Origin of the sequence: Microbacterium panaciterrae, assembly GCF_039541635.1 — a bacterium.
Classification (GTDB): domain Bacteria; phylum Actinomycetota; class Actinomycetes; order Actinomycetales; family Microbacteriaceae; genus Microbacterium; species Microbacterium panaciterrae.
Genome location: NZ_BAABGP010000018.1, coordinates 1 through 355,226, shown reverse-complemented (window position 1 = coordinate 355,226; position 355,226 = coordinate 1). Strand labels below are relative to the sequence as shown.

General features: G+C 69.7%; 319 protein-coding genes, 4 pseudogenes and 1 riboswitch. Of the genes and pseudogenes, 192 read left to right on the top strand and 131 right to left on the bottom strand.

From position 1 onward, the window contains the following. Positions 1-17: 17 nt before the first annotated feature. The 10 genes from ABD882_RS14305 to ABD882_RS14260 form a co-directional block, all read right to left on the bottom strand. A complete protein-coding gene (locus tag ABD882_RS14305) occupies positions 18-854 on the bottom strand; it encodes a tyrosine-type recombinase/integrase (RefSeq protein ID WP_345188004.1) in 837 nt (278 codons plus the stop codon). Further along, on the bottom strand, positions 851-1,900 hold the full coding sequence (locus ABD882_RS14300) for a tyrosine-type recombinase/integrase (RefSeq protein WP_345188003.1): 1,050 nt from the start codon (positions 1,898-1,900) through the stop codon (positions 851-853). Before ABD882_RS14300 ends, ABD882_RS14305 begins: the two co-directional genes overlap by 4 nt. A 589-nt stretch (positions 1,901-2,489) precedes the next feature. Then, positions 2,490-3,176 carry a TetR/AcrR family transcriptional regulator gene (locus tag ABD882_RS14295; protein WP_345188002.1) on the bottom strand — a complete coding sequence of 229 codons (687 nt, stop codon included), beginning with the start codon at positions 3,174-3,176 and terminating at the stop codon, positions 2,490-2,492. Positions 3,177-3,180: 4 nt separating this feature from the next. Continuing rightward, positions 3,181-4,365, bottom strand: a complete 1,185-nt coding sequence (locus ABD882_RS14290) for an FAD-binding domain (RefSeq protein WP_345188001.1) — start codon at positions 4,363-4,365, stop codon at positions 3,181-3,183. Between the two features lie 98 nt (positions 4,366-4,463). Next, positions 4,464-5,396 (bottom strand): prolipoprotein diacylglyceryl transferase, encoded by a 933-nt coding sequence (gene lgt, locus ABD882_RS14285; RefSeq protein WP_345188000.1) that lies wholly within the window; start codon positions 5,394-5,396, stop codon positions 4,464-4,466. Between the two features lie 172 nt (positions 5,397-5,568). Then, complete coding sequence (locus tag ABD882_RS14280) at positions 5,569-6,510, bottom strand: SDR family oxidoreductase (RefSeq protein WP_345187999.1); 942 nt, start codon at positions 6,508-6,510, stop codon at positions 5,569-5,571. Between the two features lie 17 nt (positions 6,511-6,527). After that, positions 6,528-7,739: a redoxin domain-containing protein gene (locus ABD882_RS14275; RefSeq protein WP_345187998.1), complete on the bottom strand. Its 1,212-nt coding sequence runs from the start codon at positions 7,737-7,739 to the stop codon at positions 6,528-6,530. Continuing rightward, complete coding sequence (locus ABD882_RS14270) at positions 7,723-8,604, bottom strand: cytochrome c biogenesis CcdA family protein (RefSeq protein WP_345187996.1); 882 nt, start codon at positions 8,602-8,604, stop codon at positions 7,723-7,725. The genes ABD882_RS14275 and ABD882_RS14270 overlap by 17 nt, the downstream gene beginning before the upstream one ends. Further along, positions 8,601-9,638, bottom strand: coding sequence for a cytochrome c oxidase assembly protein (locus ABD882_RS14265; RefSeq protein WP_345187995.1), 1,038 nt, complete (start codon positions 9,636-9,638; stop codon positions 8,601-8,603). Before ABD882_RS14265 ends, ABD882_RS14270 begins: the two co-directional genes overlap by 4 nt. After that, entirely contained in the window at positions 9,638-10,123 is a 486-nt protein-coding gene (locus ABD882_RS14260; protein WP_345187994.1) for a MarR family winged helix-turn-helix transcriptional regulator, read from the bottom strand. The genes ABD882_RS14265 and ABD882_RS14260 overlap by 1 nt, the downstream gene beginning before the upstream one ends. 47 nt (positions 10,124-10,170) lie before the next feature. Here ABD882_RS14260 and ABD882_RS14255 point away from each other — a divergent pair, with 47 nt between their 5' ends. The 4 genes from ABD882_RS14255 to ABD882_RS14240 all read left to right on the top strand — a co-directional run bounded on the left by ABD882_RS14255 (position 10,171) and on the right by ABD882_RS14240 (position 14,576). After that, entirely contained in the window at positions 10,171-11,568 is a 1,398-nt protein-coding gene (locus ABD882_RS14255; RefSeq protein WP_345187993.1) for a chloride channel protein, read from the top strand. A 114-nt stretch (positions 11,569-11,682) separates the two neighbouring features. Further along, the gene (gene nhaA / locus ABD882_RS14250) at positions 11,683-12,951 is read left to right on the top strand and encodes a Na+/H+ antiporter NhaA (RefSeq protein ID WP_345187991.1); all 1,269 of its coding nucleotides are present in this window, start codon (positions 11,683-11,685) and stop codon (positions 12,949-12,951) included. Positions 12,952-13,590: 639 nt separating this feature from the next. Then, the gene (locus ABD882_RS14245; RefSeq protein WP_345187990.1) at positions 13,591-14,031 is read left to right on the top strand and encodes a hypothetical protein; all 441 of its coding nucleotides are present in this window, start codon (positions 13,591-13,593) and stop codon (positions 14,029-14,031) included. A gap of 38 nt (positions 14,032-14,069) precedes the next feature. Then, the gene (locus tag ABD882_RS14240; RefSeq protein ID WP_345187989.1) at positions 14,070-14,576 is read left to right on the top strand and encodes a hypothetical protein; all 507 of its coding nucleotides are present in this window, start codon (positions 14,070-14,072) and stop codon (positions 14,574-14,576) included. Positions 14,577-14,820: 244 nt separating this feature from the next. Here the strand turns inward: ABD882_RS14240 and ABD882_RS14235 are convergent, their stop codons facing one another. Next, positions 14,821-15,120 (bottom strand): hypothetical protein, encoded by a 300-nt coding sequence (locus ABD882_RS14235; protein ID WP_345187988.1) that lies wholly within the window; start codon positions 15,118-15,120, stop codon positions 14,821-14,823. Between the two features lie 108 nt (positions 15,121-15,228). Between ABD882_RS14235 and ABD882_RS14230 the strand changes: the two genes are divergently transcribed. The 3 genes from ABD882_RS14230 (at position 15,229) to ABD882_RS14220 (ending at position 17,365) form a co-directional block, all read left to right on the top strand. After that, entirely contained in the window at positions 15,229-16,047 is an 819-nt protein-coding gene (locus ABD882_RS14230; protein ID WP_345187987.1) for a serine hydrolase domain-containing protein, read from the top strand. Between the two features lie 63 nt (positions 16,048-16,110). Continuing rightward, positions 16,111-16,773 carry a hypothetical protein gene (locus tag ABD882_RS14225; protein WP_345187986.1) on the top strand — a complete coding sequence of 221 codons (663 nt, stop codon included), beginning with the start codon at positions 16,111-16,113 and terminating at the stop codon, positions 16,771-16,773. A 118-nt stretch (positions 16,774-16,891) separates the two neighbouring features. Then, positions 16,892-17,365 (top strand): S-ribosylhomocysteine lyase, encoded by a 474-nt coding sequence (locus ABD882_RS14220; RefSeq protein WP_345187985.1) that lies wholly within the window; start codon positions 16,892-16,894, stop codon positions 17,363-17,365. A 95-nt stretch (positions 17,366-17,460) separates the two neighbouring features. Here the strand turns inward: ABD882_RS14220 and ABD882_RS14215 are convergent, their stop codons facing one another. Continuing rightward, positions 17,461-20,541, bottom strand: a complete 3,081-nt coding sequence (locus ABD882_RS14215) for an alpha-mannosidase (RefSeq protein WP_345187983.1) — start codon at positions 20,539-20,541, stop codon at positions 17,461-17,463. Positions 20,542-20,633: 92 nt separating this feature from the next. On the opposite strand from ABD882_RS14215, the gene ABD882_RS14210 reads away from it, so the two are divergent. Further along, positions 20,634-21,656: a LacI family DNA-binding transcriptional regulator gene (locus tag ABD882_RS14210; RefSeq protein ID WP_345187982.1), complete on the top strand. Its 1,023-nt coding sequence runs from the start codon at positions 20,634-20,636 to the stop codon at positions 21,654-21,656. 65 nt (positions 21,657-21,721) lie between these two features. After that, on the top strand, positions 21,722-22,201 hold the full coding sequence (locus ABD882_RS14205) for an adenylyltransferase/cytidyltransferase family protein (protein WP_345187981.1): 480 nt from the start codon (positions 21,722-21,724) through the stop codon (positions 22,199-22,201). Between the two features lie 219 nt (positions 22,202-22,420). Here the strand turns inward: ABD882_RS14205 and ABD882_RS14200 are convergent, their stop codons facing one another. Next, positions 22,421-23,746 (bottom strand): glycoside hydrolase 5 family protein, encoded by a 1,326-nt coding sequence (locus ABD882_RS14200; RefSeq protein ID WP_345187980.1) that lies wholly within the window; start codon positions 23,744-23,746, stop codon positions 22,421-22,423. Then, positions 23,743-25,167: a sulfatase family protein gene (locus ABD882_RS14195; protein ID WP_345187979.1), complete on the bottom strand. Its 1,425-nt coding sequence runs from the start codon at positions 25,165-25,167 to the stop codon at positions 23,743-23,745. Before ABD882_RS14195 ends, ABD882_RS14200 begins: the two co-directional genes overlap by 4 nt. Positions 25,168-25,333: 166 nt before the next feature. On the opposite strand from ABD882_RS14195, the gene ABD882_RS14190 reads away from it, so the two are divergent. The 5 genes from ABD882_RS14190 to ABD882_RS14170 are packed head-to-tail and all read left to right on the top strand — an operon-like array spanning position 25,334 to position 31,282. After that, positions 25,334-26,623: a sugar ABC transporter substrate-binding protein gene (locus ABD882_RS14190; RefSeq protein ID WP_345187978.1), complete on the top strand. Its 1,290-nt coding sequence runs from the start codon at positions 25,334-25,336 to the stop codon at positions 26,621-26,623. 33 nt (positions 26,624-26,656) lie between these two features. After that, positions 26,657-27,640, top strand: coding sequence for a carbohydrate ABC transporter permease (locus ABD882_RS14185; RefSeq protein ID WP_345187977.1), 984 nt, complete (start codon positions 26,657-26,659; stop codon positions 27,638-27,640). Further along, positions 27,637-28,542: a carbohydrate ABC transporter permease gene (locus tag ABD882_RS14180; RefSeq protein ID WP_345187976.1), complete on the top strand. Its 906-nt coding sequence runs from the start codon at positions 27,637-27,639 to the stop codon at positions 28,540-28,542. The genes ABD882_RS14185 and ABD882_RS14180 overlap by 4 nt, the downstream gene beginning before the upstream one ends. Continuing rightward, a complete protein-coding gene (locus ABD882_RS14175) occupies positions 28,539-30,026 on the top strand; it encodes a family 20 glycosylhydrolase (protein WP_345187975.1) in 1,488 nt (495 codons plus the stop codon). The genes ABD882_RS14180 and ABD882_RS14175 overlap by 4 nt, the downstream gene beginning before the upstream one ends. Further along, on the top strand, positions 30,023-31,282 hold the full coding sequence (locus ABD882_RS14170; RefSeq protein WP_345187974.1) for an EndoS/ChiA family endoglycosidase: 1,260 nt from the start codon (positions 30,023-30,025) through the stop codon (positions 31,280-31,282). The genes ABD882_RS14175 and ABD882_RS14170 overlap by 4 nt, the downstream gene beginning before the upstream one ends. 54 nt (positions 31,283-31,336) lie before the next feature. Here ABD882_RS14170 and ABD882_RS14165 read toward each other — a convergent pair whose 3' ends face one another. After that, on the bottom strand, positions 31,337-31,918 hold the full coding sequence (locus ABD882_RS14165) for an HhH-GPD-type base excision DNA repair protein (RefSeq protein WP_345187972.1): 582 nt from the start codon (positions 31,916-31,918) through the stop codon (positions 31,337-31,339). Positions 31,919-32,000: 82 nt separating this feature from the next. Here ABD882_RS14165 and ABD882_RS14160 point away from each other — a divergent pair, with 82 nt between their 5' ends. The 6 genes from ABD882_RS14160 (at position 32,001) to ABD882_RS14135 (ending at position 35,040) form a co-directional block, all read left to right on the top strand. After that, positions 32,001-32,444, top strand: a complete 444-nt coding sequence (locus tag ABD882_RS14160) for a helix-turn-helix domain-containing protein (RefSeq protein ID WP_345187971.1) — start codon at positions 32,001-32,003, stop codon at positions 32,442-32,444. A gap of 53 nt (positions 32,445-32,497) precedes the next feature. Next, a complete protein-coding gene (locus tag ABD882_RS14155; RefSeq protein ID WP_345187970.1) occupies positions 32,498-32,791 on the top strand; it encodes a HepT-like ribonuclease domain-containing protein in 294 nt (97 codons plus the stop codon). Positions 32,792-32,896: 105 nt separating this feature from the next. Continuing rightward, positions 32,897-33,121 (top strand): FitA-like ribbon-helix-helix domain-containing protein, encoded by a 225-nt coding sequence (locus ABD882_RS14150; protein WP_345187969.1) that lies wholly within the window; start codon positions 32,897-32,899, stop codon positions 33,119-33,121. After that, positions 33,118-33,501, top strand: a complete 384-nt coding sequence (locus ABD882_RS14145) for a type II toxin-antitoxin system VapC family toxin (protein WP_345187968.1) — start codon at positions 33,118-33,120, stop codon at positions 33,499-33,501. The genes ABD882_RS14150 and ABD882_RS14145 overlap by 4 nt, the downstream gene beginning before the upstream one ends. Before the next feature lie 253 nt (positions 33,502-33,754). Next, positions 33,755-34,222, top strand: coding sequence for an SRPBCC family protein (locus ABD882_RS14140; protein WP_345187967.1), 468 nt, complete (start codon positions 33,755-33,757; stop codon positions 34,220-34,222). Next, positions 34,219-35,040, top strand: a complete 822-nt coding sequence (locus tag ABD882_RS14135; RefSeq protein WP_345187966.1) for an SRPBCC domain-containing protein — start codon at positions 34,219-34,221, stop codon at positions 35,038-35,040. Before ABD882_RS14140 ends, ABD882_RS14135 begins: the two co-directional genes overlap by 4 nt. On the opposite strand, the gene ABD882_RS14130 is transcribed toward ABD882_RS14135, so the two are convergent. Beyond that, positions 35,033-35,227 carry an NAD(+)--rifampin ADP-ribosyltransferase gene (locus ABD882_RS14130; protein WP_345188018.1) on the bottom strand — a complete coding sequence of 65 codons (195 nt, stop codon included), beginning with the start codon at positions 35,225-35,227 and terminating at the stop codon, positions 35,033-35,035. The two genes, ABD882_RS14135 and ABD882_RS14130, sit on opposite strands and share 8 nt — an antisense overlap. Beyond that, complete coding sequence (locus ABD882_RS14125; RefSeq protein ID WP_345187965.1) at positions 35,227-36,543, bottom strand: glutamyl-tRNA reductase; 1,317 nt, start codon at positions 36,541-36,543, stop codon at positions 35,227-35,229. Before ABD882_RS14125 ends, ABD882_RS14130 begins: the two co-directional genes overlap by 1 nt. A 151-nt stretch (positions 36,544-36,694) precedes the next feature. Here ABD882_RS14125 and hemE point away from each other — a divergent pair, with 151 nt between their 5' ends. From hemE to ABD882_RS14070, 11 genes are all read left to right on the top strand, one after another. Further along, on the top strand, positions 36,695-37,795 hold the full coding sequence (gene hemE / locus ABD882_RS14120) for a uroporphyrinogen decarboxylase (protein ID WP_345187964.1): 1,101 nt from the start codon (positions 36,695-36,697) through the stop codon (positions 37,793-37,795). Beyond that, entirely contained in the window at positions 37,792-39,270 is a 1,479-nt protein-coding gene (locus tag ABD882_RS14115; RefSeq protein ID WP_345187963.1) for a protoporphyrinogen/coproporphyrinogen oxidase, read from the top strand. Before hemE ends, ABD882_RS14115 begins: the two co-directional genes overlap by 4 nt. 152 nt (positions 39,271-39,422) lie before the next feature. After that, positions 39,423-39,839 (top strand): hypothetical protein, encoded by a 417-nt coding sequence (locus ABD882_RS14110; RefSeq protein WP_345187962.1) that lies wholly within the window; start codon positions 39,423-39,425, stop codon positions 39,837-39,839. A 1-nt stretch (position 39,840) separates the two neighbouring features. Then, positions 39,841-40,245: a phage holin family protein gene (locus ABD882_RS14105; protein WP_345187961.1), complete on the top strand. Its 405-nt coding sequence runs from the start codon at positions 39,841-39,843 to the stop codon at positions 40,243-40,245. After that, positions 40,235-40,495: a hypothetical protein gene (locus tag ABD882_RS14100; RefSeq protein ID WP_345187960.1), complete on the top strand. Its 261-nt coding sequence runs from the start codon at positions 40,235-40,237 to the stop codon at positions 40,493-40,495. The genes ABD882_RS14105 and ABD882_RS14100 overlap by 11 nt, the downstream gene beginning before the upstream one ends. Positions 40,496-40,589: 94 nt before the next feature. Then, positions 40,590-41,294 (top strand): hydrogen peroxide-dependent heme synthase, encoded by a 705-nt coding sequence (hemQ, locus tag ABD882_RS14095; RefSeq protein WP_345187958.1) that lies wholly within the window; start codon positions 40,590-40,592, stop codon positions 41,292-41,294. Then, positions 41,291-42,361: a hydroxymethylbilane synthase gene (gene hemC / locus ABD882_RS14090; RefSeq protein ID WP_345187957.1), complete on the top strand. Its 1,071-nt coding sequence runs from the start codon at positions 41,291-41,293 to the stop codon at positions 42,359-42,361. Before hemQ ends, hemC begins: the two co-directional genes overlap by 4 nt. Next, positions 42,348-43,148 (top strand): uroporphyrinogen-III synthase, encoded by an 801-nt coding sequence (locus ABD882_RS14085; protein ID WP_345187956.1) that lies wholly within the window; start codon positions 42,348-42,350, stop codon positions 43,146-43,148. Before hemC ends, ABD882_RS14085 begins: the two co-directional genes overlap by 14 nt. Then, entirely contained in the window at positions 43,145-44,152 is a 1,008-nt protein-coding gene (gene hemB / locus ABD882_RS14080) for a porphobilinogen synthase (RefSeq protein WP_345187953.1), read from the top strand. The genes ABD882_RS14085 and hemB overlap by 4 nt, the downstream gene beginning before the upstream one ends. A 67-nt stretch (positions 44,153-44,219) precedes the next feature. Further along, a complete protein-coding gene (locus ABD882_RS14075; protein WP_345187952.1) occupies positions 44,220-45,542 on the top strand; it encodes a glutamate-1-semialdehyde 2,1-aminomutase in 1,323 nt (440 codons plus the stop codon). Between the two features lie 256 nt (positions 45,543-45,798). After that, on the top strand, positions 45,799-46,257 hold the full coding sequence (locus ABD882_RS14070; protein ID WP_345187950.1) for a hypothetical protein: 459 nt from the start codon (positions 45,799-45,801) through the stop codon (positions 46,255-46,257). Positions 46,258-46,326: 69 nt separating this feature from the next. On the opposite strand, the gene ABD882_RS14065 is transcribed toward ABD882_RS14070, so the two are convergent. Continuing rightward, complete coding sequence (locus tag ABD882_RS14065) at positions 46,327-48,831, bottom strand: ABC transporter ATP-binding protein (protein ID WP_345187949.1); 2,505 nt, start codon at positions 48,829-48,831, stop codon at positions 46,327-46,329. A 153-nt stretch (positions 48,832-48,984) separates the two neighbouring features. On the opposite strand from ABD882_RS14065, the gene ABD882_RS14060 reads away from it, so the two are divergent. From ABD882_RS14060 to ABD882_RS14045, 4 genes are all read left to right on the top strand, one after another. Further along, complete coding sequence (locus ABD882_RS14060) at positions 48,985-50,130, top strand: enoyl-CoA hydratase/isomerase family protein (protein WP_345187948.1); 1,146 nt, start codon at positions 48,985-48,987, stop codon at positions 50,128-50,130. Between the two features lie 316 nt (positions 50,131-50,446). Beyond that, positions 50,447-50,722, top strand: coding sequence for a hypothetical protein (locus ABD882_RS14055; protein ID WP_345187946.1), 276 nt, complete (start codon positions 50,447-50,449; stop codon positions 50,720-50,722). A gap of 199 nt (positions 50,723-50,921) precedes the next feature. Further along, entirely contained in the window at positions 50,922-52,649 is a 1,728-nt protein-coding gene (locus ABD882_RS14050; RefSeq protein WP_345187945.1) for an ABC transporter ATP-binding protein, read from the top strand. Positions 52,650-52,687: 38 nt separating this feature from the next. Further along, positions 52,688-54,910, top strand: coding sequence for an ABC transporter ATP-binding protein (locus tag ABD882_RS14045; RefSeq protein ID WP_345188017.1), 2,223 nt, complete (start codon positions 52,688-52,690; stop codon positions 54,908-54,910). 186 nt (positions 54,911-55,096) lie between these two features. Here ABD882_RS14045 and ABD882_RS14040 read toward each other — a convergent pair whose 3' ends face one another. Beyond that, positions 55,097-56,683, bottom strand: coding sequence for a D-alanyl-D-alanine carboxypeptidase family protein (locus ABD882_RS14040; RefSeq protein ID WP_345187943.1), 1,587 nt, complete (start codon positions 56,681-56,683; stop codon positions 55,097-55,099). Positions 56,684-56,757: 74 nt separating this feature from the next. Further along, a riboswitch (TPP riboswitch) is annotated at positions 56,758-56,868 on the top strand. On the opposite strand from ABD882_RS14040, the gene ABD882_RS14035 reads away from it, so the two are divergent. The 3 genes from ABD882_RS14035 (at position 56,865) to ABD882_RS14025 (ending at position 59,832) form a co-directional block, all read left to right on the top strand. After that, positions 56,865-57,506, top strand: a complete 642-nt coding sequence (locus tag ABD882_RS14035; protein ID WP_425563374.1) for an ECF transporter S component — start codon at positions 56,865-56,867, stop codon at positions 57,504-57,506. (Overlaps the previous riboswitch by 4 nt.) Then, entirely contained in the window at positions 57,503-59,032 is a 1,530-nt protein-coding gene (locus tag ABD882_RS14030; RefSeq protein ID WP_345187939.1) for an ABC transporter ATP-binding protein, read from the top strand. The genes ABD882_RS14035 and ABD882_RS14030 overlap by 4 nt, the downstream gene beginning before the upstream one ends. Beyond that, on the top strand, positions 59,029-59,832 hold the full coding sequence (locus tag ABD882_RS14025) for an energy-coupling factor transporter transmembrane component T family protein (RefSeq protein WP_345187937.1): 804 nt from the start codon (positions 59,029-59,031) through the stop codon (positions 59,830-59,832). The genes ABD882_RS14030 and ABD882_RS14025 overlap by 4 nt, the downstream gene beginning before the upstream one ends. Positions 59,833-59,839: 7 nt before the next feature. Here the strand turns inward: ABD882_RS14025 and ABD882_RS14020 are convergent, their stop codons facing one another. Next, positions 59,840-60,460: a TetR/AcrR family transcriptional regulator gene (locus ABD882_RS14020; protein ID WP_345187936.1), complete on the bottom strand. Its 621-nt coding sequence runs from the start codon at positions 60,458-60,460 to the stop codon at positions 59,840-59,842. A 163-nt stretch (positions 60,461-60,623) separates the two neighbouring features. Here ABD882_RS14020 and ABD882_RS14015 point away from each other — a divergent pair, with 163 nt between their 5' ends. The 4 genes and pseudogenes from ABD882_RS14015 to ABD882_RS19115 all read left to right on the top strand — a co-directional run bounded on the left by ABD882_RS14015 (position 60,624) and on the right by ABD882_RS19115 (position 65,941). Beyond that, positions 60,624-61,934: an MFS transporter gene (locus ABD882_RS14015; RefSeq protein ID WP_345187933.1), complete on the top strand. Its 1,311-nt coding sequence runs from the start codon at positions 60,624-60,626 to the stop codon at positions 61,932-61,934. A 13-nt stretch (positions 61,935-61,947) separates the two neighbouring features. Next, positions 61,948-63,723 carry a glycoside hydrolase family 3 protein gene (locus tag ABD882_RS14010; RefSeq protein ID WP_345187931.1) on the top strand — a complete coding sequence of 592 codons (1,776 nt, stop codon included), beginning with the start codon at positions 61,948-61,950 and terminating at the stop codon, positions 63,721-63,723. Next, positions 63,638-64,894: pseudogene (locus ABD882_RS19120) on the top strand (MMPL family transporter); the annotation flags it as partial. The gene ABD882_RS14010 and the pseudogene ABD882_RS19120, both read left to right, overlap by 86 nt. Positions 64,895-64,942: 48 nt before the next feature. Beyond that, positions 64,943-65,941 (top strand): MMPL family transporter, encoded by a 999-nt coding sequence (locus ABD882_RS19115; RefSeq protein WP_425563373.1) that lies wholly within the window; start codon positions 64,943-64,945, stop codon positions 65,939-65,941. 19 nt (positions 65,942-65,960) lie between these two features. On the opposite strand, the gene ABD882_RS14000 is transcribed toward ABD882_RS19115, so the two are convergent. Then, the gene (locus ABD882_RS14000; protein WP_345187929.1) at positions 65,961-66,743 is read right to left on the bottom strand and encodes a helix-turn-helix transcriptional regulator; all 783 of its coding nucleotides are present in this window, start codon (positions 66,741-66,743) and stop codon (positions 65,961-65,963) included. Between the two features lie 137 nt (positions 66,744-66,880). Here ABD882_RS14000 and ABD882_RS13995 point away from each other — a divergent pair, with 137 nt between their 5' ends. Continuing rightward, positions 66,881-67,675 carry a class I SAM-dependent methyltransferase gene (locus ABD882_RS13995; protein WP_345187927.1) on the top strand — a complete coding sequence of 265 codons (795 nt, stop codon included), beginning with the start codon at positions 66,881-66,883 and terminating at the stop codon, positions 67,673-67,675. A gap of 49 nt (positions 67,676-67,724) precedes the next feature. Here ABD882_RS13995 and ABD882_RS13990 read toward each other — a convergent pair whose 3' ends face one another. Further along, on the bottom strand, positions 67,725-67,943 hold the full coding sequence (locus ABD882_RS13990) for a hypothetical protein (protein WP_345187926.1): 219 nt from the start codon (positions 67,941-67,943) through the stop codon (positions 67,725-67,727). 76 nt (positions 67,944-68,019) lie between these two features. Beyond that, positions 68,020-68,307 carry a protein kinase family protein gene (locus tag ABD882_RS13985; RefSeq protein ID WP_345187925.1) on the bottom strand — a complete coding sequence of 96 codons (288 nt, stop codon included), beginning with the start codon at positions 68,305-68,307 and terminating at the stop codon, positions 68,020-68,022. Between the two features lie 134 nt (positions 68,308-68,441). On the opposite strand from ABD882_RS13985, the gene ABD882_RS13980 reads away from it, so the two are divergent. From ABD882_RS13980 to rlmN, 4 genes are all read left to right on the top strand, one after another. Beyond that, positions 68,442-69,203 (top strand): SDR family NAD(P)-dependent oxidoreductase, encoded by a 762-nt coding sequence (locus ABD882_RS13980; RefSeq protein WP_345187924.1) that lies wholly within the window; start codon positions 68,442-68,444, stop codon positions 69,201-69,203. Between the two features lie 42 nt (positions 69,204-69,245). After that, positions 69,246-70,088 (top strand): SDR family oxidoreductase, encoded by an 843-nt coding sequence (locus ABD882_RS13975; RefSeq protein WP_345187923.1) that lies wholly within the window; start codon positions 69,246-69,248, stop codon positions 70,086-70,088. Between the two features lie 27 nt (positions 70,089-70,115). Then, on the top strand, positions 70,116-71,486 hold the full coding sequence (locus ABD882_RS13970; RefSeq protein ID WP_345187920.1) for an NAD(P)/FAD-dependent oxidoreductase: 1,371 nt from the start codon (positions 70,116-70,118) through the stop codon (positions 71,484-71,486). A 105-nt stretch (positions 71,487-71,591) separates the two neighbouring features. Further along, a complete protein-coding gene (gene rlmN, locus ABD882_RS13965; RefSeq protein ID WP_345187919.1) occupies positions 71,592-72,863 on the top strand; it encodes a dual-specificity RNA methyltransferase RlmN in 1,272 nt (423 codons plus the stop codon). Positions 72,864-72,952: 89 nt separating this feature from the next. Here rlmN and ABD882_RS13960 read toward each other — a convergent pair whose 3' ends face one another. Further along, positions 72,953-73,549: a TetR/AcrR family transcriptional regulator gene (locus ABD882_RS13960; RefSeq protein WP_345187918.1), complete on the bottom strand. Its 597-nt coding sequence runs from the start codon at positions 73,547-73,549 to the stop codon at positions 72,953-72,955. A gap of 76 nt (positions 73,550-73,625) precedes the next feature. Here ABD882_RS13960 and ABD882_RS13955 point away from each other — a divergent pair, with 76 nt between their 5' ends. Then, on the top strand, positions 73,626-74,063 hold the full coding sequence (locus ABD882_RS13955) for an SRPBCC family protein (RefSeq protein ID WP_345187917.1): 438 nt from the start codon (positions 73,626-73,628) through the stop codon (positions 74,061-74,063). Here the strand turns inward: ABD882_RS13955 and ABD882_RS13950 are convergent. Continuing rightward, positions 74,023-74,541: a SixA phosphatase family protein gene (locus tag ABD882_RS13950; RefSeq protein WP_345187916.1), complete on the bottom strand. Its 519-nt coding sequence runs from the start codon at positions 74,539-74,541 to the stop codon at positions 74,023-74,025. The two genes, ABD882_RS13955 and ABD882_RS13950, sit on opposite strands and share 41 nt — an antisense overlap. Before the next feature lie 170 nt (positions 74,542-74,711). Between ABD882_RS13950 and ABD882_RS13945 the strand changes: the two genes are divergently transcribed. Further along, complete coding sequence (locus tag ABD882_RS13945; RefSeq protein ID WP_345187915.1) at positions 74,712-76,562, top strand: DUF4407 domain-containing protein; 1,851 nt, start codon at positions 74,712-74,714, stop codon at positions 76,560-76,562. A 58-nt stretch (positions 76,563-76,620) separates the two neighbouring features. Beyond that, entirely contained in the window at positions 76,621-77,634 is a 1,014-nt protein-coding gene (locus tag ABD882_RS13940; protein WP_345187913.1) for an aldo/keto reductase family protein, read from the top strand. 116 nt (positions 77,635-77,750) lie between these two features. Here ABD882_RS13940 and ABD882_RS13935 read toward each other — a convergent pair whose 3' ends face one another. The 4 genes from ABD882_RS13935 to ABD882_RS13920 all read right to left on the bottom strand — a co-directional run bounded on the left by ABD882_RS13935 (position 77,751) and on the right by ABD882_RS13920 (position 81,133). After that, positions 77,751-78,263: a glycine cleavage system transcriptional repressor gene (locus tag ABD882_RS13935; protein WP_345187912.1), complete on the bottom strand. Its 513-nt coding sequence runs from the start codon at positions 78,261-78,263 to the stop codon at positions 77,751-77,753. Positions 78,264-78,289: 26 nt separating this feature from the next. Further along, positions 78,290-79,378 carry an L-cysteine desulfhydrase Cds1 gene (gene cds1 / locus ABD882_RS13930; RefSeq protein WP_345187911.1) on the bottom strand — a complete coding sequence of 363 codons (1,089 nt, stop codon included), beginning with the start codon at positions 79,376-79,378 and terminating at the stop codon, positions 78,290-78,292. Between the two features lie 32 nt (positions 79,379-79,410). Then, the gene (locus ABD882_RS13925) at positions 79,411-80,163 is read right to left on the bottom strand and encodes a superantigen-like protein SSL4 (RefSeq protein WP_345187909.1); all 753 of its coding nucleotides are present in this window, start codon (positions 80,161-80,163) and stop codon (positions 79,411-79,413) included. An 82-nt stretch (positions 80,164-80,245) separates the two neighbouring features. Then, positions 80,246-81,133, bottom strand: a complete 888-nt coding sequence (locus tag ABD882_RS13920; RefSeq protein ID WP_345187908.1) for an amidohydrolase family protein — start codon at positions 81,131-81,133, stop codon at positions 80,246-80,248. A 69-nt stretch (positions 81,134-81,202) separates the two neighbouring features. Here ABD882_RS13920 and ABD882_RS13915 point away from each other — a divergent pair, with 69 nt between their 5' ends. Next, positions 81,203-81,880, top strand: coding sequence for a FadR/GntR family transcriptional regulator (locus ABD882_RS13915; protein ID WP_345187906.1), 678 nt, complete (start codon positions 81,203-81,205; stop codon positions 81,878-81,880). 61 nt (positions 81,881-81,941) lie between these two features. Here the strand turns inward: ABD882_RS13915 and ABD882_RS13910 are convergent, their stop codons facing one another. After that, entirely contained in the window at positions 81,942-82,709 is a 768-nt protein-coding gene (locus tag ABD882_RS13910) for an SDR family NAD(P)-dependent oxidoreductase (RefSeq protein WP_345187905.1), read from the bottom strand. Next, a complete protein-coding gene (locus tag ABD882_RS13905) occupies positions 82,691-83,551 on the bottom strand; it encodes a fumarylacetoacetate hydrolase family protein (RefSeq protein ID WP_345187903.1) in 861 nt (286 codons plus the stop codon). The genes ABD882_RS13910 and ABD882_RS13905 overlap by 19 nt, the downstream gene beginning before the upstream one ends. A 157-nt stretch (positions 83,552-83,708) precedes the next feature. On the opposite strand from ABD882_RS13905, the gene ABD882_RS13900 reads away from it, so the two are divergent. Next, complete coding sequence (locus ABD882_RS13900; RefSeq protein WP_345187901.1) at positions 83,709-85,016, top strand: L-fuconate dehydratase; 1,308 nt, start codon at positions 83,709-83,711, stop codon at positions 85,014-85,016. Beyond that, a complete protein-coding gene (locus ABD882_RS13895) occupies positions 85,009-85,989 on the top strand; it encodes an aldo/keto reductase (protein WP_345187900.1) in 981 nt (326 codons plus the stop codon). The genes ABD882_RS13900 and ABD882_RS13895 overlap by 8 nt, the downstream gene beginning before the upstream one ends. Before the next feature lie 50 nt (positions 85,990-86,039). Here the strand turns inward: ABD882_RS13895 and ABD882_RS13890 are convergent, their stop codons facing one another. After that, positions 86,040-86,576, bottom strand: a complete 537-nt coding sequence (locus ABD882_RS13890) for a CGNR zinc finger domain-containing protein (protein WP_345187898.1) — start codon at positions 86,574-86,576, stop codon at positions 86,040-86,042. Positions 86,577-86,615: 39 nt separating this feature from the next. Between ABD882_RS13890 and ABD882_RS13885 the strand changes: the two genes are divergently transcribed. Beyond that, positions 86,616-87,590: an EamA family transporter gene (locus ABD882_RS13885; protein ID WP_345187897.1), complete on the top strand. Its 975-nt coding sequence runs from the start codon at positions 86,616-86,618 to the stop codon at positions 87,588-87,590. Positions 87,591-87,649: 59 nt separating this feature from the next. Here ABD882_RS13885 and ABD882_RS13880 read toward each other — a convergent pair whose 3' ends face one another. Further along, positions 87,650-88,489, bottom strand: a complete 840-nt coding sequence (locus ABD882_RS13880; protein WP_345187896.1) for an SDR family NAD(P)-dependent oxidoreductase — start codon at positions 88,487-88,489, stop codon at positions 87,650-87,652. A gap of 87 nt (positions 88,490-88,576) precedes the next feature. Here ABD882_RS13880 and ABD882_RS13875 point away from each other — a divergent pair, with 87 nt between their 5' ends. Continuing rightward, positions 88,577-89,176 (top strand): TetR/AcrR family transcriptional regulator, encoded by a 600-nt coding sequence (locus ABD882_RS13875; protein ID WP_345187894.1) that lies wholly within the window; start codon positions 88,577-88,579, stop codon positions 89,174-89,176. Positions 89,177-89,216: 40 nt separating this feature from the next. Here ABD882_RS13875 and ABD882_RS13870 read toward each other — a convergent pair whose 3' ends face one another. From ABD882_RS13870 to ABD882_RS13860, 3 genes are read right to left on the bottom strand one after another with little or no spacing between them, the layout of a single operon-like run. Further along, positions 89,217-90,632, bottom strand: a complete 1,416-nt coding sequence (locus ABD882_RS13870) for a sulfatase-like hydrolase/transferase (RefSeq protein WP_345187893.1) — start codon at positions 90,630-90,632, stop codon at positions 89,217-89,219. Continuing rightward, a complete protein-coding gene (locus ABD882_RS13865; protein ID WP_345187891.1) occupies positions 90,629-91,618 on the bottom strand; it encodes a Gfo/Idh/MocA family protein in 990 nt (329 codons plus the stop codon). The genes ABD882_RS13870 and ABD882_RS13865 overlap by 4 nt, the downstream gene beginning before the upstream one ends. Before the next feature lie 47 nt (positions 91,619-91,665). Next, a complete protein-coding gene (locus ABD882_RS13860) occupies positions 91,666-92,787 on the bottom strand; it encodes a LacI family DNA-binding transcriptional regulator (protein WP_345187890.1) in 1,122 nt (373 codons plus the stop codon). Positions 92,788-93,013: 226 nt separating this feature from the next. On the opposite strand from ABD882_RS13860, the gene ABD882_RS13855 reads away from it, so the two are divergent. The 7 genes from ABD882_RS13855 to ABD882_RS13825 all read left to right on the top strand — a co-directional run bounded on the left by ABD882_RS13855 (position 93,014) and on the right by ABD882_RS13825 (position 100,762). Next, a complete protein-coding gene (locus ABD882_RS13855) occupies positions 93,014-94,315 on the top strand; it encodes an ABC transporter substrate-binding protein (protein WP_345187887.1) in 1,302 nt (433 codons plus the stop codon). After that, positions 94,312-95,274 carry a carbohydrate ABC transporter permease gene (locus tag ABD882_RS13850; RefSeq protein ID WP_345187886.1) on the top strand — a complete coding sequence of 321 codons (963 nt, stop codon included), beginning with the start codon at positions 94,312-94,314 and terminating at the stop codon, positions 95,272-95,274. The genes ABD882_RS13855 and ABD882_RS13850 overlap by 4 nt, the downstream gene beginning before the upstream one ends. A 9-nt stretch (positions 95,275-95,283) precedes the next feature. Beyond that, positions 95,284-96,213 (top strand): carbohydrate ABC transporter permease, encoded by a 930-nt coding sequence (locus ABD882_RS13845; RefSeq protein WP_345187885.1) that lies wholly within the window; start codon positions 95,284-95,286, stop codon positions 96,211-96,213. Between the two features lie 162 nt (positions 96,214-96,375). Then, the gene (locus tag ABD882_RS13840; protein ID WP_345188016.1) at positions 96,376-97,083 is read left to right on the top strand and encodes a GntR family transcriptional regulator; all 708 of its coding nucleotides are present in this window, start codon (positions 96,376-96,378) and stop codon (positions 97,081-97,083) included. Continuing rightward, positions 97,080-98,606: an MmgE/PrpD family protein gene (locus ABD882_RS13835; protein WP_345187883.1), complete on the top strand. Its 1,527-nt coding sequence runs from the start codon at positions 97,080-97,082 to the stop codon at positions 98,604-98,606. The genes ABD882_RS13840 and ABD882_RS13835 overlap by 4 nt, the downstream gene beginning before the upstream one ends. Next, complete coding sequence (prpB, locus tag ABD882_RS13830) at positions 98,606-99,514, top strand: methylisocitrate lyase (protein ID WP_345187881.1); 909 nt, start codon at positions 98,606-98,608, stop codon at positions 99,512-99,514. The genes ABD882_RS13835 and prpB overlap by 1 nt, the downstream gene beginning before the upstream one ends. 114 nt (positions 99,515-99,628) lie before the next feature. Further along, positions 99,629-100,762, top strand: a complete 1,134-nt coding sequence (locus ABD882_RS13825; RefSeq protein ID WP_345187879.1) for a bifunctional 2-methylcitrate synthase/citrate synthase — start codon at positions 99,629-99,631, stop codon at positions 100,760-100,762. 88 nt (positions 100,763-100,850) lie between these two features. Here ABD882_RS13825 and xylB read toward each other — a convergent pair whose 3' ends face one another. From xylB to ABD882_RS13810, 3 genes are all read right to left on the bottom strand, one after another. Next, complete coding sequence (gene xylB, locus ABD882_RS13820) at positions 100,851-102,170, bottom strand: xylulokinase (protein WP_345187878.1); 1,320 nt, start codon at positions 102,168-102,170, stop codon at positions 100,851-100,853. Between the two features lies 1 nt (position 102,171). Next, on the bottom strand, positions 102,172-103,362 hold the full coding sequence (gene xylA / locus ABD882_RS13815; RefSeq protein WP_345187876.1) for a xylose isomerase: 1,191 nt from the start codon (positions 103,360-103,362) through the stop codon (positions 102,172-102,174). Positions 103,363-103,453: 91 nt separating this feature from the next. Next, positions 103,454-104,452, bottom strand: coding sequence for a LacI family DNA-binding transcriptional regulator (locus tag ABD882_RS13810; protein WP_345187874.1), 999 nt, complete (start codon positions 104,450-104,452; stop codon positions 103,454-103,456). Positions 104,453-104,600: 148 nt separating this feature from the next. On the opposite strand from ABD882_RS13810, the gene ABD882_RS13805 reads away from it, so the two are divergent. From ABD882_RS13805 to ABD882_RS13780, 6 genes are all read left to right on the top strand, one after another. Next, positions 104,601-105,893, top strand: coding sequence for an extracellular solute-binding protein (locus ABD882_RS13805; RefSeq protein WP_345187872.1), 1,293 nt, complete (start codon positions 104,601-104,603; stop codon positions 105,891-105,893). A gap of 27 nt (positions 105,894-105,920) precedes the next feature. Then, complete coding sequence (locus ABD882_RS13800) at positions 105,921-106,910, top strand: carbohydrate ABC transporter permease (protein WP_345188015.1); 990 nt, start codon at positions 105,921-105,923, stop codon at positions 106,908-106,910. Further along, on the top strand, positions 106,907-107,797 hold the full coding sequence (locus ABD882_RS13795) for a carbohydrate ABC transporter permease (protein ID WP_345187870.1): 891 nt from the start codon (positions 106,907-106,909) through the stop codon (positions 107,795-107,797). The genes ABD882_RS13800 and ABD882_RS13795 overlap by 4 nt, the downstream gene beginning before the upstream one ends. 2 nt (positions 107,798-107,799) lie before the next feature. Then, complete coding sequence (locus ABD882_RS13790) at positions 107,800-110,244, top strand: beta-xylosidase/alpha-l-arabinosidase (protein WP_425563371.1); 2,445 nt, start codon at positions 107,800-107,802, stop codon at positions 110,242-110,244. A gap of 37 nt (positions 110,245-110,281) precedes the next feature. Further along, positions 110,282-111,442, top strand: coding sequence for an ROK family transcriptional regulator (locus ABD882_RS13785; RefSeq protein ID WP_345187869.1), 1,161 nt, complete (start codon positions 110,282-110,284; stop codon positions 111,440-111,442). Between the two features lie 92 nt (positions 111,443-111,534). After that, a complete protein-coding gene (locus ABD882_RS13780) occupies positions 111,535-112,542 on the top strand; it encodes a LacI family DNA-binding transcriptional regulator (protein WP_345187867.1) in 1,008 nt (335 codons plus the stop codon). A 27-nt stretch (positions 112,543-112,569) separates the two neighbouring features. Here the strand turns inward: ABD882_RS13780 and arfA (ABD882_RS13775) are convergent, their stop codons facing one another. The 6 genes from arfA (ABD882_RS13775) to ABD882_RS13750 all read right to left on the bottom strand — a co-directional run bounded on the left by arfA (ABD882_RS13775) (position 112,570) and on the right by ABD882_RS13750 (position 119,896). Continuing rightward, positions 112,570-114,081, bottom strand: coding sequence for an arabinosylfuranosidase ArfA (gene arfA / locus ABD882_RS13775; protein ID WP_345187865.1), 1,512 nt, complete (start codon positions 114,079-114,081; stop codon positions 112,570-112,572). A 31-nt stretch (positions 114,082-114,112) separates the two neighbouring features. Then, positions 114,113-115,378 carry a family 1 glycosylhydrolase gene (locus ABD882_RS13770; RefSeq protein WP_345187863.1) on the bottom strand — a complete coding sequence of 422 codons (1,266 nt, stop codon included), beginning with the start codon at positions 115,376-115,378 and terminating at the stop codon, positions 114,113-114,115. Beyond that, complete coding sequence (locus ABD882_RS13765; RefSeq protein WP_345187861.1) at positions 115,375-116,271, bottom strand: carbohydrate ABC transporter permease; 897 nt, start codon at positions 116,269-116,271, stop codon at positions 115,375-115,377. The genes ABD882_RS13770 and ABD882_RS13765 overlap by 4 nt, the downstream gene beginning before the upstream one ends. After that, a complete protein-coding gene (locus ABD882_RS13760) occupies positions 116,271-117,218 on the bottom strand; it encodes a carbohydrate ABC transporter permease (protein WP_345187860.1) in 948 nt (315 codons plus the stop codon). The genes ABD882_RS13765 and ABD882_RS13760 overlap by 1 nt, the downstream gene beginning before the upstream one ends. A 53-nt stretch (positions 117,219-117,271) precedes the next feature. Next, positions 117,272-118,531 carry an ABC transporter substrate-binding protein gene (locus ABD882_RS13755; RefSeq protein ID WP_345187858.1) on the bottom strand — a complete coding sequence of 420 codons (1,260 nt, stop codon included), beginning with the start codon at positions 118,529-118,531 and terminating at the stop codon, positions 117,272-117,274. Positions 118,532-118,930: 399 nt separating this feature from the next. Continuing rightward, positions 118,931-119,896, bottom strand: coding sequence for an acetylxylan esterase (locus ABD882_RS13750; protein WP_345187855.1), 966 nt, complete (start codon positions 119,894-119,896; stop codon positions 118,931-118,933). A gap of 196 nt (positions 119,897-120,092) precedes the next feature. Between ABD882_RS13750 and ABD882_RS13745 the strand changes: the two genes are divergently transcribed. From ABD882_RS13745 to ABD882_RS13730, 4 genes are read left to right on the top strand one after another with little or no spacing between them, the layout of a single operon-like run. Next, positions 120,093-121,634, top strand: a complete 1,542-nt coding sequence (locus tag ABD882_RS13745) for a glycoside hydrolase family 43 protein (protein ID WP_345187854.1) — start codon at positions 120,093-120,095, stop codon at positions 121,632-121,634. Between the two features lie 54 nt (positions 121,635-121,688). After that, complete coding sequence (locus ABD882_RS13740; protein ID WP_345187853.1) at positions 121,689-122,678, top strand: ABC transporter permease; 990 nt, start codon at positions 121,689-121,691, stop codon at positions 122,676-122,678. A 13-nt stretch (positions 122,679-122,691) separates the two neighbouring features. Beyond that, entirely contained in the window at positions 122,692-123,612 is a 921-nt protein-coding gene (locus ABD882_RS13735) for a carbohydrate ABC transporter permease (protein WP_345187851.1), read from the top strand. A 41-nt stretch (positions 123,613-123,653) separates the two neighbouring features. After that, positions 123,654-125,405 (top strand): type 2 periplasmic-binding domain-containing protein, encoded by a 1,752-nt coding sequence (locus tag ABD882_RS13730; protein ID WP_345187849.1) that lies wholly within the window; start codon positions 123,654-123,656, stop codon positions 125,403-125,405. A gap of 68 nt (positions 125,406-125,473) precedes the next feature. Here ABD882_RS13730 and ABD882_RS13725 read toward each other — a convergent pair whose 3' ends face one another. From ABD882_RS13725 to ABD882_RS13715, 3 genes are read right to left on the bottom strand one after another with little or no spacing between them, the layout of a single operon-like run. Next, the gene (locus ABD882_RS13725) at positions 125,474-126,079 is read right to left on the bottom strand and encodes a DUF624 domain-containing protein (protein ID WP_345188013.1); all 606 of its coding nucleotides are present in this window, start codon (positions 126,077-126,079) and stop codon (positions 125,474-125,476) included. Beyond that, on the bottom strand, positions 126,079-127,095 hold the full coding sequence (locus ABD882_RS13720; RefSeq protein ID WP_345187848.1) for a LacI family DNA-binding transcriptional regulator: 1,017 nt from the start codon (positions 127,093-127,095) through the stop codon (positions 126,079-126,081). Before ABD882_RS13720 ends, ABD882_RS13725 begins: the two co-directional genes overlap by 1 nt. Beyond that, positions 127,089-129,518 carry a glycosyl hydrolase family 95 catalytic domain-containing protein gene (locus ABD882_RS13715; RefSeq protein ID WP_345187847.1) on the bottom strand — a complete coding sequence of 810 codons (2,430 nt, stop codon included), beginning with the start codon at positions 129,516-129,518 and terminating at the stop codon, positions 127,089-127,091. The genes ABD882_RS13720 and ABD882_RS13715 overlap by 7 nt, the downstream gene beginning before the upstream one ends. 66 nt (positions 129,519-129,584) lie before the next feature. On the opposite strand from ABD882_RS13715, the gene ABD882_RS13710 reads away from it, so the two are divergent. The 4 genes from ABD882_RS13710 to ABD882_RS13695 are packed head-to-tail and all read left to right on the top strand — an operon-like array spanning position 129,585 to position 138,227. Continuing rightward, positions 129,585-131,642 (top strand): beta-galactosidase, encoded by a 2,058-nt coding sequence (locus tag ABD882_RS13710; protein ID WP_345187844.1) that lies wholly within the window; start codon positions 129,585-129,587, stop codon positions 131,640-131,642. Beyond that, a complete protein-coding gene (gene yicI / locus ABD882_RS13705; RefSeq protein ID WP_345187842.1) occupies positions 131,639-133,918 on the top strand; it encodes an alpha-xylosidase in 2,280 nt (759 codons plus the stop codon). Before ABD882_RS13710 ends, yicI begins: the two co-directional genes overlap by 4 nt. Then, positions 133,915-136,470 (top strand): glycoside hydrolase family 3 N-terminal domain-containing protein, encoded by a 2,556-nt coding sequence (locus tag ABD882_RS13700; RefSeq protein WP_345187841.1) that lies wholly within the window; start codon positions 133,915-133,917, stop codon positions 136,468-136,470. Before yicI ends, ABD882_RS13700 begins: the two co-directional genes overlap by 4 nt. 56 nt (positions 136,471-136,526) lie before the next feature. After that, positions 136,527-138,227 carry a cellulase family glycosylhydrolase gene (locus ABD882_RS13695; RefSeq protein WP_345187840.1) on the top strand — a complete coding sequence of 567 codons (1,701 nt, stop codon included), beginning with the start codon at positions 136,527-136,529 and terminating at the stop codon, positions 138,225-138,227. On the opposite strand, the gene ABD882_RS13690 is transcribed toward ABD882_RS13695, so the two are convergent. Further along, complete coding sequence (locus ABD882_RS13690; RefSeq protein ID WP_345187838.1) at positions 138,224-139,009, bottom strand: SDR family NAD(P)-dependent oxidoreductase; 786 nt, start codon at positions 139,007-139,009, stop codon at positions 138,224-138,226. The genes ABD882_RS13695 and ABD882_RS13690 overlap by 4 nt on opposite strands. A gap of 106 nt (positions 139,010-139,115) precedes the next feature. Between ABD882_RS13690 and ABD882_RS13685 the strand changes: the two genes are divergently transcribed. Further along, on the top strand, positions 139,116-139,637 hold the full coding sequence (locus tag ABD882_RS13685; protein ID WP_345187836.1) for a MarR family winged helix-turn-helix transcriptional regulator: 522 nt from the start codon (positions 139,116-139,118) through the stop codon (positions 139,635-139,637). 9 nt (positions 139,638-139,646) lie between these two features. On the opposite strand, the gene arfA (ABD882_RS13680) is transcribed toward ABD882_RS13685, so the two are convergent. From arfA (ABD882_RS13680) to ABD882_RS13660, 5 genes are all read right to left on the bottom strand, one after another. Continuing rightward, positions 139,647-141,182 (bottom strand): arabinosylfuranosidase ArfA, encoded by a 1,536-nt coding sequence (gene arfA, locus ABD882_RS13680; RefSeq protein WP_345187835.1) that lies wholly within the window; start codon positions 141,180-141,182, stop codon positions 139,647-139,649. A 20-nt stretch (positions 141,183-141,202) separates the two neighbouring features. Continuing rightward, on the bottom strand, positions 141,203-142,099 hold the full coding sequence (locus ABD882_RS13675; protein WP_345187833.1) for a carbohydrate ABC transporter permease: 897 nt from the start codon (positions 142,097-142,099) through the stop codon (positions 141,203-141,205). Beyond that, a complete protein-coding gene (locus ABD882_RS13670; RefSeq protein WP_345187831.1) occupies positions 142,096-143,049 on the bottom strand; it encodes a carbohydrate ABC transporter permease in 954 nt (317 codons plus the stop codon). The genes ABD882_RS13675 and ABD882_RS13670 overlap by 4 nt, the downstream gene beginning before the upstream one ends. Next, on the bottom strand, positions 143,046-144,383 hold the full coding sequence (locus tag ABD882_RS13665) for an extracellular solute-binding protein (RefSeq protein ID WP_345187830.1): 1,338 nt from the start codon (positions 144,381-144,383) through the stop codon (positions 143,046-143,048). Before ABD882_RS13665 ends, ABD882_RS13670 begins: the two co-directional genes overlap by 4 nt. A 108-nt stretch (positions 144,384-144,491) precedes the next feature. Continuing rightward, positions 144,492-145,538 carry a LacI family DNA-binding transcriptional regulator gene (locus tag ABD882_RS13660; RefSeq protein WP_345187829.1) on the bottom strand — a complete coding sequence of 349 codons (1,047 nt, stop codon included), beginning with the start codon at positions 145,536-145,538 and terminating at the stop codon, positions 144,492-144,494. A gap of 80 nt (positions 145,539-145,618) precedes the next feature. On the opposite strand from ABD882_RS13660, the gene ABD882_RS13655 reads away from it, so the two are divergent. Then, entirely contained in the window at positions 145,619-146,866 is a 1,248-nt protein-coding gene (locus ABD882_RS13655; protein ID WP_345187826.1) for an FAD-binding protein, read from the top strand. A 109-nt stretch (positions 146,867-146,975) separates the two neighbouring features. On the opposite strand, the gene ABD882_RS13650 is transcribed toward ABD882_RS13655, so the two are convergent. After that, positions 146,976-148,439: a ricin-type beta-trefoil lectin domain protein gene (locus ABD882_RS13650; RefSeq protein WP_345187824.1), complete on the bottom strand. Its 1,464-nt coding sequence runs from the start codon at positions 148,437-148,439 to the stop codon at positions 146,976-146,978. Positions 148,440-148,741: 302 nt separating this feature from the next. Between ABD882_RS13650 and ABD882_RS13645 the strand changes: the two genes are divergently transcribed. The 20 genes from ABD882_RS13645 (at position 148,742) to ABD882_RS13550 (ending at position 173,570) form a co-directional block, all read left to right on the top strand. After that, positions 148,742-149,683: an ABC transporter permease gene (locus tag ABD882_RS13645; RefSeq protein WP_345187822.1), complete on the top strand. Its 942-nt coding sequence runs from the start codon at positions 148,742-148,744 to the stop codon at positions 149,681-149,683. Then, positions 149,670-150,647 carry a carbohydrate ABC transporter permease gene (locus ABD882_RS13640; RefSeq protein ID WP_345187820.1) on the top strand — a complete coding sequence of 326 codons (978 nt, stop codon included), beginning with the start codon at positions 149,670-149,672 and terminating at the stop codon, positions 150,645-150,647. Before ABD882_RS13645 ends, ABD882_RS13640 begins: the two co-directional genes overlap by 14 nt. A 73-nt stretch (positions 150,648-150,720) precedes the next feature. Further along, positions 150,721-152,280 (top strand): ABC transporter substrate-binding protein, encoded by a 1,560-nt coding sequence (locus ABD882_RS13635; protein ID WP_345187818.1) that lies wholly within the window; start codon positions 150,721-150,723, stop codon positions 152,278-152,280. 78 nt (positions 152,281-152,358) lie between these two features. Then, positions 152,359-153,057 carry a YesL family protein gene (locus ABD882_RS13630; protein ID WP_345187816.1) on the top strand — a complete coding sequence of 233 codons (699 nt, stop codon included), beginning with the start codon at positions 152,359-152,361 and terminating at the stop codon, positions 153,055-153,057. A gap of 5 nt (positions 153,058-153,062) precedes the next feature. Beyond that, on the top strand, positions 153,063-155,510 hold the full coding sequence (locus tag ABD882_RS13625; protein WP_345187814.1) for a glycoside hydrolase family 2 TIM barrel-domain containing protein: 2,448 nt from the start codon (positions 153,063-153,065) through the stop codon (positions 155,508-155,510). Continuing rightward, complete coding sequence (locus tag ABD882_RS13620; RefSeq protein WP_345187812.1) at positions 155,507-156,748, top strand: ROK family transcriptional regulator; 1,242 nt, start codon at positions 155,507-155,509, stop codon at positions 156,746-156,748. Before ABD882_RS13625 ends, ABD882_RS13620 begins: the two co-directional genes overlap by 4 nt. Positions 156,749-156,871: 123 nt before the next feature. After that, positions 156,872-158,317 (top strand): alpha-N-arabinofuranosidase, encoded by a 1,446-nt coding sequence (locus tag ABD882_RS13615; protein ID WP_345187809.1) that lies wholly within the window; start codon positions 156,872-156,874, stop codon positions 158,315-158,317. 10 nt (positions 158,318-158,327) lie between these two features. Further along, the gene (locus tag ABD882_RS13610) at positions 158,328-159,338 is read left to right on the top strand and encodes a LacI family DNA-binding transcriptional regulator (RefSeq protein ID WP_345187807.1); all 1,011 of its coding nucleotides are present in this window, start codon (positions 158,328-158,330) and stop codon (positions 159,336-159,338) included. Between the two features lie 103 nt (positions 159,339-159,441). Next, a complete protein-coding gene (locus ABD882_RS13605) occupies positions 159,442-160,743 on the top strand; it encodes a glycoside hydrolase family 27 protein (protein WP_345188012.1) in 1,302 nt (433 codons plus the stop codon). A gap of 56 nt (positions 160,744-160,799) precedes the next feature. After that, positions 160,800-161,834: a LacI family DNA-binding transcriptional regulator gene (locus ABD882_RS13600; RefSeq protein WP_345187805.1), complete on the top strand. Its 1,035-nt coding sequence runs from the start codon at positions 160,800-160,802 to the stop codon at positions 161,832-161,834. Positions 161,835-161,979: 145 nt separating this feature from the next. Further along, positions 161,980-162,687, top strand: a complete 708-nt coding sequence (locus tag ABD882_RS13595; RefSeq protein ID WP_345187804.1) for an L-ribulose-5-phosphate 4-epimerase — start codon at positions 161,980-161,982, stop codon at positions 162,685-162,687. Beyond that, positions 162,684-164,282, top strand: a complete 1,599-nt coding sequence (locus ABD882_RS13590) for a xylulokinase (protein ID WP_345187801.1) — start codon at positions 162,684-162,686, stop codon at positions 164,280-164,282. The genes ABD882_RS13595 and ABD882_RS13590 overlap by 4 nt, the downstream gene beginning before the upstream one ends. A 9-nt stretch (positions 164,283-164,291) precedes the next feature. Then, positions 164,292-165,809 (top strand): L-arabinose isomerase, encoded by a 1,518-nt coding sequence (araA, locus tag ABD882_RS13585; protein WP_345187800.1) that lies wholly within the window; start codon positions 164,292-164,294, stop codon positions 165,807-165,809. 86 nt (positions 165,810-165,895) lie between these two features. Then, positions 165,896-166,816: an aldose 1-epimerase family protein gene (locus tag ABD882_RS13580; RefSeq protein WP_345188011.1), complete on the top strand. Its 921-nt coding sequence runs from the start codon at positions 165,896-165,898 to the stop codon at positions 166,814-166,816. Positions 166,817-166,878: 62 nt separating this feature from the next. Continuing rightward, positions 166,879-168,144: a hypothetical protein gene (locus tag ABD882_RS13575; RefSeq protein ID WP_345187798.1), complete on the top strand. Its 1,266-nt coding sequence runs from the start codon at positions 166,879-166,881 to the stop codon at positions 168,142-168,144. 366 nt (positions 168,145-168,510) lie between these two features. Next, on the top strand, positions 168,511-170,025 hold the full coding sequence (locus tag ABD882_RS13570) for a CoA-acylating methylmalonate-semialdehyde dehydrogenase (protein WP_345187796.1): 1,515 nt from the start codon (positions 168,511-168,513) through the stop codon (positions 170,023-170,025). Between the two features lie 11 nt (positions 170,026-170,036). Beyond that, positions 170,037-171,251 carry an acyl-CoA dehydrogenase family protein gene (locus tag ABD882_RS13565; protein ID WP_345187794.1) on the top strand — a complete coding sequence of 405 codons (1,215 nt, stop codon included), beginning with the start codon at positions 170,037-170,039 and terminating at the stop codon, positions 171,249-171,251. Then, the gene (mmsB, locus tag ABD882_RS13560) at positions 171,248-172,132 is read left to right on the top strand and encodes a 3-hydroxyisobutyrate dehydrogenase (protein ID WP_345187793.1); all 885 of its coding nucleotides are present in this window, start codon (positions 171,248-171,250) and stop codon (positions 172,130-172,132) included. The genes ABD882_RS13565 and mmsB overlap by 4 nt, the downstream gene beginning before the upstream one ends. Before the next feature lie 113 nt (positions 172,133-172,245). Beyond that, positions 172,246-173,022 (top strand): enoyl-CoA hydratase-related protein, encoded by a 777-nt coding sequence (locus ABD882_RS13555; protein ID WP_345187790.1) that lies wholly within the window; start codon positions 172,246-172,248, stop codon positions 173,020-173,022. Between the two features lie 5 nt (positions 173,023-173,027). Then, complete coding sequence (locus tag ABD882_RS13550) at positions 173,028-173,570, top strand: putative immunity protein (RefSeq protein ID WP_345187788.1); 543 nt, start codon at positions 173,028-173,030, stop codon at positions 173,568-173,570. A 27-nt stretch (positions 173,571-173,597) separates the two neighbouring features. Here ABD882_RS13550 and ABD882_RS13545 read toward each other — a convergent pair whose 3' ends face one another. From ABD882_RS13545 to ABD882_RS13535, 3 genes are read right to left on the bottom strand one after another with little or no spacing between them, the layout of a single operon-like run. Continuing rightward, positions 173,598-174,038, bottom strand: coding sequence for a YdeI/OmpD-associated family protein (locus ABD882_RS13545; protein WP_345187787.1), 441 nt, complete (start codon positions 174,036-174,038; stop codon positions 173,598-173,600). A gap of 10 nt (positions 174,039-174,048) precedes the next feature. Next, a complete protein-coding gene (locus tag ABD882_RS13540) occupies positions 174,049-174,501 on the bottom strand; it encodes an SRPBCC family protein (protein ID WP_345187785.1) in 453 nt (150 codons plus the stop codon). Further along, a complete protein-coding gene (locus ABD882_RS13535) occupies positions 174,501-175,037 on the bottom strand; it encodes a MarR family winged helix-turn-helix transcriptional regulator (RefSeq protein WP_345187784.1) in 537 nt (178 codons plus the stop codon). The genes ABD882_RS13540 and ABD882_RS13535 overlap by 1 nt, the downstream gene beginning before the upstream one ends. A gap of 215 nt (positions 175,038-175,252) precedes the next feature. Between ABD882_RS13535 and ABD882_RS13530 the strand changes: the two genes are divergently transcribed. From ABD882_RS13530 to ABD882_RS13510, 5 genes are all read left to right on the top strand, one after another. Next, entirely contained in the window at positions 175,253-176,029 is a 777-nt protein-coding gene (locus tag ABD882_RS13530) for an electron transfer flavoprotein subunit beta/FixA family protein (protein WP_345187783.1), read from the top strand. 1 nt (position 176,030) lies between these two features. Next, positions 176,031-177,011 carry an electron transfer flavoprotein subunit alpha/FixB family protein gene (locus ABD882_RS13525; RefSeq protein ID WP_345187781.1) on the top strand — a complete coding sequence of 327 codons (981 nt, stop codon included), beginning with the start codon at positions 176,031-176,033 and terminating at the stop codon, positions 177,009-177,011. A 2-nt stretch (positions 177,012-177,013) separates the two neighbouring features. Continuing rightward, on the top strand, positions 177,014-178,609 hold the full coding sequence (locus tag ABD882_RS13520; protein WP_345187778.1) for a cytochrome b/b6 domain-containing protein: 1,596 nt from the start codon (positions 177,014-177,016) through the stop codon (positions 178,607-178,609). Positions 178,610-178,687: 78 nt separating this feature from the next. Then, positions 178,688-179,437 (top strand): hypothetical protein, encoded by a 750-nt coding sequence (locus ABD882_RS13515; protein WP_345187776.1) that lies wholly within the window; start codon positions 178,688-178,690, stop codon positions 179,435-179,437. Then, the gene (locus tag ABD882_RS13510) at positions 179,422-179,892 is read left to right on the top strand and encodes a nuclear transport factor 2 family protein (protein WP_345187775.1); all 471 of its coding nucleotides are present in this window, start codon (positions 179,422-179,424) and stop codon (positions 179,890-179,892) included. The genes ABD882_RS13515 and ABD882_RS13510 overlap by 16 nt, the downstream gene beginning before the upstream one ends. Here the strand turns inward: ABD882_RS13510 and ABD882_RS13505 are convergent. From ABD882_RS13505 to ABD882_RS13475, 7 genes are all read right to left on the bottom strand, one after another. Continuing rightward, positions 179,873-181,033, bottom strand: coding sequence for an NADH:flavin oxidoreductase/NADH oxidase (locus ABD882_RS13505; protein ID WP_345187772.1), 1,161 nt, complete (start codon positions 181,031-181,033; stop codon positions 179,873-179,875). The two genes, ABD882_RS13510 and ABD882_RS13505, sit on opposite strands and share 20 nt — an antisense overlap. Continuing rightward, on the bottom strand, positions 181,030-182,427 hold the full coding sequence (locus ABD882_RS13500) for an MFS transporter (protein ID WP_345187770.1): 1,398 nt from the start codon (positions 182,425-182,427) through the stop codon (positions 181,030-181,032). The genes ABD882_RS13505 and ABD882_RS13500 overlap by 4 nt, the downstream gene beginning before the upstream one ends. A gap of 15 nt (positions 182,428-182,442) precedes the next feature. Continuing rightward, positions 182,443-182,862, bottom strand: coding sequence for a nuclear transport factor 2 family protein (locus tag ABD882_RS13495; protein ID WP_345187769.1), 420 nt, complete (start codon positions 182,860-182,862; stop codon positions 182,443-182,445). Continuing rightward, positions 182,859-183,602, bottom strand: a complete 744-nt coding sequence (locus ABD882_RS13490) for an SDR family NAD(P)-dependent oxidoreductase (RefSeq protein WP_345187766.1) — start codon at positions 183,600-183,602, stop codon at positions 182,859-182,861. Before ABD882_RS13490 ends, ABD882_RS13495 begins: the two co-directional genes overlap by 4 nt. A 70-nt stretch (positions 183,603-183,672) precedes the next feature. Continuing rightward, positions 183,673-185,274, bottom strand: coding sequence for a flavin-containing monooxygenase (locus ABD882_RS13485; RefSeq protein ID WP_345187765.1), 1,602 nt, complete (start codon positions 185,272-185,274; stop codon positions 183,673-183,675). Between the two features lie 15 nt (positions 185,275-185,289). After that, complete coding sequence (locus ABD882_RS13480) at positions 185,290-186,195, bottom strand: alpha/beta hydrolase (RefSeq protein WP_345187763.1); 906 nt, start codon at positions 186,193-186,195, stop codon at positions 185,290-185,292. A gap of 26 nt (positions 186,196-186,221) precedes the next feature. Next, positions 186,222-187,001, bottom strand: a complete 780-nt coding sequence (locus ABD882_RS13475) for an SDR family NAD(P)-dependent oxidoreductase (RefSeq protein WP_345187761.1) — start codon at positions 186,999-187,001, stop codon at positions 186,222-186,224. A 130-nt stretch (positions 187,002-187,131) separates the two neighbouring features. On the opposite strand from ABD882_RS13475, the gene ABD882_RS13470 reads away from it, so the two are divergent. The 4 genes from ABD882_RS13470 to ABD882_RS13455 all read left to right on the top strand — a co-directional run bounded on the left by ABD882_RS13470 (position 187,132) and on the right by ABD882_RS13455 (position 191,842). Next, entirely contained in the window at positions 187,132-188,355 is a 1,224-nt protein-coding gene (locus ABD882_RS13470) for an ABC transporter substrate-binding protein (protein WP_345187759.1), read from the top strand. Between the two features lie 97 nt (positions 188,356-188,452). Beyond that, entirely contained in the window at positions 188,453-189,310 is an 858-nt protein-coding gene (locus tag ABD882_RS13465) for a branched-chain amino acid ABC transporter permease (RefSeq protein ID WP_345187757.1), read from the top strand. A gap of 2 nt (positions 189,311-189,312) precedes the next feature. Further along, positions 189,313-191,130 carry a branched-chain amino acid ABC transporter ATP-binding protein/permease gene (locus ABD882_RS13460; protein ID WP_345187755.1) on the top strand — a complete coding sequence of 606 codons (1,818 nt, stop codon included), beginning with the start codon at positions 189,313-189,315 and terminating at the stop codon, positions 191,128-191,130. After that, positions 191,123-191,842: an ABC transporter ATP-binding protein gene (locus ABD882_RS13455; protein WP_345187753.1), complete on the top strand. Its 720-nt coding sequence runs from the start codon at positions 191,123-191,125 to the stop codon at positions 191,840-191,842. The genes ABD882_RS13460 and ABD882_RS13455 overlap by 8 nt, the downstream gene beginning before the upstream one ends. A gap of 53 nt (positions 191,843-191,895) precedes the next feature. Here the strand turns inward: ABD882_RS13455 and ABD882_RS13450 are convergent, their stop codons facing one another. Genes ABD882_RS13450 through ABD882_RS13440 form a run of 3 tightly spaced genes read right to left on the bottom strand, consistent with a single transcriptional unit; the run spans position 191,896 to position 193,783 of the window. Next, a complete protein-coding gene (locus tag ABD882_RS13450) occupies positions 191,896-192,375 on the bottom strand; it encodes a nuclear transport factor 2 family protein (protein ID WP_345187751.1) in 480 nt (159 codons plus the stop codon). Further along, on the bottom strand, positions 192,372-192,953 hold the full coding sequence (locus ABD882_RS13445) for a nuclear transport factor 2 family protein (protein ID WP_345187749.1): 582 nt from the start codon (positions 192,951-192,953) through the stop codon (positions 192,372-192,374). Before ABD882_RS13445 ends, ABD882_RS13450 begins: the two co-directional genes overlap by 4 nt. After that, positions 192,950-193,783, bottom strand: a complete 834-nt coding sequence (locus ABD882_RS13440; protein ID WP_345187747.1) for an SDR family NAD(P)-dependent oxidoreductase — start codon at positions 193,781-193,783, stop codon at positions 192,950-192,952. Before ABD882_RS13440 ends, ABD882_RS13445 begins: the two co-directional genes overlap by 4 nt. Positions 193,784-193,854: 71 nt before the next feature. Between ABD882_RS13440 and ABD882_RS13435 the strand changes: the two genes are divergently transcribed. Next, complete coding sequence (locus tag ABD882_RS13435; protein WP_345187745.1) at positions 193,855-194,673, top strand: SDR family oxidoreductase; 819 nt, start codon at positions 193,855-193,857, stop codon at positions 194,671-194,673. Continuing rightward, on the top strand, positions 194,670-195,890 hold the full coding sequence (locus tag ABD882_RS13430) for an acetyl-CoA C-acetyltransferase (RefSeq protein WP_345187743.1): 1,221 nt from the start codon (positions 194,670-194,672) through the stop codon (positions 195,888-195,890). Before ABD882_RS13435 ends, ABD882_RS13430 begins: the two co-directional genes overlap by 4 nt. A gap of 60 nt (positions 195,891-195,950) precedes the next feature. On the opposite strand, the gene ABD882_RS13425 is transcribed toward ABD882_RS13430, so the two are convergent. The 3 genes from ABD882_RS13425 to ABD882_RS13415 are packed head-to-tail and all read right to left on the bottom strand — an operon-like array spanning position 195,951 to position 199,241. Continuing rightward, a complete protein-coding gene (locus ABD882_RS13425; protein WP_345187741.1) occupies positions 195,951-197,576 on the bottom strand; it encodes an AMP-binding protein in 1,626 nt (541 codons plus the stop codon). A 46-nt stretch (positions 197,577-197,622) separates the two neighbouring features. Then, positions 197,623-198,375, bottom strand: coding sequence for a CoA-transferase subunit beta (locus tag ABD882_RS13420; protein WP_345187740.1), 753 nt, complete (start codon positions 198,373-198,375; stop codon positions 197,623-197,625). Beyond that, positions 198,372-199,241, bottom strand: coding sequence for a CoA transferase subunit A (locus tag ABD882_RS13415; RefSeq protein ID WP_345187738.1), 870 nt, complete (start codon positions 199,239-199,241; stop codon positions 198,372-198,374). The genes ABD882_RS13420 and ABD882_RS13415 overlap by 4 nt, the downstream gene beginning before the upstream one ends. An 88-nt stretch (positions 199,242-199,329) precedes the next feature. Here ABD882_RS13415 and ABD882_RS13410 point away from each other — a divergent pair, with 88 nt between their 5' ends. Beyond that, positions 199,330-200,052: an SDR family NAD(P)-dependent oxidoreductase gene (locus ABD882_RS13410; protein WP_345187737.1), complete on the top strand. Its 723-nt coding sequence runs from the start codon at positions 199,330-199,332 to the stop codon at positions 200,050-200,052. Next, positions 200,049-200,915: an aldo/keto reductase gene (locus ABD882_RS13405; RefSeq protein WP_345187734.1), complete on the top strand. Its 867-nt coding sequence runs from the start codon at positions 200,049-200,051 to the stop codon at positions 200,913-200,915. The genes ABD882_RS13410 and ABD882_RS13405 overlap by 4 nt, the downstream gene beginning before the upstream one ends. On the opposite strand, the gene ABD882_RS13400 is transcribed toward ABD882_RS13405, so the two are convergent. Further along, positions 200,909-201,346, bottom strand: coding sequence for a VOC family protein (locus tag ABD882_RS13400; protein WP_345187732.1), 438 nt, complete (start codon positions 201,344-201,346; stop codon positions 200,909-200,911). The two genes, ABD882_RS13405 and ABD882_RS13400, sit on opposite strands and share 7 nt — an antisense overlap. Positions 201,347-201,394: 48 nt before the next feature. Here ABD882_RS13400 and ABD882_RS13395 point away from each other — a divergent pair, with 48 nt between their 5' ends. Genes ABD882_RS13395 through ABD882_RS13385 form a run of 3 tightly spaced genes read left to right on the top strand, consistent with a single transcriptional unit; the run spans position 201,395 to position 203,195 of the window. Next, positions 201,395-202,135, top strand: coding sequence for an SDR family NAD(P)-dependent oxidoreductase (locus ABD882_RS13395; RefSeq protein ID WP_345187730.1), 741 nt, complete (start codon positions 201,395-201,397; stop codon positions 202,133-202,135). Then, positions 202,135-202,761 (top strand): gamma carbonic anhydrase family protein, encoded by a 627-nt coding sequence (locus ABD882_RS13390; RefSeq protein ID WP_345187729.1) that lies wholly within the window; start codon positions 202,135-202,137, stop codon positions 202,759-202,761. The genes ABD882_RS13395 and ABD882_RS13390 overlap by 1 nt, the downstream gene beginning before the upstream one ends. Then, complete coding sequence (locus tag ABD882_RS13385) at positions 202,758-203,195, top strand: nuclear transport factor 2 family protein (protein ID WP_345187727.1); 438 nt, start codon at positions 202,758-202,760, stop codon at positions 203,193-203,195. Before ABD882_RS13390 ends, ABD882_RS13385 begins: the two co-directional genes overlap by 4 nt. Positions 203,196-203,217: 22 nt before the next feature. Here the strand turns inward: ABD882_RS13385 and ABD882_RS13380 are convergent, their stop codons facing one another. From ABD882_RS13380 to ABD882_RS13365, 4 genes are read right to left on the bottom strand one after another with little or no spacing between them, the layout of a single operon-like run. Next, positions 203,218-204,327, bottom strand: a complete 1,110-nt coding sequence (locus ABD882_RS13380; protein ID WP_345187724.1) for an acyl-CoA dehydrogenase family protein — start codon at positions 204,325-204,327, stop codon at positions 203,218-203,220. Beyond that, positions 204,327-205,292: an acyl-CoA dehydrogenase family protein gene (locus ABD882_RS13375; protein ID WP_345187722.1), complete on the bottom strand. Its 966-nt coding sequence runs from the start codon at positions 205,290-205,292 to the stop codon at positions 204,327-204,329. The genes ABD882_RS13380 and ABD882_RS13375 overlap by 1 nt, the downstream gene beginning before the upstream one ends. Continuing rightward, the gene (locus ABD882_RS13370) at positions 205,292-206,461 is read right to left on the bottom strand and encodes an acyl-CoA dehydrogenase family protein (protein WP_345187721.1); all 1,170 of its coding nucleotides are present in this window, start codon (positions 206,459-206,461) and stop codon (positions 205,292-205,294) included. Before ABD882_RS13370 ends, ABD882_RS13375 begins: the two co-directional genes overlap by 1 nt. Then, positions 206,458-207,324, bottom strand: coding sequence for an enoyl-CoA hydratase (locus ABD882_RS13365; protein ID WP_345187719.1), 867 nt, complete (start codon positions 207,322-207,324; stop codon positions 206,458-206,460). Before ABD882_RS13365 ends, ABD882_RS13370 begins: the two co-directional genes overlap by 4 nt. A 104-nt stretch (positions 207,325-207,428) precedes the next feature. Here ABD882_RS13365 and ABD882_RS13360 point away from each other — a divergent pair, with 104 nt between their 5' ends. The 3 genes from ABD882_RS13360 to ABD882_RS13350 are packed head-to-tail and all read left to right on the top strand — an operon-like array spanning position 207,429 to position 210,552. Then, the gene (locus tag ABD882_RS13360; RefSeq protein ID WP_345187717.1) at positions 207,429-208,595 is read left to right on the top strand and encodes an acyl-CoA dehydrogenase family protein; all 1,167 of its coding nucleotides are present in this window, start codon (positions 207,429-207,431) and stop codon (positions 208,593-208,595) included. Further along, on the top strand, positions 208,592-209,380 hold the full coding sequence (locus tag ABD882_RS13355; protein ID WP_345187715.1) for an SDR family oxidoreductase: 789 nt from the start codon (positions 208,592-208,594) through the stop codon (positions 209,378-209,380). Before ABD882_RS13360 ends, ABD882_RS13355 begins: the two co-directional genes overlap by 4 nt. Positions 209,381-209,400: 20 nt before the next feature. Continuing rightward, complete coding sequence (locus ABD882_RS13350) at positions 209,401-210,552, top strand: acetyl-CoA C-acetyltransferase (RefSeq protein ID WP_345187714.1); 1,152 nt, start codon at positions 209,401-209,403, stop codon at positions 210,550-210,552. Positions 210,553-210,662: 110 nt separating this feature from the next. On the opposite strand, the gene ABD882_RS13345 is transcribed toward ABD882_RS13350, so the two are convergent. Next, positions 210,663-211,736 carry an NAD(P)H-dependent flavin oxidoreductase gene (locus ABD882_RS13345; RefSeq protein ID WP_345187712.1) on the bottom strand — a complete coding sequence of 358 codons (1,074 nt, stop codon included), beginning with the start codon at positions 211,734-211,736 and terminating at the stop codon, positions 210,663-210,665. Positions 211,737-211,875: 139 nt separating this feature from the next. Between ABD882_RS13345 and ABD882_RS13340 the strand changes: the two genes are divergently transcribed. The 13 genes from ABD882_RS13340 to ABD882_RS13280 all read left to right on the top strand — a co-directional run bounded on the left by ABD882_RS13340 (position 211,876) and on the right by ABD882_RS13280 (position 224,061). Then, positions 211,876-212,778 carry an SDR family oxidoreductase gene (locus ABD882_RS13340; protein WP_345187710.1) on the top strand — a complete coding sequence of 301 codons (903 nt, stop codon included), beginning with the start codon at positions 211,876-211,878 and terminating at the stop codon, positions 212,776-212,778. Then, positions 212,775-213,557 carry a MaoC/PaaZ C-terminal domain-containing protein gene (locus tag ABD882_RS13335; protein WP_345187708.1) on the top strand — a complete coding sequence of 261 codons (783 nt, stop codon included), beginning with the start codon at positions 212,775-212,777 and terminating at the stop codon, positions 213,555-213,557. Before ABD882_RS13340 ends, ABD882_RS13335 begins: the two co-directional genes overlap by 4 nt. After that, positions 213,554-214,471: an NAD-dependent epimerase/dehydratase family protein gene (locus tag ABD882_RS13330; RefSeq protein ID WP_345187706.1), complete on the top strand. Its 918-nt coding sequence runs from the start codon at positions 213,554-213,556 to the stop codon at positions 214,469-214,471. The genes ABD882_RS13335 and ABD882_RS13330 overlap by 4 nt, the downstream gene beginning before the upstream one ends. Beyond that, positions 214,468-215,310: a sugar phosphate isomerase/epimerase family protein gene (locus ABD882_RS13325; RefSeq protein WP_345187703.1), complete on the top strand. Its 843-nt coding sequence runs from the start codon at positions 214,468-214,470 to the stop codon at positions 215,308-215,310. Before ABD882_RS13330 ends, ABD882_RS13325 begins: the two co-directional genes overlap by 4 nt. 10 nt (positions 215,311-215,320) lie before the next feature. After that, positions 215,321-216,079 (top strand): enoyl-CoA hydratase family protein, encoded by a 759-nt coding sequence (locus ABD882_RS13320; protein ID WP_345187701.1) that lies wholly within the window; start codon positions 215,321-215,323, stop codon positions 216,077-216,079. Next, a complete protein-coding gene (locus ABD882_RS13315; protein WP_345188010.1) occupies positions 216,079-216,897 on the top strand; it encodes a CoA transferase subunit A in 819 nt (272 codons plus the stop codon). Before ABD882_RS13320 ends, ABD882_RS13315 begins: the two co-directional genes overlap by 1 nt. Next, complete coding sequence (locus tag ABD882_RS13310; RefSeq protein WP_345187700.1) at positions 216,894-217,637, top strand: CoA-transferase; 744 nt, start codon at positions 216,894-216,896, stop codon at positions 217,635-217,637. The genes ABD882_RS13315 and ABD882_RS13310 overlap by 4 nt, the downstream gene beginning before the upstream one ends. A 142-nt stretch (positions 217,638-217,779) precedes the next feature. Beyond that, complete coding sequence (locus ABD882_RS13305; RefSeq protein WP_345187698.1) at positions 217,780-218,997, top strand: ABC transporter substrate-binding protein; 1,218 nt, start codon at positions 217,780-217,782, stop codon at positions 218,995-218,997. 1 nt (position 218,998) lies between these two features. Then, positions 218,999-219,874: a branched-chain amino acid ABC transporter permease gene (locus ABD882_RS13300; RefSeq protein WP_345187696.1), complete on the top strand. Its 876-nt coding sequence runs from the start codon at positions 218,999-219,001 to the stop codon at positions 219,872-219,874. Next, positions 219,871-220,896 (top strand): branched-chain amino acid ABC transporter permease, encoded by a 1,026-nt coding sequence (locus ABD882_RS13295; protein WP_345187695.1) that lies wholly within the window; start codon positions 219,871-219,873, stop codon positions 220,894-220,896. Before ABD882_RS13300 ends, ABD882_RS13295 begins: the two co-directional genes overlap by 4 nt. Beyond that, positions 220,893-221,687: an ABC transporter ATP-binding protein gene (locus tag ABD882_RS13290; protein ID WP_345187692.1), complete on the top strand. Its 795-nt coding sequence runs from the start codon at positions 220,893-220,895 to the stop codon at positions 221,685-221,687. Before ABD882_RS13295 ends, ABD882_RS13290 begins: the two co-directional genes overlap by 4 nt. Further along, entirely contained in the window at positions 221,684-222,403 is a 720-nt protein-coding gene (locus tag ABD882_RS13285) for an ATP-binding cassette domain-containing protein (protein WP_345187690.1), read from the top strand. The genes ABD882_RS13290 and ABD882_RS13285 overlap by 4 nt, the downstream gene beginning before the upstream one ends. Continuing rightward, positions 222,400-224,061, top strand: coding sequence for a class I adenylate-forming enzyme family protein (locus tag ABD882_RS13280; protein WP_345187687.1), 1,662 nt, complete (start codon positions 222,400-222,402; stop codon positions 224,059-224,061). Before ABD882_RS13285 ends, ABD882_RS13280 begins: the two co-directional genes overlap by 4 nt. Positions 224,062-224,127: 66 nt before the next feature. Here the strand turns inward: ABD882_RS13280 and ABD882_RS13275 are convergent, their stop codons facing one another. Beyond that, complete coding sequence (locus ABD882_RS13275; protein ID WP_345187686.1) at positions 224,128-224,733, bottom strand: TetR/AcrR family transcriptional regulator; 606 nt, start codon at positions 224,731-224,733, stop codon at positions 224,128-224,130. 5 nt (positions 224,734-224,738) lie between these two features. Continuing rightward, on the bottom strand, positions 224,739-225,662 hold the full coding sequence (locus ABD882_RS13270) for an SDR family NAD(P)-dependent oxidoreductase (RefSeq protein ID WP_345187684.1): 924 nt from the start codon (positions 225,660-225,662) through the stop codon (positions 224,739-224,741). 70 nt (positions 225,663-225,732) lie between these two features. Here ABD882_RS13270 and ABD882_RS13265 point away from each other — a divergent pair, with 70 nt between their 5' ends. Beyond that, a complete protein-coding gene (locus ABD882_RS13265) occupies positions 225,733-226,140 on the top strand; it encodes an acyl-CoA thioesterase (protein ID WP_345187683.1) in 408 nt (135 codons plus the stop codon). Continuing rightward, entirely contained in the window at positions 226,137-227,171 is a 1,035-nt protein-coding gene (locus tag ABD882_RS13260; protein WP_345187680.1) for an MBL fold metallo-hydrolase, read from the top strand. The genes ABD882_RS13265 and ABD882_RS13260 overlap by 4 nt, the downstream gene beginning before the upstream one ends. Before the next feature lie 13 nt (positions 227,172-227,184). On the opposite strand, the gene ABD882_RS13255 is transcribed toward ABD882_RS13260, so the two are convergent. After that, positions 227,185-228,228, bottom strand: a complete 1,044-nt coding sequence (locus ABD882_RS13255) for a phosphotransferase family protein (protein ID WP_345187678.1) — start codon at positions 228,226-228,228, stop codon at positions 227,185-227,187. Next, a complete protein-coding gene (locus ABD882_RS13250) occupies positions 228,225-228,827 on the bottom strand; it encodes a TetR/AcrR family transcriptional regulator (RefSeq protein WP_345187676.1) in 603 nt (200 codons plus the stop codon). Before ABD882_RS13250 ends, ABD882_RS13255 begins: the two co-directional genes overlap by 4 nt. A gap of 126 nt (positions 228,828-228,953) precedes the next feature. Here ABD882_RS13250 and ABD882_RS13245 point away from each other — a divergent pair, with 126 nt between their 5' ends. From ABD882_RS13245 to ABD882_RS13205, 9 genes are read left to right on the top strand one after another with little or no spacing between them, the layout of a single operon-like run. Further along, on the top strand, positions 228,954-229,778 hold the full coding sequence (locus tag ABD882_RS13245; RefSeq protein WP_345187675.1) for a CoA transferase subunit A: 825 nt from the start codon (positions 228,954-228,956) through the stop codon (positions 229,776-229,778). Further along, the gene (locus tag ABD882_RS13240; protein WP_345187673.1) at positions 229,775-230,533 is read left to right on the top strand and encodes a CoA-transferase subunit beta; all 759 of its coding nucleotides are present in this window, start codon (positions 229,775-229,777) and stop codon (positions 230,531-230,533) included. Before ABD882_RS13245 ends, ABD882_RS13240 begins: the two co-directional genes overlap by 4 nt. After that, positions 230,530-231,630 carry an NAD(P)H-dependent flavin oxidoreductase gene (locus ABD882_RS13235; protein ID WP_345187671.1) on the top strand — a complete coding sequence of 367 codons (1,101 nt, stop codon included), beginning with the start codon at positions 230,530-230,532 and terminating at the stop codon, positions 231,628-231,630. The genes ABD882_RS13240 and ABD882_RS13235 overlap by 4 nt, the downstream gene beginning before the upstream one ends. A 40-nt stretch (positions 231,631-231,670) precedes the next feature. After that, positions 231,671-232,549: an SDR family oxidoreductase gene (locus ABD882_RS13230; RefSeq protein ID WP_345187668.1), complete on the top strand. Its 879-nt coding sequence runs from the start codon at positions 231,671-231,673 to the stop codon at positions 232,547-232,549. Further along, on the top strand, positions 232,542-233,327 hold the full coding sequence (locus tag ABD882_RS13225; RefSeq protein WP_345187667.1) for an SDR family oxidoreductase: 786 nt from the start codon (positions 232,542-232,544) through the stop codon (positions 233,325-233,327). The genes ABD882_RS13230 and ABD882_RS13225 overlap by 8 nt, the downstream gene beginning before the upstream one ends. Positions 233,328-233,341: 14 nt before the next feature. After that, on the top strand, positions 233,342-233,794 hold the full coding sequence (locus ABD882_RS13220; protein WP_345187665.1) for an FAS1-like dehydratase domain-containing protein: 453 nt from the start codon (positions 233,342-233,344) through the stop codon (positions 233,792-233,794). Next, a complete protein-coding gene (locus tag ABD882_RS13215; RefSeq protein WP_345187663.1) occupies positions 233,791-234,198 on the top strand; it encodes a MaoC/PaaZ C-terminal domain-containing protein in 408 nt (135 codons plus the stop codon). Before ABD882_RS13220 ends, ABD882_RS13215 begins: the two co-directional genes overlap by 4 nt. A gap of 1 nt (position 234,199) precedes the next feature. After that, a complete protein-coding gene (locus tag ABD882_RS13210) occupies positions 234,200-235,210 on the top strand; it encodes an NADPH:quinone oxidoreductase family protein (protein WP_345187661.1) in 1,011 nt (336 codons plus the stop codon). Further along, positions 235,210-236,409, top strand: a complete 1,200-nt coding sequence (locus ABD882_RS13205) for an acyl-CoA dehydrogenase family protein (protein ID WP_345187658.1) — start codon at positions 235,210-235,212, stop codon at positions 236,407-236,409. Before ABD882_RS13210 ends, ABD882_RS13205 begins: the two co-directional genes overlap by 1 nt. A gap of 34 nt (positions 236,410-236,443) precedes the next feature. Here the strand turns inward: ABD882_RS13205 and coaE are convergent, their stop codons facing one another. Beyond that, positions 236,444-237,052 carry a dephospho-CoA kinase gene (gene coaE, locus ABD882_RS13200; protein ID WP_345187656.1) on the bottom strand — a complete coding sequence of 203 codons (609 nt, stop codon included), beginning with the start codon at positions 237,050-237,052 and terminating at the stop codon, positions 236,444-236,446. A gap of 1 nt (position 237,053) precedes the next feature. After that, the gene (locus ABD882_RS13195) at positions 237,054-237,560 is read right to left on the bottom strand and encodes a GNAT family N-acetyltransferase (RefSeq protein WP_345187654.1); all 507 of its coding nucleotides are present in this window, start codon (positions 237,558-237,560) and stop codon (positions 237,054-237,056) included. A gap of 142 nt (positions 237,561-237,702) precedes the next feature. On the opposite strand from ABD882_RS13195, the gene ABD882_RS13190 reads away from it, so the two are divergent. From ABD882_RS13190 to rocD, 5 genes are all read left to right on the top strand, one after another. Then, positions 237,703-238,266 (top strand): acyl-CoA thioesterase, encoded by a 564-nt coding sequence (locus ABD882_RS13190; protein WP_345187653.1) that lies wholly within the window; start codon positions 237,703-237,705, stop codon positions 238,264-238,266. A gap of 127 nt (positions 238,267-238,393) precedes the next feature. Next, the gene (locus ABD882_RS13185) at positions 238,394-242,161 is read left to right on the top strand and encodes a proline dehydrogenase family protein (protein WP_425563370.1); all 3,768 of its coding nucleotides are present in this window, start codon (positions 238,394-238,396) and stop codon (positions 242,159-242,161) included. A gap of 108 nt (positions 242,162-242,269) precedes the next feature. Then, positions 242,270-243,088 (top strand): SGNH/GDSL hydrolase family protein, encoded by an 819-nt coding sequence (locus ABD882_RS13180; RefSeq protein ID WP_345187652.1) that lies wholly within the window; start codon positions 242,270-242,272, stop codon positions 243,086-243,088. 251 nt (positions 243,089-243,339) lie between these two features. Next, positions 243,340-244,227, top strand: coding sequence for a dimethylargininase (ddaH, locus tag ABD882_RS13175; protein ID WP_345187650.1), 888 nt, complete (start codon positions 243,340-243,342; stop codon positions 244,225-244,227). Continuing rightward, the gene (rocD, locus tag ABD882_RS13170; RefSeq protein ID WP_345187648.1) at positions 244,227-245,468 is read left to right on the top strand and encodes an ornithine--oxo-acid transaminase; all 1,242 of its coding nucleotides are present in this window, start codon (positions 244,227-244,229) and stop codon (positions 245,466-245,468) included. The genes ddaH and rocD overlap by 1 nt, the downstream gene beginning before the upstream one ends. A 119-nt stretch (positions 245,469-245,587) precedes the next feature. Here the strand turns inward: rocD and ABD882_RS13165 are convergent, their stop codons facing one another. The 7 genes from ABD882_RS13165 to ABD882_RS13135 form a co-directional block, all read right to left on the bottom strand. Continuing rightward, a complete protein-coding gene (locus ABD882_RS13165; protein ID WP_345187645.1) occupies positions 245,588-246,085 on the bottom strand; it encodes a GbsR/MarR family transcriptional regulator in 498 nt (165 codons plus the stop codon). A gap of 65 nt (positions 246,086-246,150) precedes the next feature. Beyond that, positions 246,151-247,824 carry an ABC transporter permease gene (locus tag ABD882_RS13160; RefSeq protein ID WP_345187643.1) on the bottom strand — a complete coding sequence of 558 codons (1,674 nt, stop codon included), beginning with the start codon at positions 247,822-247,824 and terminating at the stop codon, positions 246,151-246,153. Then, on the bottom strand, positions 247,821-248,819 hold the full coding sequence (locus tag ABD882_RS13155) for an ABC transporter ATP-binding protein (protein ID WP_345187641.1): 999 nt from the start codon (positions 248,817-248,819) through the stop codon (positions 247,821-247,823). Before ABD882_RS13155 ends, ABD882_RS13160 begins: the two co-directional genes overlap by 4 nt. 302 nt (positions 248,820-249,121) lie before the next feature. Further along, a complete protein-coding gene (locus tag ABD882_RS13150) occupies positions 249,122-250,681 on the bottom strand; it encodes a molybdopterin-dependent oxidoreductase (RefSeq protein WP_345187640.1) in 1,560 nt (519 codons plus the stop codon). Positions 250,682-250,757: 76 nt separating this feature from the next. Further along, on the bottom strand, positions 250,758-251,978 hold the full coding sequence (locus tag ABD882_RS13145; protein ID WP_345187638.1) for a multidrug effflux MFS transporter: 1,221 nt from the start codon (positions 251,976-251,978) through the stop codon (positions 250,758-250,760). After that, positions 251,975-253,339 (bottom strand): MFS transporter, encoded by a 1,365-nt coding sequence (locus ABD882_RS13140; RefSeq protein ID WP_345188008.1) that lies wholly within the window; start codon positions 253,337-253,339, stop codon positions 251,975-251,977. Before ABD882_RS13140 ends, ABD882_RS13145 begins: the two co-directional genes overlap by 4 nt. Before the next feature lie 5 nt (positions 253,340-253,344). Further along, positions 253,345-253,791: a MarR family winged helix-turn-helix transcriptional regulator gene (locus ABD882_RS13135; protein ID WP_345187636.1), complete on the bottom strand. Its 447-nt coding sequence runs from the start codon at positions 253,789-253,791 to the stop codon at positions 253,345-253,347. Positions 253,792-253,879: 88 nt separating this feature from the next. On the opposite strand from ABD882_RS13135, the gene ABD882_RS13130 reads away from it, so the two are divergent. The 4 genes from ABD882_RS13130 (at position 253,880) to ABD882_RS13115 (ending at position 257,772) form a co-directional block, all read left to right on the top strand. After that, positions 253,880-254,623: a copper homeostasis protein CutC gene (locus ABD882_RS13130; protein WP_345187635.1), complete on the top strand. Its 744-nt coding sequence runs from the start codon at positions 253,880-253,882 to the stop codon at positions 254,621-254,623. A gap of 79 nt (positions 254,624-254,702) precedes the next feature. Further along, the gene (locus tag ABD882_RS13125) at positions 254,703-255,566 is read left to right on the top strand and encodes an alpha/beta fold hydrolase (protein ID WP_345187632.1); all 864 of its coding nucleotides are present in this window, start codon (positions 254,703-254,705) and stop codon (positions 255,564-255,566) included. Positions 255,567-255,660: 94 nt separating this feature from the next. Beyond that, entirely contained in the window at positions 255,661-256,710 is a 1,050-nt protein-coding gene (gene lplAB, locus ABD882_RS13120) for a lipoate-protein ligase LplAB (RefSeq protein WP_345187630.1), read from the top strand. Positions 256,711-256,737: 27 nt separating this feature from the next. After that, a complete protein-coding gene (locus ABD882_RS13115; protein ID WP_425563369.1) occupies positions 256,738-257,772 on the top strand; it encodes a DNA-methyltransferase in 1,035 nt (344 codons plus the stop codon). A gap of 46 nt (positions 257,773-257,818) precedes the next feature. Here the strand turns inward: ABD882_RS13115 and ABD882_RS13110 are convergent, their stop codons facing one another. Further along, the gene (locus ABD882_RS13110) at positions 257,819-258,721 is read right to left on the bottom strand and encodes a LysR family transcriptional regulator (RefSeq protein ID WP_345187628.1); all 903 of its coding nucleotides are present in this window, start codon (positions 258,719-258,721) and stop codon (positions 257,819-257,821) included. Between the two features lie 308 nt (positions 258,722-259,029). Here ABD882_RS13110 and ABD882_RS13105 point away from each other — a divergent pair, with 308 nt between their 5' ends. Continuing rightward, entirely contained in the window at positions 259,030-262,554 is a 3,525-nt protein-coding gene (locus ABD882_RS13105) for a bifunctional proline dehydrogenase/L-glutamate gamma-semialdehyde dehydrogenase (RefSeq protein ID WP_345187626.1), read from the top strand. A 146-nt stretch (positions 262,555-262,700) separates the two neighbouring features. Here ABD882_RS13105 and ABD882_RS13100 read toward each other — a convergent pair whose 3' ends face one another. After that, positions 262,701-264,185, bottom strand: coding sequence for a carboxylesterase/lipase family protein (locus ABD882_RS13100; protein WP_345187624.1), 1,485 nt, complete (start codon positions 264,183-264,185; stop codon positions 262,701-262,703). Between the two features lie 112 nt (positions 264,186-264,297). Next, complete coding sequence (locus ABD882_RS13095) at positions 264,298-264,876, bottom strand: TetR/AcrR family transcriptional regulator (protein ID WP_345187622.1); 579 nt, start codon at positions 264,874-264,876, stop codon at positions 264,298-264,300. Positions 264,877-265,041: 165 nt separating this feature from the next. Here ABD882_RS13095 and ABD882_RS13090 point away from each other — a divergent pair, with 165 nt between their 5' ends. Continuing rightward, a complete protein-coding gene (locus ABD882_RS13090) occupies positions 265,042-266,349 on the top strand; it encodes an MFS transporter (protein ID WP_345187620.1) in 1,308 nt (435 codons plus the stop codon). 26 nt (positions 266,350-266,375) lie between these two features. Continuing rightward, positions 266,376-267,908: a carboxylesterase/lipase family protein gene (locus ABD882_RS13085; protein ID WP_345187618.1), complete on the top strand. Its 1,533-nt coding sequence runs from the start codon at positions 266,376-266,378 to the stop codon at positions 267,906-267,908. 21 nt (positions 267,909-267,929) lie between these two features. Here ABD882_RS13085 and ABD882_RS13080 read toward each other — a convergent pair whose 3' ends face one another. After that, positions 267,930-268,547, bottom strand: coding sequence for a TetR/AcrR family transcriptional regulator (locus ABD882_RS13080; RefSeq protein WP_345187616.1), 618 nt, complete (start codon positions 268,545-268,547; stop codon positions 267,930-267,932). Between the two features lie 117 nt (positions 268,548-268,664). Here ABD882_RS13080 and ABD882_RS13075 point away from each other — a divergent pair, with 117 nt between their 5' ends. Then, the gene (locus tag ABD882_RS13075) at positions 268,665-270,935 is read left to right on the top strand and encodes a glycoside hydrolase family 3 C-terminal domain-containing protein (protein ID WP_345187614.1); all 2,271 of its coding nucleotides are present in this window, start codon (positions 268,665-268,667) and stop codon (positions 270,933-270,935) included. Between the two features lie 243 nt (positions 270,936-271,178). Here ABD882_RS13075 and galE read toward each other — a convergent pair whose 3' ends face one another. The 3 genes from galE to galT all read right to left on the bottom strand — a co-directional run bounded on the left by galE (position 271,179) and on the right by galT (position 274,675). Beyond that, on the bottom strand, positions 271,179-272,156 hold the full coding sequence (galE, locus tag ABD882_RS13070) for a UDP-glucose 4-epimerase GalE (protein ID WP_345187612.1): 978 nt from the start codon (positions 272,154-272,156) through the stop codon (positions 271,179-271,181). Positions 272,157-272,246: 90 nt separating this feature from the next. After that, positions 272,247-273,425 (bottom strand): galactokinase, encoded by a 1,179-nt coding sequence (gene galK, locus ABD882_RS13065; protein ID WP_345187610.1) that lies wholly within the window; start codon positions 273,423-273,425, stop codon positions 272,247-272,249. After that, on the bottom strand, positions 273,422-274,675 hold the full coding sequence (gene galT / locus ABD882_RS13060; protein ID WP_345187608.1) for a galactose-1-phosphate uridylyltransferase: 1,254 nt from the start codon (positions 274,673-274,675) through the stop codon (positions 273,422-273,424). Before galT ends, galK begins: the two co-directional genes overlap by 4 nt. Before the next feature lie 275 nt (positions 274,676-274,950). Here galT and ABD882_RS13055 point away from each other — a divergent pair, with 275 nt between their 5' ends. Then, positions 274,951-275,913 (top strand): LacI family DNA-binding transcriptional regulator, encoded by a 963-nt coding sequence (locus ABD882_RS13055; protein ID WP_345188005.1) that lies wholly within the window; start codon positions 274,951-274,953, stop codon positions 275,911-275,913. 87 nt (positions 275,914-276,000) lie between these two features. On the opposite strand, the gene ABD882_RS13050 is transcribed toward ABD882_RS13055, so the two are convergent. From ABD882_RS13050 to ABD882_RS13035, 4 genes are all read right to left on the bottom strand, one after another. Continuing rightward, the gene (locus ABD882_RS13050) at positions 276,001-277,398 is read right to left on the bottom strand and encodes a rhamnulokinase (RefSeq protein ID WP_345187605.1); all 1,398 of its coding nucleotides are present in this window, start codon (positions 277,396-277,398) and stop codon (positions 276,001-276,003) included. 4 nt (positions 277,399-277,402) lie between these two features. Then, entirely contained in the window at positions 277,403-279,457 is a 2,055-nt protein-coding gene (locus ABD882_RS13045; RefSeq protein ID WP_345187604.1) for a bifunctional aldolase/short-chain dehydrogenase, read from the bottom strand. Between the two features lie 110 nt (positions 279,458-279,567). Then, the gene (gene rhaI, locus ABD882_RS13040) at positions 279,568-280,734 is read right to left on the bottom strand and encodes an L-rhamnose isomerase (protein ID WP_345187602.1); all 1,167 of its coding nucleotides are present in this window, start codon (positions 280,732-280,734) and stop codon (positions 279,568-279,570) included. Further along, positions 280,731-281,174 carry an L-rhamnose mutarotase gene (locus ABD882_RS13035; RefSeq protein WP_345187600.1) on the bottom strand — a complete coding sequence of 148 codons (444 nt, stop codon included), beginning with the start codon at positions 281,172-281,174 and terminating at the stop codon, positions 280,731-280,733. The genes rhaI and ABD882_RS13035 overlap by 4 nt, the downstream gene beginning before the upstream one ends. A gap of 134 nt (positions 281,175-281,308) precedes the next feature. Here ABD882_RS13035 and ABD882_RS13030 point away from each other — a divergent pair, with 134 nt between their 5' ends. Next, the gene (locus ABD882_RS13030; RefSeq protein WP_345187597.1) at positions 281,309-282,337 is read left to right on the top strand and encodes a LacI family DNA-binding transcriptional regulator; all 1,029 of its coding nucleotides are present in this window, start codon (positions 281,309-281,311) and stop codon (positions 282,335-282,337) included. Positions 282,338-282,574: 237 nt separating this feature from the next. Here ABD882_RS13030 and ABD882_RS13025 read toward each other — a convergent pair. Both ABD882_RS13025 and ABD882_RS13020 read right to left on the bottom strand, forming a co-directional pair. Further along, a pseudogene (locus ABD882_RS13025) lies at positions 282,575-282,751 on the bottom strand (aldehyde dehydrogenase (NADP(+))); the annotation flags it as partial. Next, positions 282,751-284,511, bottom strand: a complete 1,761-nt coding sequence (locus ABD882_RS13020; protein ID WP_345187595.1) for a glycoside hydrolase family 35 protein — start codon at positions 284,509-284,511, stop codon at positions 282,751-282,753. The gene ABD882_RS13020 and the pseudogene ABD882_RS13025, both read right to left, overlap by 1 nt. Before the next feature lie 214 nt (positions 284,512-284,725). On the opposite strand from ABD882_RS13020, the gene ABD882_RS13015 reads away from it, so the two are divergent. From ABD882_RS13015 to ABD882_RS12985, 7 genes are all read left to right on the top strand, one after another. Continuing rightward, entirely contained in the window at positions 284,726-285,403 is a 678-nt protein-coding gene (locus ABD882_RS13015) for a YesL family protein (protein WP_345187593.1), read from the top strand. After that, positions 285,400-286,962 carry an extracellular solute-binding protein gene (locus ABD882_RS13010; protein ID WP_345187591.1) on the top strand — a complete coding sequence of 521 codons (1,563 nt, stop codon included), beginning with the start codon at positions 285,400-285,402 and terminating at the stop codon, positions 286,960-286,962. The genes ABD882_RS13015 and ABD882_RS13010 overlap by 4 nt, the downstream gene beginning before the upstream one ends. A gap of 60 nt (positions 286,963-287,022) precedes the next feature. Beyond that, positions 287,023-287,994 carry an ABC transporter permease gene (locus ABD882_RS13005; protein WP_345187590.1) on the top strand — a complete coding sequence of 324 codons (972 nt, stop codon included), beginning with the start codon at positions 287,023-287,025 and terminating at the stop codon, positions 287,992-287,994. Then, positions 287,994-288,875 carry a carbohydrate ABC transporter permease gene (locus ABD882_RS13000; protein ID WP_345187588.1) on the top strand — a complete coding sequence of 294 codons (882 nt, stop codon included), beginning with the start codon at positions 287,994-287,996 and terminating at the stop codon, positions 288,873-288,875. The genes ABD882_RS13005 and ABD882_RS13000 overlap by 1 nt, the downstream gene beginning before the upstream one ends. Further along, positions 288,872-289,525, top strand: a complete 654-nt coding sequence (locus tag ABD882_RS12995) for a DUF1961 family protein (RefSeq protein ID WP_345187586.1) — start codon at positions 288,872-288,874, stop codon at positions 289,523-289,525. The genes ABD882_RS13000 and ABD882_RS12995 overlap by 4 nt, the downstream gene beginning before the upstream one ends. After that, on the top strand, positions 289,522-292,236 hold the full coding sequence (locus ABD882_RS12990; protein WP_345187584.1) for an exo-rhamnogalacturonan lyase family protein: 2,715 nt from the start codon (positions 289,522-289,524) through the stop codon (positions 292,234-292,236). Before ABD882_RS12995 ends, ABD882_RS12990 begins: the two co-directional genes overlap by 4 nt. A 79-nt stretch (positions 292,237-292,315) precedes the next feature. Further along, entirely contained in the window at positions 292,316-293,893 is a 1,578-nt protein-coding gene (locus ABD882_RS12985; protein WP_345187583.1) for a right-handed parallel beta-helix repeat-containing protein, read from the top strand. Positions 293,894-294,028: 135 nt separating this feature from the next. On the opposite strand, the gene ABD882_RS12980 is transcribed toward ABD882_RS12985, so the two are convergent. Next, on the bottom strand, positions 294,029-295,357 hold the full coding sequence (locus ABD882_RS12980; protein WP_345187581.1) for a Gfo/Idh/MocA family protein: 1,329 nt from the start codon (positions 295,355-295,357) through the stop codon (positions 294,029-294,031). Positions 295,358-295,379: 22 nt separating this feature from the next. After that, entirely contained in the window at positions 295,380-296,054 is a 675-nt protein-coding gene (locus tag ABD882_RS12975; protein WP_345187579.1) for a rhamnogalacturonan acetylesterase, read from the bottom strand. Between the two features lie 73 nt (positions 296,055-296,127). Between ABD882_RS12975 and ABD882_RS12970 the strand changes: the two genes are divergently transcribed. Beyond that, positions 296,128-296,889, top strand: coding sequence for a DUF6807 family protein (locus tag ABD882_RS12970; RefSeq protein WP_345187577.1), 762 nt, complete (start codon positions 296,128-296,130; stop codon positions 296,887-296,889). A 59-nt stretch (positions 296,890-296,948) separates the two neighbouring features. Here ABD882_RS12970 and ABD882_RS12965 read toward each other — a convergent pair. The 4 genes and pseudogenes from ABD882_RS12965 to ABD882_RS12950 all read right to left on the bottom strand — a co-directional run. Next, positions 296,949-297,227: pseudogene (locus ABD882_RS12965) on the bottom strand (mandelate racemase/muconate lactonizing enzyme family protein); the annotation flags it as partial. A gap of 74 nt (positions 297,228-297,301) precedes the next feature. Continuing rightward, positions 297,302-298,200, bottom strand: a pseudogene (locus ABD882_RS12960) (5-dehydro-4-deoxyglucarate dehydratase). 10 nt (positions 298,201-298,210) lie between these two features. Next, positions 298,211-299,116 carry an NAD-dependent epimerase/dehydratase family protein gene (locus ABD882_RS12955; protein WP_345187575.1) on the bottom strand — a complete coding sequence of 302 codons (906 nt, stop codon included), beginning with the start codon at positions 299,114-299,116 and terminating at the stop codon, positions 298,211-298,213. Continuing rightward, a complete protein-coding gene (locus tag ABD882_RS12950; RefSeq protein WP_345187573.1) occupies positions 299,113-300,447 on the bottom strand; it encodes a Gfo/Idh/MocA family protein in 1,335 nt (444 codons plus the stop codon). The genes ABD882_RS12955 and ABD882_RS12950 overlap by 4 nt, the downstream gene beginning before the upstream one ends. An 86-nt stretch (positions 300,448-300,533) precedes the next feature. Here ABD882_RS12950 and ABD882_RS12945 point away from each other — a divergent pair, with 86 nt between their 5' ends. Beyond that, positions 300,534-301,730: a LacI family DNA-binding transcriptional regulator gene (locus ABD882_RS12945; RefSeq protein WP_345187571.1), complete on the top strand. Its 1,197-nt coding sequence runs from the start codon at positions 300,534-300,536 to the stop codon at positions 301,728-301,730. Positions 301,731-301,733: 3 nt separating this feature from the next. Here the strand turns inward: ABD882_RS12945 and ABD882_RS12940 are convergent, their stop codons facing one another. From ABD882_RS12940 to ABD882_RS12930, 3 genes are all read right to left on the bottom strand, one after another. After that, positions 301,734-303,488: a glycoside hydrolase family 35 protein gene (locus ABD882_RS12940; protein ID WP_345187568.1), complete on the bottom strand. Its 1,755-nt coding sequence runs from the start codon at positions 303,486-303,488 to the stop codon at positions 301,734-301,736. Positions 303,489-303,559: 71 nt separating this feature from the next. Next, positions 303,560-303,778: a hypothetical protein gene (locus ABD882_RS12935; RefSeq protein WP_345187566.1), complete on the bottom strand. Its 219-nt coding sequence runs from the start codon at positions 303,776-303,778 to the stop codon at positions 303,560-303,562. A 521-nt stretch (positions 303,779-304,299) separates the two neighbouring features. Continuing rightward, complete coding sequence (locus ABD882_RS12930) at positions 304,300-305,307, bottom strand: LacI family DNA-binding transcriptional regulator (protein WP_345187564.1); 1,008 nt, start codon at positions 305,305-305,307, stop codon at positions 304,300-304,302. Between the two features lie 155 nt (positions 305,308-305,462). On the opposite strand from ABD882_RS12930, the gene ABD882_RS12925 reads away from it, so the two are divergent. From ABD882_RS12925 to ABD882_RS12865, 13 genes are all read left to right on the top strand, one after another. Next, positions 305,463-306,380 (top strand): carbohydrate ABC transporter permease, encoded by a 918-nt coding sequence (locus ABD882_RS12925; protein ID WP_345187562.1) that lies wholly within the window; start codon positions 305,463-305,465, stop codon positions 306,378-306,380. A 124-nt stretch (positions 306,381-306,504) separates the two neighbouring features. Then, a complete protein-coding gene (locus ABD882_RS12920; RefSeq protein WP_425563372.1) occupies positions 306,505-307,275 on the top strand; it encodes a carbohydrate ABC transporter permease in 771 nt (256 codons plus the stop codon). A gap of 67 nt (positions 307,276-307,342) precedes the next feature. Further along, positions 307,343-308,659: an ABC transporter substrate-binding protein gene (locus tag ABD882_RS12915; protein ID WP_345187559.1), complete on the top strand. Its 1,317-nt coding sequence runs from the start codon at positions 307,343-307,345 to the stop codon at positions 308,657-308,659. A 74-nt stretch (positions 308,660-308,733) separates the two neighbouring features. Beyond that, positions 308,734-309,843, top strand: coding sequence for a Gfo/Idh/MocA family protein (locus tag ABD882_RS12910; protein ID WP_345187557.1), 1,110 nt, complete (start codon positions 308,734-308,736; stop codon positions 309,841-309,843). Further along, positions 309,840-310,757 carry a DUF6807 domain-containing protein gene (locus tag ABD882_RS12905; protein ID WP_345187554.1) on the top strand — a complete coding sequence of 306 codons (918 nt, stop codon included), beginning with the start codon at positions 309,840-309,842 and terminating at the stop codon, positions 310,755-310,757. Before ABD882_RS12910 ends, ABD882_RS12905 begins: the two co-directional genes overlap by 4 nt. After that, on the top strand, positions 310,754-311,470 hold the full coding sequence (locus ABD882_RS12900) for a cupin (RefSeq protein ID WP_345187552.1): 717 nt from the start codon (positions 310,754-310,756) through the stop codon (positions 311,468-311,470). The genes ABD882_RS12905 and ABD882_RS12900 overlap by 4 nt, the downstream gene beginning before the upstream one ends. Positions 311,471-311,537: 67 nt before the next feature. Further along, a complete protein-coding gene (locus ABD882_RS12895; RefSeq protein WP_345187551.1) occupies positions 311,538-315,578 on the top strand; it encodes a carboxypeptidase regulatory-like domain-containing protein in 4,041 nt (1,346 codons plus the stop codon). A 130-nt stretch (positions 315,579-315,708) separates the two neighbouring features. Then, positions 315,709-316,893, top strand: a complete 1,185-nt coding sequence (locus ABD882_RS12890) for a Gfo/Idh/MocA family protein (protein ID WP_345187549.1) — start codon at positions 315,709-315,711, stop codon at positions 316,891-316,893. 10 nt (positions 316,894-316,903) lie between these two features. Further along, positions 316,904-318,193 (top strand): dihydrodipicolinate synthase family protein, encoded by a 1,290-nt coding sequence (locus ABD882_RS12885; protein WP_345187547.1) that lies wholly within the window; start codon positions 316,904-316,906, stop codon positions 318,191-318,193. Next, a complete protein-coding gene (locus tag ABD882_RS12880) occupies positions 318,190-319,071 on the top strand; it encodes a sugar phosphate isomerase/epimerase family protein (RefSeq protein ID WP_345187545.1) in 882 nt (293 codons plus the stop codon). The genes ABD882_RS12885 and ABD882_RS12880 overlap by 4 nt, the downstream gene beginning before the upstream one ends. 42 nt (positions 319,072-319,113) lie before the next feature. Further along, positions 319,114-319,911: a sugar phosphate isomerase/epimerase family protein gene (locus ABD882_RS12875; protein ID WP_345187544.1), complete on the top strand. Its 798-nt coding sequence runs from the start codon at positions 319,114-319,116 to the stop codon at positions 319,909-319,911. Positions 319,912-319,957: 46 nt separating this feature from the next. Continuing rightward, on the top strand, positions 319,958-321,121 hold the full coding sequence (locus ABD882_RS12870) for a LacI family DNA-binding transcriptional regulator (RefSeq protein WP_345187542.1): 1,164 nt from the start codon (positions 319,958-319,960) through the stop codon (positions 321,119-321,121). Further along, positions 321,118-322,227: a glycerate kinase gene (locus ABD882_RS12865; RefSeq protein WP_345187540.1), complete on the top strand. Its 1,110-nt coding sequence runs from the start codon at positions 321,118-321,120 to the stop codon at positions 322,225-322,227. The genes ABD882_RS12870 and ABD882_RS12865 overlap by 4 nt, the downstream gene beginning before the upstream one ends. A gap of 195 nt (positions 322,228-322,422) precedes the next feature. On the opposite strand, the gene pgm is transcribed toward ABD882_RS12865, so the two are convergent. Then, positions 322,423-324,066, bottom strand: a complete 1,644-nt coding sequence (gene pgm, locus ABD882_RS12860) for a phosphoglucomutase (alpha-D-glucose-1,6-bisphosphate-dependent) (protein ID WP_345187537.1) — start codon at positions 324,064-324,066, stop codon at positions 322,423-322,425. Between the two features lie 146 nt (positions 324,067-324,212). On the opposite strand from pgm, the gene pheA reads away from it, so the two are divergent. After that, positions 324,213-325,163, top strand: a complete 951-nt coding sequence (gene pheA / locus ABD882_RS12855) for a prephenate dehydratase (protein WP_345187536.1) — start codon at positions 324,213-324,215, stop codon at positions 325,161-325,163. Between the two features lie 108 nt (positions 325,164-325,271). Here pheA and ABD882_RS12850 read toward each other — a convergent pair whose 3' ends face one another. The 5 genes from ABD882_RS12850 to ABD882_RS12830 form a co-directional block, all read right to left on the bottom strand. Next, positions 325,272-326,207 carry a carbohydrate kinase family protein gene (locus tag ABD882_RS12850; RefSeq protein WP_345187534.1) on the bottom strand — a complete coding sequence of 312 codons (936 nt, stop codon included), beginning with the start codon at positions 326,205-326,207 and terminating at the stop codon, positions 325,272-325,274. Continuing rightward, positions 326,204-326,503 carry a putative quinol monooxygenase gene (locus tag ABD882_RS12845; RefSeq protein WP_345187532.1) on the bottom strand — a complete coding sequence of 100 codons (300 nt, stop codon included), beginning with the start codon at positions 326,501-326,503 and terminating at the stop codon, positions 326,204-326,206. The genes ABD882_RS12850 and ABD882_RS12845 overlap by 4 nt, the downstream gene beginning before the upstream one ends. Continuing rightward, the gene (locus ABD882_RS12840) at positions 326,500-327,279 is read right to left on the bottom strand and encodes an ATP-binding cassette domain-containing protein (protein ID WP_345187531.1); all 780 of its coding nucleotides are present in this window, start codon (positions 327,277-327,279) and stop codon (positions 326,500-326,502) included. Before ABD882_RS12840 ends, ABD882_RS12845 begins: the two co-directional genes overlap by 4 nt. Then, the gene (locus ABD882_RS12835) at positions 327,276-328,328 is read right to left on the bottom strand and encodes an ABC transporter permease (protein WP_345187529.1); all 1,053 of its coding nucleotides are present in this window, start codon (positions 328,326-328,328) and stop codon (positions 327,276-327,278) included. Before ABD882_RS12835 ends, ABD882_RS12840 begins: the two co-directional genes overlap by 4 nt. 64 nt (positions 328,329-328,392) lie before the next feature. Continuing rightward, positions 328,393-329,487: a substrate-binding domain-containing protein gene (locus ABD882_RS12830; protein ID WP_345187526.1), complete on the bottom strand. Its 1,095-nt coding sequence runs from the start codon at positions 329,485-329,487 to the stop codon at positions 328,393-328,395. Between the two features lie 172 nt (positions 329,488-329,659). Between ABD882_RS12830 and ABD882_RS12825 the strand changes: the two genes are divergently transcribed. Both ABD882_RS12825 and ABD882_RS12820 read left to right on the top strand, forming a co-directional pair. Next, positions 329,660-330,664 (top strand): LacI family DNA-binding transcriptional regulator, encoded by a 1,005-nt coding sequence (locus ABD882_RS12825; protein ID WP_345187524.1) that lies wholly within the window; start codon positions 329,660-329,662, stop codon positions 330,662-330,664. A gap of 439 nt (positions 330,665-331,103) precedes the next feature. After that, positions 331,104-334,547, top strand: coding sequence for a GH32 C-terminal domain-containing protein (locus ABD882_RS12820; protein WP_425563368.1), 3,444 nt, complete (start codon positions 331,104-331,106; stop codon positions 334,545-334,547). Positions 334,548-334,597: 50 nt separating this feature from the next. On the opposite strand, the gene ABD882_RS12815 is transcribed toward ABD882_RS12820, so the two are convergent. Continuing rightward, a complete protein-coding gene (locus ABD882_RS12815) occupies positions 334,598-335,473 on the bottom strand; it encodes a shikimate dehydrogenase family protein (RefSeq protein ID WP_345187521.1) in 876 nt (291 codons plus the stop codon). 92 nt (positions 335,474-335,565) lie between these two features. Continuing rightward, the gene (locus ABD882_RS12810; protein ID WP_345187520.1) at positions 335,566-337,068 is read right to left on the bottom strand and encodes a GMC oxidoreductase; all 1,503 of its coding nucleotides are present in this window, start codon (positions 337,066-337,068) and stop codon (positions 335,566-335,568) included. A gap of 117 nt (positions 337,069-337,185) precedes the next feature. Between ABD882_RS12810 and ABD882_RS12805 the strand changes: the two genes are divergently transcribed. Continuing rightward, positions 337,186-338,334: a LacI family DNA-binding transcriptional regulator gene (locus ABD882_RS12805; protein WP_345187518.1), complete on the top strand. Its 1,149-nt coding sequence runs from the start codon at positions 337,186-337,188 to the stop codon at positions 338,332-338,334. 85 nt (positions 338,335-338,419) lie between these two features. Here ABD882_RS12805 and ABD882_RS12800 read toward each other — a convergent pair whose 3' ends face one another. Continuing rightward, positions 338,420-339,052 carry a nucleoside/nucleotide kinase family protein gene (locus ABD882_RS12800; RefSeq protein WP_345187516.1) on the bottom strand — a complete coding sequence of 211 codons (633 nt, stop codon included), beginning with the start codon at positions 339,050-339,052 and terminating at the stop codon, positions 338,420-338,422. 227 nt (positions 339,053-339,279) lie between these two features. Beyond that, entirely contained in the window at positions 339,280-340,323 is a 1,044-nt protein-coding gene (locus ABD882_RS12795) for an LLM class flavin-dependent oxidoreductase (RefSeq protein WP_345187514.1), read from the bottom strand. Positions 340,324-340,419: 96 nt separating this feature from the next. On the opposite strand from ABD882_RS12795, the gene ABD882_RS12790 reads away from it, so the two are divergent. From ABD882_RS12790 to ABD882_RS12775, 4 genes are all read left to right on the top strand, one after another. Continuing rightward, positions 340,420-341,067, top strand: a complete 648-nt coding sequence (locus ABD882_RS12790) for a phosphoribosyltransferase (RefSeq protein WP_345187512.1) — start codon at positions 340,420-340,422, stop codon at positions 341,065-341,067. 69 nt (positions 341,068-341,136) lie between these two features. Then, a complete protein-coding gene (locus tag ABD882_RS12785; protein ID WP_345187510.1) occupies positions 341,137-342,876 on the top strand; it encodes a cation:proton antiporter in 1,740 nt (579 codons plus the stop codon). Between the two features lie 284 nt (positions 342,877-343,160). After that, positions 343,161-343,394 carry a ribbon-helix-helix domain-containing protein gene (locus ABD882_RS12780; RefSeq protein ID WP_345187507.1) on the top strand — a complete coding sequence of 78 codons (234 nt, stop codon included), beginning with the start codon at positions 343,161-343,163 and terminating at the stop codon, positions 343,392-343,394. After that, on the top strand, positions 343,394-343,711 hold the full coding sequence (locus ABD882_RS12775) for a type II toxin-antitoxin system PemK/MazF family toxin (RefSeq protein ID WP_345187505.1): 318 nt from the start codon (positions 343,394-343,396) through the stop codon (positions 343,709-343,711). Before ABD882_RS12780 ends, ABD882_RS12775 begins: the two co-directional genes overlap by 1 nt. A gap of 134 nt (positions 343,712-343,845) precedes the next feature. Here ABD882_RS12775 and ABD882_RS12770 read toward each other — a convergent pair whose 3' ends face one another. The 7 genes from ABD882_RS12770 to ABD882_RS12740 all read right to left on the bottom strand — a co-directional run bounded on the left by ABD882_RS12770 (position 343,846) and on the right by ABD882_RS12740 (position 348,984). After that, positions 343,846-345,363, bottom strand: coding sequence for a dicarboxylate/amino acid:cation symporter (locus ABD882_RS12770; RefSeq protein WP_345187504.1), 1,518 nt, complete (start codon positions 345,361-345,363; stop codon positions 343,846-343,848). Positions 345,364-345,585: 222 nt separating this feature from the next. Beyond that, positions 345,586-346,020 (bottom strand): TA system VapC family ribonuclease toxin, encoded by a 435-nt coding sequence (locus ABD882_RS12765; RefSeq protein ID WP_345187502.1) that lies wholly within the window; start codon positions 346,018-346,020, stop codon positions 345,586-345,588. Beyond that, a complete protein-coding gene (locus ABD882_RS12760; RefSeq protein WP_345187499.1) occupies positions 346,017-346,253 on the bottom strand; it encodes a CopG family transcriptional regulator in 237 nt (78 codons plus the stop codon). The genes ABD882_RS12765 and ABD882_RS12760 overlap by 4 nt, the downstream gene beginning before the upstream one ends. 195 nt (positions 346,254-346,448) lie before the next feature. Then, entirely contained in the window at positions 346,449-346,871 is a 423-nt protein-coding gene (locus tag ABD882_RS12755) for a type II toxin-antitoxin system VapC family toxin (RefSeq protein WP_345187498.1), read from the bottom strand. Continuing rightward, positions 346,872-347,144, bottom strand: a complete 273-nt coding sequence (locus ABD882_RS12750) for a type II toxin-antitoxin system Phd/YefM family antitoxin (protein ID WP_345187496.1) — start codon at positions 347,142-347,144, stop codon at positions 346,872-346,874. Between the two features lie 150 nt (positions 347,145-347,294). Continuing rightward, on the bottom strand, positions 347,295-348,224 hold the full coding sequence (locus ABD882_RS12745; protein ID WP_345187493.1) for an MIP/aquaporin family protein: 930 nt from the start codon (positions 348,222-348,224) through the stop codon (positions 347,295-347,297). Between the two features lie 181 nt (positions 348,225-348,405). Beyond that, the gene (locus ABD882_RS12740; RefSeq protein WP_345187491.1) at positions 348,406-348,984 is read right to left on the bottom strand and encodes a sigma-70 family RNA polymerase sigma factor; all 579 of its coding nucleotides are present in this window, start codon (positions 348,982-348,984) and stop codon (positions 348,406-348,408) included. An 84-nt stretch (positions 348,985-349,068) separates the two neighbouring features. Between ABD882_RS12740 and ABD882_RS12735 the strand changes: the two genes are divergently transcribed. Then, on the top strand, positions 349,069-349,422 hold the full coding sequence (locus tag ABD882_RS12735) for a hypothetical protein (protein ID WP_345187489.1): 354 nt from the start codon (positions 349,069-349,071) through the stop codon (positions 349,420-349,422). Continuing rightward, positions 349,419-349,991, top strand: coding sequence for a dual specificity protein phosphatase family protein (locus ABD882_RS12730; RefSeq protein ID WP_345187487.1), 573 nt, complete (start codon positions 349,419-349,421; stop codon positions 349,989-349,991). Before ABD882_RS12735 ends, ABD882_RS12730 begins: the two co-directional genes overlap by 4 nt. 95 nt (positions 349,992-350,086) lie before the next feature. Here the strand turns inward: ABD882_RS12730 and ABD882_RS12725 are convergent, their stop codons facing one another. Both ABD882_RS12725 and ABD882_RS12720 read right to left on the bottom strand, forming a co-directional pair. Beyond that, on the bottom strand, positions 350,087-350,428 hold the full coding sequence (locus ABD882_RS12725) for a hypothetical protein (protein ID WP_345187485.1): 342 nt from the start codon (positions 350,426-350,428) through the stop codon (positions 350,087-350,089). 142 nt (positions 350,429-350,570) lie between these two features. Further along, positions 350,571-350,846 carry a helix-turn-helix domain-containing protein gene (locus ABD882_RS12720; protein ID WP_345187483.1) on the bottom strand — a complete coding sequence of 92 codons (276 nt, stop codon included), beginning with the start codon at positions 350,844-350,846 and terminating at the stop codon, positions 350,571-350,573. A gap of 131 nt (positions 350,847-350,977) precedes the next feature. Here ABD882_RS12720 and ABD882_RS12715 point away from each other — a divergent pair, with 131 nt between their 5' ends. The 4 genes from ABD882_RS12715 to ABD882_RS12700 all read left to right on the top strand — a co-directional run. Further along, on the top strand, positions 350,978-352,546 hold the full coding sequence (locus tag ABD882_RS12715) for a type I restriction-modification system subunit M (RefSeq protein WP_345187481.1): 1,569 nt from the start codon (positions 350,978-350,980) through the stop codon (positions 352,544-352,546). Positions 352,547-352,575: 29 nt separating this feature from the next. Next, entirely contained in the window at positions 352,576-353,466 is an 891-nt protein-coding gene (locus ABD882_RS12710) for a restriction endonuclease (protein WP_345187480.1), read from the top strand. Next, positions 353,463-353,870 (top strand): restriction endonuclease subunit S domain-containing protein, encoded by a 408-nt coding sequence (locus ABD882_RS12705; protein ID WP_345187478.1) that lies wholly within the window; start codon positions 353,463-353,465, stop codon positions 353,868-353,870. Before ABD882_RS12710 ends, ABD882_RS12705 begins: the two co-directional genes overlap by 4 nt. Before the next feature lie 88 nt (positions 353,871-353,958). Further along, positions 353,959-355,226: ISL3 family transposase (locus tag ABD882_RS12700; protein ID WP_345187475.1), on the top strand; the 1,268-nt coding region annotated here is incomplete at its 3' end.

Sequence of the window (355,226 nt, the reverse complement as noted above, 5' to 3'; positions counted from 1 at the left end):
TCAAAGCGGGCATGAATCTACTCCTCGGTTAGATCATGCCCTCCGACGATCCCAGGCCGATTCAGATCGCGGCCTTGCTCAATCCATTTGGTCAGGGTTCGCGTGGCGTAGTTGTGCCTCAGCGTGTACGGCGATGAGCCTGGAGCGATTCCGCCGGCGAGGACGCGGCAGCGCTGGTAAGACGCCCAGACCCAACGGCCCGGATAAGGCTTGCCCGGCCGCTGTTCGAAGAAGTATTCGCGTCCGGGAGCGCGGAGCTCGGCGAGTTGATCGAACCGCTCCAGCAGACCGGTCAAGTCGTCGCCCACGGGAACACGACGGTCCTTGTTGCGCTTAGACCGTTCGATAGTCAGGATCGCCGAGTCTAGGCTGACCTCCTCGCGACGAAGCAGGCGAGCTTCCTGTGGTCGCAGCCCGCATCCGAGGATGAGGCGAAACAGAACGGGCAGCGTGTATTCGCGGAACGGGCTGAGCGCCGAGTGAGGAACACAATCAGTCGCGGCGAAGAACGCCGTGAGCTCGTCATCGGTAAATAGGTGCGGCAATTTCGGGGAGCGAGGGCTGATCCACTCGGCGGGAAGCACGAATGCGTCCGCGCCGGCAAGGCGCAAATACGTGCCGAACGCGCGGATCGCGTGCGCCTTGTAGGCGGGGTAGTCGACGCGCGTGCCTTCCCGACACCATTCTGTCGCCAGATCGCGGGTCAGTATGGCCTCGCCTGGATGGCGGGCGGTGCAGAACCGGTCGAAACTGAGGAGCGGATAGATCCAGGTTGTCCGGGAGTAGCCGAGGGACTCGCGCCAGTTGAGCATCGCCTCGATTTGCGGTGCGAATGCGCTCGTGAATGAGATCACCGCAGTCCCTCCCTGGTGCAGGCCCAGCTGTCCAGAGGCAGACAGCATTCTCGAAGTGAGGCGTCGGCCAACGCGATGTAGCGCCGAGAGGAGTCGATGCGGCTGTGTCCGAGGATCTGTGCGGTCAGCTCGAGCTGGGCGCCGGACTCGACGAGGCGAGTACCGGTCGTGCGCCGCAGCGCATGGAACGTCTTGCCGTCCCCGGCGCGATGAATGACGCCGGCTTTGTCGAGCCATCTCGCCATCAGCAAGGCACCGGTCGGTCCGGTGAGCCGCACGAACGGAGCCTTCAGCCGCACGAAGACCTCTGGCGCGGTGGATTCCGGTCGACCGTTGAGTAGCCAGTCGGCGATGGCGTTGCCCGCAGGAGCTGATAGTGGCAGCGTCAGCGCTTCGGATGTCTTCCGTTGAACGAGGCGAATCTCGTCACGGTGCCAGTCGATCGCATCCCGGCGCAGCTCGACGATGTCGACCCCCCGAAGCCCGGTCGACAGCGCCAGGGCGACCATCGCATAGTCACGTTTCCCGTGTGGGGCGCTGGTGTCGATCGCGGCGAGGATGCGGGTTGTCTCATCCATCGTGAAGCAGGGCAGCACCCGCACCCGCCGTGGCCCGACTTTCCCGAGCAGCCCCTCAGCGTCGACACCAGTTAGTCCCTGGCTGTTCGTGAACCGGAGGAACCGCCTGATCGCCCAGACGGGGTTACCCATGCCGGAAGTATGTCGAGGACGCACGTCGATGAGATATCCACGAACATCATCAACCGCCAAGTCGCCCAACGGCTTACCTGACCTGTCGAGGAAGCGCAGGAACTGGCGGGCTTCACCGACCGCGAGCCGCGTCGATCCCACTGACAAGTCCTGTCGTGACGAAGCGGCAAAGTCTTCGAGCACCGTCTCGTAGAACGGCGTGACACCCGAACGGGCCGGTCGCCGCCGCCAGCGAACCTCCCCGCTCAGCTGAAACTCCAGCATCGCCCGCACCGATTTCTCCAGCGACGAGCGCATCACGGGCCCGATCTCACCTCCGCTGAGGCGCACGTCCATCGCCCGTAGGAAACGCTCAACGAGGTCTGCGTCCAAGTGCTCTCTTCCCTGCGCCCGGCAGAACCGGACCACTGCTCGACAGCACTCTCGGTAATACAACAAGGAGTTCGGCGCGAGTCCGACTTGCGCGGCCCCCGTCAACACTCCTTCGACCAGAACAGACAATTCATCATCCACAACAAGACCTCTCATCGGATGAGTGCGGCTGCCGTTAGCCGTACTACCAATCACGATGCGCTGTCGGTCAGGTTGATGCCACCACGATCATCAACACAGATCAGCGACAGCGAAGAGAAGATCGTATGGGCACGGCGGGCATCCGCCCTCGGAGCGCACCATCCCGCAGCACCCGTCGAGGACCAAGACCGGATCGCGACCGCTACCGCGAGGCCGAGGCGGCGCTATCAGCCGCGATCTCCGCCGACGACTGCGAACACCGCACCGCCCCTTCGCACAGTGCCGTGCCGCGGGCGGCAGGCTGGGCTGCTGCGAAGACCGCGTCCACCCACGTCAGCGCGCGCATGCGGAATCTTGGAGCCTGCTCCCGGTCCACCATGGCCACACGCGGATGATCCGCTATCTCCCGGCACTATCTGCGGTCTGGTTCAGTGGTTCTGGATGAGGCCGGGAATGGCTGGCTGGCGATGCTGGATGGGTCATGGGGAGCCACAGCGCCCCTGATCATGCTCATCAGCGCCGCGATCAGGCCAGGAAGCGCGGCATCATCGTCTGGCTGGGACATGAGCCAGATGTCCATCGCCTCGCCCATACCCATGGCGACCGCGATCAGCAATGCGGGCGGGACATCGTCGCGCACGGCACCCACACGTTGCCCCGTGGCGAGCACTTCTGCGATCCAGGGGAGGGAGGACTGCTCGAGATCCTCCTGAGCCTTCTGCGCCGAGGGGCCTTTCGCCGCGTTGGCCCAGCCGCGCAGCATGGCCGCCAACTGCGGGGACGCGACCAGCGCTCTCATCAGCCGGAGGTAGTAGTCGCTCAGGATGGCCCAGAAGGCGTCTGCATCTCCCACATCGAGATCGGGCAGCGGGCCGACCTTCTCGAAGAGTCCGGCCAGGCCGAGCTGTGCGACGTATCCGTACAGATCCTCTTTGCCGTCGAAGTAGTAGTACATCGACCCCTTGGAGATTCCGGCGGCATCGATCACCCGGTTGAGCGAGGCGTCGTGAAAACCGCGCGTCGCGAACTCGTCGAGGGCCGCCTGCACGATCGACTGCTGCTGGGTGGCAGATAATTTCGCGAAGCGGGGTCGGACCATGCTCTCAGTGTGCCGGAGCCTGGTCGGGAAACGGCGGGAGCTCGACGCGATCGTGGAAGCTCCGGCCCATTGCGATGCTGGCGACCTTGGGGAGCCCCATCGTCTTCAGCACCGTGTTCCTGACCAAGAGCTGGAACGCGTTCTTCGGGGCGAACGCCAATCCCAATCCCTGGGCGGCATCCTGTTTGGAACGCACCAGTGGGGCCAGCCGAGCCTCGTAGCGGGCGAACGCCTCGCGGTGGTCGCGGGTGCGTGCGAGTTCGGATGCCAGCGTGTACGCCTCCACCACGGCCAGCGCCGATCCCTGCCCCGCCAGGAAGGACGGACCCGCAGCGGCATCACCGACCAAGGCGATACGACCGGTCGACCACGCGGGCATGCGGATCTGGCTGGCCGAGTCGAAGTAGAAGTTCTTCGCGTGGGGCATGACCGCCAGCATCTCGGGAACCTCCCAGCCCATGCCGCTCGCCTTCTCGCGCAGCAGGCGCTCCTGCGCAGCGCGCTCGATCGGCACGTCCCCGTCATGACGAAGAGTGAACAGGAGCAGGGTGGCGTCATCGCGAAACGAGAGGCGGATCGCCTGTCCCCCGATCTCGGCGTACATCAGGGCGATGAGCTCGTCACGTCGGGGATACCGCTCCGCGTCGAACGCGGCAACCACCAGGCCGAGATACTTCTCGAACTGCTCATCGGGGCCGAACGCGATCCTGCGCACCTGCGAATGCAGGCCGTCAGCACCGACGACGAGATCGAAGTCGCGGGTGCTCCCGCTCCCGAAGGCGACCCGAACGCGCTCGCCATCGTCGGCGAGCTCCTGCACCGTGTCGCCGAGCACCAGCTCCACCTCGTTGCCGAGCGCGTCGTAGATGACCGAGGCGAGGTCGGCACGCGGGATGCTCAGATACCGTTTGTTCGACTCGATCACGGCCTCAGGGTTGAACGACGCGATCTTGCGACCGTTCCGGTCGATCGCCCGCGCCTCGGTGAAGACGTAGCCGCGCGTGCGGAGTTCGGGGACGATGCCCATCTGCTCCGCCACGTCGAAGCCGGCGCCCCAGAAGTCGATCAGGTAGCCGCCGGTGCGCAACTCTGCGGCATGTTCCACGATGGTGACCTCGTGACCCGACCTGTTTAGCCAGAACGCCAGCGTCGGGCCGGCGATCCCCGCGCCCACGATCAAGATCCTCATGATGCATCCTCTCTTCGGACGCTTTAGACCATCAGTCTAAACCGATGGTCTAACACAATCAACGGTGCTGCTGAGCGGCTCGGCGCGCTCCCGCGGGTTCACCGCGGCGTACTGGTCTTGAGGCGTTCCTCGTCGATGTCCGAAATCGAGGCCGCCTCCTCTGTCGCCTGACTCGGTCGCAGCGCCACGCGGGACGGACCGGTGAACGCTGACGGCTCGGCGCCGGGGTGCCGTCGGGCCTGGATGGCGAACAGCATGATGCCGAGCGCGACGGCGGCGAACGATGCCCACACGTTGGCGGGGACACCCAGGAAGCTGATGCTGGAGGGGTCGATGCGGATCGATTCGAGGTAGCTGCGGCCCGCTCCGTACCAGATCAGGTAGGCGGCCAGCACTTTGCCCCATTGCAGGGTGAAGCGGCGCTCGAGGTACAGGATCAGGGCGAACCCGAGCAGGTTCCAGATGATCTCGTAGAGGAACAGCGGCTGGAACAGGGTCCCGGCGGGCATCCCGGGAGGGAACTTCGGGTTGGTGGACTCGATCTGCAGTCCCCACGGGAGCGTTGTCGGGAGGCCGAACAGTTCGTGGTTGAAGTAGTTGCCGAGCCGACCGAGCGACTGTGCGACGAGCAGGGCGGGAGCGAGGGCATCGGTCAGGCTCCAGAATCGCACCTTGGCCCGCCGGCAGGCGATCCAGATCCCGACCGTCCCGCCGATCAGTGATCCGTAGAGGGCGTTGCCGCCATCCCAGATCGCGAACACGTTCCAAAGGTTGTCGCCGGGCGCGAAGTAGTCCCCCACGTGCGTGAACACATGGTAGAAACGCGCGCAGACAATGCCGAGGGGCACGGACCACAGGGCGATGTCCACCGCGAACCCTGGTTCGATGCCGCGCCGCTTCAGGCGCCGGCTCAGGATGAGCGTCGCCACGATGATCCCCGCGATGATGCACAGCGCGTACGCGTGAACGGTCAGCGGGCCGATCGGGAACTGCGCCCACGATGGCGGCGGACTGGGGATGCTTGTTCTCACGGGTTGTCCTTCGATGGGCTCACGCGAACCTGAACCGGCTCAGAGTACGTGGTGTGTGCATCGGTGTGGCTGAGAATCCAAAACTCCGGTGACAAGGACTCTCGCGATGGCCAGCGATTTCAGGCCGCCCCATGTTCGCCGCCGAGAGCTCGGCAAGTTCAGGGCAGGCACCTCAGCCAACCGGGTCGGCTCCGCTCGCGCGGGGTGCCGACGGTGGACCGTGATGATCTGATGCGCTGTCTGCCGATGCGGGCGCTGCCTGTTCGCGGAAGTAGTCGGCGATGCGGTGGGTCCCGGTGGGGAGGCCCACCGCGTCGGTGACGAGCCCTTCGCTGAAGAAGCGGGTGAGGTTACCGACGCGTGGACTCATGCGGTCTGCGATCCATTCGGCGGAGCGCAGCACAGGGGCGGGAACGCCGACGCTGTGGGGCTTCTTGCCGACCGCGGCGAATGCCAGCTCTTCGACCTGCCGGAAGGTGAGGATGTCGGGGCCGCCAACATCCCATTGGCCGGGGGCGTCAGGGACACGGTCGACGATGAAGTGTGCAAGGTCGGCGCCGTGGATGGGGTTCAGGCGGGTCTCGCCGGTGCCGAGATGCAGGGACATCCCCGCCCGGGCCATGGTGAGCAGATCGGTGAGGTCGGAGAAGTAGCCACTGGGTTTGAAGATCTGCGTGGGGATCCTGCTGCGCGATGCGGTCTCTGCGAAGGCGGTCTTGGCTCTCATGGTGAGCGAGGTGCCGGTCTCGGAGTGCAGCACACTGACGTAGCCGAAGGATCGGACGGCGGACCGTTCCGCGTCGCGGAGCACGGCCAGGTTCGCCGTGAAGTCGATGTCCCAGGGATCGGACTTCTGCCTGGTCACGCCGAGCGAGGAGACGACGCGGTCCACGTCGTCGCAGATGCCGTCGGTGATGGCGGGGTTCGTCACGTCGCCGATGACCCACTCGTCGACCAGTCCGGCAAGAGCCGGGGACCCGAAGGGCCCCGGCCCGAGCGCTCGTTCCCTGTTTCGCGCGAGTGCCGTGATGCGATACCCGCGGGCATGCAGCTCGGAGACGAGGTGGCGCCCGAGGTAGCCGGTGGCGCCGATCACGAGGATGGTCTCAGTCATGTGCGGTTCCTTTCGGTTCACCCGGCATCGAGGAGTGCCGGGTTCAGGCTGTGGAGGGTGTAGTCGAGCTCTTCTGCGGTGAACAGGCCCGGGTGGCGGACCAGGACCTTGCCGGTCGGGGAGAGGATGATCGTGTACGGCAGTTCGCTGACTCTGAATCGTGCCGATTGCGTTCCGCGAGGATCGCGCAGGATGGGGAACCTGATGCGGTTCGTGGTCACGGCCGCTTGTCCGGTGGCCGGATCATCGGCGACGTCGATGCCCAGGAACGCGACCGCCCCGCCGAGCTTGTCGGCTTCGGTCTGGTCGTCCGGGAGCTGGATGTTGCAGGCCGTGCAGGTCGATGACCAAAAGTCGAGGACGGTGAAGAGCCCTCTCGTCGTTGCGCTGGTGGTGAGCGTGCCTGTCACGGCGGGGCCCGTCACCGGATCCGGGGTGTCTCCGATCTCGGTGCCTCCCGGGATCGCCACCTTCAGGTCGACTCCGGCGACATGTCCCTGCTGTGAAGCCGGCAGCGCGTCGTTCGCGAGGACCGCGAGGCCATGACCGAAGGGGTCGGTGTCGGCGGACTCGACGCCGAATGCGGCGTGCTGAACGATGTGCCCGGTGGGGTCGATGATGAAGATCTGGCTGCCGTGCGCGACCGAGCGGGTGGCCGGGTCGAGCTGGATCGGGACGTCGTACGCTTTCGCGGCATCGGCCAGCCGGGCCGGGGTTCCGGTGAGGAAGTACCAGTTCGGCAGGCTGCCCAGCCCGTGCTGATCGGACCAGTTCTTCACGTCCGACGGCTTCGGGTAGTAGGGGTTGGCGTTGATCGACACGAATGCGATGTCGGATCGTTCGGACGGGGGCAGATCCCGGTCGGCGGCGATGATGTCCGTGGCGAGCATCGCGCACTGATCGGCACACCGATCGTCGTTGAAGGTCAGCACCACAGCTCTGCCCCGAAGGCCTCGTTCGTCGAAGGCGCGGCCGTTCTGGTCGGTGAGCCGATAGCGCGGCGCCGTTGCAGGGTCGGTCGGACCCGGGGTCACTCCGAGCAGGTCCGCGGTCTGCTGGTTGAGTCCCTTCGGCAGCGATTGTGCCGGTGTGGCCGGGGTGGGCTGGGACCAGCCTGTTGAGGCCGCGACCAGCAGCACGACGGTCACGATGAGAAGGCCGGACAGGATCCAGAGCACCACCCAGCCCCGCACCCCCGGGGTGCGTTCGTGCTCATTCGGCGATGCCATGTGTTTCCCTCTCTTCGCTGTTCTCCGCGGGCGCTGCCGCGGGGCTGCGCGCGTGCTCTCGGATCGCTGCGCTCACGAGGACTGTCAGGACCACGGCGACGAGTGCTGCGCCGAGGGGCAGCCACGCCTGCTCGAGCGTCTGTGAAGCCGCGCTTTGGAAGCCGTCGAGCACGCGGGTGATCGGTGCGGCGAGGTCGGGGGCACCGAGCCGGCCCGCCCAGAACGCGAGCAGGTAGAGACCGATCGCGACGCACACGCCGCCGGCCGCTCGGGGGATGTAGGCCGCGGCGGGGCGCAGCGCGCGCAGCGCGGCGGCATCGGCACAGGACACGATGAGCGCGGCGACGATCGCGAACAGGCCCATCCCCAGCCCGTAGGCGGTCACCGTCGCAACGATCGCCGGCGTTGTCCCTGTCGTCAGCGCCCCGCCGACCGCGGCGATGAAGACGGGCAGCGAGCAGCTGAGCGATCCGATCGCGTAGGCGATCCCGAACCCGACCATCGCGAAGAACGCGGTGCCGGCACGAAAGCGGGGCACGGACAGGACCGAGATCATCTTTCCGCACAGGCCCAGGACGCCGAGCACGATGATCGCTGTGCTGACCACGAGCATGACCCACGGGGCGCTGGCGTCGATCAGCCCGTGGATGGAGGCGATGGCGGCCGCCGCCACGCCGAAGACGGCGAGGAAGCCGATCGTCAGCGCGGCCCCGGCGCGCATGGCCGCAAGGGATCGGCGGGTCCAGCCGTCCTGCGTCGTGTCGATGAAGGCGGTCAGGTACACGGGGAGCAAGGGGAATCCGCAGGGGTTCAGCAGACCGATCATCCCCAGCACGAAGGCGTACGCGACAGCTCCTCCGGTCACGACCGTCGCCTCGCGTCGAGCGCGGCCAGGTGTTCAAGATGTGCGTTGTAGGCGGCGAGATCGGCGTCGCCGTCGCGTTCAGCCTTGCGCTCCGCTGCCGCGGTGTGCCGTGCATCGCTGCGCTGCCACTGCAGGAAGAGGACGGACAGCACCAGGAGCGTGGGCAGTTCGGTGAACCCCCAGGCGATCCCCCCGGCAGTCTGCTGGTCTCCGAGGGCGGTGACGCCGAGCGAGCGCGTCGGTGCGGCGTAGTAGGTCACCACGACGGTGCTCGCCATCATCAGCACGACTCCGAAGAAGGCGTGGAATGGCACCGGGATCGCCATCTCCGCGATGCGGCCGACGGTCCCGGCGGCCTGCCCCATCGGCCCTCCGCCCCGTCTCGGCGAGGGGTCGATCCCGAGAACGCCCCAGAAGTAGAGCATCCCGATCAGCAGGAAATGGATGAGCATCAGGTTGTGCCCCCACATCGTGCTCATCAGCGCAGTGAACACGGGCGTGAAGTAGAGCCCGTACAGACTGAACAGGAACAGGAGGCCCGTCACGATCGGGTTCGCGAGGACCGCCGCGGGCCGGGAATGCAGGATCCGCAAGAGCGCGGACCGGACCCTTCGACGCGATCGGCCTCCCCCGCTGAGGGTTCGGAGCAGCAGGGTCACCGGCGCGCCGAGGGCGAGGAAGATCGGTGTGACCATGCTGAGGGTCATGTGCTGCACCATGTGCACGCTGAACAGCTCCATGCCGTAACCGTCGAACCCGGTGGCGGTCATCAACTCGAGCGTGAACACGCCGACGATCCAGCACACTGTGCGTGTCATGGGCCAGGCGTCACCACGACGCCGGAGTGCCACCACGCCCGCGCCATAGACCAGCAGCAGGCCGATTCCGAGCAGCGGCAGCACAGGGATCGGCTGCGGATGGACCGCGAACAGTCGCGAAACGGTCAGCGGCATGGTCGGCATCCACATCGACCCCGTCATGCCCGCCGCTCCACCGGTCGGCGGCACGAGCTCCATGAAGACCTGGGGCGGCATCAGAGACCGAGGACGAGCAGGTCGGCTGCGGCGGGCTCCCCGGCCGCGTTCGTGAACGCCCGCAGGGCGACGCCGAGATGTTCCCGGTCTGCAGGGGCCATGCGCTCGAGGACGTCCTCGATCAGCAGGCGACGATGCTCCGTGACCGTGTTCACCAGCCCCCGGCCCGCGTCCGTGAGTGCGAGCAGCACCTCACGCCGATTGGCGGGGTTCGACTCGCGGCGCGCCCAGCCGCCCGTGACGAGGCGGTCCGCGGTGCGCGTGAACGTGGAGATCGTCACGCCGAGCTTCTCCGCGAGCACGCCCATGCGCAGCGGCCCTGACGAGGAGAGCACGACGAGGACGCGGAACTGGGGAAGCGAAACACTCTCCAGTGCCGGGACCATCGATCGGGCGATGATCCCCAGCAGGGCTCGCGATGCCGTCACCGTCGCATCGGTCTCCGGAAGGTCCCCGTCCGCCGCCTCAGCTGGCCTGCTCTGCATGTCGTCATACTCCCCGGTCGCGATACTTGCATGCATACAATGCTTGTGTGACAGCAAGTGTAGCGCGTGTGGCGACCTGGTTCCGGAAGAACCGGTACGGCCTGCTCACCCTGGCCCTCATCATCGGAGTGGGCGCGGGGCTCGGCGCCTTGGCCTTCCGCGCGCTCGTGCTCGGAATCACGTGGGCAACGACCGGGAGCGCGGAGTTCGGTCAGGACGGCCGTGTGCCCAGTGCACACCTGCCGTGGTTGGGTCTCGGCTTCTACGTGCTCATTCCGGTGATCGGCGGGCTGATCTACGGGCCGCTCGTCTACCGGTGGGCGCGGGAGGCGCGTGGCCATGGCGTGCCCGAGGTGATGATCGCGGTCGCCGAGGGCGGTGGTCGTATTCGTCCGCGTGTGGCCGTCGTGAAGGCGCTGGCCTCCGCGTTGACGATCGGCACCGGCGGGTCCGTCGGCCGGGAGGGCCCGATCGTGCAGATCGGGGCGGCGCTGGCCTCCGCTCTCGGGCAGGGCACCCGCCAACCGGTCGGGCGGCTGCGGATCCTGGTCGCCTGCGGGGCGGCCGGTGGCATCTCCGCGACCTTCAACGCGCCGATCACCGGAGTGTTCTTCGGGGCGGAGATCATCCTCCGAGAGATTTCCGCAGGGTCGCTGTTCGCGATCATGCTGTCCGCCATGGTCGCGGACGCCGTCGTCCGGCCGATCCTCGGTGCGGACGCCTTCCTCAGCGGCTTTCCGCATGACGCGGCGTTGGGGCATTCCGTCGATTATCTGCTCGTCGCCGTCCTCGCCGTGATCGCTGCTCTGGTGGGGCAGCTCTTCCGATACGTCCTGTACGCCGTCGAGGATCTGTGCGACAAACTCTGGGGCAACCGTCCGGAATGGGCACGTCCCGCCGTGGGCGGACTGCTGCTCGGCCTGCTGCTGCTCGCCGTGCCGCAGATGTTCGGCGTCGGCTACCCCGTGATGTTCCAAGCGCTCCACGGCGACTACGGCCTCTGGATGCTGCTGTTCTTCGCGTTCGCGAAGATCCTCGCCACTTCCCTCAGCCTCGGCATCGGCGGATCCGGCGGGGTGTTCGCCCCATCCCTGTTCATCGGGCTCATGCTCGGCACCGCCTACGGCGTCCTCGCGCACCAGCTGTTCGGCGAGGCGGCCGGAGACCCGGCCGTGTACGCGGCGATCGGCATGGGCGGGGTGTTCGCCTCCGGCACCCGAGCGCCGCTGACCGCGTTCGCCTCCGTCGTCGAGATGACCGGAGACGTCTCGCTGGTGCTTCCCGTGATGCTGACGAGCGCGATCGCGACCGTCGTGTCCCGCTCGGTGTCGTACGGGACGATCTACACCACCAAGCTGCTCCGTCGCGGACAGGACATCGAGAAGCAGCAGGACCGCGAGTATCGACGCATGCTCGGCGGCGGAAACGACCCCTCCGCAGCCTGACCCGAAGCCGGGTCCCGAACGCCACACGCTCGCGTAGGCTGGACGAGGCGCGTCGGGAAGTCTGGTCGACACCGACGCCGGCGCACCCGCCGGCGTCACGACCAGAGGAGACCCGTGACCCACTTCGCGCACGCTCGCAACGCCCGCCGCCGTCTGCGCAGCTGGGCGACGAAAGAGACCACCGGCGGGATCCTGCTCCTCGGCGCCGCGGCTTTCGCCCTACTGTGGGCGAACTCCCCGTGGCACGGCGCCTACACGGCCCTGTCTGAGGTCACGATCGGTCCGGCATCGCTGCACCTGAGCCTGCCGCTGTCCGCATGGGCGGCTGACGCTCTCTTGGCGGTGTTCTTCTTCGTGGTCGGCGTCGAACTCAAGCACGAGCTCGTCGCAGGAAGCCTGCGGCGCCCGAGGGAGGCCGCCGTCCCGGTCCTCGCCGCGGTCGGCGGGATGGCAGTGCCCGCACTGCTCTTTGCCGGGGTGATCCTCCTCAGCGGTGATCGGGACGCGCTGCACGGATGGGCCATCCCGACCGCCACCGACATCGCCTTCGCGCTGGCCGTGCTGGCCATCTTCGGCCGGGGCCTGCCGAAAGCACTGAGGACGTTCCTTCTCACGCTCGCCGTCGTCGACGACCTCCTCGCGATCGTGGTCATCGCGATCTTCTACACGTCCGGCATCAACCTGATCGCGCTGGCCTGCGCGATCGTCGCCGTCGCCCTCTTCGGACTCATCGTCCGCTCCCGCCGCCCCCGCTGGTGGCTCCTCCTACCCCTCGCAGCCGTCGCGTGGGGCTTCATGCACGCCTCCGGCATCCACGCGACGATCGCCGGTGTCCTCCTCGGACTCGCCGTTCCCGCGCGGCCCGTGCATGGCGAGTCCCAGCCGCGCACCCACCGGTTCGACGACGCGGTACGCCCGTTCTCCTCCGGCATCGCACTGCCCGTCTTCGCGTTCTTCTCCGCCGGCGTCTCCCTGATCAGCGACGACAGGCCCCTCGCTGTGCTCGCACAACCGGTCGTCCTCGCGATCGTCATCGGACTCGTGATCGGAAAACTCGTCGGGGTACTCGGCATGACCGCGCTCCTCACACGCCTCACCCCGCTGCGCCTGCCCGACGCGATCGGCATCCGCGACCTCCTCCCCATCGGCCTGCTCACCGGGATCGGCTTCACCGTGTCCCTGCTGATCGCAGAGCTCTCGTTCCCGGACGGCACCCACACCGGCGGAGCCAAGATCGCCGTCCTCGCAGGTACACTCGTCGCCGCCACCGCGGCATCCGTGCTGCTGAGATGGGATGCCCGCAAGGCCCGTGCGGCGGACATGAACGACGACGGCCGCGCCGACCAGGACACCGGCGTCATCGGGATCGAAGACGACGCCTGACTACTTAACTCGAACGCGACGAACCTCGGAGGTGCACCCGCCACCCCACTGAAGCAAGCAAGCACTTCAGAACTGTCATGCGCATCGCGGTGGTCGCGTTCGAGCCCGATTCCGGGTTAGCCGAAAGGAGAGCAAGGAGATCGCTCTGGTTGCCTCGGAGCATCCCGCCACCTTCGCGCTGTTCGAAGTCCGCGGGACGCGATGGCGGTCGATGTGGTTGGTTTGTCGGTGAATTTCGACAGCGGATATCGGTGAACTTTGACAACACCCGCCGGTCACGCGGATTGGATGTCGATCAATTTCGAAAGCACCGCGGTGCTGGATCGAGAGACCGCGTTCAACAGGTCCCTGAGCTGCTGAGCCTGAACCCGTGGCGAGGGTGCCGAGATTCTTGCCAACGTCATCAATGAGGGTGTAGACCGGCGAATAGCAAAGGCGCAACGGCTGCGACACCCGACCTCGGCTACAGCAAGGGAACCCAAAGAGATGCTCCTTCGCAAGAGGGCGTTGCTGGTCGCAGCAGCCGCCCTGTCCGCAGTCATTCTCACCTTCGGCCTAGCAGGTCCGGCGAGTGCCGCGACGACCACCGGATCCGATGCGCCTCCGACGTCGCCGCCAACGGTCACCGTATCGGCCCCAATGACGATCGACTGCTCCACGCTCAAGCCTGCTGGTCTCAAGTATGCGATCGAGCACAACGTGAATATCTGCGGCGTCCTTGACCATGGATCGAAGGCGGGGAATGGTTCGGTCACACCAAACGCGAACCCGGTCGTCGGCGACTGCGGAACTGCCAGCATCAGCGGGTGGACCCTGGGCAGCGGCAGGGCCTATTTCCAGTTTCGTTTGGTCTCATCGACAGGGGCGATCTGGTACTACTCGACATCCATCGTGTATAGCGGCTCGGCAGGCGGAGGTTCGCTTACCTTCAGTGGCTGGTGGCCAGGAATCGAGGCTACGGGCGGCGGCCCAGCGAACACCGGTAGTGGATGGGCGGACGCATACGTGGCCGGATCCGTCACGACCGATTGGGCCGAATGCACGATCGGGTATCCGTCAATGAGCCTGTTCGTCGGGTAATCCCAGAGAAGCCTCAAGCGCCGACGAAAGGTGACGCCATGACCAGCAATGAAGAGCCGATGATGGGTGTTCCCGTGTCGGCGGAAGAGGCCGCGCGGCGAAAGGCGATGCTCGCTGAGTTCCTCGCGAGCGGGGCCCTTCCGCCGCTGTATCGGCTATCAACGATGGCCCCGGACGTCGACTGGGGAACGACGACATACGGCAGCCCAACACCCATCTCTCAGACGAAATACGTCTGGGAAAAGGGAGCAGCGACGACGCCTCGCTTCGAGGTTCATACGCTCGAGTTCGGCGCCGCGGACGAGATGACGATCGTGCCCTGGGGATTGAACTTCGGGGGTCCTCCGCCCGACGTTCTCACAGCACCGGAGACCATCCCGGTATCGATCGACGAAACACCCCAAACGGGCCAGGTCCTCGCTTCGTCCTCGAACGGCTGGATGGTTGTCACCGAAGCGCCGAACGGCACCTTCTTGGCCCTTGGTCCCGGAGCGCTTCCGAGTTCCCTGACGCTCGTGAGCGTCGTTGTCGCTGCGCCTGTGTGACGAGGTCCGAGGATTAAACGCCGCCAACGAGACCGTTCGTCCTAATGAGTGCTGCCGATACTCACCAACATCTCGGGCCTGGCGACGTCGCGACCGCTGTCGAAACTCACCGATGTCCGCTGTCGAATCTCATCGACAAAACCAATGTGGTGCATACCGGCCAGGCTGGCATGCACGTTGCTGCACAACCGCGTCCCTGGTCCGAAGCACATTATTCCGCGTGTTGCCGGCCACCTCGGCCATGTCACGCTGGAGGACACGCGCGAATCGGCATATTCAATGAGTAGGAATAATCGAGGCAGAAGCTGCAGCCGACGGTCGCTGCCGCCGACATCGTGGCAAGAGTCGACAGGCTCTTGTCGAGCTCGTGCCACTTCTCGGTCTTGCGGCCGAAGTTCATCATGTCGGTGAACACAGGGCGGTGGTGCCAGAGCACCCCGATCGAGTCAGGCACCCGGCCGAACATCTTCTTCGTGGCGAACTTCACCACGGCGCCGTAGAGTCCGGTCACCTCGGTCGCCGGGATGCGGGTCTGGGTCGTCATGATCTGCTCCTTCTGCGGCGCGCTTCTCGCGCCTTCGCACATGAAGACACCGGCCGGGGCGGATGTGTGACATCTTGATCCGATGACGGCTCGTGGGACGATGGCTCCGTGGAGACCACGACCTTCGCCGCGACCGACGGCTTCCCGCACACCGCCCTCGTCGGGGTCACCGGCCCCGAGGAGACCCTCGCGGTGCAGGGCGATCCGCGGGCCGTGCTGCCGCTGGCCTCCGTGACCAAGCCGCTGACCGCGTGGGGCGTGCTGGTCGCGATCGACCATGCACTCATCGACCTGGACGACCCGGCCGGCCCCGCCGGTGCGACCGTGCTCGACCTGCTCGATCACACGAGCGGGCTGCCGATGGAGGGATCCGAGCCGCAGAAGGCCCCGGGCGAGCGGCGCATCTACTCCAACGTCGGGTTCGACGTGCTCGCTGCGCACGTGGCGGACGCCGTAGGGATGGACTTCGCGGATTGGATGCGGCGCGAGGTCACCCTTCCGCTCGGCATGGCTCAGACGGACGTCACCGGTCGGCCGTCGGCAGGTGCGCGCTCCTCGATCGAGGATCTGCTGACCTTCGGCCGCGAGGTGCTGCGGCCCACGCTGATCCCCGCCGCGCTGCGCGATCTCGCGCTCGCCGTCTCCCACCCGGGGCTGCACGGCATCGTGCCCGGCTACGGCGCGTATGCGGACAACCAGTGGGGCCTCGGCTTCGAGCTCAAGGGCGCCAAGACCCCGCACTGGCTGAGCGACACGCTCTCGCCCGAGACCGCGGGCCACTTCGGGGCCCTGGGCAGCCTCCTGTTCATCGACCGGTCGCACGACATCGCCGCCGCGTTCCTGTCCGGCGTCCCGTTCGGCGAGGAGCACAAGCGGATCTGGCCCCCGCTCACCGAGGAGATCGTCGCCCGCTACGGGCGAGGCTGATCAAGACGGAGCATGCCGATTCGCCCGACCCTCTCGCGGCGTGGTTGCGGCTAGGGTCGGGGCATGGTCACAGTCGACGTCGGATCGGCCGCACGAGAACGCCAGCGCACGTGGGTGCTTGGCGGCGCGCTTCTGGTCGCCTCTCCGGTCGCGGCACTGGCCAGCACGGGCGCGCTTCTCGCGCTGGTCAGGGCAGTCGATCCGCTCTTCGCGCTCGGCGTGCTCGTCTTGGTTGTCGGGATTGGGCGAGCCGGTAGTGTGACGGCGCGTCGACCGCTCGGCACAGGGGCGGCGATCGGACTCGTCGTCGTGATGCTGACCCAGCCGCTCGTCGCCGCCGTGGTCGACCCACCTCAATATCAGATGCCGCTGAGCAACTCCGTCCCACCACTTCAGCTCGTCGTCCCGGTGACATTGTCGGTGAAGCTCATGCTCGCTCTCATCGCGGCCATTCAGATCGGCCGTGTCGGTGTCGTCCCGCGACCGTGGAACTGGACGCCTCTCTGGGTGCTGTGCGCTGTCGCGATCATGACTGCCGTACCTATGTCGCCGTTCTGGACACCATTGATGGGATCGGGAGCCAATATCGCGCCGCTCATGGTTGTGTTCGATGCATTCGGCCTGGCGCGTCAGGCCGCGGTCGCATTCCTCGGGATCGTCGCGATCGTGCTCGGAAGCCGATCAGGGACAGGATCCGTCCCGGTCTACTCGTCTGCCGCGCCCTGAGGATCCGGATCCGTCATCGTGTTGCGGAGGCGGGGACGTCGCCGCGGCCGGCGGAGTAGCCTCGATCGCGGGCCGGATCCGGTCCGTCCCGAGAACCCGCCACCGAAGGAGATCCGCCATGGCCGAGGTCGAGAGCTTCACCCTGGACCACACCGCCGTCAAGGCGCCGTACGTGCGGCTGATCGGCGTCGAGCAGGGGCCGCGCGGGGACGAGATCTCGAACTTCGACGTGCGGTTCGTGCAGCCGAACGAGGGCGAGATCCCCACCGCAGGGCTGCACACGATCGAGCACCTACTCGCCTCGCTGCTGCGGGACCGTGTGGACGGCGTCATCGACATCTCGCCGTTCGGCTGCCGCACCGGGTTCCACCTGATCATGTGGGGCCGCCCGGAAGTGCCCGCGCTCGTCACGGCGATCACCGACAGCCTGCGCTTCATCGCCGAGAAGGCCGAGTGGAGCGACGTGCCCGGGGTCAGCGCCGTGGAGTGCGGCAACTACCGCGACCACAGCCTGCACAGCGCCCGCGAATGGTCCGCGCGGATCCTCGAGCAGGGCATCAGCCGCGACGCCTTCGCCCGCGTTCTGGGGTGAGTCGCCGGGTCGTTGAGCGAGGACCGTTCTCCGCGGGATCACCGCGTTTCGTCTCGCTGCTCCTTCGTCGCTGCTCGTTCAACGGCCCCGGGATGTCACACCCGGGGGATGCGGAGGGTGCGCACCTCGAAGGGGCGCAGCGACAGCGCGCCGCCGGTGCGCGGATCCGCCAGCTCGTCCTCGATGAGCGAGACCTCGCGGATCCCGCCGTGCTCGAACCCGACCGACAGCGTGCCCGTCGCGCGGCGTCCGAGCGCCTCATACACGCGCACGATGACGTCTCCGGAGCGGTCGTCGGCGAGCTTGACCGACGAGACGACGATGCCGTCGCCCTCGATCGAGACGAGCGGATCCGTGCCGTGCGCGCCGCGGACGATGGTCTCCGGCGCATTCAGGCGCTGCCCCTCGGCGGTGGCGAGTGCGGCGTCCGCGCCCACCACGAAACCGACCGTGATCTCGTGCACGCCGTGGTCGGTGTCCGGATCCGGGAACCGCGGAGCGCGCAGCAGGGAGAGCCGGATCGTCGTGGTGGCGTCGTCGCCGGACGCCTCGCGGCTGGTGTCATAGCCGTAGACCGAGTCGTTCACGAGCGCGACGCCGAAGCCGTCGTCCTCCGTCGCGAGCACGAACCGGTGCATCGAGGTCTCGAACTTCGCCGCCTCCCAGCTCGTGTTCACGTGCGTCACCCGGCGCTGGAAGCCGAACTGCGTCTCGGCGAGGGTCTCCCGGGCGAACACGTCGAGCGGGAAGGCGAGCTTGAGCAGCTTCTCGGCCTCGTTCCAGTCGATCCGGTTGCGCAGCAGCACCGTGCGCGATCCTGGGGCGAGCGAGATCGTCTGGCGGATCTGCGACTGGGAGAAGGATCGCTCCACGACGACCTGCGCGACCCCGTCCACCACGGACGCCGAGATCGAAGAGATGTCCACGAGGTCGTCCACGCGGTTGCGGTAGTACTTGTCGATGTCCCACGCGTCCCACATGTTCGGGAAGTCCTGGTGCAGCTGGAACAGGTTCGCGGGGGATCCGGCGGGGATCGCGTCGCGGCCGGTGACGAGGTCGATCGCCGAGACGATCAGTCCGTCGCGGGAGATCAGGATCGTGACCGCGTCGTTCGTGAGGCGGAAGCCGCCGTCCTCCTCGGAGAGGCGCGTTTCGTCTCGGTCGGCTGCGCCGTCCTCGCTCAACGACCCCGGGGTGAGGTCGGCTGCGCCGTCCTCGCTCGACGACCCCGGGGTGGGGGTGGCTGCGCCGAGGGCGCCCGCGCCGCCGACCGGAGTGTGCACCGGACGGAACACGATCTCGAGATCCCCGGATCCGGCCAGCGCCTGGCGTGCCGTGGCGGCCAGGGCGTTCGCGGCCTCGGCGACCTGCGTCAGCACGGCCACGGCCTCGCGATGCACCCAGGCGATCGAGGTCCCGGGGAGGATGTCGTGGAACTCGTGCAGCAGCACCTGCTGCCACAGCGCGTCGAGCTCGTCGTGCGGATACGCGGTGCCGAGCCGTACCGCGGCGGTCGTGGCCCACAGCTCGGCTTCGAGCAGCGCCTGCTCGGCGCGGCGGTGCGTGGCCTTCGTGGCGTGCTGGCTGGTGAGCGTGCCGCGGTGCAGCTCGAGGTAGAGCTCGCCGACCCAGACGGCGGGGTTCGGCAATTCGGCGCGCGCCGCGTCGAAGAACTCGTCGGGGTGGATCCACTCGACCTGGGCCGATCCCTCCAGCGAAGCGAGCCGGGTGGCCTTTCCGGTCATCTCGCGGGTGGTGCCGCCGCCGCCGTCTCCCCAGCCGACCGGGGCGATCGATCGCGTCGCGACGCGGTTCTCCTTGAACTGGCGGGAGGCCTTGGCGACCTCCATGCCCGAGAGCTGCGAGTTGTAGGTGTCCATCGGCGGGAAGTGCGTGAAGATGCGCGATCCGTCGATGCCCTCCCAGTCGAAGGAGTGGTGCGGGAAGACGTTGCGCTGGTTCCAGGAGATCTTCTGCGTGAAGAACCACTCGAACCCGGCCCGGCGCATGAGCTGCGGCAGGGCGGGGGAGTAGCCGAAGCTGTCCGGCAGCCAGACGCCCTTCGAGCGGATCCCGAACTCGCGCTCGAAGAAGCGCTGACCGTGCGAGAACTGCCGCACCAGGGACTCGCCGGTCGGCATCACGGTGTCGGACTCGACCCACATTCCGCCCAGCGGCAGGAACCGTCCCTCGGCGACGGCGGCCTTGATCCGCTCCCAGACCTCGGGGCGGTGCTCCTTCATCCATGCGTACTGCTGCGCGCTGGACATGCCGTAGCGGAACTGCGGCTGCTCCTCGAGCAGGGTCGTCATCGACGAGGTCGTGCGGGCGACCTTGCGGATCGTCTCGCGCAGCGGCCACAGCCAGGCCGAGTCGATGTGGGCGTGCCCGACCGCGGCGATGCGGTGCGCGCTCGCGTCGGCGGGCGCGGCGAGCACGTCGACGAGCTGGGCGCGGGCGTCGCCGGCGGTCTCGACGATCCGCTGCAGGTCGAGCACGTCGAGCGCGTCATCGAGCGCCTGCAGGATCCGCATGCGCCGCGGGCTGGTCTCGGGAAGCTCCGCCTGCAGCTCCAACAGCACCTCGAGGTCGAGGGACAGCTCGAACACCTCGGGCTCGAACACCGCGAGATCCATGTGCCGCACGCGGTAAAGCAGATCCGGCGAAGAGGTGAGGATGTCGCCCTCGTGCGTCGGCAGGAACGGATGGTAGTCCAGCAGCACCGGGTTGGAGGCGCCCTCCAGGTACAGCTCGACCGCCTCCTCGCTCTCGGCGCGCTCCGTGATCGGCACCCACTGGTTGCGCGGGTTGATGCTCTTCACCGGGACCGGCTCGCCGTCGGCGCCGGCCCGGTAGGCGAGGGCCTCGCATTGGAAGCCGGTCATGTTGACGTCGAAGCCGAGATCGATCAGCGCCTCGACGCGGCGCCCCTCCCAGGCGGCCGGGATCGCACCGCGGATCCGGAACCAGGTCGTGCCCCATGCCCGACCCCATTGCCGGCCGGCCTCGAACGGCGCATAGTCCAGCGCGATCCCCTCGGAGGCCGGGATCGGCTCGCCGGGGAGGACGTGAGCGGTGATCTCCAGAGGGATCCGGGCGGAGTGGATCGCGGGCCGCACGCGCTCGGTGAGCACGCGCGCGACGCGTCCGGTGGTGAGCGAGGTCTCTTCGTGCACGGGGGCGCTCCTTCGCGGTGCGAAAATCAGAGTACTCGTCCGCGGAAATCCCCGCGGACGAGTCAACTAAAACGATCTAGTACGGTGAGTCTATGTCACAGGCGAAGCGCACCACCATCGCGGACATCGCCCGGCTCGCGGGCGTCTCGCCCGGAGCGGTGTCTTTCGCCCTGAACGGGCGCCCCGGCGTCAGCGAGCTGACCCGCCGGCGTATCCTCGAGATCGCCGAGGAGCACCAGTGGCAGCCGAGCTCGGCAGCTCGCGCGCTGGTCGGGTCCCGCGCCGGCGTGGTCGGATTCGCCGTGAACCGTCCCGCCCGCACGCTCGGCACCGAGGCCTTCTTCACCGACCTGATCGCGGGAGTGCAGTCCGCGCTCGCCGCGCACGGGATGGCGCTGCAGCTCGTGGTCGTCTCCTCGATCGAGGAGGAGATGGCCACCTATCGGCGCTGGCGCAGTTCCAACCAGGTCGACGGCGTGATCGTGATCGATCCACGCGACGACGACCCCCGGTTGTCGCTGCTGGGTTCGTTGCCGCTGCCCGCCGTCGTGATCGGCAGCCGCGCGTCGGTCGGGGATCCGCCCTCCATCTGGCTTGACGACGAGGCCGCCGCGCACGCCCTGTTCGACTACCTCGCGGCGCTCGGGCATCGCGAGATCGCCTACGTGTCGGGACCTGCCGAGTTCCAGCACACCCGGATCCGCACCGACGTGCTCGCCTCCCTGGCGCGCCGGGACGTGACCGGAGAGACGCTCGTCACGGACTTCTCGCCCGCCGCGGCGACGTCCGCGACCCGCACCCTGCTCAGCCGCGCCGCCCGGCCGACCGCGATCGTCTACGACAACGACGTGATGGCGATCGCCGGGCTGAGGGTCGCGCAGGAAATGGGCGTGTCCGTGCCCGCCGCACTGTCGGTGGCGTCGTTCGATGACTCGGTGGTGACCGGGCTCGTGCATCCCTCGATCACCTGCCTCACCCGCGACACCTTCTCCCTCGGCGAGCAGGCGGCGGTGTTCCTGCTGGAGATGATCGACGCCGCAGATCCCCTGCCGGCGCGCCGTGGTCCCGCCCCCACGCTGACGATCCGCGAGAGCACCTCCTCACCCCGGCGCTGACAGGGGCCTCAGAGTCCGGCAGGGCGGATCCGATAGAGTTCGAGCGCTGAAGTGAGGAGACGCACATGGCGCCGGACGAGACCGTGAAGAAGCACCAGGACTACAACCCGGGACCGCGGGTGGGGATCACGTTCTCGACCTTCGACCTGCTGCACGCCGGGCACATCATGATGCTCGCCGAGGCGAAGCGGCAGTGCGACTACCTGATCTGCGGGCTGCAGATGGATCCCACCCTCGACCGTCCGGAGAAGAACGCTCCCACCCAGACGGTGGTCGAGCGCTACATCCAGCTGCGCGGCTGCTCGTACGTCGACGAGATCGTGCCCTACTCGACCGAGCAGGATCTCGAGGACATCCTGCGCTCCTTCAAGCTCGACGTGCGCATCGTCGGCGACGAGTACGAGGATCGCGACTTCACCGGCCGCACGTACTGCGAGGAGGCGGGCATCGAGCTGTACTTCAACAGCCGCGATCACCGCTTCTCCAGCTCCGGCCTGCGCAAGATCGTCGCCGCCAAGGAGGCCGAGCGGGTCAGCCGCGCCTGAGCGACACGTCGGCCCGGCCAATGTGCAGGGAGGGCGGGCTGTTCCGCAGGGCCTGAGCCCGGCCAGGCCGGAGTGGTGCCCATGATTCCGCGGCTGCCGTCGGGCAACGTGCTCGCCGGCCCTGCATAACGGCGGGGCCTCCCTGCAGATTGGCCCGCCCGACGGCGAGACCCGCGGTCGCGGCCAGGCCGCCGGAGTGCCGGGCTCGAAGCTGCCGTCTCAGAAATCGGCGGTATGGTCGACGACCGTGTTGTTGGAGGAGTAGGTCCCGGCGCCGGACGCGAGGTCGGGCCGGATCAGGTCGGTGATCCCGCGGGCGGCGAGGGCGGACGGATTCGCGGCCGTGCGCGAGGTGACGAAGGCAGGATCGGCTCCCGCTGCGCACGCATCCACCCAGGCCTCGAAGATCGCCCCGCCGGGGCTCATCGCCGCACGGCTGACCGGGACCTCGTGCTCGTCGACCTCGATCACGATCGCGGTCGGACGCGCGGGCACCGGCCGGCGCGCGCGCAGCTCGGGGATGATCTCCGCGAAGCGCCGCCCGATCGGCTTCGCGTCGCCCGCCTGGTCGATCAGGCCCAGCGAATACTCCAGCTCGGGGTAGTCGGCGAGCTCGCGGCCCACGTCGTGCGAGCACCACCAGGTCACGCCCCAGAGGTTCTCCGTGCGCACCGCGGCGCGCACGGTCGCCTCGAGGAAGTCGGGGGTCTGCTCCGGGGTCAGGCAGTTCGAGGGGGCGCCGACCTCCTGCAGCCAGATCGGCCGGTCCGGATCCGTCGCGAACGCTCGAGACAGCTCGATCATGTACTCGGCGTGCCGGTCGCTCGCCGCCGAGCGGCCCCCGTAGCGCTGCGCGGTGCCGTTGAAGATCCACGAGTGCACGGTCGTCATGGCGCCGATCCGGGTGGCGTGGGTCGGCACGAAGCCGTGCCCGTCCATGTACCAGGCGGCGTCGTACTCGCTGTGCACGTGCGGCAGGCCGGGGGCGGAGCGATCCGCCGCGTCCAGCAGAGTCGTCAGCCACGTAGCCGCTTCGTCGGGCGAGACCGGCCACGGGTGCGGATGAACCGCGGCGGAGAACTGGTTCACCTCGTTGCCGAGCGTGAAGCCGAGGAAGTTCGGCGCGTCGTGCAGGGCGTCGCCGAGCCGCTCGACGAGGGCGACCTGGCCGCTCAGCGCGATGGGATGCGTGAACATGTTCTTGTCGTGCCAGGTGAACAGCCACGACGGGATGAAGTCGAAGCTCGACAGGTGCCCCTGGATCACGTCGACGCTCACGTCGAGCCCGAACTCGGCGGCCACGTCGATCACGGCCCGCACGTCGGCGACCGCCTTCTCGCGGATGAGTGTGCGGTTCGGCTGCAGGATCGGCCAGAGCGGGAAGATCCGCACGTGGTCCAGGCCCAGCGCGGCGAGCCCGGCGAAGTCGCGGCGCACATCGTCGAGGTCGAGGTCGAGCCAGGCATGCATCCACTCCTTCGCCGGGGTGTAGTTCGCGCCGAACCGCAAGGGGGTGTCGCGGGTGGCGGCAGCACTGAGGGTCATCGGGTACGTCCTTCCGGAACGGGCTGGCGCGGGTGGGGTGAGTCGCCGAGCTCCTGCTGGAGATCCCACAGCTGCAGGGTCAGCTCACGCCGGATGCCGGCGTATGCGGGATCGAGATGCACGCTGGTGAGCTCGTACGGATCCGTCTCCAGATCGAACAGCTCCCACTCCGGAGGATAGGACGTGTCGCCCGTGTTGGGCAGTCCCATTCCGTCGGCGTAGTAGTAGATCAGCTTGTATCGGTCGGTGCGCACGCCGTAGTGCGCCCACACGTGGTGCATGTGGTCGTCGTGCTCGTAGAACCGGTAGTAGTGCGCGTCGCGGACCGGGATCGGATCCGGCTCGGTCACGAGACCGACGAGGCTGTGCCCCTGCATGCCCTCGGGGGCGTCGACGCCGGCGAAGTCGAGCAGCGTCTGCGCGATGTCGACGTTCGAGACCAGGGCGTCCGTGCTGCCGGCGGCGACCCGTGCCGGGTAGCTGAGCACGAGCGGCATCCGCAGCGACTCCTCGTACATGAAGCGCTTGTCGAACCAGCCGTGCTCGCCGAGGTAGAAGCCCTGGTCCGAGGCGTAGATCGTGACGGTGTCATCGAACTGGCTGCGCTCGCGGAGGAAGCCGGTGAGCGCCTGCACGCCCTCGTCCACCGCGGCCACGCAGCGCAGATAGTCCTGCATGTAGCGCTGGTACTTCCACACCGCGCGGTCGGCGTAGCCGAGCTCGGCCGGCGGATCCTGCTTCAGGTCGATGTCCGTGAGGTAGTCGGCGATCCGCATGGTGGCGTGGTGGGCGGGGGTGCCGCGGCCGTCGTAGTCGTCATCGAAGGTCGGCGGCAGCGGGATCGGATCCGTGAACAGGTCCGCGTGCCGGGGGTGCGGCAGCCACGGCCGGTGGGGCGCCTTGTGCCAGACCAGCACGCAGTACGGCTCGTCGCCCTGCGCGGCCATCCAGGCCAGCGCGCGGTCGGTGATGATGTCCGTGACGTAGCCCTCGTGGCGCACCGGGCCGAGTGGCGTGTAGAACTCCGGGTCGAAGTACTCGCCCTGATCCGGCAGCACCTCCCAGTGGTCGAAGCCGGCCGGGTCGTGCGCGGGCCCGTGGCCGAGGTGCCATTTGCCGAACATGGCCGTGCGATAGCCGGCCGCCCGGAGTGCGGTGATGAACGTCTCGTGGTCGTTCGTGAGATGCGTGGCGAGCGTGGTCACGCCGCTCGTGTGGCTGTACGTGCCGGTGAGGAACGCGGCCCGGCTCGGCGTGCACAGCGCGTTTTCGACGAGCGCGCGGTCGAAGCGGACACCCGTCGCGGCGAGGGCATCGATGCCCGGAGTCGCGTTGACGGCAGAGCCGTAGCAGCCGATCGCGTTCGCGGCATGGTCGTCGGTGAGCACGAACACGATGTTCGGGCGGCGGGTGGGGTTCATCTGTCTCCAGGAGTGCTGAAAGGCTTCGGTTTCCCGGATCCCTGTCGTTCAGGCCTGTTGGACGACGTCCCGTCCGTATGGCATGCTAGGCACACTATAGCGTTTTAGTGATGGGATACCAGCGCCGCCGGCGGTGGACCCAGGACCACTTCGAAGGAGAACGTCCATGAAGATCCGATCCACTCTCGCCCTGGGCATCGCCGTCACGGCGGCGCTCGCTCTGACCGGCTGCACCGGTGGTGCACAGGCTCCGGACTCGGGATCGTCCAGCGGGGAGATCAAGGGACAGATCACGTTCCAGACCTGGTCGCTGAAGAACGACAAGTTCACCCCGTACTTCGAGAACGTCGTGAAGGCGTTCGAGAAGGCGCACCCCGGCACCACGGTCAAGTGGATGGACCAGCCCGCGGACGGCTACGAGGACAAGGTGCTGCAGCAGGCCGAGTCGGGCGAGCTGCCCGATGTCCTGAACCTGCCGCCCGAGTACGCCGCCCAGCTCGCCCAGGCGGGGCAGCTGGCCGACCTGAAGAAGGCGTCCTCGATCCTCGGCGACTACGTCGCGGGCGGCGTCGGCGCGTACACGTACGACGGTCTGGACGGATCCTTCGGGTTCCCCTGGTACCTCGGCACCGAGCTGAACTACTGGAACAAGGACCTGCTGGCCAAGGGCGGCGTGACCACTCCGCCGAAGACGATCGACGAGACCCTGGACGCCGCGGCCAAGCTCGCGAAGGTCGGCGTGCAGTCGCTGTCCGATGTGCCCAGCCCGAAGTCGCTGCAGATCATGGTCTCGGACCAGGGCGGCACGCTCGACGTCTACAAGGGCGGCAAGTTCGTCTTCAACACCCCCGAGGCGCAGGCCATCATCCAGCGCTACGCCGACCTGTACAAGGCGGGGGCGATCACGCCCGAGGCGCTGCAGAACGCCGGCACGGCCAACGCGAACGTCAACAACTTCAACAAGGGCACGGTGGCGTGGACCACGGCCGGACCGAACTACATCGACAAGGACGTGGCCGTCAACGCGCCGAGCCTGCTGCCCGCCGTGGTCGCCACGGCCGACTTCGGCACCCCGCCGCTGTTCGTGCAGGGCATCAGCGTCTCCGCGAAGTCGAAGAACTCGGCGACCGCGCTGGCGTTCGCCGAGTACGTGACGAACGCCGAGAACCAGGTCGCGTTCGTCAAGCTCGCCTCGGGCTTCTTCCCCGGTGTGAAGAAGGCCAACGACGACCCGTCCGCGTTCGCCGAGACCGCGCAGAACCCGCAGCAGGCCGTGGCGACCACGCTCGCCGCCGCCCAGATGGGCAAGGCGAAGCAGACCGGTTCGCCGAAGTACACCGAGGCGATGGAGAACTACGCCAAGCAGCAGATCGCGCTCGCGGTGAAGGGCGACATCTCGCCCAAGGAGGCGCTGCAGAAGGCCGTCACCTTCTGCGAGCAGAACGTCGTCAAGTGATCCGATGAGCTCGCGACGGAGGGGGATGAAGTCATGAGAAGACAGCGCTGGTACACACCGTACCTGCTCGTGCTGCCCGGAGTGGCCTGGGTGTTCGTGTTCGCACTCTGGCCGTTCCTGAACACCATCGTGCTCGCGTTCACCGACGCGCGCCCCCTCCGTCCGGTCTCGTTCGTGGGGCTGGAGAACTTCGGCCGGCTCTTCCAGGACGAGCGGTTCTGGTACGCGCTGACGACCTCGCTGGTCTACGTCATCGTGTGCGTGCCGCTGCTGACGTTCCTGCCGCTGCTGCTCGCGATGCTCGTGCACCGCAAGATCCCCGGGATCGGGTTCTTCCGCACCACGTTCTACTTCCCGGTGATCGCCTCGGCCGTGGTCGTCGCGATCGTGTGGGAGTTCCTGTTCTCGGGCAGCGGCACCATCAACACGGCGCTGAAGTTCTTCGGTTTCGTCGATCGGCCGATCGAGTTCCTCTCGGATCGGTGGCTGCTGATCGGCTGCGCGATCGGCCTGACCGTGTGGAAGGGCCTGGGCTACTACATGGTGGTCTACCTCGCGGCCCTCGGGAACGTCGGCCGCGAGCTGCATGAAGCGGCGGCCATGGACGGCGCAGGCGCCTGGCGCCGGTTCTGGGCGGTGACCGTGCCGGGAGTGCGCGGGCCGATGATGCTCGTCTCCGTGCTGATCTGCGTCGGCGCGATGCGCGTGTTCACCGAGCTGTTCATCCTCTCCAACGGCACCGGCGGCCCCGGTGGCCAGGCGATGAGCCTCGTGATGCTGATCCAGTCGATGGGCAAGGGGCTGAACGGGCAGATCGGCTACACGTCGGCGATCTCGCTGGTCCTGTTCCTGCTCACGCTCATCCCGCTCGCGGTCGTCGGCATCGCGAACAACGGCGACATGATCCGCGAGGCGCTGAACAACCGGCGGGCCCGCCAGGAGATCCGTGCCCGCCAGCGCGCCGAGCGCGCCGAATCGCGCACCGAGTCGCGCACCCGCACGGAGGTGACCGCATGACCGTCCTGGCCCCGCGTCGCACGACGAAACCGCCCCGCGAGCGCGCCTATCGCACCCGTGGATCCGCCGACATCATGAAGCCGTCCCTCGGCGGCCTCATCGGCAAGTACGTGCTGCTCGTGGCCGTGCTCGGGATCATGGTGTTCCCGTTCATCTGGCAGCTGTCGACCTCGTTCAAGGGCTCTTCGGAGGACATCTACGGCTTCCCGCCGAACCTGATCCCGAGCGCTCCGACGCTGGATCACTACGCCGAGGTGTTCCGCACCATCCCCGTGCTCGACTATGCCTGGCACTCGCTGCTCGTGGGCGTCGGCACCGTGCTCACGAACGTCGTGTTCGCGACGCTCGGCGGGTACGCCCTGGGCTGCCTGAAGTTCCGCGGTAAGGGGATCGTGATGGCGATCTTCTTCTCCACCCTGCTGCTGCCCGGCGAGGTCACGCTGACCAGCCAGTACCTGACGGTGAAGTCGCTGGGACTGGCGAACACCCTGTGGGGCGTGTTCCTGCCGGGTGCGATCGCCGCGATCAACGTGCTGCTGATGGCGGCGGCGTGCCGGATGATCGCGCCGGACACCCTGGACGCCGCCACGATCGACGGCGCCAACACGATGCAGCGTCTGCGCCACATCGTCTGGCCGAACATCCGCGGGATGGTCTCAGTCGTCGCCCTGTTCGCCTTCATCGGCGCCTGGGACGACTTCCTCTGGCCGCTCGTGGTGCTGTCGGATCCGGCGAACTACACGCTCACGGTCGGCATGAACTATCTGAACTCGAACTTCGGATCCAACCCCCGCGTGATCGCGGCGGGCACGATGATCGCGCTGGTGCCGATCATCATCCTCTTCGCCGTCCTGCAGAAGCAGTTCTTCAAGGGCGTCGAAGAGGGGAGCGTCAAGGGATGACGGCGGCGGTGACGTGGGCGGCGATCCCGCAGCCCACGTCCTTCCGCGCGGCCGGGGGCCTCTGGGCGCCGGTGCGGGTGCGGGTCGTCGCCAGCGATTCCGTGCTGTCCCGCGAGGCCGCGCGCGTCGAGGGGGAGCTGGCCGGGCTCGGGATCCGCGGCGCGGCCGCGGCCGGCGATCCGGTGCTGCGGCTGCGGCTGAGCCCGCTCGCGGAGCGCCGGGACGTGAGCGACGAGTCGTTCACGATCGACGTCGCCGACGACATCGTGGTCACCGTGGCATCGGCGGCCGGGGCGTTCCGCGCGACCCGGCAGCTGCTGCACAACCTGCGAGCCCAGGGGGGCGTCCCGCGGGGGAGCGTGCGGTCCGCGCCGGCCGTGGCCGAGCGCGGACTGCACCTCGATGCCGGGCGCAAGCACTATCCGGCGGACTGGATCACGGCGCAGCTGCACGCGGCCGCCGATGTGGGCATCAACGTCTTCCAATGGCACTTCTCGGAGAACGAGGGCTTCCGGCTGGAATCGGCGGCGTTCGCGGAGATCGTCTCGGACGAGCGGATCAGCCGTGCCGAGGCGGCCCAGATCGTCGCCACCGCCCGCGATCTGCACATCGACCTGATCCCGTCGCTCGACATGCCGGGGCACCTGCGGCACGCGCTGCGCGCGCATCCCGGGCTGCGCCTGCCGGAGACGGAAGGACTCGAGACCGACCACGCCCTCGACATCACGCGCGAGGATCCGATCCTCTTCGCCCTCGCGCTCATCGACGACATGATCCCGGCCTTCGCGCACAGCACCCGCTGGAACCTCGGCGGCGACGAGTTCGTCGACTTCGACCGCATGGCCGAATACCCGGCCCTGGCGGAGGCGGCCAGGCAGCGCTACGGGTCCGAGGGGACCGGGTTCGATCTGCTCACCGCCTTCGTGAACCGGATCGCGGCGCACCTGCGCGAGCGCGGCTTGGAGGCGCGCGCGTGGAACGACGGCCTGCTCCGCAGTGAGCGCGAACGCCTGGATCCGGATGTCGTGCTGACCTGGTGGACGAACTGGAACGCGGCCATGCGGCCGGTCGCGGACGCGGTGGCGGCGGGGCATCGTCTGGTCAACGTCAACGACGCGCTGTTCTACTACGTGCTCGGCGAGAACGCCGGCTACGGCTACCCGACCGCCGAGCGGATCTGGGCGGCCGAGTGGCATCCGGGCCTGTTCCCTTCGCTGTGGGGCGCGGACGGGCAGGGCACGGTGCGGCAGGAGCTGCCGCTGCCGTATCCGGAGCTGCTGCTGGGCGTCTCGTTCGCGGTGTGGTCGGACCGGCCGGACGCGCAGACGCCGGAGCAGGTCGCGGAGGGGATCAGGGGACCGCTGCGCGCGATGGCGGAGCGCGCGTGGAACGCCGGCAGCGCACTGGGGATCACGGAGTTCGCGGCGCTCGACGCCGCGATCGGGGGAGCTACCCCACTCGAAGAAGAGAGAAGGCAGCAATGAAACGGACGACAGCAGCATTCGGCCTCAGCGCGATCCTTGCGGGTCTCGCCGTGTTCGGGGCGACGCCGGCCACGGCGGCGGATGCACCGGCGCAGGTCGGGAACACTTCGCAGTGCTCTGCCACGCCCCTCACGATGGCGTACTACCGCACCTGGCGCGATGTCACGGTGCCGCAGAGCGCCAACTCGAACCTGCCCGACCCGAACGTGACGCGGATGACCGACCTCCCGCCCGAGGTCGACGTGGCGATGGTGTTCGACGCGGGAGCCACGGCAGGCACCGACTACTGGCGCGCGCTCCGGGACGAGTACGTGCCGGCACTGCACGCGCGCGGGACCCGCGCCGTGTACACGCTCTGGATCGACAAGCTCGCCAAGGCGAACATCCCGCTCACCGAGCAGGCCTACCGGGACTACGCGCAGCAGCTCGTCGACACGTACGTCACGCCCTACGGGCTCGACGGCATCGACATCGACGTGGAGTCGTACCCCACCGGTGACAACCTGACGCGGGCGATCGGGGTCTTCCGCGCGCTCGGCGCGCTCCTCGGGCCGACCTCGGGCACGGACAAGATCCTCATCTTCGACACCAACCAGAACGGCGACACCCCGCTGTTCGAGGCCGTGTCGGACAAGGTGTCCTTCGTGCTGCTGCAGGCGTACGGCCGGGGCGCCGCACGGCTTCCCGCGACGTGGAACACCTTCGCCGACGACATCGCGCCGTGCCAGTTCCTGCCCGGCTTCTCGTTCCCGGAGGAGCAGGATCGCACGCACTGGGGCGATGCCGAGGGGATCTACGACCCGGCCACGGCGCCGTCGTCGACCGCGTACGGCTACGCCACCTGGCAGCCGGCGGAGGGTGCGAAGGGTGGATTCTTCGCCTACGCCGTCGACCGTGACGGCAAGGTGTGGGGCGACAACACCATCACGCCGACCTCGTTCACGTGGATGAAGAACCTGTCCGCGGTTCAGGACGACGCCGCGGGTGTCGCGCCGAAGGCGCCGACGGCGGCGCTCGCTGCGGATCGGGTGACCATCAGCGGTGTGGGGGCACCGGGTGCCACTGTCGAGGTCGCGGTCACCGGCCCGGGGCGCTTGCCCTCTCCGGCTTCCGCGACGGCCGCCGTGGACGGGCGGTGGTCGATCACGCTCGACCGCAAGCTCACCGTGCCGCAGACGGCGTCGATCACGCAGCGTCTCGCTCACACGGCCTCCTCGGAGCCGGTGACCGTGCGGTTCCAGCCGGAAGAGGGCTGACAGCAGGAGGGGAGGACGACCGCGGTCGTCCTCCCCTCCCGTGGTGCGGGCGGGTCAGCCCTTCGCGGCGGCCTTCATCGCGCGCTTGTGCTCGCGGACCCGGGTGAGCGACTCCGGCGAGACGATGTCGGCGACGGAGCGGAACGATCCGTCTTCCCCGTAGGGTGCGGACGCCTTGCGCCAGCCCGCCCCGGTGAATCCGTACTGCTTGCCGAGGAGGGCGAGGAAGATCTTCGCCTTCTGCTCGCCGAAGCCGGGGAGTCCCTTCAGCCGGCGCAGCACCTCGACGCCGTCCGGATCCTGCCCGGCCGTATCGGGCGCCGTCCACAGGTTCGCGGCGTCGCCGCCCCAGTCGTCGACGAGCGTCCGGCACAGCGCCTGCACGCGCGCAGCCATGGATCCGGGGAAGCGGTGCACCGACGGCGTCTGCGTGAACGCGGCGAGGAACGCATCGGGATCGTACGCGGCGATCGCGGCAGCGTCGACGGCTCCGGTGCGCTGCTCGATCTTGAGCGGACCGGCGAACGCGGTCTCCATGGCGACCTGCTGATCGAGCAGCATCCCGACCAGCAGCGCCAGCGGTTTGTTCGTGAGCAGTTCGTCGGCGGCGGTGTCTCCGGTGATGTGAAGGGCCATGCATCCAGTCTGCCAGGGGTGATCGCCCTCCAGCGCGAGAACTTCCTTGTGATCGGCAAGTGCCGCGCAATATCATCATGATATGAGCGAAACGCTGCGTGAGTTGCGCGAGAGAGCTGGGCTCAGCCAATCGCAGCTCGCGCTGCGCAGCGGTGTCGCCCAGCCGAACATCGCCGCGTACGAGTCTGGGCGGCGGAATCCGTCGGCGGCGATGGTCGGCAGGTTGCGGTCGGCCATGCGCCCTTCGCCTCACGAGGCGCTCGAACAGCATCGTGACGAACTCAAGGCGCTCGCTGCGGACTACGGGCTGAGCAACGTGCGCGTGTTCGGCTCAGCCGGCCGGGGCACGGACACCACGCAGAGCGACCTCGATATCCTCGTCACCCGCTCGCCGCACGTCGGACTGCTGACGATCGCCGAGTTCGCCTTCGCCGCCGAAGAGCTGCTCGGTGTTCCTGTCGACGTGGTCACAGACGGAGGGCTCCCCGCTGATCATCCGATCCTCCGGGCTGCGGTGGCCGCGTGAGCGATAGGGACGAACGGTCGCTTCGTGAGGTCTTGCGGCTGTGCGACGACGGCATGCGGCTCGCCGATCGAGGCCACGAGTGGTACGTCTCTGACGATCTCAACACACCGGGGCTCGCGGCCGAATCGATCATCATCAAGATCGGGGAGAACGTCGCGCGGTTGAGTGATGAAACGATCGTCGCGAACCCGCACGTGCCCTGGTCGAGCATCAAGCGCATGCGTGATCGGCTCGCGCATCGCTATGAGGCGACCGATTACGACGCGGTGTGGGCCACCATCAACGTCGACCTTCCTCGAGTGCGCGCAGCCATCGCCCCGCTTCTCACCGACGAGACCGGCGCTTGATCGCAGATCGGCGTCGCCTGTGCGGAAACATCCGAGTCCGGCTTCGGTGGCAGGCCGTACGGTGCACCACGTGCATGCAGTCCGCATGTGGCGTATGCTCTTTGCATGACAACAATCCAGGTTCGCAACGTCTCCGACGAGACGAGCCGTGCGCTCAAGGCGAAGGCCGCGCTTGAGGGCCGTTCACTGAGTGACTATCTGCTGCGCGAACTCGACCGCCTGGCGACGCGTCCGAGCCGGGCTGAATTGCTGGAACGGATCGCGAGCCGCGGCGTCGCCACACTCGAGCCCGCAGTACAGGTGCTCGCCGAGCAGCGCCCCGGTCGATGACGCTCGTCGTCGACGCATCTGCGGTCGCCGAGATCCTGTTCGGAACCGCAGCAGGGTACAAGGCGGCCGCGCTGATCGACGGGCACGAACTGTTGGCGCCGCAGCACCTCACGGCGGAAGTCGCCTCCGTCATACGAGGATGGTCGCTCAGCAGGCAGATCACCGATGAGCAGGCGTTGCGCGCGTTCGGTGAGTTCGACGCGCTCGGTATCGAGCAGGTGCCGATGATGTCTATGCTGCCCGCCGTGCATGCCCTGCGGCACAACGTCAGCGCCTACGACGCCATGTACGTCGTGCTCGCCCGTGCGGCCCAGTGCTCGCTGCTGACCCTCGACGCTCGTCTCGCCGCAGCCGTTCCGGATTGCGCGCTGCTGCCGTAAATCTTCGCGTGGTCAGATGCCTGCGGAGGGGGATGGAAAACGCTGCGCGCACGCGCGTGGGGGTGGCGAGATCCATCTCCGCGGTGCGCGGAGTAGCGGGCGGGGATGGAAAACACTGCGCGCACGCGCGTGAGGCCGGCATGATCCATCCCTCGGATCCGCCCTCGCGACTCTCGGATCCGCCCTCGCGACTTTCGGATCCGTCCCCAAAAACTCCTTGACATATTCGTCTAGACGAATGCATCATGTCGTCATGACTGAAATCATCGAACGTCACGTCTCCGCCTCGCCGGAGCGGATCTGGGAGCTCTGGACCACTCCGGAGGGGATCTCGCGATGGTGGGCGCCCGAGGGATTCCGCACCGACGTGACCGCTCTCGACCTGCGACCGGGCGGGGTGCTCGAGTACACGATGACCGCCGTGGCGCCGGAGCAGGTGGCGTTCATGGAGCAGAACGGGATGCCGCTCGCCACGGAATCCCGCAAGCGCTTCACCGAGATCGAGGCACTGACCCGGCTCGGCTACGCGTCGATCATCGACTTCGTTCCGGGCCACGACCCCTATGAGCAGCTCACCCAGATCGAGTTGCACCCGGCCGAAGGCGGCACCCGGGTCGTCATGCACGTCGAGCCGCTGCACGACGAGGTCTGGACGCAGCGTCTGCTCGCGGGGCGGGCGAACGAGCTCGACAACCTCGCCGCGCTCGTCGCCGCCGAATGAGACCCTCGGCGAGCGGTCGCGCGAGCGGCGAGATCGACCTGCAGCGGGCGTTCGCGGCGCTCGGCGAGCCCACCCGGTTCCGGGTCGTCGAGGTGCTCGCCGAGAGCGCGCGCACCGTGGGCGGCGTCGCCGACGCGATCGGCGCCCTGCAGCCGCAGACCACGAAGCACCTGCAGGCGCTCGAGGTGGCCGGGCTGATCGTCGTCCATAAGCTGGGTCGCCGCCGCGTCGCGCGGCTGGACCGGGCCGCGTTCGCGCTGCTCTCCGCCTGGCTCGGCGCATGGGCTCAGGAGGATCCCGACGATGTGGTCCTCGGTTCCTACGAACACGCGATCGCGGAGGCCGAGGCGGATCCTGCACGACCGCGGGCGCTCTCGCTGAGTGTGCGCATCGACGCGCCGATCGACGCGGTGTGGCGCGCGTGGACGGACCCGCAGCTCGCCGCCCGCTGGTGGGTTCCGCGGCACTTCGAGGTGCGCGGACTCGAGATCGGGCCGAACCCGGGCGCTCCCGTCCGGGTCGCGCTCGCCGAGCCGGGCGGCGCGATCTACCGCTCCGAAGGGCGTGTGCTCGACGTCGATCCGGGGCGGCGTCTGGCCTTCGCGCTCGCACCGCTGGACGAGGCCGGGGAAGCCCTGTTCGACGCCGTGCACACCGTCGAGCTGCGCGAAGAGGGCGCCGCGACCGTGGTCGAGCTTCGGATCGAGGCGGAGGGCGCGCGTCCGGGGGTCGCCGAGGCGCTCGCCGGGCTCGAGCCCGGATGGTCGCAGCTTCTCGACAATCTCGCCGCGCTGCTCGGAGGCGACGCGCCTAGTTGAGGATCTCGCCGCGCTCGTCTTCGAGGAGGGTGGCCAGCCGGTCGCGCCATCCCTGCAGGGCCTCGGGCGTGAGGCGGGTCCAGTCGTCGACGGCCGCGACCACGCGCAGCGGATCCCGGCTGCGGTACGAGCGGGTGGGATTGCCCGGATACCAGGGTACCGACGGGGTCGCGCCGGGTGCCGGGATCAGGCCGATTCGGCGTCGGCGCGCGGGGTCGCGGGGGCTTCGGCGGTCAGCCCGTACAGCGCCTCGACCGCGTCGATGAATTCGGACCCGCGGCCCTGCGCTGCGAGCTCGTGCGCACGGCTGGTCGGCGTGTGCAGCAGCACCCCGGCGAGGTGCCGCATCGCCTGCTCCACCTGTCCGCCGTCATCGCCGCGGCGACGGGCGCGCTCGATCTCGGACTCCAGGAGCTCGAAGATGTGCGCCCGCAGTGCCACGACGGCGGGGGTCACGCTCTCGCGGGCGCCGACCTCGTGGAACGTGGCCGCCGCTTCGCGCACGATCGACCGGGCGGCGTCGGTGGCCTGCAGCTCCTCGAGCGGCGCGTGCAGGCGGATCGTCTCGAGGTCGAGCAGCGTGACGCCCTCGAGCTCCGCGACGTCGGCGGACACGTTGCGCGGCATCCCGAGATCGATGATGAGCTGCGAGCCGGCGGATCCGGATCCGACGTGGGGCACCGGGCAGGCAGGCGTCGCGTCGACGGGGGCGAGCGCGGGGCCGCGGCCGGCGCGCAGGATCGCGGCGTCCAGGACCTCTTCGGCGCTCGTGCAGGTGATCACGATCGACGCGTGCGCCGCGGCCGTGGCGTACTCGGAGGCGGGCACGGCGCCGATCCCGTGTTTGGCGGCGAAGGCGGCTCCGCGGCCGGAGGGGGAGTGCACGCTGATGTCCTGCGCGCCGCGCTCGCGGAGCGTGGCGAGAGTGACCGCCGCATAGGATCCGGTGCCGACGAGCAGCACGCGGGCCGCGCTCCAGTCGGCGATCCGGCTGTCGGCGAGTTCGAGCGCGAGGCGCACCAGGGAACGGCCGGCCCGCCCCAGAGCCGTGTCCTTCTTGACCCGGCGCTGGGCCTCGCTCGCGCGCTGGAAGAGCCGCTCCAGCTCGGGGGAGGTCGAGCCGTGCTTGCGCGCCGAGGTGAGCGCGCGCCGCACCTGACCGGCGATCTCGCCCTCGCCGGAGACGACGGACTCCAGCCCCGAGGCGACCGCGAACAGGTGCTCCACGACCCGGGCGCCGGAGTGCACGGCGGACGAGGCGGAGAGCGTCTCGGCGGTGACGCCGCTGCGCTCCGAGACCGCGGTCAGGACCTGGGCGATCGCGAGGTCGTCGGCGGGACCGTCCACATCGACATACGCCTCGAAGCGATTGCACGTCGCAAGGACGACGGCGCCGCGGGAGGCCTCAGACAGCGATCCTGCGAGGTCCTCCGGCGTGCGGCTGAGTCGCTCGAGGAGATCGAAGGGGGCGGTCTTGTGGTTCGCCGTGACGCAGAGCAGCACGCTGTGAGTTTACGCTCACGGCGCTTTGCGGATCCTGGACGTCGTCGCACGCGGACACGGATCCTGGCTGGGGCGGCCCGCCCTGTCCCGGCCGCCCGGATCCTGTCGCGTCCAGGGCGACGGCACAAGCACCGTCGGGGAGAATGGAGCCATGCCCCTCACTGACACGCCCCTGCTGCGCGCCCTCGCCGGAGAACGCCCCGACCGCACCCCGGTCTGGTTCATGCGGCAGGCCGGGCGCTCGCTGCCCGAATACCGCGACCTGCGGGTCGGCACGCGCATGCTGGACGCCTGCCTGACGCCGGATCTCGCGGCCGAGATCACGCTGCAGCCGGTGCGCCGGCACGGTGTCGACGCGGGCATCTTCTTCAGCGACATCGTGGTGCCGCTGCGCCTGGCCGGCGTCGACGTGCACATCGAACCCGGCCGCGGCCCGGTCTTCGCCGATCCGGTGCGCACCGCCGCCGACGTCGATCGGATCACGGCCATCGATCCGGCCGGCCTGGACACCTCCGCGATCGTCGAGGCCGTGCGGCTCGTCGTCGCCGAACTCGGCGAGGCGACGCCGCTGATCGGCTTCGCCGGCGCGCCGTTCACGCTCGCCGCGTATCTCGTCGAGGGCGGCCCGTCGAAGGAGCATCTGCGGGCACGGGCCTTGATGCACACGGATCCGGGATCCTGGAACCGCCTCGCAGGTTGGCTCGCGCAGGTCTCGCGGACCTTCCTCGACGCCCAGCACACCGCCGGGGCGAGCGCGGTGCAGCTCTTCGACTCCTGGGCGGGATCGCTGAGCCCCGCGGACTACCGCGCGTTCGTCGCCCCGCACTCCGCGGCCGCCGTCGACGGCATCGGCGCGCCGGTGATCCACTTCGGCGTCGGCACCGGACCGTTCCTCGCCGACATGCGCCTGGATGGTCGCGCGGATGCGGTCGGCGTCGACTGGCGGCAGCCGCTCGACGAGGCCGCCGCGGTGCTCGGCGGCGACGTCACCGTGCAGGGCAATATCGACCCCGCTCTGCTGAGCGCGCCGTGGCCGGTGCTCGAGGCGCACGTGCGCGATGTGCTGCGCCGCGGACGCGCAGCCCGCGCGCACATCCTCAACCTCGGTCATGGCGTCCCGCCGGAGACCGATCCCGCCGTGCTCACCCGCATCGTCGAGCTCGTGCACGGGGTCGTTGCAGAGCCGGTCGACGCCGCCGCGCCGCAGGACGGCCCGCTGCAGGACGGCCCGCTGCAGGACGCCGCGCGATGACAGAGGCGCACCCCGCCCCCGAGCTCGCCGAGAAGGCGGCGCGGCTGCGCATCGCGGTGATCGGCGGCGGCGTCGCCGGGCTTGTCGCGGCCGAGTCGGTCGCCGCGATCGGCGCGCACGTGACCGTGTTCGAGGCCGCCGACGCTGCGGGCGGCGCGGTGCGGCGTGGCGAGGCCGACGGGCTGACCTTCGACGCGGGGGCGGAGAGCTTCGCGGTGCGCGGCGGCCACGTGCGTGCGCTGATCGAGGAGCTCGGGCTCGGCGGGCTCGTGGTCTCCCCGGAGCCCGGTGGGGCCTGGGTCGCCGGCATTCCCGGGGGCGCCGCGCCGCTGCCCAAGGGCGGGCTGCTCGGGATCCCGGCGAACCCGTTCGCGGAGGACGTGCGCCGCGTGATCGGATGGAGCGGCACCTGGCGCGCCTGGCTCGATCGGCTGCGCCCGCCGCTCACGATCGGCCACGACCACAGCCTGGGCCGGCTCGTGCGCAAGCGCATGGGCGACCGCGTGCTCGACCGTCTCGTCGCCCCGGTCAGCACGGGCGTGTACTCGGCGCACCCGGACGACATCGACGTCGACGCCGCGGCCCCGACGCTGAACGCCGCGCTGACCCGCACCGGATCCCTCTCCGGCGCCGTCACGGAGGTCACCGGCGGAGCGGGCCGCGCGCCCGGCGCCGCCGTGCAGGGCCTTTCCGGCGGAATGTCCGCGCTCGTCGACGGCCTGATCGCGCGGCTCGAGCTGCTCGGATCCGAGGTGCGCACGGCCTCGCCGGTCGAGCGCCTGGAGCGCGACGCCGACGGCTGGATCGTGCGGGTCGGCTCGGTCCCTGAGCCCGGCGCCTCCCCGGTCCCTGAGCCTGTCGAAGGGACATCCCGCTTCGATGCGGTCATCCTCGCGACCGACGAGGCGACCGCCCGCCGCCTTCTCGCCCCGCATGTGCCCGATCTCGAGGCGGTGACGGCCGGATCCTCGCCGCGGATCGAGATCGTGACCCTCGTGCTGGACGCGCCGGAGCTCGACTCCGCACCGCGCGGATCCGGTGTGCTCACGGTCCCGGGATCGCACACGGCGAAGGCCCTCACGCACAGCACCGCGAAGTGGGCGTGGCTGCGCACGGCCGCCGGATCCCGGCACGTCGTGCGGGTGTCGTTCGGATCCCAGGGCGAGGATCCCGCCACCGCCGCGCTCGATGACGAGGCCGCGGCAGCCCTCGCGCTCACGGAGGCCTCGGCGCTGCTCGGCGTGGCCCTGCGCCCGGCGCAGCTGCGCGGCAGTCAGCGTGCCCGGTTCGTGCAGGCGCAGCCGTCCGCCGTGCTCGGCGCGGCAGAGCGGAGGGTGGCCGCGTCCGCCGCGATCGCCGCGATCCCGGGCGTCGCCGCCACCGGCGCCTGGCTGAGCGGCACGGGTCTCGCCCAGGTGGTCCCGCACGCCAAGGCCGAGGCGGAGCGTCTCCGCCACGACCTGCTCTGGGGGTGATCCCCGCCGGGACCGCGTCATTCCGCAGCACCTCCCGGGCGCGACGCCGCACGGTCCTGCGGACCTCGGGCCCGCACCCCGATAGATGCCGAAAACGGAATACAGGGTTACGCTGGGAGTCCGCAAGGTCGACCACAACGTGAGGAGACCCCATGAAGGGGAAGATCGGACTCGTCGTCGGACTCGGCGCCGGATACGTCCTGGGCACGCGCGCCGGCCGCGAACGCTACGAGCAGATCAAGAAGCAGTGGCTCAAGGTCTGGCACCTCGATCCGGTGCAGGCGCAGGTGTCGAAGGTGCAGGATTTCGCGAAGGCGCAGGCCGCGGCCGTGCCGCAGGCGCTGTGGAACGCGGGAGTCAAGGTCGTCAAGGCGGCCACCTCGAACGGCACACCCGGCCAGCGCGTCGACTCGACGATCGCGACGGGCAAGGCCGCGGCCGAAGACGTCAAGACCGTCGTGGCGGAGACCGTCGAGGCCGCCGAGAAGAAGACCGCCGCGAAGACCGCCGCGCCCAAGAGCACGGGGAAGTCCGCCGGTGCCCAGGGTGCCGCGCGCGACGGCGACTGACATGGCCAAGAACTACCGGGATCGCGCCGACGACAGTCTGCTGACGCTGCTCGGCGACCTCCCGGATCTCGTCAGCCGTCTGGTCAAGGCCGAGATCGACGCCGCGAAGACATGGATCGCGCGCACGGCGAAGGATGCCGGGATCGGCAGCGTCTGGTTCCTCGTCGCGCTGTTCTTCCTGTTCTGGACGGTGCCGATCATTCTCGTGTTCGCCGTCGCCGGCCTGTCGTCCTGGTTCCCGGTGTGGCTGGCAGCGATCATCACGTTCGGGATCCTGCTGCTGGCCGTCGCCGTGTTCGCACTGCTCGGGATCCTGAAGTTCCGCAAGGTCCTGCGCCGGGAGAACCCCGCCCAGGCCGTCGCCACAGACGTCCGCATCGTGAAGGAGGCCGGCAATGGCCGTTGACGCCGAACTGCCCCGCACGGCGGTGGCGAACGGGATCGTGGATCCTGTCGCCTCGGCCCGCGCCGAGCTGAAGGCCGCGCTGCTCGCGATCGAGGAGAAGGGCAACGTGCCCCGCCAGCTGCAGAAGGCCGGCGGCCGGGCTCGCGCGTACGCCCGTCGAAACCCGGTCGGCGCGGTCGGCTTGGCCGTCGGCGTGGCCGCGGTCGTCGGCGGGATCGTCTGGGCCCTGGCCCGCAGCATCTCCCGCTGACCCGCCCCTCCGGTTTGGGGCTTGCGGATCCTCGTGCGGGGCGTCGTCCGTCATCGCGGCAGCCACGCATAGCTGGAAGGGGCAGACTGGAGGCATGGCCGAATCCGCTGAATCGCCCGTGCCCGCCGTCGACTCCGCCGCCTCCCCGCAGGGCTTCACCCTGTGGGCCGTGTGGCGCCGTGATCCGTCCGCTCCGGTGACCGAGACCGACGCGACCGAGCTCGAGGACATCGTCGCCCTGATCGAGAGCGGCGGGATCTCCGTGCGCGGCTTCTACGACGTCTCCGGTCTCAAGGCCGAGGCTGACCTCATGGTGTGGCTGCACGGTCCGAACCCGGAGGAGCTGCAGCAGGCACTGCGGCGCCTGCGCCGCACCGAGCTGCTGCGCAGCCTGCTGCCGGTGTGGAACGTGATGGGCGTGCACCGCGACGCCGAGTTCAACCGCGCGCACGTGCCCGGCTTCCTCCGCGGCGTCGAGCCCAAGGGCTGGCTGTGCCTGTACCCGTTCGTGCGCACTCCCGAGTGGTACCTCATCGAGGAGGAGGAGCGCCGCCGCATGCTGGCCGACCACGGACGCAAGGGCGCCGCCTTCCGGGGCGTCCTCGCGAACACCGTCGCGGCCTTCGCGCTCGGCGACTACGAGTGGCTGCTGCCGCTCGAGGCGGACGATCTCACCGAGCTCGTCGACCTCATGCGCGACCTGCGCTACACCGACGCCCGCCGCTATGTGAAGGAGGAGGTGCCGTTCTACACGGGGCGCCGCCTGCGCCTCGACGAGATCGCCGAGGTCTTGCAGTGACCGGAGCCGTTGCGTCGAGCAGTGCCCTCACCGGCACGATCCGTCTCGGCACCCGCCGGAGCGCGCTCGCACAGGCCCAGTCCGGGCAGGTCGCGAAGGCGCTGGAGCACGCGTCCGGCCGCCGGGTCGAGCTGGTGCCGATCACCAGCGAGGGCGACACCAACCGTGCCTCGCTCTCCGAGATCGGCGGGCAGGGCGTGTTCGCCACGGCGCTGCGCGAGGCGCTGCTGCGCGGCGAATGCGATCTGCTGGTGCACTCCCTGAAGGATCTGCCCACCCACGTGCCTGCGGAGCTCACGATCGCCGCGATCCCCGCCCGCGCCGACGCCCGCGACGTCGCGATCACCCGTGACGGCATCGCGCTGCACGAGCTGAAGGGCGGATCCGCGATCGGCACCGGATCCCCGCGTCGCATCGCGCAGGTGCACGTGCGCAACCCGCGGCTGCGCACCGTCGACCTGCGCGGCAACGTCGACTCCCGCCTGAAGCGGGTCGCGGACGGCGAGCTGGACGCCGTGATCCTCGCCGCCGCGGGCCTCGGCCGCCTGGGCGCGGGCGGGCCGGACGGCGGACCGCTCGGCGACCTGCAGGGCGAGCTGCTCGGACTCGCGGAGTGGCCGACGGCCCCGGGCCAGGGCGCGCTCGCCGTCGAGACCGCCGCCGACGCCCCGGCCGATCTGCTCCAGGCGCTGGCCGCGCTGGACGACGAGGCCACCCGCATCGCGGTGACCGCCGAACGCGCGGTGCTCGAGGGGCTCGACGCCGGATGCCAGGCGCCGATGGCCGCCCACGCGGTGGTCGAAGGCGACGTGCTGCGCATCCGCGCCGTGGTGTACGCACCGCACGACGGGTGGCGTATCGGGCTCGACATCGCAGAGGCCTTGGACACGCGGACTCTGCACGAGGGGTATATTCATCCCAACGGCAGTGGCAACGGCGCGGACTCTGCCGATGGTGCAGACCCGATCAGCGCAGCGCGCAGGATCGGGTTGTCTGTTGCCCATCGGCTGCTCGAACGTGGGGCGGCTGATCTCCTCCCGCTCCCTTCACCCGATGGTCATGACTGAATCGAAGCAAGAAGCCAAGCCGCTCACCGGCTGGCGCGTGCTCGTGCCGCGCGGCGGCCCCTGGGGCGACGGCGTCGCCGCGAGTCTGCGCGCGCAGGGAGCCGTGCCCGTGGTCGCCCCGCTGATCAACTTCGCCCCCACCACAGACCAGGCCTCCCTCGACGACGCTCTCGCGCAGCTCGCCGCCGGTGCCTACGACTGGCTCACGATCACGAGCGCGACCACGGTCGACGTGCTGTTCGCGCACCGTGCCGTGATCCCTCCGTCGACCAAGATCGCGGCCGTCGGCGAGACCACATCTGCGGCGCTCGCCGCCGTCGGCTACCACGTCGACCTCGTCCCGGAGGACGACAACTCCGCCGAGGGCATGGCGCGGCAGATCATCGGCCTCGAACCCGCCCCGAAGCGGATCCTCACCCTGCGCAGCGAGATCGCGAAACCCGTGCTGACGAAGTCGCTGATCAAGGCCGGCCATGACGTGTCGAGCGTCGTGGCCTACCGCACGGTCGGGGTCCCCGTCACCGATCGGATCATGCGCGACGTGCAGAATGGGCGGATCAACGCGATCCTGGTGACCAGCGGATCCGTCGCCGAGCAGGTGCGCGAGCAGTTCCCGGACATCCCCGACACCACGCTGCTCGCGGCGATCGGGCCGCGCACCGCGAAGGACGCCAAGCGGGCGGGCCTGCCGATCACGGTGGTCGCCGACAAGCAGACGGTCGACGCCCTCATCGACGCGGTGTCGCATTTCACCCTCCCGCACGCGGCCGACGAGTTCGCGCCGTGAGCGGCGGCCTCGGGGCCTCCGCCGGCTTCCCCGACGTGCGTCCGCGGCGGTTGAGGCAGTCCGCGGCCGTGCGCGCCCTGGCGCGTGAGACGGATCTGCTGCCGCGACACCTCGTGCTGCCGCTGTTCGTGCGCGAAGGACTGACGGATCCGGCTCCCATCGGATCCATGCCCGGTGTCGTGCAGCACTCGCTCGACTCCCTGCGCCGCGCCGCTGTCGAGGCGGCGGAGGCAGGCGTGAGCGGTGTGATGCTCTTCGGCGTCCCCGCCGTGCGCGATGCGGTGGGATCCGGGGCGGACGATCCGGACGGGATCCTGAACGTCGCGACCGCCGCGCTCGCGGCGGAGGTCGGCGACGCGCTCGTCGTGCAGACCGATCTGTGCTTGGACGAGTTCACCGACCACGGCCACTGCGGGGTGCTCGCCCCAGACGGCTCCGTCGACAACGACGCCACCGTGGAGCGGTACGTGTCGATGGCGCTCGCCCAGGCGCGCGCCGGATCGCAGCTGCTCGGGCTGAGCGGCATGATGGACGGCCAGACCGCCGCGGTGCGCCACGCGCTGGACGGAGCCGGCTTCACGGACGTGCTGCTGCTCGGCTATGCCGCGAAGTACGCGAGCGCTTTCTACGGACCGTTCCGCGAGGCGGTGGACTCGCAGCTGCAGGGCGATCGTCGCACGTACCAGCTCGACCCCGGGAACCGGCGCGAGGGCGTGCGCGAGGCGCTGCTGGACGAGGCCGAGGGCGCCGACATCGTCATGGTCAAGCCCGCGATGGCGTTCCTCGACGTGCTGCGCGAGGTGCGCGACGTCGTGCACGTGCCCGTGTGGGCCTACCAGGTGTCGGGCGAGTACGCGATGATCGAGGCCGCCGCGCAGAACGGCTGGCTCGACCGCGAGCGCACGATCCTGGAGTCGCTGCTGTCGATCCGCCGTGCCGGCGCTGACGCCGTGCTGACCTATTGGGCGACCGAGGCCGCCCGCTGGCTCACGGCGGGTCACTGATCCCGGCCCAGCCCCACGCGGCGCTCGCGTCGCAGAAGGGCACAGGATCCTCCGGGAGAATGGATCCATGACCGATCGCAATGACGACCTGTTCGACGCGGCCCGCGCGGTGATCCCGGGCGGGGTGAACTCGCCCGTGCGCGCCTACGGATCGGTGGGAGGGACTCCGCGCTTCCTCGCGAGCGCCCGGGGCGCCACGGTCACCGACGTCGCCGGCACGCGCTACCTCGACCTCGTCGCCTCCTGGGGGCCCGCGCTGCTCGGTCACGCGCACCCCGAGGTCGTCGCGGCCGTGCAGGAGGCCGCGACCCGGGGGCTGTCGTTCGGCGCGCCCACGGAGGGCGAGGTCGAGCTCGCCTCCGTCATCGCCGACCGCGTCCGACACGGCGAGGTGCGCCCCGTCGAGCGGGTACGCCTGGTCTCTACCGGCACCGAGGCAACCATGACGGCGATCCGTCTCGCGCGCGGCGCGACCGGACGCGACCTGCTCGTCAAGTTCGCGGGGCACTACCACGGGCACTCCGACGGGCTGCTGGCGGCGGCGGGATCCGGCGTCGCCACGCTCGCGCTGCCGGGATCCGCCGGAGTTCCCGCCCCGATCGCGGCCCAGACCCTGGTCATCGACTACAACTCTCCCGAGGAGCTGGCCGCGGTGTTCGCCGAGCACGGCGACCGGATCGCGGCGGTCATCGTCGAGGCGGCCGCGGCGAACATGGGCGTGGTCGCACCGCTGCCCGGGTTCAACCGGCTGATCGCCGACACCGCGCACGCGCACGGGGCGCTGATGATCCTCGACGAGGTGCTCACCGGTTTCCGGGTGCATCCGGCGGGATACTGGGGCCTGCAGCAGGAGGCAGGCGAGCAGTACCTCCCGGACATCTTCACGTTCGGCAAGGTCGTCGGCGGGGGGATGCCGCTCGCCGCCCTCGGCGGCTCGGCGGCGGTGATGGATCTGCTCGCGCCGGTCGGCCCGGTGTACCAGGCCGGGACGCTCAGCGGGAACCCGCTCTCGGTGGCGGCGGGCCTGGCCACCCTGCGCCTCGCGACCCCGGACGTGTACGCGAGGATCGACGCGGCCTCCGCGCGTCTGTCCGGAGCATTGGATCGCGCGCTGTCCGTCGCCGGAGTCGAGCACGCCGTGCCGCGCGCCGGCAACCTGTTCGGCCTGGCCTTCGCGGCCCAGGTCCCGCACGACTACGCCCAGGCGCAGGCGCAGCAGGGGTTCCGGTACGCGCCGTTCTTCCATGCGATGCGCGAGCAGGGCGTGGCGCTGCCGCCGAGCGTGTACGAGGCGTGGTTCCTCACCGCCGCGCACGGCGACGCCGAACTCACCGCGATCGAGGCCGCGCTCCCTGGGGCGGCCGAGGCCGCGGCCCGCGCGACCGCCTGACCCCGCGGAGCGGATCCGGGCCGACCCCGCGGAGCGGATCCGTGCCGATCCGCGCCTCGGATCCGTGCCGATCCGCGCCTCGGATCCGTGCTTCGTGGGGATGAAAATCGCTGCTTCCCGGCCGTCGGGGGTGGCGTTTTCCATCTTCGCGGGGTGGGTGCCCGAACGGGAGTTGTCGGATCCTGCCAGAGCGATCGTTGCCGTCCTGTGAGGTGCTTCCGGGCGGATCCCGGGCCGACGCTGGCAGACTGTAAAGATGGTGACGCTGCTGCTGGATCAGACCCGCCTCGAGGTGGAGCTCTCTCCGCTCGAGCGCGCCGTCTCGTTCCGCCGCGACAACCTGCACATCGCGCGCGACGCGATCGTGAAGGTGCAGCTCACGGACGACGCCTGGACCTGGCTCCGCGGCGTGGGCAGCCCCGGCACGCACGTTCCGCTGGTGCTCGCCGCGGGCACCTGGAAGTCGGCCAACGGCGATGACTTCGTGCTCATCCGCCGGCACAAGCCGAGCGTCGTGATCGACCTCGAGGGCGCGGAGTTCCAGCGCCTCGTCCTGACCACGCGGCATGGGCTCGCCCTGGCTCAGGCGCTCCGTCTCGACGTCAGCTCCGAGCTCGCCGAGGTGACCGATATCGCCGCGACCGCGTCGATCCCGGTGCAGGATCCCGCGCCGAAGCCGGCACGCAAACGCAAGCCGGCGGTCCGCCCGGCCTGATCGGGCTCGAAACGCCGAAGCGGCGACCGTCCTCAGACGATCGCCGCTCCCGCTCGGGGTGTGCCCGGGTCAGTGCTCGTGCTGCTCCCCGTGAGGGTTGTCGTGATGGTCGTCGCCGTCGTGGTGCGTGTCCTGCTGGTGCGCATCCTGCTCGCGATCGCTGGGCTCGCCGGGCTGATCCCCGTCGTGCTGCTCGCCGGTCTGCTCCTCCTGCGTCGTCGGAGCGGGAGTGTAGGACGGCGCATCGTCGCTGTAGAAGGCCCGCGCTGCGGCGGCGAGCGATGCGCTGACAGCGGCGGCGCGCGGATCCTCATCCTGAGCGATCTCGCCCGCCGTCACCTCCTCGCCGGCGAGGTCCTCATCGTCGTGCGAGTCATCGAGGATGACCTGGATCTCCTGCGTGCGCCCCTCAGCGAGGGCGGCGAAGATCTCGATGCCGGCGATCTCGGTCGTCTCGGTGCTCGGCTCCGGGGCGGCGAACTCGTGGTTCTCGCCGTCGGCGGAGGTCTCCGGCGTCGTGCCGATCACGGTCGTCGCCGCGGTCGCCGCGTCATCGTGTGCGGCCTCGTGCTCGTCACCGGACGGCTGCTCGTCGGGCGCGGACTCGGCCTGTGCGTCATCCCCGCTCTGCTCGCCCGCGGACGGAACGCCCGTGATGAGCTCGTCGAACGACACCGTGCGCGCGGCATCGGGGATGGTGAGGGCCGCGGTCGCGAACGACCCGAGCGCAGCGTTCTGCTCGCCGCCCTCGGGAGCGTGCGTGATCGCCTGCTCGTCAGCGCCCTGCCCGTCCTCGTGTGATGCGGTCTCGCCCGGGGAGTACTCCGGGGCATCGATGGGAGCGGTCAGCGCGACGCCCGCGGCGATCGCCGAGCTCTCGGCGGCCGGCTGCTCGGGGTCGTCCTTGGACTGCTCTGCGCCGTCGTCGGCGTGCTGGTCGGCGTGCTGCTCCGCGTCCGCCTCCGGCGCGCCCTCCGTCTCGGATCCGCTCTGGTCGTGCTCGTCGTCGTGTCCGTTCTCGGCATGCTCGTCGCTGGCGTTGTCCGTGTCCTCCGCGTTCGGCTCCGGCTCGCCCTCGGACCCCTCGCCACCTTCGGCGCCCTCGGACCCCTCGCCACCTTCGGCGCCCTCGGACCCCTCGCCGCCTTCGGGCTCCTGCGTCTCGGCGGTCCCATCGGTCGGCTGCCCCTCGGCTGCCGCATCCTGGGCCTCGCCGTCGTCGGTCTCGGACTCCTGGTCGCCTTCGGAACTGGACTCAGCGCCTTCGGAACTGGACTCAGCGCCTTCGGAACTCGACTCCGCGCCTTCGGATCCGTCGGCGTCCGTGACGGGAGCGGTCTCGGTCGCATCGGCAGCATCGTCAGCATCGGCGGCGGCGCCGTCGGAGGACTGCGCGGCGGCGAACTCGGCGGCTTCGCGGCGCGTGGTCGGGACGGCCGCTGCCGCACCGGCGGACGTCGCCTCCGCCGCAGTGCCGAACAGTCCGGCGGCACCGGCCACCGCAGCGGCTCCTGCCGCGGCGACGCCGGCGCCCGCAGCGGCCGCGCCCTCGGCGCCCTCGGTCTCCGCAACGGCGGGTGCGGCCTCGTCGGCCGCCGAGGCCTCGTCAGCCGGAGCCTCACCCGCGGCCGGAGCCCCACCCGCACCGGCGACGATCGGGATCGCACCGGTCATCGCGTCGCGGCGTCCGTGCACGAGGTCGAGGAAGACCTCCTCGAGGCTCGGCCCGCGCTGCTGCAGCGTGCTCAGGGCGATGCCGGCGGTCACGGCGAGAGCGCCCACGGCGGCGGCGTCGGTGTTGTGCACCGTCAGGCCGGAGCGCAGCACGTCGAAGCTCAGCCCGGCGTTCTTCAGCGCCGTGGTGAGCCCCTCGCGGTCGTCGGCGTCGACGACGACGGATCCGGTCGTGGGATCCGAGAGCTTGTCGATGCTGTCGGCGTACACGACGCGGCCCTTGGCGAGCACCAGCACGTTGTCGGCGACCTGCTCGATCTCGCTCAGCACATGCGAGGAGACCAGGATCGTCCTGCCCTCGTCGGCGAGGCGGCGCATGAGCAGACGCATCCACCGGATGCCCTCGGGGTCGAGCCCGTTCGCGGGCTCGTCGAGCACCAGCGCACCCGGATCGCCGAGCAGCGCCCCGGCGATGCTGAGGCGCTGGCGCATGCCGAGCGAGTAGGCGCCGATGCGGGTCTCGGTCTCGTTCTGCAGGCCGACCAGCGCGAGCACCTCGTCGACGCGCGAGAGCGGGATGCCGTTCGCCTTGGCGGCGATGGTGAGCTGGCGCGGAGCTGTGCGACGCGGGCGGTACACCGCCTCTTCGAGCACGGATCCGATGGTGCGCAGCGGGTGGCGCAGTTCTGCGTGCGGGATGCCGCCGATGGTCGCGGTGCCGGAGGTGGGCCTGATCTGCCCGAGCAGCATGCGCAGCGACGTGGTCTTTCCTGCGCCGTTCGGACCGAGGAACGCGGTCACCGCGCCCGGCTCGATCCGCGCGGACAACTCGTCGACCGCGGTCAACGCACCGAAGCGTTTCGTCACGTGCGAGAACTCGAGAACTTGTCCGTCGGTCATCCGAGGCCTCTCATAGATGAAGCAGTACACCTCTATCTTGTCGGATGCCGCGAGGAAACGCGCGAGGACCCGGTGTATTCCGCCAGATGCCCGCGCGCGCGGAGGCACGTCGGGGGCGGGCCCGAGGCGAGGCGGAGCGGTAACGTGGCACTCGTGAGCACCGCCGAAGACGCCCAGGGAACCACTGCCGCCACGACGCCCGAGCCCGAGGTGCTCGTGCGCACCGAGGGCGCCCTCGGGTGGATCACGCTGAACCGTCCCCGAGCGTTGAACGCGCTGAGCGTCGACATGATCCGGGCGGTGCACGCCGCGCTGGACGCCTGGCGTGACGACTACGACATCGAGATCGTCTACATCGACGGCGCGGGGGAGCGCGGTCTGTGCGCCGGGGGCGACGTGCGCGAGCTGCACGCGCAGATCACGGCGGGCCGCAGCGCCGAGACCGTCGAGTTCTTCCGCGAGGAGTACGCGATGAACGCCGCCATCGCGGAGTATCCGAAGCCGATCGTCGCGATCGCCGACGGCATCACGATGGGCGGCGGCATCGGCGTCGCCGGACACGCTGCGATCCGCGTGGTCACCGAGCGCTCCCAGCTCGCGATGCCCGAGGTCAGGATCGGGTTCACCCCCGACGTCGGCGGCACCTGGCTGCTCGCCCGAGCTCCGGGCCGCCTGGGCGAGTTCCTCGGACTCACGGGCGGGACCATGGACGGATCCGACGCCCTGCATGCCGGGTTCGCCGACTTCTTCGTGCCCTCCGAACGGCTCGAGGCCCTCCGCGACGCCCTCGCGCACCGGGCGGATCCGACCGGGCCGAGCGAGATCGTGATGCTCTTCGACGAGACCCCGGATCCCTCCCCGCTGTCCGCACAGCAGGCCTGGATCGACGACGCGTTCTCCGCCGACACCGTGCCGGAGATCGTGTCCCGGCTGCGCGAGCTCGCACCCCCCTTCCCGGAGTCGGGACGCGCGCAACGCGACCGCGACGAAACGTCGGCGCCCACCCCCGCCGCCGCCGCCGACCTGCTCGAATCCCTCGCCCCGACCGCGCTCGCGGTCACCCTGGAAGCCGTCCGCGAGGCGCGCGCCATGGACTCCCTCCGCGACGCGCTCGCGGGCGAGTACCGCCGCGTGCTCTGGTTCGTGCACCACCACCCCGACCTCGTGGAGGGGATCCGGGCCCAGCTCATCGACAAGGACCGCAACCCGCACTGGGATCCGCAGACCCTCGCCGAACTCGCCCCCGACGCGGCCGCCGCGGCCAGGGAGTACGTGCCGCCGGTCCCGCTCTGGGGCTGACTCGGTCAATAGCAGCTCGTGCTTTGCCCCTGGATGCTGATCTCGCTGATCTGCTCGTCCGCATAGCCCTTGTGCGCGTTGCTTGATTCCCGCGTCGCTCCATCGAGGGATGTCGATTGCTCGAAGGATCTCTGTTGCGTCCGCACGAATGCGAGGGTCCTGCGAACTCCGCGTGCCGTAGCGGCGGATGGATCCGCACAGTCTCGTTTCGCGGGCAGCTCTGCACCGATCCCGCGGGAGCCGCTTCACGGACCTCCGTGCGCGCATAGCGTTGCTGGCGAAGGGGAACGACGAGGCGCAGAATAGAGGCGTGTACATGTCCGTAGAACTCCTCGGGGTCGTGATCGCGGCTTTCGCCGTGCTGGTCACGCTCGGGATCGGCATGTTCGCGGGTTTCGCCTGGATCGTGCGCCGGATCGACCGCGTCGACGACAAGCTGTCCGCCCGGATCGACGGGGTGGAGGACGAGCTGTCCGCCCGGATCCACGGGGTGGAGGTGGGGCTGTCGGAGGTGAAGTCGGAGCTGACGGAGGTCAAGATCGCCATCGCCCGGTTCGAAGGCCCGCGTCCGCACCTCGTCGTCGCGCGCTGAACGCCCCAGCCTGGTTTCCTCACCGGATCCGGAAACTCGGCGGCGAGCAGGGATTCGTTTCGCCCTCAGCGAAGATCGGAGCCGATCATCCTCCAGGGGGATGTGAATGTCGGTGGTGCGTGGCAGGGTGTTTCGTGGCCGCTTTTCGGCCGATCCTTCTTCCCCCGGGGAAGTCCGCTCCCACAAGGAAAGTCCGCCCGTGCTCGGAAAGATCCTCTTCCGCTATCTGAAGCGTTACAAGTGGCTGCTGCTCGGTGTGCTGGTGTTCCAGTTCGGCAGCGCGTTCGCCGCGCTGTACCTGCCTCGTCTCAACGCCGACATCATCGACAAGGGCGTCGCCAACGCCGACACCTCCTACATCTGGTCGCACGGCGGGATCATGCTCGCCGTGTCGTTCGGCCAGATCATCGCCTCCGTCATCGCGACCTTCTTCGCAGCTCGCGCGGCGATGAGCCTGGGCCGCGACATCCGCGCCGACGTATTCGCGCGTGTGAGCGGGTTCTCCGAGCACGAGGTGTCGCTGTTCGGCGCCGGATCCCTCATCACCCGCAACACCAACGACGTGCAGCAGGTGCAGATGCTGGCGATGATGGGCTCGACGATGTTCATCACCGCCCCGCTGCTCGCCATCGGCGGAGTCATCATGGCGATGCAGACCAACCTCAGCCTGAGCTGGCTGATCGCGGTCTCCGTGCCCGTGCTGCTGATCGTCGCCGGCCTGATCATCGGCCGCATGGTGCCGCTGTTCCGCAGCTACCAGGGCAAGCTCGACAACGTCAACCGCATCATGCGCGAGCAGCTCACGGGGGTGCGCGTCGTGCGCGCCTTCGTGCGCGAGCGCATCGAAGAGGACCGCTTCCGCGGCGCGAACACCGACATCATGGTCATCGGCCGCAAGGTCGGATCGCTGTTCGTGCTGCTGTTCCCGCTGTTCATGCTGATCCTGAACGTCACCATCGTGGGCGTGATCTGGTTCGGCGGCGTCGAGGTGAACAACGGCACGGTCGAGGTCGGCACCCTGTTCGCCTTCATGCAGTACATCGGCCAGATCATGATGGGCATCATCATGTCGAGCTTCATGGCGATGATGATCCCGCGCGCCGCGGTCTCCGCCGAGCGTGTCGGCGAGGTGCTCGACGCTGAGCAGGGCATGACCCGCCCGGAGAACGGCGTGACGGCCTTCCCCGTTCCGGGATCCGTCGCCTTCGACGACGTGTCGTTCACCTATCCGGGTGCCGAGTCTCCGGTGCTGCACGGCATCAGCTTCGCCGCGCAGCCGGGTGAGACGGTCGCGATCGTGGGATCCACCGGCGCCGGCAAGACCACGCTGATCTCGCTGATCCCCCGCCTGTTCGATGTGACCGGCGGCGTCGCCTCGGTCGGCGGCGTCGATGTGCGCCAGGCCGACGTCGACGCGCTGTGGAAGGGCATCGGCCTCGTGCCGCAGCGGCCGTTCCTGTTCAGCGGCACGATCGCGTCCAACCTGCGCTACGGCAGGGAAGACGCGACCGACGACGACCTGTGGGCCGCGCTCGAGATCGCCCAGGCGAAGGACTTCGTCTCGGAGATGCCCGACGGCCTGGAGTCATCGATCGCCCAGGGCGGCACGAACGTGTCCGGCGGTCAGCGCCAGCGGCTCGCGATCGCCCGCGCCATCATCCACCAGCCCGAGGTGCTCGTCTTCGACGACTCGTTCTCGGCGCTCGACCTCACCACCGACGCGCGGCTGCGGCAGGCGCTGTGGCGCGAGCTGCCGCACGTCACCAAGATCGTCGTCGCGCAGCGCGTCTCATCCATCACGGATGCCGACCGCATCGTCGTCCTGGAGGGCGGCACCATGGTCGGGGTCGGCACGCACGAGCAGCTGCTCGAGACCAGCGACACCTATAGAGAGATCGTCGAGTCGCAGCTGGGGGTGGACGCATGAGCGAGAACATCGACAAGAAGGCGTCGCGGCGCGAGCGCATGGTCGCTGCGCGCGGCGGAAGCGGATCCGCACCGCAGGTCGAGATGACGGCGGCCGAGAAGGAGGAGGCCGAGCAGGCCGAGAAGGCGCGCCAGCAGGGCGGCGGCATGTTCGACGGCCCCGCCCCGGGCAAGGCCAACCAGTTCGGCCCCAGCTTCAAGCGGATGATCGGGCTGCTCAAGCCCAGCGCCGTGTGGTTCGTGCTGGTCTCGATCTTCGGGGCCCTCGGCGTCGTGCTCGCCGTGGCTGCGCCCAAGGTGCTCGGCAACGCGACGAACATCATCTACGAGGGCTTCACGTCGCTGCAGCTGGCCAAGCCGCAGAACGGTTTCCCCGGGTTCGCGAACGGCACGGATCAGGCGCAGGTCGTCGAACAGCTGCGCGCTGCGAAGCAGAACCAGTACGCCGACATGGTCGCCGCGTTCAGCCCGTTCAAGGTCGGCGACGGGATCGACTTCGAGCAGCTACGCTGGGTGATCACCGCGGTGCTCGCGATCTACGTCGGATCCGCCCTGCTGAGCTGGATCCAGGGCTACGTCATCAACGTGATCATGGTGCGCACGATGTGGCGCCTGCGCGAAGACGTCGAGGCGAAGATCAACCGCCTGCCGCTGTCGTACTTCGACAAGGTGCAGCGCGGTGAGCTGATCTCGCGCGTCACGAACGACATCGACAACATCACGCAGACGATGCAGCAGTCGCTCTCCGGAGCGCTCACGTCCGTGCTCACCGTGATCGGCGTGCTGATCATGATGTTCTCGATCTCGTGGCAGCTCGCGCTGGTGGCTCTGGTCGCGCTGCCGCTCATGGGCGTGATCTTCGGCGTCATCGGTCCGCGCTCGCAGAAGGCGTTCGGGATCCAGTGGAAGAAGGTCGGCCGCCTGAACGCGCGCGTCGAGGAGGCGTTCTCCGGCCACGCGCTGGTGAAGGTGTTCGGCCGCGAGAAGGACGCGCTGGACAAGTTCCAGGTGGAGAACGAGGAGCTCTATCAGGCCGCGTTCAAGGCCCAGTTCCTGTCCGGCATCATCATGCCCGCGATGACCTTCATCGGGAGCCTGACCTACGTCGGCCTCGCCGTGCTCGGCGGCCTCATGGTCGCCAGCGGTCAGCTGCGGCTCGGCGACGTGCAGGCGTTCATCCAGTACTCGCAGCAGTTCACGCAGCCGCTCAGCGAGCTGGGCGGCATGGCCGCGGTCGTGCAGTCGGGCACCGCCTCGGCCGAGCGCGTGTTCGAGCTGCTGGACGCCGAGGAGCAGGATCCCGACGCCGAGGACGCCCCCACGGTCACCGACGGCAAGGGCGTCATCGAGTTCGAGCACGTCGCGTTCTCCTACACCGAGGACCGTCCGCTCATCACGGATCTGTCGTTCCGGGTGGAGCCGGGGCAGACGGTCGCGATCGTCGGCCCCACCGGCGCGGGCAAGACCACCCTGGTGAACCTCATCATGCGGTTCTACGAGCTCAGCGGCGGACGGATCCTGCTCGACGGGCAGGACATCGCCGGGATGACCCGTGAGGATCTGCGCTCCCGCACCGGCATGGTGCTGCAGGATCCGTGGTTGTTCGCGGGCACGATCCGGGAGAACATCCGGTACGGGCGTTCGACGGCGACGGATGACGAGGTCACGGACGCCGCCAAGGCGACCTACGTGGACCGCTTCGTGCACTCCCTTCCGGAGGGCTACGAGACGAAGCTCGACGAGGACGCCTCGAACGTGTCGGCCGGTGAGCGCCAGCTGATCACGATCGCGCGCGCCTTCGTGGCGCAGCCGTCGATCCTGATCCTGGACGAGGCCACCAGTGCCGTCGACACCCGCACGGAGCTGCTGCTGCAGCACGCGATGGCGGCGCTGCGACACGGACGCACCTCCTTCGTGATCGCGCACCGTCTGTCCACGATCCGCGACGCCGACCTCATCCTGGTGATGGAGCACGGCGACATCGTGGAGAAGGGCACGCACGAGGAGCTCATCACCGCGCAGGGCGCGTACTGGCGGCTGTACCAGTCCCAGTTCGAGCAGGCGGCCAGCGATGTCGACGCCGACGAGGCGCTCGTCACGGGAACGGTCACCGTCCCGCTGGCGGACGGGTCGATCGCCTCCGAGATCGAGGCCGGCGCGGCCACGGTCCCCGGCTCGACCTCGGCCCCGGTGGCTGTCGCCGAGCGCATGACGGAGTCCGCCGAGTCCCCGTCGATCGACTTCGGAGACCACAGGTCCTGATCCGCTTCCCCGAAGAACGCAACCGCCGCCCTCCTTTCGGAGGGCGGCGGTTCTGCGTGTGCCCCCCGCGTCAGCCCCCTGACCGCGAGACTGCAACTGGGCGGCGAGACTGCACCACATTGCTGCAGTCTCGGCGCGCAGTTGCAGTCTCGCGGAATGAAAGGAGAGGCGGGGCGCCCCGGGCGCCTACTTCGTCAGGCCGAACAGCACGAGCGGGTGGGTGAGACGCCACCACAGGCTCGGACCTTCGAGCTTCGTGCGCAGGGCGAGGGGCACCGTGGTCGAGTCGAGCGGTCCCTTGAGCGTGAGCGTGCCCGCCGCGTCGCCGGCCTTCCACTCGTCGCCCAGCGCGAACTTCGTCGTCGCGGAGGCCGAGGCGCCGTTCCACAGCACGACCCGTGCGCCCTCGGCAGCCACGACCTGCGTGGTCTCGCCCCAGGCGGTGTCGACGGTTCCGAGCGTGGTCCCCTTGACCACCGTCTCCGGCTGGCTCTTCAGCGCGGCCTCGACGTCGGCGTACAGCTGCCGCGAGGCATCGACCCGGGCCGCGTCGTTCGGTTCGCCGAGCACGTCGGCGTAGATCCGCACCGTGGTGGATCCGTCGGTCACGTCCTTGCCGGAGAGCAGGTTGTACTTGGTGGCGTCGCCGTCGCCGATCGTGCCTGTCTTGATGCCGATGATGCCGGCGTCATCGATCAGCCCGTTCGTGTTCTGCACCGTGCCGGCGCCCGGCAGATCGACGCTCTTCTTCTTCACGATCTCGGCGATCACCGGGTTCTGCACGGCGAGCGTCCCGAGCTGGATCAGCGCGCGGGGGGTGGCGACGTTGCCGAAGTCGAAGCCCGAGGGCGTGGTGACAGTGATCTCGGAGAGGTCGTGCTGGCGCAGCCACTGGTTGGCGGCGGCCGCATACTCGCCGTCGGAGCCCCACACATCACGCGCGAGACGGTCGGCGTAGTTGTTCGCCGATCCGAGCAGGATCCCCTCCAGCAGCTGGTACTGGGTGAGCGATCCGCCCGCCGGCACGTCCAGCGCCGACTCGTCGTTGCGCAGATAGCTCGAGTAGTCGTCGCTGTCCGCCTGGGTGAAATCGAAGGTCGCGCCCTGCTCGCCGGGCTTCATCGGCAGCTTGTCGAAGGAGGCCAGCACGGTCACGAGCTTCGTGATGCTCGCCATCGGGGCCTGCTGCTCGGTCGAGGCGATCGTGCCGATGCCGGCGACGCCGACCGCGGCGCTGCCCGATGCCGGCCAGGCCACTGCGGCCGTGGGTGCGGCGGCGGGCCGGAACGTGGTGGCCGACGCGGCGGGTTTGACCGCGTTCAGCGGCCACACCGCCGTGGTCGTCCCGTACGCGGCGGCGACGAGCACGAGCCCGATGATCGGCAGCAGCACACCAGGACGCGCGAGCGTGCGTCGGGGTGCGTCGGCGAGGAGCGGGCCGGAGGTGGGTTCGTCGGACGAGGCGTGCGTCGCGGCGGTGCCGACCCGGTCGACATCGACCCAGGCGAGAGCGGCCGTGGGGGTGGGATCCTTCCGTGCCACGGGGCGTGCGGACCTGCGGGATCGGCGGGCCGTGGCGGGCGCCTCGGCGACGGCCGCGGCCTCAGGCTCAGTTCCGGCGGTCTCCGCGGGGGAGGCCTCCACCGGCGAGAACAGCGTCCGCGGGAACAACGGCTGCTCTGCGGCGGGCGGCTCGGCCGGGGGGAACAGCCCCATCGGCGCGGATTCCTCCGACTCGGCCGTCTCGGGCCCAGGACGGTCGTCGGTGTTCACGCTCCTACCGTATCGTTCGCGGCCGTCATGTCCCGTCTCGTGCGTGCGGTGCCCGCGCGGTGGGGTTAGGATGGCCGGATCACCACGGGAGTCCGGCGAGGCCGGGCTGAGAGGAAGCGACCCGCGCTTCGACCGTCGAACCTGATCCGGATCATGCCGGCGCAGGGAGGAGTTTCTGATGATGCATGCATCTGTCCGCGCGTCCGAGACGAACGCAGACACCGCCGCCCTCCGGGGCCCCCGACTCTGGCGCTGGCGCGTCGTCGACATCATCGTCGCCAGCGTGATCGCGGTGGCGTGCGCGGGCGTGTTCCTGCTCTGGGACATCGTCTCGACGGGGCCGAGCGCCCTGCTCACGCCCGTGCTGCCCGGACTTCAGGAGCTGCTGGCCGGACCCTGGCTGCTCGCCGGCGTCCTCGGCGGGCTCATCATCCGCAAGCCCGGCGCCGCCCTGTACACCGAGCTCGTCGCGGCCGTGATCGAATCGCTCGTCGGCAACCAGTGGGGCCCGCTCACGATCGTCTCGGGCCTCGTGCAGGGCATCGGCGCGGAGCTGGTCTTCCTGGTGTTCCTCTACGCCGCGTGGCGCCTGCCTGTGGCGTTGCTCGCTGGTGCAGCCTCAGGATTCGCCTGCGGACTGAACGACCTCATCCTGTGGTATCCCGGATCCGGAGCGCTGTTCGTGACCATCGCCCTCATCTCGGCGACGGTGTCGGGAGCCGTCATCGCGGGCCTCGGAGGCTGGGCGATCATGCAGGGTCTTGCCGCGACCGGGGCGCTCAACCGCTTCGCCGCCGGCCGCACCGCGGCCGCCCGGGTGTGACCCCACCGACGACGGGGGTCGGCGCGGCGCAGCTCGAAGCGCACGGCTGGGGCTGGCGGTACGCCACGCGCCGCCGCTGGGCGATCCGCGGCACCTCGCTGCGGATCGAGCCGGGGGAGCGCGTGCTGCTGCTCGGCGCCTCCGGATCCGGCAAATCCACCCTGCTGCAGGGCCTCGGCGGTGTGCTCGGCGGCGCTGACGAGGGCGACGCCGAAGGTGCTCTGCTCGTCGACGGCATCCCGGCCGACCACGCCCGCGGACGGGTCGGCATGGTGCTGCAGGATCCGGACACCCAGACCATCCTCGCGCGCGTCGGCGACGACGTGGCGTTCGGCTGCGAGAACCTCGGCGTGCCGCGCGAGGAGATCTGGACCCGCGTCGACGCTGCGCTCGCCGCGGTCGGGCTCGACGTCCCGCCTGAACGACCCACGGCCGCCCTGTCCGGCGGGCAGAAGCAGCGGCTCGCGCTCGCCGGGGTGCTCGCGATGCGCCCCGGGGCGATCCTGCTGGATGAGCCGACCGCGAACCTGGACCCTGCCGGGGTCGCCGAGGTGCGCGCGGCCGTGGGTGCGGTGCTCGAGGCCACCGGTGCGACGCTGGTCGTCATCGAGCATCGGATCGAGGCGTGGCTGGGCCTGATCGATCGCGTCATCGTGCTCGGCGCCTCGGAAGAAGGCACCGAGGTGATCGCGGACGGCGCCCCGCACGCCGTGCTCACCGAACGGGCCGAGGAGCTGTCGGCCATGGGCGTGTGGGTGCCGGGCATCGATGTGGCCGCCCGAGCCCAGGGGCTGGTCCGTGCCCGCGAGCGGCCAGTGGCCGACGAGGATGCAGGAGATCCGCCCCGCACGAGCCTCCCCGGCGCAGAGCTGCTCGTCGCGGAGGGGCTCGTCGTCGGGCGCGCCAAAGGCGTTGCCGTCGCGGGTCCCGTTGCGCTGACATTGCACGCGGGGGAGGTGCTCGGGATCACCGGGCCGAACGGGGCCGGCAAGTCCACGCTCGGCCTCACCCTCGCCGGTCTCCTGCCCGCCATCGCCGGCCGGGTGCGCGCCTCCGACGCCCTGCGTGCCGGCGCCGCAGGAGCGGATCCGCTCGCCTGGTCGTCCCGCGAGCTGCTCACCCGCATCGGCACGGTGCTGCAGAGCCCCGAGCATCAGCTGCTCACGAGCACCGTGCGCGACGAGCTCTCGGTGGGGCCGCGTGCGCTGCGGCTGCCGGAGGACGAGGTCGAGGCGCGCGTGACGGGCCTGCTGCACCGGCTGCGGCTGGACGGTCTCGCCGCGGCCAATCCGTACACGCTGTCCGGGGGTGAAAAGCGCCGGCTCACCGTCGCCGCGGCGCTCGCCACGCGCCCGCGGGTTCTGGTGCTCGATGAGCCGACGTTCGGGCAGGACGCGCGCACCTGGGCCGAGCTGGTCGCGATCATCGCCGAGGTACGCGACGAGGGCACTGCGGTGATCGCCATCTCGCATGACGAGGATGTGCTGCGCGCCCTGGATGCGCGGCGATGCGAGGTCGGCTCGTGACACTCGCGCTCCCCGACGTCCGCACGGGGCGCTTCGGACCGATCGTGCCGCGCAGCGCCCTGGCCAAGCTCACCGCAGCGCTCATCGTCAGCATGCCGCTGATCCTGTCCGTCGACGTCGTGTCCGCAGCGACGGCGCTGGTGCTCGCCGTGCCGGTGCTGCTCTGCTGCGGGCTCACCCCGCGCGAATTCTGGACGCGCACGGCGGTGCTGTGGATCGCTGCGCCGCTCAGCGCCGTGACGATCGCGCTGTACGGGCAGGCGAGCGGCCCTGTGCTGTTCTCGTGGTTCGTGATGCACGTGACGGAGGGGTCGCTCGGCCTCGCGGTCGCGACCGGACTGCGGGTGCTCGCGATCGGCCTGCCCGCGGTGGCGCTGTTCGCGACGGTCGATCCCACCGATCTCGCTGATGCGCTCGCTCAGCGCCTCCGACTGCCGGCACGGTTCGTCATCGGCGCGCTCGCAGGCATGCGCATGCTCGGGCTGCTCGCCGAGGACTGGCGCGCGCTGGCACTGGCCCGACGGGCGCGGGGGGTGGCGGATCAGGGCCGGATCAGGCGAGGGGCGGGCATGGCGTTCGCCTTGTTCGTGCTCGCCGTGCGCCGTGGTTCGTCGCTCGCGACCGCCATGGAGGCGCGGGGCTTCGGTGCCCGCGGGCTGCCGCCGCGGACCTGGGCGCGGCCGGCGCCGTGGGCGGCGGCCGACACAGTGCTGGTGCTGCTCAGCGCCGTCATCCCCGCGGCCGCGATCGCCGTCGCGGTCGCGGCCGGATCCTGGCACCTCATCCTCGGCCCCGCCTGATCTTCGCTCATGCCGGGGCACCGTCGTCGAGCGGCACGACGAGCAGCTCGTCGATCCGCCGGCGCAGCGCCTCGGCCATGTCGACCGAAGCGGGGTCGAGCAGCCACTGCAACTGCAGGCCGTCCATGAGGGCGGTCAGCTCGGATGCGGCCAGATCCTCGTCGACGTGCGCGGCGAGGTAGCCCGCCTCGCGGGCGTTGCGCAGGGCGCGCGCGGTGCCGGAGCGGATCCGGCGATAGCGCTGCACGAAGTAGTCATGCGCGGGGTGTGCGGGATCTGCCGCCTCGGCCGACAGCACCGCATACAGCGCGATGATGCCACCGACCTCGGTATTGTGCCGGGCGAGATCGACCATGCCGCGGAGGATCCCGATGCCGTCCTGGCCGCGTGAGCCGTTGCGGCGGAAGCGCTCGCGGTCCTCCAGATCCCGGGTCTCCAGGACCGCCTCCATAAGCGATTCCTTCGTCGGGAAGTGGTGCGCGAGCCCGGCCCGGGAGATCTCGCACAGCTGCGCGATCTCGAGCATGGTGGCGCTGTTGAAACCGACGCGGCCGAAGAGCGCTGTCGCCGCGGCGATGATGCGCTCTCGTCGGGCTCTGCCCGTCGTGTATCCGCGTGCTGTCGTCATCCCGGTCCCATCGTACGAGGCGGATCCGCGGCCGCGGATGTCGTCGAATCAAAAACCTACACTTGTGTCGGTTTTCATGCTAGCGTGCGTCTCACCCACATGAAAGCGCCTGCCGGCATCGGCACACCCGCTCCTGAAACCGCCCCCGAACCAAGGACTGACAATGCCGTCGACCTCCTCTGACGCACCCGAAGAGCTGCGTCCGCCGATCACCGAGACCACGTTCGTCGCCACCGCTTCCGGCGAGGACGACCCGCCCGCGCCGATCAAGGGCGTCCGGCGCCTGCTCGGCTGGATCATCCCCGCCAACTTCGCGATCTTCGTCATCTGGGGCGCGGTTCCCGGGATCCTGCTGCAGGCCCAGCTGATCGCGATGTTCCCGGACGAGAAGGTCCAGGTCGCCAACATCGCCATCGTGATGACGATCGGCGCGCTCGGCGCCATGATCGCGCAGCCCGCGGCCGGGCAGCTCTCCGACCGCACCCGCTCGAAGTTCGGGCGGCGTGCGCCGTGGATCCTCGGCGGAGCGATCGCGGGAGGCATCGCACTCATCGCACTCGGCTTCATGAACAACCTCGCCGGCATCATCGTCGCGTGGACGCTCATCCAGATCACCTACAACTTCGCGCAGGGCCCCCTCTCGGCGGTGCTGCCGGATCGCGTGCCGGTCGCCCGTCGCGGAACCTTCGCCGCACTCTCCGGCATCGGGCTCATGCTCGGTGCGCTGGGCGGCCAGATCATCGGCTCGCAGCTCGCGCACACCATCACCGTGGGATACATCGTCTTCGCGGTGTTCGCCGTGGTCGTGCTGCTTGGTTTCGTGCTGGCCAACCCGGATCACCCGAGCCTCAATTTCCGCAACGAGCCCTTCAGCTTCGGCGAGTTCCTGCGCACCTTCTGGGTCAACCCGATCAAGCACCCCGACTTCTTCTGGGCGTTCACGGGCCGGCTGCTGCTGTACACCGGCTACTTCGCCGTCACCGGCTTCCAGCTGCTGATCCTCAAGAACTACCTGGGCGTCAAGGATCCGTTCGCCGTCATCCCGATCCTCGGACTGCTCAGCCTCGTCGGGATCCTGATCGCCACGGTGGTCTCCGGCCCGCTCTCCGACAGGATCGGGCGCCGCAAGCCCTTCGTGTTCGCATCCTCGCTGCTCATGGCCATCGCCCTCGTGGTGCCGTGGATCTCTCCGTCGTACACGTCGTGGATGATCATGACCGTGATCAGCGGGTTCGGGTTCGGCATGTTCCAGGCCGTCGACACCGCTCTGATGAGCCAGGTGCTGCCCTCCGCCAAGAACTTCGCGAAGGATCTCGGCGTCGTCAACATCGCCGCCACGCTGCCGCAGACGTTCGCTCCCGGGTTCGCCGGCGCGATCGTGCTGGCATTCGGCTACAACGCGCTGTTCCCGATCGCGGTCGTGCTGAGCGTGCTCGGCGCGGTCAGCGTCTGGTTCATCAAGTCCGTGAAATAAGGAGACCATCGACATGACAGACACCGAGGTGCGCTTCCCGTACCAGGACGCGTCGCTCGACATCGAGCAGCGCGTGGACGACCTGCTCGGCCGGATGGAGATCGCCGACAAGGTGGGGATGCTGTTCCACACCATGGCGGCGTACGCGGATCCGGAGGAGGGCAACCCGACGTTCGGGATCCCCTCGATCGCCTCCATGATGCGCAAGCGCCGGATGAACCACTTCAACCTGCTCGGCGCCGCCCCGAACGGACGCGAGTTCGCGGCCTGGCACAACGCCCTGCAGCGGATGGCTCAGGACACGCCGCTCGGCATCCCGGTCACCCTCTCCACCGACCCGCGGCACTCGTTCAGCGACAACCCGCTCACCTCGCTCATGGCGGGTCCGTTCTCGCAGTGGCCGGAGACCCTCGGCTTCGCGGCGATCGGATCCCCGGAGCGGCTCGAGCGCTTCGCCGACATCGCCCGCCAGGAGTACCTCGCGGTCGGCCTGCGGGTGGCGCTGCACCCGCAGATCGACCTGGCCACCGAGCCGCGCTGGTCGCGGATCTCGGGCACGTTCGGCGAGGACGCGGATCTCACCTCGCGTCTCGTCGTCGGCTACATCCGCGGATTCCAGGGGGCGGAGCTCGGCGCCGAGTCGGTCGCCACGATGGTCAAGCACTTCCCGGGCGGCGGTCCGCAGCTCGACGGCGAGGATCCGCACTTCGCCTGGGGCAAGGAGCAGGTCTACCCGGGCGATGCGCGGGACTACCACCTGCGTCCGTTCATCGCGGCGATCGGCGCCGGGGCGACCCAGATGATGCCGTACTACGGCCAGCCCGTCGGCACCGACTGGGAGGAGGTCGGCTTCGGCTTCAACAAGGATGTGCTCACCGACCTGCTGCGCGATGAGCTCGGATTCGAAGGCATCGTCTGCACCGACTGGGGTCTGCTCACCGACGTCGTGGTGTTCGGCGCCGACATGCCCGCCCGGGCGTGGGGCGTGGAGCAGCTCACCCGGCCGCAGCGCATGGTCAAGGCGCTCGACGCCGGCATCGACCAGTTCGGCGGAGAGCTGTGCACCGACGAGCTGCTCGGACTCGTGGCACGCGGAGAAGTCGCGGAGGCCCGCCTCGACGTCTCGGTGCGCCGGCTGCTGCGCGAGAAGTTCCGGCTCGGCCTGTTCGAGAACCCGTTCGTCGACGAGGAGGCCGCCGAGGCGATCGTCGGACGCGCCGACTTCGTCACCGAGGGCCTCGACACGCAGAGCGACTCGCTCACCCTGCTGACGAACACGGCGGTCGACGGCGGATCCGCGATCCTGCCGCTCACGCGCGGCGTGAAGGTCTACGCCGAGGGCGTGGCCGGCGACGCGCTCGCCGCCTACGCCACGGTCGTCGGGACGCCGGAGGAGGCGGATGTCGCGATCCTGCGCATCAAGGCGCCCTTCGAGGATCGCGACCGCGGAGGGTTCAGCGACCTGTTCCACTCCGGCTCGCTCGAGTTCCCCGCCGAGGAGCACGCGCGGCTGACCGCGATCGCCGCCGCGGTGCCGACCGTGATCGACATCTATCTGGACCGGCCGGCTGTGCTCGGCGGGCTCGAGGAGACCGCGCGCGCCGTGCTCGCCGACTACGGCGCCTCGGACGAAGCCGTGCTGCGGGTGCTGTTCGGCGATCGCGGGCCGCAGGGCTTGCTGCCGTTCGACCTGCCCCGCTCGGATGCGGCGGTGGCTGCGAGCCGCACCGACGTCGCGTTCGACACCGAGAACCCGACATTCCGGTTCGGACACGGCCTGCGCTACTGACCCCGCGGGCCCTCTCGTCCCTTCGATTGATCTTTCGTTCCACCTTGTGCACGATGTCCGGCGGCGCCGTTCCCGGTGGACTGGAGGCATGTCAGATCCTGCTGCGCGCCCGCGCCTCTCCGATGCTCTGACCTCGCGCCGCGGCGCGTGGATCTCGCTCGGACTCGTCCTGCTCATCATGGTGCTGCTGTTCGGCGCCTTCGGTTCGGCCAAAGCGCCCGGCGGCAACGCCCAGGCTCCGGTCGGCTCGGAGTCGACGCACACCGCCGAACTGCTCAAGAAGTTCCCGAACGCGGATCGCCAGTCGGTGCTCGTGGTCGCCGCGCGCAACGACGGCGCGACGCTGTCCGGCGCGGATGTCGAGCATCTGAAGGGCCTGCTTCCCGTGCTCGGCACCCACGCGGCAGCGGATCCCACCGGCCCGATCGTGAGCGACGACAAGAAGGCCGCCGTGCTCATGACGCCGATCACGGTCGGCGATTCGAACGCCGAGAACGCGGCCGTCATCAAGACGCTGCGTGCGGACGTCGCCGCCCACGCCCCCGACGGACTGACCTTTCAGGTCACCGGCGGGCCGGCCTTCGGCGCCGATGTGGCGTCGTCGTTCGAGGGTGCCGACTTCACCCTGCTGATCGTGACGATCCTGATCGTGGCGATCCTGCTGATCGTCACCTATCGCTCACCGGTGCTATGGCTCATCCCGCTGGTCGTGGTCGCCCTCGCCGACGGTCTCGCCGGCCGGATGACCGCCGCAGCCGGATCGCTCTGGGGCCTGCAGTTCGACTCCGGCATCATCAGCGTGCTCGTGTTCGGCGCCGGCACGAACTACGCCCTGCTGCTGATCTCGCGCTACCGCGAGGAGCTGCAGCTCACCGACGACCACCGTCGGGCGCTGAGCACGGCCTGGCGCAAGACCGTCCCCGCGATCGTGGCCTCGAACGTGACCGTGGTGCTCGCGCTGCTGACGCTCGTGCTCGCGGTGATCCCCGGCACCCACGGCCTCGGGATCTCCTCCGCGATCGGGCTGCTGATCGCCCTCGCCTCCGTGCTGTTCCTGCTGCCCCCGGTGCTCGCGGTCTGCGGGCGGACCGTGTTCTGGCCGTTCGTGCCGCGTCCCGGCGACGCGCGCCGGCAGGGCAGGGCGTGGCGTTCCATCGCCGCCGGAGTCGTCCAGCGCCCGGTCGTCAGCCTGCTCGCGGGCGCGGCGCTGCTGGCCGTGATGGCGGCGGGCCTCTTCGGCACGTCCATCGGACTCGACCAGATCGAGAAGTTCCGGGTGCCGTCCGAGTCGGCGGCCGGCCTCGAGGTGCTGTCTGCGCACTTCCCCCCGGGCGAGGCGCAGCCGATCCTCATCGTGACCGACAGCGGGCAGGCGGATGACGTGGTCACCGCCGTCAAGGGCGTCGAGGGGATCGTGCGGGTTCAGTCGGTCGGCACCACCGATAACGGCGACCTGACCAAGATCATGGTGACCAGCGACTACGCGCCGAGCACCGAGAAGAGCCTGGCCCAGATCACCGAGCTGCGCACCGCCGTGCACGCTGTACCGAAGGCGGATGCCGTGGTCGGTGGAGCGGTCGCGACCGATGTCGACGCCCGTGCGGGCAACGTGCAGGATCTGCTGCTGATCGCCCCGCTCGTGCTTGCCGTGAGCTTCCTCGTGCTGCTGATCCTGCTGCGCTCGCTCGTCGCTCCGGTGCTGCTGCTCCTGGTGAACCTGGCCAGCGCGGTCGCCGCGATCGGTGCGGGATCCTGGCTCAGCCGGGTGCTGTTCGGGCAGCACGCGCTCGACCTGCAGGTGCCGTTGCTCGCCTTCCTGTTCCTCGTCGCCCTGGGCATCGACTACACGATCTTCCTCGTGCACCGTGCCCGCTCGGAGGCGGCGGAACGCGGAACCCGGCAGGGCATGGTCGAGGCGATCGCACACACCGGCGGCGTGATCACGAGTGCGGGCATCGTGCTTGCCGCGGTGTTCGCGGCGCTCGGCGTGCTGCCGCTGGTCACCCTCGGTCAGCTCGGGCTGATCGTCGGCGTTGGCGTGATCGTCGACACGCTCGTGGTGCGCACCGTCATCGTGCCGGCGATCTTCGCCCTCGTCGGCGACCGGATCTGGTGGCCGGGGCGTCCGCGTCGCACCTCGCAGGCGCCGGCGCCGGCGGATCCGGACGTCTCGGATCCGGGCGTCTCGGATCCGGAGCCGGTCGCGGTCTCGTCCTAGCAGGCGGGTCCGGAGGGCGTCATGCGGCGGGCAGCCACAGCGTCATCCGGACCCCGTCCTCGGGCAGGTGCAGCACCTCGTAGCGGCGCGCGGTCACGGTGCCGTCGGCGGAGCGCACATGCGTGATGTCCCCGCGTCGGCGCTGCACGAGATGGCCGTTCCACCAGGTCTCGAACAGCGCGCTCTCGCCGCTCAGCTCCTCGACGAGGGCCACGAGTTCCGGATCCTGCAGGCGGTCCACGTTCGCGGCGCGCAGGTGCGCGACGGCGCCGCGGGCGAGCTCCTCCCACTCCACGAAGGTCTCGCGGGCGCGCGGGTCGAGCAGCAGCGAACGGCAGGTGTTGCGCTGCGCGGGCGGAAGGTCGGCGAGCCCCTCATGCAGGGCGAGCCCCTCGGGGTTCGCGGCGACGACCGTGCTGAGCCGGTCCAGCACGTACGCGGGGTTGGGGCGCACGGCGTCGACGAGCATCGACATCCGGGCGATCAGGGCGTCGTCGTCGGTCGCTGCGGCCGGCACGGGATGGGTCGTTCCGGGGTGGGCGTCGCGTAGCCGGTGCAGGTGGTCGGCGGCGTCCCCGTCCAGCCGCAGCGCCCGGGCGAGCGCGTCGAGCACGGCGTCGCTGGGGTGGGTCTCGCGGCCCTGTTCGAGGCGGGTGTAGTAGTCGGCGCTGATGCCGGCGGACGTGGCGACCTCTTCGCGGCGCAGTCCGCTGGTGCGGCGACGGGTGGCCTTCGCGAGCCCCTCCTGCAGGCGGGGGTCGGTGCGCCGCGCGCGGAGGAAATCGCCGAGGGCGTTCGACATCTGCGACCTCCGGGCAGTTCGGCGGGACAGGATCCGCGTCGCGGAAGAAGGGTGCGGCGCTCCTAGGAAGATTACGGTCTTCCGCGTCGCGCGCCGAACCGGAACGCTGGGGACGACGCTCGAACAGAGGAGAAACGATGGCCGCCTACACGCACGGACACCACGATTCGGTGCTGCGATCGCACCGCTGGCGCACGGCGGAGAACTCCGCCGCGCACCTGCTGCCGCACCTGCGCCCGACCGACCGGCTCCTCGACGTCGGCGCGGGGCCCGGGACGATCACCGCGGATCTCGCGGGGCTGGTCGCCGAGGTCGTCGCGACCGAGATCGGCGAGGACGAGCTGCAGCTGAGCCGCACCACCGCGGCGGAACGCGGCGTGACGAACATCGACTTCCGCGTCGCCGACGTGCACGCCCTCGATTTCCCCGACGACAGCTTCGATGTGACGCACGCGCACCAGGTGCTGCAGCACGTTGCCGATCCCGTGCAGGCGCTGCGTGAGCTCGCCCGGGTGACGAAGCCGGGCGGGATCGTCGCGGTGCGGGACAGCGACTACGGCGGGTTCCAGTGGTGGCCGGCGGTGCCCGCGCTGGACACGTGGCTGTCCCTGTACCGGTCGGCGGCCCGGGCCAACGGCGGTGAGCCGGACGCGGGGCGGCGGCTGCTGTCCTGGGCGCACGCGGCGGGGCTCACCGATGTCGTGGCCACCTCGAGCACCTGGTGCTACACCAGCGCGGAGGATCGCGCTTGGTGGGGCGGCATGTGGGCGGATCGGATCCTGGATTCCGCGATCGCGCCCCAGCTTCTGGACTCCGGCGCCGCGACGCCCGCCGACCTGCAGCGGATCAGCGACGGCTGGCGGGAGTGGGCGGCCGACGACGACGGCTGGCTCTCGATCCTGCACGGCGAGATCCTCTGCCGCGTCGGCTGACGCTCGCCGCCCAGGACGCGAGCAGGCGGAGCCGCTCGGCGAGGGGCCGTTAGTCCACCGCCTCCTGCTGGGTGCGGATGAACGTGCGGTCGCCATCGCTGAGTTGCGCGAACGGATCCACGCTCGCGCCGACGATCCGCTCGATCTCTTCGCGGACATCCTCCGGCACCACCCCGTCGTCCCGCTCCTCCAGCTTCTGCTTGGCGCGGGCCGACAAATGCGGCCACCATTGATGGACCTCGGGCAGCAGGTGAATCTCGGGCATCATGACGTTCTCCTCTCTGAGAAGGACAGATCGGCGGATCCGGCGGAGCGAACGCGTCGAAGCTCTGTCACTGCCCGGCTTAGACCGAAGCGGGCCCGATATCAAGCCCCTTCCCGTGGGCGCAGGCGAGGATCCTGCCCGACCGCACCTGCGGGACCCGTGCCGACGTCGCGGCCCAGCGGATCCGCTCCGCCTCATCGCGCATGGTCGTCTCGAGGTGTCGCGGACCCCACTTGATGAAGCGGCCGTCGTCGGTGCCGAAGGTGAGACCGCCGACCCCGTTCTCCCAGACCGGGCTCAGCGCCGCGGATTCGGCGAGCTCCCGCACGCGGGCAGGGATCGCGACATCGCCGGCGGGAATGCTCATGGCACCATCCTGCCCGGGATGGCCCGCCGGCGGGCGCGGCAGTATCCTCGAACTCGTGCCGTGGCGTCCGCGTCGTCATGAGACGCAGACTCACGTAGACTGAGACTCAGTTGCAGGTTCGAAGGAGAACACCCATGCAGATCCCAGGATCCGGAGCTCTTGTCACGGGAGGCGCCAGCGGGCTCGGCTTCGCCACCGCGCGCCGCCTCGCCGCGGCCGGCGCGACCGTCACGATCATCGATCTTCCCTCGTCGCAGGGCGCCGAGATCGCTGCCGAACTGGGTGGTGTCTTCGCTCCCGCCGACGTCACCAGCGCCGAGGAGGTCGCGGCCGCCGTCGCTGCGGCGCAGGCCGCGGCACCGCTGCGGATCGTCGTGAACTGCGCCGGCATCGCGCCGCCCGCCAAGGTGCTCGACCGCGACGGCAATCCGGCCGATCTTGCGGCGTTCGAGCGGATCATCCGGATCAACCTCGTCGGCACGTTCAACGTGATCTCGCAGGCGTCCGCCGTGATCTCGACGAACCCCCTGACCGCCGACGGGGACCGCGGCGTGATCGTGAACACGGCGAGCGTCGCGGCGTTCGACGGTCAGATCGGTCAGCCCGCCTACTCGGCATCGAAGGGCGGCGTGCACGCGATGACGCTGCCGATCGCGCGCGAGCTCGCCCGCTACGGGATCCGGGTGTGCACGATCGCGCCCGGCATCATGGAGACCCCGATGCTGGCCGGCCTCCCGCAGGCCGCCCAGGACTCGCTCGGCGAGCAGGTCCCGTACCCGGCCCGGCTCGGCCGCCCCGACGAATACGCGTCGCTCGTGCAGCAGATCGTCGAGAACGACTACCTGAACGGCGAGACGATCCGCCTCGACGGGGCGATCCGGATGGCCCCGAAGTAGACCGGCCCACTCTCTGCGCCGACCCCACGAACCGAGGAAGACATGACCGAGAACAAGCCTCTTGCCGGCAAGACCATCCTGATGTCGGGCGGGAGCCGCGGCATCGGCCTCGCGATCGCGCTGCGCGCCGCGGCCGATGGGGCGAACGTCGCCCTGCTCGCGAAGACGGACACGCCGCACCCGAAGCTCGAGGGCACCATCCACACGGCCGCGGAGCAGATCCGCGCCGCGGGAGGGCAGGCGCTGCCGATCCTGGGCGACGTGCGCGATGACGAGAGCGTGACCGAGGCCGTGCTGAAGACGCAGGGCGAGTTCGGCGGGATCGACATCGTCGTCAACAACGCGAGCGTGATCGACCTGTCCGGATCCCTCGACCTCGCCGCCAAGAAGTACGACCTGATGCAGGACGTGAACGTGCGCGGCACCTTCATGCTGTCGCGCGCCGCCGTGCCGGTGTTGAAGGGCGCCGCGAATCCGCACATCCTGTCGCTGTCGCCGCCGCTGAACATCACGCCGCGCTGGCTCGGCGCGCACACCGGCTACACGCTCGCCAAATACGGCATGACGATGGCCACGCTCGGCATGGCGGCGGAGTTCGGCACCGACGGGATCGCCGCGAACACGCTGTGGCCGCGCACCACGATCGCGACCGCGGCCGTGCAGAACGTGATCGGCGGCGACCGGCTGATGGCCGTGAGCCGCACGGCCGAGATCTACGCCGACGCCGCCTACGCGGTGCTGATCAAGCCCGCGCGCGAGTTCACCGGCCAGAGCCTCGTCGTCGAGGACGTGCTCGAGGCCGCGGGCGTGACCGATTTCGCGAAGTACGCCGCCGTGCCGGGCACGCCGGACAGCGCGCTGTATCCGGATATCTTCCTGGACTGAGGATCCGGGATCCGGAGGGTCCCGTTCATGATCAACGGCAACGTCTCGCACTGGTGGCAGCAGATCGGCGCCCCGGCGCCGCGCCCCGAACTGCCCGGTGATCTGGTCGTCGACGTCGCGATCGTCGGCGCCGGCTACACCGGGCTGTGGACCGCGTACTACCTGAAGCGGGCCAGGCCCGAGCTGCGGATCGCGGTGATCGAGCAGCGGCATGCGGGCTACGGCGCGTCCGGGCGCAACGGCGGGTGGCTCACGAACTCGGTCACGGGCGGGCGCGAGCAGTACGTGCGCACACACGGGCGCGACGCGGCCGAGCGGTTCCAGCGTGCGATGAACGAGACCGTCGACGAGGTGATCCGGGTCGCCGCGGCGGAGGGGATCGACGCCGACATCACAAAGGGCGGCGAGTTCAACGTCGCCTACACGCCGGCGCAGGAGGCCAGGATCCGCGCGTTCGCAGCGGCCGAGCAGGCCTGGCGGCACACCGACCTCGAGCTCCTCGAGGCCGGCGCTGCGACGGCGAAGATCGCCGTCGCGGGGACGCGCGCCGCGGTCTGGCACCCGCATGCGGCCCGGATCCAGCCGGCGAAGCTGGTGCGCGGGATCGCGGACGCCGTCGAACGCCTGGGGGTCGAGATCTACGAACGCACCGGTGTCGTCGAGATCGCGCCGCACCGGCTGCGCACGACCCACGGCACCGTCTCGGCCGAGCACATCGTGCGCGCGACCGAGGGCTTCACCGCGAACCTGAAGGGCCTGCACCGGCTCTGGCTGCCGATGAACTCCTCGCTGATCGCGACCGAGCCGCTGCCCGCCGCGGTCTGGGACGAGCTGCGCTGGAGCCGGGGCGAGGTGCTCGGAGACTTCGCGCACGTGTACATGTACGCGCAGCGCACCGCCGACGACCGGATCGCGATCGGCGGCCGCGGAGTGCCGTACAGATACGGATCGAAGACCGACACCGACGGCCAGACGCCGCTTGCGACCGTCGAGACGCTGCGTGGGATCCTGCACCGCCTCTTCCCGGCGACCGCGGACGTCGCGATCGATCACGCGTGGTCAGGAGTGCTCGGCGTCCCGCGGGACTGGGCGGCGACCGTGGGCCTCGACCGTGCCACCGGGATCGCCTGGGGCGGCGGATACGTCGGCACGGGCGTGACCGCGACGAATCTCGCCGGCCGCACGATCACCGACCTCATCCTTGAAAACGACTCCGAGATCGCGGGGCTGCCCTGGGTGAACCACCGGGCGCGCCGCTGGGAGCCCGAACCGCTGCGCTGGATCGCCACGAAAGGCCTCTATGCCGCGTACGGCATGGCCGACCGGTCGGAGCTGGCCGGCCGGGTGACCACCTCGCCGATCGCGCACGTCGCGGACGTGATCACCGGACGGCACTGACCCCGCTCGGATCCGCCTCGGTCAGCGCCGAGATTCCGGATGGGCGGCCGGATCCTCGCGCGTCCGCCCAGGACCTTCGCACCCGCCAGGCCGTACCCTGGGAACATGACCGACACGCCTGCGTCCGCGCGCTCGACCGCGCCCGCATCTTCCGGATCGCGCGGGACAGGATCCGCCCAGGTGCGCCCCGCCACCGAGGGATGGACGCAGAAGAAGGATGCCGAAGGGCGCCCGCTGCTGCAGTTCGCGAGCCCCAAGCGCGGCAAGCCGCCGGTGCACCTCGCCGACCTGACGCCGGCCGAGCGCATCGAGAAGGTCACCGAGCTGGGCCTGCCGGGATTCCGCGCCAAGCAGCTCGCGACGCACTACTTCACGCACTACACGTCGGATCCCGCGCACATGACGGATCTGCCCGCCGCGCAGCGCGACGAGCTTGTCGCGGGCCTGCTGCCGCCGCTGCTCACCGAGGTGCGGCGCCTCGAGACCGACCGCGGCGACACGATCAAGTTCCTCTGGCGGCTGCATGACGGCGCGCTCGTCGAGTCGGTGCTCATGCGCTACCCGGGCAGGATCACGCTGTGCGTGTCGAGCCAGGCCGGCTGCGGCATGAACTGCCCGTTCTGTGCCACCGGACAGGCGGGTCTGACCCGCAACATGTCCACGGCCGAGATCGTCGAGCAGATCGTGCGCGCCAACCGGCTCATCGCCGAGGGCGGTCTGGGCGGCAAGAAGGCCGACGACCACTCCATGGAGCGGGTCTCCAACATCGTGTTCATGGGGATGGGCGAGCCGCTCGCGAACTACAAGCGCGTGATGGACGCGGTGCGCTCCATGGTTGCGCCGCAGCCCGAGGGCCTCGGCATGAGCGCGCGTGGTATCACCGTGTCGACGGTCGGGCTGGTGCCCGCGATCAACAAGCTCGCGGACGAGGACATCCCCGTCACCTTCGCGCTCTCGCTGCACGCCCCGGACGACAAGCTGCGCGACGAGCTGATCCCGGTCAACTCGCGCTGGAAGGTCGACGAGGCGCTCGACGCCGCCCGCCGCTACTTCGAGAAGACCGGTCGTCGCGTCTCGATCGAGTACGCGCTCATCAAGGACATGAACGACCACGCCTGGCGCGCCGACCTGCTCGCGGAGAAGCTGAACGCGCGCGGCCGCGGCTGGGTGCACGTGAACCCGATTCCGCTGAACCCGACGCCGGGATCGATCTGGACCGCCTCGGAGAAGAACGTGCAGGACGAGTTCGTCCGCCGCCTGAACGACGCCGGCATCCCGACCACCCTGCGCGACACCCGCGGCAAGGAGATCGACGGCGCGTGCGGACAGCTCGTCGCGACGACCGAGGACGAGGCCGCGGCCGCCGCGATGGCCTGAGCCCGCTCGCCGGGAGCCCCTCACCCTCGAGTCGTCCCCCTCAGCGCACCCCATGGCGTGCGCTGAGGGGGACGACTCGGAGGAATCGGTCAGCCGTCGATGAGCAGCCAGGACAGGGCGGCCGTGATCCATTCGGCCCACTCGTCGTCCGACCACATCCGGCGCGTCGTCAGCTCGATGTAGTTCTCAAGCGAGTTGAGCACGCGCACGGCGTCGATCGTGCGCTCCCGAGCCATCGTGCGGTTGCCCTCGGCGAGATCTGCCGTGCGATCGACGAGGAACGCGAAGAACTCGTCGCGTCCGTGGAAGTTCTGTGGTGACGGCGGGCTGGCGCGTCCCACGGCCACGGTCCAGGTGGCGAGTCGTTTCTTGATCTGACCGTCGACGAGGACGAACCGTGCGATGAGGGCCCGCGGATCCGTCTCGGCCAGCAGCTCGCCCGCCCACGGAGCGTCGCGCCACGTGGTGAGGGGGGTGCCTCCGAGGACCCAGCGCGATTCCGTCTCGCGCAGCAGCTGCTCCTTGCTGCCGAACAGGTAGTAGATCGTCTGTTCGGCGACGCCCGCCGCGGCGGCGACTTCGCGCAGGGTCGTTCCGTCATAGCCCTGCTCGAGGAACAGTCGGTAGGCGGCGTCGAGCGCGCGCTCGCGACCGTCCCCCCGCCGCACCCGTTGGCGATCCGTCACGGTTTTCTCCTCTCGCGGTGTCGGTCAGATCGTACTATAGTTCCCACTAGAGTCAATTATAGTAAAGAGGTGCGAGATGACTGTGATCACCGACACCGTTGACCTCGCGGTCGCACAGGAGCGGGCGTTCGCCCTGCTCTCGGACCGGGCCAACGAGCTGAAGTGGAACGACGACTGCCTGAGCTTCACCCCGGTCGACGGCGGCGCGCTGCGGGTCGGCTGGAGGTGCCGGCAGAAATGGCGCGGTGGGCCCACGCTGACCCTGGAGTGCATCGCCCTGGACGGACCGAATGCGGTGACCTACCGCAACGGCGGGCCGCTGTCGATCACCTCCACGGCCCGCTTCGCCACCACCGGCGACGGAACAGAACTCACCTATGAGTTCGAGATCGAGCCGAGGGGCATCGGCCACCTCTTCGGCAGGGCCTTCATCAGCAAGATGGAGTCCCAGATCCCCAGGAACATGAAGATCATCAAGGCGTGGGTCGAGTCGGAGAGCCCCGACGGTCCGTGACGCCTGCACGCGGGGTGCGCAGACGCCGCAGCGTCCCGGATCCCTCGATGAGCTCGCTCCACGAGCCGACCTCGACCACGCATTCGGCGACCGCGCAGGTGGGGAACTCCACGAACGAGCCGGTGAGCTCGGCCACCGCGTCCGCCATCCCGGGGTTGTGGCCCACCAGCATCGCGACCTCGAGGTCGTCGGGCAGGCCGGACGCGACCGCGAGGATCGTGCGGGCGGAGGCCGCGTAGAGGGCGGGCTCGTCGAACACGGCCAGCCCGAACGCCGCCGCGTACCGCGCGGCCGTGCTGTGCGCGCGGGTCGCGGTGCTCGACACGATTCGCTGCAGGCCGACGCCCGCGTCGCTCAGTCGTCGCGCCATCAGCGGGGCGTCACGGCGACCCCGGGCGTTCAACGGCCGGTCATGATCCCTCAGGCCCGCCATGTCCCAATCCGACTTCGCATGACGTGCCAGCAGCAGGGTCTTCATGGTCACCAGCGTGCCACTGAGGAGCCGGTGGCGCACGCCCCACGACCCACCTGTAGCGACTGACGCCGCGGGCGGCGACGACTCGCCCATAGCCGGCACCTCGGATCCGCCGGGGTGCTGTCCAGGGTTCGTCCACCGCTCTTCCAGGCGGGTTTTCGTACGGTAGACGGATGTCCTATTCCGCTCATCGCCCCGGCCGCATGGATTCCCAGGGCCGGATCGCCTTCGACGTCGATGGGCAGACCGACCCCGCGGACGAGACCGCGGACCCCCTCTACTTCGTTCGCGACTACGCTCCCGAAGGCGGATCCGACGCCGCCGCGACGCCGACCGCTCCGGCCGAGCCGGTCGAGGACCCCTTCATCGGCGAGGCCGCGACGACGCCGATCAGCACTCCCCGTCCGCCCGCGCCGGTAGCGCCCGAGTCCGTGATCGCACCGGCGTCCGCCGTGGCAGCGGATCCGGATCCGGTCGCCGTGTCACGGCCGCCGCGCGCAGCGAAGCCGGCGCGCACCCCGAAGCCGCCGCGCGTGCCCCGTCCTGACGGATGGTTCCTGCGGAAGCTGGCGATCCTCGGCGGCGCCGATGGTCCGATCCTGGATCGCGTGCCCAGCGAGCAGCCGCGCTTCGTGCAGATGTTCTTCGTGCTCGCGGGCACCGCTCTCGTCTCGGCGCTGTCGATGCTGTTCGCGCTCACCACCGGCGTGCAGGTGCTCGTCTGGATCGCCGTGCCGCTCTCGATCGTGTGGGCGCTGCTGATCTTCAACCTGGACCGCTTCCTCACCTCGACCATGCGCTCCACCCACAACGCGTGGCGGCTCATCGGGCTCGCCATCCCGCGTGTGCTGATGGCGGCGATCATCGGGTTCGTCGTCGCCGAGCCGATCGTGCTGCAGGCGTTCCACAACGACATCTCGCGCGAGGTCACCGCGACCAACCTGGTGCAGGCGCAGAGCGACCAGAAGGCCGTGGCCACCGGTCCCGAGAAGAAGGCGCTGGACGCGGCCTCCGCCCGCCTCGCCGACCTGCAGAACCAGGCGTCCACCGGCATCGTGAAGGGCACGTCGAGCGACTCCGCCTCGCAGAAGGCCGCGCAGGACACCGTCACCAAGATCACCGCACAGATGTCCGATCAGCAGAAGGTCATCGACCAGGCCCGCGCGCTCTACCAGTGCGAGCTCACCGGACAGGGCGCGGGAACCGTGCCCGGCTGCACCGGCGTGCAGGGCGACGGCGCGAGCTCGGCCGCGGCGAAGTCCCAGCTCGACCAGGCGCAGCAGACCTACGACGCGCTCGCTGCACAGCTGCGCCAGGCCAACACCGACCTGCAGTCCGCGGACAGCTCGTCGAAGACGGCGACCTCGGCGACCGAGACGCAGAACCGTCAGCAGGCGAAGGATCAGATCCCGACCGCCGAGCAGGCCTACAAGACGGCACTCGACGCCTATAACGCCCGGGCCGCCTCGGTGGCCGGCACGAACGCGAACGCGGTGGGCCTGCTCAGCCAGATCTCGGCGCTGGACCGGCTGTCCGCGAAGGAGCCTGTGCTCGGCTTCGCGCACTGGCTGATCGCGGCGCTGTTCTTCATGATCGAGCTGCTGCCGGTGATCGTGAAGGTGCTCACCAGCTGGGGCGACCCGTCGCTTTACGAGAAGGCCGAGACCATCGCGAAGCAGGTCGAGCTCGACCGGGTCACCTCGCGGGGCTACCGCGACCGTGCCGCGATCATCGCCGAGGAGGCGAAGGAACGCGCGTTCGCCGACGCGCACGAGGCCGAGGTCGCGGGTGCAGCGGCGGGTGCGCCGTCCGCGCCGGTCGCGGATCCTGTCGCGGTGACGGATCCTGACGCGGTCGCGGATCCTGACGTGCCGGCAGCGCACGTCGCACCGACTCCGCCGATGTCGTCCGGCGCACCGTCCTGGCCCGTGCCGGCGCATCCGGGAGTCGGATCCGCCCACCCCGGCGTCGGGTCGGCTCATCCCGGCGCCGGATCGGCGCATCCCGAAGTCGCCCGCGTCTAATCCGCGAGCCGGCGGGGATCCGACCCGGCCTGTGACCGGACACGCTTAGGCTGGATCCATGGTCAACTATCGTCACCTGGGCAACAGCGGTCTCAAGGTCTCCGAGATCACGTACGGCAACTGGGTCACCCACGCCTCGCAGGTCGAGGACGACGCCGCGGTCAAGACGGTGCACGCCGCGCTCGACGCCGGCATCACCACCTTCGACACCGCAGACACCTACGCCAACACGGCCGCGGAGGTCGTGCTCGGCAAGGCGCTCGCCGGCCAGCGCCGGGAGAGCCTGGAGATCTTCACGAAGGTCTATTTCCCGACCGGTCCGAAGGGGCCGAACGACACCGGGCTCAGCCGCAAGCACATCCTGGAATCGATCAACGGATCTCTGAAACGGCTGGGCACCGACTACGTCGACCTGTACCAGGCGCACCGCTTCGACTACGAGACGCCGCTGGAGGAGACGTTCCAGGCGTTCGCCGACATCGTGCGCCAGGGCAAGGCGCTCTACATCGGCGTGTCCGAGTGGACGGCCGAGCAGCTCCGCGCGGGGCACGCGCTCGCGACCCAGCTGGGCGTCCAGCTCATCTCGAACCAGCCGCAGTACTCGATGCTGCACCGCGTGATCGAGGGCAAGGTCGTCCCGGCCTCGGAAGAGCTCGGCATCTCGCAGATCGTGTGGTCGCCGATGGCGCAGGGCGTTCTCAGCGGCAAGTACCTGCCCGGTCAGCCCGTGCCGGACGGATCCCGTGCGATGGATCCGCATTCCGGTGCGCACTTCATCCAGCACTTCCTGCAGGACGACATCCTCACGGCCGTGCAGCGGCTGAAGCCGATCGCGGCCGAGGCGGGCCTGACGATGCCGCAGCTCGCGATCGCGTGGGTGCTGCAGAACAAGAACGTGGCCGCCGCGCTCGTCGGCGCCTCGCGTCCGGAGCAGCTCGCCGACACGGTGAAGGCGTCTGGGGTCGTGCTCGACGCCGACACCCTCGCCGCGATCGATGAAGCGCTCACGGGCGTGGTGCACGCCGATCCGGCCGACACCTACGAGGTCTCCCCGAAGCAGCGCCTGGTCTGAGACACCCCTTCAACACCCGTCCTGCCTGACCGCGAGACTGCAACTGCGCGGTGAGACTGCAGCAATATGGTGCAGTCTCGCAGCCCAGTTGCAGTCTCGCGGGTAGAAGGGGCGACTCAGTCGACCGTGATGTCGACCTGCAGGTCGTTTGCGATGCGCTCCAGATCCGCGCGCAGGGAATCGAGGGCGGCGGATCCCGGCACGGTCGCGACGACCGACGCCTCGAAAAGGCGTCCGCCCGCCATGGCCGCGTCCCGGGTCGCGGTGGTCATGCTCTCGATGCTCAGCGCGTGCGCGCTCAGCACGGCCGAGATGTCTCGCACGATGCCGGGCCGGTCATTGCCGAGCACCTGGATCGACAGCTCGCGACGCTCCTCCGCCGCGGGCGGGGTGGCGGATCCCGGATGCACCGCGATCGTGAGCAGCCCGTCCAGGCCGTGCAGCGAGGCGCGGAGCTCCTCGACCCGCTCGACGGGGACCGCGACCTGGATCACGCCCGCGAACGTGCCGTCGAGCTCGGCCAGGCGGCTGTTCTCCCAGTTCCCGCCGTGCTCGTCGACGATATGCGCGACGGTGGCGACGAGGCCGGGACGATCTGATCCGACGACGGTGAGGATGAGCGTGGTCATGCCGCCAGCGTAGGCGAGTGCAGCCGTCACGACCAGACTCGCCGCAGGAGCGAGGCCTCGTCCCACTCTCCGGTGGTGAGGAAGTGATCCATCCGGGCGCGGTGCGGGGCCAGGTCCCAGCCCTGCGCGGCGACCCACCCATCCGAGTAGTACGTGTCGAGGTAGCGCGTGCCGCTGTCGCAGATCAGCGTCACAACGCTGCCGCGCTCACCGCGCGCGAGCATCCGCGCGATCAGCTGGAACGCCCCGACCAGGTTGGTGCCGGTGGATCCGCCCGCCCAGTGCAGGGTGCGCTGCTTGAGCAGCCGGATCGCGGCGATCGAGGCCGCATCGGCGACGGGGATCATCTCGTCGATGACGCCCGGCACGAACGACGGCTCGACGCGCGGTCGCCCGATGCCCTCGATCCGGCTCGGCGTGCCGGTCGTGAAACGGAGATCGCCGGACCGCCACCCCTCGTAGAACGCCGAGCCCTCCGGATCCACCACGGCGATCCGGGTGTCGTGCAGGCGGTAGCGCACGTACCGGCCGAACGTCGCGCTCGTGCCGCCCGTACCTGCGCCCACGACGATCCAGCTGGGGATCGGGTGCCGCTCGCGGGAGAGCTGGCTGAACACGCTCTCGGCGATGTTGTTGTTGCCGCGCCAGTCGGTCGCGCGCTCGGCGTACGTGAACTGGTCCAGGAAATGGCCGCCGCACTCGGCCGCGAGCCGCTCCGCCTCGGCGTACATCTCGGCTCCCGCGTCGACGAAGTGGCAGCGGCCGCCGTAGAACTCGATGAGGTCGATCTTCCCCTGGCTCGTCGAGCGCGGCACCACGGTCACGAACGACAGGCCCAGCATACGGGCGAAGTACGCCTCGGAGACGGCGGTGGACCCGCTCGACGCCTCCACGAGCGTCGTGCCCTCATGGATGCGGCCGTTCACGAGCCCGTACAGGATCAGCGACCGCGCGAGCCGGTGCTTGAGGGATCCGGTCGGGTGCACCGACTCGTCCTTGAGGTACAGGTCGATGCCCCACTCGGGCGGCAGCGGGAACACGTGCAGGTGCGTGTCGGCGCTGCGGTTCGCATCCGCCTCGAGCATGGCGATGGCGGATCCGGTCCAGTCGGTCATGCCATCGAGCGTAGCCGGGCGGGGCTGCCGCGTCAGGACCAGCCGCCGGCGCCGGTGTCACCGTCGTAGGTGAACGTCCCGTTCTTCCCGGTGATCTTCACGCTCGTGCCGAGCGGCTGCTGCGCGAGGAGCTTCCCCTCCAGCGTCTCCGCATCCGTCTTGAACTTCTGCGCGGTCGCGTCGTCGACGCCCCAGAGGAATGCCGAATGCATGTCGGTGAGGAGGTAGAGGAACGCCTGCACGGCCACGCGGTTGTGCTCGTCGTCCGGGATCCGCTGCCAGAGGGATCCGTCCTGCGACGAGCTCTTGTACCTCGCGAGCATGTCGGCGAGCATCGCCTCGACCTCGGCCGAAGCCGGGGATGATCCGGATCCGATCGACGGTGCAGCGGACGGACGCGTGCCGGGTGCCGTGCTCGGCGCCGTGCCCGGCTGCGCCGAGGGGGCCGTGGTGCTCGAGGGCGCCGCCGTCGTGCCGCTTCCTCGAGTGATGAGAAGGATCGCCCCGACCGAGACCGCGATCAGCAGCAGGAGCACCACGGCTCCCGAGAGCGCGAGCGCGATCGTGAATCGCCCGCGCCCGCCCGGAGCGGGAGGTGTCGGAGCCGCACTGGCGGGGTGCGACACCGGCGCGGAGGGCATCCAGGACGGATCCTGCGCCGCGGACGCAGCGTACGGCGGGGCCGTCGGTCCGAGTGGCGGCGCGAGCTCCGGCACCGGCGGGAACGCCAAGTCCGGCACCGACTCCGGCACCGGTTCGCCGGGCGGCGTCGTCGGATCGGTCATGTCATCCCCCCGCGCGTGCACCGCCCTGATCTCGCGGTGTCACGGATCCAGCCTAAGCGCGCAGGTCGGCGGGCTCGGCGGATCAGCCCACCCGGTAGATGCGCGCGGCGTTGCCCCAGAGGATGGCGTCGACGTCGTGTCCGCGCGCGACGGCCCAGTCGGCGACCGTCTGCAGCCAGCGGTCGCGGTCGGCTGGGCGGTATCCGTCCGCGCCGATCGCCGAGACCGGCCAGTCGCTGCCCCAGAGCAGGTGGTACGGCCCGACCGCCTCCGCGGCGACATCGAGGAACGGGATCAGCTGGGCGGCGGTCCAGGATCCTCCGGCCTCGCCCGGGAGCCCGGAGAGCTTGATCGACACCTGTCCATGCGCCGCCACCGCGCGGATGCCACGGATCCAGTCCGCGCTCGGGGCGAGGGGAGCCGCGGCAGTGCCGACCGCGGGCTTGCCGAGATGATCCAGCACGATCCGGAGCGTCGGCACGGAGGTGGCGAGGACGTCGACGTCGGGCAGCTGCTGCTCGCGGATGCAGGCGTCGAACGTCCATCCCCGTGCCGCCAAGGTTTCGGCTCCCGTCAGGAACGTCTCGGATGTGGCGGTGCCGTCGGGCTCGCCCTGCAGCAGATGGCGCACGCCGACGACCAGAGGCAGCTCGGCGAGGGACGCCAAGTAGTCTGCGGTCTCGGCGCCCCGATCCAGCCGGGCGCCGGCGACGATGCCGATCACGCCGGTCTGCTCGGCGTTCTCGGCGACCCAGCGCACCTCGTCCAGGAACTGTTCCTCGGCGCAGTCGGCCTGCACGAACACGGCGGCGGCGTGGCCGGAATCGCCGGCGGTGATGTCGCCGTCGGTGCGGGCGTGGGCCGCCGCGAGCTCCGCAGCCCCGAACCGCGTGGCGAGCGGACCCCGGAGCCACGCGTAGTCGAGCCGGGACGGATCCCAGAGGTGCAGATGGGAATCGAGAACGCGCACGCTGACATCCTCCCGCACTCCGCGGCCCGTCGCGAGCAGACATCCGATGAATCTGCGAGGATGTGCGCTATGGCAGTCACCGACGAGGCGATCGAGAAGATCAAGACGATGATCGTGTCGGGTGAGCTGGGGCCGGGGGATCGGCTGCCGCCCGAGAAGGAGCTCGCCGAACGGCTGGGGCTCAGCCGCAACTCCATGCGCGAGGCGGTCAAGGCGCTCGAGGTGATCCGGGTGCTCGACGTGCGCCGGGGCGACGGCACCTACGTGACGAGCCTCGAGCCGCACCTGCTGCTGGAGGCGATCAGCTTCGTGATCGACCTGCACGACGACGACTCGCTGCTCGAGCTGTTCGCGGTGCGTCGCATGCTGGAGTCGCAGGCGACGGGGCTCGCGGCGACGCACGGCGACGTCGAGGCGATCGCTGCACTGCAGGAGGAGATCGAGGGGGTGGATGCCGGCGTCTCGATCGACGACCTCGTCGCGCACGACATCCGTTTCCACCAGGACATCGTGCGAATGACCGGCAACGGCTACCTGGCCAGCCTCATCGAGAGCCTGTCGAGCCAGACCATCCGGGCCAGAGTATGGCGCGGCCTCACCGAGCAGGGTGCCGTGGAGCGCACGCTCTCGGAGCACCGCGCCATCGCCGATGCGATCGCGCAGCGCGATCCGGTCCTGGCGACCTCGCTCGCAACCGCGCACATCGCCGGCATCGAGCGCTGGCTGCGCCAGGCCGCCCAGGCCTGAGACGGGCCTGTCCTTCTCAGCCTTGACCCGAACGGCAGGCCGTGACCCACCCCGCCCGCGGCTACTCCGCGCGCAGCCGCAGCCGCGCCATGCCGCCGTCGACCTCGATGAAGGTGCCGGTGGTGGATCCCGATGCCGGGCTCACGAGGTACAGCACGGCGCCGGCGACCTCGTCCGGCGAGACCAGGCGGCCGTGCGGCTGGCGGGCCTGCAGCGCGGCGCGCTCGGCCTCGGGGTCGGCGGCCGAGCCGAGCAGCCGGCCCACCCACGGGGTGTCGGCGGTGCCGGGGTTGACCGCGTTCACGCGGATCCCCTCACGCAGGTGATCCGCGGCCATCGCACGGGTGAGCGCGGAGACCGCGCCCTTCGAGGCCGTGTACAGCGCCCGCTGCGGCAGCCCGGTGGTCGACGCGATCGACGCGGTGTTGCAGATCGCCGCAGCGGGGGAGCGTCGCAGCCAGGGCAGAGCCGCGCTCGTCACGCGGGCGATCCCGGTGACGTTGACCGAGAGGACGCGAGCCCACTCGTCGTCGTCGTTCGCGGTGATGTCACCCTGGGCGCCGATCCCGGCGTTGTTCACCACGATGTCGATCCGGCCGAAGCGCTCGCCGATCGCGGCGACGGCGGCATCGACGCTCGCCCGATCCGACACATCCGCGGTGAAGGCGGCGAAGCGCGGATCCGCGGTCGTCACGTCGCGGTCGAGCACGGCGACCTGTGCGCCCTGCGCGTGCAGCTGCGCAGCGATCGCGGCGCCGATCCCGGCAGCGCCTCCGGTGACGATCGCGACGAGTCCTTCTACCTGTCCGCTCACTGCTGTGCCTTCCATGCGATGAATTCCTGGCGCTGGGATCCCAGGCCCTCGATGTCGATCTCGACCACGTCGCCGGCGCGCAGATACGGGAACTTCCCGCCGAACGCGACGCCCTGCGGGGTGCCGGTGAGGATCAGATCCCCCGGCTCCAGGGTCAGGTACTGCGAGATGTGGTGCACGATCTCCGCGACGGAGAAGATCATGTCGCCGGTGTTCGAATCCTGCCGCGGCTCACCGTTCACGAAGCTGCGCAGCCGCAGGTTCTGCACGTCGACCTCGTCGGGCGTGACCAACCACGGACCTGTCGGGTTGAAGCCGAACGCGGCCTTGCCCTTCGACCACTGCCCGCCGGACACTTCCATCTGGAACGTGCGCTCCGAGACGTCGTTGCAGACGACGAAACCCGCGATGTGCGCGGCCGATTCGGCGGGGGAGTCGAGGTAGGCGGTGCGGGCGCCGATCACGACGCCGAGCTCGACCTCCCAGTCGGTCTTCTCGCTCCCGCGCGGGATGGTCACCGCGTCGTCGGGACCCACCACCGTGTTCGGGGTCTTCAGGAACAGGATCGGCACCGCGGGCGGCTCCGCCCCGGACTCGCGGGCGTGCGCGGCGTAGTTCTGCCCGACGCAGATCACCGCGCTGGGGCGGGCGATCGGGGATCCGATCCGCAGCGCGTCCGCCCCCGTCAGCTCCGGCAGGGTGCCGGCGTCGAGCGCCGCACGGGTGCGACCGACGGGGTCCGCGGCGAGAAACTCGCCGTTCACATCGGAGGTCACGGACCTCAGGTCGTAGTGGCGGCCCTCGTCGATGATGACCGGGATCTCGGATCCGGGCTCTCCCAGACGCGCGAACTTCATGGCTCTCCTGCCTTCTCACGGGTGCGGGACGGATCCGCCGTCGCAGCGATGACGGCGATGGGTCCCTGCGTTGACAGTATAGACATCCGATGTTTACACTCCAAGTGTCGCCCGGTTCTTTCTGAGCCGTGCGGCATCGGCCCAGAACAGGAGACCCGTGAGCCGCATCGTCGCGCTGGAGACCAGCGACATCCGCTTCCCCACCTCGCTCAGCCTCGACGGCTCTGACGCGATGAACCCCGACCCCGACTACTCCGCCGCGTACGTGATCGTGCGCACCGATGCGGAGGACGGGATCGCCGGGCACGCGTTCGTGTTCACGATCGGCCGCGGCAACGACGTGCAGGTGGCCGGCATCGACGCGCTCGCCGGGCATCTCGTCGGCCGCGAGCTGGAGCCGCTGCTCGACGACATGGGCGGCACATTCCGCGAGATCATCGGCGACTCGCAGCTGCGCTGGCTCGGCCCGGAGAAGGGCGTCATGCACATGGCGATCGGCGCGGTGATCAACGCGCTGTGGGACATCAAGGCCAAGCGCGCCGGGCTCCCGCTCTGGCAGCTCCTCGCCCGGATGACGCCCGAGGAGATCGTCGATCTCGTCGACTTCCGCTACCTGACCAACGCCCTCACCCGCGAGGACGCGCGGGAGATCCTGCAGGCCGGCGTCGCCGGGCGCTCCGAGCGCGAAGCCGAGCTGCTCGCCACCGGCTACCCCGGCTACACCACCAGCCCCGGCTGGCTCGGCTACTCGGACGAGAAGCTCGAGCGCCTGGCCCGCGAGGCCATGGCCAACGGCTTCACCCAGATCAAGCTCAAGGTCGGCGCCGACCTCGACGACGACATCCGCCGGTTCCGCAAGGCCCGCGAGGTGTGCGGACCGGACTTCCCGATCGCGATCGACGCGAACCAGCGCTGGGAGGTCTCCGAGGCCATCGCCTGGGTGAACGCGCTCGCCGAGTTCAGTCCGGCCTGGATCGAGGAGCCGACCAGTCCCGACGACGTGCTCGGCCACGCCGAGATCGCCCGCGGGGTCGCCCCGATCCGGGTGGCGACCGGCGAGCACGCCCAGAACCGGGTGATCTTCAAGCAGCTGCTGCAGGCCGAGGCGATCCAGGTCATGCAGATCGACGCCGTGCGCGTCGCCGGCGTGAACGAGAACATCGCGAACCTGCTGCTGGCCGCGAAGTTCGGCGTTCCGGTCTGCCCGCACGCGGGAGGCGTGGGGCTCTGCGAGGCCGTGCAGCACCTGTCCATGTTCGACTTCGTGGCCGTCTCAGGCAGCCGCGAGGGGCGCATGATCGAGTACGTCGACCACCTGCATGAGCACTTCGTGGTGCCCACGGAGATCCGCGGCGGCTCGTACCTGGCCCCCACCGCTCCCGGCAACGGCATGGAGATGAAGGCCGCGAGCCGCGACGACTACGCGTGGTCGGCCGAGCGGAAGGGCGCGGACGCGCATGTCTGAGCAGGGCGTGACGGAGCAGAAGCCGGCGATCCCGTCCCTCGGGTACGGCGCCGCCAACGTCGGCAACCTGTTCCGCGCCCTCGATGACGAGCAGGCCTGGGCAGTGCTCGACGCCGCATGGGAGAGCGGGATCCGCTTCTACGACACCGCGCCGCACTACGGCGTCGGACTCTCCGAGCGCCGCCTCGGCGCGTTCCTGCAGACGAAGCCGCGCGACGAATACGTGCTCTCCACCAAGGTCGGGCGGCTGCTGCGCCCGAACCCGGACCACATCGCGGGCGGGCTCGACACCGACAACGACTTCTACGCCCCGGACGACCTGCGCCGGGTGTGGGACTTCTCGGCCGACGGGATCCGCGCCAGCCTCGACGAATCGCGCGAGCGCCTCGGCATCGAGCGCATCGACATCCTCTACCTGCACGACCCGGAGCGGCACGATCTCGACCTCGCGCTCGCGGAGGCGTTCCCGGCGCTCGAGGCGCTGCGTGCCGAGGGACAGGTCGGACGGATCGGGATCGGATCCATGACGTCCGACGCCCTCGCCGTGGCCGTCCGCGGCGCCGCGCTCGACACGATCATGGTCGCCGGCCGCTACACGCTGCTCGAGCAGTCGGCGTCCGTCGAGGTCATCCCGGCGTGCGCCGAGCGCGGCACGGGCATCGTCGCCGCGTCGGTCTTCAACTCCGGTCTGCTGGCGCAGAGCGAACCGCGCCGCGACGGGCGGTACGAGTACGGCGCCCTGCCCGACGCGCTGTGGGATCGCCTGGCGCGGATCGCCGACGTCTGCCGCGCGCACGATGTGCCGCTGCCGGCCGCCGCGATCCAGTTCCCGCTGCAGTCTCCGGTCGTCGAATCGGTCGTCCTGGGCGGCAGCCGCCCGGAGCAGGTGCGGCAGAACGCCGAGCTGGCCGCGGTGGAGATCCCCGCCGAGCTGTGGCAGGAGCTCGCCGCAGAGGGGCTGATTCCGGGCTGAGGGCACCGGCGGCCGGTGTGCGGCTGGCCGGTCGGGCCTCGATCCGTCGGTCAGCCTCCCGCGCGGCGGGCGCGATACGCCGCCACCGCGTTGCGGTTCGCGCACACGGTCGAGCAGTAGCGCTTGGAGCGGTTGCGGGACAGGTCCAGCGCGACGGACTGACAGGTCTCGTCGGCGCAGACGGAGATGCGGGATCCCTCGTCGGCGCGCACCACGTCGATGAGCGCCATCGCCGTCTCGACGAGCACGCGTTCGGCGAGCGGGCGGTCATCCGCGACCGCGTGCAGGTGCCAGTCCGCTCCGTCATGGCGGACGAGGTGCGGCGTGAGCCGGATCTCGGAGAGGGCGTCGGTGACGGCGGCGGCCATGTCGTCGCGCGGGGCGAGGAGCATCGCGCGCAGCCGGGGTCGGAGGGCACGCAGAGCCGTGCGCTCGGCCTCGTCGCGATCGATGCGGCCGGTGTAGTGGAAAGCGGTGAGGAACCCGGCCTCGTCGTCGATCGTGCGCAGGGCATCCGGATCCTCGGCGGAGTTCGCGAGCCAGACCGCGGCGCGCAGAGCCTCCTCGGTGTCATCGGCAAAGATCATGTTGACAGCTTACATCCGCCCGGGGTAGCGTCACTTGTCATGGGTGGTGTTGCCGATGACGTTCGCACGCGGGGCATGCGGCTGGGCCTTCCCCTGGCGATCGGCGCCGCCTTCTCGTTCGGGATGTCGGGCGGCTGGGCGCGCGGGCTGATGGACGCCGGCTGGAGCCCCGGCGCCGCGGTGACGGCGCGGGTCTGGGTCGCCGCCCTGGTGCTGCTCGTGCCGACGATCCTCGCGCTCCGCGGCCGCTGGCATCTCGTCTGGAAGAACGCCGGGATGATCGCCGTCTACGGGCTGCTCGCGGTCGCCGCGACGCAGTTCTGCTACTTCCAGGCCGTCGCCGTGATGGACGTCGGGATGGCGCTGCTGATCGAGTACACCGCACCCATCGCCGTGGTGCTGTGGCTGTGGCTGCGCCGGGGTGAGCGTCCGAGTCGGCGCAGCGTGCTCGGCGCCGCGGTGGCGTTCGCCGGGCTCGTGCTCATGCTCGACGTGCTCGGCGGCACCCGGGTGAGCCTCGCCGGCATCGGCTGGGCGCTCGCGGCCATGATCGGCGCGGCGACGTACTTCGTGCTCTCCGCGCGGGCGGACACGGGGCTCCCGCCGATCGCCCTCGCGGGCGGAGGGCTGCTCGTCGGCGCGCTCGGCCTCACCGTCGCGGGCCTGGCCGGCGTGCTGCCGATCACGTGGAACACGCACGACGTTGCTTACCGGTTCGGCAGCGTGCCGTGGTTCGTCCCGGTGCTCGCGATCGGCGTGCTGGCCACTGCGCTCGCGTACGTGCTCGGCATCACGTCCACCCGCATGCTGGGATCGCGGCTCGCCTCGTTCGTCGCGCTCGCCGAGGTGGTGGCTGCGCTGCTGTTCGGCTGGATCCTGCTCGGCCAGCTGCCGGATCTGATGCAGGCGTTCGGCGGCGTGCTGGTGCTCGGCGGCGTCGTGCTGGTCAAGCTCGGCGAGCCGGCGGCCGACTCGTCGCCAGAGAGCGTCCCGGATCCGGTCGCCTCGGTCTGACGAGGTTTCCCCGGGGAGGTGGCCGCCCGGGCATGGCCGCCGAACCCGAGCGCGCGGCGTTACGCCGCGGATCCTGCCGGGTGCGAGGCCGCCTGCCCTGCGCGCACACGCGCCCGGCCCATGACCCGATCCGAGACGGCGATCGCCGTGCGCCGCGGAACCAGACGCACCAGGCGTGCGAGCACCCGGTTGCGGCGGCCGGCGACCATGCTGGGCGCCGTGGTCCGCTCGAGCGAGCGCATGGCTTCGGCGACCATCTCGGCGGACGTCTGCCGCGCGCCGAATTCGGCGGAGCTCGCGGTCGTGCCGGAGACGGCGCCGAACTCGCTGGCGGTGCTGCCGGGGCAGACGGCGAGCACGCGCATGCCCGTTCCCTCGACCTCCTGCCAGAGCGCCTCGGTGAAGCTCAGCACGAAGGCCTTGGTCGCGCCGTAGACGGCCATCCCCGGCGTGGGCTGGAAGGCGGCGGTCGAGCCGAGGTTCACGACGATCCCGCGCGCCTCGATCAGCTGCGGCATGAGGGCCGAGGTGAGCTCGACAAGTGTGCCGACGTTGAGCTGGATCTCCTGCGCGGTGCGCGCCAGCGGGATCGTCCCGAACGGGCCGTAGGTGCCGAAGCCGGCGTTGTTGACGAGGGTGTGGATCCGCAGGCCGCGCGTGGCGAGTTCTTCCACCAGCCGCGCTCCGGCGCCCGGCTCGCCGAGATCGGCGGCGATCACGGTCGCGCTGACGCCGTGGGCGGCGGAGAGCTCGTCGGCCACGGCCTCGAGCCGGTCCTCGCGGCGGGCGACGAGGACGAGGTCGGATCCCCGGGCCGCGAGGGCGCGGGCGAACTCGACGCCGATGCCGGAGCTGGCGCCGGTGACGAGTGCGGTGGTGCCGTGGAGTTCGAGGGTCATGAGGATTCCGTTCTGGAGGAGGGGCATGACCAATGTAGACACTGACACCATATGTTGTCAACGTCTACTTCACGATAGGGTCGAGAGGTGACCACCACCGCGCCCTATCACCACGGAAACCTCCGTGCCGAACTGCTCGCCGCCGCCGAGCGCGCGCTCCGGGATCGGGGCGCAGATGCGCTCTCGCTCCGCGCCCTCGCCCGTGAGCTGGCCGTGAGCCACGCGGCTCCGGCCAAGCACTTCGCGGACCGCCAGGCGCTGCTGGATGCGCTCGCGATCGAGGGTTTCGCCCGCCTGACCCACGCGTTCCAAGTGATCGTCGAGCGCGCGGACGAGCCGGTGCGCGAGCGGATCCGTGCCCTCGTCGCCGGATATCTCGCCTTCGCGCAGGAGAACCCCGCGCTGCTCGCGCTGATGTTCGCGCACAAGGGGGAGCCGGACGCCTCGGTCGAGGTCATCGCGGCCGGGCGGCAGGCGATGGCGATGACCGTCGGCCTTGTGGCGGAGGGCCAGGCCGCGGGCGAGATCGCGGCGGGCGATCCGCATCGCATCGCCACGGTGGCGTTCGCGACGGTGCACGGGATCGCTACCCTCGGCGCGGGCGGACTCCTCGAAGGCGAGCCGACCGCGGTGATCGCTGAGCATGCGCTCGTGCTGCTCTGGGACGGGATCGCGGTCGGGCGCTGACCGACCGGAGGTGGTTTGTATACGGGTCCGCGCCCGCCGCTCAGGCGCCGTCCCAGTTCGGCGCGTCGAAGGCGCCCAGCGGGTCGCGGTCGAGTGGGCGGAGCTGTCCGGAGCCCATCACCGGGAGCGCAGCGCCGTCGGCCTCGCGGCTGCTGTGCACGGCGAACCACTCCCACAGCAGGCGGCGCAGCTCGGCCACCTCGTCGGCGTGCGCCGGATCCTCGGCCAGGTTCACGCGCTCCTGCGGATCCCGCACGAGGTCGTAGAGCTCGTGCGGGCCATGCGGGACCCGGTGCACGTACTTGCGCTCGCGGGTGCGGATCATCCGCGCCGGACCGTATTCGCTGTGCACGACCACCGGACGCTCTGGCTCGGTCGCCGCGCCCTCGCGCAGCAGGCCCGCGAAGCTGCGCCCCGGACCGGTCTCGAACACGGCCGGATCCTCGCCGACCAGATCGAGCAGGGTCGCAGGCAGGTCATAGGCGCTGAGCAGCTGATCGTGCACGACCCCGGCCGGCAGCCGTCCGGGTGCCGAGAGGATGAACGGCACCATGACCGACTCGTCGTACATGTTCATCGGGAAGGTGCCGTTCCCCTTGCCCCAGAAGCCGTGCTGGCCGCAGCTGAACCCGTTGTCGCTGAGGAACACCACGATGGTGTCGTCCTCGATGCCGTGGATGCGCAGCCGCTCGAGGACGCGCCCGATGGCGGCGTCCATCGCGGTGACCGAGGCGAAGTAGCCGATCAGCGCCTCGCGGGTGTCGGCCTCGCCTCCGACCGGGGCGCCGTCCTTCGTCTGCAGCCAGGCGTGCGGCTCCTCCTGCGGGCAGGTGTCGAAGGCGCAGTCGAGATACAGCGCGGTGAACTCCTCCGGATGCTGGCCGGCGAAGGGGCGGTGGGGGGCGGTGAAGTTGATCGCGAGGAAGAACGGCGCGTCCTGATCCTGTTCGGCGTCGATGAACGCGGCCGCGTCGTCGGCGATGACGTCGGTGAGGTAGTCGGTGACGTGCTCGGCCACGCCGTCTCGGTACATCACGGCATCGTGATACGGGCTGCCGCCGCCCTCCAGCGCGTACCAGTGCACGAAGCCGCGACGCGGCACGTCGTTCGCCCCGAGGTGCCACTTGCCGGAGAGGCCGAGACGGTACCCGGCATCGGCGAGGGCGTCGGTCAGCGTCGGCAGATCCCGCAGGTAGTCGCGGCTGTCCGGCCCGACCGGGGGTCCGCTGAGGTAGTCGTGCACACCGTGCGTGGAAGGGACATGCCCGGTGAGCAGACTCGCACGCGCAGGGGAGCACACCGGCGATGCGCAGAAGAAGCGGTCCAGGCGCACGCCCCGGAGCGCGAGGTCGTCGAGCACGGGCGTGCGGATCTCGTGATTCCCCGCCGCTCCGAGCGCCCAGGGACCCTGGTCGTCGCTGACGATCACGATGACGTTGGGGCGGGATCCGGTCATGCGAGGGCCTCCGTGGCGAACGAGACCGCGGCGCCGGTCGCGGCGGAGCGGTAGGCGGCGAGCACCAGCTCGACGACGTGACGGGCGTGAGCGAGCGGGACGGCGGGGGTGGCGCCGCCGACGACCGCGGCGAAGTCGGCCAGCTGCGCTGTGAAGGCGTGCTGGATGTCGTCGTCGCCGCTCTCGTACACCGTGCGGGAGCGCCCGTCGACGTGCACGATCGTGCCGCGGCGCGGATCGACCTCGATCACGCCGCGCTCGCAGACAAGGGTCATGGCGTCCGCGAGCGTCGCCGGGTCGCTGACCACCGAGATCGTGACGCCGACGCCGTTGTCGAGGCGCAGCTGCATCCCGCCGTCGGTCTCCACGGCGGATCCGAAGCGGTTCGCCGTGTTCGCGAGCAGGGTGGCGGCTCGGCCGCCGCCGAGCCAGAGCGAGCGGTCCAGGCAGTGCCCGCCGATGTTCATGAGCGCGCCTCCGCCCGCGATGCCGGGGGAGAAGAACCACGGGGAGCGCGAGCCGGGCCGGTAATCGGTGCTGCGGTTGTCGCGGATCAGCAGCACTCGGCCGAGTTCGCCCGATTCGACGATGCGCTGCGCGGCGACCTTCTCCGGCAGGAAGTGCTGGATGTGCCCGATCGTGAGGGCCACGCCCGCCCGATCGGCGGCCGCGATCAGGCGGTCGCAATCGGCGACGGTGGTGGCCATCGGCTTCTCCACGAGCATGTGCGCGCCGGCCGCCGCCGCGTCGTCGGCGATCGGCAGGTGCAGCGCATGCGGTGTGTTCACGATGACCGCGTCGACGACGCCGGCCTCCAGCATCCGGCGATGATCGGTGAACGGGGCGGCTCCCGTGCCGGCGACCGCACGCCGGGCCGCCTGCTCGTCGATGTCGCAGACCGCGGTCAGCTCGATCCCGTCCAGGACGGATGCGGCCGCGACGTGGAACGGGGCGACCGCTCCCGCTCCGATCAATCCGATGCGCATGCTTCTCCCAGCTCCTCGGTCGGTGATGTCAGGTGGCGGGGCGCTCGTCATCGGACCGCGCGGGCGCCGCACGAGTGACGCACGACGATCCGCGGACGCAGGCGGATCTGATGCAGAGGGCAGTCGTCGCCTTCCACGAGGCGGCGAAGCAGAACGTCAGCGGCCATGCGGCCCATGCGGTATTTCGGTGGGGCGACGGCGGTGAGCGGAACGGGAGCGAGGTCGGCGACCTCATCGTCGTAGGAGACCAGGGCGATATCGCGCGGCACATCCCGCCCGTCGCGCTGGATGGCCCCTTCCAGCAGGGTCGCCTCGCGGTCGCCGAACACCAGCGCGGCCGTCGCCTCGAACTCCAGCAAGCGCCGGAAGGCCGAATCCGCGGTATCGGGATCCCACGCCGCGGCGGGGGGCGCGAACTGCAGGGACTCGGCCAGGCCGAGGTCGGCCACCGCCTGCCGGTAGCCGGTCTCCACGCTCGACTCGGCCGGGTGCTGACGCCGAGTGACGAGTGCGATGCGCCGGTGCCCGAGGTCGGCGAGATGGCGCACCGCATCGTAGGCGCCGCCGCGGTGGTCCGAGCAGACATGCTCTGTCGTGTCCGCGGAGCCGAGGTCGAGAGGGCTGCGCTCGAGGAGCACGACAGGGACCGGCAGCGCCGCGAGCTCCTGAACACGTGCGGTCGAGTCTGCGATCCATGCGGGCGTCGGTGCGATCAGGAGCCCATCGACGCCGGCGTCGAGAAGCGATGCCAGGGATTCGTCTCCGCGCTCGGGCTGGGTGCGATAGGTCGCCAGTTGCAGGGTGGCGCCGTCCGCCGCCAGAGACTCGTCGATGCCCTGCAGCACTCGCGGGTAGTACAGCTGGGTGTCCGGCAGCAGGACGCCGATGCGTCGACGCGCGCGCCCTTCGCGCGGCCGGGCGGAGGCGACGAAGCTGCCGGCGCCCTGACGTCGCACCACGATGCGCTCGGCGACGAGTTCGTCGAATGCCCTTCGCACCGTCGTCAGCGACAGGCCGGTCTCCTTGGCGAGTTCGTGTTCGGTCGGGAGCTTCTGGCCCGTGATCCAGGTGCCGGCCAGGATCCCGCGGCGCAGCTGATCGGCGAGGATCTCGAACTTCAACCCTCGCGATTCCGCGTCGCGCACCGTTGCCGCCTGCTTTCCCGCCATCACGATCCCTCCACCATGCTTTCTCTGATTCTCTGCCCCGGAGAGAGAGGAATAAAGACGTATTCAGTGATTCCTCTCTCCACGGAGGAGAGAATCGGGGCGCTCCTCCGCAGTCATGAGATGCATCGGAGGAATGAATTTGCGATTACTCCTTGAATGCTCCTTTCCTTCGGCGCGAGAGTCGACCAACGCAGGCGACGAAGCCTCTCAGACGGAAGGAATCCCGATGCCGAAGATCCGAAAGCTCTCAGCCCTCGTCCTGGTCAGCGCGCTCGCGCTCTCGGCCGCCGGATGCGCATCCGGTACGGGCGGTGGGTCGAGTACGGGGGGCACGCTCACCTACTGGTCGATGTGGAAGGAGGGCGAGGCACAGCAGAAGGTGCTCGCCTCCGCGATCTCCGACTTCACCATGCAGACCGGCATCAAGGTCACCGTGCAGTGGCAGGGCCGTGACAGCGTGAAGAAGGTCGTCCCGACGCTCAACACCAAGAACGTCCCCGACCTCATCGACAGCGCGTTCGCCAAGCTCGCCCCCGTCCTCGCGACGACCGGCCAGGCCAAGGAGCTGACCGCGGCGTACGGCAGCGACGTCGACGGCAAGAAGGTCTCCGACTTGATCCCCGAGGCCTACCTGGCCGACGCCGACATCACCCGCAAGGGTGACAAGGCGCCATGGATGCTTCCGTACACGCTCACCAGCGACGCCTTCTGGTTCAACGCCGCGGCGCACCCCGAGCTCGTCTCGGCGCCGCCGAAGGACTGGAAGGACTTCATCGCCGAGCTCGACACGCTCAAGGCCGCGAACGAGGCCCCGCTGGCGATCGACGGGGATGTGTCCGGCTACAACGCCTACTGGTACACGTCCGCGCTTGTGCACATCGCGGGTCCGGGTGCGATGAAGAAGATCGCCGAGGACAAGACCGGCAAGGCGTGGGAGGGATCCGACGCCGTCGAGGCTGCGAAGATGGTGCAGCAGCTCGTGGAGGGCGGCTACTTCATCTCCGGCTACAACGCGAGCAAGTGGCCGGCGCAGCAGCAGTCCTGGGCCGACAACAAGGCCGCACTGCTGTACAACGGCACCTGGATCCCCACCGAGACGGCCTCGTACGCGGCGAGCGGCTTCCAGTACTCGTCGTTCCCGTTCCCGACGGTCAACGGCGGCAAGCAGGTCGCGCGCGCCGACTTCATCGGATTCGCCGTGCCGGCGAAGGCGAAGAACGCCGAGAACGCGCAGAAATTCGCCTCGTTCTTCCTGAAGAAGAAGTACCAGGATGCGCTCGGCACGGATGCGAAGATCCTCCCCATCCGCGCGGACGCGACGATCAGCCCCGAGGTCGCGTCGGTCAAGAAGGCGCTGGACTCGGCCGACGGCTTCTACGTGCAGAACGACGGGATCACCTTCCCCGGGTACGCCGAGAAGCTGCTCTACCCGACCATCGATCAGCTCGTGCAGGGCAAGCTGTCCGCGGCCGACTTCATCGCCGCGATGAAGTCGGGGCAGGCCGACTACTGGAAGCAGAACTCGTGACCCAGACGGCAGTCATGCCCGGCGTCTCCGCCGGCCGGGGTGCACGTCGTGCATCCCGCGCCGGCGGCAACGCCATCGACAACGCGCGCAAGAGGCTCTTCGTCCCCTTCGTGGGTCCGGCCCTGCTGTTCTACTCGGTGCTGTTCGTCGGTCCCTCGGTCTACGCGATCTGGATCAGCTTTCACAAATGGGCGGGCGCCGGCGCGATGGAGTTCGTCGGCTTCGGCAACTACGTGAAGCTGTTCGGAGACAAGCTGTTCCTGCAGTCCTTCGGCAACACGCTGGTGCTGCTGTTCGTCGTCGGCATCGCCGTGTTCGCGGTCTCGTTCGGCCTCACCCTGGTGCTGCGCGACATGGTCGGCCGCAAGATCGCCCGCTCCGTGATCTTCTTCCCGCATCTCGTGAACGCCATGATCTTCGGCGTGCTCGCGGGCTTCGTGCTGAACCCGGGCGGGCTCGTGAACACGCTGCTGGGGTGGGCCGGCGTGACCGACCCGCCGGCCTGGCTCGCCACGGAGAACCTGTTCCCGTTGATCATGGTGATGCTCACCTGGATCACCACCGGCTACTACACGACCATCCTGATGGCCGGCGTCGACCGGATCCCGCCCTACTACTACGAGGACTGCGCCCTCGCCGGTGCGAACGCGTTCCAGCGACTGCGCTACGTCATTCTGCCGCTGACCTGGGACGTGTTCGGCACCTGCGCGGTGCTGTGGACGATCTCCTCGGTGAAGATCTTCGAGATCATCTGGATCTTCGGCGGCTCCACCGGCCAGGGGATCCCGCCCACGCGCACCTGGAGCACGGCCGTCTACACGTATGTGACCGCCTTCTCCGGGGAGTCCATCCCGGCGTACGGCATGGCCAGCGCCAGTGCGATCCTGTCGCTCGCCCTGGTGTCCGTGCTCGTCGTCCTGCTGCGCCGCGTGATGAAGCGCGACACGATCGAGATCTAGGAGTCTCTGATGACCACTGCTCCGCTGCTCCGGGAGGAGACCAGCACGCGCGCCGTCGTGACCGGCCGATACGACGGGCCGCGCCGCCGCCGGCGCGCCGCGATCGGCCGCGAGCGCAGCGTGCTGCGCGGGATCGGGCTGTTGCTGCTGTGGGCCTTCGTCGCCCTGAACATCGCCTGGATGGTCTGGATGGTGATCCAGGCGTTCCGTGACACCCGTTCGATCCTGAGCGACCCGTGGGGCCTGCCCACGTCACTCGACCCCGTGAACTTCGTCACGGCCTGGACGGCGGGCGACTTCGCCACCGCGACGCTCAACAGCGTCAGCACCACGCTGATCTCGTCCTTCGTGACGGTGGCGATCGCGGCGCCGGCCGCCTACTACCTCGGCCGGGTGGAGAACCGTTTCACGAACGCGCTCACGATGTACTTCGTGCTCGGGTTGGGGATCCCGGTGCAGGTGATCCTGATCCCGCTGTTCGTGATGCTCAACGAGGTGTACCTCACAGACAGCCTGATCGGTCTCAACATCGTCTACGTCGGCGTCTCGATGCCGTTCACCGTGTTCCTGCTCATCGCCTTCTTCCGCTCCCTCCCTCAGGAGCTCGAGGAGGCCGCCGCGCTGGACGGAACTTCCGCCTTCGGGACGTTCTGGCGGATCACGCTGCCGCTCGCGAAGGGCGGCATCCTGACCGCGTTCGTGCTGCAGGTCATCTCGCATTGGAACGAGACGCTGCTGGCGCTCACGCTGTTGCAGTCGACCGACAAGTACACCCTGCCGGTCGCGCTCATCTCCTTCATCCAGCAGCAGACCTACTCCGGCGCCGACTGGGGCGGGCTGTTCGCCGGCTTGTGCATCGTGGTGCTTCCCATGCTCGTGATCTACCTGTGGCTGGGCCGACGCCTCACGGAGGGTCTCACGCTCGGCATGGGCAAGTGACGGGGCGTCCCGCGGTCCTGCGCCGGACGCAGCCGGAGCGCTGACGAGGAGTGCCGCATCCTCCGACCTTCAATGTATACGAAATAGGAGAACATTCCGAGACTTTCGCCGATCGATCGGGTTTGTGTATACACTGATTGCATGACCATCGTCTCGGAGGGCATGCGCGCGGGGGAGTTCGCGTATCGCGCGCTGCTCGAGGAGATCCAGTCCGGATCCCTCGCCGCGGGCACCGTGCTGGCCGAAGTCGAGCAGGCGGAGCGGCTCGGAGTGAGCCGCACGCCGCTGCGCGAGGCGCTGCGCCGGCTCGCCGCCGACGGCCTCGTCGAACAGGCCTCGCCACGGGTCACCGTCGTGGCCGGGATCGACGCCGGCGACATCCGCGATCTGTTCGCACTGCGCCGGGCGCTCGAGGAGACGACGGCGCGCGCCGCGGCGACGTCCGCCGACCGCACCGGGTTCGCGGCCTTCGCTGAGCGTTTCGCCGAGGCCGCCGAGGCCCTGGACGACGACGAGGGGCGCTCGCGCTACTACGCGCTCATCGCCCGCTTCGACGAGGCGCTGGACGCCGCTGTCGGCAACGACTACCTCACCGCGGCGCTGCGCACGGTGCGCACCCACCTCGTGCGGGTGCGACGGATGGCGCGCGACAAGCCCGCGCGCCTGGTCGCGAGCGCCGGGGAGCACCGACTCATCGCCGAGGCCATCGGATCCGGCGACGGCGACCTGGCCGCGCACGCCACCCACGTCCACCTGCACAACGCGCTCGCGAGCATCCTGGACTCGCTCGCGGCAGCGGATCCGGAAGCCCCGGACGACACCCGCACGACCCCTGGTATGCCCCCGTTCGGAAAGAAGGCCCGCGCATGACCGTCACCCATCACCTCCGCGTGCACCGCAGCGACGAGCAGCTCCCGCGCGAGGGGCAGCTCGCCTGGCGGATCGCCGAGATCGCCGCGGATGAGGTCGAGGTCGACGCCGACGTCGTCGACATGATCATCAACCGCATGATCGACAACGCCGCGGTCGCCGCCGCCTCGCTCACCCGCGCTCCCGTCAGCGCCGCTCGTCAGCAGGCGCTCGACCACCCCGTCTCGGTGAACGGATCCGGATCCACCGTGTTCGGCTGCGCGCTCGAGCGCCGCACCAGCCCCGAGTGGGCGGCGTGGGCGAACGGCGTGGCCGTGCGCGAGCTGGACTACCACGACACGTTCCTCGCCGCGGAGTACTCGCACCCGGGCGACAACATCCCGCCGATCCTGGCCGTGGCGCAGCACGTCGGCGCCGACGGCCACGCGCTCGTGCGCGGCATCGCGACGGGCTACGAGATCCAGGTCGACCTGGTGAAGGCGATCAGCCTGCACGCGCACAAGATCGACCACGTCGCCCATCTCGGCCCGTCTGCGGCGGCCGGCATCGGCACGCTGCTCGGTCTCGACGTCCCCACGATCTACCAGGCCGTCGGGCAGGCCCTGCACACCACCACCGCGACGCGGCAGAGCCGCAAGGGCGAGATCTCCACGTGGAAGGCGCACGCGCCGGCGTTCGCCGGGAAGATGGCGGTCGAGGCCGTCGACCGGGCGATGCGCCGGGAGACCTCGCCGAGCCCGATCTACGAGGGCGAGGACGGGGTCATCGCCTGGATGCTGGACGGCCCCGACGCCTCCTACGAGGTGCCGCTGCCCGTGACCGGCGAATCGAAGCGCGCGATCCTCGACACGTACACGAAGGAGCACTCGGCGGAGTACCAGGCGCAGGCCTGGATCGATCTCGCCCGCAAGCTGCACAACGAGCGGCCGGAGCTCACGGATCCCGCGAATGTGGAGTCGATCGTGATCCACACCAGCCACCACACCCATTACGTGATCGGTTCCGGCGCGAACGACCCGCAGAAGTACGATCCGCACGCGTCCCGCGAGACGCTGGACCACTCGATCCCGTACATCTTCGCGGTCGCGCTGCAGGACGGCGCCTGGCACCATGTCGACTCCTACGCGCCCGAACGCGCGCAGCGCGAGGACACCGTGGCGCTCTGGCACAAGATCACGACGGCCGAGGATCCGGAGTGGACGCGTCGCTACCACTCCATCGACCCGGCCGAGAAGGCGTTCGGCGGGCGCGTCGAGATCCGCCTCACGAACGGCGAGACCGTGACCGACGAGATCGCCGTGGCTGATGCGCACCCGCTCGGCGCCCGGCCGTTCGCGCGTGCCGACTACATCCGCAAGTTCCGGATCCTCGCGGAGCCCGTGCTCGAGGCCGCGGAGATCGAGCGCTTCCTCGCCCTCGTGCAGCGCCTCCCCGAGCTCACGGCCGACGAGGTCGCCGAGCTGTCGATCGTGGCCGGTCCCGGTGTGCTCGCCACCGCCCCCGCCCCGAGGGGGCTGTTCTGATGCTGTACGCCACCACGCCGGCCACCGAGAAGCGGCGGATCCTGCGCGAGCGGCTCGCGGCGGGGGAGCTGCTGCGCTTCCCCGGGGCGTTCAATCCGCTCTCCGCCCGGCTCATCGAGCGGAAGGGCTTCGACGGGGTCTACATCTCGGGCGCCGTGCTCTCGGCCGACCTGGGCCTGCCCGACATCGGCCTGACCACGCTCACCGAGGTGGCGGGGCGCGGGCAGCAGATCGCCCGGATGACCGAGTTGCCCGCGATCATCGACGCCGACACCGGCTTCGGCGAGCCGATGAACGTGGCCCGCACGATCCAGACGCTCGAGGACGCGGGGCTCGCCGGCACCCACATCGAGGACCAGATCAACCCCAAGCGCTGCGGGCACCTCGACGGCAAGGCCGTGGTCGACGCGTCCACCGCGACCCAGCGGATCCGCGCGGCGGTCGACGCCCGCCGGGATCCGAACTTCCTGATCATGGCGCGCACCGACATCCGCGCCGTGGAGGGCATGGACGCCGCCGTCGACCGGGCCAAGGCGCTCGTCGACGCCGGCGCGGACGCGGTCTTCCCCGAAGCGATGCGCACGCTCGCCGAGTTCGAGCGGATGGCCGCAGAGCTCGACGTGCCGATCCTGGCGAACATGACCGAGTTCGGCAAGAGCGAGCTGTTCACGACTTCGCAGCTGAAGGACGCCGGGGTGAGCATCGTGATCTGGCCGGTCTCGATGCTGCGGATCGCGATGGGCGCGACCGGGCGTGCGCTCGATACGCTGAACGCCGAGGGGAGTCTCACCTCGAAGCTCGGCGAGATGCAGCACCGGGCCGACCTGTACGACCTCATCGACTACGAGGGCTACAACCACTTCGACACGAACGTCTTCAACTTCACCATCGACACCACCGGTCGTTGAGCAAGCGGAGCGAGACGAAACGCGATGATCTCGCAGGGCGACCCCGTTTCGTCTCGGTCTCGCTTCGCTCGTCCTCGCTCAACGACCCCAAATGAATTGCGAAGGAGCACCACGATGAGCGACCCCGACATCAGGAAGGGCCTCGCGGGCGTCGTCGTCGACACGACGGCGATCTCGAAGGTCAACCCCGACACGAACAGCCTGCTCTACCGCGGCTACCCCGTCCAGGAGCTCGCGGCGACCCAGCCGTTCGAGGCCGTCGCGTATCTGCTCTGGAACGGCGAGCTGCCCACCGCGGACCAGCTCGCGGCGCTGCGTGCGACCGAGCGGCAGCACCGCGCACTCGCCGCGAACGTGAAGACGGCGATCGATCTGGTGCCGCTCGACGCGCACCCGATGGACGAGATCCGCACCGCGGCGAGCCTGCTCGGCGCCTCGGACGCGACCGGATCCGGATCCGTGCTCGACGCGAGCGGGACACCGGAGCAGAACCTGGAGCGCAGCATCCGGCTGTTCGCCGCGCTGCCGGCGATCGTGGCCTACGGGCAGCGCCGCCGCCGCGGGGAGGACATCGTCGCCCCGCGCGACGACCTGGACTACTCCGCGAACTTCCTCTGGATGACCTTCGGCACCGAGCCGGATCCGGTCGTCGTCGACGCGTTCAACCGCTCGATGATCCTGTACGCGGAGCACTCCTTCAACGCCTCCACCTTCACGGCGCGAGTGATCACGTCGACGCTCAGCGACCTCTACTCCGCCGTCGTCGGTGCGATCGGCGCGCTGAAGGGGCCGCTGCACGGCGGCGCGAACGAGGCCGTGCTGCACATCTTCGACGAGATCGGCGAGGCGGCCAACGTGAACGCGTGGCTCGACACCGCCCTCGCCGAAAAGCGCAAGATCATGGGGTTCGGGCACCGCGTGTACAAGCACGGCGACTCGCGCGTGCCGACGATGAAGGCCGCTCTGGACTCGCTCGTCGAGCACTACGACCGGCCCGAGGTGCTGGCGCTGTACACCCGGCTCTCCGACGAGTTCGTGGCGCGTAAGGGCATCTACCCGAACCTCGACTACCCCTCCGGCCCGGCCTACAACCTGATCGGATTCGACACGCTCACCTTCACGCCGCTGTTCGTGGCGTCGCGGGTCACGGGCTGGACCGCGCACATCATGGAGCAGGCCGCCTCGAACGCCCTGATCCGCCCGCTCTCCGCCTACGACGGCGTCCCTGAGCGGCACATCGCCGTCTGACCGATCCCGGGTGCCGGCCAGGATCCGGATCCTGGTGCCAGATCCTCTCCCGCGGACCGCTCACCTGAACAGAGGATGCGGGCCCGCCTCAGTCCCGGGGCGCTCGCCATTCCGGGAGAGACCGCGTCAGCGCCCAGGCGGCCTGGCGGGCGGCGCCGCGGGCGACGTATTCGTCCGGTGCCGGCACGTCGACCGGGAGGCCGAGGATCTCCGGGGCGATCCGGCGCACCGCCTCCGACTGCGCGCCGCCGCCGATGAGCAGGGCGCGATCCAGGGGGATCCCGAGCGCCCGCAGCGCGTCGAGTCCGGCGCCCAGGCCGCGCAGCATGCCCTCGACCGCCGCGCGAGCGAGGTGCGGGCGCGTCGTGGAGGCGAGAGTCATGCCCGTCAGCGATGCGGTCGCATCGGGCAGGTTCGGGGTGCGCTCTCCCTCGAAGTAGGGCAGCAGGGTGAGCCCGTCCGCCCCGGAAGGAGCATGCAGGGCGAGGTCGCTCAACTCGTCGTGCGTGACCCCGAGCAGGGCGGCCGTGACATCGAGTACGCGCGCGGCGTTCAACGTCGCCACCAGCGGCAGGTACTGCCCGGTCGCATCGGCGAAGCCCGCCACCGTGCCCGTCTCATCGAAGACGGCCGAGCGGCTGATCGCGCACACCGTGCCCGAGGTCCCGATCGACACCACGACCTCGCCCGGGGTGGCGCCGAGGCCCAGGGCCGCAGCGGCATTGTCTCCGGCACCCGGCGCGACACGACGCCCGGCCGGATCCGCGACCGCCTCGGTCGGGCCGAGCACCCGCGGCAGGATCGCGTCGTGGCCGAGGGCGGCGAGGAGCAGCTCGCGGTCGTACTTTCCCGTCGCCGGATTCCAGTAGCCGGTCCCGGAGGCGTCCGAGCGGTCGGTCACGAGCTCCTCGAGCGCCGGATCCTCCGGGCCGAAGCCGCGCAGCCGCCATGTCAGCCAGTCGTGCGGGAGCGCGACGGCGGCGACCCGGGCCGCGTTCTCCGGCTCCGCATCGCGCAGCCAGCGCAGCTTGGTGATCGTGAACGAGGCCACGGGCACGAGCCCGGTGCGTGCCGCCAGCGCGGAGGCGCCGAACTCGCCGATCAGGTCGGTCGCGGCGGCGGCCGAGCGGGTGTCGTTCCACAGCAGGGCGTCGCGGATCACGGATCCGGATCCGTCCAGCGCCACCATGCCGTGCTGCTGCCCGCCGATCGACCACGCCGCGACGTCGTCCATCCCTCCGGCCGCGGCGATCGCCGCGTTCAGCGCGCGCCACCAGGCCTCGGGATCGACCGCGGTGCCCTCCGGATGCGCCGCGCGCCCGCTGCGCACGACGGATCCGGATTCCGCATCGACGATGAGGACCTTGCACGACTGCGTGGACGAGTCCACGCCCATCACCAGGGTCATCTCAGCGGGCGCCCAGGAGGTGCTCGGTGGCGAGCTGCTGCAGGCGCACGAAGCCGAAGCCCTTGCCGCCGAAGTACGGGGAGGGATCGAAGTCCTCGTACGCCGAGCGATCGGCGAGGAGGTCGTCGTAGCTCTCGCCCGGGTTCAGCGTGGGGGCGGACAGCTCGTCCACGCGGGCGGCGGCCAGGGCCTCCTGCACCTCGGGGTCGGCGCGGAACGCGGCGGCGCGCTCCTTCAGCAGCAGGTAGGTGCGCATGTTCGCGGCCGCGGAGTCCCACACGCCGGTCTCGTCCTCGGTGCGGCTGGGCTTGTAGTCGAAGTGGCGCGGACCGTCGTAGGCCGGAACGCCTCCCGGGCCGCCGTTCTCGAGCAGGTCGACGAGGGCGAACGCGTTGTGCAGGTCGCCGTGTCCGAAGACGAGGTCCTGGTCGTACTTGATGCCGCGCTGCCCGTTCAGGTCGATGTGGAACAGCTTGCCGTGGAACAGCGCCTGGGCGATGCCGGCGGCGAAGTTCAGGCCCGCCATCTGCTCGTGCCCGACCTCGGGGTTCACGCCGACGAGCTCGGGGCGCTCGAGCGAGTCGATGAAGGCGATCGCGTGGCCGAGGGTGGGCAGCAGGATGTCGCCGCGCGGCTCGTTGGGCTTCGGCTCGATCGCGAAGCGGATGTCGTAGCCCTTGTCGGTCACATAGTCGCCGAGCAGGTTCACGGCCTCCCTGTAGCGCTCGAGGGCGGAGCGGATGTCCTTCGCGGAGTCGTATTCGGCGCCTTCGCGCCCGCCCCACATCACGAACGTCTTCGCGCCGAGCTCGGCGCCGAGGTCGAGCTGGCGGAGCACCTTGCGCAGGGCGAAGCGGCGCACATCGCGGTCGTTCGAGGTGAAGCCGCCGTCCTTGAAGATCGGCGCGCTGAACAGGTTGGTGGTGACCATCGGCACGATCAGCCCGGTGTCGGCCAGGGCGCCCTTGAGGCGGTCGATCTGGGTCTGGCGCTCGGCGTCGGTGGATCCGAACGCGAACAGGTCGTCGTCGTGGAAGGTGAGCCCGTAGGCGCCGAGCTCGGCGAGCTTCTCGACCGCATGCACGACATCGAGCGGCGGACGGGTCGGGCCGCCGAACGGGTCGGCGCCGTTGTAGCCGACGGTCCACAGGCCGAACGAGAACTTGTCCTCGCGGGTGGGGGTGAGTGACATGGGAACCGCCTTCAGCGACCTCGGTGAAATGTTGTAGCGGCAAACATATCAGCGAGATCGAGTCGCCGCAACGTCCCGGCGCGATGCGATGTCAGCGTCGAGGGGGAGTCGTGGAGGCGCGCACGATGAGCTCGGCGGGCATGCGCACGTGCTCCAGCGGTCCGCCCTCGAGCATCGCCAGCAGCAGGCGCACGGCTTCGGCGCCCATCGCGGCGAGCGGCTGGCGCACCGTCGTGAGCTGGGGCACGTGCGCGGCGGCCTCGGGAACGTCGTCGAAGCCCACGACGGACAGGTCCTCGGGGATCCGCAGGCCCCGCTCGGTCGCGACGCGGATCATCTCGATGCCGGAGAGGTCGTTCGCGGCGAACACCGCCGTCGGCGGCACGGCCAGGTCGAGCAGTGCGTGCGCGCCAGCGGTCGAGGTGGCCGCCCGATAGCCGCCGTCGACGACGAGTGCGGGGTCGAATGCGATGCCGGCGGCCTCGAGGGCGCGGCGGTACCCCTCCTCGCGCTGATGCGCGGACTCGAGGTCGGTCCGTCCGCGCAGGTGCGCGATCCGGCGGTGCCCCAATGCGATCAGGTGCGTGGTCACGGCGAGGGCACCCTCCGCGTTGCGGACGCTGACGGACGCCGGACCGTCCGGGCCTGCGTGAGGGTCGATCGCGACGAGCGGCACGGTGGCCTCCGCGGGTGTCGTCGTCGGCGTGACCAGGATCGCGCCGTCGATGAGCGTGCCGCCCAGGCGGGACAGCGAGCGACGCTCCCAGCCGAGATGCTCGCCGGCGGACACGCTCCCGGCATAGGCCAGCACGTCGAAGCGGGTGCCCTGGAGTGCTGCGGACACGCCCTGCAGCAGCTGCACGGCGAACGGCTCGAACTCGGCCACGAGCACGCCGATGACGTCCGTCCTGCGCCGCCGCATGGACGTCGCGACCAGAGAGCTCTCGTATCCGAGCTGCGCGACCACCTCCTGCACGTGCTCGAGCGTCGAGGGGGAGACTCCGTCGCGGCCATTGATCGCCTTCGAGACGGTGGCGACCGAGACGCCGGCGGCCCGAGCGACATCGTGGATCGTGAGGCGACGGTTCATTGCTCCAATCTAGCGAGCGAAAACGTTATCGATATCGGTTGACATGCGCACTTCCGAGATGTCAGGGTGGGCCGACAGCAGATTCGCTGTAGTCGGCAACAAATCGACCGGCTCGGTGCTGACACTCGACGATGAGGAGAAACACAGCATGAAGATCCGCAAGGTGCTGACCGCCGCCGTGACGTTCGCAGCCGTGGGAGCAGTCGCCCTCACCGGTTGCTCCGCAGGCTCCGGTGGTGGCGACAGCGGCGGCAAGCAGACGCTGACCGTATGGCAGAACTCGACCACGGGCGACGGCAAGAAGTTCTGGACCGACGCGGCCGAAGCGTTCCACAAGGCCAACCCCGACGTGACGATCAAGGTCACCTCGATCCAGAACGAGGACATGGACGGCAAGCTGCAGACCGCCGTCAACTCGGGTGACATGCCCGACATCTTCATGGCCCGCGGCGGCAGCAAGCTCGCCGACGTCGTGGCCGCCGGCAAGGTCAAGGACCTGATGGACAAGATCGACCCCGACGTCAAGAAGGCGATCGGCGACGCGGCCTTCAGCGCCTTCACGGTCGACGGCAAGATCTACGGCGTCCCCACCGCGGTGCTGCCGGGCGGCATCTTCTACAGCAAGGACCTGTTCGCCAAGGCCGGCATCACCGAGACCCCGAAGACCCTGGACGACCTCGAGGCCGACATCACCAAGCTCAAGGCGGCCGGCATCGCCCCGATCGCCCTGGGGGCGAAGGACGCCTGGCCGGCCGCGCACTGGTACTACTTCTTCGCGGTGCGCGCCTGCGGCAAGGACCTCATCACCAACCTCGCCACGAAGAAGGACTTCAAGGACGGCTGCTGGCTGACCGCGGCGAACAACCTGCAGAAGTTCGCGCAGGTCGAGCCCTTCAACGAGGGCTTCCTCACCACGTCGGCGCAGCAGGGCGCCAACTCGTCGGCCGGCCTGGTCGCCAACCACAAGGCGGCGATGGAACTCATGGGCGCCTGGGATCCGGGCGTGATCGCCAGCCTGACCCCGGACCAGAAGCCGCTGGCGGATCTGGACTGGTTCCCGTTCCCCGAGGTCTCCGGTGGCAAGGGCGAGCCGGGCGCGATGATGGGCGGCGTCGACGGCTACTCCTGCTCCGAGAAGTCTCCCTCCTCCTGCGAGAAGTTCCTCAACTTCGTCTCGTCCAAGGAATGGCAGGAGAAGTACGCCGTGGCCTTCCAGACCATCCCGGCCAGCCAGGACGCCAAGGGCGCGGTCGACAACGCGTCGCTGAAGCCCCTCATGGAGTCGTATGGCACGGCGCCCTACGTGGCGCTCTGGCTCGACACCGCGCTGGGACAGAACGTCGGCAACGCGCTGAACACCGGAGTGGTCGAGATGCTCGCGGGGCAGGGCGATCCGAAGACCCTCCTCCAGAAGATCACCGATGCCGCGGCACGGGGCTGAGCAAGAGCGATGACTGGCACCCCGGTGATGGCCGAGGCCGTGCCTGAGAGCGACCGTCGCACCGGGACCGGGATCTCCCCGGCTCCGGTGCGGCGGGCCCGCGCCGACTGGCGCAAGCGCGGCGAGATCGCGCTGCTCTCCGGACCCGCCCTGTTGATGTTCGTCGGATTCGTCATCCTCCCCGTGGCGATGGCATCCGTCTACGGCTTCTTCAAGTGGAACGGGTTCGGCTGGCCGTCGCAGTTCGTCGGCCTCGACAACTACGTCCACATGTGGCAGGACCACACGTTCCGCGACGCGGTCGTGCACAACTTCGCGATCGTCGTGCTCTCGCTCGTGCTGCAGGGCCCGATCGCGATCCTGTTCGCCCTGCTGCTGAACCAGAAGTTCCGCGGGCGGTCGCTGATCCGCGTGCTGATCTTCGTGCCGTACGTCATCTCCGAGGTCATCGTGGGCACGGGGTGGAACCTGATGATGCAGGACGCCGGCGCCGTGAACTCGCTGCTCGGAAAGCTGGGACTCGGGTTCCTGCAGCACTCCTGGCTCGCGGATCCGAAGCTCGCTCTGTGGACGCTGATGCTCATCATCACCTGGAAGTACATCGGCTTCGCGGTCATCCTCATGCTCGCCGGGATGCAGTCCATCCCGGAGGAGCTCTTCGAGGCCGCGGCGATCGACGGCGCCGGGTTCTGGAAGATCCAGTGGAACATCACCGTGCCGCTGCTCGGGCCGACGATCCGGATCTGGGCGTTCCTGTCCATCATCGGCGCGCTGCAGCTCTTCGACCTGGTCAACATCATCTGGGGGCAGTACATCTCCGCGACCGCGGGCACCTCGACGATGGCGACCTACATGTACCAGAACGGGCATCTCGCCGGCAGCTACGGCTTCGGAAACGCGGTCGCCGTGATGCTCTTCCTGATCACCCTCGTCGTCGCCCTGATCTACCAGCGGTTCGTGCTGCGGCGCGACACCGACGGCGCGCTGACGGGCGACAGCGGAAAGGGACGCAGATGACCACCGACACCCTCCGCACCACCGCGGTGGTCCAGCCGCGCTCTCGCAGGGGTGCACGTCGCTCGCCGAAGGCCCCGTGGGGAAGCCCTGGACTGTACCTGATCGCGATCGTGCTCGTGACGATCTGCATCACTCCGGTGCTCTACATCATCATCGGGGGCTTCCGCACGAACTCGCAGATCACGAATGATCCGTCCGGCTTCCCGGATCCCTGGCGCTTCACGAACTACTCCGAGGTGCTCGCCGGATCGGAGTTCTGGACCGCGCTCGTGAACTCGACGATCGTCGCGATCGGAACGACGGTCGGCGCCGTGCTGCTCGGCGTGATGGCCGCGTACGTGCTCGCCCGATACGAGTTCACCGCCAAGCCGGTCATGTACGCGTTGTTCGCGGCGGGACTCATGTTCCCGGTCACCGTCGCGATCACCCCGCTGTACCTCCTGATCCGCAACCTGGGCCTCGTGAACAGCCTGGCCGGCATCATCGTGCCGCAGATCGCGTTCGCCCTGCCCGGCACCATCGTCATCCTCGTGCCGTTCCTGAAGGCGATCCCCAAGGAGCTCGAGGAGGCGGCGGCGATCGACGGCGCCTCCCGCCTCGGCTTCTTCTGGCGGATGGTGATCCCGCTCAGCCTCCCGGGCGTCATCACGGTGGGGATCCTCGCGTTCGTCGGATCGTGGAACGGCTACATGCTGCCGCTGTTCATCCTCAACGACCCGAATCTGTTCACGCTGCCGCTCGGCGTGCAGAACTTCTCCTCGCAGTACTCGGTCGACACCGCGCGCGTGCTCGCCTACACCTCGCTGTCGATGCTGCCCGCGCTCATCTTCTTCAGCCTCTTCGAACGCCGCATCGTCGGCGGCCTGACCGGCGCGGTGAAGGGCTGAGCATGACTTCGGACACGACCATGGAGACCGTCGCCGCGCCCGAGGATATCCCGGCGTTCCCGATCGCCTCCGAGCGCGTCGGTGCGCTGCTGGCGCAGATGACCCTCGAGGAGAAGGCCGCGCAGCTCGTCGGGTACTGGCTCGATCAAGGCGGCGAGGTCGTCGCGCCCCTGCAGAACGAGATGGCGGACGCCGGTCGCCATGACACGCTGGCCGGGATCACTCGCCACGGCATCGGCCATTACACCCGCGTGTACGGCACCCGGCCGGTCGAGCCCGTCGAGCGCGCGGCCTGGCTGTGGGCGGAGCAGCGGCGGCTCACGCGCGAGACGCGTCTGGGCATCCCCGCTCTCGTGCACGAGGAGTGCCTGACCGGGCTGGCCGCGTGGAAGGCCGCGACGTTCCCGACCCCGTTGGCCTGGGGCGCCTCGTTCGACCCGGAGCTCGTGGCGGAGATGGGTGCGCTCATCGGGGAGTCGATGCGGCTGCTCGGCATCCACCAGGGTCTCGCCCCCGTGCTCGACGTGGTGCGCGATCCTCGCTGGGGACGCGTCGACGAATGCATCGGCGAGGATCCGTACCTGGTCGGCACCGTGGGCACCGCCTACGTCCGAGGGCTGCAGTCCGCCGGGGTGCACGCCACCCTGAAGCACTTCCTCGGCTACTCCGGATCGCGCGCCGGCCGCAACCACGCGCCCGTCTCCGCGGGACCGCGCGAGGTCGCCGACGTGTTCCTGCCGCCGTTCGAGATGGCGATCCGGGACGGCGGCGTGCGCAGCGTCATGAACAGCTACGCCGAGATCGACGGCGTGCCCGTCGCCTCGGATCCGGAGCTGCTGACCGGCGTGCTCCGGGAGCGGCTCGGCTTCGACGGCGTCGTGGTGGCCGACTACTTCGCGATCGCCTTCCTCGAGGTGATGCACGCCGTCGCCGCCGATCGGGGCGAAGCCGCCGAGCTCGCGCTGCGGGCGGGCATCGACGTGGAGCTGCCCTCGGGCGACGCCTACCTGGAGCCGCTGATCGAACGGGTGCGCAGCGGCGCGCTCGAGGAGGCGTACCTGGATCGCGCGGTGATCCGGGTGCTCACCCAGAAGGAGCAGCTCGGTCTGCTCGATCCGGGCGCCTTCGAGGACGGGCCGCCGGCCACCGTCGATTTGGACACGCCCCGGCACCGCGACGTCGCGCGGCGGCTGGCCGCGGAATCCCTCGTGCTGCTGTCGAACGACGGCGTGCTGCCGGTGGCGCCGACCGCGCGGCACATCGCGCTCATCGGTCCCAACGCCGATCGCTCGGACGCGCTGCAGGGCTGTTACTCCTTCGCGAACCACGTGCTCGCCCACCACCCCGACCACGAGCTCGGCATCGAGATCCCCACGGTGCGGGAGGCCCTGACCGCCGCCGTCCCCGGGGCCGAGATCGTGTACGTGCGCGGATCCGAGGTCTCCGGCGGCGACCGTTCCGACTTTGCCGAGGCCGAGCGCGCCGCCACGGACGCCGAGATCGCCATCGTCGTGGTCGGCGACCAGGCGGGTCTCTTCGGGCGGGGCACGGTCGGCGAAGGCAACGACGTGGAGTCGCTGGACCTTCCCGGCGTCCAGCGCGAACTCGTCGAACGCGTCGTCGCGACCGGCACTCCCGTGGTCATGGTCGTGCTCTCGGGCCGGCCCTACGCGATCGAGTGGGCGCTCGACGGCAGCGCGCCGTGCCCGGCCGCGGTGCTGCAGGCCTTCTTCCCGGGTGAGGAGGGCGGCGCGGCGATCGCGGATGTGCTCACGGGCGCGGCGTCGCCCTCGGGACGACTGCCGCTCAGTCTCCCGCGGTCCTCGGGTGCGCAGCCGTACAGCTACCTGCACCCGATCCTCGGCGGTCCGTCGGAGGTGACCACAGCGGATCCGACCCCGCTGCGGCCGTTCGGATTCGGGCTGTCGTACACGTCGTTCGCATACGAGGAGTTCTCCGTCTCCGCCGAGGCGCGGACGAACGGATCCTTCACGGCGACCGTGACGGTCGCCAACACCGGCGCACGACGCGGAGCCGAGATCGTGCAGCTGTACGGCCGCGACGTCGCCGCGAGCGTCACCCGTCCGGTGGCGCAGCTGCTGGGCTACGCGCGTGTCGAGCTCGATCCGGGTGAGCGCCGAACGGTGCGCTTCGACGTGCCCGCCGCGCGATTCGCGTTCAGCGATCGTCGCCTGCGGCGCGTCGTCGAACCCGGGGAGGTACGCGTGTGGGTGGGCGCCCACGCCGAGGCGGCCGCTCCGGTGCCCGAACTCGCGGAGGTCACCGGAGGTGCGATCTCGAATGAGCGCGCCCGCGCCCCGCGGATGCTGCCCGGCGCGGCCACGACGGCGCTCCCGGTGCAGCTCACGGGTGAGGTGCACCAGGTCGGTGCGGCCGATGCCCGCCAGGTGACGGTGTCGGCGCAGGCGGACCACGGCGATCGGTAGCCTGGAGTCCCACCGCGTGCAGGAAGCGAGACGCCGCATGAACGAACGCGCCACGACCGTCGAGGGGGTGCGGCGCACCAACCTCGCCGAGGTGCTGCGCCTCGTGCACCACTCGGGTCCGCGCTCCCGGGCCGTCATCACGGGGGAGACCGGGCTGAACCGCTCGACCGTCTCGGACCTGGTCGGACGGCTGGTGCAGGCCGGACTGGTCGAGGAGCACGAGCCCGATCCCACGCGCCGCGTGGGACGCCCGTCGCCGGTGGTCGCGCCGAGTCCCGGCGTGGTCGCCATCGGCGTCAATCCGGAGATCGACGCGGTCGAGATCGGGGCGGTCGCGCTGGGCGGATCCGTACGCGAACGAGTGCGGGTCCCCGTCGAACAGCCCGATGTCGCGACCGTCGTCGAGATCGTCGCCGGAGTCGTTGCGGGCTGGCGCGGCGGCGCGCTGGCGGGGTGCCGAATCGAGGGCATCGGAGTCGCGGTGCCCGGCCTGGTGCGCGCGTCGGACGGCGTGGTGCGATTCGCCCCGCATCTCCAGTGGCGGGACGCCGACATCGCGGGGCCGCTCGTCACGGCGCTGGGCATCGACGTGGTGGTGGGCAACGATGCCTCGCTCGGCGCTCGCGCAGAGCGGCTGTTCGGCGCTGCCCGGGAGCATGAGGACGTCGTGTACCTGAACGGCGGCGCCAGCGGCATCGGCGGCGGGCTGATCCTGCACGGCCAGCTCATCGGCGGCGTCGGCGGCTACGCGGGGGAGTGGGGGCAGACCGCCGCGAGCGTGGCGGATGCCGCAGACCGGCGGGCGGACGGGGGCGTGCTCGAAGACGAGGTGAACCGCGCGCGGCTCGTGCAGGCGGCCGGCCTGGTCGCACCGGACGATACCGAACTGCGCGCCGCTGTCGCGGAGTCCCCGTCGGAAGCGCTGACCGCCGAAACTGCACGGCAGCGCCGCATCCTGACCGCGACCCTCGGCAACGCCGTGAACGTGCTGAATCCGGCGATGATCGTGCTGGGCGGGTTCCTCGCGATCCTGCGGGACCTCGATCCGCAGGCCTTCGACGGCGAGGTGCGCCGACGCGCGCTCGCCGCGTCGGCCGAAGGGCTGGAGATCTCCGCGGCCGCGCTCGGCGCGGACCGCCTGCTGATCGGCGCGGCCGACGCCGCCTTCGAGCGTCTGCTGGCTGATCCGCTGAGCTGAGCCCGCGCATCGCGGATGCCATCCGGTGGGGTGCTCAGACGAGGGTCCGATGCTCTGCAACGTTGTAGAGTCGTTCGGAAAGGGAGGTGCACATGGCAGCGACGCTGCACGACGTGGCGCGGGTCGCCGGTGTCTCCATCAAGACGGTGTCGAACGTCATCAACGGCTATCCGCATATCCGTCCTGCGACCAAACAGCGCGTGGAGGACGCGATCGCGGAGCTGGGCTATACGCCGAATCTCACCGCCCGTAACCTCCGTTCCGGACGCACCGGGGCGATCGCGCTGGCCCTGCCAGATCTGAGCCTCGCGTACTTTGCCGAACTCGCCGCATCCGTGATCGCTGCGGCCGAGGCATCGGGCGTCTCTGTGCTCGTGGAGCAGACCGGCGCGGATCCGGATCGTGAACGCGAGCTCCTGCGCAGTCCTCGACTCAAGCTGACCGACGGACTCATCTTCAGCCCCCTCGGCCTGGGACAGGAGGATGCGGCAGTACTCAAGGTCCCTTTTCCGATGGTGCTTCTCGGAGAGCGCATCTTCGACGGGCCCACCGACCACGTCACCATGCGCAACGTGGAGGCTGCCCGTGCGGCGACCGCGTATCTGCTCGCCTCCGGCAGGCGCAGGATCGCCGTTGTCGGCGCGCATGAGGGGGAGATCATCGGGTCGGCGGCCCTGCGGCTCCAGGGCTATCGAGATGCGTTGAAGGAGGCAGGGATCCCCTTCGACGAGGACCTGATCGGTTACACGACCTTCTGGCACCGAGCCAATGGTGCGCTCTCGATGCGGGAGCTCCTCGCACGCGACGTGGAGTTCGACGCGGTGTTCGGACTCAACGACACGCTCGCGCTCGGGGCGATGCGCGTCCTGCAGGAAGCGGGTCGGCATGTGCCCGAGGATGTGGCGGTGATCGGATTCGATGGGTTGGACGAGGCGGAGTACTCGATCCCATCCTTGACCACCGTCGATCCCGGACGCGAGTGGATCGCGAAGACCGCGGTGCATGCCCTGCTCGAGCGCATCTCAGGTGATGTCGACGCGGGTCCGCGGCTTCTGCTGGCGGATTTCCGGATTCTCGAGAGAGAGTCCGCCCCGGCCTGAGTCGTCAGCGCGCTGTCGCAGCCCAGATCAGCCGATCAGGACCTCGGCCCAAGACACGGCCGGGAGCGTGATCCGCAGGACTGAGCCCTCACGCCTGGACGGCAGCTCGGTGAGCGAGACGCGTTCCGGGTCGTCGAGCGTGTTCGCCGCATTCGGATCGGTGTCGCTGAGCACGCGAGTGCTCACCACGAGATCGGCCGTGTCGCCGAGTTCGGCCAGATCGATCGTGAGCTCCGTGGGAGCATCGACGGCGCGATTCACGGCATAGACCGCATACCGACCCGCGTCAGCGTCAAACGTGGCCACTGCGTCGACGAGCGCGACCTCGCCGAACTTCTCGGTGACATACGTGCCGCTCGTCACGTCGACGTCGAGTGCGACACCGCGGCCATGCGCCGAGGTCGCCGCGAAGGGGAAGAAGGTCGTCTGGCGCCAGGCGGGGCCACCGGGTTCGGTCATGATCGGTGCGATCACGTTCACGAGCTGTGCGAGTGAGGCGCTCGTGACGCGGTCGGCGTGCTTGAGCAGGGTGATGAGCAGACTACCGAACACGACTGCATCAGCGACGGTGTACACATCCTCGAGCAGGCGCGGGGCGATCGGCCAGTTGTCCACGCCGGCGATACGGTCGACCTGCTCGAACCGGGTGTTGTACCAGATGTTCCATTCATCGAACGAGATGTTGATGCTCTTGTCGCTGCCGCGCACGGCCTTCACGTGATCGGCGGTGGCGACGACGCTGCGGATGAAGTGATCCATGTCCACGCCCGCAGCGAGGAAGCTTCCCAGGTCGCCGGTGTTCTCGTAGTACGCGTGGCACGAGATATAGTCCACGTCGTCGTAGGCATGAGTGAGCGTGACCCGCTCCCACTCGCCGAACGTGGGCATCGCCGAACTGGACGATCCGCAGACCACCAGTTCGAGATCGGGATCCACCATCTTCATGGCCTGGGCGGTCTTCGCGGCGAGCGCCCCATAGGCGTCGGCAGTGCTGTGGCCGACCTGCCAAGGGCCATCCATCTCGTTGCCGAGACACCACATCCGCACCCCGAACGGCTCCGCGCGGCCATTGGCGATGCGCTGCTCGGCCAGAGCCGTGCCGCTGCGGTGATTGGCGTATTCGAGGAGTTCGAGGGCTTCAGTAGTACCACGCGTGCCCAGATTGACCGCGAGCATCAGCTCGCTGCCCACCTTGTCGAGCCAGTCCTGGAACTCGTGCAAGCCGATCTCGTTCGTCTCGGTGGAGTGCCAGGCCAGATCGAGGCGGTGCGGGCGCTCGGCACGCGGGCCGACCGAGTCCTCCCACTTGAAACCGGAGACGAAGTTGCCACCGGGGTAGCGGATGGCGGAGACGCCGAGCTCCTTGACCAGCTCGATCACATCCGTGCGGAATCCGTCGGCGTCGGCGCTCGGGTGACCGGGCTCATAGATGCCGTCATAGACGGCACGGCCCAGGTGCTCCAGGAAGGATCCGTAGAGGCGGCGGTCGATGGTGCCGACCACGGCAGAGGGGCGGAGGGAGAGGCTTGCCTTGTTCATTCGTGCTTCCGTTTGCGGGGTGAGAGGGGTGTCAGAGCGAGGCCGCGTCGGCGGCGAGCCGTCGAAATCTGTCTGCGACCGGATTAGGCACCCGCAGGAGCCCGTCGGGCGACTCGACCAGGTCGTGCAGGCCCATGGTCAGCAGGTGGTCTGCGCGGGGTGCGTCGGTGTGGCGCCAGGTCCACTCGTACATGTCGAAGAGAGGCCACCAGACGTAGCCGACGATGTCGGATCCCTCGGCCCGCATGCGCGCGACGAGGGTGAGGGAGTCATCGAGCCAGGCGATGCGCTCCGCGACGGATCCGGTCACGCAGGTCTCGGTGACCATCACCGGGACCCGGTAACGGCGTGCGAAGGTCTCCAGCGCCTCGCGGAGCCCGTCGACGCCACGGTCGACACTGGGGCGGGGATCCGCGAAGCCGCCGCCGTGATGCACCCCCGCCTCGAACTGTTCCGTCGAGTGGCGCGGGTAGTAGTTGACGCCCATGACATCGGGCTGCACCGCGTGTGCGCGGAACCAATCCAGCTCGTCATCCGTCACGGCCGGGAACAGCCGATCCCGGAGGGGATGATCGCGATCCACGCGTCCGGTCACCAGATCCTCTACGAGGTGCACCTGCTGGCGCAGGCGCTCCGCTTCGGCGCGGTGCTCAGGGGCGGCGTCGTCACCGACGAAGCTCATCGCGGCGTCGACGTGCACGAACGTCGCCCGATCACCGACGACCTCGGCGATCGCCCGCTGGCTGCGCACGAAGCCGCGCGCGAGGTTCGCGGCGATCAGGGCGAAACCCTCCGCACCGCGCAGATACGGCGGCCAATAGGCGTACTCGCCGCAGAACAGGGCGTGGATCACCGGCTCGTTGACCGGCGTGTAGTCGAGGACACGGTCGCCGTAGCGTTCGGCGAACCGCCGCGCGTACTCCTCGACGTGGCGCGGGTACTCGGGATTCGCGAACTGGCCGTCGAGCCAGAGCGGTGTCCCGTAGTGCAAGAGGTCGACGATCGGGCGCAGCCCCTGGGCGAGCAGCGCGTCGATCGCGCGATCCGTCCACTCCCAGTCCCAGACGCCCTCGGCCGGTGTCACCCGGTACCAGGGCACGCCCCAGCGCAGCACGGTCGCGCCGACGCTTGCCGCGAGAGCGAAATCCTCGGCGAAGCGGTCGTAGTGCTCGGTGAGCTCGTACTCGTCGATCGCGCGCTCGCCGGAGCGGCTCTGCGGGACGAACGTGTCCTCGATGCCGAGGCCCAGGTGCAGGCGTCCGTCCTCGAACCAGCGTCGTGGGCGCGTCATCTTCATTTGAGTCCTGTCGTCGCGACGCTCTCGATGAAGCGTCTCTGCATGATGAGGAACATCACGGCCAAGGGGAGGACCGCGATCAACGCGCCGGCCATCATGGTGCCGTAGGGGATGATCCCGCTCGGGCCGGTCAGCAGCGTGAGCCCTGAGGTGATCGTTCCCATCTCGGGCGAGGTCGTGAACACGAGCGGCCAGAGCAGGTCGTTCCAGTTGTTCACGAACGTGAAGATCGCAAGCGTCAGCATCGCAGGCACCGCGTTGGGGAGCACGATGCTGCGGAAGATCCGGAACTCCCCGCCGCCGTCGATCCGTGCCGCGTTGTCGAGGTCGCGGGGCAGGGAGATGAAGAACTGGCGCAGGAAGAAGATCCCGAACGCGTCGGCAGCGCGCGGGATGATGAGCCCGGCGAAGGTGTTCACCCAGCCCAACTGGGCGACCAGCTGGTAGACGGGGATGAGTGTCGCCTGGAACGGAATCATCAGGCTCGCCACGATCACGATGAGCAGTACCCGGTTGCCGCGGAAGTCGAGCCGGGCCAAGGCATACGCGGCGAGAGAGTCGAAGACGAGCGCGAACAGCGTCACCCCGCCTGCGAACAGCATGCTGTTCAGGAACAGGCGGCCGAACGGCAGATCGTGGAAGATGCGAGTGAAGTTGTCGAGCGTCCATGTGCCCGGGAGCAGCGTCGGGGGGTAGGCGTTGATCTCAGCAGCCGGCTTGAACGCCGTGAACAGGATGATCAGCACAGGCAGCAGCACGAGCGCCGCCAGTACCAGCACTGCCGTGAACAGCAGCCAGCGCTCCGCGGAGCGGCCGACGCGGCGCCGGCGAGCGGCCGTACCCTGTCGCGATCCGGGCGCGGCGTGGGAAGAGGATGCGGTGAGCGCGGTCATCAGAGGGTGTCCTTCTCTCGCCGTCCGAAGAAGCGGAACTGCACGAGGCTGAGGATCAGGGTGGCAGCCAGCAGCACGTACGAGAGCGCGGTCGCCCCGCCGAGGTCCAGCTTCTTGAAGCCCTCCTGATAGATCTCCATGACGACCGTCTGCGTCGAACGGTAGGGGCCCCCGCCAGTCATCACGTAGATCTGGTCGAAGGCCTGAAGCGCCGCGATCATCGCGAATGTGACGACGAATGCGAGCGTGTTGCTGAGCTGGGGGAGGGTGACATTCGTGAAGCGGCGCCAGGCGCCCGCGCCGTCGATCTTGGCCGCCTCATACAGCGACTCCGGGATCTCCTGCAGACCGGCGATGAAGATCACCATGTAGAAGCCGAAGCTCTTCCAGATCGCGACGAGCACGACGGTCGGCATCGCGAGAGCGGGGTCCTGCAAGACATTGCCGAGTTGAATGCCCATGGAGCGCAACCAGTAGTTGAGCAGGCCGACCTGCGGGTCCAAGAGGTATGTCCACGCGAATGCCGCGACGGCGAGGGAGACGATGAACGGCAGGAAGAAGGCGGTGCGGAAGAAGCCGCGGCCGAGAAGTCGTCTATTGCCCAGCAGCAATGCGAGCAGGAGTGCCGCGAGCAGCGCCGCCGGCGTGAACAGCACGGTGTACACGGCGGTGTTGCCGAGCGTCGCCAGGATGCGCGGATCTGTGAAGATCCGCACATAGTTCTCGAGGCCGACCCACTCCTCGATGCCGAAGCCGCTCGCGTTCGTGAAGGACAGCCGCAGGGCCGACAGCATCGGCCAGCCGACGAACGCGATGAGCACGACCAGCGCGGGCAGCAGAAACAGGAGCGCGATCGGGCTGCGCCGGGTCGCGCGCGGGCGGCCGCCGAGCGGCGCCGGGGGACGATACGGGCGCTTGCGCGCGAGAGAGGGGGTGGAAGAGGTCATGATCGCCTTCGTGGGCCGGGCGGCCGCCGCTGAGGGCGGCCGCCCGGGATGGGTCATTTGCCGAGAGACTGCGCCACCTGCGCGGAGGCGGTCTTGAGCAGAGCAGCGGGGTCACCGCCGGTCAACGACTTCTGGGTCGCTTCGTCGACGGCCGCGAGCACATCGGTGCTGTTGGCGACCCCGGGCAGGAGCGGGCGAGCGGTACCGGCGAGCTCGGTGAGCGACGCGACGACCGGGTTCGAGGAGACCGCCGACGCCGGGATGTCGGTGCGCAGCGGAGGCCATCCGGATCCGAGCGACCATTTCGTCGCGACTTCGTTGGTGAAGAAGTAGGAGAAGAACTTCTCCGCGGCCGCCTTCTTCGCCGCGTCCGCCTGCGCCGTCACTGCAGCGGAGATGCCGATCGCCGACACGGCGTTCGCCTTGGGGCCCGCGGGGACCCCGGCGATGCCGTAGTCGATCTTGTTCTCGGTGGCGACGGACGCCATCCAGGGGCCGCCGATCTCCATCGCGGCCTTGCCGGAGGAGAACAGTTTGTCGGCAGCGACGCCGTCGAGGCCGGTCGGCGAGATCTTGCCGTCCTTCACCGCCGTCGCCCAATAGGAGAGCGTCTGCGCATTCGCACTCGAGTCGAGCACGGACTTGCCGCTGTCGATGATCCCGCCGCCGTTGCCATAGAAGAGCGTCGGCCACACGCCGTTGCCGACCGTGGCGTGGTCGGGGAGAGCGAGACCATACTGCTCGGGGGTGCCATCACCGTCGGCATCGATCGTGAGTTTCTTCGCGTCGGCGACCCACTCGTCCCACGTCTTCGGGAACGAGGTGATGCCGGCCTTCTCGAACAGCGCCTTGTTGTAGATCACCGAGAGCGGCACGAAGCCCGTGGGGACTCCGTAGTACGAGCCGTCGACCTTCTCCATCTCGACGGCGCTCTTGTTGAGCGAAGCGCTCTTGATGGCATCGCTCGCGTAGAAATCGTCGAGTTTCGCGAAGGCGCCCTTTCCAGCGTAGACGGGGAGATTCTCGGCGGGCATGGCGACGATGTCCGGCCCGGTCTTGGCTGACAGAGCCGGGAGCAGGGTATCGCCGATGACGGCCCAGGTCTTGGTCTCGGTCTTGATCGTGATGCCCTTCTGGGACTTGTTGAAGTCCTGGACGATCTGATCGAGTACCTTGCCGTCGGCCTCGGTGTAACCGTGCCAGAACGTCAGCGTCACCGGCGCTGAGGAATCGGATCCGGCCGAGCCTGAGCAACCGGTCAGCGCCGCGGTGACGCCGGCGGCGACCACGGCCGCCGCAAGCAGTTTCTTCATTGAATGCCTCTCGTGAGTCCGATCGGCTGTGATCGGGTCGGGTTTACAACGTTGTACTTCAACGTTGTAAACCGAGTTTAAGCACTACCCGGGAGGCTCGTCAACGTACTCCGATCACAACTTCGACACACTGCTCCTGGCGGGGCGCGGTCGGGCGTGGCGCAGAGAAGGCGGCCACCCCATCGGGGGCGCCCGCCTTCTCCCTCCTGTCGGGCTCAGGCCACGCGGAGCCGCTGCAGTCCCACGACCTCCAGCTCCAACGCCGACCATGACAAGGCGGGCAGCGTGAGCCACAGGGCCCCCTGCTCCGGGGCGACGCCGTCGAGCGGGCGCATGCCGATCGCGCCGGGCGTCTCCTGCAGATTCGCCGTGAGCCGTAGGGGTGACGGATCCGGTCGGTCACAACCGTTCGGCGAGCCACCCTGCCTGACGCACCCACTGCGCGATCTGGCCGCCCTCGTGGCCGTTGAACGGGTAGACCTCGATCTCGGCGTCGCCCGCTGCGAGGTGGTTGTACGCGGCGAAGATGCTGGAGGGCAGCACCACCTCGTCCATCAGGCCGACCGAGAGCAGGGCGGGCGCCGTGATCCTGCGGGCGAAGTTGACGCCGTCGAAGTACGACAGGGTGTCGAACACGGCCTCGACGCGGTCGCGATGCACGGCGAGGTACCGCTCGATCTCGCGGAACGGGTGCGTCGGGGTGCGCTCCACCGACCGACGGAAGTGGCACAGGTAGGGCACGTCGGGCATCACCGCGCGCACGGCGGGGTGGAGCGCGGCCGCGGCGAGGCTGATGCCGCCGCCCTGGCTGGCCCCGGTCACCGCGATGCGCTCGGCGTCGACGAAATCGAACCGCTGCACGGCGTCGATCAGCAGGGCCGCATCGGTGAACACCCGGCGGTAGTAGTACGTCTCGGGGCTGCCGATGCCGCGGGTCATGTAGCCGGGCGTCGCTCCGTCGGAGCCATGCGGATCGGGCGTGGCTCCGCCGGATCCCCAGCTCGCGCCCTGCCCGCGGGTGTCCATCAGGACGTGCACGTAGCCGGCCGCGGCCCAGCCGAGGTGCTCGCCGGGGATGCCGCGCCCTCCGCCGTAGCCGATGTACTCGACCACGACGGGCAGCCGCCCCTCCCGGCGCGGCCGGGTCACCCAGCCGCGGATCGGGTCGCCGCCGAATCCCGAGAACGTCAGATCCTCGACGATGACCTCGGAGATCGGAGTGTCGACCTCCCCGAGCGCAGGAGGCGCCGCGAGTGCGCGGGACTCGCTGAGGGTGCGGGCCCAGAACTCGTCGAAATCATCGGGGCAGGCGACGTCGGGGCGGAACGAGCGGAGTTCTTCGAGGGGGAGATCAGTCAGAGGCACGCGGGACATGCTAGTGCCCTGGAGGGCCTCAGGGCAGGACTCGCCGACCCGATGCGGAAGCGCTTCGACATCCGGCCTTGCGCGGAACGCGACGCGGGCCTACTCTTAGTCGAAGCGTTTCGATGACATCTCCCGACGGGTCGACACGAACCGCTCGAACCGAGAATCCGACCCGATGACGAGCGGAGAACACCCGATGACGGACCCTGTGCCCCCGACTGGCACCGCGGGACTCCGCGATGACGTCGTATCCGCGCGGAGCGTCTCCGGCGCCGAGCATCCGATCGTTCCCGGATTTCATCCGGATCCGACGATCTGCCGCGTCGGCGAGGAGTACTACCTCGCGCACTCGTCGTTCGAGTACACGCCGGGAGTGCCGCTCCGGCGCAGCACCGACCTCGTCACCTGGACTCTGGCCGGGCACGCCCTCGAGGGGGATCCGCATCTGCGCGGCGGCGACGCGAACGCCGGCGGCGGCGTGTACGCCCCGACGCTGCGCCACCACGACGGCCGCTTCTGGATGATCACCACGAACGTGTCGGGTGCTCCCGGTCAGCTGGTCACCTCGGCCCCGGCGATCGAAGGGCCGTGGGCGCCGAGCACCCTGATCGCGGGCGTCGACGGGATCGATCCCGACCTCTGCTGGGACGACGACGGCGTGTGCCGGCTCACCTTCAGCTCGAACATGGCCTCCGCCCCCGGCATCGCTCAGGCGCGGGTGGATCTGGAGGCGGGTCGGCTGCTCGATGAACCGCGCACCGTGTCGCGGGGCAGCGGCCTGGCCTATCCCGAGGGACCGCACGTCTTCCGCCGCGGCGCGCACTGGTACCTGCTGTACGCCGAGGGCGGCACCGAGCGCGGTCACGCGATCAGCGTCGCCCGCGCGTCCTCACCGGACGGCCCGTTCGAGCCTCACCCGCAGAACCCGATCTTCTCCCGCCGCAGCACCGTGTTCCCGGTGCAGAACACCGGCCACGCCGACATCGTCGAGCTCGCGGACGGATCCTGGGCGATGGTCTACCTGGGCGTGCGCCCCCGCGGCGCGACCCCGATGTTCCACGTGAACGGTCGTGAGACGTTCCTCGCTGGCGTCGACTGGGAGGACGACTGGCCGGCCGTCGTGCCGGATCGGTTCCGCTTCCCGGTGCCGCGCACGGGCTTCGCCGACGAGTTCGACGGACCGCTCGATGCGCGCTGGATCTCGCCCGGCCTGGCTCCGGCGGAGTTCGCGCGACCGACCGGCGCAGGCGTGCGGATCCTCCCCGCCGAGGCCCCGAACGGGGCGCCGTCGCTGCTCGCCGCCCGCACGACCGACGCGCACTGGCGGTTCGCCGCTCACACGACGGCTTCGGATGCGGCCGCCGTGCGGGTGCGCATGGACGAGCGGCACTGGGCCGAGGTCGCCCTGGTCGACGGGCGTGCCGAGGCGCGGATCCGGATCGGCGAGCTGAGCCACGCGGTCGCCGATGCGCGGCCGCTGGCCGGCGGATCCCGTGGGCTGATCGTCGAGTCGCGCCGGGCGACGACCGGCGGTCCGGACGATCTCGTCCTCGCGATCGCCGACGAGGACGGCGAGCGGGAGCTCGCGCGCTGGGACGGTCGCTACCTCTCCACCGAGGTCGCGGGCGGATTCGTCGGACGCACGGTCGGGATCCGCGCGACGACGACCGAGGTGCTGTTCACGCGTGCGGAGTACGCGCCCGTCGAGGCGCAGTCGCGCTCGCAGAAGGAGGACTGAGATGGACCGATCGCAGACGGCGGAAGCCGGCGCGCCGCGGAGAGGCGGCGTGCGATGACCGCCGACGTGACGACGAGGGCCCTGACCACGGCCGGGGCGGCCGAGGGTCCGCGGAAGAAGCGGCGCGCGACCCGCACCCGGGAGGGCGGCAAGCGCTCCTTCACGATGTTCCTGTGCATCGTGCCGTTCCTGGTGCTGGTGTTCCTGTTCTCGTACTTCCCGCTCTACGGGTGGATCTACTCGCTCTTCGACTACCGCCCGGCGCTCGGCCTGCAGGGCAGCGAGTTCGTCGGACTGCAGTGGTTCCAGCTGCTGGTCAGCTCCCCGACCCAGATGCAGCAGATCGGCCAGGTGCTGCTCAACACGCTGGCGATCAGCTTCCTCGGGATCGCGACCTCGGTGCTGCCGCTCGGGTTCGCGATCCTGCTGAACGAGATCCGCGTGCCCTGGTTCCGCAACGCGGTGCAGACGCTGACGACGCTGCCCAACTTCATCTCGTGGGTGCTCGTCTACATGATCGCGTTCTCGCTGTTCTCCAGCTCGGGGCTGGTCAACAACGTGCTGAACGATGCGGGGCTGATCACCGAGCCGATCAAGTTCCTCGACTCGGACCAGAACGTCTGGATCACCATGACGCTGTGGAGCGTCTGGAAGGGCCTCGGCTGGGGCGCCATCATCTACCTCGCCGCGATCGCGGGCATCGACCAGTCGCTGTACGAGTCGGCGCGGATCGACGGCGCCGGCAGATTCCAGCTGATGCGGTACATCACCGTGCCGCAGCTGATGCCGACGTATCTGGTGCTGCTGCTGCTCTCGGTGGCGAACCTGCTGAACAACGGCATGGAGCAGTACTACGTGTTCCAGAACGCGTTCAACAAGGAGCACATCCAGGTCCTGGACCTGTACGTCTACAACATCGGCATCACCGGCAACAGCCTGTCGATGGCGACCGCGATCGGCATGCTCAAGAGCGTCATCTCGGTCGTGCTCCTGCTCACCGTCAACGGGATCGCCAAGCGCGTCCGCGGCCAGTCGATCGTCTGAGAAGGAGACCCCGATGAGCAGCATGTCCACGGGCGTGAGCCGGCGCGGCGCCGGCGACCTCCTCTTCACGGTGATCAACTACACCGTCTTCCTCCTGCTGGTGTTCCTGTGCGCCTACCCGTTCTACTTCCTGATCATCAACTCGATCAGCGCGAACGACGCCTCGGCGCTGGGAGACGTGCGATGGTTCCCGTTCGGGATCCACTTCTCCAACTACGCGGAGGTGTTCCAGCTGAACGGGCTGCCGATGGCGGCCGTCGTCAGCGTGGGGCGCACGGTGATCGGCACCGTCGCGACCGTGCTCGCCTCGGCCTTCCTCGGCTTCATGTTCTCGCAGAACAAGATGTGGGGCCGCCGGTTCTGGTACCGCTCCGTCATCATCACGATGTACTTCAGCGCCGGCCTGATCCCGGTGTTCATCGTGATGAAGACCCTCGGTCTGACGAACAACTTCTGGGTCTACGTGCTGCCGTTCATCGTGCAGCCCTTCTTCATCATCCTGGTGAAGACCTACGTCGAGGCCATGCCGGAGTCGCTGCAGGAGGCGGCCGAGATGGACGGCGCGAACATCGTGCAGATCTTCTTCCGGATCTACCTGCCGAACATGACCCCGATCCTCGCCACCGTGGCGATCTTCTCCGCCGTCGCGCAGTGGAACTCCTTCCAGGACACGCTCATCTACGTCACAGACCAGAGCCTGTACACCCTGCAGTACCTGCTCTACATGTTCATCAACCAGGCGAACAGCCTCGCCCAGGCGGCGCAGAACTCCGGCGGCAACCTCACCAGCATCATCTCGGCGGCGACCAGCCAGACGCCGACGTCGATCCGGATCACCGTCTCGGTGATCGTCGTGCTGCCGATCATCTTCATCTACCCCCTGTTCCAGCGCTTCTTCGTGAAGGGCATCATGCTGGGCGCCGTCAAGGGCTGACGGCCGCAGCACATCCGCAAGGCATCCAAGAAAGGAAAGCAATGAAGCTGAGAAAGAAGATCGCGCTCGCCGCAGTCGCTCTCGTCACCGCGGGGCTGCTCTCGTCCTGCTCACCGGGCGGCAGCGCACAGCAGGCCTCGTCGGTCAGCTCGTTCCCGAAGAAGTGGGACAAGGAGATCACGATCGACGTGTTCGACGGTCTCGCCAACTACATGGGAATGCAGGACGGCTGGTTCGGCGACATGGTCAAGAAGAAGTTCAACCTGAAGCTGAACATCATCGCGCCCAACGTCGCCGGAGGTGGTGACACGCTCTACAACACCCGCGTCTCGGCAGGGAACCTCGGTGATCTGATCATCACCGACAAGGGGCAGAAGCTCGACGAGCTGGTCAAGGGCGGTCTCGTCCTGGACAGCACCCCGTACTCCCAGGCGATGTCCCACGTCAACGCCTTCAAGACGGCGCTGACCGAGCTGAACCAGGGCAAGAAGGGCATCTACGCCTTCCCGACCTCGGTCTCCTCGCTCAAGCCGACCCAGCCCAGCGAGGGCATCGATCCGACCTTCGGTCCGTTCGTCCGGTGGGATCTGTACGCCAAGCTCGGCTACCCGAAGCTGAACACCCTCGAAGACCTCCTCCCGGTGCTGAAGAAGATGCAGGAGGCGGAGCCGACGGCCCCGAACGGCAAGAAGACCTACGCGATCTCGCTGTTCAAGGACTGGGACGGCAACATGATGGTCACGGCGAAGCAGCCGACCACGTTCTACGGCTACGACGAGATGGGCTTCACCCTCGCCAAGGCCGACGGCTCCGACTACCAGAGTCTGCTCGACGACAAGGGCCAGTACTTCCGTGCGCTGAAGTTCTACCAGGAGGCCAACGCGATGGGTCTCGTCGACCCCGAGTCGACGACGCAGAACTTCGACACCATGCAGGCGAAGGTGAAGAACGGCCAGGTGCTGTTCTCCTGGTGGCCGTGGCTGGGGCAGGCCGCCTACAACACCGACGCCAACACGCAGGCCGGCAAGGGCTTCGAGCTCGCCCCGGTGAAGGACCTGAAGGTGTTCTCCTACGGCGCGCCCGCGTACGGCGGCACGCAGGTGCTCGCGATCGGATCGAAGGCGAAGGATCCGGAGCGGATCGCGGCGTTCATCGACTGGCTGTACTCGGCCGAAGGCGCCTACAGCAACAACAGCCAGACCATGGGGGCCGCCGGCCCGCAGGGGCTCACCTGGGACAAGAACTCGTCCGGCAAGCCGGAGCTCACCGACTTCGGCAAGAAGGCCTTCCTGAGCGGCGACGCCGATGTGCCTGCCGAGTGGGGAGGCGGCACGTACGTCAAGGGGGCGTCCGCGCTCAACGTCACCACGGTGCTCCCGGTCGACATCGACCCGGCCACGGGCTACTCGTACAGCTACAAGGGGTGGCCGTCGTACCAGGACCTGACCAAGACACCGCTCAGCGAGGACTGGTCGGCGCACATGGGCGGCGCGGTGACGACGATGGACTACCTCACGTCGAACAAGAAGCTGATGGTCGCGCCCGGCGCGAGCTTCACCACGCCGACCGACGCGTCCGAGATCCAGACCCTGCGCAATCAGCTCAAGGCGATCATCATCCAGTACTCCTGGCAGATGTCGTTCGCCAAGGACGACGCCGAGTTCGCGTCGCTGAAGAAGGAGCTGCAGGACAAGGCGAACGGGCTCGGCTACGACAAGGTCCTGAAGGTCGACCTCGCGAACGCCAAGGAGCAGAACGCGCAGCGGGTGAAGGTCGCCAAAGAGCTCGGCTGATCGACGACCCGCAGGACCAGGATCGCCCCGGGGCTTCGGCTCCGGGGCGATCCTGCTGCGCGGGATCCTCAGGCGTGGTGGCGGGAGTGCACGCTGCGGAACAGATGCGCCGCGACATAGGCGCCGACAGAGAAGCCGATCGTGCCGACGATCACCAGGAACGGCGGGAACAGGATCGACACGCAGATCAGCGTGACCGGGATCAGCAGGAGCCCCATCGTGCGCAGCGGCTCGGCCGCGGTGATCAGCACCGCATTGCGCACCGTGCGGCGCACGCCGTCCTGGAAGACGGCGACGAGGGCCATGGCGTGCAGGAACGCCGCGAACAGGAACACCGCCGCAGCGACCGCTGCGACGCCGGCGACGCCGCCCGCGAGCGTCGGCGTCGCGAACCAGAACAGCGCGCTGAAGCCGAGCAGCGCGGCTGGCAGCAGCAAGGTCAGGGCGGCCAGACTGCCGCGGCGGAAGTTGCGCAGGAAGGCCGGAAGGTAGTCGGCGACGGGCCGCCCGCTCTCATCGTCGGAGTAGCGGATCGTCACCTCGAAGAGCGCGCTGGTGGCCGCGCCGATCGTGACGATCGGCAGGCAGGACAGCAGGAACATCAGGTTCAGCGCGATGAACGCGAGGAACGTGGAGAGCCCCTGCACGGTCCTGCTGCCGGGATCGATCTGCATCACGCGGACTCCGCAGCGGCTTCGTCCGGGGAGGCCGCGTCGGCGACGAGGTCGCGCCGCGACACCAGGACGGGGGGCAGCAGCCGCACGCGCGGCGTCGGCTCGCCGGCGAGGAGCGCGAAGAGTGCTTCGGTCGCGGCCTCGCCGATCCCCTCCGCGGGGATCTCGATGCTGTCGGCGAGACCGGGCACCGTGCGGGAGACGTCGGCCGGAGACAGTGCGAGCACCTCCAGGCCGCCGATCTCGGCGGCGCGGGCCGCGACGTGCGCGAGCGCGCTCTCGTTGTGGATCAGGAGCCCGGTGATGCCGGGATCGGCGGCGAGCACCTCGTCCAGCACCTCTGCCGCCTCGACGCTGTTCGGGCACGGGTGCACGGATCCGATCACGCCGTGCGCCGTGCACGCGCCCAGGAAGCCGCGGATGAGCCGATCCGCGTAGGAGGTGTGCCGGTCCAGCACCTCGCGAGGGGCGCCGAGCAGGGCGACCCGGGTGTGCCCCCGTTCGACCAGTCGCTCGGCCGCCAGCGCGCCGGCGCCCTCGAAGTCGAAGTCGACGCAGGTGAGGGCCTCGCCGCCCTGGGGGAGGCCGATCAGCACGCTCGGCGTGGACAGCTCGCGGAGGGCGCCGATGCGGGGGTCGTCCGATTCCACGTCCATGACCAGCAGGGCGTCCACCATCGACGCGCCGGCCGCGCGGTTCAGACCCTCTGCGTCGTCGCTGGTGAGCAGCAGGATGTCGTACTGGTGGGCCCTGGCCTCGCGCACCACGCCCGCCACGATCTCCATCACGACGTGCACGTCGACGCCGGAGCGCAGCGGCGCCTGCAGCCCGATCACGTTCGTGGAGCGCGAGGCGAGCGAGCGCGCGCTGGCGTGCGGCCGGTATTCGAGCGCGTCGATCGCGGCCTCGACGCGATCCTTGGTGTCCTGGGAGATCGCGCGCTTGCCGCTCATCACGTAGGACACCGTCGAGATCGAGACGCCCGCCTTCTGGGCGACGTCGGCGATGGTCACCATCGGGACTCCTTCGGTTCGATGAGCTCGGATTCGAGGAGCACGGCCGCGTTCGCGGTGAGATCCACGCTGCGGACGCCGACCCCGGGTCCGGAGACCTCCATTGTGGTGGCACGGGCGGCCTGCAGCCGCACGCGCACGACCCGGCCGCCTGCCCAGTCGATGTCGACGCGCACCCCGCCCCGCGCGCGCAGCCCGCGCACCCGTCCATTGGGCCACTGCGGCGGAAGAGCGGGCAGCAGCCGGATCCGGCCGTCGTGCGACTGCAGCAGCCCCTCCGCGATCCCCGCGGTCAGTCCGATGTTGCCGTCGATCTGGAACGGCGGATGCGCGCTGAAGCCGTTCGAGTACAGCCCGCCGCGATGTTCGCGGCGCAGGGCCGGGTCGGCGGGTTCCGCGGGGCGCAGCGCCATCGTGAGCTGCTCGTGCAGGCGCGCGCCGTCGCCCAGGCGCGCCCACAGCGCCATCCGCCAGGCGAGCGCCCACCCGGTGGACTCGAGACCGCGGGCGCGGATGGAGGCGGCGGCGGCCCTGGCCAGCTCCGGGGTGCGTTCGCGATCGATGAGGGCGAACGGGAACACGCCGACCAGGTGCGAGAGGTGCCGGTGCGCGGGCTCGGCGTCGGTGCGCGGGCGGTCCCACTCGCGCAGCGTGCCGTCGGCGTCGATCGCCGGATCGGGCAGTGCGGCGACCGCCGCCGCGAGGTCGTCGACCCAGGCGTCGGTGCGGCCGAGCGCGTCGGCAGCACCCCGGCAGGCCGCAGCCAGCGCCCGCAGCAGTGCGACATCGGCGGTGCTGGACTCGCCGACCCCGACCGGCTCGCCCTCGGGGCCCAGATAGTGGTTCTCCGGGGAGGTGGACGGACTGGTGCGCGCGCGGCCCTGATCGTCCACGAGGATCCAGGACAGCGCGAACCGCGCCGCGGACTCCAGCACCGGCCAGGTGCGTTCGCGCAGCTCGTCGACATCGCCGCCGAACGCGTAGTGCTCCCAGAGGTGGGTGCTCAGCCAGGCGCCACCCAGCGGCCAGAACGCCCAGGCCGGGTCGCCGTGACCTGCTCCTACCGGCGCGGCGTGGCCCCAGGCGTCGGAATTGTGATGCACCGTCCAGCCCTCCGCCCCGTGCAGCTCGCGCGCGACCTGCGCACCGGGGCCGGCGGCGAGGCGGGCGATGAAGCGCAGCAGCGGCTCGTGGCACTCGGCGAGTCCGGTCGTCTCGGCGGCCCAGTACGCCATCGGCAGATTGATGTTCGTGGTGTACGCGCTCGACCACGGGCCGGGCAGCTCGGCGTTCCACAGCCCCTGCAGGGTGAGCGGGAGCCCCGTGTGCCGCGACGAGGACAGCAGGAGGTAGCGGCCGTAGTGGAATGCGAGCGCGGCGAGGTCCGGATCGTCGGCGTGCTCGGCCGCGATGATGCGGTCCGCGGTGTCGGCCGTGCGCGCGGCCGCGTCGCCGTCCGGGCGCCCGGTCTCGACGGCACCCAGGTCGAGTGCGCATCGCGTGTACAGCTCCTGATGCGCGGCGACGTGTTGCGCGTGCCGACGGTCGGCGGCGGCGGCGAGATCGATGCCGTCCTCCGCCGGGCCGAGCACCCGGATCGCCCGGGTGGGCGCATCGGCCGCCGGATCCGGATCCGCCTCTCCCGGCAGCGAGGGGGCGGAGGCCGTGCCGATCACGAAGACGTGCACCCGCGCCGCGGCGGTGCGCAGCACGCCGCTCTCGATCCGGGCCGGGCCGAGCGCGCGGACCGCGGTCGCGGCCGTGCGTCCCGCGCCGTACCGGATCGGCTCATCCGGGCTCTCGTGGCCCGGCGCCACGTCCACCGGGAGCAGCCACGGCACGACCAGCGTGTCCTCCGCCGCGCTGGGCGGCGCGGTGTCCTCCGCGGCGCGCCGGAGCGGTCCGTCGATGCGCACGCTCACCGACACGGGTTCGTCGGCGTCGATGCGGTGCACGATCGCACCGCCCTCGGCATCGGCCCAGGTGCGGTGCCGCACGGTGCCGCCGATCGCCCGGTATTCCAGCGTCTCGGTCGCCGTGCGCAGGTCCAGGGTGCGCCGGCTGCCCGCGTCCGCGGCGAGCGGAGCGTGCACCGACACGTCGACCCATCCCAGCGGGAGGAACGCCTGCACCCACGGCGTCTGCTGGCGCTGCAGCACGTGCTCCGCCTCGGCGGGATCGTCGGCGGCGAGGGCGGCGCGCGCCTGCGCAAGAGCCCAGGGAACCGGTTCGGCCACTCCCGCGAGGGGATCCGCGCCGGCGCCGGACCAGGCCGTGATGTCGTTCAGCCACAGCCGGATGCCGCCCGCGCGGCCCTGGCACATCGCGCCGCGCACGCCGTTGCCGATCGGGAAGGAGTCGATCCAGCGGTCGGCCGGGCGCGACGATCCGAGCACGTGAAGCGCTTCGCGAAGCATCGTGGACATCGGCACCTGGCTAGTATATGTTCCAACTGTTGAAGCGCTTCGACAATTCGAAAAAGAGTGAGAGACATGTCAAGGACGACCACGACCGCGGCACCCTTCGCCGCGCTCACCGCGGAGCGCGGAATCTGCTTCGGGGGCGATTACAACCCGGAGCAGTGGGATCCCTCGGTCTGGCGCGAGGATGTCGCCCTGATGCGCGAGGCCGGCGTGAACCTGGTCAACGTCGGAGTCTTCAGCTGGGCCAGGATCGAGAGGACGCCGGGGGAGCGCGACTTCGCCTGGCTGGACGAGGTGCTGGAGCTGCTGGACGCAGCGGGCATCGCCGTCGACCTGGCCACGCCCACGGCCTCGCCCCCGCCGTGGCTCGGCATCCGATACCCGGAGACGCTGCCGGTCGACCGCGACGGGGTGCGGCTCGTGCCGGGCTCGCGCAACCAGTTCTCGCCCGCCTCCCGGCTGTACCGCGACCACGCCCTCGCGATCACGCGTGACCTCGCCGCCCGCTATGCGAGCCATCCCGCGGTGCGTATGTGGCACGTCGGCAACGAGTACGGCCAGGTCGACCACGGCGACGAGGCCGCGCGCGAGTTCCGTCGCTGGCTGCGCGCGCGGTACGGCACGATCGAGGCGCTGAACGCGGCCTGGGGCACGACGTTCTGGTCGCAGAACTACGCCGACTTCGAGGAGATCCTGCCGCCGCGCCGTGCGCCCTACCTGATCAACCCGACCCAGTCCCTCGACTTCCGCCGGTACACGTCAGACCAGCTGCGCGACTGCTTCACCGAGCTGCGTGACGCGATCCGCGAGTCCGGCGCCACGCAGCCGATCACCACGAACTTCATGGGCTTCTTCCCGCTCGCCGACTACTGGTCCTGGGCGGACGAGGTCGACGTGATCGCCGACGACCAGTACCCGGATCCCGCGCACCCCGGGTCGGTCGAGGAGATCGCGCTCACGCAGGATCTGATGCGCTCGCTCGGCCATGGCGCGCCGTGGATGCTCATGGAGCAGGCGACCAGTGCCGTGCAGTGGCGCGCGCACAATGCGCCGAAGAGCCCGGAGAAGGCCCGGCTGGACACCCTGCAGGCGGTGGCCCGCGGCGCGGACGGCGTCGGGTACTTCCAGTGGCGGGCCTCCCGTGCGGGTGCCGAGCGCTTCCACGCCGCGATGCTGCCGCACGCGGGCGCCGACACCGACATCTTCCGCGGCGTCTGTCGGCAGGGCGCCGATCTGCAACGCCTGCGCCCCGTGGTCGGCGGCCGGATCGAGGCGGATGCCGCGATCCTGTTCGACTGGTCCGCCTGGTGGGCGGCCGAGGAACCGGCGCGGCCGACCGAGCGGCTCGACACGCTCGAGCAGCTGAACCGCTGGTACCGGCAGCTGTGGCGCCGCGGCATCGCCGTCGACGTGCTGCCGCCCACGGCCGATCTGTCGGCCTATCGGCTGGTGCTGGTGCCGCAGCTCTACATCCTCGAGCCGGCCGCGGCTGCCGCGCTCGAGACCGCCGTGCAGCGCGGGGCGCACCTCGTGGTGGGGCCGTTCAGCGGCGTCGCCGATCGCAACGCGCACATCGTCACCGGCCGGGCACCGGTGCTGCTCGGCGAGACCCTCGGCATCAGCGGTGAGGAATGGTGCGCGATCCCCGAAGAGTGCGTCGCGCTGGGTGGAGCGGGCTGGGCCGTCGCGGCGGGCGAGAGCCAGGACGGCGAGGCGAGCGCGTCGATCCTCGGCGAGCGGATCCGCTCCGACGGCGCCGAGGTGCTGCTGCGCCACCTCGAGGGCGGACTCGCAGGGATCCCCGCGGTCACTCGCAACCCGCGCGGTGAGGGCACCGCCTGGTATCTGAGCGCCGTCGTCTCGGACGGCGTGCTGTCCCGGGTGATCGGCGAGGCCGTCGCGGACTCCCGCACGCGCGGCGCGCTTGCCGGGTACACGCTGCTTCCGGAGCGACTGGAGGCGGTGCGGCGCGGCGAGGTGCTGTTCCTGCTCAACCACTCCGATGAGGATCAGGACGTCGCAGTGCCCGCGGGCCTGGTCGACCTGCTCACCGGAGCTGAGACCGAAGACGTCGTGACGGTGCAGGCCGGCGACGCACGAGCACTGATCGAGAAGGAGAACCGGTGAAGTTCACCGACGGATTCTGGCTGTCCCGTCCGGGGCTGACCCCGCGTTACGCCGTGGAGGTCGACGACATCCGCGTCGACGAGCGGGCGGGGACGATGACCGTGTACGCGTCGACCACGCGGATCGAGCATCGCGGCGACACCCTGAACCGGGCGCTGCTGACGGTGACGTACTCCGCCCCGGCGGAGGGCGTCATCCGCGTACGGGTGCAGCACCATTCCGGCGCCGTGCCCGTCGTCCCCGCCTTCGCGCTCGCGGCCGACCCGGGATTCGGGCCCGGGATCCACGTCGACGACGAGCAGGGCATCCTGGATGCCGGCGGCCTGAGCGTGCGGGTGCACCGCACCGGCGGGTGGCAGGTCGACTTCGAGCGCGACGGCGCACCGGTCACGCACTCCCTCGCCCGCTCGGTCGCGCACATCAGCGGAGGCGAGGGCACCTGGATGCACGAGCAGCTCGCGCTCGGCCCGGGTGAGCGCATCTACGGGCTCGGGGAGCGCTTCGGCGCGCTCATCAAGAACGGTCAGACGGTCGACTCGTGGAACGCGGACGGCGGCACGTCGAGCGAGCAGTCGTATAAGTCGATCCCGTTCTACCTCTCCAGCCGCGGCTACGGCGTGCTCGTGGACAGCCCGGATCACGTCTCGTTCGAAGTCGGCAGCGAGGTGAACACCCGCGTGCAGTTCTCGGTGCCGGGAGAGACCCTGGACTACCACGTGATCGCCGGCCCGACCCCGAAGGACGTGCTGCGCCGCTACACCGGCCTCACCGGGCGCCCTGCCCGCGTGCCGGCCTGGTCGTTCGGGCTCTGGCTCACGACGTCGTTCACCGCGAGCTACGACGAGGGCAGCGTCACCGAGTTCATCGACGGGATGGCCGCACGCGACCTCCCGCTCAGCGTCTTCCACTTCGACTGCTTCTGGATGCGCGAATACCAGTGGACCGACTTCGAGTGGGATCCGCGCACGTTCCCGGATCCCGAGGGGCAGCTCGCCCGCCTGCACGATCGCGGACTCCGGGTCTCGGCGTGGATCAACCCGTACATCGCGCAGCGTTCGCGGCTGTTCGACGAGGCCAGGGAACGCGGATACCTGCTGCGTCGCACCGACGGCGGCGTCTGGCAGTGGGACCTGTGGCAGGCCGGCATGGGGATCGTCGACTTCACCAACCCTGAGGCGGCCGAGTGGTACGTCGCGCACCTGGAGCGGCTGATGGCGCAGGGTGTCGACACGTTCAAGACGGACTTCGGCGAGCGGATCCCGCACGAGGGCGTCGTCTGGCACGACGGATCCGACCCCGCGCGGATGCACAACTACTACCCTTTCCTCTACAACGAGGCCGTGTTCCGGGCGCTGGAGCGGAGATACGGGGTGGGGGAGGCGGTCGTGTTCGCCCGCTCGGCCACCGTCGGCTCGCAGCAGTTCCCGGTGCACTGGGGCGGGGACAGCGACTCCACCTACCTGTCGATGGCGGAGTCGCTGCGCGGCGGGCTGTCCCTCGCGCTCAGCGGGTTCGGCTACTGGAGCCATGACATCGGCGGGTTCGAAGGCACGCCCGATGCGGGGCTGTTCAAGCGCTGGCTCGCGTTCGGGCTGCTCTCCTCGCACTCCCGTCTGCACGGCTCGTCCTCCCTGCGGGTGCCGTGGGCCTTCGACGAGGAGGCCGTCGACATCACACGCCAGTTCACCCGTCTGAAGATGCGGCTCATGCCGTATCTGCTGGGGGCTGCGGAGCAGGCGCACGCCGAGGGCATCCCGATGATGCGTCCGATGGTGCTGGAGTTCCCCGACGACCGCAGCGGCTTCGACGCCGACGCGCAGTACATGCTCGGCGACGCGCTGCTGGTCGCCCCCGTGCTCTCGGCGGACGGCGCGGTGGAGTACTACCTGCCGGAGGGGGAGTGGACTTCGCTTCTGGACGGATCCGTGCAGGAGGGCCGACGCTGGGTCGTGGAGAGCCACGACTACGATTCGATCCCGGCGCGGGTGCGGCCGGGCACGGTGCTGCCCTGGGGCGCGGTCGACGACCGTCCCGAGTACGACTGGGCCGACGGCGTCACGCTGCGCTGCTTCCAGCTGCCCGACGGCTACGACGCCGAGACGACCGTGCCGGGCGCGGACGGCACCGCCACCGCGTTCCGTGTGCGGCGTGAGGGCGCGCGGATCATCGCGAGCTCGTCCGACGCCCGCGCGGCCTGGTCGCTGCAGGCGGGATCCGCCACGGCGACCGCCGACGGCGCCGGCACCCTGACGATCACGATCGAGGACAACCGATGAGCACGCCCGAGACGAACCCCGCCGGGATCCCGTTCCGCGATCCCTCCCTGCCGGTGACGGTCCGGGCGCAGGATCTGCTCTCCCGGCTCACCGAGGACGAGCGGATCGCGATGCTGCACCAGGCCGCGCCGGAGATCCCGCGCCTCGGGATCCCCGAGTACCGCACCGGGTGCGAGGCGCTGCACGGAGCGGCCTGGCTCGGCACCGCCACGGTGTTCCCGCAGCCGGTCGGGCTCGCGGCCACCTGGGATCCGGCGTTCGTGGAACGGGTCGGGGAGGTCGCGGGAGCGGAGGTGCGCGCGAAACACGCCGCGAACCGGCTGGTCAGCCTGAACGTGTGGGCGCCGGTCGTGAACACGCTGCGCCACCCGGCGTGGGGGCGCAACGAGGAGGGCTACTCCGAGGATCCGCACCTGACCGGCCAGCTCGGAGCGGCGTACGCCCAGGGGCTGCGCGGCCGCGACCCGCGGGTCTGGCGCACGGTTCCGGCGCTCAAGCACTTCCTCGCCTACAGCAACGAGACCGACCGCTCGGCCACATCGTCCGAGATGTCGCTGCGCACTCTGCACGAGGAAGAGCTGCCGGCTTTCCGGGCCGCGCTCGAGGAGGGCGCCGCGGGGAGCATCATGCTCGCCTACAACCGGGTGAACGGCACGCCCGCGCACACCCAGCCGGAGCTCGTCGCCGAGGCGCGCTCCTGGGCGCCGGGTTCCCTCGCGATCGTCTCCGACGCCGGGGCGCCGACGTTCGTGGTCACGGTGCAGAGCGCGCAGCCCGATCATGAGCACGCGGCCGCCGCGCTGATCCGCAGCGGCATGGACTCGTTCACCGACCACGACGCCGACCCCGGGCCCACCATCGCGCACGTGCGCGGCGCGCTCGCCGCGGGCCTGCTGGAGATGGCCGACGTCGACCGCGCGGTGACGCGACTGCTGGAGATGCGGATCCGCACCGGCGAGTTCGACGGCGACGCCGATCCGTACGGGGCGATCACCGCGGACGATCTGGACGCGCCCGCCTCGCGAGAGCTCGCCAGGGAGGCCGTGGCGCGCTCGGTCGTCGTGCTGCGGGACGACACCGCGCTGCTTCCCTTCGATGTGCCGGCGTCGATCGCCGTGGTCGGGCCGCTCGCGGACCTCGTGCTCACAGACTGGTACGCGGGGACGCCGCCGTACTCCGTGGGGATCGCCGCAGGCCTCGCCGAGCGCTATCCGAGTGCCTCGGTGCGGGTCGAGACGGGCGCCGACACCATCGCTCTGCGCGATCCGGCGAGCGGGCGCTATCTCGCCGCGAGCGCGGACGGGGCGACCGTGGACGCCTCCGCGACGGCGGCCGAGGGCGCGGCGCTGTTCGACGTCACCGACTGGGGCGACGGGATCCTCACCCTGCGCTCGCAGGCCAGCGGGGGACTGCTGACCGGCGGCACCTGGCCGATGCGCGCGGACGCCGAGCGCGTCGGCGGATGGGTGGTGCAGGAGACGTTCCGGCGCACCGTGCATCCGGACGGGACCTGGTCGCTGCTGCATCTGGGGTCGGGGCGGTGGGTGCGCGTCCTCCGCGATGTCGGGCTGCTCGCGGCCGAGGGCGTGACCCTCGCGCAGGCGACCCGGTTCTCCGCGCGGCTCGTGCGCTCGGGGCAGGCGGCGGTGGCCGAGGCGGCCGCGGCGTCGGACCTCGTGGTGGTCGCGGTCGGCAACGACCCGCATCTCGCCGGCCGGGAGACCGAGGACCGCCCGCATCTGTTCCTGCCCGAGTCCGCGGCGGCAGTGTGGCGCGCGGCCAGGGAGGCGAACGATCGCGCCGTGCTCGCCATCGTGTCGAGCTACCCCTATGTGCTGGGCGAGGGCGTCTCCGACGCCGGCACCGTGGTGTGGACCAGTCACGGCGGGCAGGAGCTCGGCCGTGGACTCGCGGATGTGCTGAGCGGAGACGTCGCGCCGCAGGGCCGGCTCGCCCAGTCGTGGCCCGCGGATCCCGCGCAGGCCGGTGACCTGTTCGACTACGACACCCTGCGCCAGCAGGCGACCTACCGGCATCAGCCCGCGCCCTACGCGTTCGCCTTCGGGCACGGTCTGACTCTCAGCGAGGTGTCGTACGAGGCCGTGGCACTGTCGACGTCGTCGGTCCCCGCGCCCGCGCCGACGCATCGGCATCCGGCGCTCGGTGCCATGGCGGACGCAGGATCCGAGCAGATCCGGGCGACGGTGCAGGTCACGAACCGCGGGAGTCGCGTGGCGGAGGAGCTGGTGCAGCTGTACTCCGTGGCGCCGCGGGATCTGCCGATCCTGGCGCCTCGCCGCCTGCTCGTCGGCTACCGCCGCGTGCGCCTGGAACCGGGCGAGACGCGCGCGGTGGAGCTCGCGTTCGATCCCGCACGGCTCGCGGTGTGGGATGACGCGATCCACCTGGACGGCGCCGTCGAGGACTGGCTGCACGCCGGCGCGCTGCGCGTGCAGCCCGGCGCCTATCGCATCGCGGCCGGGCCGTCGGCAGACGAGCTGCCGGTGAACCAGGAGCTGCGCGTTTCAGGGGGAGAGGAGAACGAGCGCTGAGCACGACGCCGGTTGTCCAGGCGTAACCGGTCACACCTGATAGAAGGAGCTTGTCCATGAAGCATCGTCTACCGAGGCTGCTCGTCGCGGCTTCTCTCGCTCTGGGTCTGCTGACCGTGCCGACGGTGTCGTCGGCGGCGGAAGGTTCCGACTCTGCGCCGACGACGGCGAAGGAGGTCGTCTCGGCGATGCAGCCGGGATGGAACCTGGGCAACTCGCTCGACTCGCTGTGCTGCGGGGCCGACGAGACCACCTGGGGCAACCCGCGCATCGACGCCGGTCTCTTCCAGGCCATCAAGAAGCAGGGGTTCCACTCGGTGCGGATCCCGGTGAGCTGGGGCAACCACACCGGCCCGGCTCCGGACTACCTCATCGATCCTGCGGTCATGGCGCGGGTGAAGGAAGTCGTGGGCATGGCCCTCGATGCCGGCCTCTACGTGATGATCAACGTTCATCACGATTCCTGGCAGTGGGTCAAGGATCTGCCGACCAAGCACGATGCGGTGATGGCGCAGTACACCGCCACGTGGACGCAGATCGCCGACACCTTCAAGGATTCATCGACCAAGCTGGTCTTCGAGCCGATCAACGAGCAGAGCTTCGAGGGGTCCTCGGGCCCGGATGCGGGTCACCGCTACATGGCGGAGTTGAACGACACCTTCCATCGCGTCGTCCGTTCCTCCGGCGGGAACAACGCCGATCGGCTGCTCGTGCTCCCGACGCTGCACACCGGCGCCGACCAGGCCGACATGGACGCGCTTGCCGCGGACATCAGCGGCCTGAGCGACCCGATGCTCGCCGCGACCACGCACAACTACGGCTTCTGGCCGTTCAGCACGAACATCGCGGGATACACCACCTACAACGCAGAGGTGCAGAAGAGCCTGGAGGCGAACTTCCAGAGCCAGGTCGACACGTTCGTGTCCCACGGGATCCCGGTCATCATCGGCGAGTTCGGGCTGATGGACAATTATCAGACCAACGTCGAACGCGGTGAGTACCTGAAGTTCTTCGAGGACTTCGGCTACCTCGCGCGCACCTCCGGGATCACCACGATGTGGTGGGACAACGGCACGCTCTTCGACCGGTTCACCCGGACGTGGCGCGATCAGGAGCAGTTCGACTACATCTCCACAGGGTGGACGACGCGCTCTGCGACAGCCTCGTCAGACCTGGTCTTCGTCGATGCGACCAAGAAGCTGAACGATGCCTCGGTGACACTGAACCTGAACGGATTGACGTTCGCCCAGCTTCGGTACGGTGCCGGCGCCCTGAAGCAGGGCAAGGACTATGCCCTGGACGGATCGTCCTTGACGCTCAAGAAGTCGCTGCTCAAGAGGATCCTCGGCGACCGGATGCCGGGGGCCACGGCTCAGCTGCAGATCGGTTTCTCCGCGGGCATGCCCTGGAAGCTGAACGTGATCAGCTCCGCGGCGCCAGTGCTCTCCGCGGCCTCTGGCACCACCGATGCGTCCGTGGTCATCCCGACCGCGTTCAACGGTGATCGACTCGCCACGATGGAAGCGGTCTATGCGGACGGGAAGAACGCCGGGCCGGCCGACTGGACCTCGTACAAGGCGTTCAGCGAGTCGTTCGCGCCGAACTATCAGGACGGCACCATCCAGCTCACCGCGCAGTTCCTCGCCGCGATCGACGAGAATCGGCCGGTGACGCTGAAGTTCCACTTCTGGAGCGGCCAGATCGTGCAGTACACGATCACGCGCACCGGCACGACCGTGACCGGGGTCGCCAGCTAGAGCACGGTCGGCAACGCGCCGCCCTCCGCTCGGAGGGCGGCGCCGTTGGTCGCCGAGGAGAGCGGGCTGGCGAGATAGGCCACGAGATGCGCGATCTCCTCGGGTTCGATGAAGCGCTGCAGCAACGATGCGGGGCGAACGAGCGCGGCCTTCAGCTGCGCGACCGGCATCGACTGCTCCGCTGCGATCCGTTCGACCGTCGCTGCCACACCGTCGGAGTAGGTCGGACCGCCGAGCACCGTGTTCACCGTCACGCCGGTGCCGCGGGTGAGCTGGGCGAGTCCGTTGCTCAGTGCGAGCGCGGCGGCCTTCGTCGCGCCGTAGTGGATCATGTCGCCGGGCACGTCGACGGCGGACTCGGTTCCGATGAACAGGATCCTGCCCCAGTCCCGCTCGATCATCCCGCCGAGGAGTGCGCGCGAGAGGCGCACGCCGCTCAGAACGTTGATCTCGAAGTATCGCTGCCACTCCTCGTCAGGGATCTCGGCGAAGGGGGCGACGTCGAAGAGGCCGACGTTGTTGACCAGCACGTCAACCGGGCCCAAGGCGTCGATGAGCGCCTGCACCTGCGCCGGATCCGCGAAGTCGGCGGCGATGCCGGCGATGTCACCGCCGGGATGGGCGCCGCGGAGCCGTGCGATCGTGCGGTCGACGCGGGCGGCGGTGCGGCCGTTGATCACGACCGAGGCGCCCTCGGCCGCGCACGCCGCGGCGATGGCGTAACCGATCCCCTGGGTGGATCCGCTCACGAAGACTCTCTTGCCGGCGAGTCCGAGGTCCATGTCATGCGTCCTTCCGTGCCGTCCGAGACGGTGTGATCACTTGCTTAGGAAAGTCAACTCTAGGCAGATTCACTTGTCCGGACAAGTCATGACTAGGCTCGTCGCCATGACCGACCCCGCGCGCAGCGATCCTTTCGACCCCGAGGAGCTCGACACCTGGTCCTCCCTGGCCACCCTGCTCGAGTGGCTCCCGGCGGCCCTCGACGCGCAGCTGACGCGCGATTCCGGGATCAGCCACTTCGAGTTCGGCGTGCTCTTCGCGCTCGCACAAGCCGAGCAGCGCACGCTGCGCATGAGCGAGCTGGCCGGTTACGCCAACAGCACGCTCTCGCGGCTCTCCCGTGCGGTCGCACGGCTCGAACGCCGGGGCTGGGTGCGGAGGGCGCCCGATCCGAGAGACGGCAGGATCACGATCGCGGAGCTCACCGATGCCGGGGCGGACGCCGTGCGAGACGCGACACCCGGCCATGTCGCGCTCGTGCGGCGGCTCGTCTTCGCCCCGCTCACCCGCGCCCAGGCGGCACAGCTGGGCGCGAGCGCCCGGCGCATCTCGGCTGCGATCCACGCGGACGGGCAGTGGCGCCCGCCGACATCGACGGGCGCCACTGCTTCGAACTCGGCCGGGTAGGGCCGGGAGCTACGCCCGCGCGACCTCGAGCTCGACCGCCGACCACGACAGCGTGGGCAGTGTCAACCGCACGGCCCCCTGGTCGACGGCGACGCCCTCGAGCAGGCGCATGCCGACCGCGTCCGGCGTCTCCTGCAGGTTCGCGGTGAGCCGGTCGCCGCCCTCGGGCACGGTGAGCACCTCGGCGGAGCGCACCGCGGTCGCGCGCAGCCCGTGCAGGTCCAGATCGACCGTGGCCTCCGCGTCGAGCGAGCGGTTGGCGAGGAACAGCGCGAGCCGGCCCGACGCCTCGTCCCAGGTCGCGACGGCGTCGACCTCGTCCACGTCGCCGTACTGCGCGGTCGTGCCCTTCGTCGACGAGATCGCGAGGCGCAGGATCCGTCCCTTCGCCATCCGCGCCATGCGCGCGAACGGCCAGAAGATCGTCTGCCGCCACGCAGGGCCGCCCTCCTCTGACCGGATCGGGGCGATCACGTTGACGAGCTGCGCCTGGTTGGCGATCTTCACCCGGTCGCCGTGCCGCAGCAGGCTGTGCAGGAACGTGCCGACGACCACCGCATCGGTGACGTTGTAGGTGTCCTCGATGAGTCGCGGGTGCTCCCGCCAGCCCGCCGCCGCGACCTCGCCCTCCTCGACGTCGTTGAAGCGGTCGAAGTCCCACACGTTCCACTCGTCGAATGAGATGTCCACCTGCGTGGTGTGCTTGCCGGCGGCCTTCACCGCGTCGATCGTGGAGATCACGCCGTCGATGAAGGTGTCCATCTCCACGCCCTCGGCGAGGAACGACGCGGCGTCGCCCTTCGACTCCCGGTAGTAGGCGTGCATGGAGATGTAGTCGACCTGGTCGTACGCGTGCGTGAGCACCGTGTGCTCCCAGGTCCCGAAGGTGGGCATCTGCCGGTTGGAGGAACCGACCGCGACGAGCTCGATGGACGGATCCACCAGCTTCATCGCCTTCGCGGTCTCCTGCGCGAGGCGGCCGTACTCGTGCGCGGTCTTGTGCCCGATCTGCCAGGGCCCGTCGAGCTCGTTTCCGAGGCACCACAGTTTGATGTCGAACGGATCCTCTGCCCCGTTGCGACGACGCAGATCCGACCAGTACGTGCCGCCGGGGTGGTTCGCGTACTCGACGAGTGCGCGGGCCTCCTCGACGCCACGGGTGCCGAGGTTGATGGCCTCCATCACCTCGACGCCCGCCTCGCGGGACCAGTCCATGAACTCGTGCAGGCCGAACGCGTTCGTCTCGATCGTGTGCCAGGCGCCGTCCATGCGCACGGGCCGATCTGCGACGGGGCCGATGCCGTCCTCCCAGCGGTAGCCGGAGACGAAGTTGCCGCCCGGATAGCGGACCACGGTCGGGCCGAGCTCGCGGACGAGCTCGAGCACGTCGGTCCGGAAGCCGCGGGCGTCGGCCGCCGGGTGGCCGGGCTCGTAGATGCCGCTGTACACGCAGCGGCCCATGTGCTCGACGAACTGGCCGAACAGGCGGCGCGGCACGTCGGCGATCGTGAAGTCGCGGTCGATGGTGATGCGGGCGTGGGTCATTTCGATCCGATCCGTTCGGGTCATTGGCCGCCGAAGCCGCTGGTCGCGACTCCCTTGACGATCTGCTTCTGGAAGATGAGGAACACGATGATGAGGGGCAGTGCGGCCAGCACCGCCTGGGCCATGACCTGCGCGTACTGCACGCCGTACGCGCTGATGACGGTCTGCAGCCCGACGGGCAGCGTCATCAGATCGGTGTCGTTGATCACGAGGAACGGCCACAGAAAGTTGTTCCAGGCGGCGATGAACACGAAGATCGCGACAGAGGCGAGGATCGGGCGGCTCAGCGGCAGCACGATCGACCAGAACACCCGGAACCGGCTCGCGCCGTCGACTCTGGCGGCGTCTTCGAGCTCGATCGGGATCGCGTCGAAGAACCGCTTCAGGATGAACACCATCGCCGGGGCGACGACCTGCGGCAGGATCAGTCCCCACGGCGTATCGATCATGTGGAACGCGAGCATCTCGTAGAACAGCGGGATGATCAGCACCTGTGGGGGTACCACGATCGCGGAGACGATGACGACGAACAGCCACCTGCGCCCCCGGAAGTCGAGCCGCGAGAACGCGTAGGCGGCGAGTGCCGAGATCACGAGCGTGATCACGGTGACGGCGGTCGCCGTCCACAGGCTGTTCCACGCCCACAGATACACGTTGCCCTGCGACAGGATCGCGGTGAAGGCCTGCACGGTCGGCCCTGTGGTGCCGATCCAGCCCGGATCGCCCGAGGCTGCGTCGGTCTCGGTCTTGAACGCCGTCGCGATCGCCCAGAGGAACGGCAGAAGCCAGCCGATCGCGAGGATCAGCAGCACCGCGAAGGCGAGCACGGCGGTGACGGTGACCTTCCGGCCGACAGGACGGCGGACGCGGACACGGGTGGCGCCGGGGGCGATGAGGGTGCGGGTCGCGGTGGTCATCGGACGTCCTTCCGTCGACGGGTGATCAGCGCCTGCACGACGCCGAGGATGATGATGATCGCGAAGAACACGTACGAGATCGCGGCGGAGTATCCGAAGCGGTAGCCGACGAAGCCGGTCTCGTAGATGTACTGCACGATCGAGCGGGTGGTGTCGCTGGAGAGGCCGCCGAGCATCTGGTACGCCTGGTCGAACAGCTTCAGCGAGGCGAGGATCTGCAGCAGCCCGATGAGGGTCGTCGCCGGGCCCAGCTGCGGGAGCGTGATCGACCACAGCTGCCGCCAGCCGCCGGCGCCGTCCAGGGCCGCCGCCTCGTACTGCTGCTGGGGGATGTTCTGCAGCGCCGCGAGGTACAGCAGGAAGTTGAACCCGACGGTCCACCACACGGTCGCGATCACGATCGCGAGCATGTTGACCTTCGGATCCTGCAGCCACGCGATGGGCTCCAGCCCGAGGGCCTTCAGCACGTTGTTGGCCGCGCCGATCTGCGGATTGAAGATCCAGATCCAGATCTGTGAGATCACGGTCGACGCCAGCAGGTACGGCATGAAGAACGACAGCCGCCACAGCCATTGGCCGGGCAGCCCCCGGTCGACGAGCACGGCCATGATGAGGGCGATGATCACGAGCGGGATCGTCGAGAGCACGGTGAACCACACCGTGTTGCCGAACGAGCCCCACATCACCGGGTCCGTCAGCGCCTCGACGTAGTTGGCGACGCCGACGAACCCGCCGCCGGATCCTGTGAGGGACTGGTCGGTGAAGCTCAGGTACAGGCCGTGCAGGATCGGCCAGGCGAGGAACAGGGCGAAGGCGACCAGGAACGGCGCGAGGAATACCCAGCCGATGAGCTGTTCGCTGCGGTGGGATGCGCCGGCGTGCCGTCGGGCACCGCGCGTGGCGGCACGACCGGTGACGATGGTCGTGGTGGTGGGAGCCGTCGCGGTCATCTCCGTGCTCCTTCCGGATCGGCGGGGTTGGGTTGGGCGAGGAACCGCTTCACGGCGGCCTCGAAGCGGTCGATGGCGTCGGATGGGCTGCCGCCGCCGAGCAGGGCGGGCTGGGCGGCGGCGCCGAACTGGCCCTGGAAGTTGGATCCCGATCCGGTGAACCAGGCGGGCGGGTCGTAACGCACGTACTTCGCGGCATCGGCGTAGTGCGCCTGGGGCAGCAGCTTCGCGTACTTCGCGGATTCGGTGACGGGCAGATAGGCGGGGATGTGCCCCGCTTCGGCCCATCCGTACGAGCCCTTCAGCATGTCCGCCACGAAGCGGTACACGAGGTCGCGCTGGGCGGCGTCCGGCCGGGACTGATGCGGCAGTACGAAGGAGTGCGAGTCGGCGTAGGCGGTCTGCGTGCCGAACATCGGCGGGATCATCGCGACGTCGAACGGGATCTTCGCGGCCTGCATGGTGCGCAGCTCCCACACGCCGCTGAGGAACATGCCGCTCTTTCCGGTCGCGAATTCCGCGACCGCCGTGCCGTAGTCGGCCTGCTTCGCGGCGCGGGTGCCGTCCAGCAGCTTCTGCATGAATTCCAGCGAGGCGACCGCCGCATCCTTGTCGATGACGGCCGGTCCGCCCTGGGGCATCTCCATCTCGATGCCGTGCTGGGTGTACAGCGTGTAGAACAGCCGCCACATCTGAGAGCCGTCGCCGAGGTAGCCGTAGGAGAGGCCGTGTCCGCCCGTGACCTTCGCGATGGCGTCGACCATCGCGAGGAACTCGTCCGGCGTCTTCGCCTCGTTCAGGCGACCGTCGTTGTCGAGCACTCCGGCCTTCTCGCAGATGTCGGTGTTGTACATCAGCACGAACGGGTGCGCGTCGAGGGCGACGCTGAGGCGCTTCCCGTCGACCTCGCCCTTCTTCCAGATCGGATCCGGGAAGGTCGACGCATCCACGCCGAGATCGGCGAGCCGGGCGGTGTCCCAGGCGTCGAGCAGCCCGCCGGGCGCCCAGCCCAGCACCCGGGTCGCGTGCATGATCGCGACGTCGGGGGCGCGGCCGCCGGCCGCCGCCATGGCGAGCTTCGTGTAGTACGGGGTGCCCCAGGCGAGCACGGTGGGCCGGATCCGGTAGGCGGACTGCTTCTTGTTCACGGCGTCGAGCAGGCCCGACATCGTGACGCCGTCCCCTCCGGACAGGAGATGCCAGAACTGCAGCGTGCGAGGTCCGCCGGCGGCGGCCGCGGCGCTGGGTGCGCATCCGGTGAGCAGAGCCGCGCCGGCCGCCAGGCCCGCAGCGCCGAGCAGCTGTCGCCGGTTCAGATCAAGTGGTGGTGTCATCGTCACTCCTTCGTGCGCGAATCAGGGATCGTCACATCATTACATCGATGTAATGGGAGGCGCAAGAGGTTCTTGAGACCGGTCGCGGGGCAGTCCCGGAGATCCGGGTCAGGATCCCGGGATCCAGCCCCCCGGTGTCGCGCGGGTGCTGTCCCGCACGACGAGCCGATGCGGCACCGTGATCGAGCGAGGGGTTCCAGAGGGGTCCGCGATCCGCTCCGCGAGCAGGTCGACCGCGGCCCCGGCGAACGCCGCCCGATCGATCTGCACGGTGGACAGCGCCGGTTCCGTGAACCGGGAGAGCTCGACGTCGTCGAAGCCGGTGACCAGCACGTCCTCCGGCACGCGGATGCCGCGGCCGTGCAGCGCGTGCAGGGCGCCGGTCGCGAGCGAATCGGTGAAGCCGAGGACGGCGTCGAACGCCACCCCGCGCGAGAGCAGCTCGATCATCGCCTCCGCGCCGCCGGCGATGGTCCAGTCGGCGTGGTTCGCGGTGAGGCGGGGGTCGGCGGGCAGGCCCGCCTCGGCCAGCGCCTGACGCACGCCCTGCAGCCGGAGCCGGCTCGTGGCGGTGGCGATCCCGTGCTGCTCATCGCCGCCGAGGACCGCGATCCGACGGGCTCCGCGCTCGATGACGTGCCGTGTCATCTCCGCGGCTCCCGCGACGCTGTCGATGCCCACATGGTCGGCGACCTGCTGTTCGACCTCGCCGATCAGCACCACAGGCAGCTGCCGGTCGGCGTCCGTGAGGGCGCTGTCCTCGAGACGGATCGGATTCAGGATCAGGCCGTCGATGAGGTGCGCGCGGGCGCGGGAGAGCAGCTCCCTCTCGCGGCGGGGTTCGGACCCTGTCTGCTCGATCTGCACGGCGAAGCCCTTGAGCCGCGCGGCCTGCACGATGTGGTCGAGCAGCTCGGCGGAGAACGACGTGGCCAGGTAGGGGAGGGCCACGGCGATCACGCCGGAGCGTCCGTTGCGGAGGCTCCGGGCGCTGAGATTGGGGACGAAGTCGAGCTTGCGCATCGCCTGTTCGACCCGTGCGCGCGTGTCGGCGTTGACGGGGACGGTGCCCGTCACGACGTTCGACACGGTCTTCGTGGACACTCCGGCCAATGCCGCGACATCGCGCATCGTCGCGCGCGTGCTGCCTGCCATTCGCCCAGCCTATGCCCACGCGCCGCGGCTCCGGGGCGCCGTGGTTCTATCGATGAAATCGGCACCCGTAGGATATGGCGATGAGCATCGGGACGAACTGGGCCGGCAACCTGCGCTACTCGGCCGCCGCGATGGCGCGGCCGCGCAGTCGCGCCGAGCTGCGTGCGGCCCTGGGGGCATCCGGGCCGCTGCGCGCCCTCGGGTCCCGGCACAGCTTCAACGCCATCGCCGATACCACCGGGACCCTCGTCGATCTGTCCGCGATGCCGGCGGTGATCGAGCAGACCGCTTCCGACGCGGTGCGCGTCTCCGCAGGCATCCGGTACGGCGAGCTCGGCGCCGAGCTGCACCGGCGCGGTCTGGCGCTGTCGAACCTCGCGTCGCTGCCGCACATCTCGGTCGCCGGCGCGGTCTCCACCGGCACGCACGGATCCGGCGACCGGATCGGATCCCTCGCGACGGCCGTGCGCGCCCTCACGCTCGCCGGTCCGGACGGGGAGCGGACCCTGCGCCGCGGCGACGCGGACTTCGCCGGCGCCGTGGTGTCGCTGGGCGCGCTCGGCGTGATGGTCGAGCTCGAACTCGACGTCGAGCCGACCTACGACGTCGCGCAGACCGTGCATGAGGGGCCGGCCTGGGACGCGATCCTCGCGGAGTTCGACGGGGTGACGGGCCTCGGCACGAGCGTCAGCCTGTTCAGCCGGTGGACGGATCGCGACAGCGCCGACCAGCTCTGGGTGAAGAACCGGCTCGGCGGCGTCGCGCTCGATGAAGACCTGCTCGCCCGCCTCGGCACGCGCCCTGCCACCGTGCAGCGGCATCCGATCCTGGGCTCCGCCGCCGAGGCGTGCACTCCGCAGCTCGGCGAGGCGGGCCCGTGGCACAAGCGTCTGCCGCACTTCCGCCTGGAGTTCACGCCCTCGGCGGGGGAGGAGCTGCAGAGCGAGTACCTCGTGCCCCGACGCGACGCGGTGCGCGCGCTCGAAGCAGTGCGGGCTCTCGCCGGTCGGATCGCTCCGCTGCTGCTCGTGAACGAGATCCGCACGGTCGCCGCCGACGACCTCTGGCTGAGTCCCTCCGGCGGCGAGGGGGCGGTCGCGATCCACTTCACGTGGCGCCGGGATCAGCCCGCGGTCGAGGCGCTGCTGCCGGTCATCGAGGATGCGCTGCCGGAGACGGCCCGCCCGCACTGGGGCAAGCTGTCCACGCTCGACGCGGCCGAGATCCGCCGCCGTACCCCGCGCTGGGACGACTTCGCGGCCCTCGTGGCGCGGACGGATCCCGCCGGTCGCTTCCGCAACGCGCACCTCGAACGCCTCGGGCTCTGAGGGCTGCGCCGCACGGCGGCGGGCCCGGCCTCCGTCCTGCGGATGACCGGACCCGCCGTGGCTCGGGGGCATCCGGGTGTTCGGACGCCCGACCGGCGGAGCGCGAGTCCTATTTCCGGATCCACACCTGGTTCGGCTGCCCGTTGCAGTGCCAGAGGTCGATCGCCGTGCCGTTGCCGGTGCCGGCGCCTGCGGCATCGAGGCACAGATCCGGCGCGGCGACCGGGGTGATCGTGCCGTCCGCGTTCGTGTTCCAGCGCTGCACGTCCGTGCCTGCGCACGCGGCGATGGTCGCCGGCGCTCCCGCGGACACGGTGCTCCCATCGGTGCCGGCCTGCAGGCACAGGTCGCCGTACACCGTGAGCTGACCCTCGGCGGTCGCGTTCCAGGACTGGTTGCCGCCCCCGTTGCAGTCCCAGAGGTCGAGCGTCGTCCCCGGCGACGTGCTGAAGCCGGGCACGTCGACGCAGCGCCCGGACGCCTGGCCGACGAGCGCCTGGCCCGGAGGCGAGGCCGGAAGGTCGTTCACCGGCTCCTGGTCCCCGTAGCCATAGCCCCACTTCAGCTGCGCGACACCGGATGCGCTGTTGTCGCGCAGGGTGCCGTCGGGCTGGAGCGACTCGATCGAATACGAGTCGCCGGCGCGCAGGCCGGGCCAGTAGACGATCCCCATGCGATGCGCGCGCGCGAAGTCCGTCACGGCGGCGAGGTACGAGGTGTACACGTTGCCGTCGTGGGCTCCGTAGTTCAGCCCGATGGTCATGGGGGATCCGGCCTCGTCGATGATCGTGCGGCCGGAGTATGCGCCGATCCGGGCGCTGAGGTCGGCCGTCCAGTCGGCCTCGGTGGTGTGCGACGCCCAGAATCCGTAGAAGTGGAGCGACAGGAGGGTCCCCTTCAGCTGCGGTGCGTCGCCGACCCCGACGACGTCGTCGTTGTAGCCGGATCCGCTGATGACGACGCGGTTGCGCGGCACCTGCGGATGGTCCGCCAGCCATCCGGAGGCCACGCCCACCCACTGGTCGAGGGAGTATCCGTGAGGCTCGTTCATCGGCTCGAAGTAGACGTTCGAGGTGTGCTGGAACTCGTCGACGACGGTGTCCCACATCCGCTTCCAGGACGCGACGTCGTCGACGAGGCCGTCCTTGCTGTCCGCGGCCTCCCAGTAGCTGAGGATGACCTTGTCGCCGCGTGCGGCTGCGGCGTCGATGGTGGCCCGGTACGAGCTCCACCAGCTCGTTCCCACGCTGGCGGGGTTGATCGGGAGGCGGACCGTGTTCGCGCCGAGATTCCGGGCGAAGCCGCTCAGGATCCGCTGCGACACGGCGAGCACCCGTGCGTAGTCGTCGGTGGCGCTCAGGCCGGTGGGCACGACGGCGTCGCTCGCGTAGTTGTCTCTCGGGTCCGCCCAGTTCACGCCCTTGAACTCGGACGTTCCGGGGCCGTGGGAGGGGTTGGGCTGGTCGGCCTGCGCCGGTGCGGCTCCGCCGAGACCGGCGAGCAGGAGGGCGCCGGCGAGCGCGACCGTGATCAGGCTCCTCCGTCCGCCTCTCCGTGGTGTTGACGTCAACATATGGTGTCGCATGGGATCCTCGTCGATCTTCGTGGTGGGAATCTTTCCGGGTGCGGTCTCGCCGCACCCGGTGGGCACCGATCGTGCCATCGGCGAAGCGGATCCGTCAAGGGACCGGTCACAGTTCGTGGCAGGCCGAACGGATCGGACGCCACCTCGAGTACGACGCAAGGTTCGACGAGGCTCTTGTATCGCTACAGATCCTCCTGCTAGTGTCTCGCCCAGAGTTATATCGAGGGTTAGTTTTATCCCTGATGTTCCTCGGCGTCGCGGACGCCACGACCCACGCAGAGAGGCGGAGGATGTCGCTGAACAAGGTGCCAGTCCGGCGGAAGCCGTTGTGGCGGCAGGTCAAGACCAGCAGGGTGCTGTTGCTGATGTGCCTGCCGGCGGTCGCATTCTTCCTCGTCTTCAACTACGCGCCGCTGCCGGGGATCTGGATCGCGTTCACCGACTTCAACTATCGCGACGGCATCTTCGGCAGCCCGTTCGTGGGCTTGCGGAACTTCGAGTTCCTGTTCAAGTCCGGCCAGCTCTGGACCCTCACGCGCAACACGATCCTGTACAACGTCGCGTTCATCGTGCTGGGCAACGCGCTGCAGATCGCGATCGCGATCATGTTCAACGAGATCCGCCTGAAGTACTTCAAGAAGATCACGCAGGGGATCATGTTCCTGCCGTACTTCATCTCCGTCGTGCTGATCGGCGTCATCGCCTTCAACATCCTGAACTACGACAACGGCGCGCTGAACTCCCTCATCACCCAGGCCGGCGGCGACCCCGTCAAGATCTACAGCATGGCCGGGCTCTGGCCGTTCATCATCATCGTGGTGCAGCTCTGGCAGAGCACGGGCTACGGCTCGATCGTCTACTTCGCGGCGATCATGGGCATCGACAAGGGGCTGTTCGAGGCCGCGGAGATCGACGGCGCCTCGGCCTGGCAGCGGATCCGGTACGTGATCCTGCCAAGCCTCAAGCCCACGTTCGTGATCCTGCTGCTGTTCTCGCTGGGCGGGATCATGCACGGCAACTTCGGCCTGTTCTGGAACCTGGTCGGCAACAACGCCCAGCTCTTCCAGACCACCGACGTCATCGAGACCTCGGTCTACCGGATGGTGATGTCGCAGAACAACTTCACCACCTCCACCGCGGTGGGCCTCTACCAGTCGCTGTTCGGGTTCGCGATCGTGATGACCGCGAACTGGATCGTTCGAAGGATGAACAAGGACTATGCACTCTTCTGACACGGCCACCGGAGCGACCAGAGCGATCGTCCTGCCGCATCGCCGGCGCACGCTGTTCGAGCGCACCTCCCGCCGCCCGATCCGCCTCGACGCGAGCGACCGCTGGGTGCGCGGCATCTCGTACACGACCATCACGCTGTTCACGCTGTTCTGCCTGCTCCCCTTCGTGCTCATCCTGTCGGCGTCGCTGTCCAGCGAGTCGGCAATCCGCAAGGACGGGTTCGGCCTGCTGCCGAAGGGCTTCACGCTCACGGCGTACGAGTACATCTTCCAGTCGCCGAAGCAGATCCTCGGGGCGTACGTGGTGACGGTCCTGATGACGACGTTCGGCACGGCGATCGGGCTGTTCATCATCTCGATGACCGGATACGCGCTGTTCCGGCAGGACTTCCCGTTCCGCAACGCGATCTCGTTCTTCATCTACTTCACGACGCTGTTCTCCGCGGGCCTCGCCCCCACCTTCCTCTGGGTGGGCAAGACGCTCGGGCTGCGCGGGAGCTACGCGGCGGTGTTCCTGCAGCTGCTGATCACGCCGTGGCTGATCATCCTGATGAAGAACTTCATGCGCACCGTGCCGTTCGAGATCGTCGAGTCGGGCAAGATCGACGGCGCCGGGGACTTCCGGATCTTCGTGCAGCTCACCCTGCCGATGATGAAGCCCGCGCTCGCGACGGTCGGCCTGTTCCTGGCGCTCGCGTACTGGAACGAGTGGTACCTCTCCTCGCTGTATCTGGGCAGCACGGTGGAGTTCAAGCCGTTGCAGTACTACCTCTACAACGTGATCAACACGGCGAACGCCCTGCAGAACTCCGTCGCCGGCGCCAACGTGAGCATCGCGGATCTGCCCAGCAACACCCTGAAGATGGCGAGCGCGGTCGTGGCCACCGGGCCCATCCTCCTGCTCTATCCGTTCATCCAGAAGTACTTCGTCAGCGGCATCACCGTCGGCGCGGTCAAGGGCTGATCCCGCCCTCCTCCTGAGCACCACCACCCTCCTGCATCACCCCTCACCGAGAGACGAGTCGAAGGAGACTCCTATGAAGAGAAAGATCATCAAGATCGCCGCCGCGGCGGTCACGCTCGGCCTCGCAGCCGGTGCGCTCGCCGGCTGCACGGCCGGCGGGGCCGGCGACAGCGGCGCGCCCACGAAGATCACCATGCTGGTCCTGGGCGACAAGCCCACGAACGGGCACCTCGAAGCCATGCTCAAGAAGCTCAACGAACGGCTGAGGAAGCAGGCCAACGCCACCCTCGACCTGTTCTACGTCGAGTGGGCCGACTGGCAGACGCAGTACAACGTGCAGCTGCTGAGCGGCGACAGCAGGGTCGACCTGATCACGACGGCCACCGACTGGCTGTTCGGCTGGGAGAACGCGCAGAAGGGCGCCTTCCTGCCGCTCACCGAGGACATGCTCAAGCAGAACGCGCCGAAGACGTGGGAACAGGTGAACAAGGACAAGCACTGGGATCTCACCAAGCTCGACGGCAAGATCCAGTTCATCCCGGAGGACAACTACACGCAGTACACCAACCACGGTCTGTTCTACCGCGGCGACTGGGCGAAGGAGGCCGGCTTCGCGAACGGCGAGATCACGAAGTACGAGGACTTCACCAAGTACTTCCAGTGGATCAAGCAGAACAAGCCTGGCGTGGTGCCGTGGGACGTCGCGGGGGCCAGCAACGGCGAGGCCGCGCTGACCGGCTACCTGCAGTCGCACACCGACGCGCTTCCGCTGCAGGGCGTCAGCGCGGGGAACTACGCGCCGTTCGAGACCTCGGAGTCGAACCCGGCCAAGCTCACCTCCTGGTACATGGAGAGCGATCAGCTGGTCAAGGCCGCGCAGCTCGCGAAGCAGTGGAACGACATCGGCGTCTGGCGTCAGGACGCGGTCAACTACACCGGCACGACGCGCGACGAGTTCTACGCGGGGCAGTCGGGTACGGACCAGCACCACACGCAGACCTTCATCGGGCAGATCTACAACAACATGACGACCAAGCAGCCCGGCTCCGATCCGAAGATGTACTACTTCGGGCAGGAGAACAAGAACCTCTACAAGGACATCCTCACGCACGGGGCCATGGCGGTCAGCGCGAACTCGAAGAATCCGGAGAAGGCGCTGCAGGTCTACGACCTCATCCGCAACGACAAGCAGGACTACGACCTGCTGAACTTCGGCATCGAGGGCACGGACTACGTGATGAAGGACGGCAAGCTCGGCTATCCCGCCGGCTACGACGCCACCAAGGACGCCCTCGGATCGAACTTCTGGGCCGGCCGGATGGACCAGTACGAGCCGGCGAAGGTCACCGACGACCCGAAGGCGAAGGAGATCTACTCCGGTCTGGACAAGGTCGCCCGCGACTACCCGTACTCGACCCTGATCGTGGACAAGAGCGCGATCGATCCCGAGCTCGCCGCCATGGGCAGCGTGCTGTCCGAGTACATCCCGCAGCTCGAGTACGGCAAGTTCGCCGACCCGGCCGCGGCCATCAAGGAGATGCGGCAGAAGCTGAAGGACGCCGGCTACGACGACGTCAAGGCCTCGATCCAGAAGGACCTGGACAGCTGGGCGAAGACGCACAAGCTGAAGTGACCCGCTGACCCGTCCATCCGGGATCCGGTCGGGTGCCGTCGCGCCCGGCTGGATCCCCCTGCTCACTGAGGAGGAGCCATGGCGAGCATCCTCGCCGCGGATTCCGCGCTGATGCGCGTGCTCACGCGCATCGCGGACCTGATGATCCTGAACCTTCTGTTCCTGGCGACCTCGATCCCGCTGGTGACGCTGGGCGCGTCCCTGACCGCGCTCCACTTCACCGCGCTGCGGATCGGGTTGGGCGAGTGCACCTCGGTCTCCGGGGACTACTTCCGCTCGTTCCGCAGCGATTTCCGCCAGGCGACCGGGATCCTCGGGATCTTCGCGGCGCTCGCAGTGGTGTTCGCCGCCTGGTACCTGGTCGTCACACAGCTCGTGCCCGGCGCGCTCCTGCAACTCCTGCTGCTGGCGGTCTGGTACCTGCTCGTCGCCGTCGCCGCCCTCACGGCGCTGTACGCCTTCCCCTATCTGGCCGCGTTCGAGGGCCGCACCCGCGAGGTGCTGCGCAACGCACGGCTGCTGTCGTGGCGGCATCCGCTCGCGTCGATCCTCGCGGTCGCGGTGATCGGGCTCGCGGCGGTCGTCACGATCTTCTCGCCGCAGGCGACCGGCTACGGGCTGGCCTGGTTCCTGATCGGCTTCGCCGGGATCGCGGTCGTGAACGGCGTGCTGTTCCGGCGCGTGTTCGACCGGTACATCCCGGCGGTCGCACCGGCGCCCGTCGTCCCGTCTGCCTGGGAGCCGACCGAAGCCGCGCGACGCGCGGAGGAGGAGTGAGCGCGATGTCCTCGATCCCGATCGAGCGGTGGGCGTTCCTGCTCGCCGACGAGCCCGACGCCTGGACGAAGGGATTCGATGACTCCGCCTGGCGGCCGGTGCGGGTGCCGCACGACTGGAGCGTGGAGCTCGACTTCTCCCCGGAGGGCGCGAGCGGAACGGGCTATCTGCCGGGCGGCATCGGCTGGTATCGCGCGCACGTGCCGCTCGCCCTCCTGCAGCCGGCCGCGGATCGCGGTGCGGAGGATGCGGCGTGGTCGGCCGGCGGCCCGCACGTGCGGCTGGTCTTCGACGGCGTGTACAAGAACGCCGAGGTGTGGGTGAACGGCTATCACCTGGGCGGGCGGCCCTCGGGGCATGCGGGGTTCTCCTTCGACGTGAGCGAGATCCTCTCCTACGCGCCCGACGGCGACGTCGTCGTGAGCGTGCGGGTGGACCGCACCGAGATCGCTGACGCGCGCTGGTACAACGGCTCCGGCATCACCCGGGGCGTGCGCCTCGAGGCGCACGACGCCGTGCGCGTGGACGAGCACGGCACGGCGTTCGCGACGCTCGCGGTCGACGAGGGTGCCGCGACGATCCGGATCGACCAGGTCGTCGTCAGCGACCTCGCCGCGCCCGTCGCCGTGCACGCGCGGCACGAGCTCCGGTCGCTGAGCTCGGATCGCGTGCACGTCTTCGAGACGGACCTCGTGGTGCCGGCCGGTGACCGCGCCGGATCCGTCCTGGTCGCGACCGTTCCGGACGCCGAGCTGTGGTCGGACGACGTGCCCGATCTGCACCGGCTGACGTCGGTGCTGACCTGGACGGCCGACGACGGCCCGCACCGGGCCGAGCAGGCGGAGATCGTCGGAATTCGTACGATCGCGTTCGACGCGGACCGCGGCTTCTTCGTGAACGGGCAGCCGCGGGTGCTCAAGGGCGTGTGCCTGCATGAGGACGCCGGCCCCTTCGGCACCGCCGTGCCGGCCGAGGTGTGGCTGCGCCGGCTGCTGACGCTGCAGGACGCCGGGTGCAACGCGATCCGGATGGCGCACAACCCGCACGCCCCGGAGCTGTATGCGCTGTGCGACGCGCTCGGCCTGTTCGTGATCGACGAGGCCTTCGACGAGTGGGAGAGCCCGAAGAACAAGTGGTGGCGGGGGCACAACGTGTATCCGCCCGCGCACGAGGGCTCCGCGGCGCATTTCCCGGACTGGCACGAGCGGGACCTGCGCGCGATGGTCGAGCCGAACCGCAACCGCCCCTCGATCATCGCGTGGAGCATCGGCAACGAGGTCGACTACCCGAACGATCCGTATGCGAGCCCGCTGTTCGCCGAGATGACCGGCAACAACGACGCGGACAAGCCGGCCGAGGAGCGCCGGTACGATCCGCACCGGCCGGACATCCGTCGTCTCACGACGATCGCCCGCCGACTCGCCGCGATCGTGCGGGCGGTGGATCCCACCCGTCCCGTCACTCTCGCCGCCGCGTTCCCGGAGCTCTCCAGCCGTACCGGGCTGCTCGACGACCTCGACCTGATCGGCTACAACTACAAGGAGCAGCTGTACGCCGACGACCACCGCAGGTTCCCGCGCACGCCGATCCTGGGCAGCGAGAACGGCCACGGCTACGCGCAGTGGCGGGCGGTGACGGACAACGACTTCGTCGCGGGACAGTTCCTGTGGACCGGGATCGACTACCTCGGCGAGGCTCGCGGCTGGCCCGTGCACGGATCGGGGGCGGGGCTGCTGACGCTCGCCGGCTTCGCCAAGCCGGGCTGGCACCTGCGCCGGAGCTGGTGGTCCGCGGACCCGACCGCTCACCTGGTGGCGAGACCGCACGCCGGGGCCGGCGTCGCGACGAACCTGTGGAGTCATCCGGTGGCCCGGGACCTGCCGGAGGCGGGGGCCGTCGAGGTGCTCGCGTTCGCCGGGGGAGGCACGCCGCGGTTGACGGCGGGCGGTGTCGAGCTGCCGCTCGCGTTCGACGAGACGGGCGGATACTGGACGACCGTGCGCGACGTGTCGGCGGGACCCTCCGCACCCGCGGATCCGCTCGTGCTCGAGGTGCTGTCGGCGGACGGCGAGGCCGTGGCGCGCGACGAGCTGCGTGCGGCCGGCGCGCCTATGCTGCTGGAGGCGTCCGTGTGGACCGCGCCGGCGCACGCGGCCGAGCGCTGCCGGGCGGCCGGCATCGACGTCGGCGGGGACTCCGACGTGCGCCAGGTGGAATGCGTGCTGCGGGATGCGCACGGGGCTCTCGCCCGCGGCGAGGCCGAGATCTCGGCCGAGATCTACGGCGGTGAGCTGCTCGGGCTGGAGAACGGCGACCTGGGCGACGTGACGCCCTACCGGAGCACCTCGCGGCGCACCTCCGGCGGGCGGCTGATCGTGTTCGCACGGGTCGGCGGGGACGGTGCGATCCGCGTCGCCGCGGGATCCCTCCCGGCTGTTACGGTTCGTGCATGAGCAAGATCCCGCAGCGGCGCACGTCGCGCGACATCCGCAGCGACTCGCGGCTCGAGGTCCTGCACGCGGTGCTGTCGGCCCGGGAGACCACGCGCAGCGCGATCGCCCAGGCGACCGGACTCAGCGCCGCCACGGTGGTCACGATCGTCGGCGAGCTGATCGATGAGGGCATCATCGCCGAGACCAAGGTGACGATCGGCCGGGTCGGCCGCCCCACGGCGACCGTCGGCATGAACTCCGACCGCGGCCGCGTCGTCGGGATCGACGTCGCGGAGACCTACGTGCGGGCGGTGATGTTCGACACCGCGCTGAACCGGATCGGATACGTCGAGGGCGCGCGCGACGAGCACGTGCTGGATCCCGATTCGATCGTCGACGGCATCGGGGCCGTGCTGGACCGGCTGCTCGCGCAGGAGGACGGCGCGCGCGAGCGCGTGCTCGGCGTCGGCCTGTCGCTGCCCGGGCTCGTGCAGGGGCCCAGGGGCGTCGCGGCGGTCGTGGTGCCGAACTGGGAGTGGCGCAGCGTCGAGCTCGACCACCTGCGCGAGAGGGTGGGGCTGCCTCTCGTGATCGACAATCCGCTCAAGGCCATGGTCGCCGCCGAGCTGTGGCTGGGCCGGGGACGCAGCGCCTCGAGCATGGTCACGGTGAACCTCGGCACCGGCGTCGGCGCGGGGATCGTGCTCGAGGGCACCGTGCTGCGCGGTGCGACGAACTCCGCGGGCGAGTGGGGGCATTCGCTGCTGATGCTGGACGGGCGGCTGTGCCGATGCGGCCGCCGGGGCTGCGTGGAGGCGTACGTCGGCGTGCCGGGGATCCACCAGACGCTGCGAGAGCTCGCCCCTCGCCATCCGCTCGCCGAGGTCGAGCTCCAGGCCGACTTCATCACCTCGCTCGCGAAGGCCGCGGCGGGTCCGGATCCGGACCCCGCCGCCCGCGACACCGTGGCGCGCACCGCCTACTATCTGGGATCGGCCCTCGCCGACCTCGTCGCCGTCGTGAACCCCGAGGTCGTCACCCTGACGGGGTGGACGACCTGGGCGCTCGGCGACCAGCTCGTGCCGGAGGCGCTCGAGCGCCTCCGCACGGAGTCCCCGGCGGGAGCGGGCGGATCCGTGCAGCTCGAGGTGTCGACCGTGGGGGGCAACTCCGTCGCCACAGGAATGGCGATCACGGCCCTCGAGCGCTTCCTCGTCGACGCGGGTCTTCTCACCACCCGGATCCCCGTGGCTCTCTGACGCGGTCCGGCGCCCGCCGTGCGAGCCGGATCAGGCTCAGCGGAGCAGCCGGACGTAGGGTTGTATCGCTACACAGAACATGCTTGTATCGCTACAAAGAATCGTCGTCGTGAAGGAACCCGCATGATCCGCATCGCCCGCGTCTCCGGCGCGCCCGTCATCGACCGCCGCATCTACGGCCAGTTCGCCGAACACCTCGGCCGCTGCGTCTATGAAGGGCTGTGGGTCGGGGAAGGGTCCGCGATCCCGCACCGCAACGGCCTGCGCACCGACGTCATCCAGGCGCTGCGGCACATCAAGGTGCCCCTGGTGCGCTGGCCCGGCGGCTGCTTCGCCGACGAGTACCACTGGCTGAAGGGTGTCGGTTCCGAGCGGCAGCCGATGGTGAACACGCACTGGGGCGGGGTCGTCGAATCGAACGAGTTCGGCACGCACGAGTACTTCGAGCTGCTGCACCAGCTCGATGCGGAGGCTTACATCAACGGAAACGTCGGCAGCGGCACGGTCGCCGAGATGCACGACTGGATCGAGTACATGACGCTCGACGCCACGGCCCCCATGGCCGAGCTGCGCAGGCGGCACGGACGCGAGCAGCCGTGGCGGGTCGAGTTCTTCGGCGTCGGCAACGAGAGCTGGGGCTGCGGCGGCAACATGCTGCCGCTCCACTACGCGAACCAGTACCGGCAGTTCCAGACCTACGTGCGCCAGTACGGCGAGCACCCGATCTCGAAGATCGCGTGCGGCGCGAACTCCGACGACTACGAGTGGACCGAGGTGCTCATGGCGCGCGCCGCCGGGCACATGGACGGGCTGAGCCTGCACTACTACACGCTGCCCACGGGGGAGTGGGACGTGAAGGGATCCGCCCTCGACTTCACCCCGCACGAGTGGCACGAGACCCTGCGCCAGGCGCGCCGCATGGATGAGCTCATCACCCGGCACGGCGGCATCATGGACCGGCACGACCCGGCGAAGCGGGTCGGCCTGATCGTGGACGAGTGGGGCACCTGGTACGACGTGGAGAAGGGCACGAACCCCGGCTTCCTGTACCAGCAGAGCACCCTGCGCGACGCGGCTGTGGCGGCGATCACGCTGAACATCTTCCACCGGCACGCCGACCGGGTGCGCATGGCGAACATCGCGCAGATGGTGAACGTGCTGCAGGCGATGATCCTCACCGACGGATCCCGCATGCTCACCACGCCGACCTATCACGTGTTCGACCTCTACACCGATCACCAGGACGCGGAGTACGTCGACATGCCGGCCGGGTCCTTCGGGGCGGAGATCGACGCGACCGCATCCTTCAAGGACGGCGCCTATGCCGTCAGCCTCACCAACACAGCCCTGGACCGCGAGGTCGCCGTCGAGTTCGAGCTGCCGGGCCGGATCGAGGAGGTGCTGCGCGCGCAGGTGCTCGGGGCCGCGTCCGCGACCGCGCACAATACGTTCGACGACCCGGAGGCGGTCGCCCTCGCCGACCTCCCTGTCACGGTGGACGGTGCGCGGGCGCGCCTCGTGCTGCCGCCGCACGCCGTCGCGACCGTGCGTCTGAGCGTCGCGGAGTAGGATCCTCGCGATGACGACGATGCAGGACGTGGCCAGGCACGCGGGTGTCTCGGCGATGACCGTGTCGAACGTGATCAACGACCACCCGCACGTCCGGGAGGCGACGCGGCAGAGGGTCCTCGCCGCGATCGCCGAGCTCGGGTATCACGTCAACACCGCCGCCCGGACCCTGCGTCAGGGGCGCACGGGTGTCATCTGCCTGGCGGTGCCGGAGATCGACCGACCCTACTTCGGTCACCTCGCGAGCCTGCTCATCGACCGCGCCGCCGACCGCGGCTTCGAGCTCGTCGTGGAGCAGACCGCCGCGCGCCGGGACCGCGAGCTCGATGCGATCTCGCGTTCGCGGCTGCGCAACTACGACGGGCTGATCCTCAGCGCCGTGCAGCTGCACGACGACGACGCGATGCTGCTGCGCGGCGACTTCCCCACGGTGCTGCTCGGGGAGCGCGGGTTCACCGGCCCCCTGGACCGTGTCGTGATGGCGAACGAGGTCGGCGCCGCGCTCGCCGCGGGGCATCTGCTCGATCGCGGCTGCCGCCGGGTCGCGATGCTCGGCGGCTATCACAGCGCAATCGACGCGATCGACGTCTCGACGCTGCGCACCCGCGGCTTCGAGGACGCGCTGCGCGTCCGGGGGGCGCTGCAGGACGCGGCCTCGGTGCGCTCGAGCGACTTCTCGTTCGAGGGCGGCCACCGCGCCATGACCGAGCTGCTGCGCGATGCGCCCGACGTCGACGGCGTGTTCTGCTCGACCGATGTCGTGGCGATCGGCGCGATCAGAGCCCTCGCGGACGCGGGCCGCCGGGTGCCTCACGACGTCGCGGTCGTCGGGTTCGACGACGTGCCGCTCGCCGCCTTCACCACGCCCTCGCTCACCACGATCTCTCCCGATCACGCGGCCATGGCCGACGCGGCGATCGGCATGATCGTCGATCGGATCGAGGGCGCCCGCGGTGCGGAGGACTTCCGCACCGTCGTGGGCGAGGTCGTCCTCGTCCCGCGCGAGTCCTCCGCGCGCTGATCGCCGCTCCGGCGTGCGAACAGCGAGAGTGCTCCCCCTGATTGACCGGCGCGACTTCCGACGAAAGGCTCCTGTGCGCACACCGATCTCGACCAGGCCCCCGATGGGGTGGAACAGCTGGGACTGCTATGGCACGACGGTGACAGAGCAGGAGGTGCTCGCGAACGCCCGATTCATGGCCGAGCACCTGCTCGAGCACGGCTGGGACACGATCGTCGTCGACATCGACTGGTCGGATCCCACGGCGCGCAGCCCTGGCTACAACGACGGCGCGCCGTTGTGCACGGACGACCACGGGCGGCTGGTGCCGGATCCGCAGCGGTTCCCGTCCTCTGCGGGTGGGTACGGGTTCGCGCCGCTCGCCGACCGGATCCATGCGCTCGGCCTGCGGTTCGGGATCCACACGATGCGGGGGATCCCGCGTCGTGCGCTCGCCGCGGACGCCCCCGTGCTCGGCTCCGACGCGAGGGCGGGCGACATCGCCGATCCGTCGAACGCCTGCGAGTGGAATCCGGACATGGTCGGGCTCGATCACTCGCACCCCGGTGCGCAGGCCTACTACGACAGCACGCTCGCGCTCTACGCGCAATGGGGCGTCGATTTCATCAAGGCCGACGACATGCTGTGGCCGTACCAGACGGCCGACATCGAGGCGTACGCCCGCGCGATCGAGCGCTGCGGGCGACCGATCGAGCTGAGCCTCTCCCCGGGTCGCGACCTGTCGCTCGCGCACCTCGACCACCTGCGCGCTCACGCCACGATGTGGCGCATCTGCGACGATCTCTGGGACCGGTGGGAGGACGTCGAAGCGAACTTCGCCCGGTTCGCCCGCTGGGCGCCGGAGGCGTCCGCATACGGCTGGCCGGATGGCGACATGCTGCCGCTGGGGCGGATCGGGATCCGCGCCGAGCGGGGCGAGCCGCGGCAGGATCGGCTGACGCGGGCGGAGCGGGTGTCGCTGCTGACGCTCTGGTGCATCGCCCGCTCTCCGCTCATGATCGGCGGCGACCTGCCGACGAGCGATCCGGACACGATCGCCCTGCTGAGCAATGCCGGGGTGCTCGCCGTGCACCGTGCCTCGACCGGAAACCGCGAGCTGTTCCGCGAGGGCGACACCGTGATCTGGGGCGCCGAGGGGCCCGGCGGCGACCGCTACTCGGCGGTGTTCAACCTCGCAGGGCACCCACGGGAGCTCCTCCTGGACGCGGGGTCGCTCGGATTCGCACGACGCGGCGCGGACAGCGCCGAGCTCGTCGAGCTGTGGACCGGAACCCCGATCCCGATCGAGACCGTGGCGGTGCAGTCCGACGCCGCGCGCGGTGTGGCGCCGGGCAGCCATGCCGTGCGATTGAATCTGGAGGCGCACGGCGCCGCGTTGATCCGGGGCGGAGCGGAGACGTCGTGAAGCGGCTCGGGCTCGACGCCGACGATTCCGGCCTCGCGGCCCGTACACTCGCAGGCGTGAGTGAGTCCAAGCCGCAGCGCGCCGTCGGCGTGCGGGACGTCGCCGCGCTCGCGGGCGTTTCGAGACAGACCGTATCGCGCGTGCTCAACGACCATCCGGACGTCGCACCCGAGACGCACGCCCGCGTGGTCGCGGCGATGGAGGAACTCGGCTACCGGATGAACAACGCGGCCAGGGCGCTCGGCACGCACCGCACGCGCACGATCGGCGTACTCGCCTCCGATGCGCTGCAGTACGGTCCTTCACGCAGCATGGCCGCGGTCGAAGCCGCGGCGCGGGCCGCCGGATACTGGCTCACAGCGGCGTTCGCCGACTCCGGCGATGCGGTCTCGGTGACGTCGGCGATCGAGCACCTGCGGGCCCAGGCGGTGGACGGCCTGGTCGTCTTCGCGCCGCACGCCCGCACACTCGCCGTGCTCGACGAGCTGCGGATCGGGATCCCCACGGTGATCCTGCACGCGGCCGAGCGGTCCGCGTTCTCCCTGGATCAGCGCGCCGGCGCGCGGATGGCCGTCGCCGCACTGGTCGATGCCGGTCACACGAGCATCGCGCACCTCGCGGGACCCGTGGACTGGCTCGAGGCCGAGGCGCGCGCCGCCGGCTTTGCGGAGGAGCTCGCGGCCAGGGGCCTGCCGGAGGGCACGGTCTTCGCGGGTGATTGGAGTCCCCGCTCCGGACACGAGGCGGCCGCAGCCCTGATCGCGTCGGGCGTGACGGCCGTCTTCGCCGCGAACGACCAGATGGCGCTCGGGTTGATCGGCGGCCTGCGCGCCGCCGGTGTGTCGGTGCCGGAGCGGATCAGCGTCGTCGGCTTCGACGACGTCCCGGAGGCGGCCTATGCGTGGCCGCCGCTGACGACGGTGCGGCAGGACTTCGAAGAGCTCGCCCGCCGCGCGGTCGCGCAGGTGATCGCGGAGAGCGGATCCGGATCCGGATCGTCGGGCGCGCTCATGGAGGCCGCGATGGCGTCGGATCCGATCGCTCCGGTGCTCATCGTCCGCGACTCCGTGATCCCGCCCACGGGGCGATAGCGGAGGCACCCGCCCGTTCGGAGCGCAGCCCGTCGCCCGATGCTCGCGCTTGACGGGCACAGGAGTCGGTGACACAATAACCGTGACCGGTCACAGTCACCCGCCCGCCCAACGTACCTCGCGGGCGGAACCCGAGAGGATCCGAATGACCACCTTCGCCCCCGACGTCGAGCAGACGATCGTCGCGGTCCGCGCCGACGTCGCGCGACTGCACGGCGAGCTCGTCCGCTACGGCCTCGTCGTCTGGACCGGCGGCAACGTGTCCGGACGCGTTCCCGGCGCCGACCTCTTCGTGATCAAGCCGAGCGGGGTGAGCTACGACGACCTCGCGCCGGAGAACATGATCCTGTGCGATCTCGACGGCGTCGTGGTCCCTGGCACTCCCGGCAGCGACCGCAGCCCGTCCAGCGACACCGCCGCGCACGCGTACGTCTACCGCCACATGCCCGAGGTCGGCGGGGTCGTGCACACGCACTCGACGTACGCGGTCGCCTGGGCCGCGCGCGGCGAGGAGATCCCCTGCGTGATCACCGCGATGGCGGACGAATTCGGCGGTCCGATCCCGGTCGGTCCGTTTGCGATCATCGGCGACGACTCGATCGGTCGCGGGATCGTACAGACCCTGCATGGGCACCGCAGTCGTGCGGTGCTCATGCAGAACCACGGGCCGTTCACGATCGGGACGGACGCGAAGGATGCGGTCAAGGCCGCGGTCATGGTCGAGGACGTCGCGCGCACCGTGCACCACGCGCGCGAGGCGGGCCCGCTCGTCCCGATCCCGCAGGAAGCCATCGACAGCCTCTTCCACCGGTATCAGAACGTGTACGGCCAGAGCGCGGACACCCGCCGATGACCGCCCGCGACGACATCCTCGCCGGCCGCACCAGCCTCGGGATCGAGTTCGGATCGACGCGGATCAAGGCGTGCCTGATCGGATCCGATGCCTCCGAGGTGCTGGCGACCGGATCCTTCGCCTGGGAGAACCGTCTCGAGGACGGGCTCTGGACCTACGACCTGGACGAGGTGTGGCGCGGGCTGCAGGAGGCGTACGCCGCGCTCGCCGCCGACGCGCACGACCGTCACGGCGCGCGCCCCGCACGGTTCACCGCGATCGGCATCTCCGCGATGATGCACGGCTATCTCGCCTTCGACGCCGCGGGCGACCTGCTCGTGCCGTTCCGCACCTGGCGCAACACGAACACGTCGGTCGCGGCCGCCGAGCTCACCGCGCTGCTCGGCGTGAACATCCCGCTGCGCTGGTCGATCGCGCATCTGCACCAGGCCGTGATCGACGCCGAGCCGCACGTGCCGCGGATCGCGAGCGTCACGACACTCGCCGGCTACGTGCACGAGCGCCTCACCGGCCGTCGCGTGCTGGGCGTCGGCGACGCGTCGGGGATGTTCCCGATCGACTCGGCGACCGGGGGGTACGACGCCGGCATGGTCGCGGCCTATGACGCGCTCGCCGCGGGCCGGCTGCCGGCGCCGCTCACCGCGCTGCTGCCGGATCCGCTGCCCGCGGGTGCCGAGGCCGGCGCGCTGACCGCGGAGGGTGCGCTGCTGCTGGATCCCTCCGGATCCCTCGCCGCAGCACTCTCGGAGGCCGCGATCCCGCTGTGCCCGCCCGAGGGCGACGCCGGCACCGGCATGGTCGCGACGAACGCCGTCGCCCCGCGCACCGGCAACGTGAGCGCGGGCACCAGCATCTTCGCGATGGTCGTGCTCGAGCGTCCGCTCACCGGCACGCACCACGAACTCGACCTCGTCACCACCCCGGCCGGCGACGCCGTCGCGATGGTGCACTGCAACAACGGCGCGAGCGAGCTCGCCGCGTGGGCGGGACTATTCACCCGCTTCGCCGCGGTGGCCGGCCGGCCGATCTCCGACGACGTCGCGTTCGAGGCCCTCTTCCACGAGGCGCTCTCGGGCGAGGCGGATGCGGGCGGTCTGCTCGCCTACAACCATCTCGCGGGGGAGCCGATCGCGGGGCTCACCGAGGGACGGCCGCTGTTCGTGCGCACCCCCGACAGCGCCTTCACCCTTGCGAACTTCATGCGCGCCCAGCTCTACGGCGTGTTCGGCACGCTCGCCCTCGGCATGCAGGTGCTCGCCGCGGAAGGCGTGCAGCTGGACCGGATGTTCGCGCACGGCGGCATGTTCCGCACCGCGGGTGTGGCGCAGCGGTTCCTCGCCGCCGCGCTCGACGCTCCCGTCGCCGTCGGCGATGCCGCCTCCGAAGGCGGGGCGTGGGGGATCGCGGTGCTCGCGTCGTACCTGTCCCGCGCTGAGAAGCTCGCCCTCGGCGACTACCTCGCTCAGCAGGTCTTCGCCTCCGTGCCGCTCGCCGTCACCGATCCTGATCCCGCCGACGTCGCGGGATTCTCCACATACCTCGACCGCTACCGGGCGGGGCTGGCCATCGAGGCCGCCGCCGTCTCCGCTCTTTAAGGACCCCTCATGCCCGCGCTCACCACCTCCCTCGACGGCTACGAGGTCTGGTTCCTCACCGGCAGCCAGCACCTGTACGGACCCGAGACGCTCGCGCAGGTCGCCGCGCAGTCGCAGCAGATCGCGCGGATCCTTGACGAGGCCGGCGACGTGCCGGTCCGGATCGTCTGGAAGCCGGTGCTCACCGACTCGGCCGCGATCAAGCGCACGGCGCTCGAGGCGAACGCCGCCGAGAACGTGATCGGCCTGATCGCGTGGATGCACACGTTCAGCCCCGCGAAGATGTGGATCGCCGGCCTCGACGCGCTGCAGAAGCCGCTCGCGCACCTGCACACCCAGGCGAACGTCGAGCTGCCCTGGGCCGACATCGACTTCGACTTCATGAACCTGAACCAGGCCGCGCACGGCGACCGCGAGTTCGGCTACATCCAGACCCGTCTGGGCGTGCCGCGCAAGACGATCGTCGGCCACGCCTCCGACCCGCGCGTGCAGCGCGAGCTCGGCACCTGGCAGCGCGCCGCGGCGGGCCTCGCCGCGAGCCGCGACATGAAGCTCGCGCGCTTCGGCGACAACATGCGCTTCGTCGCCGTCACCGAGGGCGACAAGACCGAGGCCGAGCTGCGCTTCGGCGTGCAGGTGAACACGTGGGGCGTGAACGAGCTCGCCGCCGCGGTCGCCGCCGCGAGCGAGACCGACATCGACGCCCTCGTCGCCGAGTACGAGGAGCTGTACGAGGTCGCCCCCGAGCTGCGCAAGGGCGGGGAGCGGCACCAGTCGCTGCGCGACGGCGCGGCGATCGAGCTCGGCCTGCGCTCGTTCCTCGAGGAGGGCAGGTTCGCGGCCTTCACCACGTCGTTCGAGGATCTCGGCGAGCTGAGGCAGCTGCCCGGCCTCGCCGTGCAGCGGCTGATGGCCGAGGGCTACGGCTTCGGCGCCGAGGGCGACTGGAAGACCGCCGTGCTCGTGCGCATCGCGAACGTGATGGGCGCGGGACTGCCGGGCGGTGCGAGCCTCATGGAGGACTACACCTACGACCTGACCCCGGGCGACGAGCTCATCCTCGGCGCGCACATGCTCGAGGTCTCGCCGTCGCTCACCACGGCGACGCCGACGCTGGAGATCCACCCGCTCGGCATCGGCGGCAAGGACGACCCGGTGCGCCTGGTCTTCACCGCGGATTCCGGGCCCGCCGTCGTCGTCGCGCTCAGCGACATGCGCGACCGGTTCCGGCTCACCGCGAACGTCGTCGAGAACGTCGAGCCGCGCGCCGCCCTGCCGAAGCTGCCGGTCGGCCGGGCGGTCTGGAAGCCGCAGCCCGACTTCACCACCTCGGCCGCCGCCTGGCTGACGGCGGGTGCCGCGCACCACACCGTGATGTCGACGGCGGTCGAGATCGAGGCGTTCCGCGACTTCGCCGAGATGGCGGAGGTCGAGCTGCTCGTCATCGACGACAGCACCACGCTGGGTGACTTCCAGCGCACCGTGCGCTGGAACCAGGCGTACTACCGGCTCGCCCAGGGCCTGTGACCTCCGCGGCAGCAGCGGCCGTCGCGGTCCCCACGCCTGTCGCGGTCCCTGAGCCTGTCACGGTCCCTGAGCCTGTCGAAGGGCCACTGCCGCGCTCCGGCCGGCGGATCCGGATCGCGGGGCACGGGTACGAGGCGGACATCGCGAGCATCGGCGCCACGCTGCGCGCGCTGCGGTTCGAGGGCCGGGATCTCGTGGTGCCGTTCGGGGCCGACGAGGTGCGCCCCGGGTATCGCGGGGCGACGCTCGCTCCGTGGCCGAACCGCGTCGTCGACGGCCGGTACGCGTTCGGCGGCGAGGAGCATCGGCTGCCGCTGACCGAGCCGGATCGCGGGCATGCGCTGCACGGCCTGGTCGCGTGGGCGGAGTTCACGGACGTCGTGGTCGAACCGGATCGCGTGGTGCTCGCCACGACGATCGTGCCGCAGCACGGATACCCGTTCCGCGTCGAGGTCGACGTGGAGTACCGGATCGGCAGCGATGGGCTCACGCAGACCGTGACCGGACGCAACCTCGGCACCGACCCCGCACCGTGGGGGACCGGTCCGCATCCGTACCTGGTCGCGGAGCCGATCGAAGGCCCGCGCGCGGTCGACGACTGGACCCTCACGATCCCCGCCGCGTCGGTGCTCACGGTCACCCCCGACCGGTTGAGCCCGATCGCAGTGGAGCCCGTCGACGCGCACGAGGAGTGGGACTTCCGCTCTCCGCGGCGCATCGGCGCCACCTTCATCGACCACGCCTTCACGGACCTGTCCCGCACGGGAGGGGCGGCGACCGTCGAGCTGCGCGGCCCCGTGGGCGGCGTCGGGGTCACCTGGGGTGAGGCGTGCCCGTGGGTGCAGATCCACACGGCGGACACCCCTGCCCAGCCGGAATCGCACCGCATCGGCCTTGCGGTCGAGCCGATGACCTGCGCACCGGACGCGTTCAACTCCGGTGCGGGGCTCGTGTCGATCGCGCCGGGCACGGAGCACGCGGCGTCGTGGCGGATCCATCGCCTCTGAGCGCGCTCGGGAGCGGTTTCGCACCGGTGCCTCGCGGGAGGCGCCTCGCTAGAGTGTGAGCCATGGTGAATGAGGGGGAGCCGCTGCAGGGCGGTCATCAGTTGGATTTCGGATCTGGACGACAGGATCCGCCGCCACCGCCGGCCGCGCCGTCTCCGCCGGCGGCGCCGGACGTCCCGGTTCCGCCCGCGCAGCCGGATCCGATTCAGCCCCAGCCGCCGCAGTACGGGCAGCCCGCGCAACCCTATGGCGCGCAGCCGACCCAGCCATATGGCGCCCAGCCCGCGCAGCCCTATGGCGCGCAGCCGACCCAGCCGTACGGCGCCCAGCCCTACCCCGGTCAGCCCGGGGAGCCGAGGAAGTCGTCCAAGGGGCTGCTCTGGGGTCTCATCGGCGGTGGCGTCGTGGTGCTCATCGCGATCGTGCTCATCGTGGCACTGCTCGTCGTGCCGGCGATCACGCGCTCGTCCGCGACGGCGGCCGACGCGGTCAAGGGCTACCTGACCGCCGTGTCGCACAGCGACGCGAAGACGGCGCTCGGCTACCTGGAGAGCGCGCCGGACACGACGCTGCTCACCGACGCCGTGCTGAAGGAGTCGAACAAGCTCGCTCCGCTCGGCCACATCGCGGTCAAGCAGGCCAGGAGCAGCTCGTCTTCCAGTGAGGTCGCGGCGACGTTCACGCTCGGTGACAAGAAGGTCGTCACGACCTACGGCCTCTACAAGACGAAGGACGCCTGGAAGCTCGCGGACGGCGTGCAGCCGATCTCGCTGAGCACGCTCAAGGGGCTCGACGCCACGATCAACGGGGTGTCCACGGCGAAGCTCGACCAGCCCTACGTCTTCCCCGGCACCTACGCCCTGTCGCTCGCGTCGAAGTACTTCTCCTTCAGCGGCGACTCGACCTTCACGATCGCGACCGAGAACGACACCTCGGCGCTGTACGACGTCAAGGTCGCGCTGAACGATGCGGGCACGACCGAGTACCGTTCGCTGGTGCGCGCCTCGGTCGAGGTGTGCGTGGCGATGAAGACCCTGGCGACGCCCTGCGGCATGGACATCACCTCGATCGACCTGTCCGGGGCGACCCCGGTCGAGGGATCGGTCACGCGCACCCTGACCGCCGAGGGGAGCGCCGCGCTCAATGCGCTGCAGCCGGAGGTGTCCGGATCCACGCCCACGGTCGTGACGAGCTACGACTCGGTCAGCGTCGACATGTCGCTGCAGGGCAGCGACGGCCAGACGTACACCGTGACGTCCGGCGGCTACCTCGATACGCCCAAGGTCGACTTCGCGGCAGCGGTTCCGAAGGTCGTCTGGGAGCAGTGATCCGCTGACATCGGCATCGCAGAGGGGGATCGGATCCGTGCGGACCGGTCCCCCTTCGCGATCTCCGGCCCGCACGCGGGAGGACCCCCGCCGACCCGATTCGGCGGGGGTCCCGCGGTTCGTGACCGCCTGGGCGCCCGGGTGCACTAGGCACCACCGGGCGGATCCCGTCGCGCGGGAGAAGACGAGCACCCGATCCGGTCTGCGTCGATGTCCCGCGCTGGAACCGTTGTACGGGCCCGAGGTGTCCGGGAGGTGAACGGCGCTGGGAGGTGTCGATGAATTACATGGAACCCCTACTACTTGCATGGAACACCACGTATTCTGGAGGGAGCGTCGACGACGACGCGGAACCAGGAGCACACGATGGTCCGTGACATCACCCACTTCATCGGCGGATCCGAGATCCCCGGCACACCCGAGGCCGCCTCGGGCCGCTGGGGAGACGTCTTCGATCCCAGCACCGGGGCCGTGCAGGCGCGCGTGCCGCTCGCCTCGGGCGACGACGTGCGCGCGGCGATCGCGAACGCCGAGGCCGCGCAGCCGGGATGGGCGGCGACCAACCCGCAGAAGCGGGCGCGGGTGTTCATGCGCTTCCTCGAGCTCATCCGCGACGAGATGGACGATCTCGCCGCGCTCCTCTCGGCCGAGCACGGCAAGACGCTCGACGACGCTCGCGGCGACATCCAGCGCGGCGTCGAGGTCATCGAGTTCTGCGTGGGCGCCCCGCACCTGCTCAAGGGCGAGTACTCCACGGGAGTCGGCACCGGCATCGACGTGTACTCGCTGCGCCAGCCGCTCGGCGTGGTCGCCGGGATCACCCCGTTCAACTTCCCGGCGATGATCCCGCTCTGGCAGATGGGTCCCGCGATCGCCTCGGGCAACGCGTTCATCCTGAAGCCCAGCGAGCGCGACCCCTCGGTGCCGGTGCGGATCGCCGAGCTGTTCCTGAAGGCGGGTCTGCCCGCCGGGATCCTGAACGTCGTGCACGGCGACAAGGAGGCCGTCGACGTGCTGCTGACCGATGAGCGGGTGCGTGCGATCGGCTTCGTCGGATCCACCCCGATCGCGGAGTACATCTACACGACCGCGAACGCGCACGGTAAGCGCGCGCAGTGCTTCGGCGGCGCGAAGAACCACCTCGTCGTCATGCCCGACGCCGATCTCGACCAGGCCGCGGACGCCCTCATCGGCGCCGGCTACGGCTCGGCAGGGGAGCGCTGCATGGCGATCTCGGTCGCCGTGCCGGTCGGCGAGGAGACCGCGGATGCCCTCGCGGCGAAGCTCGCGGAGCGCGTCGCCGCGCTGAAGGTCGGCCCGTCGCTCGCGGAGGGGATGGACTACGGCCCGCTCATCAACCGCGCCGCGGTCGAGCGCGTCACCGACTACATCCAGCAGGGCGTCGACGCCGGCGCCGAGCTGCTCGCCGACGGCCGCGGCTTCTCTGTCGTCGGTCACGAGGAGGGCTTCTACCTCGGCCCGACCCTGTTCGACCGGGTCACCACCGACATGTCGATCTACCGTGAGGAGATCTTCGGCCCGGTGCTCGTGATCGCCCGCGCGGCCGACTACGAGGAGGCGCTGCGGATGGCGTCCGAGCACGAGTTCGGCAACGGCGTGGGCATCTTCACGCGCGACGGCGACGCGGCCCGTGACTTCGTCGCCCGGGTGAACGTCGGCATGGTGGGCGTGAACGTGCCGATCCCCGTGCCGATCGCCTACTTCACGTTCGGCGGCTGGAAGCGCAGCGGGTTCGGCGACCTCAACCAGCACGGCGCCGACGCCTTCCGCTTCTACACCAAGACCAAGACCGTGACGTCGCGCTGGCCCGCCGCCGGCGTCCGGGAAGGTGCCAGCTTCGTCATCCCGACCATGCACTGAGGAGGATCACCATGACCACCGTCACCACCCCGGTCGCGATGACGACCGAAGAGCGTGCCGCCATCATCGGCGCCGTCCGCGAGTTCGCCGAGACCGAGCTCGCCCCGTTCGCCATCGAGCGCGACGAGAAGCACCTGTTCCCCCGCGACACCCTGCGCCGCGCCGGCGAGCTCGGCCTGGGCGGGATCTACGTCCGTGAGGAGTCCGGCGGCACGGGGCTGCCGCGCGTCGACACTGTCGCGATCTTCGAGGAGCTCGCGAAGGGCGATCCCACCATCGCCGCCTACATATCCATCCACAACATGGTCGTCTGGATGATCGACAGCTACGGCGATGACGCGCAGCGTGCGCGCTGGATGCCGGAGATCACCGCCATGGAGGGCCTCGGCAGCTACTGCCTCACCGAGCCGGGAGTCGGATCCGACGCCGCGGCGCTCGCGACCAGCGCGACGCGCGACGGTGACGACTACGTGCTCACCGGCGTGAAGCAGTTCATCTCCGCCGCCGGCGAGGCCGCCGTGTACATCGTGATGGCGCGCACGGGCCAGCGCGGCGCGCACGGCATCTCCGCCTTTCTCGTCCCCGGGGATGCGGCGGGGCTGAGCTTCGGTGCCCTGGAGAAGAAGATGGGCTGGCACGCGCAGCCCACCCGTCAGGTGATCCTGGATCAGGTGCGCGTGCCGGCATCGAGCCTGCTCGGATCCGAGGGGCAGGGTTTCGCGATCGCGATGAGCGCCCTGAACGGCGGGCGCCTGAACATCGCCGCCTGCTCCGTGGGCGGCGCGCAGTGGGCGCTGGACCGTGCCGTGCAGTACGTGCACGAACGGGAGGCGTTCGGGGAGCCCCTCGCCGAGAAGCAGTCGATCCTGTTCACCGTCGCCGACATGCGCACCGACCTGCAAGCGGCGCGGCTCATGGTGCGCGATGGCGCAGAGGCCGTCGACGAGAAGGCGCCGGACGCCACGATGCGCTGCGCGATGGCCAAGCGCTTCGCGACCGATGTCGGGTTCGACGTCGCGAACAGGGCTCTTCAACTGCACGGCGGCTACGGGTACCTTCAGGATTACGGGATCGAGAAGGTCGTCCGCGATCTGCGGGTGCATCAGATCCTGGAAGGGACGAACGAGATCATGAGACTCATCGTCGGACGCGAGATGCTGCGTCCCGCCGGATCCGCGACGCTGCAGCGCAGCGGCGACAGCCCGCACGTGCGGGCGGCATCATGACGCGCATCGCGTTCCTCGGGCTCGGCCACATGGGCCTGCCCATGGCGAAGAACCTCCTCGCCGCCGGGCACGACGTGCGCGGGTTCGACGTGATGCCCGCCGCGGTCGAGGCCGCATCCGCGGCGGGTCTGCCCGTCGCCTCGTTCGGGGTGGACGCGGTGGCCGGCGCCGAGGTCGTCATCACGATGTTCCCGGCCGGCAAGCACGTGATCGCCGCCTATCGGGATGAGCTGCTGGCCGCCGCCGAACCCGGCACGCTGTTCATCGAGTCCTCGACGATCGCCGTCGACGAGGCGCGCACGGCGCACGATCTCGCCGTCGAGGCGGGGCACCGCAACATCGACGCCCCGGTGTCGGGTGGCGTGGTGGGTGCGGAGAACGGCACTCTCGCGTTCATGGTCGGCGGATCCGATGACGACTTCGCCGCCGCGCTCCCGCTGCTCGAGATCATGGGCAAGCGGATCGTGCACTGCGGCGGATCGGGCCTCGGGCAGGCGGCGAAGATCTGCAACAACATGATCCTCGGCGTCTCCCAGATCGCGGTCGCCGAGGCATTCGTGCTCGGCGAGCGGCTCGGGCTCGAGCACCAGGCGCTGTTCGACGTGGTGTCGCAGGCGTCGGGGCAGTGCTGGTCGATCACCACGAACTGCCCGGTCCCGGGCCCGGTGCCGACCAGCCCCGCCAATCGCGACTACCGGCCCGGGTTCGCGGGCGCGCTCATGGCGAAGGATCTGGGCCTCGCGCTGCAGGCGATCGAGGGCACGGGCACCGACGCGCGGATGGGTCGCCTCGCCCAGGAGGTCTACGCCGCGTTCGCCGCCGGCCCCGGTGCCGCTCGCGACTTCTCCGGCATCATCACCGACATCCGCGACGCGTCCTGATCGCCCTGCGCGCGGCCGAGTCGCGGCGGGGTCGGGGCGCGGTCGGGGAGGGTGGTCGGCGGGAAACGCGAGATACTGGATGTGCCACGACGGAGCGGCGGAGGGGACGGATCATGGCGGAGTACGAGACGATTCTGGTCGATCAGCGGGGGCGCGTCGGATGGATCACGCTGAACCGGCCGCAGGCCCTGAACGCGCTGAACTCGCAGATCGCGGCGGAGGTGACCGCCGCCGCCACCGCCTTCGACGCCGATGACGGCGTGGGCGCGATCGTCGTCACCGGATCGGAGAAGGCGTTCGCCGCCGGCGCCGACATCAAGGAGATGGAGTCGATGTCGGCGGCGGAGATGACCGCGACCGACCACTTCGGCGTGTGGCGCGACTTCGCCGCCGTGCGCACGCCCGTGATCGCCGCCGTCTCCGGCTTCGCGCTGGGCGGCGGCTGCGAGCTCGCGATGATGTGCGACATCATCCTCGCTGCTGACACCGCCAAGTTCGGCCAGCCCGAGGTCAACCTCGGCGTGATCCCCGGCATGGGCGGCACGCAGCGGCTGATCCGCGCCGTCGGCTACTACAAGGCCGCAGAGCTCGTGCTCTCCGGGCGGATCATGGGCGCCGAGGAGGCGGAGCGCGCGGGACTGGTCTCGCGGATCGTCCCCGCGGCGGAGCTGCTCGCCGAGGCCGCGACGCTGGCAGAGGGCATCGCGGCGAAGTCGCTTCCCTCGATCATCGCTGCGAAGGCGATGCTCGACGCCGCCATGGAGACTCCTCTCGCGGCCGGGCTCGATACCGAGCGCGCAGCGTTCGCCGCACTGTTCGACACCGCGGATCAGAAGGAGGGCATGGCTGCCTTCCGCGAGAAGCGCCCGCCGCAGTTCGTGAACCGGTGACCGAGATGACCGACATCCGTTCCCTCGGATCCTTCGCCGATCCGCATCCTTCGTCCACGCCCGCGTCCCCAGCCCAGGACGCCGCGTCGAACGTCGTGCCGCTCTTCGCCGACGGAGCGCTGCCGGACGTCACGGACCTGCGCCTCTCCGAGGCCGATCGGCGCGAGCTGGTGACCTGGACCATCGCCTGCGCGGAGCGGCTCCTGCCGGTGTTCCAGGCCGAGCGGCCGGACGACGACCGTCCTCGGGAGGCGCTCGCCGCGGCCGAGGCGTTCCTGCGCGGAGAGCTTGACATCGCCGCGGTGCGAGAGAAGGCGTTCGCGTGTCATGCGGCAGCGCGCGAGGCGCAGGATCCCAGCGCCGAGGCAGCCGCACGCGTGTGCGGCCAGGCCGTCGCGGTCGCGCACCTCGCCGGGCACAGCCGTCAGGTGCCGCGGCACACCGCCCGCGCGTTCCCCGGAGACCGCTCCCGCCGCGACGAGGAGCTCGCCTGGCAGCGCATGAACATCCCCGCCCGCTTCGACGCGTACGTCTACGACGGCGACTGACGGATCCGGATCCGGACCCGAAGGCACTCAGCCGCGCAGCTCGTCCAGGGCTTTGGCGATGCGGCGCTCGCGGGTGGCGTCCTGCTTCGCGCCGGACACGGAGACCGCGAGCTCCTTGCGGCGGGTGAAGCTGAGCGCCTCGAACGCCGCGGTCAGGCCCGCACCCTCAAGAGCTGCGGCGAGGTCGGCGGGCACCTCGGCGGTGCGCGCCGCGACATCGGGCACGATCACGGCGTCGAACGCGTCGCCGAGTTCGAGCCCCATCGCCGCGCGGGTCGCCTTGCTGAAGCCGATCAGGTTCTTGCCGCCCATCCGCGCGAGACGCAGGCGGGCGGTGTTCGCGCCGACCGTGACGGTGACGGGGAAGGCCTTCGCCGTGCTGAGCGCGGCGACCTGCTCGTCGCTGAGCACGATAGCGCCCGCCGGGCCCAGGGGCTCGAGGGTGGTGCGGATCCGCAGCTCGGTCATGCCGATCAGCCTACGACGCGACCGCCTGGGCGGCGAGAACGTCATTGCGCTCATCGATCAGCCGGATGAGATGGCGGCGCATGATCACCGCATCGACCAGGCGGCCGAGCGGGCCGAACGGCGAGCGGAACACGATCTCGTCGCGCATGAGGGTGCCGCCGGGCGCGGGCTCGAACGTGTGCCGGTGCCGGAACTCGGCGAACGGGCCGCGGATCTGCCGATCCGAGAACGCGTGCGGCGCGTCGACGTCGAACACGAGCGAGGTCATCCGGAACCGGATCCCGAAGTGCCGGGCATCCCAGGTGACGATGTCGCCCTCGGCCATCCGCCCCGAGCGGACCCCGCCCGCGATCCGCTCGTCGTGGGCCGTCATCGAGTCGACGTGAACGCCCACGTCCAGGGACAGCGCGAACACCCGCTCGACCGGCGCGGCGATCACCCGCTCCCGGACGAAGGATCCCATCAGAGCGGATCCGGCTGCGGCCGCGGGTCGGCGAAGTCGCCGGCCGCCTTGCGCATGCGCGCGACGATCGCGACGAGATCCGCGGCGTCGGCGTCGTCGATCCCCGGATCGGCGAACACCTCGCCGTTGAGGGCCGTCGTGGCGCGCTCGACGAGCTCCCGGCCGGCCTCGGTCAGCTCCAGCAGGGCCGCGCGGCCGTCGTGCGGATCGCGATGCCGGATGATGAGGCCGTCGCGCACGAGCCGGTCCGCGGTGCTGGACACGCTGGTCGCATGCACCTGCAGACGCGCGACGACGCTGGACAGCGGCAGCACGCCTGTGCGGCTGAACGCGAGCAGCCGCAGCACCTCGAAGCGGGCGAACGACAACGCGAAGGGACGCAGCGCCGCATCCACCCGGGCGAGCAGCAGCTGCTGGGCCCGCATCACCGAGGTGACCAGCGACATGCCGTCGGCCGCATCGGTCCAGCCGTGCGCGAGCCACTGCCGCTTGGCCTCGGCCAGCGGATCGATGGGCAGCGGGTGCGGTCTCGGCATGCCCCTACGCTACCGGGGAGGGCGGCGTGCGGGAGTCGTGACGCAATCGCCGCAGGTGGGATCCGTCCATCGCGGCAGCTGATGCGCGACGTCTTCCGATCTGTCGGCAATGTATACATAGATGGGGTGTTCGGGGGACATTCTCGTGAAAAACCCAGTCTTTGGCTACATAGAGGCGAATGCCTATAGACTCGCGATGTCGTGAGGAGCAATCGATGAAGATCTTCGTCCTGGTGAAAGAGGTACCCGACACCTACGGGGACCGCAAGCTCGACCTGGAGACCGGTCTCGCCGATCGTGCGGCGGGCGACGTCGTGCTCGACGAGATCACCGAGCGTGCGCTCGAGGTCGCTCTGACCTACGCCGACGCGAATCCCGGCACCGAGGTCGTGGCGCTGTCGATGGCACCGGAGACGGCGACCGCGTCGATCCGACGGGCCCTCGCGATCGGAGCCGGATCCGCGGTGCACATCGCCGACGACGCGCTGCGGGGCGCCGATCTCGGCCTGACCGCCGCCGTGCTCGCGGCGGCCCTGAAGCGCGGCGAGCCCGACCTGGTGATCACGGGAAACCTCTCCACCGACGGATCCGGCGGCGTGATCCCGGCCATGCTCGCCGAGCACCTCGGCTTCGCGCAGGCGACGGCGCTGAGCGCAGTGCAGATCGGCGCCGACGCAGTGACCGCGACCCGCGCGACGGACTTCGGATCGCAGCAGGTGACCGTGCCGCTACCCGCCGTCATCTCGATCACCGAGGCGCTGCCGGACGCGCGCTTCCCCAACTTCAAGGGCATCATGGCGGCCAAGAAGAAGCCGCTCGAGGTGCTGTCCCTCGCCGACCTCGGCGTGAGCGCGGATCCGGCCGGTGCGCCGCAGACGATCCTCACCGCCGTGGCGGAGAAGCCGCCGCGCACGGCGGGCGTGAAGATCACCGACGAGGGCGACGCCGCCACCCGGCTCGTCGAGTTCCTGGTCCAGAACAGGCTGGTGTGACATGGCGTTCCCGGAGAAGGCGATCCTCGTCCTCGTCGACGTGACCCCGGCCGGCGGCGCCGCGCCCTCGACCGCGGGCCTGCTCGGCGCCGCGGCGCAGCTCGGCGCGGCGGTGGCGCTCGTCGCCGCTCCCGCGGGCACGGCTCAGGCGGCGGTCGATGCCGCGCTCGCCGCGGGCGCGCAGGTCGTGCTCACAGCGGACATCGACGGCGGATCCGTCACCGTCCCCGCCGTCGACGCGGTGCAGGCCGCCTACCGCGCGGTCCGCCCTGATGCGGTGCTGGTCTCGAACTCGATCGCCGGGCGCGACGCCGCCGGGCGGCTGGCGGTGCGCGAGCACCTGGCGCTGTCGGTCGACGCGATCGGCGTCTCCCGCGACGACGAGGGCGTGGTCGCACACCACTCCGTCTACGGCGGCGCGTTCCTCACCGACTCTGCACCGACGTTCGGCACCCCGGTCATCACGGTGCGGCAGGGCGCGATCGACGCCCGAGCGGAAGCTGTCGCCGACGGCCGCGTCGAGGCGCTCGCCGTCGAGGCGTCGGGTGCCCCGGCAGCGACCGGGGAGGCGATCGAGGCCGTGGAGGCCGCATCGTCCCGGCCCGAGCTGCGCGGCGCCAAGGTGGTCGTCTCGGGCGGGCGCGGACTCGGATCCAAGGAGAACTTCTCCCTCGTCGAGGATCTCGCCGACGAGCTCGGCGGGGCGATCGGCGCCTCCCGCGCCGCGGTCGATGCCGGCTACATCCCCTACGCGCATCAGGTGGGCCAGACCGGTGTCTCGGTGTCGCCGCAGCTGTACATCGCCCTCGGGATCTCGGGCGCGATCCAGCACCGCGCCGGCATGCAGACCGCGAAGACCATCGTCGCGATCAACAAGGATCCGGAGTCGCCCATCTTCGACGTCGCGGACTTCGGCATCGTCGGCGACCTGTTCACCGTCGTGCCGCAGGTGGTCGAGGCACTGCGCGCGCGGAAGAAGTAGCGATGGCGACCGTGCGCAGGGGACTGCCCCGTATCCGGGGCGGAGAGGCGTGGCCGCCCGCCGGGCTCGTGACGCCGGACGCGCCGCTTGCGGTGTCCGAGGAGTCGACGGTCGTGGCCAGCCCGGCCCCAGCGGCCGAGGCCGGCCCGGTCCCGGAGATCAGCCCGGTCCCTGAGGCTCTCGAAGGGGCTCGCACCCCTCTCGCGTCCGTCTCGGGCGGGTCGCTCCGCCGGGGTCTGCCCCGCGTCGCCGGCGGGGATCCGTGGCCTCCGGTGGGGGAAGCCGCCGGCATAGCCGGTTCGACACCGGTGCCCAGCCCGGTCTCTGAGCTCGTCGAAGAGACACCTCCGCGGGCCGCGCGGGCGCTCGACGCGGACCCCACCGAGACCTCCGGCACTTCGACAGGCTCAGTGACCGAACCTTCGCCCGGAATCGGATCCGCCCTGCGTCGCGGTCTTCCGCGCACGGCGGGCGGGGATCCGTGGCCTCCTGCAGGGGCCATCGTCTTCCGTGCCGTCGAGGGCGACGCGATGCCGCCAGGTGCGGACCGCGTTTGGTCTCAGTCGCCTGCGGCGTCTTCGCTCAACGTCCCGATCGGGGCGGCGGTCGCTCTCCGCCCGGACGTGTCGGCGCCGCTGCCGTTCACCCGCACCGTGTGGCGGGGCACGGCGCCAGCGCGCGTGGCCGAACCGCCGGTCGGCAGACTGCGCCCGACGTGGCCCCAGGCCTTCAGTGGGCTCTTCGCCGCCGCCGGTCTCGCGATCCTCGCCGCCGCGGCGGTCGCGCTCGTGCGCGCGTTCCTCAGCCTGCCGTTCATGCAGGACTTCCTCGCAACCTATCCCGGCGAGTACCACCTGCCCGCGGGCGCGCCCGTGGGCATCCCCGGCTGGATCGGCTGGCAGCACTTCTTCAACATCTTCCTGATGACGCTGATCATCCGATCCGGCACCCAGGTGCGGCACCAGAAGCGGCCCGCCGCGTTCTGGACGCCGCGCGGCGATCCGAAGGGCAAGATCAGCCTGACGCTCTGGTTCCACCAGTCGCTCGATCTGCTGTGGATCGTGAACGGCGTGATCTTCGTCGTCCTGCTGTTCGTCACCGGGCAGTGGATGCGGATCGTGCCGACGAGCTGGGACGTGTTCCCGAACGCGCTCTCCGCGGCGCTGCATTACGTCTCGTTCGACTGGCCCACCGAGAACGGCTGGGTGAACTACAACAGCCTGCAGCAGATCGCCTACTTCACGATCGTGTTCCTCGCCGCTCCCGTCGCCATTGTCACCGGATTCCGGATGTCGGGTCTGTGGCCGAAGAAGGCCGAACGGCTGTCGAAGGCCTATCCGATCGAGTGGGCACGGGCCCTGCACTTTCCGATCATGCTGTTCTTCGCGCTGTTCATCCTGGTGCACGTGGCGCTGGTGCTGCTCACGGGCATGCTGCGCAACCTGAACCACATGTTCGCCTCGTCGGACGCGGTCGGGTGGACCGGGTTCTGGGTGTTCGTGCTGGCGATGGTCGTGGTCGCGGTGGGGTGGATCGCCGCGCGACCGCTGGTGCTCGCCCCGATCGCGAAGCTGTTCGGGCAGGTATCCGCGCGCTGACCGCGGCCGGATGATGGTGCGCGGCCTGGTGATCGATGACCCTTGACAAAGCTACCAAGCAAGCGCTTGACTAAGCGTGTGTTCGCCCCTCTCGCCTTCTTCTCCTTCGTCCGCCTCGAGGATCGTGCTCTGCACACCTCCTACAACCGCTGGCATCAGCTCGATCATCGACCGGAGAACCTTGCGCTGCCCGGCGTCGCCTGGGGAGACCGCTGGGAGATCCGACAGGATCATGCCGCCCTCGTCGACGGCGCTCTGAAGGCGGACGTCGACTTCGTCGCGATGTACTGGTTCCGTGAACCCGTCGACCAGTCCGTGCAGGCCTGGGACGCGCTCGGCGAGGCCTCGTTCCAGTGGGGGCGCGGGCCGCTCATCCCGGGCATCCGCCGCCCGATGCTCGCGTTCTTCCGTCCGGTGAAGGGCTACTGCGCGCCGCGCGCCCTCGTCGCGCCGGAGGTGCTGCCCTACCGCCCGAACCGCGGGGTACACGTCACCGTGACCCGGTTCGACGACCCGCACGCGAGCGAGGCGCACGAGGCGCACCGGTATGAAGACCAGACGCTGATCCCCGCACTTCTCGAGGTGGACGGCGTCGCGGGGGCCTGGACCTTCTCGTACAGCCATCCGCAACGGCATTCCTCGCTCCCGTTCGACGAAAGCCCCGCCGATCAGCCCGGGAGCATCCGGATCCGACTCGTCTACCTCGAAGATGATCCCGCGGTCGTCGCGCCGAAGCTTCGCGCGGTGCAGGAGCAGGCACCTCCCGTGGCCGGACAGCTCGTGCTGTCGGCGCCGGTGTCGACGATCATCCCGTGGCAGGACTGGTGAGCGGCGAGCTGGAGAGGCGTCTTCTGGCGCTGGAGGATCGCGCCGAGATCGGCGAGCTGATCGCGCGCTACGGGCCGGCGGTGGACTCCGGCGACGGCGCGGCGGTCGCGGCCCTCTGGGCGCCCAATGGCACGTACCGGTTCGATGACGTCGAACTGGACGCGACGGGCGTGCGGGCTCTCGTGTCGTATCCGACTCACATGGACTACATGGAGCGCGGCTGCGCGCACATCCTGTCCGCGCCCCGCATCAGCATCGACGGCGACACCGCCGTCGCGATCACCCACTCGGCCGTCATGATCCACGACGGCACCCGATGGCTCGGCGAGCGGGTGAGCGCCAACCGGTGGGAACTGCGTCGGCTGCCCGAAGGGTGGCGTGTGCAGCGCAGGGTGAACCGTCTGCTCGACGGTGCGCCCGAGGCGCGTCTGCTGTTCAGTTCCGGAAGCGACTGAGCGGGGTCTCCCCCGCCTCCTGCAGTCTCGTGAGCGTCCGGTGGCGGGGGCCCAGCGCGCTGCCGAACCGGACGTCCCAGGACTCGTGACTCGTGTCGCCCAGGGCGAGACGAGCGTGGTGCGTCCAGTTCGGGTCGTCCAGCATCTGCCTGCCGAGCAGCACGAGGTCGGCGTCTCCGCGCTCGATCAGCATCGCGGCCTGTTCGGGATCGACGACGAAGCCGACCGTCGCGGTGAGCACCTCGACCTCGTGTCGGATGCGGCGGGAGAAGTCGGCGTGGAACGCGAAGCCGCGCCTGATCCGGGTGTCGGAGGATCGATCGGTGGTGATCCCGCCCGACGAGGTGTCGATGATGTCGACTCCCGCGGCAGCAAGCGCGCGGGCGACCTGGACCGTGTCATCGACGTCCAAGCCGCCGTCTGCGCCATCCACGGTCGAGATCCGATATGACAGCGGGACCCCGTGGCCGATCGCGTCGCGAACAGCCGCGATCACCTCGAGGGGGTACCGCAGCCGGCGCTCTGCGGTACCGCCGTAGGCGTCCGTACGGTGGTTCGAGACGGGGGACAGGAACGAGTGCAGCAGGTAGCCGTGGGCGCCGTGCAGCTCGATGAAGCGGAATCCTGCCGCCATCGCGCGCGCGGCCGCGTCGTGCCAGTCCTGCACCGAACGGGCGATGTCGGCAATGCTCATGGCGGCCGGGATCTGATGTCCCGGCCCGGCTGCGATCGCTGACGGCGCCGACAGCGGCCAGGGTGCCTGACCGGCCGCGGCATCCGCGTCGACGAGCGGGGCTCCGGCATACCAGGGCTCTCGGACCGCGCCGCGGCGCCCCGCATGGCTCAGCTGGATCCCGGGAACGGATCCGGATGCCGAGACGAGTGACGCGACCCGGCGCCATCCCTCGACCTGTTCGTCGCTCCACAGCCCGGAGTCGAAGTGCGAGATGCGTCCCTGAGGGTGCACGGCGGTGGCCTCGGCGATCACGACGCCGGCACCGCCCAGTGCGAAGCGGCCCAGATGCGCGACGTGGAAGTCGCCGGCCACGCCGCCGGTGGAGGAGTACATGCACATCGGCGACACGCCGACCCGATTCGGAAGGGCGACGTCGCGCACGGCGAGGGGACTGAAGAGGGTCATGCAGGCTCCTGAGGGTGGGGCAGTCGTAGAGCGGCGGCGATGAGGATCGTCGCGCCGCCGCACAGGGCGGCCGTGGCGAAAGCGATCCGGAGCGCCGGTTCGGAGAGGTAGGCGCTGTCGCCGGATGCGGGGAGCGTGGCGATCAGCAACGCGAACAGTGCGGCGGCGACGGCGCCGGACAAGGTCCGCACGACAGAGTTCACGCCGTTCGCGGAGGCCACCTGATCGCGAGGCACCGATGCCGTGATGAGTGAGGGCATCGAGGCGAAGGCGAAGGAGACGCCCGTGCCCACCAGAGCGGATCCGGCGATGATCGCGGCGGGCTGTCCGTGCACCGCCATCCGGAACAGGAATGCCGCCGTCATGATGGATGCCCCCAACAGGAGGGCGAACCGGCTGCCGTGGCGCGTGATGACGCGTGCCGTGAGCGGAGCCAGCACGACCATCACCAGGGCCGACGGGAGCAGGAACAGTCCGACCGCGGCGGGGGCTGCGGCCACGCCGTAGCCGGTCGCGGCGGGAGCGAGGGCCTCCTGGGTCGTGAGCAGGTGATTGGCGTACATCCCGAACGTGGCGACGAACGACGCCAGGTTGATCGGCAGGATGGGCGAGGACATCGCGATCCGCACGTCGATCATGGGATGCGGCCGCCGGAGTTCCCACAGCAGCCAGATCCAGAGCCCGGCCGCCGAGATCGCGAACAGCCAGAGCGTGGTCGGGCTCGTCCACCCCCAGAGCTGCCCGCGCGAGATCGCCAGTAGAAGCGCGGCCAGCCCGACCGTCAGCAGCACCGCTCCCGGGACGTCGAAGCTCCCGGGACGAGATGTCGGCACCTCCCGGATGCGCAGCAGGATAAGCACGAAGAACGTCGTGCCGATCGCGGCGGACACCCAGAAGATCGTCGTGAGTCCACCCCAGGCCACGAGCGGTCCCGCGACGGCCAGTCCCAGGGCCGAGCCGATCCCGAGCGTGCCGCTCATCACGGCGATGCCGAAGATCGCGAGACGTCGAGACACCTGGGTGCTCATCAGCGCGATCCCGATCGGGACGACCGAGGTGCCGAAGCCCTGCAGCGCCCGCCCGATCATGACGGCGATGAACCCCGGGATGACGGCCGCGATGAGCGATCCGGTGACGAGCAGGGCCATCGCGGTGAGCAGCAGACGGCGCCTCCCGTGCATGTCGGCCAGCCGAGTGATCACCGGCGTGCCCACCACGCCGACCAGCAGCGTGATCGTGATCAACCACGCGGCGTCGGGCGCGGTGGTGCCGAGCATCTCCGGCACGCGAGGGAGCACGGGGATCATGAGGGTGAACTGCAGCGAGCTCAGCATGCCGCAGCCGGCCAGCAGTCCCACGATCAACCGCTCCTGGTGCGTACCGTCCTTTGCCACGTCCCGTCGCCGAGCTCAGCTGCGCGTGATGATGCGCTGATCGAGCTTCCACCCGTGAGCGGTGCGCAGGAAGGTGTCGCTGTACGTGCCCATGCCCGCCAGCACGGGGGCGCCCAGGGTGTCGGTGTAGTAGCGGAAATACGAGCGCCCGTCCGCGCGGTCGCCGTCCACGTCGACCACGATGCTCGACACGTCATGCCGCGTGTGCGAGCCGGGTCCCTGAATGCCGTCCCTGCGGCGTCGGTGCACTCCGGCGAGGATCTCGTCGTGACCGACGACCCGCTGGCTGTCCATGGGCAGGTCGCCGGCGTCGGCCAGCTCCCAGACCGCGTCGGCGGTGAAGCACGCGATGTAGTCCTCCGGTGCTCCGGAGTCGGCGAGCTGAGCGATGCGGGCGATCAGCGTCGCCACGTCGATGCGGTCGGCGGCGCTCACTGTGTCACCATCCATCCGCCGTCGACCGGCAGCAGCACACCGTTGATGTAGCTCGCGAGCGGGGACAGCAGGAACAACGTCGCCCACGCGATGTCGTCGGGGCTCGCCATGCGTCGCAGCGGAATGCGGGAGAGCACGCGCTGTCCGGTCTCGCTGCCCGCGAAGCCGACGAGGCGCGGGGTGTCGGTCATGCCCGGGGCGACGCCGTTCGCGCGGAACTCGTCGGCACGGTACGCCGCGAGGTGCCGGACGTAGCCCATGATCGCGGCCTTGGACGCGGAGTACCAGGGGCTGTCGGTGCCGATCAGGTTGCCCGCGACAGATGTGGTCGCGACCATTGCGGCACCGTCGCCGGGGTTCGTGGCGGCCCAGGTGTCGGTGACGCGGCGGACGCTGCCCACGCAGATCTCGAGCGCCCGTTCGAACGGCAGCGACGAACTGGACGCCGGGCCCGCGTTGTTGTGCAGATAGCGGATCGCGCCCAAGGACTCGATCGCGCTCGCGATGCCCTGGTCGACGGCGTCGCCGTCGGACACGTCGGCGACCCAGGTGTGCACGACGGGCGCGGTCGCCCGCACCTGGGCCGCGGTCTCCTCGAGCCCGGCGGGGTTGAGGTCCCACAGGCTCAGGCTGAGACCGAGTTCGGCGGCCCGCACGGCCGTCGCCCGCCCGATGCCGCTGCCGGCGCCGGTGATGAGCAGCGTCTCGCCGCTGCTGAATCCGAGATCAACCTTGCTCATCCTGCGCTCCTTTGCCCAAGCGTTTGCTTGTTTTACTCTAGTGCCGTCGGCCTGACCACGGCAACCGCGGTCAGCGGCGGCCCATGACGAACCCGGCATAGTCCGCGTCGGCAACCGCCTCGCAGTGATCGATATACGTCTTGAATCCACCGATGTACGGCAGGAAGCCCCGAGCCTTGCCGTCGATGTTCGCGCCCGTGTACCACGATGGCGCCGCGCCGAAAAGGGTCCGGTCGGCCAGTTCGAGACCGTGCGCGGTCCATTCGGCGGCGGCATCCGCCCGTGCCTCGACCGAGGTGAATCCGGTGCCGCGGCAGTACGCGACCAGCCGCAGCGCGAAGGCGCCCTGCTGCTCCGAGCTGAGTGCCATGTTCGATAGCACGCTGGGGGTGCCGGGGCCGTTCAGCACGAGCAGGTTGGGGAAACCGGGCAGCGCGACGCCGAGGTAGGTCGACGGGAATCCGCTCCAGTCCTCACGGAGGGATCGGCCGTCGCGCCCACGGATGTCGATGGCGGTCAGAGCGCCGGTCATCGCGTCGAAGCCGGTGGCGTACACGATCACGTCATGCGCGCGCATCCGTGCCGTGGTGCGGATCCCGGCCGGGGCGACCTCGGCGATCGGCTCGCTGCGCAGATCGACCAGCGACACATGATCGCGGTTGTACGTCTCGTAGTAGCCGGAGTCGGTGCAGATCCGCTTGGTGCCTACCGCGTGGTCACGCGGCGTCAGCAGTGCGCGGATCCCGGCATCGTCCACCTTCTCGGCCAGCTTGCGTTCGAAGAACACCCGTGCGGCGTCGTTGATGACCGGGTCGACCGTCAGCTGCGCGAACGCCTTGGCGAAAAGCACGCCGCCGCGGGTCCAGCTCTCCTCGAAGACCGCCTCGCGCTCGGCCTCGTCGGCCTCGGCGTAGGGAACGGGGTGGCTCGTCCAGGGCGATCCGGCCGGCCCGTTCCAGGACAGCTCGCGCCGGTGCGCGAGGTCGTCCTGCGCGTGTGCCCACTCCTCGTCGTCGATCGGGCGGTTGAATGCCGGGACGCTGTAGTTGGCGCTGCGCTGGTAGACGACGAGCTCCGCTGCGGCCTCGGCGAGCAACGGGATCGCCTGCACCCCGGACGATCCCGTGCCGATGATGGCGACGCGCCGGCCCGCGAGATCGACGGCCCGGTCCGGCCAGGCGGAGGTCTGCAGGACCTCGCCCGCGAACGAGTCGCGCCCCGGGATGTCGGGAAGCTGCGGGGCGGAGAGTCCGCCGGACGCCATGATCAGCCAGCGTGCGCAGGCGGTCAGCCCCGAGTCCGTGCGGACCCGCCAGAGCTGTGCCGGTTCATCCCAGGCGGCCGAGACGACGCGCTCGCCGAATCGGTAGTGCGGGCGCGCGTCGAACCGGTCCGCGACATGGCTCAGATAATCCAGGATCTCGGGCTGGGTCGCGTAGCGCTCGCTCCACCGCCACTCGCGCTGCAGGTCGTCGTCGAACGAGTACGAATAGTCGATGCTCTCGACATCGCACCGCGCCCCGGGGTAGCGGTTCCAATACCAGGTGCCGCCCACATCGTCTCCTGCCTCGAGTCCGAGCACATCCAGGCCGGCGCGCGCGGCGTGGATGACGGTGTAGAGGCCGGCGAATCCTGCGCCGACGACGATCAGGTCGTGTTCGTGGGTGGTCATCGTGATCCGTTCCGGTCAGGCGGGTGAGAGGGTGCGGATGTCCGACCAGAGCAGCTCTGCGGCGCTCGCCGCCGGACCGTAGCCGAGGATCGTGAGGAATCCGTGGAACTGATCGGGGTGGCGGCGCAGCACCACGGGGACGCCGGCGTCGTGCAGGCGCTGCGCGTAGAGCTCCCCCTCGTCGCGCAGCGGATCGAGTCCGGCGGTGACGATGATCGCGGGCGGCAGGCCGGTGAGGTCATCGACGGCCAGCGGGGTGACGTCGGGGTCGTTCGCAGATCGGCCCGCAAGATACGTGCGCCAGTAGTAGGCCAGCAGCCTGTCCGTGACGAAGAAGCCGACGCCGCGGGTGCAGTGGCTCTCGGTCGACATGCTCGGATCGAGGAACGGATACAGCAGCACCTGGCCCGTCACTGTGGTGTCGCCGCGATCGCGCAGCGCGACGGCGGCGGAGGCGGCGAGGGTGGCGCCCGAGCTGTCGCCGGCGAGAACGAGCCCGTGGTCCGCGATCCCGTGGTCCTGCGCCCAGCAGACGGCCGCGAGCACATCGTCGCGCGCAGCGGGGGGCGGCGCCTCGGTCGCCACCCGATACTCGACCGAGATCACGGGCGCGCCGGTGTTCCTGGCCCATCGGCGGCAGAAGCCGTCGTGGCTCGCGATCGAGCCGTGCAGGAATCCTCCGCCATGGGCGAAGACCGTCGCCGGCGCGCCGACGACCCGGGTATGGGGATGGTACGTCCGTGTCGGGATGACGTGGGCGCCGGCCTCGATCGAGACGTCATCCACGCGGGCGACGTCGTCGAGGTTGGGGGCGGGGCGTACCCGGGAGTCCGCGGCCGCGCGGGCGTCGGCCGGAGGCATTGCGGCGAGGTCCGGAAAAGTCTCGTTCAGCAGCCCCAGCAGGCGCTCCGTCTCGTTCACAGCATCTCCTTCGATCGTACGCGGGATCAGACCCCGAAGCCGCCGTCGACATCGAGCTTCTGGCCGGTGATGAAGCCCGCCTCGGGGGAAGCGAGGAAGGAGACGGCGGCGGCGATGTCGTCGGCGGTGCCGAATCGGCGCAGCGGGATGTTGCTCATCGCGACGTCGAGCGCGCGCTCGTCCAGATCGCCCGATGCCATGAGTCGCGCTGACATGCCGTCGTGCAGCATGCCAGGGCCGACGCAGTTCACCCGTACGCCGAAGCGGCCCTCTTCCGCCGCGAGCCCGCGGGCCAGCGCCTCGATTCCGCCCTTCGGTGCCGCGGACAGCCCGTCGCGCACCGGATAGCGGCGCGTCGCGGCGCTGGTGATCACGGTCAGCGAGCCCGAGCTCGCGCGCAGCGCGGCCAGGAAGGCCCGCGCCACGGTGAAGAATCCCACGAGATCGCCGTCCACCTGCGCGGCGAACTGCGCGACCGACACCTTCGACAGGTGCACCATCGGCACGTGCGGGCCGGCCGCATGGACCACGGTGTGCACGGCGCCGTGGCGGGCCTGCAGACTTTCGGCGAGGGAGGTCGCTGTCGCTTCGTCTCGTACGTCGAGGTGGTGCGCCTCCGCGGCGGATCCGAGTTCGCCGAGCAGCTCCTCCGGGGGCGCCGAGCGATATGTGAGTGCGACGCGGGCACCGTCGGCGACGAGCCGGCGGGCGATCGCCGAGCCGATGCCGCCGCCGGCTCCGGTCACCACGGCGACGCCCGGAAGTTCGCGGATCGAGCGGGATCCGATGTTGCGAGTCGTGTCCATATCCGGCAACCTACCAAGATCGGTCGCGGCAACCAAGCAATTGACCGCTTGGGCATTGCCCTTCGACTCCCCGTGTGCTTGACTAAGCAAGCGTTTGGTCATTCCAACTCAACGACGAGAGGGTTCAGTTATGCGATTCATCAGAGGCGCGGCGCTTGCCGCAGGGATCGTGGTATCAGCATTGGCGCTCGCAGGCTGCTCCGGCAACGCCGATGCGGGCGGTGCGACGGCGAGTGCCGCGAGCAAGGAGCCGATCCAGGTCGTCGTCTTGGGCGGGCTCGGAGCCCCGGGCATCCTCGGCGACAATGCGACGACGGCCGTCACCGCGGCAAAGGCCTCGGTCAGCGCCGTCAACGACAAGGGAGGCATCCTCGGCCGCAAGGTCGTGATCACCCACCTGGAGGACAACGCGGACCCGACAGTCGCCGTCACCAAGCTCCGTGAGTACATCGCGACCAAGGGCGCGCCCTCCTTGGTGCTCAACAGCGGGCCGTCCACGATCACGGAGGCCATGCTGCCGATCCTGACGCAGAACAAGGTGTTCTCGTTCAACATAGGCCCGACGGCCACATCCGGAGACCCGAAGGTCAACCCGTACAGCTTCGACCTCAGCGCCTCCGTTCCCGACTACCTGGGCTCCTTCGTCGCCGAGATCAAGAAGCGCGGATACAAGAAGGTCGCCATTCTGCACGGCTCCAGCGCCTACGGCGAGCTGTTCGGCTCCAAGGCGCAGACGACCCTCACCGCCGCCGGGATCACGGTCACCGGCATGGAGGGCTTCGACAACGCCGCTCTCGACATGACGGCGCAGCTGTCCGCTCTGCAGGCCGGCAAGCCGGACGCCCTCGTCCTCGATTCCTACGGCGCGCCCCTCGGCTACGTGCTGCAGAGCCGCGAGAAGCTCGGCTGGAACGTGCCGATCATGGGCAACACGTCTGTCGCGGCCACCGGCCTCATCGCACGCCCCGCCCCCGACGGCGTGCTCGGCACCGACCAGGTCAAGAACCTGACGATGCAGGTGTACAGCAGCACCCAGTACAACGCGAAGGACAAGGTCGTCAATGACGCCGTCAAGCGTATGGTCGCCGCCGGCGACATCCGCTCGTCGCTGATAACGGCGTACAACTACGACTCCGTGCTGCTGTTCAAGGCCGCGGCGGAGAAGGCGGGCACCATCACCGACGTCAACGCGCTGGTCACCGCGATGCTCGACCCCACGGTGCAGAAGGGCGCCGGCACGGCGATCCTCAGCAACTACGCGTTCACGAAGGACATGCACGGGCCGCACATCAGCGCCGACCAGTTCGCGTTCATCACACCGGGCAAGCTGGTCAACGGCCAGTTCCAGCCCTGAGAGTGGCTGTACGCAGTGACCGTTGCCGACGGCTCGGATCTCGACGTGGATCCGAGCCGTCGGCACACCAAGACCTGATGGAAGGAACCCGACCGCAATGACCATCATCTGGTCCGGTCTCGCTCTGGGTGCGATCTACGCGCTCGTGGCGATCGGCTACAACATCGTCTTCCTCTCGCAGAAGACCTTCAACTTCGCACAGGCTGCGCTCATGATGCTCGGCGCCTTCATGGCGTACGTCGGCATCGGGGTGCTGGGCCTGCCCTGGTGGGTCGTCGCGATCGGCGCCGCGATCATCATCGGCGCGATCGCCGCGCTCGAGGAGCGCGTCGCCATCCGCCCCGTCAAGGATCCGCACAACCTCCTGGTGACCACGCTCGGCGCCTCCATCATCATGGAGGGCGTGGCCCAGGTGATCTGGGGCGGTGAGCCCAAGCGGGTGCCGTTCTTCATGGGCGACCAAGTGCTCGAGTTCTTCGGCGGCCGCGTGTATCCCGTCGAACTCGCCCTCATCGTCCTCGTCCTGGTCCTGGTGATCGGTCTCACGCTGTTCGCCAAGCGCAGCATGACCGGCATCGCGCTGCTCGGCATGAGCCAGGACAGCGAGGCGGCGCAGCTGCGCGGCGTGAACGTGCGCCGGTTCGCCCTCATCGCCTTCGTCTTCACCGGAGTGCTCGCCGGCTTCCTCGGTGTGTTCATCGGTCCCAAGACCTATGCCGTCGCGACCCTCGGCGCCTCCCTCGCGCTCAAGGGCTTCGTCGTGCTCGCGATCGGCGGCTTCGGGTCGCTGGGGGGAACCCTGGTCGGCGGCCTCATCGTGGGCCTCGCCGAGGCGCTCGCGACGCGCTACATCGGCGCCGACTACTCGGGGCTGACGGTCTTCGTCATCCTCATCGTGATTCTGATGGTCAAGCCGACGGGCCTGTTCGCCCGTCGAGTGGAACGGACGGTGTGACCGTGGCGAACTTGTGGTTGCGGGTGCGCGCCATCCCCGGCTGGATCTGGCCGCTCGCCTGCGGGGCCCTCCTGCTCCTGCTGCCCTCCCTCGGCCTGAGCTATACCGCGACCCGGCAGATCGAGCTGACGCTGATCCTGTCCCTGATCGTGGTCGGCATGAACCTCTCACTGGGCTTCGCCGGCGAGCTCGCGATGGGCCAGACGGCCATGTACGCCGCCGGCGCCTATATCGCGGGCATGGCGAGCAAGCTCGGCGTGACCGACATCTGGCTCCAGATTCTGATCGGCGCCGCGTCTGCGCTCGTCGTCGGCCTGATCTCCGGGATCCCCGGCCTGCGGCTCGGCAGCTGGTCGCTCGCCATGACGTCGTTCTTCCTGATCCTGCTCGTCCCCGACGTGCTGTCGATCTTCAAGGAGCAGACCGGCGGCCGCAACGGGCTGGCGGGGATCATGCCCCCGACCTCCTTCGGGCAGATGATCGACCCCAAGGGCTACTACCTCATCATCGTGGCCGTGGCGATCGTCGTCTTCGCGCTCATGCGCAACTTCATCGTCTCCGAGCACGGGATGGCACTGCGGGTGCTCAAGCAGAGTCCCGTGCTCGCATCCGCGATGGGCATCTCGGTGTTCCGCGCCAAGCTCACCGCCTATGCGATCGGAGCCATTCCGGCCGGTGTGGCCGGAGCGCTGTTCGCCAACCTCGACCTGTTCATCTCCCCTGAGGCGTTCACGTTCTCGTTCGCGATGACGGTGCTCGCGGCGAGCATCTTCGGCGGCTCGGCGAGCATCTACGGCGCCCTCATCGGCTCCGCGGTGCTGCAGTTCGGCATGAACCAGTCCACCAACTTCCAGCAGTACGGGCTCGTGATCTCCGGCGCCTTCCTGCTCCTGGGCGGCGTCGCGTTCACCGGCGGTCTGTCCGGGCTGCTCCGAGGCCTGATCCGCAGGGCCGACGCGGCCGCTCACCGCAAGGCCGGAGTCGTCGCAGAGCCCGCCGTGGTGGCGGAGCTGGACACCCTCGACGGTGCGCGCCTGCGTGCCGAGGGGATCTCGAAGGCGTTCGGCGGCAACCAGGCGCTGTCCGACGTGTCGATCGACGCCGCACCCGGAGCTGTCACGGCGATCATCGGCCCGAACGGTTCTGGCAAGACGACGCTGCTCAACATGATCTCGGGGTTCTATCGGGCCGATTCCGGCTCCATCACGCTCGATGGGGAGCCGATCCAGGGGCTGGCGTCCTTCCGCGTCGCCCGTGGCGGCGTCTCGCGCACGTTCCAGACGCCGAACGTGCCGGCCCATCTGACGGTGATCGAGGCCGTCGAGGCCGGTCGGTACGCCGCAGACCGCGCAGGAATCCTGCCCTCGGTCCTCCGGCTGCCCCGCTACTGGCGGGCTCGCCGGGCGGACCGTCGAGACGCCGAGCGCGCACTCGCTCTGGTCGGGCTCAGCGAGCAGCGCCACCAGCTGGCCGCCTCGCTGCCGCTCGGCAACCGCCGGCTGCTGGAAGTGGCGCGCGGTCTCGTCAGCTCGCCCAAGGTGCTGCTGCTGGACGAGGTCGCATCGGGACTCGACGAGGACGAGCTCGAGATGCTCGAGGAGCTGGTGATCCGCCTGCGCGATGCAGGGATGACGGTGATCCTTGTCGAGCACAACTTCCAGCTCGTGCTCCGTATCGCCAGTGACATCTACGTGCTCGCTCAGGGAGCCGTGGTCGCACACGGAGCGGCCGACGAGATCGAGAGGAACCCGCGCGTCATGGAAGAGTACCTCGGTGTGACAGCGGAGACGAGCGCGGCAGGAGGCGGCGACGATGAGTGACGTACTGCTGGAAGTGGCGGGTTTGAAGACCGGCTACGGCGATCTCACGGTCGTGAGGGATGTGTCGCTCACGGTCCGCGCGGGCGAGATCACGGTGCTGCTCGGCCGCAATGGCGCGGGCAAGACGACGACGCTGCGCGCGATCACCGGTCTGAACAAGGTGTCCGGCGGGACGGTCGATTACCTCGGTGAGACTCTGACCGACCCCTCGCACAAGCGCGTGGCGAAGGGGATCTCCTACGTCCAGGAGGGAAAGCGGGTGTTTCGCGAGCTCACGATCGAGCAGAACCTGCTGCTCGGCGGGTTCTCGCGCCGGATGAGCAAGCGCGCCCTGGCGGCTTCCGTCGACGAGATCTACCAGCTGTTTCCGATCCTCGGCACCAAGCGCGCGCTGATCGCGGCGAGCATGTCGGGCGGCCAGCAGCAGATGCTCGCGATCGGGCAGGCGCTGATGGCGAGGCCGAAGCTGCTGATCCTCGACGAGCCCAGCCAAGGGCTCGCACCGGTCATCGTCAAAGAAGTCATGGAGCGCGTGAGCGAGCTCAAATCGACCGGTCTCGGTGTCCTGCTCGTTGAGCAGGCGGTGCAGGACTCCGTCGCGATCGCCGATCAAGTGTCGGTGATCGAGATGGGGCGCACGACGCTGCACGGCGCCGCAGCCGAGATCAACATGGATGATCTCCAGCGGGCCTACTTCGGCGGGACTGCCTGAGACGGGAGTGCGGAGAGGGGGTTTCCCCCCCGCACTCCGTCCGTCTGCTCAGTTCAGTGCAGGGCGGGCTGGCGCGGATAGCCCAGCGTCGTGCGCTGCTCGCGTGCGAACGCGGTCGTGACCCGGTGCGCGATGCGCCACCGGCCCTCGAGCCGGCGATAGGCGACGTCGTAGTAGCCCTGCATGGCGAGGCGCGGAGCGTCGAGATCCTGCGACCAGGAGCCGTGGAACTGGAGATGGATGCGCGCAGATGCGCTGTCTCCGTCCAGGCGAAGCTGTGGAAGGTGAAGCAGATGGATGCCGTCGAACGGCGCCTCGCGGCAGTAGCGTTCGAGTTCGATGGCGCCCTGGATGAAGGTCGCAGGCGGCTCGTCGCCGACCGGCCTGGACTGGTAGATTCCGTCGTCGGTGAACAGAGAACTCCAGGTCGCGCCGTCGTGCTCATCGAAGGATCGCGCGTAGGTGGCCTCCAGGTCGATGATCGCCAGCCTGTCCTCAGTGGCCTGCAGGCGCTGCTCGATGCTTGGGATCATGATGTGCTCTCCTCGTTCTCCGCCCGCGCGGCCTTTGTCTCCCCCTGTGCGGTCGTCGTCAGTCCGGCGATGTAGCGCACCCGGTCGCGGCAGGCCTCGAGCGGGTCCGCCGGTCCGCGACGCCCCTGGGGGCCGTCTCCCTCGGGAGAGCGCATGCGACCGGCATCCGATCGCGTCCAGTCCCGCACGGCGGTGCGCTCGACGATCCGCCAGCCCTCGGGATCACGGCGCAAGTGGTCGAGGTATCGGAAGCCGCTGGTGAAGTTGAGGGTCTCGTCGTCGAACGGGGAGCCCCAGTGCACGGCCATGCCGTAGGTCTCGGCGAAGGCATGGTCGCCATACAGGTCTACGAGATGATTGCCCACCAGGTGCATGGTGCCGTCGAACCCGGCGATGCGCACACGCAGCCACTGGACGAACTCGTCGGCGGGCCCGGAGAACCCGGTGTGATTGTCGACGCCGTCGGAGGCGTACACCGCCCGCACGCCCGGGTAGTCGCCACGGTCGACGGCGGTGCAGTAGCGCAGCACCAGATCGTGGATCAGTCGGCGGTCGGCCGTCTCGTCAACGCTGCTCATGCTTGATCCGGCATATTCGTCCATCCTCGTCCCAGCGCCTTGCCGTACCAGCCGGACGCGGCAAGGGTCCCACCGTCCACGGGGATCGTGTGACCGGTGATGAACGCCGCGTCCTCGGAGGCGAGGAAGGAAACGACACCGGCGAAGTCCCCGGGGCGACCGAATCGGCCGAGCGGGAGCCAGGAGCGCAACAGGGCGGGGTCGCGGCCGGCCAGCATGAGCTCCGCCGGTGTCTGCGGCGTGTCGGCGAGGTCGGGGGCGATCGCGTTGACGCGGATGCCGGAGGGGCCGAGCTCGACCGCCAGACTCTTGGTGAACGCGGACACTCCGGCGTTGTACGCCGAATAGACCGCGCTGCCGGGGATGCCGCGGAATGCCTCCACGGTCGACACGTTCACGATGCTGCCGCCGCCCGCGGCGATCATGCCGGGTAGCAGCGCGTGCGTGACGGCGAACACGTGCCAGAGATTCAGTTCGTGCAGACGCCGCCACTGCTCCGGGGGGCTCTTGGCGAAGAACGACTTCGCGGGGCGGAAGTCGCCGACGTTGTTGACGAGCACGTCGGCGTGGCCGTGCGCGGACGCGACGTGTGCCGCCAGGCGGGCGACGGTGTCGTCGAGGGTGATGTCGCCGAGGAGCACCGTGCATCGGCCGCCGCGTTCGGTGATCTCCGCGGCCGTCGCGTCGGCGGCCGCCGCGTCGATGTCCACGAGCACGACGTGGTCGCCGTCTCGGGCGAAGCGGCGGCTGATTCCGCCGCCGATCCCGAGCGCGCCGCCCGTGACGACGACGGCGCGCGGATGCCGGTGCGGAATCTCGTCGTGACTCATGCAACAAACCTAGCATTTGGTTGGTAGGATGGACAGGGCGATGCGCCGGAGCATCGCGCAGAGGAGGTCGGATGAGCCTGGTCTTGGATTTCTCAGGCAAGGTCGTCGCCGTCACCGGCGGCGGACGAGGCGTCGGCCGGGGCGTGGTCGAGGCCTTCCTCGATGCGGGCGCCGAAGTCGAGTTCTGCGGTCGATCAGAACCCGAGAGCCTTCCAGAGCGAGCCGGTCGCACCGCGCGCTTCTGTGCCGTCGATGTGCGCGATGCCGCGCAGAATGAGGCCTGGATCGCCGACCTGGTCCAGCGGCACGGGCGACTGGATGTCCTCGTCAACAACGTCGGCGGATCCCCCTTCGGTCGTTTCGAGGAAGGATCCGCCCGCTACTTCCAGGCCGTCACGGAGATCAACTTCCTCTCTGCCGCCGTCGCCATGCGCGCCGCATTCGGGCCGTTGCGGGTCACATCGGGCAGCGTGATCAATATCACCTCGATCAGCGCGCGTCGGCCCAGCCCCGGCACCGCGGTGTACGGCGCCGCGAAGGCCGCGCTCGAGAGCCTCACGCGCAGCCTCGGCGTCGAGTGGGCGCCGGAGGTGCGTGTCAACGCCGTCAGCAGCGGCCTGGTGCACACCGAGAGCGCGGCCGGCCACTACGGCACGTCCACCCAGTACGAGCAGGTCGCGCGCACGATCCCTCGCGGACGGATGGCCTCTCCGCGCGAGCTCGGCGACGTCTGCGTCATGCTCGCCTCACCACTCTCGGCGCACGTGACGGGGGCCGTACTGGCCGTCGACGGCGGCGGCGAGTGGCCCGCATTCCTCGCCCACACACCGAATGCGGACATCGTGCGGCAGGCCGACCGCGCCACTACCAACGGAGGAGCTACATCATGACCGAAGCCGTCATCGTCTCGGCCGCACGATCGCCGATCGGACGTGCCTTCAAGGGAAGCCTCAAGGACATGCGCGGCGACGACTTGGCCACGCAGATGATCCAGGCCGCGTTGGATGCGGCACCGGGGCTGGACCCGAACGAGATCGTCGACCTCATGATGGGGTGCGCACAGCCCGCGGGGCAACAGGGTTACAACATCGGACGCATGGTCGCTCTTCAGCTGGGCTGGGATGGCGTGCCGGGCACCACAGTGAACCGCTACTGCGCCTCGTCACTGCAGACCACGCGGATGGCCTTCCACGCGATCAAGGCGGGAGAGGGCGATGTGTTCCTCTCCGCCGGAGTCGAAGCGATCTCGCAGTACGCCGCAGGCAAGTCCGACGGGATGCCGGACACCAAGAACCCGCGATGGGCCGATGCTGCCCTGCGCACGGCACGGCAGGCCGAGGACCCGTCCTTCGTGTGGTCGGACCCGCGTGAGCACGGCGAGCTCGCCGACATCTACATCTCGATGGGCGAGACGGCCGAGAACGTGGCATCTGTGCGCGGTATCTCGCGTCAGGCCCAGGACGAGTGGGCGGTGATCAGCCAGAATCGTGCCGAGGCGGCGATCGCCCGCGGGTTCTTCGAGACTGACATCACGCCCGTTCGGCTTGCCGACGGCACTCTGGTGACGAGAGATGACGGTCCGCGTGCGGGGGTTACGCTCGACAGCGTCAGCGGTATGAAGCCGGTCTTCCGCCCGCACGGCACCGTGACGGCGGCGAACTGCTGCCCCCTGAACGACGGAGCGGCGGCTCTCGTGATCATGAGCGACACCCGCGCCGCGGAGCTGGGGCTCACCCCGCTGGCGCGGATCGTCTCCACGGGCGTGTCGGCGCTGTCGGCCGAGATCATGGGTCTCGGGCCCGTCGAGGCGGTGCAGCGCGCGCTCGCCGGCGCGCGGATGAGCATCGGCGACATCGACATGCTCGAGATCAACGAGGCCTTCGCGGCGCAGGTCATCCCCTCTATCGACGACATCGGCATCGACGCCGACCGTGTCAACGTCAACGGGGGGGCGATCGCGCTCGGTCACCCGTACGGCATGACCGGTGCGCGCATCACCACCACGATGATCAACGCCCTGCGCGAGCGCGACGAGCAGTTCGGCATCGAGACGATGTGTACGGCCGGCGGCCAGGGCATGGCGATGGTGCTCGAGCGCCTGAGCTGACCCGATCCACGGAGAAGGGCGGCCCCTCCAGGGGAGGGGCCGCCCTTGGTCTTCGCCGCGTCAGGCCTGCGCGCGCAGCGCGGACTTGAGGATCTTGCCTGGGGCGTTGCGCGGGAAGTCCTCGACGAACACGTACTCGCGGGGGACCTTGAAGTTCGCCAGCTGCGTGCGGCAGAACGCCTCCAGTTCCTCACCGTCCGGCCGGGGCTCGACGCCGCTGAGGAGCAGGACGTAGGCGCGTCCGACCGTGCCCAGGCGTGGATCGTCGACGCCGATCACGGCGGACTCGTTGACGGCCGGATGGCGGCGCAGCGCGTTCTCGACCTCTGCCGGATACACGTTGAACCCGCCGACGATGTACATGTCTTTGATGCGATCGGTCACCTTCAGGCACCCGTGCTCGTCGAGTTGACCTACATCGCCCGTATGGAACCAGCCGTCGGCGTCGATCACGGCATCCGTGGCCGCCTGATCCTCGAAGTAGCCGAGCATGACGCAGTCGCCGCGCAGCAGGATCTCGCCGTCGACATCGATCCCCGCGTCTGCGCCGTTCTCGTCCACGACGCGGATCTCGGTGCCCGCTACGGCCGGGCCCGTCGTCTGCGCTGCGTGCTCGAGAGACTCGCCCGGCCGCGACATCGTGGCCACGACGCACTCGGTCAGCCCGTAGGCCTGGGCCACGCGGCTGAACCCGAGCACGTTCACCATGTCGTGGAACAGCGTCGCGGGCGCCGCGGTGGCCCCGGCGATGGAGAACCGCAGGGAGGTCAGGTCATAGTCCTTCAGATGCGGGTGATCCAGCAGCGACGTGAAGATCGTCGGCACCCCGGGGAGCACCGTGATGCGCGCGGACTGGATGAGCTCGAGCAGTGCATCGGTGGTGAACACGGCCAGAGGGTAGATCGTCGCGCCGGCCAGCAGCGAGGCGATCATCCCGGCCTTGTACCCGAAGCCGTGGAAGAACGGATTGACGACGGCGTAGCGATCCTCCGCGACGAGATCGGCGCCGAGGGCCCAGGCGCGGGCCACGGCGAGCGTCTGCCGGTGCGCGGTGAGCACGCCCTTCGGCACACCGGTCGTACCTGACGTGAAGAGCACATCCATGACGTCGTCCTGGCTCACGGCGGCCGCGGCCTCCGTGACCCGTTGATCGTCGACCAGTGCACCGTCCGCGAGGAACGCAGCCCACGAGATCACCGGCGCCTGGACGTCATCGTCAAGGGTGATCAGGGTGCGGAGGTGGGGGAGTCCGGGAAGGACGGTTCCGTCGGATCCGTGATCGGCCGCGGCGGTGCGCAGCGAGCCGCTGTACGACTTGCCGAGGAAGCCGTCTGCGAGCACGAGGCCCGTCGCCCGGGAACGCGCGAGGATCTCGGCGGCCTCGTGGTCCGTGTAGCGCGTGTTCAGCGGCACCACGGCGATGCCGATGTACTGCGCGCCCAGCATCGCGAGGATGAATTCGTAGCGGTTCGGGGCCCATAGGCCGAGGCGGTCGCCCGGCACGATGCCCTGGGCGAGGTATCCGCGGGCGACAGCTCTGACGCGGGCGTGCAGGTCGGCATAGCTGATCGTGACCTTGCCGTCGACGATCGCCGGATGCGCGGCGAGCTGCTCCGCCTTCTCGGCGAGCAGCGCCGGAACCGTGGTGGCGTTCGAGACGGTCATGGTGGTCCACTCCAAGCTCATTCGTACTCTCCGATGCGGTTCTCGAGAAGGGGCGACGGAGCCCGGGTCAATCTGCGACCTCACGCGTGCGGGTGCCGTGCGGGTCGAGCACGTCGCGGATGAGGTGCAGCTCGTTGGCATCGGGGATGCGGGTGCGGGGAGCGCTCTGGAAGTCGACGGGGAAGCCGGTCGCCGCCACAACGTCTTGCGGGTCGATCCCGGGGTGAATCGAGCGGACCCTCACCGTGCCGTTGTCGGCGTAGTCGAGCACCGCGAGGTTCGTGATGATCACGCCCAGCTGATGGTGCCTCATGCCAGCGGCCCTGGCGCGATCGTTGCCGACGCCCGAAACCATGTCGACAGTCTCCACGAAGATGCGTGCGCTGTGTCGTGACACCCAGTAGTCGACCCGATGATTGGCTGTGTTCCCGGGCACTCCGCGCACGCCGATGAGCTGGCGGGTCGGTCGTGCCCAGTCGCCGATCAGCGAGATGTTCTGGTTGCCGTTTCGATCGATCTGGCTCGCGCCCATCATGCTCTGCCGGCGCCCGCTGGCCACGATGTCGAAGATGCGGCGGAACGGTGCCCATCCCTCGATCGCTGGAGGTGCTGCATCGGCGTCTCCCGGGGTTGGCGGCTCGCTCTGAAAGAGCGCCTCCCCGTCGCTGAGCACGAGATCGGGAGCCGTCGTGAGTTTGGCCAGACGTGCTCCGAGCGTCGGGATGATGCCCACGGCGTGGGCGAGCACTTCGCCCGATTCGCGGTAGGTGTCGGCGCAGGCCGCGATGCAGATCTCGGCGATGGTGGCGTCGGTGCTCATGACTCTCCTTGTTCGGCGTGGAAGCGTGCCACGGCCCCCCGATACCCGGCCTCGTCGGTCTGCAGGAACGTCCGCTCGAACGCGGCCCACAGCTCGGGATCTTTCGCCGCTGCGGCGTAGTGGCGCTGGAACGGCTCGTCTCGCTCGTAGTCGGGCGCGCAGGTGGTGAAGTGGGCTCCTCCCGGCGCCTCGACGACCGCGGACGCATACATCCTGCTGAACAGCAGCGTGTGGAAGCTGCCCTCGGAGAGGAGCTCCGCGGTCGGGACGATCCGCTCGGCCGACACGATCGTGCGTGCGGCGGCCATCGCGAAGAGGTCGTCGAAGTACGGATCCGGTCCAAGGTACTGGGCGTTGCCCTGCGCATCGGCGCGATTGAGATGCACGAGCGCGACGTCGATGTCGAACGCGGGCATCGCGACGTACTCCTCCTCGGAGTAGGGTGAGCGGACGGTCCTCAGGTGCGGGTTCGCCGTCATCACGTCGGATCCGATCCCCGCTCGCGTGGGGAGGAAGTCGAGACGTGCGCCGGCTGCGCGCAGACCCAGGACGAACATGCCCTCGTCGTACTCCTCGACCTCCAGCTCGCCGCGCTCGCGGGTCCTGGTGAAGTGGGGGTCGAGGGCGATGCTGTCCAGAGACACGAAGCCGTAGACGAGGCGGCGGATGCGCCCTGCTGCGGCGAGCAGCCCGACGTCCGGCCCGCCGAAGGCCACGACAGTGAGGTCCGTGAGGTCGTCGCGCCGCAGTATCTCGCGTACGAGCGCCATGGGCTTGCGCCGCGAGCCCCAGCCGCCGATCCCGATGGTCATGCCGCTCTCGAGACTCGACACGGCCTCTTCCAGCGCCACCCGCTTGTCTGCCATCCCCGCTCCTTTGCGCGAAACGCTAACCTAGCGCTTGTTTGGGAATCACAGTAGCATGCGGGGAGAGTCGAGAGCGAAGGAGCTGGAGATGGGGACCCGGACGATGGCCGGTCATGTGATCGTGACCGGTGGTGCGAGCGGCATCGGCGCCGCGGTGGTGCGTAATCTGCGGGATCGCGGTCTGGCGGTGAGCGTGTTCGACCTGCATCCGCCCGACCGGGACGACGTGCACAGCGACCTCGTCGACCTGCGCGATGACGCCGCCGTCGACCGAGCCGTCGCTGCGGCCTGGCGACGGGGCCCGGTGGGCGGAGTCGTCGCCTGCCACGGCATCCGCGGTGCGTACGTGCCCGCGCTCGAGATGGACGTGGCCCGGCTACGGGAGCAGTTCGAGGTGCATGTCGTCGGCAGCTTCAGCGTGGCGCGGGCGGTCGTACGCAGGCTCGACGGTGCACCGGGGTCTATCGTTCTCATCTCCTCGACGACCGCGTACCGCGGCTGGGCGAATCAGGTAGATTACGGCACCGCGAAGGCGGCCGAGCGTCAGCTCATGGAGAATCTGGCGGTCGAGTGGGCGCCGCTCGGCGTGCGCGTCAACGCTATCGCGCCTGGGCACACCCGAACGCCGATGGTCGAGAGCCTCATCGCCGGCGGCTACGACATCGGCGACGCCGAGCGGCGCACCCCCCGCGGAACGCTGGCGGCACCGGAGGAGATCGCGGAGGCGGTGGCCTGGATGCTGTGCGATGCGTCGCATGTGATCGGGCAATGCCTCCCCGTCGACGGGGGCTGGACGGTGGTCGGGAAATGATCGCGACACGCCCGGTCGGAGACCTTCACGTGTCGGCGATCGGCATGGGAGCCATGACGATCACGCAGCGCCCCGACGCTGACGTCGCGCAGGGCGTGCGTGCCGTGCACGCCGCGGTCGAGGCGGGCATCACGCTCTTCGACACCGCAGACGCCTACGGCCCGTCCGGCGAGATGGGCGTGAATGAACGGGCGCTGATCGCCGCCTTGCGGGAGCACCCCGATGCGCTCGAGCGAGTGATCATCGCGACCAAGGGCGGTCATACTCGGGGGCCTGAAGCGACCTGGGGGATCGACGGATCGCCCGAGTATCTCGCCCGGGCCGCTCGGGAGTCGGCCCAACGTCTGGGACTCGATGCCCTGCCGCTGTTCCAGCATCACAGACCGGATCCGAGGGTTCCCTACGCGGAATCGATGGGCGCGTTGCGACAGCTCGTCGAGGACGGTGTCGTGCAGCGCCTGGGGGTCTCGAACGTGGGCGTCGACCAGCTGCAAGTCGCGATCGACATCCTCGGAGCGCATCTGGTGAGCGTGCAGAATGAATATTCGCTGCCGCAGCGAGCCAGTGAGCCTGTGCTGCGCCTGTGCGAGGAGCGCGGGCTGGCGTTTTTCGCCTGGGGTCCGCTCGGTGGGCGTGCAGCGGCCAAGAGCATCGCGGACGCTTCCGCGGCCCTATCTGGCGTCGCCTCGCGCTACGGCGCAAGCCCGCAGAGGATCGCGCTGGCCTGGCTGCTCGGGCGCAGTCCCGCGATGATCCCCATTCCGGGCGCGAGTCGCCCGGAGAGCGTGCGCGATTCGGCGATGTCGCCGAGCTTGATGCTCGACGACGAGGACCGGCGGATGCTCGACGGGGTCGTTCAGTGAGGCATCTGCAGCAGCTCGACTCTGACGTCGTCCGGGCCGAGCAGGTACACGTAGCGCCACGACAGCATGGGGCCCGCAGTCGCCGACTGCACCGCCGACTGCGCGCGGTAACCGAGCGAGGCCGCGCGCCCGAGCACCGCCTCGATGTCGTCGACCACGATCGCGGGATGCGCCGCCCCGATGTGCCCGGTGTCGGGGTCGTTGCGCGGCGCGTCGGCGCCGCGGTACTCCGCGAGCTCGAGCAGGATGCCGTCGTCCAGCTGCACGAAGGTCAGGACGACCTCGACGCCGGGATGCCCGGTGGCTGCATCCACGGCAGGACCGCTCTTGACGAGGGGGCCGATCACCGTTCCGCCTCCGACCGCGGTGTAGAAGTCGACGGCGCGTTCGGTGTCGCTGACCGTGATGCCGATGTGATGCAACCTCGTCATCTGCTCTCCAAACTAGCGCTTGTTTGATAACTATCTCGGAGGAATGCCATGAATGCAACGCCCGTCATCGACCTCACAGGCCGTGTGGCCGTCATCACAGGCGCCGCCGGTGGGCAGGGACGCTCGCATGCCGCGCTTTTTCACAAGCTCGGTGCGGATCTCGTGCTGACGGATCTCGACGGCGACGCCGCACGCGCGTGCGCGTCGGAATTCGGCGATCGCGCCATCGGCCTGGAGCATGATGTCTCGTCCTCCGCGGCATGGGCGCGCGTGGCGGCGGCCGCCCAGGAGAGATTCGGGCGCGTCGATGTGCTGGTCAACAACGCGGGCTTCTGCCCTGACGGCCCGCTCGCCGCGACACCGGAGCGCGTCATCCGCCTCACCCTCGATGTGAACCTGGTCGGCCCGATGCTGGGCGTGCAGGCCGTGCTTCCGCTGATGGGTCAGGGTGGCTCGATCGTCAACATCGCCTCCACCGCCGGGGTGACCGGATTTGCGAATCGGGTGCCGTATGCGGCGTCGAAGTGGGGATTGCGCGGTGTCTCGCACTCGCTGGCGCGCGAGCTCGCCGGCACCGGCATCCGGGTGAACACCGTGTGCCCAGGTGCCGTCGACACGCCCATGATCACCGAGGACACCCGCGCAGGGGTCGGCTTCATCTCACGCATCCCGATCCCGCGTGCCGGGCGCCCCGAGGAGATCTCGAATCTCGTCGCCTACCTCGCCAGCCCGGCGAGCAGCTACTGCACCGGCGGCGACTTCGTGATCGACGGCGGACAGGTCTCCTGATGCCCTGTTACGCCTTCGACGGTGTGGTGCCGGTGGTCGACCTGACGGCATTCGTGCACGAGTCGGCCAGCCTGATCGGCGACGTGATCATCGGACCCGGCTGCTACATCGGACCCTTCGCGAGTCTGCGCGGTGACTTCGGTCGGATCACCGTCGGGGAGGGGGCGAACGTGCAGGATTCGTGTGTGATCCACGCCTTCCCAGGAGCGGACGCTGTGCTGGAGCCGAACAGCCACGTCGGTCACGGCGCGGTGCTGCACGGCTGCCGGATCGGCTCCTACGTGCTGGTCGGGATCGGCGCGACGGTGCTTGACGGTGCCGACATCGGCGCCGACTCGCTGATCGGGGCGGGGGCCCTTGTGACGGCGGGTACGATCGTGCCGCCTGGGTCCAAGGTGCTGGGCGCTCCGGCCAGGGTGATCGGGCCCCTCGACGCGCAGGCGCTGGAGTGGAAGCGCAACGGCGTGCGCACCTACCAGGCACTCGCGCGGCGCAGCCTCGAGACGCTGCGCAGCACTGAGCCATTGATCGCCGTCGAGGCTGTGCGGCGGCGCACGTCCTGGTCGCCGGACACGGCGACGCCGCTGCATGTGCAGCGCGGGGAGTCGGCGGGCGGCGCCAGATGACGGGTTTCGACGACTGGTACGCCATCACCCGGCTGATCACGCAGTACGGCAGGTTGGCCGATCAGCGCCGCATGACGGAGATGGCAGAGCTGTTCACCCCGGACGGGCGGATGCTCATGTTCCGCGCGCGGACCGCCGCACCCGCCGAAGCACCGCAGGGTACCGCGGAGCTGATCGAGGCGTTCGGTGCGCTCACGGCCTTCTCGGCGACCAGCCATGTGCTATCCCCGAGCGAAGTCCTCGTCGACGGGGATGCCGCACAGGCGCACACCTACTGCATGTCGCACCACATCCGGGACACTCCCGACGGCAGAGTGCGCTTCACGCTTGCGGATCGTTACGAGGACGCCCTCATCAGGGTCGGTGAGCGCTGGCGCTTTCAGGAGCGTCGCAAGTACACCGACTGGACCGAGTCCGCCCCGCTCAAGCGCTGACGCAGGGCGGGGCGGACCCGTGTCAGTGCCTGGCGAGCGCCCAGCTCTCGGCGCGGTGGCGCTCTTCGCGGGCGGTCCCGAAAAGCTCGCCCAGGGCGTGCGCCCGCTTGAAGATCAGATGCGCGTCGTGCTCCCAGGTGATCGCGATGCCGCCGTGCAGCTGGATGGTCTCGGCGGCCACGTGCTGCAGCGCCTCGCTGCAGACGACCTTGGCGGTGGCGCTGAGTGCGAATCGATCGGCATCGCCCGCGGCCAGCGCTGCGGATGCGGCGCGCGAGGCCGTGCGGGCGATCTCGGTCTGCACGTGCATGTCCGCCAGGCGGTGCTTGACGGCCTGGAAGGATCCGATCGGACGACCGAACTGCTCGCGCTGCCGCGCGTACGCGACGGTCATGTCGAGCGCGCGCGCCGCGGTTCCCGCCTGCACGGCGGCGATCGCGCTGAGGGCGAGCGCGCGGATGGGCTCGAGCGCGGCCGGATCCGCCGGGCCCAGGGCACGCGCCGGCACCGCGTCGAAACGCAGCGTGACAAGGCGAAGGGTCTGATCCATCGTCGGGACATCCGCGCGCGCGACCGCCCCGGGCTCGGCGACCTCGAACAGACGGGGTCCCGCATCCGTCTGCGCGATGACCAGCAGCACATCCGCGATTGCCCCGTCGAGCACGAAGCCGCTGGTGCCGCTGAGCGTCCACCCCGCATCCTCCTGCGCGTGCACGTCCACCTGCGCGGGGGCGAAGCGGCCGCTCGGGTCGGCCCAGGCGAGCGCCGCGTTCGACGAGCCGTCGGCGATTGCGGGCAGCAGGCGGGCGCAGGCTTCCTCATCGCCGCTGGCGAGGATCGCCTGCGCCGCGATCGCGACCGATCCTAGGTACGGGGAGGGAGTGAGGGAGTATCCGATCTCCTCGAGCACCAGCTGCGCCTCGCGGAGCGTGAAGCCGGCGCCGCCGAACTCCTCGGGGATCGCCATCCCGGCGATCCCGACGTCTTCGCACAGGAGCCGCCAGAGATCGACGTCGTACCGCTCCGGGCGCGCCAGTGCGCGTCGCGTCGCCGGGCCGTCTGCGCGCTGCCCCAGGATGCCGCGCACGAGCGAGACGAGCTCGCGCTGATCCTCATCGGGTTCGAAAGACATCACCGCTCCTTCGGGAGGATGGCGCGGGCGATGCGCGCACGGTGGAACGCCGGGGTGCCCCAGGCCGCCGAGAGCGCGGGAGCGAGGCCGAGCCAGATCCGCAGCGTGTGCTCGCCGGTGTACCCGATCGCGCCGTGCACCTGCAGCGACGTGCGAGCCGCGCGCATCGCCGCGTCCCCTGCCGCCACCTTCGCAGCCGAGATCGCGCGATCCGCCTCCGCCTCATCGGCCCGGAGCGCCGCGTTCCACACCAGGGGGCGGGCGAAGCTCAACGCGACCTTCACATCGGCGAGCTGGTGCTTGAGCGCCTGGAACTCTCCGATCGGGTGGCCGAACTGCTCGCGGATCTTCGCGTAGGAGACGGCTTCATCGAGCATCCGCTCTCCGGCGCCGAGGACCAGGGCGGCGGCGGCCAGCGTCGCCTCGTTCAGCGCGCGATCCAGCACACCGTCGGCAAGCGGCGTCGGCTCGGACGAGGCGATCAGCCGGGAGAGGCGGCGGGTGGGGGCGAGGGAGCTCAACTCCTCGCCGACGGTCGCGAGGTGCAGCGCGCCCTCTCGCACGAGGTAGCGGTGCGAGGCGATCGCGGCATCGAGCGCTGCCGGTGCGACACCGTCGACGGCCGCGGTCGCGATCGCGCCGGCGGCGAGCTCGGCGCGCGCGTCGTCGCCGACGAGAGCGGGCAGCAGCGCCACCGTCTCGATGTACGGCCCTGGCACGCCGTGATATCCCAGACGCTCGAACACCACGACCAGGTCGCTCGCCGTGCCGCCGAAGCCGCCGAACTCCTCGTCCACGCGCAGTCCGAGCAGCCCGAGCTCGGCGAACTGCCGCCACAGGGCGAGTCCGGCCGCGGTGTCGCCATCGGCCCAGCTCCGGGCGATGTCGGCACCGCCGGCGCCCTCGACGATCTCGTCGATCGCCTCAGCGAACGAGACCTGTTCTTCCGTGGGCAGGAACCTCATCACGCTCGCCTTCCGTCTGCACCGCGGGGCAGGGACAGGATCCGCTCCGCGATGATGTTGCGCTGGATCTCGTTGGTGCCCGCGTAGATGGGGCCCGCGAGAGAGAACTGGTAGTCGTCGACCCAGCGGCCTTCGTCGACGGCCGACGCGCCGCGGAGCTCGCCCTCGGGGCCGAGGATGCGCAGAGCCGTTTCGTGGATGCGCACGTCGAGCTCCGACCAGAACACCTTGTTGATGCTGCCCTCGGCACCCACGGAGCCTCCGTCGAGCAGGGTGCTGACCGTCTGCCAGGTGAACAGCCGATATGCCTCGGCGCCGATCCAGGCGTCCACGACCGCGTCGACCTCGCTGGGGGAGGGGCGCGCGGACTGCAGCGCGATCAGCCGGTCGGCCGCGGCGAGGAAGCGTCCGGGGGCGCGCAGCGAAAGGCCGCGCTCGTTGCCGGCGGTGCTCATCGCCACCCGCCAGCCGTCGCCGGGGGCGCCCAGCACGTCCTCGTCCGGTACGAACACGTCGTCGAAGAAGATCTCGGCGAACCCGGTCGTGCCGTCCAGCTGCGCGATCCCGCGCACCGTGATGCCCGCGGAGTCCATCGGGAAAAGGAAGTAGGTGAGGCCGCGGTGCCGCTGCGCCTCGGGGTCGGACCGGAAGAGCCCGAAGCCGCGATCGGCCCACACCGCGCGGGAGCTCCAGATCTTCTGGCCGTTGAGCACCCAGCCGCCGCGCTCGTCGTCGCGTCGTGCCGTGCTGCGGATGGCCGCGAGATCGCTGCCCGCGCCCGGCTCGGACCAGGCCTGCGCCCAGATCAGCGAGCCGTCGGTCATCGGACGCAGGAACCGCTCGTGCTGGTCGGGGGTCCCGTGCTCGAACAGGATAGGGGCGAGCAGCGAGATGCCGTTCTGCGCCACCCTCGTCGGGGCCCCGGCGCGGTAGTACTCCTCCTCGAACAGTACCCATTCCGCGATGCCGACGTCGCGGCCGCCGTACTGTTCGGGCCAGGACACGACCGACCAGCGGCCTGCGGCCAGCGTCGCCTCCCAGTCCCGGTGTGCGGCGAAGCCCTCCGCGGTGTCCATGGAGGGCAGCAGTGGCTGCGGCACGTTCTCGGCCAGCCACGCACGCGCCTCGGCGGCGAACGCCTGCTGCTCCGGGGTCAGATCCAGGTTCATTTGCGAGCCCCCTGTGCGGTGTCGGCCTTGATGGTGCGCACATCGACTCCGCCGAGGGAGTCGCCGCCGACCTCGGCGTTGTGCGCGTGCGCGGCGTGATGCAGCCCGAACACGGAATCCATTCCGGCGCGCATGCCCTGCAGATCCTCGGCCTGGTTCACGGCCTTCTTCGTCAGCGCGAGGCCCAGTCGTGGCATCCTTCCGATGCGCTCGGCGAGCTCCAGCGTGCGCTCTTCGAGTTCGGCGAGCGGGACCACGTGGTTGACCATGCCCAGTTCGTGCGCGCGGGTCGCCGGCATCCGGTCGCCCGTGTAGAGCATCTCCTTCGCCGCGCGCGGATTGGTCACCCACGGGTGGGCGAAGAACTCGACGCCCGGGATGCCCATCGAGACGACGGGATCCTGGAAGAACGCGTCGTCGGCCGCGACGATGAAGTCGCAGGACCAGGCGAGCATCAGGCCGCCCGCGATGCAGGCGCCCTGCACCATCGCGATCACGGGCTTGGGGATCTCGCGCCAGCGCCGGCACATGCCCAGATACACCTCGGACTCCCGGGCGAAGCGCGCGTCCACGCCCTGTGCGCCCACGTGGTCCCACCAGATCACGGCCTTGCGCTCGAAGGTCTGGTCGACGTCGCGCTCGGGGGTGCCGATGTCGTGACCCGCGCAGAAATGACGCCCGTTGCCGCCGAGCACGATGACCTTCACCTGGTCGTCGTCGACGGCGCGGGTGAAGGCGGCATCGAGGGCATAGGTGACGCGGGAGTTCTGCGCGTTGCGATACTGAGGGCGGTTCAACCGGATGATCGCGGTCGAACCGCTCATCTCGTACGTGACCACGGCGTCGGCAGATTCGACGGTCATGACGGTTCCTCTCTGAACTCGAGCAAGGCACCAAACAATCGCTTGGTTTGTTGATACTATACGTGAACCGAATGCCGAAGACCATGACTCGATGAGGAGCACAGATGGACGGGATGCCGCGCGACGCGGATGAGCAGTTCCGCGCCGAGATCCGCCAGTGGCTGGAGGAGAACCTCGCCGGACGCTTCGCCGACCTGCGCGGGCGGGGCGGATCCGGTCGCGAGCATGAGGACTTCGAGGCCCGCCTGGAATGGAACCGGCACATGGCCGCGGCCGGCTGGACCTGCGTGGCGTGGCCGATCGAGTACGGCGGACGCGGGCTCGGCATCCAGCAGCAGGTGATCTTCCATGAGGAGTACGCCAGGGCGGCTGCGCCGGCCCGGGTCAATCATCTCGGCGAGGAACTCGTCGGTCCCACGCTGATCGCGTACGGCACCGAGGAGCAGAAGGCGCGTTTTCTTCCCCGCATCGTCGCCGTCGAGGAGCTGTGGTGCCAGGGGTACTCCGAGCCCGGTGCCGGATCCGATCTCGCGGCGGTGTCGACCAAGGCCGTTCTCGACGGCGACGAGTGGTCGATCACGGGCCAGAAGGTGTGGACCTCGCTCGCGCAGCAGGCGGACTGGTGCTTCGTGATCGCGCGCACCGTCCCGGGATCCGTGCGGCATCAGGGCCTGTCCTACCTGCTGGTGCCGATGGCGCAGCCCGGCGTCGAGGTGCGCCCGATCCTGCAGCTGACCGCGACCAGCGAGTTCAACGAGGTGTTCTTCGACGGGGCCCGCACCGCCGCGGGCAACGTCGTCGGCGGCGAGGGCAACGGCTTCAAGGTCGCCATGGCGACGCTCGGGTTCGAACGCGGCGTGTCGACCCTGGCGCAGCAGATCGCCTTCCGCCGGGAGCTGGATGTGGTGATCGAGACGGCCCGGCGCACGGGTGCGATCGAGGACGCTGTCATCCGCGACCGCCTGGTGCGCGCTCGCATGGAGCTGGAGACGATTCGGCAGCATGCGCTGCGCACTCTGGGCGGCCAGCAGGATGACGGAGCCTCGGTCGCGAAGCTGCTGTGGGCGAACTGGCACCGCTCCCTGGGCGAGCTCGCGATGGAGGTCGCCGGTCCCGACGCGCTGCGGGTCGGCTCCGACTACGAACTCGACGATCTGCAGACGCTCTTTCTGTTCAGTCGTGCGGACACGATCTACGGCGGATCGGATGAGATCCAGCGCAATGTCATCGCCGAGCGCGTGCTCGGCCTTCCCAGAGAGGCCCGCCCATGAGCGCCACCGCACCGGAGTATGTTGAAGGCCACGGTCTGCTGACCGGGAAGAACATCGTCATCACCGCCGCCGCCGGGGCCGGCATCGGCCAGGCCGCTGCGGTCCGCTGCCTCGAGGAGGGGGCCGCCGTCGTCGTTCTGGGAGACACGCATGCCGGTCGCCTCGCCGAGGCGCAGCAGGAGCTCGGCGGGCGCTTCGGACGCGAGCGGGTGCGAACGGCCGTGTGCGACGTGACGGACGAGGGGCAGATCACCGCCTTCCTCGACTTCGCCGAGGAGGCGGGGCCCATCGACGTGATGATCAACAACGCCGGTCTCGGCGGGTCGGTGTCGATCCTCGACATGACCGATGAGCAGTGGGGCAAGGTGCTCGATGTGACGCTCACCGGCACGTTCCGCTGCCTGCGCGCCGTCGGGCGGCGAATGGTCGCGGCCGGCACGGCCGGGGCGATCGTCAACAACGCCTCGGTCATCGGCTGGCGCGCCCAGGGCGATCAGGCGCACTACGCCGCCGCCAAGGCGGGAGTCATGGCGCTCACCCGCAGCGCCGCGATGGACCTCGCCTCCCACGGGATCCGCGTCAACGCGGTGTCCCCGTCGCTCGCGATGCACCCGTTCCTCGAGAAGGTCACCACGCCGGAGCTGCTGAAGCAGCTCACCTCCCGCGAGGCGTTCGGCCGGGCGGCCGAACCCTGGGAGGTCGCCAACGTCATGGTGTTCCTCGCGAGCGGGTACTCCTCTTACATGACCGGCGAGGTCGTGTCCGTCAGCAGTCAGCACGCGTGAGTTCAGAGAGAAGGAAGAACATGGCAGAGGCATACATCGTCGACGCGGTACGTTCGCCGGTCGGAAGGCGCGGCGGCTCGCTGTCGAAGATCCATCCCGCCGACCTCGGTGCGCACAGCCTGAAGGCGCTCGTCGAACGCACGGGCATCGACCCCGGCGCTCTCGACGACGTCATCATCGGCGCGACCGACACCATCGGCGGCCAGTCCGGCAACGTCGGCCGTTCCACCCTGCTGGTGGCCGGATTCCCCGAGCACGTGCCGGGGGTGACCATCGACCGCCAGTGCGGATCGAGCCAGCAGGCGGTGCATTTCGCCGCGCAGGCCGTGATGAGCGGCACGAACGACCTGGTGATCGCCGGCGGCCTGCAGAACATGTCGCAGCTGCCGATCTCCTCGGCCATGGTGGCCGGTGAGGCCTACGGCTTCACGACCCCGTTCGCCGAGTCGCCGGGGTGGCAGGCGCGCTATCCGGACCAGGAGATCTCGCAGTTCGTCGGCGCCGAACTGATCGCCGAGAAGTGGGACATCTCACGCGAGGAGATGGAGCAGTTCGCCCTGGAGAGTCACCAGCGCGCCGCCATCGCGCAGGACGAGGGGCGCTTCGCGAACGAGATCGCACCGCTGAACGGTCTCACCGCGGACGAAGGCGTACGGCGCGACACCTCGCTGGAGAGGATGGCGGGCCTCGCCACGCTGACTCCCGGGGGGCGGCTGACCGCGGCCGTGGCCTCGCAGATCAGCGACGCCTCGAGCGCTGTGCTCATCGCCAGCGCGCAGGCCGTGAAGGTTCACGGCCTCACCCCGCGGGCCCGCATCCACCACATGTCGGTGCGCGGCGACAGTCCGGTCTTCATGCTCACGGCACCCATCCCGGCGACCCGGTACGCGATGGAGCGCTCGGGGATGTCGCTGTCCGACATCGATCTGTTCGAGGTCAACGAGGCGTTCGCCTCCGTCGTGCTCGCCTGGATGCGCGAGACCGGCGTCCCGCGCGAGAAGGTCAACGTCAACGGCGGCGGCATCGCGCTCGGGCACCCGATCGGGGCGACGGGCACCCGCCTCATGACGACCATGCTCAACGAGCTCGAGCGCACCGGCGGCCGGTACGGTCTGCAGACGATGTGCGAGGGCGGCGGGCTCGCGAACGTGACGATCATCGAGCGCCTCTGATCCGCATCGGGATCAAGAAGGGGCGGCTCCTGAGGGGGTCGTCCCTTCTCGTCGGTCGCGGCGGCGGTCGTGGCGGTGGTCGTGGCGCGCGACTCGACGGCGGGGACGGGTCAGTCGCGGAGGCAGGAGGCGGCGGCGCGCAGGTGCCGCACGGCATCCTGCACCACGCGGTCGACCAGCTGCTCGCAGCTGGGCAGGTCGTCGATCATGCCGACGACCTGGCCGGCCGCGAGCATGCCGGCCTGGGTGTCGCCGTCGACGAGCCCTGCCTTCAGTAGCATGGGGGTGTTGGCGGCGAGGGTCATCTGCGCCCAGGAACGGCCGGTGGACCTCTTCATCGAGAGTGCGTCCTTCGCCAGTTCGAACCAGCTCATGCCCGACATCTTCTTGAACGCCAGCGAGCGGCGCATCGTCGGCAGAAGCCGGCCGAGCGCGCCTCCGTGCTCGAGGCCCTCGACGAACTCGGTGCGCAGCAGGCGGTGCGGCATGCCGTCGGCCTTGCGGGTGACGACCGTGCCGTCGAGCCCGAAGTCGAGGTAGCGCTGCTTGATGGCTGCGGGGACCGCGCTGTCGTTGGTGAGCAGGAAGCGCGTGCCCATGCCGACGCCGGCGGCACCGTAGGCGAGGGCGGCGGCCAGGCCGCGTCCGTCGTGGAATCCGCCGGCGGCGATGACGGGGATGTCGACGGCCGCGACCACCGAGGGGAGCAGGATCGAGGTGGGCACGGATCCGGTGTGCCCGCCGCCCTCGCCGCCCTGCACCATCACGGCGTCCGCACCCCAGGCGGCGACCTTTTCGGCATGGCGTACGGCACCGATCGACGGGATCACGACGATGCCGTTGTCCTTGAGTCGCTCGATCAGTTCGCGGCGGGGGGCGAGCGCGAAGCTCGCGACCTTCACCCCGTGGCGGATCAGCAGTTCGACGCGCTGGGCCGCATCTCCCGCATCCGCCCGCAGGTTCACGCCGAACGGGCGATCTGTCCGCTCGGCGACCTCGATGATCTGCTTCTCCAGCTCTTCGCAGGTCATGGTCGCCGAGGCGAGGATGCCGAGGGCGCCGGCCCGCGCTGTCGCCGTCACCAGCCGCGCGCCGGCCACCCACCCCATGCCGGTCTGCACGATCGGGTGGTCGATGCCGGTGAGGCGGGTGAGCGGGGTGGAGAGCAGCGGGGGAGTGGTCATGATGCGCACACCTCTCTGTGTGTCGTGCGACCCCGCGTCACGGATGCCGCGAGGATGAGTGTATCACTTGCCCTAGCGTTTGCTTGGTAGATAGGATGGCGCCATCGCGTGTCTGCGGTGTCTCAAAGGAGAGTCGAACATGGCAGGAATTCTTGACGGACGTGTCGCCGTCGTCACCGGCGCGGGGCGCGGCCTGGGTAGGGAGCATGCGCTCGAACTCGCGCGTCACGGTGCGAAGGTGGTCGTGAACGACCTGGGGACGACCCTGGACGGGGCGGGGGTGTCCGTCGGTCCCGCGCAGGAGGTCGTCGACATCATCCGCGGCGAGGGCGGGGAGGCCGTGGCCAACGGCGCCGACATCGCCGACTTCGTGCAGGCGGGGGATCTCATCCGTCAGGCCATCTCGACGTTCGGCCAGCTCGACATTCTCGTCAACAACGCCGGCTTCGTGCGCGACCGCATGCTCGTCAACGCGGCGGAGGACGAGTGGGACGCGGTGATCCGCGTCCATCTCAAGGGCCATTTCGCCCCCCTCCGGCATGCCGGCGCCTACTGGCGCACCGAGGCCAAGGAAGGGCGGCAGCGGATCGCCCGGGTCGTGAACACCTCGTCCGGCGCGGGCCTGCAGGGCAGCGTCGGGCAGGCGGCGTACTCCGCGGCCAAGGGCGGCATCGCCTCCCTCACTCTCGTCGCCGCCCAGGAACTCGGCCGCTATGGGGTCTTCGTCAACGCGATCGCGCCGTCGGCCCGCACCCGGATGACGCAGGGGCCCTTCGCGGACGCCATGGCCGCACCGGAGGACGGTTTCGATCGCATGGATCCGGCCAACGTCTCGCCCGTCGTCGCCTGGCTCGCGAGCGCCGACTGCAGCGTGACGGGTCGCGTGCTCGAAGTCGAGGGCGGCCGGATCTGCCTGGAGGAAGGCTGGCGTCACGGGCCGGCCCGCGAACTCGAGCGCCGCTGGTCGGCCGCCGAAGTCGGCGATGCGGTGCGCGCGCTCGCCGCCGAGGGCGCACCTTCGGAGGCGGTGTACGGCGCATGAACAGCGGTGAGTGGGCAGGCAGGGCGCTCGGCGAGCGCAAGGTCGGCTACGACGAGAAGGACGCGATGCTCTATGCGCTCGCCGTCGGGGCCTCCGCCCAGGATCTCGACCTCGTCTTCGAGGACCGCCTGCGGGTGCTGCCCACGTTCGGGCTCACTCTCTCGCAGTGGGCGCCCGACGTCCTCGCCGAGGCCGGTGCGTATGGCGACGCGGCGGTGCACGGCTCGCAGACCCTCGAGGTGCACCGGCCCCTTCCACGCTCGGGCGAGCTCACCCTGTCCGCCCGCGTCGGCGGCGTGTGGGACAAGGGCACAGCGGCCGTGTTCGAGGTCATCGTCGAATGCGACGAGTTCACCGCCATGTGGTCGCTGTTCGCGCCCGGTGGCGGAGGATTCGGCGGCGAGCGCGGACCTGCGCGGCCGCCGTCCGAACCCCGCGGGGCCGGCGCTCTCTTCGCCGTGCCGACCTTCCCGACGCAGGCGGCGCTGTACCGGCTCACCGGCGACCGTCATCACATCCACATCGATCCTGAGGCCTCGGCACGCATCGGCCAGCCGACTCCGATCCTGCAGGGGCTCTGCACCCTCGCCGCCTCCACTCTCGTGCTCGCGCGGGAGCAGGGCGCGCATCCGGCCGATCTGACCTCGCTGCAGGGCAGGTTCAGCGGACCGGTCGTTCCCGGTGACGTGCTGGAACTGGAGAGCTGGTCCGACGGCGCCTTCACGCTGCGCCGCGACGGCGCTCCGGCGATCTCCGACGGACGCGCGGTCTTCGCATGAGTCGCGTCCTCGTCGTGGGTGCGACGGGCATGATCGGCAGCCGCGTCGCCGCCGATCTCGACGCCCGCGGCGATGATGTCACCGTGATGTCGCGACGGGGCCCGTCCGACCGTGATCCGGCTGCCGTGGCCGGCTTCGCCCGCCTGATCGGCGATTACACCGATGCGGACGGCACGCCGGCCCCGCTGGAGGGCTTCGACGCCATCGTGTTCTCGGCAGGCCACGACATCCGGCACGTGCCGGCCGAGCAGGAAGACGGCGACTTCTGGGAGCGCGTGCAGGGCGGCGGCGTGCCACGATTCGCGGCCCGCGCGAAAGCGGCCGGCGTCTCCCGTTTCGTCCAGATCGGCAGCTACTACCACCAGCTGCACCCCGAATGGACCCAGCGCATCCCCTATGTGGCCGCCCGCCGCGACGCGGACGAACGCGCTCGCGCTCTCAGCGACGACGGCTTCGCCGCCATCACGCTGAACCCGCCCTCGATCGTCGGCGCCGACGAGCGAGGTCTCAGACGGTTCGCCCGCATGATCGCCTGGGTGCGCGGCGACCTCGATGAGCCCGCACTGTTCGCCCCGCCCGGAGGGACGAACTACATGTCCGTCCGCTCGCTCTCCCAGGCGGTCCAGGGAGCGCTCGATCACGGTGCGGCCGGTCGCGCGTACCTCGTCGGCGATCGCAACCTCAGCTATCGGGAGTACTTCCAGCTGCTGGCGGATGCCGCGGGCAGCGGGAACATCATCGAGGAGCGCGACGAGGAGCATCCCTTCCAGCCCGACCGGTTCATCGTGCAGGGACGCGGCACCGTCATCTCGTTCGAGCCCGACGCCGCCGAGACCGACCTGCTCGGCTACGACCGAGGGGACGTCGAGCGCGCGATCGCCGAGATCGTCGCCGGCGTCGACGCCCTGCCATGAGCACGCCGATGCACGCTAGCAACCCGATGTGCGTGAGCGGCATGGCCGCTCTGGCCTGGGAGGTTCCGGACGAGATCGCCATGTATGCGCGCACGGGTACGGATCTCGTGGGGCTGCCGACCGCGAAGGCGGCCGCCTTCGGCGTGTCCCGGCTGGCGGAGCTGCTGGATCGGCACGGACTCGGGCTCGGCTATCTCGTGCAGCCCTTCGCCGCACACCCCGAAGACCAGGAGGGGTGGACGCGGCAGCTCGCCGCGCTCGCCGCGGCGGTGCGTGATGCGCACCGGCTCGGCGCGGGTGTCGTCTACCTGACGTCGGGCCCGTCCGGGCATCTGGACTGGGAGCGTGCGGCGGACCTGTTCGCCGCACGGATCTCCCCGGTCGTGCAGCTCGCGCGGTCGCTGCGGGTCGGGCTGGCCGTCGAGAACACGATGTCGCTGCGCAGCGACATCAGCTTCACGCACACCGCGCGTGACGCCTTCGCCCTTGCCGAGAGGGCAAACATGGGAGTGTGCCTCGACCTCTACTGCTGCTGGCAGGAGCGCGGGCTCGCCGAGCTCGTCGCCGCGCAGCGGGAGCAGATCGCCATCGTGCAGGTCTCCGACTTCGTCCTCGGCACCTCGTCGTTCCCCAGCCGCTGGGTGCCCGGCGACGCGGATCTGCCGATGCAGCAGCTTCTCGCGGAGGTGCTCCGTGCCGGGTACGACGGCATCGTCGACGCCGAACTCATCGGCCCGGCGATCGAGGACGAGGGGGCGGAATCGGCATTGACCCGATCCGTCGCCTGGATGCGGTCGCAGATCGCATCCGTGAAACGACAAGACCAGAACCGACGTTAGGCAGGCAAGCATGTCGATCGAAATCAGGATGCACGACAAGGGTGTGCGCATCATCACCATGAACTATCCGCCCGTCAACGCGCTGCCGGTGCAGGGATGGTTCGATGTCGCGGCCGCGATGCGGGACGCCGGAGACGACCCCGACACCCGCGTCGTGGTGCTGCGCGCGGAGGGTCGCGGCTTCAACGCCGGCGTCGACATCAAGGAGATGCAGCGCATCACGGGCTTCAGCGGGCTGCTCGGAGCGAACCGGGGCTGCTTCCAGGCGTTCAAGGCCATCTACGAGTGCCCAGTGCCGGTGATCTCCGCGGTCAACGGCTTCTGCCTCGGAGGGGGCGTGGGTCTCGTCGGGAACTCGGACGTGATCATCGCGGCCGATGACGCCTACTTCGGAGTGCCCGAGGTCGATCGCGGAGCTCTCGGCGCGGCGACCCACCTCGCCCGCCTCGTGCCGCATCACATGCTCCGGGCGATGTACTTCTCGGCCCGCACCGTCACGGCCCAGCGCCTGCACGAGTTCGGCTCGGTCGATCAGGTCGTGCCCCGCGCCGACCTCGACGACGTCGCCCTCGCGATGGCCGGCCAGATCGCGGCGAAGGACACGCGGGTGATCCGTGCCGCCAAGGAGGCGCTCAACGGGATCGACCCGATCGACGTGAACCGCAGCTACCGGTTCGAGCAGGGATTCACGTTCGAGCTGAACCTGGCCGGCGTCGCCGACGAGCACCGCGACGAGTTCGTCGCCAGCGGGCGGACGCTGGACACGTGATGTCGGCCCTGATCCCCCTCGACGAGCTCGCGCCCCTGTTCCGTGACGGCATGACCGTCGGCATCGGCGGGTGGGGCTCCCGGCGCAAGCCGATGACGCTCGTGCGTGAACTCGTGCGCAGCGGCGTGCGGGATCTCACGGTCGTGAGCTTCGGCGGGCCGGATGTCGGGATCCTCTGCGCGAGCGGGCAGGCCTCACGGATCGTGCACGGCTTCGTGTCTCTGGACTCGATCCCGATCGATCCGCATTTCGCGGCGGCCCGTCAGAGCGGATCGGTCGCCGCGACCGAGCTCGACGAGGCCATGCTCGTCGCCGGACTTCGCGCGGCGTCCCGGCGGCTCCCGTTCGAGGTGCTGCGCAACGGGATCGGATCCGACGCGGTGGGGGAGAACCCCGAGATCCTCACGATCGTCTCTCCGTATGCCGATCGGGAGACGCTCGTGGCGATGCCGGCGATCCCGCTCGACATCGCGCTCGTCCACGTCGAGCGCGCGGACGCCGCAGGCAACGCGCAATGCCTCGGTCCGGATCCCTTCTTCGACGAATTGTTCGCCCGCGCGGCATCGCGCACGGTGGTGTCGGCGGAGCGGGTCGTCAGCACGGAGGAGCTCGCGACGGCGCATCCGTCCACCCTGATCCTGAACCGGGCGGAGACGGACGTCGTCGTCGCGGCCCCGGGCGGGTCCGGCTTCACCGCGCTGCTGCCGGAGCGTCCCCGGGATGAGGCCGCGCAGCGGGCATATGCCGACTCCGCGGCCAGTCCCGAGACACAACGGGCGTTCCTGGCAGGTTTTCTCGCGGGGGAGGCGACCTCGTGATCACGCGCGCAGAAGTGGCGGCCACTGCCTGCTCGGACCTGTTCCGGGGAGCCGGTGCCATCCTCGCGAGCTCCTTCGGCGTCATCCCGGCGATCGGGGCACGTCTGGCACGGCTCACGCATGCGCCCGCGCTGCTGCTGAGCGATGGCGACGCGACCCTGTTCGCAGACACCCCGGCCGTGGACCGCCCGTTCACGCGTCCGGAAGGGCACCTGCCGTATGCCAAGCTGTTCGAGTTGATCGCCACAGGGCGGCGCCACGTCATCATGGGGGCGCCGCAACTCGACCGCTATGGGAATCAGAACCTCTCGGCGATCGGCCGCAGGGAACGGCCGGCTCACCAGCTCGTCGGACCCCGCGGGGCGGCGACCAACACGGGCAACCACGCGACGAGCTACTTCGTGGCGAGGCACGGTCCCCGCGTGTTCGTCCCCCGGGTCGACATCGTGACCGGAGTCGGCTCCGACCGCGCGACGGAGTTCGGCCTGCGGTTCCACGACGTCCGCGCGATCGTCACGGATCTGGCGGTGCTGGATCTCTCCGGCCCCGGCGGGACCATGGCGCTGGTCAGCGTGCATCCGGGAATCGGCGTGGATGAGGTCGTGGCCGCGACCGGCTTCGCCCTGCACATCCCCGCGGTGGTGCCGGTGACGCGCGAGCCGGACGGGGGCGAGCTGCAGCTGATCCGGACCCTGCTCGATCCGAGAGGCGTACGCGAGAGAGAGCTCCCCGCGCGCTGAGCTCCGGACGACGGACGGTCGATGGCCGCGCGACCGCGTGGCCACGTTGACGCGAGCCGAGGCGATCGGTAATGTCTAAACAACCAAGCACTTGTTTGGCGCACAGCTGCGTCAGACGCCGAGGGAACCAATGGAGGTTTCAGTGAAATCACAGCGAATGCTCGCACTGGTCGGAGTTGCCGCTCTGGCCGTCTCCCTCTCCGCCTGCGCCGCAGACGACTCGCCGAGCAGCACGAGCAGTGCGACCTCGGGCGGCGAGATCGTCTTCGGCCTCGACGAGGACAGCACCGGTCCCGGCGCCTCCTACGCCACCATCGCGGGCAAGACGATCCGCATGGCGGTCAATGAGATCAACGCCGCGGGGGGCATCGGCGGCAAGAAGATCCGGATCGTCGTCGGCAACGACGAGTCGGATCCCACGAAGACCCCGACCGTGGTGCGCAAGCTCGTCGACGACGGCGCCCAGGTGCTGCTGCTCGACACCGGAAGCGGCGCCGTGCTGCAGGGCAAGTCGGTCGTGAAGCAGGCCGCCATCCCGGCCATCGCCCCCACCGCCGTCACCACCTCCGTCGCTCTCGCGCCGGACAACGAGTTCACCTACATGCTCGCCAACGGCGTCGACCAGTTCGCCAAGGCGTACTGCGGTGCGATGCAGAAGGAGGGCCACAAATCGATCGCGGTGCTGTCCGACGCCTCCCCGGCGATCAACAACATCAACAAGCTGATCATCCCGATCCTGCAGGGCTGCGTGAAGGTCCTCGCCCAGGAGACGGCGCCGGTCGACGTCGCCGACCTCACCGCGCAGGTCGCGCGCATCAAGGAGTCCGGCCCCGACGCGGTCCTGGTCTCCAGCCTCGGCGGCAACTTCGAGGTGCTCGCGCAGAACACCCTGTTCCAGCAGATGCCCGGAGTGCGGCGCTTCTCGCTCGCCTCGATCGGCAACCAGCCCGACTCGTGGAGTCGCGTCGACAAGGGCGCGCTGGCGGACGTCGTCTACATGGGCGCCCTCGACAAGGGCAACCCCAAGACGGCCGAGCTCACGAAGAAGCTGAAGAAGCTCAACGGCAACGACTACCGCCTGACGGCCTACGATGCGCAGGCCTACGACTCCGTCTACCTCATGAAGCAGGCCATCGAGGCTGCCGGCGGCGCCGACAACCCGACCGCCGTCCGAGACCAGCTCAACAAGATCAGCGGCTACAAGGCCTCGTTCGGACAGGCCGGCTTCACGCTGTCGTTCTCGGCCGACAAGCACGGGGGAGCCGACGGCCTCTGCGGTCTCGTCCTCTCCGGTTTCGACAAGAACAACCAGCCCACCGGCGCATGGCCTGAATACCAGGTCCCCTGCAAGACCAATTGACATGACTGATCCTCAGCTGTGGCTCTCGGTCCTGGAGATCGGCAGCTTCTTCGGACTCATCGCACTCGCCTACCAGCTCACGCTGATCGGTGCGGGCTTCTTCAACTTCGCGATCGGGCCGTACGCGATGGCGGCGGCGCTCGGAGCGAGCTGGCTCACGATCCAGGTGAAGATCCCCGTCGCGCTCAGCCTGCTGCTGGGTCTGGTGATCGCCGTCGCGGCGAGCGCTCTGACCGAGTTGCTGGTCGTCCGCCAGGTGCAGAAGCGGTCAGGGCGTGGTGAGCTGCCCGCCCTGGTCGCCGTCACAGCTGTGCTGTTCATCGTCCAGCAGGGCGCGGGCGCCATCTTCGGCCGCCCCGCCCTGCCCGGGCAGGTGCTCGTCTCGTTCGGACCGTGGAAGATCGGCGGGGCCTACCTGTCGGGCCCGGCTGCCGTGCTCATCGTCAGCACGGCACTGATCTTCCTCGCCGTGTCCCTCTGGATGAGGTACAGCCGCACCGGCAGGCTGCTGCGCGCCGTCGGCGACAACCGCAGCGCCGCGGCGCTGCTCGGACTCCCCGTCGGGCGCATCCGCCTGATCGCGTTCGTGCTCGCCGGCCTCATCGCCGGAGCGGCCGGGCTGCTGTACGCGCCCAAGACCGGCGTGGCGTTCACGAGCGGTCTGGCGTGGACCTTGGTCGGCTTCCTCGCCCTCGTCATCGGCGGCACCGGCCGCACCTGGGCGCCGCTCGTCGGCGGTCTGCTGCTCGGCGCGATCCAGGTCTTCGCACCGTTCTACTTCGGGAGCATGGGCCCGACCACTGTGGTGCTGCTCATCGCCCTGCTCTTCTTCGCCTTCCGCCCGCAGGGCCTGTTCTCGACGCGGGTGCGGCTATGACCATTCGGGAGACCCTTGTGACATCGCACAGCGCGCCGGCGGTCGGCGCCGGCCGCCGCGCAGGTCTGCGCCGGCTCAGCGTTCCGGCCGCGGCCATCATCATCGGCGCTCTCGCGCTGATGTGGGCGGGGCGCAGTGGCTTCCGCCAGGATCTGCTCGTCATGGTCGCCGTCTACGCGCTCATCTCGCTGGGCATGTACATCCCTTTCGTGATGGCGGGCTCCCTCTCGATGGCCTATGCGGCCTATGCGGCGATCGGCGCCTACAGCGTGGCGATCGTCACAACGGAGACCGGCCTGCCGGCGATCGTCGGCTGGGTCATCGGCCCGCTCATCTCGGCCGCCGTCGCGGTCGTGCTGAGTCTGCTCACCCGGAGGCTCAGCGGCTTCTATCTCGCAGCGGTGACACTGCTGTTCAGCATGGCGTTCGAACCCTGGCTCATCGCCCTGGAACCGCTGACCGGCGGGTCGTCGGGGATCGGCGGCATGCCGACGCCCACGATCTTCGGCTGGGAACCGCCGCGGCTCCTGCTCATCGCCGTCGCGCTCCTGCTGGTGATCGTCATCGCGACGCTCATCGACCGGATCCGCACCGGGGCCTGGGGCGTGACCGTGCGCACCATGCGCGACGTGCCGTCGGCCGTGGAGGCGATGGGCACCCGCACGACCACCCTCACGACCGTCACACTCGCCGTCGGCGCGGCCGTGGCCTCGCTCGCCGGTGCGCTGTTCGTCTCCTTCATGCTGAGCATCACCCCCGAGACCTTCACGCTGTCGATCGTGTTCATGGCGCTGTTCATCCCGCTCATCGGCGGACAGGGCACGGCGTGGGGCTGCGTGATCGGCGCGATCGTGATGATCCAGCTCACGTCCAACATGCCATCCGTGTTCGAGGGCTCGGGACAGCTGGTGCTCGCGATCGGCGTGCTGCTGATCCTGCTCATCGCCCCGGCGGGGCTCATCGGCTACGCGAAGGCGCTCATCGTCTGGGTGCGACGGCGCTTCGGAAAGGCACGCGCATGACCGACAAGGGCGCAACGACCGACATCGTGCTGCAGGGGGAGGGCCTGAGCAAGGCCTACGGCGGTCTCGTGGCCGTCGACGACGTCTCCTTCCACGTCGGTCGAGGAGAGATTCTCGGGCTCGTCGGACCCAACGGCGCCGGCAAGACCACTCTCGTCGACCTCATCACCGGAATACAGCGCTCCGACGCGGGTGCGCTCACCCTGAACGGCGAGCGTCTGAGCGGCACGACGGCCGCCCGCGCCCGCAGGGGCCTGTCGCGCACGTTCCAGCATCCGCACCTGGCGCTGGAGCTGACGGTGCGGGAGAATCTGCTGGTCGGCGCAGCGGCCGAGCGGTTCCCCACCTGGTGGCGGATGACCGCGGGGGTCGTGACCGACGGCATCCGGCACCGGCGTGAGGAGAACGAGCGGGTCGAGCGTATCGCCGCGGAGCTCGGCGTGCCCGGCCTGGACCAGCCGTGCGCCAACCTGTCGCTCGGCGAGCAGCGCCTCGTCGAGGTCGCTCGTGCACTCACGCAGGATCCGCAGGTCATGCTGCTCGACGAGCCCTTCGCCGGAGCCGACGCCGACTCCGTGGCCGGCATCATCGACGCGATCCGGCAGGTGCAGGCGCGCGGTCATGCCGTGATCCTGGTCGACCACAATGTCGACCTGCTCACATCGCTCGCCGATCGGGTGATGCTGCTCGCGCAGGGACGCCGCGTGTTCGAGGGGCCGCCGGCCGCGTGCCTTGCGAGCCCCGAGATGCAGCGCGTCTACTTCGGAACAGCTGAGGAGGAGGCCGCATGAGCGTGGACCTGAACGTCACGGATCTGAGCGTGCGCTACGGCATGGCGACCGCTGTCGAGAAGGCGACGCTGACGGTGCCCGCCGGCCGGGTCACGGCCGTCGTCGGCCCGAACGGCGCGGGCAAATCGAGCCTCGCCCTCGGCGTGTACGGGGCCGTCGCCGCGACCGGATCGATCCAGCTCGGCAGCACCGACCTGGCGTCTCTCGCCTCGATCGACCGCGCTCGAGCCGGGCTCGCGATCGTCCCGCAGGGACGCCAGCTCTTCCCGAAGCTGACGGTGCGCGACAACCTGCAGGTGATGGCCGAGCTGCTCAAGCTCAAGAAGAAGGCCGTCGACGACGCCCTCGATCGGTTCCCGGCGCTCCGGGAGCGCGAGAGCCGGCTGGCCGGAGTGCTCTCCGGAGGGGAGCAGCAGATGCTCGTGGTGAGCAGGGCGCTGATGGGCGAACCGCGCTGCCTGGTTCTCGACGAGATGATGACCGGGCTCGCTCCGAAGATCGTCAGCGGCCTCGTCGATGCGATCAGAGAGATCGCGGACCGTGGCGCGAGCGTGCTGATCGTCGACCCCGCGATCGGTCCGCTGCAGCGCGTGATCGACCGCGGATACGTGCTGCTGCGTGCCCAGCTCAGCACCGCATACGAAGATGTCGCGGCACTCGATGACGGGTACCAGCGCGCGATGGGCATCATCCAACATGAGATGGGAGTGGAATGAACATCCCGGCGCAGGACGCGGAGAAGACGGCCGAGTACGTCGAACAGGGCTGGTGGGGCGACCTCACCGTCGCCGACTACGTGGCGAAGAACGCCAGGGAGATCCCGGATCGGATCGCCTACGTCGCCGACGGATCCCGTCTGACGTGGCGCTCGTACGATGAGCAGATCGACCGGCTCGCGACGGCACTGACGGCACTGCTCCCGCGTGGTGCGCGATTCGGGGTGCTGCTTCCTGATTCGGGCGAGTTCCACGTCGCGCTGTGCGCGGCCGAGCGCAGTGGCACCGTCGCAGTGGGCATGGGCGCGCGATCGGGGCGGGACGAGATCCGCCACCTCATGTCGCGCTCGGAGGCGCCGGTGCTCGTGATGCGCGAGAAGCACCGCGAGCGTGCGGCGCTGGACTACGTCGCCGATCTCGCGGAGGACGGCTGGAACGTCGACACCCTCGTGATCGTCGCGCCCTCGGGCCTGGTGCGGATGTACCGGTTCGTCGACGGCGTGACCACGACCGAGGACGTGCCGCACGCCCCGATCGAGGAGACGCGTGCGCGTGCGGCCGGCCCCAATGAACTGGCGATGCTCAACTCGACCTCTGGCACGACCGGTCGGCCGAAGCTGGTGACCCAATTCGCGAACCGCATGATCGCGTTCTCGAAGATGGCATTCGATGCGGCGGATTTCACACCGGACGATGTGATGCTCGGCGCCGTCCCCGGTCCCTTCGGCTTCGGGCTGTGGACGGCCCACTACGCCAGCGCGATGCTCGGCATGAAGACCGTGCTGATGGAGAAGTTCACCGTCGAGGAGATGATCCGCCTGATCGGCGAGGAGGACGTCACGATCCTCGCCTGCGTGAGCACCCAGTTCAAGATGATGCTCGACGCGCCCGTCCTGGAGGGCGCATCGCTCGGCACGCTCCGTGCGATGTTCACCGGCGGCGAGGCTGTCCCGTACGAGCGCGCCCTGCAGTTCGAAGAGCGCGTCGGCGCGAAGGTGCTGCAGTTCTACGGCTCGAACGAGTCGGGTGCGATCAGCAACACCAGCCTGCGCGACACCGCCGAGCAGCGCCTGCGCACCGCAGGACGCGTGATCGAGGTCATGAACATGCGCCTGTACGACCAGGACGGCAAGGACATCACCGAGACCGGTGGCCCTGGCCGCCCCGGCGTGGTCGGCCCGACGATCTGCCTCGGCTACTACGGCGACCCGGCCGCGAACGAGGAGCTCTTCCACGACGGCCGGCTGATGATGCCGGACCTTGTCACGGTCGACGCGGACGGCTATCTTCGCGTGGTCGGCCGCACGAGCGACCTCATCATCCGCGGTGGCAAGAACATCTCGGCGGTCGAGGTCGAAGAGCTGGTCGAGCAGCACCCCGGCGTGCTGATGGCCTCGGCGGTGCCGGTGCCGGATGACGTCTTCGGGGAGCGGATCGGCGTCGCGGTGACGGTGCATGGCACTGCGCTCACGGTCGCCGAGCTCACGCAGTACCTCTCCGGACGGGGGATCTCCAAGCACCTGTACCCCGAGCGCGTCGTCGTGCTCGATGAGCTGCCGCGCGCCGCGGGCGGCAAGGTGGCGAAGGGCGTCGTGCGCGAGATCATGGCCGCGCAGACCCGGACGGATGTGGATCTCAGAGGGGTCCTCGCGGTCTGACCGTGATGTGCGAAGGGGGCTGGGGATCTCCCCTGCCCCCTTCGCACGCCCGTCGAGGCCACCGCGTCAGCGCGCGAGCAGGCCGCCGTGCAGGAGCTGCAGGAACTCGTCGGTCAGGCTGGCCGCCGTGTGCCGGCCACCGGGGCGATACCACCGCACGGTCGACCACACCGCGTCGCGGATGAACCGGTACGCCACGAAGGGATCACCGGGGCGGAAGATGCCCTGCTCCTGTCCGGCGCCGAGTTGACCGATCCAGATCTTCTCGATCCGGCGGCTCTCGGTGGCGAGGAACTCGAAGCCCGGCTGGGTCGCGAGGAATGCGGCCTCGTTCTGATAGAGCCCGACCGCTGAGGGCTCGCGGGCGATCGTCTTGAACGAGCACTCGACGAGTGCATCGACGCCGGTACGGGGATCCGGGGCCTCCGACGCGATCTGCTCATAGCTGGTGAGCAGGCGGTTCATGAACCCGTGCAGGATCTCCTGCAGCATCGCCTCCTTCGAGGAGAAGTGGTGATACAGGCTGCCCGAGAGGATGCCGGCCTCATCGGCGATGTCGCGGACCGTCGTCGCGGAGTAGCCGTGCTTCGCGATCAGCCGTGCTGCGATCGCGAGGATCTCGTCCCTGCGTTCGGAGCTCTGCTCGGCCTTGGACTTGGTAGCTGCGGGCATACGATTCACCCATCCCCCTCTGCGCCCAAGCACTTGCTTGAAGGCGCGATATCAACGTGTAGCACATCCGCGGGCGAGCCACCAGTCCGGTGGGCCGCGCCGGGCAGACTCGCTCGGGTCTCCTCGCGCAGCGGGCCGGCGATGGCGGCTGCGATCGAGGCGGCATCCCACGCATCGGCCGCGACTTCGCGCTCGATGCGCGGCGGGCGGAACAGGCCGAGCCGTTCTCCGTCGAAACGCAGCACGTGCCCGTTCAGCGGATTCGAGAGGTCGCCGAGCAGATAGATCACGGCGGGGGCGACGCCGTCGGGCGGTCCGCCCTTGTCCTCGCCCGCATCGCCCATCTGCGCAGACATCCCGGTGCGCGCGCGGGGCGCGAGCCCATTGACGCGAAGACCGCGATCGCCCAGTTCGAGGGACAGCCCGTACACGAGGCCGAGTGCCGCCGCCTTCGTGGTGCCGTACAGCGCGAGATTCTCCGCGCCGAGCATCGAGCCGGACACGATCACCACGATGCTGCCCCCCTCGCGCATGCCCCGGGCGGCGGCCACGACGGTGGCGATCGTGCCGTCGACGTTCACGGCGAGGGTGCGGCGGACCGCGGCGTCGGGCTGTGCGAGGAGGCGGCCGGGGCTGAGGATGCCCGCATTGGCCACGAAGCCGTCCAGTCCTCCGAATGCCCGCACGGCCGCTTCCGCGATCCGTTCGCCGGCTCCGATCGCCGAGATGTCGGCGGGGACGGAGATGGCGCGGCCGCCGGCGGAGATGACCTCGTCGGCGACGGCGTCAGCCGCCACTTCGTCCAGATCGGCGATCACGACGGCGGCGCCGGCCTGGGCGGTGGCCACCGCGTATGCCCGGCCGAGTCCGCTGCCAGCGCCCGTGATCGCGATGACGCGACCCTCGAGCTCGTCGCCGTGCTGTGCCATTCCGGCCTCCCCTGGGCTATTCTATCCTCACAAGCGTTTGCTTGGCATATATTGCGTCGACGGGAGCGTCATGCTGCACAGCGATACACGCCGCCTCAGCTACAACGACACCGACCCCGCCGGGATCCTGTACTACGCCAGCTGGTTCCCGAAGATGGAGGCGCTGTGGAGCGATTTCCTGTATCGCAGCGGCTTCCGGCAGGATCACTCCCTCGCCGCCCGCGGGTGGACGACCGTCACCCGCGCCACCGAGTGCGAGTATCTGGTGGCTGCCCGACTGTTCGACGAGATCCGGCTGGAGCTGGGGATCGGCCGGATCGGGGTGACCTCGTTCCAAATCGACTACCGGATGGTGCGCCTGAGTGACGACGCGGTCGTCTCGCGCGCCAAGACGACCATCGTCCTCGTGGACGGCGAGCAGCGGGCGATCCGGATCCCTGGCGACTTCCGCGACCGGCTGCAGGAATGGGCGGCGTGAGTGCGGTCGAGCCGTTGAGTCCTGCGCAGCTCTCCGCGTGGGACGACGCGCAGACGCCCCCCGTCGCTGAGCTCGTCGCGCCGCAGGTCTGGGCCATCCCGGTTCCGATCCCGGCCGGGACGATTCCGCACACGCTCTGCTACGCCCTGTTCGGCGGTGACGGGGTGCATCTGATCGATCCAGGGTGGGGCCACCCCGACGGCATCCGGGCACTGGAAGCCGGACTGGCGAGCGCGGGCGCCGCCCTCGCCGACGTGCGGACCGTGATCGCCACGCACTTCCACCCCGATCACCTCGGCGCGGCCGCGGAGCTGCGGGAGCGCTGCGGCGCCCGCGTCGTGTTCTCGCGTGTCGAGCAGCAGGTGTTGCACACCGAGACCTCTGCCGAGGCGACGGACATCTCCGCCTATCGCGAGACGCTGCGCGGGTGGGGTGTCCCGGAGCCGAGGTGGGACGAGCTGATCGCATCGTTCGGCCGGCCCAGTCTGGTCGCGTCGGGTAGTCCGGATCTCGCGGTCGACGACGGCGACGTCCTCGATCTCTCGGGACACCGGCTGCACGTCCTCGCCACCCCCGGCCATACCGAGGGGCACATCTGCCTCATCGATGAGGAGCGCGGGCTGCTGTACTCGGGCGACCATGTGCTGCCGCGCATCTATTCGGGCGTGGGCATCGGGGTGCTGCCGGGAAGCGATGCGCTGCACGACTACTTCCACTCCCTCGATCGCCTCGCGCCCTATGACGAGTTCGTCGTGCTGCCGGGCCACGAGTTCCGATTCCGCGGCCTCGCGGCGCGTCGCGCGCAGGTGGCGGCGCACCACCTGCGCCGCACCCGCGAGGTCGCCGCCCTGGCCGATGAGCTGGGCGACGCGCCGGTGTGGGACTACGCGCGGCGCCTGACCTGGACCGCCGGCTGGTCCGGCATGAGCGGATTCTGGCTGCACTCGGCACTGCGGCAGACGGCCATGCACCGCGACTACGCCCGCACCGCGAGTGCACGCGCACGACTCGGAGCGGCCCCGCCGGCGTGAGATCAGCCGGTCGTCACAGCTCGCGGGCGAGACGCCAGGCCTGGGCGGCGATGCGCTCGGCCTGCGCGGCGAACGAGGCAGGGGTCCTGTCGCTCTGGCCCATGGCGCCGCGGGACATGCGGGTATAGACGTTCTCGACGATGCAGGCGACCTTCCACCAGTTGTAGGCGACATGGAAGCGGATGCTCGACACATCGGCATCCGGGGATGCCTGCACGTACATCTCGATCAGATCGTCACGCGTCCCGAATCCGTCGGCGAGCGTCGGCGGGTCCTGCAGCGCCCTGACCTCGTCGCCCGGCTCCGTCCAGTAGGTCAGCAGCTGACCGAGATCCGCCAGCGGATCGCCGACGGTGGTCAGCTCCCAGTCCAGCACCGCGCGGATGGCGCCGTCCGGGCCGTACACGCAGTTGTCGATGCGGTAGTCGCCGTGCACGATGCGCGCCGCCGGCTGCGGCGGCACGAGCTCGCGCAGCCGATCGTGCGCGCGGCCGATGTCCTCGAGCACCCGCACCCTGTCGGCGGCCCAGTTGGCCGACCAGCGGGCGAGCTGCCGCGAGATGTAGTCGTCCCGCTCGGCGAGGGCGGCCCAGCCGACCTCGCGGGGGTCGACCTCGTGCAGCAGCGCCAGCGTCGTCACGAGCGAACGGGCGTACGCCGGTCGTCGGTCCACGGGCACGGCGGCCTCGACGGTCGCGCGGTCGCGCAGAATCGTTCCGTCGACGTGCTCCATGACGTAGAACGGCGCACCGGTGATCCCGGCATCCGTCGTACGGCCGGATACGGCGGGCACTCTGACCGTGGTCCCGGCGAGACGGGAGAGCACGTCGGCCTCGCGCAGCACGTCGTGCGAGCGGGAGGCGCCCATGCCGAGCGGTGCGCGTCGCAGCACCCACTTCGCCTGCGACCGGTCCTGTGCGAGGTAGGTGAGGTTCGAGCGCCCGCCCGCAATCTGCTCGAACGCGACATCGCCGACGACGCCGTCGATGTTCTCGGCGAACCACGCGGAGACCGCCCGGGGGCGGAGTCCGGGATCGGTCTCGTCGTGCAGGCTCATCTCTGGTTCCTTCCGTCCGGCCGCGCGGTCGCACCATCGAGGAAGACCGTGACGATCGATCGCGAGAGGCCATCGATCCCCAGCTCTGGTGCGGGCGAGAAGGAGCGGGAGGTCAGCCACACGGCATCGCGTATCAGCACGTACAGCAGCTCGACGGGAACGTCGTCGCGCAGGTCGCCCGCGGCGACGCCGCGTTCGAGCACCGTGAGCCAGATCTCGCGGATCGTCCGGGCGGCGTCCCGGATCCGATCGTGAGAGGGGAGCTGGCGCAGGTAGGCGGTTTCGCGCTGGTAGATGTCGGAGGCGTGCACGTGCGCGCGGCTCACGCGCGTCGACGCCATCACGAGGCCGGAGACGGCGCCGCGCGCGTCGTGCTCGGCGTCGATCACCCGCTCGTACTCCGCGAGCAGCTCGCCCAGATACTGCGTGACGATGTGATCGGCCATCGCATCCTTCGACGGGAAGTGATGGTAGAGGCTGCCGGAGAGGATGCCCGCCCGTCCGGCGATGTCGCGCACCGTGGTGCCGGCGATGCCCTTCTCGGCGAACAGCGCCGCGGCGCAGTCCAGGATCAGCTCCGTGCGCTCCTGTCGCTCCATCGGTCCTCCTCCTCGGCCTGAGGCTCCGACTATACAACCAATCAAGCGTTTGCTACACTCTTGGCTAAGCAAGCACTTGTTAGGTTGACGTAGGGATCAGTGAGGATCGCAGTGGCGGACAAGCGGATGACGGAAGCGGAGGTGGTCGCCCGGCTGCGCTCGGGCATGACCATCGGGATCGGCGGGTGGGGCTCGCGGCGCAAGCCGATGTCGCTCGTGAAGGAGATCGTGAAGTCCGATCTGAAGGATCTGACGATCGTGTCGTACGGCGGTCCCGACGTCGGCCTGCTCTGCGCGGCGGGCAAGGTGAAGAAGGTCGTGTTCGGCTTCGTCTCGCTCGACTCGATCCCGCTCGACCCGCACTTCCGCATCGCACGACAGAGCGGCGCCATCGAGGTCGAGGAGTACGACGAGGGCATGCTGCAGTGGGGGCTGCAGGCCGCTGGCATCCGCCTGCCTTATCTGCCCACACGGGCCGGACTCGGCTCGGACGTCATGACGGTGAACCCGCATCTGCGCACCGTGGTCGACCCCTATCAGGGGGAGACGCTCGTCGCGATGCCCGCCCTCGCGCTCGATGTCGCGCTCGTGCACATGAACCGCGCCGACATGCACGGCAACGCCCAGTACCTCGGCCCCGACCTGTACTTCGATGACCTGTTCTGCCTCGCCGCCGAGCAGGCGTATGTCTCGGCCGAACGGATCGTACCGACCGCGGAGCTGACGGCGGGGGTGCACCCGGCGACCATCCGTATCCCGAGGCTGCTGGTCTCCGGCGTGGTCGAGGCGCCCGGCGGCGCCCACTTCACCTCGTGCGTGCCCGACTACGACCGCGACGAGCAGTTCCAGCGCGAATACGTCACCGCCGCGAAGGATCCCGAGCAGTGGCAGTCGTTCCTGGACCGATACCTTGCCGAACCCGCACCGCACACGAACGGAGCCCGGTCATGAGCGACATCACCCGCGCCGAGATCTGCGCTGTGGCCTGTGCAGACGCCTACCGGGACAATGGCGAGATCATCGCCAGCGCCTTCGGCATCGTCCCGGCGATCGGCGTGCGGCTCGCACGCCACACGTTCTCGCCCGACCTCGTCATCTCGGACGGGGAGGCGACTGCCGTGCGCGGCACGTGGGCGGTCGGCGGCCCCGCGGAGGGCGACGTCGAGGCCTGGCTCCCGTTCAACCAGATCTTCACCCTGGTCTGGAACGGCAAGCGCCACATCACGATGATCCCCAGCCAGCTCGACGCGTACGGCAACGCCAACATCTCGGCGATCGGCGACCACGCACGGCCGAAGGTCCAGCTGCTCGGCGTCCGCGGAGCGCCGGGCAACTCGATCTACCACCCCACCAGCTATTGGGTGCCGGCGCACAGCAGGCGCGTGTTCGTGCCGAAGGTCGACATGGTCTCGGGCGTCGGCAACGACAACGCCCGCGCGGCCGGGCCTTCGGCGATGAAGCACCACGACTTGCGCTTCGTGATCACCGACCTCGCCGTGCTCGACTACGAGCCGGCAGACGGGCGGCTGCGCCTGAAGTCCGTGCACCCCGGGGTGAGTGTCGACGACGTGATCGCGGCGACCGGATTCGATCTCGTGATCCCCGACGAGGTGCCCGAGACCCGCACGCCGACCGCCGAGGAACTCGACCTGATCCGCACGGTCATCGATCCGAAGAACCTGCGCGATCACGAGGTGCGGGCATGACCGGTGACGCGACGCCGGGATCGCGGTTGCGCACGCGCGCCACGGAGCTGTTCGGCGTGCGGTATCCGATCGTGCAGACCGGCATGGGATACGTCTCCGACGCGACGCTGACGGCCGCGACCGCGCGGGCGGGCGGGCTCGGGATCATCGCCGGCGGCATGCTCTCGCTCGCGGAGCTCGCCACGGCCATCGAGTTCGTCCAGGATCAGACCTCCGAGCCCTTCGGCGTGAACATCCGCGCCAACCAGGAAGACGTCGACAAGCGCGTCGACCTGCTGATCAGCAGCAGCGTCAAGGTCGCGTCGTTCGCGCTCGCCCCCAAACGGGAGCTGATCGACCGGCTGAAGGAGGCCGGGCTCGTCGTCGTCCCGTCGATCGGGGCCCGCCGGCACGCCGAGAAGGTCGCGGAGTGGGGCGTGGACGCGGTGATCGTGCAGGGCGGCGAGGGCGGTGGGCACACCGGCTCCGTGCCGACCAGCCTGCTGCTGCCGCAGGTCGTCGACGCGGTCGACATCCCCGTGATCGCCGCGGGCGGCTACTTCGACGGGCGCGGTCTGGTCTCCGCCCTCGCCTACGGTGCGGACGGGATCGCGATGGGCACCCGGTTCATGATGACCACCGACTCCCCGGTCGCCCAGACCGTGAAGGACGTGTACCTCTCGAAGTCCGTGAACGACACCGTGGTCACGCTCGAGATCGACGGCGTGCCGCAGCGGGTGCTGCGCGCGGGCACGATCGACAAGCTCGAATCGACGCGCGGTCCGACGCGGATGCTGAGGGCGGCGCGAAACGCGGTCGCGTTCCAGCGCCTCTCGCGCACGCCGTGGTCGCACATGATCCGCGAAGGTCTCGCGATGCGCAAGCACGAGGGCCTCGCCTGGAGCCAGGTGATCATGGCCGCGAACGCGCCCATGCTCTACCGGTCAGCCCTGCTGGACGGCAACGCGGATCTGGGTGTGATGGCGACGGGACAGGTGGTCGGGCTCATCGAGGACGTGCCGAGCGTCGCCGAGCTGATCGACCGCATCGTCGCCGATGCCGAGGCCGTGCTCGCGCGGCTCACCGCCCTGCCGTCGCGGGTCGCCACGCAGGAATGAAAACGCCGCAGAGGCGCAGGAAGTCGATGAGGAGACGAACATGACGAATCAACTGGACGGCCGCGTGATCGTGGTCACGGGGGCGGGCCGCGGGGTCGGCCGCGAGCACGCGCTGCTCGCCGCAGCGGAGGGTGCGCGGGTCGTGGTCAACGACACCGGCACCGGCGCCGACGGCAGAGGATCCGATCCGGCGGTCGCCGCTGCCGTCGTCGCGGAGATCACGGCAGCCGGCGGCACCGCCGTCGCGAGCACCGACGACGTGACCATCATCGACGGGGCACAGCAGCTGCTGCGCACCGCGCTGGACGCGTTCGGCGCGGTGCACGGTTTGGTGAACAACGCCGGGATCCTGCGCGACCGCATGTTCGTGAACATGAGCGAAGAGGAATGGGATGACGTGATCACCGGGCAGCTGCGCGGCACCTTCGCCCCCTGCCGCGTGTTCGGCGCCCACTGGCGCGACCGCGCGAAGGCCGGCGACGAGGTGAAGGCGTCGATCGTCAACGTGTCGAGCACGTCCGGTCTGATCGGCGCCGTCGGACAGAGCAACTACGGCGCAGCCAAGGCGGGCATCGCCTCTCTCACCCAGATCATCGCGCAGGAACTGGGCCGCTACGGGGTGCGGGCGAACGCCATCACCCCCGTCGCCCGCACCCGGATGACGCAGGACGTGCCCGGCATCAAGGAGTTGGTCGCCGCCCCCGAAGACCCGGAGGCGTTCGACGTCTTCCACCCCGGCAACGTCTCGCCCGTGGTGGCCTACCTGCTGACCGAGCAGTGCCCTGCGACCGGATCGGTGTTCTACGCCAAGGGCGGTGAGGTCAGGCAGTTCCTGCCGTGGACCTACGGCCGGGTTATCGACAAGGGCGCGCGCTGGACCGTCGAGGAGCTGCAGAAGGAGATGGCCGATCTTGTCTGAGCAGCTCACCCCCGTCCCAGGCCCCGGTCACGCGCTCGTTCAGGATCGCTCCGTCGTCATCACCGCCGCGGCCGGCACCGGCATCGGTTTCGCCGCGGCGCAGCGCTTCGCGATCAACGGGGCGAGGCTGACGATCAGCGACCGCCACGAGCGGCGCCTGGAGGAAGCCGCCGATCGACTCGAGGCCGAGTTCGGTGTGCGCCCGCACACGGTGCCGTGCGACGTGACCGACGGCGCGCAGATCGACCGCCTGATGGACAGTGCCGCCGAGCGCTACGGACGCATCGACGTGCTGGTGAACAACGCCGGCCTCGGCGGCACCGCGAGCGTCATGGAGATGACCGATGAGCAGTGGTCGTCGGTGCTGGACGTGACGCTGACCAGCACGTTCCGCGCGACGCGCTCCGTGCTCCGGCACATGGTGCCGCAGGGCTCCGGAGCGATCATCAACAACGCGTCGGTGATCGGCTGGCGGGCTCAGGCGGGGCAGGCGCACTACGCCGCGGCGAAGGCGGGCGTCATGGCGCTCACCCGGGCTTCGGCCATGGACGTCGCCGCGCACGGGATCCGCGTCAACGCGGTCTCGCCGAGCATCGCCATGCACGCGCATCTCGCGAAGGTCACCAGTGACGAGCTGCTGGCGCAGCTCAGTGCGCAGGAGGCGTTCGGCAGGGCGGCCGAGCCTTGGGAGATCGCGAACGTGATGGTGTTCCTCGCCAGCGACTACTCCTCGTACATGACCGGCGAGGTCGTCTCGGTCAGCAGCCAGCACGCCTGAGGACGGGATCTGACATGGCCAACCTGAATGCGGTGGGAACCACTGGAGAGACGTTCGTGCTGGAGGTGGAGCGCGGCAAGATCCGCGAGTTCGCCCGGGCGACGAAGTCGGACAATCCCGCCTACCTGGAGCGCGAGGTGCCGGTCGCGCCTCCGACGTTCCTCACCGTGGCGAGCTTCTGGCAGCCGCCGGCGGGCAACCCGTGGGCGGCCGCCGAGCTCGACGGGCGGCGGGTGCTGCATGCCGAGCAGCAGTACGAGTTCTTCGGACCGCCGCTGTCGGCGGGCGCCCGCCTGCAATGCACGTCGCGCATCGAGGACATGTACGTCAAGGAGGGGCGTCGAGGCGGCGCGCTCACCTTCGTCGTCATGGTCACCGACTTCGTCGACGAGAGCGGCGAACTGGTGGCGCGGTCGACGATGACCGGCGTCGAGACCGCCCGTGCGGCGCAGGAGGAGGAGTCATGACCGTGCAACGCGATCCGGCCCCGTGGGTGCTCGACCCGCAGACGCGCACCGATTTCGTCCGCTACCAGGGCGCGTCCGGTGACATGAACCCGATCCACCATGACCAGACCTATGCCGAGGCGGCGGGGTACGCGTCGCCGTTCTCGGTCGGGATGCTCCAGGCCGGACTGCTCGGCACCTATGCGACCGACTGGCTGGGCGCCGACAACATCCGCTCGTTCCGCACGCGGTTCACCGAGCAGGTGTGGCCGGGCGACGTGCTCACGTGCACGGGGCGCGTGACGCAGGAGTACGAGCGCGACGGCATCGCCATGATCGACGTCGTGCTCGAATGCGCGAGGCAGACCGGTGGGATCGCCGCCACGGCGTGGGCGACGTTCGTCGTGCTGCCCGAGGTCGGCTGACGTGCGCGCGCAGGTGGTGCACCGGCTCGGCGACCCGGACGCGCTGAGCTTCGAAGAGGTGGATGCCCCCGTCCCCGGCCCTGGTCAGGTGCTCATCGCTATGCACGCGGCCGGGGTCAACTTCCCCGACGGGCTGATCGTCGCGGGCGAATACCAGACCAAGCCCGCCCTTCCGTTCACCCCCGGCTCGGAGGCGGCGGGCGTCGTGTCCGCCGTGGGGGAGGGAGTGACCACGCTCACGGTGGGCACCAGGGTGCTCGCCTTCACCGGCATGGGCGGCTACGCCGAGCAGGTGCTGGTCTCCGCGGACATGGTCTTCCCCATCCCGGACGGGATGACCTTCCACGACGCCGCCGGCTTCCCCGTCACCTACGGAACGTCGTTTCACGCGCTCGTCGATCGCGCGGGCCTGCAGGCGGGGGAGACCCTCCTCGTCCTGGGCGCCTCCGGGGGTGTGGGCCTCACCGCGGTCGAGATCGGCAAGGCACTGGGAGCGCGCGTGATCGCAGCCGCATCCAGCGCCGAGAAGCGCCGCCTCTGCCTCGACCGGGGAGCCGACGAGGTGATCGACTACGCGGACGGCGACCTGCAGGTGCAGCTGAAACAGCTGGCACCGGACGGCGTCGACGTCGTCTACGACCCGGTCGGCGGCGACCACGCGCAGACCGCGATCCGCGCGCTCGCGTGGGGAGGCCGCTATCTGACGATCGGGTACGCGTCGGGAGACATCCCGAAGGTCGGCATGAATCGTCTGCTGGTGTGCGCCGGATCCCTCATCGGCGTGCTGTGGGGGGGCTGGGCGCGGAGGAATCCGGCGCAGAACGCACGGAACATGGCGCGGCTGCTCGACTGGTACGACGAGGGTCGCCTGCGACCGCACGTGAACGAGGTGCACCCGCTCGCGGATGCCGCCGCGGCGCTGAAGATCGTGATGAGCCGCCGTGCCCTCGGAAAGATCATCCTCAGCGCCGAGGCGGCAGGATCCCGACACGACGAGAGAGACGAGAACTGATGCAGCTGTCACCGAGCGCGAAGGCCCAGGACGTCATCGACCGGCTCACCGTGTTCATGGATGAATTCGTGTACCCGGCCGAGCCCGTGTACCAGGCGCAGCTCGAGGCGAACGGTCCGCGAAGCCATGAGGTTCCCGAGATCATTGAGGAACTCAAGGTCGAGGCCAGGAAGCAGGGGCTGTGGAACCTCTTCCTCCCTGCGCTGTCCGGTCTCTCGCACCTCGATTACGCGCACATCGCCGAGATCACCGGCCGTTCGCCGTACATCGCGCCCGAGGCGCTGAACTGCTCGGCGCCGTCGACGGGCAACATGGAGATCCTGCACATGTTCGGCACTCCGCAGCAGCAGGAGCGATGGCTCGAGCCGCTCCTGGACGGCCGCATCCGCTCCGGCTTCTCGATGACCGAGCCGGCCGTCGCCTCCTCCGATGCGCGCAACATCTCCACCTCCATCGTGCGCGACGGCGACGAGTACGTCATCAACGGGCGGAAATGGTGGACCACGGGCGCGGCCGATCCGCGGTGCACGATCCTCATCCTGATGGGCAAGACCGATCCGGAAGCCGCCCCGCACCGGCAGCAGTCGATGATCCTGGTGCCGATCGACGCGCCGGGCGTCGAGGTGATCCGGTCCCTGCCGATCTTCGGCTATCACGATCAGCAGGGGCACGCGGAGATCCAGTTCACCGACGTGCGCGTGCCCGTCGGCAACATGCTGTCGGGCGAGGGCGAGGGCTTCGCGATCGCCCAGGCGCGGCTCGGGCCCGGGCGGATCCATCATGCGATGCGCTGCATCGGCATGGCGGAGCGAGGCCTGGAGATGATGGCGCGGCGGGTCACGGAGCGTCAGGTCTTCGGCGGGCCGCTGTCGGACCAGGGCGTCGTGCAGAACTGGATCGCGGAATCGCGGCTCGAGATCGAGCAGGCGCGTCTGCTGGTGCTGAAGGCGGCGTGGATGATCGACGGGGTCGGAGCGAAGGGGGCGGCGATCGAGATCGCCGCCGTGAAGATCGTCGGGCCGCGCACCGCCCGCTCGGTGCTGAACAGGGCGATCCAGGCGTTCGGCGGCATGGGCGTGACTGACGACACCCCGATCGCGCGGATGTGGGCCAGCGCCCGCATCCTCGGCATAGCCGACGGTCCCGACGAGGTGCACCTGCGGTCGGTGGCGCGTCAGGAGCTGCGCAAATACCGGTGACGCTCGGCCGGGGCCGTTCCGCCTCGAACGGCGCTCAGTCGTTCAGGCGTCGCCACAGCTCGTCGACGGAGCGCTCGGTGTCGGCGAGGGTCCCGTCGGTGCGGATCACGACGTCGGCGATCGCGAGCCGGAGGTCCTCGCCGCCCTGCGCGGCGACGCGCGCCGCGGCGTGCTCCGCCGTGTAACCGCGGTCGTCCTGCAGCCGGCGCATGCGCTCGGCGGCATCGGCCTCCACCGTGACGACGAGGTCATACGTCCACGGCAGCGCCTCCGTCTCGGCGTTGAGCAGCGGGATCTCGTGCACCACGATGTGGTCGCTGCCGCGGTGGGTGTCGATCTCCTCCGCCGTCGCCTGCATGATCTCCGGGTGGATGATCGCGTTGTAGCGCCGGCGCAGATCGTCATCGCGGAAGATCACCGCGGCGACGCGCTCGCGGTTCAGGGTGCCGTCGGGCTCCCGCACCTCCGCGCCGAGAACGTCCGCGATGGCCGCCAGCACACGCGGTCCCCGCGGATCGGCCGGATCCACCACCTGACGTGCGGTCGCATCCGCGTCGACGATGTGCGCCCCGCGTTCGCGGAGACCGCGCGAGATCGTGCTCTTGCCGGCTCCGATGCCGCCGGTGACAGCGATCAGCTTCACGTCAGCGGACGAAGCGGACCTCTTCGATGGTCTCGCCGAGGAACGGCTCCTGCTGGGAGACCCCGTCGAGGGCGAAGCCGTTGCGCACATAGAAGCGGTGTGCGCGGGGGTTGTCCTCGGCGACCCACAGGTAGCAGGCCTCATCCGGGCCGACGGCCGCCTCGAACAGCCGCTGGCCGATGCCGGTGCCGTGCCAGGCGCCGAGGAGATAGATGAAGTAGAGCTCGCGCTCGGCCGGCGGGTTCTCGTCGCGGGCGGGGCCGGATCCGACGAAGCCGACGATCTCGCCGTCGACGAGCGCCGCGCTCATGCGGTACTCCTCGCCCTGCGCGGCCCAGTGCGTCCACAGCTCGGCGAGCCGCCGGGGCGACACGGCTTCGAGCGTGGCGGTGCTGATCAGGTGGTCGTAGGTCTCGTGCCAGCACTGCGCATGCACACGACCGAGGGCTTCGGCATCGACATCGCGAACGGGCCGGACGGTGACGGTGGGAAGGGCTTCGGCGCTCATGATCGCGACTCTACGCGCGAGGTGCGCCCGGGGGAAATCGAGCTGTTACGGCCTGGTTTCGGGGCTGCACGCGGTGCGATGCCTCTGTGTGGATCCGACAAACGAACAGGAGGATCCGTGGCGGATTCACTACGCTCCTGGTGTGAACGTGATCTGGCGCACCCTCCTCGTGATCCTCTCCGCCCGCCGTCGCATCCGCCGCGGCCGGCGCCTCGCGCCGACGGCGGTGGGGCGGATCCGGCTCACCACGCTGCCGACCGACATCGACATCCTGCGGCACATGAACAATGGCCGGTACCTGTCGCTGTTCGACCTGGGCCGCTGGGATCTGCTGATCCGCACCGGTCTGTTCGACGCGATGAAGGACCGCGGCTGGTACGCCGTCGTCTCGAGCGAGACCGTGACGTTCCGCAAGTCGCTCGAACTCTGGCAGCGCTTCGATGTCGAGTCGCGCTTCATCGGGCACGACGAGAAGGCGATGTTCCTGGAGCACCGCGCGGTCGTCGACGGCGAGGTGTACGCCCGGGTCATCGTGCGCGCGCGCATGCTCCGCCGCACCGGGGGGACCGTCCCGCACGACGAGTTCTTCGGCGCGCTGGGCCGCCCGGATGACGTCCCGGGCGTCGAGGACTGGATCCACGACTGGGCGGCGGCCTCGTCCCTGCCGCCGACGAAGGCCCCCGCACCCAGCATCTGGGCCGACTGACTCACGGCCTCGCCCGGGATCTCGACACCTCCCGAAGGGCGTGGCACGGCGCCCCGCGCCCCGGACGGCGGCATGCTGGAAGCAGGTGATTCTCCACGCTCCGACCCGGGGGCGGGGAAGAGAGGCGATGCCGATGCCGCAGTGGCTGAACGACGAGGAGACCGAGCGTGCGCGCCGGGCCGTCGACCTCGCCCAGCGCTGGATCTCCGAGGCCGCCGAGGCGCATGCGGATCCGGCCGCCGAGCGGCTCGCCGGAGTGCTGCAGGATCCGAACGGGCTGCCGTTCACGCTCGGCTTCGTCGACGGCGTGATGCGGCCGGAGAGCCTGGGCGCCGCGGCGAGCGGGCTGAACCGCGTCGCGCCGCTCGTGCCCGGGTTCCTGCCCTGGTATCTGCGCGCGGCCGTGCGGGCAGGTGGACTCGTCGCCCCCGGACTGCCGACGCCGACCGTGCCGATCGCGCGCACCGTGCTGCGCGACATGGTCGGCCACCTCGTCGCCGACGCCCGCCCGGCCAAGCTGGGACCGGCGATCGCGAAGCTCCGCGAGAGCGGCGCCCGGCTGAACCTGAACCTGCTCGGCGAGGCGGTGCTCGGCGAGGACGAGGCGCGCCGGCGGCTGGACGGGATCCACGACCTGATCCGCCGCGACGACGTCGACTACGTGTCGGTCAAGGTCTCCTCGGTGATGAGCCGCATCTCGATGTGGTCGTTCGACGAGATCGTCGAGCAGGTCGCCGCGCGACTCCTGCCGCTGTACCTGACCGCCGCGCAGGATCCCTGGTCCTCCTCGAGTGCGGGCAGGGCGCAGACCTTCATCAACCTCGACATGGAGGAGTACCGCGACCTGGACCTCACGATCGCGGTGTTCACCCGGATCCTGGAGGATCCGCGGCTCGCGCAGCTGGAGGCGGGCATCGTGCTGCAGGCCTACCTGCCGGACGCGCTGCCCGCGCTGCGCGAACTCACGGCGTGGGCGAAGGATCGCGTGGACCACGGCGGGGCGCCGATCAAGGTGCGCCTGGTGAAAGGCGCGAACCTCGCGATGGAGCGCGTCGAGGCGGCCATGCACGGCTGGACCCCGGCGCCGTACGACGTGAAGGCCGACACCGACGCGAACTATCTGCGCTGCCTGAACGCGGCGATGACCCCGGAGTCGCTGCGCGCGGTGCGGATCGGCATCGCCGGTCACAACCTCTTCGACATCGCCTACGCGTGGCTGCTGGCGGGGGATCGCGGGGCGGTGTCGGCGGCGGGGGTCGTCGCTTCGACAGGCTCAGGGACCAGGATCGACGGATCCGCGCCGATCGAGTTCGAGATGCTGCTCGGCATGGCGCAGGGCCAGGTCGAGGCGGTGAGCCGCGAGGTCGGGCACGTGCTGCTCTACGTCCCCGTCGTGAAGCCGCACGAGTTCGACGTCGCGATCAGCTACCTGGTGCGACGGCTCGAGGAGAACGCGTCGAGCGAGAACTTCCTGTCCGCGGCGTTCCGGCTGCACGACGACCCCGACCTGCTGGATCGCGAGGTCGGCCGGTTCGCCATCTCGCTGGAGCGCTCCGCCGATCCGGGCCTGCCGACCGGCCCGCGCCGCCGGCAGAACCGCCTCGCCCCGGTGCACGAATCGGATGCGCGCACGACGGATCCGGATGCCGCGGACGGTGCGCTCACGCAGGCCGTGCTCGGCATCGCGGGATCCCTCGACCGCAACGACACCTATGTCGAGACGGCGGTGTTCGCCAGCCGCGAGGACGAGTCGGCGGTCGCCGTGGGCGCCCCGGGCTTCAGCAACACCCAGGACAGCGACCCCGCATTGCCCGCGAACCGCGAGTGGGCGCGGCAGATCCTCGCCCGGATCCCCGCGTCGACGGCGGGGGACGGGATCCTGCGCAGCGCGCGGATCGAGGACCCCGCACTGCTCGACGCCGCCGTCGACCGCGTGCGCCGGGCGGCGGCACGCTGGGGCACCCGCCCCGCCGCAGAGCGCGCCGAGGTGCTGCTGCGGGCCGCCGCGGTGCTCGACTCCCGACGGGCCGAGCTGATCGAAGTGGCGGCGTCGGAGACCGGGAAGGTGATCGCCGAGGGCGACATCGAGGTCAGCGAGGCGGTCGACTTCGCGAAGTACTACGCGGCCAAGGCCCGTGAGCTCGACGCCGTGCCGGGCGCCGCCTTCGTGCCCTCGCGGGTCACCGTCGTCGCCCCGCCGTGGAACTTCCCGCTGGCGATCCCGGCCGGCGGGGTGCTCGCCGCCCTCGCCGCGGGATCCGGGGTCGTCTTCAAGCCCGCCCCGCAGGCCCGGCGCTCGGCAGCCGTGCTCGCCGCCGCGCTCTGGGACGCCGGGATCCCGCGCGACCTGCTCGCGTTCGTGGACATCGAGGAGGGCGAACTCGGCCGGCGGCTCATCGCACATGCGGACGTCGACCGGGTGATCCTCACCGGATCCTGGGACACCGCCGCGCTGTTCCGCAGCTGGCGGCACGACCTGCCGCTGCAGGCCGAGACCAGCGGCAAGAACGCGCTCGTGGTCATGCCGTCCGCCGACTTGGATCTCGCCGTCGCCGACCTGGTCAAGAGCGCGTTCAGCCATGCCGGGCAGAAATGCTCGGCGGCGTCGCTGGCGATCCTGGTCGGCCCCATCGGGCGCTCGAAGCGGTTCGCACGGCAGCTGGTCGACGCCACCCGGTCGATGCGCGTGGGCTGGCCGGAGGATCCGCTCGCCGAGGTGGGGCCGGTCATCGAACGCCCGCAGGGCAAGCTGCGCTGGGCGCTCACCGAACTTGAACCCGGCGAGAAGTGGCTGCTGAAGCCGCGGATGATCGAGCAGTCCGACGCCCGGCTGTGGACGCCGGGGATCCGCATCGGGGTGCAGGACGGATCCCGGTTCCACCGCGAGGAGTTCTTCGGACCGGTGCTCGGGATCATGCACGCCCCCACCCTCACGCGTGCGATCGAGCTGCAGAACGCCGTCGACTACGGCCTCACCGCGGGGCTGCACACGCAGAACCCGGACGACCTCGCACTGTGGCTGGACCGCGTGCAGGCGGGCAACCTCTACGTCAACCGCGGCATCACCGGGGCGATCGTGCAGCGCCAGCCGTTCGGCGGCTGGAAGCGCTCCTCGGCCGGCACCGGCACGAAGGCAGGCGGGCCGAACCACCTGGTCGGCCTCGGGTCCTGGCGCGACACCGGTGGCGGAGGGTCGAGCACCCTGCACCTGCGCGGCCTCGACACCCGGATCACCTCGCTCATCGAGGCGGCGCAGTCCTCGCTCGACTACGCCGCGTTCGAGTGGCTGCGCCGGGCGGCGCTGTCCGACGCGCTGGCCTGGGATCGCGAGTTCGGGCGGGTGCGGGACGTCTCCCGCCTCGGCGTGGAGCGCAACCTGTTCCGCTACCGTTCGGTGCCGGTCGCGGTGCGCGCCACCGGCGATGCCGCGCTGCGCGCGCTGCTGCGCGTCACGATCGCGGCGATCCGCGGCGGGGGCGACTTCACCCTGTCCACGTCGATGGGCCTGCCCGCCGCCGTGCGGCGCGTGCTCGGCGAGGCGGAGATCCCGGTGTTCGTGGAGAGCGACGCAGAGTGGATCCGGCGGTTCACGCACGACAGCCCGCCGGAGGGATCCGATGCGCATCCTCCCGCCGAGCATCACAAGGACCAGGATCCGCTCGCTGCCCCGCCCCGCCCGCCGCGGGTGCGGATCGTGGGTGCGGCCGAGGACGTCGAGGCGCTGCACGCCGCGCTCGCCGAGGCGGTGCAGGGCTATCCGGATCTCGCGATCTTCGCGGGAGAGGTGACGACCGCGGGCCGGATCGAGCTGCTGCCGTTCCTGCACGAGCAGGCCATCGCGATCACCGCGCACCGCTACGGCAACCCGGACGACTGGTCGGCCGACGTGATCTGAGCCGGGATGTCGGCGTGCCGATCGAATCGTGAGCAGGAGATCCTGGGATATCGAAATACCAGGTCCACCTCTCTTACCAGTACTCCCTGCGGGGTATAGCGTGCGGCCATGAACACTCTCCGAGTCCGACGGGGCCGCGCGATCTCGATCGCCGCGGTCACTCTTGCCCTTCTCGCGGCGCCACTCGGCGTCGCGCCAGCCGTCGCGGCTCAGCCGTCCCCGGTCGCCAAGTACGTCGCTCTCGGCGACTCCTATGCCGCAGGCCAGGGATCGGCCGATCAGGTCATCGCCTGTGGCACGCCGGGCGTGACCGGATACCCGGTTCTGCTCGGTCAGGTTTCGCGGACGAACCTGTTGCGGGATCCGTCCTGCTCGGGCGCGACCGTCGCCGACGTCCAGTCGAACCAGCTCGGCGCCGTGAACCGCGGGACGACGCTCGTCACCATCACTGCCGGCGGGAACGACCTGGACATCGCCGCCGTGTATGCGGCGTGCTCGGTGCCGGGCGATCAGGCCGGCTGTGCACTCGCCTTCGGAATGGCGCAGCAGCGGATGGCGGCCGTCGGTCCGGCGATGGCAGGGCTCGTCGCCGCGACTCGGATGCTCGCGCCCAACGCGGTTGTCATCGTGACCGGGTATCCCGTGCCGTTCTCCGCTACGGCGGTCGCCGCGGATCCCCGTGCCGGAATCGTGAACCAGGGGGTCGCCACGCTCGACCAACTGCTGTCGGGGGCGGCCACGGCATCGGGCGCGGTGTTCGCGGATGTCGACCCGTCCTTCGCCGGACACCGGATCGGCGACGTGGATCCGGCGACGTGGACGGACCAGTCCTGGCTGGGCAGCGATCTCAGCGATCCGGTGACGTTCCTGCACCCGACGGCGGCAGGCGACGCCGCCTATGCCGCGGCGATCCAGGCGGTGCGCTGAGCGGTTCGGATCCGCAGGACTGAGGATCGTGGAGCTCCCCCGCTCGCGACGGGCGGGGGACGCGCTCGCGACGCGGGCGGGGAGGTGAGCCCGGCGATCACAGCGGCGTGATGGCGCCTCGCAGGCTCGGATGAGACAATGGACGACGGCGTGCCCGTGTCGCATCTTCTCCCCGCATCCGCGATGTGCCGGATCGAAGGACCGCCGGGCCTGAGGACAGCGTCCGCCGCACCTGGATTCCGAGGAGCTTCATGTCGACGCCCGAGACCACCACCGCGACCACCGCCGCGACCGTGCCCGCCCGTACCGCGCACCACCGCCGGTACCTGATGTGCAAGCCCGAGCACTTCACGGTGAACTACAGCATCAACCCGTGGATGGAGCCGGCGAACCCGACCGACACCGCGAACGCGGTCGCACAGTGGCAGAAGCTCCACGACCTGTACCTCGAGCTGGGCCACGAGGTCGAGCTCATCGAGCCGCTCGCCGGCTACCCCGACATGGTCTACACAGCCAACGGCGGTTTCGTGATCGGCGGGCGGGCGTACGTGCCCTCGTTCTACTACGCGCAGCGTCAGGGCGAGGCGCCCGCGTTCGCCGACTGGTTCCGCGCCAACGGCTTCGACACCGTGATGCCGGAGGAGATCAACGAGGGCGAGGGCGACTTCCTGCTCGCGGGTGACGTGATCCTCGCCGGCACCGGTTTCCGCTCGGCCGGGGACAGCCACCGCGAGGTGAGCGAGGTCTTCGGCCGCGAGGTCATCTCGCTGCACCTCGTCGACCCGCGCTTCTACCACCTCGACACCGCGCTGACCGTGCTCGACCCCGTGGTGGGCGAGGAGAACGGCGGCCCGGCGAGCGCGAACATCGCCTACCTGCCGCACGCGTTCGACGACGCCAGCCGCAGGATCCTGGAGGAGCGCTTCCCGGACGCGATCCTGGTCTCCGACGAGGACGGCGCCGTCTTCGGCCTGAACTCCGCGAGCGACGGCTACAACGTGATCATCTCGCCGCGGGCGACCGGCTTCGAGAAGCAGCTGCGCGAGCGCGGCTACAACCCCATCACCGTCGACCTGAGCGAGCTGCTGCTCGGCGGCGGCGGCATCAAGTGCTGCACGCTCGAACTGCGCGGCGCGTGATGAGCGCCGCGGTGCGAGAGCCGCAGGGACCGGGCGAGGGCGTGTCTGCACAGGGACCGGACGGGGCCGCGGAGCCGCACGTCGCGCGCAACTACGCCCCGCTCGAGGTGACGATCGCCCGCGGCGAGGGCGCCTGGGTGACCGATGTCGAGGGCAAGCGCTACCTCGACCTGCTCGCGGCGTACTCCGCCGTGAACTTCGGGCACCGCCATCCCGCGCTCGTCGCCGCGCTCGAGGAGCAGCTCGGCCGGGTCGCGCTGACCAGCCGCGCCTTCCGCAGCGACCGGCTCGAGCCGTTCGCCGCGGCGCTCGCGGAGCTATGCGGCAAAGATCTCGTGTTGCCCATGAACACGGGTGCCGAGGCCGTGGAGACCGGGATCAAGGTCGCCCGCGCCTGGGGCTACCGGGTCAAGGGCGTGCGCCCCGACGCCGCCCGCATCGTGGTCGCGCACGGCAACTTCCACGGCCGCACCACCACCATCGTCGGCTTCAGCGACGACGAGTCGGCCCGCGACGACTTCGGGCCGTTCACGCCCGGCTTCGATGCCGTGCCGTACGGTGATGCGGAGGCGATCGCCGCCGCCATCACGGACGACACGGTCGCCGTGCTCATCGAGCCGATCCAGGGCGAGGGCGGCGTGATCATCCCGCCGGACGGCTACCTGCGCCGGATCCGCGAGATCTGCACAGAGCGGAACGTGCTGTTCGTCGCGGACGAGATCCAGTCCGGCCTGGGCCGGGTGGGCGAGACGTTCGCGTGCGACCGCGAGGGCGTGGTGCCCGACCTGTACCTGCTCGGCAAGGCGCTCGGTGGCGGGATCCTGCCCGTCTCGGCGGTCGTCGGGAACGAGGACGTGCTCGGCGTCATCCGTCCGGGCGAGCACGGATCCACCTTCGGCGGCAACCCGCTCGCGGCGGCCGTCGGGCTGCGCGCGGTCGAGATGCTCGCCTCGGGCGAGTTCCAGGAGCGCGCGAAGGCGCTCGGCGAGCACCTGCGGGCCGGGCTCGAGGCCTTCCTCGGTCACGGGGTGACCGCGGTGCGCGTGGCAGGGCTCTGGGCCGGCGTCGACATCGACCCGGATCGCGGGACGGGCCGCGAGATCGCCGAACGGCTTCTGGATCGTGGCGTGCTCGTGAAGGACACGCACGGGCAGACGATCCGGATCGCCCCGCCGATCGTGGTGCGCGCGACCGAGCTGGACTGGGCGCTCGAGCAGCTCCGGCTGGTGCTCGACCGCTGAGCCCCGCCCGCCCCTTGGGGTCGTTGAGCGAGGACGGAGCGGAGCGACGACCGAGACGAAACGCGGTGACTCCGCGGGAAAACCGCGTTTCGTCTCGCTGCTCTTTCGTCGCTGCTCGCTCAACGACCCCCGCGGAGGGCGTCGCGGTGCGTCTCCCACTCCTGGACGAGCTGCGACATGCGGGTCGACATGAAGCGGAAGAACTCCGACATCTCGGACGCCCGGGCGAGCGCGGCGGGATCGCTCGCGTTGGCGTCGCCGATCGCATCGATGTGCTCCGCGAGCCGTTCGTAGATCGGGCCGTTGTTGCTGAGAAGCCCGTACCAGGTGTCTGGCACGATCACGTAGTGGTCGCGGCGGTGATCGGGGCGGGAGACCCGGCGGATCACCTGCAGGCTCTGCAGGTAGCGCACGGCTCCTGACACCGCCGCGGCGCTCACGCCCAGCCGTTCGCCGAGCCCGGCGGCGGTGTAGCCCTCGGCGGGGGCGGCGATGAGAGCCATCAGCACGCGCCCCGGCATCCGCGGGAAGCCGACCGAGGTGATCATCGCGGCCGCCTGCTCCGCCGCGTCGACGCCGAGGTGCGCGCCGGGGGCGGGATCCTTCTCCTGGGTCATACCGCTCCTTCCCCTCTCATCATGGCCCCGGTGACGGCGCGGGATCGGGTCATCCCGCACGCCTCTCAGGCAGCACCGTGCAGCTCGCGTCGGCGCATCAGGGTGAGGGACGCCGCCGCGCCCACCGCGACGACGAGCACCAGCCACCACGTGCCGCGGAGATCCGCGCCCCCGTTCGACACGATCGGGGCGACCGAGAACGGCGAGAAGCGCGTCGTCCACTCCGGCAGACCGAACAGCGGGCCGAACAGGCCGAACAGCGTGGCCAGCAGCACCAGCGCCCAGGCGATGCCGATCGTGCCGCGCGGGAGCAGCACGAACACGAGCGCCGTGAGCACCGTGAACACGCAGGCGGCGAGCCCCTGGCCGAGCCCCACCACCGTCACGACCTGCGCGAGCGAGGATGCGTCCTTGTTGCCGGCGAGTCCGGCGTAGGCCGCGAGCATGGCCGCGGCCACGATGATCGCGATCGCGAAGGTCGCCACGAGCAGATAGTCGAGCAGCCAGCGCACCCGGCCCACGGGAAGGGCGAGCACGTTCTCGGCCGTGCCGTGCGCCTCCTCCTGCCGCGCCCGCACGACGATCTGCACGGCCGCGCACGCGGCGAGGATGCCCATCATCGTGAAGAAGACCGAGACCACGGTCTCCTCCAGGTTGCCGGCCTTGCCGATCTTGTCGAGGATCTGCTGCACCGCCGGGTTCTGCCCGGAGATCTGCCCGGCGAGCCCGGACAGCGTGGTCGCGAGGATGCCGGTGAGCGCCCCGCCCACGCCCCAGCCGATGATCGCGCCGTTGGTCAGCCGCCAGACCAGGGCGTGCGGCGAGGAGAGGGCGGGCCGGGCGTACGTCCGCCCGGCGCGCGCGGGTACGAAGCCTTCGCCGATGTCGCGCACCGACTGCAGGGCCACGGCCGCGATCGCGAGGACCAGTCCGAAGAGCAGCCCGAGCAGAGCCGGCCAGGCGTTGTCGGTGTCGTACGGGCGGGCCTGCTCGGCCCACCCGAACGGCGAGAGCCACACGAGCCCGGAACTGGTGATGCGGGTGAGGTCGTTGCTCGGCGTGCCCGCGGTGTTGCCGATCCCGTTGATCAGGAACGTGCCGACCAGGATCCACACCGTGAGCGAGTTGGCTCCGCGGGAGGTGCGCATGAGCTGCGCGGCGATCAACCCGATGCCGAGGAACGCGATGCCGGTCGTCGCCGAGGTCGCGCCCATGAGCCAGGATCCGCCCGCGTCGAGCTTCGACCCGATCAGCGCGAGCGCCACGAGCACGCCGAGCACGACGTTGGCCGCGAGCCCGTGGATGAGGGTCGCGATCGTCGGCAGCGCGCGACCGGCCGGCGTGGCCGCGACCAGTTCGGCGCGGCCCGCCTCCTCGTCGCCGCGCGTGTGCCGCACCGCGAGGAACGTGCTCATCAGGGCGGCGAGCATCGTCAGCCAGGGCAGGATCTCGAACGAGAGGAACTGCCCCTCGGACGCACCGGACGGCAGCCCGCGGAACATCATGATGACGGGGTTCGCCATGACCGCGGAGAGCACCTGGACCCGGTCGGTGTGCGTTGCGTAGGACTGCGTCACGCCTGAGAAGCCGGCGTAGGCCATGAGGACCGTGGCGAGGATCCACAGCATCACCTGCAGCCAGTCTCGGCGCAGGCGCTGCCGGAGCAGCGAGCCGGGCCCACGCGACCCGGAGGCTCCGGGCAGCGCGGAGCGCTGGTCGGAGGGGGTCGTGGGGCTCATCTCGACTCCTTCGCGGCGACCCGGCGTGCGGCGCGGGTCCCCGAGCCTGTCGACGAGCCCTCCTCGGCGGCGCGAGAGGCTGCGAGATCGTCGCCGTAGTGCCGCAGGAACAGCTCCTCGAGGGAGGGCGGCTCGATCCGGAGCCCCGCCACGGCGCGCTGCGCGAGCACGGGCAGCACGGCCGGGAGCGCGTCGCTGTCGACGGTGAACCGGGCGCGGCCCTCGGCGACGGATCCGTCGTGCGCCTCGGGGATTCCGGCGAGGGCGGTGTCGTCCGTCGCCTCGAACGACACCTCGGTGCGGGTGAGGTGGCGCAGCTCGGCCAGCGTGCCGGATTCGACGATCCGGCCCGCGCGGATGATGCTGACGCGGTCGCAGAGCAGCTCGACCTCGGAGAGGATGTGACTGGAGAGCAGCACGGTCGCGCCGATGCTGCGCAGCCGCTGCACCTCGTCGCGGAACACCACCTCCATGAGCGGATCCAGGCCGCTCGTGGGCTCGTCGAGGATGTACAGATCGGCGGGCACGGCGAAGGCGGCGATGAGCGCGACCTTCTGCCGGTTGCCCTTCGAGTACGCGCGGCCCTTCTTGCGCGGATCGAACTGGAACGCCGTCATCAGCCGCTCCCGCTCGGCGCGGTAGGCGGGATCCTTGGTGTGCGCGCCGCGCAGGCGGGCGAGGAAGTCGATCGACTCGCCGCCGGAGAGGTTGGGCCAGACGCTCACGTCGCCGGGCACGTAGGCGATGCGGCGATGCAGCTGGGAGGCGTGGGCCCACGGATCCGCGCCGAAGACGGTGGCCGTGCCGCCCGTCTTGCGAGCCAGGCCCAGCAGGATCCGGATCGTGGTGGACTTGCCGGCCCCGTTCGGGCCGAGGAAGCCGTGCACCTGGCCCTCGTCGACGCTGAGGTCCAGTCCGTCGAGTGCGTGCACGGAGGCCCGACCGCGGGGGCCGTAGTGCTTGGTGAGGCCGTCCGTGCGGATGATCGTGTTCATGGCGGCGATGCTACGCCTATTTCACAAATTCGTGAAGGAAGTGAAGCGCATGGGTTTCGTGAGGATCCGGATGCGGAGGAGCGCTGCGTGTCGGGGGCGGCAGTTGTTGCGGATTTTGCAACGACTGCGGCGGACAGGACGGATCGCGCGGGATGGCGAGATCGATGAGCAGAGCAAAATGCAAGAACTGCATACAGCTCGCAAACGCTGAGGTGCTTACCGGGTATCTGCCCAGCCCGCGGAAACGGAAGGACCTCATGATCGCGCTGATCCTGCGCATGCTCAACGGCGAGGCGGACTGATCACGCGTTCACGGTCACGCCGATCGTGTGCCAGCCGCTCGCGCCGTCGGGTGCGGGGGGCGCGATCTCGGATGTCTGCACCGTGCCGTCGGAGCCGATCGCTCGGCAGCGGAGCGTGCGCTGCCCTGCGGCGGCGTGCCAGGGCAGGCGCCACTGCACCCAGGTGTCGGTCGAGATGGCCGGCGCCAGCTCCGCGCGCTGCCAGGGCCCGCCGTCGACCTGCACCTCGACGGCGGAGACGCCCGCGTGCGGCTGCCAGGCGACGCCCGCGATCACGGTGTCGCCCGCCGAGACGGCGGCGTTCGCGCGGGGCACGTCGATGCGCGACTCGAGTTTGATCGGCCCGCGCTCCGACCACCCCCGGTCCGTCCAGTACGCGCGGGCGCGGTCGAACCGGGTGACCTCGAGGTCGATCACCCACTTCGTCGCGGAGACGTAGCCGTACAGCCCCGGCACGACCATCCGTACCGGGAAGCCGTGCTCGAGGGGGAGCGGTTCGCCGTTCATCCCGATCGCGAGCAGCGCGTTGCGGTCGTCGGTGAGCGCCTCGAGCGGCGTCCCCGCGGTGAAGCCGTCGACCGAGGTCGACAGCACCATGTCCGCATCGGCGGAGGGCTGCGCCTGCGCGAGCAGCTCGCGGATCGGGTACCCGAGCCAGACCGCGTTGCCGATCAGGTCGCCGCCGACCTCGTTCGACACGCAGGACAGGGTCGCGGCCGATTCCACGAGAGGCAGCGCGACGAGCTCATTCCAGGTGAGCGTCACCTCGTGCGCGACCAGGCCGTGGATCCGCAGCTTCCACTGCGCCGGATCCAGCTGGGGCACGATGAGCGCGGTGTCGATGCGGTAGAAGTCGGCGTTCGGCGTGATCAGGGGGCTGAGCCCCGGAACGTTCAGCGCGGCCCCGGCGGGAATGGCGGGCGCCGGAGTGGCCGGCTTCGGCAGGCGCAGGGCGGTGCGGACGGTGGTCGAGACGGCCGTGCCCGCGCGCCCTGCCGACGCGATCAGGGCCGCGACGATGCCGGCGCCGGCGCTCGCCGCAGCCCAGGCGAGGAACCGGCGTCGGGTCGGGCCGGACGGATCCTGGGTGCCGGCGGATGCGAGGGCGGTGCGGTCCGCGGATCGCAGCATCCGCACCAGCCGGTGCAGGGCCGTGCCCGAGATCACGCCGGAGAGCAGTGCGGGCAGCCACGACAGCGTCGCCGCATCTGCCCGGGTGGGGGCGATCAGCGACACCACGACGCCGACCAGCACGAGGCCGATCGCTCCGGAGCGCCGCCAGCGCCGCTCGCTCAGCCCGAGCGCGGCGGCCAGGGCGAGCAGCACGATCGCGATGCCGGTGAGCAGCGCGGCCTTGTCCGAGGTGCCGAACAGCGCGATCGCCGTGTTCTTCGCCCACGCCGGGGCGGCGTCGATCAGCGCACCGCCGACCACCGCGAACGGGCTGGACGAGGGCGCGAGCACCGCGGCGACGAGCTCGCCCGCCCCGGCGCCGAGCAGAGTGGCGGCGACGCCGGCCGCGGCGGCCATCGCGCGGTGGCGCAGCACGGATCCGGTCATGGTCTCAGCGTAGGAACCCCGGAGGATCCGCAGGGCGGCAGATCACGAACTCGTAAGAACTTCGCGGGTTCGCGAGTCAGGGGCGATCCGTGCTCCGCCCGCCCCGGCCCGCGACCGCGAGGACCAGCAGCGCACAGGCGAATGCGGCGAGCATCGTCCACCCCATGAGCGTCGCCGACACCCCGGCTCGGGAGAGCAGCGGCGGGACCAGCGCGCCCAGCAGAGCGGCGAGCGTGCCGAGCACGGCGGAGGCGGATCCGGCACCCCGGCGGATGCGGCCGAGTGCGAGCGCGGTGAGCGTCGGATTGTTCACGCCGTGCAGGGCGACGAGCAGGAACAGCGGCGCGAGCAGCCAGGGCAGTGCGCTGCCCAGCAGTGCGGAGAGCAGCACGGCCGCGGCCGCCGCCGTGCCGAGGCTCAGCGACCACAGCACGATGCGCCGGCCGCCGGCGCTCCGAGCCAGACGCCGGCTGAGCCGGGCGCCCAGCACGATCCCGACCGAGTTCACGGCGAAGATGAGCGCGAATCCCTGCGCCGTGACGCCGTACTCGTTCTGCAGCACGAACGACGACATCTGCAGGTAGGTGAAGAACCCGGCGGTGGCGAGGCCGAGCGTGATCGCGAAGACCATGAACGGTCCGTTCGCGAGGGCGGCGCCGATGCCGCGCAGGTCGTTGCCGAGCCCGCCGGTGGTGCGCTCGGCCGCGTGCAGCGTCTCCGGCACGAACAGCACGGCGACAACCAGCAGCGCGGCGCCGATGATCGCGAGCGCGACGAACAGCCCGTGCCAGTTCGTGAACGACAGCAGCAGCCCGCCCAGCAGCGGGGCGAGCACGGGAGCCGCGCCGGAGATCGCGGTGAGCGTCGCGAACCCGGCGGTCGCCTCCGCGCCCTCGAACACGTCGTGCACGACGGCGCGGGCGATCGCCATCCCGGCCGCCCCGCACAGCCCCTGCACGAGACGGATCGCGATCAGGATCCCCACGGTCGGCGCGAACGCGCACGCGAGCGAGGCGATCGCGAACCCGGCCACCGCCCACAGCATCGGCCGGCGCCGGCCGTACCGGTCGCTGATCGGCCCCCACAGCAGCTGGCCGAGCGCGAGCCCGATCAGGCACGCGCTCATCGTCACCTGCGCGAGCGCGTCGGTGGTCGCCAGGTCGTGCCCGAGCTGCGGCAGCGCGGGGATGTACAGGTCCATCGAGAGCGGCCCGAACGCGGAGAGCGCCCCCAGCGCCGGCAGCAGCGAACGGCGGGAGCGGGCGTTCGCGGCGGCCGCGGCGTCGCGTCCCGTCACTCCCCGTCGTCCTTCGGCAGGCGCGGCTCGGTGCGGATCGGGGTCGTGGCGCTCGTGATCGGGTTCGCCGTGCTGATGATCGGCGGCGTGACCGCGCGATCCATCGCCTCCACGATCGAGACCGGTCTGGTCTCGTCCAGGGTGAGCAGGAACCGCGCGTCCTCTCGGCGGTGCAGCCGGCCGGAGTACAGCATCCAGCCCGCACCGATCGCGAAGGACAGCAGGCCCGCGATCCCGCCCATCGTGATCGCGGCGCGCGGGCCGAACGCGTCGGCCACCCAGCCCGCGATCGGGGCGCCGATCGGGGTCGCGCCCATCACGACCGCCATGTACAGCGCGAGCACCCGCCCGCGCAGCGCCGGATCCGTCGTGGTCTGCACGTAGCCGTTCGCCGTGGTCAGCATGGTCACCGTGGAGAAGCCGACGAACACGAGCGTCACCGCGTACAGCACATAGGTCGGCATCTGCGCCGACACGATCGAGGCGACGCCGAATCCGCCCGCGGCGATCATCAGCACGCGCACCCTGGCGCGATCCCGGCGCGCGGCGAGCAGGGCGCCGGTGAGGGATCCGATCGCGAGCACCGAGCTGAGCACGCCGTAGCCGTCGGCCTGCTTGTGGAACTCGAGCGCCATGGTCGAGGCGAAGATCGGGAAGTTCATGCCGAACGCGCCGATCAGGAACACCATCACGAACACGACCATGAGGTCGGGCCGGCCCCGCACGTAGCGCAGCCCCACGATCAGCCCGCCGGAGCGACGGTTCTTCGGCCGCGGCATGAGCTCCCGGGAGCGGATCAGCAGCAGCGCCACGATCATCGCGAGGAACGTGGCCGCGTTCGCGACGAACACCCAGCCGGATCCGAGCGCGACGATCGCGAGGCCGCCGACGGCCGGCCCGATCAGCCGGGCCATGTTGAACGACGCCGAGTTCAGCGCGACCGCGTTCGAGGCGTTCTCCATCGTCACCATGTCGGACACGAACGCCTGCCGGGCGGGGGCGTCGAACGCGTTCGCGATCCCGAAGCAGGCCGCGAACACGAGCATGAGCGGCAGCGTCATGACGTGCGTGAGCAGCAGCGTCGCGACGCACACGGCGAGCACCATGAGGGTCGACTGCGTCACCAGCAGGATGTGCCGGCGGTCGAAGCGGTCGGCCACCCGGCCGGTGAGCCCGACGAGCACGAGGGGCGGGCCGAACTGCAGCGCCATGGTCGCGCCCATCGCGGTGGCGTCGTTGTGCGTGAGCTCGGTCAGCACCACCCAGTCCTGCGCGGTGGACTGCATCCAGCCGCCGATGTTCGAGATGATCGCGCCGAAGAACCAGACCCGGTAGTTGAAGGCCCCGAAGGAGCGGAACATCTGACTCACTGCTCGGCCAGCTTCCGCATCAGGATGCTCGCCGTGTGCAGGGTCTGCAGCTCCTCGTCGCTGAGGCCGAGCTCGACGATCTCGGCCTTGAGCAGCTCGGTGCGCCGCTCGAACGTCGCGACCACGATCGCCTCGCCGTCGGGAGTGATCTCGACGTGCACGCGGCGGCGATCGACCTCGTCCGGGATCCGGATCACGTAGCCCTGCTCTTCGAGTCCGGTCACCAGGGCGCTCATGGTGGGCGGGGTCACGCGCTCGCGGTCGGCGAGGGCGGTGAGGGAATGGCGCCCGTGCGTGCGCAGCGCTCCGAGCACGGCCAGCTGCGCGTCGCTCATCGCGGCGTTGCGGCGGTCGATGGGACGGACGGAGCGGAGCCTGCGGGCGAGGCGGAAGGTGGCGAGACGCAGTTCGGTCGCGGTCTCGTGCAGAGTGTCAGGTTCCATTACTTAGATAGCCTAACTAAGTAATGAGCCGAACAAAAGGCCCGGCGCGTCCGTTCCGGCAGGTGTTGCGACCCGGAAGAATAGGGGGATGCCCCTCGCGCTCGAAGTCGCTGTTCAGGATGCCGCCGGTGTGCGGGTCGCCCGCGAGATCGGCGCCGCGCGTGTCGAGCTGACCCACGGGCTGGCGCTCGGCGGAGTGACGCCGTCGCCGGCCACGCTCGAGCTCGCGGTCGAAGCGGCCGGAGACGACGGGCCCGGTGTGCATGTGCTGGTACGGCCGAGGGCGGGCGGATTCCACTACGACGCCGAGGAAATCGAGGCGACCGCGCGGGACGTGCGCTGGATGCTCGCGCACGGAGCCGCCGGGGTCGTCATCGGCGCGCAGACCGCGTCGGGGGAGCTGGACACGGATGCGCTGGAGCGGCTCCGGGACGTGGCGCGATCGGTGCGTGCGGACGCGGCGGTCACCCTGCACCGCGCGATCGATGTGACGCCGGATCCGCTCGCCGCGCTGCTGATCGTGCGTGGGCTCGGCTTCACCCGGGTGCTGACCTCGGGGGGCGTCTCCGCCGCGCTCGACGGCCTCGACGTGCTGCGCGCGCTTGTCGCCGCGGCCGAGGGCGGCATCGAGGTGATGGCCGGCAGCGGCGTCACCTCGGCGAACGCGGCCCGGATCGCGGCGACCGGCGTGGACGCGCTGCACTTCTCCGCCAAGCGCACGGTCACCGCCGACGGCGCTGTGCGCATGGGATCCGCGGACGAGGGCGTCGGCGGTCACGAGGTGACAGACCTCGCCGAGGCCCGTGCCGTGCGCGCCGCCTTCGGCCTCTGACCCGGCCGCACGCCCGCCGCTCCCTGTCATCGGACGACGTCTCGCCGACGCCGGGGCTCCCGATCCGTAGACTCGGGGCATGGCTGAGCCCCGCACCGCCGAGTTCACTGACGCGCACGGCATCGCGATCGTCTACGACGTCCATCCGGCGACCGGGCCGGCGAGAGGCGTCGTGCAGCTGCTGCACGGGGTCGGCGAGCACGCCGGGCGATACGTCCGCACGATCGCGGCGCTCACCGCCGCCGGCTTCACCGTCTACGCCGACGATCATCGCGGGCACGGCCGCACCGGGATGAAGCAGCACGGGGACGCCGCCCGGCTGGGCCGGCTCGGCCCCGGCGGCATGCGCGCCGTCGTCGCCGGCGTGTGGCAGTTCACCGAGCTCATCCGCGCCGAGAACCCCGATCTGCCGCTCGTGCTGCTCGGGCACTCCTGGGGATCCTTCCTCGCCCAGATGGTGCTGAACGCGCACCCGGATGCCTACGACGCCGTGATCCTCAGCGGATCCGCGCACCGCACCGTGCGTGACCTGAACTCGCGCCCGTTGAATGCGCGCTGGAAGGGCCCCGACGCCACCGGGCTGGAGTGGCTCTCCCGCGACCCGGCGGTGTGGAAGGAGTTCGCCGAGGATCCGCTGACCACCCAGGTCCCGCTGCTGAAGCTGTTCGGGCCGGTCGAGGCGGCGCGCATCTACGGTCGCCCGCGCAAGGACTACCCCCGCGATGTACCGATGCTGCTGATGGTCGGCCGGGAGGATCCGGTCGGCGGCCCGCGCAGTGTGCACCGCCTCGCCGACGACTACCGCTCGCGCTCCGGCCTCACCGACGTCACCACGCTGGTGTACCCCGAGGCGCGGCATGAGATCTTCAACGAGCTGCAGCAGGACGAGGTGCGCGCCGACCTGCTCGCGTGGCTCGACAAGCACGTGCCGGCGCGGGACTGAGCGCCGCCGCCCGCGCCGCCCGCGCCCCCCGCGCCGAGCCCGCGCGAGCCGCCGCGCGCCTGCGGTCCATCCCGTCGCGCCGTAGGCTGAAGCGGTGCATGGTGAGTACAAGGTTCCTGGTGGCAAGCTCGTCGTCGTCGATTTCGAGGTGACGGACGGCGCGATCGCCGACTTCCGGCTCGCCGGAGACTTCTTCCTCGAGCCCGACGACGCCCTCGACGCGATCAACGCCGCGGTCACCGGCCTTCCGACCGAGACCGACGCCACAGCGATCGCCGCCGCCGTGCGCGCGGCGCTCCCCGAGGGCGCGCAGCTGCTCGGACTCACCCCCGAGGCGGTCGGCACCGCGGTGCGCCGCGCGCTCGTCACGGCACCGGGGTGGCGCGACTTCGACTGGGAGATCGTGCACGAGAAGGCGGTCTCGCCGCGCGTGAACCTCGCCCTCGACGAGGTGCTCACCACCCGCGTCGGTGCGGGGCTTCGCCGCCCGACCCTGCGGATCTGGGAGTGGGACGAATCCGCGGTGGTGATCGGATCCTTCCAGTCGTACCGCAACGAGGTCGACCCCGCCGGGGCTGTCCGGCACGGTTTCGACGTCGTGCGCCGCATCTCCGGCGGTGGCGCGATGATGATGGCCGCCGGCCAGATCATCACCTACTCGCTGTACGTGCCGGCATCGCTCGTGCAGGGCATGACCTTCGCCGACTCCTACGCGTTCCTGGACGACTGGGTGCTGCAGGCGCTGCGCTCGCTCGGCATCGACGCCACCTACCAGCCGCTCAACGACATCGCCGGGCCCAGCGGCAAGATCGGCGGGGCCGCGCAGAAGCGGCTCGCCAACGGCGGAGTGCTGCACCACGCCACGCTGTCGTACGACATCGACGGTCAGACGATGACCGAGGTGCTGCGGATCGGCCGCGAGAAGCTCAGCGACAAGGGCACCGCCTCTGCGGCGAAGCGGGTGGATCCGCTGCGCAGCCAGACCGGGCTCAGCCGGGCCGAGATCATCGAGCGGTTCAAGGGCACGTTCCGCGAGATCACCGGCGCCGAGGACGGCGCGATCGCGGCCGACGAGTATGCGGCGGCCGAGGAGCTGGTGCGCACGAAGTTCGGCACCGAGGCGTGGCTGCACCGTGTGCCCTGAGCGCAGGGCTCGGTGAGCCTCGACCCCGTGTCGGACCCAGCCGCTGAGACGGGCCCGGCCGCTGAGCCTGCCCCGGTCGCTGAGCCTGTCGAAGCGCCCGTCTCAGCGCCCGGGATCGGATTTGTCCAGATCGTCCAGGGCGAGGCGCTCGACGTCGCCCGCACGCTGCCCGACGGATCCTTCACCCTCGTGTATCTGGATCCGCCGTTCAACACCGGCCGCGTGCAGGAGCGGCACTCCGTGTCGACCCGCCGTGCCGACCGGCCGGTGCGCCGAACTCAGGAGATTTCGGAGGGCCAGGATCCGGAATCCGCGGATTTCCGCGCCTCCGAGACCGAGGCCGCACCGGATCGACGGAGTTCGGAACCGCGGGTCGAGGTCAATCACGGCTTCCACGGGCACCGCTACGAGCGGGTGCGCGAGCTGCTGCACGCCTACGACGACCGCTTCGACGACTACGGCGATTTCCTCATGCCGCGGCTCGAGGAGGCCTGGCGGCTGCTCGCCGACGACGGCACCCTCTACCTGCACCTCGACTACCGTGAGGCGCATTACGCCAAGGTCATGCTCGATGCGGTGTTCGGGCGGGAGTGCTTCCTGAACGAGATCATCTGGGCCTACGACTACGGCGCCAAGCCGCGCACGCGCTGGCCCACCAAGCACGACACGATCCTCGTCTATGTGAAGACGCCGGGCGGGCACGTGTTCAACGTCGACGACGTCGAGCGCGAGCCGTACATGGCGCCGAGTCTGGTGAGCGCCGAGAAACGCGCGCGGGGCAAGCTCCCCACCGACGTGTGGTGGCACACGATCGTGCCGACGTCGGGCCGGGAGAAGACCGGGTACCCGACGCAGAAGCCGGAGGGGATCCTGCGCCGGATCGTGCAGGCGTCCAGTCGTCCCGGCGACCGGGTGCTCGACCTGTTCGCGGGCAGCGGCACTTCCGGCGCGGTCGCGTCGGCGCTCGGCCGCGACGCGCTGCTCGTGGATGTCAGCCCGGAGGCCGTACGAGTGATGCGGCAGCGGATCCCGCACGCGACCGTCCGCCCCGAAACGGAGTGATCTGCCGAGCCGGTCGTGTCGCCGCGTTCTGTCGCGCTCCGCTCGCTCAACGACCCTGAGGGGGATCCGGCCGGCGGTGCTGCGCGAAGGCGGCGGCGAGGGCCGTGCGGACCGCGGCGACGCCCTCCGAGGATCGCGTGCCGGTGCGGACCGCGGTGAAGATCTCGCGGACAGGCGAACCGGGGAGCTCCGCGAGCACGAGACCGGCGGGCGCATCGCCCCAGATGAGATCCGGCAGCATGCCGACCGCGTGCCCCGCCGCGATGAGGCGCACGTGCACCGTGAGGTCCACGGCCTCGAAGCGCACATCCGGCTCGAACCCGGCCGCGCGGCACTGCTGCACCGCCCACTGCCGCACGGCGGATCCGACCGGCTCCATCACCCAGGCCCGATCGCGGAGCGCATCGAGCGGCACTGCGCTCTCGTGCGGGGCGAGGACGAGGCGGATCGGATCCTCGCCGATCAGCTCGTGCTCCGTGCCCTCGCGGCGCTCCCGGGTGTGCCCCGGGTACTGCTCGGCGATGACGAGATCGAACCGGCGCGCGGTGAGCTCGAACAGGCCTTCCTCGGGCGGCGCCTCGGTCATCTCCACGCGCAGCTGCGGATGCGAGGCCGCGAGCGCGGTGAGCGCGGCCGGGACGATCGTCTCGGCCGCCGTCGGCATCGCGCTGATGCGGATCGGCTCCGTCGGCGCGACGGCGAGGGCCTGCCGGGCCTGCTCGTCGAGTTCGAGCGCCCGGGCCGCATGCTCCGCGAGCACCCGGCCCTCGGGTGTGAGGCGGATCCGGCGCCCATCGGGCTCGAGGAGTGCGACCCCCGCCTCGCGCTCCAGCAGTGCGAGCTGCTGGGAGACGGTGGACGGGCTGTAGGACAGCGACTTCGCGACCTCGGCGACCGTGCCGCGCAACGCGAACTCGTGCAGCAACCGCAGTCGGCGCAGTTCGAACACGCTCGTTCCTCTCCATTCCACCCGCGAGACTGCAACTGAGCCTCGAAACTGCAGCAACGTGCTGCTGTCTCGAGGCGGAGATGCAGTCTCGCGGCCAGGGTGTGCGGCCAGGGTGTGTGGCCAGGGTGTGTGGCCAGGGTGTGCGGCCGGGGTGCGTGGCCAGGGTGTGCGGCCGGGACCCGACGACCATTCGATAAGTATGAACATTATCCATCATGAATGATCGCTTTTGCTGTAGGGAGATCGGATCCATGCTGAGAGGATCCCCGCACGCGCGCGCGTGACGAGCTCCCGAACCCCGAGGAACCATGAACGCCACCGAATCCCACGGCTCCGCCGCACAGACCGGCGCCGCTGCCGGGCTCGCCGACCTCTCCGCACTCGCCGACGACGCCGTCGCACTGGTCCGCCGCTGGCTCGTGGAGAGCCGCGAGGTGCCCGTCGACGCCGCCGGTCAGCGCCTCGCCGGTGTGCTGCGCGACCCGAACGGCCTCGACTTCACGGTCGGCTTCGTGGACGGCGTCGTGCGACCGGAAGACCTCAAGGTCGCCGCGGCGAAGCTCAAGGAGCTCGTGCCGCTCACGCCCGGCTTCCTGCCCGCGCCGATGCGCGCCGCGATCGGACTCGGCGGCGCGACCGCGGGGATGGCGCCCGGCATCGTCGTGCCCGCGGCCCGCGCGGTGCTGCGCCAGATGGTACGCCACCTCATCGTCGACGCCCGCGACGAGAAGCTCGGCAAGGCGATCGCGCACATCCGCGAGACGCAGGGCGTGAAGCTCAACATCAACCTGCTCGGCGAGGCGATCCTCGGTCGCGAAGAAGCCGCACGCCGTCTCGAGGGCACCCGCCGGCTGCTCGAGCGCGACGACGTCGACTACGTCTCGATCAAGGTCTCGTCCACGGTCGCCCCGCACAGCCCGTGGGCGTTCGACGAGGCCGTCGCGGACGCGGCGGAGGCGCTCCTCCCGCTGTACCGGATCGCCCTGAGGGGCCCTTCGACAGGTTCGGGGACCGGCACGACGAAGTTCATCAACCTCGACATGGAGGAGTACAAGGATCTCGACCTCACGATCGCGGTGTTCACGAACATCCTCGATCGCCCGGAGTTCCAGACCCTCGAGGCCGGCATCGTGCTGCAGGCCTACCTGCCCGACGCCCTCGGCGCGATGATCCGGCTGCAGGAATGGGCCGCGAAGCGCGTGGCCGACGGCGGTGCGCCGATCAAGGTGCGCGTCGTCAAGGGCGCGAACCTGCCCATGGAGACCGTCGACGCCGAGTCGCACGGTTGGCCGCTCGCGACCTGGTCTTCCAAGCAGGAGTCGGACAGCTCGTACAAGGCCGTGCTCGAGTACGCGCTGCGTCCGGAGCACGTCGGCAACGTCCGGATCGGCGTCGCCGGGCACAACCTCTTCGACATCGCGCTGGCCTGGCTGCTGGCCTCGAAGCGCGGCGTCACCGAGGGGATCGAGTTCGAGATGCTGCTCGGCATGGCGGCCGCCCAGGCGACGGTCATCAAGCGCACCGTCGGATCCCTCCTGCTGTACACGCCGGTCGTGCACCCCGACGAGTTCGACGTCGCGATCGCGTACCTGATCCGGCGTCTGGAGGAGGGTGCGTCGCAGGAGAACTTCATGTCGGCGGTCTTCGACCTCGACGCGGATCCGGCCCTGTTCGAGCGCGAGAAGGAGCGCTTCCTCGCCTCCGTGCGGAGCGTCCCCACCGAGGTCCCCGCTCCGAACCGCGTGCAGGATCGCACCGCCCCGGTCCCTTCGACGGGCTCAGGGACCGATCCGCACGGCTTCGTGAACACGCCCGACACCGACCCGTCGCTCGCTGCGAACCGCGCCTGGGGCGACGCGATCCGCGCCCGTATGAAGGGCTCGGAGCTCGGCAACGCGACGGTCGACGCCCACACCCTGTCCACCGCGGAACAGGTCGACACCGCGATCACGACTGCCGTCGCCGCGGGCGAGGCCTGGCGGGCGCTCGGCGCCGAGGGACGCGCCGCGATCCTGCACCGCGCCGGCGACGTGCTCGAGCAGCGTCGCGGCGACCTGCTCGAGGTCATGGGATCCGAGGCCGGCAAGGTCATCGAGCAGGGCGACCCCGAGGTCTCCGAGGCGATCGACTTCGCGCATTACTACGCGGAGAGCGCGAAGAAGCTCGCCGACGTCGACGGTGCGACCATGCAGCCCGTGGGCCTGACCGTGGTGACCCCGCCGTGGAACTTCCCCGTCGCGATCCCGGCCGGATCCACCCTGTCCGCGCTCGCGACCGGATCCCCGGTCATCATCAAGCCCGCCCGTCAGGCCCGCCGCTCCGGCGCGGTCATGGTCGAGGCGCTGTGGGAGGCCGGCGTGCCGCGCGAGGTGCTGCAGTACGTGCAGCTCGACGGCGCCGACCGCGGCGAGCTCGGCGCACGGCTCGTGAGCGACCCGGCCGTCGGCCGCGTCATCCTCACCGGCGGCTACGAGACGGCCGAGCTGTTCCGCGGCTTTCGCCAGGACCTGCCGCTGCTCGCCGAGACCAGCGGCAAGAACGCCATCATCGTCACCCCGTCGGCCGACCTCGACCTCGCGGCCAAGGACGTCGCGTATGCCGCGTTCGGGCACGCCGGACAGAAGTGCTCCGCAGCGTCGCTCGTCGTGCTGGTCGGATCCGCTGCGCGCTCGGAGCGGTTCCGCCGCCAGCTCGTCGACGCGGTGCGCTCCTACGACGTGGGCGCGCCCGAGGACGGCTCCACCCGCATCGGACCGCTGATCGGCCCCGCCGAGGGCAAGCTGCTCGACGCGCTGACCACGCTGCACGCCGGCGAGAGCTGGCTGCTCGAACCGCAGAAGCTCGATGACGCCGGACAGCTCTGGCGCCCGGGCATCCGCGACGGCGTGCGCCGCGGAAGCGAGTTCCACCGCGTGGAGTACTTCGGGCCCGTGCTCGGCATCATGACCGCGGACTCCCTCACCGAGGCGATCGACGTCGTCAACGACATCGATTACGGCCTCACCAGCGGCCTGCACTCGCTCGACGAGGACGAGGTGCAGCAGTGGCTCGCCGCGATCCAGGCCGGCAACGTCTACGTCAACCGCGGCACCACCGGCGCGATCGTGCAGCGCCAGCCGTTCGGCGGCTGGAAGAAGGCCGCGGTGGGCGCCGGATCCAAGGCGGGCGGCCCGAACTACCTCGTCGGCCTGTCCGAGTGGACCGACGCCCCCGTCGCATCGACGCGCGAGCTCGACGCCCTCGCGACCGGTGCGGTGGGTGCCCTTGCGGCGTCTGGCACCGCCGACGCCGACATCGCGTGGCTGCGCTCGGCGCTGGCGACCGACATCGACGCGTGGGCAGACGAGTTCGGCGTGGTGCGCGACGCCACCGGGCTGAGCACCGAGCAGAACGCGCTGCGTTATCAGGCGGTTCCGGTGACGGTGCGGTTCGAAGGACCGCGGGTCGCGGAGCTCGTGCGCGTCGTCGCCGCCGGCCGCCGTGCGCGCGCCCGGGTGACCGTCAGCACGGCCAGGGCCCTGCCCTCGTCGCTGCTGACCTGGCTCGGCTCACAGGACGTCACGGTGACCACCGAGGACGCCGCAGCCTGGGCGGCACACGCGCAGCGTCTCGCCGCGCGCGACGGCCGGGTGCGGCTGATCGGCGCCACGGCGGAGGCCACTGCCGCGGCCGTGGCCGGATCCCCGAGCCTCGCGCTGTACGCGAACCCCGTGGTCTCGGCCGGGCGTGTGGAGATCCTGACCTTCCTGCGCGAGCAGGCCGTCTCGGTCACCGCGCACCGCTTCGGCACGCCGCACCGCTACGAGATCCCCCTGCTGGATCCGATCGCCTGACGCTGTTCGGGGTCGTTGAGCGAGCAGCGACGAAGGAGCAGCGAGACGAAACGCGGTTTTGCCGCGGAATGACCGCGTTTCATCTCGGTCGTCGCTGGCGCTCCGTCCTCGCTCAACGACCTCGAGAAACGACCCCGAAAGCAGCCTCAGACCAGGGGCAGGGCGCTGTCGAACGCGGTTGCCGAGAGCGCGGGCTCGTCGGGGCCGGCGCCGAACACCCGGGACAGGCCGGGATCCGTGCGCCACGCGGGCCAGCCCGGCTCGCCCTCGCGGACGAACCGCACGGCGGCGTCGTGCATCTCGGTCGCGAGCGGCTGCGGGGGTGTCGGTCCGGCGAGGCGGGGGACGAACGGATCCTGCAGCACGTCGAACCAGAACGGCACGTCCAGGCAGTGGCACGACCAGCCCTTGGCGGGGGAGACCCACGCGAACCGGTACGTCCAGGTGGCGGCGTCGCCGCGGGCCTCGGCGGTGCGCACGACGAGCGAGCGGAAGACCTTGTCTGTCACGAAGCGGCCGAGCAGGGCCGCGGTGCCATGGCGGCGCTGCGGTCTGTTCGCCCGCAGGTAGGCGTGTCGCAGCGCCGGATCGCGCGAGAGCAGGCGCAGGGCGAGGCCGGCCGGTACGAATCGCAGCAGCTTCGGCGCCCGATCGAACGCCATCGTGAACTCGTCGTCGGTCGCACCGAGCAGCAGCGGCTTGCCGGATCCGATGCCCGAGCGGATCCCGGCGACGGTGTGGCGCGGCACGACATCGCCGTCCACGACCGGACCCCAGGGCAGCCCGGACACGAGCGGGTCGACCAGAGCCCGCAGTCCCGTCGCACCGCGCAGCGCGGCGACGGGCTGCTTCTGCATCACGGTCCGCTCCGGGATGCCGCGGAACCCGTCGGCCGTCGGTGCGCAGCCGAGCAGCTCGGCGAGCCGGTCCGTGCGCTCGTGCGCCGTGCGCGGCCCGACGTCGGCGAGGGCGGGGGAGAACGCCATCGCGGCGCGGAACAGGTGCTGCGCCCGCTCCAGACCGAGCAGCGTCAGCACCGCGCCGCCGCCCGCGGACTGCCCCGCGATCGTGACGCGCGCCGGATCCCCTCCGAACGCGGCGATGTTGCGCTGCACCCACTCGAGTCCGGCGATCCAGTCCTGCACGCCGCGGTTGGCCGGGGCGCCGTCGATCAGGCCGAACCCGTCGAAGCCGAGCCGGTACGAGAGGGACACCGTGACCACGCCGTCGCGGGTGAACGCGGCGCCGTCGTACCAGGGGCTGGCCGGTGAGCCATCGACGTACCCGCCGCCGTGGATCCACACCATCACCGGAAGCGCCGCACCCGGATCGGGCGTGAACACGTTCACGTTGAGCGTCGCGTCGCCCGGGATGCTCGGCTCGGGGATGAGCGTCTCGCCCTTGTCGCCGCGCTGGGCGGTGGGGCCGAACGCGGTCGCGTCCCGCACCTCCGTCCACGGCTCCGGATCCTGCGGCGCGGCGAAGCGCAGCGCCCCGTCAGGAGGGGCCGCGAACGGGATCCCGAGGAACGCCGCCGAAGCCCCCGGAGCGCCGGGCTCGCCCCGCCAGAACCCGCGCACAGGGCCGGAGGTCGTGACGACGACGGGCCCGTCGGGCGTGGAGGCGCTCATACCGGCCAGAGTATCCGGGAGCCGCGGTGTCGAACTCAGTTCCCAGACGCGTTTCGGGCCGGAATCGAGCCGAAACGGCCCGAATCGACTGAGTTCGAAACAGCCGCGAAGCTCAACTCGGCGTCACCGGCCGCAGCAGCGCGAAGAACTGCGCGACGTCGGCGGCCATGTCGACCGTCGGATCCAGGATCCAGGCGTTCTGCAGGCCGTCGGCGAGGGCGTGCCCGGCGCGGACGATCCAGTCCGGATCCAGGTCGGCACGGATCCGTCCCGTCTTCTGGGCGGCGACGAAGACCTCTCGGGCCGCGGCGTTCACGGCTCGGGTGCGATCGAGGAAGAAGGCATGGGCGGGGTGCTCGGCATCTCCGGTTTCGGCGGCCAGCCGCGTGTAGAGCTCGACGAGCCCCGGCACCTCGGCGTTGTGCCGCAGCACCTCGAGGAACGCGGGCATGAAGTCGAGGTCCGCGAACCGTGCGGTGTCGTGCGCGTCACGGGCCCGGAGGATCTCGACGAGGAGCTGCTCCTTGGTTCCGAAGTAGTGCAGGAGCCCCGCGGGGCTGAGACCCACCGCCTCGGCGATCTCGCGCACCGAGGCGCTGCGATATCCGAGCCTGCCGACGATCTCGAGTGCAGCCTCGAGGATCTCCTCGCGCTTGACGACGCCCTTCGCATACGCGCCCCGTGTCGCCATGGGCCCAGGATAAACCGTCCGTAACGAAACACGAACATCGTGGGGTTTTTGAGGCGAGAACCCTTGCGGCGTTCGGGGTTCGGTGTCATGATCGAGATCGGATCTAGAAACCAAACACGGTTCGGTATTCGGATCCGCACCCGATCCGCTCGATGAGGAGCACCCATGACCATCACCCCTCCCGATCCCGCCGCGGCGCTCGCCCCGACCGGCGTCATCCGCGCCACGGCCCCCGAGCCGGGCGCGCCCGCCGCCAGCCCTCCGGCCACGAAGCGACTGCTGCCCAGTCTGCTGATCTCGTCGCTCACGCTCTTCGCGACCTACGGCGGACTCATCGCGATCCTGCTGCCGTCCCAGATCGCGCTGCTGGATCCGGCGCACAAGGTGCAGAACCTCGCGATCGTCACCACGACCTCGTTCATCTTCACGCTGTTCGCGCAGCCGCTCGCCGGCGCCTTCAGCGACCGCACCCGGTCGCGGTTCGGACGCCGCGCGCCGTGGATGGTCATGGGCGCTCTCGTCGGCGGGATCCTGCTCTTCGGCATGGGATCGCTGCGCGACGTCCTGTGGATCACGGTGTTCTGGGTCATCGTCCAGGTCGCGCTGAACTTCCTGCAGGCGCCGCTGACGACCATCACCGCGGATCGGTTCCCGCGCGCCAAGCGCGGCGGGGCGAGCGCCATGATCGGACTCGGCACCCAGCTCGGCATGACGGTCGGCGTCATGATCGCCGCGGCCCTGGGCTCGCAGATCGGCATCGGCTACTCGGTGTTCGGCGTCGCCGTGATCGTGATCACCGTGCTCTTCGTCCTCCTGAACCGGGACTGGTCGTCCAAGAACGCGGCCGTCGCCCCGTTCCGGTGGAGTGCGTTCTTCCGCGGCTTCTGGATCAACCCGCGCAAGCACCCCGACTTCGCCTGGGCGTTCGCCGCGCGCTTCCTGCTGATCCTCGGCTACTTCGCCGTCACGGCCTACCAGCTGTACCTGCTCACCGACTACATCGGGATGTCGCTGACCGCCGCGCAGGGCGCCATGCTCACGCTGACGCTCATCCCGCTGATCCCCACGATGGCGGCCATCATGCTGTCCGGCTGGTGGAGCGACAAGGTCGGCCGCCGCAAGGTGTTCATCTACGCCGCGACCGTGGTGATGGTGATCGGGCTGTCCTTCCCGCTGATGATGCCGAACATGACCGGCATGATCCTGATGGCCGTGGTCAACGGGATCGGCTTCGGCCTGTACATGTCGGTGGACGCCGCCCTGATGACAGAGGTGCTCCCGAGCGAAGGCACCGACGCAGGCAAGGACCTCGGCATCCTGAACGTCGCCACGAACATCCCGCAGGCGCTCAGCGCGCCGATCGCCGCGGTGATCATCGGATCCTTCGGCGGATACCCGATGCTGTTCGTGTTCGCGATGGTGTTCGCCGTGCTGGCCGCGGTCGTCACCGCCCCGATCCGCGGCGTCAAGTAGCGCCCGACCGCTTCGAAAGGAACCTCATGGAGAGCACTCAGACCTCATCGACCGATCCCGGCATCGTCGTGGACCACCCCGAGGTCCGCATCGCTGAGGGCGTCGTGTGCGGTCGCTGGCGCGATACCACGGCACCCGGATCCGGCGCGCGCGGGAACCTGCGCTCGGCGGCGTTCCTCGGGATCCCGTTCGCGGAGGCTCCGGTGGGGGAGCTGCGGTTCGCGGCGCCCGAGCCGAAGAGGCCGTGGCAGGGAGTGTTCGACGCCGCCGCGTTCGGGCCCACCGCGCAGCGCGGCGACCCCGGAGTGACCCTCATCCCGGAGCCGAGCGTGCCGGGCGAGTCGACGCTGAACGTCAACGTCTACACGCCGTCCCCGGTCGCCGCGGTACCGGGCACCGGCCTGCCGGTGCTCGTCTACATCCACGGCGGCGGCTACTTCGCCGGATCCCCGGCCAGCCCCTGGTACGACGGCCGCAACTTCACCCGCGACGGCGTGGTCACCGTGACCATCTCGTACCGCCTCGGCTTCGACGGCTTCGGCTGGATCGAGGACGCCCCCTCCAACCGCGGCGTGCGCGACTGGCTGCTCGCGCTGGAGTGGGTGCAGCGCAACATCGCGGCCTTCGGCGGGGATCCGTCGCGGGTCACGATCTCGGGGCAGTCCGCGGGCGGCGGGGCGGTGCTGACCCTGCTCGGGATGGAGCAGGCGCAGCACCTGTTCCACGGGGTGTACGCGATCTCCGGCGCGCTCGGCGACGTCACCGCGGCGAAGTCGGAGGCGTTCGGGCGCGACCTGGCCGCACAGGCCGGTGTCGAGCCGACCCGTGCCGGGTGGGCGGCGCTGAGCGAAGAGCAGGTCCTCGTGCTGCAGAAGAAGGCGACCGAGCTCGGCCCCGACGCGTTGAACGAGATCGTCGACGGCGGCCTGCCGCTGGGGCCCGCGATCGACGGCGACCTCATCCTGCGCCCCACTCCGGAGTCGCTGCGGGCGGGCGTCGGATCCGACAAGCCGCTCGTGCTCGGCGCCACCGACGACGAGTTCACCATGGCCATGGCGGACGCGGGCAAGGCCATGGCGTTCGTGCCCAAGCGCCTGCTGCTCGGCAAGCTCGGCGTGCCGAAGGACGTGCAGAAGGAGTACCTCGCCGCGAACGCGGACGTCGTCGCGAAGGGCAAGGCGCGCCTGGCCGGCCGGGTGCTCACCGACCGGATGTTCCGCGTCGCGATCCTGAAGATCGTGCAGGATCGCGGCAGCGCACCCACCTGGGTGTACCGGTTCGCGTGGCCGTCGGGGCACTTCGGTTTCGCCGAGCACTGCCTCGATGTGCCGTTCTTCTTCGACTGCCTGGACGGCCCCGCGATGGAGCCGCTCGCGGGCCCGAACCCGCCGCAGGCGCTCGCCGACGAGGTGCACGCGGCGGCCGTCGCGTTCATCGTGGGCGGGGATCCGGGCTGGCCCCGGTACGACGGCACGAGCCGGATCGCGCGCGTGTACGACACGCCCTCGCGGGATCAGGCCGACGCGTACGCCTCCGTGCAGCCGCTGCGGAGAGCGTGACGGCAGGAGCGCCTCGGGGGGTCAGCGCGCGCGCTGATCTCCGAGGGTTTCGCCCGGCTCCATCAGGTCGAACAGGGTCTCGATGAGGGCGGACATGTCGAGCTCCGGCTCGACGAGCAGCTGCATCTGGGCGCCGTCCGACACGGCCTGCAGCAGCCGCGCGGCGAGCATCGGATCGATGCCGCGGCGGATCCGTCCCTCGGCTTGCGCATCGGCGATCGCCTGGGCCCATCGGTCGCGCAGGCCCGTGCTCCGCTCGGCGAAGAACGCCCGGGACGGATGCGCGGGGTCGGCGGCGTCGGCGGCGAGCCGGGTGAACAGCTCGACCAGCCCCGGCACCTGGGCGTTGTGCCGGACGATGTCCAGATAGCCGTCGCGCACCTCGTCGATGGTGGCGCCGTCCAGGGCCTCGACGTGGTCGGCCATGTCGATCTGGTCGCGCGTGCGCAGGATCTCGACAAACAGCTCGTCCTTGCTGTCGAAGTAGTGCAGGAGCCCCGCCTGGCTGAGGCCCACCTCGTCCGCGAGCTCCTTCACCGAGGCGCCGTGGTACCCCTCGCGGGCGACCACGGCGAGGGCCGCGCGCAGGATCTCCTCGCGCTTCGCGATCCCTTTCGCATAGGAGCCTCGTCGTGCCATGACCCCGAGACTATCCGGGTGCGAGGCCTCGACGCTGAAAACCGAATAACACTTGCTTTTTGATTCAGGACCTGGTGAAGTGGGGCTACCCCGAGCGTCATCCACGAAGGAGTCGACATGACAACGCCCCGTGACCACCTGTCCGAGCTCAGCACCGCCGAGAAGGCGTCGCTCATGAGCGGCAAGGACTTCTGGACCCTGAAGCCCATCGACCGCGTCGGCGTGCCGTCGATCATGGTCACCGACGGTCCGCACGGACTGCGCAAGCAGGCGGCCGAGAGCGACCATCTCGGCCTCGGCGCGAGCGTCCCGGCGACGTGCTTCCCGCCCGCGGCCGGCCTCGGATCCTCGTTCGACCCCGAATTGGCCGAGCGCGTCGGCGTGGCACTGGGCGTCGAATCGGCGATCGAGGACGTCGCGGTCATCCTCGGCCCCGGCATCAACATCAAGCGCTCGCCGCTGTGCGGGCGCAACTTCGAATACGTGTCGGAGGATCCGATCCTCGCCGGAGTCATCGGCGCAGGTCTCGTGCAGGGCATCCAGTCGCAGGGCGTGGGATCCTCGCTGAAGCACTTCGCCGCGAACAACCAGGAGTTCCAGCGGATGACCACGTCGAGCGACATCGACGCGCGGCCGCTGCGCGAGATCTACCTGCGCGGGTTCGAGCGCGTCGTGAAGGACGCCCATCCGTGGACCGTGATGTGCTCGTACAACAAGATCAACGGTGTCTACGCTTCGCAGGATCCGTGGCTGCTCACCACCGTGCTGCGCGACGAGTGGGGCTTCGACGGACTCGTCGTCTCCGACTGGGGCGCCGTGAACGACCGCGTGGCCGCGCTGGTCGCGGGCCTCGACCTGGAGATGCCGGGCAGCGACGGGGCATCGGATCGCGCCGTGGCAGCCGCGGCGGAGGCCGACCCGGCTTCGGCCGCCGCCCTCGATGCCTCGGCCGGCCGCGTGCTCGACCTCGTCGGCCGGGCGCAGGCCCGTCCGGCCGTCGCCGGCCCCCTCGACGTGGACGCGCACCACGCCCTCGCCCGCGAGGCGGCACGGCGCTCGATCGTGCTGCTGAAGAACGACGACGTCGACGGTGCTCCGCTGCTGCCGCTCGCCGCCGACGCGTCGATCGCGCTCATCGGCGAGTTCGCCCGCACGCCGCGGTTCCAGGGCGGCGGCTCCTCGCACATCAACCCGACCCGCGTGGACTCCGCGCTCGATGCGCTCACCGCGGTCGCCGGCGACCGTGTCGCGTTCGCGCCCGGCTTCGCGTTCGACCCCGCGGCCGACGATCAGGACGCGCTCCGTGACGAGGCGGTCGCGCTCGCCGCCTCCCGCGACGTCGCCGTGGTCTTCCTCGGTCTCACCGACGCGGAGGAGTCTGAGGGCTTCGACCGCGAGCACATCGACCTGGCACCGCACCAGTTGGCGTTGCTCGACGCGGTGATCGCCGCGAACCCGCGCACGATCGTGGTGCTGTCGAACGGATCCGTCGTCGCGCTCCCGTTCGCTGATCGGGTGCCGGCGATCGTGGAGGGGTGGCTGCTCGGCCAGGCCGGCGGATCCGCGACCGCCGACGTGCTGCTCGGCGCGGTGAACCCGTCCGGACGCCTCGCCGAGACGATCCCGCACCGCCTCGAGGACACTCCGGCGTTCGGGAACTTCCCCGGCTCGAACGGGCATGTCCGCTACGGCGAGGGGATCCTCGTCGGCTACCGCTGGTACGACGCGCGCGACATCGCCGTGAGCTACCCGTTCGGCCACGGCCTGTCGTACACGTCGTTCGCGTATGGAGCGGTCGCAGCGACCGTGGCGCCCTCGGGCGATGTCGTCGTGACCGTGCCCGTGACGAACACCGGAACCCGGGACGGCCGCGAGGTCGTGCAGGTGTATGTCGCCCCGGTCGCCTCGATCGTGGAGCGCGCGCCGCGCGAGCTCAAGGCCTTCGCCTCGGTCGAGATCGCCGCGGGTGCCACCGCGGAGGTCGTGCTGACCGTGCGCCGTCAGGACCTCGCCTACTGGGACGTGCGCGTCGAGCGCTTCGTCGTCGAGGGCGGCGCCTACCGGGTCGAGGTCGGCGCGTCGAGCCGTGACCTGCGCGCGACCGCGACCGTCGAGGTCGCCGGTGACGCCGTCGTCGTGCCGCTCACGCCGGAGTCGCCGCTGTCCGAGGTGTTCGCGCACCCCGTGGCAGGGCCGATGGTGGCGCAGGCGTTCGCCGCGATGCAGGAGCAGCTCGGCGGCACCGGCGACGACGGCATCATGTCGGGCGAGGCGATGACGAAGATGATGGGCTCGTTCCCGATCGGCCGGCTCCCCTCGTTCGGCTGGGGCCTCGACCGCGACGGCGTCGCCCAGCTGCTCGCCGCCGCGAACGCCCCGCAGGGGTAGCGCGGCTTATTGGGGTCGTTGAGCGAGGACCGATCCTGGGGTCGTTGCGCGAGCAGCGACGAAGGAGCAGCGAGACGAAACGCGGTTCCCGCCGAGAGCTCCGCTCTCACCGGGACGGATCCCGACCCCGCCTCCCGCCGAGTGCACGGGATCCTGCCCAGTGCACGGGATCCGCACGTCAACAGGCCGTGCGCTCGGCGGGAGGCGGTGCAGTCGGCGCGGACCGTTGGCCGTACCGGAGCCTCAGCCTGCGTTGCGGCGTGCTTCCCAGCCGGAGCGGACCATCTCGTCGACGGTGTGCCGCATCGTCCAGTCCAGGTCGCGTGCGGCGAGCGTGCCGGTCGCGACGATCCGGTCGGGGTCGCCCGGCCGGCGCGGGCCGATCTCGGAGACGAAGGCGATCCCGGTCACGCGCGCCATGGCGTCCATGATCTGGCGGACCGAGAGCCCGTCGCCGGATCCGAGGTTGTAGGCGGCCTCGATCGGCAGCCCGGCGATCATGCGCTGGGCGGCGGCGACGTGTGCGAGCGCGATGTCGCCGACGTGCACGTAGTCGCGCACGTTCGTGCCGTCCTCGGTGGCGTAGTCGTCGCCGTTGATGCGCGGGGTCTCGCCGGCCAGCAGCTTCTCGAACACGATCGGGAACAGGTTGTGCGGGCTGACGTCGTAGACGGTCGGATCCGCCGATCCGACGACGTTGAAGTAGCGCAGCGAGGTGTGCACGAGCGGGCGCTCGGATCCGGCCGTCGCCACCGCCTCGTCGCGCAGCAGCCATTCGCCGATGAGCTTCGACTCGCCGTACGGGCTGGCCGGGCGCTTCTCGGTCTCCTCGACCACGAGCGGGACGTCGGGGGTGCCGAACACGGCGGCGCTCGACGAGAACACGATGTTCGCGACGCCGGCCGCGGCCATGGCCTCGAGGATCACCCGGGTGCCCTCGACGTTCTGCGCGTAGGTGTGCAGCGGGCGCTGCACCGAGACTCCCGCGTACTTGAACCCGGCGACATGGATCACGCCCTGCACACCGTGGTCGCGGAGCGTCTGCTCCACCAGATCGCGGTCGAGGATGCTGCCCTCGATGAGCGCGACGCCCTCCGGCACGAACGAGGCGCGCCCGCTGGAGAGGTCGTCGAGCACGACGGGCGTGAGCCCGGCCGCCGCAAGCGCACGCACCACGTGCGATCCGATGTAGCCGGCGCCGCCGGTGACAAGCCAGGACATGGGACTCCTTCCGTCGCGCAGACGCGCGTGTTCATTGTGTCAGCGGTTCGCTGGGGATCCCGGATCCCGGATCAGCTGCCGCATCCGCCGTCAGGCCTCGCGGCGGGGGCCGTCCGACGGGGTGACCGTGAACAGGTGCGGTTCCGCGAATCCTGCCTGCGCGAAGGCGGCACGCACGGCGACCGAGACGGGCTCGACCAGCGCGTGGTCGACGAGAGCGATCGCTGAGCCGCCGAAGCCGCCGCCGGTCATCCGGGCGCCGACCGCTCCGTGCGCGAGGGCGGTGTCGACGGCCGTGTCGAGCTCGGCGATCGAGATCTCGAAGTCGTCGCGCATGGACGCGTGCGAGGCCACGAGCAGCTCGCCGATCGCTCTCGGTCCGCGTTCCGCGAGCACGGCCACGGTGTCGAGTACGCGCTGATCCTCCGTGACGACGTGGCGGACACACCGGAAGTCGACGTCGTCCAGCAGTTCGGCGGCGCGCGGCAGATCGGCCACGGTCACGTCGCGCAGGGCCGGCACCCCGAGCGCCGCAGCACCGCGCTCGCAGGACGCCCGACGCTCGCGATAACCGCCCGTGGAATGCGCATGCTCCACACCGGTGTCGATCACGAGCACCTCCAGGCCCGCCTCGGCGAACCCGAGTGGGATCGAGCGGGTCTCCAGCGTGCGGCAGTCCAGGAAGACGGCGGCATCGGCCCGGCCGAGCATCGACGCCATCTGGTCCATGATCCCGGTCGGCGCGCCCACGGCCTCGTTCTCGGCGCGGCGGCCGGCCCGGGCGAGCGTCACGGGATCCAGTCCCAGGCTCCACAGCTCGTTGAGCGCGGATCCGCTCGCCCCCTCGATCGCCGCCGACGACGACAGCCCGGCGCCGACGGGGACGTCGGACGTGATCGCGATGTCGACGCCGGGGAGCGCGGCGCGCGCCGCCGCGGGAATCAGCGCCCGCAGCACCCAGGCGACGCCGAGCGGGTAGGCCGCCCACTCGGGCACGGCTGGTACCTGCGAGCCCGTCGTCGGGAAGAGCGCCTCCAGCTCGTCCAGCGCCACCTCGACGGCGTCGTTCGCGAACGAGGAGGCGACGCGGATCCGTCCATCGGTGCGGAGCCCTGCGGCCGCGAACGTGCGGTGCTGGATCGCGAACGGCAGCACGAAGCCGTCGTTGTAGTCGGTGTGCTCGCCGATGAGGTTCGCACGACCGGGAGCCGACCAGACGCCGGCGGGATCGGATCCGGTCAGGGTGCGGAACAGGGCGGCGGCGGTCATCGGGTCTCCTCGGTGGTCGGTGCCGGAACGGAGGCGATCGCCTCGCGGAGGCGCGCGGCGGCGTCTTCGGGCAGGATCTCGGCGGTCCAGGCCGCCATGGCGGTCTCGGATCCGGCCAGGAACTTCAGCTTGTCGGCGGCCCGTCGCGGGCTGGTGAGCTCCAGGCGCATCCGGATCGTGTCGCGACCCACGTGCACGGGCGCCTGATGCCAGGCCGCGATGTACGGCGTCGGGGATCCGTAGAGCGCGTCGACGCCGCGCAGCAGGTGCAGGTAGAGGGGGGCGAGCTCGTCGCGCTCCTCGTCGGAGAGGGCGGCGAAGTCGGGCACGTGCCGACGCGGCAGCACCTGCACCTCGAGCGGCCAGCGCGCGGCGAACGGCACGAACGCCGTCCAGTGCTCGCCCTGCAGCACGACCCGATCCGAACCCTGCTCGCTCTCCAGGATCCGCGCGAACAGGCTGCGGTCGGTGCGATCGATGCTGTCCCGGAGGCGCTGGGTGCGCGGCGTCACATAGGGGTAGGCGTAGATCTGCCCGTGCGGGTGCGGCAGGGTCACGCCGATCGCCTCGCCGCGGTTCTCGAACGGGAACACCTGCTCGATCCCGGGCAGTGCCGACAACGCGGCGGTGCGATCCGCCCAGGCCTCGATCACGGTGCGCGCACGGGTGACGGACTGGGTGCCGAAGGATCCGGCGTGCTCCGGGCTGAAGCAGACGACCTCGCAGCGGCCGACGCTGGTGCGTGTGCGCTGGAGGCCGATCGCCTCGAGATCGTCCAGGCCGCGGGGCGGGTTCAGGGCTTCGGGCGCACCGCCGAAGGCCTCAGCGAGGGCAGGGCCGAACGAGGGCGAGCGGTTCTCGAACACGGCGACGTCGTACCGCGACGGCACCTCGGACGGGTTCGTGGGCGTCTGCGGCGCGAGCGGATCCGCATCCGCGCTGGGCAGCATGACGCGGTTCTGGCGCTTGGTGGCGAACGTGATCCAGTCGCCGGTGAGCACATCCTGGCGCATCATCGCGGTGTCGGAGCGGGCGTCGAGGTCGCGGGCGTCGACGTTCCGATCCGGGCCGAGGGCGGTGCCGGGGTCGTCGTAGTAGATCAGCTCGCGGCCGTCGGCGAGGCGGGTGGCGCGGCGGACGACGCCCGCGCCGAGGGCGGAGACGGCCGCGCCAGCGTTCACGGCGGCGGCCGCCCCGGCGTTCACGCCCGCCGGAGTGGTGCCGAACTCAGGATCGATTTCCATGTTCACGTAAACACGGTACGTCATGCGGCGTGGTAACGTCAACATTCCTGAGTTCGGCACACGTCGGAACGCGTGTCGCACGGCGAGGACGATCCGCCACGGTGCGCGCGGCAGTGACGGCGACCCCCGCGACGGCACAGGGCCATGACGGCGAAGGGGCGATTGTGACCAGGTACGACGATGAACTGCGCGAGCTGGAGGCCATCGCAGACGGCACGGCCGGGGCGGACAACGGCGCCGCACCGACCCGGCGCGGGCCCAAGCCGAGCGGACGGGTGTCGATGGCCGTGGTCGCCGCGCACGCGGGAGTGTCCGGCCAGACCGTGTCGCGGGTCGTCAACGACAGTCCGCGCGTGGATCCGGCCACCCGCGCCCGCGTCGAAGCCGCGATGGCCGAGCTCGGCTACCGTCCGCATCGCGCCGCGCGTGCGCTGCGCACCGGGCGCTCGCGCACGATCGGCGTGGTCGCAGAGACCCTGGCCACGGTCGGCAACTCCGCTCTGCTGCAGGCCGTCGCGGAAGCCGCCGAGGCGCGCGGCTATGCTCTCGCGGTCGTCACCCTGGGGGCGGCGGGCAGGATCGGCGAGGCCTTCGACCGACTGCACGACCAGGGCGTGGACGGGGCGATCGTGCTCAACGAGGCGTCGGCCCTCGCGCGGGATGCGGATCCGGCCGGGCTCGCGCTCGTGGTCGTCGATGCGCCAGCGGATCCCCGCTTCGCCGTCATCGGCACCGACCACGCGGCCGGGGCGAGGGCCGCGACCGCCCACCTGCTCGACCGGGGAGCGGCGAGCGTGCACCACCTCGCCGGCCCCGCGGGATCCTTCGCCGCCGCCGAACGCGAGCGCGGCTGGCGCGAGCAGCTCGCAGCGCGCGGACTCGAGGCGCCTGAACTCCGCCGCGGGGACTGGAGCGCCGCCTCGGGTCATGCTGCGGGACGGCGGCTCGCCGCGGATCCCTCCGTCGTCGCGGTCTTCGCCGCCAACGACCAGATGGCGCTCGGCCTGCTGCGCGCGCTCGCCGAGGCGGGGCGGCGCGTGCCCGAGGACGTCGCCGTGCTCGGTTTCGACGACATCGCGGACGCCGCCGAGTTCCGCCCCCCGCTGTCCACGGTGCGGCAGGACTTCGGCGCGCTGGGCGAGCAGGCTGTCCGCCTCGTCGTCGACCGCGTCGAGGGTCTCGACGATCAGACGCAGGATCCGCCGCTGCTGACGCCGGTGCTGGTGGTGCGCGCAAGCTCCTAGGGACCCGGCCAGGATTCCGCGGCGGCAGCAGCGGCCGCACCCATCGCCGCAGCCGCCGGGGCGCAGAACAGCTGCACCTGCAGGCGGTCAGGGCCGGGGCTCGTACCTCACCGGTGGCACGGAGGCGGCCACGAGAGCACGGAGCTCCTCCAGGGTCCCGTCGCCGAGCCGGCCGAGCGCACGGGCCTGCACCAGCACGTTGCCGAGCGCGGTGGCCTCGACCGGGCCCGCGAGCACGGGAAGCCCGGAGCGGTCGGCGGTGGCCTGGCAGAGCAGGCTGTTCAGGGATCCGCCGCCCACCAGGTGCACGGCGTCGATCTCACGCCCGGACAGCTCCGCTGCGCTCGCCAGCGCGTCGGCGAAGGCCGTCGCGATCGACTCGACGATGCTGCGGACGAAGGCGGGCCGGCCAGCCGGAGCGTCGGTGCCGAGCAATGCCGAGATGCGCGCGGGCATGTCACCCGGCGCGCTCAGCGACGCGTCATCGGCGTCGAAGAGCGGTGCGTCCCCGGAGAGGTCGGCGGCCGCGGCCAGCAGCTGCGGCAGGTCGATCGGTGCGCCGTCCTCCGCCTCCCACGCCCGCACGGTTTCGCTGAGCAGCCACAGTCCCGTGACGTTGTGCAGGAATCGGAAGCGATCATCGACGCCGCGTTCGTGCGTGAAGTTCGCGGCGCGGGCGGCATCCGTGAGCACCGGCTCGGTCAGCTCGACGCCGACCAGGCCCCAGGTGCCGCACGAGATGTACGCGGAGTGCGGCGTCGACAGCGGCACGGCGACGACGGCGGAGGCGGTGTCGTGCGAGCCGACCGCGACCACCGGCAGGTCCTTGCCGATGCGCTCGGCGAGCTCGGGCCGCAGCCTGCCGATCACGGTGCCGGGGTCGACCAGCGGCGGCAGGATGCGCGCGGGGATGCCGATCCGCTCGGCCAGCTCGAGGTCCCACTCGCCGTCGGCCACACGGAGGAGGCCGGTGGTGGAGGCGTTCGTGCGCTCGGCGATCACGGCGCCGGTGAGCAGGAACGCGATCAGGTCGGGGATCAGCGCCGCGCGATCGGCGTCATCGAGGTGCGCGTCGGCGGCGAACTGGTACAGCGTGTTGAACGGCAGGAACTGCAGGCCGTTGCGTCGGTACAGCTCGGCGGGCGGGATGATCTCGTGCACCCGGGCGACACCGCGCGCCGAGCGGTCGTCGCGATAGTGGAACGGCTCCGCGAGCAGCCGGCCGTCGCGAAGAAGGCCGTAGTCCACCGCCCAGGAGTCGATGCCGATGCTCTCGATCCCGGGCTCGCGGTGCACGGCCTCGGCGAGTCCGGCGACGACGTGCTCGGAGAGCGCGGCGAAGTCCCAGTGCAGGCCGTCCTCGCGTGCGACGGGGCCGTGGGCGAAACGCGACACCAGCTCGAGGTCGATCCGGCCCCCGCTGATCCTCCCGATCATCACCCGGCCGCTGGTGGCGCCGAGATCGACGGCGACGACGACGGTCATGCGCTCATCGCAGGAAGGCGGCGGCGACGCCGGAGTCGACGGGGATGTGCAGACCGGTGGTGCGGCTGAGCTCGGGGCCGGTGAGCACGTACACGGCATCGGCGACGTTCTCGGGGACCACCTCGCGCTTGAGGATCGTGCGGTTCGCGTAGAACTGGCCGAGGTCCTCTTCGGCGACGCCGTAGGTCGCGGCGCGATTGGCGCCCCAGCCGGACGCGAAGATGCCGGATCCGCGGACGACGCCGTCCGGGTTGATGCCGTTGACGCGCACGCCGTGCTCGCCGAGCTCGACCGCGAGGAGGCGCACCTGGTGGGCCTGGTCGGCCTTCGTCGCGGAGTAGGCGATGTTGTTGGGGCCGGCGAACACGCTGTTCTTCGAGGAGATGTAGATGATGTCGCCGCCGAGCTTCTGCTCGATCAGGATCTTCGCGGCCGCCTTCGAGACGAGGAAGGATCCTTTCGCCATCACGTCGTGCTGCAGGTCCCAGTCGCTCTCGGTGGTGTCCAGCAGAGGCTTGGAGAGGGAGAGCCCGGCGTTGTTGACGACGAGGTCGACGCCGCCGAACGCGAGCACGGTCGCATCCAGCGCTGCCTGCACGGCGGACGCGTCGGCGACGTTCGCGGCGACGCCGATCGCGACGTCGCTGCCGCCGAGCTCGGCCGCCGCGGCCTGCGCCTTGGCCAGGTCGAGGTCGGCGACCACGACGCAGGCGCCCTCCGCGGCCAGGCGGGTGGCGATGGCCTTGCCGATCCCGCTCGCGGCGCCGGTGACGAACGCGATCCGGCCCTGGTGGCTCGCCGGCTTCGGCATTCGCTGCAGCTTCGCCTCCTCGAGCGCCCAGTACTCGATCCGGAACTTCTCCGCGTCCGAGATGGGCGCGTACGTCGACAGCGCCTCGGCGCCGCGCATCACGTTGATCGCGTTCACGTAGAACTCGCCCGCCACCCGGGCGGTCTGCTTGTTCGCGCCGTAGGAGAACATGCCGACGCCGGGGACGAGCACGATCAGCGGATCCGCCCCGCGGATGGCCGGGGATGCGGGTTCGGTCGCCGAGCCGGCCGTCGCGTGGGCGTCGTAGTACGCCTGGTAATCGGCGCGGTACGTGGCGTGCAGCTCGTGCAGGCGCGCGATCTGCTCCTCGGCCGTCGCGGTCGCGGGCAGATCCAGGATCAGCGGCTTGACCTTGGTGCGCAGGAAATGGTCCGGGCAGCTGGTGCCCAGCGCGGCGAGCGTCGGGGCCTTCTCGGCGGCGAGGAAGTCGAGCACGACCTCGGCATCGCTGAAATGGCCCACCATGGGCCTGTCGGCGGACGCGATGCCGCGGATCGTCGCCGCGAGCGCGGCCGCCCGCTCACGCCGCTCCGTCTCGGGCAGCGCCGCGAACCCTGCCCGGACGGCGCCGAACGGCTCGGCCTTGCCGTGCGCGGCGATGTGCGCCGCGGCCGTCTTGATGATCCAGCGCGAGTTCACCTCGGCCTCCTCGGAGCTGTCGCCCCACGCCGTGATGCCGTGCCCGCCCAGGATGCACCCGATCGCGTCCGGGTTCGCGGCCTTGATCGCCGCGATGTCCAGGCCGAGCTGGAACCCGGGCCGCCGCCACGGCACCCAGGCGACCCTGCCGCCGAAGATCTGCGCGGTCAGCTCCTCGCCGTCCGCGGCCGTCGCGATCGCGATCCCGGAGTCGGGGTGCAGGTGGTCGACGTGCGCCGCATCCACGAGCGCGTGCATGGCCGTGTCGATCGAGGGCGCCGCCCCGCCCTTGCCGTGCAGGCAGTAGTCGAAGGCCGCGACCATCTCGTCCTCCCGCTCGGCGCCGGGGTACACGTTCTGCAGGGCGCGCAGCCGGTCCAGGCGCAGCACGGCCAGCCCCCGCTCGGTCAGGGTGCCGAGGTCGCCCCCCGATCCCTTCACCCACAGCAGCTCGACCGGATCCCCGGTGACAGGATCCGTGTCGGTGCCCTTGGCGGAGGTGTTCCCCCCGGCGTAGTTGGTGTTTCGCGGATCCGCCCCGAGGCGGTTGCTGCGCGCCAGCAGGGCGGCGGCGGTCGGGTTCGTCATGTCAGCGTTCCTTGGTCAAGTCGTCGATGGGTTCGGAATCATCCGGGTCGTCCCCGTCAGCGGAGGCCAGGGGGTGCGCTGACGGGGACGACTCGAGGGAGGGGAGGAGGTCAGGCGCCCCAGCCGGCCTGGGTTCCGCCCACGCGGTCGGCCTGGATCCGCTCCTGATAGCCGGATGCGGCGTAGGCGGCCATCGGGTCGGCCGGCAGGCCCCGCGACTCGCGCCAGGCGGCCAGCGTCGGGCGCACGTCGGTGGAGAACGCGTCCATGAACACCGCGTTCGCGGCGAGCACGTCGTTCGCGGTCTGCGCTGCGGCGAGCGCCTCCCGATCGAGCAGCAGCGCGCGCGCGGTCATCTCCTGCACGTTCAGCACCGAGCGGATCTGCCCGGGGATCTTCGCCTCGATGTTGTGGCACTGGTCGAGCATGAACGCCACCTCGGGGTTGTTCAGGCCGCCGCCGCGGATCACCTCGACGAGGATCCGGAACAGCTGGAACGGATCCGCCGCGCCCACGATCAGGTCGTCGTCGGCGTAGAAGCGCGAGTTGAAGTCGAACGAGCCGAGCTTGCCCAGGCGCAGCAGCTGCATCACGATGAACTCGATGTTCGTGCCGGGGGCGTGATGGCCGGTGTCCAGGCACACCATCGCCTTGTCCCCGAGCGCGGCCACCTGCACGTACGACGTGCCCCAGTCCGGCACGTCGGTGTGGTAGAACGCCGGCTCGAAGAACTTGTACTCCAGCACGAGGCGCTGCTCGTCGCCCAGTCGCGCGTAGATCTGCTGCAGCGAGTCGTGCAGCCGGTCCTGCCGGGCGCGCATGTCACTCTGCCCGGGGTAGTTGGATCCCTCGGCGAGCCAGATCTTGAGGTCGCGGGATCCGGTCGCGTGCATGACGTCGATGCACGCGAAGTGGTGCTCGATCGCCTTGCGCCGGATGCTCTCGTCCTCGTGGGTGAGGGCGCCGAACTTGTAGTCCTCGTCCTGGAAGGTGTTCGAGTTGATGGTGCCCAGCGCGACGCCGTTGTCTTCCGCGTGGCGGCGGAGCACGCCGAAGTCGTCGACCTGATCCCACGGGATGTGCAGTGCGACCGTGGGGGCGAGGCCGGTGTGCCGGTGCACCTGGGCGGCGTCGGCGATCTTCTCGAAGGGATCGCGCGCGGTGCCGGGCGTGGGGAAGACCCGGAAGCGGGTGCCCGAGTTGCCGAACGCCCAGCTCGGCAGTTCGATCGCCTGCCGCGCCAGCGCGTCGGCGGTGGTGGGGGAGAACGTGGTCATGATGATGCGCTGCCTTCGTCGGGGGTCGTCGGGGTCGTGGGTGTGGTCGCGGGGGAGGCGGATCCGGTCGCCGTGGCGGATCCGGTGGCCGCCTCCAGCTGGTCGGCCAGGTGGAAGATCTCGCGGAGCGGCGTCGCGGCCTGATCGGGCCGTCCCTCGAGTCCGACGAAGTAGGGCGCCATCTCGGACTCCCATTGCGCCGCGATCGGAGACGCCGCGAGGTATGCCTGGGCCGCTGCGTCGTCGTCGCATTCGTAGTAGCCGATCAGGCGACCGCCCTCGGCGAGGAACAGCGAGTAGTTGCGCCGGCCGCTCGCGGCGATCTCGGCCAGCATCTCCGCGCGCACCGGGGTGTGCCGGGCGACGTAGTCGTCGATCAGCTCGGGCCGGATGCGCAGCTCGAAGCATCGGCGCTGGGTGGGTGCAGGCGGGGTCGTCATCGGAATCCCTCGACGGTAATGAATCGTTTCAAGACAAAGTAGCGCATGCGGATCCGCGGTGCAAGCATCGGTCCGGCGGACCGGATCGCCGCGGTGTCGGCATCACGCGGCGTCCGGATCCCGATAGGGTCCAGATGAATCGATCCAGAGGGAGCATCGTGGTCAGCGTCAAGGACGTCGCCGTCGCCGCCGGCGTGTCGGTCGGCACCGTGTCGAATGTGCTCAATCATCCGGACAAGGTCTCGCCCGCCACCGTGCAGCGCGTGCAGCAGGTCATCGCGGAGCTCGGGTTCGTGCGCAACGACGCCGCCCGGCAGCTGCGCGCCGGGCGCAGCCGCAGCATCGGCCTGGTCGTGCTCGACGTCGGCAACCCGTTCTTCGCCGAGGTCGCCCGCGGCGCCGAGCAGCGCGCTGCGGAGGAGAACCTGGTCGTGCTGCTGGGCGGGGCCGATCAGTCGCCGGAGCGCGAGTCCGCCTACCTCGACCTGTTCCGCGAGCAGCGCGTCCTCGGCGTGCTGATCACCCCCGTCTCGGATGATCTCGCAGCGCTGCGCCGACTCGACGCGGCCGGGATCCCCGTGATCCTCGTCGACCGGGAGATGCCGGAGGAATCCTTCCGCTCGGTCTCGGTCGACGACGTCGAGGGCGGCTATCTCGCGGTCTCGCATCTGCTCGAGCGGGGACGCCGGCGGATCGCGGTGGTCGCCGGCCCCGCCTCGATCCCGCAGGTGGCCGACCGCCTGGAGGGCGCCCGGCGCGCCGTGGCGGAGCATTCCGATGCAACGCTCGAGGTGATCGAGGTCGCCGCGCTGACCGTGCTGGAGGGTCGTGAGGTCGGCGAGCGGATCCGCCTGGCGCAGGATCGGCCGGACGCCGTGTTCGCGGTGAACGACCTTCTCGCCGTCGGCGTGCTGCAGGCGCTCGCGTTCGCCGGCAGCGGAGTGCGCGTGCCCGAGGACGTGGCGCTGATCGGCTACGACGACATCGACTTCGCCGCCTCGACCGTGGTTCCGCTGAGCTCGATCCGCCAGCCCGCCCGGATGCTGGGCAGGACGGCGGTGGATCTGCTGCTGGCCGAACCCGAGGGCGCGGGGGAGCGCACGATCCGCTACCGCCCCGAGCTCGTGGTGCGGGAGTCGACGGCCGGGGTCTCCGCGAACTGACGACGGGCGGCGCGCGGCCGCCTTCGAACGAGCAGCGCGCTGGTATCGGCAGGTCACGATTCGGTGAATGTCGGCGATCGGCCCGGGCCCCCCGAACCAGATGCGCGAGTACGGGCACCGTCACTTCGTTCGCCTGTGGAACCCCGAAGTTCAACTTCTGACGCGCTCCCTGAAGAGGCGAGACGCCCGGTCGGATCCGTTCCGGCCGGGCGTCTCGGCGTTCCGAGGTCGCCCCGCTTACGGCACCACGAGCACGCCGTTGCGGCGGTGCGGCAGATGCGCGAGCGCCTCATCGCGGAGCACGTCGGGCAGCAACCGGGCGGGGGCGTCCTGGAAAGCGACCGGCCGCAGGAACCGGCGGATCGCGGTCGCTCCGACCGAGGTGTGCAGGGAGGCGGTCGCCGGCCAGGGCCCTACTCCACGTCGTGACCGAGGTCGGGGCGGGTGAGGAACCGCGCGGTCGCGTCGACGATGTCTTCGAGCTCGACCAGGACGACCTCGTTGTGCCCGACCCGGGTGACCGGTGCCGGCACGTACAGCGTCCGCTGCGGGCCGCGCCGCCAGTACCGGCCGAGGAAGAAGCCGTTGACCCAGGCGTAGCCCTTGCCCCAGCCGCGTGTGTCCAGGAACAGGTCGGCTGCGGCGTCGAGGGTGAAGGACCCGCGCAGCCCGACCGGTCCCGCGATGCGCCCCTGCACGATCGAGCCGGAGCCGGACTCCGGGCCCGCCGCGGAGATCGCGGTGCCCAGCCCGGCCACGTCGAACGTGCGCACCTGCCACGGCCCCACGAGTGGCGCGCCGTCGAGTAGCGGGGCGCCGATCAACCCCTTCGCCTCGCCGATCTTCGTGTCGTAGTTGACCCGGCCGGACTCCTCCACGAGCAGGCGCAGCTCGGTGCCGTCCGGGAGCGTCAGCGCCTCGTCGCCGATCGTGCGCTGCAGACGCCCGACGGGACGTCCGTCCCGGGTGACCCACGCGTAGTCGCGGATCCCGGCTTCCAGCACACCGGCCCCCCGCGCACGCGCCGTGTACTCCACGAGTACGACATCCGATCCGAGCTCGTCCATCGACGGCGGGGTGGCGAAGGATCCTCGCTCCGTCGCCACGAGTGCAAGCGGATCCGGCACCGCCTCGAGCGGGACCGCGAACGCCGGGGCGTCGGCGGGTTCCGGCAGCGATTCGTCGGGCACGGGAGCGTGGCGTGAGATGACCTCGCGGAACGCGCGGAACTTCTCGGTGAGATCGCCCGACTCGCTGATCGGCGCGTCGTAGTCGTAGCTCGTGACCATCGGCAGATAGCGTCCGGAGTCGTTCGCGCCGTTCGTGAGGCCGAAGTTCGTGCCGCCGTGCACCATGTAGATGTTCACCGAAGCGCCGGCCGCGAGCAGCCGGTCGAGGTCGGCGGCGCTGTCCGCGAACGTCGTGGTGTGGTGCTTCTCGCCCCAGTGGTCGAACCAGCCGCACCAGAACTCCATGCACATCAGCGGGCCCGTCGGCTGGTGCTCACGCAGTGTCGCGAGGCGTTCGTCGACCCGGCCGCCGAAGGATCCGGTCTTGTGCAGTTCGGGATGCGCTCCGCCCTCGAGCATGTGCGGGATTGGCTGGTCGACCTGGGTCAGCGGCACGGTGATGCCGCAGGCGCGGGTCACCCGCACGAGCGTCTCGAGGTACGCCGTGTCGGATCCGTAGGCGCCGTACTCGTTCTCGATCTGCACCAGGATCACGCTGCCGTTGCGGTCGATCTGCCGCGGCACGACGATCGCGTTCACGCGCTCGAGGTACGCCGTCACTTCGGCGAGGTACCGCGGGTCGCTGCTGCGCAGCCGAATCGTCTCGTCGGCCGTGAGCCAGGTCGGCAAGCCACCGTTGTGCCACTCGGCGCAGACATACGGGCCGGGTCGGACGATCGCGTGCATGCCCTCCTCGGCGACGATGTCGAGGAACCGACCCAGGTCGACATCGCCGTCCTCGCGCCAGTGCCCCCTGACCGGCTCGTGCGCATTCCAGGCGACGTACGTCTCGATCGCGTTCAGGCCCATCAGGCGCGCCTTGCGGATCCGGTCCCGCCAGAGGTCCGGATGCACGCGCGGGTAGTGCATGGCACCGGAGATGATCCGATGCGGCGCACCGTCGAGGAGGAAGTCGGTCTCGCCGATCTGGAAGCGGGAGGTCATGGCAACGAGTGTACGGTAAGCGCTTTCCTTTTCGCGGCGAACTCTCGCGTGCCGGAAGGGCGCCCCGGCCAACGCGGGATGGGACCTCACGAAATAATGCTTTGACACGTTTCATAGTGCGAGATATTGTTTCGGTAAGCGCATTCCCGTGAGGGTGCGCCCGCGCGGTGCCGAGGCAGGCGCGATGCATCAAGACGATCAACGGAGACGACAGATGCGTGATTCGGGGGGCGGTTCCTGGGCGCTGCGCGCGCAGTCCGCGTGCGATGGGGTGCTGTTCGCCGCCCTCATCAATCTGCTCTGGCTGATCTTTGCGGCGGCGGGCCTCGTCGTCCTCGGGACGGCGCCCGCGACCATCGCGGCGGTCGTCCTGATCCGGCGGCGGCTGCGTGGGGACGTCGTACGCGTCTGGCGCGAGTTCCCCGCGGTCTGGGCCGCGGAATTCGGCCGGGCGAACCTGGTGCTCGCTCCGCCGATGGCCGTATGCGCGCTGCTCGCGGCGAGCACGGTCGCCTTCGCGCGGATGGGTGGTGCAGGAGCGGCAGGCACCGTGATCAGTGCGCTCTGCTTCTCCTTCGCATTCCTGCTCTGCAGCACGCTCGCGCCGCTCTACGCACACTACGAGCTGCCGCTCGGGCGCTACCTGATCACCACGTCGCGGTGGCTCCTGGGCAACCTCGTGCACGCGCTGCTGCTGGCCGTCGCCGCAGCCGCCATCGTGATCGCGACCTTCTTCGTGCCGGGGATCCTGCCGTTCTTCAGCGTCGGAGCCTGGCTCATGCTCAGCACGGCGCTGTGCATCGGGTTCTTCGACGCCAACGAGCGGCGGCTGTCTGCGGCCGTCCCGACCATTTCCATACCGACGCACGTTCACGCAAAGGAGCAGATATGAACAATCTCAGAGCAGTCGTCCATCGCAGGGCCCTGGCCGGCCTCGCCGTCGCCGCAGCGGGTGCGCTCGCGCTCGCCGGATGTTCGGGATCGGGGCAGGGCGCCGCCACCGGGAGTTCGGCGAAACTCACCTCGCTGTCGATCATGGCGCCGTTCCTGACCACCAATGCTCCTGCTGAGGGCAACGAGATCCAGAAGGCGCTGGAGAAGTCGATCGGGGTCAGTCTCAAGATCAACTGGGTGCCGAACGCCTCCTACGAGGACAAGACCAACATCACGCTCGCCGGGGACTCCATCCCGCAGGTCATGGTGATCCAGGGCAAGACGCCGGGATTCGTCAAGAACGCACAGGCCGGTGCCTTCTGGGATCTCACCTCGTATCTGCCGGACTATCCCAACCTGAAGACGACGTCGCCCGACGTGCAGGCGGCCTCCTCGATCAACGGCAAGGTGTTCGGCATCTACCGCGCGCGCGACACGATGCGCGAGGGCGTGATCATCCGCAAGGACTGGCTGCAGAAGCTGGGGCTCTCGGTGCCGAAGACGGTGGACGACCTCTACAAGATCGCCGATGCGTTCACGAACGACGACCCCGACGGAAACGGGGTCAAGGACACCTACGGCCTCATCATCCCCAAGTGGCCGGGCGGGATCGGCAGCAACAGCCCATACGACGCGATCGAGACCTGGTTCGGCGCCGGCAACGGGTGGAAGAAGTCGTCCGGGGGCAAGCTCGAGCCGAGCTTCATGCAGCCCGAGTGGCTCAAGGCCGTGCAGTTCGAGAAGAAGCTCGTCAGCGATGGTCTCGTGAACCCCGACTATGCGACGTTCGACTCGGCCAAATGGAACGAGCCGTTCCTGAACGGCAAGGGCGGCATCATCATCGACGTGCAGTCCCGCGCCGCGGTGCTGATGAGCCTGCTCAAGGAGAAGGACCCGGCGCACTATCAGGACTACATCGAGATCACGGGCAACCTGGAGTCGCCGTCAGGCACGCTCAACGCGCTGCCCACCGCGGGCTACAGCGGATTCCTCGCGATCCCGAAGACGCAGGTGCGTACCGCGGAGCAGCTGCGCGGCGTGCTCGCAGTCCTGAACAAGATGAACTCGCCGGAGGCGGGAAAGATCCTGAACAACGGCATCGAGGGTCAGACCTATACCGTGCAGGACAAGCTCGCCGTCGCCGTTCCCGGTGTCTCCCCGACGCTCAAGGACGACGTGAGCAGCTATGCCCAGCTCGGCACGAACGTCACCGGGTTCCAGGGGCTGCTGCCCAAGCAGGCCTCGGACTACGAGCAGCAGATGTATGACAAGCGCTTGAAGATCCAAGACTCCGACCTCGCGCACGCGGTGTTCAACCCCGCCGCACCGTACGTCTCCGACACCTACACCGCGCAGGGCGCGCAGCTCGACACGATCGTGTCCGATGCGCGGATCCAGTACATCGCCGGGCAGATCGACGAGAAGGGTCTCACCGACGCGATCGCGCGCTGGCGCTCGAGCGGTGGTGACGCCGTGATCAGCGAGATCAACAAGCTCTACAAGGCCAACAGCAAGTGATCGGCCGCTGCGGGGGCGGACGTCGCTCCGCCCCCGCAGCCCACCAGGAGAGGGGGCGCCATGACGCTCACCCGCGAGTCGAACATCGCCGTCACCGAGGTGCTCACTGTGCCGAGTCGCAAGCGCCGCAAGGGCGTGCGTGTGCACTTCAGCCAGTTCAAGTGGCTGTATCTGCTGCTGCTGCCCGGCCTCGTCTACTTCGCGTTGTTCCGCTATGGGCCGATGTACGGCGCGATCATCGCGTTCAAGGACTACGTGCCCTTCCTCGGCATCAACGACAGCCAATGGGTCGGGCTCAAGCACTTCGAGGCCTTCTTCGCGAGCCCTGACTTCGGGAGGCTCCTGGCGAACACGCTGATCCTCGCCGCGCTCAGTCTGCTGATCTGCTTCCCGATCACGATCATCGCGGCCATCCTGTTGAACGAGCTACGGGTCACCGTGCTCCAGCGCAGCGTGCAGACGCTCATCTACATCCCGCATTTCCTGTCGTGGACGGTTGTCGCCTCGCTCACCTATCTGCTGTTCGCGCTCGATCTCGGGCCGCTCTTCCAGCTCATCAACAGCGTGCTCGGCACCCACATCGACTTCCTGACGGACCCCGGCTGGTTCCGGCCCTTGATCGTGCTGCAGGACATCTGGAAGAACACCGGCTGGGGCACGATCATCTTCCTCGCGGCACTGGCCACGGTCGATCAGGAGCAGTACGAAGCAGCGATCATCGACGGCGCAGGGAGATTCCAGCGGGTCTGGCACGTCACGCTGCCCTCGATCCGGCCGACCATCGTCGTGCTGCTCATCCTGCGGATGGGGGAGGTGCTCAACACCGGATTCGAGCAGATCTATCTGATGACGAATTCGCTGAACCGCCAGGTCGCCGACGTGTTCGACACCTACGTCTACTTCATGGGCATCACGCAAGGCTCCTACAGCTATTCGACAGCGGTGGGCCTGTTCAAGGCCGTCGTCGGCGTGGTGCTGATCTTCGGCGCCAACTGGCTCTCCAAGCGCTTCACCCAGAACGGAGTCTTCTGATGGCTCGCGAACGTTTCCGCTTCAACACCCCCGCCGGGCGCGTGTTCGACGTGTTCAACGTCGCGCTGCTCCTGCTCGTCGGCGTCGTCGCCCTCGTCCCGTTCCTCTACGTGCTTGCCGGCTCCTTCGCCACCGAGTCCGAGCTGAGTACGCGCTCGTTCTTCCTCTGGCCCGACACGTTCAGCCTCAAGGCGTACGAGTCGATCCTGACCTCGCCGGCGTTCGTGCGTGCGATCGTGACGACGATCCTCGTGACGGTGGTCGGCACGGCGATCCAGCTGCTGCTCACCGCAGCCATGGCCTACCCGCTGTCCAAGGCGAATCTGCCGGGAGGCAGGGTGATCATGGGGCTCGTCGTCGTGACGCTGGTGTTCGGCGGTGGCATGATCCCGACTTTCCTCGTCGTGAAGGATCTCGGCCTGCTCAACACGTACTGGGCACTGGTCCTGCCCGCGGCGATCAATCCGTTCAGCCTGATCATCATCAAGAACTTCTTCCAGCAGCTGCCGGCTGAGCTCGAGGAGTCGGCGAAGATCGACGGCGCCAACGAGCTGCAGACGCTGTGGCGGATCATCCTGCCGCTGTCCAAGCCGGTGCTCGCGACCTTCGCCCTGTTCTACGCGGTCGGCATCTGGAACGACTTCATGTCACCGCTGCTGTACCTGAACGACTCGTCGATGTGGACCCTGCAGATGTTCCTGCGTCAGGTCACGGTCGCAACCGATCTCTCCATGGTCCAGGGCGACATGAGCGAGCTGCCGCCTGCGCAAGGCATCAAGTTCGCCGTGATCGTCGTCGCGACGGTGCCGATCCTGCTGATGTATCCGTTCCTGCAGAAGCACTTCGCCAAGGGCATGCTGATCGGCTCGGTGAAGGGATGACGGCCGGAGTGCGCGTATACGCCAATCCACTCGCGACTGCGGCGCAGGTCGCGGATTGGATCGCTGAGGGCCCGGTGCGGGCCGAGAGCGTCGACGGCGCCCTGCAGCTGTCGTCCGCGGGAGGGGATGACGACCACTTCACCTTCTGGTGCCCGGAGGAGTTCGGGGACCGGATCCGGGTGAGCTGGGAGTTCTCGCCCGTCGCCGAGCCGGGTCTCGCGATGCTGTTCTTCGGTGCGGCGTCTTCGGCGGGCGGGAGCATCTTCGATGACGGAGTCCTGCCCCGCGACGGCGCCTATCCGCAGTACCACTCCAGCGACATCCGCGCCCTGCACGTGTCGTATTTCCGTCGGCGCTGGGAAGGCGAGCGCGCGTTCCACACCTGTAACCTGCGCAAATCGCCGGGCTTCCATCTCGTGACGCAGGGGGCGGATCCGCTGCCGCCGGCGATCGATGCGCGCGGAGCGTTCTACCAGGTCGAACTCGTCAAGGACGGCGACGACGTGCGCTTCGGGATCGACGGACTGCCGCTGTTCTCGTGGCACGACGACCAGAGCACGGGCGCTCCGGTCGGCGCCGGCCGGATCGGGTTCCGGCAGATGTCCCCGCTCGTCGCCCGCTACCGCAACCTGGAGGTCTTCTCGCTATGACTGGTACCGCTCCCGCCGCTCGATCCATCGTCGCCGGGGAGGCCGTCCCTGCGCTGGAGCTGCGCTGGCTCGACGGCGCGCCGCCCGTCGCCCTGCCCGCAGGATGCACCTGGGGGACGCCGCTGCAGCGAGGAACCCTCACCGACATCGCGCGGCTGCGACTGCGTGCGGTCGACGGGGGCACAGAACCGGCGCAGTTCTGGCCGCTCGCGACCTGGCCGGACGGCTCACTGAAGTGGGTGGGCGCTGCGATCGGCGCCCGGAGCCAGCCTGCAGAGTACGAGCTCGTCATCACCGAGCCGCGGGCGGAGTCCGGGGAGCGCGAGGACGACGACCCGAGAGGCCGGGTGCACCAGGAGGAGAACGCGGGCGATGGCCCCGTCGTGATCGTCTCCGATCGGCTGCGTGTGACGTTCGGCGAGGCCGGGGGCGAAGCGCTCGTGCGCGGGATCCGGCACGGCGCATCCGTCATCGCCCGCGATGTGCGGCTGGTGAGCCTGCGGCAGGAGGGCATCGACGAGCTCGGCGGCGTGCGCGTGCCGGCGGCGTCGGTCGTCGACGAGGTCGTCGTGGAGCAAGCAGGTCCCGTGCGCGCCGTCGTGAAGGTCACCGGACATCACCGCGAGCCGAGCAGCAGGCGGGAGTGGCTCCCGTTCACGGTGCGCTTCGTGATCGTCGCCGGATCCGATCAGATCCGGATCGTGCACTCGTTCATCTGGGACGGCGATGCCGAGCGTGACTTCCTCGCCGGGCTCGGCCTCACCGCCACGGTGCCGCTGCGATCGCCCGTACATGATCGCCATGTCCGTCTTGCCGGGGCTGGCGGGGGGCTTTTCTCCGAGGCCGTGCGCGGGATCACCGGGCTGCGCCGCGACCCGGGCGCCGAGATCAGAGCCGCGCAGATCCGCGGAGAGGTGCTGCCGTCGTCGGACCGTTGGGATCATCGCGTGTCGGCGCGGCTGGAGCTCATCCCGGCCTGGAACGATTTCTCGCTCAGCCAGCTCAGTGCCGACGGGTTCACGCTGCGCAAGCGCACCCGGGCCGGACACGCCTGGATCGATGCGGGCGCCGGCACACGCAGCGAGGGCTACGTCGCGGTCACGGATGCGGCGACCGGCGGCCTCGGCATCGGCGTGCGCTCCTTCTGGCAGTCCTTCCCCGGGCGGCTGGACGTGCGGGACGCCGCCGGATCCGACGCGACGGTCACGACGTGGCTGCATGCGCCCGACGCTGCCCCGATGGACATGCGGTTCTATCACGACGGACTCGGCCAGGACGACTTCGAGACCCAGCTCGAGGGTCTGGAGATCACGTACGAGGACTACGAGCCCGGGTTCGGCGACGCGCACGGCATCGCGCGCACGCATGAGCTGACCCTGTTCGCGTATGGCGCCACGCCCGCCGTCGAGCGGGTCGCCGTCGAGGTCGCCGCGCTGCAGAATCCACCGCTGCTGCAGCCGACGATCGCGCAGGTGGAGGCGGCCGGGGTGTTCGGCGACTGGAGTCCGGTGGACCGGTCCACTCCGTTGCGGGCAGACATCGAGGACAGCATCGACTTCCTGCTCGAGTTCTACCTCGGCCAGGTCGATCAGCGTCGATGGTACGGCTTCTGGAACTACGGCGACGTCATGCACGCGTACGACGCAGACCGGCACGTGTGGCGTTATGACGTCGGCGGCTACGCGTGGGACAACAGCGAGCTCTCGCCCGACTTGTGGCTGTGGACCTCGTACCTGCGCACCGGACGGGCCGACGTCTTCCGCCTCGCCGAGGCGATGACCCGGCACACCGGTGAGGTCGACGTGTACCACCTCGGCCGGTGGGCAGGGCTCGGATCGCGGCACAACGTGCAGCACTGGGGCTGCAGCGCCAAACAGCTGCGGATCTCCAGCCCCGCGTATCGCCGCTACTTCCACTACCTCACGGCGGACGAGCGCGTCGGCGACCTGCTCACAGAGCTGCGCGACAGCGATCGGCGCTTCCTCGACACCGATCCGACCCGCAAGGTCCGCACGGACGCGGCGACCTACCGGCCGGATCCCGACGCGCTGGCGGTGGGACTCGGCACAGACTGGGGCGCTCTGGCCGCGACCTGGCTGGCCGACTGGGAGCGCACCGGGAACGAGCGCTCCCGTGACCGCCTGCTCGGCACCATGGCCGACATCGGCGCGCTGCCGCACGGTTTCCTCACCGGCGAGGCCCTGTACGACCTGGAGGCGGGGCGGTTCGACACGAGCCGCGATCGCATCGCCGTGTCGCATCTCAGTGCCGTGTTCGGCCTCGTGGAGATCGTCAGCGAGCTGCTCTCACTGGTCGAGGTGCCCGGGTTCCGAGACGCGTGGTTGGACTACTGCCGGTTGTACCTCGCGACTCCCGAGGAGCAGACCGCTGCCGTCGGCGCACCGCTTGAGGGGATCCACCTCGAGCAGGCGCACAGTCGGCTGACAGCGTTCGTCGCTGCGCACACCGACGACCCGGAGCAGGCAGCCGCACAGGCCGAACGCGCTTGGGCGGCCTTCGAGGGCGCGGGGGAGTGGCTCGTGCATCGGCGCGACTTCCGTGCCGAGCGGATCCGGCCGCCGTTCGTGCTCAACGCGGTCGACGAGGCGCCGACGGTGTCGACGAACGACGCCGCGCAGTACGGACTCGCGGCCATCCAGAACCTGGCGCTGATCGGCCAGTATCTCCCGCACGGCGAAGCGGGAGCCTGACGGCCGGACGGCCGGCAGCCGGCGATCGGCGGTCGCGAATGCGCAGTGACACGTACCCACATTCAAAGGAGAAATGATCTTGAGAAGCATCAAAAGCATCGCCGTCACCGGCATCTGTGTCGCGGGACTTCTGCTCACACCGCTCGCGGCCCACGCAGCGGCGCCTGATCCGACCGAACCGGCGGGCGAGCCGGGGGAATCGGCTCTCTCGGTGCTGAAGGTGCTGACGAACGCGACCTCGCCGAACTCGCACACCTATTACATCTCGCCCACCGGCGACGACAGCAACCCCGGAACGAAGGATGCCCCGTTCAAGACGCTGCTGCGGGCACAGGCTGCCGCATCGGCGGGAGATGTGGTGTACATCCGCGGGGGCGTCTACAACGACTTCACCATTCCTGAGACGGACAACCCGTTCGAGAACGTCTACCACTACGTGAATCCCATCTCCAAGAGCGGGATCACCTACGAGGCCTACCCGGGGGACGCTCGGCCGGTGTTCGACTTCAGCGCGGTGCCGACCGATCAGCGCGTCGCCGCGTTCTACATTCAGACGAACGTGACAGATGTCAACTTCGTGGGATTCGACGTGACCGGTGTCAAGGTCGGGGCGCAGAAGCAGTCCGAGGCGTTCCGGATCGCGGGCGGTGCGAACTTCGTCGACATGGCCGCTTACGGCAATGAGGCGAACGGGTTCTATTACACGATGGACGGTACCGGGGTCGTGCTGAACAGCGATTCGCACGACAACATCGGTCCCACGGCGACTGCGGCCGGGAACACGGACGGATTCGGCGCGCACGCCAAGAACGTGTGGTTCATCGGCGACCGCTCGTGGCACAACAGCGACGATGGTTTCGACAGCATCTCGTCGCACGGCCGGGTCGCCTACATCGACAGCTGGTCCTTCGGTCAGCACGGCAACCAGAACGGCGTCGGCGACCAGAACGGCTTCAAGGTCGGCGGATTCGCGTATGCGACCAGCGGGCTGCCGGATCCGATCCCGTTGCACACCGTCATCGATTCTCTCGCTGCGGACAACGGCGCCAACAACTTCTACGCGAACCACCAGCCGGGACAGTCGGCCTACTGGATCAACAACACCGGCGACAAGCCGGGTTACGGTGCCGACTTCAACATGCTGGAGCGCGTGAGCCCGACGAGCCCGGAGAACATCGCGGGGTACCGCGAGGTGCTGCGCAACAACCTCGCATTCACCGGACCGCTGACGATGAACGACGACACGCCGGCCGCGAACGAGACGAACAACTCGTGGACGCTGAACGGCGGTCTCGACCTGAGCGCTTCCGACTTCGAGAGCCTCGACATGCAGCAGCTCGCCGGGCCGAGGAAGCCGGACGGCGGCCTTCCCGAGGTGAACTTCTTGAAGCCTGTCAACGGCTCCGCGGCGCAGAAAGCAGGACTGGGCTACCTCGCCGACAAGGGCGATGCATATGCCACGCTGCAGAAGCTCGTCGGTGTGTACGCCCAATCGGGAGACGTCGACGCTCAGGACATCGCCGACAGCCTCGTCGCGAAGCTGCGGGCCCATCAGCTCGGCGCCTTCCTGAACGAGCTCGGCGCTCAATCCGGCAAGCACGTCAGCGACTACGCGGCGGTGACGTTGACCCTGGTGGCGCACACGCTCACGGCGTAGGGTTCGCCGGCCCCTGGAACCGGGGCTCGGCGCGTGAGACCACTACGAGTCCGCGGACACCGTGGTCTCGCGCGCCGAGCTGCGGGCAGGATGTGCTGCGGCGCGTGGAGGCGGCTGGTGCGCGCTCGATGAGGGTCAGCGGCGCGCCAACAAGGGGACGCCGAGCTCCGCGACGCCGACGGGCAGGCCGGTTTCGAGGGACCGGTTGCCGGCGATGCCGACCGCGATCGAGCGCACTCCGTCGGTCCAGTCGGCGGGCCGAGCGAGGGGATCCACGCCAGGGCCTTCGAAGACGTCGCGCAGCAGCAGCGCGTCTCCGCCGCCGTGCCCGCCGGCAGAGTTCGAGATCGGAATCTCGACGGCCTCCCCCCAGTGTCGCTGCACGAGCAGCCGTTCGCCCTGCGGGCGCAGAGATCCGACCCGGTCTGCATGGATGGCGCTGGGATCGAGCACGGGATGCAGCCCCTCGTCCACGAGTACGGCGCCGCGCTCGATGACCTCGAGCTCGGCGCGTCCCTCGGTGCCGTTCACGGCCACGCGGTAGCCCTCCCAGGGCGAGTGCGCGTTCAGCGAATACGACAGCGTGGCGCCGTCGGCGTAGTCGACGATCACGGCGAGGTTGTCCTCGATCGTGATGCCCTCGCCGAACACGTCGCGGTCGCGCAGATAGCCATCGTGACCCTCGGCAGCGAGATAGAGAGCGTTCAGATGCGGGTCGTCGCGCAGGTCGAGCTCGAACGGCGAGTGTGAGCCGTCGTGCGTGCCGCGCGCCGGGCGCTCGCCGAGGCCGCGTGCGGCGGCGTTCTCCGCGCCGTAGAAGTGCAGAGCGCCGGAGGCGAACACGCGGGTCGGACGCTGTCGGATCCACCAGTTGACGAGGTCGAAGTGGTGACTGGACTTATGCACCAGCAGTCCGCCCGAGTGCTTCTTCTCGCGGTGCCATCGCCGGAAGTAGTCGGCGCCGTGCTTCGTGTCCAGCATCCAGGAGAAGTCGATCGAGGTGACCCGCCCGATCCGCCCATCCTGGATCACCTGGCGCAGCGCACTGTTGCGGGGCGCGTATCGGTAGTTGAAGGTCAGTACGATGCGCCGACCGGTGCGCTCGACCGCCTCCTCGATCGTGGCGGCCCGCACGGCATCGATCGTCAGCGGCTTCTCCACGACGACGTCGGCGCCCGCGTCGAGTGCGCGCACGATGAGTTCCGCGTGCAGATCGTCGCGCGCGGTGATGATCACCCGGTCGATCCGCTCGGCGCGGATCATCTCCTCGAGCCGATCCGGCGTCCAGCTGCTCGGTGCGTCGAACCCGCGTTCGGCGACGAACGCCACGGCCGCGTCCCTCCGCACCCGATTGGGCTCGCAGACGGCGATCAGCCGGGCACGATCGGAATGGGCGCCGGTGATCGCATCGATGTACATGTAGGCGCGGTGGCCGGCGCCGGCGAGGGCATATCGGGTGGTCATGATCCTCCTGACGGTCGCGCACTCAGTGCACGAGCAACGATCCCTTCGCCGACTCGTCGCCGTCGCGCCGCTCCAGGGCGCGAAGCGAGCGGCCGACGAAGGCGGCGATACGGCGGGCACCGTCGAGGCGGAAGTGCGTGTCGTCGACGAGGCCCTCCGGCCACGCGGCGGTCTCGCCGGGTGCGAAGTGCGAGAGCAGTGCGACGGATCCGTCCGGGCCGAGATCCTCGTACAGCCAGGTCGTGAACGCGGTGAGGTCGATCAGCCCGGCGTCGAGCTCGTGCGCCAGGTCGCGCACCGCGTTCGGGTAGTCGCCGTGTGTCGGGGTGATCCGGTCGCCGTCGAACCAGCGGCGCTCGCAGGACGTGCACAGCACGGTCGTCGCCTCGCGCTCGCGGGTCTCGGCGACGAAGCGGCGCAGGCGATCCGTGTAGCCGCCGCGCGCGGCGAGCAGGTGCGGCTGCTTCTGGTCATTGTGCCCGAATTGAATCAGAACGGTGTCCCCCGCGCGCACCTCGCGGATCAGTTCGCCCCAGCGGCCTGTGCTCAGGAACGATTCGGTCGTCGCCCCGCCGAATGCCAGGTTTCGCACGGGGGCGTCGACGGATTCCGGGAGCGCTTCACCCCAGCCGGCCATCGGCGACTCCTCCGGGCTCATCGGGGCCACGGTCGAATCTCCCGCGAGGTGGTACGTCATCTCCGCTCCTTCTGGATCCGCGCTCGCGGATCCGTCCTTTCCATTTCGTCTGATCGGTCGGTACCATGGGAGTATGTCAGAGAAAGCGCTTTCCGTCGCGGCGGACATCCTGACTGTTGATACGACCGACCCCGTGGCGATCGCGGTGCGCGAGGGCGACGTCGAGCTGCTCCGCTACGTCATCGCGCCGGACACTCGCGTGCTCGAATCGCCGAAGCCGTACCTCGATCCGATCCGCACCAGGGCGGGCCGAGTGGTCAGCCTGTTCCGCCCGTGGGACCACGTGTGGCATAAAGGCATCGCCTGGTCTCTGCCGGTGGTGGATGCCGAGAACTTCTGGGGCGGGCCGACCTACGTGCACGGTGAGGGCTACGTGCAACTGCCGAACAACGGCACACAGGCCGTGATCGGCACAGCGGAAGTCTCGGTGCGCGACGGGGTCGTCTCGATCGGCCATAATGTGCGGTGGAGCACCGAGTCGGGGGTGCACCTGTTCGACGAGCGACGCAGGATCACGGCGCAGGTGCTGGATGAGTCGGGGTGGGCGTTCACTTTCGAGGTGGCGATGACCAACGTTCACAGAGCATCGGTCAGGTTCGGCTCACCCACGACGAAGGGGCGGGAGAACGCGGGCTACGGTGGCCTCTTCTGGCGGGGGCCTCGTTCGTTCACGGACGGGACGCTGCTGACCGCCGTCGGATCCGGATCCGGCGCCGAGATTCGTGGGCAGCGGCACGAATGGATGGGATTCCTCGGGCGGTCCTTGATCTTGACCGCGCCGAACCCGGCATCGATCCACCTGCGGACCTGCGACAGGAGCTCCTCGAGCGAATAGTGAAGGTTGACTCCGGATCCATACGTGCGGACGCGTTCGCGGCGACATCCGAGCACGGTGGAAAGAGGTGCGGCTGCTTGTCGCGCTTCTGCATCCCACAGCGCGAGGTCCAGGCCTGCGAGAGCGATGGTGGTGATTCCGCCGCCGCCGGCTTCGTGCAGGTGCTCCCACAATCCCTGCCACGCGACTCCGGGCCTCGCAGGGCGACCGACTGCAGCGCGGGCGATGTCGTTCTGGAGCAATGCTGCGACAGCTTCTGCCCCGATCTGGGGGGTCCATGAGAATCCCCAGCCGTCTGCGCCGTCGCTGCGGACGACGTGCGTGGCGATGACTCCCACGGATGTGACGTCGGTGCCCCAGTGCCTTGCCAGCGGCACGCGCTGCAGTCGGGCCGACAGTCGAACGATGGATGTCAAAGCAGGTCCCGGCCCGACGCGAGAATCTCTACGAGGCGTGCCTCTTGAACGGGCGTCGGGTCGACGAGCGGCTCGCGCACGGATCCGACCTCGATCCCGGAAAGACGCAGCCCCGCCTTGATCAGCGAGACGCCGAACCCTGGTGTCTCGTCGCGCAGGTCGACGAGAGGACGATAGAAGCCGTCCAGCAGTGCCAGTCGGCGCTCCTCATCACCGTCGACATATGCACGGTAATAGGCGTTCGCGATGTCCGGCGCCATTGCGAACGTGGCCGATGAATAGAGCGGGACGCCGATCGATCGGTACGCGCCCTGACTCAGCTCCGCGGTGAGCAGACCGTTGAAGAATGCGAAGTCGCTCCGTCCGACCTCGTGAACCGCACGCACGATCGACTGCGTCGTGCCGATATCGCCACTCCGTCTTTGAAGCCGACCACAGCCGGGTTCGACGCCAGGCGACGCATCGTGTCGACGGAGTACAGAGCGCTGCCTCGGCGGTAGACGATGACCGGCAGCTCTGCCGCTTCCGCGATCCGTTCGACGTAGCGGACGAGACCGTCCTGCGTACCGGAGACGAGGTACGGCGGCAGTACGAGAAGGGCATCGGCTCCCGCTGCGGCAGCCGCCTGTCCGACCTCGATCGCGTGTCCCAGCACTCCGCCAGAACCCGCGATCACCGGGACCCGGCCTGCGACGGTCGTCGTCACGGTGCGCGTGACCGCGGCAGCCTCCGCGGCCGACAAGGCATGGTATTCGCCCGTTCCACATGCGGGGAAGACGGCACCAGCGCCGTTCGCGATGCCGGTCTCGACGTGCGCTGCAAGCGTCTCATGCGCGAGTGCGCCGTCCGGGTTGAAGGGTGTGACCGGAAAGAAAAGGATCCCGTGGAAGTCCATGTGCGTCCTCTCAGGAAGCGGATGTCAGAGCCAGCTCGCTGCGCCAGCTGCGTGTGGGATGCCAGCCGAGGAGAGCTGTGGCCCTCTCCGAAGAGAACGCCGGAGCAGTCCCGGTCAGAGCAGAGGCAGCCCCTGCCGTCCCAGGGTGGTATCTCGGAAGGAGCTCGCTGAGCGGCTCACGAGCGAGGGCATCGGCCGCCCCGACGAGGAAGACCTCGCCGTTCGGAATGTCCTCGATTCCGGTGAGCAGCGTGTCCGCGAACGCCGCGACATCCCGGGCGTCGACGTAGTTGAACAACGCAGGCGCGGAGAGCGCGGGATCATCGAGGCGTTCACGCACAGTGTGACCTTGCTGCGTCGGGGCTCCCGCCCACTCCTCGGGGGCGATCACGTAGCACGGGCGGAACGACGCGAACCGGATGCGCTCCCCTGCCTCTCGGCGCAGCATGTCGAGCGTCTGCTCGATCAGCAGCTTGGAGAGGGCGTACGCGTTCCATGGCTGCGCGGGGGAGTTCTCGTCGAGAGGCAGGCGCTTCGGCGTCCATCCTTGCGGCGCGCCATAGCCCAGCACGGTGGGGCTCGAGGCGGCTACGACGCGAGGGATGCCTGCGCGGACCGCGCCTCCGAGAACGGTGAGTGCCAGAGTCGCATTCGTCCGAAGAATCGTCTCTTCGGGGGCGCTGAAGGGCACGGCTATCGCGGCCAGATGGATGACGGCATCCGCACGGGCGTCCCTCAACGCCCGCTCAGCGGCCGCGCCGTCGGCGAGATCGACCTCGACTTGGACGATGCCGTCCTGATCGAGTGCGGCGATCGGCGTGCGATCGAGCGAGATGAGTTCGTGACCGATGGCGGCCAGATCCGACACCAGAGGCCGCCCGAGACGGCCAGATCCGCCGGAAACGACGATCCTCATCGCTCGAGCTCCAGAAGCCGGATCCCGAGGTCAGCGGTCGACACCGCGCTTCCGGTCTCCAGCGATCTGTTGCCGGCGATGCCGACGGCGATCGAGCGGATCCCGTCGGTCCAGTCGGCGGCACGGCCGAGCGGATCGGTCGAGACGCTCTCGAAGACGTCGGCCAGCAGGAGCGCATCGCCGCCGCCATGCCCGCTCGTCGCGCTGCTCACGATCGGAACTTCATGGGCCGCCTGCCAGTGGCCCTGCACCACCAGTCGTTCCCCCTCAGGGCGGATGTGGTCCCCGCCGTCGGAACCCGAGAGGCTGGGATCCAGCGAAGGGTGCAGGTCGCCGTTCGCCAGGACCGCACTGCGCTCGACGACTTCGAGCTCCGCGCGTCCGCGGGTCCCGTTCACAGCGACGCGGTATCCCTCCCAGGGCGAGTGCGCGTTGAGAGAGTAAGACATGGTTGCGCCGGATGCGTAGTCGACCACGAGGGCGAGATTGTCCTCGATCGTGATTCCATCGCCGAAGACATCACGGTCCCGTAGATAGCCGTCGTGTTGCTCGGCAGCAAGGTACAGCGCGGCGAGACGCGGATCCGTGCGCAGATCGAGTTCGAACGGGTCCGGGTCGTCATGGGTGCCACGTTCCGGGCGCGTGCCGAGACCGCGTCGTGCAGCGTTCTCCGCGCCATAGAAGCGCAGCCCGCCCGACGCGAAGACGCGCGTGGGGCGGGAGTGGATCCACCAGTTCACCAGGTCGAAATGATGGCTCGCCTTATGTATCAGGAGCCCACCGGAATTGACCTTTTCGCGATGCCAGCGTCGGAAGTAATCCGCACCATGATTCGTGTCCAGCATCCAGGAGAATTCGACCGACGTCACTTCGCCGATCGATCCGTCCTGGATGACCTGGCGCAGCGCCGAGTTCCTCGGCGAGTATCGATAGTTGAAAGTCAGCACGACCTCGCCTCCGGTGCACTCGATCGCATCCTCGATCCGAGCGGCACTCGGTGCGTCGATGGTCAGCGGCTTCTCCACCACGACATTCGCGCCCGCTTCGAGCGAACGTACGATGAGCTCCGCATGAAGGTCGTCCCGAGCGCAGAGGATCACTCGCTCGACACCTTCCACATCGATCATCGTTTCCAGATCGCTGGGCGCGTAGACAGCGGGCGCAGATGCGCCTGCGGCTTCGATGCGATCGACGTAGTAGGCGGCACGTACCGGATTCGGCTCGCACAGCGCCACCAGCTCTGCGCTGTCTCGATGCGTGCCGAGGATCGCGTCGACGTACATCTCCGCGCGATGTCCCGCTCCGATGAGGGCGTATTTCGTCTTGGTCATCTCATTGATTTCTCTGTGTTCCGACGATCAGGAAACGTTTTCTGAGACCCTAGCATAGCTGCACATCGTGGAAGGGGTGCGCAGAGATGACGGCGTCCGGGTGCGCTCCGGGAGAGACGCGTCAGCAGGAGGGAGCAGACAGAGCTTTGACGCGAAGGTTTGCGATGGAAACCGTTTTCTACCCGGGGCGCTACTATGTTCCGAGACCCGCACGCGTGCAGCAAGGAGGTTCCGTGGATCCGCATCCCTCGACCAAGCCGCCGAAGATCGTCGACGTGGCGAAACGCGCGGGGGTGTCACTGTCGACCGTCTCGCGGGTGATGAACCAGAACCCGACGGTTGACCCCGTTCTCGCGGCTCGCGTGCGCAAAGCGGCGAAGGCTCTCAATTACCACGCGAGCCCGCTCGCGCGAAGCCTCGTGCTGGGGCGGACCCAGACGGTTTCCGTCGTGGTCCCGGATCTGGGGAACCCGACGTTCCAAGCGATCTTGCGTGGTCTGAGCCGCGCTGCGAAGCGGCAGGGGTACCACGTCCTGATCGCCGATTCCGCGGAGGCCGTCGCAGAAGAGGGCGTGCTCGCCGTGGAGAGCCGCCGTCGCTCCGACGGACTTGTGCTCTGCGCGCCCCGTATGGAGCAGAGCGAGCTTGATGCGCTCTTGCCGAGCCTGGAGCCCGTCGTCCTCGTGAATCGCGAGTCGAGTGCCGGGGTTCCCACGGTGGCGGCGGATTATCGGAGCGCTCTGCGTGAACTGGGTGAGCATCTCTATGGCCTCGGGCACAGGCGCTTCGTGTTCCTCTCGGGCGTGCCGGGAAGCGCATCCAACCGCAACCGACTGGTCGCCGTCGATGAATTCCGTCGCGCCCACGAGGATGTCGACGTGCAGGCGCTCGAGTGCGGAGTCGGTTTCGAGGACGGCGCGGTAGCCGTCGATGCCGTCCTGGACAGTGGCGCCACCGCGGCGTTGGCGTACAACGATCTCGTTGCTATGGGACTGCTGAGCGCCGTGACCGAGCGAGGTCTGCGCGTACCCGACGATCTGTCGATCGTCGGCTTCGACGACATCCCGTTCACGAAATACACGAACCCTCCGCTGACGACTTCGTCGGTTCCCGCCGAGGACATCGGGGAGCAGGCGTGGGTGGAGATGTCCAGCCTGCTCGCAGGCAACAGTGCGCGGCATCCGGTCTATTTCCGGCCGCGGTTGGTCGTGCGCGCGAGCACGGCTCCGGTTCAGGGCGCGGAGAAGGCGGCAGCCCCGATGGTGGAGCATCCGCTCGGATGAGCGCTACTCGACCTCGTGCCCGAGGTCGGGACGGGAGACGAAGCGCGCGCTGGCGTCGCTTGCACCTTCGAGTTCCAGGATCACGACTTCGTTGACCCCGCGGCGCGTCGCCGGCCCGGGCACGTAAAGCGTGCGCTGCGGCCCCCGTCGCCAATATCTGCCGAGGAAGAATCCGTTTACCCAGGCGTACCCCTTGCCCCAGCGATGTGTCGCCAGGAACAGATCGGCTGATTCGTCGAGATGGAACCGGCCGCGGAGAGCGACCGGACCCGTCACTCGCCCGCCGGAGATGGCTGTCAAGTCGACAGGAGCGTCGGAGAGGGACTTCGCGAGCGCCGAGACGTCGAAGGTGCGCACGGTCCATGGTCCGTCGACCGGAGTTCCGTTGAGCAACGGGATACCGATGATCCCCTTCGCCTCGCCGATTCGCGTGTCGTAGTTCACGCGGCCCGTCTCCTCGACGAGCAGCCGCAGCTCCTGGCCGGCGGGGAGCGCGAGGGTGTCGTCTTGGACGGTCCGCTGGAGGCGGCCGACCGGGCGCCCGTCCCGCAGAACCCATGCGTAGTCGCGGACCTCGGCTTCGAGAAGGCCGGTCCCCGGAGCTGTGACCGCGTACTCGACGAGTGTGACATCGGAGCCGAGCTCGTCCATCGTCGGCGGCGCGTCGAACGGGCCGCGATGCGTTGCGATGAGCGAGAGCGGATCCGAAACGGCCTCGAGTCGCACGGTGAGGGCCGGCGCATCTGTTGCGGTCGGCAAGGGCACCTCGGGTACCGGGGCATGTTTGGAGATGATCTCGCGGTAGGCGTGGAATTTGTCGGTGAGATCGCCGGATTCGCTGATGGGTGCGTCATAGTCGTAGCTCGTCACCAGCGGGAGATACCGTCCTGAGTCGTTCGCGCCGTTGGTGAGTGCGAAGTTCGTCCCTCCGTGCACCATGTAGATGTTCACGGAGGCACCGGCGCTGAGCAGGCGATCGAGATCCGCGGCGCTGTCGGCGACCGATGTGGTGTGATGCTTCTCGCCCCAGTGGTCGAACCAGCCGCACCAGAATTCCATGCACATGAGCGGACCGGTGCGCTGATGTTCACGGAGCGCTGCGAGGCGTTCGTCGATCCGGCTTCCGAAGGATCCCGTCGTGTGCAACCCCTCGTGAGCGCCACCTTCGAGCATGTGCGAAATCGGCTGGTCGACCCGAGTGAGCGGCACCGTGATGCCTCCGGCGCGAGTCACGCGGATGAGTTCGGCGAGATAGGCCTTGTCGGATCCGTAGGCGCCGTACTCGTTCTCGATCTGCACCAGGATCACGCTGCCGCCGCGATCGATCTGCCGCGGGGCGATGATCGCATTGACTCGTTCGAGGTAAGCGGTCACCGCGGCGAGGTAGCGCGGATCGCTGCTGCGCAGCCCGAGCGACTCGTCCCCGGTCAGCCATGTGGGTAGACCGCCGTTATGCCATTCGGCGCAGATGTACGGCCCCGGGCGCACGATCGCGTTCATGCCTTCGTCGTGGATGATGTCGAGGAACCGGCCGAGATCGAGGTCGCCGTCGGCCCGCCAGTCGCCGCGCACAGACTCGTGCGCATTCCATGGGATGTAGGTCTCGATCGCGTTGAGTCCCATGAGACGTGCTTTGCGGATCCGATCGCGCCATAGTCCGGAATGCACGCGGGGGTAATGCATGGCACCTGAGATGATCTGGTGAGCCTCACCGTTGAGGAGAAAGTCGGTCTCGCCGATTTCGAATCGCGACGTCATCGTGTGGTCTCGCCTTCATTTCGTCTTGCTGGATTCCCGGCTGCGGCGCGAAGTGCGGCGCTCCCAGGAGATCACAGCTCCAGCACAGTCGGGCGGTCCAGTCCACGGACATGGACCGTAGGCCAGCGCTCGTCCACTGTCAGTGTCGTCACCGTCCCGTGCGCGATCGTCACGGTGTCCTCGATCTTGGCGCCCGGAGCAGAAGGGTTCCAGGCGACGAATGCCCGGCCGGTGAACTGGTCCGTGCTCTGCGGGGTGGCACGAGGATCTCGCCCGTCGTACCCGGCCACGCCTCCCTGATGATGGCGACGCCATTCGTCCGCCGCGAAGCCATGGCGAGGATAGGCGAGAGCAATCGCGTTCTGATCTCAGGAAACGCCTGCCGCAACCAAGCTCAAGCTACCCCCTCCGGCGATTGTGAAGAGAGCATGGCGCCACCCTCAGGTCCCAAGAGCGGCGTGTTTCTGGGCATGAAGTTTCGGAGCTCCTTGGACAATCCTCAGAAAACGTTACCTCAGATCATCGTTTGCGGTTACTGTGGCACCCGAGCCGCAGTCGACTGGCTCACCCGCCCCGGCTCGACCACTGCGCGAGTCTCAAGCCAAGGACCCTTACGAGTGTCCGAATCATGTGCGCGGTTGAGAAGGCGGCGCTCCACTGCACTCGCGGTGGTCCCCGCAACAACCCGGATCCTCACCGCCCGATTCGTCGGCGGAACCCACGGTTGAAGCGATTCATTTTCCCTGTTATCGTGTGGGAAAGCCCTTTCCGACCGCGATGAAGCAGGTGTGAGATGACGAGCGTGGAGCCTTCAGTCGGTCGGCTCACCCACCGACTCGCGCCACAGGATGGTGTAGAGGGGCCCGTCCTCGAGGGCGACCTCCTTCTTGGTGACCTTTGCGAGCAGTTGCAACATCCCGTTCCGGCCGAGCCGCTCGAGATCCACGGAGACCGACGACAGCGAGGGCGTCAGGAACCGACCGATGGGCTCGTCGTCCCACCCGATCACGCTGAGGTCGCCGGGAATTCTCCAGCCGCGGTCAAGGGACGCGCGCACAGCGCCGGCCGCGATCAGGTCGTTCGCGGCGACGACGGCAACGGGGAGGTCGCTCTCGCTGAGACCCGCGATCGCGTCACGACCGGCTTCGCCCGTCCAGTTCCCCCCGGCGATGCCCAACGATCGCAGGCCCAGGCGTTCGATCGTCTCGCCGTAGACGCGGCGGCGCGCACGAGCCGAGGCAAAGTCCTCGGAGCCGGCTATGTGAAGGAACCTCCGATGTCCGAGGGCTGCCAAGTGCTCGATGATCGCCGCCACCGTCGATCCATCGGCGAGTTTGCCGATGCCGCGCATCTCATCGTCGAAGTCGCCCGATACGACGATGGCTGTGCCTGTGTCGACGCTCTCGGCGACATTCGCGGGGAGCGGGGCATACGACAGCAAGCCTTCGAACTGCCCCATGCCGATGAGCTCGGGAATGTGCTCCCCGCGACCGGTGCTCCCGCCGGCAAGGCTCACCACGTCGACCGCGTAGCCGGCTTCGTGCGCGGCGCTGGTCGCCCCGGCGAGCAGCCTCGCGGGGTTGAACGCCACGGTCGGGAGGATGACGGCGAGCCTGCCGTTGCGGCGGGTGCGCATGGACCGGGCGATGAGATTCGGGCGATAGCTCAGCTGCGCGACGGCATCGTCGATTCGTGCCCGGGTTGCCGCCTTCAAGCCGCCCTCGTTGCGGAAATAGCGCGACACCGTCTGGTGAGACACGCGTGCGAGTCCCGCCACATCGCGCATCGTCGCGCGCCGGCCCGGTTCGAGATCCGTCATGTGCGCTCTCTTCTCAAAAGAATTCGTCGAGGTCATCTTGACACAAAAGATGATCGTTCACTATCGTCGTCCACACAGAAGGTGATCGTTCACTTTCTGTGATCCGAAGGAGGATCAATGCACCCTGAACACAACGCTGCGAGTGGGGGCTCGCGATGAGCGCTCTCGGCGAACTGCGGCAGCTGAAGGACTCGAAAGGCTCCCGCGGCGACGGCAAGACCGCATTCTGGTTCCTCCTGCCCTGGTTCATCGGGCTGTTCGCCGTGACTGCCGGTCCGATGCTCGCTTCGCTGGGCCTCTCGTTCACCAAGTACAACCTGCTGCAGCCGCCGACGTTCGTCGGCCTCCAGAACTTCGTCCGAATGTTCAGCGATGAGCGGCTGTTGCACTCATTGGGCGTGACGTTCACGTACGTGCTTGTCTCGGTCCCGCTGCAGCTCGCGCTGGCTCTCGGGCTCGCCGTGCTGCTCGACCGCGGCGTCCGCGGGCTGTCGTTCTACCGGTCCGTGTATTACCTGCCGTCCCTCATCGGCGGAAGCGTGGCCATCGCGGTCCTGTGGCGTACCGTCTTCGGGGTCGAGGGTCTGGTCAACCAGTTCCTTGCGATCTTCGGGATCCAGGGTCAGGGCTGGATTTCATCCCCCGACTCCGCGATCTGGACCTTGATCATCCTCAACGTCTGGACGTTCGGCGCCCCGATGGTGATCTTCCTCGCCGGACTGCGTCAGATCCCCGTGTCCCTGTACGAGGCGGCGAGCGTTGACGGGGCCTCGAAGTTCCGGCAGTTCTTCAGCATCACCCTCCCGTTGCTGAGCCCGATCATCTTCTTCAACCTTGTTCTGCAGCTCATCCATTCGTTTCAGTCCTTCACCCAGGCGTTCGTCGTCTCGGGCGGGACCGGGGGTCCTGCGGACTCGACGCTCCTGTTCTCGCTGTACCTCTATCAGCGCGGGTTCCGGGCGTTCGACATGGGTTACGCATCCGCATTGGCCTGGCTGCTCGTCGTGATCATCGGCGCTTTCACCGCCCTGAACTTCTGGGCCTCCAAGTATTGGGTGTTCTACGATGACTGAGACTTCCGCTCTCCTGGCGGTGCACCCCGCGAAGGTGACACGTCACCCCGTCGACAGGCGTCGCGCCCTTCAACCCGTCCGGGCGTTCTTCAAGCACGTCGTGCTCATTCTCGGCGCGCTGATCATGCTCTACCCGGTGCTGTGGATGGTTGTGAGCTCTCTGCGCCCGAGCGACCAGATCTTCGGCGACCCGACGCTCGTGCTGAAGACCTTCGACATCAAGAACTATGTCAACGGGTGGACTGCGCTGACACAGCCCTACGGGTATTACCTCATCAACTCGATGCTCGTGGTGCTCGGTGCGATTGTCGGCAACCTGGTCGCCTGCTCGCTCGCCGCATACGCATTCGCGCGTCTGAACTTCCGCGGCAAGAGGTGGTGGTTCGGGATCATGCTCGTCACGATCATGGTGCCGATCCACGTCATCATCGTGCCGCAGTACATCATGTTCTCCCAGCTCGGATGGGTGAACACGTTCTGGCCCCTGATCCTGCCGAAGCTGCTCGCCACAGATGCGTTCTTCGTGTTCCTCATGGTGCAGTTCATGCGCGGCATCCCGCGCGAACTCGATGAGGCGGCGCGCATCGACGGCGCGGGACACCTGCGCATCTTCTTGCAGATCATTCTCCCGCTCATGGTCCCCGCCCTCGGCACGACGACGATCTTCACCTTCATCTGGACCTGGAACGACTTCTTCTCCCAGCTGATCTATCTGACGGATCCGGACAAGTACACGTCTTCGCTCGCGCTGCGGTCATTCGTCGACTCGCAGGGGTCGACCGACTGGGGCGCGGTCTTCGCCATGAGCGTCGTGTCTCTCCTCCCCGTGTTCCTCGTCTTCCTGTTCGGTCAGCGCTTCCTGCTCCGCGGAATCGCGACGACCGGCGGCAAATGATCGATCCCATCCCGCACCGTCAAGAAATCTGAAACCTCACCACCACCAAGAAATCTGAAGGAGAGTCATGCACTCGAACAAGATCCTGCGCCGCGGGGGCATCGTCGCCGCCGTGGTCACAGTCGGCGCGCTCGCGCTCGCCGGCTGCTCCGGCGGCAGCACGCCGGCGGCCAGCACTAAGCCGACTCTGTCGGGGAAGGCGACGACGATCACGATGACGTTCTGGGGCGGCGACGCGCGCGTCCAGTCGACGCAGAAGGCGATCGACGCTTTCGAGAAGAAGTACCCGAACATCACCGTGAAGCCCCAATTCACCGACTGGACCGGCTATTGGGACCAGCTGGCGACCGCCACCGCCGGCGGCGACATGCCCGACGTCGTGCAGATGGATGAGCTGTACCTCGCGTCGTACGGCAACCGCGGCGCGCTGTACAACCTCAACAATGTGAACATCGACATGTCGAACGTCGCCGCGGCCGCCCGGGACACGGGCAAGGTCGACGGCACCCAGTACGCCGAGCCGATCGGTGTCGCCGTGTACGCGATCGTGGCAAACAAGGACCTGTTCGACAAGTACGGTGTCGCGCTGCCCGACGACAAGACCTGGACGTGGGACGACTACGCCAAGACCGCCGAAGAGCTCAGCCAGAAGAGCAGCGGTGCCATCAAGGGCACCGATCAGGTCGGAGGGTTCGACGCGGGCAGCGTCAAGTACTGGGCCCGCTCCGATGGCGGTGAGGTCTTCGATGCGAAGGGGAAAGTCGTCCTCGACCCCAAGTCGCTCGCGAAGATGTGGCAATATCAGCTCGACCTGCAGAAGTCAGGGGGGATGCTGTCTCCCTCCGCCATCACCGAGTCCTTCAACGCAGGCATCTCGGGGAACGACCTGGCCACCAACAAGGTCGCCATGGGCGTCGCGTACAACACGCAGCTGACCGCGTTGCAGAAGTCGAGCGGTCAGAAGCTCGTGCTCCTGCAGCCGCCGGTCCCGAAGAACGTGCACCCGAACTCCTACAAGCCGTCGATGTACTGGTCGATCTCTGCGAAGACGAAGCACCCGGCGGAGGCCGCCGCATTCGTCGACTTCCTCCTCAACGATCAGGAAGCGGCGAAGGCCCTTCTCACCGAACGCGGCGTTCCGGCGAACGACAAGACGCGGGCACTCATCAAGGACTCGCTCGCGCCGACCGACCAGGCGGCGATCGCCTACCAGGAGGCTGTCACTCCGGGCAAGGCCCCGGTTGTCACGCCGAACGGCGCCAGCACCATCGAGACGATCCTGCAGCGGTACACGCAGCAGGTGTTCGCCGGCCAGCAGAAGCCGCTCGACGCCGCGAAGGCGTTCATCGCGGAGCTGCAGGGCGAGATCGACGCAGCCCAGTAAGAACCAGCGGGGGAGGGGAATCCCTCCCCCGCGTTGCTTCCCACCCGCCCCCCGATCTCAGGAGCAGTCCCGTCATGTCCTCCCCACGCGTGTACCGTGCCGCCATCATCGGTACCGGCGGCATCGCCCGTGCCCACGCCGACGCAGTGAAGGCCCTCGAGCCGCGTATCGAGCTCGTGGCCGTCGCCGATGTCGACCTCGACCGTGCGCGCGCCTTCGGCCACGAGCACGGAGTGCCCGCCGCGTATGCCGATGCCGTCGAGCTCTTCGCAACGGAAGAGCTCGACCTCGTGCACATCTGCACACCCCCTGGCTCGCATACGTCTCTCGCTCTGCTCGCGCAGCGGGCAGGAGTCCCGGCCCTCGTAGAGAAGCCGACCGCGCTCAGCCTGCGCGAAATCGATCAGCTGCTCCACGCCGAGCAGGAGACGGGCGTCCCCGTGCTGACCGTCTTCCAGCACAGGTTCGGGCCGGCCGCGCGTCACCTGGCTGCGCTCGTCGATCGCGGCGTCCTCGGGCGCCCGCTCGTCGCGACCTGCGAGACCCTGTGGTACCGCGACGACGAATACTTCGCCGTCCCCTGGCGCGGTCGCTGGGACGTCGAGGGAGGCGGCCCGACGATGGGACACGGCATCCACCAATTCGACCTGCTCCTCGCGATCCTCGGCCCGTGGGCAGTCGTCAGCGCGTTCGCGGGGCGCCAGTCACGGCCGACCGACACCGAAGATGTGTCGATCGCGCTCGCCCGCTTCGAGAACGGCGCTCTCGCCACCGTCGTCAACTCGGTCGTCTCGCCTCGGGAGACCTCGCGGCTCCGCTTCGACTTCGAGTACGCGACGGTCGAGGTGGAGCATCTCTACGGGTACACCTCCGCCGATTGGACCTTCACGCCCGCCCCGGGTCATCAGGAGCTGGCGGCGCAGTGGCGCCCGCAGGCCTCTCAAGAGAGGAGCGGCCACCGCGATCAGCTCGCCGCCATCCTGGACGCGTTCGATGGCGGTACGGCGCCCGAGGTGTCCCTCGCCGACGCCCGCCGCACGATGGAATTCGCCGCAGCGACGTACGCATCCGCGTTCGGCGGTGCGCCCATCCGCGCGGGGGAGATCGCCGGCACCGACCCGTTCCTGCAGAGCATGGACGGCGGCATGGTGCCGTGGCCGAGCCTGAAGGAGGCTCGCGTATGACCGGGCTGCGTCTCATCCACGACATCGGCGCCGGGATCGCCGTGCGCGACGGGGATGTCGAGCTCCTGCGCTACACCTACGCCCCCGACACGCCGCAGCTCGAGTCTCCGAAGCCGTTCGTGCATCCGATCCGCACGCGCGCCGGGAGGCTCGCGAGCCTCTTCCGGCCGCACGACCACGTGTGGCACAAGGGCATCGCCTGGTCACTGCCGGTCGTCGACGACGAGAACTTCTGGGGCGGCCCCACCTACGTTCACGGACAGTTCTATGTCCAGCTCGACAACGACGGCAGGCAGCAGCACCTCGGCGTGGACGCAGCCGAAACCGATGGGACTGCCGTGGTCTTCGTGCATCGTCTCGACTGGATCACGCAGGGCGGAACGCGCATGTTCACCGAGCGCCGGAGGCTCACCGTGCGCGTGTTGTCGGATGAGGCGTGGGCCTTGACCGTCGAGACTGCGATGACGAACGTGACGGATGCTGCGATCGTCATCGGCTCGCCCACGACGCGCGGACGTGAGAATGCCGGCTACGGCGGACTCTTCTGGCGGGGTCCGCGCTCGTTCACGGGCGGACAGCTCGTCACAGTGAACGGCGTCGGATCAGGCGATGACGTGCGCGGACAGCGGCACGAATGGATGGCCTTCGCGGGGCGTCATGATGCGGATGACGCATCGAGTGTGGTCGTCATGGTCGATCACACCGAGAACCCCCACCACCCACCTCAGTGGTTCGCGCGCTCGGAGGAGTTCGCCGCGCTGAATCCCGCGCCCTTCTTCAGCGAGGAGCTCGAGGTCCCGGCGGGAGAGACGATCGTCTTCCGGTATGGCGTCGGTGTCGCAGACGCAGAGGCGGATCAGGCGGCCTCCCTCGCGGACGCGGTTCGCGGGGCGCTCTCGGAGGCGATCGCATGATGAGCGCCTTCCCCGGTGGCACGTCGCTCTCCTTCCTCGACGTGTACGGCGATGAAGCGCCGGATCACGTCTGCGGGGGAAGCCCCCACGTGCACCTCGCATCGACGGAGTGCTACATCGGCGTCGGCGGCCGCGGCCAGCTGCACACGCTGACCTCGGAGGGCGTGTCCGCGGTCGATATCGAGCCCGGATCCCTCGTGTGGTTCACTCCCGGCACGATCCATCGGGCGGTCAACCTCGGCGAACTGCGTGTGATCGTGCTGATGTCGAACTCAGGTCTGCCGGAAGCGGGGGACGCCGTGCTCACCTTTCCAGCCGAGTACCTCCAGGATCCGGAACGATACGAGGCTGCCGCAGCTCTGGCTTCTGATGGCACAGAGCAGGAGCGTGCGGTCGCTGCGGCGCGGAGGCGCGACCTCGCGGTCGCGGGATACCTCCCGATCCGCGATGCACTCGCCGCCGGCGACACCGGTCCTCTCGAGGAGTTCCGCGCCGCCGCCGCGGCGCTCGTCCGTGCGCGAGCGTCGGAATGGGCAGACATCGTCCGCACGGGACCCGCCGCCCAAGCGGACGAGACCTTCAGCGCGCTGCAGCAACTGGCCGCCGGGGACGCGTCGTTCCTGGCAGATGCGGCTGTCGCCGCAGCGCCCGATCCGACCCGACGTTTCGGCATGTGCGGGCGCCTGCTCGCGTACGACCTCACATCCCGTTAGCAGTGTTTCATGGGCGACGCGTATGCACCGCCCTTCTGACCCCTGACCTCAGGAGCAAGGAACGACGATGTCCCTTTCTGAATTCGGACGGCGTAACGCCGTCGCAGTCACGGTCGCGCTCGCGGCCCTCATGGGCGCCGGTCTGGTGGTGGCGGCACCCCTCTCGGCGAATGCGGTCACACCGAGGGGCGCCTCGGCGAACGGGGCCGCCGGCCCCTCGTTTGCCGGCTACACCGACAAGACAGCTCTCCGCGACACCGGCCGCAGCGCCGTCGCGACGGGCACACTGTCGGTCGCGGACGGGACTGCCCCGGACGGCGCAGGGACGACCTACTACGTCGACGCGCAGTCGGGCGACGACGGCGCTGCAGGCACCTCGCAGGTGACGGCGTGGAAGAGCTTCGCGAGAGTCAACGCCACGGACTTCCAACCCGGCGACCGCATCCTTCTCAAGGCAGGCAGCAGCTGGTCGGCCTCGGGCTCTACCGTCGCTCGGGAGGCGTACGACTACACCACCTGGAGCGGCAGCACCGCCACGGATGTCAACGCGCAGGCCCCGACCGCATTGCTCGCACCAAAAGGGTCCGGCACGGCGGCGGCTCCCATCGTTCTCTCGAGCTATGGCACGGGTGCCGCGCCGGAGCTCGATGGCCGCGGGGTCGTCAACGATGTCGTGCAGCTGACCAATCAGCAGCATTGGGACATCTCTCAGCTAGTGGTCAGCAACAAGACCGACGGCTTCGACGCGACACGGTTCACGCCTGCGGCGAACTACGGTCAGGTGCCGGGTGAGGAGAATCCTGCTCAGGGAGATCTGCGGGGCATCCACGTCCAGGGCGAGAACGCCGGCACTTTGAGCGGCTTCGACATTCATGGCGTCTTCATCCGCGACGTCAGCGGCGTCACCTGGTCGGTGAGCGGTGCCGGGCTCGATCGGTCGAAACGGACCGGCGGCATCCTTTTCGAGGGGCTCAAGGGCGACGGTCACACGGTGTCGCGATTCGATGACGTCACCGTTCAGGGCAACATCGTCGCGAACACGTCATTCGGGAACATCGTCTTCAAGCAGTTCTCCGGCATGGGGACGAACCGTTACCAGGACATGCCTCCGGGGTGGGGTGACCGGGCCGTGGCGAAGGCGGCCGCCGACGGCACCATTACGGAGGATCCGAATTGGCGCCCCCACACTCACATCGAAATCTCCGGCAACTACTTGACGAACGCGGGCACTCAGTACGGGTGGGATGCGATGTACCTCACCAGCGTGCAGGCCGCCACGGTCGACGGCAACGTGATCGACGGCGCAGGTGTTTCCGGCATCGAGATGTATTACTCCGACAATGTCGCGGTGCAGAACAACGACGTGGGAAACCTCGCCGGCCGCTCCGGCGCTGCCGATTCCAACGGCATCGACGGCGATCGCGGCACGTCCAACATCCTGATCCAGGGCAATGACATCCACGACTCCGGCGAGGGCGTCCTGCTGTGCGGGTTCACGTTCGGCACGTCGGTCGTCCGCTACAACCTCATTCGAGACATCGGCCGGAACTACGTCAACCCGCATGGCGACAGCGGCGTCAACGTGATCTACAGCAACCTGATGTACAACACGACGAAGCCGGTCAGCAACAACACGGTCGGCTTCTTCGAGTCCTCGGGCAGCGCATCGACGTACCTCGTCTCGAAGAACCCGCACTACGTGATCGACAACGTGTTCGTCAACGCCCGTGCGGACGTGTCCGGTGCGGCCTTCCGCACCGGGTTCCCTGGGGTGACGTTCGACAGCAACGCGTACTACGGTCCGATGGTCGCCGCGCCGACGACGGCGGACGCGCACGCGATCGTCGCAGATCCGCGCCTCGGGGGGAACCCGGCGGACGATCTCCGCAATGCTGTGCCCACCTCGGCCCTTTCGCCGCTCGTCGGGGCAGGGCGAGCCGTCGACCTCTCGGCGATCGTCCCCGGGTTCAGCGCCTCAGGCGCCTCGGGGCAGAGTCAGCTTCCGGTCAGCGTCGACTTCTTCGGGCGCAGCATCCAGAATCCGCCGAGCGTAGGCCCCGCCTCGTACGTTCCGGCTGCGGGCCGCGGGCTGGTGACAGGCGTCGTGACGGATGCGGACGGTCTCGCGGTCGCCGGGGCGACAGTCTCGTACGGCGCCAGCACCACGACCGCGGATGGGAGCGGCCGGTATGCGGTCGAAGCCCTGGCGGGGTCGTTGAACCTCGTCCCGTCCGCGACCGGGTATGCCGACGGCACGCCGGTCACGGTGACCCTGGCAGACGGGGAGACGCGAGGGCAGAACCTCATGCTCGGGGCCACGACCGTGACGAATGGAACGATTGCCGGAACGGTCACATCGGCGGGCAGCGGAATCGCGGGCGCCACCATCACCGTCTCCCAGGAAGGAGTCCCCATCACGTCGGGGGCGACGGGCAGCGACGGCACGTTCGCGATCACGGGCGTGGCGCGCGGCAGCGGATACACCGTCTCCGCGGAGAAGGACGGCTTCAAGATCGCGACCCAGGCTGATGTCACGGTCGCGGCCGCACGCACGGTCGTCGTGTCGCTGATCCTGCAGCGCGAGGCCACGGCGACCCGGTATGCGATCGACGAGACTTTCGATGCGGAGCCGACCGGCGCGTTCACCCAGTCGACCGACGGCGTGCTGAAGGCGGTGTCGACGTCCTCGTCCCTCGGGACGATCGCGATCATCGACGACGCCGCCGCTCCGGGCAACAAGTACCTGCGTATCAACAAGTCGACCTCGAGTTCCGGCACCCTGGGCGTCTACAACGCCACAGCGCAGAACCTCGTCGGCACGGTGACGATCGAGGCGCGCGTGCAGCGGACGACGACGAACAGCGGTGCGAACCAGCTGGGGATGTACTCGTATGCGGCGAGCAGCTGGGTCCCGACGAATCCAGCCGGATCGACCAACCCGTCCGCTACCTTCGCCTTCTCGGGTGGGAACATCATCACTCACAACGTGACGGGCGCCAGCACCACGAAGACTGTCGCTCCGTACCAGGCGGGCCGGTGGTACACCCTGCGCAACGTCGTCAACCTCGACGCCGGCACCTTCGACTTCTACGTCGATGACATGTCGACGCCTGTGCTCACGAACCAGCCCCTGCGCACCAGGGTCAGCTCGCTCGACGACTTCCTCTTCTTCATCAACGGCTCGAATGTCGGTGACATGCTGGTCGACTACTTCCGCGTGAACACCGGAACGCCGTACGGCCACGATGACACCTCGATGTCGACGGTCAGCGCGTCGAGCGGGGGAGCGGATGTCCCCCTCGAGCCATCGGCCGATGGGCTGACCTGGTCAGGCGGGGTCGAACCGTTCGCCTCGACGGCGACCGTCACCGCGTCGCCATCGAGCGGCTTCTCGCGCGTCTCGATCAACGGAACCGATGTCGGCACTGGCGGGTCGGTCGATGTCCCCCTCGCCGGGGGCGCACCGGACGCCGCGGTCCTCGTGACCGACGTTCCCGTGGTCGTCTCCGCCGAGAGCGGTGCGCAGAAGACCTTTGTCGTGGCGATCTCGCGCACGAACCCCTCGCAGTTGAGCGTGCTGCGCGATCTGTCGGTCGACGGCCACGCGATGACACCCTCCTTCGCCCCGGGTCTCAACGGCGCGGACAACCCGTATGTCGTCACCGATGAGCTGGCCTCCGATGCGACATCGGTCTCACTGACACTGCGGCGAGGCTGGGACGGGCAGGACGTTGAGGTGAACGGCACGTCGCTCGCGCCAGGGGCGACACAGGCGTGGGTCGATCTCGTCGACGGGGAAAACGCCATCGTGGTCACCGCGGACTCGTATGCGGGCGATCTCGGCACGTATGTGATCATCGTGAAGCGCGCCCCGGCGCCGCATCCCGTCGCCGTCGATGTCGCGGCATCCGTCGTCAAGAAGACCGGAAGCCAGAATGAGCTGACTCTCGCCGTGACCGAATCGATGAGTGACGGAACGTCGCAGGTCTTCCGTGACACGTTCACGATCGCGAACAACGCGGTGGGAACCTATCCGGTCGGCCCCTACCGGCTGTACGTCGACACGAAGGGCAACACCATCATCCGCGTGGCGCGCATCATCGAGTAGCGCCCCCAGTCCGGCGGAGGGCCGCCTGTGTCGCCCCCCGCCGGATTGCGCTTCCCATCATGCTTCGCTACGCTCGGAAAGCGCTTACCCTTATTCTCCCTCGCTCGATCCACGACAAGGAATTCCGAACATGTCAGAGTTGCCCACCCCAGCACCCCTCGCGACCACCCGCGAGATCGGCATCATCATGAACGGCGTCTCCGGGCGCATGGGCTACCGCCAGCATCTGGTGCGCTCGATCCTCGCGATCCGCGACCAGGGCGGCATCGAGCTGCCCGACGGATCCCGCGTCACCGTGAAGCCGATCCTGGTCGGGCGCAGCGAGCAGAAGCTTGCCGAGATCGCCGCCGAGCACGGCATCGCCGACTGGACCACCGACCTCGACGCGGCGCTCGCGGATCCGCAGTGGGAGATCTACGCCGACTTCCTCGTCACCAAGGCGCGCGCCACCGCGATCCGCAAGGCCATCGCCGCGGGCAAGGCGATCTACACCGAGAAGCCCACCGCCGAGTCGGTCGAGGAGGCCCTCGAGCTCGCCCGCCTGGCCAAGACCGCCGGTGTGAAGACCGGCGTCGTGCACGACAAGCTCTACCTGCCCGGTCTGCAGAAGCTCAAGCGACTCATCGACTCCGGCTTCTTCGGGCGGATCCTGTCGGTGCGGGGCGAGTTCGGGTACTGGGTGTTCGAGGGCGACTGGCAGCCCGCGCAGCGGCCCAGCTGGAACTATCGCACCGAAGACGGTGGCGGCATCATCAGCGACATGTTCCCGCACTGGAACTACGTGCTCGAGAACCTGTTCGGCGAGGTCAAGAGCGTCTACGCGCAGGCCGCCGTGCACATCGCCGACCGCTGGGACGAGAACGGCGCGCACTACACCGCCACGGCCGAAGACGCCGCGTACGGCATCTTCGAGCTCGACGGCGGCATCGTGGCCGAGATCAACTCCAGCTGGACGGTGCGCGTGAACCGTGACGAGCTGGTCGAGTTCCAGGTCGACGGCACGCACGGATCCGCCGTGGTCGGCCTGTTCGGAGCCAAGATCCAGCACCGCAACGCCACGCCGAAGCCGGTGTGGAACCCCGACCTCGCTGACGCCCACGACTACGACGCGGACTGGGCCGAGGTACCCGTGAACGACGTGTTCCTGAACGGCTTCCGCCAGCAGTGGGAGGAGTACCTCGAGTCGTATGTGCTCGGAACGGAATATGAGTTCGATCTGCTCGCGGGCGCGCGCGGCGTGCAGCTCGCCGAAGCGGGTCTGCAGTCCTCCGCTGAGGGCCGCAAGATCGCGCTGCCCGCGCTGAGCCTGGACTGAGGCGGATCCCATGACCACGATCCGCCTGCTCGCCGCGTCCGGCGCCGCCTCCGTGGTGCCGCTGAACGATGCCGGCGCGTACGTCCGCCCGACCGCACCCCTGCAGAGCCGCGTCGCCTACGCCGCCGCGCACGTCGTGCCGAAGGCCTACGCCGACAACACCCCCGGGCAGCCCGCCGACATCGACTGGGACGCCACGCTCGCGTTCCGCCGCAACATGTACTCCTGGGGGCTCGGCGTCGCCGACGCCATGGACACCGCGCAGCGCAACATGGGCCTGGACGCCGCGGCGACCCGCGAGCTCATCGCCCGCAGCGCCGAGGTGGCGCGCGAGGAGGGCGGATCCGTCGTGGTCGGCGTGAACACGGACCATGTCGAGGAGGAGCGGATCTCGCTGCAGCAGGTGATCGACGCCTACACGGAGCAGCTGCACTTCACCGAGGAGCAGGGGGCGGGGCCGGTGCTCATGGCCTCGCGCCATCTCGCCCGTGTGGCCGAGTCGCGCACCGACTATCTGCGCGTGTACGCCGCCGTGCTGCAGCAGGCGACGACGCCGGTCGTGCTGCACTGGCTCGGCACCGCGTTCGATCCGCAGCTGGAGGGGTACTTCGGATCCTCCGACTGGCGCGAGGCGTCCGACACGCTGCTGCGCATCATCGCCGAGAACCCAGGCAAGGTCGCGGGCGTGAAGATGAGCCTGCTGAACGCCGAGTCCGAGATCGCGGTGCGCGCGCAGCTGCCGGACGGCGTGCGCATGTTTACCGGTGACGACTTCAACTACGTCGGCCTGATCGGGGACTCCGGATCGGCATCGGTCCCCGGCGCCGCGAGTGCACGGGAAGCTGCCGAGGACACGGGATCTTCGCGTGAACGCGGCGTGCACTCGGCAGGATCCGGGGCAGTCGACGTCGGCGCGGCGGACCACGCGTCGAATCGCACCCACTCCGACGCGCTGCTCGGGGCCTTCGCGGCGATCACCCCGGTCGCCTCGGCCGCGATCCAGGCGCTCGACGCCGGCAATCCCGCCCGCTACCTGGAGATCCTCGGCCCGACCGAAGAGCTCAGCCGCCAGGTGTTCGCCGCGCCGACGTTCTACTACAAGACCGGCGTCGCGTTCCTCGCCTGGCTGAACGGGCACCAGCCCGCGTTCCAAATGGTCGGCGGACTGCACTCCGCGCGCAGCCTGCCGCACCTCAGCCGCATCGTCGAGCTCGCCAACGCGTCGCTCGCGCTGGAGGATCCGGAGCTCGCCCGGGAACGCTGGCACGGCATGCTCGAGCTGAGCGGAGTCGGAGCATGACCCTTCGACAAGCCCAGGGACCGGATCCGCGCCTGTCGATCAACCAGGCCACGATCAAGTACGCCGACCTCGCCACCGCGCTCCGCATCACCGCGGAGGCGGGCGTGCAGGGGATCGGGCTGTGGCGGGAGCCCGTCAACGAGGTCGGCCTCGATGTCGCGGCGCGCATGCTCGCCGACTCCGGGCTGCGCTTCACCACGCACTGCCGCGGCGGGTTCTTCACCCTGCCGGACGGGCCGGAGCGCCGCGCCGCGCTGGACGACAACCGCCGCGCGATCGAGGAGACGGCCGCGCTCGCCGCCGCGGGAGCCGACGGATCCACCGCCGTGCTCGTCCTCGTCGCGGGCGGGCTGCCGGAGGGATCCCGCGACCTGAGCGGTGCGCGTGAGCGCGTGCGTGACGCGATCGGCGCGCTCGCCGCTGACGCGCAGGCCGCCGGTGTGACCCTCGCGATCGAGCCGCTGCACCCGATGTTCGGATCCGACCGCTGCGTCGTGTCGACGCTGGGGCAGGCGCTCGACATCGCCGCCGACTTCGCGCCCGAGGTCGTGGGTGTCGCGGTCGACACGTTCCACATCTGGTGGGATCCGCAGGTGCTCGACCAGATCGCCCGCGCCGGGCGCGAGGGCCGGATCGCGACCTACCAGGTGTGCGATTGGGCCACACCGCTGCCGGCGGACGTGCTGCTCAGCCGGCACTATCCGGGCGACGGGATCATCGACTTCGGCTCGCTCACGAGCGCCGTCGTGGCGACCGGCTACGACCGCGACATCGAGGTCGAGATCTTCAACGCCGACATCTGGGCGACCGACCCCGCCGAGGCCGTCCGCCGCACCGCGGAGTCGTTCGCCGCCGCCGTCTCCCCGCACCTGCCCTGACCGATCGACCTTCGGTCAGAGAGGGCATGAAAGGGTGAAGTCATGAGCATCCGACCGGGGCTGTGCTCCGTCACCTTCCGGCAGCTGGATCCTGCCGCACTCGCCACGCTCGCGGCGCGCGCGGGGCTCAGCGTCATCGAGTGGGGCGGCGACGTGCACGTGCCGCCGGGCGATCCGGCACGCGCGGCCGAGGTCGCGCGGATCACGGCCGACGCCGGGCTCGCGGTGTGTTCGTACGGCTCCTACTTCCGCGCCGACGCGGGAGAGGAGATCGGAGCGATCCTCGACTCCGCGGAGGCGCTCGGCGCGGACCGGATCCGGGTGTGGGCGGGGAGGATCGGATCCGCTGACGCGACGCCCGCGGAGCGCGCGGAGACCATCGACGCCCTGGCGCGCGCAGCTGAGCAGGCCGGACGACGCCGCGTCGGACTCGCGCTGGAGTTTCACGGCGGCACCCTCGCTGACGATGCCGAGCAGACTCTGCGGGTGCTCGACGAGGTCGGCAGCCCGCACCTCTCCACCTACTGGCAGCCCACGGTCTCGGCATCCGATGCCGTAGCCGTCGCCGAGTACGAGCGGATCGCCGATCGGGTCTCGGCCGTGCACGTGTTCTCGTGGTGGCCGGCTGCCGAGCGGCTGCCGCTCAACGCTCGGGACGGCCTGTGGCGGGCGTTCTCCGCCGCGGCCGCCGTCGCTCCGGCACCGCCGCGCGACGCGCTGCTCGAGTTCGTGCCCGACGACGATCCCGCCACCCTGGCCGCCGAGGCCGCGGCACTGCGCGCGTACCTCGCCGGGCCCGCCGCGCCCACCGGGCCCACCGGGCCCGAGGGATCTCGATGACGTCGCGCCCGCCGCAGATGAGGCCGCGCCGCACTATGCTCGGGGCATGAACCCGGAAAGCCTTTCCCCGGCGGAGCCCGCCGCCGCGACGGGGGCTTCGTCCCGGGCGGAGCCCACGGCCGCGACCCGCGACGCCGCCCCGACGGATCCCACGACCCCGCCCGCATCGCCGTTCCCGCATGCCGCGACCCTGCACGACGTGGCCCGCGACGCCGGCGTCTCGCTCGCGACCGCCTCGCGCGTGCTGAACGGCTCGGAGCGCAAGGTCGCCGAGGCGTTCCGCGAACGGGTCGAGCGCGCCGCCGAGGCGCTCGGCTACACGCCCAACATGTCGGCGCAGGCGACCGCGCGCGGCCGGTCGCCGATCATCGCGCTGCTCGTGGCCGACATCGCCGACCCGTATTTCGGGCAGATCGCGGCAGGCGTCGCCCGAGGCGCCGACGAGCGCGGGCTGGTGGTGACCATCTCGATCACCGAGCGCGACCAGGATCGGGAGAACCGGATCCTGCGTGCCCTGCGCGGGCAGCGTCCGCAGGGGCTGATCCTCGCCGCCTCGCGCGCGGATCGCTCCGACGACACCGGAGTCGCCGGATCCGCCCCCTCCGAACTGGAGGCATTCGAACGCTACGGCGGCCGAGTCGTCGCGTTCGGAGACCGTCCGGACGTCGGCGGGGAGGGGCGGGGCGCGCGGTCGATCGTGATCGACAACGCGGGCGGCGCCGAAGCGCTCGGCCGGCGCATGGCCGCGCTCGGCTACCGCACCGCGATCGGCATCGGCGCCGCGGAGGGCGTGCGCACCTCGGACGACCGGCTCGGCGGCTTCGCCCGCGGCTTCGTGGCCGGCGGCGGCACGGTCGCACGGATCCACCGCGGCGACTTCCGCCGGGAGTCCGGAGCGAGCGCGATGACCGAGGCGCTCGCCGAGGGCGTCGAGCCCGGCACGCTGGTCTTCGGGATGAGCGACGTGGTCGCCCTGGGCGCGATCTCGGCGATCCGCGCGGCGGGGCGCCAGGTCGGCACGGACATCGCAGTGTGCGGTTTCGACGACGTCTCCGCGAGCAGCGACGTCTCGCCGTCGCTGACCACCGTGCGGGTGCCGTTGAACGAGGCGGGCTATCAGGCGTTCCGCGCCGTCGTCGACGAGGACTGGACGCAGGATCCGCTCCCGGTCGAGGTCATCGTGCGAGACAGCACCCCGGGCGTGGCGTGACCCCCGTCGTCATCGCGCCGGACAGCTTCAAGGGCACCGTCACCGCCGCCGACGCGGCCCGGGTGCTCGCCGACGGCTGGCGGGACGCGGATCCGGAGGCGCGGATCGAGTTGCGCCCGATGGCCGACGGCGGCGAGGGCACGGCGGACGCCTTCCTCGCCGCGGTGCCGGGAGCCGTGGCCATGCCGGTGCGGGTCATGGGGCCTGAAGGCGCACCGATCGATGCCTCCTGGGTGCTGCTTCCGCCGACCGCGGATGCGCCCGGGGGTACCGGGGTGGTGGATCTGGCCTCCACCTCCGGCATCGAACTGCTCGACGAACTGCGCCCGCTCGACGCCGACACCGCCGGCTTCGGCGAGGCGATCGCGGCCGCCCTCGACCATGGCGTGAGCCGGCTGATCCTCGGGATCGGATCCAGCGCATCCACCGACGGCGGCACCGGCATGCTGCGGGCGCTCGGCGCGCGGTTCCCCGACGGCGGCGGTGCGGAGGCCGTGCCGGGTGCGCGTGGATTGGCGTCGATCGCGACGGCCGACCTGTCCGGTCTGCGCCCCGCGCCGGATGTGCGCGTGCTCACGGACGTCACCAACCCGCTCACCGGACCGCGCGGCGCGGCCGCCGTGTTCGGGCCGCAGAAGGGCCTGGACGGCTCAGAAATCGCCCGCGCCGACACCGGGCTCGAGCGGCTAGCGGAACTGTTCGGCCAGGATCCCTCGATCCCCGGATCGGGAGCGGCCGGCGGCACGGGCGCGGCGCTGCTGGCCTGGGGCGGGCGGCTGGTCCCGGGGGCCGCGGAGGTGGCCCGGCTGTCCGGCCTCGCCGACGCGCTCGCCGGCGCGGACGTCGTGGTGACCGGAGAAGGATCCTACGACGGCCAGTCCGGAGACGGGAAGGTGCCGTCGTTCGTCGCGGCGCTCGCCCGCGCCGCCGGTGCGCGCGTCGTCGTCGTGGCGGGCCGGATCGCGCCGGACGCCGATCGCACGCTGTTCGACGAGGCGGTCTCGCTGACCGAACTCGCCGGATCACCCGAGGCGGCGATGGTCGATCCGCAGCGCTGGCTCCGCGAGGCCGGAGCGCGGCTGGCCCGGTCGGGCGCCGTGCGCTGAGGGGTCGTTGAGTGTGCTCACCAGGATCACCGCGTTTCGTCTCGCTGCTCCTTCGTCGCTGCTCGCTCAACGTCCCCGGGTATCGTTGATCAACGCGAATGCGCCGCCGCACTCCCCGGGGTCGTTGAGCGAGGACGGAGCGCAGCGACGACCGAGACGAAACGTGCGTTTCCGCGCCCCCGGGCTCGCCGGGCCTCAGGCGCCGAGAGCGGCGCTGACGACGGCTCGCGCCTCCTCCTGCACGCGGGCGAGGTGCTCGGGGCCGAGCAGCGACTCGGCGTAGAGCTTGTAGACGTCCTCGGTGCCGGACGGGCGGGCGGCGAACCAGGCGTGCTCGGTCTGCACCTTGAGACCGCCGATGGCCGCGCCGTTGCCGGGCGCGTGCGAGAGCTTGGCCGTGATCGGCTCGCCGGCGAGCTCGGTGGCGGTGACGGACTCCGGTGAGAGCCTGCCGAGCGTGGCCTTCTGCTCTGGGGTCGCGGGGGCGTCCACGCGCTGGTACGCGGAGGCGCCGAACTCCTGCTCCAGCTCGCGGTAGCGCTGCGACGGCGTCTTGCCGGTGACCGCGATGATCTCCGCGGCGAGCAGGCAGAGCAGGATCCCGTCCTTGTCGGTCGACCACACGGATCCGTCCCGGCGCAGGAACGAGGCGCCGGCCGACTCCTCGCCGCCGAACGCGACCGAGCCGTCGAGCAGCCCGGGAACGAACCACTTGAACCCGACGGGCACCTCGAGCAGGCGCCGGCCGAGCGACTCGGCGACCCGGTCGATGATCATCGACGACACCAGCGTCTTGCCGATCGCCGCGTCGCGGCTCCAGCCCTCGCGGTGCGAGAACAGGTAGTCGATCGCGACGGCGAGATAGTGGTTCGGGTTCATCAGGCCGGCGTCGGGGGTGACGATGCCGTGCCGGTCGGCGTCGGCGTCGTTGCCCGTGAGCACGTCGTAGTCGCCCTTCTTCGCGACCAGGGATGCCATCGCGGACGGCGAGGACGGATCCATCCGGATCTTCTCGTCCCAGTCCAGCGTCATGAAGCGCCAGGTCGGGTCGACCTCGGGGTTGACCACGGTCAGGTCGAGGCCGTGCATCTCCGCGATGAGGGCCCAGTATTCGACCGAGGCGCCGCCGAGCGGATCCGCCCCGATCCGCACCCCCGCGTTCTTGATCGCGTCGAGGTCGATGATCGACGGCAGATCGCGCACGTAGGCGTGACGGAAGTCGTAGGTGCCGAGACCACCCGCGTCGATGTCGGCGAAGCGCGTGCGCTTCACGCCCTCGAGCCCCTGCTCGATGAGCTCGTTCGCACGGTTGGCGATCCAGCCGGTCGCGTCGGTGTCGGCGGGGCCGCCGTGCGGGGGGTTGTACTTGAAGCCGCCGTCGCGCGGCGGGTTGTGCGACGGGGTGACCACGATGCCGTCGGCGCGGCCGGGCTCGTCGTCGGCGCGGTCGCGGTTGTAGGTGAGGATCGCGTGGCTGAGCGCGGGGGTCGGCACCCACGCATCGCGGGAGTCGACGAGCACGTCGACGCCGTTCGCGACGAGCACCTCGATCGCGCTGCGCTCGGCGGGACGGCTCAGGGCGTGCGTGTCGCGGCCGAGGAACAGCGGGCCCTCGATGCCCTGGGCCTTGCGGTAGTCGACGATCGCCTGGGTCGTGGCGAGGATGTGCTGTTCGTTGAAGCTGCCGCTCAGCGAGGATCCGCGGTGCCCGCTGGTGCCGAACACCACCCTCTCGGTCGCGACCTTCGGATCCGGGATCCGGTCGTAGTAGGCGGCGATCAGCTCGTCGACGTCGATCAGGTCGCTTTCCTCCGCGGGGAGGCCGGCACGGCTCGTCATGGGGATAGTCTGCCCCGCCCGGCGGTGGATCGCATCATCGTTTCGGAGCGGGTCCGCGGCACGCGGCCCCTGGCGCTTCGGCGGTGGGTGCGTCCGGAGACGTCACGGACGCGGCGCGCATCGCCGCTCGGACTAGGCTGATCGCCGTGACCGATCCCGCCGCCCGCCGCACGTACAGCTATCTCGGCCCCGCGGGGACCTTCACGGAGGCCGCGCTCGACCAGGTTCCCGAGGCGCGCGGGCACGACTGGCGTCCGGTGCACAACGTCGGCGAAGCCCTCTCGGACGTGCTCGAGGGCCGCAGCGACGCCGCGATGATCGCGATCGAGAACTCGGTCGAGGGCGGGGTCACGACGACGCTCGACGCCCTGGCCACGCTGCCCGGGCTCAGGATCGTCGGCGAATACCTGGTCAAGGTCGACTTCGTGCTGGTCGCCGCCCCCGGAACGCGAATCGAGGACGTGACCGTCATCGCCGCGCATCCGGTCGCCTACGCGCAGTGCTACGGCTGGCTCGGCGAGCACATCCCCCGGCACCAGCATGTCCCCGCGGCGAGCAACGTCGCCTCGGCGCTGGGGATCCTGGACGGATCCCTGCACGCCGACGCCGCGATCGCCGCCCCCGGGATCGTGGCGCACCACGAGCTCGAACTGCTCGCCGACAGCATCGGCGACAACGACAACGCCGTCACCCGGTTCGTGCTGGTCGCGCGCACGGTCGCGCCGTCGCCGCCCACCGGAGCGGACAAGACGTCGCTCATCGTCGAGCTCCCCGAAGACCACGCCGGCGCGCTGCTCGAACTGCTGGAGCAGTTCTCCACGCGAGGCATCAACCTGTCGCTGCTGCAGTCCCGGCCGATCGGCGACGAGCTGGGCCGGTACCGGTTCGTGCTCGATGCGGACGGCCACATCCAGGACGAGCGGATGGCCGATGCCCTGCTCGGCATCCGCCGGTTCAGCCCGCGGGTGGTCTACCTCGGCTCGTACCCCCGCGCCGACCGCCGCATCGTGCAGTACCCCGAGCGCTACGCCGACGACGTGTTCGTCGAGGCGAGGGACTGGCTGCGCGGCATCATCGCCGGCGAGCCCGAGGCGTAGTCGCGCCCGGATCCGCGACGCCCGGATCCGCGAGAAACCACATCCTGCATGAGACACCACGTCTGAGCAGGTGTCTCATGCAGAATCTGGTTTCTCGCGCCGGAGCCGTCACAGGCCGGACGGGGGTGGATCGTTCGGGGCTCGCTCGGCGCGCTCGAGTTCGTCTGCGGTGGGCGGCATCGCCCCCGCGCGCCCGACGGTGATGGCGGCGGACGTGGCCGCCATGCGGCCGATCGCCGCGAGGTCGGCCGCGGTGAGCTCCTCGAGCGCGGTCACCATGCCGGACGGGGCGGCGATCGCGGCGAGCAGGCCCGACATGTATGCGTCGCCGGCGCCGATCGTGTCGACGGCGACCGTCGGACGGGCCGGCACATGCACCGACGCGCCGGGGGAGTGCAGCGTGCTGCCCTCCGCGCCGCGCGTGATCGCGATCAGTCGCGCGCCCTGTGCCAGCAGGATCCCGGGGACCTCGTCCGCGCGCCCGGGGTACAGCCACTCGGCGTCCTCATCGCTCAGCTTGACGATCGTGGCGCGGGCGGCGAAGCGCTCGACGAGCCGGCGGCTCTCCTCGCGGGACGGCATGAGCGCGGGGCGGATGTTCGGATCGAAGCCGACCAGCACGTCGGAGGGGAGCGACTCGATCAGCTCGAGCACGCGCGGGCCTCCCGGTGCGCGGAACGCGCCGATGGATCCGACGTGCACCGCGTGCACGTCGTCGATGGACGGCGCCGTGCGGAACGTCCAGTCGATGTCGAACTCGTATGAGGCCGACCCGTCCGCGCCGATCCGGGCCAGCGCGGTCGAGGTCGGGCGGGATCCGTCGTCGGTCCGCGCGATCTCGACGCCCGCGGACGCGAGGTGCGCGGCGATCGCGGCGCCGTCGGCGTCGTTGCCGAACTCGGTCGCGAAGACCGTGCGGACGCCGAGCCGGCCGAGACCGAAGGCGACGTTGAGGGGACTGCCTCCGACGTGCCGAGAGAGCTCGCCGTCACGGTCGACGACGTCGATGAGCGCCTCGCCGATGACGAGGAAGCGCGGGCTCATGCGGGCACCGGTTCGAGCCAGGTCAGCGCGGATCCGCCGCCGATCACGAGGGGCGCGAGCTCTTCGTTGAACCGGGCGCAGTAGGCCGACCCCGCATGGGCGTCGAACGCCGCGTCGTCGGCATACTCCTCGTAGACGAAGAAGCGGTCGCGATCGTCCTGCAGCCGATGCGCGTCGAAGCGCACATTGCCGGGCTCGGCCGCGACGTCCCGGCGGTACCCGGCCACGAGCGATGCGACCGCATCGCCCGCGCCCGGGACCGCCTGGAACTCGGCGTACAGGTATCGCGCGCTCACAGCGTCTGCGCGCCCGTCATGATCGCGACGGCCTCGGACATCGTGTGCGACTGCGGCGTGATCGTGCCCGCGCGCTTGCCGAGGCGCTGGATGTGGATCCGGTCGGCGACCTCGAACACGTGCGGCATGTTGTGGCTGATCAGGATCACCGGCACGCCGCGGTCGCGCAGGCGCTTGATGAGCTCGAGCACCTGATTCGACTCGCGCACGCCGAGGGCGGCGGTGGGCTCGTCGAGCACGACGACCTTCGAGCCGAACGCCGCGGCGCGAGCCACGGCCACGGCCTGCCGCTGCCCGCCGGACAGGTTCTCGATCGGCACGGTGACGTCCTGCAGAGTCGAGATTCCCAGCGTGGTGAGCTCGTCGCGGGCGTTCTTGCGCATGGTCTTCGTGTCGAGCATGCGCAGCACGGATCCGAGGAATCCGGGCCGGCGCAGCTCGCGTCCGAGGTACATGTTCGACGCGACGTCCAGAGCGGGGGAGACGGCGAGCGACTGGTACACGGTCTCGATGCCGGCATCGCGGGCGTCCTGCGGGCGCTTGAAGTGCACGACCTCGCCGTCGAGGCGGAGTTCCCCGTCGTCGGGGATCTCGGCGCCGGTCAGGCATTTGATGAGGGTCGTCTTGCCGGCGCCGTTGTCGCCGATGATGGCCAGGACCTCGCCCGCGTACAGGTCGAGGCTGACGCCGTCGAGACCGACCACATGGCCGTAGGTCTTGACGAGCCGGCTGGCCGACAGGATGGGCGTGCGGGTGGCGGTTGCTGAGGCGTTCACTTGCGCACCTTCCGAATCCACTGATCGATGGAGACCGCGACGATCACGAGGATGCCGACGGCGAGGGTCTGGTAGAGCACGTCCAAGCCGGCGAGGGCGAGGCCGTTGCGGAACACGCCGACGATGAGCGCACCGAGGAGAGTACCCCAGATGTTGCCGCGACCGCCGAAGAGGCTCGTGCCGCCGATGACGACGGCGGTGATGGCGTTCAGGTTGGCGTCGACGGCGGCGTTCGGGCTGGACCCGAAGTCTCGGCCGATCTGGATCCAGGCGGCGAGGGCGACCACGGCACCGGCGACGACGTAGACGCTGAGCAGCACGCGGTTCACGCGGATGCCGCTGAGTCGCGCGGCCTCCTTGTCATCGCCGACGGCGTAGACGTGCCGTCCCCATGCGGTGCGGCCGAGCGTGAAGGCCAGCACGACATAGAGCAGGATCATCATCAGCACGCCGTAGGTGACGTCCACGCCGAGGTGGAACGTGGTCCCGGTCCAGGTGACGATGTCCGGCAGCTTGTTGCCCTGCACGGTCGCTCCGTTGGAGAGCAGCAGCGTGAGCGCGGTGAAGATGCTCAGGGTGCCGAGGGTGACGATGAACGGCGGCAGATTCAGCCGTGTGACGAGCACGCCGTTGATGAGGCCGGTGAGGATGCCGGCGACGAGCCCGACGAGCAGGGCGAGGATTCCCGGGACCCCCATCCCGGCGGCGGCGTTGCCGATCACGACCGAGCTCAAGACCATCGCGGCGCCGACGGACAGATCGATGCCGGCGGTCAGGATCACGAGCGTCTGTGCGACGCCCAGGGTGCCGATCACGGCGACCTGCTGCGTGATCAGGGAGAGGTTGTTCGGTGCGAGGAAGCGCGGGTTGATGACGCCGAACACGATGACCGCGACGACGAGGACGATGGCCGGGCTGATCGCCGGATAGCGGTAGAGCAGGGCGCGCACGCGCATGGCGGGGGTCTGCCGGGAAAGGAACGCGTCGGCGAGATGCAGCGCCGATGTGGGCGGATCCGCCTGCGGCGTCGGGGTGGAGGTGTCTGACATTGCGGTCTCCCGTAATCGGAGGGAAGGGGGAGGGGCGCCGGCGGCGATGCCGGCGCCCCGGGGATCACTTGCCCCAGCAGGTGCTGCTGGCGTCGGCGGTGGTGATGCTGTCGATGCCGGTCATCGCCTGGTCGGTGACGAGCTTCTGACCGGTGCTGAAGAAGTCGAGTCCGTCGCTGGGCTTCGGCTTCTCGCCGCCACGGGCGATCTTCGCGATGGCCTCCATGCCGAGCGAGGCCATCTTGGACGGGTACTGCTGCGAGGTCGCGCCGATGATGCCGTCCTTGACGTAGCCGACGCCGGTGCAGCCGCCGTCGATCGAGACGATCGTGACGTCCTTCTCCTTGCCGGCGGCCTTCAGGGCCTGGTAGGCGCCGTACGCGGCGGGCTCGTTGATCGTGTAGACGACGTTGATGTCGGGGTTCTTCGACAGCAGCGTCTCCATGGCGGAGCGGCCGCCGTCCTCCGCGCCCTGCGTCGGCTGGTGGCCGACGACCGTGTAGTCGCCGCCCTTGCCGCCGGTGTACTTTCCGCTCGCGGCCTCGGTGCCGTTCTTGCTCTTGTCCGGCACGGTGATGCCCATGCCCTTGAGGAAGCCCTGGTCGCGGTTGGTGTCGACCGAGACGATCTGGTCGCTGAACAGGTCGAGCATCGCGATCGTGGCCTTCTTGCCGTCGAGCTTCGCGGCGGTCCAGGTGCCGATCAGCTCGCCGGCGGCGAAGTTGTCGGTCGCGAACGTGATGTCGACGGAGTTCGCGGGATCCGGCACGGTGTCGAGGGCGATCACGTACAGGCCGGCTTTGCGGGCCTTCGCGATCTCGTTGTTTACGGCGGTGCCGTTGGGCGTGATCAGAATGCCCTTGTCGCCGCGCGAGATCGCATTCTCGATCGCCTGGATCTGGCTGTCGGTGTCGCCGTCCTTCTTGCCGGCGGCGAGGGTGAGCGTGACGTTGGCCTTCTTCGCGTCTGCCTTGGCCGCGTCCTCCATGGAGACGAAGTACGGGTTGGTGGTCGTCTTGACGATGAGCGTCACGCCGACCTGATCGTTCGCGCCGGGGGTGGATCCTCCACCGGCACCGCCGGAGGAGCAGGCGGCGAGCGAGAGAGCGGCGACGGCGGCCAGGGACACGGCGGCGGTCATCTTCGTGCGGCGGGTCATGTGGAATGGCATCTTTGCTGTCCTTACAGGATCGGGGCGACACCCCTGACAACGGTGTCAGATGTATGTTTAGCCCATCGGTTCGCGCGGCGCAACCGAAAGTTGAAAGAAAGTCGGCGGCTACATGACATCGTTATCAATGCCAAGGCCGCCGCGGATCACGATCCGTGAGGTGGCCCAGCACGCGGGAGTCGGCATCAAGACGGTCTCCCGGGTCGTCAACGACGAGCCCAACGTCGCACCCGCGACCGCCGCTCGGGTGCGCGCGTCGATCGATGCGCTGCGCTGGGAACCGGATGCGCACGCGGCGAACCTGCGCCGCACGACGACGCGCACGCGATCCGTCGGACTGCTGCTCGGCAGCGTCGCGAACCCGTTCGCCGCGACGATGCACCGCGCGATCGAGGACGTCGCGGCGCACCGTGACGTCGCCGTGTTCGCCTCCAGTCTCGACGACGACCCGGAGCGCGAAGTCGCCGCGGTCGAGGCCTTCGTGCGCCGCAAGGTCGACGGCCTGATCCTCACCTGTGTCGCGGAGAGCCAGGAGTATCTCGCCGAACTCGTGCCCCCGGGGATGCCCGTGGTGTTCGTCGACCGTGAGCCGACCGGCTACACCGCGGACTGCGTCCACTCGGACAACGTCGTGGGGGCTGGGGTGGCGGCGAGGCATCTGCTCGGCTTCGGGCATCGCCGCCTCGCCCTCCTGATCGACCGCCGCTCCATCTGGACAGCCCGTGAGCGCGAGCGTGGATTCCTCACCGCACTGGGCGAGTTCGGCGTTCCCACCGACACCGCCACGATCGTCGCGGACCTGTCGGATCAGGACGCCGCCGAACGGGCCGTGATGACCCTCCTCGCCGCTCCGGACGCGCCCACGGCCATCGTCAGTGGGCAGAACCTCATCACCATCGGCGCTGTGCACGCGCTGCGAAAGCTCGGCCGGCACCGTGACGTCGCGCTGGTCGGCTTCGACGACGTCGAGCTCGCGGATCTCCTCGACCCCGGCCTCACCGTGGTGGCGCAGCGCCCCCAGGAGATGGGACTCGCCGCATCGGAGCGGCTGTTCGCCGCCCTCGACGCCGGCAGACCTCTCGATCCCGCACGCATCGTCATCCCGGTCGATCTGATCGCCCGCGGCTCGGGCGAGATCCGCCCCCCGGCCCCCGAGAGCGCCTGAACCGATCCGAAGAGAGCCCGAATTGCGGATCCTCGAAGCCGGATCGATGCGATGCGCGCGTCTCGAGACGTTCGGAGCGCCGCCCTCAGGACGTCTGCCGGAGCTGACAACGCTGTCGTGAGGGCGGCGACCCTTGCGGGCGACACTTGTCGACCGCTTTGGTAAGAGCCCCAGGATCCGCGAAATGACGGGGGACACTTGTGCTTTGCCGGCAACCGCAGTAGCTTCTCGGCGGGCGACACCGTTGTCAGCCCACTACGAGAGGCTCAGAATGAGAAGGCAAAGAAGCCGATGGCCCGTCGCGGTCGCATCCGGCATCCTGGCGGGCGGTCTTCTGCTCGCCCCGAGCATGGCGACTGCAGCGAGCGGGGGGACGACCCACCCCGAAGCGACGCAGCAATACCGACCTCAGATTCACTACAGCCCTGCTCAGAATTGGATGAATGATCCGAACGGCCTGGTCTACGAGAACGGCGTCTACCACCTCTTCTACCAGTACAACCCGCTCGGAAACACGTGGGGCAACATGAGCTGGGGGCACGCCACCAGCACCGATCTGGTCCATTGGCAGGAGCAGCCGCTCGCGATCCCGAACGACGCGGAAGAAGACATCTTCTCGGGCAGTGTTGTGGCAGACGCGGGCAACACCTCCGGATTCGGCAGCGACCAGAATCCGCCGCTCGTGGCGATCTACACGAGCGCGTACAAGGCCGGGCCGCACAATGGTCTTCAGGCGCAGTCGCTCGCGTACAGCACGGATCACGGCCAGACCTGGACCAAGTACGCGAACAATCCCGTGCTCGACCGCGGCTCGGCGAACTTCCGGGATCCGAAAGTGTTCCGGTACACCGGCGCAGCCGGCTCGTACTGGGTCATGACGGCGGTCGAGGCGACCGCGCACCAGGTCGTGCTGTACAAGAGCACCGATCTGAAGACCTGGACGCACCTCAGCGACTTCGGTCCGGCGAACGCGACCGGCGGCGTCTGGGAGACGCCCGATCTCTTCCCCCTGGCGGTTGACGGTGACTCGTCCCGGACCAAGTGGGTGCTGACGGTCGGGATCAACCCCGGCGCCATCTCCGGCGGCTCGGGTGGCCAGTACTTCGTCGGCGACTTCGACGGCACGACATTCACGAGCGATCAGGCGGGCTACACCCCGCCGTCCGGCTCCGGCCTGCAGAACTTCGAGGGCGGGTCGTTCGGATCCTGGACCTCGACCGGCACCGCCTTCGGCACGGGGCCGGCGACCGGCGCCGTGGACGGCCAGCAGACCGTCTCCGGATTCCTCGGCACCGGGTTCGCCAACAGCTTCCATGGTGCGGATGCGACGACGGGCACGCTCACCTCGCCGGAGTTCACGATCACGAATCCGCATCTCAACTTCCTCGTCGGCGGGGGGAAGCACCCGTACGTCCCCGGCAGCGACAACAACGGCGCCGCTCCCGCCGGCGACGTGCTGGCGAGCTTCGACGGCTCCGGATACGACGACTGGACGAGCACCGGCATGGCCTTCGGCACCGCTCCGGCGACGGGTGCGCTGCCGGGACAGCTGGCTGTCAGCGGCTACCTCGGATCCGGTCTGGTGGACAGCTTCGTCGGCGGGGACTCGGCCACCGGGGTGCTCACCTCGCCGAGCTTCCCGATCACCCGCGATCACCTCGACTTCCTCATCGGCGGCGGGAATCATCCGTCGGACAGCCCCGACCCCACTGCGGTCGAGCTCGTCGTGAACGGCCAGGTCGTGGCGTCGGCGACAGGCCGCAACTCCGAGACCCTGAACTGGACCAGCTGGGACGTCAGCGCCTACCGAGGACAGAACGCGACCATCCGCGTCGTCGACGAGAACACCGGCGGCTGGGGCCATATCCTCGCCGACCAGTTCGTGCAGTCGGATCAGGCGGTCTCGACCTTCGAAGACTTCGAAAGCGGGAGCCTTCCGGGATGGACCGGGACGGGCGATCTGGCCGGGATCGCACCCCACAACGAGTCCCTGCCCGGTCAGCAGGGGCAGGCGGCCTTGGACACCTGCGTCGGGGCCTGTGACGCCGCGCAGGGCACCCTGACGTCGCCGGTCTTCACCATCGGCTCCGACTACATCGACTTCCTCATCGCCGGCGGGAATCACCCGCTCTCGAGCCCGAAACCGACGGTGGTGAACCTGCTGGTCGGCGGAAAGGTCGTGGAATCCGCGACCGGCAACAACAGTGCGAACCTGGACTGGACGTCCTGGAATGTCGCATCATTGCGTGGGCAGCAGGCACAGATCCAGATCGTGGACGCGAGCGACAGCGGGTCGTGGGGGCACATCATCGTCGATGACTTCGTGTTCTCCAATCACGCGGCTGCTCCCTACGATCACCAGACCGCGGTCGATCTGATCGTGGACGGAAAGATCGTCAAGAGCACGACCGGCGCCGACTCGGAATCGATGGACTGGGCGTCCTGGGACGTGTCTTCGCTCATCGGGCAGAAGGCGCAGATCCGCCTCGTCGATCAGAACACCGGCGGCTGGGGACACATCCTCGCCGACGAGTTCACGCAATCCGACACCGCGGCCATCGACTCGACGCATCGCGCGAACTGGGTCGATTACGGTCGTGACTTCTATGCCGGAAACTCCTTCAACGATGCGCCGGACGGCAAGCGGATCATGATCGGCTGGATGAACAACTGGGACTACGGCAACGACATCCCCACGACTCCGTGGCGCAGCGCCATGTCGCTGCCGCGGGAGGTCGCCCTGCAGACCGTCGACGGTCACCTCCGGCTCGTTCAGCAGCCGGTCGCGCAGCTGAGCGGCATCGAGGAGCCCACCCGGGCATTCGCGATGCCGGCGGGCGACATCGCCGCAGGCACCACGGTCGTCCCGACCACGACGGGCACGGCCGTGGTGAAGGTCGACCTCACGATCTCGCAGGGCACGGCCTCGCAGTTCGGGGTGATCGTGCGGCGTGCTGCGGACGGATCGGAGGGCACGCCGATCACGTACGACACGGCGACGGGCATGCTCTCGCTGGATCGGCGCGCGTCCGGAGACGTCGGATTCAACGCCTCCTTCGCGTCCGTCGAGCAGACGCCCGTCTCGCTCGCGGATGGGAAGCTGCACCTGCAGCTGTATCTCGACACCTCGTCGGTGGAGGCGTTCGCGCAGGGCGGGATCCGTACGATCACCGACCAGGTCTTCCCGAAAGCGAGCAGCACCGGAATCGCGCTCACGGCCACCGGCGGCACCGCGCATCTGGACAGCCTCACGGTGACTCCGCTGCAGGATGCCATGTGGGGCGCGGATCAGTCGATCGCGTTCCCCGCACCAGCCGATGTGACCTTCGGCGATCCCGACATCGCGCTGAGTGCCACGGCGTCGTCGAGACTGCCGGTGACCTTCACCGCCTCGGGCAGCTGCACGATCGTCAACGGTGCCGCGCATCCGACGGCGGCCGGATCTTGCACCGTCACGGCGCACCAGCAGGGTGACGCGAGCTACAATCCGGCGCCCGACGTGACGCGCACGGTCACGATCGCGCCGTGGACGTTCACCGGGTTCGCGTCGCCGGTCGCGTCCGGCGCGGGAGCGGTCACGGTGATCAACGGCGGATCCACGGTCCCGCTGAAGTTCACGGCGACCGTCCGCGGGGCGGCGATCACCGACGCCGCGGTCCTGCAGGGATCGATCGCGGTGACGCCCGTCTCGTGCACGAGCGGGGAGGCGACGGGAGCCGCCACGACCGTGCCGAGCACCGGGGCGACCGCGTTGCGGTATGACCCCGTGGCGCAGCAGTGGATCGCGAACTGGCGCACGCCGCAGGCATCCGGCCAGTGTTTTGCGGTGGCGCTGACCACGGCGGACGGCTCGACTCTGCGGGCGGGGTTCCGCACGAAGTAGTCCACGGCTGCCCCTCACGGTCCCCGGAACCGTGAGGGGCCGCCCTGGTCTCAGGACGTCGGGTGCCGCCAGTCGCCGATCGCGGCGTCGAGCGCGGTGCGCATGACGTCCCGATCCGGATCCAGGCCCATCCACAGGTTGAGGTTGATCGCGGCCTGATTCGCCAGCATCGCGCGACCGTCCAGGGTCGCCGCGCCCTGCGCGCGCGCCTCCCGGAGCAGCATCGTGTCCGGCGGGTTCGGGATCACGTCGCACACCAGCATGGTGGGCAGGATGCTTTCGGCGACGAGATCGACTCGCGCGTCCGTGTCGGGGGCGAGTCCGATCGACGTGCCGTTCACCACGACGTCCGTGTCGGCGGGGATCGGGAAGGATCCGTCCCAGGCGACCGCGATCGCCTCGGCGGCGGAGTTCTCACGCACGATCGCGGCGATCTCCTCCGCGCGCTCGACCGTGCGGTTCACGATCGTGAGCCGTGCGACCCCGGCGAGCGCCAGCTCGACCGCGATCGCGCGAGCGGCGCCACCCGCGCCGAACAGGACGACGCGCAGCCCCTGCGGATCCCGCCGCTCGCGCAGCGCCTGGACGAAACCCTGTCCGTCGGTGTTGTTGCCGATCAGAGCGCCGGGGGTGATCTGCACGCAGTTCACCGCGCCGATGAGGGCGGCCGACGGGGCGAGTCCGTCGAGGAGCGGGATCACGGCCTGCTTGTTGGGCAGTGACAGGTTGAACCCGATCCAGCCCATGGCGATCGCGCCGCGCACGGCGTCGGGCAGGTGCTCGGGCGGGACGTCGCAGTTCACGAACCGGGCGAGCACGCCGTGGTGCCGGTAGGCGGCCTCGACCATCGCGCCGGTCGGGTTGCCGCCCGCGGGCGATGAGAACGATCCGGTCAGCGCCGGCATCAGCGGGGTGGGATCTGGCATGGTCTGTGCTCCTGTCGGGAGGGGGCGATGGGCGAGGGGAGGTGTGCTCTCGGGGATCATTCGGGCCTCGGGTGTTCTCGTCGGCGGCCGGCTCAGGCCGCGATGTCGGATTCGGCCACCACGCGCAGCGCCTGCGCCGCGATCGTGAGGGCGGGGTTCATCGCCGCGCTGGACGGGAAGAACCCCCCGTCGATGACCCACAGGTTCGCCACGTCGTGCGCGCGGCAGTAGCCGTCCAGCACCGAGCGGGACGGATCCTGCCCGGCCACGACCGTGCCGCACATGTGGCTGTTCATCTCGATCCCGAACCACTGCGTGCCGATGATCTGGTAGCCGACCCGGTGCAGGAGGCGCTTGGCGGACTTCATCGTGCGCCGGTGCGCGGCGACGCCGAGCGCGGTGCGGTGCGTGACGATCCGGCCGCTCGCGTCGAGGGTGACCCGGTTTTCGGGGGACGGGAGATCCTCGCTCATCACGAGCCACTCCACGCTGCGCTTGGCGAACTCGTCGAGCGCGAACCGCGGCGCGTACGGCGCCTCGAGCTTCATCATCGAACCCTGCACCTTACCGACCAGCTGCATCACGCCGCCGGGCTTGCCGTCGCCGCCGTCGTGATACCAGTCGTTCACAGAGAGCGTCTTCTGGAACACGACGTCGTTGCGCCGGGTGGCGTCGAACGCGGCGATGTGCGCGTTGTTGTGCATCATGTAGTTCCGCCCGACCTGGCCGGACGAGTTCGCGAGCCCGTCGGGATGCTTCGAGTCCGCCGAGCGCAGCAGCAGAGCCGCCGAGTTCACGGCGCCGGCCGCGACCACGAACTTCGCCGCGGTGATCCGCACCTCGCCGTCTGCGCCTTCGCCGACGGCCAGGACGATTCGCGCGCCGGACGGATCCGTCTCGAGCCGGTCGATCCGCACGCCGGTGAGCAGGCGCACGTTGCCGGTCTCCAGCGCCGGGTCCACCGCGCAGGTCTCCGCATCGCTCTTGGCGCCGACGAGGCACGGGAAGCCGTCGCACGTGCCGCAGCGGATGCACAGTCCGCGCGGCCTCAGGTCGATGCCCATCGCGTTGGCCGCGGGGGAGGCGCCCTGCGCACGCAGACGCTCGGCGAGGTCGGCGATGTACGGTTCGTGCTCGACTGCAGGGTAGGGGTACGGGCCGCTGCGCCAGGGCTCGGTGGGATCCTGCCCGGTGGTGCCGTGCACGTGGAGCAGGTCTTCCGCCGCGGCGTAGTACGGCTCGATGTCGGCGTAGCGGAACGGCCAGGCGGGCGAGACGCCGTCATCGTGCTGGGCGGCTTCGAAGTCGCTCTCCCGGAACCGGGGAAGGCTCGCACCGTAGACCTTCGTGCTGCCGCCGACGACGTAGTGCACCCCGGGCTTGTACGCACGGCCATTGTGATCCAGCCAGGTCTCCGCGGGCTTGTAGCGGCGCTTCAGGAACACCTCCTCGGGCGACCAGTTCTGCGGCTCGCGGCGGATGCGCTCGCCGCGTTCCACGAGCAGCACGTCGAGACCCTTCCGGGCCAGGGCCAATGCGGTCATGCCGCCGCCCATGCCTGATCCGATGACGACGCAGTCGGCCGTGATGTTCATGCAGAGGATCCCTTCGAATGTGTATCGAAGGAATTCTCTGCCGTACATAGCCTGGAATTCAAGGATCTAGACTGCTTCTGTCATGTGAATGGTTAACACGTGGAGGAGTCGTCCATCATGCCAAGGCCCGCTTCCGACGCGTCGCTGCTCTCGCTCGCGCGCGCCCTCGACCTCTCCACGGCGACGGTGTCGAACGCCTTCAACCGGCCCGAACGGGTCGGTGCGGCCACGCTCGAGCGGATCCTCGCCGAGGCGGAGCGGATCGGCTACTCCGGCCCCGATCTCGCCGCGCGGCAGCTGCGCCGCGGCCGGGCGGACGCGATCGGACTGGTGCTCACCGACGCGCTGCCGTTCGCCTTCGAGGACCATGCAGCGGTCGGATTCCTCGCGGGGGTCGCGCAGACGTGCGAGGAGACCGGGCGGAGCCTGGTGATGCTGCCGTCGGGCTCGGGCTCGGGCTCGGGATCGAGCTCGGGATCGGGCTCGGTCCGCTCGGTCGGAGCGGCGACCCCGCTGCGCGGCGCGGCCTCCGTCCCGCCGCTCGGCACCGTCGCGATCGACGGGGTGATCGTGTACTCCGTCGGCGACAGAGAGCCGGTGCTCGCTGCGGCCCAAGCGCGGCGGATCCCGATCGTCGTGGTGGATCAGCCGCACGCCGGTCCGGCCTGGGACTGGGTCGGGATCGACGATCGCGCGGTCGGCGTCACGGTGGGGGAGCATCTCGCGCAGCTCGGGCATGAGCGGGTCGGCGTGATCGCGCCACGGCTCAGCCAGGCGCGGCGGAACGGGCCCGTGCCGCGCGACGCGGTGCCCGACTACGCGGTGCTGCGCGCCCGGATCGAGGGACTGCGTGCGGGGCTGGCCGCGCACGGGTCTGCGGCGGAGGTGACGATCGAGGAGCGCACGATCTCCAGCGAGCAGGCCGGGGCCGCCGGGTTCGCGGCGCTGATGGCCCGGCACCCCGCGCTCACCGCCGTGTTCTGCCTGTCGGATGAGCTCGCTCTGGGAGCGCTTGCGCGCGCCGCCGAGCTCGGCATCGACGTGCCGGGCCGGGTCAGCATCGTCGGGGTGGACGACATCGAGCGCGCGGAAGCTGTCGGGCTCACCACGATCGAGCAGCCGCTGCAGGCGAAGGGCGCGGTGGCCGGGCGGCTGCTGATGGCCAGGATCGACGAGCGGCTCGCGGGCGGCAGGCCGGGCCCGGCGCAGGCGCGCGTGCTCCCGACGACCCTGCACGTGCGGTCCACCACGGCCCCGCCGAGCTGAGCCGCCGTCGTCCGGGCGCAGCCGTCCCGCGCCCGCGCCGTGGTGAGCCGCCGTCGGCGTGTCGCGGCGTGCAGGACCGCCCGGCTCAGGCGCCGATCGGGACGATCAGGTCGGCGTGCATGCGCCGTGCGCGGATCCGCTCCGCGTTGGGCTCATCGACCTGCGCGACCCACGCCTCCGCGGCATCGCGAGACTTTCCGAACGCGACATGACGCGCCACCAGGCGATCCCGGCGAAGCTCGCCGGGCACGTCGGCGTACCAGATCTCTGCCGCCACCTCTCGCACGAGCGACCACGGCTCCTCCTCGTCGAGCAGGTAGTTGCCCTCGGTGAGGATCAGCGCCGGCCCCGGCGGGATCACGCGATCCGCCGCGATCGGCTGCTCCAGCGTGCGCTCGAAGCCGGGAATGTAGACCGGATGCCCGGGCTCGGCGAGCACGCGCCGGAGCGCGGCGAGATAGCCCCAGCCGTCGAACGTCTCGATGGCGCCCTTGTGCGCGCGCAGGCCGAGGGCGTCGAGGCTGCCGTCGCCCAGGTGGAAGCCGTCCATCGGCAGCCATGCGACCGGCACGCGGCGGGCGGTGAGCGCCTCGATCAGGGCGGTGGTCAGGGTGGTCTTGCCGGCACCGGGTTCGCCCGCGATGCCGAGCACGACGCGATCCGCCCTCCCCGCCAGCGCCACGGCGCGGTCGACGACGGCCTCATCCAGAATCTGCACGTTCGCACTTTACGCGGGGCGGCAGCGGCCCGGTGCGCTCGGTGACGCCGCCTATGGCGGCATCCGGTCTCGTACGGCTCGTCCGACGGCGCGACCGGAGCGCGGATCCGTACCCCAGGAGCCGCGTGCCCCAGGTGCCGCGAGAAACCAGATCCTGCGTGAGACACCAGGTCTGAGAGTGTGTCTCGTGCAGGATGTGGTTTCTCACGGCGGACGCCGTGCCCGGATCAGCCCGCGAGCAGCTCCAGGGTCTGGGTGCGGCCGGGGGTGCGATCCGGATCCTCGGCCGAGAAGGATCCCGCGACCGGGGAGATCATGATCTCGTCGACGGCGTGCTGCGCGGCGAAGGCGGCGAGGGACGCGCGCACGGTCGCCGCGTCGCCGACGAACCAGTTCGCCTTCGCCGCGGCGTGGATCTGCTCCTCCTGCGGATCGGGGTTTGCAGCGAGGGCGGCGCGGGCCTGCTCCACGGTCTCGAGTGCGGTGAGCGGACGGTTCAGCCGCAGCCGGGCCATCATGCGCAGCTGCGGGATCGCGCGCTCCTCGGCCTCCTCGGCGGTGGGAGCGGCGACGACGTTCGCGGTGAGGAACGTGCGCGGCGCGGGGTGCGCCTCGCTCGGCCGGAACCCGGAACGGTACAGCGACAGCGCGCGCTCCAGCCCCTGTCCGGAGAAGTGGTTCGCGAACACGTACGGCAGGCCGAGGGAGGCGGCGAGCTGCGCGGAGTAGTCGCTGGATCCGAGCAGCCACACCTCCGGGGCGCCGGTCGCGGCAGGCGTGGAGCGCACGGCGTACTCCCCGCCCGAGGTGAACTGCACGGTCGCGCCGTCGGGCTGCAGCATCAGTGCGATGTCCTGCACGTGGTCGGGGAAGCGCTCGACGTCGCCGACGGTGCCCGAGGCCCGCAGCAACTGGGTGATCACCGGATCGCTGCCCGGGGCGCGTCCGATGCCGAGGTCGATGCGTCCGGGGGCGAGGGCCTCGAGCGCGGCGAACTGCTCCGCCACGATGAGCGGCGCGTGGTTCGGCAGCATGACACCGCCGGATCCGACCCGGATGCGCTGTGTACGTGCGGCGGCCGCGGCGATCAGCACCGGCGGGGTGGTCGAGGCCACCGCAGGCATGTTGTGGTGCTCGGCGAACCAGTAGCGCCGGTAGCCGAGTTCATCGGCCACTGCGGCGAGGGCGAGCGACGCCGACACCGCCTGCGCGCTGGTCTGGCCGGTGCGGACCGGGACGAGGTCGAGGACGGAGAGCGCGAGATCAGACATCCTTCGTGCCAACACGGACGGACGCCGGGGCATTCCGGATCGGGCCGGCCCGGCCCCGCCCTTGACTCCAACCCGGCCCCGGCGTAGGCCGGAGGAATGCACGGTTTCCAGGATCGCGTGGATGCGGGGCGCCGACTCGCCGCGCGGCTGGTGGCGGATCCGCCTCCGGATGCCGTGGTGCTCGGACTGCCGCGGGGCGGGGTCCCCGTAGCGGCCGAGGTGGCGCGCGCACTCGGCGCCCCGCTGGACGTGCTGGTCGTGCGCAAGGTCGGCGTGCCCTGGCACGAGGAGCTCGCCATGGGCGCGGTCGGCGAGGAAGGCGCGACGGTCAGGAACCCCGACGTCGTGCGCGACTCCGGGGTGGACGAGCACACGCTGCGGGCCGCGGAGCGCCGCGAGCGGATCGAGGTGGAGCGGCGCGCAGGGCTGTTCCGCGGCGGACGCGCGCCCGCGTCGCTCGCCGGGCGGACCGCGCTGATCGTCGACGACGGGATCGCCACCGGAGCCACCGTGCGCGCGGCCTGCGCGATCGCTCGTGCGCGCGGCGCCGCGCGCGTCGTGGTCGCGGTCCCCGTCGGGCCGCCGGACGCGCTGGCGGCGCTCCGCGGCGGAGCGGATCCGGATGCCGACGAGGTCATCTGCCTGGAGGCGCCGGACGGATTCATGTCGGTGGGGATGCACTACGTCGACTTCCGGCAGACGTCCGACGCGGAGGTCGTGGCGCTGCTCGCCGAGGTCCGGTGAGCGTCGGTCCGGTGCGTTCCCCGGTCCGCCTCCCCGAACCCGGCCGCACCCGCCCGATACCCTGGCCGCATGGATCCCGAGATCTTCTACGTGCTGGTCGGATCGGTCATCGTCGCGGCGATCGCGCGGCGTCGGGGGTGGCCGGCGCCGCTGCTTGTCACGGTCGTGGCGCTCGCGGTCTCGTTCATCCCGGCCGTGCCGAACCTGCGGATCGACGGGCACGTGCTGCTGAACCTCGTGCTGCCGCCGCTGCTGTACTCGGCGTCGCTCGACGTGTCGTTCGTGAGCTTCCGCCGCAGCATGCCGCAGATCCGGCGACTCGGGATCGGCCTGGTCGTCGTGACCACGGCCGCGGTCGGCGTCGTCGCCTGGCTCATCATGCCGTCGCTGACCCTGCCCGGAGCCCTGCTGCTCGGCGCGATCGTGGCTCCGCCCGACGCGGTCTCGGCCGCCGCGATCGGGCGCAGGCTCGGTCTGCCGCGCCGGGTGATGACGGTGCTCTCGGGCGAGAGCCTGATCAACGACGCGACCTCGCTCACGTTGTACCGGGTGTTCGCGGTGATCGTGGCGGGCACCGCGACCATCACCCTCGGCGGCGGCATCTGGCAGTTCGTCGTCGCAGTCGTCGTCGGCGTCGGGATCGGCGTGGTCGCCGGCTTCGGGATGCACCACCTGCGCATGCGGATCTCGGATCCGGTCGTCATCGGCACCTTCGGGCTGCTCGCGCCGTTCGGGGTGTACGCGATCACCGAGCACCTGGACGGATCCGGGGTGCTCGCGGTCGTCGCGATGGGGCTGGTGGTGGGCTACAACGCTCCGCGCACGAGCTACTCCACGCGCATGCAGGAGGTGCCGATCTGGCTGTCGGCGGACTTCCTGCTGGAGTCGTTCGTGTTCGCGTACATCGGCCTGCAGCTGCCGCCGGTGATCGCGGAGCTCGGTGGCACGCACGTCGCGGGCGTGCTGTGGCTGTCGGCGGCGGTGCTGCTCGTCGTACTGCTGGTGCGGCCGCTGTTCGTGTACCCGGCATCGGCGTGGGGAGTGTTCTGGTCGCGGCTCCGGCTGCGCCAGTTCGAGCGCGCGGTGGCATCGGGGCAGCTCGCGCAGCGCATGCAGGCGGTCGAGGACAAGCGCCGACGCCGGGGCTGGTCGGTCAGGAGGCCGAGTGAGGAGCAGCTGCGCGAACGGCTCCGCGAGTCGCAGCTGAGCTGGCGCGACAACGCGGTGATCTCGTGGGCGGGCATGCGCGGGGTCGTCACGCTGGCGACCGCGCTCGCCGCAGCGGATCTGGCGGGGCTCGACGCCGACGCCGCGCACGCGATCGTCGTGGTCGCCTTCCTCGTCACGGTGGCGACGCTGCTGCTGCAGGGGCTGACCCTGCCGATCCTGATCCGGGGCCTCGGCGTCGCCGACGTGACCGACGAGGAGGAAGAGGATCGCCGTCAGCTCGCCCAGGCGCGTGCGCGCACGCGCGAGGCCGGCAAGGCTTTCATCCTTGCGAAGCGCACGGCCTGGGAGCAGAAGCACGGGCCCGAGGGGCTCGCCGGATTCGACCGGTTCGTGCAGCGCTTCACCCGGATCGAACGCGACACGACCCAGGCGCGGGACGAGGCGCACGCGCCGCGGCCGAGCAGGGAAGAGCTGATCGGCCTGTCGAAGGGGTGGCTCCAGGTGCGCCGCGACGTGCTGATCGCCGAACGCGACGCCGGCGAGCTCAACGAGGAGGTGATGCGCGAGCTCATCACCGCGATGGACGCCGAGGAGCTCGCCCTCGACACCCGCCTCGCGACCGGGCCGGGGGAGCGCTGAGGTCGGCGGGAGGAGCCGGCGGATCCGATCCCGGCAGATCCGGTTCTGGGGGGACCGGGCCTGGGCTCGGGCGAAATCTCGCGGGGATGGAATTCGCCGCTGAGAGGGGCCGGGAAGGAGCGGGTTTCATCTTCGGCGGGCGGTCCCGTTCTCGCGGGGATGGTTTTCGCTGCCGGGAGTGCTGCGGGAGCGGCGTCTTCCCCCTCCGAGCGGGCGGGCTCCGCGGTGCGCGGCATTTTCGACAGTGCATCCCGAACTGGGATGCACTGGCGTAGACTCAGGGGATGAGCACTCAGATCGCCGTGCGTCTGCCGGATCCGGTCGTCGCGTTCCTCGACCGCGAGGTCGCCGCGGGGCGCGTCAGCAGTCGCGCCGAGCTGGTGGCGTCGGCGCTGGAACGGGAGATGCGCCGCATGCTCGCCGAACGCGATGTGGAGATCCTGCGCCGCGACGGCGCCGCCGACGATCTGGATGGCCTCGTCGAGTGGATTGCGAACAACACGGAGATCTCGGACTGATGCGGGAGATCTGCCTCGCCCGGCTCGACAAGACCCGGCCGGTGCTGGTGCTCACGCGCGAGGCCGCGCGACCCGCCATGACGAAGGTCACGGTCGCGCCGATCACTTCGACGGTCAAGGGGCTCAGCAGCGAGCTACCGCTCGGGCCGCGCAACGGGCTCGACCACGACTGCGCGGTGTCGCTCGACAACGTGCTGACGATCCCGGCGGATCGGCTGGGACGGACGATCGGCTTCCTCAGCGACGATCAAGAGCGTCTGCTCGCCCACGCGCTGGTGCTGGCCTACGACCTCGAGATCCCGCTGATGGACTCCTGATCTGCGCGTGTCCCGTCCCCCGGGGTCGTTGAGCGAGGACGGAGCGCAACGACGACCGAGACGACACGCGCCGCACACGACGAGGCCCTCGGATCCAGCGATCGGATCCGAGGGCCTCAGGTCGTGCGGGCAGGTCAGCGCACCGCGGCGGTCTCCGTCGCGTCGGCGGATCCGGCCGCCGCGGCGGCATCGTCCGGCGAGCCGGTGGTGGCTGCGTCAGCGGATCCGACCGCGGCCTCGTCGGAGGCGGACTCGACGGACTCGGGTGCCTCGTCCTCGATGTCCTCGGCGAACGGCAGGCCGCCCCGCGGAGCGTTGTAGAGGTCGAGGTCGAGGATCCCCTCGCGCTTGGCGACGATCGTCGGGACCAGGGCCTGACCCGCGACGTTGACCGCGGTGCGGCCCATGTCGAGGATCGGGTCGATCGCGAGCAGCAGGCCGACGCCCTCGAGCGGCAGGCCCAGGGTCGACAGGGTGAGGGTCAGCATCACGATCGCGCCGGTGGTGCCGGCGGTCGCGGCGGATCCGACCACCGAGACGATGACGATCAGCAGGTACTGCATGATGCTCAGGTCGATGTGGAAGAACTGGGCGACGAAGATCGCGGCCAGGGCCGGGTAGATCGCGGCGCAGCCGTCCATCTTCGTGGTGGCGCCGAGCGGCACGGCGAACGAGGCGTAGCCGCGCGGCACGCCGAGGTTGCGCTCGGTCACGCGCTCGGTGAGCGGGAGCGTGCCGATCGAGCTGCGGCTCACGAAGCCGAGCTGCACCGCGGGCCACACACCCGTGAAGTACTGCTTGACCGACAGGCCGTGCGACTTCACCAGGATCGGGTAGACGACGAACATCACGATCGCGAGGCCGAGGTAGATCGCGCCGGTGAACCACGCGAGCGAGGTGAGCTTGTCCCAGCCGTAGTTGATGACCGCGGATCCGATCAGGCCGAAGGTGCCGAGCGGGGCGATCCGGATGATCCACCACAGCACGCGCTGGATGACCTTGAGCAGCGACTCGGTGAAGACGAGGAACGGCTCGGCCCTGCGGCCGGCCTTGAGGGCGGCGATGCCGACGACCGCGGCGACCACGATGACCTGCAGAACGTTGAAGTTCACCGTCGAGGTGATGGCGCCGCCCGCCGTCGGGTCCGCGGCGCTCGAGACGCCGATGCCGAGGAAGTTCTGCGGGATCAGGCCGAGCAGGAAGTTCCACCAGGTGCCGACCGTGGGCGGAGCGCCCTTCACGAGGTCGGTGCCCGCATGCGCGCCCGGCTGGATCGTCACGCCGAGCACGATGCCGATGGAGACGGCGATGAACGCGGTGATCGCGAACCAGAGGATGGTCTGGCCGGCCAGGCGTGCGGCGTTCTGCACGCGGCGCAGGTTCGAGATGCTCGCGACGATCGCGGTGAAGATGAGCGGGACCACGGCCGCGCGCAGCAGCGTGACGTAGGATCCGCCGATCTTGCCGAGCGTGTCCGAGAGCACGGTCGGGTTGTCATGCGTGGCGCCCAGCTGGCGGCCGATGAGGCCCGCGGCGATGCCGAGCACGAGCGCGGCGAGGATCTGGAAGCCGAACGACGTCAGCAGTTTGCGAACGGGGCCGCGCGTGTCCGGCGCCTTCGGGCGCCGCGCGGTGGGGGTGGTGGTGCTCATGGAGACTCCAAGTCGATGCGCACCGAGATGCGCCGGAGAGGGGCGGCGCGAAGATGCGCCGGATTCTTCAACGCTATGCGTCCGCTGATATTCCGGTCCGGTCCGTGACGCGGGATGACGGCCGCCGGATCCGCCCTCTCCGGGGTCGTCGAGCGAGGACGGAGCGCAGCGACGACCGAGACCAACGGCGGCCCCGTCGGAACCGCCGACTCGTTCCGCGGGTCACTGCCCGGGGTCGAACCAGCGCAGCCCCGGGAATCGGGCGAATCCGCGATCGCGGGTGGCGAGACGCGCGCCATTGGCGATGCAGAGCGCGGCGATGTAGGCGTCGGGGACGAGGTTGCCACGGATCGCGTGGTCTGTGGCCGTCAGCTCTTCGAACGCATCCCACGCGGCCGCGCCGGTGGGCAGCCAGCCGGTCCGCGGCGAATCGACCAGATGCCGCACGAACGAGACGGCCGCGGCCGCAGGAGCGGGATCCTCAAAGATTCGCGGGTGTGTCACGATACGGACGAAGCCGCTGACGATCGTGTCGGCGAGTCCGATGTGGTCGGTGGCCACCGCCTCGTTGAGCCATGCGCGGTAGACATCGTGCGCGGGGGAATCGGTGCGGAAGGCGTAGACGAGGATGTTGACGTCGGGAACCAGCACCGTCACGCGCTCCGGTCGAGGATGTCCCAGAGGGCGTCTTTGTCATCGAGATCGATGAGGGCGCCCGGCGTCTTCGGGGTGAACGTCGGCAGCGGCACTCGGGCTGCGTGCAGACCTTCTTTGTCGAGCCGGTCGCGCAGTGCCTCCTCGATGAAGCTCGTCAATGTGATGCCGTCGGCGGCGGCACGTTGCTTCGCCGCCTGCGCGAGGGCGTCGGGAAGATTGAGGGTGGTACGCATGCAGATCAGCATACTCCAGTACACAGACGTCTGCATCACCTGTCGCCACGGGGTCGCCCGCAGGGACAACCGCGTTTCGTCTCGGCCGTCGCGACCCCAATACTTCCTCGGGGTCGTTGAGCGAGAAGCGACGAAGGAGCAGCGAGACGAAACGCGGGCCTCCGCCCGGCTCGGCCAGCGCCGCGCTCGGTGCTGTCAATCGAAGACAGCCGTCGGGATCCCGAGCGCCGCCCACGCGCGCAGCAGTGTGCGGTCACTGGAGACGGCGACGAAGTCGGGTGTGTCCAGGGCCAGCGCGGTGGCGCAGTGGATCGCGTCGTACCCGCGAAGGCCCTGCGTGGCGGTGAGTTCCGCCGCATGGCGGACGATCGCCTCCGAAGGGAAGACGTGAGCCATCGCGGCCCAACGGCCGTGCAAGCTCTCCAGTGCCGCCCGGCGGCGGGCGTCGTCGATGCGTCCCCTCCGCTGCGCGAGCGCCAACGCCGCATGCACCTCCACGAGCGTGAGGGATGACGTCGCAACGAGATCCGCGGCGTCCCACAGCGTGGCGCACTGCGCGCTCGTGGGCTTGGCGATGATCAACGGCACCACGGCCGATGTGTCGAAATAGGCGAGCACTCAGTACCTGCCGGAGCTCTCCGCGACCAGGTCGCTCACGAGTCCATCGACCCTGATCGGCGCCGGGTAGTCGGTGCGTCGCGGAGCCGTGGGCATCGTGGCGAGGCCGGCGCGCACGAGGGCCTCGATGCCCGATTCTGCACTGATCGGCACGATGCGGGCGATCGGGTGACCGTGGTCGGTGACGACGATCTCATCGCCCCCGCGCACCCCGGCGAGGTGACGGCTGAGCCCGTCGCGAAGTTCACGGATCCCGATTGTGGCGATAGTCATGATTGATTATAGCCACAATCTCGGTCCCTGAGCCTGCCGACGGGCCACAGCCCGCGAGACATCGCTTTTTGCATGAGACACCACACCAGCTGCGATGTCTCATGCAGAATCTGGTGTCTCACCCGGCCGACCCCGGACGATCGCTGAGGCTCAGCGACCGCCCGATGCGATCCTCTCCGCCGCCTCGCGGGAGTGCAGCACATCGCCGATGAACAGGTCGTAGATGACCACGCCGATCACGCCACCGATCAGTGGCCCCACGATCGGAACCCAGAAGTACCACGAGAAGGATCCGTCGACAGTGCCGGGCATCGCGACCTGCCCCCAGCCGGCCAGCCAGGCGAACAGACGCGGGCCGAGATCACGGGCCGGGTTGATCGCGTAGCCGGCGTTGGCGCCGTAGGAGATGCCGATCGCGGCGATCGCGAGGCCGACCATCAGCGGGGCGAGGTGCTTGGCGAACCCGCCCATGTTGCGTTCGTCGACGATGGCGGCGATGAGCATGAGCAGGAACATCGTGCCGACGATCTGGTCGAGGAACGGACCCCAGTTGTTGCCGCCGAAGTAGGGAGCGGGGAACGTCGCGAAGATCGAGAACGTCGCGAGTCCGCCGGACGCGTCGCGTGCGGTCTTCGATGCTTTGTTGAAGGCGTCGATCGCCTCGAAATACACCGCATAGACGAGCGCCGCTCCGGCGAATGCACCGGTCAGCTGGGCCGCCCAGTAGGGCAGCACCTTCTTCCATGGGAACTTGCGCCGCACGGCGAAGGCGAGCGTGACGGCCGGATTCAGGTGGGCGCCGCTGACGCCGCCGGCGATGTAGATCGCGAAGGTGACGGCGAAGGCCCAGCCCCAGGCGATGAGCAGCCAGTCGCCGGCGGCGAGGAAGATGGTCGTCGGTGTCTGGGCGCGACCGGATCCGGGCAGCGCCGCGACAGCCATGGCGACGACGCCGTCTCCGAACGCGAGGATGATGAAGGTTCCGAGGAACTCGGCGAGGAGTTCTCCCCACGTCCCTCCCAGTCGCTTCAGTGGAGCTCCGGTCCGCAATGCGTTTCGAATCGGGGTGATGGTGCTCACGATGACCTCCTTCGATCGTCGGCAACGACCATTGCGCGGGTCGCGGTGGTCAGCCAACGCCCACTTCTCGCTTTACCACTCCCCGAAGGGTTGCGCAATGGGGGCAATCCAGAGCATCCGCCCGGCACGTCCGAGGTGTCTGCGCTTCGGCGGCGGATCCTGACCGATCGACCCGGATCCGCTACCCGCGGTCGTCGACGTCCGTCATCGCGGTGAGGATCGCGAGCAGCCGCTCGGTGGCGCGCTGGAGGCGCTTCTTCACGGTCTCCTCGCTCGCGCCGAGCTCGGCCGCGATCTCGGCGTTGCGCAGTTCGCGCAGGTGGCGCAGCTCGATGAGGTGCGGGTCGTCCGGATACGCCTCGGCGAGCCGGGCGAGCGCGGTCCGCAGCAGCAGCGCGTGATGCGTCTGCGCCGACGGAGTGCGCAGGTCGACGAAGGCGTCGGCGAGCACGGCCTCGGCCTCGGCGTCGTCCTCGGGCAGGGCGGCCGCGCGGGGGCGGACCCGCCGCCGGCGCAGCGCGTCGACGACCGCCGAAGAGGCGACGGTCGACATCCAGGCGGCGATGCTCTCGGGTGCGCGGCCGTGGGTCCACGCCTGGTGATACCTGGACCAGACGTCCGTCGTGAGGTCCTGCAGATCCTCTCGGCTGAACATATCGGCGTACTCGCGCGACCGCCGGCCCACCGCACGCTTGGCGGCTTGGTAGATCGGATCGGATCGCACGGCGGGCTGGGTGAGGTTCCGTTCGTGATTGGCCACTTCCGCCTCCGATGTCCCCTGCACGGTGGGCCGTGCGTCTTCATTATCAGGTGCCGCATCCGGCGCCGCAGAGAGGAGCACATCATGGACATCATCACCGTCCGCCGGGACGACTTCATCGAGGCCGTCGCGCGCAATCGGGAAGGGCATCGCGCGGCGTTCGACCAGGCGCTGGAGGGCTACCGTCGGCGCCTCATCGCCGAGTTGGAACGGCGCCTGCGTCACGTGGCGCAGGGGCGCCGGGTCGACCAGTACCTCGGTCTGCCCGAGCCCGAGGACCACACCGACGATTACGACCGGGTGCTCGCGATGGCGCGCATGTCGGTCGACGACGAGCTCGAACTCAGCGAGCATGAGTTCGGGATGTACGTGATGGATCAGTGGTCGTGGAAGAACGCGTTCGCCGAGACCACGGTCATGTACGGCGGTCTGCGATGAGCCGGCCGCAGCTGGAGCGGGCGAACGCCGACTTCGTGACGGAGTTCCTCGCCGTCGGCGGAGATCTGCCGCGCGACATCGAGTGCGCGGTCGCCGACGCGGTCGAGCTCGTGCGGGTCGGCGGTGTCGGGTACGTGCTGGACTGCCGGATCGAGGCCGAGGAGGAGCTCTGGAGCTGCGTTCCCGGCGTCGAGTACCGCTGGGACGGCATCGACGACGCCGGTCAGCGGGTGCCGGGCGAGTGGTTCGAGCGGATCACCGACGGCACGCACGCCGCCATCGCCGCGGGCGGGGTGGTGCTGACGCACTGCCACATGGGCGTCAACCGCGGCCCGAGCGCGGGCTTCGCGGTGCTGCTGCGCGAGGGCTGGGACGCGGTCGAGGCGCTCACCGCGATCCGAGACGCGAGGCCGGTCGCGGTCATGGCGTACGCGGAGGATGCAGTCGCGTGGAACCTCGACCGCATCGGGGCGCCCGCCGCGGTACGGACGGAGACGCGGGCTCGGGTGCGTCGCTGGCGCGCGGCGAATCCGCTGCCGATGGCGCGGGCGATCCGGCTGGCGAGCTGATGGGTGGCCGGGGCGGGCGACACGGTCGCTGAGCCTGTCGAAGCGCCCGAGGACAGGTCGCCCGCGTCAGCCGCCCCGACCGGATCGGATCCGCCTCACTTGCCCATGCAGGTGGGCAGCGACTGCTGCACGATCTGCGTGGTGAGGGTCTTGTCGGCCTCGTTGGACTGCTTGTCCTCGCCCTTCGCGATGTAGTTCAGGGTGGTGTCGGACAGCTTCGAGGCGACCAGGTCCTTCGCCACGCACTTCGCGACGTCCTTCGTGAAGTTGGTGCTGCCGGCGCCGTCGTGCAGCACCTTGTAGAGGCCGTCGGCGACCTGGTCGGTGCTGGGACGGCTGGATCCTCCGCCCGAGCAGGCGGCGAGCCCGATGGCGAGGGCGATGGCGGGGATCGCCATGAGCAGGCGGGTGGTGCGCGGTTTCCGGTCGATGTTCATGGAGTCCACGCTAAGCGCGCTCACAGGAGGTTGATAGGCGATCCGGGGGCGTGGTGCGGATCCGGGGTGCCGGGCGCTGGGGTTGTCGAAGCGCCTGAGCACTCTCCGGCCGCTGAGCCTGTCGAGGGGCCCGCCACGGCGGTCAGCTCTTGCGACGCCGCCGGTCCGCGTGGGTCACCGGGAACATGTCGAACGTCAGCCCCTCCAGGAAGTACCCCGCCGGCGTTTTCAGAGCCTCCGCGATGCGGACGAGTGACTGAAGGTTCGGCAGCGCCCGCCCGGCTTCGTAGGCGCGGATGTTCGACGAGTCGATCTCGCTGCCGACCGCGAGCTGGTCCTGCGTCATCGTCGACGACTCCCGCGCGCCCTTGATCCGCGCCCCGATATGGGCGGCAGCAGGCGAGGCGACGCGGGGCATCCCTCAAGGGTCCGGAATGTCCGTCACTTGTGCCAGGGTTAACGCACCCGGGTACAAGTACCGAGCCCGGATGAGGGCATGCGCGCCACCCTGCGCTGCTTCGTAGCCGCGCGCGGGAGGACCCCACATCCATGTCACCGACGACTAAGGAAGCCCAACGCGCTGAGCTGCACAAGACCATCTGGCGCATCGCGAACGATCTGCGCGGATCCGTCGACGGGTGGGACTTCAAGACCTATGTGCTCGGCTTGCTGTTCTATCGGTTCATCTCCGAGAACCTCACGGCATACGTCAACAAGGGAGAGCACGAGAACGACGACCTCGAGTTCGACTACGTCACGCTTCCGGACGAGGCCGCTGAGTTCGGTCGTCGAGCGACGGTCGAGGAGAAGGGCTTCTACATCCTGCCGTCCGAGCTGTTCGTCAACGTTCGCGCAGGCGCCGCCACCAACGACAACCTCAACGAGACGCTCGAACAGGTCTTCCGGGACGTCGAAGGATCCGCGCTCGGCACGGCCAGCGAAGACGACTTCAAGGGACTCTTCGACGACCTCGATGTGAACAGCAACAAGCTCGGTGCCACCGTCGCGAAGCGCAACGAAAAGCTCGTGAAGCTGCTCGATGCGATCGGAGATCTTCCGCTCGGCAACCTGCAGGACAATTCGATCGACCTGTTCGGTGACGCTTACGAGTACCTCATGCAGATGTACGCAGCCAACGCCGGCAAGTCAGGCGGCGAGTACTACACGCCTCAAGAAGTGTCCGAACTGCTGGCGCAGATCACTGTGCTCGGCAAGACCGCGGTCAACAAGGTCTATGACCCGGCGTGCGGATCCGGATCGCTGCTGCTGAAGTTCGCGAAGGTGCTCGGCGAGGAGAACGTCCGTCAGGGGTTCTACGGGCAGGAGATCAACCTGACCACGTACAACCTCGCGCGTATGAACATGTTCCTGCACGACATCAACTACGAGAAGTTCGACATCGCGCATGGCGACACGCTTCTGGATCCGATGCACGGGGACGTCGAGCCGTTCGAGGCGATCGTCTCCAACCCGCCGTACTCCGTGAAGTGGGACGGTGACGCGAATCCACTCCTCATCAATGATGAGCGTTTCGCTCCCGCTGGCGTGCTCGCCCCGAAGTCGAAGGCCGACCTCGCCTTCACGATGCACATCTTGAGCTGGCTCGCGGTGAACGGGACTGCGGCGATCGTCGAGTTCCCGGGTGTTCTCTACCGGGGCGGAGCCGAACAGAAGATCCGCAAGTACCTCATCGACAACAACTACGTCGACGCGGTGATTCAGCTGCCGCCGGACCTGTTCTTCGGCACAACGATCGCGACGTGCGTCATCGTGCTGAAGAAGTCCAAGACGGACAATGCGGTGCTGTTCATCGATGGGTCGAAGGAGCTCACCCGGGTTGGCAACAAGAACAAGCTGACGACCGATCACCGGCAGACCATCATCGACGCCTTCGCCGCGCGCAAGAAGGTCGATTACCTGGCAGCCCTCGTCTCGAACGCCGATATCGGCGCGAACGGATACAACATCGCGGTCTCGAGCTACGTCGAGGCCGAGGACACGCGTGAGGTGGTCGACATCACGGAGCTCAACGCCGAGATCGCGCGGATCGTCGCACGTCAGGCGGGGTTGCGGCTGTCGATCGATGCAATCGTCGCGGATCTGGAGGGCGCGAAGTGACGACGGAGATGCCCAATTGGGAGGGCTTCATGATCCCGACGCTCCGGGTGCTGAGCGACGGCGTTGTGCGGACACGACGCGAGCTGTGCCCTCGCGTTGCCGACATCGTGGGCCTCAGCGATGACGACAGGAAGATCACGCTGTCGTCGGGGCAGAAACTCTATGAGAACCGCATCGGCTGGGGGCTGTCGTTCCTCGCGAACGTCGGCGCATTCGAGCGCCCCGCACGGGGGCACTACACGATCACCGACGCGGGGCGGCAAGTTCTCGCGCAGTTTCCCGACGGTGTGGCGGAACAAGACATCAAGGCACTGGGAGCGGACCCGTCCTCGGCGATCCGCGAGTATGCGTCGACGGCGCCACGCAAGCGGCCCGAGTCGGCCGACGCTCCGGTACAGGAATCATCCAAGACACCCGTCGAACAGGTCGAGGCGGGTATCGACCGGATCAACGCTGACGTCTCTTCGGAGCTGCTCTCCCGCCTCCGCGATAAGGAGCCTGAATTCTTCGAGCGCGCAGTTATCGACCTGCTCCTCGCGATGGGTTACGGCGGCGCGAACGGTCGGGGCCTCGTCACGCAGCTGTCGCACGACGGTGGGATCGACGGGGTCGTCGATCAAGACATCCTCGGACTCAGCCGCGTCTACGTGCAGGCCAAGCGCTACGCCGCCACGAACTCTGTGCAGGCGCCGGAGGTGCGCGGCTTTCTCGGCGCCGTGCACGGCCAGGCGAATAGTGGCGTCTTCATCACGACCAGCCGCTTCAGCCAAGGTGCCCACGATGTGGTGCGGACGTCGCCGACGCGCATCGTCCTCATCGACGGCGATGAGCTCACCAAACTCATGATCAGGTTCAAGGTCGGCACGCAGGTGCGCAAGACCCACGAGATCGTTGAGATCGACGAGGACTTCTTCGCATGAGCCGCCTGGATGAGTTGATTGCGGAGTTGTGTCCCGATGGAGTTGAATTTGAGGCTTTAGGTTCTCTCGGAATACGCAACAAAGGCACGCCGATCACGGCTTCGAAGATGAAGTCGCTTGGATTGGTCCCCGGGCCGATTCGGGTGTTCGCGGGAGGGAAGACGGTCGCGGATGTCAGCGAGGATGCTATCCCTGCCAAGGACATAATCCGTGTGCCGAGCATCATTGTGAAGTCGCGCGGGCATATCGATGTGGAATTCTACGCAAAGCCCTTTACCCACAAGTCTGAACTCTGGTCCTACTCGATCACGGAATCGAGAATCGATCAGAAGTTTGTCTACTATTACCTGCTCACAAAAGTGCCGATGCTACAAGAAATGGGCTCTTCGCATTTGGGGGTGTAGGTCGGGGGCGTGCGGCGATTGCCGGATGGGGGTCGAGGTCTTCCAGGATGGAAGTTCTCACACTGACCGTCCGACGGAAGACCTCGACGTGCTCCACGCTACCTTCGCCGCGCCCTGCCTCACCACCTTCTGCCGCCTCGACGAACTCGGCCTCGAGGCCGTCGGCCAGATCCTGGAGCCGGATCGGGCGGTGATCGAGTGCCGTGTCGTCGAGCCGGATCCGTGGTGTCGCAAGTGCGGTGCCGAAGGAGTGCTGCGGGACACGGTGCCCCGTCGGCTCGCGCACGAACCGTTCGGGCACCGGCCCACCACGCTGCTGATCCGGGTGCGCCGCTACCGGTGCGAGAACTGCGGGAAGGTCTGGCGAGAAGACACCACGAAGGCGGCGCCACCGCGGGCAAAGATCTCCCGGGGAGGGCTCGGATGGGCTCTCGCCGGGATCGTGGTCGACCATCTCACCGTGGCGCGTGTCGCTGCAGGGCTGGGGGTGTCCTGGCACACCGCGAACAGCGCGGTCCTCTCCGAAGGCCGCCGGCGGCTGATCGATAACCCGCACCGGTTCGACGGGGTCCGGGTGATCGGTGTCGATGAGCATGTCTGGCGGCACACCCGGTTCGGTGACAAGTACGTCACCGTGATCATCGACCTCACCCCGAACCGCGACAGGACAGGCCCCGCGCGGCTGTTAGACATGGTCGAGGGGCGTTCTAAGGCCGCGTTCAAGCAGTGGCTTGCCGGGCGACCGAAGGTATGGCGGGACGGGATCGAGGTCGTCGCGATGGACGGATTCACCGGCTTCAAGACCGCCGCCGCAGAAGAGCTCCCGAAAGCGGTCGCGGTGATGGACCCGTTCCATGTCGTCCGCCTCGCCGGCGACGCCCTCGACGTCTGCCGCCGCCGCGTCCAGCAGGACCTCCACGGCAGACGCGGGATGAAGAACGACCCCCTCTACAAGGCCCGCCGCACCCTCCACACCGGAACCGGCCTACTCACCGACAAGCAACGCGACCGCCTCGAGGCGCTGTTCGCGGCCGAGGAGCACGTCGAAGTCGAAGCGACCTGGGGCATCTATCAGCGCCTGATCGTCGCCTACCGTGAACCCGACAAGAAGCTCGGGAAGCAGCTCATGCAGGCCGTGATCGACTCCGTCACCGCCGGGGTCCCTGCGGCGCTCGTCGAGGTCTGCAAGCTCGGCCGGACACTGAAGCAACGAGCAGCCGACATCCTCGCGTTCTTCGACCGACCCGGCACCAGCAACGGACCGACCGAAGCGATCAACGGCCGACTGGAACACCTCCGCGGCTCCGCCCTCGGCTTCCGCAACCTCACCAACTACATCGCGCGAAGTCTCCTCGA

Bases quoted from the DNA above. Each gene is read 5' to 3' on its own strand.
- ABD882_RS14300 (WP_345188003.1), bottom strand. From the start codon at position 1,900: ATGGACGTGCGCCTCAGCGGAGGTGAGATCGGGCCCGTGATGCGCTCG.
- ABD882_RS14295 (WP_345188002.1), bottom strand. From the start codon at position 3,176: ATGGTCCGACCCCGCTTCGCGAAATTATCTGCCACCCAGCAGCAGTCG.
- ABD882_RS14290 (WP_345188001.1), bottom strand. From the start codon at position 4,365: ATGAGGATCTTGATCGTGGGCGCGGGGATCGCCGGCCCGACGCTGGCG.
- ABD882_RS14280 (WP_345187999.1), bottom strand. From the start codon at position 6,510: ATGACTGAGACCATCCTCGTGATCGGCGCCACCGGCTACCTCGGGCGC.
- ABD882_RS14275 (WP_345187998.1), bottom strand. From the start codon at position 7,739: ATGGCATCGCCGAATGAGCACGAACGCACCCCGGGGGTGCGGGGCTGG.
- ABD882_RS14265 (WP_345187995.1), bottom strand. From the start codon at position 9,638: ATGCCGCCCCAGGTCTTCATGGAGCTCGTGCCGCCGACCGGTGGAGCG.
- ABD882_RS14260 (WP_345187994.1), bottom strand. From the start codon at position 10,123: ATGCAGAGCAGGCCAGCTGAGGCGGCGGACGGGGACCTTCCGGAGACC.
- ABD882_RS14245 (WP_345187990.1), top strand. From the start codon at position 13,591: ATGACGATCGACTGCTCCACGCTCAAGCCTGCTGGTCTCAAGTATGCG.
- ABD882_RS14240 (WP_345187989.1), top strand. From the start codon at position 14,070: ATGACCAGCAATGAAGAGCCGATGATGGGTGTTCCCGTGTCGGCGGAA.
- ABD882_RS14235 (WP_345187988.1), bottom strand. From the start codon at position 15,120: ATGACGACCCAGACCCGCATCCCGGCGACCGAGGTGACCGGACTCTAC.
- ABD882_RS14225 (WP_345187986.1), top strand. From the start codon at position 16,111: ATGGTCACAGTCGACGTCGGATCGGCCGCACGAGAACGCCAGCGCACG.
- ABD882_RS14220 (WP_345187985.1), top strand. From the start codon at position 16,892: ATGGCCGAGGTCGAGAGCTTCACCCTGGACCACACCGCCGTCAAGGCG.
- ABD882_RS14210 (WP_345187982.1), top strand. From the start codon at position 20,634: ATGTCACAGGCGAAGCGCACCACCATCGCGGACATCGCCCGGCTCGCG.
- ABD882_RS14205 (WP_345187981.1), top strand. From the start codon at position 21,722: ATGGCGCCGGACGAGACCGTGAAGAAGCACCAGGACTACAACCCGGGA.
- ABD882_RS14200 (WP_345187980.1), bottom strand. From the start codon at position 23,746: ATGACCCTCAGTGCTGCCGCCACCCGCGACACCCCCTTGCGGTTCGGC.
- ABD882_RS14195 (WP_345187979.1), bottom strand. From the start codon at position 25,167: ATGAACCCCACCCGCCGCCCGAACATCGTGTTCGTGCTCACCGACGAC.
- ABD882_RS14190 (WP_345187978.1), top strand. From the start codon at position 25,334: ATGAAGATCCGATCCACTCTCGCCCTGGGCATCGCCGTCACGGCGGCG.
- ABD882_RS14185 (WP_345187977.1), top strand. From the start codon at position 26,657: ATGAGAAGACAGCGCTGGTACACACCGTACCTGCTCGTGCTGCCCGGA.
- ABD882_RS14180 (WP_345187976.1), top strand. From the start codon at position 27,637: ATGACCGTCCTGGCCCCGCGTCGCACGACGAAACCGCCCCGCGAGCGC.
- ABD882_RS14175 (WP_345187975.1), top strand. From the start codon at position 28,539: ATGACGGCGGCGGTGACGTGGGCGGCGATCCCGCAGCCCACGTCCTTC.
- ABD882_RS14170 (WP_345187974.1), top strand. From the start codon at position 30,023: ATGAAACGGACGACAGCAGCATTCGGCCTCAGCGCGATCCTTGCGGGT.
- ABD882_RS14165 (WP_345187972.1), bottom strand. From the start codon at position 31,918: ATGGCCCTTCACATCACCGGAGACACCGCCGCCGACGAACTGCTCACG.
- ABD882_RS14160 (WP_345187971.1), top strand. From the start codon at position 32,001: ATGAGCGAAACGCTGCGTGAGTTGCGCGAGAGAGCTGGGCTCAGCCAA.
- ABD882_RS14155 (WP_345187970.1), top strand. From the start codon at position 32,498: ATGCGGCTCGCCGATCGAGGCCACGAGTGGTACGTCTCTGACGATCTC.
- ABD882_RS14150 (WP_345187969.1), top strand. From the start codon at position 32,897: ATGACAACAATCCAGGTTCGCAACGTCTCCGACGAGACGAGCCGTGCG.
- ABD882_RS14145 (WP_345187968.1), top strand. From the start codon at position 33,118: ATGACGCTCGTCGTCGACGCATCTGCGGTCGCCGAGATCCTGTTCGGA.
- ABD882_RS14140 (WP_345187967.1), top strand. From the start codon at position 33,755: ATGACTGAAATCATCGAACGTCACGTCTCCGCCTCGCCGGAGCGGATC.
- ABD882_RS14135 (WP_345187966.1), top strand. From the start codon at position 34,219: ATGAGACCCTCGGCGAGCGGTCGCGCGAGCGGCGAGATCGACCTGCAG.
- hemE (WP_345187964.1), top strand. From the start codon at position 36,695: ATGCCCCTCACTGACACGCCCCTGCTGCGCGCCCTCGCCGGAGAACGC.
- ABD882_RS14115 (WP_345187963.1), top strand. From the start codon at position 37,792: ATGACAGAGGCGCACCCCGCCCCCGAGCTCGCCGAGAAGGCGGCGCGG.
- ABD882_RS14110 (WP_345187962.1), top strand. From the start codon at position 39,423: ATGAAGGGGAAGATCGGACTCGTCGTCGGACTCGGCGCCGGATACGTC.
- ABD882_RS14105 (WP_345187961.1), top strand. From the start codon at position 39,841: ATGGCCAAGAACTACCGGGATCGCGCCGACGACAGTCTGCTGACGCTG.
- ABD882_RS14100 (WP_345187960.1), top strand. From the start codon at position 40,235: ATGGCCGTTGACGCCGAACTGCCCCGCACGGCGGTGGCGAACGGGATC.
- hemQ (WP_345187958.1), top strand. From the start codon at position 40,590: ATGGCCGAATCCGCTGAATCGCCCGTGCCCGCCGTCGACTCCGCCGCC.
- ABD882_RS14085 (WP_345187956.1), top strand. From the start codon at position 42,348: ATGGTCATGACTGAATCGAAGCAAGAAGCCAAGCCGCTCACCGGCTGG.
- ABD882_RS14075 (WP_345187952.1), top strand. From the start codon at position 44,220: ATGACCGATCGCAATGACGACCTGTTCGACGCGGCCCGCGCGGTGATC.
- ABD882_RS14070 (WP_345187950.1), top strand. From the start codon at position 45,799: ATGGTGACGCTGCTGCTGGATCAGACCCGCCTCGAGGTGGAGCTCTCT.
- ABD882_RS14065 (WP_345187949.1), bottom strand. From the start codon at position 48,831: ATGACCGACGGACAAGTTCTCGAGTTCTCGCACGTGACGAAACGCTTC.
- ABD882_RS14055 (WP_345187946.1), top strand. From the start codon at position 50,447: ATGTCCGTAGAACTCCTCGGGGTCGTGATCGCGGCTTTCGCCGTGCTG.
- ABD882_RS14045 (WP_345188017.1), top strand. From the start codon at position 52,688: ATGGTCGCTGCGCGCGGCGGAAGCGGATCCGCACCGCAGGTCGAGATG.
- ABD882_RS14035 (WP_425563374.1), top strand. From the start codon at position 56,865: ATGCATGCATCTGTCCGCGCGTCCGAGACGAACGCAGACACCGCCGCC.
- ABD882_RS14020 (WP_345187936.1), bottom strand. From the start codon at position 60,460: ATGACGACAGCACGCGGATACACGACGGGCAGAGCCCGACGAGAGCGC.
- ABD882_RS14015 (WP_345187933.1), top strand. From the start codon at position 60,624: ATGCCGTCGACCTCCTCTGACGCACCCGAAGAGCTGCGTCCGCCGATC.
- ABD882_RS14010 (WP_345187931.1), top strand. From the start codon at position 61,948: ATGACAGACACCGAGGTGCGCTTCCCGTACCAGGACGCGTCGCTCGAC.
- ABD882_RS19115 (WP_425563373.1), top strand. From the start codon at position 64,943: ATGGCGGCGGGCCTCTTCGGCACGTCCATCGGACTCGACCAGATCGAG.
- ABD882_RS14000 (WP_345187929.1), bottom strand. From the start codon at position 66,743: ATGTCGAACGCCCTCGGCGATTTCCTCCGCGCGCGGCGCACCGACCCC.
- ABD882_RS13995 (WP_345187927.1), top strand. From the start codon at position 66,881: ATGGCCGCCTACACGCACGGACACCACGATTCGGTGCTGCGATCGCAC.
- ABD882_RS13990 (WP_345187926.1), bottom strand. From the start codon at position 67,943: ATGATGCCCGAGATTCACCTGCTGCCCGAGGTCCATCAATGGTGGCCG.
- ABD882_RS13985 (WP_345187925.1), bottom strand. From the start codon at position 68,307: ATGAGCATTCCCGCCGGCGATGTCGCGATCCCTGCCCGCGTGCGGGAG.
- ABD882_RS13980 (WP_345187924.1), top strand. From the start codon at position 68,442: ATGCAGATCCCAGGATCCGGAGCTCTTGTCACGGGAGGCGCCAGCGGG.
- ABD882_RS13975 (WP_345187923.1), top strand. From the start codon at position 69,246: ATGACCGAGAACAAGCCTCTTGCCGGCAAGACCATCCTGATGTCGGGC.
- ABD882_RS13970 (WP_345187920.1), top strand. From the start codon at position 70,116: ATGATCAACGGCAACGTCTCGCACTGGTGGCAGCAGATCGGCGCCCCG.
- rlmN (WP_345187919.1), top strand. From the start codon at position 71,592: ATGACCGACACGCCTGCGTCCGCGCGCTCGACCGCGCCCGCATCTTCC.
- ABD882_RS13955 (WP_345187917.1), top strand. From the start codon at position 73,626: ATGACTGTGATCACCGACACCGTTGACCTCGCGGTCGCACAGGAGCGG.
- ABD882_RS13950 (WP_345187916.1), bottom strand. From the start codon at position 74,541: ATGAAGACCCTGCTGCTGGCACGTCATGCGAAGTCGGATTGGGACATG.
- ABD882_RS13945 (WP_345187915.1), top strand. From the start codon at position 74,712: ATGTCCTATTCCGCTCATCGCCCCGGCCGCATGGATTCCCAGGGCCGG.
- ABD882_RS13940 (WP_345187913.1), top strand. From the start codon at position 76,621: ATGGTCAACTATCGTCACCTGGGCAACAGCGGTCTCAAGGTCTCCGAG.
- ABD882_RS13935 (WP_345187912.1), bottom strand. From the start codon at position 78,263: ATGACCACGCTCATCCTCACCGTCGTCGGATCAGATCGTCCCGGCCTC.
- cds1 (WP_345187911.1), bottom strand. From the start codon at position 79,378: ATGACCGACTGGACCGGATCCGCCATCGCCATGCTCGAGGCGGATGCG.
- ABD882_RS13925 (WP_345187909.1), bottom strand. From the start codon at position 80,163: ATGACCGATCCGACGACGCCGCCCGGCGAACCGGTGCCGGAGTCGGTG.
- ABD882_RS13915 (WP_345187906.1), top strand. From the start codon at position 81,203: ATGGCAGTCACCGACGAGGCGATCGAGAAGATCAAGACGATGATCGTG.
- ABD882_RS13910 (WP_345187905.1), bottom strand. From the start codon at position 82,709: ATGGAAGGCACAGCAGTGAGCGGACAGGTAGAAGGACTCGTCGCGATC.
- ABD882_RS13905 (WP_345187903.1), bottom strand. From the start codon at position 83,551: ATGAAGTTCGCGCGTCTGGGAGAGCCCGGATCCGAGATCCCGGTCATC.
- ABD882_RS13895 (WP_345187900.1), top strand. From the start codon at position 85,009: ATGTCTGAGCAGGGCGTGACGGAGCAGAAGCCGGCGATCCCGTCCCTC.
- ABD882_RS13890 (WP_345187898.1), bottom strand. From the start codon at position 86,576: ATGATCTTTGCCGATGACACCGAGGAGGCTCTGCGCGCCGCGGTCTGG.
- ABD882_RS13885 (WP_345187897.1), top strand. From the start codon at position 86,616: ATGGGTGGTGTTGCCGATGACGTTCGCACGCGGGGCATGCGGCTGGGC.
- ABD882_RS13880 (WP_345187896.1), bottom strand. From the start codon at position 88,489: ATGACCCTCGAACTCCACGGCACCACCGCACTCGTCACCGGCGCCAGC.
- ABD882_RS13870 (WP_345187893.1), bottom strand. From the start codon at position 90,632: ATGACCGGATCCCGCCCCAACGTCATCGTGATCGTCAGCGACGACCAG.
- ABD882_RS13865 (WP_345187891.1), bottom strand. From the start codon at position 91,618: ATGCGCATCGGATTGATCGGAGCGGGAGCGGTCGCCCCGTTCCACGTC.
- ABD882_RS13860 (WP_345187890.1), bottom strand. From the start codon at position 92,787: ATGGCGGGAAAGCAGGCGGCAACGGTGCGCGACGCGGAATCGCGAGGG.
- ABD882_RS13855 (WP_345187887.1), top strand. From the start codon at position 93,014: ATGCCGAAGATCCGAAAGCTCTCAGCCCTCGTCCTGGTCAGCGCGCTC.
- ABD882_RS13845 (WP_345187885.1), top strand. From the start codon at position 95,284: ATGACCACTGCTCCGCTGCTCCGGGAGGAGACCAGCACGCGCGCCGTC.
- ABD882_RS13840 (WP_345188016.1), top strand. From the start codon at position 96,376: ATGCGCGCGGGGGAGTTCGCGTATCGCGCGCTGCTCGAGGAGATCCAG.
- ABD882_RS13835 (WP_345187883.1), top strand. From the start codon at position 97,080: ATGACCGTCACCCATCACCTCCGCGTGCACCGCAGCGACGAGCAGCTC.
- prpB (WP_345187881.1), top strand. From the start codon at position 98,606: ATGCTGTACGCCACCACGCCGGCCACCGAGAAGCGGCGGATCCTGCGC.
- ABD882_RS13825 (WP_345187879.1), top strand. From the start codon at position 99,629: ATGAGCGACCCCGACATCAGGAAGGGCCTCGCGGGCGTCGTCGTCGAC.
- xylB (WP_345187878.1), bottom strand. From the start codon at position 102,170: ATGACCCTGGTGATGGGCGTGGACTCGTCCACGCAGTCGTGCAAGGTC.
- xylA (WP_345187876.1), bottom strand. From the start codon at position 103,362: ATGTCACTCACCCCCACCCGCGAGGACAAGTTCTCGTTCGGCCTGTGG.
- ABD882_RS13810 (WP_345187874.1), bottom strand. From the start codon at position 104,452: ATGAACCGTCGCCTCACGATCCACGATGTCGCTCGGGCCGCCGGCGTC.
- ABD882_RS13805 (WP_345187872.1), top strand. From the start codon at position 104,601: ATGAAGATCCGCAAGGTGCTGACCGCCGCCGTGACGTTCGCAGCCGTG.
- ABD882_RS13800 (WP_345188015.1), top strand. From the start codon at position 105,921: ATGGCCGAGGCCGTGCCTGAGAGCGACCGTCGCACCGGGACCGGGATC.
- ABD882_RS13795 (WP_345187870.1), top strand. From the start codon at position 106,907: ATGACCACCGACACCCTCCGCACCACCGCGGTGGTCCAGCCGCGCTCT.
- ABD882_RS13790 (WP_425563371.1), top strand. From the start codon at position 107,800: ATGACTTCGGACACGACCATGGAGACCGTCGCCGCGCCCGAGGATATC.
- ABD882_RS13785 (WP_345187869.1), top strand. From the start codon at position 110,282: ATGAACGAACGCGCCACGACCGTCGAGGGGGTGCGGCGCACCAACCTC.
- ABD882_RS13780 (WP_345187867.1), top strand. From the start codon at position 111,535: ATGGCAGCGACGCTGCACGACGTGGCGCGGGTCGCCGGTGTCTCCATC.
- arfA (WP_345187865.1), bottom strand. From the start codon at position 114,081: ATGAACAAGGCAAGCCTCTCCCTCCGCCCCTCTGCCGTGGTCGGCACC.
- ABD882_RS13770 (WP_345187863.1), bottom strand. From the start codon at position 115,378: ATGAAGATGACGCGCCCACGACGCTGGTTCGAGGACGGACGCCTGCAC.
- ABD882_RS13765 (WP_345187861.1), bottom strand. From the start codon at position 116,271: ATGACCGCGCTCACCGCATCCTCTTCCCACGCCGCGCCCGGATCGCGA.
- ABD882_RS13760 (WP_345187860.1), bottom strand. From the start codon at position 117,218: ATGACCTCTTCCACCCCCTCTCTCGCGCGCAAGCGCCCGTATCGTCCC.
- ABD882_RS13755 (WP_345187858.1), bottom strand. From the start codon at position 118,531: ATGAAGAAACTGCTTGCGGCGGCCGTGGTCGCCGCCGGCGTCACCGCG.
- ABD882_RS13745 (WP_345187854.1), top strand. From the start codon at position 120,093: ATGACGGACCCTGTGCCCCCGACTGGCACCGCGGGACTCCGCGATGAC.
- ABD882_RS13740 (WP_345187853.1), top strand. From the start codon at position 121,689: ATGACCGCCGACGTGACGACGAGGGCCCTGACCACGGCCGGGGCGGCC.
- ABD882_RS13735 (WP_345187851.1), top strand. From the start codon at position 122,692: ATGAGCAGCATGTCCACGGGCGTGAGCCGGCGCGGCGCCGGCGACCTC.
- ABD882_RS13730 (WP_345187849.1), top strand. From the start codon at position 123,654: ATGAAGCTGAGAAAGAAGATCGCGCTCGCCGCAGTCGCTCTCGTCACC.
- ABD882_RS13725 (WP_345188013.1), bottom strand. From the start codon at position 126,079: ATGCAGATCGATCCCGGCAGCAGGACCGTGCAGGGGCTCTCCACGTTC.
- ABD882_RS13720 (WP_345187848.1), bottom strand. From the start codon at position 127,095: ATGGTGACCATCGCCGACGTCGCCCAGAAGGCGGGCGTCTCGATCTCG.
- ABD882_RS13715 (WP_345187847.1), bottom strand. From the start codon at position 129,518: ATGTCCACGATGCTTCGCGAAGCGCTTCACGTGCTCGGATCGTCGCGC.
- ABD882_RS13710 (WP_345187844.1), top strand. From the start codon at position 129,585: ATGTCAAGGACGACCACGACCGCGGCACCCTTCGCCGCGCTCACCGCG.
- ABD882_RS13700 (WP_345187841.1), top strand. From the start codon at position 133,915: ATGAGCACGCCCGAGACGAACCCCGCCGGGATCCCGTTCCGCGATCCC.
- ABD882_RS13695 (WP_345187840.1), top strand. From the start codon at position 136,527: ATGAAGCATCGTCTACCGAGGCTGCTCGTCGCGGCTTCTCTCGCTCTG.
- ABD882_RS13690 (WP_345187838.1), bottom strand. From the start codon at position 139,009: ATGGACCTCGGACTCGCCGGCAAGAGAGTCTTCGTGAGCGGATCCACC.
- ABD882_RS13685 (WP_345187836.1), top strand. From the start codon at position 139,116: ATGACCGACCCCGCGCGCAGCGATCCTTTCGACCCCGAGGAGCTCGAC.
- arfA (WP_345187835.1), bottom strand. From the start codon at position 141,182: ATGACCCACGCCCGCATCACCATCGACCGCGACTTCACGATCGCCGAC.
- ABD882_RS13675 (WP_345187833.1), bottom strand. From the start codon at position 142,099: ATGACCACCGCGACCCGCACCCTCATCGCCCCCGGCGCCACCCGTGTC.
- ABD882_RS13670 (WP_345187831.1), bottom strand. From the start codon at position 143,049: ATGACCGCGACGGCTCCCACCACCACGACCATCGTCACCGGTCGTGCC.
- ABD882_RS13665 (WP_345187830.1), bottom strand. From the start codon at position 144,383: ATGACACCACCACTTGATCTGAACCGGCGACAGCTGCTCGGCGCTGCG.
- ABD882_RS13660 (WP_345187829.1), bottom strand. From the start codon at position 145,538: ATGGCAGGCAGCACGCGCGCGACGATGCGCGATGTCGCGGCATTGGCC.
- ABD882_RS13655 (WP_345187826.1), top strand. From the start codon at position 145,619: ATGAGCATCGGGACGAACTGGGCCGGCAACCTGCGCTACTCGGCCGCC.
- ABD882_RS13650 (WP_345187824.1), bottom strand. From the start codon at position 148,439: ATGTTGACGTCAACACCACGGAGAGGCGGACGGAGGAGCCTGATCACG.
- ABD882_RS13645 (WP_345187822.1), top strand. From the start codon at position 148,742: ATGTCGCTGAACAAGGTGCCAGTCCGGCGGAAGCCGTTGTGGCGGCAG.
- ABD882_RS13640 (WP_345187820.1), top strand. From the start codon at position 149,670: ATGCACTCTTCTGACACGGCCACCGGAGCGACCAGAGCGATCGTCCTG.
- ABD882_RS13635 (WP_345187818.1), top strand. From the start codon at position 150,721: ATGAAGAGAAAGATCATCAAGATCGCCGCCGCGGCGGTCACGCTCGGC.
- ABD882_RS13630 (WP_345187816.1), top strand. From the start codon at position 152,359: ATGGCGAGCATCCTCGCCGCGGATTCCGCGCTGATGCGCGTGCTCACG.
- ABD882_RS13625 (WP_345187814.1), top strand. From the start codon at position 153,063: ATGTCCTCGATCCCGATCGAGCGGTGGGCGTTCCTGCTCGCCGACGAG.
- ABD882_RS13620 (WP_345187812.1), top strand. From the start codon at position 155,507: ATGAGCAAGATCCCGCAGCGGCGCACGTCGCGCGACATCCGCAGCGAC.
- ABD882_RS13615 (WP_345187809.1), top strand. From the start codon at position 156,872: ATGATCCGCATCGCCCGCGTCTCCGGCGCGCCCGTCATCGACCGCCGC.
- ABD882_RS13610 (WP_345187807.1), top strand. From the start codon at position 158,328: ATGACGACGATGCAGGACGTGGCCAGGCACGCGGGTGTCTCGGCGATG.
- ABD882_RS13605 (WP_345188012.1), top strand. From the start codon at position 159,442: ATGGGGTGGAACAGCTGGGACTGCTATGGCACGACGGTGACAGAGCAG.
- ABD882_RS13595 (WP_345187804.1), top strand. From the start codon at position 161,980: ATGACCACCTTCGCCCCCGACGTCGAGCAGACGATCGTCGCGGTCCGC.
- ABD882_RS13590 (WP_345187801.1), top strand. From the start codon at position 162,684: ATGACCGCCCGCGACGACATCCTCGCCGGCCGCACCAGCCTCGGGATC.
- araA (WP_345187800.1), top strand. From the start codon at position 164,292: ATGCCCGCGCTCACCACCTCCCTCGACGGCTACGAGGTCTGGTTCCTC.
- ABD882_RS13575 (WP_345187798.1), top strand. From the start codon at position 166,879: ATGGTGAATGAGGGGGAGCCGCTGCAGGGCGGTCATCAGTTGGATTTC.
- ABD882_RS13570 (WP_345187796.1), top strand. From the start codon at position 168,511: ATGGTCCGTGACATCACCCACTTCATCGGCGGATCCGAGATCCCCGGC.
- ABD882_RS13565 (WP_345187794.1), top strand. From the start codon at position 170,037: ATGACCACCGTCACCACCCCGGTCGCGATGACGACCGAAGAGCGTGCC.
- mmsB (WP_345187793.1), top strand. From the start codon at position 171,248: ATGACGCGCATCGCGTTCCTCGGGCTCGGCCACATGGGCCTGCCCATG.
- ABD882_RS13555 (WP_345187790.1), top strand. From the start codon at position 172,246: ATGGCGGAGTACGAGACGATTCTGGTCGATCAGCGGGGGCGCGTCGGA.
- ABD882_RS13550 (WP_345187788.1), top strand. From the start codon at position 173,028: ATGACCGACATCCGTTCCCTCGGATCCTTCGCCGATCCGCATCCTTCG.
- ABD882_RS13545 (WP_345187787.1), bottom strand. From the start codon at position 174,038: ATGACCGAGCTGCGGATCCGCACCACCCTCGAGCCCCTGGGCCCGGCG.
- ABD882_RS13540 (WP_345187785.1), bottom strand. From the start codon at position 174,501: ATGGGATCCTTCGTCCGGGAGCGGGTGATCGCCGCGCCGGTCGAGCGG.
- ABD882_RS13535 (WP_345187784.1), bottom strand. From the start codon at position 175,037: ATGCCGAGACCGCACCCGCTGCCCATCGATCCGCTGGCCGAGGCCAAG.
- ABD882_RS13530 (WP_345187783.1), top strand. From the start codon at position 175,253: ATGAAGATCTTCGTCCTGGTGAAAGAGGTACCCGACACCTACGGGGAC.
- ABD882_RS13525 (WP_345187781.1), top strand. From the start codon at position 176,031: ATGGCGTTCCCGGAGAAGGCGATCCTCGTCCTCGTCGACGTGACCCCG.
- ABD882_RS13520 (WP_345187778.1), top strand. From the start codon at position 177,014: ATGGCGACCGTGCGCAGGGGACTGCCCCGTATCCGGGGCGGAGAGGCG.
- ABD882_RS13505 (WP_345187772.1), bottom strand. From the start codon at position 181,033: ATGACCCTCTTCAGTCCCCTCGCCGTGCGCGACGTCGCCCTTCCGAAT.
- ABD882_RS13490 (WP_345187766.1), bottom strand. From the start codon at position 183,602: ATGAGCAAGGTTGATCTCGGATTCAGCAGCGGCGAGACGCTGCTCATC.
- ABD882_RS13485 (WP_345187765.1), bottom strand. From the start codon at position 185,274: ATGACCACCCACGAACACGACCTGATCGTCGTCGGCGCAGGATTCGCC.
- ABD882_RS13475 (WP_345187761.1), bottom strand. From the start codon at position 187,001: ATGGACACGACTCGCAACATCGGATCCCGCTCGATCCGCGAACTTCCG.
- ABD882_RS13470 (WP_345187759.1), top strand. From the start codon at position 187,132: ATGCGATTCATCAGAGGCGCGGCGCTTGCCGCAGGGATCGTGGTATCA.
- ABD882_RS13465 (WP_345187757.1), top strand. From the start codon at position 188,453: ATGACCATCATCTGGTCCGGTCTCGCTCTGGGTGCGATCTACGCGCTC.
- ABD882_RS13455 (WP_345187753.1), top strand. From the start codon at position 191,123: ATGAGTGACGTACTGCTGGAAGTGGCGGGTTTGAAGACCGGCTACGGC.
- ABD882_RS13450 (WP_345187751.1), bottom strand. From the start codon at position 192,375: ATGATCCCAAGCATCGAGCAGCGCCTGCAGGCCACTGAGGACAGGCTG.
- ABD882_RS13445 (WP_345187749.1), bottom strand. From the start codon at position 192,953: ATGAGCAGCGTTGACGAGACGGCCGACCGCCGACTGATCCACGATCTG.
- ABD882_RS13440 (WP_345187747.1), bottom strand. From the start codon at position 193,783: ATGAGTCACGACGAGATTCCGCACCGGCATCCGCGCGCCGTCGTCGTC.
- ABD882_RS13435 (WP_345187745.1), top strand. From the start codon at position 193,855: ATGAGCCTGGTCTTGGATTTCTCAGGCAAGGTCGTCGCCGTCACCGGC.
- ABD882_RS13430 (WP_345187743.1), top strand. From the start codon at position 194,670: ATGACCGAAGCCGTCATCGTCTCGGCCGCACGATCGCCGATCGGACGT.
- ABD882_RS13425 (WP_345187741.1), bottom strand. From the start codon at position 197,576: ATGAGCTTGGAGTGGACCACCATGACCGTCTCGAACGCCACCACGGTT.
- ABD882_RS13420 (WP_345187740.1), bottom strand. From the start codon at position 198,375: ATGAGCACCGACGCCACCATCGCCGAGATCTGCATCGCGGCCTGCGCC.
- ABD882_RS13415 (WP_345187738.1), bottom strand. From the start codon at position 199,241: ATGGCAGACAAGCGGGTGGCGCTGGAAGAGGCCGTGTCGAGTCTCGAG.
- ABD882_RS13410 (WP_345187737.1), top strand. From the start codon at position 199,330: ATGGGGACCCGGACGATGGCCGGTCATGTGATCGTGACCGGTGGTGCG.
- ABD882_RS13405 (WP_345187734.1), top strand. From the start codon at position 200,049: ATGATCGCGACACGCCCGGTCGGAGACCTTCACGTGTCGGCGATCGGC.
- ABD882_RS13400 (WP_345187732.1), bottom strand. From the start codon at position 201,346: ATGACGAGGTTGCATCACATCGGCATCACGGTCAGCGACACCGAACGC.
- ABD882_RS13395 (WP_345187730.1), top strand. From the start codon at position 201,395: ATGAATGCAACGCCCGTCATCGACCTCACAGGCCGTGTGGCCGTCATC.
- ABD882_RS13390 (WP_345187729.1), top strand. From the start codon at position 202,135: ATGCCCTGTTACGCCTTCGACGGTGTGGTGCCGGTGGTCGACCTGACG.
- ABD882_RS13385 (WP_345187727.1), top strand. From the start codon at position 202,758: ATGACGGGTTTCGACGACTGGTACGCCATCACCCGGCTGATCACGCAG.
- ABD882_RS13380 (WP_345187724.1), bottom strand. From the start codon at position 204,327: ATGTCTTTCGAACCCGATGAGGATCAGCGCGAGCTCGTCTCGCTCGTG.
- ABD882_RS13375 (WP_345187722.1), bottom strand. From the start codon at position 205,292: ATGAGGTTCCTGCCCACGGAAGAACAGGTCTCGTTCGCTGAGGCGATC.
- ABD882_RS13370 (WP_345187721.1), bottom strand. From the start codon at position 206,461: ATGAACCTGGATCTGACCCCGGAGCAGCAGGCGTTCGCCGCCGAGGCG.
- ABD882_RS13365 (WP_345187719.1), bottom strand. From the start codon at position 207,324: ATGACCGTCGAATCTGCCGACGCCGTGGTCACGTACGAGATGAGCGGT.
- ABD882_RS13360 (WP_345187717.1), top strand. From the start codon at position 207,429: ATGGACGGGATGCCGCGCGACGCGGATGAGCAGTTCCGCGCCGAGATC.
- ABD882_RS13355 (WP_345187715.1), top strand. From the start codon at position 208,592: ATGAGCGCCACCGCACCGGAGTATGTTGAAGGCCACGGTCTGCTGACC.
- ABD882_RS13350 (WP_345187714.1), top strand. From the start codon at position 209,401: ATGGCAGAGGCATACATCGTCGACGCGGTACGTTCGCCGGTCGGAAGG.
- ABD882_RS13345 (WP_345187712.1), bottom strand. From the start codon at position 211,736: ATGACCACTCCCCCGCTGCTCTCCACCCCGCTCACCCGCCTCACCGGC.
- ABD882_RS13340 (WP_345187710.1), top strand. From the start codon at position 211,876: ATGGCAGGAATTCTTGACGGACGTGTCGCCGTCGTCACCGGCGCGGGG.
- ABD882_RS13335 (WP_345187708.1), top strand. From the start codon at position 212,775: ATGAACAGCGGTGAGTGGGCAGGCAGGGCGCTCGGCGAGCGCAAGGTC.
- ABD882_RS13330 (WP_345187706.1), top strand. From the start codon at position 213,554: ATGAGTCGCGTCCTCGTCGTGGGTGCGACGGGCATGATCGGCAGCCGC.
- ABD882_RS13325 (WP_345187703.1), top strand. From the start codon at position 214,468: ATGAGCACGCCGATGCACGCTAGCAACCCGATGTGCGTGAGCGGCATG.
- ABD882_RS13320 (WP_345187701.1), top strand. From the start codon at position 215,321: ATGTCGATCGAAATCAGGATGCACGACAAGGGTGTGCGCATCATCACC.
- ABD882_RS13315 (WP_345188010.1), top strand. From the start codon at position 216,079: ATGTCGGCCCTGATCCCCCTCGACGAGCTCGCGCCCCTGTTCCGTGAC.
- ABD882_RS13300 (WP_345187696.1), top strand. From the start codon at position 218,999: ATGACTGATCCTCAGCTGTGGCTCTCGGTCCTGGAGATCGGCAGCTTC.
- ABD882_RS13295 (WP_345187695.1), top strand. From the start codon at position 219,871: ATGACCATTCGGGAGACCCTTGTGACATCGCACAGCGCGCCGGCGGTC.
- ABD882_RS13290 (WP_345187692.1), top strand. From the start codon at position 220,893: ATGACCGACAAGGGCGCAACGACCGACATCGTGCTGCAGGGGGAGGGC.
- ABD882_RS13285 (WP_345187690.1), top strand. From the start codon at position 221,684: ATGAGCGTGGACCTGAACGTCACGGATCTGAGCGTGCGCTACGGCATG.
- ABD882_RS13280 (WP_345187687.1), top strand. From the start codon at position 222,400: ATGAACATCCCGGCGCAGGACGCGGAGAAGACGGCCGAGTACGTCGAA.
- ABD882_RS13275 (WP_345187686.1), bottom strand. From the start codon at position 224,733: ATGCCCGCAGCTACCAAGTCCAAGGCCGAGCAGAGCTCCGAACGCAGG.
- ABD882_RS13270 (WP_345187684.1), bottom strand. From the start codon at position 225,662: ATGGCACAGCACGGCGACGAGCTCGAGGGTCGCGTCATCGCGATCACG.
- ABD882_RS13265 (WP_345187683.1), top strand. From the start codon at position 225,733: ATGCTGCACAGCGATACACGCCGCCTCAGCTACAACGACACCGACCCC.
- ABD882_RS13255 (WP_345187678.1), bottom strand. From the start codon at position 228,228: ATGAGCCTGCACGACGAGACCGATCCCGGACTCCGCCCCCGGGCGGTC.
- ABD882_RS13250 (WP_345187676.1), bottom strand. From the start codon at position 228,827: ATGGAGCGACAGGAGCGCACGGAGCTGATCCTGGACTGCGCCGCGGCG.
- ABD882_RS13245 (WP_345187675.1), top strand. From the start codon at position 228,954: ATGACGGAAGCGGAGGTGGTCGCCCGGCTGCGCTCGGGCATGACCATC.
- ABD882_RS13240 (WP_345187673.1), top strand. From the start codon at position 229,775: ATGAGCGACATCACCCGCGCCGAGATCTGCGCTGTGGCCTGTGCAGAC.
- ABD882_RS13235 (WP_345187671.1), top strand. From the start codon at position 230,530: ATGACCGGTGACGCGACGCCGGGATCGCGGTTGCGCACGCGCGCCACG.
- ABD882_RS13230 (WP_345187668.1), top strand. From the start codon at position 231,671: ATGACGAATCAACTGGACGGCCGCGTGATCGTGGTCACGGGGGCGGGC.
- ABD882_RS13220 (WP_345187665.1), top strand. From the start codon at position 233,342: ATGGCCAACCTGAATGCGGTGGGAACCACTGGAGAGACGTTCGTGCTG.
- ABD882_RS13215 (WP_345187663.1), top strand. From the start codon at position 233,791: ATGACCGTGCAACGCGATCCGGCCCCGTGGGTGCTCGACCCGCAGACG.
- ABD882_RS13205 (WP_345187658.1), top strand. From the start codon at position 235,210: ATGCAGCTGTCACCGAGCGCGAAGGCCCAGGACGTCATCGACCGGCTC.
- ABD882_RS13195 (WP_345187654.1), bottom strand. From the start codon at position 237,560: ATGAGCGCCGAAGCCCTTCCCACCGTCACCGTCCGGCCCGTTCGCGAT.
- ABD882_RS13185 (WP_425563370.1), top strand. From the start codon at position 238,394: ATGCCGATGCCGCAGTGGCTGAACGACGAGGAGACCGAGCGTGCGCGC.
- ABD882_RS13180 (WP_345187652.1), top strand. From the start codon at position 242,270: ATGAACACTCTCCGAGTCCGACGGGGCCGCGCGATCTCGATCGCCGCG.
- ddaH (WP_345187650.1), top strand. From the start codon at position 243,340: ATGTCGACGCCCGAGACCACCACCGCGACCACCGCCGCGACCGTGCCC.
- rocD (WP_345187648.1), top strand. From the start codon at position 244,227: ATGAGCGCCGCGGTGCGAGAGCCGCAGGGACCGGGCGAGGGCGTGTCT.
- ABD882_RS13165 (WP_345187645.1), bottom strand. From the start codon at position 246,085: ATGACCCAGGAGAAGGATCCCGCCCCCGGCGCGCACCTCGGCGTCGAC.
- ABD882_RS13160 (WP_345187643.1), bottom strand. From the start codon at position 247,824: ATGAGCCCCACGACCCCCTCCGACCAGCGCTCCGCGCTGCCCGGAGCC.
- ABD882_RS13155 (WP_345187641.1), bottom strand. From the start codon at position 248,819: ATGAACACGATCATCCGCACGGACGGCCTCACCAAGCACTACGGCCCC.
- ABD882_RS13150 (WP_345187640.1), bottom strand. From the start codon at position 250,681: ATGACCGGATCCGTGCTGCGCCACCGCGCGATGGCCGCCGCGGCCGGC.
- ABD882_RS13140 (WP_345188008.1), bottom strand. From the start codon at position 253,339: ATGTTCCGCTCCTTCGGGGCCTTCAACTACCGGGTCTGGTTCTTCGGC.
- ABD882_RS13135 (WP_345187636.1), bottom strand. From the start codon at position 253,791: ATGGAACCTGACACTCTGCACGAGACCGCGACCGAACTGCGTCTCGCC.
- ABD882_RS13130 (WP_345187635.1), top strand. From the start codon at position 253,880: ATGCCCCTCGCGCTCGAAGTCGCTGTTCAGGATGCCGCCGGTGTGCGG.
- ABD882_RS13125 (WP_345187632.1), top strand. From the start codon at position 254,703: ATGGCTGAGCCCCGCACCGCCGAGTTCACTGACGCGCACGGCATCGCG.
- ABD882_RS13105 (WP_345187626.1), top strand. From the start codon at position 259,030: ATGAACGCCACCGAATCCCACGGCTCCGCCGCACAGACCGGCGCCGCT.
- ABD882_RS13100 (WP_345187624.1), bottom strand. From the start codon at position 264,185: ATGAGCGCCTCCACGCCCGACGGGCCCGTCGTCGTCACGACCTCCGGC.
- ABD882_RS13095 (WP_345187622.1), bottom strand. From the start codon at position 264,876: ATGGCGACACGGGGCGCGTATGCGAAGGGCGTCGTCAAGCGCGAGGAG.
- ABD882_RS13090 (WP_345187620.1), top strand. From the start codon at position 265,042: ATGACCATCACCCCTCCCGATCCCGCCGCGGCGCTCGCCCCGACCGGC.
- ABD882_RS13085 (WP_345187618.1), top strand. From the start codon at position 266,376: ATGGAGAGCACTCAGACCTCATCGACCGATCCCGGCATCGTCGTGGAC.
- ABD882_RS13080 (WP_345187616.1), bottom strand. From the start codon at position 268,547: ATGGCACGACGAGGCTCCTATGCGAAAGGGATCGCGAAGCGCGAGGAG.
- ABD882_RS13075 (WP_345187614.1), top strand. From the start codon at position 268,665: ATGACAACGCCCCGTGACCACCTGTCCGAGCTCAGCACCGCCGAGAAG.
- galE (WP_345187612.1), bottom strand. From the start codon at position 272,156: ATGTCCTGGCTTGTCACCGGCGGCGCCGGCTACATCGGATCGCACGTG.
- galK (WP_345187610.1), bottom strand. From the start codon at position 273,425: ATGACCGCCGCCGCCCTGTTCCGCACCCTGACCGGATCCGATCCCGCC.
- ABD882_RS13055 (WP_345188005.1), top strand. From the start codon at position 274,951: ATGGCCGTGGTCGCCGCGCACGCGGGAGTGTCCGGCCAGACCGTGTCG.
- ABD882_RS13050 (WP_345187605.1), bottom strand. From the start codon at position 277,398: ATGACCGTCGTCGTCGCCGTCGATCTCGGCGCCACCAGCGGCCGGGTG.
- ABD882_RS13045 (WP_345187604.1), bottom strand. From the start codon at position 279,457: ATGACGAACCCGACCGCCGCCGCCCTGCTGGCGCGCAGCAACCGCCTC.
- rhaI (WP_345187602.1), bottom strand. From the start codon at position 280,734: ATGACCACGTTCTCCCCCACCACCGCCGACGCGCTGGCGCGGCAGGCG.
- ABD882_RS13035 (WP_345187600.1), bottom strand. From the start codon at position 281,174: ATGACGACCCCGCCTGCACCCACCCAGCGCCGATGCTTCGAGCTGCGC.
- ABD882_RS13030 (WP_345187597.1), top strand. From the start codon at position 281,309: ATGAATCGATCCAGAGGGAGCATCGTGGTCAGCGTCAAGGACGTCGCC.
- ABD882_RS13020 (WP_345187595.1), bottom strand. From the start codon at position 284,511: ATGACCTCCCGCTTCCAGATCGGCGAGACCGACTTCCTCCTCGACGGT.
- ABD882_RS13015 (WP_345187593.1), top strand. From the start codon at position 284,726: ATGCGTGATTCGGGGGGCGGTTCCTGGGCGCTGCGCGCGCAGTCCGCG.
- ABD882_RS13010 (WP_345187591.1), top strand. From the start codon at position 285,400: ATGAACAATCTCAGAGCAGTCGTCCATCGCAGGGCCCTGGCCGGCCTC.
- ABD882_RS13005 (WP_345187590.1), top strand. From the start codon at position 287,023: ATGACGCTCACCCGCGAGTCGAACATCGCCGTCACCGAGGTGCTCACT.
- ABD882_RS13000 (WP_345187588.1), top strand. From the start codon at position 287,994: ATGGCTCGCGAACGTTTCCGCTTCAACACCCCCGCCGGGCGCGTGTTC.
- ABD882_RS12995 (WP_345187586.1), top strand. From the start codon at position 288,872: ATGACGGCCGGAGTGCGCGTATACGCCAATCCACTCGCGACTGCGGCG.
- ABD882_RS12990 (WP_345187584.1), top strand. From the start codon at position 289,522: ATGACTGGTACCGCTCCCGCCGCTCGATCCATCGTCGCCGGGGAGGCC.
- ABD882_RS12980 (WP_345187581.1), bottom strand. From the start codon at position 295,357: ATGACCACCCGATATGCCCTCGCCGGCGCCGGCCACCGCGCCTACATG.
- ABD882_RS12975 (WP_345187579.1), bottom strand. From the start codon at position 296,054: ATGACGTACCACCTCGCGGGAGATTCGACCGTGGCCCCGATGAGCCCG.
- ABD882_RS12970 (WP_345187577.1), top strand. From the start codon at position 296,128: ATGTCAGAGAAAGCGCTTTCCGTCGCGGCGGACATCCTGACTGTTGAT.
- ABD882_RS12955 (WP_345187575.1), bottom strand. From the start codon at position 299,116: ATGAGGATCGTCGTTTCCGGCGGATCTGGCCGTCTCGGGCGGCCTCTG.
- ABD882_RS12950 (WP_345187573.1), bottom strand. From the start codon at position 300,447: ATGACCAAGACGAAATACGCCCTCATCGGAGCGGGACATCGCGCGGAG.
- ABD882_RS12945 (WP_345187571.1), top strand. From the start codon at position 300,534: ATGACGGCGTCCGGGTGCGCTCCGGGAGAGACGCGTCAGCAGGAGGGA.
- ABD882_RS12940 (WP_345187568.1), bottom strand. From the start codon at position 303,488: ATGACGTCGCGATTCGAAATCGGCGAGACCGACTTTCTCCTCAACGGT.
- ABD882_RS12930 (WP_345187564.1), bottom strand. From the start codon at position 305,307: ATGACGGATCTCGAACCGGGCCGGCGCGCGACGATGCGCGATGTGGCG.
- ABD882_RS12925 (WP_345187562.1), top strand. From the start codon at position 305,463: ATGAGCGCTCTCGGCGAACTGCGGCAGCTGAAGGACTCGAAAGGCTCC.
- ABD882_RS12920 (WP_425563372.1), top strand. From the start codon at position 306,505: ATGCTCTACCCGGTGCTGTGGATGGTTGTGAGCTCTCTGCGCCCGAGC.
- ABD882_RS12915 (WP_345187559.1), top strand. From the start codon at position 307,343: ATGCACTCGAACAAGATCCTGCGCCGCGGGGGCATCGTCGCCGCCGTG.
- ABD882_RS12910 (WP_345187557.1), top strand. From the start codon at position 308,734: ATGTCCTCCCCACGCGTGTACCGTGCCGCCATCATCGGTACCGGCGGC.
- ABD882_RS12905 (WP_345187554.1), top strand. From the start codon at position 309,840: ATGACCGGGCTGCGTCTCATCCACGACATCGGCGCCGGGATCGCCGTG.
- ABD882_RS12900 (WP_345187552.1), top strand. From the start codon at position 310,754: ATGATGAGCGCCTTCCCCGGTGGCACGTCGCTCTCCTTCCTCGACGTG.
- ABD882_RS12895 (WP_345187551.1), top strand. From the start codon at position 311,538: ATGTCCCTTTCTGAATTCGGACGGCGTAACGCCGTCGCAGTCACGGTC.
- ABD882_RS12890 (WP_345187549.1), top strand. From the start codon at position 315,709: ATGTCAGAGTTGCCCACCCCAGCACCCCTCGCGACCACCCGCGAGATC.
- ABD882_RS12885 (WP_345187547.1), top strand. From the start codon at position 316,904: ATGACCACGATCCGCCTGCTCGCCGCGTCCGGCGCCGCCTCCGTGGTG.
- ABD882_RS12880 (WP_345187545.1), top strand. From the start codon at position 318,190: ATGACCCTTCGACAAGCCCAGGGACCGGATCCGCGCCTGTCGATCAAC.
- ABD882_RS12875 (WP_345187544.1), top strand. From the start codon at position 319,114: ATGAGCATCCGACCGGGGCTGTGCTCCGTCACCTTCCGGCAGCTGGAT.
- ABD882_RS12870 (WP_345187542.1), top strand. From the start codon at position 319,958: ATGAACCCGGAAAGCCTTTCCCCGGCGGAGCCCGCCGCCGCGACGGGG.
- pgm (WP_345187537.1), bottom strand. From the start codon at position 324,066: ATGACGAGCCGTGCCGGCCTCCCCGCGGAGGAAAGCGACCTGATCGAC.
- ABD882_RS12850 (WP_345187534.1), bottom strand. From the start codon at position 326,207: ATGAGCCCGCGCTTCCTCGTCATCGGCGAGGCGCTCATCGACGTCGTC.
- ABD882_RS12835 (WP_345187529.1), bottom strand. From the start codon at position 328,328: ATGTCAGACACCTCCACCCCGACGCCGCAGGCGGATCCGCCCACATCG.
- ABD882_RS12830 (WP_345187526.1), bottom strand. From the start codon at position 329,487: ATGACCCGCCGCACGAAGATGACCGCCGCCGTGTCCCTGGCCGCCGTC.
- ABD882_RS12820 (WP_425563368.1), top strand. From the start codon at position 331,104: ATGAATGATCCGAACGGCCTGGTCTACGAGAACGGCGTCTACCACCTC.
- ABD882_RS12815 (WP_345187521.1), bottom strand. From the start codon at position 335,473: ATGCCAGATCCCACCCCGCTGATGCCGGCGCTGACCGGATCGTTCTCA.
- ABD882_RS12810 (WP_345187520.1), bottom strand. From the start codon at position 337,068: ATGAACATCACGGCCGACTGCGTCGTCATCGGATCAGGCATGGGCGGC.
- ABD882_RS12805 (WP_345187518.1), top strand. From the start codon at position 337,186: ATGCCAAGGCCCGCTTCCGACGCGTCGCTGCTCTCGCTCGCGCGCGCC.
- ABD882_RS12795 (WP_345187514.1), bottom strand. From the start codon at position 340,323: ATGTCTGATCTCGCGCTCTCCGTCCTCGACCTCGTCCCGGTCCGCACC.
- ABD882_RS12790 (WP_345187512.1), top strand. From the start codon at position 340,420: ATGCACGGTTTCCAGGATCGCGTGGATGCGGGGCGCCGACTCGCCGCG.
- ABD882_RS12785 (WP_345187510.1), top strand. From the start codon at position 341,137: ATGGATCCCGAGATCTTCTACGTGCTGGTCGGATCGGTCATCGTCGCG.
- ABD882_RS12780 (WP_345187507.1), top strand. From the start codon at position 343,161: ATGAGCACTCAGATCGCCGTGCGTCTGCCGGATCCGGTCGTCGCGTTC.
- ABD882_RS12775 (WP_345187505.1), top strand. From the start codon at position 343,394: ATGCGGGAGATCTGCCTCGCCCGGCTCGACAAGACCCGGCCGGTGCTG.
- ABD882_RS12770 (WP_345187504.1), bottom strand. From the start codon at position 345,363: ATGAGCACCACCACCCCCACCGCGCGGCGCCCGAAGGCGCCGGACACG.
- ABD882_RS12760 (WP_345187499.1), bottom strand. From the start codon at position 346,253: ATGCGTACCACCCTCAATCTTCCCGACGCCCTCGCGCAGGCGGCGAAG.
- ABD882_RS12750 (WP_345187496.1), bottom strand. From the start codon at position 347,144: ATGACTATCGCCACAATCGGGATCCGTGAACTTCGCGACGGGCTCAGC.
- ABD882_RS12735 (WP_345187489.1), top strand. From the start codon at position 349,069: ATGGACATCATCACCGTCCGCCGGGACGACTTCATCGAGGCCGTCGCG.
- ABD882_RS12730 (WP_345187487.1), top strand. From the start codon at position 349,419: ATGAGCCGGCCGCAGCTGGAGCGGGCGAACGCCGACTTCGTGACGGAG.
- ABD882_RS12725 (WP_345187485.1), bottom strand. From the start codon at position 350,428: ATGAACATCGACCGGAAACCGCGCACCACCCGCCTGCTCATGGCGATC.
- ABD882_RS12720 (WP_345187483.1), bottom strand. From the start codon at position 350,846: ATGCCCCGCGTCGCCTCGCCTGCTGCCGCCCATATCGGGGCGCGGATC.
- ABD882_RS12715 (WP_345187481.1), top strand. From the start codon at position 350,978: ATGTCACCGACGACTAAGGAAGCCCAACGCGCTGAGCTGCACAAGACC.
- ABD882_RS12710 (WP_345187480.1), top strand. From the start codon at position 352,576: ATGATCCCGACGCTCCGGGTGCTGAGCGACGGCGTTGTGCGGACACGA.
- ABD882_RS12705 (WP_345187478.1), top strand. From the start codon at position 353,463: ATGAGCCGCCTGGATGAGTTGATTGCGGAGTTGTGTCCCGATGGAGTT.